429 protein-coding genes, 5 tRNA genes, 1 other RNA gene, 2 pseudogenes and 2 riboswitches (2 of these 439 only partly in view) are annotated in these 459,301 nt (G+C 69.3%); of the genes and pseudogenes, 278 read left to right on the top strand and 159 right to left on the bottom strand.

What is annotated here, in order from left to right:
• From KNO15_RS05455 to pth, 10 genes are all read left to right on the top strand, one after another.
• Positions 1–781, top strand: the 3' portion of a protein-coding gene (locus KNO15_RS05455; RefSeq protein WP_241702406.1) for a carbohydrate ABC transporter permease. The gene continues 203 nt to the left of window position 1, outside the view; the window shows 781 of its 984 coding nt (coding positions 204–984); its start codon lies beyond the left edge, outside the window; its stop codon occupies positions 779–781.
• A complete protein-coding gene (locus KNO15_RS05450; protein ID WP_241702405.1) occupies positions 778–1,725 on the top strand; it encodes a carbohydrate ABC transporter permease in 948 nt (315 codons plus the stop codon). The genes KNO15_RS05455 and KNO15_RS05450 overlap by 4 nt, the downstream gene beginning before the upstream one ends.
• Positions 1,726–2,583 (top strand): sugar phosphate isomerase/epimerase family protein, encoded by an 858-nt coding sequence (locus KNO15_RS05445; RefSeq protein ID WP_241702404.1) that lies wholly within the window; start codon positions 1,726–1,728, stop codon positions 2,581–2,583. It begins immediately after the preceding gene.
• Positions 2,580–3,740, top strand: a complete 1,161-nt coding sequence (locus tag KNO15_RS05440; protein ID WP_241702403.1) for a Gfo/Idh/MocA family protein — start codon at positions 2,580–2,582, stop codon at positions 3,738–3,740. Before KNO15_RS05445 ends, KNO15_RS05440 begins: the two co-directional genes overlap by 4 nt.
• A complete protein-coding gene (locus KNO15_RS05435; protein WP_241702402.1) occupies positions 3,737–4,600 on the top strand; it encodes a sugar phosphate isomerase/epimerase family protein in 864 nt (287 codons plus the stop codon). The genes KNO15_RS05440 and KNO15_RS05435 overlap by 4 nt, the downstream gene beginning before the upstream one ends.
• Positions 4,597–5,868, top strand: a complete 1,272-nt coding sequence (locus KNO15_RS05430) for a mannitol dehydrogenase family protein (RefSeq protein ID WP_241702401.1) — start codon at positions 4,597–4,599, stop codon at positions 5,866–5,868. The genes KNO15_RS05435 and KNO15_RS05430 overlap by 4 nt, the downstream gene beginning before the upstream one ends.
• Positions 5,865–7,115 carry a D-mannonate dehydratase ManD gene (manD, locus tag KNO15_RS05425; protein ID WP_241702400.1) on the top strand — a complete coding sequence of 417 codons (1,251 nt, stop codon included), beginning with the start codon at positions 5,865–5,867 and terminating at the stop codon, positions 7,113–7,115. The genes KNO15_RS05430 and manD overlap by 4 nt, the downstream gene beginning before the upstream one ends.
• A 114-nt stretch (positions 7,116–7,229) precedes the next feature.
• A complete protein-coding gene (locus KNO15_RS05420) occupies positions 7,230–7,730 on the top strand; it encodes a gluconokinase (protein ID WP_241702399.1) in 501 nt (166 codons plus the stop codon).
• A gap of 166 nt (positions 7,731–7,896) precedes the next feature.
• Positions 7,897–8,514 (top strand): 50S ribosomal protein L25/general stress protein Ctc, encoded by a 618-nt coding sequence (locus KNO15_RS05415; protein WP_241702398.1) that lies wholly within the window; start codon positions 7,897–7,899, stop codon positions 8,512–8,514.
• A gap of 9 nt (positions 8,515–8,523) precedes the next feature.
• Positions 8,524–9,123: an aminoacyl-tRNA hydrolase gene (gene pth / locus KNO15_RS05410; protein ID WP_241702397.1), complete on the top strand. Its 600-nt coding sequence runs from the start codon at positions 8,524–8,526 to the stop codon at positions 9,121–9,123.
• A 33-nt stretch (positions 9,124–9,156) separates the two neighbouring features.
• Here pth and KNO15_RS05405 read toward each other — a convergent pair whose 3' ends face one another.
• Positions 9,157–9,681, bottom strand: a complete 525-nt coding sequence (locus KNO15_RS05405; RefSeq protein WP_241702396.1) for a hypothetical protein — start codon at positions 9,679–9,681, stop codon at positions 9,157–9,159.
• Positions 9,682–9,777: 96 nt separating this feature from the next.
• Between KNO15_RS05405 and KNO15_RS05400 the strand changes: the two genes are divergently transcribed.
• From KNO15_RS05400 to KNO15_RS05380, 5 genes are all read left to right on the top strand, one after another.
• Positions 9,778–10,482: an alpha/beta fold hydrolase gene (locus KNO15_RS05400; RefSeq protein ID WP_241702395.1), complete on the top strand. Its 705-nt coding sequence runs from the start codon at positions 9,778–9,780 to the stop codon at positions 10,480–10,482.
• Positions 10,473–11,180 carry a 4'-phosphopantetheinyl transferase family protein gene (locus KNO15_RS05395; RefSeq protein ID WP_241702394.1) on the top strand — a complete coding sequence of 236 codons (708 nt, stop codon included), beginning with the start codon at positions 10,473–10,475 and terminating at the stop codon, positions 11,178–11,180. The genes KNO15_RS05400 and KNO15_RS05395 overlap by 10 nt, the downstream gene beginning before the upstream one ends.
• 10 nt (positions 11,181–11,190) lie before the next feature.
• Positions 11,191–14,826 carry a transcription-repair coupling factor gene (mfd, locus tag KNO15_RS05390; RefSeq protein ID WP_241702393.1) on the top strand — a complete coding sequence of 1,212 codons (3,636 nt, stop codon included), beginning with the start codon at positions 11,191–11,193 and terminating at the stop codon, positions 14,824–14,826.
• Positions 14,827–15,113: 287 nt separating this feature from the next.
• Complete coding sequence (locus KNO15_RS05385; protein ID WP_241702392.1) at positions 15,114–15,542, top strand: GntR family transcriptional regulator; 429 nt, start codon at positions 15,114–15,116, stop codon at positions 15,540–15,542.
• Positions 15,539–16,675, top strand: coding sequence for a DUF1648 domain-containing protein (locus tag KNO15_RS05380; RefSeq protein ID WP_241702391.1), 1,137 nt, complete (start codon positions 15,539–15,541; stop codon positions 16,673–16,675). The genes KNO15_RS05385 and KNO15_RS05380 overlap by 4 nt, the downstream gene beginning before the upstream one ends.
• On the opposite strand, the gene KNO15_RS05375 is transcribed toward KNO15_RS05380, so the two are convergent.
• Positions 16,623–17,840: a Na+/H+ antiporter NhaA gene (locus KNO15_RS05375; protein ID WP_241702390.1), complete on the bottom strand. Its 1,218-nt coding sequence runs from the start codon at positions 17,838–17,840 to the stop codon at positions 16,623–16,625. The two genes, KNO15_RS05380 and KNO15_RS05375, sit on opposite strands and share 53 nt — an antisense overlap.
• 125 nt (positions 17,841–17,965) lie before the next feature.
• Between KNO15_RS05375 and KNO15_RS05370 the strand changes: the two genes are divergently transcribed.
• The 13 genes from KNO15_RS05370 to KNO15_RS05310 all read left to right on the top strand — a co-directional run bounded on the left by KNO15_RS05370 (position 17,966) and on the right by KNO15_RS05310 (position 30,604).
• A complete protein-coding gene (locus tag KNO15_RS05370) occupies positions 17,966–18,625 on the top strand; it encodes a MazG family protein (RefSeq protein ID WP_241702389.1) in 660 nt (219 codons plus the stop codon).
• Between the two features lie 70 nt (positions 18,626–18,695).
• Positions 18,696–19,751 carry an iron-siderophore ABC transporter substrate-binding protein gene (locus KNO15_RS05365; RefSeq protein ID WP_241702388.1) on the top strand — a complete coding sequence of 352 codons (1,056 nt, stop codon included), beginning with the start codon at positions 18,696–18,698 and terminating at the stop codon, positions 19,749–19,751.
• 7 nt (positions 19,752–19,758) lie between these two features.
• Complete coding sequence (locus tag KNO15_RS05360; protein ID WP_241702387.1) at positions 19,759–20,820, top strand: FecCD family ABC transporter permease; 1,062 nt, start codon at positions 19,759–19,761, stop codon at positions 20,818–20,820.
• On the top strand, positions 20,817–21,881 hold the full coding sequence (locus KNO15_RS05355; RefSeq protein ID WP_241702386.1) for a FecCD family ABC transporter permease: 1,065 nt from the start codon (positions 20,817–20,819) through the stop codon (positions 21,879–21,881). Before KNO15_RS05360 ends, KNO15_RS05355 begins: the two co-directional genes overlap by 4 nt.
• 1 nt (position 21,882) lies before the next feature.
• A complete protein-coding gene (locus tag KNO15_RS05350) occupies positions 21,883–22,683 on the top strand; it encodes an ABC transporter ATP-binding protein (RefSeq protein ID WP_241702385.1) in 801 nt (266 codons plus the stop codon).
• Positions 22,684–22,994: 311 nt separating this feature from the next.
• Positions 22,995–24,287: a histidine--tRNA ligase gene (gene hisS, locus KNO15_RS05345; protein WP_241702384.1), complete on the top strand. Its 1,293-nt coding sequence runs from the start codon at positions 22,995–22,997 to the stop codon at positions 24,285–24,287.
• 129 nt (positions 24,288–24,416) lie between these two features.
• Complete coding sequence (eno, locus tag KNO15_RS05340; RefSeq protein ID WP_241702383.1) at positions 24,417–25,697, top strand: phosphopyruvate hydratase; 1,281 nt, start codon at positions 24,417–24,419, stop codon at positions 25,695–25,697.
• Positions 25,698–25,783: 86 nt separating this feature from the next.
• A complete protein-coding gene (locus KNO15_RS05335; RefSeq protein WP_241702382.1) occupies positions 25,784–26,374 on the top strand; it encodes a hypothetical protein in 591 nt (196 codons plus the stop codon).
• 30 nt (positions 26,375–26,404) lie between these two features.
• Positions 26,405–26,662, top strand: coding sequence for a hypothetical protein (locus KNO15_RS05330; protein ID WP_241702381.1), 258 nt, complete (start codon positions 26,405–26,407; stop codon positions 26,660–26,662).
• A gap of 108 nt (positions 26,663–26,770) precedes the next feature.
• On the top strand, positions 26,771–27,355 hold the full coding sequence (locus KNO15_RS05325) for an FtsB family cell division protein (RefSeq protein WP_241702380.1): 585 nt from the start codon (positions 26,771–26,773) through the stop codon (positions 27,353–27,355).
• Positions 27,352–27,864: a DUF501 domain-containing protein gene (locus KNO15_RS05320; protein WP_241702379.1), complete on the top strand. Its 513-nt coding sequence runs from the start codon at positions 27,352–27,354 to the stop codon at positions 27,862–27,864. The genes KNO15_RS05325 and KNO15_RS05320 overlap by 4 nt, the downstream gene beginning before the upstream one ends.
• Positions 27,865–27,926: 62 nt before the next feature.
• Positions 27,927–29,168, top strand: a complete 1,242-nt coding sequence (locus KNO15_RS05315; RefSeq protein ID WP_241702696.1) for a S8 family peptidase — start codon at positions 27,927–27,929, stop codon at positions 29,166–29,168.
• Positions 29,169–29,206: 38 nt separating this feature from the next.
• Entirely contained in the window at positions 29,207–30,604 is a 1,398-nt protein-coding gene (locus KNO15_RS05310; protein ID WP_241702378.1) for an NAD(P)/FAD-dependent oxidoreductase, read from the top strand.
• A 65-nt stretch (positions 30,605–30,669) separates the two neighbouring features.
• Here the strand turns inward: KNO15_RS05310 and KNO15_RS23280 are convergent, their stop codons facing one another.
• Positions 30,670–31,263, bottom strand: coding sequence for an IMPACT family protein (locus KNO15_RS23280; protein WP_241702377.1), 594 nt, complete (start codon positions 31,261–31,263; stop codon positions 30,670–30,672).
• Positions 31,264–31,397: 134 nt separating this feature from the next.
• Between KNO15_RS23280 and KNO15_RS05300 the strand changes: the two genes are divergently transcribed.
• The 5 genes from KNO15_RS05300 to KNO15_RS05280 all read left to right on the top strand — a co-directional run bounded on the left by KNO15_RS05300 (position 31,398) and on the right by KNO15_RS05280 (position 33,558).
• Positions 31,398–31,763 (top strand): ArsR/SmtB family transcription factor, encoded by a 366-nt coding sequence (locus tag KNO15_RS05300; protein WP_241702376.1) that lies wholly within the window; start codon positions 31,398–31,400, stop codon positions 31,761–31,763.
• Positions 31,760–32,206 (top strand): SRPBCC family protein, encoded by a 447-nt coding sequence (locus tag KNO15_RS05295; RefSeq protein ID WP_241702375.1) that lies wholly within the window; start codon positions 31,760–31,762, stop codon positions 32,204–32,206. Before KNO15_RS05300 ends, KNO15_RS05295 begins: the two co-directional genes overlap by 4 nt.
• A 126-nt stretch (positions 32,207–32,332) precedes the next feature.
• Positions 32,333–32,896 carry a dihydrofolate reductase family protein gene (locus tag KNO15_RS05290; RefSeq protein WP_241702374.1) on the top strand — a complete coding sequence of 188 codons (564 nt, stop codon included), beginning with the start codon at positions 32,333–32,335 and terminating at the stop codon, positions 32,894–32,896.
• A gap of 43 nt (positions 32,897–32,939) precedes the next feature.
• Positions 32,940–33,239 (top strand): hypothetical protein, encoded by a 300-nt coding sequence (locus KNO15_RS05285; RefSeq protein WP_241702373.1) that lies wholly within the window; start codon positions 32,940–32,942, stop codon positions 33,237–33,239.
• 100 nt (positions 33,240–33,339) lie between these two features.
• Entirely contained in the window at positions 33,340–33,558 is a 219-nt protein-coding gene (locus KNO15_RS05280; protein WP_241702372.1) for a histidine ammonia-lyase, read from the top strand.
• 55 nt (positions 33,559–33,613) lie between these two features.
• Here KNO15_RS05280 and KNO15_RS05275 read toward each other — a convergent pair whose 3' ends face one another.
• A complete protein-coding gene (locus KNO15_RS05275) occupies positions 33,614–34,525 on the bottom strand; it encodes an alpha/beta hydrolase (RefSeq protein ID WP_241702371.1) in 912 nt (303 codons plus the stop codon).
• 14 nt (positions 34,526–34,539) lie between these two features.
• Complete coding sequence (locus KNO15_RS05270) at positions 34,540–35,043, bottom strand: beta-class carbonic anhydrase (RefSeq protein WP_241702370.1); 504 nt, start codon at positions 35,041–35,043, stop codon at positions 34,540–34,542.
• A gap of 89 nt (positions 35,044–35,132) precedes the next feature.
• Between KNO15_RS05270 and KNO15_RS05265 the strand changes: the two genes are divergently transcribed.
• The 3 genes and pseudogenes from KNO15_RS05265 to KNO15_RS05260 all read left to right on the top strand — a co-directional run.
• Positions 35,133–35,693, top strand: coding sequence for a VOC family protein (locus KNO15_RS05265; RefSeq protein ID WP_241702369.1), 561 nt, complete (start codon positions 35,133–35,135; stop codon positions 35,691–35,693).
• A gap of 139 nt (positions 35,694–35,832) precedes the next feature.
• Positions 35,833–36,123 (top strand): TNT domain-containing protein, encoded by a 291-nt coding sequence (locus tag KNO15_RS23465; protein ID WP_374113153.1) that lies wholly within the window; start codon positions 35,833–35,835, stop codon positions 36,121–36,123.
• Positions 36,124–37,476: 1,353 nt separating this feature from the next.
• Positions 37,477–37,719, top strand: a pseudogene (locus KNO15_RS05260) (hypothetical protein); the annotation flags it as partial.
• Between the two features lie 5 nt (positions 37,720–37,724).
• On the opposite strand, the gene KNO15_RS05255 reads toward KNO15_RS05260, so the two are convergent.
• Positions 37,725–37,798: transfer RNA gene (locus KNO15_RS05255), tRNA-Leu, on the bottom strand.
• Positions 37,799–38,028: 230 nt separating this feature from the next.
• Between KNO15_RS05255 and KNO15_RS05250 the strand changes: the two genes are divergently transcribed.
• Positions 38,029–38,442 carry a VOC family protein gene (locus KNO15_RS05250; RefSeq protein ID WP_241702368.1) on the top strand — a complete coding sequence of 138 codons (414 nt, stop codon included), beginning with the start codon at positions 38,029–38,031 and terminating at the stop codon, positions 38,440–38,442.
• 171 nt (positions 38,443–38,613) lie between these two features.
• Positions 38,614–38,976, top strand: coding sequence for a YchJ family protein (locus KNO15_RS05245; protein ID WP_241702695.1), 363 nt, complete (start codon positions 38,614–38,616; stop codon positions 38,974–38,976).
• Positions 38,977–39,007: 31 nt separating this feature from the next.
• Here KNO15_RS05245 and KNO15_RS05240 read toward each other — a convergent pair whose 3' ends face one another.
• Positions 39,008–41,176 carry a DUF5336 domain-containing protein gene (locus KNO15_RS05240; RefSeq protein WP_241702367.1) on the bottom strand — a complete coding sequence of 723 codons (2,169 nt, stop codon included), beginning with the start codon at positions 41,174–41,176 and terminating at the stop codon, positions 39,008–39,010.
• A gap of 149 nt (positions 41,177–41,325) precedes the next feature.
• Between KNO15_RS05240 and KNO15_RS05235 the strand changes: the two genes are divergently transcribed.
• The 4 genes from KNO15_RS05235 to KNO15_RS05220 all read left to right on the top strand — a co-directional run bounded on the left by KNO15_RS05235 (position 41,326) and on the right by KNO15_RS05220 (position 45,924).
• The gene (locus tag KNO15_RS05235; protein WP_241702366.1) at positions 41,326–41,985 is read left to right on the top strand and encodes a TetR/AcrR family transcriptional regulator; all 660 of its coding nucleotides are present in this window, start codon (positions 41,326–41,328) and stop codon (positions 41,983–41,985) included.
• Complete coding sequence (locus tag KNO15_RS05230) at positions 41,982–43,238, top strand: MFS transporter (protein ID WP_241702365.1); 1,257 nt, start codon at positions 41,982–41,984, stop codon at positions 43,236–43,238. Before KNO15_RS05235 ends, KNO15_RS05230 begins: the two co-directional genes overlap by 4 nt.
• Before the next feature lie 86 nt (positions 43,239–43,324).
• Positions 43,325–44,599 carry an amino acid deaminase/aldolase gene (locus tag KNO15_RS05225; RefSeq protein ID WP_241702694.1) on the top strand — a complete coding sequence of 425 codons (1,275 nt, stop codon included), beginning with the start codon at positions 43,325–43,327 and terminating at the stop codon, positions 44,597–44,599.
• Positions 44,596–45,924, top strand: a complete 1,329-nt coding sequence (locus KNO15_RS05220) for a D-arabinono-1,4-lactone oxidase (protein WP_241702364.1) — start codon at positions 44,596–44,598, stop codon at positions 45,922–45,924. Before KNO15_RS05225 ends, KNO15_RS05220 begins: the two co-directional genes overlap by 4 nt.
• 89 nt (positions 45,925–46,013) lie before the next feature.
• Here KNO15_RS05220 and KNO15_RS05215 read toward each other — a convergent pair whose 3' ends face one another.
• The 3 genes from KNO15_RS05215 to KNO15_RS05205 are packed head-to-tail and all read right to left on the bottom strand — an operon-like array spanning position 46,014 to position 48,228.
• Positions 46,014–46,748, bottom strand: a complete 735-nt coding sequence (locus KNO15_RS05215; protein WP_241702363.1) for an ABC transporter permease — start codon at positions 46,746–46,748, stop codon at positions 46,014–46,016.
• Positions 46,745–47,584, bottom strand: coding sequence for an ABC transporter ATP-binding protein (locus tag KNO15_RS05210; RefSeq protein WP_241702362.1), 840 nt, complete (start codon positions 47,582–47,584; stop codon positions 46,745–46,747). Before KNO15_RS05210 ends, KNO15_RS05215 begins: the two co-directional genes overlap by 4 nt.
• An 8-nt stretch (positions 47,585–47,592) precedes the next feature.
• Positions 47,593–48,228 carry a TetR/AcrR family transcriptional regulator gene (locus KNO15_RS05205; RefSeq protein WP_241702361.1) on the bottom strand — a complete coding sequence of 212 codons (636 nt, stop codon included), beginning with the start codon at positions 48,226–48,228 and terminating at the stop codon, positions 47,593–47,595.
• Between the two features lie 151 nt (positions 48,229–48,379).
• Here KNO15_RS05205 and KNO15_RS05200 point away from each other — a divergent pair, with 151 nt between their 5' ends.
• Together KNO15_RS05200 and KNO15_RS05195 are read left to right on the top strand one after the other, a co-directional pair.
• On the top strand, positions 48,380–48,946 hold the full coding sequence (locus tag KNO15_RS05200; RefSeq protein ID WP_241702360.1) for a LemA family protein: 567 nt from the start codon (positions 48,380–48,382) through the stop codon (positions 48,944–48,946).
• A gap of 7 nt (positions 48,947–48,953) precedes the next feature.
• On the top strand, positions 48,954–49,844 hold the full coding sequence (locus KNO15_RS05195) for a M48 family metalloprotease (RefSeq protein WP_241702359.1): 891 nt from the start codon (positions 48,954–48,956) through the stop codon (positions 49,842–49,844).
• A gap of 90 nt (positions 49,845–49,934) precedes the next feature.
• Here KNO15_RS05195 and KNO15_RS05190 read toward each other — a convergent pair whose 3' ends face one another.
• Positions 49,935–50,363 (bottom strand): hypothetical protein, encoded by a 429-nt coding sequence (locus KNO15_RS05190; protein WP_241702358.1) that lies wholly within the window; start codon positions 50,361–50,363, stop codon positions 49,935–49,937.
• Positions 50,364–50,441: 78 nt separating this feature from the next.
• Positions 50,442–51,650 carry a winged helix-turn-helix domain-containing protein gene (locus tag KNO15_RS05185; protein WP_241702357.1) on the bottom strand — a complete coding sequence of 403 codons (1,209 nt, stop codon included), beginning with the start codon at positions 51,648–51,650 and terminating at the stop codon, positions 50,442–50,444.
• Positions 51,651–51,794: 144 nt separating this feature from the next.
• Here KNO15_RS05185 and KNO15_RS05180 point away from each other — a divergent pair, with 144 nt between their 5' ends.
• The 7 genes from KNO15_RS05180 to ilvA all read left to right on the top strand — a co-directional run bounded on the left by KNO15_RS05180 (position 51,795) and on the right by ilvA (position 59,114).
• Positions 51,795–52,934 (top strand): ABC transporter substrate-binding protein, encoded by a 1,140-nt coding sequence (locus KNO15_RS05180; RefSeq protein ID WP_241702356.1) that lies wholly within the window; start codon positions 51,795–51,797, stop codon positions 52,932–52,934.
• Positions 52,913–53,893, top strand: coding sequence for an ABC transporter permease (locus KNO15_RS05175; RefSeq protein WP_241702355.1), 981 nt, complete (start codon positions 52,913–52,915; stop codon positions 53,891–53,893). The genes KNO15_RS05180 and KNO15_RS05175 overlap by 22 nt, the downstream gene beginning before the upstream one ends.
• The gene (locus KNO15_RS05170; protein WP_241702354.1) at positions 53,890–54,741 is read left to right on the top strand and encodes an ABC transporter permease; all 852 of its coding nucleotides are present in this window, start codon (positions 53,890–53,892) and stop codon (positions 54,739–54,741) included. The genes KNO15_RS05175 and KNO15_RS05170 overlap by 4 nt, the downstream gene beginning before the upstream one ends.
• Positions 54,738–55,802: an ABC transporter ATP-binding protein gene (locus KNO15_RS05165; protein ID WP_241702353.1), complete on the top strand. Its 1,065-nt coding sequence runs from the start codon at positions 54,738–54,740 to the stop codon at positions 55,800–55,802. The genes KNO15_RS05170 and KNO15_RS05165 overlap by 4 nt, the downstream gene beginning before the upstream one ends.
• A gap of 136 nt (positions 55,803–55,938) precedes the next feature.
• The gene (locus KNO15_RS05160) at positions 55,939–56,526 is read left to right on the top strand and encodes a hypothetical protein (protein ID WP_241702352.1); all 588 of its coding nucleotides are present in this window, start codon (positions 55,939–55,941) and stop codon (positions 56,524–56,526) included.
• A 45-nt stretch (positions 56,527–56,571) separates the two neighbouring features.
• Positions 56,572–57,792: an AI-2E family transporter gene (locus KNO15_RS05155; RefSeq protein WP_241702351.1), complete on the top strand. Its 1,221-nt coding sequence runs from the start codon at positions 56,572–56,574 to the stop codon at positions 57,790–57,792.
• 56 nt (positions 57,793–57,848) lie between these two features.
• Entirely contained in the window at positions 57,849–59,114 is a 1,266-nt protein-coding gene (gene ilvA / locus KNO15_RS05150) for a threonine ammonia-lyase (RefSeq protein ID WP_241702350.1), read from the top strand.
• A gap of 72 nt (positions 59,115–59,186) precedes the next feature.
• Here the strand turns inward: ilvA and greA are convergent, their stop codons facing one another.
• On the bottom strand, positions 59,187–59,678 hold the full coding sequence (gene greA / locus KNO15_RS05145; RefSeq protein ID WP_241702349.1) for a transcription elongation factor GreA: 492 nt from the start codon (positions 59,676–59,678) through the stop codon (positions 59,187–59,189).
• A 124-nt stretch (positions 59,679–59,802) separates the two neighbouring features.
• Positions 59,803–60,264, bottom strand: a complete 462-nt coding sequence (locus KNO15_RS05140; protein ID WP_241702348.1) for a DUF4307 domain-containing protein — start codon at positions 60,262–60,264, stop codon at positions 59,803–59,805.
• Between the two features lie 135 nt (positions 60,265–60,399).
• Between KNO15_RS05140 and KNO15_RS05135 the strand changes: the two genes are divergently transcribed.
• Positions 60,400–60,666 carry a hypothetical protein gene (locus KNO15_RS05135; RefSeq protein ID WP_241702347.1) on the top strand — a complete coding sequence of 89 codons (267 nt, stop codon included), beginning with the start codon at positions 60,400–60,402 and terminating at the stop codon, positions 60,664–60,666.
• Positions 60,667–60,676: 10 nt separating this feature from the next.
• Here KNO15_RS05135 and trhA read toward each other — a convergent pair whose 3' ends face one another.
• On the bottom strand, positions 60,677–61,480 hold the full coding sequence (trhA, locus tag KNO15_RS05130; RefSeq protein WP_241702346.1) for a PAQR family membrane homeostasis protein TrhA: 804 nt from the start codon (positions 61,478–61,480) through the stop codon (positions 60,677–60,679).
• Between the two features lie 72 nt (positions 61,481–61,552).
• Here trhA and KNO15_RS05125 point away from each other — a divergent pair, with 72 nt between their 5' ends.
• The 4 genes from KNO15_RS05125 to KNO15_RS05110 all read left to right on the top strand — a co-directional run bounded on the left by KNO15_RS05125 (position 61,553) and on the right by KNO15_RS05110 (position 65,931).
• A complete protein-coding gene (locus KNO15_RS05125) occupies positions 61,553–62,347 on the top strand; it encodes an isoprenyl transferase (RefSeq protein WP_241702345.1) in 795 nt (264 codons plus the stop codon).
• A 107-nt stretch (positions 62,348–62,454) separates the two neighbouring features.
• Positions 62,455–63,573 (top strand): aminotransferase class V-fold PLP-dependent enzyme, encoded by a 1,119-nt coding sequence (locus KNO15_RS05120; RefSeq protein ID WP_241702344.1) that lies wholly within the window; start codon positions 62,455–62,457, stop codon positions 63,571–63,573.
• Between the two features lie 211 nt (positions 63,574–63,784).
• A complete protein-coding gene (locus KNO15_RS05115; protein WP_374113142.1) occupies positions 63,785–65,134 on the top strand; it encodes a PhoH family protein in 1,350 nt (449 codons plus the stop codon).
• Positions 65,135–65,295: 161 nt separating this feature from the next.
• A complete protein-coding gene (locus KNO15_RS05110) occupies positions 65,296–65,931 on the top strand; it encodes a prepilin peptidase (protein ID WP_241702342.1) in 636 nt (211 codons plus the stop codon).
• Between the two features lie 77 nt (positions 65,932–66,008).
• Here the strand turns inward: KNO15_RS05110 and KNO15_RS05105 are convergent, their stop codons facing one another.
• From KNO15_RS05105 to xseA, 5 genes are read right to left on the bottom strand one after another with little or no spacing between them, the layout of a single operon-like run.
• Positions 66,009–67,415, bottom strand: coding sequence for a class II fumarate hydratase (locus KNO15_RS05105; protein ID WP_308220424.1), 1,407 nt, complete (start codon positions 67,413–67,415; stop codon positions 66,009–66,011).
• Between the two features lie 31 nt (positions 67,416–67,446).
• Positions 67,447–68,115, bottom strand: a complete 669-nt coding sequence (locus KNO15_RS05100) for a carbonic anhydrase (protein ID WP_241702341.1) — start codon at positions 68,113–68,115, stop codon at positions 67,447–67,449.
• Positions 68,116–68,787: a DUF4245 domain-containing protein gene (locus KNO15_RS05095; RefSeq protein ID WP_241702340.1), complete on the bottom strand. Its 672-nt coding sequence runs from the start codon at positions 68,785–68,787 to the stop codon at positions 68,116–68,118.
• Positions 68,784–69,017 carry an exodeoxyribonuclease VII small subunit gene (locus KNO15_RS05090; RefSeq protein ID WP_374113141.1) on the bottom strand — a complete coding sequence of 78 codons (234 nt, stop codon included), beginning with the start codon at positions 69,015–69,017 and terminating at the stop codon, positions 68,784–68,786. Before KNO15_RS05090 ends, KNO15_RS05095 begins: the two co-directional genes overlap by 4 nt.
• A gap of 10 nt (positions 69,018–69,027) precedes the next feature.
• Entirely contained in the window at positions 69,028–70,332 is a 1,305-nt protein-coding gene (xseA, locus tag KNO15_RS05085; RefSeq protein WP_241702692.1) for an exodeoxyribonuclease VII large subunit, read from the bottom strand.
• A 118-nt stretch (positions 70,333–70,450) separates the two neighbouring features.
• Between xseA and KNO15_RS05080 the strand changes: the two genes are divergently transcribed.
• Both KNO15_RS05080 and KNO15_RS05075 read left to right on the top strand, forming a co-directional pair.
• Complete coding sequence (locus KNO15_RS05080) at positions 70,451–71,497, top strand: 4-hydroxy-3-methylbut-2-enyl diphosphate reductase (protein WP_241702691.1); 1,047 nt, start codon at positions 70,451–70,453, stop codon at positions 71,495–71,497.
• Positions 71,498–71,571: 74 nt separating this feature from the next.
• Positions 71,572–72,216, top strand: coding sequence for a CDP-alcohol phosphatidyltransferase family protein (locus KNO15_RS05075; protein ID WP_241702339.1), 645 nt, complete (start codon positions 71,572–71,574; stop codon positions 72,214–72,216).
• A gap of 70 nt (positions 72,217–72,286) precedes the next feature.
• Here the strand turns inward: KNO15_RS05075 and KNO15_RS05070 are convergent, their stop codons facing one another.
• A complete protein-coding gene (locus KNO15_RS05070; protein WP_374113152.1) occupies positions 72,287–73,063 on the bottom strand; it encodes a PP2C family protein-serine/threonine phosphatase in 777 nt (258 codons plus the stop codon).
• Between the two features lie 57 nt (positions 73,064–73,120).
• Positions 73,121–73,480 (bottom strand): annotated as a pseudogene (locus KNO15_RS05065) (winged helix-turn-helix transcriptional regulator); the annotation flags it as partial.
• Positions 73,481–73,575: 95 nt separating this feature from the next.
• Between KNO15_RS05065 and KNO15_RS05060 the strand changes: the two are divergent.
• On the top strand, positions 73,576–74,448 hold the full coding sequence (locus tag KNO15_RS05060) for an SDR family oxidoreductase (RefSeq protein ID WP_241702338.1): 873 nt from the start codon (positions 73,576–73,578) through the stop codon (positions 74,446–74,448).
• A 4-nt stretch (positions 74,449–74,452) separates the two neighbouring features.
• On the opposite strand, the gene KNO15_RS05055 is transcribed toward KNO15_RS05060, so the two are convergent.
• Together KNO15_RS05055 and fbaA are read right to left on the bottom strand one after the other, a co-directional pair.
• Positions 74,453–75,175 (bottom strand): DUF6264 family protein, encoded by a 723-nt coding sequence (locus KNO15_RS05055; protein WP_241702337.1) that lies wholly within the window; start codon positions 75,173–75,175, stop codon positions 74,453–74,455.
• Between the two features lie 17 nt (positions 75,176–75,192).
• On the bottom strand, positions 75,193–76,221 hold the full coding sequence (fbaA, locus tag KNO15_RS05050) for a class II fructose-bisphosphate aldolase (RefSeq protein WP_241702336.1): 1,029 nt from the start codon (positions 76,219–76,221) through the stop codon (positions 75,193–75,195).
• 200 nt (positions 76,222–76,421) lie between these two features.
• On the opposite strand from fbaA, the gene glpX reads away from it, so the two are divergent.
• Complete coding sequence (gene glpX / locus KNO15_RS05045) at positions 76,422–77,423, top strand: class II fructose-bisphosphatase (protein WP_241702335.1); 1,002 nt, start codon at positions 76,422–76,424, stop codon at positions 77,421–77,423.
• Positions 77,424–77,497: 74 nt separating this feature from the next.
• Here glpX and rmuC read toward each other — a convergent pair whose 3' ends face one another.
• The 3 genes from rmuC to KNO15_RS05030 all read right to left on the bottom strand — a co-directional run bounded on the left by rmuC (position 77,498) and on the right by KNO15_RS05030 (position 81,237).
• A complete protein-coding gene (gene rmuC, locus KNO15_RS05040; RefSeq protein ID WP_241702334.1) occupies positions 77,498–78,931 on the bottom strand; it encodes a DNA recombination protein RmuC in 1,434 nt (477 codons plus the stop codon).
• A gap of 93 nt (positions 78,932–79,024) precedes the next feature.
• The gene (locus KNO15_RS05035; protein ID WP_241702333.1) at positions 79,025–80,464 is read right to left on the bottom strand and encodes a sugar porter family MFS transporter; all 1,440 of its coding nucleotides are present in this window, start codon (positions 80,462–80,464) and stop codon (positions 79,025–79,027) included.
• Between the two features lie 191 nt (positions 80,465–80,655).
• On the bottom strand, positions 80,656–81,237 hold the full coding sequence (locus KNO15_RS05030; protein WP_241702332.1) for an exonuclease domain-containing protein: 582 nt from the start codon (positions 81,235–81,237) through the stop codon (positions 80,656–80,658).
• A 154-nt stretch (positions 81,238–81,391) separates the two neighbouring features.
• Between KNO15_RS05030 and KNO15_RS05025 the strand changes: the two genes are divergently transcribed.
• The 4 genes from KNO15_RS05025 to KNO15_RS05010 all read left to right on the top strand — a co-directional run bounded on the left by KNO15_RS05025 (position 81,392) and on the right by KNO15_RS05010 (position 84,666).
• The gene (locus KNO15_RS05025; RefSeq protein WP_241702331.1) at positions 81,392–82,138 is read left to right on the top strand and encodes a class I SAM-dependent methyltransferase; all 747 of its coding nucleotides are present in this window, start codon (positions 81,392–81,394) and stop codon (positions 82,136–82,138) included.
• A 134-nt stretch (positions 82,139–82,272) separates the two neighbouring features.
• Entirely contained in the window at positions 82,273–83,346 is a 1,074-nt protein-coding gene (ychF, locus tag KNO15_RS05020; protein ID WP_241702330.1) for a redox-regulated ATPase YchF, read from the top strand.
• Positions 83,347–83,427: 81 nt separating this feature from the next.
• Positions 83,428–83,883: a DUF4279 domain-containing protein gene (locus KNO15_RS05015; RefSeq protein WP_241702329.1), complete on the top strand. Its 456-nt coding sequence runs from the start codon at positions 83,428–83,430 to the stop codon at positions 83,881–83,883.
• A 111-nt stretch (positions 83,884–83,994) separates the two neighbouring features.
• Positions 83,995–84,666: a DUF4304 domain-containing protein gene (locus KNO15_RS05010; RefSeq protein WP_241702328.1), complete on the top strand. Its 672-nt coding sequence runs from the start codon at positions 83,995–83,997 to the stop codon at positions 84,664–84,666.
• A 434-nt stretch (positions 84,667–85,100) separates the two neighbouring features.
• Here KNO15_RS05010 and KNO15_RS05005 read toward each other — a convergent pair whose 3' ends face one another.
• Positions 85,101–86,012 carry a hypothetical protein gene (locus KNO15_RS05005; RefSeq protein WP_241702327.1) on the bottom strand — a complete coding sequence of 304 codons (912 nt, stop codon included), beginning with the start codon at positions 86,010–86,012 and terminating at the stop codon, positions 85,101–85,103.
• A 203-nt stretch (positions 86,013–86,215) separates the two neighbouring features.
• Here KNO15_RS05005 and KNO15_RS05000 point away from each other — a divergent pair, with 203 nt between their 5' ends.
• From KNO15_RS05000 to KNO15_RS04990, 3 genes are all read left to right on the top strand, one after another.
• Positions 86,216–87,550, top strand: a complete 1,335-nt coding sequence (locus KNO15_RS05000; protein WP_241702326.1) for a coiled-coil domain-containing protein — start codon at positions 86,216–86,218, stop codon at positions 87,548–87,550.
• A 79-nt stretch (positions 87,551–87,629) separates the two neighbouring features.
• On the top strand, positions 87,630–87,968 hold the full coding sequence (locus KNO15_RS04995; RefSeq protein WP_241702325.1) for a hypothetical protein: 339 nt from the start codon (positions 87,630–87,632) through the stop codon (positions 87,966–87,968).
• A 106-nt stretch (positions 87,969–88,074) separates the two neighbouring features.
• The gene (locus KNO15_RS04990) at positions 88,075–88,362 is read left to right on the top strand and encodes an immunity protein Imm33 domain-containing protein (protein ID WP_241702324.1); all 288 of its coding nucleotides are present in this window, start codon (positions 88,075–88,077) and stop codon (positions 88,360–88,362) included.
• 59 nt (positions 88,363–88,421) lie between these two features.
• Here the strand turns inward: KNO15_RS04990 and KNO15_RS04985 are convergent, their stop codons facing one another.
• Both KNO15_RS04985 and KNO15_RS04980 read right to left on the bottom strand, forming a co-directional pair.
• On the bottom strand, positions 88,422–89,021 hold the full coding sequence (locus tag KNO15_RS04985; RefSeq protein WP_241702323.1) for a hypothetical protein: 600 nt from the start codon (positions 89,019–89,021) through the stop codon (positions 88,422–88,424).
• Positions 89,022–89,141: 120 nt separating this feature from the next.
• Positions 89,142–89,684, bottom strand: coding sequence for a DapH/DapD/GlmU-related protein (locus KNO15_RS04980; RefSeq protein WP_241702322.1), 543 nt, complete (start codon positions 89,682–89,684; stop codon positions 89,142–89,144).
• Positions 89,685–89,789: 105 nt separating this feature from the next.
• Here KNO15_RS04980 and KNO15_RS04975 point away from each other — a divergent pair, with 105 nt between their 5' ends.
• A complete protein-coding gene (locus KNO15_RS04975; RefSeq protein WP_241702321.1) occupies positions 89,790–90,356 on the top strand; it encodes a GNAT family N-acetyltransferase in 567 nt (188 codons plus the stop codon).
• An 11-nt stretch (positions 90,357–90,367) separates the two neighbouring features.
• Here the strand turns inward: KNO15_RS04975 and KNO15_RS04970 are convergent, their stop codons facing one another.
• The 6 genes from KNO15_RS04970 to KNO15_RS04945 all read right to left on the bottom strand — a co-directional run bounded on the left by KNO15_RS04970 (position 90,368) and on the right by KNO15_RS04945 (position 94,461).
• Complete coding sequence (locus KNO15_RS04970; RefSeq protein ID WP_241702320.1) at positions 90,368–91,204, bottom strand: hypothetical protein; 837 nt, start codon at positions 91,202–91,204, stop codon at positions 90,368–90,370.
• Positions 91,205–91,322: 118 nt separating this feature from the next.
• The gene (locus tag KNO15_RS04965) at positions 91,323–92,099 is read right to left on the bottom strand and encodes an ABC transporter permease (protein ID WP_241702319.1); all 777 of its coding nucleotides are present in this window, start codon (positions 92,097–92,099) and stop codon (positions 91,323–91,325) included.
• Positions 92,099–92,908, bottom strand: a complete 810-nt coding sequence (locus KNO15_RS04960) for an ABC transporter ATP-binding protein (protein ID WP_241702318.1) — start codon at positions 92,906–92,908, stop codon at positions 92,099–92,101. The genes KNO15_RS04965 and KNO15_RS04960 overlap by 1 nt, the downstream gene beginning before the upstream one ends.
• The gene (locus tag KNO15_RS04955) at positions 92,905–93,279 is read right to left on the bottom strand and encodes a DUF1048 domain-containing protein (RefSeq protein ID WP_241702317.1); all 375 of its coding nucleotides are present in this window, start codon (positions 93,277–93,279) and stop codon (positions 92,905–92,907) included. Before KNO15_RS04955 ends, KNO15_RS04960 begins: the two co-directional genes overlap by 4 nt.
• Before the next feature lies 1 nt (position 93,280).
• Complete coding sequence (locus tag KNO15_RS04950) at positions 93,281–93,610, bottom strand: PadR family transcriptional regulator (protein ID WP_307794729.1); 330 nt, start codon at positions 93,608–93,610, stop codon at positions 93,281–93,283.
• Between the two features lie 158 nt (positions 93,611–93,768).
• Positions 93,769–94,461, bottom strand: a complete 693-nt coding sequence (locus KNO15_RS04945) for an alpha/beta hydrolase family protein (RefSeq protein WP_241702316.1) — start codon at positions 94,459–94,461, stop codon at positions 93,769–93,771.
• 200 nt (positions 94,462–94,661) lie between these two features.
• Between KNO15_RS04945 and KNO15_RS04940 the strand changes: the two genes are divergently transcribed.
• The 3 genes from KNO15_RS04940 to KNO15_RS04930 all read left to right on the top strand — a co-directional run bounded on the left by KNO15_RS04940 (position 94,662) and on the right by KNO15_RS04930 (position 98,887).
• Complete coding sequence (locus KNO15_RS04940; protein WP_241702315.1) at positions 94,662–95,726, top strand: NAD(P)H-dependent flavin oxidoreductase; 1,065 nt, start codon at positions 94,662–94,664, stop codon at positions 95,724–95,726.
• A gap of 179 nt (positions 95,727–95,905) precedes the next feature.
• A complete protein-coding gene (locus tag KNO15_RS04935; RefSeq protein WP_241702314.1) occupies positions 95,906–97,261 on the top strand; it encodes a hypothetical protein in 1,356 nt (451 codons plus the stop codon).
• Positions 97,262–97,519: 258 nt separating this feature from the next.
• Positions 97,520–98,887: a hypothetical protein gene (locus KNO15_RS04930; RefSeq protein WP_241702313.1), complete on the top strand. Its 1,368-nt coding sequence runs from the start codon at positions 97,520–97,522 to the stop codon at positions 98,885–98,887.
• A gap of 162 nt (positions 98,888–99,049) precedes the next feature.
• Here KNO15_RS04930 and KNO15_RS04925 read toward each other — a convergent pair whose 3' ends face one another.
• Entirely contained in the window at positions 99,050–99,541 is a 492-nt protein-coding gene (locus tag KNO15_RS04925) for a MarR family transcriptional regulator (protein ID WP_241702312.1), read from the bottom strand.
• A gap of 148 nt (positions 99,542–99,689) precedes the next feature.
• Between KNO15_RS04925 and KNO15_RS04920 the strand changes: the two genes are divergently transcribed.
• Positions 99,690–100,004 carry a hypothetical protein gene (locus KNO15_RS04920; protein WP_241702311.1) on the top strand — a complete coding sequence of 105 codons (315 nt, stop codon included), beginning with the start codon at positions 99,690–99,692 and terminating at the stop codon, positions 100,002–100,004.
• On the opposite strand, the gene KNO15_RS04915 is transcribed toward KNO15_RS04920, so the two are convergent.
• Both KNO15_RS04915 and KNO15_RS04910 read right to left on the bottom strand, forming a co-directional pair.
• Complete coding sequence (locus KNO15_RS04915) at positions 100,001–100,192, bottom strand: hypothetical protein (RefSeq protein ID WP_241702310.1); 192 nt, start codon at positions 100,190–100,192, stop codon at positions 100,001–100,003. The genes KNO15_RS04920 and KNO15_RS04915 overlap by 4 nt on opposite strands.
• A 53-nt stretch (positions 100,193–100,245) precedes the next feature.
• Complete coding sequence (locus KNO15_RS04910; protein ID WP_241702309.1) at positions 100,246–100,491, bottom strand: hypothetical protein; 246 nt, start codon at positions 100,489–100,491, stop codon at positions 100,246–100,248.
• An 80-nt stretch (positions 100,492–100,571) separates the two neighbouring features.
• On the opposite strand from KNO15_RS04910, the gene KNO15_RS04905 reads away from it, so the two are divergent.
• Positions 100,572–100,937, top strand: a complete 366-nt coding sequence (locus KNO15_RS04905) for a DUF7882 family protein (protein ID WP_241702308.1) — start codon at positions 100,572–100,574, stop codon at positions 100,935–100,937.
• Position 100,938: 1 nt separating this feature from the next.
• Entirely contained in the window at positions 100,939–101,259 is a 321-nt protein-coding gene (locus tag KNO15_RS04900) for a DUF7882 family protein (protein WP_241702307.1), read from the top strand.
• Here the strand turns inward: KNO15_RS04900 and KNO15_RS04895 are convergent.
• Complete coding sequence (locus tag KNO15_RS04895; protein ID WP_241702306.1) at positions 101,246–102,049, bottom strand: nucleotidyltransferase domain-containing protein; 804 nt, start codon at positions 102,047–102,049, stop codon at positions 101,246–101,248. The genes KNO15_RS04900 and KNO15_RS04895 overlap by 14 nt on opposite strands.
• An 87-nt stretch (positions 102,050–102,136) precedes the next feature.
• Here KNO15_RS04895 and KNO15_RS04890 point away from each other — a divergent pair, with 87 nt between their 5' ends.
• Together KNO15_RS04890 and KNO15_RS04885 are read left to right on the top strand one after the other, a co-directional pair.
• A complete protein-coding gene (locus KNO15_RS04890; RefSeq protein WP_241702305.1) occupies positions 102,137–102,382 on the top strand; it encodes a hypothetical protein in 246 nt (81 codons plus the stop codon).
• Positions 102,383–102,502: 120 nt separating this feature from the next.
• A complete protein-coding gene (locus KNO15_RS04885; RefSeq protein WP_241702304.1) occupies positions 102,503–103,888 on the top strand; it encodes a glutamate decarboxylase in 1,386 nt (461 codons plus the stop codon).
• Between the two features lie 115 nt (positions 103,889–104,003).
• Here the strand turns inward: KNO15_RS04885 and KNO15_RS04880 are convergent, their stop codons facing one another.
• From KNO15_RS04880 to KNO15_RS04860, 5 genes are all read right to left on the bottom strand, one after another.
• Positions 104,004–104,939 (bottom strand): quinone oxidoreductase family protein, encoded by a 936-nt coding sequence (locus tag KNO15_RS04880; RefSeq protein ID WP_241702303.1) that lies wholly within the window; start codon positions 104,937–104,939, stop codon positions 104,004–104,006.
• Positions 104,940–104,981: 42 nt separating this feature from the next.
• Entirely contained in the window at positions 104,982–105,413 is a 432-nt protein-coding gene (locus KNO15_RS04875; protein ID WP_241702302.1) for a hypothetical protein, read from the bottom strand.
• Positions 105,410–106,531, bottom strand: coding sequence for an NYN domain-containing protein (locus KNO15_RS04870; protein WP_241702301.1), 1,122 nt, complete (start codon positions 106,529–106,531; stop codon positions 105,410–105,412). The genes KNO15_RS04875 and KNO15_RS04870 overlap by 4 nt, the downstream gene beginning before the upstream one ends.
• Before the next feature lie 105 nt (positions 106,532–106,636).
• Complete coding sequence (locus tag KNO15_RS04865) at positions 106,637–108,061, bottom strand: aspartate aminotransferase family protein (RefSeq protein WP_241702300.1); 1,425 nt, start codon at positions 108,059–108,061, stop codon at positions 106,637–106,639.
• A 31-nt stretch (positions 108,062–108,092) separates the two neighbouring features.
• The gene (locus KNO15_RS04860) at positions 108,093–109,577 is read right to left on the bottom strand and encodes a CoA-acylating methylmalonate-semialdehyde dehydrogenase (protein WP_241702299.1); all 1,485 of its coding nucleotides are present in this window, start codon (positions 109,575–109,577) and stop codon (positions 108,093–108,095) included.
• A gap of 149 nt (positions 109,578–109,726) precedes the next feature.
• Between KNO15_RS04860 and KNO15_RS04855 the strand changes: the two genes are divergently transcribed.
• A complete protein-coding gene (locus KNO15_RS04855) occupies positions 109,727–111,277 on the top strand; it encodes a PucR family transcriptional regulator (RefSeq protein WP_241702298.1) in 1,551 nt (516 codons plus the stop codon).
• 90 nt (positions 111,278–111,367) lie between these two features.
• Here KNO15_RS04855 and KNO15_RS04850 read toward each other — a convergent pair whose 3' ends face one another.
• The 6 genes from KNO15_RS04850 to KNO15_RS04825 are packed head-to-tail and all read right to left on the bottom strand — an operon-like array spanning position 111,368 to position 117,430.
• Positions 111,368–111,715, bottom strand: coding sequence for a cupin domain-containing protein (locus KNO15_RS04850; RefSeq protein WP_241702297.1), 348 nt, complete (start codon positions 111,713–111,715; stop codon positions 111,368–111,370).
• Positions 111,716–111,762: 47 nt separating this feature from the next.
• Positions 111,763–112,644 carry an ABC transporter permease gene (locus tag KNO15_RS04845; RefSeq protein ID WP_241702296.1) on the bottom strand — a complete coding sequence of 294 codons (882 nt, stop codon included), beginning with the start codon at positions 112,642–112,644 and terminating at the stop codon, positions 111,763–111,765.
• Positions 112,641–113,597, bottom strand: a complete 957-nt coding sequence (locus KNO15_RS04840; protein ID WP_241702295.1) for an ABC transporter permease — start codon at positions 113,595–113,597, stop codon at positions 112,641–112,643. Before KNO15_RS04840 ends, KNO15_RS04845 begins: the two co-directional genes overlap by 4 nt.
• A complete protein-coding gene (locus KNO15_RS04835) occupies positions 113,594–114,772 on the bottom strand; it encodes a polyamine ABC transporter substrate-binding protein (protein WP_241702294.1) in 1,179 nt (392 codons plus the stop codon). The genes KNO15_RS04840 and KNO15_RS04835 overlap by 4 nt, the downstream gene beginning before the upstream one ends.
• Positions 114,773–115,915 carry an ABC transporter ATP-binding protein gene (locus KNO15_RS04830; RefSeq protein ID WP_241702293.1) on the bottom strand — a complete coding sequence of 381 codons (1,143 nt, stop codon included), beginning with the start codon at positions 115,913–115,915 and terminating at the stop codon, positions 114,773–114,775.
• 54 nt (positions 115,916–115,969) lie between these two features.
• On the bottom strand, positions 115,970–117,430 hold the full coding sequence (locus KNO15_RS04825) for an NAD(P)/FAD-dependent oxidoreductase (RefSeq protein WP_374113151.1): 1,461 nt from the start codon (positions 117,428–117,430) through the stop codon (positions 115,970–115,972).
• Between the two features lie 115 nt (positions 117,431–117,545).
• Here KNO15_RS04825 and KNO15_RS04820 point away from each other — a divergent pair, with 115 nt between their 5' ends.
• The 5 genes from KNO15_RS04820 (at position 117,546) to KNO15_RS04800 (ending at position 123,893) form a co-directional block, all read left to right on the top strand.
• Entirely contained in the window at positions 117,546–118,562 is a 1,017-nt protein-coding gene (locus tag KNO15_RS04820) for a LacI family DNA-binding transcriptional regulator (RefSeq protein WP_241702291.1), read from the top strand.
• Positions 118,563–118,747: 185 nt separating this feature from the next.
• Positions 118,748–120,052 carry an ABC transporter substrate-binding protein gene (locus KNO15_RS04815; RefSeq protein ID WP_241702290.1) on the top strand — a complete coding sequence of 435 codons (1,305 nt, stop codon included), beginning with the start codon at positions 118,748–118,750 and terminating at the stop codon, positions 120,050–120,052.
• Between the two features lie 73 nt (positions 120,053–120,125).
• Complete coding sequence (locus KNO15_RS04810) at positions 120,126–121,109, top strand: carbohydrate ABC transporter permease (protein ID WP_241702289.1); 984 nt, start codon at positions 120,126–120,128, stop codon at positions 121,107–121,109.
• A complete protein-coding gene (locus KNO15_RS04805) occupies positions 121,102–121,941 on the top strand; it encodes a carbohydrate ABC transporter permease (RefSeq protein WP_241702288.1) in 840 nt (279 codons plus the stop codon). Before KNO15_RS04810 ends, KNO15_RS04805 begins: the two co-directional genes overlap by 8 nt.
• Positions 121,942–121,964: 23 nt before the next feature.
• Positions 121,965–123,893: a cellulase family glycosylhydrolase gene (locus KNO15_RS04800; protein WP_241702287.1), complete on the top strand. Its 1,929-nt coding sequence runs from the start codon at positions 121,965–121,967 to the stop codon at positions 123,891–123,893.
• A gap of 86 nt (positions 123,894–123,979) precedes the next feature.
• Here KNO15_RS04800 and KNO15_RS04795 read toward each other — a convergent pair whose 3' ends face one another.
• On the bottom strand, positions 123,980–125,452 hold the full coding sequence (locus tag KNO15_RS04795) for a helix-turn-helix transcriptional regulator (RefSeq protein WP_241702286.1): 1,473 nt from the start codon (positions 125,450–125,452) through the stop codon (positions 123,980–123,982).
• A 132-nt stretch (positions 125,453–125,584) separates the two neighbouring features.
• On the opposite strand from KNO15_RS04795, the gene aceA reads away from it, so the two are divergent.
• Entirely contained in the window at positions 125,585–126,892 is a 1,308-nt protein-coding gene (gene aceA, locus KNO15_RS04790) for an isocitrate lyase (protein WP_241702285.1), read from the top strand.
• Positions 126,893–127,029: 137 nt separating this feature from the next.
• Positions 127,030–128,676 carry a malate synthase A gene (aceB, locus tag KNO15_RS04785; RefSeq protein WP_241702284.1) on the top strand — a complete coding sequence of 549 codons (1,647 nt, stop codon included), beginning with the start codon at positions 127,030–127,032 and terminating at the stop codon, positions 128,674–128,676.
• Between the two features lie 36 nt (positions 128,677–128,712).
• Here aceB and KNO15_RS04780 read toward each other — a convergent pair whose 3' ends face one another.
• A complete protein-coding gene (locus KNO15_RS04780; RefSeq protein ID WP_242599104.1) occupies positions 128,713–129,069 on the bottom strand; it encodes a DUF488 domain-containing protein in 357 nt (118 codons plus the stop codon).
• Positions 129,070–129,235: 166 nt separating this feature from the next.
• On the opposite strand from KNO15_RS04780, the gene KNO15_RS04775 reads away from it, so the two are divergent.
• Complete coding sequence (locus KNO15_RS04775; RefSeq protein WP_241702283.1) at positions 129,236–129,721, top strand: hypothetical protein; 486 nt, start codon at positions 129,236–129,238, stop codon at positions 129,719–129,721.
• Positions 129,722–129,738: 17 nt separating this feature from the next.
• Here the strand turns inward: KNO15_RS04775 and KNO15_RS04770 are convergent, their stop codons facing one another.
• The 8 genes from KNO15_RS04770 to KNO15_RS04735 form a co-directional block, all read right to left on the bottom strand.
• Positions 129,739–130,098, bottom strand: a complete 360-nt coding sequence (locus tag KNO15_RS04770; protein ID WP_241702282.1) for a hypothetical protein — start codon at positions 130,096–130,098, stop codon at positions 129,739–129,741.
• Positions 130,095–130,664 (bottom strand): peroxidase-related enzyme, encoded by a 570-nt coding sequence (locus tag KNO15_RS04765; RefSeq protein WP_241702281.1) that lies wholly within the window; start codon positions 130,662–130,664, stop codon positions 130,095–130,097. Before KNO15_RS04765 ends, KNO15_RS04770 begins: the two co-directional genes overlap by 4 nt.
• A gap of 123 nt (positions 130,665–130,787) precedes the next feature.
• Positions 130,788–132,215, bottom strand: coding sequence for a DHA2 family efflux MFS transporter permease subunit (locus KNO15_RS04760; protein WP_241702688.1), 1,428 nt, complete (start codon positions 132,213–132,215; stop codon positions 130,788–130,790).
• Positions 132,216–132,499: 284 nt separating this feature from the next.
• Positions 132,500–133,648: a cysteine desulfurase family protein gene (locus tag KNO15_RS04755; RefSeq protein WP_241702280.1), complete on the bottom strand. Its 1,149-nt coding sequence runs from the start codon at positions 133,646–133,648 to the stop codon at positions 132,500–132,502.
• Positions 133,649–133,661: 13 nt separating this feature from the next.
• A complete protein-coding gene (gene nadC / locus KNO15_RS04750) occupies positions 133,662–134,522 on the bottom strand; it encodes a carboxylating nicotinate-nucleotide diphosphorylase (protein WP_241702279.1) in 861 nt (286 codons plus the stop codon).
• On the bottom strand, positions 134,516–136,069 hold the full coding sequence (gene nadB, locus KNO15_RS04745; RefSeq protein WP_241702278.1) for an L-aspartate oxidase: 1,554 nt from the start codon (positions 136,067–136,069) through the stop codon (positions 134,516–134,518). The genes nadC and nadB overlap by 7 nt, the downstream gene beginning before the upstream one ends.
• Position 136,070: 1 nt before the next feature.
• A complete protein-coding gene (nadA, locus tag KNO15_RS04740; protein ID WP_241702277.1) occupies positions 136,071–137,366 on the bottom strand; it encodes a quinolinate synthase NadA in 1,296 nt (431 codons plus the stop codon).
• Positions 137,363–138,154: an NUDIX hydrolase gene (locus KNO15_RS04735; protein WP_241702276.1), complete on the bottom strand. Its 792-nt coding sequence runs from the start codon at positions 138,152–138,154 to the stop codon at positions 137,363–137,365. The genes nadA and KNO15_RS04735 overlap by 4 nt, the downstream gene beginning before the upstream one ends.
• Before the next feature lie 162 nt (positions 138,155–138,316).
• Positions 138,317–138,408, top strand: a riboswitch (glycine riboswitch).
• Between the two features lies 1 nt (position 138,409).
• Positions 138,410–138,520: riboswitch (glycine riboswitch) on the top strand.
• Between the two features lie 67 nt (positions 138,521–138,587).
• Between KNO15_RS04735 and gcvT the strand changes: the two genes are divergently transcribed.
• From gcvT to KNO15_RS04715, 4 genes are all read left to right on the top strand, one after another.
• On the top strand, positions 138,588–139,772 hold the full coding sequence (gcvT, locus tag KNO15_RS04730) for a glycine cleavage system aminomethyltransferase GcvT (protein ID WP_241702275.1): 1,185 nt from the start codon (positions 138,588–138,590) through the stop codon (positions 139,770–139,772).
• A gap of 1 nt (position 139,773) precedes the next feature.
• Entirely contained in the window at positions 139,774–140,148 is a 375-nt protein-coding gene (gcvH, locus tag KNO15_RS04725) for a glycine cleavage system protein GcvH (RefSeq protein WP_241702274.1), read from the top strand.
• Between the two features lie 14 nt (positions 140,149–140,162).
• The gene (gene gcvP / locus KNO15_RS04720) at positions 140,163–143,069 is read left to right on the top strand and encodes an aminomethyl-transferring glycine dehydrogenase (protein WP_241702273.1); all 2,907 of its coding nucleotides are present in this window, start codon (positions 140,163–140,165) and stop codon (positions 143,067–143,069) included.
• Positions 143,070–143,282: 213 nt separating this feature from the next.
• Entirely contained in the window at positions 143,283–144,917 is a 1,635-nt protein-coding gene (locus tag KNO15_RS04715; protein WP_241702272.1) for an RCC1 domain-containing protein, read from the top strand.
• A gap of 55 nt (positions 144,918–144,972) precedes the next feature.
• On the opposite strand, the gene KNO15_RS04710 is transcribed toward KNO15_RS04715, so the two are convergent.
• Positions 144,973–145,800, bottom strand: coding sequence for a CPBP family intramembrane glutamic endopeptidase (locus KNO15_RS04710; RefSeq protein ID WP_241702271.1), 828 nt, complete (start codon positions 145,798–145,800; stop codon positions 144,973–144,975).
• Between the two features lie 280 nt (positions 145,801–146,080).
• Here KNO15_RS04710 and KNO15_RS04705 point away from each other — a divergent pair, with 280 nt between their 5' ends.
• The 3 genes from KNO15_RS04705 (at position 146,081) to KNO15_RS04695 (ending at position 150,614) form a co-directional block, all read left to right on the top strand.
• Entirely contained in the window at positions 146,081–147,874 is a 1,794-nt protein-coding gene (locus tag KNO15_RS04705) for an ABC transporter family substrate-binding protein (protein ID WP_241702270.1), read from the top strand.
• Between the two features lie 194 nt (positions 147,875–148,068).
• Positions 148,069–149,601, top strand: coding sequence for an ABC transporter permease subunit (locus KNO15_RS04700; RefSeq protein WP_241702269.1), 1,533 nt, complete (start codon positions 148,069–148,071; stop codon positions 149,599–149,601).
• On the top strand, positions 149,601–150,614 hold the full coding sequence (locus tag KNO15_RS04695; RefSeq protein ID WP_241702268.1) for an ABC transporter permease: 1,014 nt from the start codon (positions 149,601–149,603) through the stop codon (positions 150,612–150,614). The genes KNO15_RS04700 and KNO15_RS04695 overlap by 1 nt, the downstream gene beginning before the upstream one ends.
• Positions 150,615–150,658: 44 nt before the next feature.
• Here the strand turns inward: KNO15_RS04695 and KNO15_RS04690 are convergent, their stop codons facing one another.
• Entirely contained in the window at positions 150,659–151,285 is a 627-nt protein-coding gene (locus KNO15_RS04690; protein WP_241702267.1) for a PH domain-containing protein, read from the bottom strand.
• Between the two features lie 68 nt (positions 151,286–151,353).
• Here KNO15_RS04690 and KNO15_RS04685 point away from each other — a divergent pair, with 68 nt between their 5' ends.
• The 3 genes from KNO15_RS04685 to KNO15_RS04675 all read left to right on the top strand — a co-directional run bounded on the left by KNO15_RS04685 (position 151,354) and on the right by KNO15_RS04675 (position 155,757).
• The gene (locus KNO15_RS04685) at positions 151,354–153,210 is read left to right on the top strand and encodes an ABC transporter ATP-binding protein (RefSeq protein ID WP_241702266.1); all 1,857 of its coding nucleotides are present in this window, start codon (positions 151,354–151,356) and stop codon (positions 153,208–153,210) included.
• 139 nt (positions 153,211–153,349) lie between these two features.
• The gene (gene typA / locus KNO15_RS04680; RefSeq protein WP_241702265.1) at positions 153,350–155,266 is read left to right on the top strand and encodes a translational GTPase TypA; all 1,917 of its coding nucleotides are present in this window, start codon (positions 153,350–153,352) and stop codon (positions 155,264–155,266) included.
• A gap of 20 nt (positions 155,267–155,286) precedes the next feature.
• Complete coding sequence (locus tag KNO15_RS04675) at positions 155,287–155,757, top strand: hypothetical protein (protein ID WP_241702264.1); 471 nt, start codon at positions 155,287–155,289, stop codon at positions 155,755–155,757.
• A gap of 3 nt (positions 155,758–155,760) precedes the next feature.
• Here KNO15_RS04675 and efeB read toward each other — a convergent pair whose 3' ends face one another.
• The 3 genes from efeB to efeU all read right to left on the bottom strand — a co-directional run bounded on the left by efeB (position 155,761) and on the right by efeU (position 159,239).
• Positions 155,761–157,107: an iron uptake transporter deferrochelatase/peroxidase subunit gene (efeB, locus tag KNO15_RS04670; RefSeq protein WP_241702263.1), complete on the bottom strand. Its 1,347-nt coding sequence runs from the start codon at positions 157,105–157,107 to the stop codon at positions 155,761–155,763.
• Positions 157,108–157,114: 7 nt separating this feature from the next.
• Positions 157,115–158,296 carry an iron uptake system protein EfeO gene (gene efeO, locus KNO15_RS04665; protein WP_241702262.1) on the bottom strand — a complete coding sequence of 394 codons (1,182 nt, stop codon included), beginning with the start codon at positions 158,294–158,296 and terminating at the stop codon, positions 157,115–157,117.
• Between the two features lie 73 nt (positions 158,297–158,369).
• Positions 158,370–159,239 (bottom strand): iron uptake transporter permease EfeU, encoded by an 870-nt coding sequence (gene efeU, locus KNO15_RS04660; protein WP_241702261.1) that lies wholly within the window; start codon positions 159,237–159,239, stop codon positions 158,370–158,372.
• A gap of 119 nt (positions 159,240–159,358) precedes the next feature.
• Between efeU and KNO15_RS04655 the strand changes: the two genes are divergently transcribed.
• The 4 genes from KNO15_RS04655 (at position 159,359) to KNO15_RS04640 (ending at position 162,741) form a co-directional block, all read left to right on the top strand.
• Positions 159,359–159,748 (top strand): hypothetical protein, encoded by a 390-nt coding sequence (locus KNO15_RS04655; protein ID WP_241702260.1) that lies wholly within the window; start codon positions 159,359–159,361, stop codon positions 159,746–159,748.
• Positions 159,749–159,793: 45 nt separating this feature from the next.
• Entirely contained in the window at positions 159,794–160,114 is a 321-nt protein-coding gene (gene fdxA, locus KNO15_RS04650) for a ferredoxin (RefSeq protein ID WP_011186402.1), read from the top strand.
• Between the two features lies 1 nt (position 160,115).
• On the top strand, positions 160,116–161,249 hold the full coding sequence (gene dapC, locus KNO15_RS04645) for a succinyldiaminopimelate transaminase (RefSeq protein WP_308220423.1): 1,134 nt from the start codon (positions 160,116–160,118) through the stop codon (positions 161,247–161,249).
• 229 nt (positions 161,250–161,478) lie between these two features.
• On the top strand, positions 161,479–162,741 hold the full coding sequence (locus KNO15_RS04640; RefSeq protein ID WP_241702686.1) for a citrate synthase: 1,263 nt from the start codon (positions 161,479–161,481) through the stop codon (positions 162,739–162,741).
• Positions 162,742–162,825: 84 nt separating this feature from the next.
• On the opposite strand, the gene KNO15_RS04635 is transcribed toward KNO15_RS04640, so the two are convergent.
• On the bottom strand, positions 162,826–165,444 hold the full coding sequence (locus KNO15_RS04635) for a penicillin acylase family protein (protein ID WP_241702259.1): 2,619 nt from the start codon (positions 165,442–165,444) through the stop codon (positions 162,826–162,828).
• A 79-nt stretch (positions 165,445–165,523) separates the two neighbouring features.
• Positions 165,524–166,147, bottom strand: a complete 624-nt coding sequence (locus KNO15_RS04630; RefSeq protein ID WP_278046463.1) for an SACE_7040 family transcriptional regulator — start codon at positions 166,145–166,147, stop codon at positions 165,524–165,526.
• A 115-nt stretch (positions 166,148–166,262) separates the two neighbouring features.
• On the opposite strand from KNO15_RS04630, the gene KNO15_RS04625 reads away from it, so the two are divergent.
• The 8 genes from KNO15_RS04625 (at position 166,263) to KNO15_RS04590 (ending at position 175,479) form a co-directional block, all read left to right on the top strand.
• Entirely contained in the window at positions 166,263–167,876 is a 1,614-nt protein-coding gene (locus KNO15_RS04625) for a carboxyl transferase domain-containing protein (protein WP_241702258.1), read from the top strand.
• On the top strand, positions 167,876–170,092 hold the full coding sequence (locus tag KNO15_RS04620; RefSeq protein ID WP_374113140.1) for an ATP-binding protein: 2,217 nt from the start codon (positions 167,876–167,878) through the stop codon (positions 170,090–170,092). The genes KNO15_RS04625 and KNO15_RS04620 overlap by 1 nt, the downstream gene beginning before the upstream one ends.
• On the top strand, positions 170,089–171,294 hold the full coding sequence (locus KNO15_RS04615) for an acyl-CoA dehydrogenase family protein (protein WP_241702256.1): 1,206 nt from the start codon (positions 170,089–170,091) through the stop codon (positions 171,292–171,294). The genes KNO15_RS04620 and KNO15_RS04615 overlap by 4 nt, the downstream gene beginning before the upstream one ends.
• A 112-nt stretch (positions 171,295–171,406) precedes the next feature.
• Positions 171,407–172,177, top strand: a complete 771-nt coding sequence (locus KNO15_RS04610) for a CoA transferase subunit A (RefSeq protein ID WP_241702255.1) — start codon at positions 171,407–171,409, stop codon at positions 172,175–172,177.
• Positions 172,174–172,821 (top strand): CoA transferase subunit B, encoded by a 648-nt coding sequence (locus tag KNO15_RS04605; protein ID WP_241702254.1) that lies wholly within the window; start codon positions 172,174–172,176, stop codon positions 172,819–172,821. Before KNO15_RS04610 ends, KNO15_RS04605 begins: the two co-directional genes overlap by 4 nt.
• Positions 172,822–172,834: 13 nt before the next feature.
• Complete coding sequence (locus KNO15_RS04600) at positions 172,835–173,323, top strand: MaoC family dehydratase (protein WP_241702253.1); 489 nt, start codon at positions 172,835–172,837, stop codon at positions 173,321–173,323.
• The gene (locus KNO15_RS04595) at positions 173,320–174,147 is read left to right on the top strand and encodes an HpcH/HpaI aldolase/citrate lyase family protein (RefSeq protein WP_241702252.1); all 828 of its coding nucleotides are present in this window, start codon (positions 173,320–173,322) and stop codon (positions 174,145–174,147) included. The genes KNO15_RS04600 and KNO15_RS04595 overlap by 4 nt, the downstream gene beginning before the upstream one ends.
• Positions 174,148–174,318: 171 nt before the next feature.
• Positions 174,319–175,479, top strand: coding sequence for an aldo/keto reductase (locus tag KNO15_RS04590; protein ID WP_241702251.1), 1,161 nt, complete (start codon positions 174,319–174,321; stop codon positions 175,477–175,479).
• A gap of 231 nt (positions 175,480–175,710) precedes the next feature.
• On the opposite strand, the gene KNO15_RS04585 is transcribed toward KNO15_RS04590, so the two are convergent.
• Positions 175,711–176,295 carry a TetR/AcrR family transcriptional regulator gene (locus KNO15_RS04585; protein ID WP_241702250.1) on the bottom strand — a complete coding sequence of 195 codons (585 nt, stop codon included), beginning with the start codon at positions 176,293–176,295 and terminating at the stop codon, positions 175,711–175,713.
• Between the two features lie 185 nt (positions 176,296–176,480).
• Here KNO15_RS04585 and KNO15_RS04580 point away from each other — a divergent pair, with 185 nt between their 5' ends.
• Positions 176,481–177,830, top strand: a complete 1,350-nt coding sequence (locus KNO15_RS04580; protein ID WP_241702249.1) for a M16 family metallopeptidase — start codon at positions 176,481–176,483, stop codon at positions 177,828–177,830.
• 38 nt (positions 177,831–177,868) lie between these two features.
• Positions 177,869–178,471, top strand: a complete 603-nt coding sequence (locus KNO15_RS04575) for a histidine phosphatase family protein (RefSeq protein WP_241702248.1) — start codon at positions 177,869–177,871, stop codon at positions 178,469–178,471.
• A 24-nt stretch (positions 178,472–178,495) separates the two neighbouring features.
• Here KNO15_RS04575 and KNO15_RS04570 read toward each other — a convergent pair whose 3' ends face one another.
• Entirely contained in the window at positions 178,496–178,987 is a 492-nt protein-coding gene (locus tag KNO15_RS04570; RefSeq protein ID WP_241702247.1) for a GNAT family N-acetyltransferase, read from the bottom strand.
• 57 nt (positions 178,988–179,044) lie between these two features.
• Here KNO15_RS04570 and dapB point away from each other — a divergent pair, with 57 nt between their 5' ends.
• Together dapB and KNO15_RS04560 are read left to right on the top strand one after the other, a co-directional pair.
• Positions 179,045–179,824, top strand: coding sequence for a 4-hydroxy-tetrahydrodipicolinate reductase (dapB, locus tag KNO15_RS04565; RefSeq protein WP_241702246.1), 780 nt, complete (start codon positions 179,045–179,047; stop codon positions 179,822–179,824).
• Between the two features lie 8 nt (positions 179,825–179,832).
• Positions 179,833–180,297 (top strand): tetratricopeptide repeat protein, encoded by a 465-nt coding sequence (locus KNO15_RS04560; protein ID WP_241702245.1) that lies wholly within the window; start codon positions 179,833–179,835, stop codon positions 180,295–180,297.
• Between the two features lie 26 nt (positions 180,298–180,323).
• Here the strand turns inward: KNO15_RS04560 and KNO15_RS04555 are convergent, their stop codons facing one another.
• The 4 genes from KNO15_RS04555 to KNO15_RS04540 form a co-directional block, all read right to left on the bottom strand.
• Entirely contained in the window at positions 180,324–181,214 is an 891-nt protein-coding gene (locus KNO15_RS04555) for a TIGR01777 family oxidoreductase (RefSeq protein ID WP_241702244.1), read from the bottom strand.
• A gap of 3 nt (positions 181,215–181,217) precedes the next feature.
• Positions 181,218–181,643, bottom strand: a complete 426-nt coding sequence (locus KNO15_RS04550; protein WP_241702243.1) for an OsmC family peroxiredoxin — start codon at positions 181,641–181,643, stop codon at positions 181,218–181,220.
• Positions 181,644–181,770: 127 nt separating this feature from the next.
• Positions 181,771–182,286 carry a DUF4395 domain-containing protein gene (locus tag KNO15_RS04545; RefSeq protein ID WP_241702684.1) on the bottom strand — a complete coding sequence of 172 codons (516 nt, stop codon included), beginning with the start codon at positions 182,284–182,286 and terminating at the stop codon, positions 181,771–181,773.
• A gap of 2 nt (positions 182,287–182,288) precedes the next feature.
• The gene (locus tag KNO15_RS04540) at positions 182,289–182,714 is read right to left on the bottom strand and encodes a TlpA family protein disulfide reductase (RefSeq protein ID WP_241702242.1); all 426 of its coding nucleotides are present in this window, start codon (positions 182,712–182,714) and stop codon (positions 182,289–182,291) included.
• 154 nt (positions 182,715–182,868) lie between these two features.
• On the opposite strand from KNO15_RS04540, the gene dapA reads away from it, so the two are divergent.
• The 16 genes from dapA to dapF all read left to right on the top strand — a co-directional run bounded on the left by dapA (position 182,869) and on the right by dapF (position 200,402).
• Positions 182,869–183,846 carry a 4-hydroxy-tetrahydrodipicolinate synthase gene (dapA, locus tag KNO15_RS04535; protein WP_208040804.1) on the top strand — a complete coding sequence of 326 codons (978 nt, stop codon included), beginning with the start codon at positions 182,869–182,871 and terminating at the stop codon, positions 183,844–183,846.
• A 72-nt stretch (positions 183,847–183,918) separates the two neighbouring features.
• On the top strand, positions 183,919–185,595 hold the full coding sequence (locus KNO15_RS04530; RefSeq protein WP_241702241.1) for a ribonuclease J: 1,677 nt from the start codon (positions 183,919–183,921) through the stop codon (positions 185,593–185,595).
• Positions 185,596–185,676: 81 nt separating this feature from the next.
• Positions 185,677–186,729, top strand: a complete 1,053-nt coding sequence (locus KNO15_RS04525; RefSeq protein ID WP_241702240.1) for an efflux RND transporter periplasmic adaptor subunit — start codon at positions 185,677–185,679, stop codon at positions 186,727–186,729.
• Positions 186,726–187,427 carry an ABC transporter ATP-binding protein gene (locus KNO15_RS04520; protein WP_241702239.1) on the top strand — a complete coding sequence of 234 codons (702 nt, stop codon included), beginning with the start codon at positions 186,726–186,728 and terminating at the stop codon, positions 187,425–187,427. Before KNO15_RS04525 ends, KNO15_RS04520 begins: the two co-directional genes overlap by 4 nt.
• Complete coding sequence (locus KNO15_RS04515; protein ID WP_241702238.1) at positions 187,424–188,635, top strand: ABC transporter permease; 1,212 nt, start codon at positions 187,424–187,426, stop codon at positions 188,633–188,635. Before KNO15_RS04520 ends, KNO15_RS04515 begins: the two co-directional genes overlap by 4 nt.
• A 71-nt stretch (positions 188,636–188,706) precedes the next feature.
• Complete coding sequence (locus tag KNO15_RS04510) at positions 188,707–189,198, top strand: GNAT family N-acetyltransferase (protein ID WP_241702237.1); 492 nt, start codon at positions 188,707–188,709, stop codon at positions 189,196–189,198.
• 93 nt (positions 189,199–189,291) lie between these two features.
• Positions 189,292–192,090 carry an FtsK/SpoIIIE family DNA translocase gene (locus tag KNO15_RS04505; RefSeq protein ID WP_241702236.1) on the top strand — a complete coding sequence of 933 codons (2,799 nt, stop codon included), beginning with the start codon at positions 189,292–189,294 and terminating at the stop codon, positions 192,088–192,090.
• Between the two features lie 5 nt (positions 192,091–192,095).
• The gene (gene pgsA / locus KNO15_RS04500; RefSeq protein WP_241702235.1) at positions 192,096–192,719 is read left to right on the top strand and encodes a CDP-diacylglycerol--glycerol-3-phosphate 3-phosphatidyltransferase; all 624 of its coding nucleotides are present in this window, start codon (positions 192,096–192,098) and stop codon (positions 192,717–192,719) included.
• Positions 192,706–193,224, top strand: a complete 519-nt coding sequence (locus KNO15_RS04495; protein WP_241702234.1) for a CinA family protein — start codon at positions 192,706–192,708, stop codon at positions 193,222–193,224. Before pgsA ends, KNO15_RS04495 begins: the two co-directional genes overlap by 14 nt.
• A 182-nt stretch (positions 193,225–193,406) precedes the next feature.
• Positions 193,407–193,718 (top strand): helix-turn-helix domain-containing protein, encoded by a 312-nt coding sequence (locus tag KNO15_RS04490; RefSeq protein ID WP_055915450.1) that lies wholly within the window; start codon positions 193,407–193,409, stop codon positions 193,716–193,718.
• Between the two features lie 65 nt (positions 193,719–193,783).
• Positions 193,784–194,008, top strand: coding sequence for a DUF3046 domain-containing protein (locus KNO15_RS04485; protein ID WP_241702233.1), 225 nt, complete (start codon positions 193,784–193,786; stop codon positions 194,006–194,008).
• A gap of 178 nt (positions 194,009–194,186) precedes the next feature.
• Complete coding sequence (recA, locus tag KNO15_RS04480; RefSeq protein WP_241702232.1) at positions 194,187–195,260, top strand: recombinase RecA; 1,074 nt, start codon at positions 194,187–194,189, stop codon at positions 195,258–195,260.
• A gap of 266 nt (positions 195,261–195,526) precedes the next feature.
• The gene (locus KNO15_RS04475) at positions 195,527–196,243 is read left to right on the top strand and encodes a regulatory protein RecX (RefSeq protein WP_241702231.1); all 717 of its coding nucleotides are present in this window, start codon (positions 195,527–195,529) and stop codon (positions 196,241–196,243) included.
• A 543-nt stretch (positions 196,244–196,786) separates the two neighbouring features.
• Positions 196,787–198,394, top strand: a complete 1,608-nt coding sequence (gene miaB, locus KNO15_RS04470; protein ID WP_241702230.1) for a tRNA (N6-isopentenyl adenosine(37)-C2)-methylthiotransferase MiaB — start codon at positions 196,787–196,789, stop codon at positions 198,392–198,394.
• 224 nt (positions 198,395–198,618) lie between these two features.
• Entirely contained in the window at positions 198,619–199,521 is a 903-nt protein-coding gene (miaA, locus tag KNO15_RS04465; protein ID WP_241702683.1) for a tRNA (adenosine(37)-N6)-dimethylallyltransferase MiaA, read from the top strand.
• Positions 199,522–199,523: 2 nt separating this feature from the next.
• The gene (dapF, locus tag KNO15_RS04460; RefSeq protein WP_241702229.1) at positions 199,524–200,402 is read left to right on the top strand and encodes a diaminopimelate epimerase; all 879 of its coding nucleotides are present in this window, start codon (positions 199,524–199,526) and stop codon (positions 200,400–200,402) included.
• A gap of 47 nt (positions 200,403–200,449) precedes the next feature.
• On the opposite strand, the gene KNO15_RS04455 is transcribed toward dapF, so the two are convergent.
• Complete coding sequence (locus KNO15_RS04455) at positions 200,450–201,064, bottom strand: class I SAM-dependent methyltransferase (protein WP_241702228.1); 615 nt, start codon at positions 201,062–201,064, stop codon at positions 200,450–200,452.
• Positions 201,065–201,150: 86 nt separating this feature from the next.
• On the opposite strand from KNO15_RS04455, the gene hflX reads away from it, so the two are divergent.
• The 4 genes from hflX (at position 201,151) to KNO15_RS04435 (ending at position 206,686) form a co-directional block, all read left to right on the top strand.
• Positions 201,151–202,674 carry a GTPase HflX gene (gene hflX, locus KNO15_RS04450; protein ID WP_241702227.1) on the top strand — a complete coding sequence of 508 codons (1,524 nt, stop codon included), beginning with the start codon at positions 201,151–201,153 and terminating at the stop codon, positions 202,672–202,674.
• 237 nt (positions 202,675–202,911) lie between these two features.
• Positions 202,912–203,892 (top strand): methylenetetrahydrofolate reductase, encoded by a 981-nt coding sequence (locus tag KNO15_RS04445; RefSeq protein ID WP_241702226.1) that lies wholly within the window; start codon positions 202,912–202,914, stop codon positions 203,890–203,892.
• Positions 203,889–206,243, top strand: a complete 2,355-nt coding sequence (metE, locus tag KNO15_RS04440; protein ID WP_241702225.1) for a 5-methyltetrahydropteroyltriglutamate--homocysteine S-methyltransferase — start codon at positions 203,889–203,891, stop codon at positions 206,241–206,243. Before KNO15_RS04445 ends, metE begins: the two co-directional genes overlap by 4 nt.
• A gap of 92 nt (positions 206,244–206,335) precedes the next feature.
• The gene (locus tag KNO15_RS04435) at positions 206,336–206,686 is read left to right on the top strand and encodes a metallopeptidase family protein (protein WP_241702224.1); all 351 of its coding nucleotides are present in this window, start codon (positions 206,336–206,338) and stop codon (positions 206,684–206,686) included.
• Between the two features lie 16 nt (positions 206,687–206,702).
• On the opposite strand, the gene lexA is transcribed toward KNO15_RS04435, so the two are convergent.
• Entirely contained in the window at positions 206,703–207,374 is a 672-nt protein-coding gene (gene lexA, locus KNO15_RS04430) for a transcriptional repressor LexA (protein WP_241702223.1), read from the bottom strand.
• 235 nt (positions 207,375–207,609) lie between these two features.
• Between lexA and KNO15_RS04425 the strand changes: the two genes are divergently transcribed.
• The 6 genes from KNO15_RS04425 (at position 207,610) to KNO15_RS04400 (ending at position 212,129) form a co-directional block, all read left to right on the top strand.
• Positions 207,610–208,047 carry a LysM peptidoglycan-binding domain-containing protein gene (locus KNO15_RS04425; protein ID WP_241702222.1) on the top strand — a complete coding sequence of 146 codons (438 nt, stop codon included), beginning with the start codon at positions 207,610–207,612 and terminating at the stop codon, positions 208,045–208,047.
• Positions 208,048–208,106: 59 nt separating this feature from the next.
• Positions 208,107–209,231, top strand: coding sequence for a histidinol-phosphate transaminase (locus KNO15_RS04420; RefSeq protein ID WP_241702221.1), 1,125 nt, complete (start codon positions 208,107–208,109; stop codon positions 209,229–209,231).
• Positions 209,228–209,830 carry an imidazoleglycerol-phosphate dehydratase HisB gene (gene hisB / locus KNO15_RS04415; protein WP_208039636.1) on the top strand — a complete coding sequence of 201 codons (603 nt, stop codon included), beginning with the start codon at positions 209,228–209,230 and terminating at the stop codon, positions 209,828–209,830. The genes KNO15_RS04420 and hisB overlap by 4 nt, the downstream gene beginning before the upstream one ends.
• The gene (gene hisH / locus KNO15_RS04410) at positions 209,827–210,459 is read left to right on the top strand and encodes an imidazole glycerol phosphate synthase subunit HisH (RefSeq protein ID WP_241702220.1); all 633 of its coding nucleotides are present in this window, start codon (positions 209,827–209,829) and stop codon (positions 210,457–210,459) included. The genes hisB and hisH overlap by 4 nt, the downstream gene beginning before the upstream one ends.
• A 61-nt stretch (positions 210,460–210,520) precedes the next feature.
• Positions 210,521–211,267 carry a bifunctional 1-(5-phosphoribosyl)-5-((5-phosphoribosylamino)methylideneamino)imidazole-4-carboxamide isomerase/phosphoribosylanthranilate isomerase PriA gene (priA, locus tag KNO15_RS04405; RefSeq protein ID WP_241702219.1) on the top strand — a complete coding sequence of 249 codons (747 nt, stop codon included), beginning with the start codon at positions 210,521–210,523 and terminating at the stop codon, positions 211,265–211,267.
• Positions 211,251–212,129, top strand: a complete 879-nt coding sequence (locus KNO15_RS04400; RefSeq protein WP_241702218.1) for an SseB family protein — start codon at positions 211,251–211,253, stop codon at positions 212,127–212,129. Before priA ends, KNO15_RS04400 begins: the two co-directional genes overlap by 17 nt.
• A gap of 105 nt (positions 212,130–212,234) precedes the next feature.
• On the opposite strand, the gene KNO15_RS04395 is transcribed toward KNO15_RS04400, so the two are convergent.
• Positions 212,235–213,542 carry an MFS transporter gene (locus KNO15_RS04395; protein WP_441328146.1) on the bottom strand — a complete coding sequence of 436 codons (1,308 nt, stop codon included), beginning with the start codon at positions 213,540–213,542 and terminating at the stop codon, positions 212,235–212,237.
• 15 nt (positions 213,543–213,557) lie between these two features.
• On the opposite strand from KNO15_RS04395, the gene KNO15_RS04390 reads away from it, so the two are divergent.
• From KNO15_RS04390 to KNO15_RS04350, 9 genes are all read left to right on the top strand, one after another.
• Complete coding sequence (locus KNO15_RS04390; protein ID WP_241702216.1) at positions 213,558–214,460, top strand: LysR family transcriptional regulator; 903 nt, start codon at positions 213,558–213,560, stop codon at positions 214,458–214,460.
• On the top strand, positions 214,457–214,672 hold the full coding sequence (locus tag KNO15_RS04385; protein WP_241702215.1) for an SCO4848 family membrane protein: 216 nt from the start codon (positions 214,457–214,459) through the stop codon (positions 214,670–214,672). The genes KNO15_RS04390 and KNO15_RS04385 overlap by 4 nt, the downstream gene beginning before the upstream one ends.
• 21 nt (positions 214,673–214,693) lie before the next feature.
• Complete coding sequence (locus KNO15_RS04380) at positions 214,694–215,257, top strand: HhH-GPD-type base excision DNA repair protein (protein ID WP_241702214.1); 564 nt, start codon at positions 214,694–214,696, stop codon at positions 215,255–215,257.
• Positions 215,258–215,302: 45 nt separating this feature from the next.
• Complete coding sequence (locus KNO15_RS04375) at positions 215,303–218,755, top strand: TM0106 family RecB-like putative nuclease (RefSeq protein ID WP_241702213.1); 3,453 nt, start codon at positions 215,303–215,305, stop codon at positions 218,753–218,755.
• 85 nt (positions 218,756–218,840) lie between these two features.
• On the top strand, positions 218,841–219,254 hold the full coding sequence (locus KNO15_RS04370) for a helix-turn-helix transcriptional regulator (RefSeq protein WP_241702212.1): 414 nt from the start codon (positions 218,841–218,843) through the stop codon (positions 219,252–219,254).
• Between the two features lie 65 nt (positions 219,255–219,319).
• Complete coding sequence (locus KNO15_RS04365) at positions 219,320–219,745, top strand: VOC family protein (RefSeq protein ID WP_241702211.1); 426 nt, start codon at positions 219,320–219,322, stop codon at positions 219,743–219,745.
• A 200-nt stretch (positions 219,746–219,945) separates the two neighbouring features.
• Positions 219,946–220,905: a MetQ/NlpA family ABC transporter substrate-binding protein gene (locus tag KNO15_RS04360; RefSeq protein WP_241702210.1), complete on the top strand. Its 960-nt coding sequence runs from the start codon at positions 219,946–219,948 to the stop codon at positions 220,903–220,905.
• Between the two features lie 4 nt (positions 220,906–220,909).
• Positions 220,910–221,935 carry a methionine ABC transporter ATP-binding protein gene (locus KNO15_RS04355; protein ID WP_241702209.1) on the top strand — a complete coding sequence of 342 codons (1,026 nt, stop codon included), beginning with the start codon at positions 220,910–220,912 and terminating at the stop codon, positions 221,933–221,935.
• A complete protein-coding gene (locus KNO15_RS04350) occupies positions 221,932–222,591 on the top strand; it encodes a methionine ABC transporter permease (protein ID WP_241702208.1) in 660 nt (219 codons plus the stop codon). Before KNO15_RS04355 ends, KNO15_RS04350 begins: the two co-directional genes overlap by 4 nt.
• Before the next feature lie 13 nt (positions 222,592–222,604).
• On the opposite strand, the gene KNO15_RS04345 is transcribed toward KNO15_RS04350, so the two are convergent.
• Positions 222,605–223,864, bottom strand: coding sequence for a citrate/2-methylcitrate synthase (locus tag KNO15_RS04345; protein WP_241702207.1), 1,260 nt, complete (start codon positions 223,862–223,864; stop codon positions 222,605–222,607).
• A gap of 51 nt (positions 223,865–223,915) precedes the next feature.
• Between KNO15_RS04345 and KNO15_RS04340 the strand changes: the two genes are divergently transcribed.
• Positions 223,916–225,085: a citrate/2-methylcitrate synthase gene (locus KNO15_RS04340; RefSeq protein WP_241702206.1), complete on the top strand. Its 1,170-nt coding sequence runs from the start codon at positions 223,916–223,918 to the stop codon at positions 225,083–225,085.
• A gap of 45 nt (positions 225,086–225,130) precedes the next feature.
• On the opposite strand, the gene KNO15_RS04335 is transcribed toward KNO15_RS04340, so the two are convergent.
• Positions 225,131–225,607: an anthrone oxygenase family protein gene (locus tag KNO15_RS04335; RefSeq protein ID WP_241702205.1), complete on the bottom strand. Its 477-nt coding sequence runs from the start codon at positions 225,605–225,607 to the stop codon at positions 225,131–225,133.
• A gap of 62 nt (positions 225,608–225,669) precedes the next feature.
• Here KNO15_RS04335 and KNO15_RS04330 point away from each other — a divergent pair, with 62 nt between their 5' ends.
• Positions 225,670–226,305, top strand: coding sequence for a putative glycolipid-binding domain-containing protein (locus KNO15_RS04330; protein WP_241702204.1), 636 nt, complete (start codon positions 225,670–225,672; stop codon positions 226,303–226,305).
• 80 nt (positions 226,306–226,385) lie between these two features.
• Here the strand turns inward: KNO15_RS04330 and KNO15_RS04325 are convergent, their stop codons facing one another.
• Both KNO15_RS04325 and KNO15_RS04320 read right to left on the bottom strand, forming a co-directional pair.
• Positions 226,386–227,687 (bottom strand): MFS transporter, encoded by a 1,302-nt coding sequence (locus KNO15_RS04325; RefSeq protein WP_241702682.1) that lies wholly within the window; start codon positions 227,685–227,687, stop codon positions 226,386–226,388.
• 89 nt (positions 227,688–227,776) lie between these two features.
• Entirely contained in the window at positions 227,777–228,223 is a 447-nt protein-coding gene (locus KNO15_RS04320) for a hypothetical protein (RefSeq protein WP_241702203.1), read from the bottom strand.
• A 62-nt stretch (positions 228,224–228,285) separates the two neighbouring features.
• Here KNO15_RS04320 and KNO15_RS04315 point away from each other — a divergent pair, with 62 nt between their 5' ends.
• Positions 228,286–229,848, top strand: coding sequence for a bifunctional phosphatase PAP2/diacylglycerol kinase family protein (locus KNO15_RS04315; RefSeq protein ID WP_241702202.1), 1,563 nt, complete (start codon positions 228,286–228,288; stop codon positions 229,846–229,848).
• A gap of 10 nt (positions 229,849–229,858) precedes the next feature.
• Here KNO15_RS04315 and KNO15_RS04310 read toward each other — a convergent pair whose 3' ends face one another.
• Positions 229,859–232,321, bottom strand: coding sequence for an ATP-dependent DNA ligase (locus tag KNO15_RS04310; protein ID WP_241702201.1), 2,463 nt, complete (start codon positions 232,319–232,321; stop codon positions 229,859–229,861).
• An 87-nt stretch (positions 232,322–232,408) separates the two neighbouring features.
• Between KNO15_RS04310 and ku the strand changes: the two genes are divergently transcribed.
• Complete coding sequence (gene ku, locus KNO15_RS04305) at positions 232,409–233,281, top strand: non-homologous end joining protein Ku (protein WP_241702200.1); 873 nt, start codon at positions 232,409–232,411, stop codon at positions 233,279–233,281.
• Positions 233,278–234,246: a DNA topoisomerase IB gene (locus KNO15_RS04300; RefSeq protein WP_241702199.1), complete on the top strand. Its 969-nt coding sequence runs from the start codon at positions 233,278–233,280 to the stop codon at positions 234,244–234,246. The genes ku and KNO15_RS04300 overlap by 4 nt, the downstream gene beginning before the upstream one ends.
• Here KNO15_RS04300 and KNO15_RS04295 read toward each other — a convergent pair.
• The gene (locus KNO15_RS04295) at positions 234,232–235,683 is read right to left on the bottom strand and encodes an MFS transporter (protein WP_241702198.1); all 1,452 of its coding nucleotides are present in this window, start codon (positions 235,681–235,683) and stop codon (positions 234,232–234,234) included. The two genes, KNO15_RS04300 and KNO15_RS04295, sit on opposite strands and share 15 nt — an antisense overlap.
• A gap of 232 nt (positions 235,684–235,915) precedes the next feature.
• On the opposite strand from KNO15_RS04295, the gene KNO15_RS04290 reads away from it, so the two are divergent.
• Positions 235,916–236,827 (top strand): sigma-70 family RNA polymerase sigma factor, encoded by a 912-nt coding sequence (locus tag KNO15_RS04290; protein ID WP_241702197.1) that lies wholly within the window; start codon positions 235,916–235,918, stop codon positions 236,825–236,827.
• A 34-nt stretch (positions 236,828–236,861) separates the two neighbouring features.
• On the opposite strand, the gene KNO15_RS04285 is transcribed toward KNO15_RS04290, so the two are convergent.
• The 3 genes from KNO15_RS04285 to KNO15_RS04275 all read right to left on the bottom strand — a co-directional run bounded on the left by KNO15_RS04285 (position 236,862) and on the right by KNO15_RS04275 (position 238,148).
• Positions 236,862–237,047 carry a hypothetical protein gene (locus KNO15_RS04285; RefSeq protein ID WP_241702196.1) on the bottom strand — a complete coding sequence of 62 codons (186 nt, stop codon included), beginning with the start codon at positions 237,045–237,047 and terminating at the stop codon, positions 236,862–236,864.
• 131 nt (positions 237,048–237,178) lie between these two features.
• Positions 237,179–237,520 carry a DUF7882 family protein gene (locus KNO15_RS04280; RefSeq protein ID WP_241702195.1) on the bottom strand — a complete coding sequence of 114 codons (342 nt, stop codon included), beginning with the start codon at positions 237,518–237,520 and terminating at the stop codon, positions 237,179–237,181.
• Positions 237,521–237,590: 70 nt separating this feature from the next.
• Complete coding sequence (locus KNO15_RS04275) at positions 237,591–238,148, bottom strand: MarR family winged helix-turn-helix transcriptional regulator (RefSeq protein ID WP_241702194.1); 558 nt, start codon at positions 238,146–238,148, stop codon at positions 237,591–237,593.
• A gap of 73 nt (positions 238,149–238,221) precedes the next feature.
• Here KNO15_RS04275 and KNO15_RS04270 point away from each other — a divergent pair, with 73 nt between their 5' ends.
• Genes KNO15_RS04270 through KNO15_RS04245 form a run of 6 tightly spaced genes read left to right on the top strand, consistent with a single transcriptional unit; the run spans position 238,222 to position 243,394 of the window.
• Positions 238,222–239,343, top strand: a complete 1,122-nt coding sequence (locus tag KNO15_RS04270) for a polyprenyl synthetase family protein (protein WP_241702193.1) — start codon at positions 238,222–238,224, stop codon at positions 239,341–239,343.
• Positions 239,340–240,242: a phytoene/squalene synthase family protein gene (locus tag KNO15_RS04265; protein WP_241702192.1), complete on the top strand. Its 903-nt coding sequence runs from the start codon at positions 239,340–239,342 to the stop codon at positions 240,240–240,242. Before KNO15_RS04270 ends, KNO15_RS04265 begins: the two co-directional genes overlap by 4 nt.
• Positions 240,239–241,876, top strand: coding sequence for a phytoene desaturase family protein (gene crtI / locus KNO15_RS04260; protein ID WP_241702191.1), 1,638 nt, complete (start codon positions 240,239–240,241; stop codon positions 241,874–241,876). Before KNO15_RS04265 ends, crtI begins: the two co-directional genes overlap by 4 nt.
• Positions 241,873–242,199 carry a lycopene cyclase domain-containing protein gene (locus KNO15_RS04255; protein ID WP_241702190.1) on the top strand — a complete coding sequence of 109 codons (327 nt, stop codon included), beginning with the start codon at positions 241,873–241,875 and terminating at the stop codon, positions 242,197–242,199. The genes crtI and KNO15_RS04255 overlap by 4 nt, the downstream gene beginning before the upstream one ends.
• Positions 242,196–242,513, top strand: coding sequence for a lycopene cyclase domain-containing protein (locus tag KNO15_RS04250; RefSeq protein ID WP_241702189.1), 318 nt, complete (start codon positions 242,196–242,198; stop codon positions 242,511–242,513). Before KNO15_RS04255 ends, KNO15_RS04250 begins: the two co-directional genes overlap by 4 nt.
• Positions 242,510–243,394 carry a prenyltransferase gene (locus KNO15_RS04245; protein WP_241702188.1) on the top strand — a complete coding sequence of 295 codons (885 nt, stop codon included), beginning with the start codon at positions 242,510–242,512 and terminating at the stop codon, positions 243,392–243,394. The genes KNO15_RS04250 and KNO15_RS04245 overlap by 4 nt, the downstream gene beginning before the upstream one ends.
• Positions 243,395–243,398: 4 nt before the next feature.
• Here the strand turns inward: KNO15_RS04245 and KNO15_RS04240 are convergent, their stop codons facing one another.
• Entirely contained in the window at positions 243,399–243,779 is a 381-nt protein-coding gene (locus KNO15_RS04240) for a VOC family protein (protein ID WP_241702187.1), read from the bottom strand.
• A gap of 136 nt (positions 243,780–243,915) precedes the next feature.
• On the opposite strand from KNO15_RS04240, the gene KNO15_RS04235 reads away from it, so the two are divergent.
• Both KNO15_RS04235 and KNO15_RS04230 read left to right on the top strand, forming a co-directional pair.
• The gene (locus tag KNO15_RS04235; RefSeq protein ID WP_241702186.1) at positions 243,916–244,860 is read left to right on the top strand and encodes a DnaJ domain-containing protein; all 945 of its coding nucleotides are present in this window, start codon (positions 243,916–243,918) and stop codon (positions 244,858–244,860) included.
• 33 nt (positions 244,861–244,893) lie between these two features.
• Positions 244,894–245,283, top strand: a complete 390-nt coding sequence (locus KNO15_RS04230) for a VOC family protein (RefSeq protein WP_241702185.1) — start codon at positions 244,894–244,896, stop codon at positions 245,281–245,283.
• Positions 245,284–245,303: 20 nt separating this feature from the next.
• Here KNO15_RS04230 and KNO15_RS04225 read toward each other — a convergent pair whose 3' ends face one another.
• Genes KNO15_RS04225 through KNO15_RS04215 form a run of 3 tightly spaced genes read right to left on the bottom strand, consistent with a single transcriptional unit; the run spans position 245,304 to position 246,960 of the window.
• Entirely contained in the window at positions 245,304–246,113 is an 810-nt protein-coding gene (locus tag KNO15_RS04225; RefSeq protein WP_241702184.1) for a DUF72 domain-containing protein, read from the bottom strand.
• Positions 246,113–246,475 (bottom strand): RNA-binding S4 domain-containing protein, encoded by a 363-nt coding sequence (locus KNO15_RS04220; RefSeq protein ID WP_241702183.1) that lies wholly within the window; start codon positions 246,473–246,475, stop codon positions 246,113–246,115. The genes KNO15_RS04225 and KNO15_RS04220 overlap by 1 nt, the downstream gene beginning before the upstream one ends.
• Positions 246,472–246,960, bottom strand: coding sequence for a hypothetical protein (locus KNO15_RS04215; protein ID WP_241702182.1), 489 nt, complete (start codon positions 246,958–246,960; stop codon positions 246,472–246,474). The genes KNO15_RS04220 and KNO15_RS04215 overlap by 4 nt, the downstream gene beginning before the upstream one ends.
• 72 nt (positions 246,961–247,032) lie before the next feature.
• Between KNO15_RS04215 and KNO15_RS04210 the strand changes: the two genes are divergently transcribed.
• Complete coding sequence (locus tag KNO15_RS04210) at positions 247,033–247,530, top strand: hypothetical protein (protein WP_241702181.1); 498 nt, start codon at positions 247,033–247,035, stop codon at positions 247,528–247,530.
• Here KNO15_RS04210 and KNO15_RS04205 read toward each other — a convergent pair.
• Complete coding sequence (locus tag KNO15_RS04205) at positions 247,514–248,341, bottom strand: DUF1295 domain-containing protein (RefSeq protein ID WP_241702180.1); 828 nt, start codon at positions 248,339–248,341, stop codon at positions 247,514–247,516. The two genes, KNO15_RS04210 and KNO15_RS04205, sit on opposite strands and share 17 nt — an antisense overlap.
• 63 nt (positions 248,342–248,404) lie before the next feature.
• Here KNO15_RS04205 and KNO15_RS04200 point away from each other — a divergent pair, with 63 nt between their 5' ends.
• The 4 genes from KNO15_RS04200 (at position 248,405) to KNO15_RS04185 (ending at position 250,936) form a co-directional block, all read left to right on the top strand.
• On the top strand, positions 248,405–249,034 hold the full coding sequence (locus KNO15_RS04200) for a CDP-alcohol phosphatidyltransferase family protein (RefSeq protein WP_241702179.1): 630 nt from the start codon (positions 248,405–248,407) through the stop codon (positions 249,032–249,034).
• 64 nt (positions 249,035–249,098) lie between these two features.
• A complete protein-coding gene (locus KNO15_RS04195; RefSeq protein ID WP_241702681.1) occupies positions 249,099–249,548 on the top strand; it encodes an FHA domain-containing protein in 450 nt (149 codons plus the stop codon).
• A gap of 11 nt (positions 249,549–249,559) precedes the next feature.
• Positions 249,560–250,261 (top strand): transcriptional regulator FtsR, encoded by a 702-nt coding sequence (ftsR, locus tag KNO15_RS04190; RefSeq protein ID WP_241702178.1) that lies wholly within the window; start codon positions 249,560–249,562, stop codon positions 250,259–250,261.
• A 123-nt stretch (positions 250,262–250,384) separates the two neighbouring features.
• The gene (locus KNO15_RS04185) at positions 250,385–250,936 is read left to right on the top strand and encodes a MerR family transcriptional regulator (RefSeq protein ID WP_241702177.1); all 552 of its coding nucleotides are present in this window, start codon (positions 250,385–250,387) and stop codon (positions 250,934–250,936) included.
• A gap of 84 nt (positions 250,937–251,020) precedes the next feature.
• Here the strand turns inward: KNO15_RS04185 and KNO15_RS04180 are convergent, their stop codons facing one another.
• A complete protein-coding gene (locus KNO15_RS04180) occupies positions 251,021–251,839 on the bottom strand; it encodes a ParA family protein (protein ID WP_208039592.1) in 819 nt (272 codons plus the stop codon).
• A gap of 70 nt (positions 251,840–251,909) precedes the next feature.
• Here KNO15_RS04180 and KNO15_RS04175 point away from each other — a divergent pair, with 70 nt between their 5' ends.
• The 5 genes from KNO15_RS04175 to KNO15_RS04155 all read left to right on the top strand — a co-directional run bounded on the left by KNO15_RS04175 (position 251,910) and on the right by KNO15_RS04155 (position 259,144).
• Complete coding sequence (locus tag KNO15_RS04175; RefSeq protein WP_241702176.1) at positions 251,910–255,314, top strand: pyruvate carboxylase; 3,405 nt, start codon at positions 251,910–251,912, stop codon at positions 255,312–255,314.
• 57 nt (positions 255,315–255,371) lie between these two features.
• Positions 255,372–256,697, top strand: coding sequence for a MinD/ParA family ATP-binding protein (locus KNO15_RS04170; RefSeq protein WP_241702175.1), 1,326 nt, complete (start codon positions 255,372–255,374; stop codon positions 256,695–256,697).
• A gap of 45 nt (positions 256,698–256,742) precedes the next feature.
• Positions 256,743–257,234 carry a peptide deformylase gene (gene def, locus KNO15_RS04165; RefSeq protein ID WP_241702174.1) on the top strand — a complete coding sequence of 164 codons (492 nt, stop codon included), beginning with the start codon at positions 256,743–256,745 and terminating at the stop codon, positions 257,232–257,234.
• Between the two features lie 20 nt (positions 257,235–257,254).
• The gene (locus tag KNO15_RS04160) at positions 257,255–258,103 is read left to right on the top strand and encodes an NAD-dependent epimerase/dehydratase family protein (protein ID WP_241702173.1); all 849 of its coding nucleotides are present in this window, start codon (positions 257,255–257,257) and stop codon (positions 258,101–258,103) included.
• Positions 258,104–258,292: 189 nt separating this feature from the next.
• The gene (locus tag KNO15_RS04155; RefSeq protein WP_241702172.1) at positions 258,293–259,144 is read left to right on the top strand and encodes an endonuclease domain-containing protein; all 852 of its coding nucleotides are present in this window, start codon (positions 258,293–258,295) and stop codon (positions 259,142–259,144) included.
• Here the strand turns inward: KNO15_RS04155 and KNO15_RS04150 are convergent.
• Positions 259,141–260,970, bottom strand: a complete 1,830-nt coding sequence (locus KNO15_RS04150) for an AMP-dependent synthetase/ligase (protein WP_241702171.1) — start codon at positions 260,968–260,970, stop codon at positions 259,141–259,143. The two genes, KNO15_RS04155 and KNO15_RS04150, sit on opposite strands and share 4 nt — an antisense overlap.
• 164 nt (positions 260,971–261,134) lie before the next feature.
• On the opposite strand from KNO15_RS04150, the gene KNO15_RS04145 reads away from it, so the two are divergent.
• The 3 genes from KNO15_RS04145 (at position 261,135) to KNO15_RS04135 (ending at position 264,313) form a co-directional block, all read left to right on the top strand.
• On the top strand, positions 261,135–262,082 hold the full coding sequence (locus KNO15_RS04145; protein ID WP_241702170.1) for an ROK family glucokinase: 948 nt from the start codon (positions 261,135–261,137) through the stop codon (positions 262,080–262,082).
• A gap of 64 nt (positions 262,083–262,146) precedes the next feature.
• Entirely contained in the window at positions 262,147–262,833 is a 687-nt protein-coding gene (locus KNO15_RS04140; protein ID WP_241702169.1) for a lysophospholipid acyltransferase family protein, read from the top strand.
• 151 nt (positions 262,834–262,984) lie between these two features.
• Complete coding sequence (locus KNO15_RS04135; protein WP_241702680.1) at positions 262,985–264,313, top strand: class II 3-deoxy-7-phosphoheptulonate synthase; 1,329 nt, start codon at positions 262,985–262,987, stop codon at positions 264,311–264,313.
• 124 nt (positions 264,314–264,437) lie between these two features.
• On the opposite strand, the gene pknB is transcribed toward KNO15_RS04135, so the two are convergent.
• A complete protein-coding gene (gene pknB / locus KNO15_RS04130) occupies positions 264,438–266,342 on the bottom strand; it encodes a Stk1 family PASTA domain-containing Ser/Thr kinase (protein ID WP_241702168.1) in 1,905 nt (634 codons plus the stop codon).
• Positions 266,343–266,427: 85 nt separating this feature from the next.
• A complete protein-coding gene (locus KNO15_RS04125; protein ID WP_241702167.1) occupies positions 266,428–267,555 on the bottom strand; it encodes a LysM peptidoglycan-binding domain-containing protein in 1,128 nt (375 codons plus the stop codon).
• A 151-nt stretch (positions 267,556–267,706) separates the two neighbouring features.
• Between KNO15_RS04125 and KNO15_RS04120 the strand changes: the two genes are divergently transcribed.
• Positions 267,707–268,048, top strand: coding sequence for an Rv2175c family DNA-binding protein (locus KNO15_RS04120; protein WP_241702166.1), 342 nt, complete (start codon positions 267,707–267,709; stop codon positions 268,046–268,048).
• A 37-nt stretch (positions 268,049–268,085) separates the two neighbouring features.
• On the opposite strand, the gene KNO15_RS04115 is transcribed toward KNO15_RS04120, so the two are convergent.
• Positions 268,086–269,204, bottom strand: a complete 1,119-nt coding sequence (locus KNO15_RS04115) for a polyprenyl synthetase family protein (RefSeq protein WP_241702165.1) — start codon at positions 269,202–269,204, stop codon at positions 268,086–268,088.
• A 78-nt stretch (positions 269,205–269,282) separates the two neighbouring features.
• Here KNO15_RS04115 and KNO15_RS04110 point away from each other — a divergent pair, with 78 nt between their 5' ends.
• From KNO15_RS04110 to dnaE, 21 genes are all read left to right on the top strand, one after another.
• Positions 269,283–269,663: a DUF3040 domain-containing protein gene (locus KNO15_RS04110; RefSeq protein ID WP_241702164.1), complete on the top strand. Its 381-nt coding sequence runs from the start codon at positions 269,283–269,285 to the stop codon at positions 269,661–269,663.
• 249 nt (positions 269,664–269,912) lie between these two features.
• A complete protein-coding gene (gene mraZ / locus KNO15_RS04105) occupies positions 269,913–270,344 on the top strand; it encodes a division/cell wall cluster transcriptional repressor MraZ (RefSeq protein ID WP_241702163.1) in 432 nt (143 codons plus the stop codon).
• Positions 270,345–270,450: 106 nt separating this feature from the next.
• On the top strand, positions 270,451–271,401 hold the full coding sequence (rsmH, locus tag KNO15_RS04100; RefSeq protein ID WP_241702162.1) for a 16S rRNA (cytosine(1402)-N(4))-methyltransferase RsmH: 951 nt from the start codon (positions 270,451–270,453) through the stop codon (positions 271,399–271,401).
• The gene (locus tag KNO15_RS04095) at positions 271,398–272,084 is read left to right on the top strand and encodes a hypothetical protein (protein WP_241702161.1); all 687 of its coding nucleotides are present in this window, start codon (positions 271,398–271,400) and stop codon (positions 272,082–272,084) included. Before rsmH ends, KNO15_RS04095 begins: the two co-directional genes overlap by 4 nt.
• A gap of 39 nt (positions 272,085–272,123) precedes the next feature.
• Positions 272,124–273,866, top strand: coding sequence for a peptidoglycan D,D-transpeptidase FtsI family protein (locus KNO15_RS04090; protein WP_241702160.1), 1,743 nt, complete (start codon positions 272,124–272,126; stop codon positions 273,864–273,866).
• A 45-nt stretch (positions 273,867–273,911) separates the two neighbouring features.
• Positions 273,912–275,456 carry a Mur ligase family protein gene (locus tag KNO15_RS04085; protein WP_241702159.1) on the top strand — a complete coding sequence of 515 codons (1,545 nt, stop codon included), beginning with the start codon at positions 273,912–273,914 and terminating at the stop codon, positions 275,454–275,456.
• Positions 275,456–276,907, top strand: coding sequence for a UDP-N-acetylmuramoyl-tripeptide--D-alanyl-D-alanine ligase (locus KNO15_RS04080; RefSeq protein ID WP_241702679.1), 1,452 nt, complete (start codon positions 275,456–275,458; stop codon positions 276,905–276,907). The genes KNO15_RS04085 and KNO15_RS04080 overlap by 1 nt, the downstream gene beginning before the upstream one ends.
• Positions 276,904–278,016: a phospho-N-acetylmuramoyl-pentapeptide-transferase gene (gene mraY, locus KNO15_RS04075; protein ID WP_241702158.1), complete on the top strand. Its 1,113-nt coding sequence runs from the start codon at positions 276,904–276,906 to the stop codon at positions 278,014–278,016. The genes KNO15_RS04080 and mraY overlap by 4 nt, the downstream gene beginning before the upstream one ends.
• A complete protein-coding gene (murD, locus tag KNO15_RS04070) occupies positions 278,013–279,557 on the top strand; it encodes a UDP-N-acetylmuramoyl-L-alanine--D-glutamate ligase (RefSeq protein WP_241702157.1) in 1,545 nt (514 codons plus the stop codon). Before mraY ends, murD begins: the two co-directional genes overlap by 4 nt.
• On the top strand, positions 279,520–280,779 hold the full coding sequence (gene ftsW / locus KNO15_RS04065) for a putative lipid II flippase FtsW (RefSeq protein ID WP_241702156.1): 1,260 nt from the start codon (positions 279,520–279,522) through the stop codon (positions 280,777–280,779). Before murD ends, ftsW begins: the two co-directional genes overlap by 38 nt.
• Positions 280,776–281,846, top strand: coding sequence for a UDP-N-acetylglucosamine--N-acetylmuramyl-(pentapeptide) pyrophosphoryl-undecaprenol N-acetylglucosamine transferase (locus KNO15_RS04060; protein ID WP_241702155.1), 1,071 nt, complete (start codon positions 280,776–280,778; stop codon positions 281,844–281,846). The genes ftsW and KNO15_RS04060 overlap by 4 nt, the downstream gene beginning before the upstream one ends.
• A gap of 125 nt (positions 281,847–281,971) precedes the next feature.
• Entirely contained in the window at positions 281,972–283,384 is a 1,413-nt protein-coding gene (gene murC, locus KNO15_RS04055) for a UDP-N-acetylmuramate--L-alanine ligase (RefSeq protein WP_241702154.1), read from the top strand.
• Positions 283,385–283,390: 6 nt separating this feature from the next.
• Entirely contained in the window at positions 283,391–284,389 is a 999-nt protein-coding gene (locus KNO15_RS04050) for an FtsQ-type POTRA domain-containing protein (RefSeq protein WP_241702153.1), read from the top strand.
• 143 nt (positions 284,390–284,532) lie between these two features.
• Complete coding sequence (gene ftsZ / locus KNO15_RS04045) at positions 284,533–285,705, top strand: cell division protein FtsZ (protein ID WP_241702152.1); 1,173 nt, start codon at positions 284,533–284,535, stop codon at positions 285,703–285,705.
• A complete protein-coding gene (locus KNO15_RS04040; protein WP_241702151.1) occupies positions 285,671–286,372 on the top strand; it encodes a YggS family pyridoxal phosphate-dependent enzyme in 702 nt (233 codons plus the stop codon). Before ftsZ ends, KNO15_RS04040 begins: the two co-directional genes overlap by 35 nt.
• A 69-nt stretch (positions 286,373–286,441) precedes the next feature.
• Positions 286,442–286,957, top strand: a complete 516-nt coding sequence (locus KNO15_RS04035) for a cell division protein SepF (protein WP_241702150.1) — start codon at positions 286,442–286,444, stop codon at positions 286,955–286,957.
• Positions 286,958–287,031: 74 nt separating this feature from the next.
• Positions 287,032–287,328 (top strand): YggT family protein, encoded by a 297-nt coding sequence (locus KNO15_RS04030; protein ID WP_208039565.1) that lies wholly within the window; start codon positions 287,032–287,034, stop codon positions 287,326–287,328.
• A gap of 163 nt (positions 287,329–287,491) precedes the next feature.
• A complete protein-coding gene (locus KNO15_RS04025) occupies positions 287,492–288,337 on the top strand; it encodes a DivIVA domain-containing protein (protein WP_241702149.1) in 846 nt (281 codons plus the stop codon).
• 31 nt (positions 288,338–288,368) lie between these two features.
• Positions 288,369–288,947 carry a signal peptidase II gene (lspA, locus tag KNO15_RS04020; protein ID WP_241702148.1) on the top strand — a complete coding sequence of 193 codons (579 nt, stop codon included), beginning with the start codon at positions 288,369–288,371 and terminating at the stop codon, positions 288,945–288,947.
• Positions 288,947–289,867, top strand: coding sequence for an RluA family pseudouridine synthase (locus KNO15_RS04015; protein ID WP_241702147.1), 921 nt, complete (start codon positions 288,947–288,949; stop codon positions 289,865–289,867). The genes lspA and KNO15_RS04015 overlap by 1 nt, the downstream gene beginning before the upstream one ends.
• A 93-nt stretch (positions 289,868–289,960) precedes the next feature.
• The gene (gene dnaE / locus KNO15_RS04010; protein ID WP_241702678.1) at positions 289,961–293,437 is read left to right on the top strand and encodes a DNA polymerase III subunit alpha; all 3,477 of its coding nucleotides are present in this window, start codon (positions 289,961–289,963) and stop codon (positions 293,435–293,437) included.
• A gap of 81 nt (positions 293,438–293,518) precedes the next feature.
• Here dnaE and KNO15_RS04005 read toward each other — a convergent pair whose 3' ends face one another.
• Complete coding sequence (locus KNO15_RS04005; protein WP_241702146.1) at positions 293,519–294,025, bottom strand: flavin reductase family protein; 507 nt, start codon at positions 294,023–294,025, stop codon at positions 293,519–293,521.
• A 76-nt stretch (positions 294,026–294,101) separates the two neighbouring features.
• Here KNO15_RS04005 and hisD point away from each other — a divergent pair, with 76 nt between their 5' ends.
• The 3 genes from hisD (at position 294,102) to KNO15_RS03990 (ending at position 297,365) form a co-directional block, all read left to right on the top strand.
• Positions 294,102–295,406 (top strand): histidinol dehydrogenase, encoded by a 1,305-nt coding sequence (gene hisD, locus KNO15_RS04000; protein WP_241702145.1) that lies wholly within the window; start codon positions 294,102–294,104, stop codon positions 295,404–295,406.
• Between the two features lie 227 nt (positions 295,407–295,633).
• Positions 295,634–296,107 carry a transcriptional regulator NrdR gene (nrdR, locus tag KNO15_RS03995; protein ID WP_241702144.1) on the top strand — a complete coding sequence of 158 codons (474 nt, stop codon included), beginning with the start codon at positions 295,634–295,636 and terminating at the stop codon, positions 296,105–296,107.
• A gap of 214 nt (positions 296,108–296,321) precedes the next feature.
• Positions 296,322–297,365: a quinone-dependent dihydroorotate dehydrogenase gene (locus tag KNO15_RS03990; RefSeq protein WP_241702143.1), complete on the top strand. Its 1,044-nt coding sequence runs from the start codon at positions 296,322–296,324 to the stop codon at positions 297,363–297,365.
• On the opposite strand, the gene KNO15_RS03985 is transcribed toward KNO15_RS03990, so the two are convergent.
• Together KNO15_RS03985 and KNO15_RS03980 are read right to left on the bottom strand one after the other, a co-directional pair.
• Positions 297,333–298,271 carry a ribonuclease HI family protein gene (locus tag KNO15_RS03985; RefSeq protein WP_241702142.1) on the bottom strand — a complete coding sequence of 313 codons (939 nt, stop codon included), beginning with the start codon at positions 298,269–298,271 and terminating at the stop codon, positions 297,333–297,335. The two genes, KNO15_RS03990 and KNO15_RS03985, sit on opposite strands and share 33 nt — an antisense overlap.
• Before the next feature lies 1 nt (position 298,272).
• Positions 298,273–298,869 (bottom strand): DUF3043 domain-containing protein, encoded by a 597-nt coding sequence (locus tag KNO15_RS03980; RefSeq protein ID WP_241702141.1) that lies wholly within the window; start codon positions 298,867–298,869, stop codon positions 298,273–298,275.
• Positions 298,870–298,911: 42 nt separating this feature from the next.
• Between KNO15_RS03980 and KNO15_RS03975 the strand changes: the two genes are divergently transcribed.
• The 6 genes from KNO15_RS03975 to KNO15_RS03950 all read left to right on the top strand — a co-directional run bounded on the left by KNO15_RS03975 (position 298,912) and on the right by KNO15_RS03950 (position 305,151).
• On the top strand, positions 298,912–300,345 hold the full coding sequence (locus KNO15_RS03975; RefSeq protein ID WP_241702140.1) for a dipeptidase: 1,434 nt from the start codon (positions 298,912–298,914) through the stop codon (positions 300,343–300,345).
• A 104-nt stretch (positions 300,346–300,449) separates the two neighbouring features.
• Entirely contained in the window at positions 300,450–300,806 is a 357-nt protein-coding gene (erpA, locus tag KNO15_RS03970) for an iron-sulfur cluster insertion protein ErpA (RefSeq protein ID WP_179605631.1), read from the top strand.
• Positions 300,807–300,950: 144 nt separating this feature from the next.
• A complete protein-coding gene (gene ctaC / locus KNO15_RS03965; protein WP_241702139.1) occupies positions 300,951–301,838 on the top strand; it encodes an aa3-type cytochrome oxidase subunit II in 888 nt (295 codons plus the stop codon).
• Positions 301,839–301,863: 25 nt separating this feature from the next.
• Complete coding sequence (gene ctaD, locus KNO15_RS03960) at positions 301,864–303,615, top strand: aa3-type cytochrome oxidase subunit I (RefSeq protein WP_241702138.1); 1,752 nt, start codon at positions 301,864–301,866, stop codon at positions 303,613–303,615.
• 4 nt (positions 303,616–303,619) lie between these two features.
• The gene (locus KNO15_RS03955) at positions 303,620–304,042 is read left to right on the top strand and encodes a cytochrome c oxidase subunit 4 (RefSeq protein WP_241702137.1); all 423 of its coding nucleotides are present in this window, start codon (positions 303,620–303,622) and stop codon (positions 304,040–304,042) included.
• Positions 304,043–304,254: 212 nt separating this feature from the next.
• A complete protein-coding gene (locus tag KNO15_RS03950) occupies positions 304,255–305,151 on the top strand; it encodes an Ig-like domain-containing protein (RefSeq protein WP_241702136.1) in 897 nt (298 codons plus the stop codon).
• Between the two features lie 37 nt (positions 305,152–305,188).
• Here the strand turns inward: KNO15_RS03950 and KNO15_RS03945 are convergent, their stop codons facing one another.
• The 5 genes from KNO15_RS03945 to ctaE all read right to left on the bottom strand — a co-directional run bounded on the left by KNO15_RS03945 (position 305,189) and on the right by ctaE (position 310,338).
• Positions 305,189–306,001, bottom strand: coding sequence for a methyltransferase domain-containing protein (locus KNO15_RS03945; protein WP_241702135.1), 813 nt, complete (start codon positions 305,999–306,001; stop codon positions 305,189–305,191).
• 82 nt (positions 306,002–306,083) lie between these two features.
• Complete coding sequence (gene qcrB / locus KNO15_RS03940; protein ID WP_241702134.1) at positions 306,084–307,703, bottom strand: cytochrome bc1 complex cytochrome b subunit; 1,620 nt, start codon at positions 307,701–307,703, stop codon at positions 306,084–306,086.
• Positions 307,700–308,773, bottom strand: a complete 1,074-nt coding sequence (gene qcrA, locus KNO15_RS03935; RefSeq protein WP_241702133.1) for a cytochrome bc1 complex Rieske iron-sulfur subunit — start codon at positions 308,771–308,773, stop codon at positions 307,700–307,702. The genes qcrB and qcrA overlap by 4 nt, the downstream gene beginning before the upstream one ends.
• A 44-nt stretch (positions 308,774–308,817) precedes the next feature.
• Positions 308,818–309,669 (bottom strand): cytochrome bc1 complex diheme cytochrome c subunit, encoded by an 852-nt coding sequence (gene qcrC / locus KNO15_RS03930; RefSeq protein WP_241702132.1) that lies wholly within the window; start codon positions 309,667–309,669, stop codon positions 308,818–308,820.
• Between the two features lie 24 nt (positions 309,670–309,693).
• Positions 309,694–310,338: an aa3-type cytochrome oxidase subunit III gene (gene ctaE, locus KNO15_RS03925; protein ID WP_241702131.1), complete on the bottom strand. Its 645-nt coding sequence runs from the start codon at positions 310,336–310,338 to the stop codon at positions 309,694–309,696.
• Positions 310,339–310,470: 132 nt separating this feature from the next.
• Here ctaE and trpD point away from each other — a divergent pair, with 132 nt between their 5' ends.
• Genes trpD through dhaM form a run of 4 tightly spaced genes read left to right on the top strand, consistent with a single transcriptional unit; the run spans position 310,471 to position 313,985 of the window.
• A complete protein-coding gene (gene trpD / locus KNO15_RS03920) occupies positions 310,471–311,520 on the top strand; it encodes an anthranilate phosphoribosyltransferase (RefSeq protein ID WP_241702130.1) in 1,050 nt (349 codons plus the stop codon).
• Positions 311,521–311,560: 40 nt separating this feature from the next.
• Complete coding sequence (gene dhaK, locus KNO15_RS03915) at positions 311,561–312,562, top strand: dihydroxyacetone kinase subunit DhaK (protein WP_241702129.1); 1,002 nt, start codon at positions 311,561–311,563, stop codon at positions 312,560–312,562.
• A 59-nt stretch (positions 312,563–312,621) separates the two neighbouring features.
• Positions 312,622–313,254 (top strand): dihydroxyacetone kinase subunit DhaL, encoded by a 633-nt coding sequence (gene dhaL / locus KNO15_RS03910; protein WP_241702128.1) that lies wholly within the window; start codon positions 312,622–312,624, stop codon positions 313,252–313,254.
• Positions 313,251–313,985 carry a dihydroxyacetone kinase phosphoryl donor subunit DhaM gene (dhaM, locus tag KNO15_RS03905; protein ID WP_241702127.1) on the top strand — a complete coding sequence of 245 codons (735 nt, stop codon included), beginning with the start codon at positions 313,251–313,253 and terminating at the stop codon, positions 313,983–313,985. Before dhaL ends, dhaM begins: the two co-directional genes overlap by 4 nt.
• A gap of 16 nt (positions 313,986–314,001) precedes the next feature.
• On the opposite strand, the gene KNO15_RS03900 is transcribed toward dhaM, so the two are convergent.
• Complete coding sequence (locus KNO15_RS03900) at positions 314,002–314,544, bottom strand: GNAT family N-acetyltransferase (RefSeq protein WP_241702126.1); 543 nt, start codon at positions 314,542–314,544, stop codon at positions 314,002–314,004.
• 1 nt (position 314,545) lies between these two features.
• Positions 314,546–315,835 (bottom strand): aminotransferase class I/II-fold pyridoxal phosphate-dependent enzyme, encoded by a 1,290-nt coding sequence (locus KNO15_RS03895; RefSeq protein WP_241702125.1) that lies wholly within the window; start codon positions 315,833–315,835, stop codon positions 314,546–314,548.
• Positions 315,836–315,896: 61 nt separating this feature from the next.
• On the opposite strand from KNO15_RS03895, the gene KNO15_RS03890 reads away from it, so the two are divergent.
• A complete protein-coding gene (locus KNO15_RS03890) occupies positions 315,897–316,541 on the top strand; it encodes a DUF1345 domain-containing protein (protein ID WP_241702124.1) in 645 nt (214 codons plus the stop codon).
• Here the strand turns inward: KNO15_RS03890 and KNO15_RS03885 are convergent.
• Positions 316,534–317,013, bottom strand: a complete 480-nt coding sequence (locus KNO15_RS03885) for a dihydrofolate reductase (protein ID WP_241702123.1) — start codon at positions 317,011–317,013, stop codon at positions 316,534–316,536. The two genes, KNO15_RS03890 and KNO15_RS03885, sit on opposite strands and share 8 nt — an antisense overlap.
• Positions 317,010–317,819 (bottom strand): thymidylate synthase, encoded by an 810-nt coding sequence (locus KNO15_RS03880; RefSeq protein ID WP_241702122.1) that lies wholly within the window; start codon positions 317,817–317,819, stop codon positions 317,010–317,012. The genes KNO15_RS03885 and KNO15_RS03880 overlap by 4 nt, the downstream gene beginning before the upstream one ends.
• A 191-nt stretch (positions 317,820–318,010) precedes the next feature.
• Between KNO15_RS03880 and KNO15_RS03875 the strand changes: the two genes are divergently transcribed.
• The 4 genes from KNO15_RS03875 (at position 318,011) to rnpB (ending at position 322,622) form a co-directional block, all read left to right on the top strand.
• Positions 318,011–320,443 (top strand): purine-cytosine permease family protein, encoded by a 2,433-nt coding sequence (locus KNO15_RS03875; protein WP_241702121.1) that lies wholly within the window; start codon positions 318,011–318,013, stop codon positions 320,441–320,443.
• A gap of 140 nt (positions 320,444–320,583) precedes the next feature.
• Positions 320,584–321,402, top strand: coding sequence for a Nif3-like dinuclear metal center hexameric protein (locus KNO15_RS03870; RefSeq protein ID WP_241702120.1), 819 nt, complete (start codon positions 320,584–320,586; stop codon positions 321,400–321,402).
• Positions 321,403–321,459: 57 nt separating this feature from the next.
• Positions 321,460–322,194 carry a zinc ribbon domain-containing protein gene (locus tag KNO15_RS03865; RefSeq protein WP_241702119.1) on the top strand — a complete coding sequence of 245 codons (735 nt, stop codon included), beginning with the start codon at positions 321,460–321,462 and terminating at the stop codon, positions 322,192–322,194.
• A gap of 58 nt (positions 322,195–322,252) precedes the next feature.
• Positions 322,253–322,622: RNase P RNA component class A (rnpB, locus tag KNO15_RS03860), an RNA gene on the top strand.
• Positions 322,623–322,696: 74 nt separating this feature from the next.
• On the opposite strand, the gene KNO15_RS03855 is transcribed toward rnpB, so the two are convergent.
• The 4 genes from KNO15_RS03855 to KNO15_RS03840 all read right to left on the bottom strand — a co-directional run bounded on the left by KNO15_RS03855 (position 322,697) and on the right by KNO15_RS03840 (position 327,320).
• A complete protein-coding gene (locus KNO15_RS03855; RefSeq protein WP_241702118.1) occupies positions 322,697–323,389 on the bottom strand; it encodes a response regulator in 693 nt (230 codons plus the stop codon).
• Positions 323,386–325,881, bottom strand: a complete 2,496-nt coding sequence (locus tag KNO15_RS03850; protein ID WP_241702117.1) for a DUF4118 domain-containing protein — start codon at positions 325,879–325,881, stop codon at positions 323,386–323,388. The genes KNO15_RS03855 and KNO15_RS03850 overlap by 4 nt, the downstream gene beginning before the upstream one ends.
• Positions 325,882–325,945: 64 nt before the next feature.
• Positions 325,946–326,704 carry a polyphosphate--glucose phosphotransferase gene (gene ppgK / locus KNO15_RS03845; protein ID WP_241702116.1) on the bottom strand — a complete coding sequence of 253 codons (759 nt, stop codon included), beginning with the start codon at positions 326,702–326,704 and terminating at the stop codon, positions 325,946–325,948.
• A 10-nt stretch (positions 326,705–326,714) separates the two neighbouring features.
• A complete protein-coding gene (locus tag KNO15_RS03840; RefSeq protein WP_241702115.1) occupies positions 326,715–327,320 on the bottom strand; it encodes a TetR/AcrR family transcriptional regulator in 606 nt (201 codons plus the stop codon).
• 73 nt (positions 327,321–327,393) lie between these two features.
• On the opposite strand from KNO15_RS03840, the gene KNO15_RS03835 reads away from it, so the two are divergent.
• A complete protein-coding gene (locus KNO15_RS03835) occupies positions 327,394–328,866 on the top strand; it encodes an MDR family MFS transporter (protein ID WP_241702114.1) in 1,473 nt (490 codons plus the stop codon).
• Here KNO15_RS03835 and map read toward each other — a convergent pair.
• Positions 328,829–329,695, bottom strand: coding sequence for a type I methionyl aminopeptidase (map, locus tag KNO15_RS03830; protein WP_241702113.1), 867 nt, complete (start codon positions 329,693–329,695; stop codon positions 328,829–328,831). The genes KNO15_RS03835 and map overlap by 38 nt on opposite strands.
• Before the next feature lie 12 nt (positions 329,696–329,707).
• Here map and KNO15_RS03825 point away from each other — a divergent pair, with 12 nt between their 5' ends.
• Positions 329,708–329,920: an SPOR domain-containing protein gene (locus KNO15_RS03825; protein WP_208039527.1), complete on the top strand. Its 213-nt coding sequence runs from the start codon at positions 329,708–329,710 to the stop codon at positions 329,918–329,920.
• Here the strand turns inward: KNO15_RS03825 and KNO15_RS03820 are convergent, their stop codons facing one another.
• Entirely contained in the window at positions 329,921–330,679 is a 759-nt protein-coding gene (locus tag KNO15_RS03820; RefSeq protein ID WP_241702112.1) for a MerR family transcriptional regulator, read from the bottom strand.
• Positions 330,680–330,721: 42 nt separating this feature from the next.
• Here KNO15_RS03820 and KNO15_RS03815 point away from each other — a divergent pair, with 42 nt between their 5' ends.
• Positions 330,722–331,192: a DUF6194 family protein gene (locus KNO15_RS03815; protein ID WP_241702111.1), complete on the top strand. Its 471-nt coding sequence runs from the start codon at positions 330,722–330,724 to the stop codon at positions 331,190–331,192.
• On the opposite strand, the gene panB is transcribed toward KNO15_RS03815, so the two are convergent.
• Positions 331,189–332,040 carry a 3-methyl-2-oxobutanoate hydroxymethyltransferase gene (gene panB / locus KNO15_RS03810; protein WP_241702110.1) on the bottom strand — a complete coding sequence of 284 codons (852 nt, stop codon included), beginning with the start codon at positions 332,038–332,040 and terminating at the stop codon, positions 331,189–331,191. The two genes, KNO15_RS03815 and panB, sit on opposite strands and share 4 nt — an antisense overlap.
• 92 nt (positions 332,041–332,132) lie before the next feature.
• Between panB and glnA (KNO15_RS03805) the strand changes: the two genes are divergently transcribed.
• Together glnA (KNO15_RS03805) and KNO15_RS03800 are read left to right on the top strand one after the other, a co-directional pair.
• Positions 332,133–333,470, top strand: coding sequence for a type I glutamate--ammonia ligase (gene glnA / locus KNO15_RS03805; RefSeq protein ID WP_241702109.1), 1,338 nt, complete (start codon positions 332,133–332,135; stop codon positions 333,468–333,470).
• Between the two features lie 7 nt (positions 333,471–333,477).
• Entirely contained in the window at positions 333,478–336,516 is a 3,039-nt protein-coding gene (locus tag KNO15_RS03800; protein WP_241702108.1) for a bifunctional [glutamine synthetase] adenylyltransferase/[glutamine synthetase]-adenylyl-L-tyrosine phosphorylase, read from the top strand.
• 22 nt (positions 336,517–336,538) lie between these two features.
• Here the strand turns inward: KNO15_RS03800 and KNO15_RS03795 are convergent, their stop codons facing one another.
• Entirely contained in the window at positions 336,539–336,850 is a 312-nt protein-coding gene (locus KNO15_RS03795) for a hypothetical protein (RefSeq protein ID WP_241702107.1), read from the bottom strand.
• 188 nt (positions 336,851–337,038) lie between these two features.
• Between KNO15_RS03795 and KNO15_RS03790 the strand changes: the two genes are divergently transcribed.
• The gene (locus tag KNO15_RS03790) at positions 337,039–338,367 is read left to right on the top strand and encodes an LCP family protein (RefSeq protein ID WP_241702106.1); all 1,329 of its coding nucleotides are present in this window, start codon (positions 337,039–337,041) and stop codon (positions 338,365–338,367) included.
• Between the two features lie 6 nt (positions 338,368–338,373).
• Here the strand turns inward: KNO15_RS03790 and KNO15_RS03785 are convergent, their stop codons facing one another.
• The 3 genes from KNO15_RS03785 to KNO15_RS03775 all read right to left on the bottom strand — a co-directional run bounded on the left by KNO15_RS03785 (position 338,374) and on the right by KNO15_RS03775 (position 342,377).
• Positions 338,374–338,883 carry a hypothetical protein gene (locus KNO15_RS03785; protein ID WP_241702105.1) on the bottom strand — a complete coding sequence of 170 codons (510 nt, stop codon included), beginning with the start codon at positions 338,881–338,883 and terminating at the stop codon, positions 338,374–338,376.
• A gap of 109 nt (positions 338,884–338,992) precedes the next feature.
• Complete coding sequence (locus KNO15_RS03780; RefSeq protein ID WP_241702104.1) at positions 338,993–340,768, bottom strand: serine/threonine-protein kinase; 1,776 nt, start codon at positions 340,766–340,768, stop codon at positions 338,993–338,995.
• Positions 340,769–341,891: 1,123 nt separating this feature from the next.
• Positions 341,892–342,377 carry a hypothetical protein gene (locus KNO15_RS03775; RefSeq protein ID WP_241702103.1) on the bottom strand — a complete coding sequence of 162 codons (486 nt, stop codon included), beginning with the start codon at positions 342,375–342,377 and terminating at the stop codon, positions 341,892–341,894.
• On the opposite strand from KNO15_RS03775, the gene KNO15_RS03770 reads away from it, so the two are divergent.
• From KNO15_RS03770 to KNO15_RS03745, 7 genes are all read left to right on the top strand, one after another.
• Positions 342,364–349,014 carry a PA14 domain-containing protein gene (locus tag KNO15_RS03770; protein ID WP_241702102.1) on the top strand — a complete coding sequence of 2,217 codons (6,651 nt, stop codon included), beginning with the start codon at positions 342,364–342,366 and terminating at the stop codon, positions 349,012–349,014. The two genes, KNO15_RS03775 and KNO15_RS03770, sit on opposite strands and share 14 nt — an antisense overlap.
• A 20-nt stretch (positions 349,015–349,034) precedes the next feature.
• Positions 349,035–349,910, top strand: coding sequence for a hypothetical protein (locus KNO15_RS03765; protein ID WP_241702101.1), 876 nt, complete (start codon positions 349,035–349,037; stop codon positions 349,908–349,910).
• 66 nt (positions 349,911–349,976) lie between these two features.
• Entirely contained in the window at positions 349,977–350,372 is a 396-nt protein-coding gene (locus KNO15_RS03760; RefSeq protein ID WP_241702100.1) for an RHS repeat-associated core domain-containing protein, read from the top strand.
• Positions 350,373–350,387: 15 nt separating this feature from the next.
• Positions 350,388–351,233 carry an RHS repeat-associated core domain-containing protein gene (locus KNO15_RS23460; RefSeq protein WP_374113150.1) on the top strand — a complete coding sequence of 282 codons (846 nt, stop codon included), beginning with the start codon at positions 350,388–350,390 and terminating at the stop codon, positions 351,231–351,233.
• A gap of 1 nt (position 351,234) precedes the next feature.
• Positions 351,235–351,468, top strand: coding sequence for a hypothetical protein (locus KNO15_RS03755; RefSeq protein WP_241702099.1), 234 nt, complete (start codon positions 351,235–351,237; stop codon positions 351,466–351,468).
• Between the two features lie 395 nt (positions 351,469–351,863).
• A complete protein-coding gene (locus KNO15_RS03750; RefSeq protein ID WP_241702098.1) occupies positions 351,864–352,073 on the top strand; it encodes a ribonuclease PH in 210 nt (69 codons plus the stop codon).
• Entirely contained in the window at positions 352,073–352,489 is a 417-nt protein-coding gene (locus tag KNO15_RS03745) for a hypothetical protein (RefSeq protein WP_241702097.1), read from the top strand. The genes KNO15_RS03750 and KNO15_RS03745 overlap by 1 nt, the downstream gene beginning before the upstream one ends.
• A gap of 119 nt (positions 352,490–352,608) precedes the next feature.
• Here the strand turns inward: KNO15_RS03745 and glnA (KNO15_RS03740) are convergent, their stop codons facing one another.
• Entirely contained in the window at positions 352,609–354,033 is a 1,425-nt protein-coding gene (glnA, locus tag KNO15_RS03740; RefSeq protein ID WP_241702096.1) for a type I glutamate--ammonia ligase, read from the bottom strand.
• Positions 354,034–354,211: 178 nt separating this feature from the next.
• Between glnA (KNO15_RS03740) and KNO15_RS03735 the strand changes: the two genes are divergently transcribed.
• Positions 354,212–354,637 (top strand): RDD family protein, encoded by a 426-nt coding sequence (locus KNO15_RS03735; RefSeq protein WP_241702095.1) that lies wholly within the window; start codon positions 354,212–354,214, stop codon positions 354,635–354,637.
• Between the two features lie 69 nt (positions 354,638–354,706).
• Positions 354,707–355,885, top strand: coding sequence for a low temperature requirement protein A (locus tag KNO15_RS03730; RefSeq protein WP_241702094.1), 1,179 nt, complete (start codon positions 354,707–354,709; stop codon positions 355,883–355,885).
• Positions 355,886–355,984: 99 nt separating this feature from the next.
• Here the strand turns inward: KNO15_RS03730 and KNO15_RS03725 are convergent, their stop codons facing one another.
• The 3 genes from KNO15_RS03725 to lipB all read right to left on the bottom strand — a co-directional run bounded on the left by KNO15_RS03725 (position 355,985) and on the right by lipB (position 358,513).
• The gene (locus tag KNO15_RS03725; RefSeq protein WP_241702093.1) at positions 355,985–356,683 is read right to left on the bottom strand and encodes a DUF4191 domain-containing protein; all 699 of its coding nucleotides are present in this window, start codon (positions 356,681–356,683) and stop codon (positions 355,985–355,987) included.
• An 85-nt stretch (positions 356,684–356,768) separates the two neighbouring features.
• A complete protein-coding gene (gene lipA, locus KNO15_RS03720; RefSeq protein ID WP_241702092.1) occupies positions 356,769–357,758 on the bottom strand; it encodes a lipoyl synthase in 990 nt (329 codons plus the stop codon).
• Positions 357,755–358,513, bottom strand: a complete 759-nt coding sequence (lipB, locus tag KNO15_RS03715; protein WP_241702091.1) for a lipoyl(octanoyl) transferase LipB — start codon at positions 358,511–358,513, stop codon at positions 357,755–357,757. Before lipB ends, lipA begins: the two co-directional genes overlap by 4 nt.
• Positions 358,514–358,660: 147 nt before the next feature.
• Here lipB and KNO15_RS03710 point away from each other — a divergent pair, with 147 nt between their 5' ends.
• Positions 358,661–360,637 (top strand): hypothetical protein, encoded by a 1,977-nt coding sequence (locus KNO15_RS03710; protein WP_241702090.1) that lies wholly within the window; start codon positions 358,661–358,663, stop codon positions 360,635–360,637.
• A 75-nt stretch (positions 360,638–360,712) separates the two neighbouring features.
• On the opposite strand, the gene sucB is transcribed toward KNO15_RS03710, so the two are convergent.
• From sucB to KNO15_RS03695, 3 genes are all read right to left on the bottom strand, one after another.
• A complete protein-coding gene (gene sucB, locus KNO15_RS03705; protein WP_241702089.1) occupies positions 360,713–362,206 on the bottom strand; it encodes a 2-oxoglutarate dehydrogenase, E2 component, dihydrolipoamide succinyltransferase in 1,494 nt (497 codons plus the stop codon).
• A 66-nt stretch (positions 362,207–362,272) separates the two neighbouring features.
• On the bottom strand, positions 362,273–363,646 hold the full coding sequence (gene lpdA / locus KNO15_RS03700) for a dihydrolipoyl dehydrogenase (protein WP_241702088.1): 1,374 nt from the start codon (positions 363,644–363,646) through the stop codon (positions 362,273–362,275).
• A gap of 106 nt (positions 363,647–363,752) precedes the next feature.
• Complete coding sequence (locus KNO15_RS03695; RefSeq protein ID WP_241702087.1) at positions 363,753–365,234, bottom strand: leucyl aminopeptidase; 1,482 nt, start codon at positions 365,232–365,234, stop codon at positions 363,753–363,755.
• A gap of 118 nt (positions 365,235–365,352) precedes the next feature.
• Here KNO15_RS03695 and KNO15_RS03690 point away from each other — a divergent pair, with 118 nt between their 5' ends.
• The 5 genes from KNO15_RS03690 to KNO15_RS03670 all read left to right on the top strand — a co-directional run bounded on the left by KNO15_RS03690 (position 365,353) and on the right by KNO15_RS03670 (position 371,173).
• Positions 365,353–366,282 (top strand): proteasome assembly chaperone family protein, encoded by a 930-nt coding sequence (locus KNO15_RS03690; RefSeq protein ID WP_241702086.1) that lies wholly within the window; start codon positions 365,353–365,355, stop codon positions 366,280–366,282.
• 61 nt (positions 366,283–366,343) lie between these two features.
• Positions 366,344–367,684 carry an MFS transporter gene (locus KNO15_RS03685; protein ID WP_241702085.1) on the top strand — a complete coding sequence of 447 codons (1,341 nt, stop codon included), beginning with the start codon at positions 366,344–366,346 and terminating at the stop codon, positions 367,682–367,684.
• A gap of 162 nt (positions 367,685–367,846) precedes the next feature.
• On the top strand, positions 367,847–369,184 hold the full coding sequence (locus tag KNO15_RS03680) for an RNA polymerase sigma factor (protein ID WP_278046462.1): 1,338 nt from the start codon (positions 367,847–367,849) through the stop codon (positions 369,182–369,184).
• A 1-nt stretch (position 369,185) separates the two neighbouring features.
• Positions 369,186–370,460, top strand: coding sequence for a MurT ligase domain-containing protein (locus tag KNO15_RS03675; RefSeq protein WP_241702083.1), 1,275 nt, complete (start codon positions 369,186–369,188; stop codon positions 370,458–370,460).
• Positions 370,457–371,173: a type 1 glutamine amidotransferase gene (locus tag KNO15_RS03670; RefSeq protein WP_241702082.1), complete on the top strand. Its 717-nt coding sequence runs from the start codon at positions 370,457–370,459 to the stop codon at positions 371,171–371,173. Before KNO15_RS03675 ends, KNO15_RS03670 begins: the two co-directional genes overlap by 4 nt.
• Positions 371,174–371,186: 13 nt before the next feature.
• On the opposite strand, the gene KNO15_RS03665 is transcribed toward KNO15_RS03670, so the two are convergent.
• The 3 genes from KNO15_RS03665 to KNO15_RS03655 all read right to left on the bottom strand — a co-directional run bounded on the left by KNO15_RS03665 (position 371,187) and on the right by KNO15_RS03655 (position 373,314).
• Positions 371,187–372,263 (bottom strand): alanine racemase, encoded by a 1,077-nt coding sequence (locus tag KNO15_RS03665; RefSeq protein WP_241702081.1) that lies wholly within the window; start codon positions 372,261–372,263, stop codon positions 371,187–371,189.
• Between the two features lie 37 nt (positions 372,264–372,300).
• Positions 372,301–373,011 (bottom strand): alanine racemase, encoded by a 711-nt coding sequence (locus KNO15_RS03660; protein WP_241702080.1) that lies wholly within the window; start codon positions 373,009–373,011, stop codon positions 372,301–372,303.
• A gap of 66 nt (positions 373,012–373,077) precedes the next feature.
• Positions 373,078–373,314: a DUF7455 domain-containing protein gene (locus tag KNO15_RS03655; RefSeq protein WP_055915732.1), complete on the bottom strand. Its 237-nt coding sequence runs from the start codon at positions 373,312–373,314 to the stop codon at positions 373,078–373,080.
• 224 nt (positions 373,315–373,538) lie between these two features.
• Between KNO15_RS03655 and KNO15_RS03650 the strand changes: the two genes are divergently transcribed.
• Positions 373,539–375,623, top strand: coding sequence for a DNA gyrase/topoisomerase IV subunit B (locus tag KNO15_RS03650; protein WP_241702079.1), 2,085 nt, complete (start codon positions 373,539–373,541; stop codon positions 375,621–375,623).
• Positions 375,624–375,842: 219 nt separating this feature from the next.
• Here the strand turns inward: KNO15_RS03650 and KNO15_RS03645 are convergent, their stop codons facing one another.
• On the bottom strand, positions 375,843–378,320 hold the full coding sequence (locus tag KNO15_RS03645; protein ID WP_241702078.1) for a DNA gyrase/topoisomerase IV subunit A: 2,478 nt from the start codon (positions 378,318–378,320) through the stop codon (positions 375,843–375,845).
• A 78-nt stretch (positions 378,321–378,398) separates the two neighbouring features.
• Here KNO15_RS03645 and KNO15_RS03640 point away from each other — a divergent pair, with 78 nt between their 5' ends.
• Positions 378,399–379,532: an alkaline phosphatase family protein gene (locus KNO15_RS03640; RefSeq protein ID WP_374113138.1), complete on the top strand. Its 1,134-nt coding sequence runs from the start codon at positions 378,399–378,401 to the stop codon at positions 379,530–379,532.
• A 57-nt stretch (positions 379,533–379,589) separates the two neighbouring features.
• Here KNO15_RS03640 and sepH read toward each other — a convergent pair whose 3' ends face one another.
• Positions 379,590–380,780, bottom strand: coding sequence for a septation protein SepH (gene sepH / locus KNO15_RS03635; protein ID WP_241702077.1), 1,191 nt, complete (start codon positions 380,778–380,780; stop codon positions 379,590–379,592).
• 205 nt (positions 380,781–380,985) lie between these two features.
• Here sepH and KNO15_RS03630 point away from each other — a divergent pair, with 205 nt between their 5' ends.
• Positions 380,986–381,279 carry a DUF4193 domain-containing protein gene (locus KNO15_RS03630; protein WP_025155643.1) on the top strand — a complete coding sequence of 98 codons (294 nt, stop codon included), beginning with the start codon at positions 380,986–380,988 and terminating at the stop codon, positions 381,277–381,279.
• A 28-nt stretch (positions 381,280–381,307) separates the two neighbouring features.
• Here KNO15_RS03630 and KNO15_RS03625 read toward each other — a convergent pair whose 3' ends face one another.
• Positions 381,308–381,769, bottom strand: coding sequence for a DUF3093 domain-containing protein (locus tag KNO15_RS03625; RefSeq protein WP_241702076.1), 462 nt, complete (start codon positions 381,767–381,769; stop codon positions 381,308–381,310).
• A gap of 39 nt (positions 381,770–381,808) precedes the next feature.
• On the opposite strand from KNO15_RS03625, the gene dut reads away from it, so the two are divergent.
• From dut to dxs, 6 genes are all read left to right on the top strand, one after another.
• Positions 381,809–382,267 carry a dUTP diphosphatase gene (dut, locus tag KNO15_RS03620; RefSeq protein WP_241702075.1) on the top strand — a complete coding sequence of 153 codons (459 nt, stop codon included), beginning with the start codon at positions 381,809–381,811 and terminating at the stop codon, positions 382,265–382,267.
• Positions 382,264–382,908, top strand: coding sequence for a DUF3710 domain-containing protein (locus KNO15_RS03615; protein ID WP_208039495.1), 645 nt, complete (start codon positions 382,264–382,266; stop codon positions 382,906–382,908). The genes dut and KNO15_RS03615 overlap by 4 nt, the downstream gene beginning before the upstream one ends.
• A gap of 11 nt (positions 382,909–382,919) precedes the next feature.
• Entirely contained in the window at positions 382,920–383,708 is a 789-nt protein-coding gene (locus KNO15_RS03610; protein ID WP_241702074.1) for a DUF3159 domain-containing protein, read from the top strand.
• 27 nt (positions 383,709–383,735) lie between these two features.
• Positions 383,736–386,108: a cation-translocating P-type ATPase gene (locus KNO15_RS03605; protein WP_241702073.1), complete on the top strand. Its 2,373-nt coding sequence runs from the start codon at positions 383,736–383,738 to the stop codon at positions 386,106–386,108.
• A 92-nt stretch (positions 386,109–386,200) separates the two neighbouring features.
• Positions 386,201–389,074 carry an aconitate hydratase AcnA gene (gene acnA, locus KNO15_RS03600; RefSeq protein ID WP_241702072.1) on the top strand — a complete coding sequence of 958 codons (2,874 nt, stop codon included), beginning with the start codon at positions 386,201–386,203 and terminating at the stop codon, positions 389,072–389,074.
• A gap of 79 nt (positions 389,075–389,153) precedes the next feature.
• The gene (gene dxs / locus KNO15_RS03595) at positions 389,154–391,106 is read left to right on the top strand and encodes a 1-deoxy-D-xylulose-5-phosphate synthase (RefSeq protein WP_241702071.1); all 1,953 of its coding nucleotides are present in this window, start codon (positions 389,154–389,156) and stop codon (positions 391,104–391,106) included.
• Between the two features lie 118 nt (positions 391,107–391,224).
• Here dxs and KNO15_RS03590 read toward each other — a convergent pair whose 3' ends face one another.
• Positions 391,225–391,755: a dihydrofolate reductase family protein gene (locus KNO15_RS03590; RefSeq protein ID WP_241702070.1), complete on the bottom strand. Its 531-nt coding sequence runs from the start codon at positions 391,753–391,755 to the stop codon at positions 391,225–391,227.
• A gap of 63 nt (positions 391,756–391,818) precedes the next feature.
• Here KNO15_RS03590 and KNO15_RS03585 point away from each other — a divergent pair, with 63 nt between their 5' ends.
• Complete coding sequence (locus tag KNO15_RS03585; RefSeq protein ID WP_374113149.1) at positions 391,819–392,799, top strand: aldo/keto reductase; 981 nt, start codon at positions 391,819–391,821, stop codon at positions 392,797–392,799.
• 66 nt (positions 392,800–392,865) lie between these two features.
• Here the strand turns inward: KNO15_RS03585 and KNO15_RS03580 are convergent, their stop codons facing one another.
• The 4 genes from KNO15_RS03580 to KNO15_RS03565 are packed head-to-tail and all read right to left on the bottom strand — an operon-like array spanning position 392,866 to position 398,973.
• Positions 392,866–395,829: a glycoside hydrolase family 2 TIM barrel-domain containing protein gene (locus tag KNO15_RS03580; RefSeq protein ID WP_241702068.1), complete on the bottom strand. Its 2,964-nt coding sequence runs from the start codon at positions 395,827–395,829 to the stop codon at positions 392,866–392,868.
• Complete coding sequence (locus tag KNO15_RS03575; RefSeq protein ID WP_241702067.1) at positions 395,829–396,755, bottom strand: carbohydrate ABC transporter permease; 927 nt, start codon at positions 396,753–396,755, stop codon at positions 395,829–395,831. Before KNO15_RS03575 ends, KNO15_RS03580 begins: the two co-directional genes overlap by 1 nt.
• Positions 396,752–397,639: a carbohydrate ABC transporter permease gene (locus tag KNO15_RS03570; protein ID WP_241702066.1), complete on the bottom strand. Its 888-nt coding sequence runs from the start codon at positions 397,637–397,639 to the stop codon at positions 396,752–396,754. Before KNO15_RS03570 ends, KNO15_RS03575 begins: the two co-directional genes overlap by 4 nt.
• A complete protein-coding gene (locus KNO15_RS03565; protein WP_241702065.1) occupies positions 397,636–398,973 on the bottom strand; it encodes an extracellular solute-binding protein in 1,338 nt (445 codons plus the stop codon). The genes KNO15_RS03570 and KNO15_RS03565 overlap by 4 nt, the downstream gene beginning before the upstream one ends.
• 78 nt (positions 398,974–399,051) lie before the next feature.
• Here KNO15_RS03565 and KNO15_RS03560 point away from each other — a divergent pair, with 78 nt between their 5' ends.
• The gene (locus KNO15_RS03560; RefSeq protein ID WP_241702064.1) at positions 399,052–399,663 is read left to right on the top strand and encodes a TetR/AcrR family transcriptional regulator; all 612 of its coding nucleotides are present in this window, start codon (positions 399,052–399,054) and stop codon (positions 399,661–399,663) included.
• Here KNO15_RS03560 and KNO15_RS03555 read toward each other — a convergent pair.
• The 6 genes from KNO15_RS03555 to KNO15_RS03530 form a co-directional block, all read right to left on the bottom strand.
• Positions 399,660–400,904, bottom strand: a complete 1,245-nt coding sequence (locus tag KNO15_RS03555; protein WP_241702063.1) for an arginine deiminase — start codon at positions 400,902–400,904, stop codon at positions 399,660–399,662. The two genes, KNO15_RS03560 and KNO15_RS03555, sit on opposite strands and share 4 nt — an antisense overlap.
• A 63-nt stretch (positions 400,905–400,967) precedes the next feature.
• Complete coding sequence (locus KNO15_RS03550) at positions 400,968–402,419, bottom strand: basic amino acid/polyamine antiporter (protein WP_308220420.1); 1,452 nt, start codon at positions 402,417–402,419, stop codon at positions 400,968–400,970.
• A 153-nt stretch (positions 402,420–402,572) separates the two neighbouring features.
• Positions 402,573–404,732: a 3-hydroxyacyl-CoA dehydrogenase NAD-binding domain-containing protein gene (locus tag KNO15_RS03545; protein ID WP_241702062.1), complete on the bottom strand. Its 2,160-nt coding sequence runs from the start codon at positions 404,730–404,732 to the stop codon at positions 402,573–402,575.
• A 7-nt stretch (positions 404,733–404,739) separates the two neighbouring features.
• A complete protein-coding gene (locus KNO15_RS03540) occupies positions 404,740–405,948 on the bottom strand; it encodes a thiolase family protein (protein ID WP_241702061.1) in 1,209 nt (402 codons plus the stop codon).
• Positions 405,949–406,019: 71 nt separating this feature from the next.
• Positions 406,020–407,216: an HRDC domain-containing protein gene (locus KNO15_RS03535; protein WP_241702060.1), complete on the bottom strand. Its 1,197-nt coding sequence runs from the start codon at positions 407,214–407,216 to the stop codon at positions 406,020–406,022.
• On the bottom strand, positions 407,209–407,805 hold the full coding sequence (locus KNO15_RS03530) for a DUF3000 domain-containing protein (protein ID WP_208039479.1): 597 nt from the start codon (positions 407,803–407,805) through the stop codon (positions 407,209–407,211). The genes KNO15_RS03535 and KNO15_RS03530 overlap by 8 nt, the downstream gene beginning before the upstream one ends.
• Positions 407,806–407,906: 101 nt before the next feature.
• On the opposite strand from KNO15_RS03530, the gene KNO15_RS03525 reads away from it, so the two are divergent.
• Together KNO15_RS03525 and KNO15_RS03520 are read left to right on the top strand one after the other, a co-directional pair.
• Entirely contained in the window at positions 407,907–409,115 is a 1,209-nt protein-coding gene (locus tag KNO15_RS03525; protein WP_241702059.1) for an alpha/beta hydrolase family protein, read from the top strand.
• 62 nt (positions 409,116–409,177) lie between these two features.
• Positions 409,178–410,194 (top strand): S66 family peptidase, encoded by a 1,017-nt coding sequence (locus tag KNO15_RS03520; RefSeq protein WP_308220429.1) that lies wholly within the window; start codon positions 409,178–409,180, stop codon positions 410,192–410,194.
• A 518-nt stretch (positions 410,195–410,712) separates the two neighbouring features.
• On the opposite strand, the gene KNO15_RS03515 is transcribed toward KNO15_RS03520, so the two are convergent.
• On the bottom strand, positions 410,713–411,147 hold the full coding sequence (locus KNO15_RS03515; protein WP_241702058.1) for a SufE family protein: 435 nt from the start codon (positions 411,145–411,147) through the stop codon (positions 410,713–410,715).
• 46 nt (positions 411,148–411,193) lie between these two features.
• Positions 411,194–412,111, bottom strand: a complete 918-nt coding sequence (locus KNO15_RS03510) for a sulfurtransferase (RefSeq protein WP_241702057.1) — start codon at positions 412,109–412,111, stop codon at positions 411,194–411,196.
• 151 nt (positions 412,112–412,262) lie between these two features.
• Here KNO15_RS03510 and zapE point away from each other — a divergent pair, with 151 nt between their 5' ends.
• The 5 genes from zapE (at position 412,263) to KNO15_RS03485 (ending at position 418,014) form a co-directional block, all read left to right on the top strand.
• Positions 412,263–413,318, top strand: a complete 1,056-nt coding sequence (zapE, locus tag KNO15_RS03505) for a cell division protein ZapE (protein WP_241702056.1) — start codon at positions 412,263–412,265, stop codon at positions 413,316–413,318.
• Between the two features lie 207 nt (positions 413,319–413,525).
• Positions 413,526–414,800 carry an ammonium transporter gene (locus KNO15_RS03500; RefSeq protein WP_241702055.1) on the top strand — a complete coding sequence of 425 codons (1,275 nt, stop codon included), beginning with the start codon at positions 413,526–413,528 and terminating at the stop codon, positions 414,798–414,800.
• Positions 414,801–414,944: 144 nt separating this feature from the next.
• Positions 414,945–416,165: an ammonium transporter gene (locus tag KNO15_RS03495; protein ID WP_241702054.1), complete on the top strand. Its 1,221-nt coding sequence runs from the start codon at positions 414,945–414,947 to the stop codon at positions 416,163–416,165.
• Positions 416,107–416,634, top strand: a complete 528-nt coding sequence (locus tag KNO15_RS03490) for a type II toxin-antitoxin system PemK/MazF family toxin (RefSeq protein ID WP_241702053.1) — start codon at positions 416,107–416,109, stop codon at positions 416,632–416,634. Before KNO15_RS03495 ends, KNO15_RS03490 begins: the two co-directional genes overlap by 59 nt.
• Before the next feature lie 78 nt (positions 416,635–416,712).
• Complete coding sequence (locus KNO15_RS03485) at positions 416,713–418,014, top strand: O-acetylhomoserine aminocarboxypropyltransferase/cysteine synthase family protein (protein ID WP_241702052.1); 1,302 nt, start codon at positions 416,713–416,715, stop codon at positions 418,012–418,014.
• On the opposite strand, the gene KNO15_RS03480 is transcribed toward KNO15_RS03485, so the two are convergent.
• Complete coding sequence (locus KNO15_RS03480) at positions 418,011–419,186, bottom strand: MalY/PatB family protein (RefSeq protein WP_241702051.1); 1,176 nt, start codon at positions 419,184–419,186, stop codon at positions 418,011–418,013. The two genes, KNO15_RS03485 and KNO15_RS03480, sit on opposite strands and share 4 nt — an antisense overlap.
• 194 nt (positions 419,187–419,380) lie before the next feature.
• Positions 419,381–419,456: transfer RNA gene (locus tag KNO15_RS03475), tRNA-Val, on the bottom strand.
• Between the two features lie 187 nt (positions 419,457–419,643).
• On the opposite strand from KNO15_RS03475, the gene KNO15_RS03470 reads away from it, so the two are divergent.
• The 15 genes from KNO15_RS03470 (at position 419,644) to KNO15_RS03405 (ending at position 437,254) form a co-directional block, all read left to right on the top strand.
• Positions 419,644–419,716, top strand: a tRNA-Gly gene (locus tag KNO15_RS03470).
• A 69-nt stretch (positions 419,717–419,785) separates the two neighbouring features.
• Positions 419,786–419,856 (top strand) — tRNA-Cys (locus KNO15_RS03465).
• Between the two features lie 37 nt (positions 419,857–419,893).
• Positions 419,894–419,965: transfer RNA gene (locus KNO15_RS03460), tRNA-Val, on the top strand.
• 316 nt (positions 419,966–420,281) lie between these two features.
• Positions 420,282–420,521, top strand: a complete 240-nt coding sequence (locus KNO15_RS03455; RefSeq protein WP_241702050.1) for a helix-turn-helix domain-containing protein — start codon at positions 420,282–420,284, stop codon at positions 420,519–420,521.
• Positions 420,521–422,269 (top strand): DNA primase family protein, encoded by a 1,749-nt coding sequence (locus tag KNO15_RS03450; RefSeq protein ID WP_241702049.1) that lies wholly within the window; start codon positions 420,521–420,523, stop codon positions 422,267–422,269. The genes KNO15_RS03455 and KNO15_RS03450 overlap by 1 nt, the downstream gene beginning before the upstream one ends.
• 403 nt (positions 422,270–422,672) lie before the next feature.
• A complete protein-coding gene (locus KNO15_RS03445) occupies positions 422,673–425,123 on the top strand; it encodes a type I restriction-modification system subunit M (protein WP_241702048.1) in 2,451 nt (816 codons plus the stop codon).
• Entirely contained in the window at positions 425,120–426,346 is a 1,227-nt protein-coding gene (locus tag KNO15_RS23275; protein WP_241702047.1) for a restriction endonuclease subunit S, read from the top strand. The genes KNO15_RS03445 and KNO15_RS23275 overlap by 4 nt, the downstream gene beginning before the upstream one ends.
• A gap of 41 nt (positions 426,347–426,387) precedes the next feature.
• Positions 426,388–429,465 (top strand): type I restriction endonuclease subunit R, encoded by a 3,078-nt coding sequence (locus KNO15_RS03435; protein WP_241702046.1) that lies wholly within the window; start codon positions 426,388–426,390, stop codon positions 429,463–429,465.
• Positions 429,452–430,177: a M48 family metallopeptidase gene (locus KNO15_RS03430; RefSeq protein WP_241702045.1), complete on the top strand. Its 726-nt coding sequence runs from the start codon at positions 429,452–429,454 to the stop codon at positions 430,175–430,177. Before KNO15_RS03435 ends, KNO15_RS03430 begins: the two co-directional genes overlap by 14 nt.
• 55 nt (positions 430,178–430,232) lie before the next feature.
• The gene (locus KNO15_RS23040) at positions 430,233–430,865 is read left to right on the top strand and encodes an N-6 DNA methylase (protein ID WP_278046458.1); all 633 of its coding nucleotides are present in this window, start codon (positions 430,233–430,235) and stop codon (positions 430,863–430,865) included.
• Positions 430,862–432,784 carry an N-6 DNA methylase gene (locus KNO15_RS03425; RefSeq protein WP_278046485.1) on the top strand — a complete coding sequence of 641 codons (1,923 nt, stop codon included), beginning with the start codon at positions 430,862–430,864 and terminating at the stop codon, positions 432,782–432,784. The genes KNO15_RS23040 and KNO15_RS03425 overlap by 4 nt, the downstream gene beginning before the upstream one ends.
• A gap of 377 nt (positions 432,785–433,161) precedes the next feature.
• Positions 433,162–433,584, top strand: a complete 423-nt coding sequence (locus KNO15_RS03420; RefSeq protein ID WP_241702044.1) for a hypothetical protein — start codon at positions 433,162–433,164, stop codon at positions 433,582–433,584.
• Positions 433,585–433,587: 3 nt separating this feature from the next.
• The gene (locus KNO15_RS03415) at positions 433,588–434,940 is read left to right on the top strand and encodes a hypothetical protein (RefSeq protein WP_241702043.1); all 1,353 of its coding nucleotides are present in this window, start codon (positions 433,588–433,590) and stop codon (positions 434,938–434,940) included.
• A gap of 196 nt (positions 434,941–435,136) precedes the next feature.
• Complete coding sequence (locus tag KNO15_RS03410) at positions 435,137–435,889, top strand: hypothetical protein (RefSeq protein ID WP_241702042.1); 753 nt, start codon at positions 435,137–435,139, stop codon at positions 435,887–435,889.
• A gap of 933 nt (positions 435,890–436,822) precedes the next feature.
• Positions 436,823–437,254, top strand: coding sequence for a hypothetical protein (locus tag KNO15_RS03405; protein WP_241702041.1), 432 nt, complete (start codon positions 436,823–436,825; stop codon positions 437,252–437,254).
• 338 nt (positions 437,255–437,592) lie between these two features.
• Here KNO15_RS03405 and KNO15_RS03400 read toward each other — a convergent pair whose 3' ends face one another.
• Positions 437,593–439,662, bottom strand: coding sequence for an AAA family ATPase (locus tag KNO15_RS03400; protein WP_241702040.1), 2,070 nt, complete (start codon positions 439,660–439,662; stop codon positions 437,593–437,595).
• A 745-nt stretch (positions 439,663–440,407) separates the two neighbouring features.
• Here KNO15_RS03400 and KNO15_RS03395 point away from each other — a divergent pair.
• Complete coding sequence (locus tag KNO15_RS03395) at positions 440,408–441,310, top strand: tyrosine-type recombinase/integrase (protein ID WP_308220419.1); 903 nt, start codon at positions 440,408–440,410, stop codon at positions 441,308–441,310.
• Positions 441,311–441,365: 55 nt separating this feature from the next.
• Here the strand turns inward: KNO15_RS03395 and KNO15_RS23270 are convergent, their stop codons facing one another.
• Entirely contained in the window at positions 441,366–444,071 is a 2,706-nt protein-coding gene (locus KNO15_RS23270; protein WP_241702038.1) for an ATP-dependent DNA helicase, read from the bottom strand.
• Between the two features lie 1,061 nt (positions 444,072–445,132).
• On the opposite strand from KNO15_RS23270, the gene KNO15_RS03385 reads away from it, so the two are divergent.
• The 3 genes from KNO15_RS03385 to KNO15_RS03375 all read left to right on the top strand — a co-directional run bounded on the left by KNO15_RS03385 (position 445,133) and on the right by KNO15_RS03375 (position 446,596).
• Entirely contained in the window at positions 445,133–445,312 is a 180-nt protein-coding gene (locus tag KNO15_RS03385) for a hypothetical protein (protein ID WP_241702037.1), read from the top strand.
• Between the two features lie 500 nt (positions 445,313–445,812).
• The gene (locus KNO15_RS03380; protein WP_241702036.1) at positions 445,813–446,379 is read left to right on the top strand and encodes a hypothetical protein; all 567 of its coding nucleotides are present in this window, start codon (positions 445,813–445,815) and stop codon (positions 446,377–446,379) included.
• A 34-nt stretch (positions 446,380–446,413) separates the two neighbouring features.
• Positions 446,414–446,596: a hypothetical protein gene (locus KNO15_RS03375; protein WP_241702035.1), complete on the top strand. Its 183-nt coding sequence runs from the start codon at positions 446,414–446,416 to the stop codon at positions 446,594–446,596.
• A gap of 1,250 nt (positions 446,597–447,846) precedes the next feature.
• Here the strand turns inward: KNO15_RS03375 and KNO15_RS03370 are convergent.
• The 9 genes from KNO15_RS03370 to KNO15_RS03330 form a co-directional block, all read right to left on the bottom strand.
• Entirely contained in the window at positions 447,847–448,233 is a 387-nt protein-coding gene (locus KNO15_RS03370; RefSeq protein WP_241702034.1) for a hypothetical protein, read from the bottom strand.
• Between the two features lie 121 nt (positions 448,234–448,354).
• Positions 448,355–448,801, bottom strand: a complete 447-nt coding sequence (locus tag KNO15_RS03365) for a GNAT family N-acetyltransferase (RefSeq protein WP_241702033.1) — start codon at positions 448,799–448,801, stop codon at positions 448,355–448,357.
• A gap of 161 nt (positions 448,802–448,962) precedes the next feature.
• Positions 448,963–449,217 carry a Smr/MutS family protein gene (locus KNO15_RS03360; protein WP_241702032.1) on the bottom strand — a complete coding sequence of 85 codons (255 nt, stop codon included), beginning with the start codon at positions 449,215–449,217 and terminating at the stop codon, positions 448,963–448,965.
• A 61-nt stretch (positions 449,218–449,278) separates the two neighbouring features.
• Positions 449,279–449,458: a hypothetical protein gene (locus KNO15_RS03355; protein ID WP_241702031.1), complete on the bottom strand. Its 180-nt coding sequence runs from the start codon at positions 449,456–449,458 to the stop codon at positions 449,279–449,281.
• Between the two features lie 175 nt (positions 449,459–449,633).
• Positions 449,634–450,167, bottom strand: coding sequence for a LysM peptidoglycan-binding domain-containing protein (locus KNO15_RS03350; protein ID WP_241702030.1), 534 nt, complete (start codon positions 450,165–450,167; stop codon positions 449,634–449,636).
• 21 nt (positions 450,168–450,188) lie between these two features.
• The gene (locus KNO15_RS03345; protein ID WP_241702029.1) at positions 450,189–450,485 is read right to left on the bottom strand and encodes a hypothetical protein; all 297 of its coding nucleotides are present in this window, start codon (positions 450,483–450,485) and stop codon (positions 450,189–450,191) included.
• 36 nt (positions 450,486–450,521) lie between these two features.
• On the bottom strand, positions 450,522–451,067 hold the full coding sequence (locus tag KNO15_RS03340) for an AAA family ATPase (protein WP_241702028.1): 546 nt from the start codon (positions 451,065–451,067) through the stop codon (positions 450,522–450,524).
• A 50-nt stretch (positions 451,068–451,117) separates the two neighbouring features.
• Positions 451,118–451,420: a hypothetical protein gene (locus tag KNO15_RS03335; RefSeq protein ID WP_241702027.1), complete on the bottom strand. Its 303-nt coding sequence runs from the start codon at positions 451,418–451,420 to the stop codon at positions 451,118–451,120.
• 36 nt (positions 451,421–451,456) lie between these two features.
• A complete protein-coding gene (locus tag KNO15_RS03330) occupies positions 451,457–451,813 on the bottom strand; it encodes an NUDIX domain-containing protein (protein WP_241702026.1) in 357 nt (118 codons plus the stop codon).
• Positions 451,814–451,906: 93 nt separating this feature from the next.
• Between KNO15_RS03330 and KNO15_RS03325 the strand changes: the two genes are divergently transcribed.
• From KNO15_RS03325 to KNO15_RS03310, 4 genes are read left to right on the top strand one after another with little or no spacing between them, the layout of a single operon-like run.
• The gene (locus KNO15_RS03325) at positions 451,907–453,016 is read left to right on the top strand and encodes an ABC transporter substrate-binding protein (RefSeq protein WP_241702025.1); all 1,110 of its coding nucleotides are present in this window, start codon (positions 451,907–451,909) and stop codon (positions 453,014–453,016) included.
• Positions 453,013–453,798 (top strand): ABC transporter ATP-binding protein, encoded by a 786-nt coding sequence (locus KNO15_RS03320; protein ID WP_241702024.1) that lies wholly within the window; start codon positions 453,013–453,015, stop codon positions 453,796–453,798. The genes KNO15_RS03325 and KNO15_RS03320 overlap by 4 nt, the downstream gene beginning before the upstream one ends.
• The gene (locus KNO15_RS03315; protein WP_241702023.1) at positions 453,791–454,642 is read left to right on the top strand and encodes an ABC transporter permease; all 852 of its coding nucleotides are present in this window, start codon (positions 453,791–453,793) and stop codon (positions 454,640–454,642) included. The genes KNO15_RS03320 and KNO15_RS03315 overlap by 8 nt, the downstream gene beginning before the upstream one ends.
• A 43-nt stretch (positions 454,643–454,685) precedes the next feature.
• A complete protein-coding gene (locus KNO15_RS03310) occupies positions 454,686–456,050 on the top strand; it encodes an NtaA/DmoA family FMN-dependent monooxygenase (protein WP_241702022.1) in 1,365 nt (454 codons plus the stop codon).
• Positions 456,051–456,170: 120 nt separating this feature from the next.
• Here KNO15_RS03310 and KNO15_RS03305 read toward each other — a convergent pair whose 3' ends face one another.
• Positions 456,171–456,749 carry a PadR family transcriptional regulator gene (locus KNO15_RS03305; RefSeq protein ID WP_241702021.1) on the bottom strand — a complete coding sequence of 193 codons (579 nt, stop codon included), beginning with the start codon at positions 456,747–456,749 and terminating at the stop codon, positions 456,171–456,173.
• Positions 456,750–456,890: 141 nt separating this feature from the next.
• Between KNO15_RS03305 and KNO15_RS03300 the strand changes: the two genes are divergently transcribed.
• The 3 genes from KNO15_RS03300 to thrS all read left to right on the top strand — a co-directional run.
• Positions 456,891–457,415 (top strand): flavin reductase family protein, encoded by a 525-nt coding sequence (locus tag KNO15_RS03300; RefSeq protein ID WP_241702020.1) that lies wholly within the window; start codon positions 456,891–456,893, stop codon positions 457,413–457,415.
• Positions 457,412–457,810 carry a riboflavin kinase gene (locus tag KNO15_RS03295; RefSeq protein ID WP_241702019.1) on the top strand — a complete coding sequence of 133 codons (399 nt, stop codon included), beginning with the start codon at positions 457,412–457,414 and terminating at the stop codon, positions 457,808–457,810. Before KNO15_RS03300 ends, KNO15_RS03295 begins: the two co-directional genes overlap by 4 nt.
• A gap of 63 nt (positions 457,811–457,873) precedes the next feature.
• On the top strand, positions 457,874–459,301 hold the 5' portion of the coding sequence (gene thrS, locus KNO15_RS03290; protein WP_241702018.1) for a threonine--tRNA ligase. Its footprint extends 537 nt past the window's final position; 1,428 of the gene's 1,965 nt are visible here — the first part of the coding sequence; the start codon lies at positions 457,874–457,876; the stop codon falls past the right edge of the window.

Raw genomic sequence — 459,301 nt, 5'->3', positions numbered from 1 at the left:
TCTCGACCTCGACCAGTACACGCTGCAGAGCTGGCTGCAGGCGCCGTTCATCGGGCTCGGCAACTACGTGGAGGCCGTCACGGCGTCTCCGCTGCTGCGCTCCATCGGCATCAGCGTCTCCTTCGCGGTGATCGCGGCCGTGGTGACCATGCCGATCGGCCTGGCCGCGGCGCTCGCCACCCAGAACCGGTTCCGCGGGCGCGCGCTGGTGCGTTCCCTCTTCCTGATCCCGTACGTGCTCCCCGCCTTCGTGGTCGGCACGCTGTGGCGCACGATGCTGCAGCCGGGCGGTGTCGTCGACACGATGCTCGGCGCCGTCGGCATCCACTCCGGGCTCTGGCTCAACGGTCCGCTCAGCTACTGGTCGCTCATCATCGTGCAGATCTGGACGTCCTGGCCGTTCTTCTACCTGCTCGTGCTCGCCGGCCTCCAGTCGGTCGACCACGAAGTGCACGAGGCCGCGGCCATCGACGGCGCGACCTGGTGGATCAAGCTCCGCTATGTCGTGCTGCCCTACCTGCGCGGCCCCGTCTTCCTGGCGCTCATCATCGCGTTCCTGCACAACATCAACGCGTTCACGCTGCCGTTCGTGCTGTTCGGGGTCCCGGCTCCCCAGGACGTGGACGTGCTGCCGGTACTCACGTACGTGACCAGCTTCCAGAGCTTCCGGTTCGGGCTGAGCGCGGCCATGGCGATCTGCTCGCTGGTGCTCATCGCGATCCCCCTGTTCGTCTACCTGCGAGCCGTGAAGCTCGACTCCGGAGAGGAGGAGCAGCGATGACCACCGAGACTCCCACCACGCAGACGCGCGCGCTGCACGCCGTCTCGTCGCCGAAGGTCGCCCGCGCCTCACGCCCGGGCACGGGGCCGTCGGCCGACGTCACCCGTCTGCTCCCGCGACCGCTGCTGGTCGCGATCATCACCGTGCTGCTGATCATCGTGCTCGGGCCGGTGCTGTACATGCTGTTCGCGTCGGTCAACTCCGACGTGGCCGTGGCGGCGGGGGCGTTCTTCCCGACCGAGCTGCACCTCGACAACTACCTCAAGGTGTGGAGCACGGTCGACCTCGGCACCGGACTGATGAACAGCGTGATCATCTGCGCCGCCGTCGCGATCGTCTGCGCGTTCCTCGCCGTCGCCACCGCGTACGTGCTCGTGCGGTACGAGTTCCGTGGCCGGCTGACGTTCCTGCGCGGACTGCTCGGCCTGCAGTCGATCCCCGGCACCCTCATGCTGCTGCCGGTGTTCGTGCTGTTCTCGTCGACCGCATCGTTGCTCGGCATCCAGATCATCGGAACGCGCTGGGCCGTGTTCATCACCTACCTGACCTTCGCGCTGCCGTTCTCGACCTGGGTGATGGTCACCTACCTGCGCGGGCTGCCCAAGGCGCTCGAGGAGGCCGCGCGCATCGACGGTGCGTCGTCGTGGCGCATCCTCACGCAGATCGTCATGCCGCTGAGCTGGCCCGGCATCGTCGTCTCCGGCATCTTCGCGTTCCTGCTCGGTTGGAACGACGTGCTGTTCGCGTCGGTCCTCACCAACCCCGAATCGCGCACCGCGGCCGTGGCCCTGCAAGTCTTCGGAGCCACTCAGGAGGGTGGAGCGATCCCCCTCTACGGGCAGATGATGGCCGCGTCGCTGATCTGCGCCGTGCCTGTCGTGGTGCTGTACCTCGTTTTCCAGCGCTACCTGATCGGTGGCCTCACCAGTGGAGGAGTGAAGTAAGTGACTGACGTTTCGGAACCCGTGGTCTCCTGGGCACTGTCCGGGTTCGGCGATGAGATCGACCCCGACCCGGCCGTGCAGGTCGCAGTACTGCAAGCGCTCGGAGCGAACCACATCGAGGTGCGCAGCGCCTGGGGCGTCAACATCGTCGATCTCGACGACGAGCAGCTCGACACACTGGCCGGTGTCTTCGCCGAACGCGGCATGCGCGTCTCCGCCATCGCGTCGCCGATCGGCAAGGTCGACGTCGCGCTCCCGGTGCAGCACGAGGTCGACCGGCTCGGCCGGGCGATCGCCGCTGCCCAGCGGCTCGGCGCCCGCTACATCCGGCTGTTCTCCTTCTACCGAGGGGAGGGCGTGCCGGTCGAGAGCATCCGCGACGACGTCATCGAGCGCATGCGTGCGCTCGCCGCCGCGGCCGAGGAGGCCGGCGTCGTGCTGCTGCACGAGAACGAGAAGGACATCTACGGCGACACCCCGGAGCGCTGCCTCGACATCGTCGAATCGGTCGGCTCCCCGGCGCTCCGTCTCGCCTGGGACAGCGCCAACTTCGTGCAGGTCGGCGTCGCCGCGCCCTTCGACGACGGCTACGCGCTGCTGCGCCCGCACCTGGAGTACCTGCAGGTGAAGGACGCCCGGGCGGCGACCTCCGAGGTCACCCCGGCCGGGGAGGGCGACGGCCAGCTGCTGCAGACCCTCACCGCGCTGCGCGACGACGGCTACACCGGGTTCGCCTCGCTCGAACCGCACCTCACCGACGTGAACGCCCTCGGCGGCTTCTCCGGACCCGCGGCGTTCGGCGTCGCCGGCCGCGCGTTCCGCCGCCTGACCGACCAGATCGGAGTCACCCTCGCATGACCGCCCCCTCCTCTCCCGCACCGTCGTCGCTGCGCGTCGCCCTCGTCGGCTGCGGCATCATCGGGCTCAACCACGCCCGCGCCATCCTGAAGCACCCCGACCTGGTGATCACCGCCCTCGTGGACGCCGTCCCCGCGGCGGCCACCGCGCTGGCCGACCAGCTGGTCAGCGAGCACGGCGCCGACCGCCCTGCGGAGTTCGCCTCCCTCGCCGGCGCCCTGGCCGGAGCGGAGATCGACATCGTCGTCGTCTGCACGCCGAGCGGCCTCCACGTCGTGCTCGCCGAGGAGGCGCTCGCCGCGGGGAAGCACGTCGTCATCGAGAAGCCGCTCGACGTCTCGTTGCCGCGGGCACGCGAGATCCTCGCCCTGTCCCGCCGCGCGGAGCAGGACGGCCTGATCGTCTCGGTGATCAGCCAGCACCGGTTCGACCCGGCGTCCCGCGTCGTCGCCGAGACGGCGCACTCGGGCGGCTTCGGCCGCCTGACCAGTGGCATCGCGTCGGTCGCCTGGTGGCGCAGCCAGGAGTACTACGACTCGGGGCAGTGGCGGGGCACCTGGGAGCTCGACGGCGGGGGAGCGGTGATGAACCAGGGCGTGCACACCGTCGACCTCCTGGTCTGGTTCCTCGGCACGCCGGTCGAGATCGACGCCCGCACCGCGCTGCTCGCGCACGAGCGCGTCGAGGTGGAGGACGTCGCGGTCGCGACCATCCGGTTCGAGTCGGGTGCGCTCGCCGTGGTGCACGCGACGACAGCCGCCTACCCCGGGCTCTCGGTGCGGCTGCAGGTTCACGGCGACCAGGGGTCGGCGATCATCGACGACGACCAGCTGGAGTACTTCCACTCCGCGGCGACCGGCGCGACCGGCGCGTCCGACGGCAACCGCGCCGCCGATGTCGTGCCCGCGAGCGAGCTGCGCGGCGGCGACCGCGGTCCCGAGCAGTTCGTGATCGGCCACCTGCGCCAGTACGAAGACATCGTCGACGCCATCCGCGAGCACCGCGCCCCCGGGGTGACCGTCGCCGACGCGTTCCTCTCGCTCGCCGTCGTGCGGGCGGTCTACCTCTCGGCCACGCTCGGTCGGCCCGTGCTGCTGGAGGACGTCCTCGACGGCTCGCTCGACGAGATCGTCGTCACGACGGGGGTGCACGCATGAAGTTCTCCGTCTTCACCGCCTCCACCCCCGACTGGACACCCGCAGAGGCGGCGCGCACCATCGCCGCCCAGGGCTGGGACGGCATCGAGTGGCGCATCGTCGACCAGGAGCCCGCGGCCGAGCCCGGATTCTGGGCGGGCAACCGCGCGACCTGGCCGCTCACGGGCCTCGAGGAGTCCCTCCCGGAGATCGCACGTGTGACCCGGGAGGCCGGGCTCGAATTCTCCGGCATCGGCGGCTACGCGCGCTGCGACGACCACGCGAACGTCGACCGGATGCTGGCGGCCACCGCGGAGCTCGGCGCACGGCAGGTGCGCGTCACCATGCCGCGAACCGACGCGGGCGAGTACCGCGAGCTGTTCGCTGCAGCCAGACGTGATCTGGAGCGCGCGGCGACCGTCGCGGCCTCCCTCGGCGTGAAGGCGCTCGTCGAGCTGCACCACGAGACCATCACCGCTTCGGCCTCCGCCGCGTTCCGCCTCATCGACGGGCTCGATCCCGCCGCCGTCGGCGTCATCCACGACCTCGGCAACCTCGTGATCGAAGGTCAGGAGCGCACCCTGTCCGCCCTCCAGCTGCTCGGGCCGTACCTGGCTCACGTGCACGTCAAGAACGTCGCCTGGCTGCCGGGGGAGCCGGAGGACGACGGCACGGTCCGGTGGCGCCACGACTGGGCGCCGCTGCGCACTGGCACCGGCGACGTGGATGCCTACTTCCGTGCACTGCACGAGTTCGGCTATGACGGGTGGGTGACCAGCGAGGACTTCTCGACGGCGCTGCCGCTCGCCGAGCGCACGGCGGACGACCTCGCCTACCTGCGCGCCGTGGAGGCGCGGACCCGCGAAGCAGTGGCGGCATGATCTCCCCGCCACGGTCGGTGCGCCATCCCGTGCGGGTGGCGCACCTCGGCCTCGGCGCATTCCACCGCGCCCACCAGGCCTGGTACACCCAGCTGGCCGGCGACGGCTCCGGCATCGCCGCCTTCACCGGTCGCAGCGCGGAGGCGGCCCGCGTGCTGGCAGCGCAGGACGCGGTGTACACGCTCGTGGAGCGCGGGGCGGAGGGTGACAGCGCCACCCTGATGGAGGTGCTGAGCGAGGTGCACGACGGCGCAGACACGGAGGCGTGGCGGCGCGTGCTCGCAGACCCGGAGGTCGGCGTCCTCACGCTCACGGTGACCGAGGCAGGCTACCGCCCCGGTTCGTCCGCCCCCGCGCGCGTGCTCGACGGCCTCCTGGCACGGCACGCGGCGGGCGCAGGGGGGATCGCCGTCGTCAGCTGCGACAACCTCCCCGACAACGGCCGGGTGCTCCGCGACGCGGTGCTGGCACTCGCCGATCCCGGGTCCGACATCGAGGCCTGGATCCGCTCGGAGGTGTCGTTCGTGTCTTCCATGGTCGACAGGATCACCCCGGCGACCACCGACGCCGACCGGGAGGCCGTCCGCCGGCTCACGGGCTGGGACGACGCAGCCCCCGTGGTGACCGAGCCGTTCGCCGAGTGGGTCCTCGCCGGGAGCTTTCCCGCCGGCCGACCCGCCTGGGACGCGGCGGGCGCGCGGTTCGTCGACGACATCGCGCCCTATGAGCGCCGCAAGCTCTGGCTCCTCAACGCCGGTCACTCGCTGCTCGCCTACCACGGGCTCGCGGCCGGTCACGTCACGGTGGCCCAGGCCGTGGCCGACCCGGCGCTCGCCGAGGAGCTCGAAGAACTCTGGAGCGAACAGCGCACCGAACTGCCCTTCGACACCGCGACGGTCAACGAGGCGCTCGCCGCACTGCGCTCCCGTTTCGGCAACGCACGCATCGAGCACCGGCTCGCCCAGATCGCCACCGACGGCTCGCAGAAGCTCGGTCCCCGCATCCTGGATCCGCTGCGCAGCCGGCTCGGCTCCGGGCGGGATCCCGGGCGTTCCCAGCTCGGCGTCCTCGCCGCCTGGGCCGAGCACCTCGCCGGACCGGACGTCCGCGACGCAGGCGCCGCCGAGCTCGTCGAGCGGTTGCGCGACGCGACGACGGCGCGCGAGCGCGCCGGCGCCGTCCTCTCGGCGCTCGCCCCCGACCTCACCGACCTGACCGACCCCCTCGCCGAGCGGATCGCCGCACGGCAGCAAGGAGCACTCGCATGAGAATCACCGCAGCAGACGTCCTCGTCTCCAGCCCCGGCCGCAACTTCGTCACCCTGCGCATCACGACGGAGGACGGTGTCACCGGTCTCGGCGACGCCACGCTCAACGGCCGCGAGCTCGCCGTCGCGGCGTACCTGAGCGAGCACGTCGTCCCGCTCCTGATCGGACGGGACGCCCACGCGATCGAGGACACCTGGCAGTACCTCTACCGGGGCGCCTACTGGCGCCGCGGCCCGGTCACCATGGCCTCCATCGCCGCCGTCGACACCGCGCTGTGGGACATCAAGGCCAAGGTGGCTGGACTTCCGCTGTACCAGCTGCTCGGCGGGCGCAGCCGTGAGGGTCTGCTGGTCTACGGGCACGCCTCCGGCGCCGAGCTGCCGGAGCTGTTCGACTCCATCACCGAGCACCTCGAGGAGGGCTACCGGGCGGTGCGCGTGCAGACCGGCATCCCGGGGCTGCCGTCGGTGTACGGGGTGGCATCGAGCAAGAACGCCGCCGCGGGTGCCGGCTCGGGCTCCGATGCGCGCTACGACTACGAGCCGGCGCGCCGCAGTGCGGTGCCGGTGGAGGAGAGCTGGGACACCCGCGCCTACCTGCGGCACGCGCCCACCGTCTTCGAGGCGGTGCGCAACGAGTTCGGTCCCGAGCTGCCGTTGTTGCACGACGCGCACCACCGGTTGACGCCCATCCAGGCGGCCAAGCTCGGCAAGTCGCTGGAGCCGTACGACCTGTTCTGGCTGGAGGATGTCACCCCGGCCGAGAACCAGGCGGTGCTGCGCCGCGTGCGTGAGCACACGACCACCCCGCTCGCGATCGGCGAGGTGTTCAACACGATCTGGGACTACCGGGAGCTGTTCGAGGAGCAGCTGATCGACTACGTCCGCTCTCCAGTGACCCACGCCGGAGGGATCACCGGGCTGCGCCGCATCTTCGACTACGCGGCCGTCTACCAGATCAAGTCCGGCGTGCACGGGCCCACCGACGTGTCGCCGGTCGGACTCGCGGCGGCGATCCACCTGGGGATCGCCATCCCGAACTTCGGCATCCAGGAGTACATGAAGCACAGCCCGACGACACACGAGGTCTTCCGGACCACGTACTCGTTCGAGGACGGCATGCTCAAGCCGGGCGACGCCCCCGGCCTCGGCGTCGACTACGACGAGGCCGTCGCCGACTCCTTCCCCTACGAAGCCGCCTACCTCCCCGTGAACCGCCTCCTCGACGGGTCCATGCACGACTGGTGAGCCATCGCTTCCTCACTTTCTCCCGCTCACGATCGGTGTGTCGCGGCAGAAAGTGAGGAATGGATGGTCTCCCGTGCGCGTGGAGAATAGAGGACGACAACGGGAGGAGCAGGCGTGGGTGTGACGGTCGTGGTCATGGGCGTGTCCGGTTCGGGCAAGTCCACGATCGGACAGGGCGTGGCAGACGCGCTCGGCGCGACGTTCGTCGACGGCGACGACCTGCATCCGGCGGCCAACGTCACCAAGATGACGGCGGGCATCCCGCTCACCGATGCCGACCGCGAGCCCTGGCTGCGTGCGGTGGGGCGCACCCTCGCCGACGGAGGGGACGCCGGCGTGGTCGTCGCGTGCTCGGCACTCAAGCGCTCGTACCGCGACCTGATCCGCAGCGAGGCCCCCGGCACGGTCTTCGCCGAGCTCGACGGCACGCGCGAGCTCCTGGAGGAGCGGATGATCCGGCCCGGCCACTTCATGCCGGCCTCCCTCCTCGACTCGCAGCTGGCGACGCTGGAGCCGCTCCAGCCCGACGAGGCCGGCCTCCGCCTCGACATCGGCCAGTCGCCGGCGGAGCTCGTCGCCGCGATCGTGGCTGGCGCAGCCCGCCGCGTCGGGTAGACTGGGCCACTGAACTTCGGCGAGGGATGCAGCACGCATCCGTTATCGACGCGGTGGAGCAGGCTACGCAGTCTTTCCTCGCGCACCTCGATGCGCTCGAGTCGACATCCCACAACTGCGAGCCCACGGCTCGCCCGAAAGCCGGCATCGCCGGCAAGGAGGCATCATGGCTGACGAGTCCAACAAGGTCGTCGCGGAGGTCCGCGACAGCTTCGGCAAGGGCGCTGCCCGCAAGATCCGCGCCGCGGGCAAGATCCCCGCGGTCATCTACGGTCACGGCACCGATCCCGTCCACATCACCGTGCCCGCGCACCAGGTCGGCCTGCTGCTCCGCAAAGCCAACGCGGTGCTCGACCTCGACATCGACGGCACGAGCCAGCTCACCCTGGTGAAGGACGTCCAGAAGGACCCGGTGCTGCAGATCATCGAGCACCTCGACCTGCTGGTCATCCGTCGCGGTGAGAAGGTCCAGGTCGAGGTGCCCGTGCACGTCGAGGGCGAGCCGTTCTCCGGCACCATCGCGGTGCTCGACATCCCGACCATCAAGCTCGAGGTCGAGGCCACCCACATCCCCGAGCGCATCGTCATCGACGTCACCGACGCCGAGGAGGGCACGCAGTACCACGCCAAGGACTTCGCTCTGCCGGCCGGTGCGGTGCTCGCCGAGGACGAGGATCTCCTGATCCTCGCCGTCGTCGTCCCGGCCGCCGCGCGCGCCGAGGAGGAGGAGACCGAGTCCGCCGAGGAGGCCGGCGAGAGCGCCGCAGCCGAGTCCGCGGAGTAGTCACTCCCCATGGCCGATCCTCTGCAGCAGGAGGGCCCTTGGCTCGTGGTCGGGCTCGGGAATCCCGGGCCCGGCTACGCAGCCACGCGTCACAACGTGGGCCAGATGGTGCTCGACGAGCTCGCCTCGCGCGGCCGTCTCACCTTCAAGACCCACAAGACGAACGCCACGGTCGCCGAGGGCCGACTCGCCCCCGGCGGGCCGCGGTTCGTCCTGGCCAAGCCGAACACGTTCATGAACGTTTCGGGAGGCCCGGTGTCGCAGCTGCTCCGGTTCTATTCGCTCGACCCGTCGAGGCTGATCGTCGTGCAGGACGAACTGGACATCCCGTTCGACACTCTCAAGCTCAAGTTCGGCGGCGGCCACGGCGGTCATAACGGCGTGCGCGACGTGATCGCCGCGACCGGCACCGGCGACTTCACGCGGGTGCGCGTCGGCGTCGGCCGGCCTCCGGGTTCACGCGGGGCGGCCGATCACGTTCTGGCCGGCTTCAGCCCGGCGGAGCGCAAGACCCTGCCGATCCTGGTCGCGGATGCGGCCGACGCGATCGAGCAGATCGCGACCGACGGTCTCACCGCCGCCCAGAACCGCTTCCACACCGAGCGCTGACGCCCGCTACCGACCGCCCCTCGATCGTTGCGATCACGCCGGCGGGAGGGTCAGACCCAGCGCCACCGTGTAGACCAGGAACGAGACGATCGGCGCCGCCGCGGCGACGGCGATCCCGACGACGCCGAAAGCGCGCCCGCGCTTGGTCGCGGCGGCGATGATCCCCAGCACGAGCGCCGTGATGCCGAGGATCGTGCCGAGGAGGATCTGCGCGCCCATCAGCAGGGCGACAGGCGCGAACGCCGCCGCCTGGTCGGGGGTGAGATCGGAGGTGTTGAAGCTGAAGGACGACGCCGTCCTGGACGCGAGCGGGCCCGCGCTCATCCCCACGACGACGGACGCCACGATCGACAGCACGAAGACCGCGATGGCGATCGCCATGGAGGCGACGCCCAGCGCGCGCGGCCGCGGCGGAGCAGGCGGAGCGGAGAAGTAGGGCGGCGGGGGAGCGATGGAGTACATCGACGGACCGGGCACCCATTGCTGGGCCGGATCCGCTCCCTGGGGAGCGGGGAAGGCCGGCCCGGGCTCCGGTCCGGTGGGCGGCATCGTGCTCATCTGCGGACTCCTCACTGGCGCTTCACGCCGGACGCTCAGCCAGAGCGTAGCCGACGTCGGGCGGCGGCACAGGACGACACGGTACCGTCTCGGTCCATGAAGTTGTATACCCGCGAGTGGGGCACCGGCGACCGCTACGCGGTCCTGGTCCACGGCGTCATGTCGGACTCGCGCAATTGGCGGCGGGTCGGTCCCGTGCTCGCCGAGCGCGGCTACCACGTCGTCGCCGTCGACCTCCGAGGTCACGGCCACAGCCCGAGGGCGGCCGAGTACACCGCCGATCTGATGGCGGAGGACATCCTCGAGACCGTCCCGTACGCGCCGGAGCTCGTGATGGGGCACTCCCTCGGCGGTCTCACGGTGAGCCTCGCGGTCGACCGGCTGCACCCGGAGCGCGCCGTCTACGTCGATCCTGCATTCTCGTGCCCTGCCGCGGGCTGGCTCCAGCTGAAGCTCGCCCCTGCCTTCCTCCGCACGCTCGCGCGGCAGTCGGCGGCGAAGATCGCCAAGCGCAATCCGCGATGGGATCCCATCGACGTCGCGATCGAGCGTGAGACGTTCGAGTCGTTCCACCGCGCCGCCATCCCGGCCGTGCTGGCCCCGAGCGTCATGCGCGCGCCGGAGCACCTGGCGGTCCCGTCGCTGGTGATGCTGGCCGACAACTCCTACCTGGTGAAGCCGCAGGTCGCCGAGCACCTGCGCGCCACCGGCTTCGATGTCCGGGTGGTCGCCGGAAGCGGGCACGTGATCAACCGCGACGACCACGACGGATTCATGCGGGCGCTGGACGGATGGATCTGAGCGTCGTCGTCGTCGCGAAGACGCGAGACGTCCTGAGCGTGCTGCCGGGCGACCCGCTCGGCAGGGCGGCGGAGGCCCGGCGGCGCGCACTGCGCTCGCCGTCCGACCGTGAGGACTTCGTGGCCGCCCGCCTGCTCGCGGTCCGTGCCCTCCAGGCCGCGGGGGCGGGCGACATCGCACCGGCCGCGCTGCACCAGAGCTGCGCCGTCTGCGGCGGAGCCCACGGCAGGCCGCTCCCGGTCTCGGGGCTCCACGTGAGCTGGTCGCACTCACGCGGCTGGGTCGCTGCGGGGGCCTCGCCGGCAGCACTCGGGGTGGATGTCGAGGTGTTCGCCGATGCCGCGACGGGAGAAACGGGCGTGGGCGGCCTCCCACTAGAGGCGCTGACCCCGTCGGAGCGCTCGCTGCTGGCGACCGCGCCCGACCCGGCCCGTGCCTTCCGGCTGGCCTGGGCCGCGAAGGAGGCCTGCGTCAAGGCGGGCGTCGCACAGCTCGACGGTCTCGGACGGGTCGGCGTGCTCGCGGGGCCGGACCGGCTGGTCCCGTCTTACGGCGCGCTGCTGCTGAGCAGCCGTGCGTTCCGCGGGGCGAACGCGGCCGCGGCCTCCGCGGCACCGGTGAGCTGGCATACGCTCGGCGGCCGGGGAGAACTCGCTCACCTTCCCGGCAGCGGTCGACCTGTCGGTGCCCCCGCGTAGACTTTCCCGAGTGATACTGCAGGGCTTGATCGCGGCGCTCGAGCGCGCCTCCACGTTCTCCGACGCACTGGCCTATGCGGCACGCGACGCCGACTTCTCTCTGACGGACGGCCTGCGCGTGCCTCTTCTCGCCGGCCTGGTCGGCAAGCGCGCCGCCGCCGGCGCCTCGCAGGCCGTCCTCGTCATCACGGCGACCGGCCGCGAGTCGGAATCGGTGCGCGCCGCACTGCCGTGCGTGCTCCCCGACGCCGAGATCGTGGAGTTCCCCGCGTGGGAGACGCTGCCGCACGAGCGGCTGAGCCCGAGCCCCGAGATCGTCGGCAAGCGCCTCACCGCGCTGCGCCGGCTGGCGGACTGGTCGGCCGCGCGCGAGGCGGGGGAGGCCGCGCATCCGTTCGTCCTGGTGGCGTCCGTGCGCGCCGCCCTGCAGCCGCTCGCCGACAACCTCACCGACTATGCGACGATCGCGCTCGCGGCGGGAGGCCGCGGATTCGACCTCGGCGGCCTCGCCCTCCAACTGGTCGACCTGGCGTACGCCCGCGTCGACATGGTGACCCGGCGCGGCGAGTTCGCCGTGCGCGGCGGCATCCTCGACGTCTTCCCGCCGACCGCCGAGCACCCGTACCGCGTCGACTTCTTCGGCGACGAGGTCGAGCAGATCCGTGCGTTCTCGGTCGCCGACCAGCGCTCGCTGCCCGAGCCGATCCCCGCGGTGTCGCTGCCGCCCAGCCGGGAGCTGCTGCTCAGCGAGCCGGTTCGGCAGCGCGCCCGCGAGATGGAGCACGAGTTCCCGAGCCTGTCGGCGATGCTCGCCAAGATCGGCGAGGGCATCCCGGTGGAGGGCATGGAGTCGCTCGCGCCGGCCCTCCTCGACCGGCTCGTCCCGCTCACCCACTACCTTCCGGACGGGGCCGCTGTCGCGGTGCTCTCGCCCGAGCGCGTCGCGTCGCGCGCGGTGAGTCTCGCCGAGACCAACCGCGAGTTCCTCTCGGCCGCGTGGAGCGCCGCGACGGTCGGCGCCGCGGCCCCCATCGACCTCGCCGCCGGAGACTTCCTCACGCTGCAGCGACTGCGCGACTCGGTGAAGTTCAGCCGCCCGGGGCAGCAGACCCCCGACCACCCGTGGTGGACGTTCTCCGGTTTCCAGGCCGGCGTGGGCGATGAGCCCCCGCTCGAGCGCGAGGTGGAGGAGTACCTCCAGGTGCGTGTCGCAGCGGAGGCGGTGCCCAGCTTCCAGGGCAACGTGACCGGTGCCGTCGAGCACGTGGCCGGGCGGCTCCGCGACGGCTGGCAGGTCGCGATCGTCGCGGAGGGCGCCGGCCTGGTCGAGCGTGCGGCCCAGGTGCTCGCGGACGCCGAGCTCCCCGCACGTCCGGTCGACGCGTTCCCCGAGAACCCGGAGCCCGGGGTGGCCTACCTGCTGCGGGCGAACGTCGAGCACGGCTTCGAGATGCCGGACGAGAAGCTCGCGCTGATCGGCGAGAGCGAGTTCTACGGCCGCGCGGTCGGCTACGAGTCGCGGCAGGTCAAGAAGCTCGCCACGCGGCGCAAGAACGTCGTCGATCCGCTCGCGCTGAAGCCCGGCGACTACGTGGTCCACGAGACGCACGGCATCGGCAGATTCATCGAGCTGACCCAGCGGGAAGTGTCCAGCGGCGGCCGCAACGCGGTGAAGTCGAAGCGCGAGTACCTGGTCCTGGAGTACGCGCCCTCCAAGCGCGGCTACCCCGGTGACAAGCTGTACGTGCCGACCGACCAGCTCGACCTCCTGACCCGCTATGTCGGCGGCGAGGCGCCGCAGCTGTCCAAGATGGGCGGCAGCGACTGGTCGGCCGCCAAGGGCCGCGCCCGGCGCGCGGTGCGCGACATCGCGGTCGAGCTCGTCAAGCTGTACTCGGCGCGCATGGCCAGCAAAGGCCATGCATTCGGGCCGGACACCCCCTGGCAGCGCGAGCTCGAGGAGGCCTTCCCCTTCGCCGAGACGCACGACCAGCTGCAGACGATCGACGAGGTGAAGGCCGACATGGAGCGGCCGATCCCGATGGACCGGCTCATCTCGGGCGACGTCGGCTTCGGCAAGACCGAGATCGCCGTGCGTGCGGCGTTCAAGGCCATCCAGGACGGCAAGCAGGTGGCGATGCTCGTCCCGACGACGCTGCTGGTCAAGCAGCACGCCGAGACCTTCCTGGAGCGCTTCGCCGGCTTCCCCATCCACCTGCGCCAGCTCAGCAGGTTCCAGTCCGACAAGGAGGCGCGCGAGACACTGCGCGGAATAGCCGACGGCACCGTCGACATCGTGATCGGCACGCACCGCATCCTCGCCGACGGCGTGACGTTCAAAGACCTCGGCCTCGTCATCATCGACGAGGAGCAGCGGTTCGGCGTCGAGCACAAGGACGCGCTGAAGAAGCTGAAGACCAACGTCGACATCCTCGCGATGAGCGCGACGCCGATCCCGCGCACGCTCGAGATGGCGGTCACCGGCATCCGCGAGATGTCGACGCTCGCCACCCCGCCGGAGGACCGGCATCCGATCCTCACGTTCGTCGGCCCCTACTCCGAGCGTCAGGTCGCAGCCGCCATCCGGCGTGAGCTGCTGCGCGAGGGCCAGGTGTTCTTCGTGCACAACCGGGTCGGCTCGATCTCGGCGACCGCCGCCAAGCTGGCCGAGCTGGTGCCGGAGGCGCGCATCGCCGTCGCACACGGCCGCATGAACGAGCACGCGCTGGAGCAGGTCGTCGTGGACTTCTGGGAGCGCAGGTTCGACGTGCTGGTCTCCACGACCATCATCGAGACCGGTCTCGACATCTCCAACGCCAACACGATCATCATCGACCGCGCCGACAAGTACGGCCTGAGCCAGCTGCACCAGCTCCGCGGCCGGGTCGGGCGCGGGCGCGAGCGCGCGTACGCGTACTTCCTGTGGGACGAGGACAAGCCGCTGAGCGAGACGGCCCACGACCGGCTCTCGACGATCGCGGCCAACAACGACCTCGGCAGCGGCATGCAGGTCGCGCTCAAAGACCTCGAGATCCGCGGGGCGGGCAACCTCCTGGGCGGCGAGCAGTCCGGGCACATCGCTGGTGTGGGCTTCGACCTGTACCTGCGGATGATCGGGGAGGCCGTGTCGACCTTCCGCGGCGAGGTCGCCGAGGGGCAGACCGAGCTGCGGCTCGAGCTGCCCGTCGATGCGCACATCCCCGAGGAGTACGTCGACAGCGAGCGGCTGCGGCTGGAGGCCTACCAGAAACTGTCGACGGCGAGCGCGCCGGCGGCGAAGGACGGCCAGATCGACCTGGTGCTGGAGGAGCTGACCGACCGCTACGGCGAGCCTCCCGAGCCGGTGGCGAACCTGATCGCGGTCTCGCGGCTGCGTCGGGCGGCGCAGCGGGCGGGCTTGGGGGAGGTCGTGGCCATGGGCTCGAACCTCCGTCTCGCGCCGGCGCAGCTGCCGGACTCGCTGCAGGTGCGGCTGCAGCGCATGTACCCGGGGTCGAAGTACCACGCCGCTCCCCAGGTGGCGATGGTCCCGCTGCCCCGCGTGAACGGCGAGGCCCCCGACGACGCGACCCTGATCGAGTGGGTCGCGACTCTGCTCGGCGCCCTGTTCCCGGTGCCGGAGCCCACCCCCGAGCCGGCCGCCTGACCCCGACCTTCGGTCCGTACCTCCGGACATCTCGCGCGACATGCCGTGCGGATGTCCGTAGATCCGGAGACCATGGCCGAACGGGCCGGAACCTCCGGAGTTACGCACTTCCGGACCACCCCCCGTCCCCGCGCGGATGTCCGTTCGAACGGAGATCGCAGCCGACTCGGCCCGGATCTCCGGAGTTACGGCACGAAACGGGCGGTCTGGCGCACGATCTCCGGAGTTGCGCTAGCCGCCGAACTGTATCGGCTGTACTATAAGTACCGATACAGATGGGAGGGGTCGTGCGCATCGAGATCGATCCGACGGCGGAGACGCCGCTCTACCAGCAGCTCCACGACCGCGTCATCGACGCCGTCGCGCGCGGCGAGCTGCGCGCCGGCGACGCCCTCCTCTCCGTGCGCCAGGTGGCCGTGCGGTTCGGGATCAACGTCGCGACGGTCGTCAAGGCGTACGACGCGCTCCGGCAGGAGGGGATCGTCCGCACGAGCAGGCGTTCCGGCTCCGTCGTCGCGCGCGACGCCGACAGCGGGCCCGCCGACGAGCGGTTCCTCGCGGCGTGGCACGAGCGGCTCACGGCCGTGATCGCCGAGGGTGTCGCCCACGGCGTTCCGCAAGCGGAGCTCGAAGCCCGGGCCGCGCAGATCGCGACCGCGTTCGCGGAGGCCCGCGCGGACAATCCGCCGCGGGATCGGAAAGGAAACACCCCATGACCGCCGTACTGGTGAGCACCCTCGCCGTCGCGACGCTGATCGCCGCGATCCTCCTGATGCTGCCGGCGATGAGCCGTACCACCCTCCCGCTGGGCGTCCTGGTGCCGCGCAGTCGTGCGGCCGATCCGGTCGTGGTGACGGCGGTCCGGCGGTTCCGCATCGCCGTGGTCGTGTCGTACGTCGTCGCCCTCGTCGTCGCCGCCCTGGTCGCGCGGCTCGGTCCTGCCGCGCCGCCGCTGGCCGCGACGCTCGTCCTGCTCGTCGGCTCTGTCGTCGGCTACCTCACGTGTCGCCGGAGCATCCAGGCCGCCAAGCGTGCGGGCGGTTGGCTCGACGACGTGCCCGTTCGCATCTCCGGGAGTCTCACTCCGGATTCCGCCGCCCGCGCACGGCCCGCTTACGGCTGGTTCGCCGCGGCGTTCGTGGTGCTGGCGGCGGCCGCAGCCGTCGGCGTCGCGCTGTACGACAGCCTCCCCGCCACCATCGCGGTGCACTGGAACGCGAACGGTCAGGCCGACCGTTTCGCCGAGAAGTCGTTCTGGTCGGTGTTCGCGCCGCTCCTGATCGGTGCCGGTGTGCTCGCCCTGATCGTCGGCATCGCGTTCGTCGTCCGCAGGGTTCCGTGGCGCCGGGGAACGGGGGACCGCCCCGAGGTCGCCGAGCGGATCGGCGCGCTGCAGGCCCACCTGACGCAGTCGTTGCTCGGCTGGATCGCGTTCGTCGTCGCCGCGGCGATCTCCGCTCTGTCGGTGCTCGGCTGGTGGCGTGCCGAGTCGCATGAGCAGAGCGCCGGCATCGCCGTCGTGACGGTGGGTCTGCTCATCGTGATCTTCGTGGTGATCGCCGCATACGCCGCGCGTCTGGTGAGCGGTACGCGCGCGATCCGCTCCGCCGCCGAGGTGCCCGCCGGGGCCGCCGGCGCAGCGCGCGACACCGTCGACCCGCGCGACGACGACCGGCTTTGGAAGGGCGGCCTGATCTACGTCAACACCGGCGATCCCGCGCTGTTCGTCCCGAAGCGGTTCGGAGCGGGTCTGACCCTCAACCTCGGCCACCCCGGAGGCATCGCGATCGCCGTCGTCACTCTGCTGGTGATCGTCGCGGTTCTGCTGCTGCCGGTTCTGCTGCGCTGACCTTCGCCCCCGGGCGCGCTGCCGGCTGCGCGTGCAGCCTCCGGTTGCGGCGGGCGAGCACCGAGACCAGCGCACCGCTCAGTACGATCGACACCGCGGATCCGAGCAGCACCGCGATGGTGCCCTCCGAGCGAACGGTGGCCGATCCGGCGAACGCCAGCTCGTTCATGAGCAGCGACACGGTGAAGCCGATGCCGCCGAGGGCCGCGATGGTCACGAGCGCGAACACGGGGAGGCGGCCGCGTTCTTCGCGCGGCCGCGTGAACGACCCCAGCCACCCGCCCAGCGTGATCCCCACCAGCTTGCCCACCGGCAGGGCGATCAGGATGCCCCAGAACGCCGGCGACAGCTCGGACGGCGAGACGGCCGGGATGACGACGAGCGCCGCCGAGAACGCGAACAGCGGAAGGATGAGCCCGTTCGACCACGGCTCGAGCGCGTGTGTCACGCGCCTGGCCGGCGCTCGCGACATCACCAGACCGAGGGCGACACCCGCGATCGTCGCATGAACGCCGGAGTCATAGACCAGCCACCAGGCCAGCACGGCGAGCAGCACCATCAGGACGCCGACCGGCCAGCGCAGTCTCCCGCGCAGCACCCGGCTCAGGAGGCCGAACGCCACGACCACCACGGCGGCGGCACCGAGCTCCAGCAGGTTCGGGTCGGTCGTGAAGAACACCGCGATGATGATGATCGCGACGAGGTCGTCCAGCACGGCGAGCGCCAGCAGGAAGACCCGCATCCGGTTCGGGAGGCCGCGCCCGAACACGGCGAGCACTCCGAGCGCGAAGGCGATGTCGGTCGCGGTGGGGATGGGCCAGCCGTCCGCGAGGCCCGAGCCTCCGGCGACCGCCAGGTAGATCAGCGCCGGCACGAGGACCCCGCACGCTGCGGCGATCGCGGGGTGGATCGCTTTGGCGAACGAGTTGAGTTCGCCGGCGACCAGTTCGTGTTTGAGCTCGACTGCGACGATGAAGAAGAAGATCGCCAGCAGCCCGTCGCTGATCCAGTGCCCGACGCTGAGGTCGACCAGCCCGCCGCCGACGTGGGCGTGCTGCAGGTCGACGAGCGCGGGACCCACGGCCGTGTTCGCCAGCAGCAGGCCGAGGGCGGCGGCCCCCAGCAGGAGTCCGGCGGCGGTGCGTTCGGAGCGGATGATGCTCATCGGGAGGCCTCTCGTGCGCGGTCGGGAACGACATTCGCCGACCAGACTTCCCGGCACACCAGTCGTTCAGTGTAGCGGGCGATCGCGGTGAGAGGATGAACGTATCCCGACGGGAGGAGCATCCCATGACCGACGTCGCGCCCACCAGACTCGACGAGCTCGTCGCCGTGATGGCCCGACTCCGCGCACCGGGGGGCTGTCCGTGGGACGCCGATCAGACGCACGAGTCGCTCGTGCAGTACCTCATCGAGGAGACCTACGAGCTCATCGAGGCGATCGAGACCGGCGATCGCGACGCGATGCTCGAGGAGCTCGGCGACGTGCTCTACCAGGTGCTGTTCCATGCGGACATCGCCGCGCACACGCCGGGGGAGGACTTCGACATCCAGGATGTCGCCGAGCAGATGACCCGCAAGATGGTCGGTCGGCACCCGCACGTCTTCGGCGGTGACCGCACGGCGGAGACGGCGGACGACGTCGTGGGCTTCTGGGACGAGCTCAAGAAGGCGGAGAAGCCGGGGCGCACGAGCGTGCTCGACGGCATCCCGCAGGCGATGCCGTCGCTCGCTCTGGCGGACAAGCTGCTCGGCAGGGCCGAGAAGGTCGGCCTGCTCGACCTGAGCGAGTCGGGCGGCGTGCAGGTCTCGGGCGAGGACGAACTGGGGCCGCTCCTGCTGGCGATCGTGGCGTCGGCGAAGGCGCAGGGGCTGGACGCCGAGCGCGCGCTCCGGTCGACGTTGAGGGAGCTGCAGGACGAGATCCGCGAGCAGGAAGCATCGGTTTAGGTTAGGCTTACCTAATGTGCCATGTCGGCACGCTTCCCATCCGTGCCACGGCACCCTCGTGAGGAGAGTCATGCCTGAAACCGCACGCTCCGGCCACCGCCGGTCGCGTCTCGTCCTGTCGCTCGCCGCGGTCGTCTCCGCGGCCGCCGTCGCCCTCACCGGGTGTTCGGCGAGCGGCTCGGGTGCCGAGAGCTCGTCTTCGGGCTCCGCCGGGAGCTTCCCCGTGACGATCGACAGTGCGCTCGGCAAGACCACCATCGACGCGGCCCCGAAGCGGGTCGCCACCTGGGGCTGGGGTGCGCAGGACATCGTCCTCGCCCTCGGGATCGTGCCCGTCGCGATGCCGAAGTTCAGCTACGGCGGCGACGCGAAGGGCGTGCTGCCGTGGGACGCCGAGAAGATCGCGGCGCTGAAGGGCACGACGCCCGAGCTCCTCGACGCCGACTCCGGTGAGGTGCCGTTCGAGCAGTTCGTCAAGGCGAAGCCCGACGTCATCCTCGCCCCGTACTCCGGCCTCACCCAGACCGAGTTCGACACCCTCGGCAAGATCGCCCCGGTCGTCGCCTACCCCGAGAAGCCGTGGGCGACCAGCTGGCGCGACCAGACCGCCATCGTCGGCAAGGCTCTGGGCCTGTCATCGGAGGCCTCCGACCTCGTCACGAAGACCGAGGCATCGGTCTCCGCCCTGGCCGCCAAATACCCGGTGATCTCGGGCAAGACGTTCTTCTACGCCGCAGCCAACGAGCCGGGAGTGCTCAACGTCTACCGTGCGGAGGACCCGCGCGTGCAGCTGTTGAACGACCTCGGGATGAAGAACGCGCCGAGCATCGCGGCCCTCGACTCGTCGAAGGGCGACGGCAGCTTCTTCTACCAGCTCAGCTACGAGAACCTGTCCACGATCGACACCGACCTGCTGGTCATGTACTTCGACAAGCAGTCCTCGGTCGACGCCTTCACCGCCGATCCGCTGGTCGCCGCGATGCCGACCATCAAGGAGGGCCGCTTCGCCCCGATCGTCGGGGAGTCGTTCGTGGCCGCGACGAGCGCGCCGAGCGTGCTCAGCATCCCGTGGATGCTCGACCGCTACGTGCCGCAGCTCGCGGCGGCGGCCGAGAAGGTCAAGTAGCCGCTCGATGCCCGCTGGTGTCGCGACCGCAGACGCCGGACGCACCGGGGAGGCCCCCGCGCACGTCCGGCGCCGTCGGCGTGCGCTCGTCGGCCTCGTCGTGGCCGTCGTCGTGCTGCTCGTGGTGTGCGTGCTGAGCCTGATGGTCGGCGCGCGCACCATCGCTCCCGCCGATGTCCTCCACGCCCTGACGAACTACTCGCCGACCGACGACGACTCCCTCGTCGTCGTCGGCAGCAGGCTCCCGCGCACCCTGCTCGGCCTCGCGGCCGGGCTGGCGCTCGGGCTCGCCGGCACGGTGATGCAGGGGCTGTCACGCAACCCGCTGGCGGACCCCGGCATCCTCGGCGTCAACTTCGGCGCCTCCCTCGCGGTCGTCGTGGCGATCGCGTTCTTCGGGGTGACCGCGGTCTCCGGGTACGTCTGGTTCGCGTTCGCCGGTGCGGCGCTCGCCGCCGGAGTCGTCTACGCCGTCTCGGCGGTCGGCCGGGAGGGTGCGACGCCGGTCAAGCTCGCGCTGGCCGGCGCGGCCGTCTCGGCGGCCCTCGGCTCGCTCATCACGGCGGTCATGCTGACCAGTCGGGTCTCTCTCGACCAGATGCGCTTCTGGCAGGTCGGGTCGCTCGCAGGGCGCGGCTTCGGCGTGCTGTGGCAGGTGCTGCCGACGCTCGTCGTCGGGGCGGTCCTGGCGCTCACACTCGGGAGGCTGCTCAACGGTCTGGCGCTGGGCGACGACGTCGCCCGCGGCCTGGGCCAGCGCGTCGGACTGGCCCGCGCGCTGTCCGCCGTGGCGATCGTGCTGCTCTGCGGGTCGGCGACCGCGGCCGTCGGTCCGATCGCGTTCGTCGGTCTCGTCGTGCCCCACGTCGCGCGCTGGGTGGTCGGAGCCGACTACCGGCGCATCCTCGCCTACTCCGCGGTGATCGCTCCCGCGCTGCTGATCGCGTGCGATGTCATCGGCCGCGTCGTCGCGCCCCCCGGGGAGCTGCAGGTCGGCATCGTGATGGCGTTCGTCGGGGCGCCGCTGTTCATCGCGCTCGTGCGCCGTCGCTCGCTGGTGGGGCTGTGAGCGCCCCGGCCGCGACCGCCCGGGGCGTCGTCGGTGCGTCCTCGGCCGTCGCGATCGACCGCAGGCGGCGCCGCAGCCGCGCGGTGCGCGTGTCCATCGTGCTCGCCGTGCTCGTCGTCGCCGTTTCGGCGGTCTCGCTCACGTTCGGCGCGGCGGCCGTCGCTCCCGTCGACGTGCTCGCTGCGCTCGTCGGCCGGGCGGACCGGCTCACGTCGTTCGTCATCCTCGACCTGCGCCTCCCGCGCCTGTTCGCGGCCGTCCTGGTCGGGGCGTGCCTCGGGATCTCGGGCGGCCTCTTCCAGTCGGTCGCGCGCAACCCGCTCGCGAGTCCGGACATCATCGGAATCACCACCGCCGCCAGCGCCACCGGCGCCGTCGCGCTGGTCTGGTTCGGCGTCACCGGTCTCGCACTCTCGGGAGTCGTGCTCGCCGGCACGCTGGTCGCCGCCGTGCTGATCTACGTGCTGGCGTGGCGCAACGGGGTCAGCGGGTACCGCTTCGTGCTGGTCGGGATCGGCTTCGCCGCGATCTGCGCGGGGCTCGTGTCCTACGTTCTGACCCGCGCCGACCTGCGCGACGTGCAGCAGGCGCTGGTCTGGATCACCGGGAGCCTGAACAGCATCGACGACGTCTCGCTGGCCGTGCTCGCCGTCAGCGCCGTGGTGCTCGTCCCCGCAGCGCTGCTGGTCGGCAGGCCGCTCGCCGCCCTCGGGCTCGGCGACGACGTCGCGGCCGGAATCGGCGTGCGGCCCGAGCGCACGCGCATCCTGAGCATCGCGGTCGGCGTCGGGCTGGCGGCGGTGGCCGTCTCGGTGGCCGGCCCGATCGCCTTCGTCGCCCTGCTCGCAGCCCCCGTGGCCCGGCGCCTGGTCGGTCGCGGCTCGCTGGCGCTCGTACCGGCCGCACTCGTCGGCGCCCTCGTGCTCGTCGTCTCCGACGTCGTCGCGCAGTTCGCCGTCCCCGGCGTCGTGTTCCCGGTCGGCGTGGTGACCGGGATCGTCGGGGCACCCTACCTGCTCTGGCAGCTGACCAGGACCAACCGCATCGGCCGAGGAGGCTGACATGACAACGCAGATCACGCTCGCCGCACGCGACCTGACCCTCGCCTACGAGGGCCGGGTGGTCGTCGACGGCCTCGACCTCGACCTCCCGCCCGGCCGGGTCACGGCCATCGTCGGACCGAACGCGTGCGGAAAGTCCACGCTGCTGCGCGGCCTGTCGCGCCTGCTCGCGCCGGCCTCCGGCAGCGTGCTGCTCGACGGCGCCGACATCCGCACGCTGCCGACCAAGGAGGTCGCCACCCGGCTCGGGCTGCTGCCGCAGACGCCCACCGCGCCCGACGGCATCACCGTCGCCGACCTGGTGTCGCGCGGCCGGTATCCGCACCAGGGCTGGTTCCGCCGCTGGACCGCCGACGACGACGCCGCGGTGCAGGAGGCGATGACGGCGACCGGGGTCGCCGACCTCGCCGACCGTGCGATCGACGAGCTCTCCGGAGGCCAGCGCCAGCGCGTCTGGATCGCGATGGCACTTGCCCAGCAGACCGGCATCCTCCTGCTCGACGAGCCGACGACGTTCCTCGACATCAGCCACCAGCTCGACGTGCTGGACCTGCTGCTCGATCTGAACGCCGCGCGAGGGAGCACGATCGTGATGGTGCTGCACGACCTCAACCTGGCCGCCCGGTACGCCGACCACCTGATCGCGATGCGCGCCGGCTCGATCGTGGCCTCCGGCGACCCGGCGCAGGTCGTCACCTCCGACCTGGTCCGCGACGTCTTCGGCGTCGAGTCGGTCATCGCTTCCGACCCCGTCAGCGGCACGCCGCTGGTGGTGCCGTTGGGGCGGCACCACACGCTGTAGCCGCACATGGCCGGCAGCGCGTCCGCCGGTGGTCCGGATCGCCGCTCGGGTGAGACCGACGCCTCGCGACGGCGCATTCTTCCGGCCACGGCGGGCGCGTTGTCGTGTGTCTGGCAACGCGGCCGAGGTGATCGAACGGCCGCGGCTCATGCCAGGTCCTCGCTGGGACACCGCCCTATCGCGCGGGGTCGGCACGACTTCAGGGTGGCAACGGGTGCAGTCTACGACCGCGGTCGGCTCCGCCGCGATACCCCCGGGTGCCGCGACACCCCCGGAGGGCGGGGGTGCGCCCCATCTGGAAGAATCGACGCATGGCTTCCCCGATCACACCGCCCCGCGGCATGCGCGACTTCCTCCCCGCCGAGAAGGCCCGCCGCGAGCATGCCCTCGGCGTGATCCGGCGGAGCTTCGCCGCGCACGGCTTCGACGAGATCGAGACGCCGGTCGTGGAGGACGTCGCCCGCCTGCACTCGGGCCTCGGCGGCGACAACGAGAAGCTCGCCTTCAGCGTGCTCAAGCGCGGCCTCGGCGGCGACGACCTGCGCGAGGCGATCGAGTCGGGCGACACACTCGCGCTCTGCGACCTCGGCCTCCGCTTCGACCTGACCGTGCCGCTGGCCCGCTTCTACGCCAGCCACCGCGCCGAACTCCCGCCGGTCTTCCGCAGCATCCAGATCGCACCGGTCTGGCGGGCGGAGCGCCCGCAGAAGGGCCGCTACCGACAGTTCGTGCAGTGCGACATCGACATCATCGGCGAGGGCTCCCAGCTGGCGGAGGTCGAGCTGATCACCGCGACGGCCGCCGCTTTGGAGGCGCTCGGGCTGACCGGCTGCACCATCCGCATCAACGACCGCCGCATCCTGAACGGCCTCCTCGAGTACTGCGGGTTCGCCGAGGCGCGCTGGCCGCAGGTGCTCATCTCGATCGACAAGCTCGACAAGATCGGGGCCGAGGGCGTCGTCGCCGAGCTCAGCGAGGGCGGAGCGGACTCCGCCGCCGTGCTGGGCGGCATCCTCGCCGCGCTCGAGCCGCACCTCGCCGACGGGGGAGTGGAGCTGACGGTCGAGGCGATCTCCGGCATCCTCCCGCAAGGGATGGACTCCGACGCCATCGCCGACCTGGAGGCGCTGGCCCACGCGCTCGACTCCCTCCCTGAGGGCGTCGCCCTGCGCTTCGACCCCACGCTGGTGCGCGGCATGGGCTACTACACCGGCACGATCTTCGAGATCGCGCACCCCGGTTCGGGCAGCTCGGTGGGCGGTGGCGGGCGCTACGACGGCATGATCGGACGCTTCCTCGGCACCGACGTGCCGGCGGCGGGCTTCTCGATCGGCTTCGAGCGGGTCGTCGACCTGATCGAGGTCCCCGACGACTCCGGCGCGGACTCGGTCGTCCTCGTCCATGACGCCGACGTGCCCCTCGACCGGCTGATGGCCATCAAGTCGCAGCTCGTGGCCTCCGGGCGGCGCGTGCGGCTCGACCGAAGGGCGAAGAACCTCAAAGCGGTCCTCGACCGGGCGGCGGCCGCCGGCTACCGGTCGTTCGCTTTCGTCGGTGCCGGCACGGCCGACGCCGCAGCGCTCGAGATCAAACCGCTGGCCTGACGGCCCGCCCGGGGCGATGCCCGCGGCTCCCGCGCCATTTGTCGCAAGCATCCCGCCACCCCGTTCTGGCCGTTAACCCGACCTCACTAGACTGATTCGGCAACCCACGAAACCACCAAGGAGACAGTTGTGGCTCAGATCGAAGCTGTAGGCGCTCGCGAGATTCTCGACTCCCGCGGCAACCCGACCGTCGAGGTCGAGGTGCTCCTCGAGGATGGCACGGTCAGCCGTGCCGCCGTCCCGTCCGGCGCGTCGACCGGCGCTTTCGAGGCCTACGAGCTTCGCGACGGCGACGCCGACCGCTACCTGGGCAAGGGTGTCGAGAAGGCCGTGGACGCGGTCCTCGACGAGATCGGCCCGGCGATCGAGGGCTTCGAGGCCAGCGACCAGCGTCTGGTCGACGAGGCGATGATCGAGCTCGACGGCACCGACAACAAGAAGCGCCTCGGCGCCAACGCCATCCTCGGCGTCAGCCTCGCCGTCGCCAAGGCCGCGGCCGACTCGGCCGACCTGCCGCTGTTCCGCTACGTCGGCGGCCCGAACGCGCACGTCCTCCCCGTACCGATGATGAACATCATCAACGGCGGCGCCCACGCCGACACCGGCGTGGACATCCAGGAGTTCATGATCCTCCCCATCGGTGCCGAGACGTTCTCCGAGGGCCTGCGCTGGGGCGTCGAGACCTACCACTCGCTCAAGTCGCTGCTGAAGTCCAAGGGCCTCAACACCGGTCTCGGCGACGAGGGCGGCTTCGCCCCCGAGCTCGAGCACAACCGCGCGGCGCTCGACCTGATCTCCGAGGCGATCGAGAAGGCGGGCTACACCGTCGGCTCGCAGATCGCCCTCGGCCTCGACGTGGCCTCCACCGAGTTCTTCGAGAACGGCGTCTACCGCTTCGAAGGCCAGGACCGCACGGCCGCGGAGATGTCGGCCTACTACGCCGAGCTCGCCGCCAACTACCCGCTGGTCTCGATCGAGGACCCGCTGGCCGAGGACGACTGGGAGGGCTGGGCCCACCTGAACGCCGAGCTCGGCGCGAAGCTGCAGCTCGTCGGCGACGACCTGTTCGTCACCAACCCGAAGCGCCTCGCCCAGGGCATCAAGGCCAAGGCGGCGAACAGCATCCTCGTCAAGGTCAACCAGATCGGCACGCTCACCGAGACGCTCGACGCGGTCTCCCTGGCCCAGCGCAGCGGCATGACCGCCGTGCTCTCGCACCGCTCGGGCGAGACCGAGGACACCACGATCGCCGACCTCGCCGTCGCCACGGATGCCGGCCAGATCAAGACCGGCGCCCCGGCCCGTTCGGAGCGCGTCGCCAAGTACAACCAGCTGCTCCGCATCGAGGAGGAGCTGGGCGACGCCGCCGTCTACGCCGGCCGCAGCGCCTTCCCGCGCTTCCAGGGCTGAACCCACTCTCCGAAGGGTGAGTAGCCGCGGAAATCCGGTTCGGGTTTCCCGCGACTACTCACCCTTCGTGGCTTTATGATCGGCAGGTGAGCGCGGGGGAGACCGACACGGACGACGTCCGGGTCATGCGCGATGTGCCCATTCGTGTCGTCGAGTGGATCGGGCAGCCGATTCTTCTCGTCGCGCTCGGGGCGGTCGCCGTGCTGGTGCCTCCCGGTCCGTTCCGCGCCCCCTGGCTGCTCGTTCCGCTCGTGCTCGCCGCTTCGTGGCAGACGTTCACCGGCCTCCAGGTCTATCGGCTGATGACCGGGCACGCGATCCGTTGCCACCGGCTCGCGATCTCGGTCGCCCTTGCCGCCCTCGGTGTGGCCGGAGTGCTCTCCATCCTCCCTGCCGGCCTCGTCGTGATGGCCATCGTCGGTCATCGGCTCGCCACGGATCTCCCGCTTGCGAAGATCGTCGGTTCGCGGCGGAGCCCGCGCTGGTGGAACGCGGTCTCGGTAGGGCTCGGCGTGGCGGCTCTGGTGCTGTGGGTGGCGCGACCGATAGCGCTCGCCACTGGCCATGGATCCGCCGCGGTTCTGATCTGGGCGCTTATCGGCCTCCTCGCAGAGTCGGCGGCACTTGTCACCGGTGCCGCTCGCCGCATGCGCTCCGCGGCGGCCGACCTGCTCTGACCGGGCGCCGGCCTCTGCGAGAATCACCCCATGCACACCGCAGCGGGACTCCCGACCGAGCTCCTCCCGCTCGCGCTCTTCCTCCTGCTCGCCGCCCTCTTCGCGATCTTCGGCGCCTACCTGCTGCGACGCCCGGAGCGGGCAGCGACGCTGTTCGCCGACCGGGAGGCGCGCCATGCCTTCCGGGCGAAGGATGCGCGCGCGATCGGTCTGGTGTTCACGATCGGCGGCGTCGGACTCCTCGCGGTCGGCGTCGTGCGGCTCGTGCTCACGCTGACAGCCGCCTGAACGCCCGGCGACACCCCGCGCTCACGGCCGCCTCCTGGCGGGCATCGCCTACGATTGTGCACGGGGCCTTCCGGTCCTCCATGTCCGTGAGACCACCCGGGAGGGCTCATGCCGAAGCAGTCCGGCACCCGCGCCGCGGCCTCCCGCACCACGCGCGTCGCCGCGTCGTTCGACGAGCCGACCCAGACCGGGCGGTGGCTGCGCGGCCTGCACTTCTCGGCGTTCTCGCTGGTGATGATGGGGGCCGTCGTGCTCGCCGTCGTGATCCTCGCGCCGTCGCTGCAGGGCTTCCTGGCCCAGCGGCAGCAGATCGCCGACCAGCAGAAGGCCGTCGATCAGCTCTCGGCCCAGGTCGACGCGCTCAAGGAGCAGCGCGCGCGCTGGAACGACCCCAGCTACATCCGGGCGCAGGCCCGCGATCGCCTCTACTACGTCATGCCGGGAGAGGTCAGCTATCTGGTCATCGACGACAGGCCGCCGGCCGCCGTCGCAGACAGCACGCCGGTGAGCTCCAAGCTGCAGAAGACCCACACCGACTGGGTCGGCTCCCTCTTCGGCTCGTTCATGGGCGCGGGCCTCACCGACGCGACGCCCGCGCAGCTCGGCTCCACGCCGGCCCCGACACCTACTCCCAGCAGCACAGGAACCCCCAGCAGCACAGGCACCCCCAGCAGCACAGGCGGCAAGCAATGACCAGACCCCCGTTCGACCCCGTGACCGATGCCGACATCGCCGCCGTGAGCGAGCAGCTCGGCAGGCCGGCGCGCAACGTGGTCGGGATCGCCGCACGCTGCGTGTGCGGGCGCCCCACCGTCGTCTCGACGGCTCCGCGTCTCGACGACGGCACCCCCTTCCCGACGTTCTATTACCTCAGCCACCCCGCCGCCACGGCCGCCATGTCGCAGCTGGAGGCCACGCAGGTGATGAACGAGTACAACGACCTCCTGGCCGAAGACGAGGACGTACGGGAGCAGTACCGGGCGGCGCACGAGCAGTACCTCGCCGACCGCGAGTCGATCGGCGTGGTCGAGGAGCTCGCGGGCGTCTCGGCGGGCGGGATGCCCACCCGGGTCAAGTGCCTGCACGCGCTGGCGGCGCACGCGCTCGCCGCCGGTCCCGGTGTCAACCCGATCGGCGACCTGGCCCTCGCCCGTGGCGGGTGGTCGCCGGAGGTGTGCGAGTGCCGCATCCAGGCCGGCTGAACCCGGCAACCTCCCGCGCCGGTTCGCGGTTCGGCCGCACACGTCGTGCCGCCGTCTCCGCCGTGACGGCGCTCGCGACGGCGTTCGCCGTCGGCCTGGCGCCGGCGACGGTCGCGCACGCCGACCAGGTGCGCGACATGGAGTACTGGCTGAACGACTACGGCTTCACGAAGGCCTGGCAGACGACCAAGGGCGCCGGGGTGAAGGTCGCGGTGATCGACACGGGCGTCGACGGCTCGGTCCCCGACCTCGCGGGCGCTGTCGTCGGGGGCGCCGACGTCTCCGGCGTCGGCGCGGCGAACGGGCAGAAACCGCTCGGCGCCGGGGAGGCGGCGGATCACGGCACGTGGGTGGCCTCGCTGCTCGCCGGCCGTGGCACCGGCGCCGACTCCGGCGTGCTCGGCGCCGCCCCGCAGGCGAGCATCCTGACCGCCTCGGTCGCGCTCGGCACCTCCATCGGCGCCGTCAGCAGCGACGACCAGGTCGCGGAGGCCGTCCGCTGGGCCGTGGACAACGGCGCGTCCGTCATCAACATGTCGCTCACCCGCAACACCCTCGACTGGCCGACCAGCTGGGACGACGCGTTCCAGTACGCGTTCTCGCACGACGTCGTGGTGGTGGCCGCGGCCGGCAACCGGGGGAGCGGCACCACCGAGGTCGGCGCGCCTGCGACGATCCCCGGTGTGCTCACCGTCGCCGGGGTGGACCGTGCCGGTCAGGCCTCCTTCGACGCCTCCTCGCAGGGCATCACGATCGGGGTGTCGGCGCCGAGCGAGCAGCTGGTCGGTGCGAACCCGGGCGGAGGGTACGTGCAGTGGGCGGGCACCAGCGGCGCGGCACCGCTGGTCTCCGCCGCCGTGGCCCTCGTGCGTGCGGCGCATCCCGACCTGAAAGCGCCGGACGTCATCAACCGGATCATCACGACAGCACGCCCCACCGGAGGCACCGTGCCGAGCCCTGTGTACGGCTACGGACTGCTGGACGCCGCCGCGGCGGTCACCGCGACCGTGCCGCACGTGAGCGCCAACCCCATGGGCGATCTGACCCAGTGGATCCACATCCATCGCAGGGCCGACACGCCCGCGACAGCGGCACCCGGCGCCGGGGATTCCGGGGCGGCTCCCGCGCCGAAAGCCCTCACCCCGGAGCGGCCTGTAACATGGAGAGCGTTCTTCTGGCCGCAATGGAGCGTCCTCACCACCCTCTGGCTGCCGTTCAGTCTGATCTCCGGTTTCGTGGCCCTTCTCGCCCTCGGCGCGGTCGGCGCGTGCCTGCATTTCAGGCGAGCGGCGCGAAGGGGGTAGATTAACCGCATACTTTCGTGTTGAGGAGACGCATTACTGTGCCCAAAATCCTGATCGTCGGCGGAGGCTACGCCGGTTTCTATACCGCGTGGAAGCTCGAGAAGCAGCTCCGCAAGGGCGAGGCCGAGGTCACCATGGTCGACCCGCTGCCGTACATGACGTACCAGCCGTTCCTCCCCGAGGTGGCTGCCGGCTCCATCGAGCCGCGTCACGCGGTGGTCGCCCACCGTCGCCACCTGAAGAGCACGAACATCATCAGTGGCAAGGTCAGCTATGTCGACCACGCGAAGAAGACCGCGACCATCGAGCCGGCGGCCGGTGAGCCGTACGAGTTCGAGTACGACATCGTCGTGGTCACCGCCGGAGCCGTGTCGCGCACCTTCCCGATCCCGGGCATCGCCGACAACGCGGTGGGCCTGAAGACGATCGAGGAGGCCGTGTTCATCCGCGACCGCCTGCTCACCAACTTCGACAAGGCGGCGACCCTGCCTGCCGGCCCGGAGCGCGACCGCCTCCTGACCGTCGTGGTCGTCGGCGGCGGCTTCGCCGGCATCGAGATCTTCGCCGAGCTGCGCTCGTTCGCCAGCGCGCTCCTCAAGAAGTACCCGGAGCTGTCGTTCGACGACACGCACTTCCACCTGATCGAGGCCATGGGCCGGATCATGCCGGAGGTGTCGCTGCCGACCAGCCACTGGGTCATCAAGAACCTCGCGGAGCGCGGCGCTGAGATCCACCTCGAGACGCAGCTCACCAGTGCGGTCGACGGCCACATCGAGCTGTCCACCGGCGAGAGCTTCGACACCGACCTGATCGTCTGGACGGCCGGTGTCATGGCCAACCCGACCGTGGTCCGCCACACCGACCTCCCGATCGAGGAGCGCGGCCGGCTGCGCGTGCGCGCCGACCTGCGTGTGGGCACCGACGAGGAGATCGTCGAGGGCGCCTGGGGGGCCGGCGACGTCTCGGCCGTTCCCGACCTGACCGGTGCGGGCGTCGGCGGCTACTGCGTCCCGAACGCGCAGCACGCCGTGCGCCAGGGCAAGCTGCTCGCCAAGAACATCATCGCCGACCTGCGTGGCGAGCTGCCGCGCCAGTACTACCACAAGAGCCTCGGCGCGGTCGCGGGCCTCGGTCTCGGCATCGGTGTGCTGCAGTCCGGCAAGCTCGCCGTCAAGGGCGTCCTCGGCTGGTTCGCGCACCGTGGCTACCACGGCCTCGCGATGCCGAGCTGGGAGCGCAAGTGGCGCGTGCTGTGGGGCTGGTGGAACAACTTCTGGCTCGGCCGCGACGTCGTCTCGCTGACCGCTCTGCAGCAGCCGCGCGCCGCTTTCGAGGAGTTCGCCGCACGGCCCAAGCCGGCCGTCGAGGCTGCTCCGGCCGAGGCACCCAAGAAGGCCGCTCCCAAGAAGGAGCCGGCGGAGGTCGCCGCCAAGTAGGCTGCGCTGCTGACGACGAAGGCCCGGTCCCCTGTGAAATCCGTGGGGGACCGGGCCTCCGTCGTCTACTCGCCCTGGTCGTCCACGCGCACGCGACCCTGCCCGAGGTCGGCGATCGCGCGGAGTGCCGCGGCGCGCTCCGTCTCCGGCAGTCGCAGCCGGAGGACGACGTCCGCGCCGTACTCGGCCTCGGGCTCCGCGAACCCCTCAGCGTCGGCCCACCGGCGCACGCGTTCGGCGTCCGCATAGTCTGCGCGCAACTCCAGGACGGTCTCTCGCACGCGTTCGACCGTCTCCGCGTCGGCGAGCGCCGTCGCGATCGCGTCGGTGTAGGCGCGCACCAGCCCGCCGGCGCCGAGCTTGACCCCGCCGAAGTAGCGGACGACGACTCCGAGCACGCCCTCCAGCTCGTGATGACGCAGCACCTCCAGGATCGGCCGTCCCGCCGTGCCCGAGGGCTCACCGTCGTCCGACATCCCGGACTGGCCGCCGGCCAGCAGCGCCCAGCAGACGTGTGCGGCACCGGGGTGCTCGGCTCGCAGCCGCGCGACCTCGGCGAGAGCGCCCTCCCGGTCGGCGACGGGGAGGGCGCTCCCGAGGAACCGGCTGCGGCGGACTTCGAGCGCAGAACTGACGGGGAAGGCGAGGGTGCGGCTCACACCTTCACGGTAGCCGCCCGCAGGTCGGAGGACGCGATGTCGCCCCTCGCACGGATCGTCGTGGCGGACAGGCTGTTAGCCTGGTATCGAACTCATCAGTTCAGTACGTGCTGAGCTGGAGGATCGGAGGGCTCATGACCAAGACAGTGGAGGACCCGCTGAGTCGCACGTTCGCGGCGCTGGCGGATCCGACGCGGCGCGCCATCCTGGCCCGGCTGACCCGCGGCTCCGCGAACGTCGGCGATCTCGCCGCCCCGTTCGACATGAGTTTCACCGCGGTCTCCAAGCATCTGCGCGTTCTCGAGGGCGCCGGTCTGGTGTCGCGTGGCCGGGACGCGCAGTATCGCCCGGCGATGCTCGACGCGCGACCGCTCGCTGCGGCGTCCGCGTGGATCGACGACTACCGGGTGTTCTGGGGCGACAGCTTCGACGCGCTCGACGATTTCCTCGCCGCCTCGGCGACGAACGACGACGAATCGGGCGAGAGGGACGCGCAATGACCGGCATCACCGAGGACGGCATCGAGATCGACCGCGAGTTCGCCGCGCCGCCCGCCGCGGTCTTCGCGGCGTGGACCACCCCCGAGTCGTTCGCCCGCTGGTTCGGCGGCCGGGAGGTCCAGGTGCCGCTCGACGGCCTCGACTACCGTGCGGAGCCCGGTCGTGCGTGGTCCGCGATGATGGTGCTCCCCGACGGGAACACGATCGACTGGGCGGGCGAGTTCGTGGAGGTCGATCCGCCCTCGCGCCTGGTCATGACGCTCACCGACCGTCCCGCTGCGGGCGAGCGCGCCGTGCTCACCGTGGAGTTCACGCCCACGCCGGCCGGCACGCGCCTGCGGATGAGGCAGCAGACTCCGGGCTTCACCGACGAACAGCGACTCGGCACCATCGCCGGGTGGCAGACCTTCCTCGACGTGCTGGGGGAGATCGCGGAGGGCTGATCGGGGCGGCGACCTCCCGTCGTCCCGTCCATCGTGTCTTGTCAGAGCGCTTATTGAACTGATAGGTTCAGAACTAACAGGTTCAATACGCGGCGGACGGACCGCCGCTTCCAGGAAGGACCCACCATGCGCACCCTCATCGTGTCCGGGTTCGTCTCAGCAGACGGCGTCGCCCAGGCGCCCGGCGACGACGCCGCGTACCGCAATGCCGGATGGACGTTCCGCGGCGTCGAGTTCGACCCTGCCGCCTACGAGCTCAAGGGCCGCGAGCAGGAGGAGTCGACCGCCGTCCTGCTCGGCCGCACCAGCTACGAGCTGTTCGCCCCGGTGTGGCCGGCGATGGAGGAGTTCGCCGGTTACAACGCGATGCCACGCTACGTCGTGTCGACCACGCTCGACCACGACGACGAGCGCTGGCCGGCCACCATCCTCCACTCGCTCGACGAGGTCGCCGAGCTCAAGCGCGGCGACGGCGGCCCGATCATCGTTCACGGCAGCCTCGCGCTCGCCCGCGCCCTGGCGGACGCCGACCTGGTCGACCGCTATCACCTGCTGGTCTTCCCGCTGCTGTTGGGGGAGGGCGCCCGTCTCTTCAGCGAGTCGGCCCACGCGACGGTGACGCTCACGGTGGTCGAGCACGACGTGTACGGCAACGGAGTTCAGAAGCTGGTGTACGACGTGGTGCGCTGAGGAGGTCGTTGTCTGAGCGTGCGGCATCGGTAAGCTCGATGCTGTGACGGACATCGACAGCGGGAGGCTCGAGGCCGAGGGAGGCCTTGCCAAGCTCGGATACTTCCTCGGCGGCGTCCTCGCTCTGATCGGAGCAGGGCTCTGGGCCATCTACTCCATGGCGTCGACCACGACGAGTCTGTCCGGAGGCATCGAGGTGGTCGCGGCCAGTTCGGTGTGGGCCACGGTCGGCGGCATCACGGCGTTCGTCGGCATCGCCCTGGCGCTCGTGACGTTCGTGCTCCACCGTGCGAGAACGGCCGATGCGAGCGTCGACGTCGGAGGCGGGCGCGACACGGCCTGAATCGGTCGGTCTCGCCGGATCGGTGCCCCCGTGGGACTCGACCCGGATGCCATCCCGCTGATGGCGAGGCGGTCGCGAGACAAGCGAGAGGAGCAGCGTGATGGGTATTGCATTTCCGGAGGGGTCGATCTCGGTCACGACCGCGGGCGGCGACATCGTCATCCTGCGCATCTGCGATCTGTGCGGTGCGGCCGTCGTCGAAGCAGAAGGCACCGACCTCGCGTTCCACAAGCGCTGGCACCGGGTAACCGGATCGGGCAACTGGATCGACTCCGCGACCGGCCGTCTACACGGTCCCGGGAGCCCAACGCGATCCTGACTCACGGGTTGCGTGATCCTCAGCCGGCCGCGGTTCCGGACCTACCGGGTGAGCATCACGGCGCGGTACGGACGTTGTGTCGCAAGAACCGGCCGATTCGCGTCGTTGCCTCCATCGCCTCCGGCGTGTCCGCGTTGAGCTGATACACGTGCGGGAGCCCTTCGCCGATCTCGAGGGTCACCGGTCCGTCGGCCGCCCTGATCGCCGCGTCGAGGCGAACGGAGTCACTGAGGAGCAGATCGGCGGTTCCGACTTGGATGAGAACGGGTGGAAGGCCACGGAGCGAGGCGAACAGCGGGGTTGCGAGCGGCGCCGCGGGGTCTGCGCCGTCGAGGTAGTCGGATGCCAGCCGTCGGAGCAGCTCCGGCGTGGAGATCGGATCCTGGTCGACGCGGTCTCGCATCGATTCTCCTGAGCTGGTGAGGTCCACGGTCGGCGACATGAGGACCGCTGCGGCCGGTAGGGCGTCGCCCTCGTCACGCGTCGCGACCAGGAGTGAGACCGCAAGCCCCCCGCCGGCCGAATCGCCGGCGACCGCGAGCGAAGGCGCATCGAGGCCGCGATCGTTCAGAAGCCACGCCCACGCCGACCTGACGTCGTCCAGGGCTGCCGGGAACGGGTGCTCCGGTGCGAGGCGATACTCGAGGAACAGGACGCGCATACCGGCCGCGCGGCCGATCCTGGAGGCCAGTTCTCCATCGCTGGTGAGCGAGCCCAGCTGGAAGCCGCCGCCGTGCAGGAACAGGAGGGCGGTGTCGGAGTCGGCGTCGGGTGCGTCGAGCCAATAGGCGACGCATCCACCGACCTCGACCTCCGTGACGTGCACATCCGCGGGAATGGGGTGGATCGCAGCGGCCGGGATGAAGCCGTCCCGAGCCTCTGCGATCGGCACGGGAGGCTCCATGGCGCTGCGCAGCTGCCGCTCTTTCAAGACGGCCAGCACCTGCTGCATCTGCGCACTCGGCACGGCGTGACTTCCGATCAGGCGGCCGAGACTTCGGTCAGCCGGCCGGTGTGCACATCGAAGATGAACCCGCGGACCGGCACGTCGTCTGCGATCCAGGGATGTGAACGCACGCGCTGCATCTGGAGGCGCGTGTTCTCCTCCGCATCGGTGAACGTGTAGAACGTCACCGGTGTGATCGGCGCGCTGCCGGTCTCGGTGCGGAGTCGTTCCGCGAGCTCGTCTCCGGAGAAGACCGTCAATCCACACTCGTTGTGGTTGATGATCATGATCTCCTTGGAACCCAGGACCCGAGTGGAGACCAGAAGGGATCGCAGCGCGTCGTCATCCACGACGGTGCCGACGTTGCGGATCAGGTCGACATCGGCGTCCTGCAGACCCATCAGGCGAACCACACCGGTCAGCCGCGGATCGGCGCACGTGACGATCGCGACCTTCGGAGCAGGAGGCGCGGCCAGGGCGGGGTCGTAGGACGACGCCAGAGCCGCATTCGCAGCCAACGCTTCATCAATGATGCTCATATGGCAGAAAGTACCCCCCTGCAGCACGACGGCCCAAGCCCCCAGGAGCACGTACGTCCGCCCGGGAACCGCGGGCATCAGCTGGGGGTGTGCGCGAACCGTCGCAAGTGCAAGGCTGTGCGCACGGGCCGGTCGGCGTCTCGTCGTCGCGCAGCGAATCCGCGCCCGAGAACCGGAGGTCGATCATGCCTGAACTCCCGAAGTCTCCCGAAGGGATCGTGCTGGCCCACTTCATCGTCTCCGACGACGTCGAACGCTCCAGACGCTTCTACACCGAAGTACTCGGCGGCCGCGTGGTCTTCTCCGGCCCTGGAGGGCTCACCTACGTCTCCTTGTCGAACAGCTGGATCATCATCAATGTCGGCGGAGGCCCGACCGACGACAAGCCGACGGTCACCTTGGCGACGCCCGAGGACCCCGACAGGGTCAGCAGCTTCCTCAATATCCGCGTCAAAGACATCGCCACCGTGTACGCAGAATGGAGCGCTCGCGGCGCGCACTTCCTGACACCACCCAAACAACACCAGACCGAGATCCGCTGCTATCTCCGCGACCCCGACGGCCACCTGATCGAGGTCGGGCAAACCACAGACACCACCGGAGACTGGGCGCCCGAACACTGGCCATCGAGCGCAGCCACCGGGCCGTAGGGTCTCGGATCGCGATCCTGCGCACTCGGAGGGCATCCGGGTCGCAGAGTTCTCAGGTGATCGCGGGTCGAACAGACCAGTGCCCCCAGTGGGACTCGAACCCGATTGACAGGCTTCCGCTGCGCCGGAATGACGGCTTCTGGGCAAGCCCGTCGAGACCACGCTCGAACCGGGGACCGTAGTCGACCGGTATGGCGACCCCACCGGGAGTTATGTCGCCCCCGATGGCACGCCGTTCAGCAAGCGCGGTCTGCCTTCCTTCTATGAGACCCAGAAGCCCTATTACCCGTACGAAGCGGTCCAACCGGTAATAGTCCGCGGGGGTGCAGCAGCTACAGCATTCGGCGGGGGCGGAGGAGTCCAATTTCAATTCGGTGCTCCGATCCAAGACCTTGCCCGAAATGGAATACTGAAGGCGTTGTCAAGGTGAATTGGCGTAGCGCCGACTGCGTGTTTCTCGCTCCGCGAGAGCCACACAATGTGGCGCTGGGAAGCCAAACTACTTAAGTGGATCACGAAGCGAGGTGCTTCAGCACTAGCATGGGCAAGCTCAACTTTGAATCGGGCCTCCGTGAAGGCTTCGCGAAGGATAGCGACGCGGTAACGCAGGGGTGGGTGCCTGCCGGAATCGGGTTTGAAGGCGACCATCTCGACGTCGGAGGTTGTGATCCGTGGTCAGAAACGCCTTGGAAGCCGCTTCACGAGTGGGTAGTTGTTGCTCACCCAGAGCATCCCGCGCAGCGATCACGCGCGGACGTATACCAGCTAATAGGGCTCGACGGCCTTCCGGTCACGTTCGCAGCGACTGAGCTTTCGAACGGAATCTGGGGCTTTTTCGTGCCTGCCGACCTAAACCGGTAGAACCACGGGTACTACGGCGGGGCATGGAACGACTCCGCGCCGGCTGCACCTGGCCAAAGCCAATACGGCTCGGACGATAGCCAGTCGCTGGCCTCGTTGTATGAGCAGCAAGCCGCAACCAGATTCGCCGCTGGGGACTACACACTCGAAGATCGGATCAGTATGGTCAGCGAAACAACATCAACATCACGCTCAGAGGTCAAGGGGCAGCCGCTGGGCGATCCACTGAACTCGTTTCGGGATGGATGATTCGGGGGGACGGTTCGATCACCTTGAACACTCCGTTCAGCGGATTCGCCGAATGACGCCGCCGGTCAACCAGTACGACCGAGTGCGTTTTATCACCGATCGATATCAGTCGAGCGGTGCGCCAATAGACGCGATCGGTTACGTGCTCGATATGTATCAGGATGATGGGCTTTAAGTTGAGGTGTCGGACGCTTCGAGTGGAGTAACTCGGGCGCTTCTTTCGGTGAGGCCGGAGGACGTTGAACCCGCAGACGAGCTCTTGGTCAGACTCATGGCTTCTGTCCGGGCGCTCGCTGCGAACCCAAAAGTTCAGCTTGAAAGTCTGGCATCGATGGGACCTGGCGCGGGCGGAGATGAACTTGCAATCGAGTTCGACCGGCTATTTCGTCCGGCGGTTGCACTTCTCTCCAGTTCACCTTGTGACAGGGCTTACATGGTCGGGCTTGCCGATCTCGATGACTGGTTGGCGTTGCTGCGCACTAGGAGTGATCCGTCACTCTGGAGTGCCGAGGCGATCGCGCGTTCTGACGAGTGGACTAGATTTTGCGAGCTCGCATCCGCGGTGTTACGTGAGCGTGCCGAGCAGCGGGTTGGTGGAACGGGCTGAGTTGCGGTGTCTCGACAGAGAACGAGAATGACAACTCGATGGAACTCGCAAAGGGGGCAGTGTTCGTCGATCCCTATTGCCGCCGACGCGAACGTCAAGGCGGTGCAGCGGATGCTCGGTCATGCCTCCGCGGCCATGACGCTCGACGTCTATGGTCATCTCTTCGACGACGACCTCGACGCGGTTTCGGCGGCTCTGGATTACGCGAGGGCGGTTTCCATTGCGGGCGATCTGCGGGCGATCAATGATTCTCGCACCTTCGCCAACCTGTCCGATCCCAGTATTTTCAAGGGCAAACGAGCCAATTAGACCAGTGCCCCCAGTGGGACTCGAACCCACACTCGGGCGATTTTAAGTCGCCTGCCTCTGCCAATTGGGCTATGGGGGCCGAGCGGCTTTCGGGGCACCGATCGGAGGGGCGGGGACCGCCCGCGCGGATCAGCGGTTCTTGAAGGGCGCTTTCGCCATCTGCACCACGGCGGCGAGCGCGAGCGCACCGCCGACGATGACGACAGTCCAGATGAGTCCGATCAGCACGCCTTCCATGGTTCCCACCATATACGGTGCGGCGGCCGCGCGCCCCTTGCCGTCCAGCTGCCATCGGCGGAGGGTGGGGGCATGATCCGGATCGGTTCCATCGTGTGGGGGGTTCGCGATCTCCCCAGGGCTGTGGAGTTCTGGTCGGCGGCGCTCGGGTACGGGCCGCTGTACGAGCCGGACGCCGATTGGGCGCTCCTCGCGCCGGCCGGTGGAGGCGGGCCGCGGCTCGCGCTCAAGCTGGTCGGCACGGAGGCGAACCCATCGCCGCGGCACCACCTCGATCTCTATGCCGATGATCAGAGCGCCGAGGCCGACCGGCTTCGGGAACTGGGCGCGTCCGACGTCGAATGGGAGTACGAGGAGGGCGCGGACTACCTCGTGCTCGCCGATCCCGACGGCAACCGGTTCTGCGTCGTGGCGGCGGGGGAGGCGGCGTCCGCGCCGGACGCCGCCGCGCCGGACGCCGCCGCGCCGGACGCCGCCGCGCACTGAGAGGACGTTCAGACCCTCCAAAGGCCTCACCCACCCTGGTCGTGCACACTGAGTGCAGACACCCTTTCTGGTGAGGTGTCCTCCGACCCGGCTGGAGCCCGAGATCCCCCGACGTAAGGCTCCGGCCGGGTCGCCTTCTGTCTACGCCGCTAGGCTCGCGGAGTGACCGAGATGCGATGCCCCTGCGGCAGCGGCGAGACCTACGCGAACTGTTGCGGCCCGCTCCATGGCGGCGCTCCCGCCCCGACCGCCGAGCGGCTGATGCGGTCGCGGTTCAGTGCCTTCGCGCTCGGCGACGCCGGCTACCTCCTGCGAAGCTGGCATCCGTCCACGCGCCCGGCGACGCTCGACCTGGACGACGGCCTGCGCTGGTACCGGCTCGACATCGACGCGACGCAGCGCGGCGGCCCGTTCGACCGCGAGGGTGTCGTCGCGTTCACGGCCTATTACACAGGTACCGAGCGGGGCGTGCTCCAGGAGACCTCGACGTTCGTCAAGGAAGGCCGTGACTGGTTCTACGTGGCTAGCGTCTGAGCCGGTGCCAGGGGCGGCGTGAGCCTCGGCGTCAGCGCGCCGGTTCGACGTATCGCTCCCACAGCCACACCGACACGCTCAGCACCGCGAAGACCAGTGCGGCCACGACCATCGCGACCATCCCGCTGCCGGCCTGCACCAGGGAGGCGACGGGGAGCAGCAGCGCGAACAGCACGGTGTAGACGACGAGGGCCATCGCCAGCCAGAGCGGGCGGGACCAGCGCAGCACAGCTCGACCGGCGAGCCCACCGAACGGCAGGAGTGCGATCGCCGTCGATCCGATCGCGATGAGGGCGGTCGAGTTGGCGAGCTCACGCACGAAAGCGGAGACGTCGCCGGACGGTGAGGGCAGGACGCCGACGATGAGCCAGGCCAGAACGCCCAGCGCTGCGACGGCGGACAGTTGCACCGCGGCGGTGCGGCCGCGCGCGATCCGGTCGGCGGCCTCCGGGAGCACCGCCCCGACGACGAGGCCGAAGAGCAGCGCGGGCTCGAGCCCGATGAACCGGGAGCCGAGCGCTGTCGCGGCGACGACGGGGAGGAGCCAGGGCCGCACGACCGACCGCGCCGGCGTCAGCCCCAGGTGCCGGGTCATCCCGCGCGCAGCGAGCAGCCAGATCGCGTTGACTCCGACCACGGCGAGCGCGACGGCCGCGAGCAGTCTCAAGTAGGCGGAGGCGTCCTGCACCGATGTCGAGAGGGTGACGAGGGCGGCCGCGGTGACGCCGATCACCGGCGCCAGCCAGACCGGCTGCGACCCGGGCGTGGACGCCGCGTGCGCACCGCCCAGCAGGGCGTCGGCCTCGCCGAGCTCCGACCGCGCCCGGTTCCGGCCGAAGATCGACGCGCGGCGCGCGGCCGGCTCGCGCGGACGGGAGAGGGCGGCGACCAGCAGTCGCCCCGGCAGCACCAGCAGCAGGAGCGCGGCGATCGCCAGGCCGACGGAGCGCAGCCAGCCCGGCATCGTGGCGGCGCTGACGACGGGAGCCGATGCCGTGCTGAAGGGCGTGTCGGTCCAGCCCCTGGTCTCCGCGTGCGTCGGAGCCGAGGGAGACGGTGGCGCGGCCGTCGGCGGAGCCGGCTGGGCGGGCGCCGGTGTCGTGGAGGGGGAGGGCTTGCCGGTGGCCGGCGGTGCGGCGGCCGCGGCCTCCACCGAGATCGCGACCGCGTTGCTGCCCGCGCTCACGTTGCCCGCCGCGTCACGCTGCAGCGCGGATGCGAGATAGTCGCCGGGTTGCAGGGCGGCGGTGCATGACCACGAAGTGCCGGTGACGGTCGCCGTGCACGCCACGGTGGTTGCGCGCGACGTGTTCGCGTAGACCGTCACGCCGGCGCCCGCCTCGCCTGCGCCGCCGAACGTGATCGGCTTCCCCGCCGCCGCGGAGGTGCCCGGCGCGGGCGATGTCAGTGTCGGCGCGCCGGGTGCCACCGTGTCGACCACGACCGTGATCGACCGGCTCGCAGCGGAGCGGGTGGAGGAGAACGGTGCCACCTGCGTCGCGCTGATCGTGTGCGAGCCGTCGCGCAGCCCCGGGATGACGCAGCCCCAGCTGCCGCCGCTGTCCGCGGGGAAGGAGCACGAGTCGCCGGTCTCGGCGGTGACGGTGACGGTGGCGCCGGTATAGGCCGTGCCGCGGATCCCGCCGCCGGTCGTGCCGCCGTCGGCCGAGGTGATCACGGGCGGTGTGAGGACGTCGACCCGCCCGCTGTCGGCGAGGCCGGTGCTGCGTGACACGGCGCGCACCGGCACGCCGGGTCCGTCGGGAAGGCGCTGGATGGCACAGCGGAAGCGGCCGTCGTCGCCGGCGGTGGCCGCGCAACTCGAGTCGGCGCTGGTGGATGATCCACCGGAGATGTCGATGACCTCGCCCGGATCGGCGGTTCCGGAGACCGTCAGCGGCAGGGTGGTGATGAGCCGGCTGGGCAGCGGGTCGAGCTGCGGCGGCCCCGGGGTCGGGGTGGGCGTCGGCGTGCCGGAGGACGCGTCGCCGGGGGCCAGGGCCGGGGACTTCGGAGGTGCGGTGTCGGTGCGGGTGATACCGGCGGAGGTGCTGGCGGTGGTGCGGGTGGCGGCCTCCTGCGAGGCGGCGGCGGAGGCTGCGGAGGCCGGGGCTGCGGTCGCTGCGAGCACCAGCAGCAGGCCGATCAGGGCAGCGCCGAGCCGTCCGGTCGACCCCCGCGGCCGGACTGGTGGAGACACGTCAGACGTAAATACCCGCATTCCACCCCATTTCAGGGGGCCGACACACCGCATGTCAAACCACCGGGCCGGATTTGCGGCATACTGACAAGTGGGTCAACTGTCCCACTTCGCGCGAGGACGCGCGAACGGCACCGCGAGGAGCTCCGATGACGCGCATCCCCCCAGCGGACCGCCGCGCGGCACTCGTGCAGGCGGCTCTCCGGGTGATCGCGCGCGACGGCGTGGCCGCCGCCACGACCCGCAGGATCGTGGGTGAAGCCGGGATGTCGCTCGCCAGCTTCCACTACGTCTTCTCCTCTCGCGACGAGCTGATGGCCGAACTGGTCAACGTCGTCGTCACCAGCGAGCAGTCCGACCTCGAGCCCGCGCTCGACGCCGCTCGCGCGCCCATCGGGCTGCGCGCCACGATCCGCTCCGGCCTCCAGCACTACTTCGACGGGGTCCGCGCCGCCCCGGACCGCGAGAAGGCCATGTTCGAGCTGACCCAGTGGGCGTTGCGGGAGCCCGGCTTCGCGCCGTTGGCGCAGCGGCAGTACGACCGCTACTACGAGCTCGCCGCGCGAGCCGCGCGCGACGCCGCAGAGCTCAGCGGCAGCGTCTGGAACCGCTCGGTCGAGGAGATCGCGCGCCTCCTGGTGACCCTCACCGACGGCGTCACGATCGCCTGGCTCGTCACCCGCGACGACGCCGCGGCCGAGCGTGCGCTCGACTTCGCGGCGGACACGCTCGCCGCCCTCGCAGACCCGGCCGGCGGCGACGATGCCGCCGGATCCCTCCTCCACGAACCGAACGCAGGTGCCCGATGACCCACACCTCGACGCCGGCGGTCTTCGCCGAACCCACTCGGCGCATCCCCGGCCGCTGGATAGCCGCCTTCGCCGTCGCCTGGCTCGGTGTCTGGATGGCGCAGCTCGCACCCATCCAGAAGCTGCTGCCCGACCAGGTGCAGGCCCAGCTGCACACCGACTACTGGGTCGACAATGTCGTCGCGTTCGGGATCATCTCGGGCATCTCGGGGGTGTGCGCCATCGTGGCGTACCCGCTCACCGGTGCGCTGTCGGACCGCACGACCAGCCGGTTCGGCCGGCGTCGCCCGTGGATCGCCGGCGGCGCCCTGCTGTTCGCGCTCTCTCTGGTGCTGCTCGGTCTGCAGACGACGATGGTCGGGATCGGCGTGTTCTGGTCACTGGCGCTCACCGGTTTCTGTGTGCTCACCGCCGCGCTGACGGCGACGATCTCCGACCAGGTGCCGGTGGATCAGCGCGGGTATGTCTCCGGTTGGATCAGCGCTCCGCAGGCGATCGGGATCATCCTGGGCGTCTCGCTGGTGACCTATGTGTTCGTCGGGGCGTTGCTCGGCTACACGGCGATGGCCGTGCTGCTGGTCGTGCTGGTCGTGCCGTTCCTGTTCCTGCCCGACGCGGTGCTCCCCGCGCACCTGCGCGAGCGGATGACCTTCCGCGGCATCGTCGAGAGCCTCTGGATCAGCCCGCGCGAGCACCCCGACTTCGGCTGGACGCTGCTCAGCCGGGTGCTGGTGAACTTCGGCAACGCGTTCGGCACGTCGCTGCTGCTCTACTTCCTGGAGTTCGGCCTCCATGACAAGCACGCCGACGACGATCTGCTGGTGCTGATCCTCATCTACATGGTGTTCGTGATCATCGCCTCCCTCGCCCTCGGCCGCCTGTCCGACCGGCTCGGGAGGCGCAAAGCCTTCGTCTTCGTCTCCTCGGCGCTGCAGGGCGTCGCCGCCCTGCTGCTGGCCTTCGTACCTGAGCTCACCGTGGCGATGGTGGCCGCCGGGCTGCTCGGTCTCGGCTACGGCTGCTTCCTCTCGGTCGACCAGGCGCTCGCGACACAGGTGCTGCCCGACCCCGAGAACCGCGGCAAGGACCTCGGCATCATGAACATCGCCACGGCCGTGCCGCAGGCGATGGCCCCGCTGTTCGGGGCCGCGATCGTGGCCGCCCTCGGCGGCTTCGTCGGCCTGTTCGTGCTGTCCGGGGTGTTCGCGTTCGCGGGGGCGCTCGCGGTCGCCCGGGTGAAAGCGGTGCGCTGATGCCGCGCGCGACCCCGACAGCTCAGCGGACGGCGCCGCAGAAGGCGGCCGCATCGTCCACGACGCAGAACCGACGGAAGGACCCCGTGAACCCGATCGACCTCTCCACCAAGCCGGCGCCGGCGGAGCGCACGTGGACCACCCCCGACGTCTTCTGGCCCGCGCTGACCGTCGCGACGGTGCGCCTCGACCCGGCGTACGGCGTGCTCCACCTCCCGGCGCTCCGCCACAACGCGCACGACATGCTGCGGCGTGCGGGGGGCAAACCGATCCGTGTCGCCTCGAAGTCGGTGCGGGTGCGTTCGGTGCTGGACGCCGTGCTCGCGCTGCCCGGATATGCCGGCGTGCTGGCCTACACCCTCCCCGAGGCGCTGTGGCTGGCCGAGGGCGACGCCGGGCACCCGCCGATCGACGACGTCGTCGTCGGCTACCCGACGGCCGACCGTGCCGCGATCGCGCGGCTCGCCGCCTCCCCGGAACTCGCCGCGCGGGTGACGCTCATGGTCGACTCGGTCGCCCATCTCGACCTGATCGACGCCGTCGTCCCGCCCGCGGAGCGGGAGACCATCCGGCTCTGCCTCGAGCTGGACTCCTCGTGGGACGCTCCCGTGCTCGGGCACATCGGCGTCTACCGCTCGCCGCTGCACAGCGTCCAGGCCGTCCGGGAGGTCGCCGAGGCGATCGTGCGGCGACCGGGCTTCGCACTGGTCGGCATGATGGGCTACGAGGCGCAGATCGCCGGCCAGGGCGACAACCCGCCAGGGCGGCCGGCGTGGGGCGCGACCCTCCGCTGGATGCAGAAGAGCTCGCAGGAGGAGCTGCTCGCCCGACGCGGGGACGCCGTCGCCACGGTGCGCGGCCTCGCCGACCTCGAGTTCGTGAACGGCGGAGGAACGGGCTCGCTGGAGTTCACGGCCTCCGACCCGTCCGTCACCGAGATCGCCGCCGGCAGCGGGCTGTTCGGCGGGCACCTGTTCGACACCTACCGCGGGTTCCGGCCGGCGCCGGCCGCATCGTTCGCCCTCTCGGTGGTGCGCCGCCCGGACGAGCGAACGGCGACTCTGCTCGGCGGCGGCTGGATCGCGTCCGGCCCTCCCGGGCCCGATCGCCTCCCGAGGATCGAGTGGCCGACCGGGCTGTCGATGGTCGACCGCGAGATGGCCGGCGAGGTGCAGACCCCGGTGACGGGGGCCACCGCGGGGATCCTGCGCGTCGGGGACCGGGTCTGGCTGCGGCACACGAAGTCCGGTGAGCTGAGCGAGCACGTGGACGACTTCCAGCTCGTCGACCTCGTCGACGGCCGAGCCGCCGTCGTCGGCTCCGTGCCGAGCTACCGCGGCGAGGGGAAGGTCTTCCTGTGACGGCGACCGGGGCGGTCTGGCGCAACGGTGTCTGGCGCAACTGGGGCAGGAGCGAGTCCGTGCGGCCGCAGCGCGTCGAGCGGCCGCGCGACGCCGAGGCCGTTCAGCGCGCGGTCGCCGCGGCGGCGAAGCAGGGGATGCGGGTCAAGGCGGTCGGCGCCGGCCACAGCTTCACCGGCATCGCGGTGGCGCCGGGAGTGCTGCTCGACCTCGAGGACGTCAGCGGCATCCTCGACGTTGACCTCGAGCGCGGCCGGGTGCGCCTGGCCGCGGGCACGCACCTCCATCAACTGCCGCGGCTGCTGCGCCCGTACGGCCTGGCGTTGCAGAACATGGGGGACATCGACCGGCAGACCATCGCGGGTGCGACCTCCACGGGCACGCACGGCACCGGGGGAGCGTTCGGCGGGCTCGCCACGCAGATCGTCGCGGTGACGCTCGTGACCGGCTCCGGCGAGCTGCTGACGATCAGCGAGGGCGAGAACGCCGAGCTGCTGCCCGCCGTGCGGCTCGGCCTCGGCGCGCTGGGCGTGCTCGTGGACATCACTCTGCAGTGCGTGCCCGCCTACCTGCTGAAGGCGGTCGAACGGCCGGAGCCGCTGCAGCAGGTGCTCGACGGCTATCTGGAGCGGTCGGCGGCCGAGGACCATTTCGAGTTCTACTGGTTCCCGCACACCGAGACCGGGCTGACCAAGACCAACACCCGGCTGCCGCTCACCGAGCAGCGTGCGCCGCTGTCGGCGGCCGGCCGCTGGGTCGACGACGAGCTCCTCGCCAACGGCGTCTACCGGGGCGTGTGCGCCGTGGGCACGCTGACTCCGGCGATCATCCCGCCGTTCAGCCGTCTCGCCCAGCGCCTCACCGGCAACCGCGACTTCACCGACCACTCGCCGCGGGTGTTCGTGACGAACCGCACTGTCCGCTTCCGCGAGATGGAGTACGCGATCCCGCGCGCGGCGGTGCCGGAGGCGCTGGCGGAGGTCAAGGCGCTCATCGAGCGCCGGGGCTGGCGCATCTCGTTCCCGATCGAGGTGCGCTCGGCAGCGGCCGACGACAACTGGCTGTCGACCGCGTACGGCCGCGAGACCGGCTACATCGCCGTGCACCGGTACTACCGGGAGGACCCGACCGAGTACTTCACCGCGGTCGAGGAGATCATGAAGGCCCACGACGGCCGTCCGCACTGGGGCAAGATGCACTATCGAGACGCGGGGTCGCTGCGCGCGACATACCCGCGCTTCGACGCCTTCCTCGCCGTCCGCGACCGCCTCGACCCCGACCGCCGCTTCGAGAACGCCTACCTCCGCCGAGTCCTCGGCCCGTGAGTCGTCCCGTCGCCCAGCCATCGATTCCTCACTTCCTCCCGCAACACGCCGGCCGGGGCGGGAGAAAGTGAGGAACCGATGGCTGCCTGCTACGCGGTGCGGCGCTGGAGGGTGAGCGCGCCGACGACGACGGCGCCGACGGCGAAAGCGCCGATGATCAGGAGCTGGCCTCCCACGTAGGCGGCGTCGTGCGAGTTCGTCGCGACGGCGTTGAGGGCGTCGACGGCGTGCGAGAGCGGCAGCCAGTCGCTGATCTCCTTCAGGCCCGCGGGAAGCTGGTCGCGCGGGAGGAAGATGCCGCCGAGCAGGATCTGCGGGAACACGATCGCCGGCATGAACTGCACCACCTGGAACTCGGTGCGGGCGAACGCGCTCGCGAACAGGCCCAGAGTGCTGCCCAGCACGGCGTCGGTCACGGCGACGGCGACCAGGAGCCACACGTCGCCCTTGATCGTCAGACCGCAGACCCAGATCGCGTACCCGGAGGCGACCAGCGACTGGATCACGGCCAGCAGCCCGAACGCCAGCGTGTAGCCGAGGATGAAGTCGCCCTTGCCCAGCGGCATCGAGAGCAGTCGCTCCAACGTGCCCGTGCGCCGCTCCCGGAGGGTCGTGATGCTCGTGACGAGGAACATGACGACGAACGGGAACAGCGCCAGCATCGCCGGTCCGATCGTGGCGAAGACGTCGGTGTCGGTGAAGATCCAGGCGACGAGCCCGATCAGGAGGCTCGGGACGACCACCAGGAGGCCGACCGTGCGCGGATCGTGCCGGATCTGCGTGAGGACGCGCGCGGTGGTGGCGAGGGTGCGGGTGGCGTTCATCGGGCGGCCTCCTCGTCGCTTGTGCCGCCGTGCTGCCTACTCGATTCCGGCTGCTCAGGCACCGGGGCGTCCGGTGGCGGGCCGTCCGTCGTGGGCTCATCGAGGGCGTGACGCGGGTGGTGCCGACGCAGCAGCGTGAGGAACGCGCCCTCCGCGTCGGCGGCGCCGGTCTCGGCCAGCAGCTCCTCCGGTGTCGTGTCGGCGAGGATCGCGCCCTCGCGCATCAGCAGCAGCCGGTCGCAGCGCGTCGCCTCGTCCATCACGTGGCTCGAGATCAGCAGGCTGGTGCCGCCGTCGGCGAGGCGGTGGAACAGCGACCACAGCTCGACGCGCAGCAGCGGGTCGAGCCCGACCGTCGGCTCGTCGAGCACCAGCAGGTCGGGGGAGCCCAGCAGCGCGGCGGCCAGCGAGACGCGGCTGCGCTGCCCGCCGGAGAGCGTCGAGACCAGCTGTCCGGCGTTCGCTCGCAGGTCGGTCGCGTCGATCGCCCGATCGACGTCGTCCCTGCCCGCGCCGAGCACCCGGCGGAAGTAGGCGAGGTTCTGCCGCACGGTCAGGTCGTCGTAGACGCTCGCGGCCTGGGTCACGTAGCCGACCCGGTGGCGCAGTGCGCCGGATCCCGCCGGCTGGCCGAGCACCTCCACCCGGCCGCCCGCCACCCGCTGCACTCCGACGATCGACCGCATCAGCGTCGTCTTGCCGCAGCCGCTCGGTCCGAGGAGGCCGACGACCTGCCCGCGGGGGATGCTCAGGTCGAGGCCGTCGAGCACCTTCGTCCGTCCTCGGCGCACCCGCAGGCCCTCGATCACGACGGCGGCGTCGCCTGAATTCATCATGTGATGAATTATTCGCCCGGCCCGGCCCGTCCGTCAAGATCGCCGAAGAGATGCCACTGGATCACCGGCCCCACCCGGCGCGCGAGCTCGTCGGGAGTTGCGGTCGCGATCGGCTCGAGCTTCAGTGCGTACCGCGTCATCAGCAGGCCGGCGATCTGCGACGCGGCCAGATCGGCGCGCAGATCGGCATCGTCGGTGTGGGCCAGCGAAGCGAGGCGGGTGAACACCTCCCTGGTGAGGAACTCACGCAGCATCCGGGTTCCCGCGCCGCTCCCGAGCGCGGTGCGCAGGATGAGCACCATGCGCCCGGCCGCGCGTTCGTCTTCCAGCTGGGTGAGCAGGTAACGCACGAGCGTCTCGCCCACGGCCTCCCGCGGGGCGCCCAGCACGATGTCCAGCACCCGATCCGGGCGCAGCGGAGCCTCGAGGGTGGCGGCGAAGAGGTCGGCCTTGTCGTCGAAGTAGTGGTGGACGAGTGCGGAGTCGACTCCGGCCCGACGGGCGACGGCGCGCAGCGACGCGGCCTCGTAGCCGCGCTCGGTGAACTCGTCGGCCGCCGCCCGCACGATGGCCGTGCGGGTGGAGGCCGCCCCGCGCTCCTTGCGCGGGCGTCCTCGCCTGCGGCGTTCGACGATCTCGCTCACGTCAGCAATTGTGCACCCCGGCACCCGTGCGCTGTCCATCCGCATTGCGCTTGCTTCGAGAGTGGTGGGAAGGCAGTGGGAGGCGCATCCGCGCCGGTTAGGATGCTGTCAGCGCCGTCGATCTGCGCCCAGACGCTTAGGAGTTCCCGCAATGGAATGGCTCATTCCGGTCATCATCGTCGTCGTGCTCATCGCGATCATCGGAATCTACTTCTGGGCTACATACAACTCGCTGGTCACACTGAAAGTCCGGGTCGACGAGGCGTGGAGCGACATCACGGTGCAGCTGAAGCGCCGTGCCGACCTCATCCCCAACCTCATCGAGACGGTCAAGGGCTATGCCGCGCACGAGCGCGGGGTCTTCGAGTCCGTGACCAAGGCGCGCGCAGAGACCCTGACGGCGCAGACCCCGGGCGAGGCGTCCGTGGCCGAGGGCCACATGCAGACGGCCCTGAAGAGCATCTTCGCCGTGGCCGAGGCCTACCCGCAGCTGCAGGCGAGCCAGAACTTCCTGCGCCTGCAGGCCGACCTGGTCGACACGGAAGACAAGATCCAGGCCTCCCGCCGGTTCTACAACGGCGGCGTGCGCGAGTTCAACACCAAGATCAAGGTCTTCCCGAACAACCTCTTCGCCCGCCGCCTGGGCTTCAGCGAGCGCGAGTTCTTCGAGGTCGACAACCTGGCGGCGATCGCAGAGCCGCCGCGCGTCCAGTTCTAGGTCGTCGATGTACAGGGCTATCGCCAGGAACAAGCGCAACACCGTCTTCATCATCCTGCTGTTCCTGATTCTCATCGGTGCGCTCGGATGGCTGTTCTCGTACCTCTACAACAGCTGGGCGATCTTCGCCTGGGTCGCGATCGGCGCGATCGTCTACGCCGTCTTCCAGTACTTCATGGCCTCCAGCCAGGCGCTCAGCATGTCCGGGGCTGTTCCGATCACCAAGGCCGACAACCCGCGCCTCTGGAACGTCGTCGAGAACCTCTCGATCACGACCGGAACGCCGATGCCGGCGGTCTACATCATCAACGACCCCGCGCCCAACGCGTTCGCGACGGGACGCGACCCGCAGCACGCCTCCGTGGCCGCGACGACGGGTCTGCTCGACATCATGAACGACGCCGAGCTGGAGGGCGTGATGGCGCACGAGCTCGGGCACGTGCGCAACTACGACATCCGGCTCTCGATGATCGTCTTCGGCCTCACCGTCGCGATCGGGCTCATCGCCGACATCTTCCTGCGGATGGCGTTCTTCGGCGGCAACAACCGCAACAACAACAACGGCGGAGGCGGCAACCCGATCGTCCTGATCGCGGGCCTCATCGCGGCGATCATCGCCCCGCTGGTGGCCACGCTCGTGCAGCTCGCCGTCTCGCGCCAGCGCGAGTACCTCGCCGACGCGACGGGCGCGATGACCACCCGCCACCCGGATGCCCTGGCGAGCGCCCTCCTCAAGCTGCAGGACCACGCGCAGCCGATGCGGCGCCAGAACAGCAGTATGGCGCACCTCTGGATCGCGGAGCCGCTCAAGCCCAGCCTCATGAGCCGCCTGTTCTCGACTCACCCGCCCATCCCCGAGCGCGTCGACCGCCTCGAGAAGATGGGCTCCACCTTCTAGGCATCCGCGCCGACGGGCGTCCCGACATTCGTGACGAATGCGCGGTTTCGTGCCACGAATGTCGCGATTCGTGACGAATGGGCGCGGCGGCTACGCCTCGGCGGCCTCCAGCTCGGCGGTGCCGGTGTAGCGGTAGCGCACGCGCGTCCCCACCGCCTGCTCGTCGAGAGGGCGCCACTCGGTGCCCGCGTTGATGGCGCCGTCGACCACGTCGATGTCGCGGATGAGGTCGGCTGGCGCTCCGTCGCGGTAGCCGGTGATGACCTCGGCGTAGACAGTGGAGTCGGGGTTCAGCAGCACCGCGATGTAGTGGGTCGACTCGCGGACGTCGTCGGTCGTCACCCACATGCGGCCGTCGAACTGCACGTGCGCCCGGCCGTCGGGTCCGCGTTTGACGCCGCTCACGATGCCGTCGCGCCAATGATCGCCGTCGCGATAGGCGAAGAGCTCGCGCATGGGCTGTTCGAAGTCGGCCTCATCGGCCCCGTCGGCGTTCAGATAGTCCAGCGGTGAACTCATGCCCGCACCTTACCCCCGCGTGCCGCGACTCCGCGAGAGTGCCGTCGCGACATCATCGCCGTTCAGGGCTCCGACGGCTCAGAGCTCCGCCGCGAGTACCGGCGCGAGGTCGCCGCGGGCCCCGTCCGCGACGCGCACCTCGCCGAGACCTTGCCACGCCGCTGTCTGCGCCAGCAGCGGCGCGAGACGTTCGGCGATCGGGCCGCCGTGCCCTGACTCGGTCCACGCGGACTGCACCCGCAGCACGCCGGCCTGACGGTCGCTCTTCAGGTCGATGCGGCCGACGAGCTCGTCGTCGAGCAGGATCGGGAGCGAGTAGTAGCCGTATACGCGCTGCGGCGCGGGAGTGTAGATCTCGATGCGGTAGTGGAAGCCGAACATGCGCAATGCGCGGTCGCGGAACCAGACGACCGGGTCGAACGGCGACAGCAGCGCCGCGGCGTCGATCAAGCGCGGCTTGCGCGCGTCGCGATGCAGCCACGCCTTCAGCTGGCGCCCGCCGGGGCCCTCCCATCCGCGCACCTGAACCGGGATCAGCTCGCCGGCGTCTTCGAGCTGCTGGAGGGCGTGCTGAACGGCCGGCCCCTTCAGCCGGTAGTAGTCGGCCAGGTCGCGCGCGGTGCCGATGCCGTGCGCGACGGCAGAGCGGCGCAGCAGCTCGCGGATGGCGTCGTCATCGTCGACGGTGCGGTCGAGGACGCTCGCGGGTAGCACGTCGTCGACCAGGCCGTACCGACGCTGGAAGCGCGTGCGACCGGCGATCGCGACTTCGCCGAAGAGGAACATCCGCTCGAGCGCGCGCTTGACCTCCGACCAGCCCCACCACGGCCCGGAGCGCCGGTTGGCGTCGTGCTCGATCTCGCTCGCCGCCAGCGGCCCCTTGTCGGCGAGTTCGGCGCGCAGCCACTGCAGTGTGCTTTCGTTCGCGGCGAACCAGGCGTTGCCGGTGCCGTAGCGCTCGCGATAGGCGCGCATCCGCCACCGGAAAAGCGGCCAGTCGTCTTTGCGCACGAACGCGGCCTCGTGCGCCCAGTACTCGGTGTGCGGCCCGCGGGCGTCGAACGTCAGCCGGTCGAGAAGCGTGCGGTCGTAGGCGCCGAGGCGCGCGAAGGCCGGGAGGTAGTGGCTGCGCTCGAAGACGTTCACCGAGTCGATCTGCAGCAGGTTGAGCCGGTCGATCAGCGCGTTGAGCTGGCGCGTTCCCACGACAGCCGGCCGTGGCCTCCCGAAACCCTGGGCAGCGAGCGCGATGCGGCGCGCGAGGGCGGGGGAGAGCTGTTCGACCACGGGTCGACCCTATCGGCAAGGTCTGACATCGATCGTTCACCGACGCGTTACCCGCCGCTGGTCCACGCGTACCCCGGCCTCCCTAGCGTGACGAAGAGCCGGGTCGAACGCCCGGCCACCAACCCGTGCACTGGAGGATATTCCGTGATCAACAAGCGCGCTCGCGTCGCCGGCCTCGCCGCCGCAGCGACCGTCGTCGCCCTCTCGCTGGCCGCCTGCTCGGGCGGCGCCGACGCGAGCAGCACAGCTGACGCCAGCAAGGTCGCCACCGCCACCGACGTCGCGTCGGCCGGCGGGATGGACGCCCTGGTCGCCGCCGCCAAGAAGGAGGGCAGCCTCAACATCATCGCCACTCCGGGCGACTGGGCCAACTATCAGGAGATCTTCGACGGCTTCACCAAGAAGTACGGCATCACCATCAACCCGAGCCAGGACTCCGCGTCCAGCCAGGAGGAGATCGACGCCGCGAAGAAGCTGAAGGGCCAGGACACCGCTCCCGACACCTTCGACATCGGCTCCTCGGTCGCGCTCGCGAACACCCAGTACTTCGCGCCGTACAAGCCCACCGGCTTCGCGGACATCCCCGACGCCCAGAAGGACAAGGACGGCCTGTGGAAGGTCGGCTATTACGGCGTCATGTCGGTCGGCTACGACGCGAACAAGATCAAGACCGCGCCGAAGTCGTTCTCCGACCTGCTGAAGCCGGAGTTCAAGGGCGCCGTCGCGCTCAACGGCAACCCGACCCAGGCCGCGGCCGCTGCCGGCGCCGTGGCGTACGCCGACCTGCAGAACGGCGGAACGCTCGACGACCTGACCCCGGGCATCGACTGGTTCACCAAGCTCAAGGCCGCAGGCAACTGGAACGCCGCCGACGGCAAGCCGAACACCATCGCCTCGGGTGAGACCCCCGTGCTGCTCGACTGGTCCTTCAACCAGAAGGGCTACGCGACCTCCGACACCATCAAGTCCGGCGGCATCGACTGGAAGTACGTCGTCCTGCCCGGCACCGCGTACGTCGGCTACTACAACCAGGCGATCAACAAGGACGCCCCGCACCCGGCGGCCGCTCGCCTGTGGGAGGAGTACCTCTACAGCGACGCCGCTCAGAACGCCTGGCTGAAGGGCGGCGCCTACCCGGCCCGCGTCGACGCCATGGAGAAGGCCGGCACACTCGACACCAAGGACTTCCCCGGCAAGCTCGAGAAGGTGGCCGTCATGACGGACAAGCAGGCCACCGACGCGGGCACGCTCCTGAACGCCAAGTGGGCCAACGCAGTCGGCTGATGACCGAGATCATCGCCGCACCCGCGGCCGACGCTGCCGCCGGGGTCACCTCGCGTGACTCCCGGCGGCAGCCGTCGTCGGCGGGCATCTCCCGGCCGAGGCGCCGGCGCCGCCGTGGCGCCGCCGCCGTGCTCGGCCTCACCCCGTTCGCCTTCTATGTCGTCGTCTTCCTCGCCGTTCCCACCCTCGTGGCGGTGGGCAGCGGCTTCGTCGACGGCGAGGGCCGGTTCACCTGGTCCAACCTCACCGGGCTCACCGAGCCCGCGATCGCCGGATCGTTCTTCGGCGCGTTCTGGCTCTCCGCCGTCACCGCCATCGTCGGCGCGGTCGCGGGAGCCGCGCTCTGCTTCGCGATGCTGCACTCGCGCCCCGGCGGGACGACGCGCTCGCTCGTCGACTCGGCCAGCAGCGTGCTCGCGCAGTTCGGCGGTGTCATGCTGGCGTTCGCGTTCATCGCGACGATCGGCGCGCAAGGCCTGGTGACGGTGCTGCTGCGCAACACCTTCCACATCAACATCTACGCCGACGGCGTGTGGCTCTACACGGTCCCCGGCCTGATCCTGCCGTACCTGTATTTCCAGATCCCGCTCATGGTCATCACGTTCCTGCCCGCGCTCGAGGGCCTGCGCCCGCAGTGGCTGGAGGCGACCGCGACCCTCGGCGGCACCCGCTGGACCTACTGGACGCGCGTCGGCGGCCCGATCCTGCTGCCCTCGTTCCTCGGCAGCCTCCTGCTGCTGTTCGCCAACGCGTTCTCGTCGTACGCGACCGCGGCCGCGCTCGTCGGCCAGGCGAACAACATCGTGTCGCTGCAGATCCGTCAGGCTCTGATCTCGGAGACCGTCCTTGGCCGCGCGAACCTGGCCGGGTCGATGGCGCTCGGGATGCTCGTCGTGATGGTCGTGGTGATGCTGGCGTACTCCGCCCTGGTCCGCCGCACCGCGAGGTGGCAGCGGTGAGCCGGCCGGCCCCGTTGCGCCTCGGGCCCGGCCCGGTCGTCCGCACCGTGATCTGGGTGGTGCTCGGCGCGTTCTTCCTGATCCCGTTGCTGTCGATGGTCGAGTTCACCCTCCGCACGGCGAAGCCGGGCGTGTACAGCTTCGACCGCTGGGTCGCCGTCTTCGGCGGGGGCACGACGCGCTACGACCGCGTCTACCAGGGGCTCGGCAACTCCCTCGTGCTGGCGGTCGTCACGGTCGCGATCGTGCTGCTGGTGCTGCTGCCGACGATCGTGCTCGTCGAGCTGCGCTTCGCCAAGCTGCGGCGGCTGCTGGAGGCCGTGTGCCTGCTGCCGATCATGATCCCGGCCATCGTCATGGTCGTGGGCCTCGCCCCGACCTACGCCGTGGTCACGCAGATCTTCGGGTCCGGCGCCTGGACGCTCGCCTTCGCCTACGGCATCACGGTGCTGCCGTACGCCTACCGGGCCATCCAGAGCAACGTCGCGGCCGTCGACATGATCACGCTGAGCGAGGCGGCGCGCTCACTCGGCGCCGGCTGGGGGACCGCCTTCTGGCGCGTGCTCGTGCCGAACCTGCGGCGCGGCATCCTGGCCGCCTCCGCTCTGTCGATCGCCGTGGTGCTCGGCGAGTTCACGATCGCCTCGCTGCTCAGCCGGGTGAACCTGCAGACCTCTCTGCTGCTGGTCTCGCAATCCGATCCGTTCGTCGCGGTCATCTTCGCCCTGCTGGCGCTGGTGTTCGCCTTCGTCCTCCTCGTGGTCGTCGACCGCGTCGTCAGCGCCCGCCGACGCACGCGCGGCCGCCGTCTCCCGCCGGACCACCGCCTCCTGAAGGGCTCCTCATGACCGTTCTCGCTGAATCCCCTGCCGTCGTCGAGCGCGTCGGCTCCACCGTCGAGCTCGACGGGGTGGTGCGCGATTTCGGAGGCGGCGCCGGACTCGCCGGGTTCTCGCTGCGGGCGGCGCCGGGGGAGTTCATCGCGCTCCTCGGCCCGTCGGGGTGCGGCAAGACGACCGCGCTGCGCTCGCTCGCCGGGCTGGAGCGCGTCGATGCCGGCCGCATCCTGATCGACGACCGCGACGTCACCGATGAGCCGACGAACCGGCGCGACCTCGGGATGGTGTTCCAGTCGTACTCGCTCTTCCCGCACCTGACTTCAGGCCAGAACGTGGAGTTCGGGCTGCGGATGCGCAAGGTGGCGGCCGGCGAGCGCCGTCGCCGGGCAGCGGAGGCTCTCGAGCTCGTCGGGCTCGACCATCACGCCGACCGGTACGCGCACCAGCTGTCCGGTGGCCAGCAGCAGCGCGTCGCGCTGGCGCGCGCGCTCGTGACAGAGCCCCGCGTGCTGCTCCTCGACGAGCCGCTCTCGGCGCTCGACGCGAAGGTGCGCGTGCAGTTGCGGGAGGAGATCCGCCGCATCCAGACCGAGCTCGGGATCACGACGTTCTTCGTCACGCACGATCAGGAGGAGGCGCTCGCCGTCGCGGACCGCGTCGCGGTCATGCGCGCGGGCGCGATCGAGCAGATCGGCACCCCGGAGGAGCTGTACCACCGGCCGGCGACGGCGTTCGTCGCCGAGTTCGTGGGTCTCACGAACCGCCTGCCCGGCACGGTCTCCGGCGGCGTGCTGCAGGTGCTCGGCCAGCCCGTTCCGCTGGCCGCGCCCGTGGCGGACGGCCCGGTGACGGCGTATGTGCGCCCGGAGGACGTGCTGTTCGCTCCGGAGGGCGTGCCGGCCGAGGTGCTCACCAGCAGCTTCCTCGGGGCGCTGCGGCGCACCCGCGTGCGTCTGGGCGACGGCTCGGAGGTGGCGGTGCAGCATGGCGCACGCGAGCTGCCGGCGCCCGGCGAGCGTGTGCACCTCGCGTTCTCCGAGACCCCCGCCACCACCGCGCCCGCGTCCTGAGCCCGCCGAGCCTCACCGCGATCCCCCGAGGGGCACGCAGACGCCCCTCGACGCGCGTTTCCGGGCGTTCACGTGCCCCTCGATCTCCGTGGAGGCACGGTCGCGCACGAGGGGTCCCGCTTGTAGAGTTATCCTCATGTCTGGCATCGTCCCGGGGGCGGACGCCGAAGTCTCGGACGCCATCGACCCCTCATCCTTCGTGAAGACCCTCTCGCCGAGTGACGTGGTCACTCGGATCCGTCCGGGCGACATCCTGCACTGGCCGCCCTTCTTCTTCCCCATCGACACCATCAGCCCGACCCACACCGTCGGGAAGGGCCGTACGAATCTGACGCTGATCGCGTCCGACATCATGCAGACCGACACCTCGGGAACGCCGTACGCCTCGTTCACGTTCCGGCAGGTCCCCTCCGGAGGCCCCGGTGTCTCCGTGCACTTCGACCCGGGAGCCTACGGGGCGACCGGTGTGGCGGACTACGTCCTCTCGTTCCTCATCTCGACGAGCGGGCCGCTCTCGCTCTCGGTCGGCGCGTACGCCGGCGCGGGCAGCGTCACCGGAACCGGAGTCACGACCGTCAACGGCAACGTGTCCGTGTCGGTCGGTCTGCAGAACGTCCCACCGGGGCAGCCGACCTACGCCTCGATCCAGCAGACGTCGTCCGGGCCGTCCTGGTCGTGGTTCTCCACCTCGATCGAACACCCGCCGCTGGTGTTCGAACCCTGAGCGGGTCCTCAGGATCCGCACGGCAGCGCCCCTAGACTGACGGGCATGGCAGAAAGCGACGCCCCGGCACCGCAAGACCCCAGCCCGTCGGTCAAGGCGCGCTTCCTGAGGCGCCGACGCGACCTCGCGACGCCCGCAGAGCCCGTCGACGAGACGCTGCCGCGCGGGGTGCGCCTCGCGGGCGCGTGGTCCTGGCGTCTCCTCGTCATAGGCGCGGTGATCGCCGTCGCGATCTTCCTGATCGTTCAGCTGCGGCTCATCGTCATCCCGGTCCTCATCGCGGTCCTCCTCGCCGCGCTGCTCGTGCCGTTCAAGGACTTCCTGATCCGCCATCGCTGGCCGTCCTGGCTGGCGATCGTCGCCACCCTCGTCACACTGATCGTCGTGGTCGGCGGTCTCTTCTATCTCGCGATCTGGCAGGTCACCCGGCAGAGCCACGAGCTGCAGACCCAGTCGGTCGCGGCGTTCGACCAGTTCCGCAGGTGGCTCACCACCGGTCCGCTCGGCCTCACCGCCGACCAGATCGACAGCGCGTTCCAGTCGATCTGGACATCGCTCCAGCAGGACAGCCAGGTCTTCATCTCCGGCGCCCTCTCGATCGGGTCGACGCTGGGCCACGTGCTCACCGGCGCCCTGCTGACGCTGTTCAGCGTGCTGTTCATCCTCATCGACGGGCGCAGCATCTGGGGGTGGGTCGTGCGCGTCTTCCCGAAGTCGGCGCGCAGCGCGGTCGACGGCGCCGGCCGGGCCGGCTGGACGACCCTTCGCAACTTCGCCAAGGTGCAGGTGCTCGTGGCCTCCATCGACGCCCTCGGAATCGGTCTCGGAGCCTTCTTCCTCGGCCTCCCGTTGGTCATCCCGATCGCGGTCCTGGTGTTCCTCGGCTCGTTCATCCCGATCGTCGGCGCCGTGATCACCGGGGCGCTCGCGGTCTTCATCGCGCTCGTCTTCAAGGGCTGGGTCTTCGCCCTGATCATGCTCGGGATCGTGCTGCTGGTGCAGCAGATCGAGGGACACGTGCTGCAGCCGCTCATCATGGGCACCGCCGTCAAGGTCCATCCGCTCGCGGTCGTCCTGGCCGTCGCGGCCGGGTCGCTGCTCGCCGGCATCCCCGGCGCCCTGTTCGCCGTGCCGTTCGTCGCTGTGCTCAACGTGATGGTGCACTACGTCTCGTCGGGAGCCTGGAAGGACACGCCTCCCGAGCCCCTGGAGGCACCGCCCGGTGCGATCTGGGAGACCGTGCCGAGGCCGCTCCGCCGGCCCTAGGCTCTCTCGTGAATCGCATACATCCGGCGGTATATGACCGCGAGTAGGCTGTGCAGGTGGACACCGCGACCGAATCGACGCGTACTCCGTTCGCCGGCCCCAGCCTCGACGAGATCGAAGCGGCCCGTGCGATCGTCGGGCTGGTCGCGCAGCCGACGCCGATCGAGACCTCCCGGTACCTCACCGATGTGATCGGGTCGCCGGTGATCCTCAAGTGCGAGAACCTCCAGCGGACCGGTTCGTACAAGATCCGCGGGGCATACCACCGGCTCTCGAAGCTGACCGCCGAGGAGCGGGAGCGCGGCGTCGTCGCCGCGTCGGCCGGCAACCACGCGCAGGGCGTCGCCTTCGCAGCGCGCGAGCTCGGCATCCACGCCACCATCTTCATGCCGGTCGGCGTCGCGATCCCCAAGTTCCAGGCCACTCGGGCGTACGGCGCCGACGTGGTCCTCAGCGGCAGCATCGTCGACGAGACACTGCGCGCCGCCGCCGACTTCGCGGCGGAGACCGGCGCCGTGTTCATCCCGCCGTTCGACCACCCGGACGTGATCGCGGGGCAGGGCACGCTCGGGCTCGAGATCCTCGACGAGGTTCCGGACGTGTCGACCATCGTCGTGCCGATCGGCGGAGGCGGGCTCATCTCCGGCGTGGCGAGCGCCGTCAAGCAGCGCGCAGCGCTCGAGGGCCGGACCATCCGGGTGATCGGCGTGCAGGCGGCCAACGCCGCCGCCTATCCGGCCTCGCTGGAGGCCGGGGAGCCGACCGAGATCGGGCTCGTCGCCACCATCGCCGACGGCATCGCCGTGAGCAAGCCGGGCATCCTCAACTTCGCGATCGTGCGTGATGCGGTCGACGCGGTCGTCACCGTCACAGAAGACGACATCGCCCGAGCGCTGCTGGTGCTCCTGGAGCGGGCGAAGCTCGTCGTGGAGCCGGCTGGCGCCGCCGGTGTCGCCGCGATCCTCGCGGGACTCGTCCCGGCCGACGCGGAAGGCTCGGTCGTCGCGATCCTCTCGGGCGGCAACATCGACCCGCTTCTGATGCAGCGCGTGATCGCGCACGGTCTCGCGGCGGCCGACCGCTACCTGCGCCTGACGATCATGCTGCCCGACCGCCCGGGCCAGCTCGCCCGGATCGCCGAGATCCTCGCCGGCGTGAACGCCAACGTCGTGGAGGTGCTGCACACCCGGCACGGGAACGGCCTGCAGCTCAGCCAGGTCGAGCTCGATCTCTCCGTCGAGACGCGCGGCACCGAGCACCGCCAGCAGGTCATCCACGCGCTTCGCCAGGCCGGCTACGACCCCGTCCTCAAGGAGGACTGACGCAAAACCGCCGAGTCCGCAGATCGTCTGCGCACTCGGCGGTTCTCGGCTGAATTCGGCCGTACTCGCGGGTTACCGGCCAGCGTAGGTGTCAACCTTGGCGATCTCCACGGCGATCTGACGGCCGTTGGGCGCGGTGTACTCGGTCTTGTCGCCGACCTTGAGGCCGAGGATCGCGGAGCCGAGCGGGCTCTGCTCGCTGTAGACGGGGAGGTCGGTGCCGGCCGCGATCTCGCGGTTGCCGATCAGGAAGACGCTCTCGTCTCCGGCGATCGTCGCCGTGATGACGGTCCCGGGCTCCACGACGCCGTGGCTCTCCGGCGCCTCGCCGACGGTCGCGCTGCGCAACAGGTTGGTCAGCTGCACGATGCGGGCCTCGATCTTGCCCTGCTCGTCCTTGGCGGCGTGGTAGCCGCCGTTCTCCTTGAGGTCGCCCTCCTCGCGGGCCGCCTCGATGCGCTTCGCGATCTCGTTACGGCCGTTGACGCTGAGCTCCTCGAGTTCGGCCGAGAGACGGTCGTACGCGTCCTGGGTCAGAAAGGTGACCTGAGACTCCTGGGACATGGTGAACTCCTTCGCGCCTGCGGTGTGGACCGCTTCGGCTGATGGCCGGCCGGAGCCGGTGTGTAGAACCTTCCGGTGGGTAAAGTAGACGCCCCGGCCTCGGCCGGGGCGTATCCAGAGAATGTTAGGTCAGCCAGCAGGTGTTAATCAAACCCGTGTTGCTCTGAGCGATGGTCCGGATCGTCTCGGTGTGCGTCGTCACGCGCGCGTCGGCGGCGGGATAGCTCACGATCCGCCAGCCCACGATCGCGTAGTCGCTGTTGAGTGCCTGGATGGCGCAGGTGACCGGAGTTCCCGGCTGCGCGTTGATCGTGAACGTGATCTCGACGTGGTGCGCGTCGGGGATGCTGTACGCGGTGTCGGTGGCCTCCAGGTCGGCCTGGTTGTTGTCCCAGCCGGCCCATAACACCCACGCGGTGACGACGGCCACGACGGCGAGCGCACCACTGATGAGGAGCCAGCGATCGCGGCGGCGCCGGTCGGGCGTGCGACCGTAGCGGGACTGGAGGGTGGGGGACTCGGGGGCGGCCGATGGCTGCTGCGCCGATGGCTGCTGCGCCGATGGCTTCTGGGTCTCGCGTGCCATCGCCTCGCGGTCCGCCTCTCGGTGGGTGTTCAGACCCGCCGTCCGGGCGACGGTAGGCTGAGACAAGACTAGGAGACGAAGCTGTGAATCGCGCTTCGCAACCTACTCGCCTCCCGACTGAAAGCGAACTTTCCCATGCCTGAGCTGCTGCTCAAGGCCGGCATCTGGCTGGCCGCGACGCCGACCCCGACACCGACGTCCGGCCCGAACGAAGACCAGGTGACGCCGGGCGTCGTGGGCTTCACCGTCACGTTCCTGATCGCCGTGGCCGCCGTGCTGCTCGTGATCGACATGACGCGGCGCATCCGCCGCGTGCGCTACCGGGCAGAGATCGCCGAGAAGCTGGATGCGGAGCAGACCGCAGCCGGAGACGACGAGCAGGGGCCGTCGGCCTCCTCCTGACGAACCGTCCTCAGCCGTTGTAGGCGGGATGCAGCGCGATCAGCAGGGTCGCCGTCCAATGGCACAGGAACGCCAGCACCGTCAGCGTGTGGAAGATCTCGTGGAAGCCGAACACCCCGGGGATGGGGTTCGGACGCTTGATGCCGTAGATCACGGCGCCGATCGTGTAGAAGACTCCACCGACGCACACCAGCACCATCATCGCGACGTTGGCGTTCACCAGGTCGACGATGTACATCATCGCCGCCCACCCGAGCAGCAGGTAGATCGGCACGTAGAGCCATCGCGGCGCGGTGATCCAGAAGACGCGGAAGCCGATGCCGAGGAGGGCGCCTCCCCAGACGATGCAGAGCAGCAGGATGCCCTTCTGCGGTGGGAGGGCCAGGACGGCGAGCGGCGTGTAGGTGCCGGCGATCAGCAGGAAGATGTTGGCGTGGTCGATGCGCTTGAGGATGACCTTCGTGCGCGGCTTCCAGTTGAAGCGGTGGTACAGGGCCGAGTTGCCGAACAGTAGCATCGACGTCAGCATGAAGACCGCTGACGCCCACTTGGCCGGGGCGCCGTGAGCCAGGGAGATGAGCACGATGCCCGCGGCGATGGTGACCGGGAACGTGCCGGCGTGGATCCAGCCGCGCCAGGTCGGCTTGATGTCGGCGGGATTCGCGGGAGAGGCGTCGAGGAGCGGGATGTTGGGAAGCCCCGGGCCGCGCGAATCGTCTTCCTTGACCGCGACGTCGGCGGGCTGGAGGTCGGCGGCCGGCTCGGCGAGCAACTCGGCGACATCCTCTGGCTCGGGGGCGTTTCGCGGTGTCATGGAGCAAGAGTAGGGGAGACGGGTGGCCGGATGCTGAGAGACGTGCCTCGCGCGCCGCGCTAACGTAGCTCCGTGAGCAGACGGAGTTCCGAGACGGCCAACGGGCTGCTCTACGGGCTGTACCAGAAACGGCTGCGACGCTATCTCGCCGGGCTCGGCCCGGAGTCGCTGCCGCGGCACGTCGCGATGATCATCGACGGCAACCGGCGGTGGGCGCGTCAGGCCGGCCTGACGACGCCGGCGCACGGCCACCGCGCGGGCGCGGCCAAGATGCGCGAGTTCCTGGAGTGGTGCGACGACCTCGGCATCGAGGTGGTGACCCTCTACCTGCTGTCGTCGGACAACCTGACCAACCGAGACAGCTCGGAGCTGACCGACCTGATCGAGATCATCGCCCAGCTCGCGGACGACCTGTCGCGCTACCGCGACTGGCGTATCAAGCACGTGGGCTCGACTGCCGGCCTCCCGGAGCGACTGGTGCAGGCGCTCGCCGACGGCGAGAAGCGCACAGCGGGACGCACGGGGATGCACGTCAACCTGGCCGTCGGCTACGGCGGCCGCAAGGAGATCACCGACGCCATGCGCAGCATCGTCGCGGCCCATCATGCCGAGGGCGGCAGTCTGGAGACGCTGGCGGATCTTCTCACCCCCGACCTCATCGGCGCCCACCTCTACACCGGTGGTCAGCCCGACCCGGACCTCGTCATCCGCACGTCCGGCGAGCAGCGGCTGAGCGATTTCATGCTGTGGCAGAGCGCGCACAGCGAGTTCTACTTCGTGGAGGCGCTCGGCCCCGACCTGCGGCAGGTCGACTTCCTGCGCGCCATGCGCGACTACTCGCGCCGCCAGCGCCGCTACGGCTCGTGAGCTCGCGCTCGACCCGCTGCGGGTGATCCTGAGCGTGAACGGCGATCGGATCGGCTCCGATTCGTCGTGACCGTCGCGCACCGGGCAGGATGGTCCCGGAGGTCACGATGACGACGATCGAGGAGTTCGCCGCCGGATTCGGCGAGGAGCCCGGCTACCTGGACTACGGGCGCGTGGGACCGCTGTCGACGGCGGTGCGCGCCGAGCTGCTCGGACAGTACGAGGTGCTCGCGAAAGCGCGATTCGGCACCATCGAGCGGATGCACGCCGAGAACGAGCGCGTGCGCGAGGCGGTCTCCGCCCTCACCGGCTTCCCCGCGGGCCAGATCGCCTTCCAGCCCAACGCGTCGACCGGACTCATGCACGCCGCCTTCGGACTGACCGGAGGGGAGGTGCTGCTGTCGTCCGGCGAGTTCCCGAGCGTGACGTACGCCGCCGTCCGCGCAGCCCAGGCGATGCACGTCGTGACCCCGGTCTGGCTCGAGACCGACCACGGCCGTGTGACGCCTGCGCAGCTCAAGGAGCAGATCACCGACACGACCAGCGCGGTGATGGTGAGCCTCGTCGACTCACGCACCGGCTATCTCGCCGACATCGACGGGATCCGTCAGGTGATCGGCGACCGCCTCCTCATCGTCGACGCCATCCAGGGGTTCGGCGTGGTGGACGCACCGTACGAGGTCGCCGACGTCGTCGTCTCCGGCGGCCAGAAGTGGACGCGTGCGGGCTGGGGAACGGGCTTCCTCGCGCTCAGCGAGCGGGCGATCGAGCACCTGACGCCCGTGTTCAGCGGCTGGGTCGGCACCGGCGCGGGGGAGCTCTGGGACGAGGTCGTCGACCCTGCTCGGAACGCGTCCGCGTTCACCGTCTCGAACGCCGACCCGGTGGCCGAGGCGCGATTCGCCGCCGCGCTGGAGGAGACCGCGGCGGTCGGCGTCGCGGCGATCTCCGCCGCGATCTCCGACCTCGCCGAGCAGGTGATCGACCTGGCCGACGAGTTCGCCGTGCCCGTCGCGTCGTCGCGCAACGCCGCCGAGCGGGCGGGGATCGTCGTGCTGGAGCCGCTGCCGGAGCAGCTCACGGTGCTCGCGGCCTCCCTGTTCAACCACGGGGTGACGGCCAAGATCCGCACGACCAGCGCACGGATCAGCGTGCACGCGGGAACCACGGAGGAGACGCTCGACATGCTGCGGGCAGCTCTGACCTCGTACGCCTCGGCCGCCTGATCGCGCGCCTCCCACAACTGGGGGCGAATGTTCACCTGAACGAAACGCGACACGCGGTCGTCGGGACTCCTCGTGTCGGCGGTGCGGCGTACGTTCGACTCATCGGGCACGGCGCCCGATCGAGACGGCCACATAAGTTCGTTTCGGAACCCACTGGCCGGCTCGCCAAAGTATCCGCCGGCTCCTGCGGAAGCGGAGCGGCGGGGTGGGAGTGGTCGTGGCTGAATCAGGAACCCGGCAGTTCGAGTCGGCATCGAGCGGCATCCGTCAGAGCGAGCGCACATACGTGCTCGACACGTCGGTGCTGCTGTCCGACCCCAAGGCGATCTTCCGGTTCGCCGAGCACGCTGTCGTCATCCCTGTCGTCGTCGTGAGCGAGCTGGAGGGCAAGCGGAACGATCCGGAGATCGGATACTTCGCGCGGCAAGCGCTGCGCAACCTGGACGACCTGCGCGTCCAGCACGAGCGGCTCGACTTCCCGATCCCGGTCGGCGACGGCGGCTCGCTGCGCGTGGAGCTCAACCACTCCAACATGTCGGTACTGCCGAGCGGGATGCAGCTCGGCGACAACGACTCCCGCATCCTCGCGGTCGCGATGAACCTCGCGAACGACGGTCTGGCCGTCACGGTCGTCTCCAAGGACCTCCCCATGCGTGTGAAGGCCTCGTCGATCGGTCTGGCGGCCGAGGAGTACCGGCACGAGCAGGTCGTCGACAGCGGCTGGACCGGGCTCGCAGAGATCTCGCTCGGCAGCGACCAGATGAGCGACCTCTACGAGGAGGAGTGGATGCGCACTCCGCTAATCGACGGTCTCCCCGTGAACACCGGCCTCATCGTGCACTCCGACCGCGGATCCGCCCTCGGTCGCGTCGTGGCGGCCGGTGAGGTCAAGCTGGTCCGCGGCGACCGCGACGTCTTCGGACTGCACGGCCGCAGCGCGGAGCAGCGGCTGGCGATCGACCTCCTGCTCGACCCCGAGGTGGGGATCCTGTCGCTCGGCGGTCGCGCCGGTACCGGCAAGTCGGCGCTCGCGTTGTGCGCCGGGCTGGAGGCTGTGCTGGAGCGCCAGCAGCACAAGAAGATCATGGTCTTCCGGCCGCTCTACGCGGTGGGCGGCCAGGAGCTCGGCTACCTTCCCGGCGACCAGGGCGAGAAGATGAATCCCTGGGGTCAGGCGGTCTTCGACACCCTCGGCGCGCTCGTCTCGCAGAACGTGCTGGACGAGGTGCTGGACCGGGGAATCCTGGAAGTGCTGCCGCTGACCCACATCCGCGGCCGTTCGCTCCACGATGCCTTCGTGATCGTGGACGAGGCGCAGTCGCTGGAGCGCAACGTGCTCCTCACGGTGCTGAGCCGTGTCGGCCAGAACTCGCGGGTCGTCCTGACGCACGACGTGGCCCAGCGTGACAACCTGCGCGTCGGCCGACACGACGGCGTCGCCTCGGTGATCGAGACGCTGAAGGGTCACCCGCTGTTCGCGCACATCACCCTGACCCGCTCGGAGCGGTCGGCGATCGCGGCGCTCGTGACGGAGATGCTGGAGGGCAACGAACTCGCCTGAGCCGGTGCGCGACGGGCCTTGATGCGTGACGGGCCTTGATGCGTGACGGGCCTTGATGAAGGCTCGGGTGAAAGAATCCGCCTCATTGTGGGGAATCCTGGGATTCAGGTATTCCCTGTGGAATCGTGATCCCGCCAGGGACGCACGCCTAGCGTGTGGTCATGGGGGAAACACCGATCCGGATCGCTCTCGCGGCCGGTCTGGGCGTCGCTCTGCTGGGGGCACGCGACGCTGGACCGGCCGCGGTGGGCACGCTCTACGTGGCCGCCGTGACGGCCGCCCTGGTGCAGTACGACCTTCGGGAACGACGGCTGCCCGATGCGCTGGTGCTGCCGGGAGTCGCCTTCGTCGGCGTGGGGGCCGTGTGGAGCGCATTGAGCGGTGGCGGCCCGATCGTGATGGTGGCTGCGGCGCTGGGCGGGCTCGGTGTGCTGGCCGTGTTCCTGGTGCTCGCGTCCGGCGGCGGACTCGGGATGGGCGATGTGAAGCTGGCCGCCGTGCTCGCGGCCGCTCTGGCCGCGCTGGTGACCGAACGGGCGCCTCCGGAGGCGGAGCCCGCGGCCGCCGTACTCGGGGCAGTGTGCTCGCTGGTGGTCGGATCGCTCGTCCTCGGCGCGCTCGCGGCCGGCATCGTGGTGCGGTCCCGGGGAGCGGGAAGGGGAGCGGGAGCGGCGGGCGCAGGGCGGGCGGAGGGCACGGCGCGGGGGAAGGGCGCGCACAGGCCCGCCATCGCGGACGACCTGCCGTTCGGGCCCGTTCTGCTCGCGGTGTTCTGGGCCGTCGCACTCGGCTGGTGAGGTGCGACGAGGCGCCCCTCCCGCAGCGGGGAGGGGCGCCTCGGTCGAACGGATCGGAGAGCGCTGCTCGTCCGGGATCAGCCCGGGTGGGTCATGCTCAGCACGTCGAGTGCCGAGTCGAGCTGCTCCTCGGTGACCTCGCCGCGCTCGACGAAGCCGAGGTCGATCACGGCCTCCCGCACGGTCATGCCCTGCGCGACGGCGTGCTTGGCGACCTTGGCCGCGGCCTCGTAGCCGATGACCCGGTTGAGCGGCGTCACGATCGACGGGCTCGACTCGGCGAACGCGCGGGCGCGGTCGAGGTTGGCCTCGAGGCCCGTGACCGTCTTGTCGGCGAGCACCCGGCTCGCCTGCGTCAGCAGACGGATCGACTCCAGCAGGGCGGTTCCCATGACCGGGATCGCCACGTTGAGCTCGAAGAGGCCGGACGCACCGCTCCAGGCGATGGTGGCGTCGTTGCCGACGACACGGGCGGCGACCATCAGCACGGCCTCCGGGATGACGGGGTTGACCTTGCCCGGCATGATCGACGATCCGGGCTGCAGGTCGGGGATGTGCAGCTCGCCGAGGCCGGTGTTGGGGCCGGAACCCATCCAGCGGAGGTCGTTGCAGATCTTGGTCAGGCTGACGGCGATCGTGCGCAGGGCGCCGGAGGCCTCCACGAGGGCGTCGCGGTTGGCCTGGGCCTCGAAGTGGTTGCGGGCCTCGGTGATCGGCAGCTCCGTCTCGGCGGTCAGCAGCTCGATCACGAGCTGCGGGAAGCCGAGCGGGGTGTTGATGCCGGTTCCGACGGCGGTGCCGCCGAGCGGGACCTCGGCGACGCGCGTCAGCGCCGCCTGGACACGCTCGATGCCGTAGCGGATCTGCGCAGCGTAGCCGCCGAACTCCTGTCCGAGCGTGACCGGGGTGGCGTCCATGAGGTGGGTGCGGCCCGACTTGACGGCGGTGGCCCACAGCTCCGCCTTCTCTTCGAGCGCCACCGCGAGGTGGTCGAGCGCCGGGATGAGGTCGTCGATCAGGGCACCAGTGACGGCGATGTGCACGGAGGTGGGGAAGACGTCGTTCGACGACTGCGAGGCGTTGACCTGGTCGTTCGGGTGCACCGGACGGCCGAGCCGGCGGGTCGCCAGCGTCGCCAGCACCTCGTTCATGTTCATGTTCGACGACGTGCCGGAACCGGTCTGGTACACGTCGATCGGGAAGTCCCCGTTGTGCGCGCCGCTGACGACTTCGTCCGCGGCGGAGGCGATGGCCTCGGCGACATCGGCGTCGAGGACGCCGAGGCGCGCGTTGGCGAGCGCGGCCGACTTCTTGATGCGGGCGAGCGCGGCGATCTGAGCCGGCTCGAGAACCGATCCCGAGATCGGGAAGTTCTCGACGGCGCGCTGCGTCTGCGCGCCGTAGAGGGCGGCTGCGGGAACCCGCACCTCGCCCATCGTGTCGTGCTCGATGCGGTATTCGGTACCCGCCTGGGTGTCCACCACGGTGTGTTTGTCCTTTCTGGGCTCGAGCGCGTCAGCGCCCGTGCGATGAGTCGGCGACCGGTTCGGCCATACCGACGACGGCGTCGGGAACGACCCGACCTTCTTGGAGACGGTAGTTCGCCCCGACGATGGCGAGGAGGTTGGCGGCGACGGCGTCGCTGAGGATCTCGGAGCGCGCCAGCAGCTCGCCCACGGTGTCGCGCAGGTGCTCCTTGCCGACCTCTGACGCGTCGACCTCGGACGGGACGACAGGCTGGTCGGCGGCCGTTCCCGCCACGCGGTGCACCGCCGGCACGATCGGCGCGATGAGCTGTGCGATGTGCGGTGGCAGCGGATCGGCGCCGGCGGCCTGGGACGCGATGGCGGAGGCGACCGCCCCGCACGCGTCATGACCGAGCACCAGGATGAGCGGGACGTTCAGGACGGCCACGGCGTACTCGAGCGAGGCGATCGCCGAGTCGGAGGCCACCTGGCCGGCGTTGCGGACCACGAAGGCGTCGCCGAGACCGAGGTCGAAGATGATCTCGGCGGCGAGGCGCGAGTCGGCGCAACCGAAGATGGCCGCGACCGGGTTCTGCCCCTGGGCCAGCGTCTCTCGCCGCTCCACGTCTTGACGCGGGTGCTGGGGAGCGCCGGAGACGAAGCGCTCGTTGCCGGCCAGCAGTTCCTTCCAGACGCGGCCTGGGCGGGTCGTCGGCATCTACTTACCTCCTGGGGTCGGGGATCCGAGGTCGTGCAGCTGGCCGGTCAGCGACGAGGCGACCGTCGCGAACTCGTCGTCGCTCGCGGTGCCGAGGACGACGACCGTGCTCTTCCCGGCGGTCGTGGCCAGCGCGTACGCGACGTTGCCCGCGCTGGAGCCCGCCGAACGGTTGTCGTAGACGTCCCACTTCACGCCGTCGATGTCGCGGGTGCCCGCGATGCGGGTGCGGTTCACCTGGTCGGCGACCCAGCTGTCGTTGGCGTCGAAGCCCTGGACGATGCCGATGTACTGGCCCTTGGGCGTGAGGAGGCCGATGTACCAGGCGTCGACGCCGTCGGAGGTCTTGGTGCGCAGCTGCGCGCTGTTGGACTTCCACCCGGAGGGGAGCTCCGGCACGAGCAGCCGGTCAGGCTCGCTGCCCTGCGCCTGCTGTGCGACCGCGGCGTAGTCGACTGGGGGAGCCGACGCCGTCGGATTGCCACGCGGCACGATCAGGACGATCACGGCGACCAGCGCCACCGTCGCGATGAGGGAGTAGACGAGGTTGTTGACCGTCTGCCGATTGCGATGGTCCGCCGAGTTCTGCGCCTTGCGCGCAGCCGTCTCCTCCGGCGTCTCCGGACGCCCGAGCTCGGCGACGACCGCCGGGGGCTTGGTGCGAGGGCTCATTCGCCAGGCGCTCCCGACGCCTCGGCGACCGCGCCGGCGCGAGCGGCGTCGAGCCGCGCCTTCGCTCCGATCAGCCACTCCTCGCAGTGGCGCGCCAGGGCCTCCCCGCGCTCCCAGAGCGCGATCGATTCCTCGAGGGTGATGGAGCCCTGCTCCAGCTCCCCGACGACGCGGATGAGCTCGTCACGCGCTTCCTCATAGGTGAGCGCGCTGATCTCGGAGGTGGGCATGGTCCCCATTCTATTTGTCTCGCTGGGCGGCCGCTGGATCGGTCCGGGTCCGATCGGTTCGATCCTCGTCGGCCCGGTCGGCGCTTCCCCCGGTCGCGGGCGACGCCAGCCGTTCGCCAGCCGTGGCGGCGAACGCGCCTCCCGCCACCGTGACGCGCACCACGGCGCCCTCCGGCGCTTCGCCGGGCGTGCCGACGACGTGGCCGGCCGCGTTCTGCACGATCGCGTACCCGCGGTCGAGCGTGCCCTGCGGGGACAGCGCGCGCAGCCGTCCGCGCAGGTTCGCGATGCGCGTGGTCTCGCGATCGGCCAGGCGCTCCACGAGCTCGGCGCCACGGGCGACCTGCCGGGTGAGCTCCTGCGCGCGCGAGTCGATGATCCAGCCCGACGACGCGAGCGCGGGGCGAGTGCGCAGATGGCCGATGCGGTCGATCTCGTGGTTCAGCAGGTGGGTGAGCCGCATCCCGATGCGGGAGCGCGCCTGCTGCACGCGGGCAAGCTCTTCCGCGACGTCGGGCACGACGCGCTTCGCGGCGTCGGTGGGGGTGGAGGCGCGCAGGTCGGCGACGTCGTCGAGCAGCGGGCGGTCGGCCTCGTGGCCGATCGCGCTCACGATCGGGGTGCGGGCCTCCGCAGCAGCGCGTACCACCCGCTCGTCGCTGAAGCCCAGGAGGTTCTGGAAGTCGCCGCCGCCGCGCGCGACGATGATGACCTCCACGTCGGGATCGGCGTCGAGGGTGCGGATCGCCGCGACCACCTCCGTCGGCGTCCTGTCGCCCTGGACCGCGGCGTGGACCACGCGGAACCGCACCGCCGGCCAGCGCAGCTGCGCGTTGCGGAGCACGTCCTTCTCGGCGTCGGAGTCTTTGCCGGTGACCAGCCCGATCGTGTGCGGCAGGAACGGGAGGCGCCTCTTGCGATCCGCCGCGAACAGCCCCTCGGCCGTCAGCTGCGCGCGCAGCCGTTCGAGGCGCTCGAGGAGGTCGCCGAGGCCCACGTGCCGCATGTCGGAGACCTGCATGGTGAGGCTCCCGCCCTTGACCCAGTAGTTGGGCTTGACGGCGGCGATCACCCGGTCGCCCTGCTTGAGATCGGCGGGGATGCGGGCGCGCACCGACGACCAGATGGTGAACGAGATCGTCGCGTCCTCGCGCAGGTCTTTGAGCTTGCCGTAGACGTTGCCGCCCGAGACGCCCCACTGGGTGATCTCGCCCTCCACCCACGCGGTGCCGAGGCGGTCGATCCAGCCGCGGATGCGGTCGGCGAGCAGCGCGACCGGCCACGGGGCGTCGAGGGTCGGCGGCCCTGGCGTCATCGTCGGCGTGTTCGTCGTCGGCGTGCTGCCTGCGACCTGTGCCACCCGGCCTCCCATTCGTTCTTCAGCGCGCTCCGCGTACGATCGAGGAGTGAGCGACGCGACCATCAGCCTCCCCATGCCCCGGATCCCCGTCAAGCGGGACGCCGGTGCGCGCGGGCGGCTTCAGGATATCCCGGTCCAGGGACACAAGCGCGTGCTGCTGGCAGCCCCGCGCGGGTACTGCGCAGGAGTCGACCGCGCGGTCGTCGCTGTGGAGAAGGCGCTCGAGCACTACGGGGCTCCGGTATACGTGCGCAAGCAGATCGTGCACAACGTGCACGTCGTCTCCGAGCTCGAGCAGCAGGGCGCGATCTTCGTCGACGAGGTCGACGAGGTGCCGACGGGCGCGCACGTCGTGTTCTCCGCGCACGGGGTGTCGCCCGCCGTCGTGAACGCCGCGGCCGACCGTGGCCTCCTCGCGATCGACGCCACCTGCCCGCTGGTCACCAAGGTGCACCGCGAGGCCGTGCGGTTCGCCCGCGACGACTACGAGATCCTCCTCATCGGCCACGAGGGCCACGAGGAGGTCGAGGGCACCGCGGGTGAGGCGCCCGACCACGTCACGCTCGTGAACGGCCCCGACGATGTCGACCGCATCGAGGTGAAGGACCCGGACAAGGTGGTCTGGCTGTCGCAGACGACGCTGTCGGTCGACGAGACCATGGAGACCGTGCGCCGGCTCCGCGAGCGGTTCCCGAACCTCCAGGACCCGCCCAGCGACGACATCTGCTACGCGACGCAGAACCGCCAGGTCGCGATCAAGAAGGTGGCGGAGGACGCCGACCTCGTGATCGTGGTCGGCTCCGCGAACTCGTCCAACTCGGTGCGCCTCGTGGAGGTCGCGCTCGAGTACGGCGCGAAGGCGGCCTACCGCGTCGACTACGCGAGCGAGATCCGCCAGGAGTGGCTCGAGGGCGTCGCGACCGTCGGCGTGACCAGCGGCGCGTCCGTGCCGGAAGTGCTGGTGCAGGAGGTCCTCGCGGATCTTTCCGGCGCGGGCTACTCCGAGGTGCAGGAGGTCAAGACGGCCGAGGAGGACCTCATGTTCTCCTTGCCCAAGGAGCTCCGCAAGGACATCACCGGCCGCCAGGACGCGCGGGCGCTGGGTGGTCGCGGCAACTGACGCGCGCCGCCCCTCAATACTGGCAAATCGCCCTGAGCTGAAATATCTGATGACCAGAGCGCTACGCTCGCTACATGCGTCGTCGGGGGATCAACGTCAATCGGGGGTCGGACCCGGGTGGAACGGCCGGGCGGCTGTTGTCGGGGTTCCGCGACCAGTGGTTCCTGCTCCCGAACCTGGTGACCTACGTCCGCGGCCTCCTGCTGCCCGTCTTCGTCGTCCTGCTCGCCGTCGACTCGTACGGGTGGGCGCTCGTCACCCTGGCGGTCATCGGGCTGAGCGATTGGGTCGACGGCTACCTCGCCAGGCGACTCGGCCTGGTGTCGCGGCTGGGCCAGTGCCTCGACCCGTTGTTCGACCGGGTCGGCGTGATCGTCATCGTCGTCAGCTGCGCAGCGTTCGGGCTCGTGCCGTGGTGGTTCGCAGGGGTGCTGGTGACGCCCGAGCTGGTCTTGGGCTGCCTCGTCCTGATCCGCCCGCAGGCCGGCCGCATCCTCCGGCCGACCCGGATCGGCAAACTCCGCACGGCGTTGCTGCTGACCGGGTTCCCGCTGCTGATCCTCGCCGCCCCGCCCGCGCTCGACTCGCCACCGCTCACCGTGACGGCCGGCGTGCTGCTCGCGCTCGGGGCGGCCGGCCACCTCGTCGCGGGCGCGCAGTACGGGTGGGCGCTCCTGGTGGGCAGCCCGGCCCTCGAAGCACGAACGCCCGCGCCCTGAGGCCGGACCGACGCGCTGGGCCGGCGTCGCCGCCGGTCGCGCTTCCCGGCCCGTACGGCCACTCGCCCGGTCAGACCTCCAGCGTGCGGGACGACGCCGGATCGGCGGCGGCCGACCCGCCGAACGCCGGGTGATACGCGGGCGGGTCGGTGAGTTCGACGACATCGGCGACCACCACCGACACGTTGTCGCGGGCGCTGTAGCGCAACGCCAGCGCGACGAGGGCGTCCGCGGCGTCCTGCGGGCCGGCCGCCGCATCCAACGTCTCTGCGACCTCCGCGACGGGCACGTAGTCGGTGAGACCGTCGCTCGCCAGCAGCCAGCGGTCGCCGCGCCGGAGCGGTTCCGCTGACACGTGCAGCGCGGCGGCGTCCTCGGGGTCGCCGCCCAGCACGTGGGTCACGACCGAGCGCAGCGGATGATCGGCGACCTCCGCCTCGACGATCGCGCCGGACGCCAGCAGCTCGCGCACCAGTGAGTCGTCCTCCGTGACCTGCGCCAGGCTGCCGTCGCGAAGGCGGTAGGCGCGTGAGTCGCCGGTGTGGGCGACGAGCACCTGCTCGCCGCCGGAGAACAGGCCGACGAGCGTCGTCGCCATCCCCGCGAGCGTGGAGTCCATCCGCACCCGCAGCGCGAGGTCGGCGTTGGCGATCGCGACGAGCTCGCGGAGACGGTCCTCACCGGGGAGACGGCCCTCCGTCGCGTCCAGCATCGACGCCAGCCGGATCGCGACGGTGGCCGACGCCACCTCGCCCGCGGCGTGGCCGCCGACACCGTCGGCGACGAACGCCGACCAGGAGGACGCGTACAGGGAGTCCTCGTTGCCGTCCCGGTAGTCGCCGCTGATCGAGGCCTGACCCGTCTCGAAGCCGAGGGGAGCGGGCGGTGCGGGCGGGACGCCGGTGAGGATGTCGTCGGCGTTGCCCGCGATCCACTGCATGAGCGGGAGCAGGTGCGCGGTGACCTCCCTGCCCCGGCCGGTCAGGCTGTAGTCGACGCGCGGCGGGACGGTGGGCTGCGCGGTGCGCAGCACGAAGCCGTCCCGCTCGAGGGTGCGCAGGGTCTGCGCGAGCATCTTCTCACTGATGCCCTGCACTGTCCGTCGCAGTTCGCCCCAGCGGAGGTCGCTGCGGGCGAGGGCGACGAGCACGAGAACGCCCCAGGTGCTCGTGACGTGGTTGAGCACGATGCGCGACGGGCACTCCGACGGGAGCACGCCGTCCGTGAAGCCGAGGGCCTCGAATGACGGGAATCTGGTGTCCACGTCAGTAACTTACCGAAAAGTGGGTACCTCCGACAGGGAAGTATGGCGCCTTCCCAGCGGTTGCGAAGGAGGACCGAACGAAAGGAACCACCCCCATGACCATCGTCGTCACCGGAGCAACCGGACACCTGGGCCGCCTCACCGTCGACTCGCTCCTCGAGCGCGGCGTGCCCGCCGCCGAGATCCGCGCCGCCGGGCGCAGCGCCGAGCGCCTGGCACCCCTCGCCGCCCTCGGCGTGCAGACAGCCGTCATCGACTTCGAGCGCCCGGAGACCCTCGACGCGGCTTTCGCCGACGCGGACGCCCTCCTCCTGGTGTCCGGCTCGGAGGTCGGCCAGCGCATCCCGCAGCACCGCAACGCCATCGAGGCGGCGGCGCGCTCGAACGTCGGCCGGATCGTCTACACGAGCGCACCGCGCGCGACCGACACCGACCTGATCCTCGCGCCAGAGCACGCCGAGACCGAGCGCCTGCTGGCGGCCTCCGGCCTCCCGGTGACGGTGCTGCGCAACAACTGGTACACCGAGAACTACACCGGCCAGGTCGACACCGCGGCGGCCACGGGGGAGCTCGTCGGCAGCGCCGCCGCCGGACGGGTGGCCTCCGCCTCCCGCAAGGATTACGCGGAGGCGGCGGCCGTCGTTCTCACCACGGACGGGCACGAGGGCGCCGTCTACGAGCTGGGCGGCGACGTCGCCTGGACGTTCGACGACCTCGCCACGGTGATCGGCGAGCTGCTCGGTCGACCCGTCGGCTACCGGTCGGTGACGCCGGAGGAGCACGCGGCGGCCCTGCGCGAGGCGGGCCTCGACGAGGGGACGGCCGGCTTCGTCGTCGCCCTCGACGGCAACATCCGCGACGGCGCGCTCGCCGAGGTGACCGGCACGCTGAGCGAGCTCATCGGGCGCCCGACCACGCCGCTGGCCACCGGACTGGCCGAGGCGCGGGAGGCCGCCAGCGCGGCCTGAGCATTCAGGCCGAAGCCGACACCCCTACCGTCGACGCCCCTGTCGTCGTCGTGGGTGTCGGGACCGGTGTCGACGGTGTCGGTGCCGGGCTCGTCGGAGCAGGCGTGCTCGGCGCCGGGGTCGGTGAGATCCCGCTGTAGAAATCGATCAGCACCGGGTCGGTCGAGAGGATGATCCCGAGGATCACGAAGAGCGCGATCAGTGCGACGACGCCCGCGATCAGCGGGACGTAGAACGCCAACCGCTTCTGCACCAGGAGCCAGACCGACAGGCCGGCCGAGATCGCCCAGATGCCCGCCATCGCGATGGTGCCCGCCGTGATCAGTGGCGCGACCGACGGGTCCTGCACGTACGCGCCGAGATTCTGCGACGTGTGCATCAGCATCATCGCGGCGGGCAGCGCCTGCAACGTGCCGATCGAGTACGACATGCCGAAGAACCCGATCACCAGCAGCAGAACGGTGAAGGTGAGGTTCCAACGCGGCGCGTCGGCGCGCAGCTGCGGGCCGGGACTGTGCGGTCCGTGACCGTCGTGACCCGGCCCCGCCGGCGGTTGCGGCGGCGCGGGAGGATGCTGCTCGACCTCCGACGCCGCCGGACTGTGGTGCGTGGTGTCCAGGCGGTCGGCATCCTGCGGTGGACGCCACACCCAGCCGGGAGGGGCGAGCTCGCCGTACTGGGGGCGCGGACGTTCGTCCGGCCGCTTCTCCGGCTCGTGCTCGCTCATCCCCCCTGCCTTCTGGACTACTTGCCGGAGTGCCCGGCGCTGCCCAGCTGCTGCGTCGCCTCGATCACGCGGGCGGCCATCGCCGTCTCGGCGACCTTGCCCCAGGCGCGCGGGTCGTACAGCTTCTTGTTGCCGACCTCGCCGTCCACCTTGAGGACGCCGTCGTAGTTGGACATCATGTAGCCGGCGATCGACCGGGTGAAGGCGTACTGGGTGTCGGTGTCGATGTTCATCTTGACGACGCCGTTGCGCACCGCCTCGGCGATCTCCTCGTCGGTCGAGCCGGAGCCGCCGTGGAAGACGAGGTCGAGCGGCTTCGGGCCGGTGCCGTACTTGGCGGCCAGGCCGTCCTGGATCTCCTTGAGGAGCTCCGGGCGCAGCTTCACGTTGCCCGGCTTGTAGACACCGTGCACGTTGCCGAAGGTCAGCGCGGCCATGTAGCGGCCGTTCTCGCCGAGGCCGAGGGCCTCGACAGCCTGCTCCACGTCGCCGAGGGTCGTGTAGAGGGCCTCGTTGGAGCCCTCGTGGCGCACGCCGTCCTCCTCGCCGCCGACGACGCCGATCTCGACCTCGAGGATGGCGTTGATGGCCTTGGTGCGCTTGATCATCTCCTGCGCGATCTCCAGGTTCTCGGCGAGCGGCACGGCCGAGCCGTCCCACATGTGCGACTGGAAGATCGGATTGCGGCCGGCGCGCACCTCCTCTTCGGAGGCGGCGATGAGCGGCAGCACGAAGTCGTCGAGGGCGTTCTTCGGGCAGTGGTCGGTGTGCAGCGCGACCGTCACCGGATAGTTCTTGGCGACCTCGGTCGCGAACTTGGCGAACGCCAGCGCGCCCGTCGCGCGGGCCTTGACCGTCTGGCCCGCGAAGTAGTCGGCGCCACCGGTGGTGACCTGGATGATGCCGTCGCTGCCCGCTTCGGTGAGGCCCTGGAGCACCGCGTTGATGGTCTGCGACGACGAGACGTTGAACGCGGGATACGCGAACCCGCCCGCCTTCGCCTTGTCGAGCATCTCTGCGTACTGGTCCGGCGTGGCAATGGGCATTGCGGCTCCTTGAGGATCGGTGTGTCGAACGGGTCTCATCATACCGAGGCGGCCGGAGCGCCCTGCTGTCGATGAACGTTCACCCGGGTGGGGGCGCGCGGTGACCGCGCGTGGATACACTGGCATCGCCGTCGTCCGGCGGCTGACACCGTCGTTCGAATTCGGCGGTGTCCACCTCGATTCGTCCGGGAGGACCCATCATGACCAGCACCGACACCGCAACCCTCTTCCTGCACCCCGATCGGAACCTGGCGATGGAGCTGGTGAGGGCGACGGAGGCGGCTGCGATCCGGGCGACACCCTGGATCGGGCGAGGCGACAAGAACGCGGCCGACGGTGCGGCGGTGGATGCGATGCGCAAGTTCCTGGGGACGGTGAACTTCGACGGGCTGATCGTGATCGGCGAGGGCGAGAAGGACAACGCCCCGATGCTCTTCAACGGCGAGCACGTCGGCAACGGCCGTGGACCGGCGTGCGACATCGCCGTCGACCCGATCGACGGCACCTCGCTGACCGCCGCCGGGCGCCAGAACGCGCTCTCGGTGATCGCGGTGTCCGACCGCGGCACGATGCTCGACGCCTCCAGCGTCTTCTACATGGACAAGATCGTCACCGGGCCGGAGGGGCGCGGGGTGGTCGACCTGTCGCAGCCGATCGGCGACAACATCCGGGAGCTGGCGAAGGCGAAGGGGAAGCCGGTGGGCGAGATCCGCGTTGCCGTGCTGGACCGGCCGCGGCACGAGGGTCTGATCGAGGAGATCCGCGCGGCCGGCGCAGGCACCCGGCTGATGCTCGACGGCGACGTGGCCGGCGGGATCAATGCGGCGCGCTACGAGTCGCGCATCGACCTGTGCGTCGGCATCGGCGGCAGCCCGGAAGGCATCACCACGGCCTGTGCGATCAAGGCGATCGGCGGCTTCATGCAGGGTCGGCTGGCGCCGAAGGACGAAGCGGAGCGCGCCGCCGGGATCGCCGCCGGCCTCGAGATGGACCGCGTCTACGGCGCAGACGACCTGGTCAAGGGCGACAACACCTTCTTCGTCGCGACCGGCGTCACCGATGGCGGCCTGGTGGAGGGCGTGCGTCGCAAGGGCCCGATCATCCGCACCGAGTCGATCGTGCTGCGCTCCAAGTCGGGCACCATCCGTCGCGTCTCCGCCGACCACCTCGCAGAGAAGTGGCTGTCGCCCGACGAGCTCTGAGCCGGCCCCGATTTGCGCCGAATGTGGCGATAGAACGTCGCTATCGCCACATTCGGCGCAAATCTCACGGGCTGTCAGGCGGCGCCTGACTCCGCGTCGTGCGCGTCGGCGCGCTGCTTCTCTTCGAGGGCGAGCTTGTCGATGCCGTGCATGTCGCGCGCTTCGTCGAGGTCGGCCTCCACACGGGTTCGCCCGTCCGCCTGCGCCTCGAGCTCGCTCACGAGTTCGAACGCCGTGAGCTCGCGCGGGGACTCCTCGATGCCGTCGAGCGTGCCGATGATCTTGGACTCGTCGAGCGTGCCGAGCTTGCGCGCGGCGGGGAACACCTGGCGCTCGAACGACCCGACGAAGCCGTTGTAGTCCTTGACCGTGCGCTCGATCGAACGGCCCAGCTTCTCGATGTGCCCGGCCGTGGTCCCCAGGCGTGTGTAGAGCGTGCGGCTGAGGTCGAAGAGCTGCTTGGCGTCCTGGGTGAGCACGTCTTGCTGCCAGCTGAACGCGACCGTCTTCAGGACCGACCACAGGGTCACCGGCGAGGCGAGCGCGACGCGCTTGCCGAAGGCGAACTCCATGATCGAGGGGTCGGCCTCCATCGCCGACGAGACCAGCGACTCGCTCGGGATGAACGCGATCACCAGCTCGGGCGACGACTCCAGGCCCGTCCAGTACGCCTTGCTGCCCAGGGTGGTGATGTGGTCACGGACCGCCTTCACATGCTGCTTGAGGAGCGCTTCGCGTTGCGCGCCCTCGGCGCCGGTCGCTGTCGCCGGGATCTGGCTGGCCTCCAGGTAGGCGTTGAACGGCACCTTCGCGTCGAGCGCGATGCTCTTGCCGCCGGGGAGCCGGATGATCATGTCGGGGCGCCCGGCTCCGGACTCCGAGTGGATGCTCGACTGCACGTCGAAGTCGACCCGCTCGATCAGGCCGGCGGCCTCCACGACGCTGCGGAGCTGGGTCTCGCCCCACACGCCGCGGGTGCTGTTGGAGCGCAGTGCCGACGCCAGCGACTCCGCGGTGCTGCGCAGCCGCTCCTCGGACTCGGCGGCCGAGCGCAGCTGCTGGGCGAGCTGGCCGTGCTGCTGGTGACGCTGGGTCTCGAGCTCGACGACCTTGCGCTGCATGTCGGTGAGGCTCTCCCGAACCGGCGCGAGCGCCTGCAGGACCTTGCTCTCGGCGCGCTCGCGCTCGCTCTGGGCTAGCAGCTCGGCGCGGTGCCGCTCCTCCGTCTCGCGCAACTGCTCCTGCACGCCGCGCAACTGCTCCTGCAGTGCGTCGACGCGGGTGTCGGCGGACGCGAGGTCGGCGCGGAGCTGCGACTGGACGCCGGCCTCGGCCGCGCGGACCTCGACGAGCTCCTTCTCGTGGCGGGCCGCGACGATCGCGGGACTCTCAGCCTGCTCGGCAGCCGCCTCCCGTCCGCGCAGCAGCCTCGCGACAGCGAATCCCGCCACCGCGGCGCCGACGATGAGGCCCACGAGGAGTCCGAGAAGCAGGGCGAGTGTGTCCATGGCCTCAGTGTGGCAGCGGCCGCCGACACCGGCCGCGAACGACGGCGGGCGGGGCGGGAAATCGTCCCGCACCGCCCGCCTCCGTGCCGTCGTTCAGCGCGTGAACCGCGACCTCAGCTCCTCTTCGAGCCCTTCGAGGCTGCGTCCGCGCGTCTCGGGCAGGCAGCGGGCGACGAAGGCCACGGCGCCGACGCCGACGACCGCGAAGAGGAAGAACGTGGGCGAGATCCCGAGCCCGTCGACCAACTGCGGGAAGAGGAAGCCGACGAGGAAGTTCGTCAGCCAGAGCACGAGGGCCGCCAGGCCGAAGGCCGCGCCCCGGATACGGGCAGGGAAGATCTCGGCGAGCATCAGCCAGGTCACCGGGGAGACGGCGCCCTGCTGGAAGGCGAGGAACGTCACCGTGAGCGAGAGGACCACGAACGGCAACGCGGGGGATCCGGCGAGCAGCGCGGAGGCGCCGCCGACCAGGAGGAGGGAGGTCGTGGTGCCGATCAGCCCGGCGATCAGCAGAGGTCGTCGGCCGACGCGCCCGAGGAGGGCGATCCCGACGAACGTCGCGAGCACCGAGATCACGCCGTTGGCGATCTGCCCGATCAGCGCGCCCTGCTGGTCGAACCCGGAGCGCTGCAGGATCTGCACGCCGTAGTACATGATCGAGTTGACCCCGGTCAGCTGCTGCACCATCGCGATGCCGAGCCCGATGACGAAGACGCGTCGGATCCACGGCACCGCGAGCTCGCGCAGCAGCGGGGTGCGCGCCGCGCGCTCGTCGTGGCGGCGGATCTCGGCGGCCTCCCGCTCGGCCTGCTCCTCGGCGCGGATGCGGCGCAGCACGGCGACACCCTCGGCGAAACGGCCGTGCAGGATCAGCCAGCGCGGACTCTCCGGCACGACCAGCATCCCGAAGAACAGCACGACGGCGGGCAGCGACGCCACGACCAGCATCCAGCGCCAGACGGCAGCGTGCTCGGGGATCACCGCGGCGAGCACTGCGTTCACGACGAACGCCGCCAGCTGGCCCGAGACGATCATGAGCTCGTTCTGGGTCACGATGCGTCCACGGCGCGCGGCGGGGGACAGCTCGGCGAGGTACATCGGCACGACGACGGAGGCGCCGCCCACGGCGAGGCCCAGCGCGAACCGGGCGGCGATCATCACGCCGATCGACGGGGCGAACGCGCAGGCGAGCGCTGCGACGAAGAAGACGACGGCCAGCACGGCGATGAGCCGGCGACGGCCCCGGCGGTCTGCGATGCGGCCGCCGAGGAACGAGCCGAGGGCCGCGCCGAACAGCAGCGAGGAGACGATGGTCCCCTCTTCGAGCGGAGTGAGCGGGCGCTGATCGAACTGCATGAACGGCAGGGCGCCGCTGATGACGCCGGTGTCATAGCCGAACAGGAGGCCGCCGAACGTGGCCAGCACGGCGATCCTGCGCAGGAACCGCCGCGCGCGCCGGTCGTCCGGATGGGGCGGGTCGGCGGGCGCGGCGGGGGCCGAGGTCGTCGTTCCAGGATCGGGAGATGCGGTCATGAGCGCTCCTTCGCGTGTTGTTGCTATGTCTGGACATTAGAACCAGACGTGCGAAGTTGCAACGCTTGTATTCCTGGGGCGTAGATGCGGTATCCGCACAGGCGGCGTCGGCGGCGAGCGCAGTCCGGTCGTCCAGGCACGCGCGGTGTTCTGCCCGCTCGTCGCGGGACGTGGAGTCGCGGTGGGCGCCGCTATGCGGCCGCGGGCATCCCGATGCGCCCGATGCGGGCGCCGGTGAGCGCGGAGAGGTCGTCGATCGTTGCCGCCTCGTGCCGGCGGGCGGCGTGCACCACGATCGCGGCGCAGGCCTCGGCGTCGGCGAGCGCGTCGTGGTGGTGGAAGTCCTCGAACCCCGCCGCCATCGCCGCGACCGGGAGGCGGTACGACTCCAGGTGATAGGTGCGTCGGGCGACCTGGAGGCTGCAGAGGTAGCGGTATTCGGGACAGGAGACGAACGTGGCGGCGCAGGCCGCGCGGATCACGCCCATGTCGAAGCCGGCGTTGTGCGCCACCAGGTGGTCGTCCTCCGCGAACTCCACGAGGTCGGCGAGCTGGTCGACCCAGCCTGCGGCTCCCGCGACGTCCTCCGGCTGGATCCCGTGGATGCGCACGTTCCACTCCTGGAACAGGTCGTGCCCGAGCGGCGGCCGGATGAACCAGCTCGCCCGGTCGACGACGCGGCCGTCGCGCACCTTGACCAGTCCGACCGAACACGCGGACGCCGCAGAGGAGTTCGCTGTCTCGAAGTCGATGGCGGTGAAGTCCAGTGGCACGCCTGAATGCTTGCATGGCCCACCGACGTCGCCCGCGCGCATCGCCGAGCACGCCCGAAATCCGTGACCGGCCGCCGAGTGCGTGGACGATCCGCGTGCTCGCGTGTCTTCCGGGCGGAGTTCGTGCGGAGTCGCCGGCGGGTAGGGTCGCGGTATGCAGCAGAGGCGGGAACGGGAGGCGCACGCGCGGTCGTTCGACCGGGCGGCGCGGATCTACGACGCGTCGCGGCCGGGCTACCCGGCGGACGCCGTCGCCTGGCTGACCGACGGGACGGAGGGCCCCGTCGTCGATCTGGGAGCCGGCACCGGCAAGCTGACGCGCGCGCTGATCGACCGGGGCCGCGAGGTCGTGGCCGTCGACCCGTCGCCGCAGATGCTGGAGGTGCTCGGCGAGCGGGTGCCGGAGGCCGACGTGCGCCTCGGGAGCGCGGAGGGCCTCCCGGTGCCCGACGCGAGCGCCGGGCTGGTCGTCGCCGCGCAGGCGTGGCACTGGGTCGACCCCGCCGTCGCCGTCCCCGAGGTCGCTCGCGCGCTGCGACCCGGCGGCAGGCTGGGGCTGGTCTGGAACGACCGCGACGAGAACGTCGAGTGGGTGCGAGAGCTCGGCGAGTTGATGGGGTCGGGAGACGCCGTCTTCGGTGATGAGGAGGATCCCGTCGTGGGGCCTCCCTTCGGCGCACTGGAACGCTTCGACGTGCGCTGGGTGCAGGCGATGAGCCTCGACGGGCTCCTCGATCTCGCGCGCTCGCGCAGTTACTTCATCACCAAGGACCCCGGCGCGCAGGCGGCCGTCATCGGCTCCCTGCGCCGCCTCCACGCCGAGCATCCCGACCTCGCCGGCGCCGAGACGATCGAGCTCCCGTACGTCACCCGCTGCTACCGGGCGACGCTGGGCGGCTGAACGCGGCCGCGACGTCGCCGAGGGGCACGCAAGCGCCCCTTCCCGCGAGTTTTGAGGGCGTCTGCGTGCCCCTCGGTCGCCCCTCGAGACCGACGGCCCTTCGGACTCTGCGGCCGCCCGTAGAATGGACGACCGTGGCTCTCACTATCGGTATCGTCGGACTCCCGAACGTCGGCAAGTCGACCCTTTTCAACGCGCTGACCAAGAACGACGCCCTCGCGGCGAACTACCCGTTCGCGACCATCGAGCCGAACGTCGGTGTCGTGAACCTGCCCGACCCCCGACTGGACAAGCTGGCCGAGCTGTTCGGCAGCGAGCGCATCCTGCCGGCCCCGGTGTCCTTCCTCGACATCGCCGGCATCGTCAAGGGCGCGAGCGAGGGTGAGGGCCTCGGCAACAAGTTCCTCGCGAACATCCGGGAGGCCGACGCCATCGCGCAGGTCGTGCGCGGCTTCTCCGACCCCGATGTCGTGCACGTCGCGGGCAAGGTGGACGCCGCGAGCGACATGGAGACGATCAACACCGAGCTCATCCTCGCCGACCTGCAGACCCTCGAGAAGGCGGAGCAGCGCTACGAGAAGGAGGTCAAGGGCCGCAAGCTCGAGCCGGTCGTCCTGGAGACGGCGCGGGAGGCGATCGCGTACCTGAACGACGGCAAGCCGCTCTCGACCTCGAGCATCGACCTGGAGCCGATCCGTGAGCTGGGCCTGCTCACCGCGAAGCCGTTCATCTACGTGTTCAACGTGGACGAGGACGTGCTGACCGACGACGCCCGCCGCGCGGCTCTCGCCGAGCTGGTCGCGCCGGCGCAGGCGGTCTTCCTCGACGCCAAGCTGGAGTCGGAGCTGATCGACCTCGACGCGGCCGACGCCGCCGAACTCCTCGCCTCCACCGGCCAGACGGAGAGCGGCCTCGACCAGCTCGCCCGCATCGGCTTCGACACCCTCGGCCTGCAGACCTACCTGACGGCCGGTCCCAAGGAGTCGCGCGCCTGGACCATCCACAAGGGCTGGAAGGCCCCCCAGGCGGCCGGCGTCATCCACACCGACTTCGAGAAGGGCTTCATCAAGGCCGAAGTCATCTCCTTCGACGACCTCGTCGACGCGGGCAGCGTCGCCGAGGCCCGTTCGCGCGGAAAGGCGCGGATGGAAGGGAAGGAGTATGTGATGCAGGACGGGGATGTGGTGGAGTTCAGGTTCAATGTGTAGCTGATCAGGGGTTTTACGGTAGATTCGATCGATGTTACCGGGCGAGGGCCTCGCCCGCTTCCTCAACGAAGGAGAGATCGAATGATCGTGGCGAACCGATCCTCTCTCTCGATCTACAGCGAGACGCGCACGGTAGCCGAGATAACCGCCGCGCTCGGAATCGAACCCCACAACGGCGCGGATGTCGGCCAGCCGACGAGAGCAGCCTTGGCGGGCCGAGCGCTGTCGGCCGAGTACATGAGTCATCAGCGCACGCATTGGTCCTTCGATTCGGATCGTTCGCTCGTTGATGATGAAGACGATCCGGGAGTCGGTTCTCTTCGCGCCTTGATCGAAGCATTTCGTGGGAAGGCAGACGCGCTCCGGTCGTTGAGGCCGGAATGCGACACGGTCATCTGGTGGTCCGCGGACTCTGACAATAGTCAGGGCACGTTCGTCATCCCGCCGGACCTGCTCGCTGAGCTTGCGCTCCTTGGATGCGAGTTGCGGGGAACGACGTTTCTCGACGACGACGAACTCGATCTGCGAGACGTTTGAATGCGGCGGAATGTTGTGGAGTTCCGGTTCAATGTGTAGCTGACCTGGGGCTTTTCGCTCAAGCGTCAAGGCGAACGGGCGTCATCGAGACGTCCTCATATGCTGATATCCATGACGGAGAACCGTGAAATCGCGAAGTCGATAGGGGCTGCGTTCGCGGTCCCTCTCAAAGCTGCCGGCTTCCGCAAACGGGCCAACAGCTTCAACCGCCGGGCTCGCGACGGCATGGTGCATGTGGTGTCGATTCAGCTCGGGCCGTACGAACGTTTTGGCGAGACTGTCGCCCCCGGATCGGACCTTTGGGGTCGATTCACCGTCAATCTGGGTGTCTACGTGCCGGACATGGGTCGTTTGGGTAGCCCCCGCGGTAGCTGGGTCAACGAGTACAACTGCCAGCTCCGGTGGAGGCTTGGCAAAGTGATGCCCGATGGTTTGGACCAGTGGTGGGACCTCCGAGACCGGTTGTCGCTTGAGGAGGTGCTGTCTGCCGTGGTCGACTACGCGATACCGAAGCTGGACTCGTACCCGGATGCCGATAGTGTGCTCGCCGCCTACGCCACAGAGGGACATCGCGCGTTCGGTAGCATCGCCAACCGCTCAGTCGCCCTCGATGTCGCGGACCTCCATATCGCGCGAGGCGATCAGGCTTCAGCTGAGGACCTGCTCCGGTGGTACATCGACCAACTGGTCTCTGACCGTGAACCGCACGTGCCGCACCAGGCTTACGTCCGCGAGTACCTGGCTGAACGGGGGATGGGGCATCTGGACGGCCCGCTCCGGTAGAACCCTGGCGCTCGTGCGACTTCACCTCGGACTCACTCTTGAGCAACGTGACGTTGATCCGCGACGTAATGTGGTGGAGTTCCGGTTCGATGTGTAGCTGACGTGGGCCAGTGCAGAATAGCTCGTTCAGGTACTGTCATCCCGGCGGACCTACTCGCCGACCTTGCACTCCTCGGGTGCGAGCTGCGGGGTACGACGTTTCTCGACGATGAACTCGATTTCGAAGATGTAGCGTCTAGCTGATCTGGGGATTCTTTCGATTCGAACGCCAAAGGGAAGTGCCTGTCAATCGGGGCGATCGCGAGAAGGCCATCCAGATTCTGGGCCAGGTCTGAGCTTCGAATCTCATTCGCTCGTCGTCGGTGGATCCAACAACGGGTGGGTCGAGGCTCAGCTCGATCAAACTCTGTTGGCCGCAGTACATGTCCGTCCCGCTACCGTCCGAATATGCGCAGGCGATGGGAATCGTTCAGATCGAACTCTTCGCCGTCGATCGTGATGAAGTTTCGAGGTTCGTGCGGAGCAGGCAGGTGAGCCACATCGCCTCCGTCCCCCACGAGTGCAGGGGTGGCGAACGCGTACGCCTCGAGCTGTCCGTCCGCGAGCAGATCGGACCCGAGGTAGAGCTGGACCCGCTGAGGGAGTGGGTCCCGTGCCAGCTCGCTCGGCCCGATCTCGGCGATCTCGCGCGGATAGCGGGCCTGAACGCTCTCTTCCACAGGCACCACGCCGCCATTCGCCTTCGCGAGCTCGAACCGGATCGCGACAGGTTCGCCGCCGCTGGCGATCGAGCCGATGTCGCGGGCGACGCCACGTTCCCGGCGGCCACGAGGTGTGATGACCGGCTGCCCGAACATGAGGATGTGCACTCTCCGGTTGCGCCTCCACGGGATCACAGCGTTACGCCACGTGAGTATCACGACTGCGCCATCTGCCCGCGACGGGGATGGCATTCGAAGCTCGTCGCCCCGCTCGTCTCCGTACCACGTGACGTCGTCCGGGTCGAAGATCTCGAGACGGAAGTTCTCGCCGGGGTACAACGCTTGCAGCAGCGGTTCGGTCCCGTCGCCTGCGACGGCACGACCTGTTCTCGTTATCCACATGCGGCGGTACGCGATTTGCTGCACAGGGCTCGCTCCGGCGTTCGACAGCGTCCACGTGAACGACCGGGAAGACGGTCTAGTCGAAACGTCGCTTCGCAATCGCCCGCGGGTGAGAAAGGCGGAGAGCAGCCCGACAGACGTGATCGCGAATGCGGCAAGCGTGAGCCAGTCCGCAAGACTGGAGACGACGTGGCCCCAGTCGATGCCAGCCGGTGTGGGGACCATCGAGTGCACTGAGCCCATGAGCACATGCTAGAGGTCGTTCCCGGCCGGCGGTCCGAGGACGAGTGGTCTCCCACCCAGCAGACCGACGACTCGTCGCACCCGGCGGCGGCGGCGTGTTGCGGCATGGCGCCGTCGTCCAGTGGGTTTAGCGTCGATCAACGAGATCGCCGTGAGCGCCTCCCCTTCCTCCCACCTCCCTTCGACCACGATTCGGACACTGAATGTCTCCAGGCCGCCCGGCAACGCAGCTCTCCGTCGTTCGCGGCTGGAGGCTGGTCGCGATCTGCGTCGTCGTCGCGAGCGTCGCCGCCTGGGGCGGGCTGGCCGCCCCGAGGGCGTACGCGGACAACTATCCGTCCTGGGCCGACGTGCAGGCCGCCCGTTCCAGCGAAGCGGCCAAGCAGGCCGAGGTGGCGGCGATCACGAACCTGGTCCAGACTCTCAAGACGCAGGTCAAGGCGGCAGAGGATCTCGCCATCCAGCGTGGCAAGGAGAACGAGGCCGCGCAGTCCGCGCTCGCGGTCGGCAAGGAGAAGGCCGACCACCTCGCCGCCCGGTCGTCCGCACTGAAGGCCAGGGCGCAGGCGTCGCACCGCGAGGCCGCGGTGATCGCCGAGAAGCTGGCCCGCTCCGGTGGACCGGATCTCACGGGCACACTGCTCACCAGCAGTTCCAGAGATGCCAGCGCGCTGCTCTCCCGCCTCAGCAGCATGGGCAAGCTGACGGCCACCATCAACGGCATCTACTCCAGGGCAGCGCAGGACGACAACCTGGCGAAGGCCGCGAGCGACCAGGCCACCGCCGCCAAGAATGAGCTCACCGTTCTCGCGGCCCGCGCCCAGGCGGAAGCCGAGAAGGCCGCTGAGGCCCAGAAGCAGATGATCGCGGCGCTGCAGGCGGAGACCGCCCACGAGGGCGAACTCCAGGCGCAGCTCGCCTCCCTCACGAGCGCCACGGCGATCACCGAGCAGCAGTATCAGGCGGGGGTCGCTGCGCGGGCAGCCGCTGCTGCTGCCGCCGCCGCGGCAGCTCGCGCTCGCGCCAGGTCCGGCGACGCGGGGCCGATCTCCTCCGACGCCCGCGCCCTCGCGCAGGAGCTGATGGGCTACGTCGACTCGGGACAGCTCGTGGGTTCCTATCCCGACCACATCTTCGAGATCCGCTGGATCGCCGAGGGGCGCTCCGTGCCCAACTGCGGCATCGACACCTCGGTGCTCCAGGCGATGGTGATCGCCGAGCACATGTTCTCGAGCGTCGGCGTCAGCGACATCAACCGGCGCTGCACGGGCCAGATCGAGGGGGCCGGGATCTACTCCCAGCACTACATGAACGGTGGCGGCCACGCCGTGGATTTCTACAGCCTCGGCGGCCAGGGCACGAACGGGGCCGACAGCAATGCGCTCGCCCTCATCCGGACGCTCGACAACTTCATGCCGTACGGCTCGGGTCTGGGGCAGCGGCAATGCAGGCTGAACGCGGGCGACGAACCGGGCCTGCGCCACTTCCAGGACTTCTACGACACGTGCAACCACCTCCATGTCAACGACCCGATGTGACGGGAGCGCTCGCGGGGCGCGCGCCGGGGTATCAGGAGCGCCTGTGCCCGTTTCGCCGCGGATCTGAGAGAGTGGCTCTATGGGACCCAGCGGATCCGCCCACTCGAGTGTCGGCCCGAAGGCCCTTCCGGCGATCGGGATACTGATCGCGACCTGGCTGCTGATGTGGCTTGCTCAGGGCGTCCCCACGGTGTGTGCGCTCGCGTATCCGTGCCCCGCCGATGACGTCCGCGTCGCACCGGCGCTCACCTTCGGCGCTCTCATGCTCGTACCGGTCGCCGTCCTGATCGCCACAGCCGGCACCCGTCGACCGTTCGAAGGGATGCGTCTGCTCGCCTACGTTCTGCTGGTGGGGCTCGCGGTGGTCGGGCTGGGGGCGGTGCTGTTTTCTGGCGGGTTCGCGGTTCCGCACTTCTGACGCCGACGCCCCGCGGTGGTGCTGTCGGCTCGGAGCATCGCGGTCGCGGCGCCCGACGGAAGCCGACGAAACCCCCTTCCCTGTGACCGAGATCGGAGGACCGCAGATGGACGGTGAACTCACGGTGGGCGCGTCCCTGTCCCTGATCGGCGGCGCCTGGAGCTGGCCCGTTCACGGCCTCCGCCACCCGCCCACCACCCACACCACCGGGTGGTACCTGTGGACGGGCGAGCTCTCGGATGCCGACGACTTCTTCCTGCCGTGGCATCTGAGCCACGTGCTGGAGCGCTTGCCTCTGCTCGGTCGAGTGCTGGAGTCGCCTCCCGGTTCGCGATTCGTGGTCGCTCCGGGCTACGAGGACGTGTGGCACGACCCCTCGCTGTCCGACGTGTAGGTACGTCCATCGGGCCCGTCGGCGGTTCGCGGCGCGCCCCGCATCCGACCCCGCCCGCGTCACCCCTCCGACGTCAGCGGCGCATACCCGATCGTCGTCTGCAACCAGATCCAGCTGCCTTCTGCGCTGCCCCGCACGAGGTCGACGTGCACGGTGTCGCCCGGCTCGATCGACGCGGTGCCGACGTGGAGGGTGCGCACCTGCGGCTGGTCGAGCGTCCAGCTCGCGGGCGCCGCGCCCGTGTTCGCCGACGCCTCGACCGTCACCACCGCGCCGGGGTCGAGGAAGAACGGGACCACCGTCCAGGAGATGTCGTAGGCGCGCGGCTCGGTGATGCCGAAGTCCGCCGGCGTGAAGCGCAGCGAGATCCGGAACCAGTCCGGCGGCTGGCTCGGGTGGACGTCCCACGAGTAGAAGAACGCCGGGTTGAGGTCGGGCGCGAACAGCACGTCGCCGGTGGCGATGGCCGAGGGGAGGGTGAGGGCGACCCCGGTGCCGAGGTCGCGAGCCAGGTGGCCGGCGTCGATCGTGGCGATCGTGCCGGGGAACTCGCCGACCGGCAGGCCGGCCAGCTGCCCGCGGAGCCGGTCGGCGAAGTCGGCGAGCTCCGAACGTTCCGGACGCCGGGTGGTGCCCGGCGGATGCGTGATGTCGTCCATGGTGCCGCACCATACGCCGGTGCGGCGGCCGTGGCGCTACCCAGCCGCACGCACGTGCGCCGAAGGAGACGAGAGAGCGCCCCAGACGCCTCATTTGCCGCGCAGCGAGAGGAGCGGGCGTCAGAACTCGCGGACCACCCGGCCCTTCGGCCCCGCCACGAGGGTCCCCGCCGGAACGTCCTCCGCGACCACGGCGCCGGCCGCGATCACCGCGTCGCGGCCGATGCTGACGCCGGGGAGGATCGTCGCGCCCGCGCCGATCCACACGTTCTCGGCGACGTCGATCGGGCCGCCGGTCAGCCAGATGCGGCGGTCGTCCACATCGACGGGGTGCCCGACCGTGATGAAGGTGACCCGGGGCGCGATCATCACGCGCGGCGCCAGCCGGATGCCCGCGTAGTCGAGGAACGTGCAGTTCTGGTTGATGAAGACCCGTTCGGCCAGCTCCAGGTTGAGCCCGTGGTCGGTGAAGAACGGCGGGTAGATCGTCACCCGGTCCGGCAGGGGCCGCCCCAGGATCTGCTCGAACAGCGTGGCCTTGCCCGCCTCGTCGTCGAAGGGCAGCACGTTCAAGCGCGACGTCAGCTCGGTCGCCCGCAGCACCCGCTCCGACATCGCCTGGAACTCGGGGGAGTGGATGCGCATGAGGAGGTCACTGGACACCCCACGATCCTCTCGCCGCCCCGGCCCCCAGAAGGACGGACACGCCAGAACAGGGACGGCCACGCGGGCGTCGGCACTGTCGGCCGTCCCCGCTACGCTCGGGCCATGGCCATCGACGTTCTGCCCGCGACCGGTCGCTGGGACGATTTCGCCAGCTTCATGGTGCCCCGCAAGCCGGGCGGCGGTGGCTGCGTATGCATGTCCTACCGCGATGCTCGACTCGGCATGGCCGAGCGCATCGAGTACATGCAGCACGAGTGCGAGACCGAGCCGGGCCCGGGAGTGCTGGTGTACGCCGACGGGGAGGTCGCGGGCTGGTGCTCCGTCGCGCCCAAGTCGACCTACCGTCGCCTGATGAACTCGCGCACCATCCCGCACATCGACGAAGAACTCGACCCGTGGTCGATCGTCTGCTTCGTGGTGCGCGGCGGCTTCCGCAGACGCGGGCTGATGCACGACCTCCTCGACGGCGCCGTCGAGCACGCGCGCGAGAACGGCGCGGTGCTCGTGGAGGGCTACCCCGTCGAGACCGCCGGCGCGCGGGTGGATGTGATCAGCGGCTACGTCGGCACCGTCGAGCTCTTCGAGAAGCACGGGTTCAGCCGCCTGCAGGCCACCGACGCGCACTCCGGGGGCAGCGTCCGCTGGATCATGCGCCGCGCGCTCGACTGAGGGCCGCCGCCTCAGCGCCGTGCCGGATCCAGGTTGATCGCGATCCCGCTCTTCAGCTGGGGGTCGATGTACCCGAGCCAGGGGTTCAGGTAGATCAGCTCGACCACGCGGATACCGAAGCGTTGGGAGACCGCGAAGAGGGTGTCGTATGGATTGGGCACATACCCGGTCAGTGCGCCACCGTCGACGATCGTCGTCCCGCGTGCGAACGGGATGGCGCCGCCGTCGGCCGGGTGGAGGTCGGGGAACGGCGACGCTGTCGTCCAGGTGAGCGCGGCGGCCGCGACCGCCCGCTCGTCGCCCGGCACGGTCGCGACGAGCGAATGGAAGTAGCTCAAGTCGCCGAGATCCTGCCGTGTCCCGGGCATGACCGGCATCACGAGCTCGCCGTCGGGGTCCGTCTGCAGCTTCTCGCCGATTCCGTGGCCGAGGGGGTGGCGGCTGTCCTGGACCGCTGCGGGTCCGCCGTCGTAGCGGTCGCTCGTGAGCTCGAGACCCGGGTTGTCCGGATCGACGTCCACCGGGTGGTCGGGGCGCACGCGCACCTCGATGCGCAGGGCCGAGTCGACGACGACCCGCACTTCGCCGGTCAGCGGATCCGTCGCCCGCGGGCTGTCGATCGGGTCGTGGGGCACCGCCGCGAGCCTCCCGGTCGCGAGGGTCTGGCCCGCCACGAGCGTGTGCGGCAGCTGCTGCGGGAGCGGCACCGGTTCGGCGCTCGCCGTGGGGGTCGGCGTCGAGCCGGTCGCGGGCCGTGCCAGCAGCGTGCATCCCGAGACGGCGGACGCCACGATGGCCGCGGCAGCGACGACGGACAGTATGCGCGCGGCGGCCCCACGATTCCCCATTGCGCGAGCATACGGCACGGCACCGCGACCGGCACGCGCCACCGCGACCAGACGAACAGAACGGCCGTCGACCCGAAGATCGACGGCCGTTCCCGTGCCGGGGGATGGAGACCCTGGCTCACCCGCGGCTGATCCGCCGCCGGTAGATCGACATCGCGAAGCCATAGGCGACGACGAGGATGCCGACGCACCAGGCCAGTGCGATCCAGATGTCGCCGTTGACCGGCTGCTGCGCGAAGAGCGCCCGGATCGTGTCGACGATCGGCGTCACCGGCTGATGCTCGGCGAACCACGCGACCGGCGCCGGCATGCTGCTCGTGGGGACGAACGCCGAGCTGATGAAGGGCAGGAAGATCAGCGGGTAGGCGAACGCTCCCGCACCGTCCACGCTCTTCGCCGACAGGCCGGCGATGACCGCCACCCAGGTCAGCGCCAGGGTGAACAGCACCAGGATGCCGGCGACGCCCAGCCAGGCGAGCACGCTCGCCCCGGTGCGGAAGCCGATCAGCAGCGCCACCAGCACGACCAGCACGACGGAGATCATGTTGGACACGAGCGACGTGAGCACGTGCGCCCAGAGCACGCTCGAGCGGGAGATGGGCATGGACTGGAATCGCTCGAAGATCCCGCCCTGCAGGTCCATGAACAGCCGGTAGGACGTGTACGAGATGCCCGATGCGATCGTGATCAGCAGGATCCCCGGCAGCAGGTAGTTCACGTACGAACCGGAGTCCGGCCCGGTGCTGATCGCGCCGCCCAGGACGAACACGAACAGCAGCATGAGGGCGATCGGCGTGATCGTGACCGTGATGATGGTGTCCAGGCTGCGCGTGATGTGCTTCATGGACCGGCCGGTCAGGACCGTGGTGTCTGCGACGAATGTGGCGGTGGACATCAGGACTCCTTCGAGGGTGCGGGGGAGGCGGTCTCCGGGGAGGCCGACGGCCCGACGATGGCGAGGAACACGTCCTCCAGGCTGGGCTGCTTCTCCACGTATTCGACCTTCGCCGGCGGGAGGAGCTTCTTGAGGTCGTCGAGCGTGCCGTTCGCGATGATGCGGCCCTCATGGAGGATCGCGATGCGGTCGGCGAGCTGCTCGGCCTCGTCGAGATACTGCGTGGTGAGCAGTACGGTCGTGCCGCGCTCGGCGAGACGCTTGACCGTCTCCCACACCTCGAGGCGCGCTTGCGGGTCGAGCCCGGTCGTCGGCTCGTCGAGGAACACCACCGGCGGCTCGCCGATGAGGCTCATCGCGATGTCGAGCCGACGGCGCATGCCGCCCGAGTAGGTGCCGACCTTGCGGCCGCCCGCCTCGGTCAGTGAGAACCGGGCGAGGAGGTCGTCGGCGATGCCGGCGGGGTTCTTCAGGTGGCGGAGCCGGGCGACCAGGATGAGGTTCTCGCGTCCGCTGAGGATCTCGTCGACGGCGGCGAACTGCCCGGTGAGGCTGATCGACCTCCGCACGTCGTCCGACTGGCGGGCGACGTCGAACCCGTTGACGGTCGCGGTTCCGTTGTCGCCCTTGAGCAGAGTCGACAGGATCTTCACCGCGGTGGTCTTGCCTGCGCCGTTCGAGCCGAGGAGGCCGAAGATCGTGCCCTTCTCGACCTCGAAGTCGACGCCTCGCAGCACGTGAACGTCTTTGTAGGACTTCTCGAGGCCGCGCACCTGGATGGCCGGGGCGGCTGTCGTGGTCGGGGTCATGATTCCTTCTCCTGGGCTCGTTCGGCCGCCTCGACGGCCTCGGTGAGACGGGCGCGCTCCTTGTCGATCCAGCGCGTGCCGACGTAGGCGGCGGCGAACTCGTCCGCGAACTCGACGGGGTCGTCGCCGACGATCTCGCGGATCGGAGTGCTGTCGGTGGCCGCGCGCTCGAAGAGGTCGACGAAGTCGCCCATCATCGTCATGATCGTGTCGCCGTCGACGATGCCGCCGTTGTACATGAGGTAGCGGTTGACCGCCTTCGCCACGCTGTTGTAGGGCTCGGGGAGAGCCTCCAGGCGGGCCTTGAGCTGCCGGTACTGCTTCTTCTGCTCGAGCGAGCCGGTGACCAGCTCGATCCACTTCGGTGCCATTTCACTTGCCTCCATCTCGGAGCTGTTCAAGCCGTTCTGCGAGGAAGCTCCAGGTCCTCCAGAATTCTTCGAGGTATTCGCGTCCCGCTGCGTTGAGCGAGTACACCTTGCGGGGCGGTCCCTTCTCGGAGGGGACCTTCTCCACGTCGACGAGGCCGCGCTGCTCCACTCGGACGAGCAGGGCGTACACGGTGCCCTCGGCGATGTCGTCGAAGCCCTGGTCGCGCAGCCACGAGGTGATCTCGTATCCGTACGCGGACCGGGTCGACAGGATGGCGAGGACGATGCCTTCGAGCGTGCCCTTGAGCATCTCCGTGGTCTGCTTGCCCACGACCTCCTCCTAACTACTCAGTGCTGTTGACTACCACTAGATAGTAACGCCGAGTACCGGTAGATAGCAACACTGAATAGCGAACTTTCTCGGGAGCGCGCAGAAGCGTCCGCCGAAGGGCAGGCGGGAGAGGGGAGAGGGGAGTGCGGGGCGGGCGGTTACGGAGAAGCGGGCGTGACGAGCACGTGATCGATGAAGGCGGCGGCGCTCGCCACGATCAACTCGCGCACGTCGCGGGCGCCGAGCGGCGACGACTTCAGCGTCTTCATCCCGTGGTCGGCGCCGGGCACCGTCACGATGCGCACGTCGTGCGACCCGGACGCCGACTCGACCTCGCTGCGAAGCACCTCGGCGGCGCCGAACGTGTCGCGGTCGCCCTGCAGCACGAGCACGGGCACGGTCGGCGTCAACAGCTCGTCGAGGCGCGAGGCCTCGGGGCGACCGGGAGGATGGAGGGGGAACGCGAGGCACAGCACGGCCACCGCGCCCGCGGCACCCGCTGTGCGGCAGGCCACGCGCGCTCCTGCGCTCCGGCCGCCCGCGATCACTGGCAGGCCGCCGGCGAACTCGTCGACGACGGGCGCGGTCTCGAGCCACGCCGCGTCGAGCGCGGCCGGCCGCGAGGCCACGCGCTTGCCCGCGACCCGCCACGGCTGCTCGTAGCGCACGACGGTGATCCCGCCGGAGGGGAGCGCGGACGCGAGTACCGTGAGATCGACGGCGCCGATCCCGCCGCCGGCGCCGTGGCCGAGCCAGAGGACCGCACGAGGCCGCGCGGCCGCGACCACGGTCAGCCGCCCGGGGCCGGCCGCGGTCGGAACCTCGATCACCGCCTCGCCCGCTGCATCCACACCACGACGCTACCGGTCGCGAGGCCCGGCCGCACCGGGCGGTCCGGATGGTTCGAAATGCTGATCGCGGCGACGGTCATACGGGCGCGCTTCCACGCGTCCCGGCGCGGCGATCCGCCGATATGATCGGTGGGACGCCAATGGTTGCGATTGCGCAATGAACTCTCTTCGCGGAATCGCCCGGATCGGGAGACGTGCGCATGAGCCTGACCAGTGAGCTCGGAATCGACGTGCCGGTGGTGCTGGGACCGTTCGGCGGGCTCTCGTCCGTCGACCTGACCGCAGCGGTGAGCGAGGCGGGAGGCCTGGGCTCCTTCGGTCTGTACGGCTACGACGGGGGCCGCATCCGCGCGGTCGCCGCCGAGCTTCGTGCGCGGACCGAGCGCCCGTTCGCCCTGAACCTGTGGCTGCCGCATCGGGAGGCCGGCGAGCGCGATCCCGGCGACTTCGACCGCGCGGAGTTCGACCGCGCCGTCGAGGGGATGGCCGAGCTGTACGCGGAAGCCGGGGTGCGGACTCCCGATTGGCCCGTGGCGCCGCTGCCTCGGTTCGACGAGCAGCTGGAGGCTGCTCTCGACGCGCGGCCCGCGGCCCTGTCCTTCGTGTTCGGAGTGCCCTCGGCCGACGTGATCGAGGAGGCGCACCGCCGCGGGATCGTCGTCATCGGTGCCGCGACGACGGTTGCCGAGGCGCGGGCGCTGGAGGCCGGCGGAGTGGATGCCGTGGTCGCCTCCGGAGCCGAGGCCGCGGGTCACCGGCCCTCGTTCCTCCTCGAGCCGGAACGGAGCCTGGTCGGCGGACTCTCGCTCATCCCGCAGGTCGTCGACGCGGTCGAGATCCCCGTGATCGCGGCCGGCGGCGTCGCCGACCGCCGGGGTGTGGCCGCCGCGTTCGCGCTGGGCGCGTCGGCTGTGCAGGCGGGCACGGTGTTCCTCGCCACGGTCCAGTCCGCGGCTCCGGCTGCTCACCGCGCGCGCATCCGCACCGCGCTGGCCAACGACACCGTGCTCACGCGGGCCATGAGCGGTCGGGTTGCACGCGGCCTCCCGAATCGCGCCGTGCGGGCGATCGAGCACAGTCGCGCCGGTGCGAGCTTCCCGCTGCAGAACATCCTGACCGGCGTGTTCCGTCGCGCGGCGCAGGAGCAGGGGGACCGCCCGGAGCTGCTCTCGCTCTGGATGGGACAGAGTGCGGGGTTGTCGCGGTTCGACGACGCAGGCGAGGTGTTCGCCGAGCTCGCGGCGGGGTGCCCGAGCGGCGGTTGAGGTGTCGTGCGGCCTGCCGCTTGCAGAATCAAGTATGTCACGGTAACATGAGCGAGATCAGCGCGGTATTTTTATACTTACATAAGGCTCACCCCCCGTCCAGCCTCACCGTCGCTGACGACACGGGCGTAACGCCGTCGGCGGCGCCCGTTTCCCCTGACCCGAAACGAGAGGATGTCATGAGCGAATTCACTCCGTCTGAAGCCGCAGCGACAAAGGACGCGTCGCTGCGGCGGCGCACGGTCATCGGTGCGGCCGCGTGGGCTGCTCCGGTGATCGTAGCGACGGTGGCGTCGCCGGCGGCTGCGGCTTCGGTGCCGGCGCTGGCGTTGTCATTGGTCGTGCCGGGCACGGCAGAGGTCGGGACGCTGGCGCAGGAGGCCGTGTATGCGACGGTGCTGGTGGGTGGTGTTCCTGCGGTGGGCAAGTCGGTGACGTTCATGGTCGTGGATGTGGCTCTGGGTGGTTTCGGTGGGGATGGTTCGCAGATGGTGACGGTCATCACGGATGAGTCCGGTATCGCCTATCCGCCGTCGATGGTGCTGAAAGAGGTGGGTGATGTGGCGGTGACTGCGACGGTGGATGATCGCGGTGAGACCGCGCTGATCACGGTGACGGAACCGGTTTCGACCGGCACGATCGCCTTCAAGCAGTCCTCGGTCAATGCGGCTGCGGCGTCCACTTTCGCGTTGGCTGGCGCGCTGACTCGGACCGCGGGCAGGGTGTATCCGGCCGAGGTGGCTCTGGTGTATCCGGCGGGGTTCTCCGGCCCCGAGACTGCGCAGGTCGATCAGGCGACCGGCGAGTTCGTCGTCCCCGGTGTCACCGCGGGCTCGGTCGATGGCTCGATCACCGCCAGCGCTCCCGGCTACGGGACCGCGACGGTCGCGATCACCCTGGTCCTCGGATACATCGAAACGCAACAGGCGATGTACCAGGCGGGCAAGGGCTTCGCGGCCCCGAATGGCACGTACGTCGTCACGGGCAAGGTGAACCGGGTCGCTCCCGGTGCGGCCCTGCCGGCCACGCTCACCCTCACTTGGGATACCACGTCCGGAACCAAGTATGCGAACGTGACAGGTTTGGTCGATGGCCAGACCGTGAACGTGGACCCGACCACCGGCGCGTTCACCCTGCCCACGCTGACCCCCATCGATACGGGCCGCACCGTGGACGGAATTGCGCTCGTCAGTTCCATCGTGCTCAGTGCGAGCGGCTACCAGCCGATGACCATCACGCTGGTCAACCGACCGAGCAACATTGTCAGTCTGAAATCTTCGACCGTGCCTGCCGCGATCGTCTTCAAGCCCGGTGAGACCAAAGACATCAGCGGAAGCGCCATGCAGCTGTCGGTCACGCGCCCCGTGAAGTATCCCGAAGGGTTCACTGGTCCGGCGACGGTGATTGTCAACTCGAGTGGCGCCTATACCATTCGCGGTGTGAAGGCTCCGGAGTACATCACCTCCGGATCGCTCCGCGTGGAAGGCGCGACGAGCGGGACGTCGATCTCGGCGGGAAGCCTTTTCGTCCTCTGATCGTCCGTCATCTGTGCCGCGCCCCCTCCGATCCGGAGGGGGCGCGGTCGTTCGTCGGCGATACGCACGTATTGGCGGCGGTGTCTGCGAACACAGAATTATTGAGGAATCAAGTATTTCACTGTAAGATGGTCACGGTAGGCGCAGTTTTCTAGTACTTGCATCCGCGAATCGGGCACACCGATGTCGAGTCGCTGTCGCCCCTCCCTGCCTTCGGCAGCGCCCGCTGCTTCCACCCAAACAACCAATGAGGATGCTATGAACGAATTCACTCCGTCCGAATCGAATGCCGGCGATGCGGCACCACAGGACACGTCGCTGCGGCGGCGCACGGTCGTCGGTGCCGCTGCGTGGGCTGCTCCGGTGATCGTGGCGTCGGTCGCGTCGCCGTCGGCTGCGGCGTCCATGCAAGGGCTCACGCTGAAGCTGGTCGTGCCCGACACCGCAGAGGTCGGGACGCTGGCGCAGGAGGCCGTGTATGCGACGGTGCTGGTGGGTGGTGTTCCTGCGGTGGGCAAGTCGGTGACGTTCATGGTCGTGGATGTGGCTCTGGGTGGTTTCGGTGGGGATGGTTCGCAGATGGTGACGGTCATCACGGATGAGTCCGGTATCGCCTATCCGCCGTCGATGGTGCTGAAAGAGGTGGGCGATGTGGCGGTGACTGCGACGGTGGATGATCGCGGTGAGACCGCGCTGATCACGGTGACGGAACCGGTTTCGACCGGCACGATCGCCTTCAAGCAGTCCTCGGTCAACGCGGCTGCGGCGTCCACTTTCGCGTTGGCCGGCGCGCTGACTCGGACCGCGGGCAGGGTGTATCCGGCCGAGGTGGCTCTGGTGTATCCGGCGGGGTTCTCCGGCCCCGAGACTGCGCAGGTCGATCAGGCGACCGGCGAGTTCGTCGTCCCCGGTATCACCGCGGGCTCGGTCGATGGCTCGATCACCGCCAGCGCTCCCGGCTACGGGACCGCGACGGTCGCGATCACGCTGGTTCTCGGATACATCGAGACAGAACAGGCGTACTACCGGGCGGGCAAGGGCTTCCCGGCCCCATACGGCACGTACGTCATCACGGGCAAGGTGAACCGCGTCACTCCCGGTGTGGCCCTCCCGGCCACGGTCACCCTGGCTTGGAATACCACGTCAGGAGACAATTACGCGAATGTGACCGGTTTGGTCGATGGCCAAACCGTGAACGTGGACCCGAGCACCGGCGCGTTCACCCTGCCCACGCTGACCCCCATCGACACGGGCCGCGGCATAGACGGTATCGTGACGCTCAGCACGGTCGAAATACGTTCGACCGGCTACCAGGCGATGACTATCGCCTTGGTGAACCGGCCCCAAGACCTCGTCAGCCTCAAGGAATCGACCGTGCCTGCCGCGATCGCCTTCAAGCCGGGTGAGATCAAGGACATCAGTGGAAACGCCAATAGCAGTTCCGTCACGCGCGCCATAACGTATCCTGCGGGGTTCACCGGCCCGGCGACAGTCGCTGTTAACGCGAGCGGCGCTTACACCATTCGCGGTGTGAAGGCTCCGGAGTACATCACCGCTGGACCGCTCTCCGTGCAAGGGCCGACGATCGGGACCATGATCTCGGCCGGACGCTTGTTCGTCCTCTGATCGTCCGTCGTCTGTGCCGCGCCCCCTCCGATCCGGAGGGGGCGCGATCGTTGGTGGGCGTGGTGCACGTATCGGTGGTCGATGGTCGGCGGCGGTGCCGTTGAGCCCGTCTCTGTCGAGGAATCAGTTATGCCACCGTGCGGTGGTCACGCTCGGGTGCGGTCACACACCCGCCGTTCCCGGCAGGATCAGCGTGAACCGCCCGTCGGCGTCGGGGAGGTCTCCCGCCGCGCGGGCGAACGCACGGAAGGATGCGACGGCGACGCTCCGTTCGTCCGGGTCCATCTCGGCCAGCACCTCCGCCAGGGCGGAGCGGCGGTGTCCGATGACGCGCTCGACCAACTGTGCGCCCGTGGAGGTCAGCGCGACGCGGACGAAGCGACGGTCGGTGGGATCCTCAGTGCGGTGGATCAGACCGGCGCGCACCAGCTTCTCGCACGTGCGGGTGGCATTGGAGGCGTGGACTCCCAGTTCCGTTGCGACGTTGCCGAGGGTCTGCGGTCCGTGCGTCGCGATCAGGACCAGGACGCGCAGTTGCGGCGACGTGACGATGTCCTCGACCTCGGAGACCGACCTCGCCGCCACGCGCATCATCACGTCGGCCGCCTGGAGGGCGGCATCGACGTCTCTCGCGTGCTGGTCGTCGTCGCTCACCCTCCAGTTCTACCGTGCTTCGCCGCTCCCGCGCACCGAACCGAGAGCGAGGCGGAGGTGCGCGCACCCGCCGAGTGCCGTCCGCACCCTTCCGCACGGCTCGGGATCGGAGGATAATTGCGATGTCGCAACTAAGGAGGCGATCGACATGGTCGAAGCGCAGGAACGCGACGCGGTCGAGGGCCGGTACACCCAGGCCGAGCCGGAGACGGCGGAAGGTCGCACCGTCCACGGTCAGTACACCGAGGGTGAGGGCCATGCTGGGCCCGACACCGAGATCGCGGGAGCGTACGTGGGCTCGCAACGCGAAGGGAGGCCTCCGATCGTGCGGAGCACCCATCAGCGCATCGGGAACTACCAGAAGGCGGATCACGACGGTCACCGCGGTCGGAAGGAGGCTGACACCGAGAAGGAGAGCGGCACCGAGGAGCGGGCCGGCACCGAGAAGGATGCCGGCGCCTAGGAGGGTGCAGCCTCGGTGGCACCCCCGGTTCGGCCGCGCGGCCGTGCGAACACCAGCAGGCACAGGTGCACGACGGCGAGGCCGCCGGCCACCGAGACGACGGCGAGCCAGCTGCCTGAGGTCTGGAAGATGCCGGCGGCGACGCCGACGACCAGCGCCCGGCCGGCACGGGCGCGTTCGTCGGTCACCCGAACCGCGCTCAGCGCGCGTCGAGACCCCCGCCGGGCGGTCCGACCGCAGGTCAGTCGTCGAGATCGTCGGTCGTGAGCGGGATCGTCGACCGGTACGGGTACGCCGGCATTGACGAGAACTCCTCGTCGTCGTCCAGCTCGTACACGTCGTAGGCGAGAGCGCCGGCGAACGTGGTGGCGACCCGGATCTCGCCCGGTGGGCAGCCTCCGATCAGCGGCACGACCACGACGCTGTCCAGGGTGCGGCCGTCCTCGTACAGAAGTGCCGCTTTGATGGTTCGCGTGAGAGCGTCCATGGCCGGACTTTACGCCGGCCCGCGGCGATCACTTGACGGCGCGCGGAAGGACGGCGAAAGTGTGAGCTGGAGAGGACGCGATGGGAACGCTGATCTACGACGGAGCCGATGGCTTCACGTTCGACGACCGGGTGCTGGCACATCTGCAGGCGGTGATCGCCACGAAGCTGCGCCGACGCGAAGGGTTCCTGCTTCTCTGGACGGACCGCACGACGGCAGCGGAGCCGACGCTGCGGTCGATCTGGCTCGACCCGTCGATCAGCGTGCAGTTCGTGTTCGCGCACCCGGTGCTCCCCGAGCTCAACCGGGAGTGGCTGACGATCCTGACCGAGAAGGCGAACGGCAACGGCGGCCTGATGCTCGAGGACGAACTGCGCGCCGAGATCCGCGAGGAGGTTCCGGAAGGGACCTATCGGGAGTCCCGCCCCAAGCGTCAGGTCGACTGAGGTGGGCACTCTGATCTACGGAAGCGGCCGGGAGTTCGAGTTCGACGACCGCACGCTCTCGCACGTCAAGATCGCCCTGGTGACGAAACTCCGCCGCCACGAGAGCTTCCTGCTCAACTGGGAGATCCCGGTCGAGCAGGGCGGAGGCCGCATGAGCATCTGGATCAGCCGCGAGATCCCACTGGCGTTCGTGTTCGGCAGCCGGCCTCCCGTGCTCAACGAACGCTGGATGGAGGCCCTGCTGCACACCAGCCAGCGCACCGGCGGCATGGTCATCATGCCGGAGGACGCGGCGGAGAGCGACGAGTTCAGCGACCGCTGATTCGGGGGAGGACGAGTTCGCGGAAGAACTCGTCGGCCAGCCGAGCACCGGCGGCGAGATCCGACCGGGGTCCGGCCTGTCGGTGCGCCGCGGCGTTGAACTCGTCCTCGATGAAGGTCCGCAGCAGCGGGGGTGGCTCCCCGGCGCCCAGCTCGCGGGTCGCCGCTTTCAGAGCGATGAGTTCCGCGACCGCCTCCCTGACGTCCACCGGTGAACCGTTCTCCGCCATCAGGGTCGGCAAGTCCATGGGAGCGACGGCCAGACCGGGGTGAACGCGGAGCCACCGCAGTGTCGCGGCGGGTCGCAGGGCGTAGAAGAACCGCTTGAGCTTGCCACCGGGGTGAGCGGCGTGCCGTCGACCGACGTGCAGGTAGTGGTCGATCACACGCTCCCGGTCCAGGACGCGCTCGGCGAGCTCCAGCGCTCCGTCGGCGAACGCCGCATCGCCTCCATAGACGATCGGGGAGCGCAACCATTCGGTCACGGTGGCGTTCCCACGCACCAGGAGGCCGAGCGCCTTGCGCACGTCCCAGCCGTTGACGTCGAAGACAGCGTCGAGCGGAGTCTCCACGACATCGCGCAACGGGGTCAGCCGCAGGTAGTCGTCGACCGGCCGAAGGAAGAGGAAGCGGGCGTCGTAGTCGCTATCCGGAGAAGGGAATCCCCAAGCGCGGCTCCCGCTCTCCACGGCCAGCGGAATCGTGACCCCGTGCTCCTCGCACACCGGGGCGAGCCGACGGTCGATCGCCGCGACGATCTCGGGATCGAGGGTGTCGGGAACGGCGCGCATCACCCGATGCTATCGGCACCCTTCGAGCGGCCTGAACGCCCACTGCGAGGCAGCCACGGACGACGGAGACCGGCCTACCATCGAAGCATGGACAAGGTGGAGAGCCGGCTCGGCAATCGCGCCGAGCGTGCGGCCGAATGGCTGGACGCCAAGCTGCTCCCCGTCCTCGGCCCGCCTCCGCTCGGCCCGTACGGCCAGGAGCCACCGAGGACGGATGCGGCGACGTGCCCGCTCTGCACCCGTCGGATCGACGAGCACACGATGGAGCGCGACCACGGTCATGCCTTCCTCGTCTGCCCGGCACCCGCGCGGACGCAGTTGCAGGTCGAATGAGCGACCGGCGAGGAGCACTCGCGGCGCGGCCGTGAGCGCTGGGGGAGCTGTGCGTCGGGGGTGGCTGAGGGTTCTCAGACGAGGCTCGTATTCTGCGGTCGTCCATGATTAGCTCGCCTCATGCGACAGGGCTATGAGTCTCCCGACGAGGCGGTCGGCCTCAATCCGCTGTTCTCGCGGCCCGGGGAGGCGACCGAGTTCCCGCGGTTCGAGCTTCCGGAGGGTGAGTCGCTTCCCGACACGGCGTTCCAGGTCGTGCACGACGAGGCGATGCTCGACGGCAATGCTCGCCTGAATCTGGCCACCTTCGTCGGCACGTGGATGGAGGACCAGGCGGGGCGGCTCTACGCCGAGGCCGTTGACAAGAACATCGTCGACAAAGACGAGTATCCGCAGACCGCGGCGATCGAGACCCGGTGCTGGCGGATGCTCGCCGGGCTGTGGAACGCCCCGCACCCGGACCGCTCGATCGGCACCTCCACGATCGGCTCGTCGGAGGCCTGCATGCTCGGCGGTCTCGCGCTCAAGCGCCGCTGGCAGCACCGCCGGCGCGCGGCCGGGCTCACGACGGACAAGCCCAACCTGGTGATGAGCGCCGCTGTGCAGGTGTGCTGGGAGAAGTTCTGCAACTACTTCGAGGTCGAGCCGCGGTTCGTGCCGATCTCGCTGGAGCACCCGACCCTCGACGGCGCCGAGCTCGACCGGTACGTCGACGAGAACACGATCGGCGTCGTCGCCATCATGGGCGTGACCTACACCGGGCGGTATGAGCCGGTCAAAGCGATCAGCGACGCCCTCGACGACCTTCAGCGACGCACGGGCGTCGACGTGCCCATCCACGTCGACGGGGCCTCGGGGGCGATGGTCGCGCCGTTCCTCCAGCCCGAGCTCGAGTGGGATTTCCGCCTCGAGCGGGTGGCCTCCATCAACACGTCCGGCCACAAGTACGGGCTCGTCTACCCGGGCATCGGCTGGGTGGTCTGGCGGGAGGCGGACCTGCTGCCCGACGACCTCGTCTTCCGCGTCAGCTACCTCGGGGGCGAGATGCCGACGTTCGCGCTCAACTTCTCACGCCCGGGAGCGCAGGTGCTGTTGCAGTACTACCAGTTCCTCCGGCTCGGGTTCGACGGCTATCGCCGCGTCCAGGCGGCCTCCCGCGACGTCGCCCGCTACCTGGCGGACCAGGTCGCCGCCCTCCCGCACTTCGACATCTGGACGGACGGCTCCGACATCCCGGTCACCGCCTGGCAGCTGAAAGACGGCCACGAGTCGCTCTGGACGCTGTACGACCTGTCGGCGCGGCTGCGCGCCCGCGGCTGGCTCGTGCCGGCCTACCCGATGCCCGAAGCTCTGACCGAGGTGACGGTGCAACGCGCGGTGATCCGCAACGGCCTCAGCCGCGATCTCGCCGGCGGGCTCGTGGATGCGATCACCACCGCCGTTCACGAACTCGACGAATTGCAGGCCCCGATGCCGGGCCCCACGAGGGTGCCCTTCCACCACTAACCCGGCGCGACGCGCGTGTCCGGAGCCCTGCGCGACGCGCCGGTCTCGGCGTGCAGAAGTCGGCGTGCAGAAGTCGGCGTGCGGAAGTCGGGGTGCAGAGGTCAGGGACGGTCGGTCATGGGAGCAGCGCGAGCTTGCCGCCGGGGTGTCCTTCGGCCAGGAAGCGGAGAGCCTCCGGCGCCTCGGCCAGCGGGTAGGTGCGGGCGATCGGCACCTGCAGGCGGCCCTCCGCCGCGAGCTGCAGGAGGCGTGGACGCACCGCGTCACGGAAGGCGGCGCTCTCGGGCTGCGCGCCGGCGACGGCGTGGAACCCCTCCGTCTTCGCACGCTCCGAAGCGACGATCGTGACGATGCGGTCGCGGTCGGCGACGAGAGCGAGCGAAACCTCCACCGCCTCCTCCGTGCCGACGGTGTCGAGGGCTGCGGCGATCGGTCCGTTCGCCTCCGCGCGTACCCGGTCGGCGAGCCCGGGGCCGTAGGCGACCGGGTGGCCGCCGAAGCGGCGGACCCGCGCGAAGCTGCTCTCGCTCGCGGTGCCGATGACCCGGGCGTCCAGTTCGGCGGCCTGCTGCAGGATGCTGACGCCGACCGCTCCGGAGGCGCCGTGCACCAGGATGGTGTCTCCGGCGGCGACGCGCGTGACGTCCAGCATCTGCGCGGCGGTCGAGCCGGCGAGCAGGAGATTGGCGGCCTCCTCGTCCGCCAGGCGCGCGGGCTTGGCGAACACGTCGGCGGCCGGGACGGTGAGCTCGGTGGCGTAGCCGCCCCGGATCCGGAACGCGACCACGGCGTCGCCCGGGGTACCGCCGCCCGAGGCGATCTCGGTGTCCGGTCCGAGCTCCACGAGCTCGCCGGCGACCTCGTAGCCGATCGGTACGGGCAGTTCGAGACCCGGGCGCGGGTTGGCGACGTGCTTGTAGTCGGCCGGGTTGACCCCGGCCGCGTGCACCCGGATCGTGACCTCTCCGCGGCCCGGGCTCGGAACCTCCCGCTCGACGAACGTCCAGGTGTCGGGCGATCCCCACTGCTCTGCCAACCACACGTGTGCCATGGCGACAGTCAACGCGTGGATCCTGTGCGCCGCCTCAGGATCTCAGGGTCGTGGAGTGCGCCGGGCGTCGAACCAGGCGGCGCCCCGACCGACCCAGAGCGGAAGGACGATCGCGACCGCGAGGCCCATCGAAAGGATCCCGGCGATCGGCTCGCTGGTGAGCGCGGTGTAGAGCCCGACGGCCAGGTGGATCAGGCTCGCGAGCAGCACGATGACGCGCGCGACGTCGACCCCGCGGAAGACCCCGAAACCGACCGCGAGGTAGGCGAGCGCGACGACCAGGTAGCCGATCGACGATGGGAACAGGCTCCCGGCCAGCGTCGAGGGCAGTGCTTCGGGGACCGCCGACAACACCAGCACCAGGATGCTGAGCACGAGCTCCAGCGTGCCGACGACCCAGCAGAGCACGGCGACGGCCGTCACGACTCCCGGGCGCGGCCCGGCAGCAGGCCGCGCGCCGGGCTCCGCGGTCATGAGGGGGACACCCTGTCGGAGGCCTTGCCGCTGTGCCGGACGCGCCGCGTGCGAGTCGGCGCCAGCCGGAGCATCTGCGCGGTCGAGCTGTCGTCGAGCTCGACGAGCGAGCTCCGGGACTTGATGAAGTCGCTGAACGAGCGGAACCCGAGCGCCTTCTCGCTGAACGACGGGTCCATCCGCTTCATCTGGCCTTTCACCGACGAGCTGTGCAGCCACTCCGCGTCGTCCTTCTCATGGCCGAGCTGCATGGCACGCGCGAGCAGCCGGGTGGCGACGATCTGCGGGTCTTCGGCCGGCTCGTCCTCCGGCTCCTCGTCCGGTGCGGCCGCCTTGCGCTTGCGGGCGGGGCGCTTCGGCTGTTCGGCCTCCGGCGCGCTCTCGTTCGGCTCCGGCGCGGCGCTGCGGCTGCGACGCGTCGACGTGGTTGCGCTCGCGGCAACCTGTGCCGCGGCGTCGGTGTCGGCCTCGGCCGGTTCGGTATCTGTTTCGACGTCGGCCTCGGACTCCTCGGCGGGGCCGACCGTCCCGGCGGCGTCCGTCGCCGCCTCGTCGCGGGCGATGCCGGGGAGGTCGTCGTAGCTCACGAACTCGTCGCAGGCGGCCGCGAGCGAACGGGCCGTCGAGCCGGCGACGCCGATGCCGATGACGTACCGCCCGAGGCGCTTGATGCGCTGGGCCAGCGGCACGTAGTCCGAGTCGCCCGCGACGATCACGACGTGCGTGAGCTCCGGGAGCCGGAAGAGATCCTCCACCGCATCGACCGCGAGGCGGATGTCGGCGCCGTTCTTGGCGTAGGCCGCCGCGGGGAACAGCTGCACCAGGTCCACGGCGCGGCCGACGAGCTGCCCGCGGTACTCGGCGTTGACGGCGGCGGACCAGTCCGCGTACGCCCGGGTGAGCACGAGCGTGCCGAACGACGACGCGAAGTCGATGACGGCGCCGAGGTCGACACGCGCCTCGGCCAGCTTCGCCACGAAGGCGGGCTTCGGCTGGGTACCCGACTTCTGCCGGTCGCGCATGAACTGACCTCGGCCGTGCACCTGGTCGTAGCGCGAGATGATGATGTTGTCGAAGTCTATGTAGACCGCGACACGGCCGTCCCCGGGTTCGCTCATGCAGTCACGATATCCCGGGCTCCCTCTCGCCGCCGTCGCTTCCTCACTTTCTCCCGGCTCCACACGGCGTGTTGCGGAAGAAAGTGAGGAAGCGATCGTGGTGGGTCAGCTCGCGTAGCCGTCGGCGACGGTGAGCGCCGCGTCGATCGCGGCGAGGCCGCGGCGCAGCTCGTTCTCGTCGATGACGAGCGGCGGCGCGATGTGGATGCGGTTGAAGTGCGTGAAGGGCCAGACGCCCGCCGCCTTGCACGCGGCAGCGACCTTTCCCATCGGTGCTGCATCGGCGCCTGCCGCGTTGAAGGGGACCAGCGGTTCCCGCGTCTCGCGGTCGCGCACCAGCTCGAGCGCCCAGAACAGTCCGCGTCCGCGCACCTCGCCCAGCGAGGGGTGCCGGTCAAGCCAGGCCGTGATCTCTGGCTCGACGACGCGCTCGCCGAGATCGCGGACCCGCCCGAGGATGTCGTCGCGCTCGAACACGTCGAACGTCGCGACGCCCGCCGCGCACGCCAGCGGGTGCCCCGAGTAGGTGAGGCCGCCCTGGAAGGACACGTCGTCGAAGAACGAGGCGATCGCGTCGGAGATGACCACGCCGCCGAGAGGGACGTATCCGGAGTTGACCCCCTTCGCGAACGTGATGAGGTCGGGGACCACATCGAACGCGTCGACGGCGAACCACTCGCCGACCCGGCCGAAACCGACCATGACCTCGTCGGCTATGTAGACGATGCCGTACTTGTCGCAGAGTGCGCGGACGCCCGCGAGGTAGCCCGGCGGCGGCACCAGGACGCCGTTGGTCCCGACGATCGTCTCGATGATGATCGCGGCGACGGTGGCGGCGCCCTCCAGAACGATGACGTTCTCGAGGTGCTCGAGCGCACGCTGCGTCTCCTCCTCCGGAGTCGTCGCGTGGAACGCCGAGCGGTAGAGGTACGGCCCGAAGAAGTGCGCCACCGACGGGTCGCTCGGCTCGTTGGCCCAGCGCCGCGGGTCGCCCGTGAGCGAGATCGCCGTCGCCGTGCCGCCGTGATAGGAGCGATACATCGAGAGCACCTTGCGGCGCCCGGTGACCCGCCGCGCCATCCGTACGGCGTACTCGTTCGCGTCGGCGCCGCCGTTCGTGAAGAACACCCTGTTCAGGGTGCCGGGGGCGACCCGGGCGATGCGGCGGGCGAGCTCGCCACGGACGTCGTTCGCCATCGAGGGCTGGATGGTGGCGAGTCGACCCGCCTGCTGCTGGATGGCGGCGACCAGGTCGGGGTGCTGGTGACCCAGGTTGAGGTTGACGAGCTGCGAGCTGAAGTCGAGGTACGCGTTGCCCTGGTAATCCCAGAACGTCGAGCCCTCGCCCGCGGCGATCGGCAGCGGGTCGATCTGCGCCTGCGCGCTCCACGAGTGGAAGACGTGGCTGCGGTCGTCGCTGCGCACCTGCGTCTCGGCGTCGGAGTCGCCGAAGGCGTGCTCGATGCCGCGGCGGTCGGTGAACCCCGTGCGAGCCGCGGCGCCGGTGGCGGTGGAGATGGTGTCGGTCATGCGGATGGTCCCTTCCGGAGCTGTCGGCGGATCAGGAGTTGCCGGGGAAGGCGAGCTCGATCTTCGAGTGCACGGGGTCGGGCCAGCGCGTGGTCACGACCTTGCTGCGCGTGTAGAAGTGGAACGACTCCGGGCCGTAGATGTGCGAGTCGCCGAACAGCGAGTTCTTCCACCCGCCGAACGAGTAGGCGCCCACCGGGACGGGGATCGGCACATTGATGCCGACCATGCCCACCTCGATCTCGAACTCGAACTGTCGGGCGGCTCCGCCGTCGCGCGTGAACAGCGCGACGCCGTTGCCGTACGGGTTCGCGTTGATCAGGGCGACCGCCTCGTCGAAGGTGTCGACGCGCACGACCGAGAGCACAGGGCCGAAGATCTCGTCGTCGTAGACGGCCATGCCGGGCGCGACGTCGTCGACCAGGCTGACGCCGACGAAGAAACCGTCGCCGTCGAACTGCTGGGCGGTGCCGTCGACGACGACCGTTGCGCCCTCCGCCGCGGCCTTCGCGACGTAGGAGGCGACCTTGTCGCGGTGCTCGCGCGTGATGAGCGGGCCCATCTCGCTGGCCGGGTCGGTGCCCGGGCCGATCGCGAGCGCACCGAGGCGTCGCTGGATGGCCGGGACGAGCTTGTCGCCGGCCTCGCCGACCGCGACCAGCACGCTGACGGCCATGCAGCGCTCGCCGGCCGAACCGTAGGCTGCGGAGACGGCGGCGTCGGCCGCTGCCTCGATATCGGCGTCTTCGAGCACCACCATGTGGTTCTTGGCGCCGCCCAGGGCCTGCACCCGCTTGCCGTTCGCGCTGGCGCGCTGGTAGATCGACCGGGCGATCGGGGTCGACCCGACGAACGAGACGGCCGACACGTCGGGGGAGTCGAGGAGGGTGTCCACGGCCTCCTTGTCGCCGTGCACGACGTTGAGCACGCCGGCGGGCAGCCCGGCTTCGGCGAACAGCTTGGCGAGGAAGACGGAGGCCGACGGGTCCTTCTCGCTGGGCTTGAGGACGACGGTGTTGCCGCAGGCGATCGCGCTGGCGACCATCCACAGCGGGACCATCACCGGGAAGTTGAAGGGCGTGATGCACGCGACGACGCCGACCGGCTGCTTGACGCTGTGCACGTCGATGCCGGTGGAGACCTGCTCGCTGTACTCGCCCTTGAGCTTGTCGATCAGACCCGAAGCGAACTCGACGTTCTCGAGCCCACGGCCGATCTCGCCCGCTGCGTCGGAGAGGACCTTGCCGTGCTCGCTCGTCACGATGGCGGCCAGCTCGGCGCGACGCTCGGTGAGGAGGTGACGGAGACGGAAGAGCACGTCGGCGCGTTTGGTGAGGCTCGTGGCGCGCCAGCCGGGAAGCGCGGCCTTGGCCGCGGCGATCGCGGCCTCGGTCTCGGCGGCGCTGGCGAGCGCGACGTCGTGCTGGCGGATGCCGGTCGCGGGATCGAAGACCGGTCCGAGGCGTGCCGGCTCGCCGGTCTCCTCGCCGTTCACGAAGTGGCGGATCAGGGCCACGGAGTCCTCCTGGAGTGCTGCGCCGGACGGAATGCCCGGCGGGGAAGTAGGCTTGCAATCCCCATGATCACAGAGCGGAGGAGCGATCGGTGATGCCAGATCGTCGGGCGTTCGGGCAAGACAGTACACATCGTCCGGGAGGCGAGCGGATGCTCCTGCCGACGGTTCGGGAGATCCTCCGGATGGACCCGATGGCGGACGCCCTGCCCGAGGTCCTCGCCGGCGAGGGCGGTCTCGACGTGCTCGTGCGCTGGGTGCACGTGGCCGAGACCGCCGACGTCGCGCGGCTGGTCTCCGGCGGAGAGCTGCTGCTCGCCACCGGTCTCGCCTGGCCGCGCGACGCGCGCGGCCTGCGCAGCCTGGGGCGCGAGCTCGCCGAGGCGGAGATCGCCGGCCTCGTGCTCGAGCTCGGCGATCGCACGCCGGTCGCCCCGCGCCCGCTCGTCGACGAGTTCCGGGACGCCGGCCTCCCGTTCATCGTGCTCCACCGCGAGGCGCGGTTCGTCGCCATCACCGAAGCGGTGCACGCGCGCATCATCGACGATCAGACGGTGGCCCTGCGGGCACGCGACGAGATCCGCGAGCTCTTCACCGGCCTCAGCCTGCGCGGCAGCCCGGCCGACTTCATCGTGGCGCAAGCCGCGCGCGCCCTCGGCTGCCCTGTCGTGCTGGAGGACACCGGCCACCAGGTGCTCGTGGCCGAGAACGTCGGGGAGGGCGAGGCCGAGCTGGACCGCTGGGAGCAGCGGTCGCGGGCCGCCCACCGCGGTGCCGGCGAACCGGGTTGGACGATGACGCCGGTGGAGGCGCGCGGGATGCGCTGGGGGCACCTGGTCGCGCTACCCGGCGAGCCGCACCCCGCCGGCCGGTCCAGCGTGCTCGAACAGGCCGCCGTGGCGCTCGCGCTCAGCCGCCTCGCGGACCGCGACGACGACGAGTGGATCCGGCGCAGCCACGACGCACTCCTCGCCGCCTTGCTGGGGCGCCGGTTCTCGCGTGACGGCGGGATGGCCGCACGGTTCGAGGCCGCAGGGTTCCCGGTCGCCGGTCGCGTACTCGCGGGCGTCGCCGTGCGCAGCCGCACCGGTCGTGTGGAGCCCGGCGGCGCAGCCCGGGCGGTGGAGGCCGCGACGGCGGCCGGCGCCCAGGCGATCGCCGCCGCACATCCGTCGTCGCCCGGACTGCTGGTGCTGGTGGTGTCGGCGCGCGCCGGCCGCCCCGCCGCGGACGCCGTCGCCGAGGCGCTCGCCAGCGGGGACGCCGCCGTCGTCGGCGTCGGATCGGACGCGCACGGCATCCCCGGACTGCTCGCGTCGGTCGAGGAGGCCGTGGAGCTCAGCGGCCGCGGCGCGGGAGGGCGCGGCCGGCACGCCGTCGTGCAGCGGGCCGAGAGCCGGCCCCTCCTGCGTCTGGTCACGGCTTTCGGCGATGACCCGCGACTGCAGGAGTACTCCGAACGGATGCTGCGCCCGCTGATCGAGTACGACCTCGCCAACGACGGCGACCTCGTCGAGGTGCTGCGGGCGTACCTGAGCCACCCCGGCAACCGCACCCGTGCGGCGGCGGCGAGTCACCTCTCGCGCTCGGTCTTCTACCAGCGGATCGCGCTGATCGAAGACCTGCTGAGCCTCGACCTGGACGACGGCGAGACCGTCGGTGCGCTGCACGCGGCGGTGCTGGCCAGACGAGTGAGGGGCTGAGACGGGTGCGGGGCTGAGACGGGTGCGGGGCTGAGACGGGTGCGGGGCTGAGCAGGGCCTGAGCGCCGTTCGGGCGACAGGCGCGGCCGGTCAGTCGCCGGCGGCCGTCAGGTAGACCTTCCGCAAGGTCTCCGACACCGTCCAGACGGTCCGGTCGCCGGCCGACAGCCGCACCACGTCGCCGGGCGCCAGGTCGAGCCGCCGCCCCGTGTCGGGGAAGTCCACGACCGCGCGGCCGGCGATCACCACGAAGAGCTCGTCCGCCTCCACATCGGTGGCCGTGCCGGGCGCCATCTCCCAGATCCCGACCTCCAGCGCTCTGCCGTCCGGGCCGCCGAAGCGCCCGAGCTCGGCCAGGGCGGTCAGCTCGTCTCCGGGGACGGCGTGGAGGGGAAGGCCCAGCGCCGGCACGCTCGTGGTCTCGTTCAGGATGTCCATGGTCCTCATCTCGTCTCTCGCCGCGGCGCGGTCATGCGCTCACGCGCTCACGCGCTCGCCAGCGTCTTCGCCATGTCCTCCGTGGAGGCTCCGCTCTTGCGCAGCACCAGGGCGACGACCGCGAGCGCCACCAGGGTGAGCACGAACATCACCGCAGAGACCGCGGCGATCTCCGGTCGGAGTCCGACGCGCAGCGCGCTGAAGATGTACACCGGCCACGGCGTAGCGCCGGGCACCTGAACGAAGCTCGACACGATCGTGTTGTCGAGGCTCAGCGTGAACGACATCAGGGCACCTGCCCAGATCGCGGGGCTCGCCACCGGGAGGGTGATCTGCCAGAAGCGTTTGAGCGGGGGAGCGTACAAATCGGCGGCGGCCTCCTCCAGCGACTCGTCCATGCCCTGCATCCTGGCGCGCACGATGAAGGTGACGACGGCCACCGAGAGCACGGCGTGCGACACGACCAGGCGCACCATGCCGTTGCTGAACACGCCGATACCGAGGTCGGTGCCCAGGCTGACGAACCAGGGGAGCATCGAGATCGCATCGACGATCTCCGGCGTGAACAGCGTGATCGTCAGCAGCAGGGTGGCCCAGAGCACCCACGGCGCCCGCCGGGCCGCGCGGGCGAGGGCGAGGCCGCCCAGCGTGCCGAGCAGCGTCGAGACGACGGCCGCGCCGACCGCTGCCTCCAGCGAGGTGACCACCGAGGCGCGAATCACCGGGTTCGCCCAGGCGTTCGCGTAGGCGTCGAACCCGAAGCCCTGCCAGGTGGCGAGCAACCGTCCGGTGTTGAACGAGTAGACCAGCATCACGAGGATCGGCAGGAACAGGAACGCGAAGACCAGCACGCCCCAGACGGTCAGCCCGATCGCGACGCCGTCACGGCGCCGCCGCAGGGCCGGACGCTCCATCGTCGTCCCGGTCATGCGAAACCTCCCAGCTCGACGCGGCGCGATCGGCGCACCACGAGGCGGATCAGCAGGGCCGACCCGCCGACGATGACGACCGCGGCGGCGATGAACAGCATCAGCAGCACGGCCATCGCCGAGCCGAGCGCCCAGTTCTGCGCGGTGTTGAACTGGCTCGCGACCAACTGACCGACCATGTTGCCCTGCGCGCCGCCGAGCACGGAGGCGGTGACATAGTCGCCCATCAGCGGGATGAACACCAGTAGGCAGCCGGAGGCGATTCCGGGCGCGGCGAGCGGCAGGGTCACCTGCAGGAACGTGCGGACCCGGTTCGCGCCGAGGTCGGCACTGGCCTCCCGCAGCGGCCGTCCGGCTCGGTCCATCGCCACGTAGAGCGGCAGGATCATCAGCGGAAGGTAGTTGTAGACCACTCCGAGCTGCACCGCCGCCTGCGTGTAGAGGATGTCGAGCTTGCCGTGCAGGAGCCCGGTGCTCTGCAGGAACTGCGAGAGGAACCCCTGGGGGGAGAGCACGATCTGCCAGCCGAGCGTGCGCACGAGGAAGTTCGTCCAGAAGGGCACGAGCACCAGCGCGAGGGCCAGCGCCCGGTACTGCGGTTTGAGCTTGACGGCGAGCCAGTACGCGAACGGCACCGCGATGACCAGGCAGATCGCGGTGCCGACCAGCCCGATGCGCAGCGTGTTCAGGAAGGTGCCGAGGAACGTCGCGTCGAGCGCCTCCGCGTACCGGTCGAATGAGAGCCGGTCATTGGCGTGCGCCGAGAAGAGGTCGGGCTTGTAGCCGAAGCTGTACCAGAGCACGAGGGCGAGCGGCACGACGAAGAAGAACAGCACGAACGCCCAGGTCGGGAAGCCGGCGACCGTCGTGCCGGAGACCCGCCTGCGGGCGCCCGGAGGCTGCGTGCGGCGCCGGGAGGCGTCGAGGGCCGTGGTCTGTGCTGTCGCCGTCATGATCCCGCCTTCGCCATCATCCGGTTGACGATCTGGACGAGCCGCTCCGCCGCGTCGTTGAGCTCGGCCGGCGTCAGCCGTGCGATCACCTCGTCGGACGGGAACACCAGCTCGGGCAGGTCGAACTTCTCTTTCTCCGCGCGCTGCCGGAGGCCCTTCACGCCCGTCGAGTAGCCGATGTAGTCGACCTCCCTGTAGGCGGCGTCGGGCTCGAGGATCGCGTCGATGAACGCGTAGGCGGCGTCCGGGTGCTGGGCGCCGGTCGCGATGGCCCAGGTGTCCATCCAGAGGTTCGCGGTCGGCGTCGGGTAGACGAACTTCCAGTTCTTCGGGATCTTCCCGCTCGCCAGCATCCCTTGCCGGGCGTCGCCGTTGAACGCCTGGATGAGGGCGAAGGTGCCCTCGGGGATGCCGGAGGTGACCGCCGTGGAGTTGAACGCCTTGAGGTGTGGGGCGAGGGTGCCGACGAGGTACTTCTCGGCGGCGTCGAGGTGCGCTTTCTCGGTGGTGTTCGGGTCGATGCCGTTGGCCGCGAAGTACATGCTGGTGACCTCCCACGGGTCCTCCAGCACGGCGACGTTTCGGCTGGCCTCCTTCTGGGCGGCATCGAGGAAGTCGGCCCAGGAGGTCATCGGGCGGGTGATCACGTTCGTGTCGTACGCGAAACCGGTCGTGCCCCAGTCTTTGCAGACGGTGTACACGTTGCCGCGGTCCCACGACTGGTTCGTGTATGCGGCCTCCAGGTTGCCCAGGTTCTTCAGCCGCGAGTGGTCGAGCTTCTGCAGCAGGCCGTTGGCGACCATCATGGGCACGTAGTTGCCGGTGGGGACGACGATGTCGTAGCCGCTCGTGCCGCGCGTGGCGCCGAGCTTGGCGATCATCTCCTCGTTGGAGCCGTACGAGTCGAGCTGCACGGTCACCCCCGAGGCCTTCTGGAACGCGCTGATGTTGCCGGGGTCGTCGTAGTCGCCCCAGCTGTAGACGTTCAGCTGGCCCTCGATCACACCGTCCGGCCGTGCGGAGGCGCCGAAGGCGGTCTGCCGGCTGCAGGCGCTCAGCGCCAGGCCGGCCGCGCCGAGCGCGAACCCGCTGAGCAGCGCCCGCCGGCTGATCCGCGCGGAGGACGCGCGGGGGATGAGCGCGACGACATCGGCGCGCGCGGCTGTTCCCGCCATCTACGCGGCCTCCTCGTCGGGCTCGGGGGCGGCGAAGACGTGCAGGGCGTCGTCGCTCCAGCCGCACCAGACTCGAGCGCCGGTGGTCAGCTGCTCGGCACGCGACGGCGCGACCCGGGAGATCAGCTCGAGTCCCGAATCGGTCACGACGACGTACTGGATCGCGTCGCCGAGGAACGAGATGCCCGCGAGCGTGCCCGCCACGGCGGACCCGGTCGGCTGCGATGCCGTGACCGCGATCGCCTCGGCGCGGACGGCGGCGCGCACACGCTCGCCGGGCCGGGCACTGTGCCGCACGAGAGCGTCGGCCTGAGCGGCGCTCACGACGCCGTCTGCCGCCAGCAGGGCACCGTCGGGCTGTGCGACCGCGTCGATGAAGTTCTGCTTGCCGATGAAGCCCGCCACGAACGCCGTCGCCGGGTTCGCGTAGATCTCCTCGGTGCCGCCGAGCTGCTCGATCCTGCCGCCCTGCATCACGACGATCCTGTCGCTCATCGACAGGGCCTCCTGCTGGTCGTGCGTCACGAACACGAACGTGATCCCCAGCTGTCGCTGCAGCAGCTTCAGCTCGATCTGCATCTCTTCGCGCAGTTTGCGGTCGAGCGCCGACATCGGCTCGTCGAGGAGGAGGACGCGCGGCCGGTTGACCAGGGCTCGCGCGAGGGCGACGCGCTGCTGCTGGCCGCCCGACAGCTTCTGCGGGCTGCGGTCGGCGAACGAGCCCATGCGCGAGAGCTCCAGCGCGTCCCGCACCCGCTGGGCGATCTCGGCCCGGGGCACACGCTTCTGGCGGAGGCCGTAGGCCACGTTCTCCGCCACGGTCATGTGCGGGAACAGCGCATAGGACTGGAACACGGTGTTCACGGGCCGCTTGTGCGGCGGGGTGCGCAGGACGCTGGTGCCCCCGACCAGGATGTCGCCGGCGTCCGGCTGCTCGAAGCCCGCGATCATGCGCAGCAGCGTCGTCTTGCCGCAGCCCGACGGGCCGAGGAGCGAGAGGAACTCGCCGCTGTGCACGTCCAGGTCGATGCGGTCGACGGCCGTGGCATCGCCGAACCGCTTCGTCACGCCCTGCAGGCGTACCGAGCCGTCCTGGTCGGGCGGCGAGGCCGTCGATGACGGGGAGGAGGTGGCTGTTGTCACAGCATCGTCCTTTCTAGCGGGGGAGGAGGGCAGCCCGGCGCCGGTACCGGGTGCTCAGGAGTCGAAGCCGAGTCCCACGGCGTCCAGGGTCCGGAGGAAGAGGTTGCGCTCGCCCTCGCGGTGGTCGGCACGGTTCAGCGACCACCGGGTCAGGTTGATGCCGATGGCGGCGGCGGGCTCGGGCGGGAACGGCAGCGGCCGGCTGCGGACCATGGCCAGCTCGGTGCGCTCGGTCGACCGCCCGGCGAGCAGATCGAGCATCACCTGCGCGCCGAAGTGGGTCGCGGCGACGCCCAACCCGGTGTAGCCGGTCGCGTAGGCGACCTTGCCGTCGCGTGCGGTGCCGAAGAACGCGCAGAACCGGCTGCAGGTGTCGATCGCGCCGGCCCAGCGGTGGGTGAAGGTGAGTCCTTCGAGCTGCGGGAAGGTCGTGAAGAAGTGGCTCGCCAGCTTCCGGAACGTCTCAGGGCGGTCTTCGTAGCGCTCGCGGACCCGCCCGCCGAAGTGGTAGATCGCGTCGTAGCCGCCGAAGAGGATGCGGTTGTCGCGGGTCAGCCGGTAGTAGTGGAACTGGTTCGCCGAGTCGCCGAGTCCCTGTCGCCCCGACCAGCCGATCGATGCCAGCTGTTCCGTGGAGAGCGGTTCGGTCATCAGCACGTAGTCGTAGACGGGGACCGTGGCCAGGCGGTTGCGCTTGAGCAGGCTGGGGAACACGTTGGTCGCCAGCGCCGTGCGCTTCGAACGGACGACGCCTGCCGGCGTGTAGAGCGTGGTGCCGTCGCCGATGCCCTCGACGGGGGAGTGCTCGAAGATCTCCACGCCGGCCGCCTGGCACGCCCTGGCAAGGGCTCTCGCGAGTTTGGCCGGGTGGACCAGCGCCGAGTCCCTGGTGCGGAGGAGACCGCCGAGATAGGTCGGCGAGTGCACTTCGGCCTGCACGGCCGCAGCGTCGAGGAAGCGCGCGTCCGGCTCGTCCGCCGCTTCGCGCAGCCACTCCACCTGGTGCGGCTCGGTCGCCAGGTCGATCGCGCCGTTGCGCTCGAACTCCGCATCGAGACCGAGCTCGGCGACGGTGGCCTCGATCTCGTCGAGGTTCTGCATCCCGAGCCGCTGGAGGAGGTCGAACTCCTCCGCGAACCGGCTGCGCCCGTTCTCGTCGCCGTGCGTGAGGCTGGCCTCGCAGAAGCCTCCGTTGCGCCCGGAGGCGGCCCAGCCGATCCGCCGGCCCTCGAGGAGGACGACCCGTGCGTCCGGGTTCTCGCGCTTGGCCAGCAGAGCGGTCCACACGCCGGAATAGCCCCCGCCCACCACGGCGAGGTCGCAGCTCAGGTCGCCGCTCAACCGCGGGTGGGCATCGCCTGGCGCGTCTTCGAGCCAGAACACCTCCTGCCGAGCGGGAGCGAGCGCGTGGGCGACGACGGACGCGTCGGGACGCTGACGTTCGAACACGGTGGTGCTGGCCACAGGAGACCTCTCTGAGATGGGTTCCGGCCATTCTTGCCGGTCGCAGCCCATCCGATCGTCGGGAATCCGGGAGGACTCCATGCAAAGCGTCCGACGCCGAGGTGTGCACTGAACCGCTTCAGCTCGATGTACTCTTGGCCCGTCCGGCGTGCGAAGGGAGCGGTCGATGGTGTCAGCGACGCGGGTGACGATCGGCGGCCTCGCCGACCGGCTCGGGTTGTCCAAGGCGTCGGTGTCGTACGCGCTCAACGGCCAGCCCGGAGTGAGCGACGACACCCGCCGACGCGTGCTCGACCTCGCGGAGGAGCTCGGCTGGCACCCCAGTTCGAGCGCCCGTGCGCTCTCCCGTGCCCGGTCCGATGCGATCGGGATCGTGCTGCGCCGCGATCCCGGCCTGCTCGGCACGGAGCCTTACTACATGAGCCTCCTGGCCGGGGTGGAGGCCGAGCTCGCCGAGAGCGGCCAATCGCTGCTGCTGCGGATGGTCGGCACCTCGAACGGACAGGATCTCGCCGCCTACCGGCGCTGGAGCGCCGAACGGCGCGTCGACGGCGTCATGCTGTTCGACATCGTGGTCGGCGACCCGCGGCCCGCGCTGCTCGACGAGCTCGGGCTGGCGTTCGTGCTGCACGGCAACGACGAGGAGGTCGCGCCGGGCCGTGTGCTGCTCTACGACGCGTCCGGCGACGCGGGGATGCTCGTCGATCACCTGCACGCGCTGGGCCATCGCCGGGTCCTGCACATCCAGGGGCCGCAGGAGTTCGAGCACGAGCAGGAGCGCGCTGCCGCGATCGCCCGCTTCGCGCGCGAGCACGGTATGCAGGCCGCGTCGGAGCCCTCGGACTACTCGATGGATGCCGGTGAGCGCATCGCGGGCGCTCATGCCGACGACCTCGGGCTGACCGCCATCGTGACCTCCAACGACCTGCTCGCACTCGGCGCCCAGGCTGCGCTGTCGCGGCGGGGCAGGGATGACGTCGCCCTCGTCAGCTGGGACGACTCGCTGATCTGCCGGTTGGGCTCACGCCCGCTCACGGCGCTGGCCCGTTTCCCCGAGGAGCAGGGCAGGCGCGCCACCCGGATGCTGCTCGACGAGCTCGCCGGCGTCGCGACGCCGACGCACGCGGCGCGGGCCTCCGAGCTGATCGTGCGGTCGACGAGCGTGCGCGCGCGGCAGAGCTGAGGGCGGCGCGCAGGGAGCCTGCGACCGAGCAGGGGCCCTGAGGAAACGTATCCGATATACACCGGATTCTCACGACGTCAACTCTTGGAATCACTGAACCGGTTCAGTTATAGTCGCGGTGGTGTCACGTGCGCTCCCCGGGGACGGGAGCGGCGAAGCGCCCATCAAGAGACGAAGGAGTCACAATGAGGAAACGCGTCATCGCCGCGGCAGCGCTGGCGGCCACGATCTCGCTCGTGGCGGCAGGCTGCAGCAGCAATGGTTCGACATCGTCGGCCAGCGGGTCGACCATCACCTACTGGGCCAGCAACCAGGGGACCAGCCTCGACAACGACAAGCAGGTCCTCACCCCGGTCTTGGACGACTTCACCAAGAAGACCGGCGTGAAGGTCAAGCTCGAGGTCATCGGCTGGAACGATCTGCAGACGCGCATCCAGACGGCCGTCACCTCCGGGCAGGGCCCCGACGTGCTGAACATCGGCAACACCTGGGCCGCCTCCCTGCAGGCGACCGGCGCCTTCCTGCCCTTCGGCGACAGCGAGATGAAGGCCATCGGAGGCAGCGACAAGTTCGTGAAGACCGCCCTCGACACCGGAGGCGCCGCGGGCAAGACGCCCACCAGCGTCCCGCTCTACGGTCTCGCGTACGGCCTCTACTACAACAAGAAGATGTTCACCGACGCCGGTGTGCAGCCGCCGACCAACTGGGAGGAGCTGGTCACCGACGCCAAGAAGCTGACCACCGGCACCCAGTACGGCTTCTCGCTCGCGGCCGGCAGCTACACCGAGAACGCGCACTTCGCGTTCATCAACTCGGCGCAGAACGGCGGCGAGTGGTTCGACGGCAAGGGCAACCCGACGTTCACCAGCCAGGCGAACATCGACGGCATCAAGCGGTATCTCGACCTCATGCAGACCGACAAGGTCGTCAACGCCTCCAACGCCCAGTACGACAACGGGGTGCAGGCGGTCAACGACTTCGCCACCGGCAAGGTCGCGATGATCCTCAGCCAGAACAACGCCGACTCGTCGATCAACGCCAACGGCATGAAGTCCGACGCGTACGGAGTCGTGCCGTTCCCGTCGCCCGAGGGCGGCAAGCCGGTCGCGAGCCATGTCGCCGGCATCAACCTGTCGATCTTCAAGAACACCAAGAACAAGGACGCCGCCCTCGAGTTCGTCAAGTACATGACGAGCGAGTCGGTGCAGTCCACGCTCGGCAAGCCGTACGCGACGCTGCCGGTGCTGAACGGCGCCAAGCCGAACTTCACCGACAACGCGGACGAGGCCGCCACGTTCCAGAAGATCTACAACGAGATGTCCAAGCCTCTGCCGCTGGTGCCGGCCGAGGACCAGTTCGAGAACACCGTCGGCAAGGCGATGAACGACATGTTCGCCAAGATCGCCACGGGCGGCACGGTCTCCGACTCCGACATCAAGTCGGCGCTGCAGACCGCGCAGGACCAGGTCAAGCAGTCGATCGGCGGCTGACGCTCTGAACGACACGCTCGCCGGGCGGGAGGCCGATCCCGCCCGGCGAGCACGTACCACCTGAAGGAGACCCATGTCGACGACGACAGACGTCCGCGGACCGGCGGCCACGCAGAAACCGGCTCCGGCGCCGCCCGCACCCAGACGCAAACGCCCCAAGGGCTGGTGGCTGCCGTTCCTGCTGCTCGCACCGGCCGTCGTGTTCGAGCTGCTCATCCACGTTGTCCCGATGCTCACCGGCATCTGGATCAGCTTCCTGCAGCTCACCAAGTTCTTCATCGCGAACTGGAGCGAGGCCCCATTCGTCGGTCTCAAGAACTACCAGGTCGCGCTCGACTTCAACGGATCGGTCGGCGCCGGGCTGCTGCAGTCGTTCCTCGTGACGGTCGGCTTCACCATCCTCGTGGTGGGGCTCTCCTGGGTGCTGGGGATGGCGGCCGCCGTGGCCCTGCAGGGCCGCTTCCGCGGTCGCGCGCTCTTCCGTACGCTGTTCCTCGTGCCGTACGCGCTGCCGCTCTACGCCGGCATCATCACGTGGAAGTTCATGTTCCAGAAGGACACGGGAGCGATCAACCACTTCCTCTACGACAACCTGGGGCTCCCCGGCGACAAGCCGTTCTGGCTGATCGGGCCGAACGCGTTCTGGGCCATCGTCATCGTCGCCATCTGGAGGCTGTGGCCGTTCGCCTTCCTGATGCTGATGGCGGGCCTCCAGTCGATCTCGTCGGAGGTCTACGAGGCGTCGGCGGTGGACGGGGCCAAGCCTTTCCGGCAGTGGCGCTCGATCACGCTCCCGATGCTCCGCCCTGTCAACTCGGTGCTGCTGCTCGTGATGTTCCTCTGGACGTTCAACGACTTCAACACGCCGTACGTGCTCTTCGGGAGCACGGCCCAACCAGCGGCGGGCGACCTCATCTCGTTCCACATCTACAACGCCTCGTTCCTGACCTGGAACTTCGGCTCCGGCGCAGCCATGAGCGTGCTCCTACTGCTGTTCCTGCTCGTGGTCACGGGCATCTACCTGATCGCCGTCAACCGGAGGAACCGCGATGCGTGAAACCCGCTCTTCCCACGTCTTCCGCTGGGTCGTGGTCGTCTTCCTGACGATCTTCACCATCGTGCCGCTGTACGTGATGGTGACGTCGTCGATGAAGCCGCTGTCGGAGGTCCAGGGCGCCTTCACCTGGTGGCCGCAGACGATCACGTTCCAGCCGTTCATCGACATGTGGACGACCGTGCCGCTGGCGTCGTACTTCGTCAACAGCCTCATCGTGTCGAGCGCGGCGACGCTCATCAGCCTGGTGATCGCCGTCTTCGCCGCGTACGCCGTGTCGCGCTACAAGTTCAAGGGCCGCAACGTCTTCACGACGACCGTGCTGTCGACGCAGATGTTCCCAGGCGTCCTCTTCCTGCTGCCGCTGTTCCTGATCTTCGTGAACATCAATCAGGCGGTCGGCATCCAGCTCGTCGGGACCCGCTGGGGCCTCATCATCACCTACTTCACGTTCGTGCTGCCGTTCTCGATCTGGATGCTCGCCGGCTACTTCGACGGGATCCCGCGCGAGCTCGACGAGGCGGCGAAGGTCGACGGCTCCGGCCCGATGGGAGCGCTGTGGCACGTCGTGCTCCCCGCGGCCCGGCCCGGGCTCATCGCCGTCGCGATCTACTCCTTCATGACCAGTTGGGGTGAGGTGCTCTTCGCCTCCGTGATGACGACCGACGAGAACCGGACGCTCGCGGTCGGTCTGCAGCTCTACTCGACGCAGACGAACGTGTACTGGAACCAGATCATGGCGGCCTCCCTCGTGGTGTCGATCCCGATCGTCGTCGCGTTCCTGCTGCTGCAGCGCAACTTCGTCGCCGGCCTGACCGCGGGCGCGGTCAAGTGAGATCCCGGAACCCGGAAGGAAGCATGGATCGCCCATCCCCTGTTCTCTCGGTCGGCGACGCCCCCGTGGTGTGGCTCGGAGCGAACTTCTGGTCGCGCACCGGGGGGCCGCTGATGTGGAAGCGCTACGACCCCGCGATCCTCCGTGAGGAGCTGCAGGTGCTCGCCGAGCACGGCCTGAACATGACCAGGTCGTTCTTCTACTGGCCGGACTTCCACCCCACCCCCGACACGCTCGACGAGCAGTGCGTGGCCAACTTCGCCGACTTCCTCGACGCGCACACCGAGCGGGGGATGACGACGGTGCCCACGTTCCTGGTCGGGCACATGTCGGGGGAGAACTGGGATCCGAGCTGGAGGGAGGGGCGCGACCTCTACAGCGATGTCTGGTTCGTCGGCCGTCAGGCCTGGTACGTGCGGGAGCTCACGGCGCGATTCGCCGCGCACCCGGCGGTGGCCGGTTGGCTGCTGACGAACGAGATGCCGATCTACGGCGGCGAGGCGCCGCGCCCGATCGTCGACGCGTGGGCGTCCCTGCTGGTCGACGCCGTGCGCGCGGGCGGCGGCACCCAGCCGGTTTCGGTCGGCGACGGCGCCTGGGGGATCGAGACGACCGGCCACGACAACGGCTTCTCGGTGCGCGACCTCGCGCGCTACACGGACTTCGTCGGCCCGCACGTCTACCGGATGGAGACCGACCAGACCCGGCAGCACCTGAAGGCGGCCTACATCGCCGAGCTGGCGGGGGTGGGCGGCCTCCCCGTGATCATGGAGGAGTTCGGCCTCACCAGCGACTTCGTCTCGGACGAGGGAGCGGCGTCGTACTACCGGCAGCTCCTGTACACGACCCTCCTGGCCGGCGCGACGGGGTGGATCGCCTGGAACAACACCGACTACGACGATCTGGCCGGCCAGCGCCCGTACTCGCACCACCCGTTCGAGATGCACTTCGGCATCACCGACCGCACGGGCGCTCCCAAGCCGCCGCTGCGGGAGCTCGCGCGCTTCGCCGCCGATCTCGCCGCTATCGACCTCCCGAACCTGCAGCGCACCCCGGTCGACGCAGCCATCGTGGTGCCCTCGCACCTGGAGGCCGACTATCCGTTCACCCAGGAGGAGGAGCGTGCGCACATCGTCCTGACCGGTGAGCAGTCGTACCTGGCCGCGCACGAGGCGCACATCCCGGTCGCGGTGATCCGCGAGCGCGAGGACGGCGGGATCCCGGCCGGCTACGGCCTGTACCTGCTGCCGTCGGTCAAGCAGCTGTGCGCGACCTCCTGGCTGCAGCTGGAAGATCTGGCGCGGGACGGCGCGACGGTCTACGCCTCGTACTCGCACGGCGACAGCGGCGTGCAGCGCGGGCCGTGGTGGGCCAACACCGAGGCGCTCTTCGGAGTCAGGCCGGCCTCGTCCTACGGCCTGGCGGAGCCGGTGACCGACGAGGTCGCGACCCTGCGCTTCGTGCACGACTTCGCCGGTCTGACGGCGGGCACGACGCTGTCGTTCCCTGCCGCCGGCAACCAGAACGGCCGGACGTTCCTCCCGGTGCGTGCGACCTCCGGAACCGTGGTGGCGGTGGACGCGCACGGCCGGCCGGCGATCGTCGTGAAGGAGCACGGCGCCGGCCGTGCGGTGCTGTGCACGTATCCGATCGAGTTCTTCGCGTCGGCGCGGGCACGGGTGAACCCGGAGGACACCTGGAAGCTCTACACGGCGCTCGCCGACCTGGCCGACGTGGAGCGCGATGTGCGTCTGGACGACCCTCGCGTCTTCACCGACACGCTGGTGCACGACGACGGCCGCCGGTTCGTCGTGTTCGTCTCGCAGCACGCGACCGCGGTCACCCTGCGGCCGCAGGCGGCGGGGGAGCTGCGCACGCTGGGCGGAGAGCCCGCGGCCGAGCTGGCGCTCGCCCCGTACGGTGTGGCCATCCGCGAACTCGTGCTCGAGTAGAGACCCGGCCGAAGGGCACGTAAACGCCCCCAAAACGCAGTCTTGGGGGCGTTTACGTGCCCTTCGGCGTTCGGGAGGCCGGCGGCTCAGGGTGTTGCGGGCGCGTGGCGCTCGAGGAAGTCGTAGACCTCGGTCGAGTCGACGCCGGGGAAGGTGCCGGTGGGCAGGGCGGCGAGCAGGGAGGTGGGCGTGCGTGCCGCCGGCCAGGCCATCCCCTCCCAGCGCTCCGCCAGCGCGCCGGACGGCCGGCGGCAGCACGACTCGTCCGGGCAGCGGGAGACCGCGCGGTGCGTCGTCTCGCGCCCACGGAACCACTTCACGTGCGCGAACGGCACGCCGACGCTCACCGAGTAGTCGCCCTCCTTGGCCTTCTCGATGCGGGAGGTGCACCAGAAGGTTCCGCGCGGGGTGTCGGTGTACTGGTAGTACGGGCTGAACCGGTCGGCCACGTCGAAAACGGTCCGCGCGGTCCAGCTGCGGCAGACCGGCGTCCCCTCGATGGCGCCCAGCGCGTCGGACGGAAAGGCGACGGAGTCGTTCTCGTACGCCTTGATGATCGTGCCGGACTCGTGCACCTTCATGAAGTGCACGGGGATGCCGAGCCGCGCTGTCGCCAGGTTGGTGAACCGGTGGCAGGCGGTCTCGTACGACACGGCGAAGGCGTCGCGGAGGTCCTCCATCGAGATGCGCCGGAAGTTCTTGGCCTCGGTCAGGAACGCGACCGCGTCCTTCTCGGGGAGCAGCAGCGCCGCGGTCAGGTAGTTGGTCTCCACCCGCTGCCGCAGAAAGTCGGCATAATTTCCGGGCTCGTCGTGGCCGAGCAACTGCGACGCGAAGGCCTGCAGGATGGGCGAGCGGGAGTCGCGGGAGGCCGACTGCTCGGTGGGCAGGTAGATGCGGCCGTTGCGCTTGTCGGTCACCGAGCGGGTCGAGTGCGGCAGGTCGCCGACGTAGTGCAGCGAGAATCCGAGGCGGTCCGCCATGTCCGCGACGGTCTGGTGCGAGACCGGGCCGCCGGTGTGCCCGACGGCGCCGAGGAGGTCGGCGGCGATGGCCTCCAGGTCGGCGAAGTAGTTGTCGCGGGCGCGCATCGTCGCCCGCAATTCCGCGTTGGCGCGGCGGGCCTCTTCCGGGGTCGCCGCGCGCTCCTTGTGCAGGCGTGCGACCTCCTGATGAAGGGCCAGGATGGCGCGCAACGTCGCATCGGGCACGGCCTTGGACACCCGCACCGGGTCGATCCCGAGGGCGCCGAAGACGGGTCCGCGCTGTGCCCGCTCGACCGCGATCTCCAGCGCTGCGCGCTCGTCGGGCGCGTCGGGGGCGAGGAGGTCGTCCACCGTCACGCCGAGGGCAGCGGCGATGGCGCGGAGCTGGGCGAGACGCGGCTCGCGATTGCCGTTCTCGATCGCGGACACCTGGGACGGCGCCCGGTCGATCGCGGCGGCGAGGGCCTCCAGAGTCATCGTCTTCTCGAGGCGGAACGCGCGCACGCGCCGGCCGAGGGTGAGCGCGTCGGCTCCCATCGGTTCGTCGTCGATCCGGACAGCGGTGTCGGTCATGCAGGCCATGGTGACACTCCTGCGAAGTTCTGGCAAACAGAAGAACCCGCGAATTTCTGTCGACGGATCTTCTCCAGACCTGTTGCGGCGGGGCCACGATCGTGTCATCCGATCCGACCGATGGAGGTCCTCATGAACACCGCAGCCCGCCCCGGCGACACCACGCAGACCGCTGCCGAGCTCCGGCTCGAGTGGGATGCCGACCCGCGCTGGTCCGGCATCCGCCGCGATTACACTGCCGAGGACGTCGTGGCGCTGCGGGGGCCGGTCCGCGAGGAGCAGACCCTGGCCCGACGCGGTGCAGAGCGGCTCTGGCAGCTGATCCAGCGCGAGGGCAGCGGACCGGACGCGCAGTGGGTCGCCGCCCTCGGCGCACTCACCGGCAACCAGGCCGTGCAGCAGGTGCGGGCCGGTCTGGAGGCCATCTACCTCTCCGGCTGGCAGGTCGCCGCCGACGCCAACCTGTCCGGTCAGACCTATCCCGACCAGAGCCTGTACCCGGCCAACTCGGTCCCGGCCGTCGTGCGCCGCATCAACAACGCGCTGTTGCGCGCCGGCCAGGTCGAGGGTGTGGACGGCCCCGTCACCGACTGGATGGCCCCGATCGTCGCCGACGCCGAGGCCGGGTTCGGCGGCCCGCTCAACGCCTACGAGCTGATGCACGGCATGATCCAGGCGGGAGCCGCCGGCGTGCACTGGGAGGACCAGCTGGCGAGCGAGAAGAAGTGCGGCCACATGGGCGGCAAGGTGCTCATCCCGACCGGCCAGCACATCCGCACCCTCAACGCCGCCCGGCTGGCTGCCGACGTCGCCGGGGTGCCGACGATCGTCATCGCCCGCACGGACTCGCTCGCGGCGACGCTGCTCACGAGCGACCACGACGAGCGCGACCGCCCGTTCGTCACCGGTACCCGCACCGCAGAGGGCTTCTACGAGGTGCGGGGCGGCATCGAGCCGGTCATCGCCCGCGGCCTCGCCTACGCGCCCTACGCCGACCTGCTGTGGGTGGAGTCGGCCGAGCCCGACCTCGAGCTCGCACGCCGGTTCGCCGAGGCGGTGCACGCCGAGTTCCCCGGCAAGAAGCTGGCATACAACTGCTCTCCGTCGTTCAACTGGCGCAAGCACCTCGACGACGACACGATCGCCCGCTTCCAGCGCGAGCTGGCGGCCATGGGCTACGCCTTCCAGTTCATCACCCTCGCGGGCTTCCACGCCCTCAACTACTCCATGTTCACGCTCGCCAAGGACTACGCCGACCGGCAGATGAGCGCGTACGTGGACCTCCAGGAGGCCGAATTCGCCTCAGAGAGCTCCGGATACACCGCCACCCGCCACCAGCGGGAGGTCGGCACCGGCTACTTCGACCGCATCGCGACCGCGCTCAACCCCGACAGCGCCACTCTCGCCCTCGTCGGTTCCACCGAACAGCACCAGTTCTAACCCCCCCCACCCCCCCACCCCCCACCCCGACCCCCCGCACCCCAGCCATCGCTTCCTCACTTCCTCCCGCCGACACGCCGCGTGAGGCGGGAGAAAGTGAGGAAGCGATGGCTGGGGATCAGCGAAAGGACACGACCATGATCGAGATCACCGGACCCCGCGTCGACGGGGCCGACGACATCCTGACCCCGGAGGCTCTCGCCTTTGTCGACCACCTGCACCAGGCGTTCGCCGCCCGGCGTCAGGAGCTCCTGCTGGAGCGCCAGCGCCGTCGGTCGGAGGCCGACAACGGGCGCGACCCCAAGTTCCTGAGCACGACCGAGGCCGTCCGCGACGACCCGACCTGGCGCGTCGCGGGTGCCGGCCCCGGCCTGGAGGACCGGCGCGTGGAGATCACCGGGCCGACCGACCCGAAGATGGCCATCAACGCCCTCAACTCGGGTGCTCGGGTCTGGCTCGCCGACCTGGAGGACGCCACCAGCCCGACCTGGACGAACATCGTCGGCGGCCAGCACACCCTGCACGACGCCGTCCGCGGGAGGCTCGCGTTCACCAGCCCGGAGGGCAAGGAGTACCGGGTCACCACGCCTCATGAGCACACGCCGACGATCGTGATGCGCCCCCGCGGCTGGCACTTGGTCGAGAAGCACCTGGCGTTCACCGACCGTGCGGGCCGCACCGCGCCGGCGAGCGCCTCCCTCACCGACTTCGGCCTCTACTTCTGGCACAACGCGGCCGAGCTGGTCGCGTCCGGCCGCGGTCCGTACTTCTACCTCCCGAAGCTGGAGTCGCATCTGGAGGCGCGGCTGTGGAACGACATCTTCGTGTTCGCCCAGCAGCGCATCGGGACGCCGGTGGGCACGGTGCGGGCGACGGTCCTCATCGAGACCATCCCGGCCGCGTTCGAGATGGAGGAGATCCTCTACGAGCTGCGCGACCACTGCGCCGGGCTGAACGCCGGGCGCTGGGACTACATCTTCTCGATCATCAAGACCTTCCTCGGCCGCGGACGGCGCTTCGCGTTCGGCGACCGTCGCGGGATCACGATGACCGTGCCGTTCATGCGCGCGTACACCGAGCTGCTGGTGGCGACCTGCCACAAGCGCGGCGCCCACGCCATCGGCGGCATGAGCGCCTTCATCCCCAACCGGCGCGATGCCGAGGCCACCGAGCGCGCGCTCGCTCAGGTCGCCGACGACAAGCGCAGAGAGGCCGGCGACGGCTTCGACGGCACCTGGGTCGCGCATCCCGACCTCATCCCCACGGCGCTCGCCGAGTTCGACGCCGTGCTCGGCGACCGGCCGAACCAGGTCGACCGGCTGCGAGACGACGTCCACGTCACCGCGGACGACCTCCTCGACATCAGCTCGGCCGGCGGTTCCGTGACCGATGCCGGCGTCCAGTCGAACGTCTCGGTCGCGCTGCGCTACATCGAGGCCTGGCTGCGGGGCACAGGCGCCGTCGCGATCGACGGGCTGATGGAGGACGCGGCGACCGCCGAGATCTCCCGCTCGCTCCTGCGTCAGTGGATCGAGAACCGCGTGGTGACCGACGAGGGCACCCCGGTCGACCGGTCGCTCGTCGCCGGTGTGCTGGAGGAGGAGCGCAGCCGACTCATCGCGGCGGCTCGCACCGCCGGCGTCGACGAGCGTTTCGACGACGCCGCCGAGCTGCTGCGGGAGGTCTCGCTCGCGCAGGAGTTCCCGACGTTCCTGACGATCCCCGCCTACACCCGCTTCCTCGTGGACGAGGAGCGCGCGGAGGAGCTGGCGCCGGCCGTCTGAACCGGGCGTGGTCGGCGCCGACGGCTGTGGTTGCCGTCACCGGGGGTGGCGCTCGAGATACCTCTCGAGCACCACCCCCTGATTCAGTTCGGGGTCGCGCGCGCCGACCAGGAGCGTGACGACGGGATGCGTCCGGCCGAGCTCCCGCAGCTGGTCGACAGGCCCGGGGTTCGCGTCGAGCTCCGCGTCGTACCGCTGCGTGAACTCGTCGAACAACGGCGCCTCGTGATGGAACCAGCGCCGCAGCTCGGTGGACGGGGCGACCTCCTTGAGCCACAGGTCGATCTTCGCCTTCTCCTTCGTGAGCCCGCGCGGCCAGAGCCGGTCGACGAGCACGCGGAAACCGTCCTCGACCGCGGGCGCGTCATAGACGCGCTTGACGACGAACACCATGGGTGCCTCCTCCAGCGTGAGCGGCGATCGACCGCGACCGGCGGTCGTCTCACCGGCAGCGTAGTCGCGCGGTGCGGCGCGCACAGTGGGTCGTGGAGAGACATTGTTAATGCTACGTTTCTGTGCAGGACGATCGGGGAACCGATGGCGACGACACGGAGGTCTGATGAGTTGGCCGATCTGGGCGGGAGACATCCCGACGTGGATAACGACGGCAGCCGTCGGCTTCGCCGGAGCTCAGCTCCTGGTCGACCGCCGGCGTCGCGCGGCCGAGGAGAACCGGGAGGCGAAGGCTCAGGCGTCGAAGCTGTCGGCCTGGGCGGTCTCCGACCGGAATGCGGTGCCGCTCGCATTCGGCGTCGTGGTGAGCAATCGATCGGTCTCGACGTTCCACAACGTGTCGATCGTCGCGAAGATACACAAGAAGCAGATCGCGAGTGAGATCCACTTCGAGGTGCTGCCGCCCGGCGAGTTCTTCGTCGAACTCGCGAACGGCGAGTGGGAGTTCGCTGTCGAGGCGAACGAGCATGGCCGGATGCTTCGTCCGTACACGCGTACCGAGGGGTATCGAGTGCTCTCGATCGGTTTCACGGACAATCTGGACCAGCGTTGGTCGGCAGACGCGCACATGGTTCTGCGCCGGGCCGGCTGACGGACACCGCGTGCCTCCTACAGCATCGTGAGGGTCGGTTCTTCGTGCGTCGCCACGGGGAAGTGGGCGAGGAACACGACGCCGTCGGGGCCGGCGTCGAACCGGGCGATCCGGGTGCCCTCCTCTTCGTAGAAGGTGTCGCCGACCTCCAGGGTGTGCTCGGCGCCCCCTTCGACCTGGTAGATCGCCGAACCGCGCTCGATCGAGCCGACGACCGGGCCGTTGTGGAGGTGCAGGCCGCCCGCGACGTTCGGCTGCATGGTGATTCGGCGGGTCTGGATGCGGCCCACCGGGCGCGGGTTGGCGAGCATCACGTCCTGCACGATGGCGCGCTCGATCGGCGCGGGGCCGCCCGGAGGGACGTCGGTGGCGGTCACAGCGGCGCCAGCAGCGCGCTCCGGAGGCTGTCGCTGAGTCCGGGAGGGACCTCCACCGAGACGCCGAGCGCCTGGATGGCGCGGCTGAAGTAGTTGCGGGCGGCGGCCGCGAGAGTGATGTCGACGATCTCGCGATCGGTGAACCCGAGGTCGCGGAGCCGCTGCGAGTCGGCCTCCGTCATGGAGGCCGCGTCGGTGCTGATGCGCTCGGCGTACTCCATCATCGCGACCTCCGCGTCGCTGAGTCCGGCGTTGCGGTAGTCGCGGGCGATGGCCTCCACCGCGTCGGCGTCCATGACCGCGAGCGTCTTGCGCCCGTGCGCGAGGCGGCAGTGCTGGGAGTGCGTGCCTTCTGCAGCGGCGAGCGTGACGAGCTCGTACCGTCGGACGCCGAGCTGCGACACGATGGCCCTGATCAGCTGCTCCCATGCCTGGTACGCCTCGGGATTGGCGGCCATCACGCGCGTGTATTCGGCCACATAGCCGAGGTCCCGCTCGTCCTTGGCGTAGATCTCCGCGACGGCTCCGGTCGCCTCACCGGGGTCGACGGTCTGGATGATGGCCATCGCTTCCTCCTCGCATCGTCGCATCCTGCGCGGGACTCATCGTGCCACCGCGCAGCATCGGGTGCCAGGGGGCGCCGAGCACGACCTGCTCGGCGCCCGGGACGTTCGTGGCGATGCGATCGATCAGTGCGCGAACGCAGCCTCCGAGGGTGCATCGGCCGGCTTCGAGATGAAGAACGACCCGACGACCCCGAACAGCGAGATGATCGCCGCCGCGAGGAACGCCGTGCGGATGCCGCCTGCCGTCGCCGCGTCGAGCGTCGCACCGCCCGCCGCGAGAGCCGCCGTTTGCGCCGAGAGCACCGCCACGAGCAGCGCGGTGCCCGCGGCGCCGCCGACCTGCTGGATGGTGCCGACGATCGCGCTGCCGTGCGAGTACAGGTGCGGGGGGACCGCGCCGAGCCCTGCGGTGAAGAGCGGCGTGAACATGAGCGCCAGTCCGAGGCTCATCGTGATGTGGGCGATGAGGACCAGGTAGACCGGCGTGGTCTCGGTCACCATCGTGAGCGACCACATCACCAGGCTGACCAGGAGGGCGCCGGGCACGACGAGGACGCGCGGACCGAACCGGTCGTAGAGGCGGCCCACGAACGGAGCGGCGAGGCCCATCACGAGCCCGCCCGGCAGCAACAGGAGGCCCGTGCCGAGCACATCCAGGTGCAGCACGTGCTGCAGGTAGAGCGGCAGGACGATGATCACGCCGAACAGGGAGGCCGTGGTGACCGCCATCATCACGATGGCGACCGTGAAGATCGGGCTGCGGAAGGTGCGCAGGTCGAGCAGAGCCCGGTCGGTGCGCTGCAGGAGGAGCTGTCGCGTGATGAATGCCGCCAGCGAGAGGACGCCCACCGCGAGCGACCCCCAGAGCATGATCTCGCTGCCTGCAGCGGCCGCACCGGTCTCGCCGCTCAGCGTCAGCCCGTAGACCAGGCCGCCGAAGCCGAACGCCGCGAGGATCACCGAGAGCACGTCGATCCGGCTCTTCTCGGTCTCGGTCACGTTCTCGACGAAGCGGATGCCGATGAGCAGCATCACCAGGGCGATCGGGAGCACGATCAGGAAGATCCACCGCCACGCCAGGAAGTTGAGGATGACGCCCGAGATGGTCGGGCCGATGGCCGGTGCGACCGAGATCACGATCGAGACGTTGCCCATGGTGCGACCGCGCAGCGCCGGCGGCACGAGCGTCATCAGCGTGGTCATCAGCAGCGGAAGCATGATCGCCGTGCCGCACGCCTGGATGACGCGGGCGGCGACGAGCAGCCCGAAGCCGGGCGCGAGCGCGGCCACGAGCGTGCCGAGCGAGAACAGCGACATGGCGGCGATGAAGACCTGCCTGGTCGTGAAGCGCTGGAGCAGGAATCCGGTCATCGGGATGACGACCGCCATCGTGAGCATGAACGCCGTCGAGAGCCACTGCGCGGCGAGCGCGTCGATGTGGAGATCGTCCATGAGCTTCGGGAGCGCGACGCTCATGATCGTCTCGTTGAGGATCACGACGAACGTGGCGGCGAGCAGCAGCCAGATCACGCGCTGATCGCGCGGTGCGATGCGCGGGCGTTCCGTCGCCCGGTCGGTCGAGTCGGCGTTGCCGTTCTTTTCGCCGTTCTTGTCCCCCGAGGACTGATCGAGCGCGGCGGCGTCGAAGGCGTCGGCGGGCGCAGGTGAGGTCTTCTCAGTCACCGGATCACCCTATCGATGACGACCGACATCGGGGGTTGCGAACGGGTGAACTCGCTCCGGCGTTCACTCTCCGCTTAACCCGGAATAGAACGGGCCATTTGCGGCGAATGACGCGATAGGCGGCGTCAGACGCCCCATTTGCCGCAAATCCCTCAGGAGGCGAGGCCGGAGACCTCGCGAACGGCGTCGGCGACGGCCGGGGCGACGGCGAGGAGGTCGGACTCGGTGACGTCCGCGCCCCACGAGAACCGCACCGCGGTTCGCGCGACATCCTCGTCGTAGCCGAGGGCGAGGAGGACGTGCGAGGCGTCCTCGCTGCCCGCAGCGCAGGCGGAGCCGCTGGAGGAGACGATCCCGCGTCGCTCCAGCTCCAGCAGCACGGTCTCTCCGTTGGTGCCGGGGAAGACGAACGAGGCGGTACCGGGCAGGCGCTCGGACGGGTGCCCGGTCAGCTGCGCGCCGGGAGTCGCGGCGACGACGGCGGCGACGAACGCGTCGCGCGCCGCCGAGGCGCGGACAGCGTTGGCCTCCCTGTCGCGCATCGACAGGCGCGCCGCCGTCGCCAGGGCGACGGCCCCCGCCACGTTCTCGGTTCCCGAGCGTCGGCCGCGCTCCTGTCCGCCCCCGTGCACCACCGGCTCGAGGGCGAGCCGGCCGCGGGCGAAGAGCGCGCCGATGCCCTTTGGGGCGCCGATCTTGTGACCGGAGACACTCAGGGCGTCGACTCCGAGCGCGTGCACGTCGAGCGTGAGCCAGCCGGCGGCCTGGACGGCGTCCGTGTGGAACGGGACGCCCTTCTCGTGCGCGAGGGCCGCGAGCTCGGCGACGGGCTGGATCGTGCCGACCTCGTTGTTCGCGAGCATCACGCTCGCCAGGGTCGTGTCCGCGCGCAGCGCCGCAGCGAAGGCGGAGGGGGAGACCCGTCCATCGCGCCCGACCGGCACCAGGGTGACCTCGAAGCCGTGCAGGCGCACCAGATGGTCGACGGACGCGAGGACCGCCTCGTGCTCGATGGGCGTCGTGACGATGTGCCGGCCTCGTGGTGCGCCGAGGGCGATCCCTTTGATCGCGAGGTTGTCGGCCTCCGTCCCCCCGGAGGTGAACACGACCTCGGAGGCCCGGCAGCCCAGCCATTCGGCGACGGTCGATCGGGCGGCGGCCAGGGCACGCGCCGCGGACTCGCCGACGGCGTGATGACTGGAGGGGTTGCCGAAGTCGCCGGTCAGATACGGCCACATCGCCTCGAGCACCTCGCGGCGCACCGCGGAGGTCGCGGCCGCGTCGAGATACAGGCCCGTCATGGCAGCCGTCCGCTCACGGCCCGTCGACCACCACGTCGAGCCCGAGGTCGAGGGAGCGCACGCTGTGCGTGAGCGCCCCCGACGAGATGACGTCCACGCCGGTCTCGGCGATCTCGCGCACGGTGGACAGGCTGACGTTGCCGCTGGCCTCGACGATGGCGCGACCGCCGACGATGGCCACGCCCGCCCGCAGCTCGTCGAGGGTGAAGTTGTCGAGCATGATCGTGTCGACCCCGGCGGCCAGCACCGGCTCGATCTGGTCGATGCGGTCGACCTCGACCTCCAGGTGCGTGGTGTGCGACATCCGGGAGCGCACGGCGCGCAGAGCGTCGGTGACCGAGAGGCCGGTCTGCGCGGTGAGCACGGCGAGGTGGTTGTCCTTGGCCATCACGGCGTCCGAGAGCGAGTAGCGGTGGTTGTGACCGCCGCCGCTGCGCACCGCGTGCCGCTCGAACGCACGCAGGCCCGGCGTGGTCTTGCGGGTGTCGACGATGCGCGCCGAGGTGTGCGCCACCTCGCGTACGAACGCGGAGGTGAGGGTGGCGATGCCGCTCATCCTCTGCACGAAGTTGAGCGCGACCCGCTCGCCCTGGAGGACCGAGCGTGCCGGTCCGCTGACGGTCGCGAGGGTGTCGCCGGCCTCGAACACGTCGCCGTCCGCCACGAGGAGCTCGACGCGGATGGCCGGGTCGGTGAGCGTCATCGCCGCCGTGAAGACCGCGCCGCCGGAGAACGTGCCGGGCTCGCGCGCGGAGAGCCGGGCCGTCGCAGATGCCGTCTCCGGAATGAGCAGCTCGCTGGTCACATCGCCCCAGGGCGCGTCTTCGGCGAGGGCGGCTCCGACGACGTCGTGGATGGTCTGGCGGGTCAGCATGGAACGGTCACCTCGGTCGGGACGGGGAGCGGCGCGAGCACGGTGTGGTGCGGCACCGCATCCGCGGGGAGCGGGAAGTCGGAGCGGAAATGGGCGCCGCGCGACTCCTCGCGCGACAGGGCGGAGGCGACGACGAGCCGCCCGAGCTGGAGCAGGTTCGCGTCCTCTCCCGGCTCGGGCATGCGCAGTGCGGCGAGCGCGCGTGCGGCGCGTTCGAGTCCTGCGCGGTCGCGGTGGAGGCCGGCACCGACCCACAGCACGTCTTGCAGGAGCGTGCGGTCGAACGGCCGATCGGCGTCGGATTCCTCCAGCGGCATGGACCCGGCGGCGACGGTCGGTCCGTCGGTCCAGTCCGGGGCGTCCGTCCACTGTGCGCCGATCGCATCGGCGGCCCGATGCGCGAAGACCAGACCCTCCAGCAGTGAGTTGGAGGCCAGCCGGTTCGCCCCGTGCGCCCCCGTGCAGGCGACCTCGCCGACGGCGAAGAGGCCGGGCACGCTCGTGCGTCCGTGCACATCGGTCGCGACCCCGCCCATGGCGTAGTGCGCGGCCGGCGTCACGGGCACCGGCACGCGGGACCAGTCGATCCCGGCCGCGCGGCAGGCCGCGTCGATGGTCGGGAAGCGCCGGGCGAGGAAGTCGGCGCCGAGCGCCGTCGCGTCGAGCACGACGGGGAGGCCGTCCTGGGCGGCCATCTCGACGGCGATCGCCCGGGCGACCACGTCGCGCGGTGCGAGTTCGGCGTCAGGGTGCGCGTCGAGCATGAACCGCTCGCCGCGCGCGTTGCGCAGCACGGCGCCCTCGCCGCGGACCGCTTCCGACACCAGGAAGGTGCGCGATCCTCCGTCGCCCGACGGGAGCCGGAGCGCCGTCGGGTGGAACTGCGTGAACTCGAGGTCGGCGAGCAGCGCGCCGGCGCGCCATGCCGCCGCGACGCCGTCGCCTGTCGCGATCGCGGGGTTGGTCGTGTGCGCGTACAGCTGTCCCCACCCACCTGTGGCGAGGATCACCGCGTCAGCGTCGAGCCGTGTCCCGGTGCCGTCGGCGAGCCTCAGCGCGACGCCGGAGGCGGCGCCGTCCGACACCAGGACGTCACGGAGGAAGGCGCCGGTCACCACCCGGATGCCCGCGCGCCGCACAGCGTCGTCGAGCGCCCGCTCGATCTCCGCGCCCGTGGCGTCGCCGCCCGCGTGCAGGACGCGCGCGCTCGAGTGCGCCGCCTCCAGCCCCCGGGCGAGACCCTGCCCGTCGCGATCGAATGCGACGCCGAGCGCGATCAGCTCGCGGACGCGTTGCGGGCCGTCGCCGCAGAGCGCTTCGACGGCGGCCGTCACGTTCAGCCCGGCTCCGGCGCGCAGGGTGTCCGCGACGTGCGCGGCGACGCTGTCGTCGGAGAACACGGCCGCGGCGATCCCACCCTGCGCGTACCGCGTGCTCCCGTCGGCGATCGTGCCCTTGGTGACCACCGTCACCTCGTGGCGCTCTGCCGCCCGCAGGGCGGCGACGAGACCGGCGATACCGCTCCCGACCACGACCACGCGGGCCATGTCAGGCCGCCATCGTCGTGTCCGGGCGCGCCGCGAGCATGCGCTCGAGAGCGACCCTGGCGGGTTCGGCCACGTCGGCGGAGACGCGCACCTGGTTGAGCACCTCGCCGCGCACGAGCCCCTCCAGCACCCAGGCCAGGTAGCCCGGGTGGATGCGGTACATGGTCGAGCACGGGCAGACCACCGAGTCGAGGCAGAAGATCGTGTGCTGCGGGTACTCGGCGGCGAGGCGCTGCACCAGGTTGATCTCGGTGCCGATGGCGAACGTCGAACCCGCAGGCGCGGCCTGGATGGCCTTCACGATGTAGTCCGTCGAGCCGTACTCGTCGGCGGCGTCGACCACGTCCATCGGGCACTCGGGGTGCACGATCACGCGCACGCCGGGGAACTCCGCCCGCGCGTGCTCGATCTGGCCGACCGTGAAGCGCTTGTGCACGGAGCAGAAGCCGTGCCACAGGATGACCTGCGCGTCGCCGAGTGCGGCCTCGTCGTTTCCGCCGAGGGGCTTGCGCGGGTTCCAGAGCGGCATCCGCTCCAGGGGCACGCCCATCGCCTTCGCCGTGTTGCGGCCGAGGTGCTGGTCGGGGAAGAACAGCACCCGCCGGCCGCGCTGGAAGGCCCACTCGAGCACCGTCGCCGCGTTGGACGACGTGCAGACGATGCCGCCGTGCTCGCCGCAGAACGCCTTGAGCGCCGCCGAGGAGTTCATGTAGGTGACCGGGATGACGGGCACCCGGCCGTCGGCGTCCGGCTCTGTGCCGTAGAGCTCCTCCAGCGCCTCCCAGCAGTCCTGCACGGAGTCGAGGTCGGCCATGTCGGCCATCGAGCAGCCGGCGGCCAGGTTCGGCAGGATCACCTTCTGCTCCGGACGCGAGACGATGTCGGCCGTCTCTGCCATGAAGTGGACGCCGCAGAAGACGATCGTCTCGGCCTCCGGCCGCGCTTTGGCCGCGTTGGCGAGCTGGAAGGAGTCGCCGACGAAGTCGGCGTACTGCACGACCTCGTCGCGCTGGTAGAAGTGGCCCATCACGGCGACCCGGTCGCCGAGTGTCGCCTTCGCCGCCCGGATCCGTTCGGCCAGCTCCTCCTTCGACGCGGTGCGGTACTCCTCCGGCAGCTCGCCCTGACGCGGGGCGTGCGCCGGGATGGGGTCCTCCTGCGAGGCCCCGGGACCGTACGAGGGCGGCGCGGAGTCGAACAACCACGGCCCCTCGGCGAGCTCGGGGGCGCAGGTGGCGCCGTCGAGGCTTCCGCTCGCGATGAGCTGGATGGTGGTGTCGACCGATGCGATGGTCATGACTGCTCGCTTTCCGGGGTGGGACGTTGTTCGGGGGACTGAGCTGATCCGAGTGCCTGGCGTGATTCGTACGGAGGCTGCTGGCGGGGGAGCGGCCCCGCGTCGGCGAGGTCGATCGAGTCGTTGTAGCGGTAGAGCCGGGGAGGCCGATGGCGCGTCCCCGTCAGATAGTCGCCGGTCGGGACCACGGCTCCGGAGGCCTCGATCGTCCGCCGGAAGTTGGCCGGGTCAAGGGGCCGGCCGAGCACGGCCTCGTGCACTTCGCGCAGCTGCGCGAGCGTGAAGCGCTCGCCGAGGAAGGCGTGGGCGATGCGGGAGTACTCCATCTTCGTGCGGAGCCGCCAGAGCGCGTATTCGACGATGACGTTGTGGTCGAAGGCGAGCCGGGGGAGGTCGTCCGCGGCGAACCAGCCGACGTTCTCGCCCGCCGTCGCCTGCTCGGCCTCGGCACTGCCGACCAGCGCCCAGTAGACGATGGAGACGACGCGCTCGACGCTGCCCGGGGCGCCGGGGGAGCGCACCGCGTCGCCGAACGTGTAGAGCTGCTCCAGGTACCGCGGGGTCAGGCCGGTCGTGTCGCCCAGCGTCCGCGCGGCCGCGTACGCCAGGTCTTCGCCGATCCGGAGCGGGCCGCCGGGGAGCGCCCAGCATCCTTCGTACGGGTCGCGGATGCGGCGCACGAGCGGCAGCCACACCTGGGGCTCGCCTCCCGTCTGCTCGTCGGAGCGCAGCGCGAAGATGACGGTCGACACGGCGAGCATCGCGCTCGCGTGTTCGTGTGCGGCCATCTCCGGCCTCCCGTCGGACTAAAGGTCACCGTGACCATAAGTTGTCGGCCATCTTAGTGTCACTCTGACCCGAACAGCAAACCGGCCGCGTCGCACGCGGGCGCGCGCGGAGAGGGCGAGGATGCGGATATGCTGGCCGGGTCAACTGAATATCGGGCCAATCAGGTCGATGCGGGAGAGTCGCGCCCCGTGCGCGGCACCGAAGGAGCAATCCTCCCCGACAATCTCTCAGGTACGTGTACCGCATCGGACTGGCCACTCTGAAAAGCAGGGTCGCTCGCACGCGTCCGGCCCTCGCCCACGGTGAAAGCCGTCGCCCGCTCGCGCGGGCGCGGTGAAACTCTCAGGCCGGATGACAGAGGGGGAGTTCTTCACACGGGAGCGCGACGCGCTTCCCGTCATCCCTCCGGCACGGCCGGCGAACGGAGAACTCATGAGCTCGCAGGACAGTCAGACCAACGCAACGGAGCGCACCTCACCCCTCCATGACGCCCACACGGCGGCGGGTGCGTCCTTCACCGACTTCGCCGGCTGGCAGATGCCGGTGCGCTACTCCAGCGATCTCGCGGAGCACCACGCCGTGCGCACCGCGGCCGGCCTGTTCGACCTGTCGCACATGGGCGAGATCGTGCTCCTCGGCCCGGAGGCCGCACAGGCGCTCGACTACGCTCTCGCCGGCAAGCTCTCGTCGCTCGCGCTCGACCAGGCGAAGTACAGCATGCTGCTGTCGCGCTCCGGCGGCATCCTCGACGACCTCGTCGTCTACCGCACCGGCGACGACCGCTACATGGTCGTCGCGAACGCCTCCAATCGCGAGGCCGTCGCCGAGGAGCTGCGCGACCGCACGGCCCCGTTCGACGTGGAGGTCTACGACGAGAGCGACGACATCGCGCTGATCGCCGTGCAGGGTCCCGCCTCGCTGAGCATCCTGCTGGCCACCCCCGGCTTCCACATCGAGGGCGACGACTTCGCGCAGCGCGTCACGGAGCTGAAGTACTACTGGAGCGTCCCGGCAGAATTCGAGACGCACCCGGTGCTCGTCGCCCGCACCGGGTACACCGGCGAGGACGGCTTCGAGCTGTACACCGCCCCCGACAACGCCCGCGCGCTCTGGGACGCCCTGATGGAGGCCGGCGCCGCACAAGGCCTCGTGCCCGCCGGTCTCGCCAGCCGCGACACGCTCCGGCTCGAGGCGGGGATGCCGCTCTACGGCCACGAGCTCGGCCGCGACACGATGCCCGCCCAGGCCGGTCTCGGCCGCGTGGTCAACCTCGCCAAAGACAGCGACTTCGTCGGTCGCGCCGCCAGTGAGGAGGGCCCCGACGCCGAAGCGCGCGTGCTCGTCGGACTGATGGGCCACGGCAAGCGCGCCGCGCGCGCGGGCTACCCGGTGCTCGCCCCCGCCGTCGACGGGGCGGCCGAGGCGGTCGGGGTCGTGACCTCCGGCGCCCTCTCGCCCACGATCGGCGTCCCGATCGCCATGGCCTACGTCTCTCCGCGGTTCGCCCGCCCCGGCACCGAGCTGCACGTCGACGTGCGCGGCACCACCCTTCCGTTCACCGTCACCGCCCTCCCCTTCTACAGCAGAAAGCCAATCTCCCCCAGAAAGGACGGCTGACATGGCCGCAGAGCACGACCTCAAATACACCGCCGAGCACGAGTGGCTCCTCGTCGACGGCGACACCGCGACCGTCGGCATCACGAGCTACGCCGCCGAGAAGCTGGGTGATGTGGTCTTCGTCGAGCTGCCCGCCGAGGGCAGCGACGTCGCCGCCGGGCGCGTGGTGGGCGAGATCGAGTCGACCAAGTCGGTCGGCGAGCTCTTCGCCCCGGTCGACGGCACCGTCGCGGAGGCCAATCAGGCCGTCGTCGACGCGCCGGAACTGGTCAACAGCGACCCGTTCGGAGAGGGCTGGCTCATCAAGGTGACCTTCAGCGCCCTCCCCGACGGGCTCCTCTCCTACGACGAGTACAAGGCCCTCACGGGCGAGTAAGGCTTCCGCGACACATGAGCGACCTGTTCCAGACGCGTCACATCGGCACCGACGGGGACGCGCAGCAGTCGATGCTGTCCGACCTCGGCTACGAATCCGTGGAGGCGCTCGTCTCCGCCGCCGTGCCGGACTCCATCCGCGTGGACGCCGCGCGCGTGTCCACCCTGCCCGCCCCGATCGGCGAGCGCGCGGCCCTGCGCGAGCTGCGCGCGCTCGCCGCGCGCAACACGGTGAACCGCAGCCTGATCGGGCTCGGCTACTACGGCACCATCACCCCGGCGGTCATCAAGCGCAACGTGCTGGAGAACCCGGGCTGGTACACCGCGTACACGCCGTATCAGCCGGAGATCTCGCAGGGCCGCCTGGAGGCGCTCATCAACTTCCAGACGATGGTCTCCGACCTGACCGGGCTGGACACCGCCAACGCCTCGATGCTCGACGAGGGCACTGCTGTCGTCGAGGGCATGCTGCTGGCCCGTCGTGCCTCGAAGGTCGCGGGGTCGAGCTTCGTCGTGGACGCCGACACCTTCCCGCAGACCCTGGCGCTGCTGCGCAACCGTGCGGAGGCCGTCGGCATCGAGCTCGTCGTTCTCGACCTCGCGTCGACGCCCGCCGATGCGCCCGAGCTGCAGGCGGCGTTCGGCCTGTTCGTGCAGTATCCCGGCGCCTCCGGTCGGGTCTGGGACCCCTCCGCCGTGATCGCCTCGGCCAAGGCCGCAGGCGCGGTCGTCGTGGCCGCCGCCGACCTGCTCGCGCTCACCCAGCTGACCTCGCCGGGCGAGCTCGGCGCCGACGTCGCCGTCGGCACCAGCCAGCGCTTCGGCGTGCCGATGGGCTTCGGCGGCCCGCACGCGGGCTACATGGCCGTGCGGAAGGGCCTGGAGCGGCAGCTCCCCGGCCGCCTGGTCGGCGTCTCGCAGGATGCCATCGGCAAACCCGCCTACCGCCTCACGCTGCAGACGCGCGAGCAGCACATCCGCCGCGAGAAGGCGACCTCCAACATCTGCACCGCCCAGGTGCTGCTCGCGGTCATGGCCGCGATGTACGCCGTCTACCACGGCCCTGCGGGCCTCCGGGCGATCGGCCGGCACGTTCACCTCTCCGCGGTCGCAGTGGCCGGTGCACTGCGCGCCGCCGGCGTCGAGGTGCCGTCGCGGTCGTACTTCGACACGCTCGTCGTCGAGGTGGACGACGCGGCGACGGTGGTCGAGCGCGCCCACGGGCGCGGGCTGCTGCTGCACGCGATCGACGCCGGTCTGGTCTCGCTGAGCCTCGACGAGGAGTCGGCGGCCGACCTGCGCGACGGCGTCTTCCCGCTCGGTGACCTGATCGAGGTGCTCGGCGGCACCGTCGACGGCGAGGCCGCCCCGGTGTTCGGCTCCGAGCCGTCGTTCGAGCCGGCCCTCGCCCGCACTTCCGCGTTCCTCACCCACCCCGTGTTCTCCACGCACCACTCCGAGACGGCGCTGATGCGGTACCTCCGGCAGCTGCAGGACCGCGACTACGCGCTCGACCGGGGCATGATCCCGCTCGGCTCGTGCACGATGAAGCTCAACGCCGCCACCGAGATGGAGGCCGTCACCTGGCCCGAGTTCGCCGCCCTCCACCCGTTCGCGCCCGCCGCGGACGTCGCGGGATCGCTGGAGCTGATCGACCAGCTCGAGGGCTGGCTCGCCGACGTCACCGGCTACGACACCGTCTCCCTGCAGCCGAACGCGGGCAGCCAGGGCGAGCTCGCCGGCCTCCTCGCGATCCGCGGCTACCACCGCTCGCGCGGCGACGACCAGCGCACCGTGTGCCTCATCCCGCAGTCGGCGCACGGCACGAACGCCGCGTCGGCGGTCCTCGCCGGGATGAGCGTCGTGGTCGTCGCGACCGACGAGCTCGGCAACGTCGACCTGGACGACCTGCGCGCGAAGATCGCGGCGAACGCCGAGACCCTCGCCGCCCTGATGATCACCTACCCGTCGACCCACGGCGTCTACGAGCACGAGGTCGTCGCCATCACCGCTGCCGTGCACGAGGCCGGCGGCCAGGTCTACGTCGACGGCGCCAACCTCAACGCCCTGCTGGGCTACGCCCGGTTCGGCGACTTCGGCGGCGACGTCAGCCACCTCAACCTGCACAAGACGTTCTGCATCCCGCACGGCGGCGGCGGCCCAGGTGTCGGCCCGGTGGCTGCCAAGGCGCACCTCGCGCCGTTCCTGCCGGGGCACCCGCTCGCTCAGGATGCGACGCATGTGCTCGCCGGCGAGGGCGCGGACGGCCGGATCGTCCACGGCGGGGGCCCCGTCTCAGCGGCGCCCTACGGCAGCCCGAGCATCCTCCCGATCAGTTGGGCCTACGTGCGGATGATGGGGGCGGAGGGGCTCACCGACGCCACCGGCGCCGCCGTGCTCGCGGCGAACTATGTCGCGGCCCGGCTGCGGGAGCACTACCCCGTGCTCTACGCGGGCGACAACGGCCTCGTCGCGCACGAGTGCATCCTCGACGTCCGGCCCCTCACCGAGCGCACCGGTGTCACCGTCGACGACGTCGCCAAGCGGCTCATCGACTTCGGCTTCCACGCCCCGACGATGTCGTTCCCGGTGGCCGGCACGCTGATGGTCGAGCCGACGGAGAGCGAAGACCTCGCCGAGCTCGACCGCTTCGTGACGGCCATGATCGCCATCAAGGCGGAGGCCGACGCGGTGGCGGCGGGGGAGTGGCCGGCCGACGACAACCCGCTGCGCGGCGCCCCGCACACCGCGGAGTCCGTGGTGTCGTCGAGCTGGGATCACGCCTACACCCGTGAGCAGGCCGTCTACCCGGTGCCGACTCTGGTGCGCAACAAGTACTGGCCTCCCGTGCGGCGCATCGACCAGGCCTACGGCGACCGCAACCTGTTCTGCGCCTGCCCGCCGCCCGAGGCCTTCGCCTAGACCTCCCGCGCGCACGGCCTCTGAACCGCCTCCGATCACCTCGATCGGAGGCGGTTCCTGTTTCGGGAGGCTGCCCTCAGTTCTGCGCGCGCAGCACTCAGAGTGGGCCCCGATGCCACTCAATGCTCGTGGAGTGCTCAATGCTAGGTGCGGCATTCCAGTGCGATCCGCTCAGGAATGCGTCACCCTTCCCCCCTTCTCCTGAGGAGCGTCATGAACCCGCAGCCCGAATCGCCGACCCGCTCGATCTCCCGGCGCACGATCGTCGGCGCGGCCGCGTGGACGACCCCCGCGATCGTCCTGTCGGCCGCCTCACCCGCTCACGCCGTCTCGTCTCCGGGAACTCCGGAGACGCCGACGATCGAGTTCCTCACGACACCCCCTGCGGTGCGCTCCGGCGAGACCTTCGGGGATGTCGTGATCTCCGTGACGTCGAACGGCAAGAACCCCGTTCCGCCCGGGACCCTCATCTCCGTGTCTGTCGACCCCCTGAAGTTCTCAGACGGATCGGTGTCCCGGGAGTTCGCGGCGACGGGCACCCTCGAGAGCGTCAGGATCTCCGGCATCAGCAGTGTCGGCGTGCCCGGGGGCAAAGCGGTCGCGGTGACCGTCCGGTACTCGACAGCGCTCGCTCACGCGTTCCTGACCGTCGACGGGGCCGCAGCAGGCGGGGTCTACGCGTGGGGCTACAACTACTCCGGCGAGGTCGGCGATGGCCGAGCGGGCACGCGAACCGTTCCGAGCCGTTGGCTGGGGAACGAGAAGTACACCGCCATCACCGGCGCCCACGGCACGTTCCACGCCATCACCACGAGTGGGACGATCTTCGCGACCGGGTACAACGCGTATGGAGTCCTGGCCGACAACGGCACGGCGAGCTCGGGTACCAAGGGTCCGCAGGGGCCCGCCAAGACACTCGACGGCCGCACGTTCTCCGCGAGCCGTTTCGGCCAGGCGAACTCCTGTCTCGATTCGACGATCTTCACCTTCGACGCCGACGGCCGCCTCCACGGCGTCGGCAACAACCCCGGCGGCAACTTCTCGATCAACGATGGAAGCACCGCCGGAACGCAGAAGGGCTACAACGGCTACGTTCCGGTCGGTCTGGAGATCCTCGCCCGCAACCCGGGAAAGACGATCGTCTCGGTCAGCGACGCCGGCTGGTGGCGCGCGCTCTACCTCCTGAGCGACGGGACCGTCTGGAACGCCGGAGCCAACCAGCGGCAGGCGATGGGGAACAACGGCAAGGAGAACCAGCAGTACCTCGCGGCGCAGACGGTCACGGCGAGCGGTGCGCCCCTGAAGAACATCGTCGAGGCCCACGCCACCCAGGATTCCTCGGTCTACCTGGACAGCGCGGGCAACCTGTGGGGCGCGGGAAAGAACACCTACGGTCAGCTCCCCGGCCTCGGGGCGAAGGGTGCGGTCTCCGGGGTCGCCGTGCCGCTGACGCGGCCCGAGGGCAAGCGCGTGGTGAAGATCTGGGTCAACGCCTCCGACCTGGAGTCGGTGTTCGCGAAGGCCGAGGACGGTGTGATCTACATGGCCGGCAACAACACGACAGGTTACGGGAGCATCGGCACCGCCGCGGCCAGTGCGAACGTCTGGTCGCGGGTCATCGTCCCGACCGGCAAGACGATCAAGCACATCGAGTTCGGTGGCGAGGGCGGTCTGTACCTCATGACCGACGGCTCCGTGTACTTCGCGGGGAAGAACGACACCGGTGGTCCCGGCACGGGCGTGACCGCGGGCAACACCGTGACCATGACCCAGGTCCCGCTGCCGGGCCCCGCGGTCGACATCGCGGGGACCTACATGGACAGCTACGCGGTGATCGTCGAGGGCTAGGCGCAGGCCGTCGCCCAGGTGCCCCGCTCGCCTCACGCGGGCGGGGCACCGGCGTTCACGCGAAGATGTGGGGCCAGAGGGCGACGGCGAGGGGATAGCCGACGAACGAGACGATGTCGATGATGACGTGCGCGACGACGAGCGGCATCACCCGACCCCAGCGCGTGTAGCACCAGCCGAAGACCACCCCCATGATCGCGTTGCCGACGAACGGGCCGAAGCCCTGGTACAGGTGGTAGCTGCCGCGCAGCACGGCGGCCGAGAGGATGATCGTCCACTTCGACCATCCCAGCTGCCGCAGGCGCGTGAAGAGGTAGCCGACGATGATCACCTCCTCCTGCAGTCCGGCGCGCAGTGCCGCGAAGATCAGGATGGGAACCGTCCACCAATAGGTGTCGAGCGGTGAGGCCTGCACCTGCACCGTCAGCCCGAGCACCCGGCCGAGGGCGTAGAAGAGGATGCCGGGGACGCCGATGACCAGGAAGAGCAGCACGCCGCCGCCGAGGTCGCGTCCCGGCCGGCTCAGGTCGAAGCCGATCCGGCGGAAGCCGCTGCGCTGTGGCTGCCAGAGGAGGAAGATCACCAGTGCGACGGCGAACAGCGGGAACGCGTTGCCGAGGAACTGATAGAGGAAGTCGAAGGCCTGCCGGCTCGACTGGGACGGGTTCACCTGCGCCGTCTGGTCGGCCAGCGGGGTGCTCTGCGTGGAACGGTCGATGATCGAGACGATCGAGTACACTGCGGACTGGCCGAGCGAGAGGCCGAGGACGATCGCGACCTCCCACCAGAGGCGGGGGCGACCGCCGCGCTCGACGGGGACTTCGCCGCTCCAGGTGGCGCTGGCGCCCGGCGTCGGGGCAGCCGCGGTCGGCTCACTGCTCATATGTGCATCCTGCCAGGCCCTCGCCGCGCGCGGCGACACGTTGTACATGCGCGAATACCACCCCGCGAATGCGCGAAGCGCGCGATTTCTTGCGTTTCACGCTCGCAGATCGCTGTTTCGGCGGGCCTCGCGCAACGATCCGCCGACTGAGTTACCACTGTGTAACGTTTTCCAGCCTCATTTTGCATTCCCACTCAACGGTACCTAGGTTGTTCTTATCCCGCGGGGTTCGGGTGCTCTCGCATGCCCGTGCCGTCGCACACTTCGCACAGGAGGAACATTGCACATCAAGGGAAGAAAGGTCAGGTACGCGGTCAGCGCCGTCGCCGTCGCCGGTGTAGCCGCGCTCGCGCTGTCGGCCTGCACCACGTCCGGCAGCACGGGCACCTCGTCCGCAGCCAAGGGCGGCACCGTGACGGTCGCTGTCGTGAACGACTTCACCTCGTTCAACTCGCAGACCCCGCAGGGCAACCTGGACACCAACGGCCAGGTCGGCTACCTCGACGGGTCGTACGGAACTGGTTTCCAGTACATCGACAACAACTACAAGATCGTTCACGACGACAAGTTCGGCAAGTTCGAGAAGATCTCGGACAGCCCGCTGACCGTCAAGTACACCCTGAACAAGAACGACAAGTGGTCCGATGGGCAGCCCGTCACCGCTGACGACATGATCCTCGGCTGGGCCATCGCCTCCGGTTACTACGACTCGGCGAAGTTCGACAACCAGGGCAACGTCACCAGCGGCACGCAGTACTTCTCCATCGCGGGTTCGACGGCGGGCATCGACTCGACCGCGTTCCCGACCGTGGGCGACAACAACACGTCGATCACCCTGAAGTACTCCACGCCGTACGTGGACTGGGAGCTCGTCAACCCGATCGCGCAGCCCGCGCACATCGTGGCCAAGAAGGCGGGCCTCTCGTCGGCCGCCGACCTGACCAAGCTGCTGAAGACGCTGCCGAAGGGCAACCCCGACGCCCCGGTCACCGCCAACGCGACCCTGAAGAAGGCCGCCGACTTCGTCAACACCGGCTACGACGTGACCGCGTTCCCGACCGACAAGGACCTGCTGGTCTCCTCCGGCCCGTTCGTCGTCTCGTCGTGGACCCCCGGCCAGTCGCTCACGATGACGCAGAACAAGTACTACGACGGCGGACTCAAGCCGAACGTGGACAAGATCGTGTTCCGCATCATCCCGGACGCCAACGCCCAGGTCACCGCTCTCCAGAACGGTGAGGTCGACATCATCAACCCGCAGGCCTCGGCTGACACGCTCACTGCTCTCAAGCAGACGACCGCGAAGGTCCTGACCGGCGACCAGGCGTCGTACGACCACCTCGACCTGAACTTCGGTTCGCAGGTCTTCGCCGACCCGAAGGTCCGTGAGGCGTTCCTCAAGACGATCCCGCGTCAGCAGATCCTCGACTCGATCGTCACCCCGGTGAACCCGAAGGCGAAGGTCCTCAACTCGCAGATCTGGCTGCCGAACCAGCAGCCCGAGTACGGCGACTCCGTGAAGAACAACGGTTCGAGCAACTTCGACAAGGTCGACATCGAGGGCGCCAAGGCGCTGCTCGCCGGTGCCACCCCGACCGTTCGAATCCTGTACAACACGAACAACCCGAACCGTGTCGACGAGTTCCAGGCGATCTCGACCTCCGCCGCCAAGGCCGGCTTCAAGGTCGTCGACGCCGGTTCGCCCGACTGGAGCAAGCTCCTCCCGGGTGGCAACTACGACGCGTCGCTCTTCGGCTGGATCAGCCCGGGAGCCGGCACCTCGCAGATCCCGCAGCTGTTCACCACCAACGGTGGCGGTAACTACAACCGCTTCTCCGCGGCGAACGACGACGCTCTGGCCACCCAGACCACGCTCGACAACAGCAAGCTCGTCTCGCTCGAGAAGAACATCGACAAGACCGCCTTCTCGCAGTTCTACGGTCTGCCGCTGTTCCAGCTGCCTGGCGTGTTCGGCGTCAACGCCCGCGTCGACGGTGTGAAGTACATGGGCAACCAGAACGGCCCGTTCTGGAACTTCTGGGAGTGGACCGTCAAGTCCTCGACCGCGAAGTAACGCTCGACAGTGAGAGTGCCCGGGGGACCCCCGGGCACTCTCCTGCGACGGGGCGTCGGCTTCGAGTCGACGCCCCGTTATCATGTAGTCGGCGGTCGTGACCCGACCGTTACCTCGATTTCGCGCCAGGCGAGCCCCCGCTCCGCCGCCCAACCCGTTTCATGGCGCGCCCTGTCAGTGAAGGTTTTGAACCTATGGCGAGTTTCATCCTGAGACGCCTTCTGGTCTCAGTGCTCATCATCATCGCCGCTTCGTTCCTGATGTACATGCTGGTCGCGTACAGCGCCGACCCGCTCGCGGACCTGCGAAGCAGCAACAACCCCAATAAGACGCAGCTCATCAATGCGCGCATCCAGCTCCTCCAGCTCGACATCGCCCCGCCGTTGCGGTGGCTGCTCTGGCTGGGAGGCGCGGCCAAGTGCCTCATCCCGTTCGCCAACTCGTGCGACCTGGGATCGACCATCTCGAACGCGAAGGTGGTGGACATCCTCCCGCAGGCGCTCACCTCGACCGTTCAGCTGGTCACCGTCGCGCTCATCCTCGCGATCCTCCTCGGTGTCACCATCGGCATCGTGACCGCCCTGCGGCAGTACAGCGGACTCGACAACGTCGTCACGTTCCTCAGCTTCTTCCTGTACTCGCTCCCGGCGTTCCTCGTCGCCGTGCTCCTCAAGGAGTTCGTCGCCATCGGCTTCAACAACTTCCTGGCGGGTCCGACGATCCCCTGGTGGGTCGCGGTCCTGATCGGGGTGGTGGCCGGGCTGATCTGGCAATCGCTCATCGGTGGCGACATGCGTCGCCGAGCCGTCACCTTCGGCGTGTCCGGTGTGGCGACGGCGGGCGTCCTGCTCCTGATGAGCGCGACCAACTGGTTCCTGCACCCCGGTCTCGGACCGGTGGTGATGATCATCCTGATCGCCGGTACCGTGATCGGCGCGACGGCGCTGACCGCGGGGCTGCAGAGCCGCCGGGCGCTCATCGCCGCGAGCATCGCCGGCGCGGTCTCGCTGGTGTGCTACTTCGGGCTGCAGTGGCTGTTCAACATCTCGACCCCTGCCACGATCGCCATCCTCGCGATCGTCGCGATCCTCGTCAGCCTCGCGATCGGCTGGTTCGTGGGAGGCTACGACCGCGGCCAGAACATGCGCGTCGCGGTGCTCGTGACCATCGTCTCGGGCTTCCTGATCATCGTCGACCGCTTCATGCAGGCCTGGCCGACGTATTTCCAGGAGACCAACGGCCGCCCGATCGCCACCGTCGGTTCGTCCACTCCCGGCCTGACCGGCGACATGTGGGTGACCGGTCTCGACACCTTCACCCACCTGGCGCTCCCGACGATCGCGCTGCTGCTGATCTCGTTCGCGTCGTACACGCGCTACTCGCGCGCCGGCATGCTGGAGGTGCTCGGCCAGGACTTCATCCGCACCGCGCGCGCCAAGGGCCTTCCGGAGCGCACCGTCGTGGTCCGCCACGCGTTCCGCAACATGCTCATCCCGATCACCACTCTCGTCGCCTTCGATGTCGGCGCCCTGCTCGGTGGTGCGATCATCACCGAGAAGGTGTTCGCGATCCCGGGCATGGGGTCCCTGTTCAATGCAGGACTGCAGCGCGGCGACCTGAACCCGGTGATGGCGTACTTCCTCGTCATCGCGGTCATGGCGATCCTGTTCAACTTCCTGGCCGACTTGTCCTACGCCGCACTCGACCCGAGAGTGAGGGTCCGCTGATGTCCACGACCGAACCGATGATCGCCGACGAGCTGCGGGAGCCGAGCGCTCCGCCCGTCAGCCAGGGAAAGCTCATCTGGAAGCGCTTCCTCTCCAACAAGGTCGCCGTCGGCAGCGCGATCCTGTTCATCCTGATCCTGCTGTTCTCCATCTCCGCGATCGGCATCGGCCCGATCCACGGCTGGTGGAAGTACAACTACGTCGAGCTGAACGACCAGGTCGCCCAGGGCTCCCCGAGCCTGGAGCACCCGTTCGGCCAGGACCGCATCGGCAAGGACTACTTCGCCCTCACGATGCGCGGCATCCAGAACTCGGTCCTGGTGATGGTCGTGCTCGGCCTCATCGCGAGCGTCGTGGGTGTCGTCGTCGGAGCCATCGCGGGCTACTTCCGCGGCGTGGTCGACGCGATCCTGATGCGCATCACCGACGTCTTCATCGTGATCCCGGCGCTCGTCATCGGCTCCGTCGTCGGTCACATGTTCGGCGGTCTCGGCGCGTTCTTCCTCGCCCTGATGCTGGGCTTCTTCTCGTGGATGGGTATCGCGCGTCTGGTGCGCGGCGAGTTCCTGTCGCTGCGCGAGCGGGAGTTCGTGGAGGCGGCCCGTGTGGCGGGCGCGTCCGACACGCGCATCATCTTCAAGCACATCCTGCCGAACGCCATCGGCGTCGTCATCGTGTCCTCGACGCTGATCATGGCGTCGGCCATCCTGCTCGAGACCGCGCTGTCGTTCCTCGGCTACGGGATCCGTCCGCCGGACGTCTCGCTCGGCCTGCTGATCAGCTCGAACGAGTCGGCGTTCCAGACCCGTCCGTGGCTGTTCTGGTGGCCGGGTGCGTTCATCGTGACGCTCGCGCTGCTGGTGAACTTCGTCGGCGACGGTCTGCGTGACGCGTTCGACCCGCGCCACCGCCGGTTCAACCTCCGCAAGATGCGCGAGGAGGAGCCGGAGCCCGGAGAGGACGGCCAGTCCGGTCCCCGTACGGGCGCGGCCCTCGCGGAGGACGTGCTGTGACATCCGCCCGCGCTGCGCTGCTGGTGGCCCCCGGTTCTCCGGGGTCAGGTCGCCAGCAGCGCGGCGAGCGTGCCGGCGATGAGCGCGATCAGCGCCGCCAGCGTCGCGAGGTGCCAGCTGACCGCCACGGGCGTCTCGTCCGCGAGGCCGCTGTCGATCGCTCCGCTCTGCTGGAGCTGAGCCCAGCGGCGGCGGACGACCTCGGCCGCGGCGCCCGACTCGGTGGAGAGCAGGTCGCCGGGACGGCGCACGCTGTCCGCGACGGCCGGCTTGCCGACGCGTCCCTTGGTCTCCTGGCGGGTGGCGCGCAGCGTGCGCGCCGTGCCGGGAGCGGGCGCGGACCAGACCGGGAACTTGCGGCCGGGCGTGTACAGCGTGAGCGCGTACTTGGTGTCCACGTGGATGAGCGCCTGCCACGGGATGCGGATGGTCCGCGTGACGTTGACCACCTCGATGCCGTCGTCGGCCACCGTGAGGCGTGGGCGCCAGAGCAGCGCCCAGCCCATGAAGGCGAACAGGGCGCACGGCACGACGTAGAGCAGGCGCACATCGTGCACGCTCACCAGAAGGCCGACGATCAGGGTCGCAGCGGCCGCCCAGATCAGCACGGCAAGGACCCGGTTGAACCGGGACACGAAAACCTCGCGCTCGGCGGGGGAGACGTAGGGCATGGCTCCATGCTCTCATCCCGCACCGTCTCCGCCTCGCCCGAGCGCGCCCCCGAAAGGAACCACAAATCATGACCGAGAACACCACCGGTGGGGCCGGGGTCGTCGTCGGCGCCCCCGTGCTGGAGGTCACCGACCTCTCCGTCGATTTCGGCGTCGACAACGTCTGGGTGCCCGCGGCCAAGAAGCTGAACTACTCGATCAAGGCGGGGGAGGTGCTCGCCATCGTCGGCGAGTCGGGGTCCGGCAAGAGCGCGAGCTCCATGGCGATCCTCGACCTCCTGCCGCAGAACTCCCGCGTGCAGGGTTCGATCAAGTTGGAGGGCCGCGAGCTCACCGGGCTCAGCGCGCCGCAGATGCGCCGCGTGCGCGGACGTCAGGTCGCGGTGATCTTCCAGGAGCCGATGACGGCGCTCAACCCGGTCTACACGGTCGGCTTCCAGATCGTCGAGACGCTCCGCATCCACTTCGGGATGTCGCCGCACGAGGCGAAGGCTCGCGCGCTCGAGCTGCTCGAGATGGTCGAGCTGCCCGATCCCGTGAAGGCGTTCAACTCCTACCCGCACCAGCTCTCCGGCGGTCAGCGCCAGCGCGCCATGATCGCGCAGTCGATCTCGTGCGACCCGAAGCTCCTCATCGCCGACGAGCCCACGACCGCGCTCGACGTGACGGTGCAGGCCGAGATCCTCGAGCTCATCCGCAGCCTCCGCGACCGCCTCGATAGCGCGATCCTGCTCATCACGCACGACATGGGCGTCGTCGCCGATCTGGCCGACAACATCGTGGTGATGCGCAAGGGCGACATCGTCGAGGCCGGCACGGTCAAGGAGGTGTTCGACGCTCCGCAGCACCCGTACACCATCGCGCTCCTCGAGGCCGTCCCGCACCTCGGGCAGCGCGAGAACGAGGAGATCGACACCACGGCAGCCCTCGCCGCAGGCACGGAGAACCCGGACGCCGAGTACGCGGAGCGCATCCGTGTCAACGAGCGCCTCGCCGCCGCCGAGCACGAGAAGGCGGAGATGGACAAGCGGAAGGTCGTGGTCGACTTCGAGAAGGTCGCGATCGAGTACCCGAAGCACGGCCGCGTGCCGGCCTTCCGCGCGGCGACCGACATCGACCTCACCATCCACGAGGGCGAGGTCGTCGGCCTCGTGGGCGAATCGGGATCCGGCAAGACCACGCTCGGTCGCGCCGCGATCGGCCTGCTGCCCATCCACTCGGGCAAGCTCGTCGTCGCCGGCCAGGACATCAGCAAGGCGGGCCGCGACGAGATCCGCAAGCTGCACCGCAACGTCGGCATCGTGTTCCAGGACCCGTCGTCGTCGCTGAACCCGCGGCTCCAGATCGCGGACTCGATCGGTGAGCCGCTGCGACTGGCGAAGGGCCTCAAGGGCCAGAACCTCGCCAATGAGGTCGACCGCCTGCTCGACAGCGTCGAGCTGCCGCGGGCGTACCGCAGCCGTTTCCCGCACGAGCTCTCCGGCGGTCAGAAGCAGCGTGTCGGCATCGCCAGAGCGCTGTCGCTGAAGCCGCAGGTGCTGATCGCCGACGAGCCGACGAGCGCGCTCGACGTCTCGGTTCAGGCGCGCGTCCTGGAGCTGATGCAGCAGCTCCAGAAAGAGATGAACTTCGCGTGCCTCTTCATCACGCACGACCTCGCCGTTATCGACGTGCTGGCAGACAGGATCGCCGTGATGCACCACGGCAACCTGGTCGAGATCGGAACGCGCGACGAGATCCTGCGCTACCCGAAGGAGGCGTATACGCAGCGCCTGCTCGCGGCGGTGCCGCTTCCCGACCCGGAGCAGCAGCGCGCCCGCCGCGCCCTGCGCCTCGAACTGCTGGCGGCCGGCTCCGACGAGGTCGTCCCGGTCAACGAGGGCCTGCCGCAGGAGCCGGAGCCGCCGGTGGCCCAGGGGCTGTAGCGACGACAAGCGACGAACGCCCTTCGTTCCGTGAACACTTCGGAACGGAGGGCGTTTCGCGTGGCGACAGGTGCAGGCTCCGACTGGGATAGAATGGACCGTTCCCCATTTCTTTCTGACGAGAGTCGAGCCTTCACGCATGTCCGAGAACGCCGTCGCCCACCGCGACGATCTGCGCAACGTCGCGATCGTCGCCCACGTCGACCACGGCAAGACCACGCTGGTCGACGCCATGCTGCGGCAGACCAACTCGTTCGGCGACCACGAGCACGTCGAGGAGCGTGCCATGGACTCCAACGAGCTGGAGCGCGAGAAGGGCATCACGATCCTCGCCAAGAACACGGCGATCTCGTACAAGGGCAAGCACGCCCCGAACGGCCCGATCACGATCAACGTCATCGACACCCCCGGCCACGCCGACTTCGGTGGCGAGGTCGAGCGCGGCCTGTCCATGGTCGACGGCGTCGTGCTCCTGGTGGACGCCTCCGAGGGCCCGCTGCCGCAGACCCGCTTCGTGCTGCGCAAGGCGCTGGAGGCGAAGCTCCCGGTGATCCTCGCCGTCAACAAGACCGACCGGGGCGACGCCCGTATCGGCGAGGTCGTCGAGGAGAGCCAGGACCTCCTGCTCGGCCTCGCGAGCGACCTGGCCGACGACGTGCCCGACCTCGACCTCGACGCCGTCCTCGACGTTCCCGTCGTCTACGCGTCCGGCCGCGCCGGCGCCGCCAGCCGTAACCGCCCGGCCAACGGCGAGCTGCCCGACAACGACGACCTCGAGCCGCTGTTCGAGGCCATCCTCGAGCACATCCCGGCTCCGACGTACGACCCGTCCGCCCCGCTGCAGGCGCACGTGACCAACCTCGACGCGTCGCCGTTCCTCGGCCGCCTCGCCCTGCTCCGCATCTTCAACGGCACGCTCAAGAAGGGCCAGACCGTCGCCTGGGTGCGGCACGACGGCGACGTGCACAACGTGCGCGTGACCGAGCTGCTGATGACCAAGGCGCTCGACCGCTACCCGGCCGAGTCCGGTGGCCCTGGCGACATCGTCGCGGTCGCCGGCTTCTCCGACATCATGATCGGCGACACTCTGGCCGACCCGGATGACGTGCGCGCGCTTCCGGCCATCCACGTCGACGACCCCGCGATCTCGATGACGATCGGCACGAACACCTCGCCGCTCGTCGGCAAGGTGAAGGGCCACAAGCTCACCGCGCGTATGGTCAAGGACCGCCTCGACCGCGAGCTGGTCGGAAACGTCTCGCTGCGCGTGCTCGACATCGGACGCCCCGACGCTTGGGAGGTGCAGGGCCGCGGCGAGCTCGCGCTCGCCATCCTGGTCGAGCAGATGCGCCGCGAGGGCTACGAGCTGACCGTCGGCAAGCCGCAGGTGGTCACCCGCAAGGTCGACGGCCGCACGCAGGAGCCGTTCGAGCACCTCACGATCGACGCTCCGGAAGAATACCTCGGTGCCATCACGCAGCTGCTCGCGGCTCGCAAGGGCCGCATGGAGAACATGGCGAACCACGGCACCGGCTGGGTCCGCATGGAGTTCATCGTCCCGTCGCGCGGTCTCATCGGCTTCCGCACCGAGTTCCTCACCACGACGCGTGGAACGGGTATCGCCAACGCGATCTCGCACGGTTACGACGACTGGGCTGGGCAGATCGTCACCCGCAGCAACGGCTCCATCGTGGCCGACCGCGCCGGAGTCGTCACCCCGTTCGCGATCATCGCGCTCCAGGAGCGCATGTCGTTCTTCGTGAACCCCACCGAGGAGGTCTACGAGGGCATGGTCATCGGCGAGAACTCGCGCGCCGACGACATGGACGTTAACATCACCAAGGAGAAGAAGCTCACCAACATGCGCTCCTCCACGGCCGACACGTTCGAGTCGATGACGCCCTCCCGTCAGCTGACGCTCGAGGAGTGCCTGGAGTTCGCCCGCGAGGACGAGTGCGTCGAGGTCACCCCGGAGGCCGTGCGCATCCGCAAGGTCGAGCTCGACGCGACCGCCCGCGGCCGCGCGGCGGCCCGCCTGAAGCGCCAGGATGCGTGACGTCGGCGCATAATCGACACATGAGACGTTCGCGTCTGCTCGTGATCCCGGTCGCGGCCCTCCTCATGCTGGGGGTCGCGCCGGCGCTCGCGGGCTGCAGCTTCCAGACGGTCGTGAAGGACGTCACCGGCGGCAACGTCGACCTCGGCGGCGACAAGGTCCCCGCCGACTTCCCGAAGTCGGTCCCGCTGTACAAGGGCGCCGTCGTGTTCGGCGCGAGCGTCGGCAGCGGCCACGGCAAGGTCTGGAACGTGACCGTCAAGGTCCCCGGCGCGGATGCCTACACCGACATCCAGAAGCAGCTGGCCGACGCCGGCTTCAGCGGCCAGTTCGGGGCCCAAGCCCCCGACGGCGGAGGAACGGGCACGTTCGCGAACGACCAGTACGGCGTCCTCGTCGTGGTGACCGGCGCCGGCAGCAACGGCTGGGTCGCCAACTACTCGGTGTCACGCGCGGGTGTGCAGACACCGGCACCGACGGCCACGCCGTAGCGCTCAGGCGAACAGCCCCGCGCCCACGTACGAGCCGTCGCGCGCGCCCGGCGGTACGGCGAAGATCGCCGAGCCGACGTGCTTGAGGTACTCGTTCAGTGCGTCGTTCTTGGCGAGCCGGGCCTGGATGGGGATGAACTGCTTGCGTGGATCGCGCTGGAAGGCGATGAAGAACAGTCCGGCATTCAGCCGACCGAGGTCGTCGTTGCCGTCGACGAAGTTGTAGCCGCGGCGCAGCAGCTGTGCCCCGTCGTTCATCGTCGGGTGCGCGAGTCGCACGTGGGAATCGGGGTCGATCTTCGTGCCGCCACCCGCCGACAGCGCGAGGAAGTTCGGCTCGGTGAACTCGGTTCCGCCCGAGAGCGGTGCGCCCTCGCCCTTGTCGCGGCCGATGATGCGCTCCTGCTCGCCCAGCTGCTGCCGATCCCAGGTCTCGATCGTCATGCGGATCTTGCGCGCCACCAGGTAGGAGCCGCCGTGCATCCACGTCGCCCCGTCCGATGCTGCGGCCCACACCTGGTCGTCCACCACGGTCGAGTCCTCGGCCTTGATGTTCGCCGTCCCGTCTTTGAAACCGAACAGGTTGCGGGGGGTCGTCTGGCTGCGCGACGTGGAGGAGGTGCGTCCGAATCCCAGCTGCGACCAGCGGATGGCGGCGCGACCGAATGCGATGCGGGACAGGTTGCGGATGGCGTGCACCGCCACCTGGGGGTCCTCGCTGCAGGCCTGCACGCAGAGGTCGCCTCCGGTGAGCGAGTCGATCAGGGCGTCGCCGGGGAAGCGCGGGAGGTCGACCAGTGCTTCCGGCCGCCGGGCTGCGATCCCGAACCGGTCGGTGCCGTCGGCGGCGGTGAACAGCGTCGGGCCGAAGCCGAACGTCAGGGTGAGACCGCCAGGGGGGAGGTCGAGCGCCTCCCCGGTGTCGTCCGGCGGCGCGTCGGACGGGCCGGAGGCCGGGCCGTACTTTCCTGCCGGCCGGCCCTGCGTCATCCGCGCGGCAGCGACCGTCCAGTCGCGCAGCAGCTCGATGAGGCCGTCGCGGTCGAGTCCGGCGGCGACGTCGAAGGCGGCGAAGTGGAGGCGATCCTGCGCGGGCGTGACGATCCCGGCCTGGTTGGCGCCGTAGAACGGGTAGGTCGCGCCGGTGGGCGAGCTCCCGACCGCGTGGCCCACGGCTGCCCCTGCCCCGAATCCGACCACGCCGGCACCGACCGCGGCGCCGGCGAGCCCGAGCATTCCGCGCCGGGAGAGGCCGGACCGCCGGGTGTGCGCAGCGCCCTCCGTGCGCGCAGCGCCCTCGGGGTGGGCGTCTGGCTCCGGGCCGTCGACGTCCGTGTTCTGGTCGGACATCTCTCTGCTACTTGACCAGGATCGAGGTGAGCTGGCTGAGCGGCTCGCTCAGGGCGTTCACGGAGTCGGAGAGCTCCTTGACCTGCGTCGTCGTGAGCTTGGTGTAGCTCACGTAGCCGTCGCCGGATGCGTACTGCGCGAGCAGCGTGTCGATCGTCGCGAACTCGGCGTCGAGCTTCTTCGCGGCGCTCGTTCCTGCGCTGCCCTTCTTCAGGAGGATCGCCCGGACGTTGCCGTACGCGACCTCCGCGCCCTCCACGTTCGCCTTGAAATCCCAGAGGTCGGTGTGTGAGAAGGTCTCCTCCTCGCCGGTGATCTTGCTGCGCGAGACCTCCTCCATCAGCCCGCTGGCGCCGTTGGAGATCTGGTCGAGGGTCAGCGTGAAGCCCTTCGCGTAGACGAGGTCGTAGAGCTTCTGCGTGTCGGCGACGAGCTGCCGGCCGAGCACTGCGCGCCCGGCTGCATCCGACGGCGTGAACCCGGCCGGCGCCCAGAGATCCTTCTCGATGCGGTGCCAGCCGGTCCAGGTCTGGCCCTGTTCGAGGTCGGCCTCGCGCAGGTCGAGCGCCGGGTCGATGTCGCCGAACTGCTCGGCCGTCGGCTCGATGCGCTCGTAGAACGCGCGGGTCGCCGGGTACTGGGCGCGCGCCGTGGCGTCGTCGCCGGCCTCGTAGGCGGCGGCGAAGGTCTTCGTCGCCGCCAGCAGCTGACCGGTCTGATCCTTCACATAGCTGACGTAGTTGGTCACGGCCTGGGCGACCTGCTTGCTCTCGCTGGCGGTCTTGGTGTCGGCCGCGCCCGTGGACACCGTGAACTTCGCGAGCGACGTCGGGCTGCCGACCATCCCCTTCTTGCAGGCGGTGAAGTAGCTGCCCTCCGTCAGTTGCACCACGTAGTTGACCGTGGTGCCGGGGCCGATGTTCTCCTTCTCGCCCGCGATGCGCAGCTTGTCCTGGGCGAGCACCTCGAACTCGTTGACGTCGGAACCCCTGTTGGTCACCTGGAACGTGATCGGCCCGGCCGGTGCGGTGTCGGTCTTCACCGTGCAGGAGCTGTCGGTGAGCGTGACCTGGATGGCCTCGGCTTCGGCGACGGCCGTGTTGGGCACGCAGCCGGTGAGGGCCAGCGCGAGGACGGCGGTGCCCGAGAGGAGGCCGGCGGACGTGCCGAGGTGTCGGAGTCGAGGCATGGAAGTGCTGTGCTTTCTGCTCTGGTGGACGTCGATGCTGCGGGGCGGAGCGGATGTCAGGCGACGAGGCGCGTCACGAAGCGACGGGTGTCTGCGGGGCGGGGGCGGGGGTGCGCTTCGCGGGGGAGGCGGCGGGCCGGCCGGACGACCGGTGCTGCCGCACGTAGAAGAACGCGACCACGGCGATGTAGCCGACCCAGGCGATCACCTGGAACCAGGTGGGCGACGGGTTGAAGTTGAGGATGCCGGCGAGCGCTGTCCCGTACCAGCTCGACGCCGGGATGATCGCGCTGATGTCGTACGCGTGGATGTTCGCGCCGGGGAGGACGCCCGCCTCCTGCAGGTCGCCGATGCCGTACGCGAGCACGCCGCCGGCGACGAGGATGAGGAAGGCGCCGGTCCAGGTGAAGAACGACCCGAGATTGATGCGCACCATACCGCGGTAGAGCAGGAATCCCAGCACCGCGGCGGTCACGAGGCCGAGCACCGCGCCGATGACGGGCTCCCAGCCGCCGCCGATGCTGGCGACCGTCGCCCAGACGAACAGCGCCGTCTCGATGCCCTCGCGCCCGACGCTGAGCATCGCCAGGATGACGACGCCCCAGCCGGCGCCGACGAGCACCGAGTCGAGCCGGTTCTGCAGCGTGGACTTCATGCTGCGGGCGGTCTTGCCCATCCAGAAGATCATCCACGTGACGAAGCCGACCGCGATGAGCGACAGCGTGCCGCCGACGATCTCCTGCGCCTCGAAGCTCAGCCCGTAGGGACCCCAGGTCAGCAGCGCGCCGATCCCGAGCGGGACGACGAGGGCGATGCCCACGCCGATCCAGAGCTTCGAGAGGACGTCCCGTCGCCCGACCTTCACCACGTAGGCGACGAGGATGGTGACGATGAGCGCCATTTCGAGGCCTTCGCGGAGGCCGATCAGGTAGTTCGCGAGCACAGGGGACCTTCGAACGGAAGCGGGGATGTTGGTAAGGCTAACCTTACCCGCTCGACTCTAGATCACCTCCGCCGACCCTGTCCAGCCGGGATGCGGGACCGGCCCGTTAGGATTCGAGAATGCCCAGCCGGATCGTCAACGCCGTGCTCCTGGTGGTCGCGGGCGCGATCGTCGGAGGCATCGGCACAGTCGCCCACCAGATCACCGTCAGGTGGGGCGTGACCGTCCCGCTCGGACTGATCGCCTCCCTCGTCTGCTACACGGCGCTGCTCGTCGGGCTGCGTCTCCTCGGCGACTCGCGGTGGCCGGCACTCTGCGCGGCGCTGGGCGCTATCGCCGTGATCCTGCTGTTCACGCAGCAGAGCCCGGGAGGCTCCGTCCTGATCCCGAACAACCTGGTAGGCCAGATCTGGCTCGTCGCCCCCATCCTCATCGCCGCCCTCGTCGTGGCGTGGCCCGATGTGCGCGGTCGCCGCAGCGGGGCCGCCGCCGCGTCGCAGACGTCCTAAGCTAGTGGGGAAGCCTCCCGTTTCGCGAAGGGAATCCGAACAACAGTGACCTACGTCATCGCCCTCCCGTGTGTCGATGTGAAAGACCGGGCCTGCATCGACGAATGCCCCGTCGACTGCATCTACGAAGGCGAACGGTCGCTGTACATCCACCCCGACGAATGCGTCGACTGCGGAGCGTGCGAGCCGGTGTGCCCGGTGGAGGCCATCTACTACGAAGACGACCTCCCCGAGGAGTGGGCCGACTACTACAAGGCCAACGTGGAGTTCTTCGACGACATCGGGTCGCCCGGTGGCGCCGCCAAGGTCGGCGTGATCGCCAAGGATCACCCGATCATCGCCGCACTGCCTCCACAGGCGCACTGACGTGGCGCTCGGAGAGCTTCCGGACTACCCCTGGGATCTGATGGCGCCCTACGTGGCGCGCGCCAGGCAGGCGGAGCCCTTCGGTGACGCCTCCGGGGTGGTCGACCTCTCGATCGGGTCCCCGGTCGACGCCACGCCAGAGCTGATCCGTCGCGCGCTGGCCGACGCGACGGATGCGCACGCGTACCCGCAGACGGTCGGCACGCCCGCACTCCGGGAGGCGATCGTCGCCTGGTTCGAGCGGCGTCGCGGCGTTCCGGGCCTGGCGACGGAGAACGTGCTTCCCACGATCGGCTCCAAGGAGCTGGTCGCCTTCCTCCCGTTCTTCCTCGGGCTGGGGGAGGGGGACGCCGTCGTCCACCCGCGGGCCGCCTATCCCACCTACGCGATCGGTGCGGCTCTGGCCGGAGCGCAGTCGGTCGCGGCCGACGACCCCGCAGACTGGCCCGCGAACACGCGCCTGGTCTGGCTCAACAGCCCGGGCAACCCCGACGGGCGGGTGCTGTCGGCCGGCGAGCTCGCCGCCGCGGTGACCCGTGCCCGCGAGCTGGGCGCCGTCGTCGCGAGCGACGAGTGCTACGCCGAGCTGGGCTGGCAGGCCCCGTGGAGCGACGAGCCGATCCCGAGCGTCCTCGACCCGCGCGTCATCGGCGATGACCCCACCGGCGTCCTCGCCGTCTACTCGCTGAGCAAGCAGTCCAATCTCGCCGGTTACCGCGCCGCGTTCATCGCGGGCGACCCGCGCTTGATCGCGCGGCTCACCACGGTGCGCAAGCACGCCGGGCTCATGCTGCCGTCGCCGCTGCAGGCCGCGATGGTCGTCGCGCTCGGCGATGATGCGCACGTCGCAGAGCAGCGCGAGCGCTATCGCGCGCGGCGCGAGCTCCTCCTGCCCGCCCTGGAGGCCGCCGGCTTCCGCATCGACCGGAGCGAGGCGGGCCTCTACCTGTGGGCGACCGAGGGGCGCGACGCCTGGGAGAGCATCGGCCGGCTCGCCGACCTCGGCATCGTCGCCGGCCCCGGCGTCTTCTACGGCGACCACTTCCCGCAGCACGTGCGGCTCTCGCTCACGGCGACGGACGAGCGGATCGCGGCCGCGGCCTCCCGGCTGCGGGTCTTTGGAGAGACTCTCTAACCATCGGCCCGCTCCTTTGCGCGATGCGACAGTTGCCGCGCAGGTTGGCTAGGCTGTACCAGCATGGCTTCTCAGCGGCGCTGACACGAACGGCGCGCGAAGCATCCCGAAAACCCCACCAGGAGGCGTTGTGAGCGGACTCGGCACCGAGCAGGCTGGCACTCAGGCCGGCGCTGCTCAGGCACAGGCGGAGCAGCGCGGCACCGCCGGCGAGGGGACGGTCGCTGAGCTGCACTACCCGGGCGGAGTCGCCGAGTTCCCGATCCTGCCGAGTACGCAGGGGGCGTCGAGCATCGACCTCTCGAGCCTGACGAAGCAGACCGGGCTCACCAGTCTCGACTATGGTTTCGTCAACACGGCGGCGACCCGGTCGGCCATCACGTACATCGACGGCGATGCCGGGATCCTGCGCTATCGCGGGTATCCGATCGAGCAGGTCGCCGAGCGCTCGACCTTCCTCGAGGTGGCGTGGCTGCTCATCCACGGCGAGCTGCCGACGCCGGCCGAGCTCGCCGACTTCGACGAGCGCATCCGCCGTCACACCCTCCTGCACGAAGACCTCCGCCGCTTCTTCGACGCCCTGCCGCACGACGCTCACCCGATGTCGGTGCTGTCCAGCGCCGTCTCGGCTCTGTCGACCTTCTACCAGGATTCGCTCAGCGTGCACGACCCGGAGCAGGTCGAGCTCTCGACGGTCCGCCTCCTCGCGAAGCTGCCGGTGATCGCGGCGTACGCGCACAAGAAGAGCATCGGCCAGGCGTTCCTGTACCCCGACAACTCGCTGAGCTTCGTGGACAACTTCCTGCGGCTCAACTTCGGCACCATGGCCGAGCCGTACGAGGTGAACCCGGTGCTGTCGCGCGCGCTGGAGCGCCTGCTCATCCTGCACGAGGACCACGAGCAGAACGCCTCCACGTCGACCGTGCGCCTCGTCGGTTCCACGCAGGCCAACCTGTTCGCCTCCGTCTCGGCCGGCATCAACGCCCTCTACGGTCCGCTCCACGGCGGGGCCAACGAGGCCGTCCTGCAGATGCTCGCGGGCATCCGCGACTCCGGCGAGAGCGTGCAGAAGTTCGTCGAGCGCGTCAAGAACAAGGAGTCCGGCGTCAAGCTGATGGGCTTCGGCCACCGCGTCTACAAGAACTTCGACCCGCGCGCCAAGCTGGTCAAGCAGTCCGCCGACGAGGTGCTCTCCGCGCTCGGCGTGCACGACCCGCTGCTCGACATCGCGAAAGAGCTCGAGGCGGTCGCCCTCGCCGACCAGTACTTCGTCGACCGCCGGCTCTACCCGAACGTCGACTTCTACACCGGCGTGATCTACAAGGCGATGGGTTTCCCGACGCGGATGTTCACCGTGCTGTTCGCAATCGGGCGACTCCCGGGCTGGATCGCCCACTGGCGCGAGATGACGCAGGACCAGAGCACCAAGATCGGCCGTCCGCAGCAGCTCTACGTCGGTGACGCCGAGCGAAGCTGGCCCGCCGGCCGCTGATTCCTCTCCCGAAGGGCACGTTGTTGCCCCTTTCGCACGCCGGAAGGGGCAACAACGTGCCCTTCGGCGTCAGCGGGTCGCGGGTCAGGGGGTCAGGGTGAGGGTCTGGTCGGCGGCGGTTTTGACCGCTTGCGGTGAGAACGGCCACGGTCGGGTCTCACCGGTCGCCCAGAGCGGCGCCTGATCGACGTAGTGCGGGTCGAAGGCGTGCCCGGACGCCCCGGTCAGGTTGATCCAGGTGCTGCGGTCGAAGTCGGCGAGGTCCACAACCATCCGCATCGACGGTGCCCGGTCGACCTGGTAGCCGACGGAGGCGTCCCACCCGGTCGCGTCCACGATGCTCGACCCTCCGCCGACCGGATAGGGCCCGCGGTTGAACAGCCACTCGATCGGCGCGACACCCGACGAGCCGAACGACGCATTGGTCAGCTCGAGGGAGTGCAGGCCGTCCCACCGCCAGCTCTTCGGGTCGCCGCCGAGCCGGCTCGTCGCCTCCGACCAGGCCCGATCGGCGGCGTAGGCGAACATCTCGTCGCGGTCGGATGTGCCCAGCTTGCTGTCGGCCCACCATGCCGAGTCCGGGTGCTGGGCCAGCGCGTCGACGACGGCGAACCATCGGTCGCCTCCCGTGGGCGGTGCCGACGCCGGCAGCTTGCGCGCGAACGCGTCGGCGAGGAGGTTCTTCCAGAACACCGCGAAGTACGCCGCCTCCGCACTGTCGCCGTCGTCGTGGTAGTTCCAGCCCCGCAGCAGCGCCGCCCCGCGCGCCGCCCCGGAGGTCGGATCCGACTTCGCGCCGACCGCCAGCAGGATCGGCACGAGGGCCGCCGCGTTCGCGTCGTAGGTGTCCGCCTGGATGGCTGACATATCCTTCGAGGTCAGCTTGGTGCCGGACGCGAGGAGCTTCTGCAACCGGACCTCGATCTGGTTCGCGCGGTAGCCGTAGTCCCAGTCCCGGGTGATCATGGCGGGGAACCCCGGGCCGACAGCCGCGTTGTTCGCCGTCACGATGTAGCCGCCCGGCGGGTTGAGGACGTTCGGAAGCTGGTTGTACGGGATGGTGCCCACCCAGCCGTACTGGCTGGTCCAGCCGGGGACGGGCATCGTGCCGTCACCGCTCGCCCGCACGGGGATCAGTCCGGGCGCCTGGTAGCCGATGTTGCCGTCCACGTCGGCGTAGAGCAGGTTCTGCGACGGCACCTGGAAGGAGGCCGCGGCCGCGCGGAAGCTGACCCAGTCGTGCGCCGTGTCGAAGGCGAAGATCGCGTTCGCCGTCGGCCCGGGCGTGAGCGCCGTCCACTCCAGCGACAGCTGGAACGTCTGCGCGGGCACGCCGAGCTTGCCGGCCTGGTCTTTGGCGATGGCGGCGTAGCCGTCGCTGAGGTCGGTGACGATCGGCCCATGGCGGGTCGAGCGCACCGTGATCCGCACGTCCGGGCCGCCCGCGACCGTGATCGTCTCGTGCCGGATGGTCAGCGGCACCTGTTTGCCGTCGTACTCGTAGGTGTTGCCGGTGACCTTCTCGACGTAGAGGTCGGCGACGTCCGGCCCGAGGTTGGTGAAGCCCCAGGCGATCCGGGAGTTGTGGCCGATGATGACACCCGGCAGCCCCGAGAAGCTGAAGCCCGCGACGTCGAACGGGCAGTCCGGCCCGACGGCCGCGCAGTGCAGGCCGACCTGATACCAGACCGAGGGCATCACCGCTCCGAGGTGCGGGTCGTTGGCGAGCAGCGGCTTGCCGGTCGCCGTGTGCGCACCGGAGACGACCCAGGAGTTCGAGCCGATGTCGTCGCCGGCCGGCCCCATGAGCTGGGGGAGGGCGTCCAGGCTCGACGCGACCTGCTCGAGCCGGTCGCGGTAGTCGTCCGCCGGGACGGCGGCGAGCGCGGTGTTCGCGTCGGCGTCGGCGCGCGCCGAGGCGGATGCCGGGGTCGAGCCGGCTGGTGCGGCGTCCGGGCTCACGGTGGCGGGGGAGCCTCCGCCGAGCGCGGTGATGGTCGGGTGCTGGGCATAGGCGTACCCGGGGTGGAGCTCGGCGACCTGCTCGGGCGTCAGTGTGGTGGCCAGCAGCGCGCGGTCGATCTCGTCCTCCAGGTTGGAGCGGAGGTCCCAGGCCATCGCCTTGAGCCAGGCGATGGAGTCGGCTGGCGTCCACTTCTCCGGGTGATACCCGGGGTTCTGGATGCCGAGGACCGCGTATTCGAGCGACAGCTCCGCGCCGGAGTGCGTTGCGAGGTAGGCGTTCACGCCGTCGGCGTAGTCCTGGTAGTAGCGCAGGGAGGTCTTGTCGAGGAGCTTCACCTCCTGCTCGGCGACCTGGCGCCAGCCGAGCGTGCGGATGAAGGTGTCGGTGGGGATCTGACTCGCACCGAACAGTTCGGAGAGCCGTCCTGCGGTGACGTGGCGGCGGAAGTCCATCTCCCAGAACCGGTCCTGCGCGTGCACGTAGCCCTGGGCGCGGAAGAGGTCGTCCGACGTCCGCGCGGTGAGCTGCGGGACGCCCGCCGAGTCGCGCGCGACCGTGACCGGCGCCGTGAGCCCGGGGAGTCTCAGGCTGCCGGAGGTCTGCGGGAAGGAGCGCATGACCGTCCAGATGCCGAGACCGCCCGCGAGGACGGCGAGCACGAGCAGGACGGCGAGCGTGACGCCCAGCGTCCGGAGCACGCGATGGTGCAGCCTCAGCCGGGGAGTGTCGTCGCCCACCAAAGCTCCTCACGTCGAGTCCGTCGCGCTTCCTGGGACTCTAACCCACGCCGGTGACGCCACGGAGGGGGCGCAACGCTCAGCGCGAGGTGAGCGCCGCCCAGGCCATCCGCTCGAGCACGGGGCGCACGGAGGCGTCCGTGGTGTGCGACGTGCCGGCGCGCGCGGAGTGCGGCGTGGAGTTGATGAGCCCGAAGGTGGCCTGGACCCGGACCCGCAGTTCGTCGGCGTCGAGGGAGGGGTGGAGATCGCCGAGCACGCGCATCCAGAGCTCGATGTAGCGGCGCTGCAGGGTGCGTACGGCCCGGCGCTCCTCGGGGGCGAGAGCGTCGAGGTCGCGGTCCTGCACCCGGATCGTGTCGGCCTCCGTCAGTGCGAAGTCGACGTGGAAGGCGATCAGCCCGCGCAGCGCGCCCGCGGGGTCCGCCGCCTGCTGCTCCACGGCGGCACCGCCGTCGAGGAGGTTCTCGCTGACACCGACGAGGAGGGCGCCGAGCACGGCCTGTTTGGAGGCGAAGTGTCGGTAGACCGCCGGGCCGCTGACGCCGGCCGCGGATCCCAGGTCTTCGATCGACACCCCGTTGAAGCCGCGCTCTGCGAACAGCCCGGCCGCAGCGGCGAGCAGGGCGGCGCGTCGATCCGCCTTCGCCTGGCTGCGCTGCGTGGGGCGCGCCAGCGGGTCTGCCGGAACGGTCTCGGTCATGCTGTCGCTTTCGCACGGTTCCCCGGTGGCGGGGCTGGACAATCGGGTTAATGAACACTAACCTAAATTCGAGTTAGTGACCACTAACTCATGTCGACGACGACGCGGGAGCACCATGACGCTGAGCACGGTTCCGAGCGAGGTCCCGGAGGCCGCATCGGCCGCCGGCCGGAACGACGCCGAACAGCGCGCCCTGGTGGCAGAGCTGCACGAGCGCCTGCGCGTCGCGGCGGCCGGGGGCCCGGAGCGTGCGCGGGAGCGGCACGTCGCCCGCGGCAAGCTCCTCCCGCGCGACCGGATCGACACCCTGCTCGACGCCGGCAGTCCGTTCCTCGAGGTCGCACCGCTGGCCGCGACCGGGATGTACGACGACGAGAGCCCCGCCGCCGGCCTCATCGCCGGAATCGGCATCGTCGAAGGCCGCCACGTGATGATCGTGTGCAACGACGCCACGGTGAAGGGCGGCACCTACTACCCGATGACGGTCAAGAAGCACCTGCGTGCGCAGGAGATCGCCCTGGAGAACCGGCTCCCGTGCATCTACCTCGTCGACTCGGGCGGGGCGTTCCTGCCGCTGCAGGACGAGGTGTTCCCCGACCGCGACCACTTCGGCCGGATCTTCTACAACCAGTCCCGGCTGTCCGCCGCGAAGATCCCGCAGATCGCCGCCGTGCTGGGCTCCTGCACCGCGGGTGGCGCGTACGTCCCCGCCATGAGCGACGAGACGGTGATCGTGCGCAATCAGGGCACGATCTTCCTCGGCGGACCACCGCTGGTGAAGGCGGCGATCGGCGAGGTGGTGACGGCGGAGGAGCTGGGCGGCGGCGAGCTGCACGCCAGGACCTCCGGGGTCGTGGACCATCTGGCCGAGGACGACGAGCACGCCCTCGCCATCGTGCGCGAGATCGTCGCCACGCTGCCGCAGCCGGCGACTCCCGCCTGGGACGTGCTCCCCACGCGCGCGCCGCTCGGTGACGCCGAGGAGCTCTACAGCGTCGTCCCCGTCGACGTGCAGGCGCCCTACGACGTGCACGAGGTGATCGTGCGACTGGTGGACGCGGGCGAATTCAGCGAGTTCAAGCCCGACTACGGCACGACACTGGTCACCGGTTTCGCACGAATCCACGGGCACCCCGTCGGGATCGTCGCCAACAACGGTGTGCTGTTCAGCGAGTCCGCACTCAAGGGCGCGCACTTCATCGAGCTGTGCGACCAGCGCGGCATCCCGCTGCTGTTCCTTCAGAACATCTCCGGGTTCATGGTCGGCCGCGACTACGAGGCGGGCGGCATCGCGAAGAACGGCGCGAAGATGGTCACCGCGGTCGCCACCACCCGGGTGCCGAAGCTGACGGTGGTGATCGGCGGCTCCTTCGGTGCGGGCAACTACTCGATGTGCGGCCGCGCGTATTCGCCGCGCTTCCTCTGGATGTGGCCGGCCTCCCGGATCTCGGTCATGGGCGGCCAGCAGGCGGCGAGCGTGCTCGCGACCGTCAAGCGCGATCAGCTCGAAGCCCGTGGGGAGGACTGGAGCGCGCAGGACGAGGCGGCGTTCCGCGCGCCGATCGCCGCTCAGTACGAAGACCAGGGCAACCCGTACTATTCCACGGCGCGGCTCTGGGACGACGGCGTCATCGACCCGGCGCAGACCCGCACCGTCCTCGGCCTCGCCCTCGACGTGTGCTCCCGCGCACCCCTGCCCGACACGGCCTTCGGCCTCTTCCGGATGTGATGGCGATGACCGACACCACTCGACCCACTGCGACGGCCGGCATGCCGTTCCCGGCTGTGCTGGTCGCCAATCGCGGCGAGATCGCCTGCCGCGTGATCCGCACGCTGAACCGGCTCGGCATCCGCTCGATCGCGGTCTTCAGCGACGCCGACCGCGATGCCCCGCACGTGCGGCTCGCCGATTCGGCGGTGCGGATCGGACCGGCGCCCGCGCGCGACAGCTACCTCTCGGTCGAGGCGATCGTCGACGCCGCCCGGCGCAGCGGCGCGGCGGCCGTGCACCCCGGCTACGGCTTCCTCTCCGAGAACGCGGCGCTCGCCGAGGCGTGCGAGGCGGCCGGGATCGCGTTCGTCGGTCCCGGCGTCCGCGCTCTGGAGGTCATGGGTGACAAGATCTCGGCCAAGAACGAGGTCGCGCGTGCCGACGTCCCGACCATCCCCGGTATCGCCGAGCCCGGCCTGACCGACGACGAGCTGATCGCCGCTGCGGAGAGCGTGGGCTACCCGGTGCTCGTGAAGCCCTCGGCGGGCGGCGGCGGCAAGGGGATGCAGGCGGTCCACGATCCCGCTGCGCTTCCGGAGGCGCTCCGCGCTGCGCGCAGGGTCGCCGCGTCCGCCTTCGGCGACGACACCCTCTTCCTCGAGCGCCTGGTCTCGTCGCCGCGGCACATCGAGGTGCAGGTGCTCGCCGACCGGCACGGCGCGGTCGTGCACCTGGGGGAGCGCGAGTGCTCGCTGCAGCGCCGGCACCAGAAGGTCGTGGAGGAGGCTCCTTCGCCACTGCTGGACGCCGAGACCCGTGCCAGGATCGGCGAGGCCGCCTGTCGCGTCGCGGCCGGTGTCGGCTACGTCGGCGCGGGAACGGTGGAGTTCCTCGTCTCGGCGGAGCGGCCGGGCGAGTTCTTCTTCATGGAGATGAACACCCGGCTCCAGGTGGAGCACCCCGTCACCGAGCTGGTGACAGGGGTCGACCTCGTCGAGTGGCAGCTGCGGGTGGCCGCCGGAGAACCGCTCGGCTTCGAACAGGAGGACGTGCGCCTCGCCGGCCACGCCGTCGAGGCCCGGGTCTACGCCGAGAACCCGGAGCGCGAGTTCCTCCCCGGCGACGGTACCGTGATCGCTCTGCGCGAGCCGGCGGGCGAGGGCGTCCGCATCGACAGCGGGCTGGCGGCCGGGACCCGCGTCGTGACCGACTACGACCCGATGCTCGCCAAGGTGATCGCGTGGGCGCCCAACCGGGCCGGCGCTCTGGCCCGGCTCGACCGCGCGCTCGCCGACACGGCCGTGCTCGGCGTCGTGACCAACGTCGCCTGGCTGCGCCGGCTCCTGGGCGACGACGAGGTCCGGGCGGGATCGATGGACACCACCCTCATCGACCGGCGGTTCTCCGAGCAGAGCCCGGTTCCGGCGTCCACGGCCGAACTCGTGGCGGCCGCGCTGCTGGCCCACCGCGCGCGCGAGGCCTCCACACCGCCGGGTGTCGGCGCGCTGTGGGGAGCCCCGAGCGGCTGGCGGCTCGAGTCGCCGCGGGCCGTGCGCTACGACCTGCACGGCGCGACCGTCGATGTGCTCGACGACCGGGTCACCGTGCGTGGCGCCGACGGGGAGGTCACCGAGCACGTCGCCCGGATCGCCGTGCACACCGGCGCCGCCGGAGAGCCGGAGAGCGTCGTGCTCGAGCTCGATGGAGTCGTCACGCGCTTCGACGCCGCGCGCGACGGCGCGATCGTCTGGCTCGCCGCCGCCGGCCGCTCGCGGCCGCTGCGACTGCGCACTCCGGCCGAGCGGGTGGCGGCCGCCCTGGCCGCGCGGGAGCGCGGTGCGGCCACCGCGCATCCCGAGGTCCGGTCGCCCATGCCCGGCACCGTCGTCGCCGTCCCCGTCGCCTCCGGGGCGACGGTCGCGGCCGGCGACACGGTGGCCGTCGTGGAGGCCATGAAGATGGAGCACCGGCTCGTCGCCCCGATCGCCGGGACCGTGACGGTGTCGGTCGTTCCGGGCGACCTCGTCAAACTCGACCAGCTCGTCGCGGTCGTCGACGTCGCTCCGACGCCGGCGGATGCGGAGACCGCGGAGACCGCAGAGACCGCAGAGACCGCAGAATCCGACCCGCCGACCCCGGCGGGCGCCCCGGAGCCGACACGATCGGCCACCTCATCCCGCGGCGAACCCGCCGCGGCAGGGATCGTCACCACAACAGACAGGAACCTCCCATGACCATGCAGCTGTCCCGCCCGGCCGACGCCGACGTCGCCGGCTTCGAGCTCACCGACGAGCAGCGCCGACTCCGCGACGACGTGCGCGAGTTCGCCGACACCGTCGTCGCGCCGGCCGCCTACGAGTACGACACCAAGCGCAGCCTCCCGTACGGCATCATCGCCGAGATGGGCCGGATGGGTCTCTTCGGCCTCCCGTTCCCGGTGGAGTACGGCGGCCAGGGCAAGGACTACCTGTCGTTGTGCCTCGCCGTCGAGCAGCTCGGCCGGGTCGACCAGTCGATCGGAGTCACGCTGGAGGCGGGGGTCGGGCTCGGCGCCATGCCGATCTTCCGCAACGGCACGCAGGAGCAGAAGCAGCAGTGGCTGCCCATGCTGGCCCGGGGCGAGGCGCTCGCCGGGTTCGGCCTGACGGAGGCCGACGCCGGGTCGGACGCCTCCGGCACCAAGACCACTGCCGTGCTCCGCGACGGCGAGTGGGTGATCAACGGCACCAAGCAGTTCATCACCAACTCCGGCTCCGAGATCACCAGGCTCGTGACGATCACCGCCGTGACCGGGGAGGACCGCCGTGCCGACGGCTCGATCAAGAAGGAGCTCTCGGCGATCATCGTCCCGAGCGGGACGCCCGGCTTCACCGCGGAGCCGGTCTACGACAAGGTCGGCTGGCACACCTCGGACACGCACCCGCTCACGCTGACCGACGTGCACGTCCCGGAGGCCAACCTCCTGGGCGAGCGGGGCCGCGGGTACGCGAACTTCCTGACGACCCTCGACGAGGGCCGGGTGGCGTTCGCCGCGCTCTGCACCGGAGCGGCGCAGGGCTGCTTGGAGGAGGCCGTCCGCTACGCGAAGAGCCGCAACGTCTTCGGGCGCCCGATCGGCTCCAACCAGCACATCGCGTTCACGATCGCGCGCATGCAGGCCAGGGTGCACACGGCGCGGCTCGCCTACTACGACGCGGCGTTCAAGCTGATCGCCGGCGTGCCGTTCAAGATGGAGGCCTCCATCGCCAAGCTCGTCGGCAGCGAGGCCGCGATGGACAACGCCCGCGACGCGACCCAGATCTTCGGCGGCTACGGCTTCCTCAACGAGAACCCGGTCGCCCGGCACTACCGCGACTCGAAGATCCTCGAGATCGGCGAGGGCACCTCCGAGGTCCAGCTCATGATCGTCTCCCGTGCCCTCGGCTTCGAGTCCTGACCGTGTCCGCAGCCCGCGAGCACAGGAAATCTGTTCCTTTCCTGCATGATCTGCGACAGTTTCCCTGTGCTCGCATTCCCTGTGCTCGCTGGCGAGCTGAGAGGAGTCTCTGGTGATCGACAAGACGGTGGCGAGCGCGGGGGAGGCCGTGGCCGACATCGCGAGCGGCAGCAGCCTCGCCGTGGGCGGGTTCGGGCTGTGCGGCATCCCGAGCGCGCTCATCCAGGCGCTGCTGGAGGCCGGGACGACCGACCTGGAAGTGGTCAGCAACAACTGCGGAGTGGACGACTGGGGCCTCGGGCTGCTGCTCGCACAGCGGCGGATCCGCAAGATGATCAGCTCGTACGTCGGTGAGAACAAGGAGTTCGCGCGGCAGTTCCTGTCGGGCGAGCTGGAGGTGGAGCTGACCCCGCAGGGCACGCTCGCCGAGAAGCTGCGCGCGGGCGGTGCCGGCATCCCGGCGTTCTACACGCCCGCCGGCGTCGGCACCCAGATCGCGCTCGGCGGCCTCCCGCGCCGCTACAACGCCGACGGCTCCGTCGCTGTCGCGAGCGAGCCGAAGGAGGTGCGCGAGTTCGACGGGGCGTCCTACGTGCTGGAGCGCTCCCTGCGACCCGACTTCGCACTCGTGCACGCGGCGAAGGGTGACCGGCACGGCAACCTGGTCTTCCACGCCGCCGCCATGAACTTCAACCCGCTCGCGGCGATGGCGGGCGGCATCACCATCGCCGAGGTGGAGGAGCTGGTCGAACCCGGCGAGCTCTCGCCCGGGGACGTCCACCTGCCGGGGATCTTCGTCCAGCGGGTGGTGCACGCGCCCGACGTCGAGAAGCGGATCGAACGGCGCACCGTCGCCGCGGTTCCGGAAGGGAGCGCCCGATGAGCCTCACCCGCACCGAGCTCGCCGCGCGCGTCGCACGCGAGCTGGAGAACGGCCAGTACGTGAACCTCGGCATCGGCATGCCGACCCTCATCCCGAACTACATCCCGGAGGGCGTCGAGGTCATCCTGCACTCCGAGAACGGCGTGCTCGGCGTCGGGCCGTACCCGGCCGAGGCCGAGGTGGATCCCGACCTCATCAACGCGGGCAAGGAGACCGTCACCGTCGAGCGCGGCGCCGCGTTCTTCGACTCCGCTCTGTCGTTCGGCATGGTCCGCGGCGGCCACGTGGACGTCGCGGTGCTCGGCGCGATGGAGGTCTCGGCCTCCGGCGACCTGGCCAACTGGATGATCCCCGGCAAGATGGTCAAGGGGATGGGCGGCGCGATGGACCTGGTCTTCGGCGCCAAGCGGCTCATCGTCATGATGGAGCACGTCGACAGGGAGGGCCGGCCCAAGATCCTCGCGGAGTGCACGCTGCCGCTGACCGGCACGGGCTGCGTCGACCGGATCATCACCGACCTCGCCGTCATCGACGTGACGCCGGACGGGCTCGTCCTGCGCGAGACCGCGCCGGGGGTGACGGTCGAGGAGGTCGTCGCGGCGACGGGCGCTCCGCTCGACGTGGAGCTGGAGACGGCTTCGTGAAGGAGGCCCTGTCGTGAAAGAGATCGAGCAGCGCGGGCTCTACTACGAGGAGTTCGAGCTGGAGACCCGCTACCTCCACCGGCCCGGACGCACCGTGACGGAGGCGGACAACGTCCTCTTCACCACGCTCACGATGAACACGCAGGCACTGCATCTCGATGCGGCCTGGTCGGCGCGCCAGCCGTTCGGGGAACGCCTGATGAACTCGATGTGGACGCTCGCGACGATCGTCGGTGCGTCGGTCGCCCAGCTGACCCAGGGCACGATCGTCGCGAACCTGGGCTTCTCGGAGGTCGCGTTCCCGCACCCGCTGTACCACGGCGACACGCTCTACTCGGAGACCGTGGTGACGGCCAAGCGGTTGTCGGCCTCCCGGCCGGGCCAGGGGATCGTCACCCTCGAGCACACCGGACGCAACCAGGACGGCGTGGTCGTCGCCACGGCGACCCGCCAGGTGATGGTGTGGTGCAGGGACGCCCACCTCGGGGCGGCGGAACTGTGACGGGGCCGGCCGTCTTCCCGTGGGGTCCGGCACTGCTGTTCTGCCCGGCCGATCGGCCCGACCGCTATGACAAGGCGCTGGAGCGCGCCGACGCGGTCATCCTCGACCTCGAGGACGCGGTCGACCCCGCCCGCCGTGGTGTCGCCCGGGAGGCGATCGTCGCCTCCGACCTCGATCCGGCGCGGGTGATCGTCCGAGTCAATCCCTCGGGAACCGACGACCAGGCGGCGGATCTCGCCGCGCTCGATCACACTCCGTACCGCGCAGTGATGCTCCCCAAGGCCGAGGGGGTCGGCGACCTCGCGGCGCTGGGCGGTCTCGAGATGATCGCACTCTGCGAGACGGCTGCCGGCGTGCGCGCCGCGGGCGAGCTCGCCTCGGCGGACGGGGTCGTGGCACTGATGTGGGGCGCGGAGGATCTGATCGCCTCGCTCGGCGGCACCTCCAGCAGGCACGCCGACGGCCGCTATCGCGACGTCGCGCGGCACGCGCGCTCGGAGGTGCTGCTCGCGGCCGGTGCCGCCGGCAGATCGGCGATCGACACCGTGCATCTCGACATCGCCGACCTGGTCGGCCTCGCCGCCGAGACGGAGGACGCGGTGGCCGTCGGCTTCGCCGCGACGGCCTGCATCCACCCCTCGCAGGTGGAGACCGTGCGGGGCGCGTATCTGCCGAGCGACGAGCAGCTCACGGAGGCCGTCGAGCTGCTGGCGGCGGCGGAGGCCGCGGGCGGGGGAGTGTTCCGGCACCGCGGCCGGATGGTCGACGGGCCGGTCGTGGAACACGCTCGGGCGGTCCTCCGCCGGGCGCGCGACACGCCGTGATGAAACTGTGATGAACGATTCTGGCGCCGTTCACCGGTTTGGTCGTGCGGTGTCGGCGGCATGCCGTACTCTGCCCTTAACGTTCCAGAGCAGAGCACACTCGAATCGATTCGAGGCCCGAGTTCGACGTTTCGCGTGAGTTGCCGCTCGAGCGGTGGGGAGGGGGATGAGATGCCACAGCTTCTTCCCCTGCGCCTGCTCGAGACCGTGGGGCTCCGCGCGCCGGCCGCCGCCACGCGGTCCGCCTCCGACGACGCCGCTCCGGCTCTGCCGACGCCCTCGGTGACCGCCGCTCCGGCGACGACGGCGCCCCGCGCGTCCGTCCCCGGCGACGGCTTCGTCGAGCCCTCGACCGACACGGGCGGCCCTCTCGACATCGACACCCGGCTCGAGCGCACGGCTCCGCTCTCGATCATCGCTCCGCGCCGCATCGGAGAGAGCGACCTCGCGGTCTACCCGCTGTCGCTCGGCGCCAGCGTGTTCGGCTGGACGGCCGACGGCGACACCTCGCTCGCCATCCTCGACCGCTTCGCGGCGCTCGGCGGCAACTTCATCGACACGGCCGACAGCTACGTCGGCGGCCGCAGCGAGGTCCTGATCGGCAAGTGGCTGCGCGAGCGCGGCAACCGCGATGACGTCGTCGTCGCGACCAAGGTGGGCCGCCACCACGAGAACCCCGGCCTCGGATCGGTCAGCATCGTCCGCGCCGTCGAGGCCTCCCTCGAGCGCCTGCAGACCGATCACCTCGACCTGCTCTACTTCCACGACGATGACCCCGAGGTGCCGCTCGAAGACAGCCTGGCGACCGCCGAGTGGCTCATCGAGTCGGGCAAGGTCCGCTACCTGGCGGCCTCCAACTTCAGTGCCGACCGGCTGATCGAGGCGCGCATCATGGCGTCGTCCGGTCTGCCCAAGTTCGTGGCGATCCAGACCCAGTACAACCTGATGCACCGGGCCGAGTTCGAGAGCGCGCTGCGCATCGTCGCGGCGGCGCAGGGCCTCGCCGTGATGCCGTACTACGCGCTGGCCAACGGCTTCCTCACCGGCAAGTACCGCTCCAAGTCCGACTTGAGCGCCGACGCACGCAGTGTGCGGGCTTCGGCGTACGTCAACCGCAAGGGGATGCGCGTCCTGGCCGTCCTCGACCGCATCGCCGCCGAGCACGGCGTGTCGCCCGCGAGCGTGTCGATCGCGTGGCTGCTCGCCAAGCGCACCATCGTGGCGCCGGTCGCCAGCGCGAGCCGCCCCGAGCAGGTCGACGGCCTGATGGCCGCCGCCGGCATCCGGCTCACCCGAGCGCAGATGCTCGAGCTCGACCGCGTCTCCGAGTAATCCGCGTCTGTATTTCCGGAGACCATGGGCGACGCGCCGTCAAATCGCCCGTGCCTCCGGAGAATCGACACTGACGAGGCCGAGTCTCCGGAATTGGTGACGGGCATGCGCCTGACCCTCATCGGCAACTCCGGAGATCCGCTCGCTCGCGGGGCGGTTCTCCGGAGTTACGGTCACGACACGCGGTGAGCGCGCCGGATCTCCGGAGTGACGGTCACCACGCGAATCGGCCTACGCCTCGGACAGGATGCGGTCGAGCGCGCGGTGCAGGGCCGCGCCCGCGGCGATCGGGTCGCCGACGTAGCCGCCGGCCAGGGCGCCGTCGCGCGCCAGGATCAGGTCGTCCGCCGCATCGCCCGGCCGGGGGTGCCCGATCTGGCGGAACAGCTCCTCGATGTGCTTGGCGTACCAATCGCGGTGCGCGGTCACCGCGACCCGAACCGGGTGGTTCTCGTCGGCGAACTGGGCGGCGGCGTTGATGAACGGGTCGCCGCGGAAGCCCGGCTGGATCGCTTCGGTGTTGATGGAGTCGACGAGGGCTCGCGCGATCGCCTTCGGATCGTCCGCCTCGCGCTCCTGCTCGGCGAACCAGTCGCGGACCTGGCGGTCGCGGCCCTCGACGTAGGCGATGATGAGCAGATCCTTCGAGCGGAAGTGCTTGTAGAACGTCGCCTTCGTGACGCGGGCTCCTGCGATGATCCGGTCGACGCCGACGGTGTGGATGCCCTCCTGATAGAAGAGCTCGTCCGCTGTGGCGAGGATCTTGATCTTCGACGGCGCGGGCGGCCGGATGGTCGCTCGGGCACTTACGACCATCCGGTCGTCTCCTCTCAACAAGGAGGCGTGGCCTCCGCTCTGGTGGTGCGAGACCCACCCGACCGGTCCTAGGGGGGACGACCGGTCAGGGTGGTGAGATCAGTATAGCAGTAGACAGACCAGTCTGTTTGTCCTCATATTCGCGATCTCCGCCTTCGAAGGGCCGCTGGCGTAGGGTGGAGGGGATGAACAGCGCAGTCGACCTCCCGCTCGGTCTGGCCGATCTCGCATTCGCAGCTTCGGGTGACGCGCTGGTCCGCCGCACGATCCTCCCGAGCGGGGTGCGGATCCTCAGCGAGCACGTGCCCGGTTCGCGCAGCGCCACGCTCGGCTACTGGGTCGCCGTCGGCTCCCGCGACGAGACGGAGGCGGTGCCCGGCAGTCTCGGCTCCACACACTTCCTCGAGCACCTGCTGTTCAAGGGCACCGGAACGCGCACCGCGCTCGACATCGCCGTCTCGTTCGACTCCGTCGGCGGCGAGCACAACGCCATGACGGCCAAGGAGTACACCTGCTACTACGCCAAGGTGCAGGATCGCGACCTCCCGATGGCGGTCGAGGTCATCGGCGACATGCTCACCTCGTCGGTTCTCGACCCGACCGAGTTCGAGAACGAGCGCGGCGTCATCCTCGAAGAACTCTCGATGGCCGAGGACGATCCCGCCGACGTCGCCAACGACCGCCTCTTCACCGCCGTTCTGGGCGATCACCCGCTCGGTCGCCCCATCGGGGGCCGGCCGGAGACGATCCGCGCTGCGTCCCGCGACGCCGTCTGGCGCCACTACCGGGCCAACTACCGCCCGCGCGACCTCGTCATCACCGCTGCAGGCGCCGTCGACCATGACGTCCTCGTGGCGGGCGTGCAGCGCGCGCTGGACGCTGCCGGCTGGGACCGTGACGAGGAGGCGGCACCCGTCGCCCGTCGCTCCACGACCCCGGCCACCGTGCAGCGCTCCGCGGGCGTGGTCACGGTGCAGCGCCCCATCGAGCAGGCCAACATCATCATCGGCCTGCCGGGGATCGTGGCGACCGATGAGCGCAGGACGACGATGAGCGTGCTCAACTCCGTCCTCGGCGGCGGGATGTCGAGCCGGCTGTTCCAGGAAGTGCGCGAGAAGCGCGGTCTGGCGTACTCGGTGTACTCGTTCTCCGGCTCGTACTCCGACGCCGGCGTCTACGGCCTGTTCGCGGGCTGCGCCCCCGCGAAGGCCCGCCAGGTCACCGAGCTGATGCTCGCCGAGTTGCATCGCCTCGCCGACGGCGGGGTGACACCCGAGGAGCTCCGCCGTGCGGTGGGTCAGCTCTCCGGCGGCGCCGCGCTCGCCCTCGAAGACTCCGACACCCGCATGTCCCGTCTCGGCCGGGCCGAGATCAGCCTGGGGGAGTTCGCCGACCTCGACGAGAGCCTCCGTCGTCTGCACCTCGTCACGGTCGACGACGTGCAAGAGCTCGCCCGCGATCTGGCGCAGCGCCCGGTCTCCGTCTCTGCGGTCGGAGGCGTCGACGACGACGTCTTCGCGGGCCTGGTCTCCTGACCCGGCCCTCCCTCCCGTTCCATCGAAAGGTCTGTCCCGTGCCTCATTACCTCTACCTCGTGCGTCACGGCGAGCAACAGGATGCCGAGCACGGTCTCCCCGACGGTCCGCTGTCGCCGCGCGGCAAGCGCCAGGCCCAGCTCGTCGCCGACCGGCTGAGCGGGGTCCCGTTCACGGGGATGTACCACTCCCCGCTGGTGCGCGCTGCGGAGACCGCCTCGATCATCGCCGAGCGCATGCCGTCGGTCGAGCCGGAGCCGTCGAGCCTGCTGTTCGACTGCATCCCGTCGGGGCCGACTCCCGACATGCCCAAGGCTTTCGAGTCGTTCTTCGGCTCGGTCACCGAGGCCGAGATCGAGGCGGGTCGGGCCCAGATGGAGGATGCCGTCCACGAGTTCCTGACGCCGGCGATGGGCGACAGGCACGACCTCCTCGTCACGCACAACTTCGTCATCGGCTGGTTCGTGCGGCACGTCTTCGACGCTCCGGCCTGGCGCTGGCTCGGGCTGAACCAGGCCAACTGCGGCCTCACCATCATCCGGGTGCGGTCGGCGAAGCCTCCCGTGCTCGTGGTGCACAACGACCTCGGGCACCTGCCGGTCGAGCTCCGCACCGGTCTGCCCGAGCTGCAACCAGTCTGAGCAGCTCGCCCCTGCGGCCCGCGCTCAGCGGAGCCGCTTGCGGAACCAGTCGGTCGCGTTCGGGTTCTCGTTGTACGGCTGGATGCTCTCGTAGCCGTGCGAGCGGTAGAGATTGCCCGCGGCCTCCAGGCTCGCGTTCGTGTCGAGGACGACCTCGGTCGCGCCGAAACCGCGGGCACGGTGCTCGAGCTCGGCGAGGATGGCGCGGCCGATGCCCTGCCCGCGGTGCGTGGGAGCAACCCAGAGGTGCTTGATCTCGTAACGGACGATCTGCTCGCCGTCCTCCGTGTCGGAGAGCGGCACGCTCAGCTCGCGGATGCCCCCGCAACCGGCCTCGCCGTCGTCGTAGGCGAGCAGGAACACCCCGGCCGGTGGGACGAACTGTCCAGGGTCGGGAAACGTCGTGCGGTATGCGCCCTGCGAGGCGGGGAAGGTCTCGGCCCGCTCGGCGAAGTAGTCGGCCAGCATCCGGTGGGCGGTCGCATCGGTCACGGAGACATCGGCAAAGGACACCATCGCCCCAGCGTAGCTGCGCCGTCCGTCCGCGGCGGTGCCGGCGGGTAGTGTGGACGGGTGACTGTTCGCGTGGCCGTCGCCGGGGCGACCGGCAAGCTGGGATCCGTTGCGGTGCGTCTCATCGAGGCCGCCGAAGACCTGGAGCTCGTGGCGGCTCTCGACTCGCGGTCGCCGCTCGATGCGATGCTCGGGGCCGACGTGCTCGTGGACATGACCCTCCCGCAGGTGAGTCCGGGGATCGTGGCGTTCGCCGTCGACCACGGACTGAAAGTGCTCATCGGCACCTCCGGCTGGTCTGCCGACCGCATCCTCGAGCTGGAGCGCCGCGTCGCCGAGCACGAGGGCAGCGGGGCGGTCGTCATCCCCAATTTCTCGCTGGGATCAGCGCTGGGCACCGCGTTCGCGACCGTCGCTGCGCGCTTCTTCGACTCCATCGAGATCATCGAGGCGCACGGCGCCGGCAAGGTCGATTCGCCCTCCGGCACGGCCGTCCGCACCGCGGAGCTGATCGGGGCCGCGCGGTTGCAGCGCGGACCTGTCGACGCGCCGCACACCGATCAGCGTGCACGCGGTCAGCAGGTGGCGAGCGTGCCGATCCACAGCCTCCGGATGCGCGGCGTGGTCGCCGAGCAGCAGGTGATCTTCGGCGGCGCGGGGGAGACCCTGACCATCCGGCACGACACGGTCGGCTCGGAGGCCTACGAGGCGGGCATCTTGCTCGCCCTGCGTGCGGCCGCGCAGACGCCTGGCGTGGTGGTCGGGCTCGACAAGCTGATCGACCTCGGCATCGCGGAGCCCGACGGGGAACCGCCGCGGCCGACCGTGCGCGAGGTGTGAGCGTACCGATGCGCAACCGTCTCGCCGCGCTGCTGATGGCGCTGATCCTCCTGGTCTATCTCGTGCTCGTCGTCCAGCGCGCCATCCTGCTGATCGCGTCGGGTTCAGGCGTGGGGATCGCGATGGGCCTCGCGCTGATCCTGCTGCCGTTCATCGCGGCCTGGGCGATCGGCCGCGAGCTGCTCTTCGGCGCCAGAACCGAGAAGCTCGTGAAGCTCATGGCCGCCGAGGGCACGCTTCCCGCCGACGACCTCCCGCAGCGGGCCAGCGGTCGCCCGTTGCGTGACGCGGCCGACGCCGATTTTCCCCAGTACAAGGCCGAAGTTGAGGCCGAGCCCGAGAGCTGGCGCGCCTGGTTCCGGTTGGGGCTCGCCTACGACGCGAGTGGTGACCGCCGACGCGCACGCGAGGCGCTGCGGCAGGCCATCCGGCTCTACCGGGGCGAGCAGCGGGCGGGCCGCGCCGCACACTAGGGCGTGCCGTGATCGGACGCCGCAGTTCAGGCGGCGCCGACCAGCTGCGCCATCGCGTCCTGCACGCTGGTGTCCTGGAAGACGAAGCCGTCGTCGAGGAGCCGCTGCGGCAGCACGCGCTGGTCGGCGAGCAGCAGTTCGTGACCGGCCTCGCCGAGGCCCAGTGAGACGGCTGCGCGCGGCAGAGGGAGGCCGTACGGCCGGTGCACCGCCGTCGCCAGCGCCCGCAGCACGTCTGCCGCTGTCGCCGGCTCGGGGCCGACGACGTTGACCGGGCCCGACAGCGTCGAGGTGAGCAGGTGCCTGATCGCGGCCGCTTCGTCGCGCAGGCTGACCCAGGGCCAGTGCTGGCGACCTCCGGCGATCGGGCCGACGAGCCCTGCTCTGGCGAGCGGCAGGAGCGGGGCCATCGCACCTCCCCGACCGATGACGACGCCGGTGCGCGCAGTGACGACGCGGGTCGCCTGCGGCGCGAGGTGCGCCGCCGTCTCCCAGGCGTCGACGACGTCAGAGAGGAAGCCCGTGCCCTTCGCCGAGCTCTCGGTGAGGGTCTGACCCGGGCGGTCGCCGTAGTAGCCGACCGCGGAGCCGCTGACGAACACCGCGGGAGGGGCGCTCGTCTGTCGCATCGCGTCGGCCAGCGTTCCCGTCGCCTCCAACCGCGACGCCAGGATGCGCCGGCGATGGGCGGGCGTCCAGGGCAGGCGGTTGAGCGACGCCCCGGAGAGGTTCACGACCGCGTCGGACTCCTCGAGCAGGCCGACGTCGATCATCCGCTCCGACGGCGCCCACGAGCGTTCGTCCGGGCTCTGCGGCGCGCGCCGCACCAGGCGGAGGACGTCGTGGCCCTCCGCCCGGAGCTGGCGCACCAGCTCGGTGCCGATCATGCCGGACGCACCGGCGACGAGCACCCGCATCGGTCAGGCCAGGACGGCTTCGATCGTGATCGGGATGCCGACCAGCGCCCGCGAGACCGGGCAAGTGCGCTTCGCCTCGTCGGCGAGCCGCTGGAAGTCGTCCTCCGTGAGCCCCGGCACGGTGGCCTCGACGCGGAGGTGGCTGCCGGTGATGCCCTGGGCCGGGTCGAATGTGACCGCGGCGGTGGTGCGGATGCTCTGCGGCGGGGTGCCGAAGGCGGCGAGGACGTTCGAGAACGCCATCGAGAAGCACGCCGAGTGCGCAGCGCCGAGCAGTTCCTCCGGAGTGGAGGTCTCGGCCCCGCCCTCAGAGCGGGCCTTCCAGTTCACCGCGAGCGTCGCGGCGCCGGACGAATCGAGCGAGACCGTGCCGGAACCCGACTTCAGATCGCCGGTCCAGACCGTGGTGGATTCGCTGGTTACTGCCATGAGATCTCATACTCCTTCTGCCGGCGCGCGCAGTGGCCCTCGGTCGGGGCGGCGGCGGTGCGACCAGACTACTGTCGGGCTCCGACAGGTCGAGGGCCGCTCGGAGGATTCCCGGTTTCGCGCCGCCTCAGACCGTGGCGGCGGGCTTCCGGATCACGCCGGCCCGCACCAACAGGAGGTAGATCTGGCAGCCCAGGCAGTAGCCGAACACCGCGTTGAGGAAGGCCGCGACGAAGGCGAGGGCGGCCGCCACCGGAAGCGCCGCCGGCACCCCGAATGCGAACAGCAGCAGGCCGAGACCGGTGACGACCAGGCCGACGCCCTGCGCGAACGTGGGCGGGGCGGGGTCTTCGAGCTCGGTCGGCGCAGCCAGCCGTGGCCGGACCGCCACGCGGTACAGCGCGCCGTACGGGTGGCGCCGCACGCCGGCGAACGCGCCCCACGCGAAGAGCAGCGCGATGACGAGCAGCAGCAGCGCCGCGGCCGTCGTCGCACCGATCAGGGCGAGGAAGAGGTCCACCAGCAGCAGCACGGCGGTGATGCCCGCGCCGAATCGCGGGGAGCGCGGGTCGATTCCGGCGCGCTTCTCGGCGGTGGGCGCCTCGGGGGCCGGGGCAGGATTCTGGTCCGGGTTCACTGACATGGTCACTCCGTGAGGATGCGGTCGAGGGCGCTGCGGACCTCGGCGGGGCGGACGGGGCCGGAGATGCGGCCTTGGACGCGGCCGGTGGCGTCGATGAGCAGCGTCGTCGGGGTCTGGAGGACGGCGAACCGCCCGGCGAGCTCGGGGCGCACGGTGAGGTCGACGTCCAGGTGCTCGACTCCGTCGCGGTCCGCCGCGATCGCGCCGAGGACCCGCGCCGTCGCCGGGCACTGCGCGCAGAACTCGGTGGAGAACTGCACGAGCGTCGCGCGCGAGCCCAGCTCGGCGGCGCCGACCTCGGCGGCCGTGAGCCGTACGTCGCCGCGGGAGGCGCGGAGCCGGCCGGCGCGCGCCTTCCAGACCAGCCCGAGCACCGTCGCGAGCGCGACGAGTGCGAGCACGGTGAGAAGGGCGGCCGCAGCGGTCATGGTGGAGGCGACCTTACGCGCGGACCCGGAGGCGGCGCACGCAATGTGACCGAAGATGACGTCGGCACCGTGTGCGGAGGCAGAGGCGGTGTGTGGAGGGGAGGTGACCGTACGGGGAGGCGGTGGCCCGGCCCGACCCGATAGCCTTGGTGCCATGGCTGCTCCCCAGAACCCCTTCGGCCAGGTGCTCGTCGCCCTGGTCACGCCCTTCACCGCCGACGGCGAGGTCGACTGGGCCGGCGTGGAGAAGCACATCGACGACGTCATCGTCGCGGGGGCCGACGGGATCGTCGTCACCGGCACGACGGGGGAGACCTCCACCCTCACCGACCCCGAGAAGCTGCGCCTGGTCGAGGTCGGCAAATCGGTCGCGGGAGGCCGGGCCAAGATCATCACCGGCGGAGGCTCGAACGAGACCGCCCACGCCATCCAGCTCTACAAGCAGAGCGAGAAGGCCGGTGCCGACGGCGTGATGATCGTCACCCCGTACTACAACAAGCCCACCCAGGCGGGGGTGCTGACGCATTTCCGCATGATCGCCGACTCGACCGACCTCCCTGTCATCCTCTACGACATCCCCGGGCGCACCGGTATCCCGATCAAGTACGAGACGATCCTGCGCATCGCCAAGCACCCCAACGTGCTGGCGATCAAAGACGCCAAGGGCGACTTCAGCGAGGTCAGCCGGGTGCTCAACCAGACCGACCTGATGTACTTCTCCGGCGACGATGCCAACGTGCTCCCGCACCTGGCCATCGGCGCGACCGGGCTCATCGGCGTCACCGCCAACATCGCCGCCACGCCGTACCGGCAGATCGTCGATGCGGTGAACGCGGGCGACCTGGCCACCGCGACCGCCGCCCACCAGAAGCTCGAGCCGCTCGTGCGCGCCGTGATGACCCACGTGCCCGGCACGGTCGCGGCCAAGTACATCCTCCACGGGCTGGGACGCATCTCGAGCCCGCGGGTGCGACTCCCGCTCGTCGGACCGGAGGAGTGGGAGGCCGCTCAGATCGAAGACGAGCTCGACCTCGTCCGCGACATCCCCGGTGTCGACTTCACCAACTTCCGGCCCGATCGCAACGCCGCAGCCGGCGGAGCGCTCCCCAAGATCGCCGGGACCACACGCTAGGGCCGCACGAGCGGCCGGATCCACCCCGGGCACGAGCCCGGACGCACGTCAATAACTGAAATTGGAGGGCAGATGCCCAACCTCGTCTCCGATCCGCCTGTACTCGAACCGGGAACGCTCCGGATCATCCCGACCGGCGGCCTCGGTGAGATCGGCCGCAACATGACCGTCTTCGAATACGAAGGCAAGCTCCTGATCGTCGACTGCGGCGTTCTCTTCCCCGAGCAGGACCAGCCGGGCGTCGACCTGATCCTGCCCGACTTCGCGCCGGTCCGCGACCGCCTCGACGACGTCCTCGGCGTCGTGCTGACGCACGGCCACGAAGACCACATCGGCGCCGTCCCCTACCTGCTCAAGCTGCGCGCGGACATCCCGCTGATCGGCTCCGGACTGACGCTGGCGCTGGTGGAGGCCAAGCTCAAGGAGCACCGCATCCAGCCGTACACGCTCACGGTGAAGGAGGGGCGCACCGAGCAGCTCGGCCCGTTCGAGCTGGAGTTCGTCGCGGTCAACCACTCCATCCCCGACGCGCTCGCCGTCGCCATCACGACGCCGGCGGGCACCGTGCTGCACACGGGCGACTTCAAGATGGACCAGCTGCCGCTCGACGACAGGATCACCGACCTCCGCGCGTTCGCGCGCCTGGGCGAGAAGGGCGTCGACCTGTTCATGGCCGACTCCACGAACGCCGACGTCCCCGGTTTCACGCCGCTCGAGCGGTCCATCGGGCCGGTGCTCGACGCGGTGATCGCGCGGGCTCCCCGTCGCGTCATCGTCGCCAGCTTCTCGAGCCACGTCCACCGCGTGCAGCAGGTGCTCGACGCCGCCGCGGCCAACGGCCGGCGGGTCGCGTTGCTGGGCCGCTCGATGGTGCGAAACATGACCATCGCCGCAGAGCTCGGCTACCTCAAGGTGCCCGAGGGCGTGCTCATCGACTACAAGAAGGCCGCCGACCTGCCGGACGACGAGATCGTCTACATGTCGACGGGCTCGCAGGGCGAGCCGATGGCCGTCCTCGCCCGGATGGCGAACCTCGACCACCAGATCGAGGTCGGCCACGGCGACACCGTGATCCTGGCCTCCAGCCTCATCCCGGGCAACGAGAATGCGGTGTACCGCGTGATCGACGGGCTCACCAAGCTCGGTGCCAACGTCGTCCACAAGGGCAACGCCAAGGTGCACGTGTCGGGTCACGCCGCGGCGGGCGAGCTGCTCTACTGCTACAACATCCTCAAGCCGAAGAACGCGATGCCGGTGCACGGCGAGTACCGGCACCTCGTCGCCAACGCGCGACTGGCGATGGACACCGGTGTGCCGGAGGAGAACACGATCATCGCCGAGGACGGCTCGGTGATCGACCTCCGCGACGGCGTCGCCCGCGTCGTCGGCCAGCTCGACCTGGGCTTCGTCTATGTCGACGGGTCCAGCGTCGGCGAGATCACCGATGCCGATCTGAAGGACCGCCGGATCCTCGGCGAGGAGGGCTTCATCTCGATCATCGTGGTCGTGGAGGCCGCCAGCGGCAGGATCGTCACCGGTCCGGAGATCCACGCCCGCGGATTCGCGGAGGACGACGCAGTGTTCGACGACGTCAAGCCCAAGATCGCGGCGGCTCTCGCGGATGCCGCCCACAACGGCGTCCGCGACTCGCACGCCCTCTCGCAGGTCGTGCGCCGCACCGTGGGCCGCTGGGTCAACACCAGCTACCGGCGCCGTCCGATGATCGTTCCGCTGGTCATCGAGGCCTGAGGCCTCCTGGCTGGCATGTAAGATCGGATGTACGCGCCGGGAGGGGCCGGCGCAGTGAACGAAAGGCAGCATGTGGGGGTCATGCGACGGTGGGTCTTCCCTGTCATCCGTATCGTCCTGGTCGCGGCGATCGCCGTGGCGCTGGTGAAACTGGCGTTCTTCCCGAGCGGTGAGTCGCAGGCGGCCGATCCGGCCACGCCGACCGGTGAGTTGACCGATCCGGTCACGACCGTGGCGACCGGGACGATCGTGAACGACGTGACGGTGACCGGTTCGGTCGTCGCCGACGACGCCGTGGCCGTTCGGGCCGCCGCCGCCGGCACGGTGAACAAAGTCCAGGCGACGGCCGGTCAGCCGGTCGAAGCCGGGGCCGTGCTCTTCGACATCAAGGTCGAGACGCCACGGGATCCCGTGACCGAGACGGGTCCCGACGGCTCCCAGATCGTCACCGAGCGCAAGCCGCTCGTCCGCTACGTGGAGGTCGCTGCACCGATCGCGGGCGTGCTGAGCAGCCTCCCGGTGCTCGCAGGCCAGAGCGTCGCGATCGGCGACGCGGTCGGCTCCGTCGCGCCTCCGTCGTTCTCGGTCTCCGCGAAGCTGCCCGCTGAGCAGCAGTACCGGCTGATCCACCGGCCCACTGAGGCGACGGTGACGGTCACGGGCGGGCCCGCGCCGTTCGTCTGCACAGGGCTGAGCATCACGACGCCTCCGGCGACCGCGAGCGATACGGCCCCGAACGCGGCGCCCGGCGGGGGCGCAGGCGGGGGCGACTCGACGACGACCGTGCGCTGCGCCGTCCCGGCCGAGGTCACGGTCTTCGCCGGCCTGAAGGCGGATGTCACGATCTCCGCCGGCCGGGCCGAGAACGTTCTCACGGTGCCCACCACCGCCGTCAAGGGCTCAGCCGAGAAAGGCATCGTCTACGTCCCCGACGACAAGGGCGGGAGTCCGGCGGAGGTCCCTGTCACGCTCGGCCTCACCGACGGCACGTCCGTCGAGGTCACCTCCGGCGTGAAAGAGGGCGACTCCGTACTGCAGTTCGTCCCGGGCGCCCCGACACCGCAGGGCGGCTGCGTGCCGAGTGGCGGAGGCGGGATGGTCTGCACCGCACCCGGCGGGGCGGCCGGCTCGTGACAGCCCTGCTGCGGCTGAGCGAGGTGACGAAGACCGTCCGGGTGCCGGATGCCGAGCCGCTCACCATCCTGCACGGCGTCGACCTCGTCGTCGAGCTCGGGGAGCGCGTATCGGTCGTCGGCCGCTCCGGCTCCGGCAAGTCGACCCTGCTCAACATCCTCGGCCTCCTGGACTCACCGAGCAGCGGGGTGTTCGAGTTCGAGGGTGTGCCGGTCGAGCGCATCGCGGGGCGCGCCCGCGACCTGCGGCGCGGCGCCGACATCGGCTTCGTCTTCCAGCAGTTCAACCTCCTGTCCGGGCGCACCGCGCTCGAGAACGTCACGATGCCGCTGCTCTACGCCAGCGGCCGCCGCTTCTGGAGACGCAGAGCGATCGCGTCGGAGATGCTCGAGCGCGTCGGGCTCGGACACCGGCTCGACTCCGTGCCCGAAGTGCTGTCAGGAGGCGAGCAGCAACGCGTCGCCATCGCCCGATCGCTCGTGCGCGGGCCGCGCCTGATCCTGGCCGACGAGCCGACCGGCGCCCTCGACGTCGAGACCGGCTCGAGCGTCATCGACCTCCTGGAGGAGGTCGCCAGGGACAACGGGGCCGCGCTGGTCGTCATCACTCACGATCCAGCGGTCGCCTCGCGCTCGGAGGTCGGCTACCGGCTCGACGCGGGACGGCTGAGTCCCGTCTCGGCTGAGGTCGCCGCGTGAACGCGCTCGCCGCGGTCTGGGGCGCGATCGTGGAGGCCTGGCAGGAACTGCGCATCCATCGCACCCGGGTGCTGCTGTCGCTCATCGGCGTCGGGGTGGCGGTCTGCGCACTCAGCTCGGTCGTCGGGCTCGCGAACATCGCCGAGCAGGGTATGCGCGAGAACAGCGAGCGCTACGGCGGCCGTCCCGCGCTCCTCGCGATCCACCCCACCGGCGACGAGGCGAGCGAGGAGCGTGTGGACGCGGCCTGGCGCGTGATTCTGAAGCGCCACGACATCCGTTACTCGTCGAAGGTCGGCAACGCATCGCTTCCCGTGCAGTTCCGCGACGGCGTGACGTCGGTGATGGCGCAGACCGTCGATCCGCCGTACGCGACCATGCATCGCACTGTCGTCCAGCAGGGGCGCTGGTTCCACGAGTCCGACGCGCAGCTGCTCGCGCCGCCGATCATCGTCAACGAGGCGTTCTGGCGCCGGCTCGGGTCGCCTCCGCTCGCGGCGCATCCGACGGCGGTCGTGCTGAAGGGCGAGACGAAGGTGACCGTCGTCGTCGTCGGCGTCATGAAGACCCCCGACTCACCGGAGGACGCGACGGCGTTCATCCTGAACTCGGGCGTCGACCGGTTGACCGCAGGCAGGACCGCCGACTTCGGTGCTCCCACGCGCGAGGCCTGGGTGCCTCCCGAGCTGGCGGTGCCCTTGACCACGGCGATCACCACCGAGTTCGACCAGGCACTGGGGCCGGGCGTCGTCTCCGTCGACCGCAACGACTACCTCGCCCATCAGGACGTCGATCCACTGCTGTTCTTCAAGCTGGTCGTCGGCGGGGTCGCCGGTCTGATCCTGCTGCTCGGCGCGCTCGGGCTCGTCAACATCGCCCTGGTGACCGTGCGGCACCGCATCCGCGAGATCGGCGTGCGACGCAGTTTCGGCGCGACCGGCGCGCGGGTGTTCTTCGCCGTCATGATGGAGAGTGTCGTCGCCACCGTCGTCGCGGGGGGCGCGGGCGTGGTGCTCTCGGTGCTGATCGTGAAGAACCCGTGGGTGGAGGAGCTCCTCGGGCGCGGCATGATCGCCGACATGCCGCCGTTCCCGGTCGAGGCCGCCGTGCTGGGACTCGTCGCCGCGACCGCAGTCGGGGCGCTCGCGGGCCTGCTCCCCGCTCTCGTCGCCGTGCGCGTGAAGGTGATCGACGCGATCCGCTATTGAGCGTCGCGCCGGGCGTGGGCCGCGCCAAAGCCGTAACCTCCCGGAAACACGGGCGCGAGTAACGTGCAGCCATGAGCGCGTTCCGCATCCGACCGGCGAACGGCGATGATGCGCGTATCCTCGCCGACATGCTGGTGGAGGCCGCGAACGGCAATTCGCCCCGGGTGCGGCCGCGCGTCGCGGTGCTGGATGATCCGCACGTGATGCGGTACATCGCCGGCTGGAAACGGCCGGGCGATTTCGGCTGCATCGCGGAGGACGCGCACGGAGCCGCGGTCGGGGCCTGCTGGGCACGGCTGTTCCCCGCCAACGCCCCGGGCAGCGGGTTCGTCGCGGTCGGTGTTCCCGAGCTGACGCTCGGCGTGAACGCGCAGTGGCGGGCCCGGGGCGTCGGGCGCGCCCTGCTCCAAGAGCTCGGGCGGGCGGCGGCGGCCACCGGTGCGGCGCGGCTGAGCCTGAGCGTCGACCGCAGGAACTTCGCCCAGCGCCTGTATGTGAGCGAGGGCTACGTGACCGTCGAGTCGCGGCTGACCGCCGACACGATGGTGCGCGCGGTTCGCTGAGGGGTCCTCCACAGACCGCGCCCGTGCGCGATTTTCCCCATTTCAGGCGCGTGCGACGGCCCCATGCCGGGGGTGAGAAGTACCGTGGAGCCTATGGCTACGAGCACCAAGTCGACGTCGCGTTCCCGGAACTCCGGGCGCGACGGCTCGAGCGCGCGCAAGCCGGCCGCCAAGACGGCTGCCCAGAAGACGGTCGCCTACCCGGCCGCGGCCGACCCGCAGAGCCCGCTCGTGCGCGCCTGGATGGGGTTGGCGCACCTCACCGGCGGACTCTTCCGAGCCCTCGGACCCGAGAAGCTCGCCAAAGAGGAGCGCCGCGACGGTTTCCCCTTCTTCCTCGTCCTGCTGGCGATCGCCGGGGCCGTGGTCGAGTGGTTCCTGATCAACGACAAGATCGCGCGCATGCTCGACGCGTACACCTTCGGCATGCTCTTCGGACGCGTCTCTTTCGCGCTACCGGTGGTCATGGTGGTCTTCGCCGCGTGGCTGTTCCGGCATCCCTCGTCGGTCCATGACAACACGCGCATCGGCATCGGCCTGGGACTGCTGCTCCTGATGGTGTCGGGGCTCTGCCACCTGTTCAGCCATCACCCCTCGCCGAGCGATGGCATGGCCTCGCTGGCCCAGGCGGGCGGCGTGCTGGGCTGGCTGATCGCCGCCCCGTTGTCGTGGTTGATCACGCCGGTCGGCGCGGGCGCCGTGATCATCGTGCTGCTCCTCCTCAGTCTCTTCATCATCACCAAGACCCCGCCCAACAAGCTTCCGTCGCGCATCCGCGAGCTCTACGCGTATCTGTTCGGTGCCCAGCTGGCCACCGACGAGGAGCGGCAGGAGGCCAAGGAGGCCGCCAAGGAGGCGAAGACCAAGCAGGTCGAGCTCGACGGGGTCGACGATGCAGACGACACGCACGAGACGAACCTGCCGTGGTGGCGACGCAACAAGTCGCAGCGCGAGGAGGACCCCGACTACGAGGCGCCGGCCGACCTCACCGAGGTCTTCGGCGCGCCCGCGCGCGGCAAGGGCGAGTTCGCCACGGCGCTGGAGCCCGACCCGGCGAGCGACCACTACAACACCGAGGTGCTGGGGGAACTCGCGAACGCGGAGACGGCTCTGCAGGCGTTCACCGGCGAAGCGCCGCCCACGGCCGCGGCCGTCCCGACCGCTCCCGCCGTCCTGCCGGGTTTCCAGGCGGGAGCCGACGACTTCGACGAGACCGTCGCGGTCGACGCCACCCCGCAGCCCGCCGCGCCGTACAACCTCCCGTCGGCGTCGATGCTGGCCGCCGGCACCCCGGCCAAGATCCGCTCCAGCGCCAATGAGGAGATCGTCGCGGCGATCACCGAGGTGCTCACGCAGTTCGGCGTCGACGCCAAGGTGACCGGCTACTCCCGCGGCCCGACGGTGACCCAGTACGAGATCGAGCTCGGCCCGGGGGTCAAGGTGGAGCGCGTCACCGCGCTGAGCAAGAACCTCTCGTACGCCGTGGCCAGCAACGAGGTCCGGATCCTCTCGCCCATCCCGGGCAAGAGCGCGATCGGCGTCGAGATCCCGAACAGCGACCGTGAGATCGTCTCCCTCGGCGACATCCTCCGGTCGCCGGCTGCGGCCAAGAGCACCCACCCGATGACCATCGGCGTCGGCAAAGACGTGGGCGGCGGCTTCGTCGTCGCCAACCTGGCCAAGATGCCGCACCTCCTGGTGGCGGGCTCCACCGGCTCGGGAAAGTCCAGCTTCGTCAACTCGATGATCACCAGCCTGCTGATGCGCGCGAAGCCCTCCGAGGTGCGCATGGTCCTGATCGACCCGAAGCGCGTCGAGCTCACGATCTACGGCGGTGTGCCGCATCTCATCACGCCCATCATCACGAGTCCCAAGAAGGCCGCGGAGGCTCTTCAGTGGGTCGTCAAAGAGATGGACATGCGTTATGACGACTTGGCGAGCTTCGGCTTCCGTCACATCGACGATTTCAACAAGGCGGTCATCAACAACGAGATCGTGCTTCCGGAGGGCAGCGAGCGCAAGCTCAAGCCGTATCCGTACCTGCTCGTCGTCGTCGACGAGCTGGCCGACCTGATGATGGTCGCGCCGCGCGACGTCGAAGACTCGATCGTGCGCATCACACAGCTGGCCCGCGCCTCCGGCATCCACCTGGTGCTGGCCACGCAGCGCCCGTCGGTCGACGTCGTCACCGGCCTCATCAAAGCCAACGTCCCGTCGCGACTGGCGTTCGCCGTGACGAGCGTCACCGACTCCCGCGTCATCCTCGACCAGCCGGGAGCGGACAAGCTCATCGGCCAGGGCGACGGGCTGTTCCTGCCGATGGGCGCCTCCAAAGCGCTGCGCGTGCAGGGCGCCTGGGTCAACGAGGACGAGATCCAGAAGGTCGTCGAACACGTGACGCGGCAGGCGCGGCCGGAGTACCGGCAGGATGTGACCGCGGGCGCCGAGAAGAAGCAGATCGACTCCGACATCGGCGACGACCTCGAACTCCTGCTGGCGGCCGCCGAGCTCGTCGTGTCGTCGCAGTTCGGTTCGACGTCGATGCTGCAGCGCAAGCTGCGCGTCGGTTTCGCCAAGGCGGGTCGACTGATGGACCTGCTGGAGTCGCGCGAGATCGTCGGTCCGTCCGAGGGCTCCAAGGCTCGAGATGTGCTCGTCACGGCCGAGCAGCTGCCGCAGGTGCTCGCGCGGCTGCGGGGGGAGGAGGCGCCGGCGCGGCCCGCTGCGCCCAACGCTGCTCCTGCGGCGGCAGCCGCCCCCGCGGTGGCGCCCAGCGCGGACGACGACGGCGACCGTTATGGAGCCGACCCTGTCGCGGAGATGACCGAGGGCTATCCTGAGGTGGACGGCGACTCGGACGAGGACGCCTGGCAGCTGACCGGCAGGGAGTGACCGCGATGTCGGTACCCGACGCGCCCCCGCCTGCCGCGGCGGGCGGCAGCGCCAACCGCGCGAGCAACTGGAACGTGCCCAACCTCATCACCGTGGTGCGCATCCTCCTGGCGCCGGTGTTCATCTGGATGCTGCTCGCCGACGGCGGCACCGACGGTCCGCTGCGCTGGACGGCCGCCGTACTCTTCGTGATCGCCATCGCGACCGACGGCGTGGACGGCGCCATCGCCCGGCGCAACAACCTGGTGACCGACCTCGGCAAGCTTCTCGACCCGATCGCCGACAAGGTCCTCACCGGGGGAGCCCTGGTGTCCTTGTCGATCCTGGGCGAGCTGCCGTGGTGGGTCACCATCGTGATCCTCGTGCGCGAGATCGGGATCACCGTCTACCGCTTCGTCGTCATCCGGCAGGGTGTGATCGCCGCGTCGCGCGGCGGCAAGATCAAGACCATCGTCCAGTCGGTCGCGATCTCCTTCGCGCTCTTCCCGCTGTGGACGATCTTCGGCGACTGGATCTTCTGGGTGAACGGCATCCTGATGACCGCCGCCGTGATCCTGACGGTGGTGACCGGGTTCGACTATCTCTGGCAGGCGTATCGAGGCAGACGGGCGAAGCGTGCCGGGGCCTGACGACGTCGCGGCGGCCGATCTCACCTTCCGAGTCGTCCGCGCACTGGCCGAACGCGGCCTGACGCTGGCCACGGCCGAGTCGCTCACCGGCGGCGGCCTCACCGCCGAGCTCACGCGCGTTCCCGGGGCGTCGGCCGTCGTGGTCGGCGGTGCGATCGTCTACGCGACGGCGCTCAAGCACACCCTGCTCGGGGTGGAGGCCGATCTGCTCGAGCGGGAGGGACCGGTACACCCGGAGGTCGCCCGCCAGCTCGCCGCGGGCGCCAGGGAGCGTCTGGCGGTCGATGGGCGCCCGGCGGACGTCGGCGTCTCCACGACCGGGGTCGCCGGTCCCGACCCTCAGGGAGGCCGCACGGTCGGGACGGTCTATGTGGGGATCGCGTCGGCGGCAGGGGTCAGAGCGGTCGAGCTGAGACTCTCCGGCGATCGGCAGGCCATCCGTGCCCAGACCGTCGCGCGGGCGGTGCACGAGCTCGCCGTCGAGCTCGGGATCGCGGGCCGCTGACCCCCTTCGGAGGGGTGGGTCCACGCCCGCGGAGCCCGGGGAATAGCTCGTGTTGCAGTCTCGTTACAGGTGATTGCATTCACAACAAAAGCCCAGTCGTCGTGGATATCGTGACTGACATGGATGCTGTACAGTTGGCATCCATTCGATTCGTCGGCAGGGTAGAAGAAGGAGGCTCCGAAATGATTCTTGTACGTCAGGAAATCGGCGACGTGCTCAGGGACTTCCGCCTGCAGAAGGGCCGCACACTGCGCCAGGTCGCGAGCAAGGCGAGTGTCGCCCTCGGTTATTTGAGTGAGGTCGAGCGTGGCCAGAAAGAGGCCTCGAGCGAGATCCTCGCGTCGGTGGCCGACGCCCTCGAGACGCCGGTCTCGGTGATCATGCGCGAGGTCGGAGACCGCATCGCGGTTCTCGAGGGGCTCGAGCCCGTCATCCCCGACACCATCCCGGACGACTTCGTGTCCGCGCTCGACGCGAACCTCGTCGCCCGCTGACCATCCAACGACATTCCCGAGGGCGCCCCGCACGAAGCGGGGCGTCACTCGTTTAAGGTGAATCCATGAAGCTCAGCGAGTTCCAGCGCGCCGTCGTCGACGAGTTCGGCTCCGGCTACGGGCAGGCGCTGCTGACCGATCTCGTCCTCGCCGAGCTGGGTGGGCGCACGGCCCAGGAGGCGCTCGGCGCCGGCATCCCGCCGCGCGAGGTGTGGATCGCGCTGTGCCGGGAAACCGGGGTCCCGCAGTCGCACTGGTACGGCGCGGGCAAGCCGGCGCCGAAGCTCTAGTTCGACCGAGCTTCGACACGCCGATTCGAATCGCTCGAAGATATGTTCGGATCTGAGTAAACTCCCTCACAGCGGCAATCGAAAACGAGTTGTCCACGAATTCCACGGTCGACGCCCGGAGTGTCGGCGGTCGACCATACAGTCGAACTCGTAGCGAAGCCCACGAAGGAGAACCGAAATGCCATCACCCGCAGACCGCGAGAAGGCTCTCGAAACCGCACTCGCCCAGATCGATCGTCAGTTCGGCAAGGGCTCGGTCATGCGACTGGGCAGTGACGAACGCGCCCCTGTCGAGGTCGTCCCCACCGGGTCGATCGCCCTCGACGTGGCGCTGGGCATCGGGGGGCTCCCGCGAGGCCGCATCGTCGAGATCTATGGTCCGGAGTCCTCCGGAAAGACCACGCTGACACTCCACGCCATCGCCAACGCCCAGCGGGCCGGCGGCATCGCAGCGTTCATCGACGCCGAGCACGCGCTCGACCCGGAGTACGCCCGCAAGCTCGGCGTCGACATCGACGCCCTCCTCGTGTCGCAGCCCGACACTGGTGAGCAGGCGCTCGAGATCGCCGACATGCTGGTCCGCTCCGGCTCGATCGACCTCGTCGTGATCGACTCCGTCGCGGCTCTCGTGCCGCGAGCCGAGATCGAGGGCGAGATGGGTGATTCGCACGTCGGGCTCCAGGCGCGCCTCATGTCGCAGGCGCTCCGCAAGCTGACCGGTGCCCTGAGCTCCACCAACACCACGATGATCTTCATCAACCAGCTGCGCGAGAAGATCGGCGTCTTCTTCGGAAGCCCCGAGACCACAGCGGGCGGAAAGGCGCTCAAGTTCTACGCGTCCGTCCGTCTCGACATCCGTCGTATCGAGACGCTGAAAGACGGTACTGACGCGGTCGGTAACCGCACCCGTGTCAAGGTCGTCAAGAACAAGATGGCGCCGCCCTTCAAGCAGGCCGAGTTCGACATCCTCTACGGCGTCGGCATCTCCCGCGAGGGCAGCCTGCTCGACTTCGGCGTGGAGCACGGCCTCGTGAAGAAGTCGGGGGCCTGGTACACGTATGAGGGCGACCAGCTCGGGCAGGGCAAGGAGAATTCGCGCAACTTCCTCATCGCGAACCCCGACATCGCAGCCGAGATCGAGAACAAGATCCTGATCAAGCTGGGCGTCATCGCCGATCCGAACGCAGCGGCGACCCCCGAAGCGACCGTCGACTCGCTGGAGGAGAAACTGCAGGCCCGCAAGGGCGCGTGATCCGTCATCGCCGCTGATCGTCCGACACTGTCGAGGAGGCCGACGTCATGGTCGTGAGGTTTCCCTCCGATCCGCACCCGGGTGCTGACTCGGGTGCGGGGGTGCAGTCTGCCGACACGCCCCCGGCGCCCGGGGTCCGGTCGCCAGAGGTCCGGTCGCCAGAGGTCCGGGCTCCTGAGGTTCGGACGTCCGACGCGCGGTCGCCCGAGGTGCGGTCGCCCGAGGTCGAGCAGCCCGAGGGCGGTCCGAGTGAGCGTCTCGCTCCGGTGACGCCGCTGCGACGCGCGGGGGCGTCATCGGAGCGCCGGCAGCCGAGCCGCGCCGTCGCGCGTCCGGTGGTCGAGCTTCCCGGGGCAGTCGCGGCTGGTGCTGCCGTCGACACGGACGCGGCCGGCGCCACCGAACGCTGGAACAACACCTGGGCGGTGGAGCCGGGTCGAAGGCCGGCGGCCGCCGCTCCCGAGGCCGCAGGCCCCGAGGACGAGGAGACCGAGCGACTCACCCGCAAGACGACAGCGCTCACCATCCGCCAACTCGCTCGGCGGGGCATGTCGCGTTGGGAGCTCGAGCAGCTGTTGATCAAGCGCGAGATCGTGCCAGAGGTGTTCGCACCAGAACTCGACCGGCTCGAGGCGATGGGCGTGATCGATGACGCGTCGCTCGCCGCGACGTTGGCGTTCACACAGCACAGCCGCAAGGGCGTTGGCCGCTCGGCGATCGAGCTCGACCTGAAGCGACGGCACATCGCGCCAGAGCTGATCGAGGAGGCGTTGGCCGACATCGCCGACGAAGACGAGCTCGAACGGGCGACCGAGCTGGCCGTCAAGCGGATCGGGCAGCTGTCCTCCTACGACGACGAGACGGCGCGCAGACGGCTCCACGGGTTTCTCGCGCGCAAGGGCTACGAATCCTCGATCGTGCGTCAGGCGATGGACGTCGCCTTCGCGACGCGCGGTCGCCGTGGCGGAGTCCGGTTCCAGTAGCATCGCAGCCGCAGGTCGCAAGCGTTTCGAGGCTGTGCGGCTCGTGTGGTTCGTTCCGAGGACTGAGGCTCGGGTGAGTGCGGCCTGGAGGGCGGGGGAGTCCTCGGGGCGTGGGAAGCGGCGGTCGCGGACGTCCGGCGATCGTTGTGCGAAGCAGTGTTGGCGAGCCAGCCGTCCATCATCGCGGGTCGGGAGAGGTTTCTGCGTGATGTTGCGGGGGCCGTGTGTCCGGCGTGCGCTGCGGCGGTCGCACGTCCGGTTGTGGTGCGATCGTGTTGCGGAGGTCGTGTAGCCCGGTGTGCTGTGCGGGCCACAGATCCGGAGCGTGTTGTGTCGGCGCGCCACAGCGGGCCCGGCTGGAGCGCGGTCCGTGTGCTTCAGGTCGGGTCGCGTTGAAGGAGGCCGTGGCCGGCTCCGGGTCCGGCTCCCGGGGTCGGCGGGACGACGCAGCGCGCGGGTCAGGGCGGATCGGTAAGGCGCGCACGAGTGCCGCAGGGCCGCCGTTCGATTCCGCTGCCGGTCGAACGTAGAATCGTACGCATTATGAGCACCGTCGAGCACCCCCGAACCTTCTCGCCGTCCCCGGCAGCGTTGACCGAGGACGGGCGCGCGCGCACGTACGAGGTGCGCACCTTCGGCTGCCAGATGAACGTGCACGACTCGGAGCGGCTGAGCGGTTCCCTCGAGGCCGCCGGCTACGTTCCCGCCGACGGTGCGGAAGCCGACGTCGTCGTCATCAACACGTGCGCTGTGCGCGAGAACGCCGACAACAAGCTCTACGGCAACCTCGGACATCTCGCCGGGGTCAAGCGCCGGCACGCCGGCATGCAGATCGCCGTCGGCGGCTGTCTCGCACAGAAGGACAAGAACGTCATCCTCGAGAAGGCGCCCTGGGTCGACGTGGTGTTCGGGACGCACAACATGGGCTCCCTGCCCGGCCTCCTCGAACGCGCGCGGCACAACGACGCCGCCGAGATCGAGATCCTCGAAGCTCTCGAGACCTTCCCGTCCACGCTCCCCACCAAGCGCGACTCCTCCTACTCCGGATGGGTCTCCATCTCGGTGGGCTGCAACAACACCTGCACGTTCTGCATCGTCCCGTCGCTGCGCGGCAAGGAGAAGGACCGCAGGCCCGGCGACATCCTGGCCGAGATCGGCGCCCTCGTCGACGACGGTGCGATCGAGGTGACGCTGCTCGGACAGAACGTCAACTCCTACGGTGTGGAGTTCGGCGACCGTCAGGCCTTCAGCAAGCTCCTGCGCGCGGCCGGCGGCATCGAGGGGCTGGAGCGCATCCGCTTCACGAGCCCGCACCCGGCCGCCTTCACCGACGACGTGATCGACGCGATGGCCGAGACCCCGAACGTCATGCCCCAGCTGCACATGCCGCTGCAGTCCGGGTCCGACCGGATCCTGCGCTCGATGCGCCGGTCCTACCGTTCCGAGAAGTTCCTCGGCATCCTCGACCGGGTGCGCGCCAAGCTGCCCGACGCCGCGATCAGCACCGACATCATCGTCGGCTTCCCCGGCGAGACCGAGGAGGATTTCCTCGAGACGATGCGGGTCGTCCAGCAGGCGCGCTTCGCGTCGGCTTTCACATTCCAGTACTCGATCCGTCCCGGCACGCCCGCCGCGACGATGGAGGACCAGGTGCCGAAGGAGGTCGTGCAAGACCGCTACGACCGCCTGATCGCACTGCAGGAGCGCATCTCGCTCGAAGAGAACGAGCGACTCGTCGGCCGCGAGGTCGAGCTCCTCGTCGCCAACGGTGAAGGCCGCAAGGATGCCGACACGCACCGCCTGAGCGGGCGTGCCCGTGACAGCCGGCTCGTCCACTTCGAACTGTCGGCCGGCTCGGAGACCCCGCGCCCCGGCGACGTCGTCACCGTCCGCGTCACGCAGGCGGCCCCGCACTACCTGATCGCCGACAGCGCCGACGGCGCGCCCCTGTCGATCCGGCGCACCCGGGCGGGCGACGCCTGGGACCGCGCGGAGGCGGAATCGTGCGCGGTTCCGACCCATGGCGCAACAGCCGCCTCGGGCGCGGGTCCCGTCTCGCTGGGCCTGCCGACGCTGCGCGTGCGCGAGCCCCTCACCTCGCCGGGGGTGGGCACGATGCCGATCTACGACCCGTCGGACGGCCAGCGCTGAGCGCGGACGCGTCGCGCGCGGCGACCGGCACCGACCGATCGACCACCACCCGTCTCGCCGCCGAGCCGACGTCAGGTTCAGGCGCGGAACCCGCCGTCCGGCCTCATCGCCCCCTTCCGGCGGGAGCGGCGGCGGCCGGGTCGGACAACGGCCCTGCGACCCGTTCCGGGCCCCTCGGAGCGACCGGCCCCGCGGCGTCCGAGTCGGAACGGGACAGCCGGCGCATCATCGCCGTCGTCGGGGCGACCGGCACCGGCAAGACCGAGCTGTCGCTGTCGATCGCGGAGGCCATCCGTGGTCGCGGTGGCGCGGCCGAGATCGTCAACGCCGACGCCATGCAGCTGTACCGGGGGATGGACATCGGCACCGCGAAGCTGCCGCCCTCCGAGTGGCGTGGCGTGCCGCACCACCTCTTCGACGTCCTCGAGGTGACAGACGAGGCCACCGTCGCGCGCTACCAGCCCGAGGCGCGCCGGATCGTCGGCGACATCCTCGACCGCGGGGCCACGCCCATCCTCGTGGGGGGTTCCGGGCTGTACGTGTCGAGCGTGCTCTACGACTTCCGGTTCCCCGCCACCGACCCCGAGCTGAGGGCGCGGCTGGAGGCCGAGCTCGTCGCGCAGGGGCCGGGGATGCTCTTCCGCCGCCTCGCCGAGCTCGACCCGGAGGCGGCGCGGCGTATCGGATCGGCGAACGGCCGGCGCATCGTGCGCGCTCTGGAGGTCGCCGAGCTCACCGGCGCCCCCGTGAGCGGCTCGCTGCCGGACACTCCGCAGTTCTGGCGTCCCACCGTCCTCCTCGGCCTGGCCGCACCGCGCGACGAGCTCGTCCGGCGGTTGGACGAGCGGGTCGAACGGATGTGGCGCGACGGGCTCACCGACGAGGTGCGCAGGCTCCTCCCGCTCGGACTCGAGCACGGGGTGACCGCACGCCGCGCGATCGGCTACGCGCAGGCCCTCGCCGAGGTGAAGGGCGAGATGAATCAGGCGGAGGCGATCGCCGCCACCCAACAGCTCACCCGCCGCTATGCCCGGCGGCAGGTGAGCTGGTTCAAGCGCTACGCCGACCTGCACTGGCTCGACTACGACGACCCGCAGCTCACGCGTTCCGCACTCGATAGGCTGTGAGGATGGCGACGCTCCAATTCACCAAGGGTCAGGGGACCGGCAACGACTTCGTGCTCTACTCCGACCCGGACGGGCGCCTGCCGCTCTCGGCGTCGCAGATCGCCGCGATCTGCGACCGGCACTTCGGGATCGGCGCCGACGGCGTCATCCGGGCGGTGCGGTCGACGCACCTCCCCGAGGGCGCTGAAGCCCTCGCCGAAGACGACGGCGCCGAATGGTTCATGGACTACTACAACGCCGACGGGTCCGTCGCCGAGATGTGCGGCAACGGCATCCGTGTCTACGTGCGCTACCTCCTCGAGTCCGGGCTCGCCGAACTCGCCGACGGCGACACCCTCCCGATCGGCACGCGCTCAGGCGTCCGCGACGTGCAACGCAACCTCACCGGCTTCCAGGTCGACCTCGGCCGCTGGGCTCTCGACGGTGGAGAGCCGCTGGTGCGCGCCAAAGAGCTCCCGGTCGCCCGTCCCGGCATCGGTCTCGACCTCGGCAACCCGCACGTCGTCGTCGCGGTCGCCGACGAGTCCGAGCTGGAGGCGGCGGACCTGAACTACATCCCGCACATCGAGCCGGAGCCCCCGCACGGCGCGAACGTCGAGTTCGTGGTTCCGCGCGAGCCGCTCGTGAGCGACGGCATCGGCCGCATCCGGATGCGGGTGCATGAGCGGGGTAGCGGCGAGACCCTCTCGTGCGGCACGGGCGCAGCGGCGGCCGCGCTGGCGGTGCGGTACTGGGCGGGCGAAGGTGCGCCGGACCAGTGGCGCGTGGAGGTCCCCGGCGGCACGGTCGGTGTGCGGATGTTCCCGACGGAGGACGGCGAGCACGTCGCCCTCTCTGGCCCGGCCGAACTCGTCTACACAGGAACCCTCGACCTCGCCTGAATCCGGGCAGGCGGCGAAGCGCCCCCAGCCCGGTTCCGCGACTCCGCCTACTCCGCGGGTCGTCGGCTCCGCAGCACGCGGTAGCCCTTGGAGATCGCCTGGCGCGTCGTCGTCAGCTCGGGCATCGTCGCCTGGATCCAGCGCTGCAGCGAGTCGCTGCCGAGGTTGCGCTGCACGACCAGCCAGGCGTCCGAACCGGGCTCCAGTCGCGGCAGCCACCGCTGCAGGATGTCGTGCAGCTCGTTCTTGCCGACGCGGATCGGCGGATTGGACCAGATCGTGGTGAATTCCACGGAGTCGGGAACATCATCAGGGGTCACAGGGTTTATATTCGTGAGACCGAGCTTCTGCGCGTTCCTGCGCACCACGTCGAGAGCTCGGGTGTTGACGTCGACCGCCCAGACGGTCGCATGAGGGGATTCGAGAGCAAGTGTGAGAGCCAGGGGCCCCCAGCCGCAGCCGAGGTCGAGGAACTGACCTCCGGGCGGCGCAGCGGGGACATGGTCGAGGAGCACTCGCGTACCCATGTCGATGCGCTCGGGACTGAAGATCCCGTTCGCCGTCACCAATTCGTACGTCTGCCCCACCAGGCGCGCGGTGAACGGCCGCAGGTTCAGTTCACTTTCGGGCGCCGGGGAAAAATAGTGATCTCCGCTGGCCATAAGAGGACCGTACAGGACGCAGACCGACAGACAAACACACCAGCACGACGAGCTAGGGTTGACCCGACCCGGATCAGGGGACATGTATGACTGAACGAACAGAAATCGAAGAGCAGACCACGCAGCAGACCACCGACGACGTCGTCGCGCGGGTGCTCGCGACCGAGCAGAACAAGGCGTCGGTGACGCTCTTCGGCCGGGGCGCCCAGGCGCTCCAGGAGAATGCCGCCGATGGTGGCAATCACGACGGCGAGCAGTTCGACCGCGAGGAGCGCGCCGCCCTGCGCCGCGTCTCCGGGCTCTCCACCGAACTCGAGGATGTCACCGAGGTCGAGTACCGGCAGTTGCGCCTGGAGAACGTGGTGCTGATCGGCGTGTACTCGCAGGGCACCCTCCAGGATGCCGAGAACTCGCTGCGCGAACTCGCGGCACTGGCCGAGACGGCGGGCGCCGCGGTGCTCGACGGCCTCCTGCAGCGGCGACCGCACCCGGACCCCAGCACCTATCTCGGCCGCGGAAAGGCCGAGGAGCTCGCCGGGGTCGTCCGCGCCCTCGGCGCCGACACCGTCATCGCCGACACCGAGCTCGCGCCCAGCCAGCGGCGCGCACTCGAAGACGTGGTGAAGGTCAAGGTGATCGACCGGACGGCCGTGATCCTCGACATCTTCAGCCAGCACGCGAAGAGCCGGGAGGGCAAGGCGCAGGTCGAACTCGCCCAGCTCGAATACCTGCTCCCGCGCCTGCGCGGTTGGGGTGAGTCGATGTCCCGCCAGGCCGGTGGCCAGGTGGGCGGCGCCGGCGCCGGCATGGGATCGCGTGGACCGGGTGAGACGAAGATCGAGCTCGACCGCCGCCGCATCCACTCGCGCATGGCGAAGCTGCGCAAGCAGATCGCCGGGTTCAAGCCCGCGCGCGAGGCGAAACGGGCGAACCGCAACCGCAACGCCGTGCCGTCGGTGGCGATCGCCGGGTACACGAACGCGGGCAAGTCCAGCCTCCTGAACCGGGTGACGAAGGCGGGCGTGCTCGTCGAGAACGCCCTGTTCGCGACCCTGGATGCGACGGTCCGTCGCAGTGTCACGGCCGACGGCCGGCTGTACACGCTCGCCGACACCGTGGGCTTCGTGCGCAACCTGCCGCACCAGCTGGTCGAGGCGTTCCGCTCCACGCTCGAGGAGGTCGCCGACTCCGACGTCATCGTGCACGTGGTCGACGGCTCGCACCCCGACCCGGCTTCGCAGCTGGCGACGGTGCGCGACGTTATCGGGGAGGTCGGCGCCAGGGAGATCCCGGAGATCGTCGTCTTCAACAAGGCCGACCTCATCCCGGCCGACGACCGGCTGGTGCTGCGCGGCCTGGAGCCCGGGGCGATCTTCGCCTCGGCGCGCACGGGCGAGGGCATCGACGAGGTGCTCGCCGCGATCGCGCGGTTGCTGCCCGACCCTTCCGTCGAGGTCGAGCTGGTCGTGCCGTACGATCGCGGCGACCTGATCTCGGCGCTCCACGAGCGCGGGCGCGTGCTCTCGACCGATTACGTCGAGGACGGGACCCGCGTCCGTGCGCGGATCATGCCCGAGTACCAGGCGGTTTTCGAGCCGTTCGCCGTGTAGGGTCGCACACCCCGCACGGCGCCGTGAAGGCCGGACGGAACCCCTCTGTGTCATTGGATGACGCAGCGGGGTTCCGTCCGGCCTTCCGCATTGCTAGCGTGACTGCACAACCGAAGCGGGCGACCGCCGACGTGGTGCGACAGCCGAGCCCGGCACCCGCCCGCCCCGTACTCTCCGACAGCGTTCGCCGTCGGCCGGCGCGGGGTGTCCGAGAAGCTGATCGACACCTGAGGAACCATGGACTGTACTGACGCGCGGTTCTCGTTCGAGCTGTACCCGCCGCGCTCCGAACGCGCTGCGGCCACGCTGCCGACGACGATCGACCTGCTGGCGGCGTCGCGCCCCGACTTCATCTCCGTCACCTTCGGTGCCGGTGGCTCGTCGCGGGCATCGTCGCTGGAGGTGGTGCGCTACATCCTCGAGCACACCGACGTCAGCCCGATGGCGCACCTGACCTGCGTCGGGTCGTCGCACGAGGAGGCCAACCGGCTGATCCGCGAGTTCCTCGACGCGGGCGTCCGACGGTTCCTCGCAGTGCGCGGCGATCCGCCCGCGGACCTCGCGCCGGGGGAGGACGGCCTGGGCGACATCCACAGCTCCGCCGAGCTGGTGCAGCTCATCCACCGGGTGCAGGCCGAGCGCGTGCCGTACGGCGAGCTGCCGGTGCCCGGGCTGCACGCGCGGGCCGTGCTGGACCACCGGGAGCACGTCCAGATCGCCGTGGGCGCCTTCCCGCACGGGCACCCGTCGTCACGCTCGCCGTCGCAGGACATCGACACGCTCCTGGCGAAGCAGGCGGCCGGAGCGAACCTCGGCATCACCCAGCTCTTCTTCCACGCAGAGGACTACCTGTCGTTCGCGCAGCGCGCGGCTGAGGCCGGCGTGACCTTCCCCATCCTGCCCGGCATCATGCCCGTCACCTCGCCCGCGCGGCTCGCCCGCATGCTCGAACTGAGCGGGGACGACCTCCCGAGCGACCTCGCCATCGAGCTCGAAGTGGAGCCGACCGACGAGGGGCGGCGCGAGATCGGGATCGCCTGGACGGCCCGGCTGGCGCAGCGGCTGCTGGACGGCGGCGCTCCCGGCATCCACCTCTACACCTTCAACCAGCACGCGGCCGTGCTGTCCGTCCTCGACAGGATCGGGCTGCTGCCTGCCGCGCCGAGCACGGCATCCACTCTCACGGCCACAACCTCCAAGGAAAGCGAAAACGCATGACCGACACCACCACCTCACGCTCCGCCTTCCCGGTGGGCACCGTCATCGGCTACCCCCGGATCGGCCGTCGCCGCGAGCTCAAGAAGGCCGTGGAGGCCTTCTGGGCGGGCGACATCACCGCCGACGAGCTCGAGACGACCGCGGCAGGACTGCGCGCGGCGACCCGCGAGCGTCTCGCGGCGCTGGGCCTCGGCCGCGACGACGCCGCGATCCCGGAGAGCTTCAGCTTCTACGACCAGGTGCTCGACGCCGCGGTGACGGTGGGCGCCGTCCCCTCGCGCTTCGCGGACCTCGTCGGCGACGACGGGGCGGTCGACCTGGCCGGCTACTTCACGATCGCGCGCGGCGAGGGCGAGAAGGCGCCGCTGGAGATGACCAAGTGGTTCGACTCGAACTACCACTACCTCGTTCCCGAGATCGGCCCGGAGACCGCGTTCCGGCTGGCGTCCGACCGGATCGTCCGCGAGTTCGAGGAGGCGCGCGCCGCGGGCTTCGTCACCCGGCCCGTTCTCGTCGGACCGGTCACTTTCCTGCTCCTGAGCAAGGCGAGCGACGAGGCGCCGGAGGGCTTCCGCCCGCTGTCCCGGCTCGCCGACCTCCTGCCGGTCTACGCGGACCTGCTCGCACGCCTCGCCGCCGCGGGCGCGCCGTGGGTGCAGCTGGACGAGCCTGCGCTCGTCTCGGAGAGCATCGACGAGGAGCGCACCGAGGTGCTCGAGGCCACGCGTGCGGCCTACGCCGCCCTGGGCGCGGCGAGCGAACGACCGGCGATCTTCGTCGCGGCGCCCTACGGGAGCCTGGACGACGCCCTGCCGGTGCTCGCGGTCTCGCCCGTCGAGGCGATCTCGCTCGACCTGGTGCGCGGCGACCTCCCGAGCGAGCTCGACGCGGCCACGCGAAGCGCGCTGGCGACCAAGACCCTGGTCGGCGGCGTCGTCGACGGCCACAACATCTGGCGAGGCGACCTGGAAGCCGCGTTCGGAAAGCTGACCGCACTGCTGTCACTCAGCCCGGACGTCGCAGTGTCGACCTCCACCTCGCTGCTGCACGTGCCGCACGACGTCGACGACGAGCCGGAGCTCGACGCGCGCCTGAAGACGTGGCTGGCGTTCGCCGACCAGAAGGTCGGTCAGGTCGCCGTGCTGGCGCGCGGGATCGTCGACGGCCACGAGGCGATCCAGGACGAGCTGAGTGCTGCCAGCGCGGCCCTCGCGGACCGTGCCGCAGCACCTGGAGTCCGGGTGGAGGCCGTGCGGGCGCGTGAGGCCGCCCTGACCCGCGCGGACTTCCGGCGCGGCGACTATGCGGCGCGCCTGGCTGCCCAGGACGACGCGCTGCAGCTGCCGTTCCTGCCGACGACGACCATCGGATCGTTCCCGCAGACCGCGGACATCCGGCGTTCCCGCGCGCAGTTCGCGAAGGGCCTCATCACCGAGGCCGACTACCTCGGCCGGATGCAGGCGGAGATCAAGCGCGTCGTCGACCTCCAGGAGGAGATCGGCCTCGACGTCATCGTCCACGGCGAGCCGGAGCGCAACGACATGGTGCAGTACTTCGCCGAGAACCTCGACGGGTTCGCGGTCACCCAGAACGGCTGGGTGCAGTCGTACGGGTCGCGCTGTACGCGCCCGTCGATCCTGTGGGGAGACGTGTCGCGTCCGAAGCCGATCACGGTCGACTGGTCGACCTACACGCAGACCCTGACCGACAAGCCGGTCAAGGGCATGCTCACGGGCCCGGTCACGATCCTCGCCTGGTCGTTCGTACGCGACGACCAGCCGCTCGGCGAGACCGCGCGCCAGGTGGCGCTCGCCCTGCGCGACGAGATCGCCGACCTGGAGGCGGCGGGCATCCGCGTCGTGCAGGTGGACGAGCCGGCGCTGCGCGAGCTGCTGCCGCTCAAGCGCGCCGCCCAGCACGACTACCTCGAGTGGTCGGTCGGGTCGTTCCGCCTCGCGACGTCCGGCGTCGCGGATGCGACACAGATCCACACCCACCTCTGCTACTCGGAGTTCGGCGTGGTGATCGACGCGATCCGCAACCTCGACGCCGACGTCACGAGCATCGAGGCGGCGCGCAGCCGCATGGAGGTCGTGCACGACATCCAGCGCTCCGGCTTCGAGCACGGCATCGGCCCGGGCGTCTACGACATCCACTCGCCGCGCGTGCCCTCGGTCGCCGAGGTGACGGAGCTGCTGGAGACGGCGCTCAGCGCGATCCCCGGCCGCCAGCTCTGGGTGAACCCGGACTGCGGGCTGAAGACGCGCGGCTACGACGAGACGGTCGCCTCGCTCCGCAACATCCTCGCCGCCACGCGCGACGTGCGGGAGCGCGCCGGCGTCTCAGCCTGACCCGGGTCGTCCGCGACGGAGGTCGCGTCGCCTCGTTCCGCTCTGCGCGGACGGGGCGGCGCGACCTCCGTGCGTTCGGCGATGATGGGCGCATGGTGCGCATTGCCGACGACGAGTTCGAGCGGTTGGTGGACGACGTGTTCGACGGGCTCCCGGACGACATGGTGCGGCCGCTGGAGAACGTCGCGATCCTGATCGCCGACCAGCCGCCCGGCGCGCGTCCGCGGCTGTACGGCCTGTACACCGGGCATCCGCTGACCCGGAGGGGCGTCTACGGGTTCGGGGAGCTGCCCGACCGGATCACGCTGTTCCGCAACAATCTCGAGGCGAGCTGCGAGACCGTCGAGCAGTTGCGGGCACGCGTGCGCATCACGCTCGTGCACGAGATCGGGCACTACTTCGGACTCGACGACGCGCGACTGCAGGAGCTGGGCTGGGCGTGATGCGCGCCTGCGCGGCTCAGACCGCGCGGAGGACGGCGACGACCTTGCCGAGGATCTGGGAGTAGTCGCCGAGGATCGGCTCGAAGTTGGAGTTGCGGGGGAGCAGCCAGGTGTGGCCGTCGCGCTGGCGGAAGACCTTGACCGTGGCCTCCTCGTCGAGCATGGCCGCGACGATGTCGCCGTTCTCCGCGGTGTTCTGGGAGCGGACCACGACCCAGTCGCCGTCGCAGATGGCGGCGTCGATCATCGACTCCCCGATGACCTTGAGCATGAAGAGCTCGCCGTTGCCCACCAGCTGCCGGGGGAGCGGGAAGACCTCCTCAACCTGCTGCTCCGCCGTGATCGGAACGCCGGCGGCGATGCGGCCGACCAGCGGGACCATGGCCGCATCGCCGACAGGCGTCTGGTTCTCGAAGTCGGGGGTGGGCCCGGCGGGCAGGTCGATCAGGATCTCGAGGGCGCGCGGACGGTTGGGATCGCGCCGCAGGTAGCCGCTCAGCTCGAGCTGGTTCAGCTGGTGGGTGACGGACGAGAGCGAGGAGAGGCCGACGGCGTCGCCGATCTCGCGCATGCTCGGCGGGTAGCCGCGCTGGCTCACCGACCGCTGGATCACGTCGAGGATGGCGAGCTGCTTCTCGCTGAGGTTCTTGCGGCGCCGCGTGCGCGGAGCCTGGTTCTCGTTCGACACGCTCGTCCCTTCGTGACCGTCCACGCACCCGGTCGGAACCGAATGTCGGTGGTGCCTGGTTGTCTTTCCTCCAGACAATCGAAACTGTATCCACGATACGGCGGCCCGACAAACATGTGTTCGAGTGTGTCTCGAAATTCGTGCGGGAATTCCCTCTGGATCGTCGATTGCGATTTCGAACATTCGAAGATATATTCTGAACAGAGCTTCGACGAAGCCCGAGGAGGTCACGATCATGAGCACAGCAGTCATGAGCACCGCGTCGATGAACGGCACTGGATCCTTCACGAGTGGATCCTTCGCGACTGGATCCTTCGCCACCGGATCCGTGAGCGCAGAGTCACGGCCGTCGGCCGCCCCGCGCGTCCGGCTCCGCCTCACGCGCCGCGGGCGCGTCGTCCTCACGGCGCTCGTCGCCCTCCCGGTCGTCATCGGTGCGCTCGTGTTCGCCCTCAACGGCGGAGTCGCCGCGGCCACCGGCGAACAGACGCACGTGACCTTCCACTACGTCACGGTGCAGTCGGGCGACTCGCTCTGGTCGGTCGCCGAGCGCCTGGCGCCCAACGCCGACCCGCGCGACGTCATCGCCGACCTCGTCTCGCTCAACGGGCTGGAGTCCGCGGTCGTCACGCCGGGGCAGCAGCTCGCCATCCCGACGCAGTACGACAAATAAGCCGCCCGCCCCCCGTCACACGGCGAAGCACCGCGCACCACGCTGACTACCATTGAGGGGTGACTTCCCTCTCCGATCTCCCGATCCGTGACGACCTGCGCGGTCGCACCCCGTACGGTGCGCCTCAGAAGGTCGTGCCCGTCGCGCTGAACGTGAACGAGAACACGCATCCGGTCCCAGAGGATGTCGCGGCGGACATCGTGGCGCGGGTGGCCGTGGCCGTCACCGGTGTCAACCGCTATCCCGATCGGGAGTTCACCGAGCTGCGGGAGGCGTTCGCCGGGTATCTCGGTCACGGGCTCGCGGCCGAGCAGATCTGGGCGGCGAACGGGTCGAACGAGGTCTTGCAGCACATCCTGCAAGCTTTCGGAGGCCCCGGCCGCAGCCTTCTCGGGTTCGCCCCGACCTACTCGATGTACCCGCTGCTGGCCTCCGGAACCGGCACCTCCTGGATCGCGGCACCCCGCGACGCCGAGTTCGAGCTGTCGCCGCAGACCGCCGCCGCCGCTGTGCGGGAGCACGACCCGGACATCGTCATCCTCTGCTCGCCCAACAACCCGACCGGCACTCCGCTCGACCTGGCCACGATCGAGGCGGTCTACGACGCGGCCTCGGGCATCGTGGTCGTCGACGAGGCCTACGCCGAGTTCCTGCCGGACGGCGAGCAGACCGCGCTCACGCTCCTCGCCGGACGTCCGCGCCTGCTGATCTCCCGCACGATGAGCAAGGCCTTCGCCTTCGCCGGCGCGCGCGTCGGGTACCTCGCCGCCGACCCAGCGGTCGTCGACGCCCTCCGCCTCGTGCGCCTGCCGTACCACCTGTCCGCGATCACCCAGGCTGCCGCCCTCGGCGCGCTCGCGCACGCGGACGAGATGCTGGCGATGGTCGGCGAGATCCGCGCCCAGCGCGACCGGCTGGTGGTCGAGCTCGCCGAGCTCGGCTACCTGCCGCACCGCAGCGGGAGCAACTTCGTGCTGTTCGGCGGGGTGGACGATCCGCACGCGGTCTTCGAATCGCTGCTCGAGCGTGGAGTGCTCATCCGCGACGTCGGCATCCCGAACCACCTGCGGGTGACGGCGGGCACCGAGATCGAGACCACGGCCTTCCTCGAAGCCCTCCGTGCGCTGGGCCGGCCCGGCGCGGCCCTGACCACCGACGCGGCCCCAGTAAACTCGCAGTCATGACGAACCGGACCGCCCAGCTCCAGCGTGCCACCAGCGAGTCGAGCATCGAGCTGAGCCTCGACCTCGACGGCACCGGCGCGTCCGACATCCACACGTCGGTGCCGTTCTTCGACCACCTGCTCACCGCGTTCGCGAAGCACTCCCTCACCGATCTCCGGGTGCGGGCGAGCGGCGACACCGACATCGACGTGCACCACACCGTCGAAGACGTGGGCATCGTGCTCGGTCAGGCCATCCGGGAGGCGCTCGGCGACAAGTCGGGCATCTCGCGTTACGGCGACGCCCTTGTGCCGCTGGACGAGGCGCTCGTGCAGGCGGTCGTCGACATCTCCGGCCGTCCGTACCTGGTTCACGGCGGCGAGCCGGCCGGATTCGAGTTCCACCTGATCGGCGGGCACTTCACCGGGTCGATGGTGCGGCACGTGTTCGAGGCCATCGCGTTCAACTCGGGCATCACGCTGCACGTCACCGTCGTGGGCGGCCGCGATCCGCACCACATCGCGGAGGCCGAGTTCAAGGCGTTCGCGCGCGCGTTCCGGCAGGCGAAGGCGTTCGACCCGCTGGTGTCGGGCATCCCCTCGACGAAGGGCGCGCTGTGAGCGCACCGGACGTCGTCGTCTTCGACTACGGCACGGGCAACGTGCACTCGGCGGTCAAGGCCCTCGAGGCCGCCGGCGCGAACGTGGAGCTCACCGGCAACCGCCGCAGGGCGCAGGAGGCCGACGGCCTCCTCGTCCCGGGGGTCGGCGCCTTCGCGGCCGTGGTGGACGCGCTGCGCCGCTCGCACGGCGACGAGGTTATCGACCGCCGGCTCGCCGGAGGGCGACCCGTGCTCGGCATCTGCGTCGGCATGCAGGTGCTGTTCGAGCGCGGGGTCGAGCACGGAATCGAGAGCGAGGGGCTCGGCGAATGGCCGGGCACGGTCGACCGGATCCGGGCCGACGTGGTGCCGCACATGGGCTGGAACACGGTCGATGCCCCGGGCGACTCCGTGCTGTTCGACGGGATCCGCGACGAGCGCTTCTACTTCGTGCACTCGTATGCGGCACAGGACTGGACCCTGGAGGCCACCGGCCCCTTCCCGAAGCCGCGCGTCACCTGGGCAGAGCACGGCTCGCGGTTCGTCGCTGCCGTCGAGAACGGCCCGCTCAGCGCGACCCAGTTCCACCCTGAGAAGTCCGGCGGCGCCGGGCTCCGGTTGCTCCGCAACTGGATCGGCTCGCTCTAGCGAGACCTGTCACGTCCGCCGCGCGTACCCGATCGAAGACCCCCTCGAGAAAGACATCGACATGAGCGAATTCACGAACACGCCCAAGCTCGTCCTGCTGCCTGCCGTGGACGTGGCGGACGGCAAAGCGGTGCGCCTGACCCAGGGCGAGGCCGGCAGCGAGACCAGCTACGGCGACCCCGTCGACGCGGCTGCCGAGTGGGCGGATGCCGGAGCCGAGTGGATCCACCTGGTCGACCTCGACGCGGCCTTCGGGCGCGGGAGCAACCGCGACCTCCTGAAGAAGGTCATCCGACAGACCAAGGGTGTGCGCATCGAGCTCTCCGGCGGCATCCGCGACGACGAGTCGCTCGAGCAGGCGCTGGAGATCGGCGCCACCCGCGTGAACCTCGGCACCGCGGCTCTCGAGAACCCGGAGTGGGCGGCCAACGTCATCGGTCGGTACGGCGAGGCGATCGCGGTCGGCCTGGACGTGCGCGGCACGACGCTCGCGGCGCGCGGCTGGACGCGCGACGGCGGCGACCTGTGGGAGGTGCTCGGCCGTCTCGAGGAGGCCGGCTGCGCACGCTACGTCGTGACCGACGTGACCAAGGACGGCACCCTCAAGGGCCCGAACCTCGACCTGCTCCGAGAGGTCATGGAGCGCACCGAGCGCCCGGTCGTGGCCTCCGGAGGCATCTCCAGCCTCGACGACATCGCGGCGCTGCGCGAGCTGGTGCCGCTCGGCCTGGAGGGTGCGATCGTCGGCAAGGCGCTCTACTCCGGCGCGTTCACGCTTCCCGAGGCGCTGGATGTCGCCGGCGACTGAGCCGCCGGAGGGCGCCGACGATCGAGGAGCCGATCAGCGACCGAAGCCGACCGAGGCCGGCGCGGAGCGGCTGGGCGGGTTCGCCGCAGCGCTGGCGGGCTTCACCGCGTCGCAGGGCGACTCCGCCGGTCAGCCGTGGGAGGGCCGCGAGTTCGACGACAACCCCTTCGGCGACGACGACGGCTCCGCGCCTCCCGCACTGCTCGGCGCGCTCGCCGCGTTCCGGGCGGGCGAGGTGGGCCCGGAGGCGGTGGTGGACGCTGTCCGCGGCGTGCGGGTGCTGATCCCGCTGATCGCCGAGCTGGGGGAGGAGGGCACGAGCGACTCCGGCCTCGCCGTCGACAAGACGCAGGAGCTTTCGATCGTCACTGTCGCCGCGCCCGACGGCCGCCGCGTGCTGCCGGTGTTCTCGTCGGTCACAGCGATGCAGGCGTGGAACCCCGCCGCGCGGCCGGTTCCGGCGGCGGGCCCGCGCGCCGCGCTCGCCGCGGCGTCGGAGGAGACCGAGCTGCTCGTGCTCGACCCGACCTCCGAGACCGAGTTCGTTCTCCGCCGCCCCGCCGTGTGGGCGCTCGCCCAAGGAGGGCCCTGGCTGCCGAGCGACCGCGACCCCGTGGTGGCCGACGCGTTCCGCGCCTCCGTCGGCTCTGAGCTGGGCGTGCTCGACATCGAGCTGCTGGCGGGGGATCCGGACTGCCGGCTCGCCGCCGAGGAGCTCGTCGTGCGACTGACACTGGCGAGCGGACTGACCGCTGAGGAGCTCAACGGCATCCTGTCGCGGCTCGCGCAGCGCTGGGCCGCCGACGATGCCATCGCGACACGCGTCGACTCCCTGCGCGTGCAGCTCGCCACCGCCTCCTGAACGCAGTGCGGCGCTGCCGAGGGGCACGTAGGCGCCCCTAAAAGCGCGTTTTAGGGGCGCCTACGTGCCCCTCGGGCTCGCGCCCCGCCCCTCAGGCCACGTGGCTTAGGCGGTGCGGAGCATCCGGAGGCCGGCGACGACGGACAGCGCCGCCACGATCGCGACGAAGCCGACGAGCACCGGCACCAACGGCCACAGGATGAGCGCGACGCCGACGAGCAGCACGGGCAGCGCGAGGCCGACGTACGCGATGAGGAAGATCGCCGCGAGCACCTCTCCCCGACGCTCCGGTGCCGCGAGCGAACCGGCCACCAGGATGGCGGCGCGGAAGAGCAGGCCGACACCCGCTCCCGCGACCACCCCCGCCGTGACGAACGCGGCGAGCGAGCCGCCGAGCACGCCGACGGCCAGACCGGCGAGTCCCAGCGCCACGAGTGCGATCGCGACGATCAGCTGCGTCCGAGTGCGGACGGGCGCGAACACGATCTGCGAGACGGCGGAGGCCGCGAACACCGAGAACGGCACGACTCCGGCGACCAGATGCGACGCGACGTGGAACGTCCCGGAAAGCACGCTCGGTGCCAGCGATGTGAACAGACCGAACACCGCGAACCCGGCGAAGGCGGCGATCGCGGCGGCCGAGAACGCGCCACGAGAGGCCGCAGGGAGGGAGATTCGCTGCGGACGGTAGGGAGGCCGCTCCTCCGCGCGTTCGACGGTCTCGGGCACGAGGGCGACCGAGACGGCCGCGATGGCGAGCACGACCAGGAAGACGGCGTACGGGAGCAGCAGCGGCGCGGGCAGGAACTGTGCGAAGAGGCCCCCGATCAGCGGACCGAGCGCGAGACCTCCGGTGTTGACCACCGTCGAGACCGTCCCGGCCAGCCGCGGCCCCTCGTCGGGACGGGCGACGGACCTCAGCTCGCTCAGATGGGCGGTCGCGCTCGCGGTGAGCGCGCCGACTCCGACGCCGGAGATCAGCCGTGCGACGAGAAGGCCGCTGACGTCGTTCCAGACCAGGAACAGGGCCGCGGCGACGATCTCGAGAAGGATCGCGACGAGGACCATCCGGCGCCGGCCCGCCCAGTCGCTGAGATGACCGATCAGGAACAGGCTGGCGATCACGCCGACGGCGTAGGCGGCGAAGACGACCGTGATCACCCAGGTCGGGAATCCGTCGCGCTGCTGATACAGCGCGTAGAGCGGGGTCGGGATGGTCGAGAACGCCATCACCGCGAGGAAGGCCGCTGCGATCACCCAGAACCCTGTGCCGTGGCGGAGGCGCCAGGTCGGGCGGGTGCGGGCGGAGCTGGAGGCGGGAGCATCGATCGACATAGCTCGATGATCGACCCGGGCATGCGATCGTGTCCAACGAATGATTCGGATGTTGACAATCGGAATAGCCGATCGCAACGCTACGATGACCGGATGGACACCCGGCAATTGGAGTACTTCGTCGCGGTCGCCGAGGAGCAGAACTTCACCCGGGCCGCGGCTCGGCTGTTCGCAGCCCAGTCCACGGTCTCGGCAGGAGTGGCCGCGCTCGAGCGGGAACTCGGCGCCCGCCTGTTCGAGCGCGACGCCCACGGGGTCCGGCTCACCGGCATCGGGGAGGCCGCGCTCGCCGAAGCGCGCACCGGCCTCCAATCGATCGAGCGGCTCCGCGACCTCGCGGTCGGCGAGGGCGGGTTGCGTGGCGCCGTACGCGTGGGGATCTTCACCAACCTGGCGTCGATCGACCTCCCCGGCATCATGGGCGAGTTCCGGAGGCGGCACCCGGGCGTCGATCTGAGACTCGGGCCGTCACCCAGCGGTTCGACGGGTCTCGCCGACGACGTCCGGCAGGGACGGGTCGACGTCGCGTTCCTCGGCCTGCCCGACAGAGTGCCCGGCGTGCTCGAGCTGCCGCTCGCGGAAACGCCGTTCGTGGCCGTGCTGCCGGAGGGCCATCCACGTGCCGAAGGCGGCGGACCCGTGGCCCTGGAGACGCTCGCCGCGGAGCGCTGGGTGGACGCGCGCGCTGGCTTCGGCAACCGTGTCACCCTCGACCGCGCGCTGACGGCGGCGGGGCTGACCAGGCAGGTCGCGACCGAGGTGTCCGACCTGGGCGAGATCCCGCGCTTCGTGGCCGCGGGCCTGGGCGTGGCCGCCCTTCCCTCCCTCACCGTCCTCCCCACGGCCGGCGTGGTGACCCGGCCGCTCACGCCGGCGATCCAGTGGCGCCTCAGCGTCATCGCGCATCCGCGGCCGGGCGCGGCGGCGCGTGCTCTCGTTGGCCTGATCGCCGAGCGGTTCGGGCGTGCGGTTCCGCCTACGCTGGAGGCATCATGACCGTTCTCGCCGCCATCGTCCTGTTCCTCAACGCACTGTTCAACGTGGTCGCCTGGCCGCGGTTCTTCTCGCGGGTGCGCGCCGACGACCGCGCACGAGACGCCGCAGGACGGGTGACCCCCTTCCTCGTGGTGCACGCGGTCCTCCTGGGCGTCGCCCTCCTGCTCGCCGCTCTGTCGGCCGTCGCCGGTGTGCTGTTGCTCGTCTCGTGACGCGGATGGGAGCATGAATACATGGCCCTCTCGATCACCGGCGACGCGGAAACGGACGCCCTCCTCGACCAGTCCCCGTTCGCGCTGCTCGTCGGAATGCTGCTCGATCAGCAGATCGCGATGGAGACCGCATTCAGCGGACCCGCCAAGCTGCGCGACCGGCTCGGCTCCCTCGACCCGGCCGGCATCGCCTCGCTGGACCCCGACCGGCTGGTCGAGGTGATGAAGCAGTCGCCGTCCGTGCACCGGTTCCCCGGCTCGATGGCCGGACGTCTGCAGTCGCTGGCGTCGGCGATCGTGACCGACTGGGGCGGCGACACCGCAGCGATCTGGACGCAGGGCGACCCGGACGGCGCCGAGGTGCTGCGCCGGCTGAAGGCGCTGCCCGGCTTCGGCGAGCAGAAGGCGAAGATCTTCCTCGCCCTGCTCGGCAAGCAGAAGGGTCTGGACGTCCCGGGCTGGCGGGAGGCCGCGGGCGACTACGGGCTGGAAGGCTACCGCTCGGTGGCCGACATCGTCGACGCCGACTCGCTCACCCGCGTGCGCGAGCACAAGCGCGCGATGAAGGCGGCCGCCAAGGGGTGAAGGCTGAGCGCGGCGGATGTCGGCGGACGCCGATAGCGTTGCGGTGTGTTCCTACTCGACGGAGTGATCGTCACCAGCGCCAGCGACCTGACCGAGGCGTCGAAGTGCGAGTTCGCCTTCCTGCGCTCGCTCGACGTCAAGCTGGGGAGGATCGAGAAGACCGACGAGGTCGACGATCCCATGTACGTGCGTTCCTCGCGTCTGGGCGACGAGCACGAGCATCACATCCTCGAGCGCTACCGTGAGCGGTTCGGAGCGGGCGTCGCCGAGGTCGCGCGACCGGAGTCGTTGACGGCCGATTCTCTGGCGGCGGCGGTCGCCGAGACGGCGCGTGCCTTCGAACGCGCCAGCGAGGTGGTGTTCCAGGCCACATTCTTCGACGGCTCGTTCGTCGGGTTCGCCGACTTCGTGGTGCGGCTGCCCGACGGCCGGTACCGCGTGCAAGACTCCAAGCTCGCCCGGAGCGCACGGGTGACCGCCCTGCTCCAGCTCGCCGCGTACGCGGAGCAACTGCGCCGCACCGGCGTCGAGGTCGACGGCACCGTCGAGCTGCTGCTGGGCGACGGCTCGCTGAGCGAGCACCGGCTCTCCGACATCGAGCCCGTCTACCGCAAGCGGCGCGCCCGGCTCCTCGAGATCGTCGCCGAGCACGTCGCCGACACCGGCCCCGTCGCCTGGGGCGACCCGCGCTTCACGGTCTGCGGGCGGTGCGACACGTGCGACGCCGAGGTGCAGGCGGCGCGCGATGTGCTGCTCGTCGCCGGAATGCGCGTGACGCAGCGCGAGCGCCTGATCGCCGCAGGCATCACGACCATCGATGCGCTCGCCGCGTCCACCGGCCCGGTCGACGGTGTTCCCGAGGGGACACTGACCGGGCTGCGCGAGCAGGCGCGTCTGCAGCTGGAGGCCGTCGAGGGGTCGCCGCCGCCCATCCGCGTCTTCAACGCCCCGGTGCTGGCCGTGCTGCCCGAGCCCGATCCCGGCGACATCTTCTTCGACTTCGAGGGCGACCCGCTCTACACCGAAGGTGCGGGGGAGCGCTGGAACCTCGACTACCTGTTCGGCCTGGTCGACCAGGACGCCCGGTTCACCGCGTTCTGGGCGCACGACTTCGCGGAGGAGCGTGTCGCGCTCGAGCAGTTCCTGGCGTTCGTCCGAGAGCGACGGGCCGACTTCCCCGGCATGCACATCTACCACTACGCCGCCTACGAGCAGACCCACCTGCTGTCCCTCGCCGCCCGGCACGGCGTGGGCGAAGAGGAGGTCGACGCCCTGCTCCGCGACAACGTCATGGTCGATCTCTACCCGCTGGTGCGCAAGTCGGTGCGGGTGGGGTCCCGGTCATACTCGATCAAGAAGCTGGAGCCGTTGTACATGGGCTCCGAACTGCGGCAGAGCGAGGTCACCAACGGCGCCGACTCGATCACCGAGTACGCGAACGCCCGCGATCTCATCGCACTCGGCCGCCTCGACGAGGCGCAGCCGCTGCTCGACGCTCTGGGCGACTACAACCGGTACGACTGCGTCTCGACCCTGCGCCTGCGCGACTGGCTCCTCGCCAGAGCGGAGGAGGCCGGGGTCCCGATCGGCGCCGCTCCCCTGGAGGAGCCGGAGGTCGCTCCGGAGGCGTCCCCGCTCCGAGCCGGTCTGCTGGCCTTCGCCGGCGACCCGCTCGACCCGCACCGCACTCCCGACCGCGAGGCGGTCGCCCTCGCGGCGGCGGCGATCGACTACCACCGGCGCGAGCAGAAGAGCTTCTGGCAGAGCCACTTCTCCCGGCTGATCCAGCCCGTGGAGGAGTGGGCGGACACCCGCGATGTGCTGGTCGTCGAGTCCGTCCGGGTCGTCCGCGACTGGTATCTCGACGAGGGCCAGCGCGTCGAGCGGCGCGAGCTGCTGCTCTCCGGGCAGTGGGGAGCGGGCAGCTCGGTGCGCGTCAGCGAGAACTCCGGTCCGTTCCTGCTCTATGAGTACCCGGGTCCGTTCCGGCTGCTCCGGGCGCAGCCGGGCGCGCGCACGGTTCGCACCGTCGCCGTGGTCGACGTCACCGACGACGGCTCGGTGCTGGTCAGGGAGACGCTGCCAGAAGACGTCGCCGCGTACGATCAGCTGCCGAGCGCGCTGACCCCGGCCGCCCCGCCCAACACGCGGCCGCTCGCCGAGGCCATCCGGGAGTGGGGTACCGGCCTGCTGGCCGCGCTGCAGTCCGACAGCTGGCCCACGAACGCGACGGTCGACCTGCTGCGGCGGACCCCGCCCCGCACCCGCTCCGGCGTCCTCGCGCCGGAGGGCCCGGACGACGGCGGCGGGCGCATCGCAGCCGTGACGGCCAGCCTCCTCGATCTCGACTCGTCGTACCTCGCCGTCCAGGGACCTCCCGGCACCGGCAAGTCGTATCTCGGCGCGCACGTGATCGCACGCCTGGTCGCCGAGCACGGCTGGCGGGTCGGCGTCGTCGCCCAGTCGCACGCGGTCGTCGAGAACCTGCTCGACCGCATCGTCGCGACCGGGCTCGATGCCGCGCTCGTCGGAAAGGTGCCGGGCGGTGCCGCCGAGTCGCCCCGGTTCACCGCGCTGCGGCGGAACGGCCAGCTCGAGTTCGCCGCCGAGCGCGAGGCGAGCGGGTTCGTCCTGGGCGGCACGGCCTGGGACTTCGCGAACCCGGCGCGCGTCCCGCGCGAGAGCCTCGACCTGCTCGTCGTCGACGAAGCCGGTCAGTTCTCCCTGGCGTCGACCATCGCGGTCGGTGTGGCCGCCCGCAACCTGTTGCTGCTGGGCGACCCGCAGCAGCTGCCGCAGGTGAGCCAGGGGAGCCATCCCGAACCGGTCGACGGCTCCGCGCTCGGCTGGGTGAGCGCCGGGCACGACGTGCTTCCCGCAGAGTTCGGCTACTTCCTCGCCGAGAGCCGCCGGCTGCACCCGTCGCTCGCCCATGCCGTATCCGTCCTGTCGTACGAGGGGCGGCTGCACGCCCATCCGGCCGCGGGTGAGCGAGAGCTCTCCGCTGTCGAGCCCGGCCTCCACCCGGTGCCCGTCACCCACTCCGGCAACGCGACGGCGTCGCCGGAGGAGGCCGAAGCCGTGGTCGCCATCGTGCGCGACCTGGTCGGGCGCGCCTGGACCGACCCGGCCGCCGATCGCGACGACTCCCCGCTCGGACAGGACGACGTGATCGTCGTGACCCCGTACAACGCGCAGCTGGCCGAGGTGCGCGAGGCGCTCGACTCCGCCGGGTTCCCGGAGGTGCGCGTCGGCACCGTCGACAAGTTCCAGGGGCAGGAGGCGGCGATCGCCATCGTCAGCCTCGCCGCGTCCTCCGCGGCCGACGTGCCTCGGGGGATGTCGTTCCTGCTGTCGAAGAACCGGCTCAACGTGGCGATCTCGCGTGCGAAGTGGGCGGCGTACCTCGTCCACTCTCCAGAGCTCACCGAGTTCCTGCCGACGACGCCGGCGGGTGTGGGCGAGCTGAGTGCGTTCATCCGACTGGTCGAGTGGTAGGCAGGGCGAGCGGTCGGCGTCGGACGGGCGACGAACCGGCGGGGCCCGACTGGTGGGTGGTGCAGGCGCGGGCTACCGTGGAGGCGTGACACCGGAGGAACTGGAGGAGCTCGTCATCCTGAGACGGGCACGCGATCTGATCGATCGCCAGTACGCCGAACCGCTCGACGTGCCGACGATGGCGGCGTCCGCCTTCATGTCGCCGTCGCACTTCTCCCGCCGGTTCCGGGCGGCGTACGGCGAGACCCCCTACAGCTACCTGATGACCAGGCGCATCGAGCGTGCGATGGCGCTGCTGCGCGAGGGTATGACGGTCACCGAGGCGTGCATGGCGGTGGGCTGTACCTCCCTCGGGTCGTTCAGCTCCAAGTTCGCCGAGATCGTGGGAGAGTCGCCGACGAGCTACCGCTCGCGCGAGCACCGCGCGGTGATGGCGATGCCCAACTGCATCGCCAAGCAGCGCACCCGCCCGGTGCGGTCGAAGCCGTTGCCGGGCTGAGCCGCGACCCCGAGTCGAGCAGGAATGGAGAAGCGGTCGTCGCGCGCCGTTCCTAGAGTGACACCATGACCATTTCGCTTCAGTATTCGCACATCACCGTCACCGACCCCGAGGCGTCCCTCGCGTTCTATCGCGACGCGCTCGGCCTGGACGTGCTCAACGACGTCGCGTCGGGCGGTCACCACTGGATCACGCTCGGCGTCGCCGGGCGGGAAGGCACGGAGATCGTGCTCTCCGACCCGTACGCCGGCCGCTCGCAGTCCGACGGCGACGCCATCCAGGAGCTCGTCGCGAAGGGCGTGCTCACCAACGTCGTGTTCCGCACCGAAGACGACCTCGACGCCGTCTTCGAGCGGGTCCGCGCGAGCGGCGCGGAAGTCCTGCAGGAGCCCAAGGACCAGCCGTGGGGGCCGCGGGACTGCGCCTTCCGCGACCCGTCGGGCAACATGGTCCGCATTCTGCAGTCCACGGCTCAGCCGCAGAACGCATAGGACTCTCCGGCGCCCCCGCCGCGGCGGATCGGGCGCCGGACCTCGCGTCGATGTCGAACCGATCGCGACCGGGCGACCGCGCGATCCGTCCACGTCATATTTCGGAACGGGTTTTGACCCTCCACCCGCCTCTTGACAGGCTCGATGTGCCGCCAACCGTCCGCCGGCACATCCCACCCCTTCACAAGAGAGGCACAGCCATGTCCGACGCCACCCCGCCCGGGACCGTTCCCGCCCTTCCCGAGAAGCCCAAGCGCTCCAAGACCCCGTGGATCGTCGGCATCGCGATCGTTGCGGTCCTCGCCGTCGTCGGCGGCGTCGTCGCCGTCGTGAACGCGAACAACTCCGGTTCGGCCGACGCAGCGGGCACGAAGGTCACCGTGAAGATCGGCACCACCGAGCAGTCCGCGCCGTACTGGCCGATCCTGAAGAAGGAGGCCGCGCAGAGCGGCATCGACATCCAGGTCGTCGGGTTCAAGGACTACCTGCAGGCCAACCCCGCGCTCGCCGACGGCCAGCTCGACCTGAACCTGTTCCAGCACCTCCAGTTCCTCGCGAACTACAACGTGCAGGCGCACCAGAACCTGGTGCCGATCGCGTCCACCTACGTGGTGCCGCTGTCCCTCTACTCGAAGAAGTACACGAAGCTCGACGAGATCCCGAGCGGCTCCGGGATCGCCATCCCGAACGACCCGACCAACCAGGCCAGGGCGCTGCTCGTGCTGCAGAAGGCCGGACTCCTGACGCTGAAGAACGGCGGCAACACTCTCGCGACGCCCGCCGACATCGACGCATCGGCGTCGCGGGTGACGGTCATCCCCGTCGATGCCGCACAGACCGCGCCCGCCCTCGAGTCGGCCGCCGGCGCGGTCATCAACAACACGTTCGTCGGCCCGGCGGGCATCGACCCGGAGTCGGCCCTGTTCAAGGACGACCCGAAGAGCGCGGCCGCCGAGCCCTACATCAACGCCTTCGTCGCTCGCGACAAGGACAAGTCGAACGCGACCTACCTGAAGATCGCCGAGCTCTACCACTCCAAGGCCGTGCAGGACGCGGTGCTCGCCGACTCCAAGAACACCGCCGTGATCGTGCAGAAGCCGCAGGCCGACCTGATCGCCATTCTGCGCTCTCTCGAGAAGACGATCCAGGCGGCGAAGTAGGCACGTGAGCTCCCTCATCGAGTTCCGCGGCGTCACCAAGAGCTTCCGCTCCGGTGACGCCGCGGTCGCCGCCGTCGAACACGTCGACCTGACGATCGAACGCGGCGAGATCTTCGGCATCATCGGCTACTCGGGTGCGGGCAAGAGCACGCTGCTCCGGCTCATCAATGCGCTCGAACACCCGACCTCCGGCTCGGTGATCGTGGACGGCCGCGACCTGACGACGCTGCGGGAGCGCGAGCTGCGCAGCGTGCGGGCCGGAATCGGCATGATCTTCCAGCAGTTCAACCTGTTCCGCTCGCGCACGGTGTTCGCGAACATCGCCTATCCGCTGAAGGTCGCGGGCTGGCCGGCGGACCGGCGCAAGGAACGGGTCACAGAGCTCCTCGCGTTCGTCGGGCTGACCGACAAGGCCTGGGCTTATCCCGACCAGCTCTCCGGCGGACAGAAGCAGCGCGTCGGCATCGCCCGCGCGCTCGCGACCAACCCCGCGATCCTGCTGGCCGACGAGGCCACGAGCGCCCTCGACCCGGAGACCACCGCGGATGTGCTGGCGCTGCTCAAGCGGGTCAACGACGAGCTCGGCGTCACGATCGTCGTCATCACGCACGAGATGGAGGTCGTGCGCTCGATCGCGGACCGCGTCGCCGTTCTCGACTCCGGGCGGGTGATCGAGACCGGGAGCGTGTTCGAGGTGTTCTCGAACCCGCAGACGCCGACCTCGCGACGCTTCGTCGGCACGGTGCTCCGCAACCAGCCCGGCCCCGACGACGTCGAGCGCCTGCGCGGAAAGCACTCCGGACGGATCGTCTCGGCGCGCATCCACGACGACGGCCGCCTGGGCACCGTGCTCTCGGACGCCGTCGGCCGGCACGGGGTGCGCTTCGAGATCGTCTACGGCGGCATCTCCGCGCTGCAGGGGAGGTCGTTCGGCAGCCTCACGCTCGAACTCCTCGGCGCCCCGGGCGACGTGGACGCGCTGATCGCCGAGCTCCGCACGGTCACCGAGGTCGAGGAGGTGGCCGCATGACCGACTGGTCGACGCTGTGGCCCGTGTACCTGACCTCCATCGGCCAGACGCTCTGGATGGTCGTGGCGACGCTCGTGCTGGGAGGCGTTCTCGGTCTCGCGCTCGGCGTGCTGCTGTACACGACGCGGCCCGGCGGCCTGCTGCAGAACCGTGCCCTGTCGACGGTGCTCAACGTGCTGGTCAACTTCGTCCGGCCGATCCCGTTCATCATCTTCATGACGGCGGTCGCTCCGCTGACCCAGGCCGTGCTCGGCACGTTCCTGGGCACGCCCGCGGCGATCTTCCCGATGACGATCGCGGCGACGTTCGCGATCTCCCGCATCGTCGAGCAGAACCTGGTGACGATCGATCCCGGCGTCATCGAGGCCGCGCGGGCGATGGGGTCGAGTCCGTGGCGGATCATCTCGACCCTGCTCATCCCGGAGGCGCTCGGCCCGCTGATCCTCGGCTACACGTTCGTGTTCGTCGCGATCGTGGACCTGTCGGCGGTCGCCGGCAGCCTCGGCGGCGGCGGGCTCGGCGACTTCGCGATCTCGTACGGCTATCAGCGCTACAACTGGGTCGTTACGTGGGTGGCGGTGCTCACCATCGTCGTCCTGGTCCAACTCGCCCAGTTCCTCGGCAACACGCTCGCCCGCAAAGCGCTCCGCCGCTGACCCCCGCCGGCGGCTACGGGCCCGCGGGTGGGGCGGTGTAGCGGCCGACGGGACGCAGGCGCAGGGGGCGTTCGCGGTACTCGGCGAGGGCGTGCACGATCCAGCCCGCGGCGCGGGCGGTGGCGAAGATCACCTCGCCCGCGTCGTCGGCCATCCCGCCGGCGAGCGCGAGCGCGGCGAGCGCGAGATCCGAGTTCGGGGTGGTCCCCGTGCGATCGTGGAGGAGCGTGGCCACCGCGTCGACGGCTTCGACGACGGGCGCGCCGGCGGGGTCGTCGGCGAGCATGCCCAGCAGGATCCGCGCTCGCGGGTCGCCGGCCGGGTAGAGCGGCTGGCCGAATCCGGGGACCGGACCGCGGCCGTCCGCCACCGCATCGGCGACGACCCGGGACGGTTGCTCGCCCGCGGCCACGCGCGCGAGCATCCGCTGGGCCGCGCGACTGGCGTTGCCGTGCAGCGGCGAGTCGAGGGCGCCGAGCCCGGCGACGACGACCGCGTACGCCGTGGCCCGGGCAGAGGCCGCGGCGCGCGCCGCGAGCGTCGACACGGCGAGGTCGTGGTCGAGCAGCAGCACGAGGGCCGCATCGAGGGTGCGCAACAGCTGCGGCGACGGAGGCTGCGGTGTCAGGCGCGACCAGAGCTCGGCGGCGAGGGTCGCCGCCACGGGGGGAGACTGCACCGGCAGCACCTGCACCATCCCGGCGATCAGCCGCTCGGCCGCGCCGACCACGGCCTCCGGGTCGAGGGAGGTGCGCAGCGGGTCGGCCGCGGCCATCGCCGTCACGGCCACCAACTGGCGGTCGCGGTCGCCCGCACCGGGCGGCAGGGCGTCGGCCACCCGCCTGGCGCTCTCCAGCCCGGGACCGGGGGCGAAGCGGGCGGCCGGATCCCACTGCCCGGAGAGCGCCCAGCGCGCCACCACCTCGAACGGCTCGTGTGCCAGTTCGGCGGCGGGGCGACCCCGGTAGTACAACTCTCCGTCGTCGATCAGGGCGAAGTCCGTCTCGATGACCATGAGCGGCCGCCCCTCCGAACGCGCCGCAGAGGGCGCGGCGGTACGTCGCCGGGCGGCGGCGAACGCTTCGACCTCCAACGGGTCGAAGGCCGAACCTGCGGCCGTGCGCGTGCGGTCGAGGAGCCCGCGCGCCACATAGGAGTAGAGGGTCCCGAGCTTGATCCCGAGGCGTTCGGCCGTCTGCTCGGCGCTGAGGCGGGGGAGGCCGGGGAGGCCGGTCTGTTCGGGGGACTCCGAGGGTTCGGAGGAGTCAGGCATATTGATCCGATCAACGTTGACGCATGTGTAATCCACGTTCACACTACTGCCATGGACCGCATGAACGACACCCTCATCGACGTCCCCCGCGGACTGACCAACGTCGTCGCAGCGCACACCGCGCTGGGCGACGTGCGCGGGCAGGAGGGCTTCTACCACTACCGCCAGTACTCGGCGATCGACCTCGCCCGCGAGCGCACCTTCGAGGACGCCTGGTACCTGCTGCTCTTCGGCGACCTCCCGACGGCGGAGGAGCTGGGAGCGTTCCGCGAGCGCATCGCGGCCGCTCGGCGCATCCCCGGGCCCGTCGCCGAGCTGCTGCCGGCGATCGCGCGTCTCACCGCGGGCGGCGATGTCCTCGCCGGCCTGCGGATGGCGCTCGCCGCGGTCGCGGCGCACGACGGGATGCGGCCGGTCTACGACCAGGCCCCGGAGGCGCGGACGGGCGATGCGATCCGGGTCGCGGCCGTCACACCGGTCCTGCTCGCGGCGCTGCACGCGCACGCGACGGGACGGGTCCCCGCCGAGCCCCGGGACGACCTCGGACAGGTGGCGGACTACCTGCGCCTGGTCACCGGCCGCGTTCCGGACGCCGCCCACGAGCACGCGCTGAGCGCGTACCTGACCGCCGCCATCGACCACGGCTTCAACGCCTCCACCTTCACGGCGCGGGTCATCGCCTCCACCGGGGCCGATGTCGCCGCGGCCGTCGACGGCGCGCTCGGAGCGCTGTCCGGCCCGTTGCACGGGGGAGCGCCGAGCCGCGCGCTCGACACGCTCGACGCCATCGGCACTCCCGACCGCATCGATGACTGGATCACCGCGACCGTCCGCGGCGGCGGTCGGGTCATGGGGTTCGGGCACGCCGTCTACCGCACCGAGGACCCGCGTTCGCGGCTCCTGCGCGAGGTGGCGCAGGGGTTCGGCGGAGACCGGGTGGCGTTCGCGGTGCAGGTGGAGAACCGGGTGCAGCACCTCCTCACAGAGCTGAAACCGGGCCGCGAGCTGCACACCAACGTCGAGTTCTACGCCGGCGTCGTCATGGAGCTGTGCGGGATCCCGCGCTCGCTGTTCACGCCGACGTTCGCCGTCGCCCGCGTCGTCGGCTGGACGGCGCACATCCTGGAGCAGGCCGCCGACGGCAAGATCCTGCGGCCGTCGTCGCGTTACGACGGGCCGCGGGCTCCGGAGCCCCTGCCGGCGCGCACGATCGCGGCGTGAGTGCCGGCGTCGCCGGTACCGGAGCCGGTGCCGGTGCCGGCGACGTCAGCCCAGCAGCGCCGCCATCAGCGCGGCCGCTCCGGCCAGCGACGCCGCGCCGCGAGCGTTGTTCGCGCGGCGCCACGGCTTCTCGAACGCCGCGAACGCCGCCACGTCGCCCGGCGTGGTCTCGGCGAGACGGTTGTTCAGGGGGACGTTGACCGCAGCGGTGATGACGAACCCGGCGAGCCCGAGCACGGCACCGGCCACGGCGACGACCGCCGCCCACGCCGCCGTCGCCCCTGTCATCAGGTCCACGAGCACCAGCACGATGCTCACCCCGCAGGCGAGCGCCGACACGAAGAACACCAGGATGAACGGCGACCGCGGCGCGAGCACGTTGATGCGGTTCATCACCCCGGTCGAGCGGGCGTCGCCGTCGAACGCCGGCATCACCATCGTGCTGAAGCCGAGATAGACACCGCCGACGACAGCGGTGCTGAGGGCGGCGAGGACGATCCAGATGGCTGTCGCTGTCTGCATGGCGTGAGCGTATCGTGCTGCTCGGGCGGAGTCACGGGCCCCTGCGGACGGAGGCGGGAACGATGCGCGGAGCGGTGCGGCACGTGGAGTGGGTCGGCGACGAGGACCCGGAGCGGTTGGAGGCGGCGGTCGTCACGCTCGCACCGGACCGGCTCGACGCCCTCGGCACCTCGCGCACGACCGACTACGTCGTGAGCTGGGAGCTCGAGACGTCGTCGGGTTGGGCGACCGACCGCCTCTCGGTCGCGGTGGCCGGGCGCGGTTTCACGCGGTGGCTGGTGCTCGCCCGCGACGCGCACGGGCGTTGGAGCAGCGAGTCGTACACGCACGGCGAGACCCGGTACCACGATGCGCCGCTGGCGGAACCCGGGATCGTGTCCCCGTCCGACCTCGACGGCGCCCTGGACTGCGATCTGGCGCTGTGCCCGGTCACCAACACCATGCCGATCCTGCGGCTGAACGCCCTGGCCGGCCTCGAGGAGACCGAGCTGACGATGGCGTGGGTGGACCTCCCGTCGCTGGAGGTCGTCGCCAGCCGGCAGGCGTACAGCGCTGCGCATCCGTACGATCCGGAGGCGGGACGCGCGGTCGTCCGCTATCGAAGCGTCGGCAGCGGCTTCACGGCCGACCTCGGCGTCGACGAGGACGGACTCGTCATCGACTACCCGCGGCTGGCGCGCCGCATCCGCACCCGCTGAACCGTCGAGGGGCACGCAAACGCCCCCAAAACCCGGTTTTAGGGGCGTTTGCGTGCCCCTCGGCGGTGAGTCTCGGGTGCTCAGGGGGTCGGCGCCAGCGCGTCGTAGCGGCGGAAGCCGCGCTGCACGCGCACGACCGTGGCCACCAGGACCACGATCAGGAGGCCGCCGAGCAGCGGAGGGAACCACAGCGCGCCGGTCACCGCCAGCACACCGACGTAGAGGTCGCCGAGGCGCGGTCCCCCGGTCACGACGACCGTGAACACACCCTGGAGCCGCCCGCGCATGACGTCGGGTGCCGAGGCCTGCAGGATGGTCATCCGGAAGATCGAGCTGACGTTGTCCGCCGCTCCCGAGGCCGCGAGCAGGACGGTGGCGGCGATCAGCGCCGGGAGGTTCGCCTCCGCGAACGAGGTTCCCCCTCCGGCCGTGCCGCTGAACGCCACGACCGCGAGCACGATGCCGAAGCCGAGGATGGAGGCGCCGTAGACCACGATCGCCCGCTCGACGGCGCGGCCCTGCCAGCGCACGTGTCCGAGGCGGCCGGAGAAAACGCTCGAGACGAGTGTGCCGACCGCCCCGGCGGCCGTCAGGATACCCACGGTGACCGGGCCTCCACCGATCAGCAGTGCGCCGACCGCGGGGAACAGCGCACGCGGCTGGCCGAAGGTCATCGCGACGAGGTCCAGCACGAAGGTCATGGAGAGGTTGGGCGCGGTCTTCAGGAAGCGCAGCCCCTGCAGGACCGACGAGAGGCCCGCGCTCTGGCGCTCGCCCTCCGGCACGATCGCGGGCAACGTGAAGATCCCGAGGAACGCCGCCGTGAACAGGATGACGTCGACGGTATAGGTCCACGGGATGCCGACGCTCGCGACCAGGAGGCCGGCCAGCGCAGGGCCGACGGTGACCATGACGCCCATGCTGATGCCGCCGAGCGCGCTCGCCGCGGGCAGCAGCCGCGCCGGGAGCAGCCGAGGCGTGATGGCCTGCCGGGTCGCGCCGATCATGACCGTCGCGACCGCGTTGATCGTCGTCAGCACGTACAGCGGCCAGACGACCTGCACATGCATCCAGGCGAAGAGGGCGATACCGGCGGTCGAGGCCCACGCCACGATCGCGGTGACGAGCGCCACCGTCCTCCGGTCGAACGCGTCGGCGAGCACACCGCCGTAGAGACCGAACACGATCATCGGAACGAGCGCGAAGAGCGCCACGAGCGAGACGGCGAGGGTGGAGTGGGTGAGGTCGTAGATGTGGAGGCCGACGGCCACGACCGTCATCTGGCCGCCGATGCCCGAGATGGCGCCGCCGGCCCAGAGCCGGGCGAACGCCGGCGACTCCTTCAGCGGGCTGAGGTCGACGAAATGCCGGGAATGCGACAGCCGCGTATCGTCGGGCTCCGCTGTGCCGACCTCTTTCGTGCCGACCTCTTTTGTGCCGACCTCTTTTGTGCCGGGGGACTGCTCGGTGCTCAGAAGCGAGGCTTCTTGCTGAGCGAGACCGCCGCGAGCGAGAAGACGACGCCGAAGACCATGATGGTGACCGTGACCGCCTGCAGCACGACCTGCCAGAACGGCATGAACGGCGTGACGGAGACCCAGAGCCAGAGGATGGCGCCGATCAGGGTGATCACGTAGCTGAAGGTGCGGCGGGCGTAGAGCGCGTTGAGCGACACGACCGTGGCTGCGACCGTCACCTGGAACAGCGGGAGGAACTCGTCGGCGTTGCCGGTCCACGTGTAGACCAGGCTGATGACGCCGATGACCACGGTGACCAGCACGATGAGGGTCGCGATGGCATTGCCCAGCATCGGCGGGATGGTCGCGCTCAGGCTGCGGACGAGTCCGCCGTGCTCGTCGTCGACGACGACGTCGTCGGAGGCGGTGTGCTGGGTGTCGGCGATCGTGTGCGTGCTCACGACGACGATCCTACCGCCCGGCGGAAGCGGCCGCCGCACACCGGGGCGGGTACGGTGTGGGCATGTCTGCGTCCCGTCGCCGCCGCTCCCTGTTCAGCCTGCCCGGTGCGGCGGTCCGCGCCGATGAAGCGGTCGCGCGCCGGATCAACCGCCGCAGCACCGGGCCACGAGCGGACGGATTCTGGCGGCTCCTCAGCGGCGCTGCCGACCACGGCAAGCTGTGGTTCGCGGCTGCGGCCGTGCTCGTCGCGCTCGGCAAGCCGCGGGCTGCGCTGCGCGGGATCGTGTCGCTCGGCCTCGCCAGCCTGGTGGCCAATGCGGTCGGCAAGACCCTGGTCGGCGGCGATCGGCCGGCGCTCACGTCCATCCCGGTCTCGCGCCGGCTCGACCGGTCGCCGACCTCCCCGTCGTTCCCCTCCGGCCACACCGCCAGCGCGGTGGCGTTCGCCGCCGGGGCCGCGCTGGAGTCGCCGGCGGCCGGTGCCGCCCTCGCCCCGCTCGCAGCGGGTGTCGCCTACTCGCGCCTCCACACCGGTGCGCACTGGTTCTCGGACGTGCTGGGCGGCGCGGCGATCGGCGCGGGCGCTGCCGTGCTGCTGAAGGGCGTGTCGCCGCTGCTGCGCTCGGCGCGACGATCCGCGGTGCCCGCTCCGACGGCCGAGACCACCGACCTGCCCGTGCTGCCGCGTGGCGCGGGGGCGTTCATCGTCGTCAACCCGGGGTCGGGCGCCGGGCTCGGGAGGCCGGATCCGCGACCGCTCCTCGCGAATCGGTTCCCGGACGCCCGCGTGCACGAGCTGAAGGAGGGCGACGACATCGCCGCACTCGTGCAGGAGCAGCTCGGCTCGGCCGAGCCGCCGCGTGTGCTCGGGGTCTCGGGCGGCGACGGGACGGTCTCGGCGATGGCGCACGAAGCCCGGCTCGCCGGTCTCCCGCTGCTGGTGCTGCCCGGCGGCACGTTCAACCACTTCGCCAAGGCGGCGGGGCTCGAGTCGATCGAGACCGCGCTCGACGCCTTCGAGGCAGGCGCGGGCCGCCGGGTGGACGTCGCAGAGCTGCGCTTCCCGGCCGGCGGGGGAGACGCGGTGACGCGGACGGTGCTCAACACGGCGTCCGTCGGGATCTACCCGGCGTTCGTCGAGGAGCGCGAGAAGCACGAGGCCCGCTGGGGCAAGCCGGTCGCCGCGGTCATCGCCGCGATCCGCGTCGTGCGCTCCAGCAGCCCGATCGAGGTGGAGATCGACGGGGAGACCCGGTCGATCTGGTCGGTGTTCGTGGGCATCGACCGCTACTACCCGGTCTCCGTCGCGCCGATCGAGCGACGGCGGCTGGACGACGGCCTGCTCGACGTGCGCATCCTCTCGGCGGGCAGGAGGCCGAAGACGCGGGGTGCGGTGGCCCTGGCGTTCGGAGGCCGCACCGACGCGCTGGCCGCCCGGCTGCCGTTCCTGCAGGGTCCGCCGGTGATCGAGGCGTTCACCGGCGACGGGATCTCCGTGCGCGCCCGAGGCGTCGACCCCGGCTACGCACACGACGGCGAGGCGTCGACGGACACCCCGGGCGAGCGGCTCGAGCTGAGGATCCTCCCCGCGGCTCTGGAGGTCTACTCGCCGCGCGTGCCGTGACGCAGCGCGGTCACGACTCCCGCACGACCTCGTCGACGGACTTGTCGGGCCGCAGGCCCCGCCACGACGGCTGACGCAGGCGGTCGGTGCCCGTCCACTCCGCGAACTCGACCTCGCCGACGTACTCGGGCCGCACCCAGTGCGCGCCGCGCGCGTCGAGGGACGGCACGCCCTCCAGAGGCGCCGTCTTGCGCTCGTGCGCCGACAGCTTCTTCGCGAGGTCGTCGAGCATCGCGTCGGTGAAGCCCGTGCCCACCTTGCCCACGTAGCGCAGCACGTCGCCGTCGGGGATGCCGAGCAGCAGCGCGCCGATCCCGTTCGCCCGCCGGCCGTTGCCGGGCGTCCAGCCGCCGATGACGACCTCCTGGCTCAGGTGGTGCTTGATCTTGATCCAGGTGCGCGAGCGCCGGCCCGTCGCGTAGGTCCCGTCGCGCTGCTTCGCCATGACGCCTTCGAGTCCGAGCTCCTTCGAGGAGGCGATGGCGTGGTCCACGTCGCCCGCGAACGCGGGCGGCACCTGGACGGGGTCGCCTGTCGGCGGCCGGAGCGCGGCCTCCAGCGCGGCTCGGCGGTCGTCGTACGTCTCGCGCCGCAGATCCTTCCCGTCGAGCTCGAGGAGGTCGAAGACGAAGTAGTGGGCGGGAGCGCGCTTCGCCGCAGCCTCCACCTCCGCCGGCCGGGTCAGGCCCATCCGTGTCTGCAGGAGGCCGAAATCGGGCCGCCCCTGCCGGGTGAGGGTCACGATCTCGCCGTCGACGACCAGGTCGTGGCCGCCGGCGAGCGCGACGAGCCCCGCGAGCTCCGGATACGTGCGGGTGACGTCGTTGCCGTTGCGGGTCGTCAGCCGGAGGGCGCCGCCCTGCACGACCGCGATCGCCCGGATGCCGTCCCACTTCATCTCGAACGCCCACTCGGACTCGTCGTGGATGTCCTTCCGCGAGCCGAGGGTCGCGAGCATGGGGGAGACGGGCGGGCTGTCGATCGCCCGGGCGGGGGGCTTCGCCGTGGAGCCCGCCGCACCAGCAGCCCGCGCGGGAGACGACGTCGCGGACGCCTTCGTCGCCGCGCCTCCGCGCGAGTCCGCCTCCTTCATCAGGTGGATCAGCCAGTTCTTCTCGTCGCTGCCCTGTGCGGTGGCGATGAGCGCGAATCTGCGGGGCACGCCGCCCAGGCCGCCGTCCCGCTGGCCGTGCAGGGTGACGATCACCTCGTCGTCGCGCCACTTCTCGAGCTCGTACTCGCCGTGGTCCCAGATGTCGACGTGGCCGGCCCCGTATTCGCCGTGCGGGATGTCTCCGGCGAAGGTGCCGTACTCGAGCGGGTGGTCCTCCACGTGCACGGCCAGGTGGTTCTGCTTCGGGTCGGTCGGCGGCCCCTTCGGCAGCGCCCAGCTCACCAGCACGCCGTCGTGCTGCAGCCGGAAATCCCAGTGGAGTCGCCGGGCGTGGTGCTCCTGGATGACGAACGAGCGGCCGTCCGCGGCGTCGGGACTCACGGACGGCACCGGCTCCGGCGTCCTGTCGGCGTCGCGCTTGGAGCGGTAGGTCGTGAGGCGGTCGGTCTCCTCGGCCGCCGCCCGACCGGCGGCGAGGTCGGCGAGCGGGTCCCCGCGCTTCTTCACGCGGTCGAGCACCTCCGGGTACTCCAGCTGACGCAGGTCCTTCGAGGCCAGCTCCCGCCAGGTGCGCGGCGCGGCGACGGTCGGCCGGAACCGCCCGCGCAGCGAGTAAGGCGCGATCGTCGTCTTGGCGCCGTTGTTCTGGCTCCAGTCGACCAGCACCTTGCCCGCCCGCAGCGCCTTCTTCATATCGCTCACGACGAGGTCGGGATGGTCGGCCTCCAGAGCCCGCGCGAGCTCGTGCGCCACGGCAGAGACCTGGTCGCTGGTCTGCGAGCCGTCGAGCGGGGCGTACAGGTGGATGCCTTTCGACCCGCTGGTCACCGGGAGCGGATCGAGGCCCATGTCGGCGAGGATGGCGCGCGCCAGCCGGGCCACCTCCGCGCAGTCGAGCAGTGTCGCGCCCTCGCCCGGGTCGAGGTCGAGCACGAGCCGGTCGGGGTTCCTGCGCTGGTCTCCGCGGCCCACGCGCCACTGCGGCACGTGGAGCTCGAGCGCCGCGAGCTGCGCGAGCCAGACGAGGGTCGCCCGGTCGTTCGCGAGCGGGTAGGTGTTGGCGCTGGTCTTGTGCGTGATCGTGCGCGTCTTCACCCAGCCGGGGGTGGAGGCCGGGTCGAGGTTCTTCTGGAAGAAGACCTCGCCGGGATGCTCGGGTGTCCCGACGCCGTGCACCCAGCGCTTGCGGGTGGCGATCCGGTCGCGGGTGTGCGGGATCATCACCTCGGCGATCGCGTTGTAGTAGCCGATGACGTCGGCCTTGGTGGTCCCGGTCTCGGGGTACATGACCTTGTCGAGGTTCGTCAGGCGCAGCCGATGGCCGTCGATCGAGACCGTCTCGGTGTCCTTGGCCGCCATGCGAACACCGTACGCCGCCGCGCGCTCGTCGGGCACGTCCTCCTTTCGACCATTGAGTTTGCGCGCTTCCGCGGACACGATGGACGCATGAGGGCGATTTGGACGGGCGCTATCACTTTCGGGTTGGTCAACGTGCCCGTGAAGGTCTACAGCGCGACAGAGGATCACGACGTGGCGCTGCACCAGGTGCACGACGCCGATGGCGGGCGCATCCGGTACAAGCGGGTCTGCGAGATCGACGGCAAGACCATCCCGTACGAGCACATCGCCAAGGCCTACGACGACGGCGAGCGGACGGTCATCCTGACGCCGGAGGACCTGGAGTCGCTGCCGGCCGAGCGCAGCAGGGAGATCGACGTGGTCGAGTTCGTCCCCAACGACCAGCTCGACCCGCTGTGGTTCGACCGCAGCTACTACCTGGAGCCCGACTCCAAATCGCTCAAGGCGTACGCGCTGCTGCGAAAGACGCTCGAGGACGAGGACCGCACGGCGATCGTCAACTTCGCCCTCCGCCAGAAGACCCGGCTCGGCGCCCTGCGGGTGCGCGGCAACGTGCTCGTCCTGCAGACGATGCTGTGGCACGACGAGATTCGCGAGGCCGACTTCCCCGCCCTCGAGACGACGCCGCGGATCACCGAGCGCGAGCTGTCGCTGTCCGCGGCGCTCATGGAGAGCTTCGCCGGCGACTTCGAGCCGGACAAGTTCACCGACGAGTACCAGGAGGAGCTCCGCAAGCTCATCGACGCCAAGCTGGAGCAGGGCGAGAGCATCGACACGGCGGCCACCTTCGGCGAGGAGCCAGAGGAGAAGAAGGGTGGCGGCGAGGTCATCGACCTGATGGAGGCCCTGCAGCGCAGCGTCGAGCGCAGCAGGGGAGAGGGCGCAGCCTCCCAGAAGGAGGCGGAGAAGAAGGGGTCCGCCAAGAAGGCGCCGGCGAAGAAGGCCAAGAAGCCCGCGTGACGCGTCTGCGCCGAAGCGATCCGTCCGGACCCGGGTATGCGCGGCGCGACTCGGCGACGGGTCCCGTGTACGAAGACGAGGCGGGCAACCGGATCGTGGACGAGCTCGAGCTCGAGCGGATCCGGTCGCTGGTCGTCCCGCCCGCCTGGAAGGATGTCTGGATCTCGCCGGACGCGCGCGGGCACATCCAGGCCGTCGGGACGGACGCCGCCGGGCGTCGGCAGTACCGCTACCACGACGCGTGGCGGCTGCATCAGGACCGCGTCAAGTTCGAGCGGGCGGCCCAGCTCGCCGAGACGCTGCCCGCGGCGCGGCGGAAGGTGACGATGGATCTCCGCGGCGAGGGGTTCGGCCGCGACCGCATCCTCGCGGCGGCGTTCCGGATCATCGACCTCGGCAGCGTCCGCATCGGAAGCGAGGAGTACCTGCACGCCAACGGCAGTCGCGGGCTCACGACGCTGCTCTGCAGGCATGCGCGCATCGACGGCGACGAGATCACGCTCACGTTCCCGGCAAAATCGGCCCAGAAATGGACGAGCACCATCGCCGACGCCGACCTCGCCGAGTTGCTCGCCGAGATCCAGGCGTTGCGCGGGCAGCGCTCCCGGCTGCTGTCCTGGAAGGACGGCACCTGGCACACCATCCGACCGGCGTCGCTCAACGAGTACATCCGCCGGCAGACGCGTGGCGAGTTCACGGCGAAGGACTTCCGCACGCTGCACGGCACGATCGTGGCGGCAGAGGCGCTCGCCGAACTGGGTGTCGGGGGTTCGGGCGCCCAGCGGAAGAAGCGGGTGTCCGCTGCGGTGGACGAGGCGGCGCGCGCCCTGGGCAACACCCCGGCGATCGCGCGCAACAGCTACATCGACCCGCGCATCTTCGACCGCTATCGCAACGGGGAGGTGATCGACACCTCCGCCGGCCGTGCGCCCGAACCGGCCCTGCTGGAGCTACTTGCGGACTGACTGCGCCGGCGTCCCCGCCGACAGCGGCGCTGCGATGTCCTCGAGCGATCTGTTCTCGGCGTCCACGCCGAGGAACAGCTCCACCAGCCCGCCCGCGATCATCAGGCCGGCGCCGAGATAGTAGCCGAGCACCACCGCGTGCACTCCGCCCCCGATCAGGTTGCCGAACAGGATCGGGCCCACGATCCCGCCCGCTGCGGTGCCGACGGCGTAGAAGAACGCGATCGCCATCGCGCGGGTCTCCATCGGGAAGATCTCACTGACGGTGAGATAGGCGGCACTGGCTCCGGCGGACGCGAAGAAGAACACGACCATCCAGCAGGCGGTGAGCCAGAACGCGTCGAGGGCGCCCGTGTCGAACAGGATCCCCGTTCCCACCAGCAGGACCCCGGAGCCGATGTACGACAGCGTGATCATGAACCGGCGGCCGATGGAGTCGAACAGCCGGCCGAGCAGGAACGGTCCGAGGAAGTTTCCGATCGCGATCGGCACCAGCGCCCACGGCGCGACGTCGGAGGGCACATGCAGCAGTTTCGTGAGCACCAGCGAGAACGTGAAGAACACGGCGTTGTAGAGGAAGGCCTGCCCGATGAAGAGCGAGAGCCCGAGGATGGAGCGCTTCGGGTAGAGGGTCACGCCGACACGGATGATCTCGCCGAACCCGGTGGACTTCCTCTGCCGGATCTCGATCGCGGCGTCGTCGGGCACCGCTTCGAGTGCGGACCCCTGCTGCTCCTCGATGTCGTGCTCGATCTCGCCGACCTCCTTCTCCGCTGCGTCGTCGTGGCCGTGGATGAACATCCAGCGCGGCGACTCCGGCACGTTCCTGCGCACCAGGAGGATGACGAGGCCGAGCACTGCGCCGAGCCCGAAAGCGATGCGCCAGCCGACGTCGGCGGGGAAGACCGCAGTGTTGAGCAGGAAGACCGTGAGCACTGCGCCGAAGGCAGTGCCGAGCCAGTAGGAGCCGTTGATGGCGAGGTCGACGACACCGCGCCGGCGGGCCGGGATGAGCTCGTCGATCGCGGAGTTGATGGCGGCGTACTCGCCGCCGATTCCGGCGCCGGTGAAGAACCGGAACAGGAAGAACATCCACGGCGCGAACGAGAAGGCCGTCAGGACGGTGGCGAGGAGGTAGAGCCCGAGCGTGACGATGAACAGCTTCTTCCGGCCGAACCGGTCGGTCAGATAGCCGAAGACGAGCGACCCGGTGCAGGCGCCGGCGACGTAGATCGCCGCGGCGAGGCCGACCTGGCTCGTCGTCAGTCCCAGCCCCGAGTCGGGCTCCGTGAGCCGGCTGGCGATCGCGCCGACGATGGTCACTTCGAGCCCGTCGAGGATCCACACGGTTCCCAGCCCGATGATCACCAGCCAGTGGAAGCGGGACCAGGGCAGTCGGTCGAGCCGGGCGGGGATGGTGGTCCGGATGGTCTTCAAACCGGCCTCTTGCTGGGAATCGGATGAATGTACGCTCACGTCGGCCACGGTACGAGAAGGGTCGCCGACCGCCCATCCCCTTGACATCCGCGCAGTTGCGTGGCCGCAAGCGACACGCCTAGCGAGTGGCCTGATGTCTGTCAACCCCTTGTTGGGGTCATGGGCAATCTGCCTACCCTGAGGCACGAATCGAGGCAGAAAAACTCTGTGCACGATGGGATGGGATGACACGATGACGACGCTCGAAGTGACCAATGATCCAGTTCGCGACTACCTCAATTCGATCGGGAGGACCCGTCTGCTCACGGCGGACGAAGAAGTCGCCCTGGCCAAGCGGATCGAGGTCGGCGTGCTCGCCGGCGAGCGGCTGGCCACCCGACCGGATCTGACCCCGCGCGAGCGGCGAGAACTGCAGTACCTGGCCGACGACGGCAAGCGCGCGTTCGAGCGCTTCATCGAGGCGAACCTCCGCCTCGTCGTCAGCATCGCCAAGCGGTACGCGGGACGCGGTCTCGCCGTCATGGACCTGATCCAGGAGGGCAACCTGGGCCTCGTCCGTGCAGTCGAGAAGTTCGACTACCGCACAGGGAACAAGTTCTCCACCTACGCCACCTGGTGGATCCGCCAGTCGATCCTCCGCGGCATCGCGGACACGGCCCGCCTGATCCGGATCCCGGTGCACACGGTGGAGAAGATCGACAAGCTCGACAGGATCCGCCGTGACCTGGGCGGCGAGCTCGGCCGCACGCCCACGCTGGAGGAGATGGCGGAGGCCGCCAACCTGACCCCCGCCGAGGTGCACAAGCTGCGCATGAGCGACTCGGAGACCGTGTCGCTGGCCGTCCCGGTGGGGGAGAACGAGGGCGCGGAGCTCGGCGACCTGATCGAGGACGGCGACGCTCCCGGGCCGTCCGAGTCGGTCGAGGTCGAGTTCCGCCACCGCGACCTGGAGGATCGCCTCCGCGACCTCCCGCCGCGCGACGCCAAGGTGGTGCGGATGCGCTTCGGCCTCGACGGCCAGAAGCCGATGACGCTCGACGAGGTCGGCGAGGTCTACGGCATCACCCGCGAGCGCGTGCGCCAGCTGGAGACGCGGAGCCTGAAGCGGCTGCGCTGCCCGGAGCTGCTCGAGTACCTCCGCTGAGGGACCGGACGGACACGAACGGGGAACCCCGGGCTCAGGCGAGCTCGGGGTTCTCGTGTTCGGCGACAGCCTGATCGAACGGGATGTCGCCGGGGCGGTCTCCTGGATCCGCCTCCTCGGCGCCTGCCTCCGCGTCTGCGGGCGCGGCGACGGGCTCGGCCACGGGCGCCTCCGCTGGCGCGGCGGGTGCGGCGACCGGTTCTTCTGCTTCCGGTGTCATGGCGCGCCTCCAATTCCTGCCATGATCAGGGCCCACCATAAGCGCGTGGTGGGAGCCGATCAAGCCATCGCTGAGGTTCTCTCAGCCAGTTCGTGGCTGGAGCGATGGCCGGTGCGTCCCCGGGGGTCGCCTCAACGGCCGGGGGGAGCGTCCGCGTTGACCTCGTCGGCGCCGAGGGCGCCGATCTCCTCGGTCAACTGCAGCCCCTGGGCGCTGTTGGACGAGAGGGTGAGTGCCTCCAGCCACGCTTTGTTGATCTTCGGCGGCCTCCCGCCGCTGTAGCGGAACAGGAGCGGGATCGCCGGGTCGATCCAGATCGCGCTGCGGCCGTCGCCGACCGACTGCTCGTCGCGCCACGAGAAGAAGAACCCCTCCTTGCGGCGCAGCTTGAGGCCGACCACGATCTGCAGGTGCGCGAGGATCCGATCCTCGAAACCGATCTCGGTCGTCCCGCCGTAAACAAGCTTGCCCATGCCAGAACCGTACCCGACGGTCGGTGGATGAGGCATCGGAGGGAGGGGTATGTCCGCCGTCGCCCTGCCGTCACTCGGGCGGAGCGCTGATGAGCGTCGTCGCGCTCAGGTCGTCGAGGAACCGGGTGACGATCTCGCGTTCCTCGGGGCTGAGCGCGCGCGCGACCTCGAAGCGGCGGGCGTGCTGCAACCCCATGGTGCGCCGCACCTGACGATGCGTCTCCGGCGTGATCTCGACGGTCACGGCCCGGCGGTCCGTGGGGTGCGGACGCCGCACGATGTGGCCCGCGCGCTCCAGCCGGTCGAGCAGCTTCGTGACGGAGGCGGTGGAGACGTGGAGGTGCTCGCTCAGCGCGCCCGCGGTCACCGCGACGTTCGCGTTCATGGAGGCGATGATGTACCGCAGCGCCTTCATGTCGGTCTCGTTGAGCTGCAGGGCGGTGCGCGACTCGAGGTTGAGCCGCTGCTCCGACTCCCGCCAGCGGCGCACGGCGTCGAGCACGCCGATGACCTGCTGGAGTTCGTCCTCGGCGAGGTCGTCGTGGCGCACGAGCTCCTGTCGCGGGTCGATGACGCGCGGGTCGATCAGCGCTCCGGAGATGCGACGCGCCTCGTCCTTCGAACTCATGCGCACATCCTATTGCCGTCCATAAGAAGCGTGCTAGGTTATTTACTAACCTGGCTAGGTAAAGGAGGGCTGTATGACCCGGCTCCATCCGGACGTCGCGGACGTCAGCAGCCCGGCGGACAGCCCGGCGGAGACGGTCGCGGACGCGATCGAGTCGGACCTGCTCCTCGTCGAGCACGAGTTCTCGGCCTTTCTCGCCGCCCGCCGGGCCGAGGCGGCCGGGTACGGCGATGGATACGTCCGGCTCTGGCAGAGCGTGACCGAGTCCGCCCGCGGTGGCAAGCGCCTGCGGCCCCGCCTCGTGCTGACCGCCTATCACGGTCTGAACGGAGGCGGCAATCGGTCGGACGCCGTGCAGACCGCCCTGGCCTTCGAGCTCCTGCACACCGCGTTCCTGCTCCATGACGACGTGATCGACGGCGACACCGTGCGCAGGGGCCGGCCGAACGTCGCAGGCGAGTTCAGCGCCGACGCGCTGTTCCGCGGCGCCGACGAGCCGCGTGCACGGCTCTGGGGCCAGTCGGCCGCCATCCTCGCCGGCGACCTCCTGCTCCACGCCGCCACCCAGCGGGTCGCGCGTCTGACCACCCCGGAGCCCTCACGCTCGCTGATCCTCGACCTGTTCGAGCGTGCGGTGTTCGTGACGGCCGCCGGCGAGCTGGCCGACGTCGGCCTGGCGGCCGGGCTGTCCGACGGGCGGATCGACGACGTCCTCGCGATGACGGAGGAGAAGACCGCCGAGTACACGGTGGCGGCGCCGCTCGCGGCCGGGGCGGCGCTCGCCCGCGCGGACCCGGAGCTCCGCGACCTCCTCGCCGGCTACGGGCGGCTCGTCGGGACGGCCTTCCAGCTGGGCGACGACCTCCTCGGCGTGTTCGGAGAGGAGGCCGTGACAGGCAAGAGCGCGAGCAGCGACCTCCGCCAGGGCAAACAGACCTCGCTGATCGCCTTCGCGCGCGGCACCCGCGAGTGGCCGGCCATCCAACCGCTGCTGGGCCACCCCGACCTGAGCGCCGCAGAGGCGGCGGCGGCGGGCGCTGCGCTGGAGCGCTGCGGGGCGCGGGCGTTCGTGAACAGTCTGATCGCCACGCACGTCGCGGCCGCGATCGCGACCCTCGACTCGCCCCTGGTCCCCGCCGACCTCGCCGCGACCCTCGCCCGGCTCGCGCACAGCTGTGTCGGGCGCACGTCATGACGCGCCTCGTCCCGCCGCCCGCGAGCTCCTCGTCCCCGCCGACGGATCTCGCGCTCTACGGACATGCGGCTCACCGCAGCGCCGCCACGATCATCCACGAGTACTCGACGTCGTTCGGCATGGCGACGCGCCTGCTGTCGCCCGCCGTGCGTCCAGGAGTGGAGGACGTCTACGCCCTGGTGCGGGTGGCGGACGAGATCGTCGACGGGGCCGCCGCCGAGGCCGGGCTGTCTCCGGCGGAGATCGCTGCAGTGCTCGACGCTCTGGAGGACGACACCGAGCGCGCGATGAAGGCCGGGTACAGCGCCAACGTCGTCGTGCACGCCTTCGCGCGAACGGCGCGTGCCGTGGGCATCGGCACCGACCTGACGCGGCCGTTCTTCGCGTCGATGCGGCGCGACCTCGATCCTGTCGACTTCGGCGCCGACGAGCTCAGCGCCTACATCTACGGCTCCGCCGAGGTCGTCGGCCTGATGTGCCTGGCGGTGTTCCTGCACGACGCTCCCGTGCCCGACCCCGTCAGACAGCGCCTGGAGGCCGGCGCGCGACGTCTCGGGGCGGCGTTCCAGAAGCTCAACTTCCTGCGCGACCTCGCAGTGGACTACACCGAGCTCGGCCGGAGCTACTTCCCCGGCATCGACCCGGCCCGGCTCACCGAACGCCAGAAGCTCGCCCTCGTGGTCGACATCGACTGCGACCTGGGGGCCGCCGCCGACGCCATCCCGGAGCTGCCGGAGAACTGCCGGCGCGCGATCCTGGCGGCCCACGGCCTGTTCTCCGAGCTGAGCGATCGCATCCGCGCCACTCCGGCCGCCGACCTGATCGCCCGCCGGGTGAGCGTTCCCACGCACATCAAGCTGGCCGTCCTGGTCCGGGCGACCGCGGGGGCGCTGCGGTGACGGCGCCCCCGGTCGGAGCGCGCGCCGACGGGCGGCGCCGCGCCGTCGTGATCGGCGGCGGTGTCTCGGGACTCGCGACCGCCGCCCTGCTCGCCCGCGAGGGGCACCGGGTCACCGTGCTCGAGCAGCGGGACGCGCTCGGCGGGCGGGCCGGCCTGTGGGAGTCCGGCGGGTTCCGCTTCGACACCGGCCCGTCCTGGTACCTGATGCCGGAGGTCTTCGACCACTTCTTCCGGCTGCTGGGCACGAGTGCGCAGGAGCAGCTCGGGCTGGTGACCCTCGATCCCGGCTACCGGCTGTTCGCGGAGGGGGCGGACGCACCGCTCGACATCCGGGCCGGCGCAGCGATGAACCGCGCCCTGTTCGAGAGCATCGAGCCGGGAGGCGCCGCGGCGCTCGACCGCTACCTGGTCGGCGCCGCCGAGACCTACCGGCTCGCCGTCGACCGCTTCCTCTATGCGACCTACGCGTCCCCGCGTCCGCTGCTCGACCCCGCGGTCCTGCGGCGACTCGGCCGGCTCGTGCGATTGCTCGTCGAACCGCTCGACCGCTACGCCGCCGGCTTCGTGAACGACACCCGCCTCCGCCAGCTCCTCGGGTATCCCGCCGTCTTCCTCGGCACGTCGCCCGGACGCGCCCCGAGCATGTACCACCTGATGAGCCACCTCGACCTGGACGACGGGGTCCGCTACCCGATGGGAGGCTTCGCCGAGCTCGTCGCGCGGATCGCGGCGCTCGCCGAGGCCGGGGGAGCGGAGCTCGTCACGGGCGCGCGCGCCGTCGCCATCCGCACGGAGGCCGGCAGACGCCGGGCCCGGGTCTCCGGTGTGGAATGGCTCGACCGGGCGGGCGCCTCCCGATTCAGCGAGGCCGACCTCGTGGTCTCGGCGGCAGATCTGCACCACACCGAGACGCAGCTGCTGCCTCCCGGGCTGCGCACGCACCCCGAACGCCGCTGGCGCAGCCGCGATCCCGGTCCGGGAGCCGTGCTGGCGATGCTCGGCGTGCGCGGCGACCTGCCGCAGCTGGCGCACCACAACCTGTTCTTCACGGCCGACTGGGAGGCCGGTTTCGCGCGCGTGTTCGGATCGCGCCCCGGTATCCCCGACCCGGCATCGCTGTACGTCTGCAAGCCGAGCGCGACCGACCCCGGCGTCGCTCCGGCGGGCGACGAGAACCTGTTCCTCCTCGTTCCCGTCGCCGCCGACGTGTCGATCGGCGCCGGCGGTATCGACGGTGCGGGCGACCGCCTCGTCGAACGCACGGCGGACGCGGCGATCGCGCAGGTGGCGGCCTGGGCGGGCATCCCCGACCTGGCCGAGCGGATCGTGGTGCGTCGCACCGTCGGTCCCGACGACTTCGCCCAGCGCTACAACGCGTGGCGCGGCGGCGCCCTCGGACTGGCGCACACCCTGCGGCAGAGCGCGTTCTTCCGGCCGGGCAACGCCTCGCGCAGAGTCGACGGTCTCCTCTACGCCGGCTCGTCGACCATCCCCGGCATCGGGCTGCCGATGTGCCTGATCAGCGCTGAGCTGGTCGTCAAGCGCCTGCGCGGCGACGACTCCGCGGAGCGGCTGGCCGAGCCGCTGACCGAGCCTCTGGCTCCAGCCGGGCGGGCGGGGCGCGTGCCGTGAGCCTCGCCTACCTCGCCTGCCTCCTGGTCGTCTCCGGTGCGCTCGTGCTGCTGGACCGACGATTCGTCCTGGTCTTCTGGCGGGATGTCCGGCGCGCCACCGCGACGCTGCTCGCCGGGCTGGTCTTCTTCCTCTGCTGGGACGCCGCCGGGATCGCGCTCGGGGTCTTCGAGCGTGGCCGCTCGCCGTTCATGACCGGAGTCGAGCTCGCCCCCGAGCTCCCGCTGGAGGAGCCGGTCTTCCTGGCGTTCCTCTGCTATCTGACGCTGATCCTGCTCTTCGGCGTGCGTGCCGTGCTCGACCGCCGGGAGCGGCGCCCATGACCTACCTCTTCCTGGACCTCGTCTTCCTCGCCGTCGCGGCCGCCGTCCTCGCGGTCGCGCTTGTCTGCACACCCGATCGCGCAAGGCTCGTGCGCCGGTGGTGGCTGCCCGCGCTCGTCTCCGGTGTCGTGCTGCTGGTTCTCACGATCGTCTTCGACAACGCGATGATCGCCGCGGGCCTGATGACGTACGACCCGCACACGGTCTCCGGAGCCAGGATCGGCCTGGTCCCCGTCGAGGATCTCGCCTACCCCGTCGGCGGGCTCCTGATCCTCACCGGCGTCTGGGTCCTGCTGCGGCGGAGGGCGGCGTGACCACGGCCGTCGCCCCGTCGCTGCTGCGCCAGCTGGTGCTGGCCTCCCGCCCGCTCAGCTGGATCGATACCGCGTTCCCGTTCGCCGCCGCCTACCTGCTCACCACGGGGCACGTCGACGCCGTGCTCGTGGTCGGCACGCTGTACTTCCTGGTGCCGTACAACCTCGCGCTCTACGGGATCAACGACGTGTTCGACTACGAGTCCGACCTGCGCAACCCGCGCAAGGGCGGCGCGGAGGGCGCACTGCTCGACCGGCGCGTGCACAGGGCGACGCTCGTCGCCTCCGCGGTGACGAACGTCCCCTTCCTGGTGTTCCTCGTCGCGGTCGGCCCACCGCTGTCGTGGCTGGTGCTCGCGGCGGGCATCTTCGCGCTGCTGGCCTACTCGGTCCGGGGCCTGCGCTTCAAGGAGGTGCCGTTCCTCGACTCGGCGACCTCCAGCACGCATTTCGTCGGCCCGGCGCTCTACGGTCTCGTTCTCGCCGGAGCGGTGTTCACGCCCGGGCTGTGGCTGGTGCTGCTCGCGTTCTTCCTGTGGGGCATCGGCAGCCATGCGTTCGGCGCCGTGCAGGACATCGTGCCGGATCGGGAAGCCGGTCTCGCGTCGATCGCGACGGTGCTCGGCGCCGCCTGGACGACGCGTTTCGCGATGGCCGCGTGGACGGCCGCAGGGCTGGCGATGCTCGGCACGCCCTGGCCCGGGCCGGTCGCCGCGCTCCTGGCGGTGCCCTACCTCCTGACCGCCGCGCCGTTCTGGTCGCTGCCGGACGAACGCGCGAGCGCCGCCAACCGGGGTTGGCGGCGCTTCCTCTGGATCAACTACGCGTGCGGATTCGTCGTGACGCTGCTGCTGATCGCCGTCGCGCTCGGCCGGGCGTGACCACCTAGTCCCTCGGGATCAGCTGCTGCAGGCTCCAGCCGTTGCCGTCCGGGTCGGTGTAGTAGACGAAGCGTCCCCAGGACTGCTCGTCGACGCCCTCGGCCTCCACCCCGTTCTCGCGCAGGTGGGCGAGCGCCTCGTCGGCGTCCGGAATGACGATCTGCAGACCCTTCATCGTGCCGGGGACCATGTCGGTCAGTCCCTGGCCGAACGCGATCGAGCAGGCCGACCCGGGAGGCGTCACCTGCACGAACCGCAGCGTGGGGGAGACGACCTGGTCGAAGTCGGCGTTCCAGCCGAGGGCGTCGACGTAGAAGGCCTTGGCTCGATCGACGTCGGTGACGGGGACGATGATGAGTTCGATGCGCCAGTCGCTGATGGTCATGATTCCTGCCCTTTCGGTTGTCCGTTGCAGTGATTCCAGGCTAGGTGGGATAGCGGTCACTTACCGTCCTCAATCACACTCCGTCCACATCGGAAATCAAGGGAATTCGCGGATCGGCCCGATAGTGTCGTGAACCATGACCGACAGTCCCGCCGCGCCGAGCCCCTACGAGGTGCTCGGCGTCAGCGCGACCGTCAGCCAGGACGAGTTGCGTCGCGCCTACCGGCGCCTCGCCCGCGCCACGCACCCCGACACCGGCGGAACGGCAGCGGCCTTCCAAGCGGTGCAGACCGCCTGGGAGCTCGTCGGCGACCCGGAGGACCGCGCGCGCTACGACCGTGGCGAGAGCCTCGTGGTCGACGCCGTCTCCGGCGAGTCCGGCGGCGGAAGCTTCAGCGCGACCTTCCACCCGACGCGAGCCTCCGCGCGCGGTGCCACCGTGCGGGCGCGCAGTTACGGGCACCCGGGCGGACGTGCGCGCGAACGGTTCCTCACACTCATGCGCGAGTGGATGGGCCGCGGCTCCGAGGCCGACCCGTACGACCCCGCGCTGGTGCGCTCGGCACCGCGCGAGATCCGCATGCTGCTGGCGGAGGCGCTCGCCGAGGAGGCCACGGCCCGCGCGGTCTCCGGTCTCGGCATCGGCTTCACGATCTGGAACGACGTCGCCGTGCACGCGGCGACGGACGCCAAGCTCGACCACATCGTGCTCGGCCCTGCCGGCCTGTTCGCCGTGCGCTCCGCCGACTGGGGGAGCGAGGTGAAGCTCGCCAAAGGTGAACTCACGGGTGCAGGCATCCGCCGCGACGAGCAGCCGTTCCACGAGCTCCACGCCTCGGCCAAGAGTTTCGCGCGCCAGGCCGGTGTCCGCTTCACCGGCCTGATCGTCGTCGTCCCCGACGACGCGCTCGCCGTCCCGTTCGACGTCGTCCAGCGCGGGCGGCTGTCCGGCTCCTTGGTCGTGCGGCGCTCGCTGCTGCCGAAGGTCCTGCGCGACGGCGCCAACGCAGCGGGACGCGAGAGCGTCGACCGTGCGTTCGAACTGCGGCCCCGGCTGCAGGAGGCCGTCCGCTTCGTCTAGACTCCCGGCCGGCTCGGGGGCAGAGTGGGACCCATGGTCAACACCCTCGAGATCTTCAGCGGATTCAGCGTGAACGACATCGACGCGGCGCGCACGTTCTACCGGGACGCGCTCGGCCTCGACGTCACCGACGGCCCGATGGGCAACCTCGATATCGCCCTCCCCGCCGGCAGCCACGTCTTCGTCTACCCGAAGCCCGACCACCAGCCCGCGGGTTTCACCATCCTCAACCTCGTCGTCGCCGACATCGACGCGGCCGTCGACGACCTCAACGCGAAGGGCGTCGTGACCAAGATCTACGACGACGAGGCCCTCCCGACCGACGACAAGGGCATCGCGCGCGGCAGGGCGGTGAACCGCGGGCCGGACATCGCGTGGTTCCGCGACCCGGCAGGCAACGTGATGTCGGTCCTGCAGAACTGACCGGCGGTGACCTGCCGCGTTCAGCGCAGCCGGTCGCGCAGGCCCATCGCGTCGTAGGGGGCGCGCACCTTCAGATCGTTGTCGAAGTAGGCGAAGACGTCGCGTCCGGCGTCGAGGTGCTCGCGCAGTTCGCCGGCCCAGCGGTCCAGCGCCTCGTCGGTGTAGCCGCTGGCGTACAGCTCCTCGTCGCCGTGGAGGCGCACGTAGACGAAGTCGGTCGTCACTTCGCGGATGACGGGGTAGCGGCCGGCGGTGTCCGCGAGGACGACGGCGACACCGTGGGCACGCGCGATCCTGACGAACTCGGGGTCGGCGAAGCTCGGGTGCCGCGCTTCGACGGCGTGCCGGAGCGTCCGCTCACCCCCGGAGGTCAGATCGACGCGGCCCTCCTCCAGCGTGGTCTCGGCGGCGAGAGTGCGCGCCTCCGCCGCCGTCGAGGGGAGCAGGGCGAGGAACGCGTCCAGCGCCTCGGGGTCCAGCGGCAGGTTCGGCGGAAGCTGCCAGAGCATCGGACCGAGCTTGGGCCCGAGTGCGAGCACGCCGGACGCGAAGAAGCCGGCCAGCGCCGCCCGCGCGTTCCGCAGCCGCAGGATGTGCGTGATGTAACGGCCGCCTTTGACCGAGAAGACGAAGTGCTCCGGCGTGTTCTCGGCCCAGGACCGGTAGCTCGACGGCTTCTGCAGGGCATAGAAGCTGCCATTGATCTCGATCGAGTCGAGCTTCGACGACGCGTACTCGAGTTCGGCACGATGCGGCAGCCCCTTCGGGTAGAAGACGCCGCGCCAGGGCGGATACGTCCACCCGGAGATGCCGATCCGCGCCACCGCCATCAGCGGCCCCGCAGCTGCTCGAGCAGGCGCCGGTCGCGCTTGGTGGGTCTGCCGGCGCCCCGCTCGCGGGTGATGTCCGACGGCGCCTCGGTCTTGGGCGGGGGAGGCGGAGTCCTGTCTTCGAAGCACTCGGCGGCGATCGCGGCACCGACGCGCTTCACGATGAGCCTGCGCGCGATGTAGATCTTCTCGCTCCCGCCCACGAACGCGCGGACCTCGTCGCCGACCTTCACCTGCTGCGAGGGCTTCGCGCGGTCGCCGTTGACCTTCAGATGGCCGGCCTTGCAGGCGTCCGACGCGGCGGACCGGGTCTTGTAGAGGCGCACGGCCCAGGCCCAGGCGTCGACGCGGACGCTCGTCATGGCCGCAGAGCTGGCTCCGCGGCGGCGGGCGCCACGGCAGCGTCCTCCTCGGCCAGCTGCGCCTTCCACTTCACGAGGCTGCGCACCGTGCGGCTGCGGTCGTTCGCGAGCGTCTCCATCACGTCCGCCGGCACGGAGTAGTTGACGGCAACCCAGCCTCGGACGGTCTCCGATCGGTCGCTCGCGAGCGAGCGCAGGATGTCGCAGGGTGTCGCCTCGTTCTTGGCCACGCAGCCGCGCACACCCTCGTCCGGATCGTTCGCCAGCGTCAGGAACAGGTCCTCCGGGGTGTTGTAGCTGGAGGCGACGGCCTCCCGGATCTTCGGGTTCGGGTCGGCCGCGAGCAGCCGCAGCCTCCGCAGCTTGCTCTCGGTGAACTCCGGCGCAGGATGCAGTGCTGCGGCCTCCTCGGCGGTGAGCATCGCGGGACGGTGGTCGCGCATGGCCTGGCGCTGGGCGGGCGTGTTGAAGCGGATGCAGGACATATCCCAACCGTACGCGCTGGATCCATCGAAAGGTGGAAGCGGCTCTCACCCGCGTCGCGTTACCGTAGATGCATGGAATCCCTGCTCCGACGGCTCGACCGGCTCGCGGGCGGACGCCTCGCCGGTTACACCGTTCCGGAGGAGGGCCGCGACCACCCGCGCACCCGCCGCGCCTTCATCGTCATCGCCTGGCTGCTCGTCGCCGAACTCGTCATCGGCACGACGGCGGTCGTCATCGCCCTCGTCCTCACGCTCGACGGTGCGGCCGTGCCGTTCGCCGTCTGGATGCGCTCCGTGGTCGTGCTCGGCATGACCGTCACGCTGTTCTACTTCGCCTGGCGCGCCCAGAAGGGCTACTACTGGGCGTACTCGCGGCTGCGGCTGTTCTCCAAGATCTTCCCGGTCGTGACGCTCGTGATGGCGGCGATCCCCGGGCTGTACCCGTTCTGGATGGTGACGGAGCAGATCGTGTTCAGCCTCATCCTCATCGGCGTCGCCGACTACCTCGACTCCGACCACATGCGGGAGGCCTTCCCGCGGCCGGCGCGCGCCGTCACGACCGCGCAGTGACCGTCTCGCCGCCGCGGCGCGGGAACCACGGGACGATCGGCGACGTGCGCCGCTGGTAGTCCGCGTACTCGGGATAGCGCGAGCGCGAGATGCTCTCCGTGAACACGGTCGAGCCGATGAACAGGCCGGTCAGCAGCAGCGGGCCGATCACCGTCCACTGCAGGATCGAGCCGGCGGCAGCGCAGCCGAACAGGAAGACGACCCACCACTGCGCCTGCTCGAAGAAGAAGTTCGGGTGCCGCGAGAGCCGGAACAGCCCGGTCTGCAGGAAGCGCGGGCTCGGCTGCCGGCCGGCGGCGGTCTCCCGCTTCTTCCACTGGTGGAAGTTCCACTGCTGCTGGTCGGCGATCGTCTCTCCGGCCAGGAACAGCAGGAAGAGCACGGTGCAGACGATATCGAGCGCGTTCAGCGGTGTCGGGTGCAGGTACGCGGTCCAGGCAGGCAGCGTGATCAGCAGCAGGAGCACGTTCTGGTAGATCACGATGAAGAACAGGTTGAACAGGGCGAACGCGCCGCGGCCCATCCGGCCGCGCAGCACCTCCCAGCGGTAGTCCTCCCCGCCGGGCGCATAGCCGCCCTTGCGCGCGAAGTTGAACGTGAGCCGCGCGCCCCACAGCGTGACCAGCCCCGCCATCAGGTTCAGCCGTGCGTCCTGGAGGCCGGCCGCGCCGGCGAACACCCACACGTAGGCCACGGGCACGACGGACCAGATCCTGTCGACCCAGGAGTGCTCACCGGTGATCAGCGAGAGCACCCAGGTGGCGGCGCACACGCCGATGAGGATCCACAGACAGACGAAGAACGGCTCCACGCCCCACATCCTAGGGGGGACATCCGCGCGCGATGGGGGACAAGCGGTCACTAGAGTGGAAACGTGGATGGTGTCGGCGCGGTGAGCTCGCGCGTGTGGACGGTCCCGAACGCTCTCAGCTTCTTCCGGCTCGCTCTGGTTCCGGTGTTCCTGTGGTTCGTGATCGTGGGAGACGACGCGCTCGCGCTCGCCGTCCTCGTCGTGTCGAGCATCACCGATTTCCTCGACGGCTGGCTGGCCAGGAAGCTGAACCAGGTCTCGCGACTCGGCCAGCTCCTCGACCCCGCGGCCGACCGCCTGTACATCTTCGCCGCGCTCGTCGGCCTCGCCTGGCGGGAGGTCATCCCCTGGTGGCTGGTGGCCGTCATCGTCGCGCGCGACGTCATGCTCGCGGTGCTCGGCATCATCCTCGCGAACCACGGCTTCGGACCGCTCCCGGTGCATCACCTCGGAAAAGTGGCCACCTTCTGCCTGTTCTGGGCGCTCCCGCTCCTGATGCTGGGCGAAGCTTTCGCGCCCCTCGCCCCCTACTCCCTGCCGCTCGGCTGGGCGTTCGCGCTCTGGGGAGCGTTCCTGTACTGGTGGGCCGGAATCGTCTACATTCGCGAGACGGCCCGCGTCATCCGTCTTCCGGCCGATGACAGCGGCCCACATTCCGATAGGCTTGATCGAGAGGAGGTTGACGGTGCCTGACGAGAACAAACCTGCCGAGAGTTTCCCTGCCGGAGACGACGACGGTCGCGACGCCGCGAACCCCCTGCGCGATTCCGCGACAGGGAACGAGGACACGACAGCGCGCTTCGGCGAGGAGTTCGTCTCCAAGATGTTCCCGGTCGACGGTGAGATCAGTCCGGAGGAGCAGGAGGCGATCGCCGCCCTGCCGTCCGGCTCGGCTCTCCTCATCGTGCGACGCGGGCCGAACACGGGAGCGCGCTTCCTGCTCGATGCCGACGTGACCAGCGCCGGACGCCACCCCAACGCCGACATCTTCCTCGACGACGTGACGGTGTCGCGTCGTCACGCGGAGTTCACGCGTCGCGGCACGGCCTTCGAGGTGCGCGACCTGGGGTCGCTCAACGGCACCTACTACGACGGCGTGCGCATCGAGAGCGCCCTGCTCAGCGACTCGTCCGAGGTCCAGATCGGCAAGTTCCGGCTCACGTTCTACGCGTCCCGCCAAGACCTCGCCGCCGCGGCGAACGGCTAGGGCCGCTCTTCGTGGCCCGGCAAGCAGCGAGAGCCCCGGCCGCCTCGCCCGCACTGCTGTCGATCGGCCAGGTCCTCGCACGGCTCACACCGGAGTTCCCCGACCTGTCGTCGTCGAAGCTCCGGTTCCTCGAGGAGCGCGGGCTCGTCACCCCGTCGCGTACCGCGTCGGGCTATCGCAAGTTCTCGCCGGCCGACGTCGAGCGGCTGCACACGGTTCTCGCGATGCAGCGCGACCACTACCTCCCGCTGAAGGTGATCAAGAAGTACCTCGCCGAGGTCGACGCCGGCGGCGACCCGCCGATCCCCGGTGGTGCGTCGGCCTCGTCGGCCACGTCGATGCTGTCGGCCGGGCGCCGCTTCAAGCGCGACGAACTGCTGCGCGAGGCCGGGGCGAGCCCCGAACTGCTTCAGGAGGCCGTGAGCGCCTCCCTCATCGTGCCCGCCGAGGTCTACGGCGAAGAGGCGCTGACCGTGCTGCGTGCGCTGGCCGAGCTCGCTCGAACCGGGATCGGGCCGCGCCATCTGCGCGGATTCCGTGCTGCAGCCGAGCGCGAGATCGGCCTGATCGAGACTGCTCTGGTGCCGCTCGCGCGGCGCAACGACGTCACGTCGCGTCCGCAGACGGCCGAGCTGGCACGCGAGATCGCCGGTCAGCTCGACGTCGTGCGCGGCAGCATCATCCGCGCCGCTCTCGAGCGTCTGCGACCCTGAGCCCCGACACGCCGACGACGATTGTCGGATGTCGTTGCCCGGGGACCGGGGGATGGGTACCGTTGATGAAGCGGCTCATTCGGAGACGCAGGATCCGATGGACCCGGGCGAGAGGCAGGCAGCATGAGCGAATTGAGTCGTGACAGCGACGCCGCCCGGTACGACCTGGGCCTGCTGTTCACCGACGGCCTGCCCGAGATGGACGACGCCAACGGCTACCGCGGTGCCGTCGCCGCCCGCGCGGCCGGCATCTCCTACCGCCAGCTGGACTACTGGGCTCGCACCGGCCTCGTGGAGCCCACCGTCCGCGGCGCCGCGGGTTCGGGATCGCAGCGCCTCTACGGCTTCCGCGACATCCTCGTCCTCAAGCTGGTCAAGCGACTGCTCGACACCGGCATCTCGCTGCAGCAGATCCGCACCGCGGTCAACCAGCTGCGCGAGTCGGGCGTGAACGATCTCGCCCAGACCACCCTCATGAGCGATGGCGCCAGCGTCTACCTCTGCACCTCCAACGACGAGGTCATCGACCTCGTCAGCCGCGGCCAGGGCGTGTTCGGCATCGCCGTCGGCAAGGTGCTGCGCGAGGTGGAGTCGTCCCTCGTCGAGCTCGACACCCAGGGCGACGACCTCGACGAGCTCGCCGCGCGCCGCGCCGCCAAGTTCAAGGCCTCCTGAGGCGCAGCGCCTCCCGCACCGCCGAGCACGCGAACCGTCTGCGAGCTCGGAGGTGTTCGTCGATTCCGGGGCGTCTCCGGCGGGTCAGGAGCCCGCGACGGCGTACTCGCCGATCTTCGCGGTGCGGAGGACGCGCTCGAGCAGGAGGTCGAAATTGTGCGCCATCTCCTGCGCACTTTCACCCGGCCAGACGTGCAGCGGCTTCGCCGCACCCTGCGCCTGCTGCAGGGAGGTGCGCTCGGGGAGCTGGGGCGAGAGCACCAGCGGGCCGAACATGTCGCGCAGCTCCTTGATGCGGAACTGGTGCTCCAGCGACTGGACGCGCGCCCGGTTCACGATGATGCCGAGCGGCTGGAGGCGCGGCGAGAGGCCGCGGCGGATCTCCTCGATCGCGCGCAGTGCGCGGTCGGCGGCGGCCACCGAGAACAGGCCGGGCTCGGTGACGACGGCGACGCGGTCGCTCGCGGCCCACGCCGTTCGGGTGAGCGCGTTGAGCGAGGGCGCGCAGTCGATGAGCACCAGCTCGTAGTCGTGCTCGACGTTGGCGAGGGCCTCCTCGAGCTTCCAGATGTCGCGGATGCTCGGGTGCGGACCGTCGAAGTTGATGGCCGACGGGCTGCCGATCATGACGTCGACCTTGCCCGGGCGGCCCTTGGTCCAGCCCGACGGCGCGATCGCCGCGCGGACGATCTTCTCCTTGGGCGAGGCGAGCACGTCGGCGACGTTGAGGTGACCGGCGACCTGGATGTCCATGCCGGTCGAGACGTCCGACTGCGGGTCGAGGTCGACGACGAGCGTCCGGAGCCCTTTCGCGAAGGCGGCGGAGGCCAGACCGAGCGTCACCGTGGTCTTTCCGACACCGCCCTTGAGGGAACTAACGCTGAGTACGTGCACGACAGCCACGTTACCTTCACTAGTCTTGGAGTACCTAACCGTTTGCTGTGTGGTGCCGACCCCTGCTCGAAAGGTCCCCATGTTCCGTAAGATCCTCGTTGCCAACCGCGGTGAAATCGCCATCAGGGCCTTCCGCGCCGCCTATGAACTGGGCGCCGCCACGGTCGCCGTCTTCCCTTACGAGGACCGCAACTCGATGCACCGGCTGAAGGCGGACGAGGCTTACCAGATCGGGGAGCCCGGACACCCGGTGCGCGCCTACCTCGACGTGCAGGAGATCATCCGCGTCGCCAAGGAGTCCGGCGCCGACGCCATCTACCCCGGCTACGGCTTCCTCTCCGAGAACCCCGAGCTCGCTGACGCCGCCCGCGCCGCGGGCATCGCGTTCATCGGCCCGCGCGCCGAGGTGCTCGAGATGGCCGGCAACAAGGTCACGGCCAAGGAGCACGCGATCGCCGCGGGCGTCCCCGTCCTGAAGTCCACACCGCCGTCGCGCGACATCGAGGAGCTGCTGGCGGGCGCCGACGAGATCGGGTTCCCGATCTTCGCCAAGGCGGTCGCGGGAGGCGGCGGTCGCGGCATGCGCCGGGTGGCCCGCAAGGAGGACCTCCGCGCGTCGCTCGAAGAGGCCATGCGCGAGGCAGACAGTGCGTTCGGCGACCCCACCATGTTCCTCGAGCAGGCCGTCCTCCGCCCGCGCCACATCGAGGTGCAGATCCTCGCCGACGGCACGGGCGACACCATCCACCTGTTCGAGCGCGACTGCTCGGTGCAGCGCCGCCACCAGAAGGTGGTGGAGATCGCGCCGGCCCCGAACCTCTCTGACGAGATCCGTCAGTCGCTCTACCGCGACGCCATAGCCTTCGCACGCTCGATCGGCTACGAGAACGCGGGCACCGTCGAGTTCCTGCTCGACACCGCGGGCGAGCGCGCCGGCCAGCACGTGTTCATCGAGATGAACCCGCGCATCCAGGTCGAGCACACGGTCACGGAGGAGATCACCGACGTCGACCTGGTGCAGTCGCAGATCCGCATCGCGGCGGGCGAGACGCTCGCCGACCTCGGCCTCAGCCAGGACTCGGTGCAGATGCGCGGTGCGGCCCTCCAGTGCCGCATCACCACCGAGGACCCGACGGCGAACTTCCGTCCGGACACCGGCAAGATCACGACCTACCGTTCGCCCGGCGGCGCCGGCATCCGGCTCGACGGCGGCACGATCAACCCGGGCGCGCAGATCAGCCCGCACTTCGACTCGATGCTCGCCAAGCTCATCACCCGCGGCCGCGACTTCCCGGCCGCGGTGCTGCGGGCACGTCGCGCGCTGGCCGAGTTCCGGGTGCGCGGCGTCGCCACGAACATCCCGTTCCTCCAGGCGGTCATGGAGGACCCGGACTTCATCGCGGGCAACGTCTCCACCTCCTTCATCGAGGAGCGCCCGGAGCTCTTCAAGGGCCGCGCCTCCAAAGACCGCGGCACCAAGGTGCTCAACTGGCTGGCCGACGTCACCGTCAACCAGCCCAACGGTCCGCGCCCCGAGGTCGCGTCGCCCGTCGAGAAGCTCCCGCGCCTCGACCTGAGCGTGCCGGCGCCCGCCGGCTCGCGGCAGCGGCTGCTGGAGCTCGGCCCGAAGGGCTTCGCCGACGCGCTGCGCGCCCAGACCGCCCTCGCGGTCACCGAGACCACCTTCCGCGACGCCCACCAGTCGCTGCTGGCGACGCGCGTGCGCACCAAGGACCTCCTGGCGGTCGCGCCCTATGTCGCGCGGCTGACCCCCGAGCTGCTCTCGGTCGAGGCCTGGGGAGGCGCGACCTACGACGTCGCGCTCCGCTTCCTCGGCGAGGACCCGTGGGAGCGTCTCGCCTCCCTGCGCGAGGCGCTGCCGAACATCAACATCCAGATGCTGCTGCGCGGCCGCAACACCGTCGGCTACACGCCGTACCCGACGCAGGTGACCGACGCGTTCGTGCGTGAGGCCGCGGCGACCGGCGTGGACATCTTCCGCATCTTCGACGCCCTCAACGACGTGTCCCAGATGCGCCCGGCGATCGAGTCGGTGCTCGCCACCGGAACCGCCGTCGCCGAGGTCGCGGTCTGCTACACGGCCGACCTCCTCGACCCGGCCGAAGACCTGTACACGCTCGACTACTACCTCCGGCTCGCCGAGCAGATCGTGGAGTCCGGCGCGCACATCCTCGCGATCAAGGACATGGCGGGGCTGCTGCGCCCCGCCGCGGCCGAGAAGCTGGTCGCGGCGTTCCGCGAGCGGTTCGACCTCCCCGTGCACGTGCACACCCACGACACCCCGGGCGGCCAGCTCGCGACCCTGCTCGCGGCCTCCCGCGCCGGTGCCGACGCTGTGGACGTGGCCAGCGCGCCGATGGCGGGCACCACCAGCCAGCCGAGCGCCTCGGCCCTGGTCGCCGCGCTCGCGCACACCGACCGCGACACCGGGATCTCGCTGGCGGCGGTGGAGGACCTCGAGCCGTACTGGGAGGCCGTCCGACAGGTGTACCGGCCGTTCGAGTCGGGGCTGCCGGGGCCGACGGGCCGTGTCTACAAGCACGAGATCCCGGGCGGCCAGCTCTCCAACCTGCGCCAGCAGGCCAAGGCGCTGGGGCTCGCCGAGGACTTCGAGCTGGTCGAGGACATGTACGCCGCCGCCAACCGCATCCTGGGCCGCATCCCCAAGGTGACGCCGTCGTCGAAGGTCGTCGGCGACCTCGCGCTGCACCTGGCCGCCGTTCGCGCCGACCCCGACGACTTCGCCGAGAACCCGCAGAACTACGACGTGCCCGACTCGGTCGTCGGGTTCATGGCGGGAGAGCTGGGCGAGCTGCCCGGCGGCTGGCCGGAGCCGTTCCGCACGAAGGTGCTCGCCGGCAAGACCATCAAGGTCGGCGTGGAAGAGATCTCCGCGACCGATGCGGAGGCGCTGGAGGGTTCCAGCGCGTCGCGGCGGGCCGCACTCAACCGGTTGCTGTTCCCGGCCCCGACGCGGATCTACGAGCAGATCCGTGAGCTGTTCGGCGACCTCTCGGTCGTCGACTCGGTCGACTACCTGTACGGCCTGGGCGCCGGCGCGGAGCACGTGATCGAGTTCAGCAAGGGCGTCCGGCTCTACATCGGCCTCGAGGCCATCGGCGAGGCCGACGAGAAGGGCATGCGCACCGTCATGACCACGCTCAACGGCCAGCTGCGGCCGGTGTTCGTGCGCGACCGCAGTATCGTCGTGGAGGCCAAGGCCGCCGAGAAGGCCGACACGGCCAAGCCCGGCCAGGTGGCCGCCCCGTTCTCCGGTGTGGTCACCCTCCACGTCGTGCCGGGCGACACCGTGGCCGCGGGCCAGGCGGTCGCGTCGATCGAGGCCATGAAGATGGAGGCGGCGATCACCGCCCCCGTCGCCGGCACGATCGAGCGCCTCGCCATCCCGAAGACCCAGCAGGTGGACGCGGGCGACCTCCTGGTCGTCATCACCCCCGCCTGACCCGCCCGATAAACTGTCGCAGTCGTCTCGCGTCGAGCGGCAGAAGGAGTGACAACCGTGGCTGACAAGCCGGAGGAGCCGGAACGCGGCGACCTCGAGGCGACGAACGAGAAGCTCAGCTTCCGTCCGTCACCGCTGGAGGTCGACACGACGCTGAGCATCGCCGTCGACCTGCCGCCGACCCCGCCCCAGGAGATCCCGGAGGACGAGGCCGCCGTCGCGATCGACGACGTGCCCGTGAACCCGGGCTTCGTGGAGTCGCCGACCGACCCGACGACCACCTCCGTCGCGATCGTGGCCTCCCGGCTGGTGACGGCCCCGACGCCCACGCAGCAGGAGGCGGGCGGCGGCGACGAGGTCCCCGCTCCGGCGTCCGAGGCGCACGCCGAGGCGTTCGGCCAGTCGCGGCGCGACCGGCTGCGCGGCGAGCACTCGCCGCAGCCCGAGCCCGCGGCCATGCTGACCGCCGACCGACTGCTCGAGGTCAACCGCAAGACCCGCCCGGGCCCGGAGGGTCCGTGGCAGCGGTTCGTGTACAACGTCACCTTCCGCACGGTGAACCTGGGCGACTCGGCCAAGGTGCGGGCGCGCAAGGAGCTCGATCACCGCATCCAGAAGCAGTTCGAGGGCGGCACCCGGTTCGTGCCCGTGCTCACGCGCAAGGGCGGCGTCGGCAAGACCACCGTCACCACGCTGCTCGGGATGGCCCTCGCCGACGCCCGCGAAGACCGCATCATCGCGATCGACGCGAACCCCGACCGCGGAACGCTGTCGGAACGCGTCCCCAAGCAGACCAGGGCGACCGTGCGCGACGTCGTGCACAAGGCCGCCAGCATCGGCGGGTTCACCGACTTCTCCGCGCTGGTGTCCCGCGACGAGACGCGGCTCGACATCCTGGCCTCCGACACCGACCCGCTTCTGTCCGAGGCCTTCGACGAGAACGACTACAACGTCGTGGCCGATCTGTCGGCCCGCTTCTACTCGATCGTCCTGACCGACTGCGGCACGGGCATCGTCCACTCGGTGATGCGGGCGACGCTGCAGCGCGCCGACTCGCTGGTGATCGTCTCCGGCGGGAGCGTCGACGAGGCGCGCCTGGCGTCAGAGACGCTCACCTGGCTGGAGGCCAACGGCTACACCGACCTCGTCCGCAACGCGGTCGTCGCGCTCAACACCGCGACGCACGCCACGAACCTGGTGAAGCTCGAAGAGATCGAGTCGCATTTCCGCTCGCGTGTCCGCGAGATCGTCCGCATCCCTTACGACCCGCAGCTCGCCGCCGGCTCGGTGGTGTCCTGGAAGGACCTCAAGCCGCTGACCAAGCTCTCGGCACGCGCGCTGGCCGCGCTCGTGGTCGAGGGCCTGCCCGCTGAGCGCGCCTGACCCCGTCCGCTGCCATCGCGCTGTGTGCGCTTCGAGGAGATCCCCGTGACCGAACGCCAGATCCGCCTGTTCGGCGACCCCGTGCTGAAGACCCCGTCCGAGCCGGTGCTCGAGATCGACGAGGGCGTGCGCGGCCTCGTCGAGGACCTCATCGACAGCGTCGTGCCCCCGGGGCGTGCAGGTGTCGCCGCACCGCAGATCGGCGTGGGGCTCCGGGCGTTCAGCTACAACGTCGACGGCGAGATCGGCTACGTCATCAACCCCGAGCTGGTGGAGGTCTCCGGTGAGCCCGAGCTGGTCGACGAGGGCTGCCTGTCGGTGCCGGGGCTGTGGTTCAAGACCGCGCGCTATCCTTTCGCCCGCGTGCGCGGCATCGACCTGGACGGCAACGAGATCGAGCTGTCGGGCACCGGCGTGATGGCGCAGGCCCTGCAGCACGAGACCGACCACCTGGACGGCAAGCTCTACCTCGACCGGCTCGACAAGGAGACCCGCCGCGAGGCGATGCGCCAGGTGCGCGAGAGCGACTGGTTCTGACGCCCCTCTAGACTCGATCCATGGACATCGCAGTCACCGGAGGATCGGGAAAGCTCGGGCGCACGGTTGTGCGCGAACTACGCGCGGCAGGGCACACCGTCGTCAACCTGGACACGACGGGGGAGCGCGGCCGCGGCTTCGTGCGCGTCGATCTCACGGACTACGGGCAGACGCTGGATGCGATCCTCGGCGTGGACGACCTCCACGGCGGGTTCGACGCGATCGTCCACCTCGCGGCGATCCCGGCTCCGGCCATCCTGAGCGATGTCGCGACGTTCCACAACAACATCCGGGTCACCTACAACGTGTTCCAGGCGGCACGACGGGCCGGCATCCGCAACATCGTGTACGCGTCGAGCGAGACCGTGCTCGGCCTCCCTTTCGACGTTCCGCCGCCGTACATCCCGGTCGACGAGGACTATCCGGCCCGTCCCGAATCCACCTATTCGCTGGTCAAGCACCTCGAAGAGCAGATGGCGATCGAACTCGTGCGCTGGGATCCCGCGCTCAAGATCGTGGCGCTGCGGTTCTCGAACGTGATGGAGCCCGCCGACTATGCGGCGTTCCCGTCGTTCGACGCCGATGCGCGGGCGCGAAAGTGGAACCTGTGGGGCTACATCGACGCGCGCGACGGCGCGCAGGCGGTCATGCGCGCGCTGGAGTGGGACACCACGGGCTTCGACCGGTTCATCATCGCGGCGGCCGACACGGTGATGACGCGCCCGAACGCCGAGCTCGTCGCCGAGGTCTTCCCCGGCGTCCCGCTGAAGCGCGACGACCTCGACAACACCGACACCCTCCTCTCGATCGACAAGGCCCGCCGCATCCTCGGCTACGCCCCCACCCACTCCTGGCGCGACCACCTCTAGCCCCTCGACATTCGTCACGAATGTCACTCGTGTCACCTTCGATGAGATTCGTCACGAATGTCGTGATTCGTGCCACGAATGTCGAGATTCGTCACGAATGTTCGCCCACAGGCAGGGCGCTGAGGCGGGTTCTCCACAGATTCGTCGATGAGGGGAAGCTCGGCGCCCCGCCGTTGCGACGATGGGGAGATGCGCACCACCTCTACTCATCGCCCGTTCCACGCGGTGCGCCTGACGATCGCGCCGCGCAGCGTGCGCGAACTGTGTCTCGCCTACCTGCCGCTGATGCCGGAGGGCGCCTTCTTCAGCCATCAGACTGCGGCTGCGCTCCTCGACGTCCCGCTTCCCTCGGGGCAGTCCGAGGGGCCGCTGCACATCTCCGTCGCATTTCCCCGTACCCCGCCCCGAGGCCGGGGCGTCATCGGCCACAGCCTCGGGAGCGTGCACGGCGATATCGTCGACGGGTTGCCGCTCTGCGTGCCGGCTCAGGTATGGTGCCAGCTCTCGGGGGAACTCGACAGGGAGGATCTCGTCGCGGCAGGGGACCATCTGGTCGGTGCCCGCGGGCGCGAACCCCTCGCGGAGATCCATGAGCTGATGGATGCCGCCGGCACGCTGCACCGGACGAAAGGACCCCGCGAGCGCACCTGGGCGCTCCCGAGGATCCGTTTCGGCGCGGACTCCCGGCCTGAGTCGTTACTCCGGCTGCTGTTGGAGGCGGACGGCTTCGTCGGACTCGAAGTCAATCGTCCGGTGTCGCTGCGCCGGGGTCGGATGGTTCTGCATCCCGACCTCAGCCTCCCCGAGCATCGCATCGCCTTCGAATACGAAGGTGACGGACATCGAGTGGATCGACGTCAATGGCACCTCGACATCGAGCGGCGTGACGTCCTGGAGTCCGAGGGCTGGCGCGTCGTGCGCGTGACGGCGCACGACCTCTTCGGGAACCGCGACGCATTCCGCGATCGCCTCAGAAGATTCGTCACGAATGTCGACATTCGTGGCACGAAAGTCGACATTCGTGACGAATCTCGGGGCTAGTGGGCGAGGGAGATGCCCTGGGTGCTGGGGTTGCCGCTGTAGACGCCGTCGATGACGTCGGCGAAGTCGGCGAGGATGACGTTGCGCTTGATGCTGAGCTTGGGCGTCAGGTGGCCGCTGGCCTCGGTCAGGTCGGTGGCCAGGATGACGAACTTGCGGATGCTCTCGGCGCGCGAGACCCCCTGGTTCGCCGCGTCGATCGCGCGCTGGATCTCGGCGTTCACCGCGGGGTTGACCGAGGCCTCGGCGAGGGTCATGTCCTTGTCCTCGCCGTTGTTCGCCAGCCAGGTCGGCAGCATCTCGGTGTCGAGGGTGATGAGCGCTGCGATGAACGGCTTCTGGTCGCCGACGACGATCACCTGGCTGACCAGCGGGTTGGCGCGGATCGGGTCCTCGAGCGCGGCGGGGGAGACGTTCTTGCCTCCGGCGGTGACGATGATCTCCTTCTTGCGACCGGTGATCGTCAAGTAGCCGTCGTCATCGAGCGCGCCCAGGTCGCCGGTGCGGAACCAGCCGTCGTCGAACGCGGCGGCCGTCGCCTCCGGGTTCTTCCAGTACTCCTTGAAGACGTTGATGCCCTTGACCTCGATCTCGCCGTCTTCGACGAGGCGCACCGCCACGCCGGGGAGGACGGGGCCGACCGTGCCGATCTTGAACATGTCGGGGCGGTTGACCGTAGCGGGCGCTGTGGTCTCGGTGAGGCCGTAGCCCTCGAGGATCTTGATGCCGAGGCTGTGGTAGAAGTGGCCGAGGTGCGATCCGAGCGGAGCGGAGCCGGAGACCGCGAACTTCACGCGGCCACCCATGGCCGCACGAAGCTTCGAGAACACCAGCCGGTCGTAGAGCGCGAACTTGAGCTTGAGCCCGAACGGCACCGACCCGGCCTCGACGGCCTTAGAGTGCTCGACGGCGACCTTCGCGGCCGCGCGGAAGATCTTGCCGCGGCCGCCGGCCTCCGCCTTCTGCTCCGCAGAGTTGTAGACCTTCTCGAACACGCGCGGCACCGCGAGCAGGAAGGTCGGCTTGAAGCTGGCCAGCGCGGGCAGCAGCTGCTTGGTGTCGGCCTGGTGGCCGACCTTCACTCCGCCGGTGACGGCCAGCACCGCGATGAACCGGGCGAAGACGTGTGCCGTGGTGATGAAGAGCAGCGTCGACGCGCCCTCCGGCGGGGAGACGACCTCCTTGATCGCCTCCGCCGCGTTGCGCGACAGCTCGACGAAGTTGGAGTGGGTGAGCACGCAGCCCTTCGGCCGACCGGTCGAGCCGGAGGTGTAGATCAGGGTGCCGATGTCCTCGCCGCGGGCGAGGTTCCTGCGGCGCTCGATCTCCTCGTCCGGAACATCTGCGCCTGCGTTGACGAGCTTCTCGAGGTCGCCGAGGTGCAGCTGCCAGACGTTCTGGATGAGCGGGAGGTCGGGGTGCACCTCGTCGAACCGCGAGAACATCTCCGCGTCCTCCAGGATCACGGCGACCGCACCGGAGTCGGACATGTTCCACTGCACCTGGGCAGGGGAGGAGGTCTCGTAGATGGGCACGAGCACGGCGCCGGCGAACCAGGTCGCGAAGTCGATCAGCGTCCACTCGTAGCGCGTCTTGCACATCAGGCCGATCTTGTCGCCGGGCTGGATGCCGGCGGCGACGATACCCTTCGCCAGTGCGACGACCTGGCGGTGGAACTCGGCGGCCGTGACGTCCTTCCAGCCATCGCCGTCCGGGAGGCTGAACAGCGGCGCGTCCGGGGTGGCCGCGACGCGCTGGACGAGCAGGTCCGTCGCGTTGGCTTCCGGGTCGGCCGGGACGAGTGCGGGGATTTCGAACTGGTTCACGGTAGCTCCCTCGATACCGGGCGGGCGGGCAATCGGGCCGAATGGCTTCGGCTCGCAGTGGTTGATTACACTCTAGATGGTGCGGCAGTGAGTCTCCTCCGACCGGCTCGTCCCGCGCCTCCCACCCACCCGCCTGATCGCGCCAACCCGGAAGGGGCTCGCCTGTGCACGCCATCGGAATCGACATCGGCGGGACCAAGATCGCCGGCGCGGTCGTCGACGAGCTCGGTACCATCGTCCGCGAAGACCGCGTGCCCACCGACGCCAGCCGTCCGGAGGAGATCGAGAACGCCGTCGTCGCGATGATCGAGCGTCTCTCCGACGGGCCGGAGGAGATCGCGGGAGCGGGCGTGGCCGCGGCCGGCTTCATCGACGCTGCGCAGTCGACCGTCTACTACGCCCCCAACATCAACTGGAGGCACGAGCCGTTCCGCGAGAAGCTCGAGAAGCGGATCGACCTCCCCGTCCTCATCGAGAACGACGCCAATGCGGCCGGCTGGGCCGAGTTCCGCTACGGGGCGGGGCGCCTGGTGAGCGACATGGTCATCCTGACCATCGGCACGGGCGTCGGCGGCGCCATCGTGAGCAACGACCGCCTTTTCCGCGGCGGTTTCGGCGCCGGCGCCGAGATCGGCCACATGCGCGTGGTGCCAGGCGGCCTGCCCTGCGGCTGCGGCGCGCACGGGTGCATCGAGCAGTACGGCTCCGGGCGGGCACTGCAGCGGATGGCGAACGAGCTGGCCGACGCGGGTGGCATCGGCCAGGTGCTCGCCGACGTTCGCAGCCGCACCGGCTCGCTGAGCGGCTCCGACATCTCCGCGCTGATCATGGCCGGCGACCCGGGGGCGCTCGCCGCCCTCCGCCAGCTGGGCGACTGGCTCGGTCAGGCCTGCGCGAGCCTCGGCGCCATCCTCGACCCTCAGCTCTTCGTCTTCGGCGGCGGCGTCGCGCAGGCCGGCGAGCTGCTGCTCGAGCCGATCCGCCTCGCCTACCTCGAGAACCTGCCGGCGCGGGGCTTCCACCCGGAGCCGGAGTTCAAGATCGCCGAGCTGGTGAACGACGCCGGCGTGGTCGGTGCGGCCGACCTGGCGCGCCTCCACGCCTCCCAGTGACCAGCAGGGCCGACGCCGAGCCGCCCCTCCCGTCACGACGCGAGGGGTACTAGGCTTTCGTTCGATGTTCTACTGGCTGATGAAGAACCTGGTCGCGGGTCCGATCCTGCGCGGCATCTTCCGTCCCTGGGTCGTCGGGATCGAGAATGTTCCGGCGGAGGGCGCGGTCATCCTCGCCAGCAACCACCTCTCGTTCATCGATTCGATCTTCCTGCCGCTGGTCGTCGACCGGCACGTGTCGTTCCTCGCCAAGAGCGACTACTTCACCCGCCGCGGTCTGAAGGGCTGGGCGACGAAGGCGTTCATGAACGGAACCGGCCAGCTGCCGATCGACCGCTCGGGAGGCAAGGCCTCCGAGGCCTCGCTCAACACCGGTCTCGCGGTCCTCGCGCGCGGCGAGATCCTCGGCATCTACCCCGAGGGCACCCGCAGCCCCGACGGCAAGCTCTACCGGGGCCGCACCGGCGTGGCCAGGATGATCCTGGAGGCCGGTGTCCCCGTCGTGCCCGTCGCGATGGTCGACACGGCGGAGATCATGCCGATCGGCAAGCGGCTGCCGCGGATCGGCCGCATCGGCATCGTCATCGGCGAGCCGCTCGACTTCTCACGGTTCGAGGGCATGGAGGGCGACCGCTTCATCCTGCGCTCGGTCACCGACGAGATCATGTACGCGCTGCACGCGCTCGGCGCGCAGGAGTACGTGGACGTGTACGCGAGCACGGTTAAGGAGAAGCGCGCCGCGCTCGCCTGAGGCCTCCCATCCGGGTCCGCCGTCACAATCCGGTCGCGCTGCGCACGACCCCCGTCCGGCGCGATAGGCTCGGTTATCCCCTTTTCACCCGACCGAGCGGAACAGAACAGTGCTGCAGACCACAGATCCCGTCGTGAAACCTGACGACTCCGTGATCGAGGGCCTGGACTATTGGCGCACGCTCCCGATCAAGCAGCAGCCGACCTGGCCCGACCCGGAGGCCGCGGCCGCGGCGTCGGCCGAGATCGCGACGCTGCCTCCGCTCGTGTTCGCCGGTGAGGTGGACCAGCTGCGCTCGCGGCTCGCCCGTGCGGCGCAGGGCAATGCCTTCCTGCTGCAGGGCGGCGACTGCGCCGAGACCTTCGCCGGGGCGACCGCCGACCAGATCCGCAACCGGGTCAAGACGATCCTGCAGATGGCGGTCGTGCTGACCTACGGCGCATCGGTGCCGGTCATCAAGATGGGCCGCATGGCCGGCCAGTTCGCCAAGCCGCGCTCCAGCGACACCGAGACCCGCGGCGGCGTGACGCTGCCGGCCTACCGCGGTGACATCGTCAACGGCTACGACTTCACTCCGGAGTCGCGCGCGGCCGACCCGCGCCGCCTCGTGCAGGGCTACCACACCGCGGCCTCCACCCTGAATCTCATCCGTGCGTTCACACAGGGTGGCTTCGCCGACCTGCGTGAGGTGCACAGCTGGAACAAGGGCTTCGCGGCCAATCCGGCCAACCAGCGCTACGAGGGTCTCGCCCGCGAGATCGACCGCGCCATCAAGTTCATGGAGGCCGCCGGAGCGGACTTCGACGAGCTCACGCGGGTGGAGTTCTACTCCAGCCACGAGGCGCTGCTCATGGACTACGAGCGCCCGATGACGCGCATCGACTCGCGCACCGGCACCCCGTACAACACGTCGGCGCACTTCGTCTGGATCGGCGAGCGCACGCGCGACCTCGACGGCGCGCACGTCGACTTCCTGTCGCGCGTCCGCAACCCGATCGGGGTGAAGCTCGGCCCGACGACGACGGCCGACGACATGCGGCGCCTCATCGACGCGCTCGACCCCGAGCGCGAGCCCGGGCGACTGACCTTCATCACCCGGATGGGCGCGGGAAAGATCCGCGATGCCCTCCCGCCGCTGCTGGAGGCCGTCAAGCGGTCGGACGCGAACCCGCTGTGGGTGACCGACCCGATGCACGGCAACGGTCTCACGACGCCGAACGGCTACAAGACCCGCCGGTTCGACGATGTCGTGGACGAGGTCAAGGGCTTCTTCGAGGCGCACCGGGCGGCGGGTACGCACCCCGGCGGCATCCACGTCGAGCTCACGGGCGACGACGTCACCGAATGCTTGGGCGGCTCGGAGCACATCGACGAGGAGACCTTGGCGACGCGCTACGAGTCGCTGTGCGATCCGCGTCTGAACCACATGCAGTCGTTGGAGCTCGCCTTCCTCGTCGCCGAGGAGCTCAGCCAGGGCTGACCCGCCCGCGACGACGGCCGAAGGGCACGTCGTTGTCGCTTCTCGCGTCGAGAAGTGACAACGACGTGCCCTTCGGCGTTCGAGGGGGCGGAGGCGCGGAGCGCGCGGAGGCGCCGAGGGCGGCTCAGAAGCCGGCGAAGTTGACCGTGACGGTGGAGCCCTTGGGTGCCTGCGTGCCGGCGGAGGGCGACACCTTCGAGACGACGAAGGCACCGGGCAGGAGGTCGGCCGCCGCGCTGTACTTGAGCTGGAAGCCCGCGTCCTGCAGCGCCTTCTTCGCCTTGTCCCAGGTCTGACCGACGACGTCGGGAACCGGGACGGGCTCCGGTCCCTTGGAGGTCTCGAGCGCCAGCGTGTCGCCGGGGTGCACGGGACCCTCCTTCTGCGCCTGTGCCGAGATCACATTGCCCTTGTCGACCGTGTCGCTGTAGCTCTGCGGGCCGGCGGTCGTCTCCAGCCCGACCTTCTGCAGGGCGGCCTGGGCGTCCGAGACCGACATCCCGGCGACGTCGGGTACAGGGCCGACCGAGACGACGAGGTTCACCGTCGCCGCTTCGAAGTAGCCCCCACCGCCGGAGATGTCGGTGCCGTCGGAGGCTCGGGTCGCCGAGATGACCGTGTTCGCCGGCACCTTCGGGTCGAACTGCTTGACGGTGTCGCCCACCTTGGCGCCGACGCCGGTGATCTCCGACGTGGCCTGGTCGAGGGTCTTGCCCGCGAGCGGCTGGATGGTGACGGGCTTCGGTCCCTGCGAGATCCGCAGCGTGACGGTGCTGCCGCGTCCTGCGGCCGATCCCGCCTTCGGATCGGTGCTCGACACCTGGCCGGCGGGGACGGTGACGCTGTACTCCTGCGCCTGCGCCGTCTTGAACCCGAGGTTGGTGAGCGTGGCGGTCGCCGCGGCGGGAGCCTGGCTCACCACGTTCGGCACCGTCACGAGGGATCCCGGCCCTGACCCGAAGTACCAGCCGGTGCCCCCGGCGACCGCGGCGAGCACGAGCACCAGGGCGAACAGCCACCAGCCCTTGCCGCGCCGGCGACGCGCGGCGGCGCTGAGCGTGTCCGTCGCGGTGGGCGCGGCGGACGCGACCTGCTGGCGGATGGCGGGGTTGATGATCTGCGTCTCGCCGTCGTTCGCCGCGAAGGCCGGAGGAAGGACCATCGTCGGCTGCATGACCGCGTCGCCGCGGATGGACTTCTCGGCTTCGATCAGCCGGTCGAGCATCTCGCGCGCGTCGGAGGGCCGCCGGTCGGGGTCCTTCTCTGTCGCCCAGAGCACGAGCTCGTCGAGCTCCGGGGGGACGGCCGGGTTGACGCTGCTCGGAGCGGGCACCGGGTCGTTGGCGTGCTGGTAGGCGATCTGCATCGGCTGCTCGCCGTGGAACGGCTGTGTGCCGGTGAGCATCTCGTACATCATGATGCCCAGCGCGTAGATGTCGCTGCGCGCGTCGGCGACGCCGCGGGTGACGAGCTCGGGGGAGAGGTAGGCGATCGTGCCGAGGAGGGCCTGGCCCGTCGCGGTGTTCGCGCTGGCGGCACGCGCCAGGCCGAAGTCGCCGATCTTGATGCGCCCGTCGTCGGCCAGCAGCACGTTCTCCGGCTTGAGGTCGCGGTGGACGATGCCGGCCTTGTGCGCCGCGGCGAGGCCGCTGAGCACGGCCTCCATGATGTCGATGGTCTGCTCGGGGGTGAGCTTGCCGTAGTCCTTGAGGAGGTCGCGCAGCGTGATTCCCGGGAGGTACTCCATGACCAGGTAGGCCATGTCGGAGTCCTGGCCCTGGTCGAACACGTTCACCACGTTGGGGTGCGCCAGGCGGGCGGCGGAGCGGGCCTCCTGGACGAACCGGCTCTTGAACGTGCTGTCGTCGGCGAGGTGGCCGTGCATGATCTTGATCGCGACCCTGCGCTCGAGGCGCAGATCGGTGGCGAGGTAGACGGTGGCCATGCCGCCTCGGGCGATCCGCGAGCGCACCTGATAGCGGCCGTCGATCAGACGTCCGATCATCGGGTCGGTTTGGCTCGTGGTCACGGATCGAGTCTAGGGAACAGCGGGTGCGTGAACCCTGCAAAACACCGGTGTGCTGCGGGGCCGTGACCCTGCTGTGACCTTCCGGTCACCCGAGTTGCGCGAGCCATGCGCGCGCCGAGGTCTCCCACTTCGCATATGCGTCGGGGAATGCCGAGATCTGGACGGCCTGGGCGGCCTGCGTTACGCTCATCGCTCTCCAGTTCGGGATGTCGAGGAGCCCGCGCGTGCGGCCCTTGTTGGGGTTGTTCGCCCCGCCGTAGAACGCGAGGGTCGCGCGCGTGGGATCGAGCACCTGGTCGGGAGTGCCCCAGCCGGTGCTCGGGCGCTGCTGGAACAGCCCGAGCGAATCGCGGTCGCCGTAGCGGACGTTGCGCAGGCCCGACTCCTGGGCCGCCGCTGCGAGGGCGACGACGATGCCCTGGGCCGGCACGCCCTCCTGCTTGCCGATGCGGATGATCAGGGAGGCGTTGGCGCGCATCTCGTCGGTGAGGGCCACGACCTGCCCCGGCTGCACCGTCGGCGCCGGTGCCGGGGTCGGCGCAGTGACCACGGGTGCGGGGGCGGCGACCGCCCTCGGCGTGTCGAGCGATGCGGCGGCGACTCCGGGGATGGCGATGCGCTGTCCGGGGTAGATGATGCTCGAGCTGCTGAGTCCGTTGGCGCTGAGGACGACGGAGGTGCGCAGACCGAACCGGGCGGCGATCCCGCTGATCGTGTCGCCGCGGGCGACCGTGTACGAGGTCGCAGACGGAGCGGGTGCCGGTGCGGGCGCCTGGGCAGGGACCGGGGTCGCCGCCCCGCCGAGGGCCAGCACCTGGCCGGGGAAGATCAGGCTCTTCCAGCTGAGCCCGTTGAGCGCGAGGACGGCTGCGGTCGAGAGCCCGAATCGGGCGGCGATGGTCGAGACCGTGTCGCCGGTCTGCACGCGGTAGGTCGCCGGCGCCGCCGCGGTGTCGGTGGCGGCGGCGGAGGCCGTCGCGGCCTCGTGCCCGAACGATCCGCGGATCGTGTCGCGTGCGGTCTTCTGCGGACCTGTCGCGTCGCTCTTCTCCGGCGCGCGTTCGCGCTCGGAGTCGGTGGCGGCATGTGCGGGACTCAGCAGGTTGAGGGTCACGGCGATGCTGCCGGCGACGGCGATCGGGACGGTGCCCAGCATTCCGCCGGTGCGCCCGTGCGGTCGCCGCTGACGCTTCGTGCTCTCGATCGCAGACATGGTCTACCCCTCCGTGAGTGACATAGCCGTTCCCACGCTGACACACCTTGAGTAAGGAGTCAACCAATGTGGCTGATGTGACAACAGTTAACACGACCGTAACATTTGCTTCGACTCGTGCTGGCAGCGTGGTCGTGGCACGCTTGTCCTTGTGAACGAGCAGGTCCAGGCCACCGAGTGGCTCACCATCCCCGACCTTGTGGAGCAGCTGGGACTCGGTGTCAGCCGGGTGCGCCGCCTCATCGAAGACCGCCACCTCGCGGCGAAGCGCATCGACGGAGTGGTCAAGGTCCCCGCCGTCTTCCTCCGCGACGGCGAACCCCTCAGCGAGCTCCACGGCACCCTCATCGTGCTCGCGGACAACGGCTTCGACGACGAGGAGGCGGTCGACTGGCTCCTGGCGGACGACGAGAGCCTCGGCACGGCTCCGATCGAAGCGTTGCGCGCCGGCCGCAAGGCCGAGGTCAGGAGGGTCGCCCAAGCCCTGGCCTGAGCGGCAGGGCGTGCCGACCTCGGTCGGCGGGCCGACCTCAGTACGAGCGTCGTGTAACGGTGATCGCGAGCTCGCGGAGCTGCGCGCGCGCTCCAGCACCCAGTTGCGCGCCCTCCAGCGCCTCGATCGCGCGGTCGACGTTGTCGGCGATCATCTTCTCGACCTTCTCGACCGCACCGGACTCCCGGATGGTCATCTGCAGCGTCTCGATCTGCTGGGGGGTGAGGTCGGGGTCGCCGAGCAACTCGTCGAGCGCCGCCCTGGCTCCGGCGGGAACGGCCTGGCGGGTGAGGGCGATCAGCACGGTCCGCTTGCCCTCGCGCAGGTCGTCCCCGCTCGGCTTGCCGGTGACCTCCGCGTCGCCGAAGACTCCGAGGAGGTCGTCGCGCAACTGGTACGCGATGCCGAGCGGGAGGCCGAACCTGCGGAGTGAATCGAGCTGTCCGACCGTCGCCCCGGCGAGGCTGGCGCCGATCAGGAGGGGTGACTCGATGGAGTATTTGGCCGACTTGTAGACGATGACGCGTTCGGCCCTGGCCAGTTGGTCCGCGTCGGGCCGGCCCGCCCAGCCGATCTCCTCGAAGATGTCGAGGTACTGACCGGCGGTGACGTCGAGCCGCATCCGGTTGAACTCCGCCCGCGCCGACCGCCGGGCCGAGGCGCTCACGGTCTGGGTGAGCCCTTCGTCGAAGAGCTCGTCGCTCAGGATGAGGAGGTAGTCGCCCAAGAGCGTCGCGGCGCCCGTGCCGAACGCGGCGCCGGATCCCTGCCAGCCCTCCTGCTCGTGCAGGTGCTCGAAACGCCGGTGGGCCGCCGGCTTTCCGCGGCGCGTGTCGGAGTTGTCGATGAGGTCGTCGTGCACCAGCGCGGCCGCGTGGAACAGCTCGAGGGCCGACGCGACGGAGACCACGCCGTCGAGCGGGCCGCCCGCGGTGACCGGTGCCCCATCGGGCTCGTCACCCGTCGTGCGCACCGCCTGCCACCCCCAGAAGCAGAAAAGCGCACGGAAACGCTTGCCGCCGCTGAGAAAATCCCTCGAAAAAGCCGCGATCGGGGCGAGTTCGTCGGCGATCGAGACGAGAATGGATGCACGTGCATCGAAGAATCCATCGATTCTTGACTGGATGAGGTCGACGAATCGGATGCTTTCAGACACACGTATAGCCTAGTCAGAGTGGTGCGGCTACAATCGGCCACACAACGCCTAGAACCCGCTAGAAAGAGGGGGATCCGGATGCCGCTTTCAGAACATGAGCAGCGCCTCCTCGAAGAGATGGAACGCAGTCTCTACCAGAACGACGCAGACTTCGTCGCCAAGGTGGGAGGCAAGCGGGCACGACCCGCGTATCGCTCGATCGTCCTCGGTGTGCTCGTCGCCGTCGTCGGTGTCGCCGTGCTGGTGACCGGCGTCTTCGTCCAGCTGCCGATCGTCGGAATCCTCGGTTTCGTCGTGATGTTCGCCGGCGTACTGCTGGCGATCGCGCCAGGCAAACGCGTCGCGATCGATCCCGACGCGGCCGCCGCCGGAAAGTCGGGCAAGCCGACACGCGGGCAGCCCGGCTTCATGGACCGCATGAACGATCGCTGGGACAAGCGGCAGGACGGTCAGGGCTAGCCCCTCCACCGCGCTCCCCGCGCACCCCTACTTCAGGGCCGATCTTCGGATCGGCCCTTTTTCGTGCGCCCGGCACTCCCTTTCGGCGCCATTGCCCTCCATTTCCCTCCACCGGATTCTTCCGTGTATTCACTGGGTTCTTTCACCCCTAAACGGGGCAAAACGGTCGCTTCTGCTGACTTTGTGGATGAGAGTGGAGTAAAGTGGAGGCACACCGCAACCGTGGCCGGGAGAGTGGGGGTGGGACCGATGTTCCTCGGCACCTATGCCCCGAAGCTGGACGAGAAGGGGCGCATCATCCTGCCGGCCAAATTCCGGGATGAGCTCGCTTCCGGCCTCGTTCTGACCCGCGGCCAGGAGCACTGCGTCTACGTCTTCTCGCAGCGGGAGTTCGAGTCCCTCCACGAGAAGATCCGGCAGGCGCCGGTGACCAGCAAGCAGGCCAGGGACTACCTGCGCGTCTTCCTCTCGGGGGCGAGCGCGGAGGTGCCCGACAAGCAGAACCGGGTCACCATCCCGACCCCGTTGCGGACGTACGCGGGTCTCGACAGAGACCTGGTCGTGATCGGCGCGGGCAGCCGCGCCGAGATCTGGGCGGCCTCGGCGTGGGAGACCTACCTCGCCGAGCAGGAGGCAGCATTCGCGAACACGGAGGAGGAGGTGATCCCGGGACTGTTCTAGCGCCTGGCGCCGGACTCCCAGCCATACGCCCTGACACCACTTCCCCGGTGGCAGGTCGGAATGGATGGGGATCCGGAACCAGGGGCCGGCCCTCCCGGGTGCGGACATGACGGACGACATCCACACCCCCGTTCTGCTGGAACGCTGCATCGAGCTCCTCGGCCCCGCCCTCGCGAAGCCGGGAGCGGTCTTCGTCGACGCGACGCTCGGCATGGGCGGCCACTCGGCCGGCGTGCTGGAGCGATTCCCCGACGTCGTGCTCGTCGGACTGGACCGCGACCCGGAAGCCCTCGCGATCGCCGGCGCCCGCCTGGAGCGCTTCGGCGACCGCGTCCACCTCGTGCACACCGTCTACGACGGCATCCGCGACGCCCTCGACGGCCTCGGCTTCGATCGGATCGATGGCGTGCTGTTCGACCTCGGCGTCTCGTCCCTGCAGCTCGACCGCGTCGAGCGCGGGTTCTCGTACTCGAAGGACGCGCCGCTCGACATGCGGATGGACGGCACGAGCGAGCTGACGGCCGAGGTGGTGCTGGCCACGTACTCCGAGGCCGACCTGCGGCGCATCTTCCGCGACTACGGGGAAGAGAAGCTGGCCGCCCGCTACGCGCGGCGGATCGTCGAGGAGCGCGCGTCGGCTCCGATCGTGCGCTCGGGCCAGCTGGTCGACATCCTGCAGAAGGCGACCCCGGTCGCCGTCCAGCGGCAGGGCCACCCGGCCAAGCGCGTGTTCCAGGCGCTGCGCATCGAGGTGAACCAGGAGCTCGCGGTGCTGGAGCGCGCCATCCCCGCCGCGATCGACGCGCTCGACGTGGGAGGTCGCATCGTCGTGGAGTCCTACCAGTCGCTGGAGGACCGCATCGTCAAGCGCGAGCTCCAGACCAGGTCGCGCTCCAGCGCGCCGGCCGGGCTTCCGGTCGAGCTGCCGGAGCACCGGCCGCAGCTGAAGCTCCTGATCCGGGGGGCGGAGCTGGCGGACGACGACGAGAAGGCCGCCAACCCGCGGGCCACACCCGTGCGCTTGCGCGCGGCAGAACGAGTGAGGAGGGGCTCGTGAGCAGCAACGACCTGGGGGTGGGCGTCCGCAGACGTCCCACGATGACCTGGCACGTCCCGGCGTCCACCGGCGCGACCGCGCCCAAGCTCGAGGAGCCGGCTCTCGACAGGCCGCAGCGGCCGGAACGTGAGCGCCGCACGCACCTCGAGGTGGTCTCCACCCGCAGCCAGCGCCGGGCCCGCCCGCGCACGCTGTACGCGATCACGGCCGTCTCAGCACTGCTCGTGATCGTGGTGACGCAGCTCCTCCTGAGCATCGGTGTGTCGCAGGGGGCCTACCAGCTCAGCTCGCTGCAGACCAAGCAGACCGAGCTGCAGCGCAGCTATCAGGCCGCTTCGGAGGACCTCAACCGGCTGACGTCCCCGCAGAACCTGGCCGCCAACGCGAACGCGCTCGGCATGGTCAGCAACAGCAACCCCGCCTATCTGCGGCTCTCCGACGGAGCGGTGCTCGGCGCACCCGTCGCGGCGAACGGCGCTGCCGGCACGGTGACGGGAGGCCAGGGCAATCTGGTCCCCAACTCACAGCTGAACGGCGTGCCGCTGGTGGCCGGACAGGGTGCGGCCGGGCAGGCGTCCGCCGGCCAAGCTGGGAGTTCCGCAGCCGCGGGTGCGGCATCCACGAGTCCCGCGAAGCCGTCCGTACCGTTGCAGGGAGCGTTGCCGACACCGGTGACGCACTGACACGGACACTGACGCGACAGCGGACGGGACAGGCTCTCCATGCTCAACAGGAAGATGCTGCGGCGGCGCACGGCCCTGACGGTCGTCGCCGTCGCGGCGTTCGTCGCCATCCTCGGCGGCAAGCTCGTCGACATCCAGGTGGTCAGAGCCGACGAGCTGCAGCGCAAATCCGTGAACGCCAAGGAGGACTCGACGGTCCTCTACGGGAACCGCGGCGACATCGTGGACGCGAGCGGCAAGATCCTCGCGACGACGATCTACACGTACACGGCGCAGGCATCCCCTTCCGACGCGATCGCGGGCGGCCGCGACAAGATGGTCGAGGCCGCAGCGAAGATCGGGGCCATCACCGGCCAGGGCGGCGACGCTGTCGTGAAGCTGTTCGACGACGCGCTCAAGGACAACCCCAAGTCGAAGTACGTCCTCATCAAGTCCGGGATGGACGTGACCGTCTTCGACAAGCTGGCCAAGCTCCCGTACCCGTGGCTCACCTTCGACAAGAAGCAGGCGCGCAGCTACCCCAACGGGGCGGTCGCCGGCAATCTGATCGGCTATGTCTCGCAGGCGGGCAACGGCGGCCTGGAGGACAGCGAGAACACCTGCCTGGCGGGCGAGAACGGCAAGGAGACCTATCAGCGCGGGGCCGACGGCGTCGCCATCCCCGGCAGCACGGTCGTGCAGCAGAAGGCCAAGGACGGCGGCACGCTCGAGCTCACCATCGACAGTGACCTGCAATGGTTCGCCGAGCAGACGCTGGCCCAGCAGGTCGCCGCGACCGGGTCGAAGTTCGGCTACGTGACGGTGGCGGAGGCCAAGACCGGCAAGGTCAAGGCGATCGCCCAATGGCCCGCGCTCGACCCGAACAACATCGACGCGACGGATCCGTCGTACTGGCGGCTCCAGACCTTCACCGACCCGCGCGAGCCGGGGTCGACGTTCAAGGCGCTCACCGCGGCCATGCTCATCGACCAGGGCAAGGCGAACCCCACGACCCAGGTCCTCGCGCCCTACGAATGGAAGTCCGGCAAGGGCGCCGACCTCCACGACTCGGGCTACCACGCGCCGCTCCGGCTGACGTTGACCGGCGTTCTGATGATGTCGTCGAACACCGGCATGTCCCAGCTCGGCCAGCGACTGACCGACCAGACCAGGTACGACTACCTCAAGAAGTTCGGGATCGGCGAGCAGACCGGGCTCCCGTACCCCAACGAGTCCTCCGGCCAGCTGAACCCCGTCAAGGACTGGGACGACCAGACCAAGTACGCGACCATGTTCGGCCAGGGCGTCTCGGCGACCCAGCTGCAGATGGTGAGCGCGTACCAGGCGCTCGCCAACGGCGGCACCCGCATCCCGCTGACCATGGTCGAGGGATGCAAGCAGGCCGACGGCACCGTGACCGGTACCCCGAAGCCCACGCCGGTGAGCGTCGTCTCGCCGAGCGCCGCCAACACCACGCTCGGGATGATGGAGTCGGTGACCACCAAGGGCGAGCTCGCGAAACAGCTGCAGATCCCCGGCTACCGCGTCGCGGCGAAGACCGGAACGGCCCAGCAGGCGGACGGCAAGGGCGGCTACCTGCCGTCGTACTACGTGTCGGTCATGGGCGTCGCGCCGGTCGACGACCCGCAGTACGTCGTTTCGGTCAACCTCGGGTTCCCGACTACCATTACTTCGTCGGCAGCCGCCGCTCCGCTGTTCCACACGATCATGAGCCAGGTGCTGAAGACCTACCGGGTGAAGCCTTCGACGTCGAGCCCGGCCGACTACCCGCCGTATTACTGAGACCACGGTCCAGTGAGCACTGCCCGTCTACTGAAAGTGAGCCCCGTGACAGGACCGGCGCCCTCCTCTTTGCGCCCCGAGCATCCCGTCGCCCGCCCGCTCGCCCAGCTGGTCGCGGAGTTCGGGCTGGACGTGCGAGGTGATCTCGACGCCGTCGAGGTCACCGGCGCCGCCCTGGCGAGCTCGGCGGTCGAGCCGGGCGACCTCTACGTCGGCGTGCCGGGCAAGAACGTGCACGGCGCGAGCTTCGCCTCGGCCGCGGCCGAGGCGGGGGCCGTCGCCGTCCTCACCGACGAGGTCGGCGCGCAGCTCGCCGCCGACTCCGGACTGCCGGTCATCGTCACGCCCGACCCGCGCGCCGCGCTCGGAGCGGTCGCTGCGTGGGTCTACCGCACCGACGAGAACGCCGCGACGCTGTTCGGGGTCACGGGCACCAACGGCAAGACCAGCGTGGTCTACCTGCTCTACGCGATCCTCGGCCAGCTCGGCGTCGTCGCCGGGCTGTCGTCGACGGCCGAGCGCCGCATCGGCGATCACGCGATCACGAGCAAGCTCACGACGCCGGAGGCCAGCGAGCTGCACGCCCTGCTGGCGCGCATGCGCGAGGAGGGCGTCCGTGCCGTCGCTCTGGAGGTCTCGGCGCAGGCCCTGAGCCGCCACCGCGTCGACGGCATCGAGTTCGACGTCGTCGGCTTCACGAATCTCAGCCACGACCATCTCGACGACTACGCCGCGATGGACGACTATTTCGCCGCCAAGCTCGAGCTCTTCCAGCCCGACCGGGCGCGCCGCGGTGTCGTCACCGTCGACTCCGAGTGGGGGCACGCCCTCGTCGAGCAGTCGCGCATCCCGGTGACCACGCTCGCCGGTGTGCCGGGCGTCGACGCGGATTGGACGCTCACGGTGCTCGCGGAGACGCTCGAGGAGACCGTGTTCGAGCTGTCCGGGCCCGACGGGCGGCGTCTGGCGACCCGTGTGCCGCTGCTCGGCGCGTACAACGCCGCCAACGCGGCTCTCGCGATCGTGATGCTGGTGGAGTCCGGCTACGACCTCGACGCCATCGGCGCCGCCCTCGATCGCGACGGCGGCATCGACGCGTACGTGCCCGGCCGCACCGAGCGGCTCTCTGGCGACCGTGGCCCGGTCGTCTTCATCGACTACGGGCACACCCCCGACGCGTTCGAATCGCTCCTGGGAGCGCTGCGGCGGGTCACCGAGGGCCGCATCGTCATGGTGTTCGGCGCCGACGGCGACCGCGACACCACCAAGCGCGCCGACATGGGCGCGATCGCCGCGCGCGGGGCCGACGCGGTCGTCATCACCGACTTCCACCCGCGCTCGGAGGACCCGGCCACCATCCGCGCCGCGCTCCTCGACGGTGCGCGCACCGCCGTGCCCGACGCCGAGCTCTACGAGGTGGCCGACCCGCGCGCCGCGTTCCGTGCGGCGCTCGCCCTCGCGGGCGACGGCGACGTCGTGCTCTACGCCGGTCCCGGCCACGAGGACTATCAGGAGGTCGCCGGCCAGCGCCTCCCGTACTCCGCCCGCGACGACGCACGGCTGGCGCTGCGAGAGGCCGGGTGGCTGTAGTGATCGCCCTCACCCTCGCCGAGATCGCCGCCGCCACCCGTGGCACCCTCCTGCTCGACGGCGCCGTCCTCCCCGACGGCACTCCGGCGACTCCCGAGACCGTCGTCGACGGCCTCTCGACCACCGACTCGCGGGAGGTCGTGCCCGGCACGATCTTCTTCGCCAAGCCGGGAGAAGTGACCGACGGCCACCTCTTCGCCCCGCAGGCCGTCGAGGCCGGCGCCGCTCTGCTCGTCGTGGATCACGCCCTCGACCTGCCGGTGCCCCAGCTGCTCGTGACCGACACGGTGACCGCGCTCGGCGACCTCGCCACCGAGGTCATCGCGCGGGTGCGCGCACTCGGAACGCTGAAGATCGTCGGGGTCACCGGCTCCAACGGCAAGACCACCACCAAGAACCTGCTGCGCGCGATCCTCGAACAGCTCGGCCCGACCATCGCTCCGCGCGCGTCGTTCAACAACGAGGTCGGAGCCCCTGTCACGATGCTCGAGGTGACGGAGGACACCCAGTTCCTGGTCGCCGAGATGGGTGCGAGCGGCATCGGCGAGATCGCCCGGCTGGTGCGCATGGCGCGCCCAGACATCGGGATCGTCCTCAAGGTCGGCCTGGCGCACGCGGGTGAGTTCGGCGGCATCGAGAAGACGCTCGCGGCCAAGACCGAGATGGTCAGCGACCTGCTGGAATCCGACGTCGCGGTGCTCAACCTCGACGATCCGCGGGTCGCCTCGATGGCGGACAAGACCGCGGCGCGTGTGCTGTGGTTCGGACTCGACGACCGGGCGGCCGTCCGTGCGACCGATGTGCGGTCCACGGCCCGCGGCACCGCGTTCACGCTGCACCTGCCGTCGCCCACCGGTGTCGAGGGTGCGGGGGAGTCCCGGCCGGTGCAGTTCCGTGTCCTCGGCGAGCATCACGTGATGAATGCGCTGGCGGCGGCCGCGGCAGCGCACACGCTCGGCGTCGACATCGACACGATCGTCGGAGCGCTCGAGACCGTGCAGCGGGCCGAACGCTGGCGCATGGAGGTCCTCGGCGGCGCCCGTGGCGTCACCGTCATCAACGACGCGTACAACGCGAGCCCCGATTCCATGGCCGCGGCCATCAAGACGCTGGCGCAGATCTCCGAGCCGGGGGAGCGCACCGTCGCCGTCCTCGGCGAGATGAGCGAGCTGGGGGAGTTCTCCGGTGAGGAGCACGACCGCATCGGTCTGCTCGCCGTGCGCCTCGGGATCGATCAGCTGGTGATCGTCGGCCCGTCTGCGCGCCGCATGCACATCACCGCCATCAACGAGGGGTCGTGGGACGGCGAATCGCTGTTCTTCGAGACCCAGGACGCGGCGTTCGACCATCTGTCCTCGACGCTGCGCGCCGGTGACACCGTGCTCGTCAAGTCGTCCAACTCCGCGGGGCTGCGGTTCCTCGGCGACCGACTGGGAGAATTCTTCTCGTGAGAGCCCTTCTGACCTCCGGCGCGCTGTCGATGGCGTTCACGCTGTTCCTCACCCCGCTCTTCATCCGGCTCTTCCGCCGCCTCCAGTGGGGCCAGTTCATCCGCGACGATGGCCCGCAGAGCCACCACGCCAAGCGCGGCACCGCGACCATGGGCGGCATCGTCGTCATCCTCGGCACGCTCTTCGGCTACTTCACGGCGCTCCTGCTCACCGGTGACGAGACCAGCGTGTCCGCGCTGCTCGTCCTGTTCCTGATGGTCGGCCTCGGAGTCGTCGGCTTCGTCGACGACCTGCTCAAGACGCGGAGGGAGCGCAGCCTCGGGCTCACCGGCTGGGCCAAGGTGGCCGGACAGGTCGTGGTCGCGACGATCTGGGCGTTTCTCGCCATCGGGTTCCCGGACGCGCGCGGATACACCCCGGCGACCATGAGCGTCTCGTTCATCCGCGACCTGCCGATCGACTTCGGGTCGATCACCAAGTTCGGCGTCATCGGCGTTCTGGTCGGCTACGGGCTCTATCTGATCTGGATCAACTTCATCGTCGCCGCCACCTCCAACGGGGTGAACGTCACCGACGGCCTCGACGGTCTCGCCTCCGGAGCGAGCATCCTGGCGATCGGCGCGTACATCATCATCGGGTTCTGGCAGTCGATCCAGTCGTGCGCCAGCCCCACCCTGAACCCCGAGAACATCGCCAAGTGCTACAGCGTGCGCGATCCGTTCGACCTGGCGATCGTCGCGACGGCGATCGTCGGAGCGGTGGTCGGCTTCCTCTGGTGGAACACGTCGCCCGCTCAGATCTTCCTCGGCGACACCGGTTCGCTCGCGCTCGGCGGCGCCGTCGCCGCGCTGGCGATCCTCAGCCGCACCGAGCTCCTCCTCGTGCTCATCGGCGGCCTGTTCGTGATCGAGGCCGGTTCGGTCATCGTCCAGCGCGCGTACTTCAAACTCACGCACGGCAGACGCATCTTCCTAATGAGTCCCATCCATCATCATTTCGAGTTGAAGGGCTGGGCGGAGATCACGGTCGTCGTGCGCTTCTGGATCATCGGCGGCCTCCTGGTCGCCGCCGGGGTCGGCTCGTTCTACCTCGAGTGGCTCGCGACGTGACGTCGCCGAGCGAACGTCTGGAGGCCCTCACCAGCTGGCATCACGACTGGCGGGGGCTGCGCGTCGCCGTCTTCGGTCTCGGGGTCACCGGCTTCTCGGTGGCGGACACGCTGGCCGAGCTCGGGGCCGAGGTGCTCGTCGTCGCGTCGCGCGCCGACCAGGAGCGCGCCATGCTGCTGGAGGTGATCGGGGCCGAGCTGCTCGAGCAGGCCGACCTCAGCGCGCCCCCCGCACGGCTCGTCGAGTTCGCCCCTGAACTCGTCGTGGTCTCTCCCGGGTTCCACTGGGATCACCCGCTGCTGCTCTGGGCCGAACAGGAGGGAGTCGCCGTCTGGGGCGACATCGAGCTCGCCTGGCGGCTGCGCGACAAGGTCACCGCTCCCGACGGCAGCCCGGCGGACTGGATCTGCGTCACCGGCACCAACGGCAAGACGACCACGGTGCAACTGACCGCGACGATGCTGCTCGCGGGCGGCTCGCGGGTCGCTCCGTGCGGCAACATCGGCGTGCCGGTGCTCGACGCGATCCGCGACCCTGAGGGCTTCGACGTGCTCGTGGTCGAGCTGTCCAGCTACCAGCTGCACTGGGTGAACCGCAATCGCGGCGGTCAACTCTCGCCGTACTCCGCGGCCTGCCTGAACATCGCCGACGACCACCTCGACTGGCACGGCTCGCTGGAGGCCTACATCGCCGCCAAGGCGAAGGTCTACGACAACGCGCAGGTCGCGTGCGTGTACAACCGCGCCGATCTCACCACGCTCCGGATGGTCGAGGAGGCGGAGGTCGTCGAAGGCGCCAGGGCCATCGGCTTCGGTCTCGACGTGCCGGGTCCCAGCGACTTCGGGATCGTGGACGGCATCCTGTGCGACCGTGCCTTCCTCGAAGACCGGCGCAACAGCGCCATCGAGCTCACCACCCTCGACGAGCTGGCGGAGGCCGGACTGGCCGCGCCGCACGTCGTGGCGAACATCCTGGCAGCCAGCGCGCTCGCGCGTTCCTACGGCGTGGAGCCGCAGGTCATCCGCGACGTGCTCACGGCGTTCCGCCTCGACGCCCACCGCATCGAGCTGGTGCGCGTGGAGGCCGGGGTCAGCTGGGTGGACGACTCCAAGGCCACCAACCCGCACGCGGCGGACGCATCCCTCCGGGCATACCCGTCCGTCGTGTGGGTCGTCGGCGGCCTGCTCAAGGGCGTCGACGTCGAACAGCTCGTCGCGACGCACGCCGGCCGACTGCGTGGCGCCGTGCTGATCGGGGTGGACCGGTCCGCGCTGCTCGCCGCATTCGAGCGACACGCCCCCGGGCTGCCGGTGCTCGAGGTGGACGCCGACGAGACTGAGAGGGTCATGCCGACGGCGGTGCGACTGGCCGGCGGACTCGCGCGCGAGGGCGACACCGTCCTCCTCGCGCCGGCGGCGGCGTCGATGGACCAGTTCGCCGACTACGCGGAACGAGGCCGTCGCTTCCAGGCGGCCGTGAACGAGTTTTTTGGAGGTGAGGCGGATGACGACCACTCCGCCTCGACTCCGCCCGGCGTCTGACGATTCCGGCTCCGAGCCGGCGTCCGGGTCCCGATCGGGTGCACTGGCGGCGCGGATCTCGCTCGGGCGCGCCATGAACAGCGAGTCGGCCGACTACTTCCTCCTCCTCGGGATCACCCTCTTCATGGTGGTCTTCGGGCTCGTGATGGTGCTCTCGTCGTCGTCCGTCGAGTCGCACAACGACACCGACAACTTCTTCTCCCGGTTCTGGTCGCAGGGCGCGTACACGCTGATCGGCCTCCCGCTGATGTTCATCGTGTCGCGTATCCCGATGGCGTTCTGGAAGCGCTCGATCTGGTTCATCCTCGGGGCGGCGTGCTTCCTGCAGCTCCTGGTGCTCGTGACGCCGCTCGGCGTCGAGATCGGCGGCAACCGCAACTGGATCCGTATCGGCGGCTTCGTCGGCCAGCCGTCGGAGGCCATCAAGCTCGCCCTGGTGGTCTGGCTCGGGGTCGTGCTGGCCCGCAAGCAGGACCTCATCGACGACTGGCGGCATGTCGCGCTGCCGATCCTGCCGATCGCGGGTGGCGCCATCGGCGTGGTGGTGCTCGGCGGCGACCTCGGCACGACGGTCGTCATGGCCGCGTTCGTGCTCGGCGGCCTGTTCTTCGCCGGCGTGAAGATCCGCTATCTGCTCGCCGGGCTGGCCGGGGTCGCCGTCGTCGCCGTGTTCGTCGCGATGTCGAGCGCCAGCCGGATGGGGCGCATCGCCGCGCTCTTCGGCGGAGCGAGCGCCGCGAACCCCGACGTCAACTGGCAGATCGACAACGGCTTCTACGCGCTCGCCTCCGGAGGGGTGTTCGGGGTCGGGCTCGGCAACTCCCACTCCAAGTGGTCATGGCTGCCCGCCGCAGACACCGACTTCATCTTCGCGATCATCGGGGAGGAGCTCGGCCTCATCGGGGCCGTCGTCGTGCTCCTGCTCTTCGTGATGCTCGCGATCGTGTTCCTGCGCATCATCCACTCCTCGACCGACCCGTTCCCGCGCGTCACGACCGCGGCCATCATGGTGTGGCTCATCTTCCAGGCGTTCGTGAACATCGCCGTCGTGCTGGGCGTGATCCCGGTGCTCGGCGTCCCGCTCCCACTGATCTCTGCGGGAGGGACTGCGATGATCAGTTCCATGATCGCAATCGGCATCGTGTTGTCCTTCGCCCGTCAGAACGCCCGCGACGCCCGTCGCGCCAAGGGCGCCGCCGGCCGCTCGGGGTCCGCAGCGTGAGCCGCTACCTCCTGGCCGGCGGAGGCACCGCCGGCCACGTCAACCCGCTGCTGGCGGTCGCCGACCGGTTGCGCCGCGACGACCCGGCGGCGGAGGTCGTCGTTCTGGGCACGAAGGAGGGGCTGGAGTCCCGGCTGGTGCCCGCCCGCGGCTACGAGCTCGCGACGATCCCGAAGCTGCCGTTCCCGCGCCGGCCGAACGGCGCCGCGCTGCGGTTCCCCGGCGAGTACCGGCGAGCGGTCCGATCGGTGACCGAGCTGATCCGCGATCGCGGGATCGATGTGGTGGTCGGATTCGGAGGCTACGCCGCAGCGCCCGCCTACTCGGCCGCGCGCAGCGCGAAGGTGCCGTACGCCCTCCACGAGGCGAACGCCCGGCCCGGACTGGCGAACCGCCTCGGCGCGCGTTCCACACCGTGGGTCGGTGTCGCGTTCGAGGGGACCAAGCTCCCGCACGTGCGGTTCGTGGGGATGCCGCTCCGGCGCGAGATCGAGGAACTCGATCGTGCAGCCGCCCGCCCGGCCGCGCTGGCCGAGTTCGGGCTCGAGGACGACCGCCCGACGCTGCTCGTCACGGGCGGCTCACTCGGCGCCAGGCGCCTCAACGGTACGATCGCCGAACGCGCGGAGCAGCTGACGGCGGCCGGCTGGCAGGTGCTCCACATCCAGGGCGGCCGTGGCGAGCTGACCGACCCCGGCATCGAGCACTACCGGCTCCTCGACTACTGCGACCGCATGGATCTGGCGTTCGCGCTGACCGACTTCGCCGTCGCGCGGGCGGGAGCCGCGACCGTGTGCGAGTTCGCCGCCCTCGGCATCCCCGCGGTCTATGTCCCGTTCCCGATCGGCAACGGCGAGCAGCGCTTCAACGCGGCCGGTGTCGTCGGTGCGGGAGGCGGAATCCTGGTGGACGACGCCGAGTTCGTCCCGTCCTGGGTCGATGGTCGGCTGCTTCCGCTGCTGGCCGATCGGCCGGCGGTCGACGCGATGTCCCGCAAGGCCGCGACCTCGGGCGTGCGCGACGGCTCGGACCGGATGGTCGGCCTGATCCGCAGCGCGCTGAGCTGAACCGGAGCTCCCTGGGCCGAACCCGAGCGCGCTGACCTGATCCGGAGTGCCCTGGGCCGAATCCCGAGGTTCGCCGCGTAGCCTGTACTCTGTTCACCCCGACCAGCGGACCGAAAGCAGCACCTGTGACGATCAAACCCGACCTCGATGCCACCATCCCCGACGACCTGGGCGCACTGCACTTCGTCGGCATCGGCGGTTCGGGCATGAGTGGCATCGCGCGTCTGTTCCTGGAGTCCGGTCACACGGTGACCGGGTCGGACGTGCGGCACTCGGCGAACATCGACGCGTTGCGCGCACTCGGCGCCACCATCGCGATCGGCCACGACGCGGCGAACGTCGGCGACGCCGACACGCTCGTGGTCACCGGCGCGCTCTGGCAGGACAACCCGGAGTACCAGCTGGCGCTCGAGAAGGGCATCCCGGTGCTGCACCGGTCGCAGGCGCTCGCGTGGCTGATCAGCCGCAAGCGGCTCGTCGCCGTCGCCGGCGCGCACGGCAAGACCACCTCGACCGGCATGATCGTCACCGGTCTGCTCGGCCTCGGCGAAGACCCCAGCTTCGTGAACGGCGGCGTCATCGCCTCGCTCGGCAAGAGCTCGCAGGCCGGAAGCGGCGAGTTGTTCGTGGTCGAGGCCGACGAGTCCGACGGCTCGTTCCTGCTCTACGACACCGCGGTCGCCCTGATCACCAACGTCGACCCCGACCACCTCGACCACTACGGCTCGCTTGAGGCGTTCGAGGACGCCTTCGTGACCTTCGCCAAAGAGGCGAACGAGCTCGTCGTCGTGTCGTCCGACGACACCCGGGCGACGCACGTCCACCGCCGGCTGCGCGAGGTCGCGCCGGAGAAGCGCGTCGTCACCTTCGGCGAGGCCGAGGACGCCGATGTGCGCGTCCACTCGATCGTCACCGACGGCCCGGTCTCCTTCTCCCTGAGCTTCCAGGGGCAGGACTACACGGCCCAGCTGCGCGTGCCGGGGCGTCACAACGCCATCAACGCCGGCGGAGCGTTCGCGGTGCTCACCGGGCTCGGTTTCGACCCGGCTGCGTCGCTGGCGGCCATCGCGGAGTTCGGGGGGACCGAGCGCCGCTTCGAGTTGCACGGCACCGTGGGAGGTGTGAGCGTCTACGACGACTACGCGCACCACCCGACCGAGGTGGCCGCCGCCCTGTCGGCCGCGCGGACGGTCGTGGGCGACGGACGCATCATCGCCGTGCACCAGCCGCACCTCTACAGCCGGACCAGGCTCTTCGCCCGGGAGTTCGCCGAGACGCTGGAGACGTACGCGGACGAGACCGTCGTTCTCGATGTCTACGGCGCACGCGAAGACCCGGAGCCCGGCGTGACGGGTGCGCTGGTCGCCGAGCGTTTCGAGCATCCGGAGCACGTCGCCTTCATCGCCGACTGGCAGGCGGCCGCCGACCACACGGCCAGCATCGCCCGCGACGGCGACTTCGTCATCACGCTCGGCTGCGGTGATGTCTACCGCATCGTGCCGCAGCTCCTCGACTCGCTCCGCCGCGTCCGGGAGTAGGTGCCGGTGAAGCGTCCCCAGGGTTTCGACCGGTCCGCTGCTGCTCGGGCGGGCGTTCCCGACGCCGCGGCCGCGGCGCCTCCCGAGGCCCGCCCGGCGCAGGAACGCGCGGCGACGGTCGGCACCGTCACCGAGCCCATCCCGATCGTCCGCACGACGACTCCGGAGCGCGCCGAGACGCCGACGGCTCCGCGCCGCTCGCCCGACCCGTCGATCGGCCGGGTGCCCAGCAACCGTGAGATCTCCCGCGCCCTGCGGGCGGCGCGCGCCGAGCGCAAGCGCGTCGAGCGCGGCGAGGTGCGGCGCTTCACCAAGCGCTCCCGGCACCGGAGGATGCTCTGGCTGGGGGCGGCGGGAGTGGTCGTCGCCCTGGTGCTCGGCGTCGTGCTGGTGGGCCTCTCGCCGCTGCTCGCGCTGCGTCACGTGGAGGTCGTCGGAGCATCCCGGCTCGACCCGTCGGCGATCGCGAAGAAGCTCGGCGATCAGGTCGGCACGCCGCTCGCGCTGCTCGACCAGGCCGAGATCTCGAGCGACCTCGCCGGATTCCCGCTCATCCGCAGCTACACCCTCGAGAGCCATCCGCCCGACACCCTCATCGTGCGGATCGTCGAGCGCCGGCCGATCGGGGTGGTGCAGCAGGGCTCGGCGTTCGTGCTCGTCGACGAGGCCAAGGTCCCGATCGCCTCGAGCGCCGCGCGGCCGGCCGGTTTCCCGCTGATCGCAGCCACGGGGGCGGCGGCGGACGCGAACGCGGATTCCGGGTTCGCGGCGGCCTCCGCCGTGCTCGCGTCGTTGCCCTCCGCTGTGCTCGGGCGGGTCGACACGATATCGGCCAAGACCAAGGACGATGTGACGTTCACCCTGCGCGACAGCGGCGCGACGGTCGTCTGGGGGAGCGCGGAGGACTCCGCGCTCAAGTCGGCCGACCTCGCCGCGCTCCTGAAGGGCGCGCCGGAGGCGCACCGTTTCGACGTCTCGTCGCCGCACAGTGTGACGACGGGATGACCGGGTTCGAGGCCCACTTTGCCGACACGCCTGGAAGCTGCGGCGGCTGGAGGCTCTGCGCCTCTACCGTCGAATCGAGAATTGCATACTCAGCATAACTTTAAGCCTCGAGTTGAGGTTGAAGGTTCCCGTGGAGGCCGGAAGTGACAGCAAACCAGAACTACCTCGCCGTGATCAAGGTCGTCGGCATCGGCGGCGGCGGCGTGAACGCCGTCAACCGCATGATCGAGCTCGGCCTGCGCGGCGTCGAGTTCATCGCCATCAACACGGACGCCCAGGCGCTGCTCATGAGCGACGCCGATGTCAAGCTCGACGTGGGCCGCGAGATCACCCGCGGACTCGGCGCGGGCGCCGACCCCGAGGTCGGTCGCCGGGCGGCGGAGGACCACGCGGAGGAGATCGAGGAGGCGCTCGCGGGCGCCGACATGGTCTTCGTGACCGCGGGCGAGGGCGGCGGCACCGGCACGGGCGGTGCGCCCGTGGTGGCGCGAATCGCCAAGTCGATCGGCGCCCTCACGATCGGTGTCGTCACCAAGCCGTTCTCCTTCGAGGGCAAGCGCCGCCAGCAGCAGGCCGAGTCCGGCGTGCAGCGCCTCAAGGAAGAGGTCGACACCCTCATCGTCGTCCCGAACGACCGGCTGCTGGAGATCAGCGACCGCGGCATCAGCATGCTGGAGGCGTTCTCCACCGCCGACCAGGTGCTCCTCGCCGGTGTCCAGGGCATCACCGACCTGATCACCACTCCGGGTCTCATCAACCTCGACTTCGCCGACGTCAAGTCCGTGATGCAGGGCGCAGGATCGGCGCTCATGGGCATCGGCTCGTCGCGCGGCGCCGACCGCGCCATCAAGGCTGCGGAGCTGGCGGTCGCCTCGCCGCTGCTGGAGGCCTCCATCGACGGCGCCCACGGCGTACTGCTCTCCATCCAGGGCGGATCGAACCTCGGAATCTTCGAGATCAACGACGCGGCCCGCCTGGTGCAGGAGGCCGTGCACCCCGAGGCCAACATCATCTTCGGTGCGGTCATCGACGACACCCTCGGCGACGAGGTGCGCGTCACGGTGATCGCGGCGGGCTTCGACGGCGGCGAGCCGAAGTCGGTGCAGGCCGCGGCCGACACGCGGCGCTCGACCTTCGTCGAGTCCGGATCGGAGGAGGCGGCGGCCGCCTCGGCGACCGTGGAGGCCGGCGCGGCCGAGGCACCCGCCACCGAGTGGCACGCGACCGGCGAGACCCCGGTCACCGAGACGGCCCAGAAGGACCCGGCGTTCGACGACGAGAATGACGACCTCGACATCCCCGACTTCCTCAAGTAGCCCGCTCGCCGAGCGGCTGGAAGCGGTCCGCGGCGGTATCGCCGATGCCGCCAGGGCCGCCGGCCGCCGGCCGGAGGAGCTGACGACCATCGTCGTGACGAAGTTCCACCCGGCCTCCCTCGTGCGCGAGCTCGCAGCTCTCGGCGTGGAAGACGTGGGGGAGAACCGCCACCAGGAGGCGCAGGAGAAGGCGGCGGAACTCGCCGACCTCGGACTGCGCTGGCACTTCGTCGGCCAGCTGCAGAGCAAGAAGGCGCGTCAGGTCCGGCGTTACGCCCGGGTGATCCACTCGCTCGACCGCTCCTCCCTCGTCGACGCCCTGGCCTCGGACGAGGGCGTTGTGGACGGGTTCGTGCAGCTGAACCTCACGGACGACCCCGCGCGCGGTGGCGTCTCGGACCGCGACCTCGACGCGCTCGTCGAGCGCGTGCTCGAGACGCAGGGGCTGCGGCTCCTCGGCGTCATGGCCGTCGCGCCGCTGGACGAGGAGCCGGCCCGTGCGTTCGAGCGGGTGAGGCGGGCGAGCGATCGTGTCCGCGCACTCGCCCCCGAGGCGACCGCGATCTCGGCGGGGATGTCGCAGGACTACCGCGAGGCGATCGCCGCGGGCGCGACACACCTTCGCATCGGCACGGCCATTACCGGGAATCGGCCGACCCTTCGTTAATCTCGAAAGGGAGAAGGTTCATTCAGTGCGTGCGAGGCGTCGGCGCACCGGTCTACACGGAGGAAGCGCATGGCCAACCCGCTGAAGAAGACGATGGTCTATCTGGGCCTCGCCGACGAGGAGCTCGAGTTCGACGAGCAGCCTCAGGAGCAGGCGCAGCACCAGCCGCGCCGCGAGTCGCCGGCGCCCGCGCCGGTCCAGCCCGTCCCGCACCCCGCTCCGGTCGCCCCCGTGGCCGGCCGCGCTCCGGTAACGCCGCTGCGCAAATCGTCCACCGCACGGAATGTTTCGGTACAGGAAATGAACGAGATCCTCACAGTCCACCCCCGCCAGTACCGCGATGCGCAGGCGATCGCCGAATCCTTCCGCGAAGGCATCCCGGTGATCATCAACCTCTCGCAGATGAGCGAGAGCGACGCGCGCCGCCTCATCGACTTCGCGAGCGGCCTCTCGCAGGGGCTCTACGGCAAGATCGAGCGGGTGACTCCCAAGGTGTTTCTGCTCTCCCCGTCGCACGTCGTGGTCTCCGGCGAGCACGGCGGCCAGGACGCAGACGTCGACGCCTCCTTCTTCGCGCAGGCCTGACCGCCTCCGCCCGAAAGCGCACCGTCAGGCCGACGGTGCGCTTTCGTGCATTCTCGGTCGTTCATACTGGAAGCGTGCTTGTCGTCTCGATCATCGCGAACGTCCTCTACTACGTCCTCCTGATCTACTTCTTCGTGCTCTGGGCGCGTTTCGTCCTCGACCTGGTGCGCACCTTCGCGCGGCAATGGCGCCCGCGCGGGGTCGGGCTGGTGCTCGCCGAGTCCACCTACGTGGTCACCGACCCGCCGATCCGCTTCTTCCGGCGGATCATCCCGCCGCTCTCGATGGGTCCCGTCGCCATCGACTTCGGCTGGAGCCTCACCATGCTCGTCGTCATCATCGGGCTCTACGTGACCCTGAGTTTCACCTGACCATCAGCCGAGCGTCGGTGTCGGGTGTCGGCGCGCTCGCGTTGTAGTGTGGTCGAGGCCGACGCACCACGGGTGCGGCGGAGTGCGCTCTCGCAGTGCACTTTGCTAGCGTTGGCTGAACGCACTCAATGTTCGTCTTTTTCATGATCTAAGGTGGCTTGCCATGGCGCTGACTCCGGAAGATGTAGTCAACAAGCGGTTCCAACCGACGAAGTTCCGTGAGGGCTACGACCAGGACGAGGTCGACGACTTCCTCGACGAGGTGGTCGTCGAGCTGCGTCGCTTGACCCAGGAGAGCGACGAGCTCAAGCAGCGCCTCGTCGCGGCCGACTCGCGCATCGCCGAGCTCCAGCGCAGCGGCGGCGCCGCCCCGGCCGCGCCGGTCGCGGCCGCCCCTGCCGCCGACAACGGCGAGGTGCAGCGGCTCCAGCAGGAGAACGAAGACCTCAAGCAGCGCCTGGCCGCAGCGCAGCGCGAGACCGAGGCCGCGCGTCAGCAGGCGTCCGCCGCGCCGGCCGCCGCCGCGGGTGCCGCTGGTGCCGCTGCCGGGTTCGCCGCCGGCGCGACCGACGCGAACGACCCGAACGCGACCAACAACCTCCTGCAGCTCGCGCGCCGCCTTCACGAGGAGCACGTGCGCGAGGGCGTCGAGAAGCGCGACGCGCTCATCGCGGAGGGGCACGCCACCGCCGCCCGCATCGTCGCAGAGGCGGAGTCGAAGCAGCGCGCGCAGATCAGCGCCCTCGACCAGGAGCGCACCGGGCTGGAGCGTCGCATCGACGAGCTCCGCACGTTCGAGCGCGACTACCGCCAGGGCCTGAAGGGCTACATCGAGGGCCAGCTGCGCGACCTCGACAGCCAGTCCGTCGCCGCGCCGTCCGGTTTCGGCCAGGGCCGCACGGGCCAGGGCACCGGCAGCGTCCCGACCCGGGTCCCCGCCGGCTCGGGCGACGCGAACAGCCAGGACCAGGGTGCTCAGCCCCCGGTCTTCCCCGGCTTTGGAGGCTAGTCCTTCGAGGACCAAGGTCAGCATCAGGGCCTTGGCGATCTTGGCCGTGGTCGCGCTCTGCGTGTACCTCATCGACCAGATCGCCAAGGTCTTGGTCGTTTCGAACCTCTACGAGGGCCAGCAGGTCCAGGTCCTCGGTCAGCTCCTCCAGTTCCACTTCGTCAAGAATCCCGGCGCCGCGTTCTCGATCGGCAGCGGGTCGACCTGGATCTTCTCCATCGTCGGCGTCGGCGTGCTCGGCTTCGTCATCTGGTACGCGCCGCGCATCCGCTCGACCGCGTGGGCGGTCCTGTTCGGCCTCCTCCTCGGGGGCCTGCTCGGCAACCTGACGGACCGGCTGTTCCGCGAGCCGGGATTCGGAGTCGGCCACGTCGTCGACTTCCTGCAGATCCCGCTGCTCCCCGCGATCTTCAACCTCGCCGACGTCGCCATCGTCTCGAGCATGGTGCTGTTCCTCATCCTCACGCTGCGCGGCATCGGCCTGGACGGCCGGCGTCCCGCTGACGATGACGACGACGGCGAGGTGCCTGAGGCCGGCGAGGTGCGCGAGGACGGCGCCGGGATGGACGACGCCGCGCACGTCGACGAACCCGGCAAGCCGCAGTCCTGATGGAGTCGCGCAGCTTCCCCATCCCGGACGGCCTCGACGGTTCCCGTGTCGACGCGGGCCTCGCCAAACTCCTCGGCTTCTCGCGCAGCTTCGCCGCCGAGATCGCGGAGGCCGGCGGCGTCACGGTCGACGGCCGCTCGGCCGACAAGTCCGATCGCCTGACGGCCGGCTCCTGGCTCGAGGTGAGCTGGCAGCCGCGTCAGGAGGCACGCATCGTGCCGATCGCGGTTCCCGAGCTGACGATCGTGCACGACGACGACGACATCGTCGTGATCGACAAACCGGTGGGGGTGGCCGCGCATCCCTCCGTCGGCTGGGAGGGCCCCACCGTGCTGGGCGCGCTCGCGGCCGCGGGGTTCCGCATCTCGACCTCGGGCGCCGCCGAGCGGGCCGGCATCGTGCACCGGCTCGACGCGGGCACCAGCGGACTCATGGTCGTGGCCAAGTCGGAGCACGCGTACACCGTGCTCAAGCGTGCCTTCCACGACCGTACGGTCGAGAAGATCTACCACGCCGTCGTCCAGGGCCACCCCGATCCGCTGACCGGCACCATCGACGCGCCGATCGGGCGTCACCCGCGGTCGGACTGGAAGTTCGCCGTCGTCGCCGGCGGCAAGCCCTCCGTGACGCACTACGAGACGATCGAGGCGTTCCCCTCGGCGAGCCTCCTCGAGATCCACCTGGAGACCGGTCGCACGCATCAGATCCGCGTGCACATGGCGGCCCAGCGGCACCCGTGCGTCGGCGACGCCATGTACGGTGCCGATCCCGCCCTGTCCGCCCGGCTGGGCCTGACGCGGCAGTGGCTGCACGCCGTGCAGCTCGCGTTCGCGCACCCGGCGACGGGGGAGTGGGTGACCTTCACCACCACCTATCCGGAGGATCTGCAACACGCACTCGACGTGCTGAGAACGTCCTAGGTCCGACGTAGTCTTAAGCCCTCACCTCGACCCGGAGCACCAGTGCCTTCGACTGATTCCTTCGTCCATCTCCACGTCCACAGCGAGTACTCGATGCTCGACGGGGCCGCACGCGTCAAACCGCTCATCGAGGCCGCCGTCGAGCAGGGGATGCCGGCCGTGGCGATCACCGACCACGGCAACATGTTCGGCGCGTTCGACTTCTGGCGCACCGCGACCGATGCGGGCATCAAGCCGATCATCGGCACCGAGGCCTACCTCACGCCGCGCACGCACCGCACAGACAAGACGCGCGTGCGCTGGGGCGACGGCGGCGGCGACGATGTGTCGGGCTCGGGCGCGTACACGCATATGACGATGCTCGCCGCGACGACCGAGGGGATGCACAACCTCTTCCGGTTGTCGTCCTACGCGTCGATGGAGGGGTACTACTTCAAGCCGCGCATGGACCGCGAACTGCTCAGCCGCTATTCGAAGGGCATCATCGCGACCACCGGGTGCCCGTCGGGAGAGGTGCAGACGCGCCTGCGGCTGGGGCAGTACGACGAGGCCAAGAAGGCAGCGGCGGAGTTCAGGGACATCTTCGGCAAAGAGAACTTCTTCGCCGAGATCATGGACCACGGGCTCGGCATCGAGCGCCGGATCATGAGCGATCTGATCCGGCTGGCGAAAGAGCTCGGCCTGCCGCTCGTCGCCACCAACGACCTCCACTACACGCACGCGGCCGATGCCAAGAGCCACGCCGCCCTGCTCTGCGTGCAGTCCGGCTCCACCCTCGACGACCCCAACCGGTTCAAGTTCGACGCCGACGAGTTCTATCTCAAGACGCCCGAGGAGATGCGCCAGCTCTTCCGCGACCACCCGGACGCGTGCGACAACACGCTCGCGATCGCCGAGCGCGTCGACGTGAGGTTCGACACCGCAGCCAACTACATGCCGCGCTTCCCGGTTCCGGAGGGCGAGAACGAGCAGAGCTGGTTCGTCAAGGAGGTCGAGAAGGGGCTCGAGCAGCGCTACCCGAACGGCATCACCCCCGAGGTGCGCAAGCAGGCCGACTACGAGATCGGCGTGATCTCGCAGATGGGCTTCCCCGGCTACTTCCTGGTCGTCGCCGACTTCATCAACTGGTCGAAGCGCAACGGCATCCGCGTCGGCCCCGGCCGTGGCTCGGGCGCCGGGTCGATGGCCGCGTACGCCATGCGCATCACGGACCTCGACCCCCTGCAGCACGGCCTGATCTTCGAGCGCTTCCTCAACCCCGACCGCGTCTCCATGCCCGACTTCGACGTCGACTTCGACGACCGCCGCCGCGGCGAGGTCATCAAGTACGTGACCGAGAAGTACGGCTCGGAGCGTGTCGCCCAGATCGTCACCTACGGCACCATCAAGGCCAAGCAGGCGTTGAAAGACTCCGGGCGCGTCCTCGGCTTCCCGTTCTCGATGGGCGAGAAGCTCACCAAGGCGATGCCGCCGCCCGTCATGGGCAAAGACATCCCGCTGACCGGGATCTTCGACAAGGACCACCCGCGCTACAAGGAGGCCGTCGACATCCGCTCCGTCGTCGAGACGGATCCCGAGGCCAAGACCGTCTTCGACACGGCGCTCGGGCTCGAGAACCTCAAGCGCCAGTGGGGTGTGCACGCGGCCGGCGTCATCATGTCGTCCGATCCGCTCATCGACGTCATCCCGATCATGAAGCGCGAGCAGGACGGCCAGATCGTCACCCAGTTCGACTATCCGGCGTGCGAGTCCCTCGGCCTGATCAAGATGGACTTCCTGGGCCTGCGCAACCTCACGATCATCAACGACGCGCTCGACAACATCCGCGACAACCGCGGGGTGAACCTCGTCCTGGAAGATCTCGAGCTCGACGACCGTCCGGCCTACGAGCTCCTGTCGCGCGGCGACACGCTCGGCGTGTTCCAGCTCGACGGCGGCCCGATGCGCTCGCTGCTGCGTCTGATGAAGCCCGACAACTTCGAGGACATCTCGGCTCTCATCGCGCTGTACCGGCCGGGCCCCATGGGCGCGAACTCGCACACCAACTACGCGCTGCGCAAGAACAACCTGCAAGACATCACGCCGATCCACCCGGAGCTCGCCGAGCCTCTGGAAGACATCCTCTCGACCAGCTACGGCCTGATCATCTATCAGGAGCAGGTCATGGCGATCGCGCAGAAGGTGGCGGGCTTCTCGCTCGGCCAGGCCGACATCCTGCGCCGCGCGATGGGCAAGAAGAAGAAGTCCGAGCTGGACAAGCAGTTCGAGGGCTTCTCGCAGGGCATGGTCGACCGCGGCTACTCGATGGAGGCCGTCGGCAAGCTGTGGGAGATCCTCCTGCCGTTCTCCGATTACGCGTTCAACAAAGCCCACTCCGCCGCCTACGGCGTGATCTCGTACTGGACGGCCTACCTCAAAGCGCACTATCCCGCGGAGTACATGGCCGCGCTGCTCACCAGCGTCGGCGACTCCAAAGACAAGATGGCGCTCTACCTCAACGAGTGCCGGCGCATGGGCATCAAGGTGCTTCCGCCGGACGTCAACGAGTCGAACCTATACTTCGCCGCCGTCGGCGAGGACATCCGTTTCGGTATGGGCGCGGTGCGCAACGTCGGTGCGAACGTCGTCGAGGGCGTCAGGGAGGCCCGTGAGGCCAAAGGCCGCTTCGAGTCGTTCCACGACTTCCTCGGCAAGGTGCCGATCCACGCTGCGAACAAGCGGACGGTCGAGTCGCTGATCAAGGCCGGCGCGTTCGACTCGCTCGGGAACACGCGCAGTTCCCTCCTCAACGTGCATGAGGAGGCCGTGGAGTCCGCGGTGAAGATCAAGCGCAATGAGGCGAACGGCGACATCGGGTTCGACTTCGACAGTCTCTGGGGTGAGGACGAGTCGGCTCAGACACAGCACTACATCGAGCCGCGGCCGGAGTGGAACAAGAAGACCAAGCTCGCCTTCGAGCGCGAGATGCTCGGACTGTACGTGTCCGACCACCCGTTGGCAGGGTTGGAGCTGCCGCTCGCCAAACACGCGAGCACCTCGATCGCCGACCTGCTCGCGTCGGAGAACATCCAGGACGGTGAGACCGTGACCATCGCCGGCCTCGTCACGAGCGTGCAGCATCGGGTGGCGAAGGCCTCCGGCAACCAGTACGGGATGATCCAGGTCGAGGACTTCGGCGGTGAGATCACGGTCATGTTCATGGGAAAGGCGTATCAGGAGTACTCCTCGATGCTGCAGAGCGACTCCATCGTCGTCGCTCGCGGGCGGGTGAGCCTTCGCGACGACGGCATGAACCTGCACGCCTATTCGCTCATGTCGCCCGACCTCGGCCAGGTCGACGAGGGTGGCGGGACGTTGATGATCGCGGTGCAGAACCGCCGCGCCACCGAGGAGATCGCCCACCGCTTGGACGAGATATTCCGCCGCCACGAGGGTCAGAACGAGGTGAAGCTCGGCCTGATCGACGGCGGAGTCATGCGCGTCCAGAACCTCCCGCGCTATCACGTCAAGCTGTCGCCCGACCTCTACGGCGAGCTCAAGGGCCTCCTCGGCCCGAACTGCCTGGTGTAGCTCGGCGCATTCGTCACGAATGCCGACATTCGTGCCACGAAAGTCGATATTCGTGACGAATGCGCGTGCTCAGCCGCGCGCTCAGTCGAGCTCGCTGGGCCGGTGGTAGCGGCGCTCGTGGTAGAGCAGCGGCTCGTCGGGCTCGCCGAGCTCGCCCTGCTCGATCTGCACGACGACCACCGCGCTGTTGTGCACGGGGAAGCGCTCGACGATGCGCCCGACCATCCACGACGTGACGTCGTTGATGACGGGCAGGCCGTGCGGCCCGCGGTGCCAGTGGTCACCCAGGAAGCGCTGCGAGTTGTCGGCCGAGAGGATCTCGGCGACCCCCTTGTTGCGGACGCCGAGCATGTGGATGACGACGCGGTCGGTCTCCAGGAGCGCGGGCCAGCTCGACGCCGAGAGCGCCATGTTGAAGGTCGCCAGCGGGGGGACCGCCGCGAGCGACGCGAGCGACGTGGCGGTGAAGCCGACCGGGGTGCCGTCGGCCGTCTGGGCGGTCACGATGGCCACGCCGGCTGCGTGCCGGCGGAAAGCCTGACGGAACGCGGAGAGGTCGGGAGTGCGGTCGGTCGTCGCATCGTTCATACAGGTTAAGAAGTACCGTTCGGCGCGGGGGATTCCCGAAGGGGGAGGGGTCGGGAGCGGATAGGCTGGAACGGCCATGATGAACACCATCGATCTCCGCGGAGTCCAGCCTACCCGCGCCGCCTTCGAGCGGCTCGTCCCCCGTCCCGTCGTCGACGTCCGGGTCGCGATGACAGTCGCCGACGAGTTGATCCATGAGGTGCGGACCCGCGGAGCGGTGGCGCTCGCCGAGCAGGCGGAGAAGTTCGACGGCGGGGCACCCGCATCGATCCGCGTTCCCGCCGCCGACATCGCCGCCGCCGTCGACGCCCTCGCGCCCGACGTGCGCGCGGCGCTCGAGGAGGCGATCGTGCGCGTGCGCCAGGCGACCGCCGTTCAGGTGCCTCCGGCCGCCGAGACCGCGATCGGGCCCGGTGCGACGATCGTGCAGCGCTGGCAACCGGTCGAGCGCGCCGGCCTCTACGTTCCGGGCGGCAAGGCGGTGTACCCGTCGAGCGTCGTCATGAACGCGGTCCCCGCCCAAGTCGCGGGCGTCTCCTCCATCGCCCTGGCGAGCCCGCCGCAGCGCGAGTTCGGCGGAGCGGTGCACCCGACCATCCTCGGTGCCGCGGGTCTGCTGGGCATCGACGAGGTCTACGCGATGGGAGGCGCCGGCGCGATCGGAGCGTTGGCCTACGGCGTGGAGGACATCGGCCTCGACCCCGTCCAGGTCATCACCGGTCCCGGCAACATCTACGTCGCCGCCGCCAAGCGCCTCGTCCGCGGCCAGACCGGCATCGACTCGGAGGCCGGGACCACCGAGATCCTCGTGATCGCCGACGATGCCGCCGATGCGCGATACGTCGCCGCCGACCTCATCAGCCAGGCGGAGCACGACGAGGCCGCGGCCTCCCTGCTCGTCACCGACAGCCCGGCCTTCGCCGACCGCGTGACCGCCGAACTGGAGGCGCTCGCCGGCGCCACCAAGCACGCGGAGCGGGTGCGCACGGCGCTCGGCGGACAGCAGTCGGCGATCGTGCTCGTCGACGACCTCGCCGCCGCCGCCGCGTTCAGCAACGCCTACGGCCCGGAGCACCTCGAGCTGCAGACGGCCGACCCGGATGCAGTGCTCGCGCTCATCCAGAATGCCGGCGCGATCTTCGTCGGCCCGACCGCCCCTGTCAGCCTCGGCGACTACCTCGCCGGCTCCAACCACGTTCTGCCGACCGGCGGCCAGGCCAGGTTCTCGCCCGGCCTCGGCGCGTACTCCTTCCTCCGGCCCCAGCAGGTGATCCGCTACGACCGGGAGGCCCTGCGCACGGTCGCCGACCGCATCGTGGCGCTCTCCTCGGCGGAAGACCTCCCCGCGCACGGCGAAGCGGTGACGATCCGCTTCGCGTGAGCTCCACCGCGCGGCGCTGTGGTTGGGATTGGGCCCTCGGTCGCAGGCTCCGGCCCTCGGTCGCAGGCTCCGGCCCTCGGTCGCAGGCTCCGGCCCTCGGTCGCAGGCTCCGGCCCTCGGTCGCAGGCTCCCTCGGCGCTGGGGTCGCGGCATCGCTTCGCGCTGCCCCTGAGCTCCACCGCGCGCTCCGCGCTGCCCGAGCTCCGCCTCGCGGTAGGATTTCTCCCATGTTCTGCCCCTTCTGCCGCCACCCGGACTCACGCGTCATCGACTCGCGCACGAGCGACGACGGGCTCTCGATCCGGCGGCGTCGGCAGTGCCCGGAGTGCGGTCGCCGCTTCTCGACCACCGAGACCGCGAGCCTCAGCGTCATCAAGCGCAGCGGCGTGGTCGAGCCGTTCAGCCGGGAGAAGATCGTGCTCGGCGTCCGCAAGGCCTGCCAGGGCCGCCCGGTGACCGACTCCGACCTCGCCGTACTGGCCCAGAAGGTGGAGGAGACGATCCGCTCGACGGGCGCCTCCCAGATCGAGGCCAACGACATCGGCCTCGCGATCCTCCCCGAACTCCGCGAGCTCGACGAGGTCGCCTACCTGCGTTTCGCGAGCGTCTACCAGGCGTTCGACTCCCTCGAAGACTTCGAGTCGGCCATCCAGCAGCTGCGCATCGAGCACCATGCTGAGCCCGTGGAGGTGGAGGGGTAGCTCCACCGAGCTCGATTCCTCGCGCTGTTCCGCTGAACCTCGGTCGCAGGCTCCGGCCCTCGGTCGCAGGCTCCGGCCCTCGGTCGCAGGCTCCCTCGGCGCTGGGGTCGCGTCATCGCTGCGCGCTGCCCTGAGCTCCACCGCGCGGCGCTGGGGTCGCGGCATCGCTGCGCGCTGCCCTCAGCTCCACCGCGCGCGGTATTCTCGTACCGGCATGTATCGCACACTCTTCTCCCTCGTCCTGTCGAAGTTCGACCCCGAGCGCGCCCACCACCTCGCATTCCTGGTGATCCGCGCCCTCCCCACCCTCGGGCTGGGCGGCCTGGTCCGCCGCTTCACAGCGCCCGACCCCTCGCTCGCCGTGGAGGCGCTCGGGCTGCGGTTCGCATCGCCCTTCGGCATCGCGGCCGGCTTCGACAAAGACGGAGAGGCCGTGATCGGGCTCGGCGACCTCGGGTTCGGGCACGTCGAGGTCGGAACCATCACTGCGCTCGCCCAGCCCGGCAACGACCGGCCGCGACTCTTCCGGCTGATCCCGGACCGCGCGGTGATCAACCGGATGGGCTTCAACAACCACGGCGCCGGCGACGCGGCCAACCGTCTCCTGAAGGTGCGGCGCGCCCGGCAGCGGCCGGTGCTCGGGGTGAACATCGGCAAGAGCCGCGTCGTCGCCGTCGAGGACGCCACCCAGGACTACCTGACGAGCGCCCGCGCCCTCGCCCCGGTCGCCGACTACCTGGTCGTGAACGTCAGCTCGCCGAACACGCCCGGTCTGCGCGGCCTCCAGGAGCTCGAACTCCTCGCGCCGCTGCTGACCGCGGTGAAGGAGGTCGCCGGCTCGACGCCGCTGCTGGTCAAGATCGCACCCGACCTGACCGACGAGCAGGTGGAGAAGATCGCGGGGCTGGCCGTCGAGCTGGGACTCGCGGGCATCATCGCGACGAACACCACCATCTCGCGCGACGGCCTGACGACCGATCGGGCCGTGGTGGAGGCCGCGGGCGCCGGCGGACTCTCCGGCGCTCCGCTGGCCGCCCGGTCGCTCGAGGTGCTCCGGCTGATCCGCGCGCACGTGCCCGCGGAGCTGTGCGTCATCTCGGTCGGCGGTGTGGAGACCGCGGAGGACGTGCAGCGTCGGCTCGACGCGGGCGCCACCCTCGTGCAGGGCTATACGGCGTTCCTCTACCGCGGCCCGCTCTGGGCGCGGCAGATCAACGCGGGGCTGCTACGCCTCCGGCGTGCCCTGGTGGAAGCGTAGGCGCCACCGGCCGCTGCTGCGCAGCCACAGCGAGCTGCGCAGGCTGGCTCCGCGCTCATCGACCGTGCGCGCGGTGAGCAGGATCGCGTCAGCGCCGATGCGCTCGGTTCCGAGGATGGCGAGTTCGGCGGCGGGGGAGTCCTCTTCGGCCAACGCCTCGAGGATCGCGTCCCGTCCCCACAGCGTGCCCGAACGGCCGATCTCCTCGAACTCGGGGTGGAGCAGAGCCGCCACACGGGCCGCATCGGACCGGACCGCCGGGTCGATGAGCTCGCGTTCCAGGCGGCGGACGACCTCCTCGTCGCTCTCGGCGGCGCTCAGGAGGTCGTCGAACAGATCGAACTCGACGCTGGTGGCAGCAGGCGCGGCAGGCGCGGCCGGTGCGACGCTCGGCGCGACCGGTTCGGCGACGGCGAGGGCGGGCGCAGGCTCGTGGACCGCGGCCCCCGGCCAGCCCGGGCCGATCGGAATCGCGTCGTCGTCGCGGTAGGCGGTGGCGGCGGCCCGCGCACGCTGGTCCGCCGCCTCGTTGAGGTCGTGGCCGGCATGGCCCTTGACCCACTCGAAGGTGTAGCGGCGGCCCTGGAGCGCGCGATCCAGGCGTTCCAGGAGCTCGCGGTTGAGCACCGGCGAGCCGTCGGACTTGCGCCAGCCTTTGCGCTTCCAGCCCGGCATCCACTTGGTGACCGAGTTGATCACGTACTGGCTGTCGCACAGGATGCGCAGATCGTCGTCGACGTGGGCGGTGGACTCCAGGAGGTCGATGACCGCCATGAGCTCGCCCATGTTGTTGGTGCCGTGCGGCCAGCCGCCCGCCGACCAATGGTCGTCGTCGACGTACCAGGCCCAGCCGGCCGGACCGGGGTTACCGAGGGCGGAGCCGTCCGCCGCTGCGACGATCGCCACGTCAGCTGGGGAAGTGGCCGCGCTTGACCTGCGGCTTGGGGAGGCGCATGACGCGCAGCTGCAGCGCACGCATGGCCGCGTACCACTTCAGGCCGCGCTCGACCTTGGTCTTGCCGAACTTGTCGCCGATCTTCCTGGTGACCGTGAAGCCGAGCACGATGCAGTCGATGACCGCGATCAGGAAGAACGCCCACAGTGCGACCAGGCCCCAGAGCTGCATGAACTGCCACGGGAGGAAGCTCAGCACGATCACGAGCAGCATGACGGGGATGAGGAACTCGCCGATGCTGAAGCGCGCGTCGACGTAGTCGCGCACATAGCGTCGCTGCTGCCCGCGGTCGCGGGCGGTCAGGTAGCGCTCGTCGCCCGCCGCCATGCCGATGCGGGCCTTCTCGCGTGCCTCGGCCTGCTTGCTGCGCGCCGCACGAGCCGCCTCTTTGCGGTCGGTGGGCACCAGGGGCCGCTTGCGGGCGGCCTCCTGCTCACGTCGGGTGGGCGTGGGGGCGCCCTTGCCCTGCGTGAGCCGGGCCGCGGTCTCTTCGGGGGTCTCGACGGCGGGCGTCTCCGCCTCGGCCGCCGGGTTCTGTCGTTTCGCCAACGCTTGCGCCTTCGTTTCAGGGGTCCGTTTAAGATTACCCGCATGACAGACTCCCAGCAGACTCCTTCCGGCCGAATCGCAGGTGCGGACGCCGACGCCGAAGCGCGCGTCCGTTCCGCCGTCGAGGCGGGCCTGCCCTCCACGATCGCCGAGCTCTCGCGTCTGGTGCGCATCCCGTCCGTGTCGTGGACGGCCTACGACCCCGCCAACGTCCGTGCGAGCGCCGACGCCGTCGCGGGTCTGCTGCGTGAGACCGGCGCGTTCGAGACCGTGGAGGTGAAGCAGGCGCCGATCGCGGGGGAGACCCTCGGCCAGCCTGCCGTGCTCGCGACCCGCGCCGCGAAGAACGGTCGCCCCACAGTCCTGCTCTACGCCCACCACGACGTGCAGCCGCAGGGCGACGCCGCGAACTGGGACACCCCTCCGTTCGAGCCGACGGTGCGCGGCGACCGCCTCTACGGGCGGGGAGCAGCCGACGACAAGGCGGGCGTGATGTCGCACGTGGCCAGCGTGCGCGCACTGGTGGAGGCGCTCGGGCCCGACTTCGACCTGGGGCTCGCGGTCTTCATCGAGGGCGAGGAGGAGTTCGGCTCGCGCTCGTTCGCCAACTTCCTGGAACAGAACAAGGCGGCGCTGGCGGCGGATGTCATCGTGGTCGCCGACTCCGACAATGTGGACGTCGACACCCCGGCCCTCACGGTCTCCCTGCGCGGCAACGTGACCTTCAAGCTCACCGTCTCCACGCTCGAGCACGCCTCGCACTCCGGGATGTACGGGGGAGCGGCGCCCGACGCGATGCTCGCCCTCGTCGCCCTGCTGGCGACGCTGCACGATGAGAACGGCTCCGTCGCGGTCGACGGCCTTCGTTCGCACGACGACGCAGCGGAGCCGCCGGCGCTGAGCGACGAGCAGTTCCGCGAAGAGGCCGCGCTGCTGCCCGGCGTGACCCCGATCGGGACAGGGCCGATCCTGTCGCGGATGTGGTCGCAGCCGACCGTCACGATCACCGGCATCGACGCGCCGAGCGTCGTCGACGCCTCCAACACCCTGCTCCCCAGCGTGGCGGTTCGCCTGAGCGCCCGCGTCGCGCCGGGGCAGCCGGCCTCCGAGGCCTACGCGGCCCTCGAGCGCCACCTGCGCGCGAACGCCCCCTTCGGCGCGCACGTCGAGATCAGCGACATCGACACCGGCGACGCGTTCCTGGTCGACACGGCCGGCTGGGCCGCGACGGAGGCGAAGCAGGCCATGGCCGACGCCTGGGGGAAGGACGCCGTCGAGACCGGCGTCGGCGGGTCGATCCCGTTCATCGCCGACCTCGTGCGCGAGTTCCCGGAGGCGCAGATCCTGGTGACCGGCGTCGAGGACCCGGACACCCGCGCGCACAGCCCGAACGAGTCGCTGCACCTGGGGGTGTTCAAGCGGGCGATTCTCGCCGAGGCCCTGCTGTTGGCGCGGCTGAACCGCCGGGAGAGCTGAGCGCGGCAGGTGGATCGGCCGCTGCTGAGCGATCTTGCATCGAAGAGACGTACAATCGACCCAGATTTCGCAATCGAACTCTCGACAGAGGTGTGAGGAGCCCCATGACCGACACAGCGCTGACCGCGACCAAGGCCCACGGCGTCGGCCTGACCGACAACGCCGCAGGCAAGGTCAAGAGCCTGCTCGAGCAGGAGGGCCGCGACGACCTGCGTCTGCGCGTCGCCGTCCAGCCCGGCGGCTGCTCCGGCCTGATCTACCAGCTGTACTTCGACGAGCGCATGCTCGACGGAGACGCCACGGTGGACTTCGACGGGGTCGAGGTCATCGTCGACAAGATGAGCGTGCCCTACCTGGACGGCGCCACGATCGACTTCGAGGACACCATCCAGAAGCAGGGATTCACCATCGACAACCCCAACGCGACGGGTTCGTGCGCCTGCGGAGACTCGTTCCACTGAGTCGTCCATAGCATAGAAAACACCTCAGGGCCGCCCCGTGTGGGCGGCCCTTTGTGTTCAAAACCGGGTGTCCAGCGGAGTAGGGTAGAGAACGCCACATACAGTTGCATGTGAACTGTCCCCGAGTCTCTCGAAAGGTCACCGGTGCGTCACAATCGCCGTCTCCGATGGGCTGCCATCCCGATCGCAGCGACACTCGCTCTCGTCCTCGCGGGCTGCACGCAGGCCCAGCTCCACGGCTTCCTGCCGGGCTTCGTCGAGGGCGAGCAGCCCGTTACGAACCACACGGACCGCATCAGCGGTCTCTGGGTGACGAGCTGGATCGTCCTTCTCATCGTGGGCATCGTCGTGTGGGGCCTGATCCTCTGGGCGGTCATCGTCTACCGGCGCCGTAAGGGTCAGACCGGTCTCCCGGTGCAGCTGCGCTACAACATGCCGATCGAGATCTTCTACACGATCGTGCCGCTCATCCTGGTGCTCGGCTTCTTCGCCTTCACCGCGCGCGACCAGAACGCCATCGAGCAGCCGTACGCGCACCCCGACCTCAAGATCCAGGTCTACGCCAAGCAGTGGGCGTGGGACTTCAACTACGTCACCGACAACGTGTACGACCCGGGAATCCAGGCGCAGCCGGACGACGCGAACGCCGCGCCCGGCACGGTCCAAGAGAGCCAGATCCCCACCCTCTACCTCCCCGAGAACAAGAAGGTCACGATCCAGCTCGACTCGCGCGACGTGATCCACTCGTTCTGGGTGCCGGCCTTCCTCTACAAGAAGGACGTCATCCCGGGCAAGACGAACTACATGTACTTCTCGACCACCGGCCGCACGGGAACCTTCGTCGGCAAGTGCGCCGAGCTGTGCGGCGAGTACCACTCGGCGATGCTCTTCAACGTGAAGATCGTCTCGCAGAGCGAGTACGACGCTCACATCCAGTCCCTCCGCGACAAGGGTTTCGAGGGGCAGCTGGGGTCGGAGTACGACCGCAACAACAACCTGCCCGGCACGGGCGCCCCCACGGGCAACGAGTGATTCCGGCAACGAGTAGGACAGACGCATGACGACGACAGCACCGGCGCCGGGAGCGACCACCGCTCCTGCAGCTCCGAAGCCCACTCTCCTCACCGCGAACGGGGTGGAGCGCAAGGGCAACATCCTCGTGAACTACATCACATCGACGGACCACAAGACGATCGGGTACATGTACCTCGTCTCGTCGTTCATCTACTTCCTGATCGGCGGCGTCATGGCGCTGATCATCCGTGCCCAGCTGTTCGAGCCCGGCCTGGAGGTCGTCCAGACCAAGGAGCAGTACAACCAGCTGTTCACGATGCACGGCACGATCATGCTGCTGATGTTCGCGACGCCGCTGTTCGCCGGCTTCGCCAACGTGCTCATGCCGCTGCAGATCGGTGCTCCCGACGTGGCGTTCCCGCGTCTGAACGCGCTGGCGTACTGGTTCTATTCGTTCGGATCGCTGATCGCGGTCGCCGGCTTCCTCACTCCGCAGGGTGCCGCGTCGTTCGGATGGTTCGCCTACGCGCCCCTGTCGAGTACGACGTTCTCACCGGGCGTCGGAGGCAATCTCTGGGTGGTCGGGCTCGGCCTGTCGGGCTTCGGAACGATCCTCGGTGCGGTGAACTTCATCACCACCATCATCACGATGCGTGCCCCCGGAATGACCATGTTCCGCATGCCGATCTTCACCTGGAACATCCTGGTCACGTCGATCCTCGTGCTGATGGCCTTCCCGGTCCTGGCCGCTGCGCTCTTCGCTCTCGCAGCCGACCGTGTGTTCGGTGCGCACATCTACGACGCGGCCAATGGTGGGGCACTGCTCTGGCAGCACCTGTTCTGGTTCTTCGGGCATCCGGAGGTCTACATCATCGCGCTGCCGTTCTTCGGCATCGTGTCGGAGATCTTCCCGGTGTTCAGCCGCAAGCCGATCTTCGGGTACAAGACCCTGATCTACGCGACGATCTCGATCGCCGCGCTGTCCGTCACCGTGTGGGCGCACCACATGTACGTGACCGGCTCGGTCCTGCTGCCCTGGTTCTCGCTGATGACCATGCTCATCGCGGTTCCGACCGGTGTGAAGATCTTCAACTGGATCGGCACGATGTGGCGGGGCTCGTTGACCTTCGAGTCCCCCATGCTGTGGTCGATCGGCTTCCTCATCACGTTCACCTTCGGTGGTCTGACCGGTGTCATCCTCGCGTCGCCGCCGCTCGACTTCCACGTGTCCGACACGTACTTCGTCGTCGCGCACTTCCACTACGTGGTGTTCGGAACCGTCGTGTTCGCGATGTTCGCCGGGTTCTACTTCTGGTGGCCCAAGTGGACGGGCAAGATGCTCAACGACCGGCTGGGCAAGTGGCACTTCTGGCTGCTGTTCATCGGTTTCCACACGACGTTCCTCATCCAGCACTGGCTCGGCGTCGTGGGCATGCCCCGACGGTATGCGACCTACCTGCCGTCCGACGGCTTCACGTGGATGAACCAGGTCTCCTCGATCGGCGCGGGCATCCTCGCCGTGTCGATGATCCCGTTCTTCGTCAACGTCTACCTGACCGCCCGCAATGCGCCGAAGGTCACCGTCAACGACCCGTGGGGCTACGGCCGCTCGCTCGAGTGGGCGACGTCCTGCCCGCCGCCGCGGCACAACTTCACGTCGATCCCGCGTATCCGCTCGGAGTCGCCGGCGTTCGACCTCAACCACCCCGAGGCCGGCATCCCGATCGGCGTGGGCGGAGGCAAGGACGCCCCTGACGCCCCTGTGCTCGACATTGCAGACAGCAAGGTGAAGTGAACCCATGAGAGCCAACGCAATCCTCTTCTGGATCCTCGCGATCTTCTTCCTTCTCTCGGCGATCGTCTATACGCTGTGGAGCCTGCTCGACCCGATGCACCTGAAGGTCGAGTGGGTCGGCACGGTGGCGCTCACGCTGAGCGCGATCCTCGCGGCGTTCATCGCGTTCTACGTGGGGCGCTCGCACGCCTCGCAGGGCGGTGAGCTGCCGGAGGACAAGCTCGACGCGAACATCGACGACGGCGACCCCGAGCTGGGTCACTTCTCGCCGTGGAGCTGGTGGCCGGTGGCCCTCGCCGCCGCCGCGGCTCTGGTGATGCTCGGCCTCGCTGTCGGGTTCTGGATCTGCTTCATCGGTGTGGCTTTCGCGCTGGTCTGCATCGTCGGCTGGGTCTACGAGTACTACCGGGGCTTCTTCGCCCGCTGAGTTACCGCTGAGGTTCGCCTCGCTCTGAACTGCTCCCCGTGAGCCGGATGGGACATCTCCATTCGAGCTCGTGGGGAGCAGTTCTGCGTTGGGGAGGGTACCGCTGCGCACTGCGGTTGTGGGCCGTCTCTCCGTCCACTAGGCTGACATTAATACATGCAATGTATGCATTTAGAACGCCAGATGTGGCGTTGTTCTCTGAGGGGGGATCTATGAGCAACATGTCAGCGCGTCCACAGGTCGAAGAGTACGGGCCTTCCCGCCGCTCGCTCGTCGCGGCCGCAGCGTGGTCGCTGCCGGCCATCACCCTGTCGGTGGCCTCGCCGGCGTACGCCTCTTCGCCGCCGGAGGCCCAGCTGGTCGTTCTGTCCGGAGCGGAGGTCCTCGACGGGCCGCAGGACTACACGGTCACTGTCACCGACCAGCGCGGTGGAGCCGCGAGCGGGCAACGGGTCATCCTGATCGCGCCGGACGGCACCCGTTTCGGTGATGCTGCCACGGTGACGGGCCTGACGGACGGGGCGGGGCGCTTCACCGCAACGCTCACTCCAGCGCCGAACGCCATCGCCGGGGACCGCGAGCTGGTGGCCACCTGCGGCGCAGCGACGTCGACCTTCACGCTGTACCTGCCGTCGGAGTCCGTGTCATACGCGGGCTCTCTCGGCACGACGTTCACCGAGCCGCTGAACCTCCTCATGCAAGGGGGCATCCTGCCGGACCGCGCGGCAACCGGACTGTTTCAGTACCGGGTGATGCAGGAACTCGTGACGTCGAACAGCAACTACTGGATGGTCGTCAAACCGGAGACAGGGCAGTGGTACGGCACCGCGACGTGGGAGCGTCTGGAACTCGGCAAGTGGTACACGGGCGGGTACGGGGCATCTCTCTCAGGCACGGCCAGCATCGCCTGGGGTGCGCGTTCGAACACCAGCGGACGCAACGCCCTGGATGTCGCGCTGAGCCCTCGCGTCCCCATCGACACTCCGCTGTCACTCGAGTTCCGGCGACTCACGGGCGCGGAGCAGTCGATCGAGGTTACGGGGGCCATGTACCGGGCGACGAGAGCCGGTCAGTCCCTGCGCTGGTCCCGCGTCCTCGCGATCGTGTAGGCCCCGGAGCTCCGGCCGTCGCAGCGGCGGCCGGAACTCAGCGGGCGGCGAAGGAGAGCACGTCGACCGACACGGTCGTCTCTGCAACCTCGGCGGGCGCCGCATCAGCGTGGCGCGCCGAGGGGCCCATGGCTGTCAGAGCGCGTCGAAGTGCCTCATCGACCGGAAGGGCGTAGGTGACACGTTCGCGCGCGAGAGGGGCGAACAGAGGCGTAGCGGCGGCACTGACGTCGTCGCTCTTGTCTGCGGGGATATCGAGCATCGTCCCCTCCTGACGCAGCGACGCCAGGTGATCCGCACGGGGCACGACGACGACGAGTGTGCCTCCAGGGCGCAGCACCCGATGGAACTCGGCGAGGTTGCGCGGCGCGAACACGTCGACGACGAGATCGACTCCGCCCGAACGGACGGGGAGCGGGCGCCAGGTGTCGGCGACGAGTCCGTCGATGTGCGGCGACGAGCGGACGGCCCGAGTCACGGCGGCGGGGGAGAGATCCAGGGCGAGCGCGGCGGCCCCGGGGGCAGCGGCAAGGAGCGCCCGGAGATAGTAGCCGGTGCCTGCGCCGGCGTCGAGGATGCGCGCGTCCGCCGCCGGCGCCGCCGCGGCGACCAGGCTGTCTGCGATGGGGGAGTAGGTGCCGCGTTCGAGCACGGCGTCCCGGGCATCGAGCATGTCGGCCGTGTCGCCGAGGAACTTGCTGCCTCCGCCGAGGAGCGACACGTAGCCGCGCTTGTTCACATCGTGGCGGTGGCCGGCGTCACAGCCGAGGGTGAGCCGGTCGACCTGCTCGAGGTCGTGGCTGCACACGGGGCAGCGCAGCCAGGAGGCCAGGCGTGTCAGGTCGGCCATCGACGTCCTCTCAGCTGCGGGTGGAGCGGCGAAGGCGCCGGTGCAGAGACTGCACCGGCGCCTTCGGGTGGGGCTGGATGGATCAGTGGTGACCGTGTCCCGACTCGAGCTCTCCGCGGGTCGGCGGAACCAGCCGGTCTTCGAAGAACCAGCGGGACAGGCTCGCGCGCATCCGCGTTCCGGCCGTGATCTTGCCGCGCTTGTTCGGGCGGATCATCAGCGGCTCGTACGCCTCGAAGCTCACCAGGCGCCAGCGCTCGTAGTCGCTGAGCTGCTCGTGCACCTCGATGAACTCGCCACCGGGGAGCTTCACGATGCGGCCGGTCTCGTAACCGTGCAGCGCGACCGAGCGGTCCTTCTTCTGCAGCGCGAGGCAGACGCGCTTGGTGAGGAAGTACGCGACCACCGGGCCGACGAACAGCAGTGCCTGGAGCGTGTGGATCACGCCCTCCATCGTCAGCATGAAGTGCGTCGCGATGATGTCGGACGACGCCGCCGCCCAGAAGACCGCGTAGAACGTCACGCCGGCAGCGCCGATGGCGGTGCGGGTCGCCGCGTTGCGCGGCCGGTCGAGGATGTGGTGCTCGCGCTTGTCGCCCGTGATCCACGCCTCGATGAAGGGGTAGATCATCACGGTCACGATGAAGAGACCGAGGATGGCGACCGGGACGATGATGTTGAACGACCAGGTGCGGTTGAGCCAGACGAACTCCCAGCCCGGTGGAACGAGACGCAGTGCGCCGTCCGCGAAGCCGATGTACCAGTCGGGCTGGGTTCCGGCGGACACGGGGGAGGGATCGTACGGGCCGTAGTTCCAGATCGGGTTGATGGTGAAGAGCGACGCCATGAGGGCGACGACACCGAACACGATGAAGAAGAAGCCGCCGGCCTTCGCCGCGTACACCGGGAGGACCGGGTAGCCGACGACGTTGCCCTGGGTGCGACCGGGCGCGGCGTACTGCGTGTGCTTGTGGACGACCACGAACACCAGGTGCAGTGCGATGAACGCGACCACGAGCGCGGGCAGCAGCAGGATGTGCAGCGTGTACAGGCGCCCGACGATCGCCGTGCCGGGGAACTCGCCGCCGAAGAGGAGGAACGAGATCCACGTGCCGACGACCGGGAGGCCCTTGATGAGGCCGTCGATGATGCGGAGGCCGTTGCCCGAGAGCAGGTCGTCGGGGAGCGAGTAGCCCGTGAAGCCCTCGGCCATCGCGAGGATGAACAGCGTGAAGCCGATCACCCAGTTGAGCTCGCGGGGCTTGCGGAACGCACCGGTGAAGAAGATGCGGAGCATGTGCAGGCCGATCGCGGCCACGAACAGCAGAGCCGCCCAGTGGTGGATCTGGCGCACCAGCAGGCCGCCGCGCACCTCGAACGAGATGTTGAGGGTCGACTCCATCGCCGCGGACATGTGGATGCCCTTGAGCGGGACGTACGAGCCGTTGTAGACGACCTCGGCCATCGACGCCTGGAAGAAGAACGTCAGGAACGTTCCGGTCAGGAGGATGACGATGAAGCTGTAGAGCGCGACCTCACCGAGCAGGAAGGACCAGTGGTCCGGGAAGATCTTGCGACCGAACTCCTTGACCGCGCCGGAGATGCTGGTGCGGTCCTCGATGTAGTTGGCAGCCGCCGCTGTGAAGCCGCCGCTCTTGACCGTGGTTTCTGCCGCAGGAGGTGCGGCGGTCGTGGTGCTCAATGGCGCTCCCAGAAGCTCGGGCCGACGGGCTCGTGGAAGTCGCTGCGAGCGACCAGGTAACCGTCGGCGTCAACGGTGATCGGCAGCTGCGGCAGTGGCCGCTTCGCCGGTCCGAAGATGACCTCTGCCTCGTGCGTGATGTCGAACTGCGACTGGTGGCACGGGCACAGCAGGTGGTGGGTCTGCTGCTCGTAGAGCGCCACAGGGCACCCGACGTGCGTGCAGATCTTGGAGTAGGCGACGATGCCGTCGTAGTTCCAGTTCTCGCGGCCCTTGGACACGTGAAGGTCTTCGGGCTTGAGGCGCATGAGCAGCACGGCCGCCTTGGCCTTCTGCTCGAGCATGTCGGGAGCGTCGATCAGGCCCTCGGGGATGACGTGGAAGGCGCTGCCCAGCGTGACGTCGGACGCCTTGATCGGCGTGCCGGAGGGGTCGCGCGTCAGGCGGATGCCCTTGGCCCACATCGTCTGCGAGAGCAGCTCGGCCGGGTCTTCGCCCTGCGGCGCGAGGCCGCGGAACAGGACGACCGCGGGCAGCGGGAAGGCGATCAGCGCTCCGATGAGGCTGTTGCGCACCAGCGTGCGGCGGTTGAAGCCGGACTCCTGATCGGCCTGGCGGAAGATCTCCGCGGCGCGCTCAGTGGTCTGCTCGGAGCCGCGGACCGGGTGGCGGAGGTCGACGCCCTCCTTCTCGTGCATGAGGGCCTTGCCCCAGTGCACGGCGCCGATGCCGATGGCGAGCAGCGCCAGGGCGATGCCGAGGCCGATGAACAGGTTGTTCAGACGCACGGAGCCCGGGTCGGTGTCGTTGATCGGGAACGCCATGTAGGCGGCGACCGCCCACACGGAGCCCGCGATCGACAGATAGAACAGCGTGTAGACGGTGCGCTCGGCGCGCCGTTCCTTCTTGGGGTCGAGGTCGGTCACCCGGGGGCGGTGCGGCGGGAAACCGGGGTTCTCGACGGCGTCGCGGATGATCACCGCCGTTCCGGGGTCTCCGGTCCGGTGCACGTCGACGGCCGACGAACTGGCTGGCGTCAGCTCGTGACCGCCGTTCTCGTCCTGTGCCATTGTTCTCCTTCTTACGCTGTGCTTCTACAAGTACGACAGAACGGTCAGTTGGACTTCGCCGTGATCCACACGGTCAGGGCGACGATGGCGCCCAGGCCGAAGATCCAGAGGAAGAGTCCCTCGGCGACCGGGCCGAGCGAGCCGAGCTCGAAGCCGCCGGGCGACGGGTTGTTCTGGATGTACTTGAGGTACGTGATGATGTCGGCCTTGCCCTGGGGCGAGATGTTCAGGTCGTTGAACACCGGCATGTTCTGCGGGCCGGTGATCATGGCCTCGTAGATGTGCTTGGCGCTGACGCCGGTCAGCGGCGGGGCGAACTTGCCCTCGGTGAGCGCTCCACCCGCACCGGCGACGTTGTGACACATCGCGCAGTTGATGCGGAAGAGCTCGGCGCCGGCGGCGGCGTCGCCCTTGCCGTCGAGGAACTTCTGCTCGGGGACGGAGGGGCCGGGAGCCAGCGACGCGACGTAGGCGGCGAGGGCCGCGACGTCGGCGTCGGAGAACTGCACCGGCTTCTGCTCCGCCTGCGGCCCCTGCATCTGCATGGGCATGCGACCGGTGCCGACCTGGAAGTCGACGGCGGCGGCGCCGACGCCGATCAGGGTCGGCGCGTTGACCGTGCCCTGTGCGTCCATGCCGTGGCAGGTGGCGCAGTTGGCCTGGAAGAGCTTCTCGCCCTTGTCGATCTGGGACTGCGACGACGCTTGCACCGAAGGGGTGTCGGCCGACGCCGTCGTGGTGGTGAACGCGGCGTACGCTCCGCCGGTGAGGCCGAGGCCGATGGCGAGCAGGGCGACGGTGGCGAGCGGGTGGCGGCGACCGGTCTTGCGCGCTGCGGTGGTGCGGCCGGGGGCCGTGGCGCGGGACTTCTGGGTGCCGGGAACGCGGGGACGCATGAGGTGGGGTCAGCTCCTGTTGATCTATCGGATGATGTAGATGACCGCGAACAGTCCGATCCACACGACGTCGACGAAGTGCCAGTAGTACGACACGACGATGGCGCTCGTGGCCTCTTTGTGGCCGAAGGTCTTGACCGCGAAAGCGCGGCCGATGACGAGCAGGAAGGCGATGAGGCCGCCGGTGACGTGCAGGGCGTGGAAGCCGGTCGTCAGATAGAAGGCGGAGCCGTAGGCGTTGGAGTCGAACGCGATGCCCTCGGAGACGAGCGTGGCGTACTCGAGCACCTGACCGGAGACGAAGATGGCGCCCATGATGTACGAGAGGGCGAACCACTCGACCATGCCCCACTTCCAGAACTGGAACAGGCCGCCGCTGCGCCGCGGCTGGAGGCGCTCGGCGGCGAACACGCCCATCTGGCAGGTCACGGAGCTGAGCACCAGGATCGTGGTGTTCACGGCCGCGTACGGGATGTTCAAGTGCGCCGTCTCGGCGGTCCACAGCGCGCCCGACGTCGACTTGAGCGTGAAGTAGATCGCGAAGAGACCCGCGAAGAACATCACCTCGGAGCCGAGCCAGACGATCGTGCCGACGGCCACGACATTGGGCCGGTTGATCGCCGGCGCACTCGTTGCAGGGGAAATGGAGGTGCTCGTCACAAAACCCATTATGGCTGAAAAGAAGCCGTGGTTTTCTCACCTGAAAGGCACGAATTCACCTCGATTCGGGTGAGGGCCGCCTTACACCTGGTACAAAGCCCCTGCTCCCCGTGGCGTGTCGCCTCCCAATAGGATCGCTGTATGACGGAAATGCAGTCCTGGTCGTCCGTGCTCACCACGCTCCTCGCCCGCGAGGACCTGAGTGTGGCGGACGCGGCCTGGGCCATGGATCAGGTCATGGCGGGCGAGGCCACCGAGGCCCAGCTGGCGGCGTTCCTGATCGCACTGCGGGCGAAGGGCGAGACCGTCGACGAGATCGTCGGCTTCCGCGACGCCATCCTCGACCACGCCGTCCCGCTGCCCGTCGACCCGATGGCGCTCGACATCGTCGGGACAGGCGGCGACCGCTTCGGCACCGTCAACGTCTCGACCACCGCGGCCATCGTCGCCGCCGCCGCAGGCGTGCCCGTGATCAAGCACGGCAACAGGGCGGCCAGCTCGTCGTCGGGATCCTCCGATGTGCTGGCGGCGCTCGGGATCGACCTGACGCTGCCGCCCGAGCGGGTGGCCGACGTGCTGCGCCGAACGGGGATCACCTTCGCTTTCGCCAGCGCGTTCCACCCCGGTTTCGCCAATGCCGGCCCCGTGCGCTCGCAGCTCGGCGTCCCGACAGTCTTCAACTTCCTGGGGCCGCTGTGCAATCCGGCCCGCCCCGAGGCGTCGGCGGTCGGCGTCGCGACGCTCGACCGCATCCCGCTGATCGTCGGCGTGTTCCAGACCCGCGGCGCGACCGCGCTGGTCTTCCGCGGCGACGACGGACTCGACGAACTGTCGACCACCGGCCACAGCCACGTCTGGGAGGTCTCGAGGGGCCTCGTCACCGAGCACGACATCGATCCGCGCGATCTGGGCATCCCGCGCGCACGGATCGACGACCTGCTCGGAAAGGACGCCGCGTACAACGCGGCTGTCGTGCGTGCCGTGCTCGCGGGCCAGGAGGGCCCCGTGCGCGACATCGTGTTGCTCAACGCGGCGGCAGGGCTCGTGTCGTACGAGCTCGCGTCCGACCCGTCGAGGGTCCAGGAGTCCATCCTGGATCGGTTCCGTTCGCACATGGAGGTCGCCGCCCGTGCGATCGACTCCGGGGCCGCGGCCGCGAAGCTCGACGAGTGGGTGGCGGCTACGCACTGATGTAGCAAGCACCGACAGCAAGTGGAAGGAAGGGTTTTCAATGAAGAAGCTCATCAACGACGTACCCGACGTCGTGGCGGAGTCCCTGGCGGGCTTCGGCCGAGCTCACGCGGACATCGTCTCGGTGTCGCAGGACCCCCGCTTCGTCTCCCGGGCCGACGGCCCGGTGCGCGGCAAGGTCGGCCTGGTCAGCGGCGGCGGCAGCGGTCATGAGCCGCTCCACGCCGGATTCGTGGGGAAGGGCATGCTGGATGCAGCCGTGCCGGGCGAGGTCTTCACCTCGCCGACCCCGATGCCGATCGTGGAGGCCACCAAGGCCGCTGACGGCGGCGCGGGCGTCCTCCACATCGTGAAGAACTACACGGGCGACGTGCTGAACTTCGAGACGGCCGCCGACCTGGTGGGCGCCGAGGGCATCACGGTGCGCGCCGTCGTCACCAACGACGACGTCGCGGTGCAGGACTCGCTCTACACGGCGGGGCGACGCGGTGTCGCCGGCACCGTGCTCGTCGAGAAGATCGCCGGGGCCGCGGCCGACCGCGGCGACGACCTCGACGCCGTGACCGCGATCGCCGAGAAGGTCAACGCCAACGTGCGCTCGATCGGTCTCGCCCTGACCGACGGAACCGTCCCGCACGCGGGCGAGCCCGGATTCGTGCTCCCCGAGGACGAGATCGAGTTCGGCGTCGGCATCCACGGCGAGCCGGGTCGCGAACGCATCAAGATCGAGCCGGCCGACCGGCTGGTCGACCGGATGATGGACGCGATCCTCAGCGATCTGCCGTTCTCGTCGGGCGACACGGTGCTGCTGTTCGTCAACGGGATGGGCGGCACACCGCTGTCGGAGCTCTACATCCTGTTCCGGCGCGCGGCGGAGATCCTCGACGAGAAGGGCATCGTGCTCGGTCGGTCGCTGGTCGGCAGCTACGTCACCTCGCTGGAGATGCAGGGCGCCTCCATCTCGGTGCTGAAGCTGGACGACGAGCTCACCGCCCTGTGGGACGCCCCGGTGCACACCGCAGCGCTCCGCTGGGGCGTCTGAGGGGGCCCGCGGGCATCAGCAGGCAGAACGACACAGACGACGCGAGGAAGGGAACGCTGATGGCGTTGGACACGAACTGGGTCTCGTCCTGGATCTCGGCTGCGGCGGAGGCCGTGACCGAGCACAAAGGCGAGCTGAACACGCTCGACCGGGAGATCGGCGACGGCGATCACGGCGAGAACATGGACCGCGGCCTCCGCGCCTCCGTGGACGCGCTGGCGAAGCTGCCGGGCGACGCGACGCCGTCCGCGGCGCTGCGCTCGATCGCGATGACCCTGATCTCCACGGTCGGTGGAGCCTCCGGCCCCCTCTACGGCACCGCCTTCCTCAAGGCGGCGGAGCCGGTGGGGGACGCCGAGACGATCGACGCGGAGACCCTCGTGGCGCTCCTGGCGGCGGCTCGCGACGGCATCGTGTCCCGCGGCAAGGCGGAACCGGGCGACAAGACCATGATCGACGCCTGGACCCCCGCGGTGGAGGCGGCCTCGGCCGCACTCGCCGCGGGGGCCGACCCCGCGGCCGTCCTCTCCGCCGCGGCCGATGCCGCCGAGAAGGGATCGGACGCGACCATCCCGCTCGTGGCCCGCAAGGGCCGCGCCAGCTACCTGGGTGAGCGTTCCGCCGGCCATCGCGACCCGGGAGCGCAGTCGACGGCCCTGATCCTCCGGGCCGCTGCCGGAGCAGCCGGATGAGTGGGACGGTCGGGATCGTCTTCGTCTCGCACAGCTCGCAGCTCGCCGCCGGTGTCGTCGCCCTCGCCGGGCAGATGGCGCCGTCGGTGCCGCTGCTGGCCGCAGGCGGGACGGACGACGACGGGATCGGCACGAGCTTCGGCAAGGTCATGACCGCGGTCGGCGAGGCCGACCAAGGCGCGGGCGTCGTGGTCGTGAGCGACCTCGGCTCCGCCCTGCTGACGGCCGAGACGGTGCTGGACCTGCTGCCCGACGACGAGCGCGCGCGCGTTCGCGTGGTCGACGGCCCGTTCGTCGAGGGCGGTGTCGCCGCAGCGGTGGCGGCGGAGACCGGAGCCGACCTGGAGGGCGTCGCCGCCGCCGTCGAGGGCGCACGGTCGGCGTGGGGAGGCGCGGAGCAGTCCCCGGCGCCCGAGGCCGACCCCGGCACGCCGACGGCCGAGCCGCGCGACGACGGAGGCAGGCGAGGCGACAGCGGCTACGAGCGCGAGGTGCTGGTGCGCAACCCGCAAGGACTGCACGCGCGCCCGGCGGCCGAGTTCGTGAAGCTGGCGAACACCTTCCCGGTGAAGGTGACGGTCAACGGGAAGGATGCCAAGAGCCTCCTAGGCGTGATGTCACTCGGCTTGACCGCCGGCTCGACCGCCTCGATCGCATCTCCGGACGACGAGGGCGAAGCCGCCGTCGATGCGCTGGTCGAGCTTGTCGAGAGCGGGTTCGGCGAGGTCTGAGCGCCACGCACGCCGGCTAGAGCTCGACCGCCATCTCGAGTTCGAGCGCGGTCCGGTCCAGCGGGTACGGCTGCGTGCGGCCGGTGAAGGTGAAGCCGTGTCGCTCGTAGTAGCGGATCGCCGGCAGGTTGTGCTCGTGCACCTCCAGCAGCAGCCGCCCGGAGCGCAGCCGCGCCCAGCCGACGACCGCGTCGAGAAGAGCGTCCGCGACGCCGTGCGCGGGGCCGCGCCGCGACGGCGTCACGTAGACGCCGACCAGGTGCGGATCCGGCGAGCCCGTGGCGTGGAAGCCGCCCATGGTGCCGAGCCAGCGTCCGTCGTCGGTGACGGCGCAGAACAACCGGCTGGTGGACGACCCGTTCGCCGCGCGGCGTCGCCAGTGCTCCTCCGGGTGCGCGTGAGCAGCCTCCAGCGTCTCGAGGAACGCGATCGGCGTGTCCTCGAGCATCTCCAGCCGGATCGCCCGGTAGGCGCGCCAGTCGGCCTCCACGGCCGGACGGACCTCCCAGGCTCGACCGGCCCCGGGAGGATCGGTCGCGTCGCGCCGGTGCGCGGCCACGTCAGTTCCGCTCGGCCAGCAGCGCCTCGGTCTCGGCGAGCAGGATCGCCGTGCACAGGCCGTCGAGGGCCTCGCGCAGCTCGGTCAGCGGAGGGAAGGTGGGCGCGATGCGGATGTTCGCGTCCCGCGGGTCCTCACCGTATGGGAAGGTCGCGCCCGCGGGCGTGACCGCGATCCCGGCCTCCTTGGCCAGCTGCACGGCGCGCTTGGCGCAGCCGTCGAGCACGTCGAGGCTGACGAAGTAGCCGCCGAGCGGAGCGTTCCACGCACCGGCGCCCCACGGCTCCAGGCGGGCGCGGAAGGTCTCGTCGACCGCGGCGAACTTCGGCGCGAGGATGGCGCGGTGCTTCTCCATGTGCGCGGCCAGGCCGTCGGCGTCGCGCAGCAACTGGACGTGGCGCAGCTGGTTCAGCTTGTCGGGGCCGATGCTCTGCGCGGCCGAGTTGCGCTGGAACCAGGCGATGTTCGCCTCGGAGGCGCCGATGAACGCGACTCCGGCACCCGGGTAGGTGACCTTGGACGTGGAGGCGAAGATCAGCGGGCGGTCGGGGTTGCCCGCCTCGGCGGCCAGCGCCAGGACGTCGATCGGCTCCGGCCGTTCGTCGGAGAGGTGATGCACGACGTACGCGTTGTCCCAGAACAGGCGGAAGTCGGCAGCGGCGGGCAACGAGACGAGCGCGCGGGCGACCTCCTCGCTGTAGACCGCGCCGGTGGGGTTGGAGTACACCGGCACGCACCACATGCCCTTGATGCTGTCGTCGGTCGCGAGCAGCGTCTCGATGATCGCGATGTCGGGGCCGTCGTCGTTCATCGGCACCGCGATCATGCGGATGCCGAAGCGCTCGCAGATCGTGAAGTGGCGGTCGTAGCCCGGCACCGGCGCCAGGAACGAGATCGGCTGGCGGCCCCACGGGAGGTCGCCGCCGGGGACACCGTGCAGCAGCGCCTGCGCGACGGTGTCGTGCATGACCGTCAGGCTGGAGTTGCCGAGCGCGAGAAGCTGCGCCGGCGGCACGCGCAGCGCGTCGGCGAAGATCGCCCGCAGCTCCGGGAGGCCGTTCGGGCCTCCGTAGTTGCGCAGGTCGGTTCCCGCGGCGTCGCGGAACGCGCCGTCGGGCAGGTGCAGCAGGTCGTCGGAGAGGTCGAGCTGCTCGGCGGACGGCTTGCCACGGGTGATGTCGAGCGCGAGGCCACGGGCCGCGAGGGCGTCGTAGGCGCGCGCGAACTCCGCGTGGGCGGCGCGCAGCGCTTCGGTGTCGAGGTCGGCGAGGGGAGCGGGAGCGGTGGTCACAATCCGATCGTACCGGCGCGCTGGCGCGCTCGCCCGGCCGTGGCGTGCGAACATCCAGACTGTGACGGACGAACTGAAGCGCGGCCGGGGCCGCACCCGCGTGAAGCTGTATCTGTCCCTGGCCGTCGGGGTGGTCGTAGCGGTCGCGGCCTCCTTCTTCGACGTCGTGCACCACGCGGTCATCGCCGGCTGGGCGATGGCGTGCCTGGTGTACGTCGTCTGGGTCTGGTCGGCCATCTGGCGCATGGGTGCGGCGGACACCAAGAGCCACGCGACGCTGGAGGATCCCGGTCGCAGGACGGTGGATCTCGTCCTGATCATCGCGGCCTTGGCCAGTGTGATCGCGGTCGTCTGGGTGCTGGTCGACGCGCGCAGCCTGAAGGGCGGCGCGCAGATCGGGGTGGCGTTGCTCGCCATCGTGAGCGTCGCGCTGTCGTGGTTGCTCGTCCACACGCTCTACACGTTGCGCTACGCGCGCATCTACTACCGGCGGGACGGCGGCGTGGACTTCAACCAGGACGACCCGCCGCGGTACAGCGACTTCGCGTACCTGGCGTTCACGCTGGGGATGACGTTCCAAGTGTCCGACACGAACATCACGAGTTCGTATCTGCGTCGCACGATCCTGGGCCACACACTGCTGTCGTATGTGTTCGGCACGGTGATCGTCGCCGCGACCGTCAACCTGGTGGCCGGTCTCACCTGAGGTAGCGGATGAACCGGTAGCGCAGTCCGCTCGCGGCCTGAAGCCACTGTCCTCGCTCGCCATGCCATTCCGGCCCGAGCGCGGGCGCGACGGTGTCGCCGGCCACGTCGAGGTCGATCTCGGTGACCTCCACACGGTCGGCCAGCGGCAGCGCCTGCCCGTAGAGCTCTGCGCCGCCGATCACCCAGACGGTCGAGCCGTCGTGGCCGCTCAGCGCGTCCTGGAGGGAGTGGACGACCGTCGCACCTGGCGCGTCGAAGTCCTGCTGGCGCGTCACGACGATGTTGGCCCGGCCGGGCAACGGCCGGAAGCGCTCGGGGAGGGACTCCCACGTGCGGCGGCCCATCACGACCGGGTCGGCTCCGGTCTGCTCGCGGAAGTGCTTCAGGTCCTCCGGAAGGTGCCACGGCATCACACCGCCCGCGCCGATGACCCGGTCGTGGGCCTCGGCCCAGATGAGAGCGAGGCTCATACCGCGACGGCCGCGCGGATCGCCGGGTGGTGCTGGTAGCCCTCGATCACGAAGTCCTCGAACCGGTAGTCGAAAATGCTCTCCGGGGTGCGCGCGAACCGTAGTGTCGGCGCGGGATACGGGTCGCGCGTGAGCTGCTCGGTGACCTGTTCGACGTGGTTGTCGTAGATGTGGCAGTCGCCGCCCGTCCAGACGAACTCGCCGGGCTCCAGCCCCACCTGCTGCGCGACCATCAGTGTGAGCAGGGCGTAGCTGGCGATGTTGAAGGGGACGCCGAGGAACAGGTCGGCGCTGCGCTGGTAGAGCTGGCACGAAAGCCGTCCGTCGGCGACGTAGAACTGGAAGAACGCGTGACAGGGGGCGAGTGCCATGTCCGGGATGTCGGCGACGTTCCACGCGGAGACGATGATGCGCCGGGAGTCGGGGTCGCGGCGCAGGGTGTCGATGACCTGCTGGATCTGGTCGATGTGGGTTCCGTCGGGCGCCGGCCACGACCGCCACTGGACGCCGTAGACCGGGCCGAGCTCGCCGCGCTCGTCTGCCCACTCGTCCCAGATCGTCACACCGTTGTCGCGCAGCCAGCCCACGTTGCTCTCGCCGCGCAGGAACCACAGCAGCTCGTAGGCGATCGACTTGAAGTGGACGCGCTTGGTGGTGATCAGGGGGAAACCCTCTGCGAGGTCGAACCGCAGCTGGCGACCGAACACGCTGCGCGTGCCCGTCCCTGTGCGGTCGGACTTGTGGCTGCCGTTCGCGAGGACGTCGCGCAGCAGGTCTTCGTACGGAGTCGGGATCGGCGTGCTCATCGAGACGATGGTACTTCGCCCGGGGCGCGGATGACCCCTGACCCGCCCGACCTTCCCGTCGTGGGCGTCGAGCATGGCGGATGGCGTTGTTGACCCCTGACCTGGAGGATGTTCCCGTCGTAGGCTTCGAGCATGGCCGATGGCGTTGTTGACCCCTGACCTGGAGGATGTTCCCGTCGTAGGCTTCGAGCATGGCCGATGGCGTTGATGGGGAGGGCGTCGCCGAGCCGGACCGCAGGATCCGCCACAGCGACGACGAGCTGGCCGACGCCCTGCAGGCCGAGGTGGATCGCGTCACTGCAGCGGTCCCGATCATCGCGGGGCCGACGGTGGTGCGGCCCGACGCCGCCGCGCTCAGCGACGACGAGGTCACCGCCATCGTGGACGCCGACCTGAGGATCCACGATACGACCGCGGCGATCGCGCACCTGCAGTCGGTGCTGGACGCCAGGGCGGCGACCTCATCCATCCCGGTGGTCGGGACGGAGGAGCGGGTGCGGGAGGCCGAGCCGCGCGCCGCAGAGGTCACCGCGGCTCCCGTTGCCGGCACGCCCGTCGCTGAAACGCCCGTTGCGGACAAGCCGGTTGCCGACGAGCCCGACGCGGACTCGGGCGCCGACGACGAGGACGAGGACGAGGATGACTGGGCCGGCCCGCCGACGCAGCTGATCAGCTTCGACGACCTCCCTGTGCGGAAGCGGGACACGGGACCGCAGCCGACCTACAGCGCGTGGGTCGGCGCGGCCGTTCCGCAGCCGAAACCGACGCCGCCGAAACCGCCGCCGCCTCCCGCACCCCCGGCAGCGGTCGCGGAGGACGTCTCACCCCCGAAGTTCCCCGCTGTCGCTATGGAGTCGCCCGCGGCCGGCCGGGAGTCCGAGCCCCCCGCCGACACGTCGACTCCCGCGCGGGTCGAGCCGCTCGGGCTCGTCCCCGAGGAGTTCGCTCCGCGCGACTCCCAGCCCGTCCCGCTGATCTCGGACGTCCTGCCCTCCGCGCCGGTGGTCGTTCTGCTCGCGGCGCAGGAGCCGCTGGTCGCCCACGACCTCGGTGCGACGACGGCCAGGCCCGACCACATCGACGGGGATGTCGCCGACGACGCCGACGACGTGCGGGCCGGCGCTCCCACACCGGTGGCGACGCCGCGCCTGCCCGACGGCTCCGTGCTCTTCGGTGCGCCTCCGGCGCAGCCCCCGCCGTTCGTGCCGGAGACGGCCGACCTGGAGCCGACCCCGCTGGAGCAGCGGGCCGGGCGGGCGTCCCGGCTGTTCTGGCTGTGGTTCGCCGGCACGTCCTCGCTCATCAGCATCGGCGTCGGCGCAACGCTGTTCCTGCTCGGGCTCAGCCTCCGGCAGCTGCTCGTGGCCACACTCGTCGGCGTCGCGCTGTCGTTCCTCCCGCTGGGATTGGGCACCCTGGCCGGCAAGTGGAGCGGGCAGCCGACGATGGTCGTCTCCCGTGCCGCTTTCGGTCTGCTCGGCAACGCCGTGCCGACCGCGCTCGCCCTCGTGACCAAGGTGTTCTGGGGGGCGGTGCTGCTGTGGCTGGCTGCGGCGGCGACCGGGTCCGTCGCCATCGCCGGCGGCTGGTCGCAGCTCGGCGTCGGGCCGACGACGTTCGCGCTCCTGGTCACCGTGGCCGTCGCCGGGGTCGTCGCCTACTTCGGCTACGGGCTGCTCGCGCGCGTGCAGCTGGTGCTGACGATCGCGTCCGCGGTGCTGATCGTCGTGATGATCGCCGCCACCTGGCGGCACGTCGACCTGACGCGCGCGCTCGGCGTGCCCGATGCTGTCTGGACGCACGTCGTCACGGGAGCCGTGCTGGTCTTCAGCTATGTCGGCCTGGCCTGGGCGATGAGCAGCGCAGAGGTCGCACGCTATCAGCGCCCGAAGTCGTCCGGCGCGGCCGGCATGCTGTGGGCGACCTTCGGAGCCGGTGTGCCGCCGTTCGTCCTGGTCTCCTACGGCGGACTGCTCGCCGCCTCCGATCCGTCGCTGGCCGCCGACATCGCGCGCGATCCGGTCGCCGGGCTCACCCGTCTCGGGCTGCCGGCCTGGTATCCGGTGCCGCTGCTGCTCGCGGTCGGTCTCAGCCTGATCTCGGCGCTCGTGCTGACCATGTACTCGGGAGGCTTCACCCTGGATGCGCTCGGCGTCCGGCTCGGGAGGCGGTGGAGCACCGTGATCGTGGCGGGCGCCATCGCCGTCGCCGGGGTCGCGCTGACGCTCACGGTGCGCGACCTCGACGATGTCGTGCGCGGCGTCCCCACCACCCTCGCCGTCCCGGTGGCGGCCTGGGCGGGGCTGTTCACCGGGGAGATGATGCTGCGCACCCGCAGGTTCCACCAGCCGTCGCTGCTGACCCGCGGTGGCGTGTACCCGGACTGGCGCTGGCCCAACCTCGCAATGCTGGTCGTCGCCAGCGCGCTGGGACTCGGCTTCGTGAGCTCGTCGCTGCCGTGGCTCGCGTGGGAGGGCTATCTCTTCCGGACGCTGGGCGTCGACCCGCACGCGGGGATCGGCGCGAGCAACGTGGGCGTCGTGATCGCGCTCGCCGTGGGGCTGCTCACGCCGATGGTGTCGGGCATCCCTGCGGTGCGCCGCCAGGAGCGGGCGCAGGCGTAGCGGCGGCGTCGGCAACGGAGGAGCCGGTCGCGGGCGGCCCTCCGATCACCTCCGCCGGCTGCGGCGCGACGGCGTGTCGAGTCGGATCCCCTCCGTTGCCGACGAGCCCCCGGCGGCGGCGATCACGTAGGCTCTAGAGCGTGCCGCACACTCTCCGTTCCGTCTGCGACGTCGTCGAAGCGCTCTGGCCGATCGCCGGCGCGGAGGGGTGGGATGCGCCCGGCCTGATCTCAGGCGACCCCGATGCTCCGATCGACCGCATCCTCCTCACCGTGGACGCCGTCGCCGCGACGGTCGACGAAGCCGTCGGCCTCGACGCCGACCTCCTGATCGCGCACCACCCGCTGCTCCTGCGCGGCGTGACCTCCATCGCAGAAGATCGATACAAGGGTGCGCTGCTGGCGACGCTGATCCGCGCCGACTGCGCCCTCATCGCCGCGCACACCAACGCCGACGTCGTGGCCGACGGCACGAGTGCGGTATTGGCGGCGGCCCTCGGCCTCACCGACACTGCACCGATCACCCCGGCAGCCGACGGCGTCACCGGGATCGGGCGGGTCGGCACGCTCGCCGAGCCCCTGACCCTCGGCGCCCTCGCGCGCGTCCTCGCCGATCTGCTTCCCCCCACCGCGGGCGGCGTGCGCGCGGCGGGCGACTATCACCAGCCGGTCTCGCGCGTCGCCGTGTGCGGCGGCGCGGGCGACTCGCTGCTCGCGACGGAGGCGGTCCGCGGGGCCGACGTCTACATCACGGCCGACCTGCGGCACCATCCCGCCTCCGAGGCGCGCGAGCAGGCCGTGCTCGGCGGCGGCCCGGCGCTCCTCGACGTCTCGCACTGGGCGAGCGAATGGCTGTGGCTCGACACGGCGGCGGAGTCCCTGCGCGCGGCGCTGCCGGGCGTGGAGGTCACCGTCAGCGAGCTGCGCACCGACCCGTGGGATTTCGCCATCCTGCAGTGAGCCTCCATCAGCGACGATGAGCACAGCACCGAATACGACAGCAGAGAGCAGACCACTGTGAAAGCCAGCCCCTCCGACCAGAACGAGCTCCTGAGGCTGCAGGCCGCCGACACGCGCCTCAGCCAGCTCGACCACGCCGTCAGGAACCTCCCGCAGGCCGCAGAGCTCGCCGCCCTGCAACCGGAGCTCGACGCCCTCCGCGCGCGTTGGATCGCTGCGACCGGCGAGGTCGAGGACGCCCGTTCCGAGCTCAAGCGCGTCGAGTCGGACGTCGAGCTCGTGGAGGCCCGCAAGCGCCGCGACACCGAGCGCGTGCAGCAGACCTCGTCGATGAAGGACGTGCAGGCGCTCGAGGCCGAGCTCGCCGCCCTCGACAAACGGCAGAACGACCTCGAGGAGATCGAGCTCACGGTCATGGAGCGGGTGGAGGGTCTCGAGAGCGCGCTGGCGGCCATCGACGCCGAGCGCTCGGAGCTCGAGGCCCGCGTGCAGACCTTGCAGGCAGCGCGCGACGCGGAGGCCGGCACCGTCGGCACGCAGCGCGACGCCCTCGCCCGCGACCGCGCCACCATCGCCGGGGCGCTGCCGGAAGATCTGGTCGCCCTGTACGAGCGCCAGCGCGCCCGCTACGGTCTGGGCGCCGCCCTCCTGTTGCGCGGCGTGTCCATGGGGTCGAACGTCAAGCTCACGGAGTCCGACCTCGCCGAGATCCGACGTGCCGCGGACGATGACGTCGTGCTGTGCCCGGACAGCGGCGCCATCCTGATCCGCAACGAGGAGTCCGGCCTCTGACCGAGGCCCGGCCGCGGGGCCGCCCCACAGCCGTGCTGCGCTAGGGTGGAGCCCGGAACGGGACGGCCAGACGGTCGCGTCGGTCCGCGCGAGCGGGCCGCCGAGGAACGTCCGGGCTCCGCAGAGCAGGGTGGTGGGCAACACCCACCCGGGGTGACCCGCGAGAAAGTGCAACAGAGAGCAGACCGCCTCGCACGCGAGTGCGCGGTAAGGGTGAAACGGTGGTGTAAGAGACCACCAGCGGCCGGGGTGACCCGGCCGGCTGGGTAAACCTCGCCTGGAGCAAGGTCAGACAGGGGACTATGAGGTGGCTCGCCTCGTCCCCGGGTAGACCGCTAGAGGGCGGCGGCGACGTCGTCCCGAGAGAGATGGCCGTCCGCGGCGCGCGAGCGTCGTGACAGAACCCGGCGTATCGGCCGTCCCGTTCCCTTCACACTCCGCCGAGGGGCACGTAGGCGTCCTCAAAACGCCGTTTTGAGGACGCCTACGTGCCCCTCGCTGCTCACTCGGGGTCGGGGGAGAAGCGGTAGCCCATGCCGGTCTCCGTGAGGAGGTAGCGGGGGGCGGAGGGCACCGGCTCGAGCTTCTTGCGCAGCTGCGCCAGGTAGAGCCGCAGGTAGCCGGTGTCGTTCGTGTACTGCGGACCCCAGACCTGCGTGAGCAGCGACTGCCGGGTGACCAGCCTGCGCGGGTTGCGCAGCAGCACCTCCAGGATCGCCCACTCCGTCGGCGTCAGTCGCACCGGGCTCTCGCCGTCGGGACCGCGCTTGAGCACCTGGTGCGCGGCGAGGTCGACCGTGATGTCGCCGAACCGCACGGCCGGCTCGTCGGCAGAGCTCGCCTGCCGGCGGGTGAGGGCGCGGATGCGTGCGAGCAGCTCGTCCGCGGCGAACGGCTTCGTCACGTAGTCGTCGGCGCCGGCGTCGAGAGCGTCCACTTTGTCGACGGAGCCCGTGCGCCCGGAGACGACGAGGATCGGCACCGACGACCAGCCGCGCAGCCCCTCGATGACCTCGATGCCGTTCAGCTCCGGCATCCCGAGGTCGAGCATCACCAGGTCGGGATGGTGTTCGACCGCCTGCGACAGCGCTTCGGCGCCGTTCTTCGCGGTGATGACCTCGTAGCCGCGGGCACCGAGCAGGATGCGCAGCGCCCGCAGGATCTGCTGGTCGTCGTCGGCGATCAGGATCCTCATCGCTGTCCTTCCGTCCGGTCGGTGGCCGCGGGGAGCGAGACCACCATCGTGAGGCCGCCTCCCGGGGTGTCCTCGGCTTCCAGCGTGCCGCCCATCCCCTCGGTGAAGCCTTTCGAGAGCGCGAGTCCGAGCCCGATCCCGGCGTCGTTGTCCGTGTCGCCGAGCCGCTGGAACGGCTGGAAGACGGCCTCGCGGCGCTCGCCCGGGATGCCGGGCCCGTGATCGATGACCCGCAGCTGCACCGTGCCGCCGAACTCGCTGGCCGCGATCACCGGAGGGCGGTCGCGCGGCGAGAAGCGCAGGGCGTTGCCGAGCAGGTTCACCAGCACGCGCTGCAGGAGGACGCCGTCTGCGAGCACGGGAGGAACGCCGTCGGGCAGGTCGAGCGCGACCTCCGCCGGGCCGAGCCCGAGCTCGTCCAGGGCGGGAGGGATGACGTCGTCGATCTCGGTCGGAGCGATCGACACCCCCAGGACGCCGGCCTCCACCCGGCTCACGTCGAGCAGATTGGTGACGAGGGTCGCGAGACCGTGGAGGCTGTCCTCCGCGGTCTCCAGGAGCGCCTCCCGGTCGGCGTCGCTGAGGACGAGGTCGGTCTGACGCAGTGTCGTCACGGCAGCGGTGGCGGCCGCGAGCGGGCGGCGGAGGTCGTGCCCGACGGCTGCGAGGAGCGCGCTGCGCACCCGGTCGGTCTCGGCGAGCGGCCCGAGCTCGCTCGCGGTCGCGGCGAGCTCCCTGTGCTCGAGCGCCGCGTCGAGCTGCGCGACGATGGCGGCGAGCAGCCGGCGGTCGGCCGCCTCCAGATCGCGCCCGGACAGCTCCAGCATGCCGCGGTCGCCGACGGGGATCCGCTGTGTGTGGGCGGGGTCGGCGGGCTCGCCGTCGGTGGAGACCACCTCGTCGCCGTCGAACAGGCGCACGCCGGTCAGCCCGAACGCCTCGCGGGTGCGGGTCACGAGCGCCTGCAGCGCGTCCTCGCCGCGGATCACGCCGCCGGCGACCGTCGCGAGCAGCTCGGCCTCCGCCGCGGCGCGTTTCGCGGCCCGGGTGCGGCGGGCGGCCTGGTCGACGACGAGGCTGACCAGAGCGGCGATGACCAGGTAGAGCACGAGCGCCAGCAGGTGGAGGGGTTCGGCGATGGTGATCGTGTAGAGCGGAGCAACGAAGAAGTAGTCGAGCGTGAGCCCGGAGAGCAGCGCAGCGAAGAGCGCAGGCCAGATCCCGCCGACCAGGGCGACGATCACGACGAGCAGCTGGTAGCTGAGCACGTCGGCGGTCATCGATTCGCCCGAGCGCATGGTGACCAGCAGCAGGGTGAGCAGCGGTCCGCCGACCAGCGCGAGCAGGAAGCCGTAGACACGTCGCCGCACGGTGAGCCCGCCGCGCGGCCGGGGAAGCGAGAAGCGGCCGCCCGCCCGCGAGTGCGACACGATGTGCACGTCGATGTCGCCGGACTCCCGGATCACGGTCGACCCGATGCCCGGCCCGGTCAACAGGGCGGCGAGCCGGCTGCGACGCGAGACGCCGATCACCAGCTGAGTCGCGTTCTCGCCGCGCGCGAAATCGACGAGCGCCCGCGGGATGTCGCTGCCGACCACCTGGTGATAGCTCCCGCCGAGCTGTTCGACGAGGGCGCGTTGCGCGGCGAGAGCGCCGGGCGCCGCGTCGCGGAGCCCGTCCTGGCTGGTGATGTGGACCGCGAGCAGCTCCCCGCCTGCCGAGCGCGCGGCGATCCGCGCGCCCCGGCGCAGCAGCGTCTCGCCCTCCTGACCGCCGGTGAGGGCGACCACCACGCGTTCGCGTGCCTCCCACTTTCCGGCGATGCCGTGCTCCGCGCGGTATCTCTGCAGCGCGCTGTCGACCTCGTCGGCCAGCCAGAGCAGGGCGAGCTCGCGCAGGGCGGTCAGGTTGCCGAGCCGGAAGTAGTTCGACAGCGCGGCGTCCACCCGTGCGGCCGGGTAGACGACGCCCTCGGCGAGCCGGTCGCGCAGCGCCTGCGGTGCGAGGTCGACGACCTCGATCTGGTCGGCGCGGCGCAGCACGGCGTCCGGGATGGTCTCGCGCTGCTGCACGCCGGTGATCTGCTCGACCACGTCGTTCAGCGACTCGATGTGCTGGATGTTCACGGTCGACATCACGTCGATGCCGGCGGCGAGCATCGCCTCCACGTCCTCCCAGCGCTTCTGGTTCTGCAGGCCGGGGGCGTTGGTGTGCGCGAGCTCGTCCACCAGGGCGAGCTGGGGCCGGCGGGCGAGCACGGCGTCGAGGTCGAGTTCGGTGAGCTCGATCCCACGGTGCTCGACCGCCCGGCGCGGCACGACCTCCAGCCCCTCGAGCAGGGCAGCGGTCGCGGCTCGACCGTGGGTCTCCACGACCGCGACCACCACATCCTTGCCGAGGGCTTTCAGCCGCTTGCCCTCTTCGAGCATGGCGTAGGTCTTGCCGACGCCGGGAGCCGCGCCGAGCATGACCCTGAGATGACCACGGGCCATGTCACTGACACCCCATCGCTCGTTACCTGCTCTCTGTGACCTCGCTTCGGCGCGTCGCCGCGGCTCAGGAGCTGCGCTCCGCCAGCGCGGCCGCTCCGAGGATCCCCGCGTTGTTGCGGTGCACAGCGGGGACGATCTCCGTCTTGAGCTCGAGCAGCGGCAGGAACTCCTCGTAGTTCTTGGACACCCCGCCTCCGACGATGAAGAGGTCGGGAGTGAACAGGAACTCGACCGTCGAGTAGTACTTCTGCAGGCGCTTGGCCCATTTCTCCCAGGAGAGTTCCTCGCGCTCCTTCGCGGAGTAGGCGGCGCGCGACTCCGCGTCGTGCCCCTCGATCTCCAGGTGCCCGAGCTCGGCGTTCGGGATGAGCACTCCGTCGTAGATGAGCGCGGAGCCGATGCCGGTGCCGAGCGTGGTCATGATGACCAGGCCGTCCCTGCCCTTCGCCGCGCCGAAGCGCGTCTCGGCGTAACCGGCGGCGTCGGCGTCGTTGACGAAGTGGATGTCGCGGCCCAGCCCCTTCTCGAAGAGGTCTTCGGCGTGCAGGCCGATCCACTTCTTCGACACGTTGGCCGCCGACAGGGTGACGCCATGGCTGACGATCGCCGGGAAGCACACGCCGACGGGCGCGTCGGGCTCCTCCGCGGCGAGCTTCTGGACGATCTCCTTCGTGGTCTCCACGATGTCGTCGGGCTTGCCGCCCTCCGGGGTGGGGAGCTTGATCCGGTCGCTGAGCAGCTCGCCCGTCTCCAGGTCGACCAGCGCCCCCTTGATGCCCGTTCCGCCGACGTCGATTCCGATTGCGTGGTTCTGCGCGCTCATGTGCACGAATCTACCCTGCGCTCGAGTACCGGGCGACGAGCGGGAGGAAGACATCGTCGACGATGGCGACGATCGTCTCGTCGGCGGCCGGGGCCATCCGCATCAGCAGCTCGTGACGCAACAAGGTGAGCGGCAACTGGGCGACGATCGCCGGCAGGGCGCGCCGGTCGAGCTCGCCACGGGCGGAGGCCCGTTCGAGAAGTGCGTCGAGCAGTGTCGGCCGACCGCCGATGAGCTGCTCGCGCAGCCCCGCGATGCCGCCCTCGCTGTCGGAGACGATACCGCTGAAGCGGAGCATGATGGGCCCGACGAGCTGGCTGCGGCGGGCGTTCGCCTGGCGCAGGTAGTCGATCAGGTCGTCGCGGAGGTTGCCGTGGTCGGGGAGCTCGATCCTCTCCGCGTCGAAGTGGTGCCGGACCGCCGCCAGTGCGAGCTCGCTCCGCGTGGGCCAGCGGCGGGCGATCACCGGACGGCTGGTGCCCGCGCGCGCCGCCACCGCCTCCATCGTGAGGGCCGAATACCCGTTCTCGTCGAGCTCGGCCCACGCCGCGTCCAGCAGAGCGGCTTCGAGCTCGGCTCCGCGGCGACGGCGGGCGAGGGGCTCGTCAAGATCCATTTGCGCATCTTATCGGGGAGAGCTATGGTAATGCTGATTAGATACGCGACTGCATCTTAACGAAGGGCTCGACATGGCGGAGAAGCTGGACAGGACGGTCGTCCGCACCGCGACCGCGCTGGTCATCGGTGCGCTGGCGGTCGTCTTCGACACCACGGTCCTCAGCGTCGCGCTGCACACGCTCGCGATCGACCTGCACGCGCCGGTCGCGCAGATCCAGTGGGTGACGACCGGGTACCTGCTGGCGCTCGCCGCGACGGTGCCGCTCTCGGCGTGGCTCCTGGCCCGGTTCGGCGGCAAGCGCGTCTGGATGGTCGCGCTCGCGATCTTCCTGGCCGGCTCGGTCCTCTCCGGCCTGGCGTGGAACGCGGAGTCCCTCATCGCCTTCCGCATCCTCCAGGGTGTCGGCGGCGGCCTGATGCTGCCCGTGATGACGACGCTCGTGATGGAGGTCGCCGGCGGGAGGCAGCTCGGCCGGGTGTCCGCGGTCATCGGGCTGCCGGCGATGGCCGGGCCGGTGCTCGGGCCGGTGCTCGGCGGGGTGATCCTGGCTCTGGGGGACTGGCGCTGGATCTTCTGGGTCAACATCCCGTTCACGGTCGCCGGCCTGCTGCTGGCCTGGCGGATGCTGCCGTCCGACCGCGGTCGCGATCCGAAGCGCCGGCTCGACGTCGTCGGGGTCGTCCTGCTCGTGCCCGGCCTCGCCGGACTCCTGCTGGGGCTCTCGAACTCCGTGCAGCCGGGCGGGTTCGGCCGGCTGGACGCGTGGCTTCCGCTCGCGGGCGGCGCTGCGCTCGTCGCGGGGTTCACTCTCTGGGCGCTCCGGCGGCGCGGCGCCGCCCTGGTCGATGTGCGGTTGCTGCGCGTGCGCTCGGTCTGGTCGGCGTCCGCGCTGCTCTTCCTGTCGAGCGTCGCGCTCTACGGGGCGATGCTGCTCCTTCCGCTGTTCTTTCAGCAGGTGCGCGGCACCGACGCCCTCGGCGCCGGCCTCCTGCTCGTGCCGCAGGGTTTGGGCACCCTGGCCTGCCGTCCGATCGCCGGGCGGCTCATCGATCGCGTCGGTGCGCGCTGGATCGCCGTGGTCGGCTTCGCGATCGTCGCCGTCGCGACGGTTCCGTTCGCCCTCGGCCCGACCTCCGCCGCCGATCCGCTGCTGCTCGTCGCGCTCTTCGTCCGCGGGTTCGGCCTCGGGGCGATCACCATGCCGCTCATGGTCGCGTCCTACGAGGGTCTCGCGGGGGAGCAGATCGCGCACTCGAGCATCCTCACGCGCACGGCCCAGCAGCTCGGCGGCTCATTCGGCACGGCGCTGTTCGCGGTGCTCCTGCAGGCGGCGGTGCAGGGCGGGGCCGAGCTCACCGGGGCGTTCGACCTGGCGTTCTGGGTGGCGTCGGCCGCGACCGTGCTGGGCGTGGGGATCTCGTTCGTCCTGCCGTCAGCGGGTGCGGTGAAGGCCGCTGCGGCTGCTGCGGCGGCGAGTCCGGCGCCCGCTCCCTCGTCCGCTCCCGCTACGGCAGCGTCAGGATCTCCGCGCCCCGCTCGGTGACGACGAGCGTGTGCTCGAACTGGGCGGTGATGCTCCGGTCGCGTGTGACGACCGTCCAGTCGTCCGCCCACATGTCCCACTCGCTCGTTCCCAGGGTCAGCATCGGCTCGATGGTGAAGACCATGCCGACCTCCATCACGTCGTCGAACGCCGGAGCCGCGTCGTAGTGCGGGATGATCAGGCCGGAGTGGAAGGTCGCCCCGACGCCGTGTCCGGTGAAGTCGCGCACCACGCCGTAGCCGAAGCGCCGGGCGTACGACTCGATCGCCCGGCCGATCACGTTGACCTGTCGGCCGGGGGCGACGGCCTTGATGCCGCGGTTCAGGGCCTCCCGGGTGCGCTCGACCAGCAGGGTGACCTCCTGGGAGGCCGTTCCGACGATGAAAGTCTGGTTGCTGTCGCCATGGAAGCCGTTCTTGTACGCGGTGATGTCGATGTTGACGATGTCGCCGTCTTCGAGCACGGTGTCGTCGGGGATGCCGTGGCAGACGACCTCGTTGACCGAGCTGCAGAGCGACTTCGGATAGCCCCGGTAACCCAGCGTCGACGGGTAGGCGTCGTGCTCGATCAAGAACTCGTGGCCGATGGCGTCGAGCTCCTCCGTCGTGATGCCGGCGCGAACGGCCTGACCGACCCGCTCGATCGCCCGTGCCGCGATCCTGCCGGACTCGCGGATCAGCTCGACCTCCGCCGGCGTGTACACGTCACCGCGGTCCGTTGGCGTCGGGCCGGGCTTTCCGACATACTCCGGCCGCGGGATGCGCGACGGGACGGGGCGCATCGCGGTGACGCGGCCCGGGATCAGGTGACCGGCGGAATCCTTGGGCATAGGATCAAGCTTATGACCGGCGAGAACGACTACGGGATCCGCCAGGATGCCGAGCACAAGTACTGGTACAACCTGAAGACCGGCCAGGTCGAGCAGGGCTTCCTGTCGCCCGCGCCCGACCGTGTCGGCCCGTTCGACACGCACGCCGAGGCCGAGAACGCCCTCGAGAAGCTCCGCGAGAACAGTGCGAAGTGGGCTGAAGAGGACAGGGAAGAGGGCCGCTAGCTAGCGGCCGCCGCCGTTTGACCGGCCGTCCTCGGGCGGCGTCAGCAGATCGGCGAGATCCGCGCCGGCCCGCACGAGCGCCTCGGACTGCACGGCGATGGCCTGCAACCGGCCCCGCAGCGCCTCGCGCGCCTCGGCGGGATTCCCGGAGCCGATCAGCGACCCCAGGACGACCCGTACGTCGGGGATGCGGTAGCCGCCCGCGCGCAGCGAGCGCACGATCCGCGCGTTGCGCACCGCGTCCGGCGGATACCTGCGCGCACCCGAGGTCGCGTCGCGCTCCGGGGTGATGAGGCCCTGCTGCTCCCAGAAGCGCAGCGTCGACGAGCGCACGCCGATCGCGACCGACAGCTCGGTGATGGTCATGGCGTCTCCGGGCAGGGCGGGCGCGTCATGCGCGCGCTCCGCGTCGATGGCGTCGAGGGCGCGCAGGGCGGCCAGCGCCTCGTCTCGGGCGACGGCGAGCGACACGTGCAGCGCGACGATGCGGGCGATCGCCTCGTCGTAGGGCGACGTTCGGAGCTCGCGCATCGCGGCTCGGGCCGCGACGGGCCCGATGGCCACGGCCAGGCCGCGGTAGGCGCGCAGCGCGATGAGGTGCTGCCGGTCGAAGCGGCGGTAGCCGTTGGGCTTCCGGAGCGCGGGAGGGATCACGGCGAGCCGTTCGAGGTCGCGCAACTGCTGCCCCGAGTAGCCGCTCGCAGCGGCGAGCCGGCCGGTCGAGAAGAACGTGCCGGCGTCGAGGTCCGGATCGCTCATCGGCCCAACCCTCCACTAGCACTTCAAGCAGACACTCGAATCATGACGATGGAACGGATTCTCTCAGAGGTCAGGGGTTTCGACGGTGTTCTCGAACTCGCGCCGGAGGCCGGCAGCGGGTTCCCGGAGATCTCCTGGGGCGACCACTTCTTCTACTTCGCGCCCGATGGCCGGGTGCCGACCAACCGGCAGCCCTACGCGACGATCGTGACGAAGGACTACCCGGACGACGTCCGGTCCCGGCTCGGCGCTCCCGACCGGTGGCGGCTCAACATCCACGTCGGGGCGACGGCCGTGGCCCGGTTCGTCGATCATGCCCCCGCCGGCTCCGGTCGCGCCGAGCCGGACTATGGCGCCGAGGACGTCTTCCTCCCGCATCCGCTCTACGCTGCCCTGGGGTGGATCTGCGTCGTGAACCCCGGAGCACTCACGCTCGACCGCGCGCTCGAGGCCCTCGCCGACGCGCACCGCGACGACCGGCGCCGGGTCGAGCGCCGGGCCGGCGCCGTCTAGAAGCTGTGCTCCTCGGTCGGGAACTGACCGCCCTTGACATCTGCCTTGTACGCCCGCGCGGCATCCGACAGGACGCCCTTCAGATCCGCGTACTGCTTGACGAAGCGCGGGATGCGACCCGTCGTGAACCCGGCCCAGTCTGTCCACACCAGCAGCTGACCGTCCACGTGCGGGCCGGCGCCGACCCCGATCGTCGGGATGCGCAGCTCCTGGGTCACCCGCTGGGCCACGTCGGCCGGGACCATCTCCATCACCACGGCGAACGCTCCCGCATCCTCGACCGCGTGGGCGTCCGCGAGCACCTGCTCGGCTCCCTCGCCCCGTCCCTGCACGATGTGGCCGCCGAGCCCGTGCTCGCTCTGCGGGGTGAAGCCGATGTGCGCCATCACGGGGATGCCGGCGTCGACGATGCGCCGGATCTGCTTCGCGCTGCGCTCGCCGCCCTCGAGCTTCACGGCGTGCGCGCCCGTCTCCTTCATGAACCGGACGGCAGTGTGCAGCGCCTCCTGCGGGCCGGTCTCGTAGGAGCCGAACGGCATGTCGGCGACGACGAACGCGCGCTTGACCGCCTTCGCGACGGCGCGGGTCAGCGGGATGAGGTCGTCGACCGTCACCGGAAGCGTGGTGTCGTAGCCGAGGACGTTGTTGCCGGCCGAGTCGCCGACCAGCAGGAAGTCGATCCCGGCCTCGTCGAAGATCTGGGCCGTCAGCATGTCGTAGCTGGTGAGACCGGTGAACGGCGCGCCCTCCTCCTTCGCCGCCTGGAAGTGGCGGGTCCGGACCCGCTTCAGCGACTCCATCGACGGGGTGGCGGGGTGGACGGAGGGCACAGGGGACTGCTCGCTCATGCGCCTCAGTCTAGTGATGCGTACCGGAGCGGGATCCTGCGGGAATCCGGCGTCCGAACCACTAGTCTGGAGGGGCTGACGAAAGGGGCAGGATGGACAAGCAGCGCGACTTCGTTCTTCGGACAATCGAGGAGCGCGGCGTCAAGTTCGTGAGGCTGTGGTTCACCGACGTCGTCGGCACGCTCAAGTCGGTGGCCATCGCCCCGGCCGAGGTCGAGGGCGCGTTCACCGAGGGCCTCGGCTTCGACGGCTCGGCCATCGAGGGTCTGACCCGCGCGTTCGAGTCCGACCTCCTCGCGCATCCCGACCCCACCACGTTCCAGATCCTGCCGTGGCGCGGGGAGGTCGACCCGACCGCCCGCATGTTCTGCGACATCACGACTCCCGACGGACAGCCGTCGGTGTCCGACCCGCGCAATGTGCTCAAGCGCACGCTCGAGAAGGCCGCCGATCGCGGGTTCACGTTCTACACGCACCCGGAGATCGAGTTCTACCTGCTCAAGTCCTCGACCTTCGGCGATGAGGGTCCGGAGCCCGTCGACTCGGCCGGCTACTTCGACAACGTCCCCGGCGGCACCGCGCACGACTTCCGCCGGCGCTCGGTGCGGATGCTCGAAGACCTCGGCATCTCGGTGGAGTTCAGCCACCACGAGGCCGGCCCGGGCCAGAACGAGATCGACCTCCGGTACGCCGACGCGCTGACCACCGCCGACAACATCATGACGTTCCGCACGGTGGTCAAGGAGGTGGCGATCGAGCAGGGCGTCTATGCGACCTTCATGCCCAAGCCGCTCTCCGGGCACCCGGGCTCCGGCATGCACACCCACATGTCGCTCTTCGAGGGTGACACCAACGCGTTCTTCGAGGCGGGGGCGCAGTACCAGCTGTCGAAGGTCGGCCGTCAGTTCATCGCGGGCCTGCTCAAGCACGCGCCCGAGATCACGGCGGTCACCAACCAGTTCGTCAACTCCTACAAGCGGCTGTGGGGCGGTGACGAGGCGCCGAGCTTCGTCTGCTGGGGACACAACAACCGCTCGGCACTCGTGCGCGTCCCCCTCTACAAGCCCAACAAGGGCCAGAGTTCGCGTGTCGAGTACCGCGCGATCGATTCGGCAGCGAACCCCTACCTCGCGTTCTCGCTGATGCTGGCCGCCGGCCTCAAGGGCATCGAGGGCCAGTACGAGCTGCCTCCGGAGGCCGAGGACAACGTGTGGGCGCTGTCCGACGCCGAGCGCCGGGCGCTGGGCTACAGCCAGCTGCCCGCCAGCCTCGACCACGCGATCTCGCTCATGGAGGACTCGGAGCTCGTCGCCGAGACGCTCGGCGAGCAGGTGTTCAACTACGCCCTTCTCAACAAGCGCAAGGAGTGGGCGGAGTACCGCGCCCAGGTGACGCCGTACGAGCTGCGCACCAACCTCGAGATCCTCTGATCGAGTCGTGACCCGCGAGCAGCTCTCCCTCACGGCCCTCGCGCGTGCCGGGTTCGTGGGGCTGAGCTCGGTGCGGGGGCAGCTGGACGAGCTCGTCGAGCTGACCGGCATCGACGTGGACGACCTGCTCCCCGCGTTCTCTGCCGCGGCCGACCCGGACACCGCGCTGGCGCTCGCGCTGCGGCTGCTGCGGCACGCTCCGGTGCAGAGCGCTCGCTATGTGCCGTCGCGCAACGACGCGCGCCGGGTGCTGCGGGTGATCGGCGCATCGGAGGGCGCTGCGGAGTTCTTCCTCCGCCAGCCGGCGGAGCTGAGCGCGCTGGACTTCCCGATCACCGCGCTGCCGAGTGCCGACGAGTTGCGTGCCGACCTGCTCGACGCCGTCGGTGCCGTCGACGGTGTCGCGGCACTGGAGGAGGACGAGGGACGCATCGCGCTGCGCGTCCGCTACCGTCGCCGTCTCGTGCAGATCGCGAGCTTCGACCTCGAGCAGGACGACCCTGTCGGCGGGTTCGACGCGGTCGCCGCGGCGCTCTCCGACCTGGCCGCGGCCGCTCTGGAGGCGTCGCTCGCCGTCGCCAGGAAGCAGACCATCGGCACCGGTCCCGGCCGGTTCCCCGAGGCCGAGGTGCGCGCGACCCCGTTCGCCGTGATCGGCATGGGCAAGGCCGGCGCACGCGAGCTCAACTATGTGAGCGATGTCGACGTCATCTACGTGACGGACGGTGTGGAGTCCGCCGGCCTCAGTGCGGGCCGCGCGGTCGACATCGCCACCCGGCTCGCGATGCTCACGCAGCGCGGCATCCACGAACCTGCGGTCGAGCCGGGGCTGTGGGAGGTCGACCCCAACCTGCGCCCGGAGGGCAAAGACGGTGCGCTGGTGCGCACGCTCGAGTCCCACATCGCGTACTACGACCGCTGGGCCAAGGGCTGGGAGTTCCAGGCGCTGCTCAAGGCGCGGCCGATTGCGGGCGACCCCGACCTCGGCGCACGCTACCTCGCCGCGCTCGCCCCGAAGGTGTGGAGCAGCGCGTCGCGCGAGAACTTCGTGGAGTCGGTGCAGCGGATGCGGGAGCGCGTCACCGACAACATCCCCGACGACGAGGTGCACTATCAGCTGAAGCTCGGGCCGGGCGGTTTGCGCGACGTCGAGTTCACCGTGCAGCTGTTGCAGCTGGTGCACGGCCAGACCGACGAGCTGGTACGCCAGCGCGACACGCTCTCGGCCCTCGCCGCCCTCGCCGCCCAGGGCTACATCGGCCGTGAGGAGGCCGCGACGTTCTCGCAGGACTACCGCACTCTGCGGCTCATGGAGCACCGCCTCCAGTTGCGTCACCTCAGCCGCACCCACATCATGCCGCGCGACGAGGGCGACGTGCGGGTGCTGGCCAGGGCGACAGGGCTGGCGCCGAGCGCCGAGCAGCTGATGGTGCGCTGGAACGAGATCAAGCACCGCGTCCGCGGCCTCCATGAGCGCCTGTTCTACCGGCCGCTGCTGAGCGCCGTGGCGGCCACCAACGCCGACGCGCGGCTCGCCGACGCGACGGCCGCCGAGGGCGGGGCAGGGCTCACCAGCGAGCAGGCGGAGGCGCGGCTCGCGGCGATCGGGTTCCGCGACCCGCGCGGTGCTCTGGCGCACATCGCCGCGCTCACGGCAGGTGTCTCCCGCCGCGCGACCATCCAGCGGCACCTGCTGCCTGTGCTCCTGCAGTGGTTCGCCGCCGGGGCGGATCCCGACTACGGCCTCCTCACCTTCCGGCGCCTGAGCGAGGACCTCGGCTCGACGCACTGGTATCTGCGCATGCTGCGCGACTCCACCGGTGCCGCGGAACGGCTCACCCGCGTGCTGTCGGGCTCGCGGTTCGCCGGAGAGCTGCTCGGGCGCATCCCCGAGTCGGTCGCCTGGCTGGAGTCGGAGGAGGAGCTGCGTCCGCGCACGGCCGAGCTGCTGCGGGAGGAGACGGCGGCGATCCTCGGCCGGCACGAGTCGGCGGCCACGGCGGCGGCGTCGCTGCGCGCGGTCCGTCGGCGCGAGGTGCTGCGCCTGGCGTTCTCCGCCATCCTCGGCTTCTCGACGATCGAGGAGCTCGCGCGCGGGCTCACGGCCGTCACCGAGAACGTCATCGTCGGAGTTCTCGCTGCCATCCGTGCCGAGCGCGGCGACGCCGACGCGCTCGAGTTCGCGATCATCGGCATGGGACGCTTCGGCGGACGCGAACTCGGCTTCGGGTCAGACGCCGACGTGATGTACGTCTTCCGGCCGCTCGCGGCCGACCAGGACACGGCGCACAAGGCCGCGCTCGCCATCGTCGCGCAGCTCAACAGCCTCACCGAAGACAACCGACTGCCGCTCGACCTCGACATCGGGCTGCGCCCCGAGGGCAAGAACGGCCCGGCCGTCCGCTCGCTCGAGGCCTACCGCGCCTACTACCGCCGCTGGTCGCTCACCTGGGAGGCCCAGGCACTCCTGCGTGCCAGAGGGGTCGCGGGCGATCCGGCCCTGCTCGCCGACTTCGAGGCCGTCGCCGACGAGGTGCGGTATCCCGCGAGCATCGGCGAGCAGGAGGTCCGCGAGGTCAAACGCATCAAGGCACGCGTCGAGAGCGAGCGCCTGCCGCAGGGCGCGGACCCGTCTCGACATCTCAAGCTGGGCCGCGGCTCGCTCAGCGACGTCGAGTGGTTCGTGCAGCTCGTGCAGCTGCAGCACGCGGCGGCGATCCCCGAGCTGCGCACGACCTCCACCCTGGAGGCGCTCGCTGTCGCGGTCGAGCACGATTTCATCGACGCGGAGGATGCCGCGAAACTCCACGACGCCTGGCTGTTCGCGTCCCGGGCTCGCTCGGCGATGACCCTGTGGACGAACAAGACGGCCGACGTCCTCCCGGCCGATCGGGTCGCGCTGGAGGGCGTCGCCCGTCTCCTGGAGTACCCGCCAGGGTCGGCGAGCCGGCTCGAGGAGGACTACCTCGCCGTCACCCGGCGGGCGCGCGCGGTGTTCGAGCGTTCGTTCTACGGCGTGCAGCAGCGCCCGGCGCCGACGGGGTGACGTCCGGGCGCTGTCTGCCTCGTCACATGCCGGGTACGGGCGTCAGCTCGTAGACGTCGATCGTGCCGCCCATCGCACGGTGCGGGTGGCCGGTGAGGAGGGTCTCGACGGCATCGGCACCGTCGGCCTCGATGAGCGTGTACCCGCCGACGCTGCGGTCGGCGCCGTCGGAGACCGCGGCGGTCGGCGCGCCGAAGTCGATCAGCCCGGCGCCTGCCTGCTGCGCCCAGGCGTTCCACGCCGCGTTCATCTGCTCGGCTTGTTCGGGTGTGGGCTCCGGCATCGCGGCCATCGCCTCGGGGTCGACACGGTAGAGGAGGAGGTAGCGGGCCATGGAGGTCTCCGATCTCTCGCGGGGTCCGAGTGGCCCCGGTGTGACACGAATCTAGTCGCGCCCCTGCGCCGCGGGAATGCACTCCCGACCACCCTGCGACGGTTCTCAGGCGCTGTTCACACCCTGGTTCCTGGGAGTCCGTCGGCCGTTCCGCATCCCTCGCTGCGAACGGTGGGACGATCGGGGCGATGAATCCGACCAACCCGTCCGATCCCGCTCCTGCGCCCGGGTCCGACCGGTCCACGGGGCCCGATCGTCCGAACGTCGCGCACGCCCAGGCGCGCCGCCCGTCGGTACGCAAGCGCGTCGTTCTCTCGATCGTCGCCGGCGTGGGCGTCCTGGTCCTGGCCGTTGGCGGGTTCGCCCTCTACTCGTACATCGACCTGTCGAACGGCCTGCACCGCTCGACGGTCACCCTGCCAGGCGCCGGGAAGAAGCACGACCAGGCTGAGACGAACATCCTGGTCATGGGGCTGGACAGCCGGCTCGACGAGGACGGCGACCCCCTTCCGGCGGACGTGTACAACGCGCTGCACGCGGGCGACCAGTCGGATGGCGGCTACAACGCCAACGTGCTGATGCTCATCCACATCCCCGCGGGCGGGAGAAGCGCTGTCGGCATCTCGATACCGCGCGACGACTACGCCCCGCTGTCGGGCAGCCCGGACGGGGTGTCGGAATCGAAGATCAAGGAAGCGTACGGCCTCGCCCTCGACCAGAAGCTGACGGAACTGATGAAGGCGGGAGGCGTCAGCCGGGCCGACGCCTACCAGCAGGCGCGCACCTTCGCGCGCCAGACCGAGCTGCAGACGGTCTCGGACTTCCTCGGCGGCGTGCGCATCGACCACTTCGTCGAGGTCACGATGGCCGCGTTCTACCAGGTGGCGCAGGCGGTGCAGCCCATCACGGTGTGCATCGCGGAGGACACCAGGGATCCGTACTCGGGCGCCGACTTCCGCGCCGGCGTTCAGCAGCTGTCCGCGTCGCAGGCAGTCAGCTTCGTGCGGCAGCGCCGCGACGAGAGCAACCCGGGGCTCGACTTCACCGACCTCGACCGGGAACGCCGCCAACAGGCGTTCATCGTCTCGCTCGCGACCAAGCTCAAGAAGGCGGACACCTTCGCCGACCCGGCGACGCTGTCCTCCCTGATCGCGACGGCCAAGCAGAACATCGCCGTCGACTCGGGCTTCGACCTTCTGAGCTTGGCGTCGGAGGCGCAGCACCTCGCCGGTGGGAACATCACCTTCACCACGCTGCCGATCACCGGCTACGGCGTGAAGGACGGCAAGGACGTGAACCTCGTGGATCCGGCTCAGATCCGCGCCGTCGTGCAGCGGCTGCTGAACCCGGAGGTGGCGACGGCATCGCCCACCGCTCCCGCGACGACCTCGTCGGCGCCTGCCTCGCCCGCGACGCCGTCGCCCTCGCCGACCCCGACGGAACCGGCCGGCCCGAACGGCACCTACACCGACCCGACCGCGCCGCTGCCGGCCGGGGGAGTGCCCTGCGTGAAGTAGCGGGGACTACTCGCCCAACGCCTCGATCAGCGCGGCGTAGAGCCTGGTGAACCGCAGCCGGTGCTCATCCGACTCGATCGGGCTGAGCGGAAACGTGACCTTCGCTCCGTAGGACCACTCCGCGCTGACCGTGAAGTCGCCCGGCCACGGGTCGAACACATCGCGCCGGTACGCCGAGTTCGCGTCGGAGATCGTCAGCTGGGCGAGTCCGGCGCGGGGCCGTGCGACGACGATCGTCTCGACGTCGTAAGGGTCTGCGCTGCGGCCGACGGCGTCCGCGAAAACGATGGTCTTGTCGGTGAAGACGACCACCTTCGCCGAGAACACTCCTGCGTCGTCGATCCGTACCCCGGAGTCCAGGTGCTCGATCGGCTTCAACCCGACCGCGAGGGCGATCCCGCTGACGAAGTGCCCGAGCCACTCTGCTCGGTCATCGCGGCGGAGGCGCGACCAGGCGGGGCCGGAGAGCCCACGGTCGATCTCGTCGAGCACCTCGTTCAGATCCCTGTCGGCCATGAGACGACCTCCTCCGTCACCCGCTCACGCGGACACACCGACCACCGTAACGGTGCGCCGCGGGCTGCGCATCATCGGCCGCGTTGTCGAAGTGGATGTCGGGGCGCGCCTACGCGACCTCCCGGAGTCCGAGCACTTTGGCGAGCGTGGTCGGGATCTGGAAGATGGGCTCCCAGACGAGGGCGACGAGGTCCTCGAACTCCTCCTCGGTCGTCAACAGCTCGTCCACATCGGCCTCGAACGGGGAGTCCGGTGTGGCGAGTGCGCGCGCGACAGCGCGGAACCTCTCGAACTCAGCACCCGATCGGAAGTGGATCCAATAGTGTCCATCGGCTCGTTCTGCGACGGAGACATCCCAGCTCTGCTCGAGGGCCTCGAGGATGTGGTCGGGGCGCGTCGGATCGGGTGTCGGATCGAGGAGGTCGAGATCCGACTCGAATCGGACGGGATCGTCGAGGTATGTCTCGTTCCAGGCGACACCGATGTGGCGTTCGAACTCGACGCGTTCCCGGTTGGACGGGGTCATCGGGAAGTGATCCGACGCGAGGCGCCTCCGCACGCTGCTGACGAGCCCGAGGATCGGAACACCCTGGAGGCGCGGGCGCAATGCCTCGGGGCCGTAGTCCGCGGTCAGGTGCTTGGCTTTCGCGATCAGCTCCTCGCAGTGGTAGTCCTTGCAGAACCGGAAGTAGTGGGCGGCCAGGGTCGGCAGGCTCGCCCAGACGGACCATCTCGGCAGCGGGTACCGGGCTTGGATGCGCTCGAATTCGTCGACGAGCTGCGCCTTCTCCGGTGCCAAGACCCGGCCGAGGTCCGTCTGGTTCCAGTCTCCAACGGCTTCGTTCTCGAACTTCGACTTGCAGAAGGTGTACAGACTCGACTGGACGCACGCGTTGTACAGTTCAGCGCTCGCGCTGTACCGGATCTCGCTGTGATACATCGGGTTGTACCGGCCGAGATCGTCGTCGTCGGTCCGCTCGAAGATGTACTTCGCCGACAGGACGTCCTTAGCAGCCTGATCGAGGACGCGTTCGGCGCTCGCCGCGCGCTCGGTCGCCGCCGTGCGCCGCAACCCGTCACGAATGTCTTCGGCTCTCGTGTCGACCTGTCTGCGGATCACCCGCAGCCGGTCGCGCACGGCCTCGATCCTGATGCGCTGCGTGTCGTCCTGCAGCATCATCTGCTCGACGAGGAGATCGATATCGGACAGGAACGGATGAACGTCGGCCACCTTCCGATGCCGCCCTCCTCGGGGGTTCTCCTTTGTGAACATCTCCGTCGCGATGACCCCCAGCGCGAAGACGTCGGCCGCCTTCCCGACGCCACGCGCGCCTCCCTTCGTCATCTGTTCGGGAGCCTGATAGTTGCGGTTCGCCAGAAGCTCCCCGCGCCGGGTCAGCGTGGAGTCCTTGAAATGGGCGATTCCGAAATCCGCGACGACGAGATTCTGGTTCTCGACATCGACGAGGATGTTCTCCGGCTTGATGTCGCGGTGCACGATGCCGTCGGCGTGCACCTCCGCGATCCCCTCGCAGAGCTGCGAGAGGTATTCGAGAAGCACCGCGTAGTCAGACACCTCCGCGATGACGTCGCGAAGGCTCTTCGGGAAGAGGTCCATCGTGTAGTAGAAGTAGTCCTCGTCCTCGAGCTGCGCGTGGATACGCACGACGTGCGCGCTCCGCGTGGACAGGCCGAAGGCGATCTCGTTGCGGAACCGTTCAATGCGTCGTTCCGACGCATCGCGCTTGTCGATCCGCTTGAGCGCATACTCGCGGCCGTCCGCGCAGGAGCGCACCTTCCAGACCTCGGCCGTTCCGCCCTGCCCCAGTACGGATTCCCAGGCGTACGCCACGCCGTCGATCTCGGGGATCTCTCGTTTCGCCACGGCACCCACGCTACCGAACCGGGAGCCGGCACCCGGAAACGCGGAAGGGCCGTACCCCCGCCGGGGATGCGGCCCTTCCGTGACGGCCTGCGGTGCTTACACCCCGTAGTACAGCTCGTACTTTCGAGAGATGATTGTGCATGATTGTGAGTGCTTGAATATCCTGGTCAAGGGCTATTTCAGTGATTTGCCATGTTCGCGAGAATGGGTGCTCAATCGAGATTCCTGCGGACTAACTGCGGACTAGCCGTACTTGTTTGGGTTAGCCGCATGGAGCTCAGCGGCCCCAGCGGGACTCGAACCCAAATAGAAGGCCCGGGGCCGCCGCCAAGTCGGTGAACTGCCGCGTGATTTCAAGCATTTTCGATTTCCTCATGGCGCTTTGGAACGCCTCGGTGCCACTCAGCACGACAGGCTCGACGTTGCCGCCGTCGGGCATCCAAGTCGCCGCGTTCCCGTTGTCGGCGGTGCCTCGCCCTTCCAAGGACGCGGACGTCGAGAATCGGGCCCTCTCTGGGCGGTGATGAGGTGGAAGCTGCTGCTCGCAATGACCCATTGGCTGCGAATGATCACCTTGTGAGCCTCCAGAAGTGCCCGTTGGTCGACCGTGATCCGATCTAGTTCTATAAGCTCCCGGCGATCCCTCCTGCGTATGTGGTTGTCGCCTAACGCGTCGGCCTACGTCGAGGGCGACGTGTCTCAGGTCGCAGCTCCCCAACCGAGATCTCGTTGAAGGTGCTCGATGGGCCGGCCAAGAGAGAGCCTCGACCGGACACCCCAATAGTGGTTACGTGTTAAACCACTCCGACAGGGCCATCGGCCGGTTATTGAACGCAACCCACTTGTTCTGATGCGGCTCTCGGGTTGCACGACGCCTCGCGGCATGTGTCTCCGCCGGGGAGACGCAGAGCGCCGGACGGTTGGTGTCTGAGAGGTTCTTCAGGCGCGTGCACTATGACGGATGGAGGCGCTGACCCGTGTCGCCCTGCGCGGCGACCAGTGGTTTGACCGGATGGCCAAACCCAGTCCGACGGCTTCGGATCCCCGAAATGGGGGTAGGTATATGTGAGGTTTCTCACCTTTTTAAACTGGATGGTCAGTTTGCTCCGGCACTAACGTTGCGCTACTGCACATTTTCGGGGGTGCGGTGGAGAGCCTGAGGGTCCGTGTCGAAGCCGTTTCGTGGTGCCGGGGTTCTGCGTCTGGTCTGGGGTCGCGCCGCGGTGGCGATCGCGACCGCAGCTGTCGTGGCGGTGACGTTGACGGTGCAGCCGGTGGTGATGCCGGCGGCTGCGGCGGCGGCGCCGGGGAAGGCCGCGGACCTGAGCCCGTTGCCGAACCAGAGCGTGCCGGGAACGCCTGTGGGGTCGCCTTTGACGGCGCAAGGTACCGCACTGGGTGGAGGTGCGTTGCAGGGTGCTCCGCAATCGCCGAACCCGACGGTGTCGGTGAAGGGTGCGGCAGGGTACAGCGCGTCGACGTCGACGCCGTCGTCGCGCTCGGAGTTCGAGACCGTGTACCAGAACACGGACGGGTCGAAGACGGCCCGGTTCTCGACGGAACCGTTGAATGTGGTGCGCTCGGATGGTTCGTGGGTGCCCGTGAACACGGACGCGGTGAAGGACTCGACGGGCGGTTATGACGTCGCCGACCACCCGTTGTCGCCGTCGTTCGCGGCGACCTCGGGGACGGGGTCGGGGGACTATCAGGTCACGTCGGCGCATTACACGGTCTCCTTCAGCCTGGAGGGGGCGGCGAAGCGGCCTGCGCAGCGGGCGACGACTGTTCAACGCACCATCTCTGGTGGGGATGCGGCCTCGTCGGTGGCGTATTCGGGTGTGGACCCGGGCCAGGACTTGGCCTATGAGGTGACGCCGGGGCAGGTGAAGGAGACCCTGGTTCTGAACCAGGCGCCAAGCAGCGCCAACCCGTCGTGGACGTGGCGGGTGAGCGCCCCGGGTTTGACGTTGGCGCAGGACAAGTTCGGAGACATCACGTTCACCGACTTGCTCGGCACCGTGGAGTTTGTCACTCCGATCCCGGCGATGATGGACTCCTCGGGGGTCACGGGGCAATCCAGCAACGCCGTGACGAATGTGCCGGTGACCCTGGCGCAGGTCTCCGACACCGACTGGACGATGACACTGACTCCGGACGCGTCCTGGCTGAATGACTCTGCGCGGGTGTACCCGGTGTTCGTGGACCCGTCCACAGCATCCTCGTATGCCACGGATGCTCGCTCGTTCGAGAGCACGGGAACCACGTTGACCGGTGTTGCCTATGCGGGCAACTCGCGCGCCGGCGGTGACACGGTGTGGAGGGCGGCGACGCACTTCAACTATGAGCAGCTCTTCGGCTACCAGGTTCTCGGTGTCGACTTGCAGGAGTGGTACCTGGACGGCACCACGAATCAGACCTCTGGCGAGGTCGACTACGCGAGCTCGTTCTCTTACAACGGTGTCGGCGCATATCTGTCGTCGATCACGATCTCGGCCGGTACGTCGGGGTCGGGGGATGCGACGGATGCCGCCCTGACGAACCAGATCGCGTCGTGGGTGAATGCGAGGTCGTCCGGTAACTATCTGATGTTGCGCGAGCAGGAGCAGGCCGGCGTGTACACGTACAAGTCGCTCGGGTTGGAGATGTTCATCTCGTACGAGTCGAAGCCGACCATTGCGGCCACGCAGGTGTCGGTCCCGGATTCGAACGGGTTTGCTGCGGGAACTTCCTCGCCGCAGGGCGGTGCGGTGGGGTCGGCGACGCCGACTTTCACGTCGTCGTACACGCAGGACAGCGGCAACGGGTCCGCTGCCGTGAACCGCTGGTACTCGGTCGCGGCCACTTCGGCGATGACCAACCCGGTGTGGCAGTCCGGGTGGACAGCGAGTGCGCAGGCTCAAGTCCCGCCGGCGGTGTTGAGTCCCGGGACGACGTACTACTGGCAGGCGTTGGTGCAGGACCAGTACGGGGCGCAAGGCCTCACGCCGGTCTACTCGTGGAAGACGAGCACGAACCCCACTGCCGGTTCCGGTTCGCCGTCGCCGGCCGACAACTCGATCGTGGCCACCACCACCCCAGTATTGAGCGCCCCGGCCGCGACGTCGACGAACGGCAAGCCGCTGCAGTACGCGTTCCGGCTAGCTACGGGTTCGGATGGGATGAGCGGCCAGGTGGCGATGTCGCCGCTGGTGACCCCGGACGCCAATGGCAGCTTGTCGTGGACCGTTCCGGCCGGGATCCTCCAGGACGGCACCGCGTACACGTGGACGCTGCTGGTCAACGACGTCTACGACGACTGGAGCGGGTCGGTGCAGCGGTTGACGGTCAACCGGCGGGTGACGAATCCGGGACCGGCGCCGACGGACACCGCCGGGCCCGTGTCGGTGAACCTGGCCAACGGCAACGTCTCCACGAGTGTGTCGACGCCGACCGTGAACACGGTGGGCGGCCCGATGGGGTATCAGCTGACCTACAACTCGCAGCAGTCTTCGAACGCGGGGCTGATCGCGCACTACTACAACATCACCGCCAGCCCGGCGACGTTCGCCTACAACCCGTTGCCCTCCGGCGCTCAGGTGGCGCTGGTGGACACCGAGACCCAGGTCGCATTCCGGGCGACCGGGACTGAGCCGCCCGCGCCGGGGGTCGGCCAGGCGAACTATCAGATCCAGTGGACCGGGTTCATCAACCCGCCGGCCGGGTCCTACGCGTTCGGATTCCAGGCCGACGACGGCGCCGAGCTCACCCTGAACGGCACCCCGGTGATCACTGACCAGTGGAGCCCTCGCGCGGCGCCGCTGAATCCGCAGTTCGAGACCGCCGCCGCCCAGATCCTGGTCGTGAACGCCAACGGCACCGCCACCCTTGGCGGAGCCGCCGTGCCGTTGCCGTTGCCGGTGACGGTCAACTACTACCAGCGCGACCTTGCCGGGCTGATGAACTTCTACGTCGAGAACACCACCGCCCCGGCGAACGTGCAGTTGGTGCCGGCGAACTGGTTCACCCACACCAACCCGCCGCTGCCGGACGGGTGGGCGGCGTCCACCCCGATCACCGGCGACGCCGGGGAGTATGTGTCGGTGAAGAACAACGGTGGCTCCGTCACCGTCACCGACAACGGCGGTGGCAGCCACACCTACACGCGCACCAGCACCGGCGGATACACCCCGCCGCCCGGAGAGCGTGGCATCCTCGCCACCGACGCCACCGGAAGGCTCAACCTCACCGCCGAAGACGGCACCATCTACACCTTCAACGCGGCCGGGAAGCTCACCTCCGCCACCCCGCCGGTGGACGCCAGCAGCAAACCGGCGACCCCGATCCCGAGCTACGTCAGCTCCGGCAGCCTGGACAACGCGCTGCGCTCACTGTCCGACCCGCTCTCCAACACCGGCACCGCATCCGCACCGTCGTACCAGCGGGCCGTGTACTTCGCCTACCCTGGCGAGCAGTACTCGAACCTCGGCATCCCCGCCAACGCCGGCATCCCCGCCACCGGACCGGTTTGCGTGACGCCCTCCGGGTCGGGCTGGGGCACCGCCCCCGCCGGAATGATGTGCGCGATCGTCTATCCGGATGGCTCCACCACCCAACTGGAATACACCACCGGCGGCCAGCTCGGCGGCGTGCTGAACCCCGGCGGCGCGCTCACCCTGTTCAGCTACGGCACCAGCAACAGCCAGGTCGTCCTCACCGGAGTCTCCACACCGCTGCAGACCGACTGGGCGGCCGCGAACGCGGGCAGCCCGGTTCCGCAGACCGTGATCGGCTACGACAGCCAGGCCCGCGCCACCGGCGTCACCCTGCCTGCACTGGGCTCCGACCCGCAACCGGCGAAAACCTACACCTACCTGACCGCGGCCTCCGCTTCGGCGGACGGCAGCACCGCTGTGGACGTCGCCGGGCTCACCCCGCCGGTCGGTGGCCCAGGGCACCAGCAGGTCGTCACCTTCGACACCGCCCTCCGCCACACCTCGACCACCTCCGCATCCGGGCTGGTCTCCCGTACGTTGTGGAACAACCACGACAACCCGCTCGCCACCCTCGACCCGCAGGGACACGAGACCTCCACGATCTACGACTCCCAAGACCGGGCGATCACCAGCTACGGCCCCGCACCCGCATCCTGCTTCGGCGCCACCGGCTCGCTCCCGTTCGGTCCAACGACACTGGATGAGAACGGGGCGATCGACCCGCCCGACGGGCCCATTCCCGCCGCCGGGTGCGCGGCGATGAACGGCACCGCCATCGCCACCACCAGCACCACCATCGACGGCGGCATGCACGGGCTGAACGCCACCTGGTACAACAACACCAACCTCAGCGGACCACCCGCCGCGTACAGCCTCTCCATTCCCGGAAGCTCGCCGAGCTCCCCCGAGAAGGGCGGCGCCCTCAGCCACGACTGGGGCAGCACCAGCCCGGTCTCACCGATCACCGGCCCCACCGGGACCGTCGTGGGAGGACCCGGCGGAACAGCCTGGACCGCCCAGTTCACCGGCCTGATCACCTTCCCCGCAGCCGGCACCTACACCCTCTACACCTACGCCGACGACGGCGCCCAGATGTGGATCAACGACAAACTCGCCACCAACCGGTGGCCGGGCGGAGTCGTCGGCTACTCCACCGGCTACCCGGTCACCGCCACCGCCGGCGAAGTCGTCAGGGTACGTCTGGCCTACCTGCAGAACAGCGGCAACGCCCACCTCGAGCTCGACTGGACCACCCCCGGCACCGGGGGCGTGGCCACACCGATCCCCACGGCCCCCGCGAACAACGTCGCGATCCCCGGCACCGCATTGGCGCCCGCCTACAACCTGTCCACCGCCAGCAGCTCGGCCGACTCCGCACCATCCGGGGTGGCCGGCGTCACGAATGCGAACGTGCCCGGTGCGAGCACCGCGACCAGCTACAGCAACCCCTGGTACGGCACCGTCGCCTCCACCAGCGTCGACCCATCCGGGCTCAACCTGACCGCCACAGCGACCACTGAGACTCCCGGTGCCGGATACCTGCGCCAGCTCACCACCACCAAACCGGCAGGCTCGGCAACGACCACGACCACGGCGTACTACGGCGGCACCACCACGCCGAACACCTCGTACGGGACCGCGCTGAGTATCAGCAGCCCCGTCTGCGGGGTCCCGGTCTCGACCCCGCAGGACGGGTTGACGATGTCGGTCACCGGCCCCGCTCCAGCGACCGGGGCCGCACTGGTCACCAAGTACATCTACGACATCATGGGTCGCGTCGCCGGCGCCCTCGCTCCCGGGGACACGACGTGGTCGTGCACCTCTTACGACAGTCGCGGGCGAGTGGCGTCGGTATCGACACCGGCGTTCGGCGGGCAGCCCGCCCGCACCCTCACCTATGGGTACACCGGCGATGGGACCAATGGGACCACCAGTGGTGACCCGCTGTCTGGGTGGGTGCAGGACTCCACCCAATCCAGCACGCCTACAGCGGGCAAGATTCTCACCACGGTCGACATCAACGGGCAGCAGGCTCGCTACGTCGACAGCTGGGGGACCGTTTCTACGACCGCCCACAACCAGGCGATGCAGGTCACCTCTGCCACGGCGAAGCTGCCGGACAGCTCCACTCACACGGAGGCGTACACCTACAACGCGGACGGACAAGTCACCACCGTGACCGAGGACGGGAACACGATCGCCCAGTCCACCTACACCGGCGGGATCCTCACCAACGTCGCCTACCCGTCCGGGACCGGCAACGCCGGCAACGGCACCTCCGGAGCGTTCACGTACGGGCCCACTGGCGCTGAAACCGGGGTGGCGTGGGCGTTCGCTGCCGGGCAGAGTCCGGTCAGTGACGCGGTGGCGAGGTCCCAGACCGGGCGGATCGTGCAGGACACGATCGCCGACGGCGCTACGAACTATGTCTCCACGTATGGGTACGACACTGTCGGCCGGTTGGTAACGGCGAGCGTGCCGTTCAACCAGCTCACCTACGGGTATGCGGGCTCCGGTGGTTGTGGGGCCAATGCGGCGGCGGGTAAGGACGGCAACCGCACCAGCATGACCGATGTCACCACGGCTCCTGGGGCGTCGACCGCGAACCCGACCGTGAGCGTCGGTTACTGCTACGACAACGCCGACCGGCTCACCTCCGACACCATCACCGGGGCACCGGCGTCCCCGGACATCGTGATGGGGACGAACCTGACCAGTGCCGGTGCGGGGGCGAACCTGGTCTACGACAGCCACGGCAACATCACGACACTGGGCACCGAAACCCTCGGCTATGACGAGGCCAACCGGCACCTGACCACGACCCTGACGGACGGGACGAAGGTCAGCTACCAGCGCGACGCCGCCGACCGGGTCATCGCCATGACCCAAACCCCCGCAGGTGGGACTGCCACCTCGGTGCACTACGCCTACGACGGTGACGGGGATGCCGCCGCCTATACCCTGACCGCGTCGAACGCTCTTCAGGAGCAAAGCCTGGACCTTCCTGGCGGCGTCACCGTCAGCATCCGCGCGAGCGCTCAAGTGTGGTCGTACTCCGGGCTGACCGGCAACAACCTCGTCACCACCGACGCCGCTGGCACCCGTACGGGCAACGTGGCGCTAATCGATCCATTCGGTGACCTGATCGACCCGACCACAGGAAACATCGGTACCACCCCCGCCGACAAATCAGGTCCAATCAACACCACAACACCGAACCTCACCAACGGGTTTGAAGGGCAGCACAGCAAAGGATCGCTCACGCTCGACGGCCTCAACACCATTGAAATGGGCGCACGCCAATACATCCCCCTCCTCGGCCGCTTCCTCTCGGTTGATCCCGTCGAAGACGGCAACACAAACGACTACAACTATCCCAACGACCCTGTCAACAGCGACGACCTGTCCGGAGAAGCCCGCTGCGGCTATGACGTTCCATGCGTAAGTTGGGATCCCGTGGGCTCTGCGCGCGAATGGGTCGCGGCGGGAGTAGCAGCATGGACCGCCTCTCAGCACTGGATCCAATCCATCGCGCAAAACGCTGGAGCGCAGTGGCGCACTACCACGATGGCGGGCGCCCACGCAGCAATCTCGATTCTAGGTGGCATTATGGCCATGGCGCACCGGAAGAGGACGAGCGCTAGAAACAGCGAACGCAAGAATCCTCATGGTGAGAACAAGACCGGAAAGCCCCCGCAGAAACATGAGGATGTCCAAGGTTACGGAGGAAGGCAAAAGCCGAATTTCAAGCCTAAGCCCAAGCGCATGTATTAGTCTTTCGTGAGGACGTCCCGATGATGCCAAACCAAGAATCGTGCTGGGTAGACAAGTTCGAGGATCTACTCAGTTCAGGAAATTTTCTGGCCGCAGCCAATGTGCTCAGAGATGCGTTCCGAGCCGATGATCGAGTGGGTTTTGCCGCGCTTGCGAAGAGGTTTCCCATCGCCGGTGACTGGCGCGACGATCCCGCGGCGTGGGCCGCAGTAGCCGATGCGGCCGCGGAGGACGCAATCCTTTACGAACTGGGGCTGACCGTGTGGCTCGTTGACGGTCGGGAGTCGCTGGCGATCGAAATTCTGCGGGCTGCGATCCGGCATGGTTCGTCTGAGGCGCCCGCAGCTCTTGGCACCTATTTGCTGTGGACGGGCCACATTGAGGAGGCCACCCATCTCGTGCGAACTGCGATTGGCCGGCGTCTCCCGAACTGGGAGCTCGCGGCCGGGGCCTTGGCCCAGCGGGACGTTGAGCTGTCCCAGATCAGCGAGAATACTGTAGATGCGCTCGCTACTGCATACGCCAAGCTCGAGAGCTCGACCTCAGTGGGTGAGTCCCGCGAACAGGCGGAACAGTTTGCCATCGACCTCGCCAAGGCCCACAGGGCTTTGGGTGAATACGACGCCGCTCGCAGGCTACTCGAGACTGAAATCGAGAGGGGAAACGTCCGGGCGCCTATTCTGCTGGGTAACATCCTGCAAGATGACTTGGACGATAGCGCGGCAGCCGCGGCTGCATTTGAGATCGGAGCGGTAGCCGGGGACGGACACTCCGCATACAACCTCGCGGTGCTTCTCGGGGCACAAGAGGACAGGTCCGCTGAGGCGAAGTACTGGTTGATGGAGGCCGCGTCCAGGGGCGACGAATGGGCGACTCGTGCCCTCTCCGGGGCATAGCAGAGCGTTGAAAGCAAGAAGAGCGGGGACGCGCCGCGCTCGACCGCATTAGCGACATGGACGACGATGGTCGGCTCGGCCAGCCGCCAAACGCGAAAAGGAGCCCATGGCAAGGGCTTCCTCGCCCTCGACGGACTGGCCACCATCGAAATGGGCGCCCGCCAATATGTGCCGCTTCTCGGTCTCTTCCTCTCCGTCGACCCGGTCGCTGGAGGCAACGCCAATGACTACACCTACCCCAACGACCCGGTCAATGCCGCTGACACGTCCGACAATTCTGGATTCGACATCTGCGATGGCGATTCAATGTGCAAAAAGACTTGGGATGACTTCGCGGCCATAGGCGACTCGTTCATCGGAGCAAATCCGTTGAATACTGTTGCTTGCGCGAAGAGCGGCTTCACCGATTGCGACCTCGACGCAGAATCATCTGCCGGAGTTGGGGATGCTATTTCGACATGATGGTCCTACCCGGGGCTGACCGGCAACGACCTCGTCACCACCGACGCGGCCGGAATCCGGACCGGAAAGGTCGCGCTCTACGACCCGTTTGGTGACCCCATCGACCCGGGCACAGGCAGCATCGGCACCATCACCGCAGATACGTCCGGCCCCAGCAACACCACGACCCCGAATGTCTCGAACGGGTTCGAAGGGCAACACGGCAAAGGCTCCCTCACTCTCGACGGTCTCAACACCATCGAAATGGGCGCCCGCCAATACGTCCCACTCCTCGGCCGGTTCCTCTCCGTCGACCCCGTCGCCGGTGGTAATGCAAATGACTACAACTACCCCAACGACCCCATCAACGGAAACGATCTCACAGGCAAATGGGGACTCATGCTCAGCGACGCCGGCCCCGGCGGACGAGCAATCGCACCCGCAACCCTCAAAGGCATCAACAACGGCCGTGTTGGAGTGACGAAGTCGGGCGGCCTTGTCTCGGTGGCAACCAGACGAGGCGATAGTGGATCATCAAGAGGCAACGCCAACTCGCACGCTGGCTCAAGTTCCAACTCCGCCGTCTATTCGCCCCCGCCGCGTCCGCCGCTGTGGATTGCCCCTACCGTCAAACCCGCCGCACCGTTCTCGTCAACGGCTCCAACCGCGTATTGCTCGTCTTCCGTGGGATGCTATACCAACCCGAGTACCGGCATTGACTCACCGTACTCAGGGCCGGCACCTGCGGATCCCAACGGGAACGGAACGTCACAGTGCGCTGCGTCCATAGCATCCGTCGTATTCATCGAGGCGCTACCGCTGGCAGTAGTAGTTGGCGTGGCACTGGCCGGCTGGACATGTGGATCGCTAGGAGGAGGATGAAGTGGAAGGCAACGGGGCGGCGCGCCACTGGCGCGGGGTCGCACTCGGCCTGATCTTTCTGGCGTTGGGTAGCATCCCGGCAATCTTTTTCGGATGGCAGACCACAAGCTATGTACTTGCCGTAGGCGGTCTTATCCTCGCGGTTGGTGAGCTGATGTGGATCATCTGGTCTCGACGTCGACTTCTTCATGGCACAGGAGAAGGTGCGGATCCGGATGACAAGAAGAGACCTTGAGAGAAACGGCCCGGCTTTCGTTCAAGAGCAGACGGTCTTCATGCCGCTGGTACGGCATCAACGTCACCACCACGGTGGCAGCAGACGCGAGTCCTCGCAATCGACCTGGATTCCCAAGCCAACGCGACGCAAGTTTTCGGCGTAGCGGGGGAGTTAGACGCCTTCGACGTGCTCTCTGGTACGTCTGTCGCGAATACAGAGGTCGATAACTGTTCAGCTGAGGTGAGCTGGTATGTTGCTCGTTCCTCGTCCGCCCATCGTTGTGGTTGGGGCCCGTCTCGAGTTCGTCGTCGCGCGTCATGCGGTCAAGTGTGCCAGCCGCATCGTCCACCGCCCATCCAGATTCGTCTAGTCCACACTTGACTTGAATGTCTAGCCCGCACTAGACTAGCCTTATGAAGCGCAGGGACGTCCTCAAAAAGCTGAAGGCCCAGGCCAAAGCGGCAGGGAAGGACTACTCCGAAACGGAGCTGACCAACCACACCGGTATCACCATCGGCGACACCCGCTCCACCCTCGGCCGACACGCCGAAATCGACGACGTCACCGCACGCAAGTTCTTCGACCAGTTCGCCAACGAGTTCGGAAAGGGATGGTGGCGCTGATGAGCACCTACACGGTCACCGCCGAGCGCACCGCCAAGTGGTGGGTGCTGCAGGCGGTCGAAGCACCCGGGGCGATCAGCCAGGTCGCACGACTCGACCAAGCCGACCAGATCAAGGAAGCGATCTCGTTCGTCACCGGCGAGGCAGAGTACGACATCGAGATCGACCTTCAGCCGATCCTCCCTGCGGCCGCGGTACGTGCACAGCACGACGCCGCTCTGCAACGCGAGCTCGCAGCACAAGCAAACCGGGACGCTGCGTACTATTCGCGAGTCGCAGCGCACGAACTTGCAGCAGCCGGCCTAACCATGCGCGATATCGGGACCGTCCTCGGAGTGTCCTACCAGCGCGCACAGCAACTCGCTACAGCCGAGCTCGGGCCTCTGTCGAAGGCAGACTACGTTCTCGTTCGATAGCCCACATGTGACAAACAAAAAGAGCCCCGACCCACCCGAAGGTGAGCCGGGGCTCTACAGCGTTTGCGCTTACGCGAACTCCACAACCTTAGAAACCCCCGAAAATCAAGGGTTTCTGGCTACACCCCGTAGTACAGCTCGTACTCGAACGGGTGCGGGCGCTGCGCGAGGGGCTTGATCTCCTTCTCGCGCTTGTACTCGATCCAGGTCTCGATGAGCTCCGGGGTGAACACGCCGCCCGCGGTGAGGAAGTCGTGGTCGGCCTCGAGGGCGTCGAGGGCCTCGCCGAGCGATCCCGGCACCTGGGGGATGTTCTTGGCCTCCTCGGGCGGAAGCTCGTAGAGGTCCTTGTCGACCGGCTCGTGCGGCTCGATGCGGTTCTTGATGCCGTCGAGGCCGGCCATCAGCTGGGCGGCGAACGCGAGGTACGGGTTGCCCGAGGCGTCCGGCGCGCGGAACTCGATGCGCTTGGCCTTCGGGTTGGTGCCGGTGATCGGGATGCGGATGGACGCCGAACGGTTTCCGGCCGAGTAGACCAGGTTGACCGGGGCCTCGAAGCCGGGGACCAGGCGGTGGAACGAGTTCACCGTCGGGTTCGTGAAGGCCAGCACCGCCGGGGCGTGCTTGAGGAGGCCGCCGATGTACCAGCGGGCGATGTCGGACAGGCCGCCGTAGCCGGCCTCGTCGTAGAACAGCGGCTTGCCGTCGTTCCACAGCGACTGGTGGGTGTGCATGCCCGAGCCGTTGTCGCCGAAGAGCGGCTTCGGCATGAACGTGGCGGTCTTGCCCCACTGCTCCGCCGTGTTCTTGACGATGTACTTGAACTTCAGGATGTCGTCTGCGGCGTGGACCATGGTGTCGAAGCGGTAGTTGATCTCCGCCTGGCCGCCGGTGCCCACCTCGTGGTGCGCGCGCTCCAGGATGAGGCCGGCATCGATCAGCTTCAGCGAGATGTCGTCGCGGAGGTCGGCCTGCTTGTCGACAGGGCTCACCGGGAAGTAGCCGCCCTTGTAAGGGGTCTTGTTGCCGAGGTTGCCGCCCTCTTCGACGCGGCCGGAGTTCCAGGCGCCCTCCTCGGAGTCGACCGAGTAGAAGCTCGAGTTCTGCTTCACCTCGTATCGCACGTCGTCGAAGATGTAGAACTCCGCCTCCGGAGCGAAGAACGCGGTGTCCGCGATGCCGGTCGAGGCGAGGTACTTCTCGGCCTTCTTGGCGACCTGGCGGGGGTCCTTCGCGTAGATCTCACCGTTGCGGGGGTTGTAGATGTCGAACACCATGATGAGCGTGCGCTCGACGCGGAACGGGTCGATGTAGGCGGTCGAGACATCCGGGATCAGCTGCATGTCCGACTCGTGGATCGACGCGAAGCCGCGGATCGAGGAACCGTCGAACAGCTGGCCGACCGAGAAGAACTCCTCGTCGACGGTCGCTGCGGGGATGTTGAAGTGCTGCTGCACACCGGGCAGGTCGGTGAAGCGGATATCAAGGAACTTGACGTCGGTGTCCTTGATGAACTTGAGCACCTCGGAAGAATCACGGAACATACGGAGGACTCCCAATGGCTTTGCGGTGAGGGACTGCGCGTGCAGCCCAAGCTACACGCTAGGGGGAGGCCATTTCCCTCCGGTGACGCAAATGTTTCCGGCATGTTACGCCCTGGCCGGCACGTCGACCGTGTGCAGGGCTCGGGAGGCGTGCAGCCGCGACCGCTAAACTCGACGGGTGCCGCAGAACCCTCCGTCCTCCCGCTCGGGTGACATCGCGCCCAGCCGCTACCCGGGCGAACGGCTCGGCCTCCCAGAGGCGGGTCCGCACTCGGTGGGGCGCCTCGGCCGCCGCCTCGGCGCGATCGTGATCGACTGGGCTCTCGCCTCGCTGATCTCCTTCGCGTTCTTCCGCTACGACCAGTGGGCGACGCTCGGCGTCTTCGCGCTGATGCAGATCGTCTTCATCCCGACGATCGGCGGCAGCATCGGCCACCGTGTGTTCGGGATGCGCGTGGTCGCGGTCGCCGGAGGCTGGATCGGCGTGTGGCGGCCGATCGTTCGCACCGTCCTGCTGTGCATCGTCATCCCGGCTCTCGTCTGGGACTCCGACCAGCGCGGCTTCCACGACAAGGTCGCCGGAACGGTCCTCATCCGCGCGTGAGCGCTTCTGCGCCCGAGCCACCCTGCGCCTGAACCCGCTGCGCTGCGTCGTCGCGGCTACACTCCTGCCATGCGCGCCTTCGGTTTCGCCCGCGATGTGTTGCGGTCGGACGCCGCCGGCGCTCACCGGGTGACGTACACCGAGCTCTTCTTCGACCTGGTGTTCGTCTTCGCCGTCACCCAGGTCTCGCACGTGCTGCTCCACGAGCAGTCCGCGCTGTCGCTGCTCCACACCGTCATGCTCGCGATGGTGGTCTGGTGGGTGTGGATGTTCACCACGTGGGCGTCGAGCTGGCTCGACCCGGAACGGGGCGCGGTCCGCGCGCTCTTCGTCGTGCTGATGCTGCTCGGACTCCTCCTGGCATCGGCGATCCCAGAGGCGTTCGGCGACCGCGCGCTGCTCTTCGCCGTCAGCCTGGTGGCCATGCAGCTCAGCCGGAGCGTCTTCACCTTCTTCGCATTCAGCCGGGCGCATCCCGACCACGCGGCGAACTTCGTGCGCATCATCGTGTGGCACGCCACCGCGGGCGCGCTCTGGATCGTCGGCGCGTTCCTGCCCGACCAGGCCAGGCTCGTCGTCTGGCTGGTCGCCCTCGCCATCGACTACGTCGGGCCGAGGCTCAGATTCTGGACGCCGGGGATGGGAGGGTCGCCGCTCGCGAGCTGGAACGTCTCCGGTGCCCACATGTCCGAGCGGGTGAGCCTGTTCCTGATCATCGCGCTCGGCGAGTCGATCGTGGTCACCGGGGCGGCCTTCTCCACCGCACCGCTCGACGCCGTGCACCTCGGGGCGTTCCTCGCCGCGTTCGCCGGGACGGTGCTGCTCTGGCTGCTCTACTTCTCGCACGCGCAACAGCGCGGAAGCGAGTATCTCGAGAGCGCACGGGAGCGCGGGATGATCGCTCAGACCGCGTACACGTACATCCCGCTGCTGCTCGTGCTCGGGATCGTGCTCTCCGCGGTGGCCGACGGGCTCGTCCTCCGGCATCCGCTGGGAACGCCGACGCCGTGGCTGACAGGATTGCTGTGCGGCTCGGCGATCGTCTACCTGCTCGGGCTGTTGCTGTTCCGCCGGGCGACCGGGATGCGATGGTCGCTCACAGTCGTGATCGGGGCCCTCGCGCTCGGGGCCCTCTGGCCGCTCGGAGGCCTCCTCCCGACGGCGGTCGTGGTCTGGACGGCGAACGCCGTGCTGGCGGCCGTGGTCGTCGCTGAGCAACTGCTGTACCGAGGCCGGACGCAGGGCTGAGCGTCGCTCACGCGAGCCCGAACGCACGAGGGGCACGCCGTCGCACCTCTCCCGGGGGAAAGCGCGACGACGTGCCCCTCGGCACGCGGCGGGTCGGCGTCAGCGCGCGCGCTGGGCGCGGACCTTCATCGGGTCGATTCCCTTGGGGATCGGCATCGGGTTCTCGAGCGACTGCAGACGGTTGCTGATCGCCAGGACCTCCGCCTTGGTCAGGGTCGGCTTGATCTTGGCTAGCGTGCGCGGGATCTTGTGGAGCGGCACCGAGTCGGCGTCGGGGCCGACGGAGATCGTCGTGACGGGGACGTTGGGAAGCACGCGGGTGATCTTGCGTCGCTCTTCGTCGACCATCCGCTGGGTGCGGGTCTTGGGGCCCTCGCTGATGAGCACCACGCCACCGCGGCCGGTGGCGCGGTAGACCGCGTCCTGGGTCTTGCCGTTGACCGCGATCGGCATCTCGGAGCCGCGCCAGCTGCGCTTGAGCGAGCTGCGCAGCACCGCGCCGACGGCGCCCGGCTGGCCCTCGATCTGCGAGTAGGCGGCGCGCTCCGCGCGTCGGCCCAGGATGATGAGGCCGACCAGCACGCCCGCGAGCACGCCCGCCACGATCCACAGCACCATCGTGAAGACATTGCCGCCGGACAGGAACACGGCCATCGCGATGCCGGCGAGGATCGGCAGCACGATTCCGCCCACGATGTAGAGCAGCGCGCGGTCGTCGTAGCGGCGGGTCATCTGGAAGACCTGCCACATCTGCTTCAGCCGACCGGGCTCCTTGGTGGACTTGTCCTTGCGTGCCATAGTCACAAGGATACCGGCTCGACCGTCCTCTGGATGACCTGTTCACGGCCGGCGTAGCGCCGATGCGGAGGCGCCGCTCAGGCGGTCAGGAGACCGCCTGAGCGAACCCCGCGGACGCGTCGGCGAGGTGCTGGAGCTCGGCGGGAACCGGGCGCCCCTTGGCCTGCATGGACTGCGCCCAGAGCCTGCCCGCGCGATACGACGAACGCACCAGCGGGCCCGACAGCACGCCGAGGAAGCCGATCTCCTCGGCCTCCTGCTTCAGCTCGACGAACTCGTCCGGGTGCACCCAGCGCGCCACGGGGAGGTGGCGCGGACTCGGCCGCAGGTACTGCGTGATCGTGATGATGTCGGTGCCGGCGTCGTGGAGGTCTTGGAGGGCTTGGCTGATCTCGGCGCGCTCCTCGCCCATCCCGAGGATGAGGTTCGACTTGGTGATCAGCCCGGCGGCACGGCCCTGCGTGATCACGTCGAGCGACCGCTCATAGCGGAACGCGGGACGGATGCGCTTGAAGATGCGCGGGACGGTCTCCACATTGTGGGCGAACACCTCCGGCCGGGCGGAGAACACTTCGCCGAGGTGCTCCGGGCTGCCCGAGAAGTCGGGCACCAGGATCTCGACGCCGGTGCCGGGGCTCTGCCGGTGGATCTCGCGGATGGTCTCGGCGTACAGCCAGGAGCCTTCGTCCGGGAGGTCGTCGCGCGCCACGCCGGTCACCGTCGAGTACCGCAGGCCCATCGTGGCGACCGATTCGCCGACGCGGCGCGGCTCGTCGCGGTCGAACTCGGCGGGCTTGCCGGTGTCGATCTGACAGAAGTCGCAGCGCCGGGTGCACTGGGAGCCCCCGATGAGGAAGGTCGCCTCCCTGTCCTCCCAGCACTCGTAGATGTTGGGGCAGCCCGCCTCCTGACAGACGGTGTGCAGCTCCTCGGACTTGACCAGGTTCAGCAGCTGCCGGTACTCCGGCCCCATCTTGGCCTTGGTCTTGATCCAGGCGGGCTTGCGCTCGATCGGCGTCTGGGCGTTGCGTACTTCGAGCCGCAGCAGTTTGCGGCCCTCGACCGGTGCGCTCATGCGGCGACCTCCTGTGCGGCGGGGTGCGCTGCGGGGGACTGCGTCGCGGTCGGCAGCTGCGCGCCGGGCTCGGATCGTCGGGCGGCCGCGACCGGGCTCGTCGCCGGATCGGCCAGCGCGCGGTCGAGGGCGTCGCGGACCAGCGGGGCGACTTCCGCCGGAGTGACCGTGCGGCCCAGGACGCGGGAGATCGTCGTGACTCCGGCATCGCGGATCCCGCAGGCGACGATCGTGTCGTAGGCGTCGAGGCTGTTGGAGCAGTTCAGCGCGAAGCCGTGCATGGTCACGCCCTCGGCGACCCGGATGCCGATGGCGGCGATCTTCTCGTCGCGGCCGGCGCCGCCCGGCACTGCGCTGGCGCCGCGCAGCCAGACCCCGGAACGTCCGTCGACGCGCTCGCCCGGCACGCCGAGCCCGCGCAGCACTCCGATGAGCACGTCCTCCAGCCAGCGCACATACCCGACGACGTCGATCGGCTCGGCGAGCCGCAGGATCGGGTAGCCGACGAGCTGTCCCGGTCCGTGCCAGGTGATCTTGCCGCCGCGATCGACATCGATCACCGGCGTGCCGTCGGTCGGCCGCTCGTCGGGAGAGGTGCGCTTGCCCGCGGTGAAGACGGACTCGTGCTCCAGCAGCAGGATCGTGTCGGGCGCCGCGCCGGAGGAGACCTCGGCGTGGACGGCGCGCTGGTGCCGCAGCGCCTCGTCGTAGGGAACGTGGCCGGACTCGAGCCCGGAGACATCGAAGAGAGTCATGCCAGCATCCTAAGTGGACTCAGTACAAAAACTCGAACCGTGACCCGCAGCACGGTCTTCAGTCCCTCACAGCCGGGAGTCTGCGGGCGTTGTCCACTGATCGCCGGATCAGCCGCCGCAGCCTGTGCCGGCGCGGTGAGATGGGGTATGAGCATCTTCGCGCGACGTCCGATCGACCTGGCACGGCTTGCCGCCGCCGTGGCGTCTGAAGCGGGGTGGGAGATCGAGCGGTGCGAGGGGGACGCCGGCGCGGAAGGGGAGGGGGAAGCGCGTGCGGGTGGCGTGGAGCGCGGGCCGAGCGGGAGTGCGGTGCGTGCGCGCGGGCTCCGCGGGAGGGCCGTCGCCTCGCCGTCGGCGACGCGGGTCTCGATCGTGGTGAGTGGGGGAGAGCTGCCCAGCCCGGCGCGAATGACGCTCGCCGTCGACGACGAGGGCGAGGGATCCGAGGCGAAGGCATGCGCGGACATCCGGTCCGAGCACGTTCCTCGCATGCTGCCGCCCCCCGAGCTCCGTGCGATCCGGGCGGCGCGTGCCCGTGGGCTCCTGATCCGCCTCGTCGAGCATCCGACGAGGGGGACACTCGGCGACCTGCTCGCGCGAGCGGTCGGGCTGGCGATCGGGGAGGCCGCCACGGTGTTGGTGGCCGTCGCTCGCGGTCTCGCCGACCTCCATGCCTGCGGCCGGGCGGCCGCTGTGCTCACCCCGGGGTGCATCGGGTTCCGTGGCGACGGCTGCCCGATCCTCACGGGGATCGAACGGCTGCGTCCACTCGACCCCGAAACTGGGCGGGAAGACCTGCGTGCGTTCGCGGCCCTGGCCGAGACCGTGTGCTCCGCGGTGCCTGGCGGCCGCGCCGCGGGACTGCTCGCAGCAGCGACGGCGGGAGGTCATCGGTGCTGGGATGACGTGATCTCCGCGATCCTGTGCGCCGCGGATCCGACCGCGATCGTGCGACGCCCTGAGGCCGCAGCGGCACCGGCGGCGCTCCGGAGGGCGCTCGCGGTCGAGAGCGCGACGCCGCTGCGCATCGGTAGCGGACCGAGGTCGCTGGAAGCCGCTGCTCGCGACGCCCACCCGCGGCTGCGCCCGCCGGAGGCGGTCGAGCACTCCTGGGATCTCGAAGCGACCGTCCTCCGCGAAGACGTCCGTGCGGCTGTGTCGGCAGTGACGCACGACGGTGCCCGAGGGCCGGGGGAGGGCGCACGTCGCGAGGCGGTGCGAACCGTGGCCCCGACCGGGAGGGGTGACGACGGCCGGGCGATGGGACGTGCAGGGTGGGGCGACGACGGCCCAGCGACGGATGGAGCGGCGCGCGATGGCGGCCCAGTAACGGAAGGAGCGGCGCGCGATGGTGCCGGCAGAGCGGGAGCCCTTGGCGTGGGGGATAGCGGCGGCGGGAGTCGTACGGAACAGACGGGCTGGGACGGCGGCGCGCGCAGCGTTGAGGGTGCCCGCTGGGACGGCGACCAGCGATACGCAGTGTCACCGGCGGGTGCTGGCTCGGGACCCGCCGGGGAGTCTGCCCAGTGGGACCGCGATCAGCGAGTCGCAGAAGGCGCCGGGTGGGACCGAGACGAACGACCCACACCCGCCCGGTGGAGTGGTGACCCGCCTGCCACGGTGCCGCCGAGGCGCAGCAGCACCGGGTATGGCACAGCACCGGTGGGGTGGGATGACGGGCGTGCGGCACCGTCAGCGCCCGCGCTGAGCAGCGGCACCGCGGCGGAGAGGGCAGCACCGGCCCGGAGGGATGACGGGCGAGCGGCACCGTCAGTGCCTTCGCGCCTGGGCGAAGAGACCGCGCGGTCGCCCGCGGCACGGCGTCCGTCGGTGGGCCGGCGCGCGGCGGAGCGTCGCGGCGCAACCGCGTCGGGGAGCGACCGCGTTCTGGGCACGGTCGAACGGCTGCTCCACGCGGCCGGAGACCGACCGCTCGGGCGGTTCGTCGGCGCGGCGCGAGCCTGGGCTGCCGAGCGGCCGCTGCTGGTCGGGATCGCGCTCGTCCCGTTGGTGGGCGTGCTGCTCGCCCTTGTGCTGGTCCCGGCCGACGAACCAGCGGGCGAGGTGGTGGGGGGACGCAGCGTGAGAGGTAGCGGGGAAAGCAGTTCGGCCCTGGTCCGCTGAAGCGGAACAGGGCCGAACCGATGTCGCTCGAGCCGTGAGCTCAGAGCTGGTGCGACCGTCGAGGCCGCGGGTGGGTCAGATGCCGAGGCTGCCCTCGAACGCGCCGCCCTCGAGGCGGTTCTTCACCGCGACGAGGAAGCGGGCGGCGTCGGCGCCGTCGACGATGCGGTGGTCGTACGACAGGGCGAGGTACACCGTCGAACGGATCGCGATCGAGTCCGTGCCCTCGGCCGAGATGACGACCGGCTTCTTGGTGACGATGCCGGTTCCCAGGATCGCGACCTGCGGGAGGAAGACGACCGGGGTGTCGAACAGCGCGCCGCGCGAACCGGTGTTGGTGAGCGTGAACGTGCCGCCCGCCAGCTCGTCGGGCTTGAGGCGGTTGTCGCGCGTGCGCTCGGCCAGATCGGCGATCTCGCCGGCGAGGCCGGCGATGTCGAGGTCGGACGCGTTGCGGATGACCGGGGTCAGCAGCCCGCGCTCCGTGTCCACGGCGATCGAGATGTTCTCGTGGTCCGGGTAGACGATGCTGTCACCGTCGACGGTGGCGTTGATGACCGGGTAGGCCTTCAGCGCCTCAGCGGCGGCGAGAGCGAAGAACGGCAGGAACGACAGCTTCGTGCCGGTCTTAGCGAGGAAGTCGGCCTTGACCTTGTCGCGGAGGGCGGCGACCTTGGTCACGTCCACCTCGACGACGGTCGTCAGCTGCGCAGTCGACTGCATCGAGACGACGGCGCGCTCGGCCACGACCTTGCGGAGCCGCGTCATCTGCTGCGTGGTACCGCGCAGCGGCGAGACCTCGACGACAGGAGCAGCGGCGGCCGGGGCAGCGGCAGCGGCCGCGGGGGCGGCGGCGGACAGGATGTCCTCCTTGCGGATGCGACCGCCGACACCCGTGCCGGTGACGGTCGACAGGTCGACGCCCTGCTCGTTCGCGAGCTTGCGGACGATCGGGGTGACATAGCCGGCATTGCCCGCGTGCGCGCCCGAGGTGGCAGCAGGAGCTGCAGCCGGAGCGGGAGCGGCGGCCGGAGCCGGAGCGGCGGCCGAAGCCGGAGCAGCAGCAGGAGCCTCCTGCACCGGCGCAGCAGCCGGAGCCGGCGTCGGCTCGGCTGCGGGAGCGGACACAGCGGCGGGAGCGGCCTCCTGCGCCGGAGCGGCGGCCGGGGCCTCCTGGACCGGAGCGGCAGGAGCGGGCGCGGCAGGAGCAGGCTCAGCGGCAGCGGGCGCAGCGGGAGCAGGCTCAGCGACCTCCTGCACCGGAGCGGCAGCCTCGGCCGGGGCGGCCTCTTGCGCGGGGGCCGCGGCCTCGGGAGCCGAGCCGGCGCCGGAGCCGTCGCCGATCGTCACGAGCGCGGTGCCCACCTCGACGGTCTCGTCCTCCTGCACCAGGATCGCCTCGATGACGCCCGCGACGGGCGAGGGGATCTCAGTGTCGACCTTGTCGGTCGAGACCTCGAGCAGGGGCTCGTCGACCTCGACACGGTCGCCAACGTTCTTCAGCCAGCGGGTGACCGTGCCTTCCGTGACACTCTCGCCGAGTGCCGGGAGGCTGACGGATTCGCTCATGAGCTTTTCTCCTTCAAAACCTGATCGTTCAGTAGCTTATTGCAGCCGCACCTGCGGCAGACGTCTTCAGAGGGTGTGCAGCGGCTTGCCTGCGAGGTACAGGAAAGCCTCGCCCAGCGACTCGTTCTGCGTGGGGTGCGCGTGGATGAACGGGGCGATGTCCTCCGGGTACGCCTCCCAGTTCACGGCCAGCTGCGCCTCGCCGATCAGTTCGCCCACGCGGGCTCCGATCATGTGCACGCCGACGACGGGGCCGTCCTTCACGCGCACGACCTTGACCGAGCCGCTCGTGCCGATGATCTCGCTCTTGCCGTTGCCGGCCAGGCTGTAGTCGTAGCTCGTGACTGCGTCGGTTCCGTACTGCTCGACCGCCTTGGCCTCGGTGAGGCCGATGGAGGCGACCTCCGGGTCGCAGTAGGTGACCTTGGGGATGTTGACGTCGGGAACGACGATCGGGTTGAGACCGGCGATCTCCTCTGCCACGAAGATGCCCTGCTGGAAGCCGCGGTGCGCGAGCTGCAGGCCGGGGACGATGTCGCCGACGGCGTAGACGCCGGGGATGTTGGTCTGGAGGCGCTCGTCGGTGATGACGAAGCCGCGGTCGAGCGTGACGCCGACCTCGTCGTATCCCATGCCCTGCGTGAGCGGGCCGCGGCCGACGGCGACGAGGAGGAGCTCGGCCTCGACGGTGCTGCCGTCTTCGAGCGAGACGACGACGCCGTTCTCGTTCTGGGTCACGCCCGAGAAGCGGACGCCGAGGCGGTAGTCGATGCCACGGCGGCGGAACGCGCGCTCGAGCGACTTGCTGATCGCCTCGTCCTCGTTGGGGACCAGGTGCGGCAGCGCCTCGATGATGGTGACCTCTGCGCCGAACGACTTCCAGACGCTGGCGAACTCGACGCCGATGACGCCGCCGCCGAGGACCGCGACCTTCTTGGGCACGAAGTCGAGCTCGAGCGCCTGCTCGCTCGTGATCACGCGGCCGCCGATCTCGAGGCCGGGGAGGCTGCGCGAGTAGGAGCCGGTGGCGAGGATGACGTTCTTGCCCACGATGGTGTCGTCGCCGACCTGCACGGTGGTGGGGGAGGTGAGGCGGCCCTCGCCCTCGATGACGGTGATGCCGCGGGCCTTGACCAGGCCCTGCAGGCCCTTGTACTTCTTGGCGATGATGCCCTGGCGGTACTCGGTCACGCCGTTGATGTCGACGCCCTGGAGCTGGGTGATGATGCCGTACTTGGCCGATTCGCGCGAGTAGTCCGCGACCTCGGCCGCGTGCAGCAGCGCCTTGGTGGGGATGCAGCCGCGGTGCAGGCAGGTGCCGCCGACCTTGTCCTTCTCGATCATGCCGACGGTGAAACCGAGCTCGGCCGCACGCAGCGCTGCTGCGTAGCCTCCACTCCCACCGCCGAGCACCACAATGTCAAAGTTCTGCTCAGACACCCAGCTACTCCCTCGCGTGCATCAGGATTCGTGACACGATCCTGCCCCGAGGGGTGGCCCGAAGCAGGAGTTGCATGGGCAGGATTTTCCCGCCCATACGACCCTACTACCTCTGGGAAAAGTCCTCGGCCAAACGGATGAGCGCGCGTACGCTCACGGCGGACGGTCCCTTGCCGGTGAACCCGTAGGGGGCGGACGGCCCCTTGGCCGGCCCCGCGATGTCGAGGTGCGCCCACGGGATGCGCGGTGCGTCGTCCGCGTCGCCGGTGCGGCCGACGAACTCCTGGAGGAAGACGCCGGCCAGCAGCATCCCTCCCGCGGTGACGCCCGGGTTGGCGTTGGCGATGTCGGCGACGTCGGAGTTGATGGTCGCCCGCAGCTCGCCGGCGAGCGGCATCGGCCAGAGCAGCTCGCCCGAGGCCTTGGCCGCGGCGATGACGTCGCCGACCAGGTCGTCCGAGCCCATCACGGCCGCGTAGCGCGTGCCCAGCGCGACCATCGCAGCGCCGGTGAGCGTCGCGACGTCCACGATCGCGTCGGGGTGCTCCTCGCCGGCGGCGACGAGGCCGTCCGCGAGCACGAGCCGGCCCTCCGCGTCGGTGTTGAGCACCTCGACCGTGCGACCGCCGCGGATGCGCAGCACGTCGTTGGGGCGGATGGCCGAGCCGGACGGCATGTTCTCGGCGAGGCAGAGCCACGCGGTCACGTGCACGGGCAGAGCGAGCCGTGCTGCGGCGAGGGCCACGGCGAGGACGGTGGCCGCGCCGGTCATGTCGTACTTCATCCCCACCATGCCGGAGGCCGGCTTGAGCGACAGTCCGCCCGAGTCGAAGGTGATGCCCTTGCCGACGAGCGCGAGGTGCTTGGCGGCGTCCGCCGGCGCGTAGTCGACCTTCACCAGCCGCGGCGGACGGGTCGAGCCCTGCCCGACGCCCAGGATGCCCCCGAAGCCCTCGGCGGCCAGACGGCGCTCGTCCCAGACCTCGACGGTGACGGGGAGACCCTCTGCCGCCTCCTCGACGCGCGCGACGAACGACGCGGGGTAGAGGTCGATCGGGGGAGTGTTCACCAGATCCTTCACGAGGGAGGCGGCACCCGACACTGCGCGGGCGCGGGCGACGAGGGCGTCGCCGGCGTCGGACGACCCGATCGCCTCGATCGTCTCGACTGGGGTCTTCACACCGGCGCGGCTGGCCGTGCGGTACTCGGTGAAGGCGTATGCGCCCAACGCCGCTCCTTCGAGCACGGCTCCCAGCTGCGCGTCGTCGGCCGCCGGGAGGTCGATGGCGACGTGGCCGACGCCGGCGAGCTGACGGATCGCGGTGCCCGCCGCGTACCGCAGGGCGTCCTCGTCGACCGGCTCAGGAAGCCCGACGACCGCGAGCCCGGGGCCCCCCGCCGAGCCCGGGAGCCGTACCAGCTCGTCCTTGCCCCCGCCGAAGCCGACCGCCGCCAGCTCGTCGGCCAGCCCGGCACGGGCGCTGGACGAGAGGACCGAGACGCCGTCGGAGCCGCCGCGCGCGGCGACGACGAGAACGGCGGCGTCGGGGGAGGGAACGGACGAGAGGAGGAGTGCGGGAGCGGTCATGCCTCGACATTAGCCGCTGCCGCCCGTGTCCTCGCGGATGCCGCCTGTTCGCTGTGGGCGTGCTGCGAGCGGGGCCGACCGCAGGGTGCGCGCCGGGAGCTCGGCCTAGAGTTGAAGTATGCGAGACCCCGGCGAACTGTACGAGCTGAACCCGGCACTGGAGGTGCCGGAGGGCCTCCCGCTGATCGCGGGGCTCACCGGTTTCGCCGATGCCGGATCCGGTGTGAGCCAGTTGGGCACCTATCTGCTCGGCACGCTCGACAGCGAAGTCGTCGCGACCTTCGACGCCGACATCCTCCTGGACTACCGCGCTCGCCGGCCGATCATCTACTTCGATCAGGACCACCTGGCCGATTACCAGCCGTCCACGCTGCGGCTGCACCTGGTGTACGACGAACTGCGCCAGCCGTTCCTCTTCTTGTCCGGCTTCGAGCCCGACTTCCGCTGGGAGGCGTTCACCGAGGCGGTCCTCGGCCTGATCGAGCGCTTCAAGGTGAAGAACGTGACGTGGGTGCACTCCATCCCGATGCCGGTGCCGCACACGCGCCGCATCGGTGTGACCGTCAGCGGCAACCGCCACGACCTGATCGAGGCGATGTCGATCTGGAAGCCGCAGACCCAGGTGCCGGGCAACGCCCTCCATCTCCTCGAGTTCCGCCTGCAGCAGCTGTCGTACCCGATCGCAGGGTTCGTGCTCCTGATCCCGCACTACCTGGCCGACACCGAGTATCCCGCGGCCGCGATCGCCGGCCTCGAGAGCATCAGCGCGGCGACCGGGCTCATCTTCCCGACCGACCGCTTGCGCGAGGAGGACCGCGAGTTCATCGCGAACATCGACGAGCAGGTCGCGGGCAATCCCGAGCTCGGCAAGCTGGTGGGCACGCTGGAGGAGCGGCACGACAGCTATATGGAGGACACGCAGCTGCGCTCCCCGCTCACCGATCGCGACGGGGAGCTGCCCAGCGCCGACGAGATCGCCGCCGAGCTGGAGAACTTCCTCGCCTTCCGCCGACACGGCGACGACGAGAACCCCCGCGGCGACCGCTGAACCTCGTCGCAGCCGCCGCAGGCGTCGGGGGTGGAGTGTGAGCCGGGCGTAGGATCGTGAGGTGAATTCGCGGCGGTCCTGGGTCATCTTCGGGATCGGAGTCTTCGCTTATCTGGTCGCCGTCATGCAGCGCACGAGTATCGGCGTCGCCGGTGTCGCGGCGACGGAGCGGTTCCACGTCTCGGCTGCGGTCCTCTCGTCGCTGGCCGTCGTCCAGCTGATCGTGTACGCGGCGATGCAGGTGCCTGTCGGCGTCCTCATCGACCGGGTGGGCTCCCGCGCGCTGATGATCGCCGGCACCGCTCTGATGGTGGTCGGCCAGGTCACCGTGGCCTTCGCTCCGACGATCACGCTGGCGATCGTCGGGCGCATCCTGGTCGGTGCCGGCGATGCCACGGTGTTCACGTCGCTGATGCGGTTGGTGAACTCCTGGTTCCGCGGCCGGCTCGTCCCTCAGCTGTCGCAGTGGATCGGCAACATCGGCCAGCTCGGCCAGGTTCTGTCGGCCGTCCCGTTCGCCCTGCTGCTGCACCAGTCCGGGTGGACGACCGCCTTCCTGAGCGCGGCGTCGGTGTCGGTCGTCGCCCTCGTCGGGATCGTCGCGGCCATCCGCGACCGCCCGGTGGGATCCAGCGAGGGTCCGCGTCCCGCCACCTGGCCGGAGTCGATGCGCCAGCTGCGCATCAGCCTCGCGCGGCCCGGTACGCAGCTCGGTTTCTGGTCGCACTTCACGACGCAGTCCTCCGGAACGGTCTTCAGCCTGATGTGGGGGCTGCCGTTCATGGTGTTCGCGCTGGGCATCGACCCGGCGGAGGCCAGCGGCCTCCTGATCGTGTCGGTCGTGGCGGGCCTGATCTCCGGACCGATCCTCGGGCTGCTGACGGCCCGCTTCCCGCTGCGGCGCAGCAACCTGGTCCTCGGCATCGTCGGCATGATGGGCCTCGTCTGGGCGCTGGTTCTGCTGTGGCCGGGGACGCCTCCGCTCTGGCTGCTGATCCTGCTGCTGGTCGCGATCGGGATCGGCGGCCCGGGGTCGCTGATCGGCTTCGATTTCGCGCGCACCTCGAACCCGCTGCACAGTCTCGGCTCCGCCAACGGGATCGTGAACGTGGGAGGGTTCCTCGCGAGCTTCGTGATGATGTTCCTCATCGGCGTCGCCCTCGACGCGCAGAACACGGCCCATACGACGGCGGGGCTGTACGCGCTCGACTCGTTCCGCTGGGCGTTCGCGCTGCAGTACCTGATCGTCGGGCTCGGCGTGGTGTTCCTCGTGCGGGCGCGCCGACGCACCCGCCGCCGGCTGGCGGAGGACGAGGGAATAGAAGTGGGGCCTCTCTGGGTTGCACTCGTAGACGTTTGGCGGGGGCGACGTGGTCGGGAGCCCGGCGATAACGTGCAATAATTGATATCTGGACCCGTTCATGTCCTGAGGTTGGAGCGCTTGATGGCGCCCGGCGAGAACACTCAGGACTTGACATGGGTCTTAGTAATGTCCGCACGCGACCTCAGTCGGGCGCCCGGCCGCCGCACCTCGGCCCCCGCCCGGTATGAAAGCCAGCTTTGTATGGAAGGTAGGCACATGGCAACCCGTGCAGCTACGAAGGCCCGTGAGGCCGAGACCGTCGACGAGACCCCCGAGACGGACGAGACCGCCACCGCCTCGACGGCCGCTAAGCCTGCCCCCAAGAAGGCAGCCAAGGCTCCCGCCAAGAAGGCGACGACGAAGAAGGCCGCGAAGGGCGACGACGACGAGGAGCTCGACGACGACGCCGAGGTCGAGATCGACGAGGACGACGCCGTCGAGGGCGACACGGAGTCCGAGGACTCCGACGAGTCCGAAGGCGACGGCGACGACTCCGACGAGTCCGGCCCGAAGGGCGAGAACGCGGCCGTGCAGGCCGCGGCCGACGCTCCGCTGCCCACCGACGCACTCGTGCTCCGCGCGGTCGACGAAGACGACGACGTCCCCGTCTACTCGACGACGATCACCGGCGCGACGGCCGACCCGGTCAAGGACTACCTGAAGCAGATCGGCAAGGTCCCGCTGCTCAACGCCGCGGAGGAGGTCGAGCTCGCGATGCGTATCGAGGCCGGCCTGTTCGCGGAGGACAAGCTCGCGAACACCCCGAACATGCCCAAGGAGCTCGAGCGCGAGCTGCGCTGGGTGGCCCGCGACGGCCAGCGTGCCAAGAGCCACCTGCTCGGCGCGAACCTGCGACTCGTGGTCAGCCTCGCCAAGCGCTACACCGGCCGTGGCATGCAGTTCCTCGACCTCATCCAGGAGGGCAACCTGGGCCTGATCCGTGCGGTCGAGAAGTTCGACTACACCAAGGGCTTCAAGTTCTCGACGTACGCCACCTGGTGGATCCGTCAGGCGATCACGCGCGCGATGGCCGACCAGGCCCGCACCATCCGCATCCCGGTGCACATGGTGGAGGTCATCAACAAGCTGGCCCGCGTCCAGCGGCAGATGCTGCAGGACCTCGGCCGCGAGCCCACCCCGGAAGAGCTCTCCAAGGAGCTCGACATGACCCCCGAGAAGGTCATCGAGGTGCAGAAGTACGGTCGCGAGCCCATCTCGCTGCACACGCCGCTCGGCGAGGACGGCGACAGCGAGTTCGGCGACCTGATCGAGGACACCGAGGCGGTCGTCCCGGCCGACGCGGTCGGTTTCACCATGCTGCAGAAGCAGCTGGAGAGCCTCCTCGACTCCCTGTCCGAGCGCGAGGCGGGCGTGATCCGCATGCGCTTCGGGCTGGGCGACGGAATGCCGAAGACGCTCGACCAGATCGGCGACACCTTCGGTGTGACGCGTGAGCGCATCCGTCAGATCGAGTCGAAGACGATGGCGAAGCTCCGCCACCCGTCCCGCTCGCAGTCGCTGCGCGACTACCTCGAATAAAGTGCGCTATCGACTGGCGGTCATCGCCGGCCGCCTCGCCCGCTGGCTTCTGCGCCTGCGGGGAGGCGGCTCCGCGGTGCCGGGACGGGTCGCGCTCGCGATCGCGCCCAAGTTCCTGGAGCGTGCGGTCAGCCGCCTTCCGCTCGGCGTCGTCTTCGTCTCCGGGTCGAACGGCAAGTCGACCACGACGAACATGCTCACGGCGATCCTGCGCGAGCACGGTCTGAACGTCTTCACGAACCCGTCCGGAGGCAACCTCCCGCAGGGGATCGCCTCGGCTCTGCTGGCGGACGTTCCGCTCGACGGGTACGTGCGCGGCGACGTCGGCGTCATCGAGGTCGACGAGGCCTACGGCGTCGACCTGGCGACGGTGCTCAAGCCCCGGGGCTCCCTGCTGCTCAACGTTCAGATCGACCAGCTCAACCGGTTCTTCGAGCCCACCCGCGTCATCGGGATGCTCCGCACCATCGCGGAGCGCTCCGGTGAGTTCGTCGTGGTGAACGCCGATGACGACAGCCTGGCGCGCGTCGGCGCGGAGCTCGCCGCCGAGGGGCGGGACGTCACCACGTTCGCCGTCGCCCCTGCGATCATCGAGTCGTCGCCGAACGGCCTCGCCAACGTCACCGACTTCTCCGGTGCCGCTGCTGGTGCACTGCCGGTGCCCGCCGTCTTCGTCAGCAAGCTGGAGACCCAGAGCGCACAGCTGACCATCGGCGGTGAGTCCCTCCGCATCGGCCTTCCCGCGCGCGGCCTCCACTATGCGGTGGACGCGGCCGGAGCGACGGCGACGGCGCGTCGGGTGCTGGGCGACGACTTCCGCTCGGAGGCCGTGGTCGCGGCCATGGGCTCGCTCCGCACGGTCTACGGCCGCGGCGAGACGCTGCGGGTCGGCGACGAGGACATCGAGATCATCATGATGAAGAACCCGCCGAGCCTGCAGCTCAACCTCGACTACCTGAGCCACAGCCCGGAGCAGCTCTTCGTCTCCGTCGACGAGGGCACGCCCGATCCGTCCTGGGTGTACGACATCGACCTCTCCAAGCTGGAGCACGTCGACATCGTGTCGGGCACGAAGGCCTGGCAGTTCGCCACCCGGTTCGCCTACGCCGGCATCGAGGTCGACCAGGTGATGCCCGAGCTCAAGCCCGCGCTGCAGGCGTTCCTGGCGCTGCCCAAACCGGCGCGTGGCACCAAGACGATGATCGTGAACTACGAGCAGATGATGGCGATCCGCAAGCAGCTGGGCTTCCTCGACCTGGAAGGCGGTGCTTCGTGAGCGTCTTGCGCATCCTCCACCTCTACCCGCGCGAACTCGGGATCAACGGTGACGCCGGCAACGTGCTGGCCCTCGCCGAGCGTGCCCGCTGGCGGGGCGTGGAGGCGGAGGTCGTCACTCACGCGCCGGGCGGCGAACTCCCCACCAGCGTGGACATCGTGCACATCGGCTCCGGCCCGCTCTCGTCGCAGCGCGCGGTCGCGGGCGACGTGGCACGCATCGCCCCGCAGCTGCGGCAGTGGCGCGATGCGGGTGTGCCCATCCTCGCGATCGCGGGAGGCTGGCAGCTGCTCGGCACCGAGATCGTGACGCCGGAGGGCGAGACGCTCGCGGGTGCGGGAGTCTTCCCCACGCGCGCCGTGCTCGGCTCGCGCCGCCATGTCGCCGAGGTCGTCGTGACGACACGGGACGGCCTCACCCTCGCCGGGTTCGAGAACCACTCCGCGACCACGACGCTCCAGGGCGGCGAGCCTCTGGGCACCGTCGTGAGCGGCTTCGGCAACGGCGACCGCACGGAGGGGGTCGTCATCGGCAGCGCGATCGGGACGCACCTGCACGGTCCGGTGCTGCCGATGAACCCGGTGCTCGCCGACCGGATGCTGCAGACCGCCGTTCGCGGCGAGCTGCCGCCGGTCTCGCAGACCGAGCGTGTCGACCGCTACGCCACCAACGCCCGCCGCGCGATCGCCGACCGGCTCAGCGTCTCGCTCTGACGCCGGCGGCGGGTCAGTTGACGTAGACGCGGGGCACGCGTGAGGCGACGCCGGTGACCATCTCGTCGGCGATGGTCTCGGCCCAGTCGGCGTACTTCTCTGCGGTGACGTCACCGGAGCGGCCGGTGCCGAACAGCACGGCCGTATCGCCGACGTTCACACGAGCGGAGCCGGCGTCGACGAGCATGGAGTCGACCTCCACCGCCATCACCGGGCAGCGGCGGCCGGCCAGCAGCACCGACGTCTTGGCGATCCCGAGCGTCGGGACGCCGTCGCCGTAGCCGATCGCGAGTCGCGCCCGGGTGGTGCCGGCGACGTGCACCTCGGTGACCGGCGCCTCCAGTCGCATGACGGCCTCCAGCCCCAGCTCCGCTCCCGTGCTGTCGTCGAACGGCGAGAAGCCGTAGGCGGCGATCCCGAACCGCACGAAGTCGAAGCGAGCCTCCGGCATGCGGATGCCCGCGGAGCTGGCCGCGAGGTGCAGCACCTCGAACCGTGCGCCGCGCTCCTCCGCCTCGGCGACCGCGCTGCGGAACTCCGCCAGGGCGGCTTCGTCGTCGGCGATGGAGGCGTCGGCCAGGTGCGACCACGCGGCGCGGATGCGGACGATCCCGCGCCGCTCCAGGTCGAGAGCGGCGTCGATCAGGTGCGGCCAGTCTTCTCGGGTGGCGCCGTTGCGGCTGAGCCCGGTGTCGACCTTGAGGTGGACGACCGCCGGCCGGTCGGCGCCGGCTTCCTCGATCGCCTCGAGCTGCCAGACGGCGGAGATGCCGAGCTCGATGTCGGCCTCGATCGCGGCGCGCCAGTCGGTGTCGCGGCCGTGCAACCACGCCAGCATCGGCACGGTGATGCCCGCGCTGCGCAGCACCAGCCCGGCCGGCACCTCCAGGACGGCGAGAGAGGTCGCGCCGGCCTCCAGCCCGGCCTCCGCGATCGGGATCAGCCCGTGGCCGTACGCATCGGCCTTCACCGCGAGCATGGTCTGCGCCGGGGCGATGAGCTCAGTGAGATGCGCCACGTTTCGGCGGAGGGCCGCCAGGTCGATGACCGCGCGGGGGAGGGGTTCGGCGATCGCGTCCACGATGGTCATGCGCTCGCGCTCCTCGTCGGTCGGTGGTGGTCGAAGGTCACGCTGCGTAGACCCGTTCGATACGCCGGCCGAGCCGGCTCGTGATGACGGGCGCGGCGACGCCGAGCGCGGCCGCCCAGTCGGTGGCGGCGGGTTCGCCGCGGGCCGGGTCGCCGAACAGGACGACCGGATCGCCGGTGGCGGCGTCGGCGTCGGCGATGTCGACCACGAACTGGTCCATGGCGATGCGGCCCGTGATGCGCCCCGTCGTCTCGCCGACGAGTACGGGCGCCTTGTTCGAAGCGACCCGCAGGATCCCGTCGGCATAACCGAGTGCGACCAGCACGAGCGTGCTCGGCCGCTCGGTGCGGTACGTGTAGCCGTACGACACGCCGCGGTCGGCGCCCACACGCTTGACGGCGATGACCTCGGCCGTCAACCGGAGGGCGGGCGTGGCCGAACGGGAAGCGTCGAGACCGAGGATCTCCGGACCGAGCAGGTTCTGAGCGCCGCTCGCGTGCCGGCCGGCGGGCGCCCCCGCACGCGCGGGAACGGGGATGCCGGCATCCGCCAGGGCAGAGGCGTCCTCGACCCGGGAGACGAGAAAACCGCCGACCCCCGCGTCCGTCAGCGCACGCGCCACGGGGATGAGCCCGTGGCCGTACGCGTCGGCGCGGAGATCGGCGGTGCAGTCGGGGAGTGGTGCGGGGGCGGCAGCGGAGAGGTTGGAGCGGATGGCATCGAGATCGACGAATGCGCGTCTGCGCACGCCGGTGGCTCCTGCCATCGCCCGATCAGCTCCGTCTCGAGGCTCGCCCGCGGACCCGCGGCAGACCTAGGCGCGCTGCTCTTCGAAGAGACGCGCGGTCTCGTCGTGCCAGCTGTGCGCGATCTGCGAGAGCTTCTCCTGGTGCTTCTTGCCGTGGTGGGCGCAGAAGAGGAGTTCGCCGTTGTTGACGACGACGCGGATGTACGCCTGAGCGCCACAGCTGTCGCAGCGGTCCGCGGCCGTCAGTTGCGGCCCCGACTCGAGCTCGTCAACCGCACCGTTCTCCGAGGTGATAGTAGACATGTGATGCTCCTTTCCGTCGCAACCGGTGAACTCGGTATCTCTATAGAACCACGTAAACCCGGCTGCAAGGCGCGTATTGGCTGCTATTTCGCTCAACGCGTAGCCTCCGGCCCCGCGGGTGTCGATCGCGGGTTCACCCCGCGCACCGCATACTCTGGAGGATGCACGGCGCCCCGATCGGTAGCGGGTGCGCACGGAACAGGCACGGAACACAAGGAGCGCTCGTGGCGAGCTCGGACTATTCGGCGAGGCACCTCTCGGTGCTGGAGGGCCTGGAGGCGGTGCGCAAGCGCCCGGGCATGTACATCGGCTCCACCGACTCGCGCGGCCTCATGCACTGCCTGTGGGAGATCATCGACAACTCCGTCGACGAGGCGCTGGCCGGGCACGGCAGTGCCATCGAGGTCATCCTGCACCCGGACGACAGCGTCGAGGTCCGCGACACCGCGCGCGGCATCCCGGTCGACGTCGAGCCGAAGACCGGACTGACCGGTGTGGAGGTCGTGTTCACCAAGCTGCACGCGGGCGGCAAGTTCGGCACCGGTTCGTACGCGGCGTCGGGCGGCCTCCACGGCGTCGGTGCGTCGGTGGTCAACGCGCTGTCCGAGCGACTCGACGTGGAGGTCGACCGCGACGGCAAGACCTGGGCGATGTCGTTCCACCGCGGCGAGCCCGGCGTGTTCGCCGACGGCTCCGCCGCCCCGAGCCCGGACGCCGCCTTCTCCCCGTTCGTCAGCGGCAGCGAGCTGCGCATCGCCGGCAAGGTCGCCAAGGGTGTGACGGGCACGCGCATCCGCTACTGGGCCGACCGCCAGGTGTTCACGAAGGGAGCCGAGTTCTCGGTCGACGACCTGATCGGTCGCGCCCGCCAGACCGCGTTCCTCGTGCCGGGCCTCGCCATCACGATCGACGACAAGCGTTCGGCCGAGGGAGAGCGGACCACCTTCAGCTACAACGGCGGTATCTCGGAGTTCGTGGACTTCCTCGCGCCCGACAGCCCGATCACCGAGACCTGGCGCCTCACCGGCGAGGGCCACTTCACCGAGACCGTGCCCGTGCTGTCCGACAGCGGTGCGATGGTGCCGACCGAACTCAAGCGCGAGTGCCAGGTCGACATCGCGCTGCGCTGGGGCACCGGCTACGACACCGTGATGCGGTCGTTCGTCAACATCATCGCGACGCCCAAGGGCGGCAGCCACCAGACCGGCTTCGACCAGGGACTCCTCAAGTTCCTGCGCCAGCAGGTCGAGCAGAACGCGCGCCGGCTCAAGGCGGGGACCGACAAGCTCGAGAAGGACGACGTGATGGCGGGACTGACCGCTGTTCTCACGGTGCGCCTCCCCGAGCCGCAGTTCGAGGGCCAGACCAAGGAGGTGCTGGGCACCCCGGCGGTGCGCACCATCGTCGCGAACGTGATCCAGAAGGCGCTGGCCGAGCGGTTCTCGTCGTCGAAGCGCGACGACAAGACGCAGTCGGCGCTGGTGCTCGACAAGGTCGTCGCCGAGATGAAGTCGCGGATCTCGGCACGGGCGCACAAGGAGACGCAGCGTCGCAAGAACGCGCTGGAGACCTCCTCGCTGCCCGCGAAGCTCGTGGACTGCCGCTCGAGCGACGTGGCGAACAGCGAGCTGTTCATCGTGGAGGGCGACTCGGCGCTCGGAACCGCGCGTCGCGCCCGCGACAGCGAGTACCAGGCGCTGCTGCCGATTCGCGGCAAGATCCTGAACGTGCAGAAGGCCTCCGTGTCCGACATGCTGTCGAATGCCGAGTGCGCGGCGATCATCCAGGTGATCGGTGCGGGTTCCGGCCGGTCGTTCGAGATCGGCTCCGCCCGCTACGGCAAGGTCATCATCATGTCGGACGCCGATGTCGACGGGGCGCACATCCGCACCCTGCTGCTCACGCTGTTCTTCCGCTACATGCGGCCGATGATCGAGGAGGGCCGGGTGTTCGCCGCCGTGCCACCGCTCCATCGCGTGGTGGCGATCAATCCCGGCTCGAAGCCCAACGAGACGATCTACACGTACTCCGAGGCGGAGCTGCAGGCCGTGCTCGCCGACCTGAAGAAGCGCGGCAGGAAGTACCAGGAGCCGATCCAGCGCTACAAGGGTCTCGGCGAGATGGACGCGGACCAGCTGGCGACGACGACGATGGACCGCGCGCACCGTACGCTGCGCCGCGTGCGCGTCTCGGACGCGGAGGCGGCGAACCGCGTGTTCGAGCTGCTGATGGGCAACGACGTGGCCCCGCGCAAGGAGTTCCTCATCGCGAGCGCCGACGACCTGTCCCGCGCCCGCATCGACGCGTAGTCGGTAACTCCGGAGGTCGCGCCGCGCAAACGGCGTGTCGAACCGCAACTCCGGAGATCTCGGCTGGCCGGGCCGCGATCTCCGGAGTTGGCAACACGACTACGCATTCGCAACGCCGGAGATGTGGGCGAGACGTCGGCGCATCTCCGGTGGTACGGAGACGTCGGCGGCGTGCCGCGCCGGGACTCCGGAGTTACGGAGATGTCGTGGTCTCTCGAGCTACGCCAGGCGATGGCCGATGGAGCCCACGACCATGTCGAGCGGGGTACCCGAGCCGTCGCGGCGGGAGCCGCCCTCGGGCAGCGCGCGGGCGGCGCCGTCGGGGCCGACCGCGAGCGCGGAGGCGCCCACCCAGGCGAGCGCCAGCTCGGTCTCGCCCTTGAGGAAGCGCTGCGACCGCACGCCGCCGGTCGCCCGGCCCTTGGCCGGGAACTCGCCGAAGTCGCTCACCTTGCCGCTGCCCGGGTCTGCGCCGGGGAGGGTCTGGTCGCTGACGGCGATCGTGACGACCTCCGCCTGGTCGCGGTCGGCGGCCTCCACTGCACCGAAGAACACCACGCGGGCATCGGCAGCGAGGTTGATGCCGGCCATGCCGCCGGCCGAACGGCCCTGCGGCCGCACCGACTTCGCGGCGAACCGCAGCAGCTGCGCGTCGCTCGCCACGAACACGAGCTCGGCGTCGTCCGTGGTCTGCACGGCGCCGACCACCGCATCGCCGGCCTTGAGCGTGATGACCTCGAACTCCGGCTTGTTGGCCCAGTCGCCCGGGGTGACACGCTTGACGACGCCCTGCCGGGTACCGAGCGCGATGGGCAGCTCGGAGGAGAGCGAGACCACCGCGAGCACGCGCTCCGAGCGGTCGGCCAATGCCAGGTAGTCGCCGACCTTGACCCCGGCGCCGAGCTGGACCGAGTTGAGCGGCGCCGCGGGGAGGTCGACCGGCGAGAACCGGATGAGCCGGCCGCGGTCGGTGATCGCCCCGATCTCGCTGCGGCTCGTGGTGTCGAGCCGGGAGAGGATCGCGTCGTGCTTGCTGCGACGGGCCGGGGGCTGGATGCGGTCGAGTCCCTCGCCCTCGGCACCGTCCGCTGCCGCATCGACGCGGAGGATGCGACCCGTGGTCGACAGGTACACCCGGCAGGGGACGTCGGCGACCTCCAGCTGCACGGTCATGGCCTTGCTGCGGGAGCCCGCTCCGGCGATCGACGGCTTGGCCTCGGTCAGCAGCGTGCGGCGGGGGGTGCCGAACTTCGCGGCGACCTGCTCCAGCTCGTCCGACACGAGCGCCTCGATGCGCGCCCGGCTGGCGAGGAGCTCCTCCAGCTCGGCGATCTCGGCCTGCAGCTGGTCGCGCTCGGTCTCCAGCTCGATGCGCGAGAACCGGGTGAGTCGACGCAGTCGCAGCTCGAGGATGTAGTCGGCCTGCAGCGTGCTCAGATCGAACACCTGCTGCAGCCGGGTACGCGCCGCGTCGGTGTCGTCGGAGGTGCGGATGACCTGGATGACCTCGTCGATGTCGAGGATCGCCACGAGGAGGCCCTCGACCAGGTGCAGCCGCTCCTTGCGGCGGGCCAGCCGGAACTCCGAGCGCCGGGTGACGACACGGACGCGGTGGTCGAGGTAGACGCTCAGCAGCTCGCGCAGGCCGAGGGTCTGCGGGCCGCCGGCGACGAGGGCGACGTTGTTGATCGCGAAGCCCTCCTCCAGCGGCGTGTGCCGGTAGAGCTGCTCGAGCACGGCTTCGGGACTGAAACCGGTCTTGATGCCGATGACGAGGCGGAGGCCGTGCTGGCGGTCGGACAGGTCGGTGACGTCCGAGATGCCGTTCAGCTTCTTCGCGTTGACGCCGTCCTTGATCTTCTCGATGACCTTCTCCGGGCCGACCATGTAGGGCAGCTCGGTGACCACCAGACCGTTCTTGCGCGCGGTGATCGACTCGACGGACACCTTGGCGCGCATCCGGAAGCTGCCACGGCCTGTGGCGTACGCGTCGCGCACCCCGGCGAGGCCGGCGATGGTGCCGCCGCTCGGGAGGTCGGGACCCGGCACATAGTCCATCAGCTCGTCGAGCGTCGCGTCCGGGTTCGCCAGCAGGTGCCGCGCGGCTCCGACGACCTCCACGAGATTGTGGGGAGCCATGTTGGTGGCCATGCCGACGGCGATACCGCTCGCGCCGTTGACCAGGAGGTTCGGGAAGGCCGCGGGCAGGACGTCGGGCTGCAGCAGCTGGTTGTCGTAGTTCGGGACGAAGTCGACGACGTCTTCGTCGAGGTCCTCCGTCAGCGCGAGCGCGGCGGCGGCGAGCCGGGCCTCGGTGTAACGGGCAGCGGCGGGGCCGTCGTCGAGCGAGCCGAAGTTGCCGTGGCCGTCGACCAGCGGGACGCGCAGGGTGAAGTCCTGTGCCATGCGCACCAGGGCGTCGTAGATGGCGCTGTCGCCGTGCGGGTGCAGCTTTCCCATCACCTCGCCGGTGACGCGCGCGGACTTGACGTGACCGCGGTCGGGCCGCAGGCCCATCTCGGTCATCATGTAGAGGATGCGCCGCTGCACGGGCTTCAGGCCGTCCCGGGCGTCGGGGAGGGCGCGGGAGTAGATGACCGAGTACGCGTACTCGAGGAACGACCCCTGCATCTCCGTCGTGACGTCGACGTCTTCGATGCGTTCGGTGGTGGGGGCCTGATCGTCTGCTGGTGTCATTCGTGCATTCGGTGATGGGGCGGCAGGAGGCGCGGGTTCGACGGCTCCCGTCCGTCCAGCTGTGACAGACTGGGCCGGATGCCCCCCATGCTACCGGCCGCGTTCACCACCCCGGCGAGCCTCGCCACGGTTCTGCCGAGTTCCCTGGCAGCGGTGCAGGGCCAGGGCAACGCGCTCGGGCTGCGCCCGTTGCAGCACGCGGTGGTCGTGGTTGTCGACGGCCTCGGTGCGGCAGCGCTCCGGGCTCGTGAGGGGCACGCGCGCACGCTGGCCTCCCGCCTCGGCAAGGCGACGACGATCGACGCGGGCTTCCCGACGACGACGGCCGCCGCGCTCGCCACGCTCACGACCGGCACGACGCCCGGAGAGCACGGCCTGGTCGGCTACCGCGTGCGCGACGACGCGGGCCGGCTCAGCAATCAGCTGAACGGCTGGGACGAGAAGATGGACCCGGCCACCTGGCAGCGCTCGCGGACGGTGTTCGAGAGAGCCTCGGCCGCCGGAGTCGCCGCCTACGCGGTGGGGGTGCCCGCCTATGCGGACTCGGGGTTCACCCACGCGATCCTCCGCGGAGCCGAGTTCATCGCCGGCCGCACCATGGCGGATCGGTTCGACGCCGTGCGGGAGATCCTCCGCACGCCCGGTCCCGGTCTCACCTATCTCTATGTCGCCGAACTCGATCAGGCGGCCCACGCGCGCGGCTGGGAGTCGCCGCGCTGGACCGCCGAGCTCGAGACGCTGGACGGCCTGGTCGCACAGCTCGCCACCTCCCTCGGTCCGGGCCACGGCGTGCTGGTGACCGCCGACCACGGGATCGTCGACATCCCCGAGAGCGGTCACGTGCTCTACGACACCGCGCCGGAGCTGCTGGAGGGTGTCGACGAGGTCGCCGGCGAGCCGCGGCTGCTGCACCTCTATGTGCGTCCCGGGGCGAGCGCCGAGGAGGTCGCCGCACGCTGGAACGCGGTGGAGGGCGGCCGGTCGTGGGTCGCCACCCGCGACGAGGCCGTCGCCGCCGGCTGGTTCGGTCCGATCGTCGCTCCGGAGGTCGCGCCACGGATCGGCGACGTGCTCATCGCCGCGCGCAAACGCATCGCCTACTACGACTCGCGTGACCCGCAGCGCACCGGGCGCAGCATGGTCGGCCAGCACGGGTCGCTCACGGCGGAGGAGACGCGGGTGCCGCTGCTGCGCTTCGGCGCGGCGGTCTGAACCGGAGCGCCTCGCGCGTTACCGGCGACGGTCGGCGCGGCTGTCGCCCCGGGCGGCTCAGGCCAGGTCGTCGTCCGTGCGCGCGCCGAAGACGATCTCGTCCCAGCTCGGCATCGCGGCCCGCCCCTTGCGGCGTCCGCCCGAGGCGGGCGCCTGCGCCTGCTGAGCCGGCGCGGATGGCGCGGGCGGCGTCGACGGAGTGGTCACGGACGGAGCGGACTGCGCGGGCGGCGGTGCGAACTCCTCGATGATGGTGATGCTCTCCTCGACGAGCCGGAAGGGCAGCGGGTCGAGGAGCGTCGGCTGCTCGGGTTCCGTCTGCGCGGCGTCCGGTCTGCCGGTCTCGCGGCGGTCGGGAAGCTCCGTGCGCTGAGGAGTGCGGTCGTCGTAGTTCGCGGCCTCGCGCTCGCCGCGGCGACGGCGCAGGGCCTCCAGCAGGTCGGCGGTCTGGTGCAGATCGCGCGGCGTCTCGTCGTCGGCGCGCTTGATCGCCGAAATGGCGATCGAGTTGCTGGCGCGGCCGGGCACGTGCGGCTCCAGCGGCTCGATCGGCTGCGTCACCTCGGGACCGAGGAGGTCGGCGCCGGGAGCGGGGAAGGTGAAGGCGCCGCTGTCGAAGCGGGAGGTGTCCGGCTCGCCCTCGTGCGGCAGCACGGCGCGCAGGCGGGGGATGAGCGCCCCGCCCCGCAGCTCGCCGGCCTGCGAGAGCGTGGTCGCCTCGGAGTTCAGGGGCGCGAGCGCGTGCTTGCGCAGGTCGTAGCTCCAGCGGGCGTCGTGGTCGATCTCGTCGGCCGTGAACTCCAGCTTGACGATCCAGCCGGTCTCCTCGTCCTTCCAGCTCGCCCAGCGCTCGCCGGTGACGCCGAGGGAGGCCAGCCGGTCGCGGATGACCGAACCGAAGGTGTCGGGGTCGCCCATCGGGTCGACCTCGGCGGAGGTGCGGACGGGCACGCTGAGCGCGCTGGCCACGACGTGTTCGCGTTCGGCGACGATCGGGCCCTCGAAGCGCTGGACATAGTCCAGGGGCGCGCCGGTGACGGCGGCGACGTCGTCGGCGGACATGCCCGAGCGGATGTGCGCCTGGATCTCGCGCGGCGAGAGTCTGGGGGCTTCCGCGGACGCCTGCTGCCGCACCTGCCGGATCTTCGACTGCAGCGTGTCGTCGACGGCGATGCGGAATCGCTCACCGTCGTCGCCGACGGCGACGATCGCGCCGTTCTCGACCCCGATGACCTTCAAATCCTGCATGGTGATGCCTTCCGAGCTCGCGTTCGTTCCGGCCCAGAATGCCACGAGAACGGGGGCTTTCCGGGGAATACCCCGGGCGTGCCGGAAGTTGAAGACCGAGCAATCGCTGAGAGCCTCCTGCGTGGTTTTGCTATTCGCAGGGGATTGATGCAAACTATGGCCGCCGATTGCGAGAATCGGCCGTTACGACGAGAAGTGGATGGGCATGGCAACGGATTACGACGCACCGCGGAAGACCGAGGACGACTCCGAGTCGATCGAGGCCCTCAAGGAGCGAGTTCCGGACAAGATGTCTGGTGTCGTCGACGTCGAAGACGCCGACAACCCGGGCGGCTACGAGCTCCCCGGTGCCGACCTGTCGGACCTCGACCTCGACGTCGTGGTGCTGCCTCCTCAGGCTGACGAGTTCACCTGCGTGAGCTGCTTCCTGGTGAAGCACCGCTCGCAGATCGACCACGAGAGCAAGCTCGGACCGATCTGCGTGGAGTGCGCCGCCTGAGCGACGCACCGCACCGCTACGACGCCGACTAGTCCCCGAGGGGGCTGGAGGAACGTCGGGCCTCATCGAGAACCCGGACCAACTGGTCCGGGTTTCTTGTCGAGATCAGCCAGTAGGGCGCGGGGTCGTCGACGTCGAGCACCGGAACCTTGACGACCGGCTTGATCCAACCGCGGATGAGCAGCCAGGCGCGGGCGTCGAGCCGCTGGCCGCGCTCCAGCGTCGCCTCCTCGCCCCGGAAGGCGACCGGCTCGCCGATGAACTCCAGGGGGATCCTCGCGTGCCCCGCGACCAGCTCGGCGGACGTGATCCGGACGACCGGAGCGGAGACCAGCAGTGCGACCACGATGGCGGCGTAGAAGACGATCGCCAGCACCACGCCGACGGCGAAGTTGATCGGGGCGAAAACGAGAAGCACGGCCGGCACGACGAGGATGGTGGAGATGAAGAGCCAGGGGGTCGCCCAGAGCCGTTCGCGGTAGAGGTCCATAGGCCTATTCGATCATCCTTCGTGCACTACCCTCGACACGTGACCGAAACCGTGGACGTCCCGATCATCGCCCAGCATCTCCCGGCGTACGCCCACCCCGGTGACGCCGGCGCCGACCTGTGCGCGGCGGAGGCCGTCACTCTGGCCCCCGGCGAGCGCTACACGGTCGCCACGGGCGTCTCGATCGCCCTTCCCGAGGGCTACCTCGGCTTCGTCGTGCCGCGCAGCGGTCTCGCCATGCGGCACGGCATCACCATCGTCAACGCGCCTGGCACGGTGGACGCCGGCTACCGGGGCGAGATCAAGGTGACCGTTCTGAATACGGACAGGTCGATGTCGTACGATATCGCCGTCGGCGACAGGATCGCCCAGCTGATCGTCATGCCGGTCGTGCAGGCCCGGTTCGTCCCCGTCGACACCCTTCCGGACAGCCACCGCGGCAGCGCGGGCTTCGGCTCGTCCGGCTACACCGTCACCCAGGCAGGAGAACACGCTTGACCGACAGCAGCGACACCCCGGGCGAGGACCTCACGGCTCCTCAGGACGCGGACAAGTCCGCACCGGAGGATCGTGAGACGGAAGGTCCCCTCGACGAGAGCGAGGCGAACCCCGTCCGTCCCTATGTCGACCTCGGCGGCGTCAAGATCCTGCCCCGCGAGGGCCTCCACCTGCGGCTGGAGGTCGAAGAGGAGTCTCAGCGCGTCGTCGCGGTCGGGCTCGACTACGCCAACTCCACCCTTCAGGTGCAGCCGTTCGCCGCACCGCGCTCCACCGGGCTGTGGCACGAGATCCGCGAACAGATCGCGGAGCAGGTGCAGCGCCAGGGCGGCCGGGTCAGCGAGCGCGACGGCGTCTTCGGTCCCGAGCTCGTCGCCGAGATCCCCGTCGCCCCTCCGCAGGGCGCGCCCGGTGAGACCCGGGTCGCGCGGTTCGTGGGCGTCGACGGCCCTCGCTGGTTCCTGCGCGGCGTGATCGCCGGCGACGCGGCCGTCAAGCCGGAGGCCGCCGCGCTCGTGGAGGATCTCTTCCGCAGCATCGTCGTGGTGCGCGGCAACGTGCCGATGCCCCCGCGCGACCTCATCCCGCTGCGGATGCCGTCGGCGCCGAGCACCGGCGACAGCGGCTACTCGTCCCTGTGAGCGGCGGCGACGTGACCGAGCAGCAGCGCGACCCGGAGCAGGGCGCGGACGAGACCGGCGCGGAGGAGCGCGACGATCAGGTCGCGTCCACGGTCGGCGAGTCCCTCGCCCGTGCCGCCCGCAACTCGGGCATGGGCCAGCTGGTCGACGGCGGCGCGCCGACCGGTACGGCGCTCCTCTCCGCGCTCGGCGGCGTGCGCGGCCTGCTCGAGACCATCCTCCCGGGGCTCGTCTTCCTCATCCTCTTCACGTTCACGCAGAACGTGCCGCTCTCCATCGGCGTCTCGGCGGCGGTCGCGGTGGTGTTCACCGTTGTGCGGATCATCGGCAAGACGCCGATCACGCAGGCGCTCGCCGGTCTGATCGGCGTCGGGCTCTCGGCGATCTTCGCGCTCATCACCGGCCGCGGCGAGGACAACTTCATCCTGGGGATCTGGACCAACGCCGCGTACGCGGCCGCCCTGCTGATCTCGATCCTGGTGCGCTGGCCGCTGATCGGTCTCGCGGCCGGCTACCTGATGGGCGACGGGCTCGCCTGGCGGTCCGTCAGGTCGAAGTTCCGTGTCATGCAGGCGCTCACGTTCCTGTGGTTCCTGCTGTTCGCCGCTCGGCTCCTCGTCCAGGTCCCGCTCTATCTGGCGCACACCGACGCGGCCACCAGCGCGCTCGCGCTCACCAAGCTGCTGATGGGCGTGCCGCTCTACGCACCGCTGCTGCTGGTGACCTGGTTCATCGTCAAGGGGCAGTTCCCGCAGAAGCCGCAGCAGGCGCCGCGCTCGCCGGAGAAGAACGCCGGTTAGCCGGCCACGCGTCCAGAAGGGGGAGGGATGCTCGACGCGCGTACCAGGGAGGGGCTGAGCGCCGCGCAGGTCGCGGAACGGCAGGCCGACGGCCGGGTCAACCTCCAGCGCCAGCCGGGCTCGCGCTCGCTCGGCGACATCCTCCGCGAGAACATCTTCACCCTCTTCAACGGCATCCTCACCGGCTGCTTCATCGCTGTGCTGCTGCTCGGCGATCTGCGTGACGGCTTCTTCTACGGCGTCGTCGTCGTCAACGCGCTGATCGGCATCGTCCAGGAGATCCGCGCGAAGCGGGTGCTCGACAAGGCCGCACTGCTCGCCGCCCCGGAGAGCCGCGTGCGGCGCGGCGGCGAGGTCGTCGCCATCCCGCTGCAGGAGGTCGTCCTCGACGACCTGCTCGTGCTGCGACCGGGCGACCAGATCCCGGCCGACGCGGTCGTGGCCGAGAGCACGGGACTCTCGCTCGACGAGTCGCTGCTCACGGGCGAGTCCGACCCGGTCTTCAAAGACGAGGGCGAGCAGTTGCTGTCGGGGTCGCACGTCGCTACGGGCACCGGCTACGCCGTCGTCACGGCCGTCGGCGCCGACTCCTACGCCAGCAAGCTCACCAGCGAGATCCGCCGGCACTCGCTCGTGCACTCCGAGCTGCGCGACGCCACCAACCGCATCCTCGTCTACCTGTCCTGGATCCTCGGCCCGGTCATCCTGGTGACCCTGATCGGCCGCGTGCTCGCGTACGGCGGTTTCGGCGAGCTCTTCACCGACAGCCGCTGGCGGCGCGCCCTCCTCGACGCTGTCGCGGCGGTCGTCGGCATGATCCCGGAGGGCCTGGTGCTGCTCACCAGCCTGGCGTTCGGGGTCGCCGCGATCCAGCTGGCCGCGCGCAAGGTGCTCGTGCAGGAGCTGGCGGCGGTGGAGGTGCTCGCCCGTGTCGACGTGCTCTGCCTGGACAAGACCGGCACCCTCACGACGGGCGAGCTGGAGCTCGAGGGGACCGAGTCGATCGGGGACGTGCCGGTCGAGCTCGCCGAGACGGCGCTCGCGGCGTTCGGCGCCGACGACACCGGCAACGCCACGTCCGGGATCCTGTCGACCCGGTTCCGCAGCGACCGGTTCCGCATCGAGCGGCGCGTCCCGTTCAGCTCGGCGACCAAGTACAGCGGGCTCGTGATGCGGGTCGACGGCGAGGAGACCTCCTGGGTGCTCGGCGCTCCGGAGCGCGTGCTCGCCGACCACGCCGAGGCGCTGCGGCGGGCGAACGCCATCGCTGCGACCGGCCGGCGCACGCTGGCCCTCGCCCGCACGCTCGACCCGCTTCCGCGCGGCACCCACGTGCCGCTCACCGGCGTGCGGGTCGCGCCGGCGCTGCTCGTGGTCCTGGGGGAGACCCTGCGATCGGAGGCCCCGGAGACGCTCGGCTACTTCAGCGAGCAGGCCGTGCGCGTCGTCGTCATGTCGGGGGACAATCCGGTCACCGTGGAGGCCATCGCCCGCGCCCTGAACATGGAGGGCGAGGCGATCGACGCCTCCACGCTCGGCACCGACGAGGAGCTCGCCGACGCCCTGGGCCGCGCGAGCATCTTCGGCCGCGTCAGCCCCGAGCAGAAGCGCACCGCGGTCGGCCTGCTGCAGCGTGAGGGCCGGACGGTCGCGATGACCGGCGACGGGGTCAACGACGCGATGGCGATCAAGGACGCCAATCTCGGGATCGCGATGGGGACCGCGACGGCGGCGACCAAGGCGGTGTCGCGGCTGGTGCTGCTCGACAACCGTTTCGACCGGCTCCCGGATGTGCTGGCCTCGGGCCGTCGGGTCATCGCCAACGTCGAGCGCGTGTCCAATATCTTCCTGGCCAAGACGGTCTACGGCATCCTGCTCGCGCTGGTCAGCGCGGTCGTGCTATGGCCGTTCCCGTTCCTGCCGCGGCAGCTGACGCTGGTCTCGACGCTCGCCATCGGCATCCCGTCGTTCTTCCTCGCCCTCGCGCCGAATAAGCGCATCTACACGCCGGGGGTGCTCCCGCGCATCCTGCGGTACTCGATCCCGACAGGCGTGATCGCCGGGCTGACGGCGGTGGTCGCGTACGCGCCGCTGCACCGCGCCATCCCGCTGCACGAGGCGCGCAGCGTGACCACGGTCGCCCTGTTCTGCGTCTCGCTCTGGATCCTCTGCGTGCTCACGCGCCCGCTCACCACGTGGCGGTGGTTCCTGCTCGGCGGGGTCGCCGCGGCCTTCGTGCTGGTCTGCCTGATCCCGGCCACGGCGACGTTCTTCGAGATGCACCTCTCCCTCGACACCGCGCTGGCCTGGGGGATCGCCGTCGGTGCCGTCGGGTCGGTCGGAATCGAGCTCTTCTACCGGTTTGCCAGGCGGCGTGGCCTGGTGTTCGACCGGGAGTGAACGTGATAGATTTTATCTTGACGTCAAGATACTTTCCTGAGCTGACCACTTAGGCTTACCTTGCTGGAAACACGCTTCGACGCACGACCAAGATGGACACGGCTCGCGGTGAATCGCCTGCCGACGAAGGAGAAGGCACAGTGTCAGCTACGACTGATTCAGAGTTCGGCAGTTTCGGTGCGAAGAGCACCCTGACGGTGGGGTCGAAGGACTACACGATCTTCAAGATCGACACGGTCGACGGCTACCGGAAGCTCCCGTTCAGCCTCAAGGTGCTGCTGGAGAACCTCCTGCGCACCGAGGACGGTGCCAACATCACCGCCGACCACATCCGTGCGCTCGGCGGCTGGGACCCGCAGGCGGAGCCGGACACCGAGATCCAGTTCACGCCGGCCCGCGTCATCATGCAGGACTTCACCGGCGTGCCCTGCATCGTCGACCTCGCCACCATGCGCGAGGCCGTGTCGTCGCTCGGCGGCGACCCGAACAAGATCAACCCGCTCGCCCCCGCCGAGATGGTCATCGACCACTCCGTCATCGCCGACCTGTTCGGCCAGCCGGACGCGCTCGAGCGCAACACCGACATCGAGTACGAGCGCAACGGCGAGCGCTACCAGTTCCTCCGCTGGGGCCAGACCGCGTTCGACGACTTCAAGGTCGTCCCGCCGGGCACCGGCATCGTCCACCAGGTCAACATCGAGTACCTCGCCCGCGTCACCATGACGCGCGAGATCGGCGGCGAGCTCCAGGCCTACCCCGACACCTGCGTCGGCACCGACTCGCACACCACCATGGTCAACGGCCTCGGCGTGCTCGGCTGGGGCGTCGGCGGCATCGAGGCGGAGGCGGCCATGCTGGGCCAGCCGGTCTCCATGCTCATCCCCAAGGTCGTCGGCTTCAAGCTGACCGGCGCCATCCCCACCGGCGTGACCGCGACGGACGTCGTGCTCACCATCACCCAGATGCTGCGCAAGCACGGCGTCGTGGGCAAGTTCGTCGAGTTCTACGGCGCCGGCGTCGCGGAGGTCCCGCTGGCCAACCGCGCCACCATCGGCAACATGAGCCCGGAGTTCGGCTCCACCGCCGCCATGTTCCCCGTCGACGACGTGACTCTCGACTACCTGCGCCTCACCGGCCGCAGCGAGGAGCAGGTCGCCCTCGTCGAGGCGTACTCCAAGGCGCAGAGCCTGTGGCACGACCCGGCGAACGAGCCGGTCTTCTCCGAGTACCTCGAGCTCGATCTCTCGACGGTCGTCCCGTCGATCGCCGGCCCGAAGCGACCGCAGGACCGCATCGAGCTGAGCGCCGCGAAGAGCCAGTTCGAGAAGGACCTCACCGACTACGCGGACATCTCGCACGACCTGGTCGACCTGACCATCTCCGAGTCGTTCCCGGCCTCCGACCCGGGCGAGCTGCAGCCGGAGGACGGCCACAGCCACCACGTGCACACGCACCACAGCCACGCGCCGAAGACGGCCTCCAACCCCACCCCGGTGAAGCTGGAGAACGGCACCGACTTCGTGCTCGACCACGGCGCCGTCGCGATCGCGGCGATCACGTCGTGCACGAACACGTCGAACCCGTCGGTCATGCTGGCGGCGGGCCTGCTGGCCCGCAACGCCGCGAAGAAGGGGCTCAAGGCCAAGCCGTGGGTCAAGACCACACTCGCCCCCGGCTCGAAGGTCGTCACGGACTACTACGAGAAGGCCGGACTCACGAAAGACCTGGAGGCCCTCGGCTTCTACACGGTCGGCTACGGCTGCACCACGTGCATCGGCAACTCCGGCCCGCTGCTCGACGAGATCTCGCAGGCGGTCAACGACAGCGACCTCGCCGTCACCGCCGTGCTCTCGGGCAACCGCAACTTCGAAGGCCGCATCAACCCCGACGTCAAGATGAACTACCTGGCGAGCCCGCCGCTGGTCATCGCGTACGCGCTCGCCGGCTCGATGAACTTCGACTTCGAGGTGGACCCGCTGGGCACCGACACCGACGGCAACGACGTCTTCCTGAAGGACATCTGGCCCGACGCCGCCGAGGTGCAGCAGACGATCGACTCCTCCATCAACGAGGGCATGTTCATCCACCAGTACTCCTCGGTGTTCGAGGGCGACGAGCGCTGGAAGTCGCTCGCCACCCCCACCGGCTCGGTGTTCGAGTGGGACGCGAAGTCGACCTACGTGCGCAAGCCTCCGTACTTCGAGGGCATGACGCTGGAGACCACCCCGGTCGCCGACATCGCCGGCGCGCGCGTGCTGGCCAAGCTCGGCGACTCGGTGACCACCGACCACATCTCGCCCGCCGGCTCCATCAAGGCGGACAGCCCGGCCGGCCAGTACCTCACCGAGCACGGCATCGACCGCAAGGACTTCAACTCGTACGGCTCGCGCCGGGGCAACCACGAGGTGATGATCCGGGGAACGTTCGCGAACATCCGACTGCGCAACCAGCTGCTCGACGGCGTCGAGGGTGGTTACACGCGTGACTTCACCCAGGCCGACGGCCCGCAGGCGTTCATCTACGATGCGTCGCAGAACTACCAGGCACAGGGCACCCCGCTCGTCGTCCTGGGCGGCAAGGAGTACGGCTCCGGCTCGTCGCGCGACTGGGCGGCGAAGGGCACGAGCCTGCTCGGCGTCCGCGCTGTCATCACCGAGAGCTTCGAGCGCATCCACCGGTCGAACCTGATCGGCATGGGCGTCGTCCCGCTGCAGTTCCCGGCAGGCGAGAACATCGAGTCGCTGGGCCTGGACGGCACCGAGTCGTTCTCGATCACGGGTCTCGAGGAGCTCAACGAGGGCCGCACGCCCAAGACCGTGCACGTCGTCGCCGAGCCCACCGAGCACTCGCCCGCGGGCAAGCAGGTCGTCGAGTTCGACGCGGTCGTGCGCATCGACACCCCCGGTGAGGCCGACTACTACCGCAACGGCGGCATCCTGCAGTACGTGCTGCGGAGCCTGGTGTAACCAGACCGTTGTCAAGGGGAGGCTCGGGATCGCACGGTTCCGAGCCTCCTCCGATTCACACGGTTCTACACTGAAATCCATGAGCATCCTCGAAACCATCCACGGGCCGCGTGATCTCGACCGGCTCACGGACAAGGAGCTCGATCAGCTCGCCGCAGAAGTGCGGACCTTCCTGGTCGCCAACGTCGCGAAGACGGGCGGCCACCTCGGTCCGAACCTCGGCGTCGTCGAGACGACGATCGCGATCCACCGGGTCTTCGACTCGCCGCGCGACGCGATCGTGTTCGACACCGGCCACCAGTCGTACGTGCACAAGCTGCTCACCGGCCGCCAGGACTTCTCCCGCCTCCGGCAGCGCGGCGGCCTCGCCGGCTACCCGCAGCGCTCCGAGTCGGAGCACGACATCGTGGAGAGTTCGCACGCGTCGTCGTCACTGAGCTGGGCGGACGGCATCTCCCGCGCGTTCGGCATGACCGGCCAGGACGACCGGCACGTCGTCGCCGTCGTCGGTGACGGCGCGCTCACCGGCGGGATGACGTGGGAGGCGCTCAACAACATCTCCGACGACAACAACCGCCGGCTGATCATCGTCGTCAACGACAACGGGCGCTCCTACGCGCCGACCATCGGTGGCATGGCGCGGTTCCTCAACACCGTGCGCACGCGTCGCGGCTACCGCAATCTCTACCTCAGCAGCCGCAAGGCGTTCGACAAGCTCGGATCTCCCGGTCAGTCGTTCTACCGCGGCATCCGCGGCGGTCTGCACGGCTTCCTGAGCCGGTTCTCGAACAACGAGGCGCTCTACTCCAACCTCGACATCAAGTACATCGGGCCGGTGCACGGGCACGACATCCACGCGATGGAGGAGGCGCTCCGCCAGGCGAAGAACTACGGCGCCCCCGTCATCGTGCACGCGATCACCCAGAAGGGCCGCGGCTACGAGCCCGCCCTGCGCGACGCGGCGGACCAGTTCCACGCGGTCGGCCAGATCGACCCGGAGACGGGGGAGCCGATCGAGAGCTCCACCAAGCCGAGCTGGACCGGCGTCTTCGCCGACGAGATCGTGAAGCTCGCCGAGAAGAACCCGAAGATCGTCGGCATCACCGCGGCGATGCTGCGGCCGACCGGCCTCCACAAGTTCGCCGAGCGGTTCCCCGACCGCGTGCACGACGTGGGGATCGCCGAGCAGCACGCGGCGACGAGCGCGGCCGGCCTCGCCTACGGCGGCCTCCACCCGGTGGTCGCGATCTACGCCACGTTCATCAACCGTGCGTTCGACCAGGTGCTGATGGACGTCGCCCTGCACAGGGCGGGCGTGACGTTCGTGCTCGACCGGGCCGGCGTGACCGGCCCCGACGGTCCCAGCCATCACGGCATCTGGGACCTGGCGATCCTGCAGGTGGTGCCGAACATCCGGCTGGCCGCGCCGCGCGACGGCACCCGCTTCCGCGAGGAGCTGGGGGAGGCCGTTGCGGTCGACGATGCGCCGACCGTGCTCCGGTTCCCGAAGGGGAACGTGCAGGCGGACATCCCCGCCGTGCGTCGCCTCGACGACGGCGTGGACGTGCTGCGCGAGTCGGACGCACGAGACGTGCTGCTGGTGACCGTCGGCCCGATGGCCGACCTGGGGCTCAAGGTCGCGGACCGGCTCGCCGCGCAGGGCATCGGTGCGACGGTCGTGGACCCGCGGTGGGTCGTGCCCGTGCCGCGCAGCATCCTGAGCCTGGCCGCCGAGCACCGGATCGTCGTCACCATCGAGGACGGCGTGCGGGTCGGCGGCATCGGCACGCGGGTGCGCCAAGACCTGCGTGAGGCCGGGATCGACACCGCCGTCGACGAGCTGGGCCTGCCGGACGCCTTCATCGACCACGCGACGCGCGACCAGATCCTCGACGACGCAGGCCTGACCCCGCAGAAGATCGCCCGCGACCTGGTCGCCCAGGTGCTCGGCAGCCGCATCCCGATCGCCCGGCCGCTGCCCGCGGAGGAGCCGGCGCCGGAGGGCGTCGACGCCAAGAAGCGCCGCGCCTGACGCACCTGCGCACTATGCCCGCAGCCGAGGGGCACGTCGTTGTCACTTTTCGCGTCGCGAAGTGACAACAACGTGCCCCTCGGCGCGGGCCCGCGCGGCGCGGGCTGGCGCGCGCGGCTCAGGCGAAGCGGTAGACGTGCTCGACGCTTCCGGACGGGAACGTCTTGCTGCTCGACAGCACCAGCGGACGGCTCGCCTCGGCGACCGGGAGCAGCGGCTTGCCCGACCCGACGAGCACGGGCACGTAGGTCACGTGCAGCTCGTCGATGAGGCCGCGGTCTGCGAACTGCGCGGCCAGCGCTCCGCCGCCGACCAGCCAGACGTCGCGGTCGTCCGCGGCCTCGCGAACCTCGGCGTCGAGCTGGCCGACATCGCCGGCGAAGAAGGTGATCGAGGCGCCCTCGATCGTGGGCAGCGCGCGGTGCGTGACCACCCAGGTGGGGATCTCGGCATACGGCCAGGCACCCTGCGCGAGCACGAACTCGTAGGTCGTCGCGCCCATGACCAGTGCGCCGATGCCGGACAGGAACGCCTGGTAGTGCTCGTCGAACTCTTCGAAACCGAACTGCTCGAGCCATTCGATGCGATCGTGGACGTCGGCGATGAAGCCGTCGATGGAGGACGCGACGTAGTACTTGGTGAGAGGCATGCGGCGACCGTATCAGGAGGGTCGGACACCCACGGCCGTCGGGTCTATCGTGACGGTATGGCATTGATGACGATCACACTGGGTACGGAGAAGCTCGAGGTCTCGCGGCTCGGCCTCGGCTGCATGGGGATGAGCGCGTTCTACACCGGGGCCGGCACCGACGACGCGGGCTCGATCCGCACCATCCACCGCGCGATGGACCTCGGGGTCACCCTCTTCGACACCGCCGAGATCTACGGCCCGTACACGAATGAGGAGCTGCTGGCCCGCGCCTTCGCGGGCGGGCGCCGCGACAAGGTGGTCATCGCGACCAAGTTCGGCACCATCCTGCACCGCTCGAAGGACGAGCGCGGTCTCGACGGCTCGCCCGAGAACGTGCGCCTGTCGGTCGAGGGTTCGCTGCGGCGGCTGCAGACCGACCACATCGACCTGTACTACCAGCACCGGATGGACCCCGGCACACCGATCGAGGAGACCGTCGGCGCGCTGGCGGAACTGATCGAGGAGGGCAAGATCCGCCACTACGGCCTGTCGGAGGCCGCCCCGGAGACGATCGTGCGCGCGAACGCGGTGCACCCGGTCACCGCGGTGCAGACCGAGTACTCGCTGTGGACACGGGATCCCGAGTCGGAGGTGCTGCCCACCGTGCGCGAGCTCGGGATCGGCTTCGTGCCGTACTCGCCGCTCGGCCGCGGGTTCCTCACGGGGTCGATCCGCTCCCTCGACCAGCTCGCCGAGGACGACTTCCGCCGCTTCAACCCGCGCTTCGAGGGCGACAACCTGGAGGCCAACATCCGGATCGTGGAGGAGGTCGACGCTGTGGCCCGCGAGGCCGGAGCCGCGCCCGGACAGGTCGCACTGGCCTGGCTGCTCTCGAAGGGCGACGACCTGGCGCCCATCCCCGGCACGCGACGCGTGGAGAACCTCGAGCAGAACGTGGCGGCGGCCGACCTCGACCTCACGCCGGAGCAGCTCGCCCGCCTCGACCGGGTCGCAGCGCCGGTGGGGGATCGATATGCGGACATGAGCCCCTTGAACAAGTAGGGGGAGCTGAGGGACGCGTCTCGCCGCGACGATTCGGTCGAATCGGCGAGGCGCGTCCCCGCGTCGTCAGGCCCGGAACCGCACCTGCAGCGTCCGCGCCTCCGGCCGCAGCGCGAACTCCGGCCACACATCCGGCCCGCAGGCGCGGGAGCCGAGGCCGTGCTGCGCCGCGTCGACGAACAGGTGGGTGGTGTCGGAGGTCGGCAGCTCGTGCGGGTGGCGGGCGGCCGCGACCTGCTGCGGCGTGTGCCGTGAGAGCGAGAAGCCGGGGAGCCGCCCGCGGCTGTCCGCGAGCGTGGTGAACGCGAAGGTGCCCAGGTCGACCTCGCGCACGGCCGTGCGGTGGCCGGTCTCCTGCGGGCGGGCGTACTCGACGTTCAACTGGTCGATCGAGGCGCGGAAGCGGCCGACGTACGCGGCGCGCGTGCTGTCCGGGTACGACTCCAGCGGGCCGGTGCCGAACCACTCGGCGGTGTCGATCGGGCTCCCGTCGTCGGGGAGGTCGAAGCGTACGCCGATCCGGGGCCAGACGCTCGGCCAGCCGGCCGTGGGCTCGATCTCGACGCGCAGCTCCAGCTCGCCGTCGATCGCCGCCCAGATCGTCTCGACCGTGACGGAGTCGACCGAGTTCGCCGCCGAGACGCGCGTGACCGTGCGCAGAGCGCCTGGCGCCTCCTGCACCGACACCAGACGATGCGTGAGCCGGTCGAGACCCTGCTCGCGCCAGAGCTGGGCGCTGGAGACTCCGGCGATGCTCGCGTCGCTGTACGTCGGGTCGCTGGAGGCCGCACCCTCGTCGTTGTCGGTCGGCGCGCGGAACAGCTCCAAGCGCGGTCCGGAGGCCCGGCGACCGGCCAGGCGGACGAGCCCGCCGCGGTCGAAGGAGGCGAGTCCGAGGTCGACGGTGCCGGCCGAGTCCCGCCACTCCGCTGCTGCCGGCGACCCGCGCCGGGCGGCTCGCGACGGAGTGCGGTCGAGCTGCGCACGGGCGACCACGTGCCCCGCGGGCGCCCAGGGAGCATCCTCCGAGAGCACCGCCTCCACCGTGAGCCAGGTCTCACCGTCGTCCGAGCGGGGGACGGCCGGCAGCGCCACACGCTCGGCATCGCCGGCGGCGACCGTCGGGGCCTCCAGGACGCCAGAGGCGGTCTCCCGCCCGTCGTGCTCGACCCGCCACTGCAGGGTCAGGTCGGCAGCGCTCGCGCTGTGCCGCCGGTTGGCCACGATCAGCTGCTCGGCGCCCTCTGAGAACGTCAGCGCGACCGGCTGCGCCACCGCGGCGAACTCGTGGAGGCCCGGCGTGGGCAGATCGTTCGACAGCACCATGCCGTCCATCACGAAGTTGCCGTCGTGGACGACCTCGCCGAAGTCGCCGCCGTACGCGTAGAACGGCGTGCCGTCGGCGGTGCGCGTCAGGATGCCGTGGTCGCGCCACTCCCACACGAAGCCGCCGTGCAGACGGGGGTGGGCGTCGGCGAGCGCTTCGTACTGGTCGAGTGCGCCGGGGCCGTTGCCCATGGCGTGCGCGTACTCGCACAGCAGGAACGGCTTGGTCCGCTGCCGGGCGCCCTGCGCCGGCGTGCAGCCGAGCAGGGGCGCGAGTGAGCCGTCGGTGCCGATCTGCTCGGTCTCGGGCACCGACGAGTACATCCGCGAATAGACGTCGGTGTACTCGCCGGTGTAGTCGCCCTCGTAGTGCACCGGGCGCTCGGGGTCGCGGTCGTGCACCCACGCCGACATCGCCGCCAGGTTGGCGCCGGTTCCCGACTCGTTCCCCAGCGACCACATCACGATCGCGGGGTGGTTCTTGTCGCGTTCCACTGTGCGGCGCATACGGTCGAGGTAGGCGTCGCGCCAGCGGGGATCGTCGCTCGGGTTGTCCCGCCAGCCTGCCTTCTCGAAGCCGTGGGTCTCGAGGTCGCACTCGAGGACGACCCAGAATCCCAGCTCGTCGGCCAGGTCGAGCAGGCGGGGATGCGGAGGGTAGTGGCTGGTGCGGATCGCATTGACGTTGAACCGCTTCATCCGGATCAGCTCGGCCCTGGCGTGCTCCTCGTCGAAGACGCGACCTCGCTCGGGGTGCGTCTCGTGCCGGTTCATCCCGTGGAAGACGACCCGGCGGCCGTTGACGAGGAAGCGGTCGCCGCGGATCTCCACAGTGCGGAAGCCGACCCGCAACGACACCGTCTCGCCACGGGAGGCGACCGTCGCGTCGTAGAGTCGCGGCGATTCCGCGGTCCACGGGTCGACGGCGCCGATCGCCACGGGGGCGACCTCGGCCGGCGTCGCCCAGACGACCTCGACGCCGAGCTCGGGGAGGCGGAGAGTCACGGGGAAGGCGTCGTCGGTCGCCGTGACCTCCGGGTCGATCGTCCCGCGGCCGTCGGCGAACCCGGTGCGCAGCCAGACGTCCTCCAGGCCGTCGGCAGGCCGCGCCGACAGCGTGACGTCGCGGAAGATCCCGGGAAGCCACCACTGGTCCTGGTCCTCCAGGTAGCTGGCGGCTGACCACTGGTGCACCCGGACCGAGAGCAGGTTGGCTCCGGCGCGCACCAGATCGGTGACGTCGAACTCGTGGGCGAGACGGCTGCCGCTCGCCGCGCCCGCCTCCGTGCCGTTCACCCACACCCGGTACAGCGACTCCACCCCGTCGAAGCGCAGCACGATGCGTGCGTCGTCCGGCCAGCCCGCCGGAAGGTCGAAGTGCCGCCGGTAGTCGCCTGTCGGGTTCTCGTCGGGGACGAAGGGCGGTTCGATCGGGAACGGGAACTGCACGTTGGTGTAGATCGGCCGCCCATACCGGCCGTCGCCCTGCAGGACCCAGTGCGCCGGAACGGGGAGCGAGTCCCAGGCGGCGTCGTCCAGGCTCGGCGACGCGACGTCGTCGGGGAGGTCGGCGCTCGGGGAGAGCCGGAACCTCCATTCTCCGTTCAGGGAGAGCGACGGGACGTCGGAGTGCAGCCACGAGCGCGGCGTGCGCACGGCGCCGTGGGCGGGCGCGGTGTCGGAGAGGAGGCGGGGGACGGGCACTATTTCACAGCTCCTTCGGTGAGACCGCCGCGCCAGAACCGCTGCAGGACGATCATGGCGATGGCGAGGGGGATGACCGACAGCAGGACGCCGCCGGTGGTCAGCTCGTAGAATTCGGGCAGCCGGTCGGTCTGGCTGCGCCAGGTGTTGAGGCCGAGGGTGATGGGGTACAGGCGGTCGTCGGAGAGCATGACCAATGGCAGGAAGTAGTTGTTCCAGATCCCGACGAGCTGGAACAGGAACACGGTCACCAGTGCCGGCGTCAGGATGCGCAGCCCGACCGTGTGGAAGATCCGGAGCTCGCCCGCGCCGTCGAGCCGTGCCGCCTCCAGGAGGGCGCCGTCGACCGTCGCATCGGCGTAGATCCGGCAGAGGAACAGCCCGAACGGCGACACCAGCGAGGGCAGGAGCACCGCCCAGTAGGTGTTCGCCAGCCCCAGGTCGCTGAACAGGAGGAACAGCGGAAGGGCCGTGGCGGTGCCGGGAACGAGTACCCCGCCGAGGACGAGCCCGAACACGAACCCGCGTCCCCGGAACTCGTACTTGGCCAGTGCGTAACCGCCCGCGGCGGCGAAGTAGGTGGCCAGGAGGGCGCCGACCCCGGCGTAGATCACCGAGTTGAGGAACCAGCGCAGGAAGATCCCGCCGTCGTACGTCAGCACCTCGGTCAAGTTGTGCCAGAGCGCGAAGTCGCCGGCGAACCAGAACCCGTTCGTCGCGAAGAGGTCCTGCGTCGTCTTGGTCGCCGCGACCACCACCCAGTAGACCGGCACGAGGAAGTACACCGCGACGACCACGAGGATGCCGGTGACGAGGATGCGCATCCCCGGCCTGCGGCCGGCGGAGCGGTCGTGCGCCGACCGTGGGGCGCGAGCGCTGACCGAGATGGTGGGGGTCGGCTCGCGCTGCTCGAGGGTCGCGGTCATCGGGTCCTCCGGTTGGTCAGGCGCAGGAAGGCGAACGACAGGGCGAACGCCACGAGCGCGATGAGCACCGCCTGCGCGGCCGCCACGTTGTAGTCGTTGTAGGCGAACGCGGTCGTGTACGCGCTGAGGTTGGGCGTGTACTCGCTGTCGATCGCGGGGGAGGAGGTCTGCAGGACCTGCGGCTCGGCGAACAGCTGCAGCGTGCCGATGATCGAGAACACCACGGTCAGCGTCAGCGCCGGGCGGATGAGCGGCAGCTGGATGCTGCGGGCGACCCGCCACGGGCTCGCGCCGTCGACCTTCGCCGCCTCGTACACCTCGGTCGGGATCGACTTCAGCTGGGCGATGATGATCATCATGTTGTAGCCGGTGTAGGTCCAGGTGACGATGTTCGCGATGGACCAGAGCACGGTGTCCGGTCCGAGGAAGTCGAGCTGCAGGCCGAAGGCCGCGCCCAGGTCGACCAACGGGCTGAGCCCGGGGATGTAGAGGAAAGACCAGAGGATCGTCGCGATCACGCCGGGAATCCCGTACGGCAGGAAATAGACCGCGCGGAACAGGCCGGGCCAGCGGGCGGAGGCCGACTCCAGCAGCAGGGCGAGCACGGTGCAGAGTGCGATCATCAGCGTGACCTGCACGACTCCGAACAGCAGGACACGGCCGATCGACGCGACGAAGTTCGGATTGCCGATCGCCTGGGCGTAGTTGGCGAACCAGGCGAACTCGGTGGTCACCCCCTTCTCGCCGAAGAGGCCGGCCCTGCTCACCTTCGTGAAGCTGCTCACGACGGCGACGATGATCGGGAGGACGAAGGTCAGCGCGAACAGCGCCAGGAACGGAGCCAGCAGGAGCCAGGGCGCTCTGGCCGCGCGTGCGCCCTTCACGAGCGGGCCTTCTCGATGCTCAGCCCTTTGTCGCGGAACGCGCGCATGATGTTCTTCTCGCTTTGCGCGACGGCGTCGACCAGGGTCAGCCCCGAGGGCTTCTTGCGGAACCCGTCGGCGAGGATGTTGAGCGACTGCTGTGTTATCGGCCACCACGACCAGTCCGGGTTCTGCTCCCGCGATGCCGGGAGGAAGACCTCCTCGTTGTAGTTCTGACCGCCGAACCAGGCGGAGGGCTTCGTGCGGGCCGAGCCGATGTCGTCGCGCGCGGGCGACCAGCCGATCCCGCTGTTGCGGATCATCGCGTCGATGCCCTCCGGGCTCGTCGTCATCCAGACGGCGAACTCGAGCGCCTCGCGCGGATGCCGGCTGTTCGCCAGCACGGCGGCGGTCGAGCCGCCGAGCGCGCTCGACCCGTAGCCGCTGCTGCCCCAGCGGGGAAGCGGTGCAACCCGCCACTTGCCCTCGCCTCCCGAGACGCCCTGCAGCAGCGCGTCGCCCCAGCTCGCGCTCGCGCAGCCGGCGATCCGGTCCCGGGCGGCGGCTGCGAACCAGCCGCTCGAGAACGCGCCGTATCCGGTCTGGAGGATGCCGGAGTCGATGGCCCTGTCGAAGAAGCGCGCGGTCTTCAGCGTCGCGTCGTCGGTCATGTCGATGAGCCAGCGGTCGCCGTCGACCCTCAGCCAGGATGCACCCGCCTGCCCCGCGATGGCGGCGAACCAGGACGGGTCTGCGAAGTTGAACGCGTCGATCTGCGCGCCGGTCTTCGCGAGCTCGGTGCCGACGGCGGCCCACTCGTCCCAGGTGGCGGGGGCGGTCGCGCCGACCTTCTCGAAGAGGTCCGGGCGGTAATAGAGAGCCATCGGACCGGAGTCCTGGGGGATCGCGTAGATGCCGTCGACGAAGCTGACCTGGCTCCAGAGCGTCGGATCGTAGCGATCGGCGAACTCGTCCGCGCCGTAGCGCCGGAGGTCGATCAGGCCGTTGACCAGCATGAACTCCGGCACGCTGCGGAGCTCGACCTGGGCGATGTCGGGGCCGCCGCCTGCGGCGAGGGCGGAATAGAGCTTCTGATAGCCGCCGGAGTTGCCGCCGGGGATCCAGACGGCTTCGACCTGGACGTCGGGATGGGTCGCGTTCCAGACGTCGGCGACCTTCTGGAGATCCTTGAGCCACGCCCAGTAGGTGAGCGTGATCTTCTGCCCCGCGGCGGCCGGGCGGATCACAGGTCCGCTGTTCGCCGAGGTGGTGCCGGGAGTGGAGCACCCGGCGAGCAGTGCTGCCGCGCCGGCGGCCCCGAGGCCGAGGAGGGATCGTCGTGTGAGTCGCGTCATAGCCTTCACTTCGTCGTGGGAGCGGTAGCATCGACGCTAGTCGAAAAGAATGCAAGTGACCTAATTTGGAGGCGCAGCGTGTCCGATCCGATGCGGACCCGACGCGGGCCGTACGCGAAGTCCGCCGAGCGACGTCAGCAGATCGTCGAACAGGCCTACCGCGCGTTCGCGACCCGCGGGTACCACGGCAGCTCTCTGCGTGAGATCGCGGCCGCGTCCGGCATCAGCCTCAGCAACCTCCAGCACCACTTCGCGACCAAGGAGGAGCTGCTCGTCACCGTGCTCACGCGACGCGACGAACAGGGTCACGGCGCGGTCTCGGGGCGGCAGGGGCTGCCCTTCCGAGAGCATGTCCTGGCGCAGGCGGCGGCGAACGAGGGCGTCCCGGGGCTCATCGCGCTCTACAGCATCCTGTCGGCGGAGGCCGTCACGCAGGAGCACCCCGGCCACGCGTACTTCGCGGAACGCTACGAGGCCCTGCGCGAGGAGTACGAGGCGGAGTTCTCGACGCTGCGTGCGCAGGGCCGTCTGCGTCCCGGGGTCGAGCCGGCGCTCGCCGCGACCACCGTCATCGCGCTCTGGGAGGGCGTGCAGCTGCAGTGGCTCTACGCTCCGGACCGGGTGGACGCCGGCGCCGCGCTCCGTGCCTACCTCGATCTGGTCATCGTCCCGCAGGCGGACGCGCTCTAGAACTCGACCGCGTCGCGCTGCAGCGGGCACGTCATGCAGTGACCGCCTCCGCGTCCGCGGCCGAGCTCTGCTCCGACGATCGGGATGACCTCCACGCCCGCTCGGCGGAGCGCGTCGTTCGTCGCCGTGTTGCGGTCGTAGGCGTAGACGACGCCGGGCCGCAGGGCCACCGCGTTGTTGCCGCTGTCCCACTGCTGGCGCTCGGTCTCGTAGTTGTCGCCGGCCGTCTCGATCACCCGGAGGCGCGGGAGGCCCAGCGCGGAGGCGACGACGTCGACGAACGCGCGGTCGCCTTCGTCGCGCACGTCGATGCCAGAGGGATCGTCGCCGGGGCGCAGGGTGAAGGTGTGGACGCGGTCCATGATCTCCGGGTAGAGCGTCACCAGGTCGCGGTCAGCGAACGTGAAGACCGTGTCGAGGTGCATGGCCGAACGCAGCTTGGGCATGCCCGCCACGATGACGTGCTCGGCGGCGCCCGCGTCGAACAGCGCCGCCGCCGTCTGCGTGATGGCCTGCCGCGACGTGCGCTCGCTCATGCCGATCAGCACGGCGCCGTTGCCGACCGGCATGACGTCGCCGCCCTCCAGAGTCGCCTGGCCCCAGTCGAGCTCCGGGTCGCCCCACCAGACCGTCGCGCCCGCGAACGCGGGGTGGAACCGGTAGATCGCCTTCATGAGCAGCGTCTCGTCGTGGCGGGCGGGCCAGTAGAGCGGGTTGAGCGTGACACCGCCGTAGATCCAGCAGGTCGTGTCGCGGGTGTAGAGCGTGTTCGGCAGCGGCGGCATCAGGTACTCGCGGACGCCGGTCGACTCGCGGGCGAGGGCGACGTAGTCGGTGCGGTAGTCCTCGGGGAGGTCGACGGTCGACAGGCCGCCGACGAGGAACTCGGCCAGCCGGTCGGCCGGCAGCGACTCCAGGAACGCGCGCGTACCCTCCACCAGGCCGAGCCCGACCCGGTTCGGGACGACCTTGCGGTCGAGCAGCCACGCGCGCGCCTCGGGCTGTGCGACCGTCTCGGCGAGCACCTGGTGCAGTTCGAGCACTTCCACGCCGTTGGAGCGCAGGTCGGCGACGAAGGCAGCGTGGTCGCGCTTCGCGTTCTCCACCCACAGCACGTCGTCGAAGAGCAGCTCGTCGGCGTTCGAGGGCGTGAGCCGGTGGTGCGCGAGCCCGGGGGAGGCCACGAGCACACGTCGCAGCTGCCCCACCTCCGAATGCACACCGAACGTCGTCTCAGTCATCTGTCGCCCTTCTTGTCGCAGTCGAATCTGTCGCTGTGGTCTCTGTCGACGTCCAGCGGCGCATCAGAGCCGGATCCAGCCGACCGAGAGCGCGACGATCCCCGCGATCGCACCCAGTATCGATACGGCCAGGATCACGAGCTCGCGGCCGCTGAACCACCTGCGGCCCTGTTCGCGGCGCACCATGATGAACAGGATGGTCGCCGGCGCGTAGATGATGAACGAGAGCAGCACGAACGTGAGCCCGGCGGCGAAGAGCAGGAACGCCGTGTAGATCGTGGCCAGCACGGCCACGACCAGATCACGGCCCCACCCGTCCGGAGCCTGCGCATAGGTGTCGCGCGTGACCACGAGTTTGAGGGCGTAGAGCGCCGCGAGGAAGAACGGGATGAGCGTCAACGCGCTCGTCAGGTCGAGCGCGAGGTTGAGAGCGTCGTGCGCGAAGTAGATGATCACGAGCACGGCCTGCACGAACAGCGCCGTCAGCAGCAGCGCCGCGACCGGCACGTCCTGACTGTTCGACCGGCCGAGGAAGCGCGGCATGTCGTGGTCCTTCGCCGCGACGAACAGCACCTCGGCCGCCATCAGCGACCAGGCGAGGTAGGCCCCGAGCACGGAGACGATCAGGCCGATGCTGACGAACCAGGAGCCCCAGGGCCCGACCGCCGCGTCCAGGACCCCGGCCATCGACGGCTGGCGCAGCTTCGCGATCTCGCCCATCGGCAGCACGCCGTAGGACACGATCGTCACGGAGGCGAAGACGGCGAAGACGCTCACGAAACCGAGGATGGTCGCGCGACCGACGTCCTCCCGTCGCTTCGCGTGCCGCGAGTACGTGCTCGCGCCCTCCACCCCGAGGAACACGAACACCGTCACCAGCATGGTGTTGCGGACCTGGTCGAACAGGGAGCCGGCGTAGTCGGCGCCGCCCCAGTTGGCGGCGAACACGTCGGGCTTGAACACGAGCAGGGCCAGGAGCACGAACACGATGATCGGGACCAGCTTGGCCACGGTGACGATCCGGTTGATCGCCGCGGCCTCCTTGATGCCGCGGCGGATGAGGAAGAAGAACCCCCACAGCGCCGCCGACGAGATCCCGATGGCGATGATCGTGTCGCCCTCGCCGAACGCCGGCACGACGGCGCCGATGGTCGACATGATGAAGACCCAGTAGAAGACCAGGCCGACGGAGGCGCTGGCCCAGTACCCGAAGGCCGAGAAGAAACCGAGGTACTCGCCGAACCCGGCCTTGGCGTACGCGTAGACACCGGCGTCGAGCTTGGGCTTGCGGTTGGCGAGCAGCTGGAACACGAACGCGAGCATCAGCATTCCGACGCCCGCGATGGACCAGGCGATCAGGGCACCGGCGACTCCCGTCTCCTGGGCGAAGCGCCGCGGGAGGGAGAACACGCCCGCACCCACCATGCTGCCGACGACCATTCCGGTCATCGTGATCATGGAGAGCTTGGCGGGTGTCGACTGCGTCGGTGGGGCTGTCGTCTTCTGCTCGCTCACGCGACCCCCTCCGTCGACTGCTGTTCGTTACCTGACGCTAACGATCCCCTTTCCCGCCGGTCAAGACCCGTCACGGGTGAAAAGCGAAACCGCCGAGTACGCGGATTCTGTGCGTACTCGGCGGTTTCGGCCGGATTCGTGCGTTCTTTCAGGTCAGGCGACGGCCTCCACGGAGGCGGTGACCCCGCGGACGGGCGGGTGGTGGAAGGTGTCGCCGAAGGCGCGCTCGGAGGCACCGACCCTGTCGAGGTACGGCGTGATCCCGCCCATCTGGAACGGGAAGCCCGCACCGAGGATCATGCACAGGTCGATGTCCTCCGGCGCCTCGACGACGTGGTCGTCGACGAGCATGCGGTGGATCTCGTCGGCCAGGCCGTCCTCCAGGCGACGCAGGAGCTCCTGCTCGGTCGACGGGTTCTTGCCGCCGGCCAGGATCTTCGCCGCGCCCTTGTCGAGGCCCTTGACCTTGCCCTTGCCGTCCTTCTCGAGCAGCGTTCCGTACTCGGCGAGCCGGTGCAGGTTCTCGCTGCGGTAGAACCGGTCGGGGAAGGCCGCGTGATGCGTGTCGAGCACGTGCGCGCCGACCTTGAGGCCAACCAGGTCGAGCAGTACGGAGGGCGCCATCGGGAGGCCGAGCGGCGCGAACGCCCTGTCGACCGTCTCGAAGGGGGTGCCGTCGTCGACGGCGTGCATCGCCTCGCCGAGGATCTTCGCCAGCACCCGGTTCACCACGAACCCGGGGGTGTCGGCCGTGATCACGGCGTTCTTCTTGAGTGCGGCCGCTGTGACCATCGCCGTGGAGAGGGTGGCGTCGTCGGTGTGGGGCGTCTTCACGACCTCGATCAGCGGCATGACGGCGACCGGGGTGAAGAAGTGGAAGCCGACCAGACGCTCCGGGTGCTTCAGCTTCGCGCCGATCTGCTCGACCGACAGCGACGAGGTGTTGGTGGCCAGCACGGCCTCGTCGGAGACGTACTGCTCGACCTCCGCGAAGACGTTCTGCTTGACGCTGAGCTCCTCGAACACGGCCTCGATGACCCAGTCGCAGTCGGCGAAGTCGGCCTTGTCGGTCGTGCCGGTGACCAGGGCGCGCAGGCGGTTGGCCTCGTCGGGGTTGATCCGGCCCTTCTCCTGCAGCTTCCCGATCTCGTCGTGGATGGACGCGACGCCCTTGTCCACGTGCGCCTGATCGAGGTCGGTGATGACGACGGGCACGCGGAGGCGGCGCACGAACAGCAGCGCGAACTGGCTGGCCATGTAGCCGGCGCCGACCACGCCGATCTTCGTGACCCGCTTGGCGAGCTTCTTGTCCGGGGCCCCCGCCGGGCGCTTCGCGCGCTTCTGCACGAGGTTGAAGGCGTAGATGCTGGCCTGGAACTGGTCGCCGGAGATGAGCTCGGCGAGCGCGTCGTCCTCCAGCTCGAAGCCGGCGGCCCGATCGTTGGACTTGGCGGCCTTGAGCAGGTCGAGCGCCTTGTACGGCGACTTCGGGACGGTGCCGATCCGGCTCTCCAGCATCTTGCGGGCGATGCCGATCGCGACGTCCCACTTGACCATCCGCTCGACCTTGCCCGGCACGTTCGGCCGCTTGACCTCGATCGCGCCGGTGAGCACCTTGTCGGCCCACTTCAGGGAGTCCTCGAGGAAGTTCGCCGAGTCGAAGATCGCGTCGGCGATGCCGAGGTCGAACACCTCCTGCGGCTTCAGCATCCGGTTCTGCTTGAGCGGGTTCTCGATGACGACCTTGAGTGCGTTCTCGATACCGATCAGGTTCGGCAGGATGGTCGCGCCGCCCCAGCCTGGGATGAGCCCGAGGAAGACCTCGGGGAGCGCGAACGCCGCCGCGTTGCGGTCGATGGTGCGGTAGTCGGCGTTGAGGCCGATCTCCACGCCGCCGCCGAGCGCGAGGCCGTTCGTGAACACGAACGACGGGACGCCGAAGGTCGCCTGCTTGCCGAGCACGTAGTGGCCGAGCTGGGGGAGCAGCTTGGCGACCTCCACGCTCGGGATGTCGCTCACCCGGCTGAGGTCGGCGCCGGCGGCGAGGATGAACGGCTTGCCGGTGACGGCGACCGCGTCGATCTCGCCGCGGCCGGCGCGCTCGGTCAGAGCGTCGAAGGTCTTCCCGAGCTCAAGCAGGGTCGCCGGTCCCATCGTGTTCGGCCGGGTGTGGTCCCGGTCGTTGTCGAGGGTGACCAACGCGAGGGTCTTGCCGCTGGGCAGCGGGATGTCCTTCACGTACGAGTGGGTGACGACCTCGTCGCTGGTGAGCTCGACGAGCGGAGAGAAGTCGATGGTGCTGTAGTCGGTCACGTCTGGCTCAGCCCTTCCGCGCGGCGCGCTTGTCGAAGTTGGGGTTCTCCCAGATCACGGTGCCGCCCTGGCCCAGACCCACGCACATCGCCGTGATGCCGTAGCGGACCTCCGGGTGCTCCTCGAACTGACGGGCGAGCTGGATCATCAGCCGCACGCCGCTCGCGGCGAGCGGGTGGCCGATGGCGATCGCGCCGCCCCACTTGTTGACCCGCGGGTCCTGGTCGTCGATGCCGAAGTGGTCGAGGAACGACAGCACCTGGATGGCGAACGCCTCGTTCAGCTCGAACAGGCCGATGTCGTCGATCGTCAGGCCCGCCTTGCGCAGCGCCTTCTCGGTGGAGGGGACGGGGCCGAGGCCCATGATCTCGGGCTCGACGCCCGCGAAGGCGAAGCTGACCATGCGCATCTTGGGCGTCAGGCCGAACTCCTTGACCGCGTCGGCGGAGGCGAGCAGGCTGGCGGTCGCTCCGTCGGTGAGCGGCGACGAGTTGCCCGCGGTCACCCGGCCGTGCGGGCGGAACGGGGTCTTCAGCGTGGCGAGCCCCTCCATCGTGGTCTCGGGGCGCATGCCCTGGTCGTGCGTGGCGAGGCCCCAGCCCTGCTCGGAGCGGATCGCGACGGGGATCAGGTCGGGCTGCAGCTTGCCGGCCGCGTAGGCCGCGGCGGTCTTCTGCTGGCTGCCCAGCGCGAAGCGGTCGGAACGCTCCTTGGTGAGCGCGGGGAACCGGTCGTGGATGCGCTCGGCGGTCATGCCCATGTTGAGCGCGTCCTCCGCGACCATGCGCTCCGACAGGAAGCGCGGGTTCGGGTCGGCGCCGAAGCCCATCGGGTGCCGTCCCATGTGCTCGACGCCGCCGGCGATCGCCAGGTCGTACGCTCCGAACGCGATGCCCGATCCGAGCGTCGTGACGCTGGTCATGGCGCCGGCGCACATCCGGTCGATCGCGAATCCGGGCACCGACTTGGGCAGTCCCGCGAGCAGAGCCGCGGTGCGGCCGAGGGTGAGCCCCTGGTCGCCCTGCTGCGTCGTCGCGGCGATGGCCACATCGTCGATGCGCTCCTTGGGCACGTTCGGATTCCGCTCGAGCAGGCCGATCATGGCCTTGACGACCAGGTCGTCCGCGCGCGTGTTCCAGTACTGCCCTTTTTCGCCCGCACGTCCAAACGGAGTACGGACTCCGTCGACGAACACGACTTCCGTTCTATCGGCCACAGTGCCTCCCAATCAGGTCGACATCGATCCTAAGGAGGCCCGCGGCCGGGGCGGGAATCGTTTGATTCTTTCTACGAAACCGCTTCGGACGCGTCGTCGGGCGTTTGGTTGCTTTCCACAAACGCTTGGGCGATCGACTGTGAGGTTGCCTCAATCTGCCAGGGGCGGGCGCCGTGCTGGGCGAGGGCCTCCGCGATGCTCTCCGGCGTGATCTCCGCGGGCGGAGCCCACGCCACGCGTCGGAGGGTGTCGGGCGTGAGCAGGTTCTCCAGCGGGAGAGCGAGCTCCTCGGCGATCGAGGCCAGGGCGGCGCGGGCGCCTTTGAGCCGGGCGTCGGCCTCCGGGTTGCGGTCGGCCCAGGCGCGCGGCGGGGGGAGGCTCTCGCCGGTGCCGCGCAGCACGGGCAGATCGTCGGTCGTGCGACCGGCCTCGATGGCCGACCACCAGCGGTCCAGCTCCGTGCGGCTCGCCCTCCCGGTGAACTCGCGCATCGCGGCCAGCGCGCGCTTGCTGTCGGGCATCGCCTTGGCGGCGGCGGTCAGCGAGGCGTCCGGTACGAGCCGGCCGGGGGCCACGTCGAGCTGGCGGGCGAGGGCGTCACGGCTCGTCCAGAGCTCCCGCGCCACGGCCAGGTTGCGGATGCCGCGGATCGAGTGGATGCCGGACAGCCGGCGCCACGGCTCGCTGCGCGGCACCGAGAGCTCCCTGGTCAGCTCGTCGGCGAACTCCTGCCGGGCGATCTCCGTCTTGCCCGCCTCGACCAGGAGGCCGGAGATCGCGTCCCGCAGGTCGGGCAGGAGTTCGACGTCGAGCGCGGCGTAGTCGAGCCAGGGCTCGGGCAGGGGACGTGTCGACCAGTCGGCGGCACTGTGCTCCTTGGCGAGGTGGATGCCGAGCAGTTCCTCCACCACGGTGCCCAGGCCCACGCGCGGCATCCCGAGCAGCCGGGCGGCGAGCTCGGTGTCGAAGATGCTGACCGGGTCGAGTCCGACCTCGCGCAGGCAGGTGAGGTCCTGCGTCGCGGCGTGCAGCACCCACTCGTCGGGCGCGATCGCCTGGTTCAGCTCGTCGAAGCGGCCGATCGCGGGCGGGTCGAACAGGAACGTCCCCGAGCCCCGCCGGTACATCTGGATGAGGTAGGCGCGCTGCGAATAGCGGAAGCCGCTCGCGCGCTCGGCGTCGACCGCGATCGGGCCCTCTCCCGCGACGATGCGGTCGACGGCCGCGCGATAGCCGTCCCTGGTGTCGATGACGATGTGTTCAGCCACGCGGTGACCGTCTCGTGTTCAGCAGGCTCACGCCCTCTCCTGTCGGCGGGAGGCCGGCCAGCATGCAGAGCAGTTCGCCCCAGCCCTCCACGTGCGCGGCGAGGTCGGTCTCCAGCGGACTCCACGAGGCCCTGAGCTCGATCTGGGCGCCGTCGCCCTGGCTGGCGAGCTCGCCGAAGCCGGTGGAGATGATCTTGGTGGCGGTGCCGCTCGCCGCGGTGTAGCTCGCGTGCCGGGCATCGAGCGCGTCGACGAGCCACGACCAGGCGACGTCGGCGAGGAACGGGTCGAGGCCGATGTCGGTCTCGAGCGGCGCCTGGGCGAAGCAGACGACGCGGAAGGGTCCACCCCAGGCCTCCGGCTCGTCCGGGTCGTAGAGCAGGATGAAGCGTCCCGTGCCGAGGTCGGAGTCGTCGCCGTGCCGCGCAGGACGGACGTCGGCGGCCAGCGCAACCGAGAAGGGCGCGAGTTGAGCCGGCGCCGGGATCTCCGTGACCACGAGTTCCGGACGTGCGTGAGCGCTGCGGATGGACTGCAGCGCCGCGGCATACTCCCCCGGAAGGTGCGGGGTCGAGGTTGGTGTCGACACGTTAGGAACACTAGAAGCCTTTGGGGGCTCGCATCGGTAAGGCACGCCGCCTGAGGATGTCCTGAAGACGCGCGCCATCGGCCCCGGCTACGCTGTGGCCCATGGCGGCGACCAGCAGCGGATCGGGTGGGAAGAGCGGGTTCGGCAGAGCGGTCGGAGTGAGCGCGGCTGTCGCCGGAGGGCTCACGCTCCTCACGGCGGCCGGCGCCGCCTACGCGATGGCACGGGTCGCGCGCACGGTCATCACCCCGGTGCGCAGGCGTCCGCAGCGGGAGGTCGTGCGCGGTGTCGACACGGCGGCCGGCACGATCACCCTGCGAGACACCCCTGACGCCGCGATGCCGGGGCGGTTCGGCCTCTGGTTCGGGTCCGAGTCCGGCTACGCCAAGCTCGGCGGCCTCCTGGAGCGGCGTGACGGAGTGGTCGTGCGCGAGCTCGAGCGTGTCGAGTTCGGCGAGCTCGGGCTCGGGAGGGCCCGGATCAGCGGCTACTACTACCTCGACCCCGAGGAGCTCGGGCTCCCGGTCACCAGCGTCGAGATCGGCACCGACCTGGGAGTGGCTCCGGCCTGGGTGTTCCCTGCGGCCGACGATGCGGGCGCCGACCGCTGGGTCATCCAGGTGCACGGCTGGGGCGCCACTCGCCAGGAGGGTCTGCGCGCGGTGCGCACCTTCCACGACGCCGGCTACACCTGCCTGCTGGCGTCGTATCGCAACGACGGCGACGCGCCGGAGAGCGCCGACCGTCGGTACGGTCTCGGCGGCACGGAGTGGCGCGACATCGATGCGGCGATCCGGTACGCGGCCTCCCGGGGGGCGCGGTCCATCGTGCTGATGGGCTGGTCGATGGGCGGGGCGGTCGTGCTGCAGACCGTGACCCGCTCGCAGAACCTCGGGCTCGTGACCGGCCTCGTGCTGGAGTCGCCGGTGATCGACTGGATCGACACACTGGAGTACCAGGCCAACCTCCTCCGGCTCCCCGATCCGATCGCGCGCGGCGCGATCCGCCTGATCGAGGCGAACTGGAGCGGCCCGATCACCGGACTCGGGGCGCCCATCGACCTGCGCAGCATGGACTTCGTGGCCCGCGCCGCCGACCTCAGCCTGCCGATGCTCGTGCTGCACAGCGAGGACGACGGGTTCGTGCCGGACACGGGCTCCCGCGCGCTCGCCAAGGCGCGCAGCGACATCGTCACGTTCGTGCCCTTCACGGTCGCGCTGCACACGAAGCTCTGGAACTACGACGAGGCGAAGTGGACGACCACCGTTCGGGAGTGGCTGGACACGAACGCGCCGGCTGCGCGAGCGTGACAGGCGCAGGCGCCCATCGGCCGGTCGTCCCTCCGGCCGCGCGGCCCGGCGACCGCATCGCCGTGGTGTCGCCGTCGTTCGCCGCGCCCGGGCGCTGGCCCGCTGTGCACGAGCAGGCGCTGCGGCGGCTGGCGGAGCTCACCGGCCTCGTGCCGGTGGAGTACCCGACGACGCGACAGCTCGGGGCGTCCCCTCAGGAGCGGGCGCGGGACCTGAACGCCGCCTTCTCGGATCCGGAGGTCAGGGCGGTGATCGCCACCCTCGGCGGCGACGACCAGCTCCGGGTGATCCCGCATCTCGACCGGGACGCCGTGCTGGCCGACCCGAAGCCGTTCCTCGGCTACAGTGACAACACGAACCTCCTCCACTGGCTCTGGAGCGCGGGCGTCGGCGGCTTCTACGGAGGCAGCACCCAGGTGCATCTCGGCCCCGGGCCGCGGGTCGACGACATCCACGCGCTCTCACTGCGTGCGGCGCTCCTCGGCGGTGTGCAGCTCGAACTGTCCGACCCGGGGGAGTCCGAGGACTACGGGACGGACTGGGGCGACCAGCGGGCCCTGTCCGAGACGGGCGAGCGCGAGCCGACGACGGGGTTCGCCTGGGCGGGGCCGGCCAGGAGCGTGACCGGCACCACGTGGGGCGGTTGCCTGGAGGTCGTCGACTGGATCCTGCTCGCCGACCGCTTCCCGTTCCCTCCGGCCGCGCTCGAGGGTGCCGTGCTCCTGCTGGAGACGAGCGAGCTGACGCCGCCGGCGCAGTGGGTGCGCTACACGCTCCGCGCCCTCGGCGAACGCGGCCTGCTCGCTCCGCTCGCCGGTGTGCTGGCGGCGCGACCGCCGGTGAGCACATTCGAGCACCGGCCGGAGGCCGCCGAGCGCGAGCGGCTGCGCGCGGCCCAGCGCGACGCGGTGATCGAGACGGTCGCCGAGTACAACCCCGACGCGGTCGTCTGCGTCGGGGTCCCGTTCGGGCACACCACGCCGCAGTGGATCGTGCCCTACGGCGGGAGCATCACGCTGGACGGCCGGACGCGGCGGGTGTTCGCGGACTACCGACGCACTGAGGCCAGAGGCGGCTGAGGACCCCCTTCAGTCCGCGCGCGCCCCCGAGACGAGGATCGACGCGGACCCATCCGGTCGATGCACCTCGACGTCGACGTCGTAGGCGCGACGCAGCGAACCCTCCGCCGTCTGTTCCCACACGCGCCCCAGGCCGCGATCAGCGCAGCGGGCATCTCTCCCGCCGCGCCGAACTCCACGCGTGGCGCCTCCGCGATCTCGAGCATCGACAGCCCGGGCGGTACCGGGCTGCCCGGGGCGACCCGTACCCCGACCAGCTGCGAGTAGGCGCCGTTCTCGTCGGACTCGTAGTCGAACAGAGCGGCGACGATCTCATCGCCAACGCGGTGGTCGGATTCCAGCAAGGCGCGGTCGGCGAGGACGGTCGCCCAGAGCCCGGGGATCAGGGCCCCCGAACCGCCGAGCTCCGCGCGGTTCGTCGTCCGCACCATGTGACCGACCAGACTGCCAGAGAGCGAGAGCATCTCGACACCGTAGCGTATCGGCGCGATGCACTGGCCGTCCGCGCGCCCGACCGGCTATGCCGCCAGCTTCGCCCGCACCTGCCGCTTGGTGCGGCCGAGCAGCGCAGACATCCCGCGGATGCGCAGCGGAGACACCGCCTGAGTGAGGCCGAGCGTCTGCGGGAAGTCGTCGGGCACCGCGAGCACCTCGTCGGCCGTGAGACCGGCGAGGCCCTGAACCAGGATCGACGCGAACCCGCGCGTGGTCGGCGCCTCCCTGGGGGCCGTGGCGTAGAGGTGGACGATGTTCGCGTCGTCCACCTCCACGAAGATGAACACCGGGGCCTGGCACTCCTCGACCCGTTCGAGGAGGTCGGGGTGCTCGCGGTAGCGCTCCGGGAGTTCGGGCAGCTCGTCCGAGAACTCCAGCAGCAGTTGCAGGCGGTCGTTCTGCTCCAGCGCCTGGAAGTCGTCGCGGATCTCGGCGAGCGTGCCGGTGAGGACGGTCATCCTTTAACGGTACCTGCGCACGGAGGGTTCAGGGACACCGGCGGGATCACCGGCCGGGGACCTCGCCCGGCTCGGCGCCGGTGACGATCGGCACACGCACCGCCGAGCCCCACTCGGTCCACGATCCGTCGTAGTTGCGCACGTTCTCGAAGCCCAGCAGGTGGGTGAGCACGAACCAGGTGTGGCTGGAGCGCTCGCCGATCCGGCAGTACGCCACGACCTCGTCGCCGGTCTTCAGGCCGGCGTCGCCCAGGTAGACGGTCTCCAGGTCGGCGCGGCGCTTGAAGGTCGCGTCGGGTGCGGCGGCGCGCGCCCACGGCACGGACGCCGCGGACGGGATGTGGCCGGCGCGCAGCGCGCCCTCCGTCGGGTAGCCGGGGATCTCCGTGCGCTCACCGCTGTACTCCTCGGGCGAGCGGACGTCGATCAGGGCACCCCCGCCCGAGCGCACGAGCTCGAGGTGGGCGAGCACGTCGTCCTTGAAGGCGCGGATGGTGCGGTCGTCGCGCTCGACGACCGGGTACTCCACCGGTGCGGGCGACGGGACGTCGCGGGTGAGCTCGCGGCCCTCGGCGATCCACTTGTCGCGGCCGCCGTCGAGCAGGCGCACGTCCTCGTGGCCGAAGAGAGTAAACACCCAGAGGGCGTAGGCGGCCCACCAGTTGTTCTTGTCGCCATAGATCACCACGGTGGTGTCGCGGGCGATGCCTTTGGAGCCGAGAAGTTCGGCGAACCGCTCCGGGCTGACGTAGTCGCGCACGACCGGGTCGTTGAGGTCGGTGTGCCAGTCGATCTTGACCGAACCGGGGATGTGCCCGGTGTCGTACAGCAGAACGTCCTCGTCGGACTCCACCACGACCAGCCCCGGTTCGCCGAGGTGCTCAGCCAGCCAGCCGGTGCTGACCAGTCGTTCGGGGTGTGCGTAGCCGGCGAAGTCGGGCGACGGGTCGGTGGCGATGGCCATGCTGCTGATCCTTACGGCTTAGGCTGGAACCCTGCGATTTCGCGGGGTGCGACCTCCAGGCTACGCGGCGTGCCGCACGAGCAGGACGCCCCGTCAACACTTCGACACAAATACGACGACACAGCCACGACGACCGAAGGTGCACCCCGCCATGACCCTCGAGACGACCGGAGCCCTGCCCCGCCTCGCCGACCGCTCGCCGCAGATCACCGGCGCCGAGATCGCCGCGAGCCTGGTGCCGCCGTCGCAGTTCGAGCACGCCACCTTCGACTCCTACCGCCCCGACCACGACTACCCGTCCCAGTCGGAGGCCGTGACCACGCTCAAGCTCTTCGCCAAGTCGTGGGAGCCGCAGCGACCGGCCGGGCTGTTCAGCCGCAGCCGCAAGAAGGTGGAGGCCATGAAGCCGGGCGTCTACCTCGACGGCGGGTTCGGCGTCGGCAAGACCCACCTCCTCGCCGCGCTCTGGCACGAGGCCCCCGGCCCCAAGTACTTCGGCACGTTCATCGAGTACACGGCCCTGGTCGGCGCCCTGGGCTACGCGGGAGCCGTGCAGCTGCTGAAGGGCTCCGCCCTGATCTGCATCGACGAGTTCGAGCTCGACGACCCGGGCGACACGATGATGATGACCCGGATGCTGGGCGAGCTGGTGGCCTCCGGGACGCGCATCGCCGCGACCAGCAACACCCCGCCCAATGCGCTCGGCGAAGGCCGGTTCGCCGCGAGCGACTTCCTGCGCGAGATCCAGTCGCTCTCCGCGAACTTCCAGACCCTCCGCATCGACGGTCTCGACTACCGGCGCCGCGACACGACGGGGTCCGCCGTCACCGTCGACGCCGCCGAGTACGACCGGGTGCTGACGGCGCTCGCCGGCCGTGGGGAGACCGCGACCAGCGACACCTTCGACGCTCTCATCGCGCACCTGGCGACGGTGCACCCCTCCCGCTACATCAAGATGCTCGACGGCGTCGACGTCATCGGACTCGCCGACGTGCACGTGCTGCACGACCAGATGGCGGCGCTGCGCCTGGTCGCGTTCATCGACCGCGTGTACGACGCCGAGATCCCGATCGTGCAGACCGGCACCGCGCTGAACGACGTCTTCGACGACGAGATGCTGGGCGGCGGCTACCGCAAGAAGTACCTCCGCTCGGTCTCGCGCATGATCGCGCTCACCGCGGGGGAGTTGCCGCCGCACGACGCGTGACGGCGCATCTTCCTCCGCTCGGCGGATTCGGGGAGGGGCGAAACAGACTGTTTACACAACCCGGAATCGCGTAACACCGACGAAACACCAGCATCCCGCCCCCGAAACCTCTCAAGAACAGACTGGCTCCACCCCGAAGCGCCCGGCTCGGCTCCGATGAGCTCGAACCCACCCCCAGGGCGTCGCACAGAGAGGTAGAGATCCGGCATGGTGTTGCACACAGCAGCGGACTACGCAACCACAGGAACCGTCAACGCCCTGTGGCTGCTGGTAGCCGCAGCACTCGTTCTTCTGATGACGCCCGGCGTCGCGTTCTTCTACGGCGGCATGGTCCGCGCCAAGAGCGTGGTGTCGATGATGATGATGAGCTTCGGCGCGATGGCCATCGTCGGCGTGCTCTGGGTCGTCTACGGCTACGGGCTCGCCTTCGGCAAGCCGCTGATCCCGCACGTCCTCGGCACCCCAGACCTGTTCCTGTCCAGCCTGATGGGCAAGGACGGGATCACCCCCGACCTGGGCGGTCTCGCGTTCGCGGGCTTCCAGGCCACCTTCGCGATCATCACCGTCGCACTGATCTCGGGCGCGATCGCCGACCGGGCGAAGTTCGGCGCCTGGATGGTCTTCGCGGGCATCTGGGTGACCGTCGTCTACTTCCCGGTCGCGTACTGGGTGTTCAACCTGCAGGACGGCTGGATCGCCTCGGTGCTGCACGTGAACGACTTCGCCGGCGGCACCGCGGTGCACATCAACGCCGGTGCGGCCGGCCTGGCCCTGGCCCTGGTGCTCGGCAAGCGCGTCGGCTTCTCGAAGGGGATGAGCAAGCCGCACAACGTGCCGCTGACCCTGCTCGGCGCCGCGCTGCTGTGGTTCGGCTGGTTCGGCTTCAACGCCGGCTCGGAGGCCGCGGTCGACGGTGTCGCCGCGATCGCCTGGATCAACACCCTCGCCGCTCCCGCCGCCGCCACCATCGGCTGGCTGATCGTGGAGAAGATCAAGGACGGCAAGCCGACCTCGATCGGCGCCGCCTCCGGAGCCGTCGCTGGCCTGGTCGCGATCACCCCGGCCTGTAACATCCTGACCCCCGGCTTCGCCATCCTGCTCGGCCTGGTCGCCGGCGCCGTGTGCGCCGTCGCCATCGACCTGAAGTTCAAGCTCGGCTTCGACGACTCGCTCGACGTGGTCGGCATCCACCTCATCGGCGGCCTCGTCGGAACGCTGTGGATCGGCTTCTTCGGCTTCACCCACATCGACGGCGACGCCACCAAGCCGTTCTCGAGCCTCTGGTACGGCGGCAGCTGGTCGCAGCTCGGAGTGCAGGCGGTCGGCGCCTTCAGCGTCCTGATCTACTCCTTCGTCCTGGCCTACGCCATCGGCTGGGTCATCCAGAAGACCATGGGCTTCCGGATCAAGAACGAGGACGAGCTGGCCGGCGTCGACACCGTGGTCCACGGCGAAGAGGGCTACTCGCTCGAGACGGTCTGACCGCTCGGCGCACCAGCACAGCGACGCACTCGGACGGGGTGCCGCCTTCGGGCGGCGCCCCGTCTCGTCGTCGTCCGTCCGGCGCCCTGGCCGGGCAGGCGGCGACGGCTAGGGTAAGTGGGGCACGGAGGGCGAAGGAGCAGGATGGTCGCGACGAGCGAGCAGGTGGACGCGCTGCTCCTGTTCGTCTGCGGAGCCCTCACGCTGCTCATCCCGTTCGGGCTCGCCTTCTTCGTCGGAGGTCTGGGAGGCCGGTCGGCGGCCTCCCGTGCGCTGCTGTTCGCGCTGATCGGCACGGCGGCGACCGTGGTTCTCGGAGTGCTCGGCGGTTACGGGATGCTCGCGGGATCCCCCTGGATCGCCCACGTCGTCGGGACGCCGTCGTTCGGGCTCGCGACCGGGTTCGGGGCGGCCGACCCGCACGGCGGCCCCCTGTACGGGATTGCGCGCGCCGGCGCGCAGCTGGCCGCCTGCGCGGTGTCCGTCGCGATCGTCGGGGTGGCCGTCGCGTCGCGGATCACGCTGCGCGCCTGGCTCGTGCTGATCGTGCTCTGGTCGGTGCTCGTGCTCTATCCGGTCGGCTACGCGGTCCTCGCGCTCGACGACGGCTGGGCTACCGGGGTGCTGGGGGTCATCGATTTCGGCGGCGCGTTGCCGATCGGCGTGGCGGCCGGAGCCTCGGCGGCCGGGGTGATCCTCGCGTGCGGGCGGGGCGAGCACCGACCGCCGGAGGAACGGAGCTTCGCCAGCATCGCGATCGGCGGATCGCTGGTCTGGGTCGGCTGGCTGGGGCTCACCACCGGCTCCGAGGGTGCCGTCGACGCGTACACCGGGCTCATCGCGATCAACTCGTTCGTCGCGTCGGCGGGCGGCTGCCTCGCGTGGATGGCGGTCGACAGGGTGCTGCTGCGCCGTCCCACGACCACCAGCGCGCTGTGCGGTGCCTTCTCCGGTCTCGTAGCGATCACCCCGGCGTCCGGCGTGCTGACCATCGGCTGGTCGTTGCTGCTGGGCGCCATCGCCGCCCTCGCCTGCGCGACGATGGTCGACCTCGCCGCGCGCGCCCGGTTCGGAGCCTCCATGGCCCTGATCGTCATCGTCACGGTCGCGAGCCTGGTCGGACTCCTGTACACGGGGCTCTTCGCCGCCAGCGGTGGGATGATCTACAGCGGCAACTTCGACCTGTTCACCGCTCAGGGCATCGCCGGCTTCTCGGTGCTCATCGGCGCGTTCGCCGTCTCCCTGGGCCTGGCGCTCGCCCTCCGGTACACGATCGGCCTCACGCGCGTCCGCTATCGTGCCCAGGGTGAGCCGACTCCTGACCGCGATCGCGAGACTGTTCCGCCCGTCGGCGAAGACCGCTGAGCGGGCGCCCTCCGCTGCCGCCCGGTCGGGGCTGGTCGGCGGTGCCGAGCCTGGACGGTCGGGCGTCGATGCGACCAGGGAGGTCGATCCGCACCGTCTCGCGCGCCTGCGCACCTCGTACAGCCCCAGCGTCGACGGCGACCCGGACCCCGGCGAGATCGTCTGGACGTGGGTCCCGTACGAGGAGGCCGACGGACGTGGCAAGGACCGCCCAGTGCTCGTCGTCGCCTCCGAGTCGGGCGGTACCGTGATCGCGGTCGCACTGACCAGCCAGGCCCACCCGGGTCGACCGGAGTACCTGGCGATCGGCTCCGGGTCGTGGGACGGCCGGCGGCGTCCCAGCTTCGTCCGGCTCGACCGCGTGTTCCGCGTGCACCCGAACGGCATGCGCCGGGAGGCCGCCGCGCTGGACGCTCGCCGCTTCGCCACGGTGCGTACAGCGCTCCAGGAGCGCTACGGCTGGCGCTGACGCCCGCGCCGGGCGCCTGGATGACGAACGGTGAAGGACGACTCCACGACACCACCGGCCCGTCACTACAGTGGCCGCATGGCTGACGACTGTTCGCGCCCACTCGACTTCGAGACCCGGCAGATTCACGCGGGATCGGTCGTGGACGCCGAGACGCACGCCCGGGTCACGCCCATCTATCAGACCGCCGGCTACGTCTTCGACGATTTCGACGACGGAGAGGACCGCTTCGCCGGGCGCAGTCGCCACCGGGCGTACTCACGCAACGACAACCCCACGAACGCGGTCGCCGGCCGCCGCATCGCCGACCTGGAGGGCGGTGTCGACGGCATCGTCGTCTCGAGCGGCCAAGCCGCGATCGCCGCGGCGATCAACGCGCTCGCCGAGTCCAGGGACCACATCCTCGCCACGCGCTCGCTCTACGAGGGGACGAGGGAGATGTTCCGCGGCATCCTGCGGCGCCAGGGCATCGTCTTCGAGTACGTCGACGACGACGCGACCGAGGACGACTGGGCGCGCCGCTTCCGCCCGAACACGAAGGCCGTGTACACCGAGACGCTGCCGAATCCGCTGAACCAGGTCGTCGACATCGCGCGGCTGGCCGCCATCGCCCACACCGCAGGGGTGCCGCTGGTGGTCGACAACACCGTGCCAACGCCGTATCTGTGGCGGCCGATCGAGGACGGAGCGGACATCGTCGTGCACTCGACCTCCAAGTGGCTGTCGGGTCACGGGTCCGTGATCGGCGGCGCCGTGGTCGACGCGGGGCAATTCGACTGGGCGGCGCACGCCGGCCGGTTCCCGCAGCTGACGGAGTCCCCGCGCCCCGGCGTCCCCTCGTTCGTGGAGCGGTTCGGGGCGGGCGCGCTGCTGGCCTACCTGCGCACGGTGATCGTGCTCGAATACGGGCCGACCGTGCCGCCGCTCAGCACGTTCCTGCTGCTGCACGGCATCGAGACCCTGTCGGTGCGCATGGATCGGCACGTGCAGAACGCCCAGGCCGTCGCCGAATGGCTGGAGGGACGACCGGAGGTGGCCCGGGTGCACTACCCGGGGCTCGAGGGCGACCCGTACCACGAGCTCGCGCGTCGCTATCTTCCGCTCGGCGCCGGTTCCATCGTCGCGATCGACCTGGCCGGCGGCCGGGAGGCCGCGCGTCGCTTCCTGGACGCGCTGGAGCTGATCAGCCCGATGACGCACATCGGCGACGTCCGCACACTCGCCATCCACCTCGGCAGCACCATCCACGCCAAGCTGACGGAGGCCGAGCGGCTGGAGGCGGGGATCACGCCCGGCCTGATCCGCCTCTCGATCGGGCTGGAGAGCGTCCGCGACCTGATCGCGGACCTGGAGCGCGGGCTGGTCGCCGCCGCGGACTAGCCGGCGAGGGCGGGGGAGCGGACGGTGCTGATGGTCCGCGCGATCCGCTGCACGGCCTCCACGACCGTGCTCGGGTCGCAGGCGAGGTTGATCCGCGCGAAGCCGCGCCCCTGCTCGCCGAACGCCAGTCCGGAGTTGAGGGCCACCCGGCCGACGTCGATGAGCGTGCGCGCCGGATCGTCGCCGAGTCCGGTGGCGCGGAAGTCGAGCCAGGCCAGGTAACCGGCGTCGGGACGCACGACCCGCACGTCCGGGGCGTGGAGGGCGACCTCGGCCTCCAGGAGCCGGACGTTGGAGACGAGCTGGTCGAGCAGCCCGTCGCGCCAGCGCAGGCAGGAGAGCGCTGCGACGTTCGCGTGGAGGCCGAGGATGCTGGTGCGCGCGGCGAGCTCCTCCGGCAGGCGATCGAGCAGGCTCGCCGTGGCGGGCTCGGCTGCGACGATGACCGCGCACTTGAGGCCGGCGAGGTTCCAGGCCTTGCTGGCGGAGGTCACGGTGACGGAACGTGCGCCCGCCGCGCGGGCGACGGGAGCGAACGGGGTGAAGCGGGTGCCCGGGTGGGCGAGCGGGGCGTGCACCTCGTCGCTGACGACGAACACCCCGTACCGGGCGGCGAGACGCGCGAGCGCCTCCAGCGTGCGGCGGCTGTGACATCGACCCGTCGGGTTCTGCGGGTTGCACAGCAGCATCGCGTCCACGCCCGCCGCGAACGTGCGCTCCAGCCCGTCGAGATCGAGCGCCCAGTCGGCGTCCTCCCGCAGCGGCACCGTCACGGCGACGGCGTCGGCCTCCTCGATCATCTCGAAGAAAGGCGGGTAGACCGGGGGCGTGAGCACGACCCGGCCGCCGGACTCGGGTAGCACCAGCCGCAGCGTCTCCACCACCCCGACGGTCACGTCGGTGGCCAGGTGCACCCACGCCGGGTCGACGCCCCACGCCCACGAACTCCACGCGAAGTCGGCGAAGGCGGGCGCCAACGGACCGGCGGAGTCGAGGTACCCGGTGTCGGAGTTGCGGAGGGTGTCGGCAACCCGGTCGAGGATGGCCGGCTCCACGTCGAAGTCCATCTCTGCGACGAACACCGGCAGCACGTCGGCCGGATACCGGCGCCACTTGATGCTCGACCTGGACGCGAAGAGCGCCTCCAGGGGGCGTGCCGGCGAGAAGCTCATTGAGCAAGGGTGCCGCACGGAGGGCGGGGGCGCGAGCGAGGCCGTCACGGAACGTAAGGTTTGCGGAGGGGGAGCCGGGGAGGGTGCGGTGCGCTCGGCGACGTTCCGCACCTCGAGGAGTGCGGTCGAATCGCCCGGGCTGCATCGGGCGCAAACGAAAACGGCCCCCGATGACCGGGAGCCGTTCTTGTTCGTGGTGGGCGATACCAGACTCGAACTGATGACCTCTTCCGTGTGAAGGAAGCGCGCTACCAACTGCGCCAATCGCCCGCTGCTGCGGCCGGACGGTTCCGGCTGCGAGTCTCGATACTAGCCGACCCCGACCCCCGAATGCACATCGGGGCGGTGCGCCGGGCGTTGCGCGGCGCGACACACCCGGATGACGCGGCCGGTTTGGTCATCGGCCCGGGGATCGGCTAAAGTCATTCAAGTGCCGCGGGAAACCGGGGTGCGAAATGCGGATGTAGCGCAGTTGGTAGCGCATCACCTTGCCAAGGTGAGGGTCGCGAGTTCGAATCTCGTCATCCGCTCGAGTCGGCCTGGTTTCCTCGGATTCCAGGCCTCTCGAATACGGTACGGTTCTTCCGTGTTGTGGCTTCGGTGGATTGGCCGAGAGGCGAGGCAGCGGCCTGCAAAGCCGTATACACGGGTTCGAATCCCGTATCCACCTCGATCCTGAGAATCTCGATTTCGAGTACATCAGGCTCGGGCGATTGGCGCAGCGGTAGCGCGCTTCCCTGACACGGAAGAGGTCACTGGTTCGATCCCAGTATCGCCCACAGCGAGAAACCCCCGGATTTCCGGGGGTTTTTTGTTTACCTGGGCGTCTCGCTCTCCGTTTTGACGCGTTCGTGGGGTCAGCGTGGGGTCGCAAAAAGCGTGTTACTTTTCAGCCTCGCCAATTCGCGTCAGTACCGGCCCCCGGGTGCTAACTTCACGTTCATACAAATGAACAGCGCGAAACTAAAGCGCAGAGACGGGAAGATCCGCCTCGAGAAAGGACACGCACCACCCGGTGCACAGACGCCAGACGGCCGGAAACACGACCAGGCGACCTGGTTCCTGGATTGCTAATCAGCTTCCAAGGAGACAGGTATGCCCAGCGCAGCCCACCATGCAACCCGTGACACCACCGCAGATACGCCGCGTATCGAGCGCCTCGGGCACACGATTCCAAACGTCGCCCTCATGCTGGACGTTGGAGTTCGTACTGTTCAGCGCATGATCGCCAGCGGCGAACTCAAAACGATCCGGATCGCAAGCCGGACTGTCCGCGTTACCGATGAATCTCTTCGCGCTCTGTTCGCGGCCGCTTCGAGCGAGGTGGTGCGCTGATGGGCAATCCAGAACTGATTGAAGAGCCTACAAATGACAGACGCCGCCCGGCGGAGACCGAGGCGGCATCTGGAGCGTTTGGCGGCGCTGATCTAGACATTAACACGTCGCAGTCCTATGGCGATGGCTTCGAAGGAGAATCGATCGCACTCGAGATTCAGTACTTGTCTGACGCTGGCCACTTGCGGAGCCATGCCAGGATCGCGCACCTTGTTGCGGCGCATTCGATCGATCAGCTCATGCATGTAGCGGGGGTTGGCTGGTACGTCTGGATTGGATCGCATTGGGAACGCGACCTCGAGGAGAAGAGGGCGACAGCAGCCGTCATGGGTCGGATTCGAGAGCTTTCCGTCGATGCCTTGACCGATAGAGACTTGCTTGCCGACCTTCGGCAGGCACAGACTGCGTCTGGCATTAGGGGTGTGCTCGAACTCATGAGCGCATTGGCTGGCATTCGGGCAACGGTCGACGAGCTCGATTCCGATCCCTACCTGCTGAATGTGGCAAATGGGACCCTCGACCTGAGAGAACTGCAGGGCGACGGATCTACCGTGGCCGACCTTCAATCGCTGCAGCTTCACCAGGCCCGTCCCGCGGAAAAGATCACGCGGATTACAAGAGCGAAGTTCGATCCACATGCATCGTCTGACCTCTGGGATACCTTCTTGCAGACTAGCGTCCCTGACGAGAGTCTCCGAAGCTATCTGCAGCGGACGCTCGGACTGGGCCTGATAGGGGAACAGATTCAACACACGCTGCCGATTTTTACGGAGGTCGGACGCAACGGGAAGGGAGTCCTCTACCAAGCCGAGCACTGCGCGCTCGGGTCGTACTCGCACATCGCGCCCTCGTCGCTCTTTGAGCTAACGAAGGGGGATCCCAACAAACCGAATGGTGCAATGCTCGACCTGCGGGGCGTGCGGGTCGCTTGGCTGTCCGAGACTGACAAGGGGGCGCGTTTCGACCCGGCCTTGATGAAGCGGTTGACGGGTGGGGACGCGATCACCGGGCGGTATCTGTACAAGGGTCACTCGATCACCTTTGCGCCTTCTCACACTGCTGTCCTGATCACGAATCACCCGCCTCAGCTTCCCGCTGACGATCCCGCGCTGTGGGCGCGGACTCGTGTGTGCAGGTTTGACGTCGTGATCCCGCCCGAGAAACAGGACCCGCATCTCCTTCGAAAGCTCAAGGCTCAATCAAGCGCGGATGCGATTCTGCTTTGGACCCTTCAAGGATTGGCTGAGTACGAAGCCGCTGGCCTCGGCGAGCCTCAAGTCGTCGAAGCTGCGACTGGCGCGTATATGGGAAGTCAGGACACCGTGATTCGGTTCATCGAGGCGATGTGCACCGATGCCGAGGATGGGAACGGCGCGGGCTCGACGGAGCTTCACAATGCTTATCGAGACTGGTGCAGCGCGGAAGGAATCATGCGCGAGCATCGGCTTAGCCTGCGCGACTTCGGATCGCGCCTCGACGCCCTGGGATACCCGAACGTAAAAGGAACCGGGGGTCGCCGGTACCGCAATCGTTTGGCTCTGGATGACGGGCGGGGAGCGGTCATCACCTACTTCCCCCTTCCGGCAACCTCGGGTCAGTCGGATCTGTCAGGGGTCATCAGCGGGAAAGATCCCCAAGATCCCGATCGCGATCCGGCGCCGTCCGTTGCCCGGGCCGGTGGCGACTGCGTCGAATTCGGCGATCCCTGGGCGATCCCAAGTGAAGGCCCCCAATGCTACGTGGGGTGAGGCGCTGATATTCGAGGCGAGGTGAACGTCGAGCAAGCCCCGTGCCGTACCTCGGTGTGGCGATCGCTTCTGATCGCCACACCGACGGTTCCGTCAAGCCACGGATTGGCACCGCGACGCACCCGCCGATGGGAGTGGCGAGATCCCCATGAGGAGCAGGAGCGTCGCATCTCAGCTGGCGCTCCCGCGGCTCCCATCCAGCCTCGCTCCTGGATGCGCGCCACTCTTGCCGCGGGCGCGTCCGCGGTGAAATCCGCTGGCCCCGATATTCTGAGAAACAGCCCTAGGGAAGAAATGCGTTGCGCGCGTTGACGCGCGTAGGAGGAACAAGAAGCATGACCCGAGCCCCCAGTTGCCGACGACAGCGCAACATGTACCAGTCGCCGACGGTGGTGACGCGATAGTGGCTCTCAAGAAGTCGGACCTATACAGCTCGCTGTGGGCCAGCTGTGACCAGCTTCGTGGCGGCATGGACGCGAGCCAGTACAAGGACTACATCCTGACGTTGCTGTTCATGAAATACGTCTCGGACAAGGCGAAGTCCGACCCAGACAGCCTCATCGAGGTGCCCGAGGGCGGATCCTTTGATGACATGCTCGCCGCTAAAGGGGACAAGGAGATCGGCGACCGCTTCAACATAATCATTGGCAAGCTTGCCGACGCCAACGGTCTCCGCAACGTCATCGATCAGGCCGACTTCAACGACAGCGAGAAATTGGGCTCCGGCAAGGAGATTCAGGATCGCCTGTCAAAGCTGATCACTATCTTCAACGACCTCGACTTTCGCGGTTCTCGCGCTGAGGGCGACGACCTGCTTGGCGATGCCTACGAGTACCTGATGCGCCACTTCGCTACGGAGTCGGGCAAGAGCAAGGGACAGTTCTACACCCCGGCCGAGGTGTCGCGTGTTCTGGCAAAGGTCGTGGGAATCAATAGCCAGACCCGTCAGGACGAGACCGTCTACGACGCTGCTTGTGGCTCCGGCTCGCTGCTGCTCAAGGCAGCCGCCGAAGCCCCGCGAGGCATGACCATCTACGGCCAGGAGAAGGACAACGCCACCTGGGCGCTGTCCAAAATGAACATGATCCTCCACGGCAACGAGACCGCCGAGATACACAAGGGTGACACGATCACCAACCCGCAATTGACGGTCGGCAAGCGTCTACAGACTTTCGACTACGTGGTAATGAACCCACCGTTCTCGATCAAATCGTGGGACAACGGGCTCGAGTACGACTACGGGCGCTTCGAATACGGGATGCCGCCCGAGAAGAACGGCGACTACGCCTTCCTGCTCCATGCTCTGGCGTCGTTGAAGTCGACCGGCAAGGCCGCGGTCATCCTCCCGCACGGCGTGCTCTTCCGAGGAAACGCCGAAGGCAATATACGCCGGGAACTGCTCAAGCGAGGCTTCATCAAGGGCGTCATCGGGCTACCGGCGAACCTCTTCTACGGCACCAGCATCCCGGCATGCATCGTCATCCTGGATAAAGAAAATGCCGTGAGTCGCACAGGGGTATTTATGGTCGACGCCAGCAAGGGCTTCACCAAGGACGGAAACAAGAACCGGCTCCGAGACCAAGACATCCACAAGATCGTCGATACCGTCATCCACCAGGTCGAGATCGACCGCTACTCGCGAATGGTGCCGATCAGCGAGATCTCCGCGCCGAAGAACAACTACAACCTAAATATCCCGCGCTACATCGACAGCTCGGAGCCGGAAGACCTACAGGACTTGTCGGCACACCTGCACGGCGGCATCCCCAACCGTGACGTCGACGCCTTGCAGGACTACTGGGATGCGCTGCCCGCACTCAAGGAGGCTCTCTTTGAGCCGCTTCGAGACGGCTACTCGAAGCTCAAGGTCGACCTCTCCGAGGTACGAGACTATGCCCTCAACCGGAGCGGGTTGGAGTACATCCGCGCAGACGTCCACAAAGTAGTGGGTGAGTGGTTCGAAGCGCACCGCGACGAGCTCCGCGCGATCGACGCGGACACCAAGCCGAACAATCTGATTCGGACCCTCGGCAACGACTTGCTCGCTCGGTTCAACCACGTGCCTCTGCTCAACGCGTACGACGTGTACCAGCAGCTCATGAGCTACTGGAATGAGACAATGCACGACGACGTCTTCCTGATCATGACTGAACTCGGCAATGGCGGCACCTGGGCTAAGGCCGCCCAGCCTCGCAAGGCGATCGAAGACAAGGATCGCAAGCTCTCTGAAGAGCCGGACCTTGAGATCGGCGCCGGTCGAACCAAGATCAAGTACAAGATGGACCTCATACCGCCCGCGCTGGTCGTAGCTCGCTATCTCGCGGATGAGCAGTCCCGGATCGACGAACTTGATGCCGAGCTCGGATCGGCCTCTGCAGCGCTAAACGAACATGCCGAAGAACACGGTTTAGATGAGGCTCTTCTCGCCGAAGCGACCAACGAGAAGGGTGGCTACAGCAAGCAGCTACTTAGCGAGGTCATCAGGGAGGCAAGGACGAGCGGCGATCAGGAGACTATCGACTGCGCCGAGGTCGCCCTCAAGCTGGTGAACGGTGAGGCCGCTGCGAAGAAGGCAGCCAAGGATGGGCGGGCCGTGCTCGACGACACGACGCTTCGCAAGTATGGCGACCTTTCGGAGGATGAGGTCAAGTCCATCGTGCTTGACGACAAGTGGCACGCCGCCATCGCGGTAAGGATCGACGGTGAGGTCAGTGCGCTGACACAGGCACTCGTCAGGCGTGTTCAGGAACTTGGTAAACGATACTTGCGCACGGTCGCGGAGCTTGATCGCGAGCTCTCCGAGCTAGAAGCGAAGGTCGCGCGCCACCTCGACGCGATGGGGGTCCCGTCGTGAAGGAATCGTGGGACGTCTCTACCATCGGCAACGAGTTCGAAGTTCAGCTCGGAAAGATGCTCGACTCGGCTACGAACAGGGGCGAGCCGAAAATGTATCTGGGCAACCGCGCCGTTCAATGGGGGCGGGTTGATCTCGAGGCGGCGGGCATGGTTCCTCTAACTCGAACTGACAAGAATCGCTACCGAGTGCAGCCGGGTGATCTGCTTGTGTGTGAGGGCGGCGAAGTTGGACGCGCTGCGATCTGGAACGGTGAGATTTCAGAGGTCTACTTCCAGAAAGCACTGCATCGTCTGCGACCACGGCGTGGCTACGACGTGCGCGTGATGCAAGCTCTTCTTGAGTATTGGGCCGGGACCGGCGCTTTTGTCAGTTACGTGACGCAGACCAGTATCGCGCACTTGCCGCGAGAGAAGTTCGTTGGAATGCCACTGCCAGTGCCTCCGCCCCAAGAACAGGCGCGGATCGCCTCGGCACTGTCGGATGCCGACGCCTTGATCGCAAACCTTGAGCGCGTCGTCGAGAAGAAGCACGCGATAAAGCTGGGCATGACGCAGGAGCTACTGTCCGGCCGAACGCGTCTGCCTGGATTCGCTCGAACATGGGAGACGGTTCGGCTTCTGGATGTTGGATCCACCTACGGCGGCCTGACCGGTAAGTCAAAGGATGACTTTAGGACAGGCACCGCCACCTTTGTGACGTTCATGGAAGTCATGGCCGGAATTCGCCTGCGTGGGACTCGGCTGGAGCGCGTGCGCGTCGGACCCGAAGAACGCCAGAACCACGTACTGCGCGGGGATGTGCTGTTCAACGGCTCTTCAGAAACCCCCGATGAGGTTGCCCTTGCGGCAGTCGTTGACTACGACCCATCACCCCGGACATATCTCAACAGCTTTTGTTTTGGCTACCGCCTAAAGAGGCACGACCGAATCGACCCCACGTTCCTTGCCCACTTCTTCCGTGCACGCCAAGGGCGCGACCTCATAGCGGCACTGGCGCAGGGTGCCACTCGGTACAACATCGCGAAAACCAAACTGATGGCTACCGAGCTGGTCTTGCCGCCGGTCGAGGAGCAGCAGGCGGTGGTCAAGGCTCTGTCGTCCGCTGAGGATGAGCTCGACATCCTGGTCGCGCGTCTGGCTAAGGCCCGCGCTATTAAGCAAGGGATGATGCAGCAGCTCTTAAGCGGTCGGGTGTGCCTGCCGGCGAAAGACGCGGCATGACGAGTCCCATAATCCACTGTTAAGCGCGCGGGGGAAACTATATGAGCACAGTCGGTCAGGTCGAACGCAAGACGCAGGATCGCGTTGTCAGGCTGTTCACGGAGGAACTCGAGTATGAGTACCTCGGGAACTGGCACGACGGGAACCGCACCGGCGGCATAGAGACCGACCTGCTGACGCAGAACCTTCGGGCCCGCGGTTACGAGGACGGACTGATCACTCGCGCCATCGAACAGCTCGAGAAGGCTGCGGCAGTCGGGGTTGGACACAACCTTTACGAGGCGAACCGCGACGTATACCAGTTGTTGCGGTACGGCGTGAAAGTGCGGGCGGCAGCTGGTGAGCAGACCCAGACTGTCTGGCTCATCGACTGGCGGATGCCCACGGCAAACCACTTCGCACTAGCCGAAGAGGTCACGGTCTTCGGACACCACAACAAGCGCCCCGACGTCGTGCTCTACGTCAATGGCCTGGCACTCGGCGTGATCGAGCTCAAGCGCTCGAAGGTCGCGGTGACCGAGGGAATTCGACAGTCGATCGGGAACCAAAGCAAGGACTTCATCCGTCCGTTCTTCTCCACGGTGCAGTACCTCTTCGCCGGCAACGATGCCGAGGGGCTCCGCTACGGCGTCATCGATACGCCCGAGAAGTACTGGCTCGAATGGAAGGAGGAAGCGTCTGTCGACGCCCTGCTCGACCGAGCGCTGCCGCAGATGTGCTCGAAGGACCGCTTCCTTGAGTTGATCCACGATTTCATCGTCTTCGACAAGGGTGTCAAGAAGGGACCGCGTCACAACCAGTACTTCGGCATCAAGGCCGCCCAGGAACGCATCGTCAAGCGCGAAGGCGGCATCATCTGGCACACTCAGGGATCGGGCAAGAGCCTGACGATGGTCTGGCTGGCCAAGTGGATCCGCGAGAATCAACGCGACGCCCGCGTGCTGCTCATTACGGATCGAACCGAGCTCGACGAGCAGATCGAGAAGGTCTTCAAGGGCGTCAACGAGGACCTCTACCGCACCAAGAGCGGCGCCGACTTGATCGCCACTCTCAACTCGTCCGAAGAGTGGCTCATCGGCTCCCTGGTTCACAAGTTCCGCGGAACTGACGAGACGGACGGGGACACCGACGACTTCATCGCCGAGCTCAAGGCGGCGGTGCCGACCGACTTCAAGGCTAAAGGCAACATCTTTGTCTTCGTCGACGAAGCTCACCGCACGCAGTCCGGAAGAATGCATCGCGCGATGAAGCAGTTGTTGCCCGAGGCGATGTTCATCGGCTTCACCGGAACGCCGCTCCTCAAGGCCGACAAGGCTACGAGCATCGAGACCTTCGGGTCCTTCATCCACACCTACAAGTTCAACGAAGCCGTCGCCGACGGCGTGGTGCTCGACCTCCGCTACGAGGCGCGTGACATCGACCAGGATCTAACCTCCCCGGCCCACGTCGACAAGTGGTTCGAGGCCAAGACCAAAGGCATGACCGATCTTTCCCGCGCCGAGCTCAAGAAGCGTTGGGGGACCATGCAAAAGGTCGTCTCCAGCAAGTCTCGAGCTGAACAAATCGTTGCCGACATCCTCATCGACATGGAGACAAAGCCGCGGCTCATGGACCGCCGCGGGAACGCGATGTTGGTCGGCTCGAGCATCTACCAGGCCTGCAAGTTCTATGACCTCTTCGCGAACGCCGGCTTCAGAGGTAAGTGCGCCATCGTCACCAGCTACCAGCCAAACGCTAGCGATATCTCGAAGGAAGACGCTGGCGCGGGGAAGACCGAGAAGCTAGCCCAATACGACATCTATCGGCGTATGTTGGCTGATTACTTCGATACGTCTGAAGACGAGGCCATGGCTCGGGTCGAGGAGTTCGAGCAGGCAGTCAAGAAGCAGTTCATCGAGGAGCCCGGCCAGATGCGTCTGCTCATCGTGGTCGACAAGCTGCTCACCGGCTTCGATGCGCCGAGCGCAACCTACCTCTACATCGACAAGAAGATGCAAGACCATGGCCTCTTTCAGGCGATCTGCCGCGTCAACCGCCTAGACGGCGACGATAAGGACTACGGCTACATCATCGACTACCGCGACCTTTTCAACTCGCTCGAAAGCGCCATCAACGACTACACGTCCGGCGCCCTCGAAGGTTATGAGAAGCAGGACATCGAGGGGCTGCTGACGGATCGCATCGACAAGGCACGCGACGATCTTGACGATGCCCTGGAGCGGATCCGTGCGCTCTGCGAGCCGGTTTTACCGCCCAAAGAGACCGATCAGTACCGGGCGTACTTCGTTTCCAAGGAGACCGGTGACGTTGAACAGATAAAAGCGAACGAGCCGAAGCGGGTCGAACTGTACAAGGCCGTTGCAGCTGTCACGCGTGCATTCGCGAACATCGCAAACGACATGGCCGGCGCCGGCTACAGCCCGGCCGACGTCGAGAACATCAAGCGCGAGATCGCCCATTACAGCGACGTGCGAGCTGAGGTGAAGCTCGCGGCGGGGGAGGACATCGACTTCAAGGCGTACGAAGCCGACATGCGCTTCCTACTCGACACCTACATCAAGGCGGGCGCCTCGGAGGTGGTGTCGAACTTTGAAGACGCGGGACTCATCGACCTCATCGTGAACCTTGGCGCAGGGGCGATCGACAAGCTGCCGCCCGGCATTCGCAAGAGCAAAGATGCCGTCGCTGAAACCATCATCAACAACATGCGCAAGGTCATTATCGACGAACATGCGCTGAACCCGAAGTTCTACGACCGCATGAGCGAGTTGCTCGACGCCATTCTCGAGGAGCGGCGAAAGCAGGCCCTCGAGTATGAGGAGTTCCTGGCGAAGGTCCTCGAGGCCGCCCAGCAGCTCGGTGCCAAGGACACCGGGAAGACCTATCCTTCGTGGGCAAAAAACGGCGGCCAGCAGTCCCTTATCGACACGCTGGACGGCGATGCGGATCTCGCCTTCGCGGTGGACTCAGCGGTTCGCAACAACAAGCAACACGGCTGGAAGGAGAATCCCTTCAAGCGCCGGCAGGTTGAGCGCGCCATCGCGCGAGCGCTGCCGAATAGCGATGCACGCGCTGAGGCGTTGTTCAATCTCGTGAGGGCTCGCGATGAGTACAACTAGTGCTTATCTCACTGTTCGAGGGCTCGACATCGACATCGTCAGGAAAGACATCAAGCATTTGCATGTCGGCGTCTATCCACCAGCGGGCCGCGTTCGAGTCGCTGCGCCCTTGGGTGTGGACGACGAGCAGATCCGATTGGCAGTGATTCAGCGACTCAGTTGGATTCGCCGGCAACGCAAGGAACTCCAAACTGCTGCGCGACAGTCGCTTCGTGAGATGGTGACGGGGGAGTCGCACTATGCCTGGGGTGTTCGGAAACGCCTGAAAGTAGTCGAGCGACCCGGGCGCGCGCACGTCGAGATCGACGGAGATCGGCTCGCACTGTATGTGGCGACCGAAGCATCAACGGATCAACGTCGCGGATACCTAGAACAGTGGTATCGCGAGCAACTTCGATCCGCCGTCCCCGAGCTGATTGGCAAGTGGGAGCAGCGGCTCGGGGTTACGGTGCCGAGATGGACAATCCGAAAGATGAAGACTAAGTGGGGATCCTGCAATCGTGAGACCCGCGCGGTCTGGTTCAACGTAGAGCTAGCGAAGAAGCACCCTGATTGCCTTGAGTACATCGTCGTGCACGAGCTAACTCACTACTTCGAAGGCAATCACGGGGCGCGCTTCACCGCACTAATGGATCGCAATCTCCCGGACTGGCGCATGCGCCGCGACCAACTGAATGGGGCGCCGCTTGCACAGGAAGATTGGACAACGTGAGGCACGTGACGCCCAGCTCGACCGCGATCTTGGCGGCCGCGGAAAAGAGTCTCCGATGCCGCACGCGCGGTCGCGGATCGGCGGCGGTACGCCGATGAAGGCGCAGCATCCCGCGGTAAGCGCCGTCCTCAACGAACCGGCGGATCTCCCCTTCTCGGATCGCGACCGCAGCTCAATCGGTCTTGAGCAAACCACTAGCCCCAGCCTTGCTCGTGCGTTGGCAATCGGATGTCTTAGCGGCTTGAACCCGGAGATGACTCGCGTCGATATCTGGGACCCCGCGGCTGGCTCGGGCTATGCGGGAGAGATGCTCGTACGCGCCCTAGATTCCACAGGAATCCGAGTCCGATATCGAGGCCAAGACATCAACGACGGAGCAGTCGCTGCTTCCCGTAGACGCTTCGAGCGATTCGCCGATGCCGAGATAGCGCAAGCGGACACGCTGGCCGATGACCCATTCTCGGACTTCCGCGCTGACTTGGTGATCGTCGACTCACCCTGGGGACTTGATTGGCGCGGGTCGGTCTCGGCCGTGCAAGCACGCGCTCAACGAGGCGAATTCCTTTTCGGGCTTCCGCAGGGCAACGACAGCACCTGGCTGTTCATCTCGCTCGCCCTTGAGAAGCTGCGTCCCGCGGCTGAGGGGGGGGAGGACGGGTCGCCGCGCTCGTTGCGCCAAGCGCGCTGAGCTCTGGTGGTGCCACGGCACTCGTTCGGCGCGCAATTGTTGACGCTGGGATGCTTGAGTCGGTCACCCGTCTCCCCGAGGGCCTGGCACCGAACACTGCGATTCCGCTCTACCTTCTGACGTTCGCCAACCGTTCGAGCCATTCCGAACCCATGGCGAAGGTCGCAGACCTTCGGGCGCAGTTCACTAGCACGCGTCGGACAAGATCGATCACCACCGCGGCGCTTGAAGAACTGGAGTCGGGACTGCGCACCGGAAGGCCAGGTCCGCGCAACCGCAGCATCTCGACGAGGCGATTTGTGCGCAGGGACGTGCGACTCGCCAAGACGACCAATGAAGGACATCTGCTTTCGTGGAGGCTGACAACCTTCGATGACACCCCTGTCGATGCGAAGTTCCTCGAGACGCGCTACGGAGCCGGTAATGGCGTTCAGGTCGACGGCGTGCCTAGAGAGACGATTGATCTCGATCCCAGCCCCTACTTCGATGACGAATCGGGCGGTCTCCTGAAGGATCTGGCGGCTAAGGGCTGGGCGGCGCAACGGTTGAGCAATCTCTTGGCGGCCGAGCCTCTGAATTTGAGCGGCAGCAGCGATGAGGAAAGGGCGGCTGATCTGTTCGTACCCACCGGAAGCAGTGGCGCCGTGTCGACCGGGTCTCCGGGCGCCGCATCGGGAGGCAGACTCCTAGCGATCCGGCTCGATGGGGAGCCCATCCACACAGGCTTCCTCGCGGCGTGGCTCAACTCCGAGCAGGGCTACGCAAGCCGGCGGTGGGCTATCGATGCGGGCAGCACGGGAGCGCACGTCCGTGCCGTCCGATCGGATCCTGCCTCATTGATGCGGTGGGCAGATGAGCTGATCGTCCCGATTCCCCCGCGGGATGTTCAGGAGACCATCGCGGCAGCGGATGACCGACTTGCGTCCTTCCAGGCGGAACTGAGCACGCGCCGCGCGCATATTTGGGCTTTCCCTGACGAGGCCGACGCGGTGGTGGGCCGAGTGGCTGGCGCTTTCGACGAATCGCTCAGCTCGTGGTTAGAGCAGTTGCCTTACCCAATCGCTACCGCATTGTGGGCCGCTGAGACGGCTTCTTCGCTTACCGACAAGCAGCTTGCGTATTTGCACGCATGCGAGGCCCTGTTGGCCTTCCACTCGACTGTCCTTCTTTCGGCCTGCCGGAACCTCGCCGGCAGCGGAGCCGAGGTTCAGGCAGCCATCCGTCGAACTCTTGATGAGCATGGCCTGGGGATCGAGCGAGCCACTCTCGGCACGTGGATAGTCATCGCAGAAAAGACATCGAGCTTCCTTCGCCACGCACTTGAATCCCAAGACCGAGATGAAATCGCTCGGGTTAGGCAAGCTTTTGGGGATCTAGGACAGAGCGGGGTTGCGCGACTCGTTTCAAAACGTGTCATAAAGAAGTTCAACGAGTTGAGCACGAAACGGAACCGGTGGCACGGTCACTCTGGCTTCACATCTGACGAAGTGAGGCAGCGTCAGATCGATGAACTAGTTGCGGATCTGTTGGAGGTCCGACAGATACTCGGCGACGTCTGGACGGAGTTGACTCTCGTTCGAGCGGGAAGCGTCGATCGCGGCCGGGACGGATATGTGCAATCCGTAGAGGTGGCGCTTGGGTCGAAGTCGCCCTTCCGAAAGACCTCACTCAAAGTCGGCGATCCCATGGTTAGCGGCGATCTGTACCTCGCTAGAGACGGCTCAGAGTCTCCGCTGCCACTATTGCATTTCGTGCAGCTTCGGTCAGCTCCGCGCGATGCTCAGTACACCACTTACTTCTACAACCGGACCGAAGGATCTAACGTCCGGCTGATCAGCTATCAATTCGGTTCCGAGAGTGAATTGCAGGACGCCGTCGCAACCTTGCGGGATGACTTCGGAGAGCTTATCGTCCGGTGAGCTATCAAGTCCACGCTCAGGGGAGTTGACAAATCGCGTCCTCCCTCAACACTCGACTCACACTCTTCTCGCAGACGCGTCGGTTTGATCGACTCAAGCACTCGCCTGCCCGCGCATCCACATGCCATGGCCCAAGGCACGACCGTCCCGCGGATGATCGTTGGCACGTCTGTCCACCAGCGAACAATCATTCATCGACTGCCTATCCGGACGACCTTTTGGCGGCCAGCCATGCGTCCGGTAGGCAGCTTCGCCAGCTCCCGATGAAGTGATACGGGGCTCAATTGCTCGCCTTATGGTTCGAGACGGCGGGGACTGCGGGTCCAACGGAGCCCAAACGGCATGATAAGAGGTAGCACAACCCACGGAAGGTGACGATGGCTCCACAAGAGATTCAAGAATTCATGTGGGGCTTCCAGCCCCATTTCCGAATTGAAGCGAGGCACTTCGTGAACGACGCCCTACTTCGTATCGGCCTGCCCGCGGCGCCCGAGGTGATCCTGGTGGGATTCCGGGAGTCAGGGCAGGGACCGAACCCGATCTGCGTTGAGCCGGAGCGTGGGAACTACCCATCTAAGTTGCTCGTTGGCGCGATGGACGCTGCTGACGAAGCGTTCGAGGAACGCCCGGACCGAAACATGATCACATCCGACGCGCGCCTACACGAACGCCGCACCCGTGCAAGCCTTGAAAACGCACGTCGCAGGGCGATCGAGTCGGCCCTTGAGCGGTCTCCACACGGCAGGGACCGCTACTTCTTCGCCGGCCGGCCTGCACGTGTAGCCGAATATCGCGTCTAGCCGGTGGTCACGGTACTCAGGCCCCGATGGGACGAGGCGCCGGCCCTGCTCGCGGAGATCTCGCCCACTGTCCCCGTCCTCGGAACTCGCGGCTACCCTCAGTCGCTTCAGCATGCTGTTGTCAGCGAGGCGCTGCGCGAGATGACGCTGGCACTGTCGCTGTCCGCCGAACCGGAAGGTCTTCGAACCTGGACTTCCGAACTAGCCCCAGAAACGGTGCGGATGGCGGCGAACCAGTTCGTCCGTGGCATCGTGACTGGCTACGGCAATGAGTACGGCGGCGACCTCTTCAGTGCGATGAACGCGGTGTCCGCGCAGCCCTACGAAGGACGCACCGGAGTCGGGACGCTCCTACTCGGCAAACGGCGGGGCGGACTCTTCGATATGGACATCGACTTCAAGACCGGAATTCGCCTGTCCGAAACCCGCGCTCTTCGAAAGGCGCTGGAAATGACCGGCGCCAACCTCGCACTTCTTACAGACGGCGAGAACGCTACCGGGCTCGGACAGCTGCGGGACAGGGACGCGACAGACGGAGTTTTCGAGGTGACGGTGACCGGGCGAGGGCAATGGTCGCTTGGAACGCGAGGCGTCCCACTGATTGCAGTCCACAACGGGGATCCCTCCCTTCCCCGAGACCGCATCAGCAAAGCAACCTTTCTGGATACCGTTAGTCGGGTTTTCAACGGGGCAGGCGACGGCGAAGCGCTCTGGGCATTGACTGACCAAGCCGCCGAACAACAGCACGGGACCATGCTTGTCGTACGTGTTGACGCTGACGACGAAGCTGAACGCCTCGCGCCTCAGGCGCTTGCAATTGCCCCGCGCCGCCTCGACCCTGCGAGCCTCGCGAGCCTCACCGCCATAGACGGGGCGATCCTAGTTGCGCCGGACGCGCAATGCCACGCGGTCGGAGTCATCCTCGACGGGCATGCCGTTGCGGGTGTCGGAGACCCGTCGCGTGGGGCTCGATACAACTCAGCGTTGCGTTACCACCAGGGTGCCCCCGAAGGAACGACGCTCATTGTCATCGTCAGTGAGGACGGGATGATCAACCTCTTGCCAAACCTGCGGAGGCGAGTCAGCCGCGGTGCGGTCGACAGGGCCATTCGCGAACTCGCGGATGCATCCGCCGATCCAGTCGATTTCGAGCGGGCTGCGAACGCGTCCGCGCACGTTCGTTCGCTCTCCTTTTACCTTTCCGAGCGACAGAGTCACGAGGCCAACGAAGCGTTCGAGGCTATTGAACAAGCCAGAGAAGAATCCATACGCCCAGGAGAGACTGGCATCACCCGCGTCGGTTACACCAAGCTGGAAGTCGACCCACAGATGAAAGACGGCTACTTTCTCGACTAGCCCTAGGGTCATGCGAACGACGTAGTGAGGTCGGACGTTCCGCGTCGGCCCCTTCGCTCCCCAATGCAGGTCCGGTGTTCGAAGGCGCGACAAAGCAAGCCGGTGGGTTTCGATCGGGTTCCCGTAGGCGATCTTTTGGGTGCGAATTCCGTCCGGGATCGGGCGGCATATCCTCACGCAATGCCATCATGTGCGTATGGCAAAGAACCCCGGTGAACGCTTATTTGAGCGTTACTTGAGTTCGCTCGGGTATGAACTAATCGCCTACGAGCCCACGCTCGGAACCGTGAAGCGTCCCGACTATCTCATCCGTGCCGCCGGCCACGAGGTCGTGGTGGAGGTGGAATCGTTCGGGTCACCCGCGCCCCCAGCGGGTTCAAGCGCCGATCGCATCGAGCCAATAAGCGACCGCCTTCGGTCCGTAAGGAACCGGATCAGCGCTGGCGCAGCTCAGTTGAAAGGAATTAGCGACCGACCGCTTGTGGTTGTGCTCGCAAACCCCGAAGGCTCGCCTGTCCCGCTCGAGCCGCCGATGGTGATGTCCGCCATGTATGGCGACCTCAATGTCGCTTTCCATCACGGCGGGGGGACGAATATCGAGTTCGGTCGGAACGGGCGCTTGCATGTCGCTGAGAGCAGTGGGTCAAGCCGGGGTAATCACCCATACTTGAGCGCCGTCGCTGTGCTGCGGTTCAACTACGCGGCAGACGCTCATACCGCCGCCCGGATCGAAGCACAGAGCATGGGCTATACCAATCCGCTCGCCATCTTGCGCGAGGCTAACCGTATTCTCCACGAGCGAGGCGAAGCCTACGCAGAATCGATATGCCTCGACGTCTTTGAATCGCTTAGCGAATCGGCCGTTCCATTACCTCCCGAAGTGTTCTCCGGGCCTTATGACACCAGGTGGGGGAAACTGCCTTCGGGCGGCTATGGGCAGCGGAGCTAGCTCTTCTGGACGACCGTATGGAGGCGAAGTCAGCTGGTTGCGGACTGAGCGCCGCAATTTCTAGTTTCTTCACGCCAGGGCAAATTGCGGATGCGCGAACCTGTGCAGTTGCGCGTGGTAAGCGAGAAGGAACCCAGCATTAATGCATGTATGTTCTGAGGAACTCCGCCGCCGAACCCACGCATCGTGGACCACATGGACCGGAAGGCATACCGAAAACCTTCGTTGGCGCGAAGGGCTCGTATATCGTTCGAGCTAGCACGCGAGCGATGCATGGCTGGCGTCACGGACGGGGGAGTTGTTCGTAGCATGAGCACTGTCGGACGGGCTGCCTATGCCTGAGGCGATCGTCGCTTGGCTGCATGATTACAGGGAGCTCACGGGATGGCTCTCAGGAATTGTAATCGGGATCTTGGTGGCGCTTGTGTTTGCTCGTCGTCCCGTGTTGAGGCGCTTTGACACGCGGCACGATATGATGGAGGCGGCGCGTGCGGCGCGCATTTGGACCGTACTGGTGTGCGTCACGTCCGTCCTCGCGTTATTGTCCGCGGCACCATTTGTGCTGTCGTTCTTCCCTATCAGCCCGATCGAAGTCCCGGCATCCGCGGCGACCTCCAGTCCTGCTCGTCCGTCAACGGTTCCCCCCACGCTGCCCAGCGTCACGCCAGTACCTCAGGTCGGAGCTCTCCCGGAGTCCGACGGAACGTGCCCGACGCCACGTGACGCACGAGCACAAGAGCGGGTCACGGTGGAGATCTACTGGTGGTGTACCGCTCCGGCTGTTAACGCGGAGGGAGAGTGGGACTACACGCCGTTCCAACTGAAAATGCGACTGGGCATCACTGCTAACCCGCGAGGCTCAGGCGCCGTCGTTGTCCAGGTGGGTGCGCCGAGTTCGCTACGCTTTCTGATTCCTTATACCAAAGATGTTGAATGGAACCCGCCGCCCAAGACGAAAGCTGGGGGGGGGACAAGCCCTACTGCGTGTATATCGACGGGGTTGCGTATTGGGCTATTCCGCCGAATGTGAACGATGATGCTCAGGTGGGGCCGGGAGGCATGTACAACGTCGCGAGTCACTGGGATCCGGGCGACTGGGGACATCCGGACGGCGTTCTGCGGCCTGGGGACTACCTCGGCGACGCTTCGCATGCCAGCACCTCGGTGCTGCCCGATCAAAGAGGTCGCACATCCACCGATCTGGTATTCACCCTTCCCGCAACCGCCGCCGCTGGTTTCTACGGAGTGGCGCTATTCGACACCGAAACGAGCGCTGATGCCTCCAAGTGGACGTTGCTTGCCACATGCGAACAGGCGAAAGGGTGTCTCAACCAAAATAACCGCATGGAGCCGTCTGCCTTCTAGTTCGTGGATGATCGTCGCAGGCTGGGTCGGCACTTTGAGCTCCGGAGGCCGTCGTGCGCCGCTATGTGAAATACCACAGGCCTGCGGATGCGGTATTCGACCACAGCGTTGCCGCCAAAACAAGCCAACGCAACTCGATGGAGAGCGCGCTAATTCGCCGAATCAAGTCATCAGAACCCCCGCCGGCCCGGCGCCAAAGAACTACGACGTCACGCGGTGGGGTGGAAGTCGATGGCGTTGTTGAGGTCCCGCAGCGCGACGTGAACGTCGAAATTCCGGACGTCTGAGTCAACGTAAGACGTCCATGACGTCGTCGGACTCCGATCGGCTCTGATTGCTTAGCCCTCGGTAGTCGGCACCATTCCGCTCGAGGGCTTTTGTATGTCGGGGAGCCGGACGGTTGAAATAAGCTGTAGCGCTGTTGCGCCGCCTCCGTGTTGGGAGGCTAGGAGTATCGCGTCGCGAAGCTTCTCTACGGTTGCCGCGATGCGGGGGAGGTCGTTCAGATCGACCAGGCGCAACCATTCAATTGTTGCAAACTGAATCGCTTGACGGGCATATATGCTCGCGAGGGGATCGCTCAGCCCAGTCGGCAGTCTGGTCGCCAATAGATCGGCGCCCTGGAGCCTAGCCACATCGTCGAGTGCCTTTGAAGCAATTGGCACATCGGACAGGTCTACCGCCAGGCGCGTATATGACGAGAGTAATGCTTGCCCTTCGCGGAACACCACAGCACGGGCGAGGTCATGCCACGGGGGCGTTGAATCGAACTCAGACGCGGCGTCAATGAAGTTTCGCGCGCTTCGGATCAGATCGCGCGCCAGTCCCGCGGCCGAGATGTGGCTGAGAATGAGGAGTTGTTCTGGGAACCCGACAACGCGAGAGTCAATGATTTGGCGGGAGTCGGTAATGGTGAGGCGGTCGATTTCAAGTATCGCGTCGAAGGTTGAGTCAAAAGCGTCGCGTTCGGCGTGTCCGAGACCGAACGAAGACCTTGCTTCGTCGGAGACCGTCACGAGCACATGCACGCCCGGAAAATGGAGAAGGTCCTTGAGCACGTTGATGGTGCGGACAGCCGCCTCATGCGACGGGAGCTTGTCAAGCTCATCGATCGCGATCACTACTCGTCTTGTACCGCGTAACGTTAGGGCCGCTAGGGAAGTTCGCAGACCCGCCACTATGTCGGAATGAGTGGGAGCTCTCCTAGATCTGGAACGAGTGAACCCGAATTCGGCGACCCCCCATCCCTTTGCTGTTAGTGCTCCTGAACGGGCCACCTCATACTCGAGGTCAGCAACCAGGGTCCTGATACGCGCGGATGGATCCGGTCGGCGCCATGCGGCTGATCGTGCCGAGAAGCCGCTCACTATGACTATCACCCCTGCACCGAGCAGAACCGTCGCCAGCATGAACGGCCACAGCTCCAGAAACCAATCCCAAACAGTTCGTGCGACGGCCGGCAGAACGGCGCCGACAAGGATCAGGAGCCCGCTTAGTGTGACGGCAATTCCTGCCGATATCCGTTGTTTTCTCGATCGCTGTTCAGCTCTTGAAGAGTCGTTCTGCGCACACTCGTCGCGGATTGCGTACGCGACACTACGCAGCAAATCCGTCACCGAGTATTCAACCGGTGCAGGCAGCAGAACAGCTAGCGCTCCTGCAGCGCGCGCTTTTCGTACCACGGCGCTAAGAAGCGTGGACTTTCCAACACCGCGCGGCCCTGATACACCGAGAGCGGACGTTTCGTGGCTCATCACAAACGTCTGCGCATGAGTAATCGAGCGCGAAGCGACGATGGAATCCGGATTCAACTCGACGAGCCTAGGTGCCTCGGTCGGAAATTCCAGCACACCCTCTGAGCTAAGGAGGTTGCGTAAGGCAATCGCGTAAGCATCCGAGATCCCATTACCCAAGATTTGTTCTGCTTCATTCTGTAGGTCAGCCTCAAGCCCCTCGAGTGATGCCTTCGCCTTGCGTATCTCGGCGCGCGAATCGGCATACAGAACAATGCCCAAGATGACAATCAAGAGAGCCAATATTCCAAGGAGGGGAAGAAATCCCCCGATTGTCATTCCGAGCACAGCCAAGATGACGAATGCCAGAATAAGTCCCACCAATATGGAAAGCGTGATGCGCGAGGCTCGCTTCGCTTTCTCAAGCACCTCTAGACGACTGGGCCGCAGCGATTGCTGCTCGCGAGCCCAATCGTCCATGGAAGAGAGAATTTCCCCTCGCAGGCCGTGGACGCTCTCTGCCACCAACTCGTGGTAATGCCTGTACCGCGAGAATTCTTGAGCTTCGCTTTGCTCGGCGAGTATGCGATCGAACGCTTGCCCCAAGCTCCAATCCGGCGTTGAGGGAAACTCCTCATCGTCGAGCCATGTCTCGTTCGCGTCTTCGGGTCGCACGACGCAAGACTATCCGCGCCGACCCGCCCGCAAAACGTGCCTTTGGTTTTTACCGAAGAGCACCTAAAGCCGTATGGGATCGTGAAGTGTCGCGCGGCGACGTCCGCTTCCCTGACACCCGCCGCACGCAGGCTTGGGAAGCGTTCATTCATTCAGGCTGCGGAGATCCCAGCGGCGCGGCGAGCGGGGCAGCACAGCCGACTCCCGTAGCCCGTCCGCTAACAGTCACTCGCTTCTTTGCGAGCGCGCATCGCGCTTTCGTCCTCGCCGCAGCAAGTGTCCGGGTGGGCGAATTGATCGGGATAACTGCGATTATCGCGCCCCATTGAGAGGCGGGCTGCCCCTCGTTCGGTGGCGCGTCACCGACCAGTGACGGGGTCTTTCCGGGTGAATCCGTCTCTTCTATGCTGCCAGTACACGAGTTGTCAGTTGCAGGGCAATTCGGTCGGAGCTTCAGCAAGACCGAGGTAATGGATGGGCAGCGCGACAGCATATGAATCTGCGCATGGTCGGCGTTATCGAGCTCGCTGGCGCGATCCATCCGGTGTCCAACACGAGAAGCGCGGATTTCGGACCAAGCGCGCGGCTCTGAGCTATGTGAGCTCTATGGAGCGGCCGCCAGGCGTGGCGCTCACGATGCCGTCCGCGTCGCGAATAACGGTCGGGAAGCTGGCTGACGACTGGCTCGAGAACAAGCGGCAGGCCTTGAAGCCTGCGAGTTTTAGGAACCGCGTGGCGGGTATACGTGGCGCCTCGTTGGGCTACCACTCCCATCGGCTCAATACTTCCGTCCGCCGTCGAGAAATGGGTTCGTCAGCTCGGTCAAGGGGTCGCGCCGACCGCTCGAGTGCGCTCAATCGCAGGTGGGAAGTCCCTCTCCGCGAGCGTGGTGGTTAGGTCAGTTGGCGTGCTGGCGGGGATTCTCGATGTGGCCGTGCGGGACGGCCGCATAGGAACAAATCCTGCTCGCGGATTATCAAACCTGCCCCACCACGATTGGACCCCGCGTCGCCGCTACCTGACTCACGACCAGGTGTTCAGGCTTGCCGCCGCGGCACCAGACGAGGTCCGGCAGACCCTTATCCTCACGCTCGCTTACACCGGTATTCGGTGGGGCGAGGCCGTGGCCCTCACAGCAGGCGACGTGGACTTGGCAAGGCGCAGGCTCAGGATCTATCGGACGGCGACTGAGGTGGAAGGGCGTATCCACATCGGAGCACCCAAGAGCTGGCAGGCTCGGTCGGTTCCTTTCCCCGAGTTTCTAGCGCCGCGCATAGCGGCCCGAATGGCCGATGGGAAGAGGGACGCGCTAATCTTCCCAGCGGCATCGGGCGGCTTCCTACCTCGGCCGGATACTGCGTTTCGGCGGCCGTCTTGGTGGAACAACGCTCTTCGCGATGCGGGTCTAGACCATCTCACACCGCACGCCCTGAAACATACAGCTGCGAGTCTCGCGGTAAGCGCTGGCGCCAACGTCAAAGCGCTTCAAAGGATGCTCGGACACAAGTCGGCGGCGATGACACTTGACACCTACGCCTACCTCCTTGAGGACGACCTCACCGCTGTTGCCGAACGTCTCAACGAACATGCGATTGCCGATGTTGACCCGCGATTGATGCTCAGACTGTACGAGGCGCCAGCGTCCTAAGGGAATCGTTGGGTTCGAGTCCCTCCAGGGGCACCCGGAGTGCTAGTGGGAGCGCTCACGCGCGAACTAGACCTCGCCTGGCGATCAGCAGCGCGACGTCTTTTGCACTCGACTTGGGGGTCAACCCTGCTACCACGGCTTTCTCGGTCTCGGGAGTCCAAAACACCTGGAGGTACTCTCGAGCTCGCGTGATCGCCGTGTAGAAGATGTTGTGCGAGATGTCGTCCTCGTTTGCGTCGGTGATCACCACTTTGACCGACTCATATTCCAAGCCCTGGGCTCGATGGATGGACGCGGCGTATGCGACCTGGAAGGGCACAGATGTGTTCGGGGGCGCATCATCATCGTCGCTGTTGGCGAGCTCGTAGACATCGAAAGCCACCACGGAGTCGCGCACCCAGGTGAGGTCGAGGCCCAATGCATCCAGTTCAGTGACCGTTCGCGCCAGATCTACCTCGAAACGGATGCACCCGGGCTCTCGTTCAAGGCCGACTATTGTTCCCTTGAGGTTGTTGTAGATCAGCGGCTTGAACCGTTCGCTGTCATTGAAGACGATCGGGTCCCCGACTTTGTACGTTGCCGGGCCCCATTCAACCGGTGTGCTGGGGTTGGTGCTTTGGAGAAACCGGTTCACGTTATTGATGCCGTAGAGGCCGTCATAGTTGAGACAGAGGATTATCTCATCAGCGCGTCGCCTTCCGAAGAGCTCCGCATTGAGAGTCGTGGAGTACCCTCCGCGAACCATCGTCTCGGTTATGTCTTCGTCGACGTTCCGCACCTTCTGCCAGAGGGCCAGTAGCTGGGCGTTGTCGGTGCGCCATGGTTTGTCCAGTTCGAACACGGACGGCTTCGGCACAAACGACCGCATGATGCTGAACCAGTTGCCGAACTGGATCGACTCGATCTGGAAGGTGTCTCCGACGAGGACGAGCAACTTGAACTTGGTTCGGGCCAGCACATCGAGCATGTCCTCATTGCTGACGGTGCTGCATTCATCGATGACCAACACCTCGTACTCGGTCGATGAGGCGGACCACTTATGGCTGGCGATGGTACGGAACTCTGCGTTCTGCGTCTGCACGCGCCGCCGAAGGTTGTCGACCGCTGGGTGGGTGTTAGCAAGAAACAACATTGGCTTCGAGTTGAAGTAGTTCGCGATGTAGTTGACCATCGTTGACTTGCCGGTGCCGGCTGCGCCATAAACGAGGGCTACTCGTGACTCCTTGAAGAGAGATTTCAACGCCGTTGATTTACTTTCGTCGTCGATCGGTGTCGCACGCTCTGCGATCCATTGCGACATCGCTTTCTCCCAGCCGCCGACCCCCTTAGAGGCATGACTCTGGATCTGCTCGACAATTTCCACGATGTCGTTCTCGTAGCCCCGGATGTACACGTGGCCGCGGTCGACTTCCAGCCGGCGTGCCTGGTGTCTGGCACTGTCAAAGAGCAGCGAGTTGTGCTGTTCGATTAGCGGTAGGACTTCGTCACCGAAGTCTTCAAGATCGGACAACGGCGTGTAAAGCATACCGCGGCGATCCACATTGTTGTTGATTCGGCGCGCGAGCATCTCATGCGAACGACCAGACGAGTCGATGCTTTCGAGGAGATCCCAGAGGCGTGGACGGTGTCCCAATGGATTGGTGCAGAAGGGCATTTCCTCGAACGGAATGCACCCCCACTGGAAGTGCAGTTTGGAGAGCTTGTAACAAGTAGCAGAGCTGTACTGCTGGCGAAGCACTGCGTTCCTCATTGAAAGCAGCAGGTAGCGCAGTAGGAGGTAACCGGGCTCCTGCGCCCGAATAAAGGCGCGGGCCTTGTCCAGAATTGGGTAGATGCGGGGCGTCTTTGAATCCGCGAGAGCCCAGCTCTTGACTTGTTGGTAGGTGTCGTCTGGGAGGTCCACCACGTCGAGCAGCGTGGATTCCGTCTGCGTGAGGTACTGCATCAGGTTCTTGTACTCGTTGCTCGTAGTGCTGACGCGGGATTTTGGTCCGAAGAACTTGGCGAAGTTGTTGAACTCGCAGCCCCGGATAGAGACCTCCCAAGCCGTAATGAGGATGATCGGCATGGTCTGACCAAGAACACTTATCGAGGACGTCCGAAGCGCAAGCATTGCAGCATGCTTGTCGTTGATGTCATGTTCGGTGAACGCGATCACGCGGTCGACCTTGCTGATCGAGCGACGATCGGAAGGGAGGGCGAAAGTTACTTCGTAGTAGATTCGGCCGCCCACAAAGAATGGCCGCGACGACATTATGTAGTAACGCGCGTACGGGTCTCCGGCGCCAGATACCTTGCGTGAGTCTCGAACACGCTCGGCAATCTTTTCGTGGTACTCCCGCAGTGATGGGTCCAGATCAACCGGAAAGTCTTCGAGATTTTCCAAGGTCTCGAGCCCGAAGTCCTTGCTAAGAAGGTCCCGGACCCTATGGAGATACTCGTAGTACTTGAGCATCAGTCGCTCGGAGCTGTCTCCGTCAAAGGTGTAGTGCGACGCACTTGGTTGAAGCAGCCGGTAGAAGCGGCTGAGAAACGCCAGTTTCCCCTGCCCCTTCAGGAAGGCAACGGCGGCCTCGATGGCGGCGTAGTTGTACTGGCTTTCCCGCGACTTCGTGTGAGCTAGAACTGCGACGCCTTCAACGAGATTCCGAAGCTGGGACAGCATGTTCTGGGAGAGGAGTGCGCGGTCATCCGCAAGGGCCGCGATGTTAGCGCAGATGACACCGTCGATGCTATGGATGTGTTGCTCTGTAGTGCTCACTTCGCCCAATCGCTTCCATTTATGCGGCAAACAGGTGAAATGAGATTATCCGGAGGACCACCGGTGTCGGCGGAGATTAGTGCGTGACTTCTTCAGTAGCTCAGTTGTGCTTCGCCGTGCGCGGCTGGAAAGGCCCAAGTCGGACCCGTGATTGGCGTTCGTAACGACCGTCCTGGCCAGGAACCTGGATGAGCCGAGCGCTCCGCCCGAAAAGTCGCGACGGATACGGATTGGGCAAACCAAACGTAACCACTACGGGCTGTTCTCGTTGGCCAGTAGGAGGTGAGGTCGCGCCGGGCCGTGCTGGCCAGCTCGAACTGGTCGGGTTCACTAGTCTCGCCGAACGGAGATTTCGGGTTCCACGGCTCGTCGGCAGCCCGTGTCGGTGATGGGTCGGTGATGTAGGCCGCGACGGTCTCGCCCGATGCGGGCAGCGGAACTGACCGTGCGCGTCGCACCAACGCTCGAAGGAGGCCCAGTCGCTGGCGTAGCTGCGGGCAGTGCTGGCTGCGAAGGCGAGCGCCTGGTTCTCCTTGACGCCTGCCAGCAGGTGCTCGGGCAGCGGGGCGCTCTCGCGTGCCGGAACAACCGTGCCGGCTGGGACGATGACGAGCTCGGCGGAAGCGCCGACGCTGCTCTCCTCGTCGTTCTTCGGCTCGATCCGCTCCATATCCCGATTCTCTGGCCGACCTATGGCAAAACGGGGCGGAGGTTGAAAAGTCCTGTTTCTGTCAATACTCGGCCTTGAAAACCCGACCCCTTGAAGTGAGATGTGGCTGATGGCGAACCGCCAACATAGGTTGTCTTCCCGCCACGCAGATTGTCAGTTTTCGCGAACGGGACAATCTATTTGGCGGGCAACACGACGGTTTCCGTCAGGCCCGCACGTCTGCTCCGCTACAGTCATGCCAGCCGGCGCGACGCGCCGTATGAGGGGGAGACACTATGGATGAGTCCGAATCGTTGCAGCCGAGCCGTCGAACGCCGAGGTCCCACCGGCCCAGCTGATTCAGCGACTGCCGTTCAGTCAGCTGGCGATCTGGGGCTTCGTGATCTCCTGCGTGAGCCTGTTCGTATTCGGCTTCATCGGTGCGCTCGGCGCCGCGCTCTCCGGCCGCGGGTTCAGGGCTGCGGCGCAGGGTCGCGCCCGTGGCAAGGGCCTGGCGATCGCGGGGATGATCATCGGCGCGGCCGGGTTCTTGTTCTGGGCGGTCGTGTTCATCGCGTCGCACTTCAAGTAGGCCCGAGACGTCGACGCGGACAACCTAACTGGCGGGGATCAGGACAAAGTCTTGGCGGAGCCGGCTCTTGGCCTCGCCAGCCACAGAGTGAGTTGACGGCCGAGGGCTGTCTGCTGCGCCGCTCACGACCCCCAACAAGAGCCGCTCAGGGCTCAGGCAGCAACCAGAGCATCTGCGTCGCCAACTTGTCGACTGCCCCAGCAAGCTTCTTGGTCTGCTCGTCGTCAGACTGGTCCGCCACCTCCCGGACAGCGTCTCGCGCTGCCTCGATCTCTCTCATCATCTTGAATCGGTTCGTCGCCATTACTGCCCTCTCTCGTTCAGCGCCGCGGGCGCGGTGGGAGCAAGGCTAGCAACGCGTACGGAGCTACAGTCGGCACGGCCAGGTCCGCGGGCTTTATACCCTTTTGATTCTTTGTATCGCTTTAGACACCCGACCTGCCGAGTCGCATGCCCGGGATGTGGTTCACTGAGCGACAGTCCGCGGCGAGGAGGCATCGGTGGGGGATCTGGGCGGGGTCATCGGAGACGACCCTGTGCTCGAGCTGAGCTTCAGCAGTCGATACGGGCAGGGAGCCACCGAGCTCTGGGAAGCCACCCTCAAGCGGCTGGACTACGAGGACGACGACTATGACGACGAGGGCACAGAGACCGTGCTCGCGACGGCGCAGCTCGCGCGCGTGGACCTCAGCGGTCATTGGCTCGATTCGCTGGACGCGGAGAGCGGCAGCCTCGAGGCAGTCGGCGGCGCGTTCTTCAACCGCGGCCGGATCGCTGCAATCGACGAGGAATCGACCTTCGCCACAAGCCTCGTGATCGTGGACTACATCGAGGTCGTGGAGGAGTACCGCGGCTTCCGGATCAGCCACGACTTCATCCGAGGCATCGCCCGGATCTTCCGAGATGATCTGATTGCGCTCACGCCCGCCCGGATGGCCGGAGGTGATTCCGACGAGCTCGTGGAGGACGTCCTTCAGTTCGAGGGCCTGCTCCGTCACTGGGAGCGCATCGGCTTCGTCCAGGTGCCGGAGACCGACGTGATGCTGCTGCCGCGCGGGAAGCGATGACGCTACGAGCTATGGCGGGTGTAGTGTCCAGCGCGTGAGCAGCATCCGCGAACGGATCGCCAACTGGTTCAAGCGCGAGCGTGAGTACGAGCCGCCGGCCGGCCGACTGCGCGAGGACACGATCCAGCGCCTGCCGAGCGGGGGCGGCATTCAGCGCCTCCCGGGCGATGGCGTCGATCCGACGAGCTTGAACGGGCGGGTAGGGCGGAATCCCTAAGCGAGAGGCAATGAAAGCCCCATGGTGGCGTCGAGCTCCGAGGCATCGACGTGATGGTGCTGCCTAACGCTGATCGCTAGAGCGACCCGCCGTGCGAGTCGGATGGCTCGGGCAGGGGACCGCCTGGTGGCCTGATGGGTCCTTCGAAGGGCTCAGGTCAGGCGGTGTAACGGTTCTTGTCACGCTTCTGCAAGTCGTGATTCGTGAGGTCGACGCAGTGTTTTACCCGGTCAGGGGCCATTTACGCGAGCTCGGGCAGGGGCTGCGTGTAACGATTCTGAGCGACGCCTTTCGCGAACCGTTACAGCCGCTGCCGCCCTCTTTCCCTGATTTCTCAACCAAATAGAGGGAAGAGAAGAGAGATCTGTAACGGATGTAACGCAGATTCCGGGAAACTCCACACATGCGCGCCTGCTCACACGTGTGCATAGGGTTTCGCCGAAAAACTGCTACATCCGTGACATCTGCGCTTTTCCCCTGGTCAGCGGCGGAATCGTGCCGAGCTTGCACGTTACGGGAAGCGTTACAGGTGCTCCCACAGCAGGGATGAAGTGAGGCTTTTTCCTCTGTGACCGGGGATTTCTCTAGTTTCGGCGTGTGACGTTTTCGGCGTTACACGCGAGAGCGGCCCGAGCACCCGGACGAAAAATCTCCCGAGGAGCGAATGCGCCCCGGGGATTCTTGCTTCCCCGAGCTAAGCGCTTGAGTCGCGTGCTGGGCTCGTCCCCGATGGGCGACGAGTCCGGAGATCAGCCCGCGAGTCGGGCACTTGCATGTGTCGGGAACCAGGATCTCGTACGTGGCGACGGCCAGATCGGCCGTGCAGTTCCCGAGGAACCCGGAGCGCTTCGTGATCTCGATCGTGAGCTGATCCCGGCCGACCTGGGTCAGCCCTGTCGGCTCCGCCCGACACGACGAGCTGCCCCAGAGCGAAACCGCCAGGAGCCGCCCGCCGTCGGCCCACTGGACCCGCGGACCGAGATCCGCGTCAGGAAGCGCGATCTCTCCAGGCTCGGCAGTGGACGGCACCAGTGGTGGCGAACCGGTCGGAAGGCCGGGATACGACCGCTCGGCGATGGACGGCGCACAACCGGCGAGCAGCATCGCTGCAGCAAACGCTCCGGACGCCATGAAAACCCTCAACCGGTGCCGCATGACCGCACCCTACCGGTCGAGCTCGTGTACCCGCACGTACCCGCACCGCACCGCTCGCCGAAGCCAGCTCGTCGCCGAGAGCCCTGCATTCCGGTCTAGGGACCGGACGTCTCCGCCGACGTCGGGACGATGATGTGCCCGTCGTCCGCACCGCCGACTTGAATCCGTCCGTCGGCCCCGATGAGGACCTGACGGCTCCACTGGTCGGGCAGCGGACACGGCGCGCCTTTCGGCCCCGGGACGACCTCGAGCGCAATCCGCACAGCCTCCCGCGTCACGCCTGTTTCAGCGGTCGATGTGACCACGAGTTCGTGTTTCTTCGTGAGGTCCATCGTCCTGGGGGCCAGAACTTCGATCGATGGCCTGGTCCCGTCCTCGCGATCACAGGAGCCGGCGTAGCAGGCATGGACGGTGCCGCCCGGGTGCAGACGCAGCCAGATCGACGTGTCGACGGTGACGTGAGGCGGGCTGATGTCGGGCATGGAGCACGTCGCGAATAGCGGCGTGCAGCCAGCGAGGACCGCCGTGGCCAGAACGCACATGGCCACTGCAGAACCGCGCCGTCCTGAGACCCTCATGCGACCCCCCAATCGTCACTGCAGGCTACCGCGTGAGATCGCCCGAGTACCGCATCGGCACCGAGTCGCGGCGCGTGAAGCCGACCGACTCGTAGAGCCGGATCGCCGACTCGCGACTCGGCCTCGACGTGAGGTCGAGTGTCCGCAGGCCTCGCTCGCGAGCGAGCACGATCACGGCCTCCAGCAGCAGCCGGGCGATGCCGCGGCCGCGGAGCTGCGAGTCCACCACAACGTCATCGAGGTGACCGCGGACGCCGGTCGGCAGCGGGAAGGACACGAGCGTCGCCATGCCGACGATCCTCCCGTCCTCGCGGGCGACGATGAGGTCCGTGCCGTCGTGCTCGAGCATCGCCTCGACGCGGCCGCGGTCGAACGTCGCTGTCGATGACAACTGCGGCAGGAGCCTCCCGATCGCGTCGAGGTCGGCGTCCGGGAGTGCGTCGGCAACGCGGATGTGGATGTCGTCGGTCATGGTCGCACCGTATCGCTCGGCCCGGCCGGTCCGCCGAAGAGGATGGACCGGATCTCGGTGGTGATCGACGACGGGTCCGCGACAGAGTGACACTGCTACCCACCTTCGGACCGGACCGGGGTTTCGTCGTTCCCGAGCGTCCTCGCTCAGACCCCGACCCCCTACTTCCACCGGAAATGCACGAAGACCCGGCCGAAGTTCTTCGAGTCCTTCTCGACCCGGTGATACTGCGCTTTGATCTCCGGCCGGTCGAGGAAGCGCAGGACCCTCTTCTTCAGCGCGCCCGATCCTTTCCCCGGGATGATCTCGACCAGCGGAGCCTTCTTCGCCACGGCGTCCGCGATGACCGCGCGCAGGGCGCGATCGATGTCGCCGCCCCGGTTGTAGATGTCGTGAAGGTCGAGCGTCAGCTTCATCTGCCCATCCTGCACCCGCGGCCGCTGCCCGTTCGCTCCTGGCTGGCTGGACGGCCGTCGCTCACGAGCGCTTCGAGCGCGTTCTGACCAGCGCGATCACCACCGCGACCACGACGATCGCCGCGAGGATCGCGAGCGGCAGCCACGACGGTACGGGTATGTCGAGAGCCACCGTGTCGTTGCACTCCTGCCCGCTCGGCGGCGGGCTCGCGCATGACGCGTGAACGAGCAGCGCGATCACTCGGTCGTCCCTCCTGGCCGGAGTCGGGAACCGACCAACGTTAGGACCTCTGCCGCGTGCAGCGGCCGTTGCCACCGCGTGCCGAATCGCCCTCGCATGCGCTCACGGTAGCGGAAGGCCAGGCGGGGAGGCAGCGCGCACGTAGCGACGCGTGCCGGTCGGCGCGAAGGACGACTCAGCGCTGCGGAACATGCGGTTCCGGGAGCCGGTCCTCGTGGTGGTAGACCACGCCGTTCTGGTCGCCGACGCTGGTGATCGTCGCCGGGTCGAGGTTGATCGTGTCGCCGACATAGACGGCCGTGACATCCTCGCGCCGGACGGCGTTGATCGAGGTGAGGTACGCGGTGCCCACGTCGAAGCGCTTGGCGATGAACTCCCAGATGTCACCAGGCGCCACGATGTATGCCACCGGCACACCTTTGGCGTCGAGCTCGGCGGTTCCCGTGGCGTACTGGATCGGCCCGCAGTCGACGGGCTGTTGCGCCTCGCTGACGTAGTCGCGCTCCCAGAAGCCCCAGCCCTGACACGAGGCGGCTGTCGCGAGGGGAGCGGGTGTCGCGGTCGGCGTGAAGGATGCAGCGGGCGTCGGTGTCGCGGGGTGATTCGCGGTGTGGATCAGCAGGGGAACGCGCGCGGTCGAGGTACATCCCGTCAGCGCGAGCGCGACGACCAGCGCCGTGGCGGCCGCTCGTGCAACCGATCGCGCCATCGTGTCTCTGCTCCGATGACGTCAGTCGAACGTCGGGGGCTCGGCTTCAGCCGTGCGCCTCGCCGCCGGCAGGGCCACGTACGCCATCACCACCGACGCGCCGATCAGCGCGACACCGAGCGGTGAGAGGACCTGCCCGACCACGCGGATCACCAGATCGAGCACCGTGAGGAGGGCCTGGTCGACGCGTGTTGCCGCGCTCGGCTGCATGGCGGCCGTGTAGGCGAGCTGCGGCAGCAGCAGTGTCACGAGTACCCCGGCGAGAGTGAGGCCGATGCCCCACCACAGCACCACTTTCGGTCGCAGCTTCGATTCCATGATGCACGTCCCCCTTCGTTGCGGTTGGTCACGATGCTAGCGGGCCGGTTGCGGCACCGAGGTCGGCCAGCGGTCGCTCATCCAGGACCGCCAGGTCTCGAAACCGGGTGGTGGCAGGGGGCGCCAGGTCCCGTCGAGCTCGTCCTCGGCCGGTTCTTGGAAGGCCGCGCGCCACTCGGTGAAGGAGTCGGCGTCCATCACCCAGGTGGCGCCCGGATCGTCCCGCCAGCGCCGGTTGACGCGGTCCAGCAACGTCTCGGTGTCAGCGTTCGTGTACATCGTCCGGGTCGCAGCTCCGTGTTCCGAGGCGAACCAGTGGAGCGCGGCGCGCTCGTCGCGGCCCCAGAAGCCGAAGTCCAGGATCGCACTCCCGCCGAGAAGGAGCACCTGGCTCGCCGTCCAGATGAGCCGGCCTTCGAGGATGTCCCTGCGACCGTCGACGTCGCTGGAGCCGAACAGCGGTTTCATCCACTCGTCCGGGCTGAACCGGACCGCGCTGTGCTCCCGTGCGAGATCGCGCGCCCGCGTCGTCTTGCCGCTGCCCGGCAGGCCGACCATCAGGAAGAGAGTCGGTCGCCGCATGGCTCCACTCTAGGTCGCGGGCCGCCGCTCGGGGGACTCGCGAACGCGCCTCAATCGCGCGATGTACTGTCGGTGCCCGTCCCGGAGCCGCGGATCCGCTCGTCCAGTTCAGCGAGCAGCGCCCGGTACCGTTCGATCGCCCGCGGGGTGAAGCGCCGGACCTGCATCGCGAGAATCGCGTCAGCTTGGACCTCGTCGAATCCGAACGTCGTCATGATCGCGTCTCGCAGTGACGAGTCGTCGCCCTCGACGGCAGCGCAGAGCTCCAGGAGGTCGGTACGGTGCTGGGCAGCGAAGAGCATCGCCTCGACCACGGGTCGGTGAAGTCGCGCGTTGCGCACCGCGTCGTCCATGCCACCGAACTCTAGTCGGCGGTTGCGGCAGCAGGGCTACTCGGCGTCAGCCACCACCCGGTCGATCCACTCGCGCCGGGCAAGGGCGGGAATCGCCTCCCGGTCGAACCAGCCGAGCTCCACGAGCTCGACCATGTCCGGTGTCGCCGGACCGAGCAGTTCGCACTCGTACGCGATGGTCACGTACCCGACGCGATCTCCGTTCGGGTACTCGCCCGTCAACTCGTCGCCGCCGTAGGCGCTGACGAGCCGGACGATCCGGATCTCGGCGCCGGTCTCTTCGAGCACTTCGCGCCGGAGCGCGTCGGCGGGATCCTCGCCCGGCTCGATGCCACCGCCGATCAGGCTCCACAGCTCGGTGATGGCGTGCCGCGCGAGCAGGAAGGTGCGCATGCCCGCTCCTGGGATGTTTGCCAGTCAAGCTTGACTATGCTATTTTGACTGTGCCATCCAACGACGGACAGGCAAGGAAGGAATCCGATCCCCGTGACCCCCCACCTTCACTCGAGCACGCGGCGGCTCGCCGCCGGGGCAGTCGGCCTCGCCGCTGCGCTCCTCGTCCTCACCGGCTGCGCAGGAAACGCGGGGGCTCCCGCGTCCAGCGACGACGCCGGCGTCCTCATCGACAAGGCGTCGTGCGACCGCAACCGCGCCGCCGGGCCGATCACCTACATCTCCGGCTACGGCTACTCCGCCAGCGCAGGGCAGATGGATGTGTTCCTCGCCAAGGAGCTCGGCTACTTCAAGGCCCTCTGCCTCGATGTCGAGATCAACGCGTCCGGCGCGAACGGCCAGCAGCTCGTCGCGAGCGGCCAGGCGCAGTTCACTGCGCTCGGCTCCGCGTCCGACGTCATGCTCGCCGCCGCGAACAGCAAGAACCTCACCGCGGTCGCCACCTATGGCACCACATCGCCGTTCTCGATCTTCGCGAACGAGAACGTGAAGAGCCTCAAAGACCTCGAGGGCAAGAAGCTCGGCTACTTCATCAACCTCACGCCCATCGCCTCCGCGATGCTCGATGACGCCGGCGTCGACGTGTCCAAGGTCGAGCTGGTCAAGATGACCAACTACGACCCGACCGTCGTCACGCGCGGCCAAGTCGACGCGATCGTCGGCTATGCCTCCAACCAGCCGGAGAAGCTGCGCGCGGCGAAGCTGCCGTTCACCGAGTTCCTCCCGGAAGACTACGGAGTGAAGGGCACGTACAACGTGATGGAGGTCAACACGCACTTCCTCACGAAGAACCGCGCCGTGGTCTCCGACTTCATGCGCGCCGACCTCAAAGCGGTCGAGTACTGCCTCGCCGACAGCGAGAAGTGCGTCGAGATGATCTCCAAGCTCGCCGCCGACAACAACCAGGGCTCCGCCTTCCCGAAGGACCAGCAGGCCCGCACCTGGGGCGTCGAGTCGACGTGGGTGAAGGAGAGCACGGCGGGAGCGCCCGGCGTGCAGACCGAGGCCGAGTGGAAGCCGGAGTACGCGCTCGTCAAGAAGTACGGCGGGGTCAAGGACCTGCCGCCGATCTCCACCATGATGGACGCCTCCCTCGTCGCCGACCTGTACAAGGACGGCACGCTCGACTGGCCGGGCAAATGACCGGCGGAGTGGCGATCTCCGGAGTCTCCAAGAGCTTCGGCCCGGAAGGGAACCGCACCACCGTCCTCGACGACGTCAGCCTGACGATCGGCCGCGGCGAGTTCGTCTCGGTGATCGGCCCCAGCGGCTGCGGCAAGTCGACGTTGCTCAAGATCGTCGCCGGCCTCATCCCGGCCGACGAGGGGAGCGTCACGGTCGACGGCGAGAGCGTCAAGACCGCGACCAGGGACAAGCTCATCGGGCTCGTGCCGCAGTCCCCGGCGCTGCTGCCGTGGAAGACGGTCCTCGACAACGTGCGCCTGCCGATGCGGATCAACCCCAAGGCGAACGCCGGGCGCACGCTGCGTCACCCGGAGGAGCTGCTGACCTCGTTCGGACTCGGTCATGCGCTCCACAAGTACCCGTCTCAGCTCTCCGGCGGAATGCAGCAGAGAGCCGCCATCGCCCGGGCGTTCGTGTTCGACCCCGGCGTGCTGCTGATGGACGAGCCGTTCTCCGCTCTCGACGAGATGAACCGTGACCAGCAGCGACTCGGACTGCTCGAGTTCTGGCAGTCCAACCGCAAGTCGGTGCTGTTCGTCACCCACTCGGTGCCGGAGGCGATCATGCTCTCCGACCGCATCGTGGTGATGGCGGCCCACCCTGGTCGCATCGCCGAGGTGATCGACGTCGACCTGCCGCGCCCTCGGTCGGTCGAGGCGTACGCGACGGACGAGTTCCGCGACCTCGAGGGCCACGTGCGCCGCACCCTGCACAGTGTGATGGAGGAGACCCATGTCTGAGACGCCGACGATGGCGACCGCACGGATCAGGAGCGCGTCGGCCCCGAGGTCGGGCCCGTTCGCGCGGCCGGGGCTCGCCAAGCGCACCAGGGTCGGGTTCTGGCTCCCGCCGCTCATCGCCTTCGTGATCGCGGCCGTGCTCTGGCAGCTGGTCGCCCTGAACAACCCCTACGTCATCCCCACACTCGACGCCATCGGCGCCAGCCTGGTGGGCGACGCGGGGATGTATGCCGCGAACATGCTCGTGACAGCACAGGAGATCGTGATCGGTGCGGCGGCCGGCATCCTCGCCGGCTTCCTGCTCGCGGTCGTGATGGCCGAGTTCAACATCGTCGAGCGTGCTGTGATGCCGCTCGTCGTCGTCGTCATGGTGACCCCGATCGTGGCGATCGCGCCGGCCCTGGTCGTGGCGTTCGGCTTCGGGATGACGCCCAAGTACATCGTCACGGGACTGGTCGTCTTCTTCCCGATGCTCGTCAACTCGCTGGCGGGACTGCGGGAGGTCGACGGCCGCGCGCTGGACGTGATGCGCACGCTCCACGCCAGCCGCTGGGAGATCTTCCGTCACCTGCGGTTCCCGGGCAGCATGCCCTACTTCTTCGCCGGCCTCCGGATCGCGCTGCCGCTCGCCATCGTCGGCGCTGCGGTGGCCGAGTTCGTCGCAGCGGGCCAGCAGGCCGGCCTCGGCTCGCTGGTCACCGTGTCCGCCGCACAGGCGAACCTGCCGGTGACCTGGGCCAGCATCGCTCTGCTCTGCGTGATGGGCGTCGTGCTCGTCTCGCTGCTCGCCATCGTGCGCAAGCGGGTGCTCTGGTGGAGCGACGGCGAGACCGTCGCCCGCTGAGCTCACCCAAGGACCACCCACCAGAATCAGGAAGCAGAGAAACATGAGACAACTGCGCTTCGGGCTCTTCGAGAACGCCCAGGCCAACGACTCCGGAACCGCCACCTGGCGCTACCCGGAGAACAAGCGGCACCTCTTCGACACCCTGGCCTACTGGCAGGAGATCGCGAAGATCTGCGAGGACGCGAACTTCGACTTCCTGTTCCTCGCCGACGCCTGGGGGTGGGCCGACGTCAACGGTTCCCGCCCGGACATCTGCTCGGTCGAGGGCCTCGACCTCCCTCGGCTCGACCCGGCGATCGTCGCCGCGGCGCTCATCCCGACCACCGAGCAGCTCGGTCTGGTGATCACCGGCTCCACGCTCCTGGAGCAGCCGTACGCGTTCGCACGCCGGATGGCGACCCTCGACCACCTCTCCGGAGGCCGGATCGGATGGAACGTCGTCACGACCGGGACTGCGGAGACGGCCGTCGAAGCATTCGGTGTCCCGATGGTCGCCCACGACGAGCGCTACCGGATGGCGGACGACTTCATGGAGCTCGTCTACAAGCTCTGGGAGGGCGCCTGGGAGCCGGATGCGCTCGAACGGGACAAGCTGGGCCGCTACGCCGACCCGGCGAAGGTGCACCGCATCGAGCACGACGGTCCGTACTTCCGCTCCCGGGGCTTCGGCAACACGTCGTACACGCCCCAGGGGACGCCTGTGCTGTTCCAGGCTGGGACGTCGCCGGCCGGTCGCGCCTTCGGCGGCAAGCACGGTGAGGCGATCTTCCTCGGCGGCGGCACGGCCGAGAAACTCGCAGAGCACGTCAGGGCGATTCGCGCCGAGGCCGTCGCGTCGGGCAGGCGACCGGACGCGGTCAAGCTGATGTCGGCGTTCGCGTGCGTGGTCGCGCCGACCCGGGAGGAGGCGCAGCGCAAGTACGACGCCATCCTCGGCGCCCAGAGTCCCGATGTCGCGGTCGCCTCCTACGCGTGGTTCACCGGGCTCGACCTGTCGTCGTACGACCCGCAGACGCCGATGACGGATCTGCGCACCGAGCTGTCCCAGACGCAGATCGCCCGCTTCGCCGGGCAGACCGTCGGCGACGTGCTCAAGGACTGGCATGCCCACGGCGTCGGGGTCACCCCGTTCGTCGGAAGCGCCGAGGAGGTCGCGGACCACTTGTGCGAGCTGGCGGAAGGCGCGGACCTCGACGGCTTCCTGCTCACTCCGCAGGTGCAGCCCGGCTCGACCAGGGACTTCGTGGAGCTGGTGCTGCCGATCCTGCGCGAGCGCGGCGTCGCCCCCACCGGCTACGCGGCGACGACGCTGCGCGAGCGGCTCATCGGCCAGGCGGAGCCGACGTTGCCCGCCGACCACCCGGGTGCCGGCCACCGGGCCGCGGTGTCCGCAGCGGTGGCGTAGGCGGCAGGACCGGAGCGGCTGCCGGACGTGGGGGAGACCCCGCCTCCGGCAGCCGCTCGCCATTGTCCCCAGCGGCACGGGTGCGGCCGGGAAGGGCCGTGGACGCGCTCTGCCGTGCGCTCAGCCGGCGGCCTTCTCATCGGCGAAGACGTACTCGCCGGCGAGGAGACGCTCGCGCAGGTCCCGCGCCCACTGCTGTTCGGCGCGGAGCCGGATCGTGGAGAGCTCGAAGATCTCGCGTACATAGTCGGGTGTCGTCGACGACCGCGCCGTGTCCTCGATGTTGTAGGTGTTGCTGAGCACGATCGCGTCGATCTTCGTGATTCGGTGCTCCAGCGCCTCGATGACCTCCCGGCGGCTGAGCACGTGCATGAACGACACGATCGACATCACCGGCTTGGTGTCGAAGACCTCGACCTCCCAGAGCGCGGAGCGGAAGAGTCGCAGGAACTCCACCTCGCCCTCCGGTGTGATCGTGTACGTCGTGCGCGCCGGGCGCTTGCCCTCGACCTCCGTGGTGTTCTCGGCGACGTATCCGTCCTTCTCGAGCGAGCGCAGCGCGTTGTAGATGGAGCCGGGCTGGATGTTCGCCCACTCGTCGACATGCCAGGTCATCAGCTCGCGGCGGAGGAAGTATCCGTGGACGGGCTGGAACTGGTGGACCGCTCCGAGCACCACGAGCCGGGTAGTAGTCGACATGCATTCGAGTCTAGCCATGCCGTCGGGTTCGCGATTGTTTGCTTAATCAAATCTAGGTAGTATTCTTCGATATAGACAAACTTGACTAAATTGGTCGCGCGAAGGAGCCGACCGACCGGTCAGAAGAAGGGCAGCACACTCATGGGCAACACCACCTCACCGACCGAGGAGCGCGGGGGCGTCGATCCGGCGACCGCGGTCACGCTGCGCCGGGCGTTCTCGTCCTATCCCACCGGCGTCGTCGCCGTCGCCGCCCTGAACCAGGGACAGCCCGCCGGGATGGCGCTGAACTCGTTCACCTCCATCTCACTCGAGCCCGCACTCGTGGCCGTGAGCGTTGCACGCACCTCATCGACCTGGCCCGTGCTCGCCGACCGCCCGCGGCTCGGGCTGAGCGTGCTCGGCGCCGACCACGGGACGCTGTGCCGTCAGCTCTCGGCGCGCACGGGTGACCGTTTCGCCGGCGCCGACTGGCACCCGACCGCAGAGGGCGCGGTCCTGATCGACGGAGCCGCGCTCTGGCTGGAGTGCGGCGTCCGGGAGACGTTCGACGGGGGAGACCACGAGATCGTGGTGCTCGAGGTGCACGGAGCGGAGGCCTTCCCCGAGGTGGCGCCTCTCGTATTCCACCAGAGCGCCTTCCACCGCATCGCCGCCTCGTCATGACGGTGTTCGGTGGCGTCGTCGTCCCCGGCGACCGGCGCGGCCGTCAGCTCGGCTTCCCGACGGCGAACCTCGCCGAGGTCTACGGCGACGAGCCGCAGGACGGGATCTATGCGTCCATCGTCCGCATCGGGGACGCGGCGGTCCTGCGCGGTGCGACCGTCAGCGTCGGCGAGAACCCGACGTTCGGGCACACCGCGGGCAGGCGGATCGAGGTCCACATCCACGACTTCGCGCGCGCACTCTACGGAACCGAGGTCCGGGTGTGGGCGGTGCGGCGACTGCGGCCGACGATGCGCTTCTCGGGGCCGGCCGAGCTCATCCGGTACAGCGCGGAGGACATCCGGCGCTCGCGGGTCGTGCTGCTTCCGCTCCTGCGGACGGACCGCCCGTCCTGACGCCCCGCCCGCGCCGACTAGAGTTGACGCATCCCATTGGAATACGACTCTAGGAGTGGACAGGTGGCCGACGGCTTCGAGCTCTTCACCGACCGTTCCGTTGTCGCGATGCGCGTCAACGGTGAGCTGAAGGATCTCGCGACGACCGTCACGACCACCGACACCGTCGAGCCGGTCACGATCGACTCGCCGGACGGGCTCAACATCCTGCGCCACTCCACCGCTCACGTGCTCGCGCAGGCCGTTCAGGCAGTGAACCCGGAGGCGAAGCTCGGCATCGGGCCGCCCATCACCGACGGCTTCTACTACGACTTCGACGTCGCGGAGCCCTTCACCCCGGAGGACCTCAAGGCGCTCGACAAGGAGATGTCGCGCATCGTTCGTGCCGGCCAGCGCTTCGTGCGCCGGGTCGTCACCGACGACGAGGCCCGCGCAGAACTCGCGGGCGAGCCGTACAAGCTCGAGCTGATCGGGCTCAAGGGCGGCGCAGCCGCCGGCGGCGACGAGTCGGTTGAGGTCGGCTCCGGCGAGCTGACCATCTACGACAACGTCGACCCCAAGAGCGGCGAGACGGTCTGGAAAGACCTCTGCCGCGGCCCGCACCTCCCGAACACGCGCATGATCGGCAACGGCTGGGCGCTCACCCGCGTAGCCGCAGCCTACTGGCGCGGCTCGGAGAAGAACCCGCAGCTGCAGCGCGTCTACGGGACCGCCTGGCCGAGCAAGGACGAACTGCGCGCGTACCAGACCCGCATGGAGGAGGCCGCCAAGCGCGACCACCGCAAGCTCGGCGCCGAACTCGACCTGTTCAGCTTCCCGGAGGAGATCGGCTCAGGTCTCGCGGTCTTCCATCCCAAGGGCGGGATCATCCGCAAGGAGATCGAAGATTACATGCGCGAGCGGCTGATCGCGAACGGCTACGAGGTCGTGAACACGCCGCACATCACCAAGGCGCATCTCTTCGAGACCAGCCAGCACCTCAACTGGTACAAAGACGGCATGTTCCCGCCGATGCACCTCGACGAGGAACGCGACGCCGACGGCAACATCACCCGGCAGGGGCAGGACTACTACCTCAAGCCGATGAACTGCCCGATGCACAACCTGATCTTCCGCGCGCGCGGACGCAGCTACCGGGAGCTGCCGCTGCGGCTCGCAGAGTTCGGCACGGTCTACCGCTACGAGAAGTCGGGAACGCTCTCCGGCCTCACGCGCGTGCGCGGCCTCACCCAGGACGACGCGCATATCTACGTGACCGACGACCAGATCAAGGACGAGGTCGCGCGGCAGCTCGAGTTCGTGCTCGAGACGCTGCGCGGTTATGGCCTCCACGACTTCTACCTCGAGCTCTCCACGAAAGACCCGGAGAAGTACGTCGGCAGCGACGAGAGCTGGGAGACGGCGACCGAGACCCTCCGCGAGGTCGCGATCGAATCCGGCCTCGAGCTCGTCGACGACCCCGCGGGCGCCGCGTTCTACGGCCCCAAGATC

The organism is Leifsonia shinshuensis, from assembly GCF_022606355.1.
Classification (GTDB): Bacteria; Actinomycetota; Actinomycetes; order Actinomycetales; family Microbacteriaceae; genus Leifsonia; species Leifsonia shinshuensis_B.
This window is presented reverse-complemented; position numbering and strand designations above follow the sequence as displayed.

Coding starts and splice junctions, on each gene's coding strand:
- efeO (WP_241702262.1), bottom strand. CDS start 158,296: ATGCCTCGACTCCGACACCTCGGCACGTCCGCCGGCCTCCTCTCGGGC.
- KNO15_RS04505 (WP_241702236.1), top strand. CDS start 189,292: ATGGCTACGAGCACCAAGTCGACGTCGCGTTCCCGGAACTCCGGGCGC.
- KNO15_RS05370 (WP_241702389.1), top strand. CDS start 17,966: ATGACCGACGTCGCGCCCACCAGACTCGACGAGCTCGTCGCCGTGATG.
- KNO15_RS03410 (WP_241702042.1), top strand. CDS start 435,137: ATGGCAAAGAACCCCGGTGAACGCTTATTTGAGCGTTACTTGAGTTCG.
- aceB (WP_241702284.1), top strand. CDS start 127,030: ATGATCGAGATCACCGGACCCCGCGTCGACGGGGCCGACGACATCCTG.
- KNO15_RS04185 (WP_241702177.1), top strand. CDS start 250,385: ATGAGCGAATTGAGTCGTGACAGCGACGCCGCCCGGTACGACCTGGGC.
- KNO15_RS04965 (WP_241702319.1), bottom strand. CDS start 92,099: ATGTCCACCGCCACATTCGTCGCAGACACCACGGTCCTGACCGGCCGG.
- KNO15_RS04630 (WP_278046463.1), bottom strand. CDS start 166,147: ATGACCGAGACCGTTCCGGCAGACCCGCTGGCGCGCCCCACGCAGCGC.
- KNO15_RS03695 (WP_241702087.1), bottom strand. CDS start 365,234: ATGACCGCTCCCGCACTCCTCCTCTCGTCCGTTCCCTCCCCCGACGCC.
- KNO15_RS03565 (WP_241702065.1), bottom strand. CDS start 398,973: ATGACGCGACTCACACGACGATCCCTCCTCGGCCTCGGGGCCGCCGGC.
- KNO15_RS03485 (WP_241702052.1), top strand. CDS start 416,713: ATGGCTGACGACTGTTCGCGCCCACTCGACTTCGAGACCCGGCAGATT.
- KNO15_RS04960 (WP_241702318.1), bottom strand. CDS start 92,908: ATGACCCCGACCACGACAGCCGCCCCGGCCATCCAGGTGCGCGGCCTC.
- KNO15_RS04040 (WP_241702151.1), top strand. CDS start 285,671: ATGACGACCTCGACATCCCCGACTTCCTCAAGTAGCCCGCTCGCCGAG.
- dhaK (WP_241702129.1), top strand. CDS start 311,561: ATGAAGAAGCTCATCAACGACGTACCCGACGTCGTGGCGGAGTCCCTG.
- KNO15_RS03625 (WP_241702076.1), bottom strand. CDS start 381,769: ATGGACCTCTACCGCGAACGGCTCTGGGCGACCCCCTGGCTCTTCATC.
- manD (WP_241702400.1), top strand. CDS start 5,865: ATGAGAATCACCGCAGCAGACGTCCTCGTCTCCAGCCCCGGCCGCAAC.
- KNO15_RS05165 (WP_241702353.1), top strand. CDS start 54,738: ATGACCGTTCTCGCTGAATCCCCTGCCGTCGTCGAGCGCGTCGGCTCC.
- KNO15_RS04715 (WP_241702272.1), top strand. CDS start 143,283: ATGAACCCGCAGCCCGAATCGCCGACCCGCTCGATCTCCCGGCGCACG.
- nadC (WP_241702279.1), bottom strand. CDS start 134,522: ATGCTGACCCGCCAGACCATCCACGACGTCGTCGGAGCCGCCCTCGCC.
- dhaM (WP_241702127.1), top strand. CDS start 313,251: ATGAGTGGGACGGTCGGGATCGTCTTCGTCTCGCACAGCTCGCAGCTC.
- KNO15_RS04335 (WP_241702205.1), bottom strand. CDS start 225,607: ATGCAGACAGCGACAGCCATCTGGATCGTCCTCGCCGCCCTCAGCACC.
- KNO15_RS03750 (WP_241702098.1), top strand. CDS start 351,864: ATGAAGCGCAGGGACGTCCTCAAAAAGCTGAAGGCCCAGGCCAAAGCG.
- KNO15_RS03435 (WP_241702046.1), top strand. CDS start 426,388: ATGAGCACAGTCGGTCAGGTCGAACGCAAGACGCAGGATCGCGTTGTC.
- KNO15_RS04425 (WP_241702222.1), top strand. CDS start 207,610: ATGAGCACAGCAGTCATGAGCACCGCGTCGATGAACGGCACTGGATCC.
- KNO15_RS04350 (WP_241702208.1), top strand. CDS start 221,932: ATGACCGACTGGTCGACGCTGTGGCCCGTGTACCTGACCTCCATCGGC.
- KNO15_RS04655 (WP_241702260.1), top strand. CDS start 159,359: ATGCCCAGCCGGATCGTCAACGCCGTGCTCCTGGTGGTCGCGGGCGCG.
- KNO15_RS03825 (WP_208039527.1), top strand. CDS start 329,708: ATGACCGGCGAGAACGACTACGGGATCCGCCAGGATGCCGAGCACAAG.
- KNO15_RS05055 (WP_241702337.1), bottom strand. CDS start 75,175: ATGAGCGAGCACGAGCCGGAGAAGCGGCCGGACGAACGTCCGCGCCCC.
- KNO15_RS04230 (WP_241702185.1), top strand. CDS start 244,894: ATGGTCAACACCCTCGAGATCTTCAGCGGATTCAGCGTGAACGACATC.
- KNO15_RS05235 (WP_241702366.1), top strand. CDS start 41,326: ATGACGCGCATCCCCCCAGCGGACCGCCGCGCGGCACTCGTGCAGGCG.
- gcvP (WP_241702273.1), top strand. CDS start 140,163: ATGAGCGACCTGTTCCAGACGCGTCACATCGGCACCGACGGGGACGCG.
- KNO15_RS03665 (WP_241702081.1), bottom strand. CDS start 372,263: ATGACCATCGTGGACGCGATCGCCGAACCCCTCCCCCGCGCGGTCATC.
- KNO15_RS04385 (WP_241702215.1), top strand. CDS start 214,457: ATGACCGTTCTCGCCGCCATCGTCCTGTTCCTCAACGCACTGTTCAAC.
- greA (WP_241702349.1), bottom strand. CDS start 59,678: ATGTCCCAGGAGTCTCAGGTCACCTTTCTGACCCAGGACGCGTACGAC.
- KNO15_RS04825 (WP_374113151.1), bottom strand. CDS start 117,430: ATGGGCTGCGACCGGCAAGAATGGCCGGAACCCATCTCAGAGAGGTCT.
- KNO15_RS03850 (WP_241702117.1), bottom strand. CDS start 325,881: ATGGCCCGTGGTCATCTCAGGGTCATGCTCGGCGCGGCTCCCGGCGTC.
- KNO15_RS05365 (WP_241702388.1), top strand. CDS start 18,696: ATGCCTGAAACCGCACGCTCCGGCCACCGCCGGTCGCGTCTCGTCCTG.
- KNO15_RS04380 (WP_241702214.1), top strand. CDS start 214,694: ATGGCCCTCTCGATCACCGGCGACGCGGAAACGGACGCCCTCCTCGAC.
- dapF (WP_241702229.1), top strand. CDS start 199,524: ATGGCGACGCTCCAATTCACCAAGGGTCAGGGGACCGGCAACGACTTC.
- KNO15_RS05200 (WP_241702360.1), top strand. CDS start 48,380: ATGGAATGGCTCATTCCGGTCATCATCGTCGTCGTGCTCATCGCGATC.
- KNO15_RS03300 (WP_241702020.1), top strand. CDS start 456,891: ATGGGCAACACCACCTCACCGACCGAGGAGCGCGGGGGCGTCGATCCG.
- KNO15_RS04935 (WP_241702314.1), top strand. CDS start 95,906: ATGAGCGAATTCACTCCGTCTGAAGCCGCAGCGACAAAGGACGCGTCG.
- priA (WP_241702219.1), top strand. CDS start 210,521: ATGAGCGAATTCACGAACACGCCCAAGCTCGTCCTGCTGCCTGCCGTG.
- KNO15_RS03760 (WP_241702100.1), top strand. CDS start 349,977: ATGGTCGGCTCGGCCAGCCGCCAAACGCGAAAAGGAGCCCATGGCAAG.
- KNO15_RS04590 (WP_241702251.1), top strand. CDS start 174,319: ATGCCACAGCTTCTTCCCCTGCGCCTGCTCGAGACCGTGGGGCTCCGC.
- KNO15_RS04360 (WP_241702210.1), top strand. CDS start 219,946: ATGTCCGACGCCACCCCGCCCGGGACCGTTCCCGCCCTTCCCGAGAAG.
- KNO15_RS04525 (WP_241702240.1), top strand. CDS start 185,677: ATGCGACGGTGGGTCTTCCCTGTCATCCGTATCGTCCTGGTCGCGGCG.
- panB (WP_241702110.1), bottom strand. CDS start 332,040: ATGAGCGAGCAGTCCCCTGTGCCCTCCGTCCACCCCGCCACCCCGTCG.
- fbaA (WP_241702336.1), bottom strand. CDS start 76,221: ATGCCCATTGCCACGCCGGACCAGTACGCAGAGATGCTCGACAAGGCG.
- trhA (WP_241702346.1), bottom strand. CDS start 61,480: ATGACACCGCGAAACGCCCCCGAGCCAGAGGATGTCGCCGAGTTGCTC.
- KNO15_RS04365 (WP_241702211.1), top strand. CDS start 219,320: ATGACCATTTCGCTTCAGTATTCGCACATCACCGTCACCGACCCCGAG.
- KNO15_RS05010 (WP_241702328.1), top strand. CDS start 83,995: ATGACGGAGAACCGTGAAATCGCGAAGTCGATAGGGGCTGCGTTCGCG.
- KNO15_RS05325 (WP_241702380.1), top strand. CDS start 26,771: ATGCCGAAGCAGTCCGGCACCCGCGCCGCGGCCTCCCGCACCACGCGC.
- KNO15_RS05280 (WP_241702372.1), top strand. CDS start 33,340: ATGGGTATTGCATTTCCGGAGGGGTCGATCTCGGTCACGACCGCGGGC.
- glnA (WP_241702096.1), bottom strand. CDS start 354,033: ATGTTCCGTGATTCTTCCGAGGTGCTCAAGTTCATCAAGGACACCGAC.
- KNO15_RS03880 (WP_241702122.1), bottom strand. CDS start 317,819: ATGAGCACGCCGATCCCGACTCCGTACGAAGACCTGCTGCGCGACGTC.
- KNO15_RS05015 (WP_241702329.1), top strand. CDS start 83,428: ATGATCGTGGCGAACCGATCCTCTCTCTCGATCTACAGCGAGACGCGC.
- KNO15_RS04735 (WP_241702276.1), bottom strand. CDS start 138,154: ATGGCCGCACACGAACACGCGAGCGCGATGCTCGCCGTGTCGACCGTC.
- KNO15_RS03510 (WP_241702057.1), bottom strand. CDS start 412,111: ATGGCCATCGCCACCGACCCGTCGCCCGACTTCGCCGGCTACGCACAC.
- KNO15_RS04025 (WP_241702149.1), top strand. CDS start 287,492: ATGGCGCTGACTCCGGAAGATGTAGTCAACAAGCGGTTCCAACCGACG.
- KNO15_RS04690 (WP_241702267.1), bottom strand. CDS start 151,285: ATGCCCTACGTCTCCCCCGCCGAGCGCGAGGTTTTCGTGTCCCGGTTC.
- KNO15_RS04235 (WP_241702186.1), top strand. CDS start 243,916: ATGACCGACAGTCCCGCCGCGCCGAGCCCCTACGAGGTGCTCGGCGTC.
- KNO15_RS03680 (WP_278046462.1), top strand. CDS start 367,847: ATGGAAGGTAGGCACATGGCAACCCGTGCAGCTACGAAGGCCCGTGAG.
- KNO15_RS04775 (WP_241702283.1), top strand. CDS start 129,236: ATGAGTTGGCCGATCTGGGCGGGAGACATCCCGACGTGGATAACGACG.
- KNO15_RS04755 (WP_241702280.1), bottom strand. CDS start 133,648: ATGACGGGCCTGTATCTCGACGCGGCCGCGACCTCCGCGGTGCGCCGC.
- KNO15_RS04290 (WP_241702197.1), top strand. CDS start 235,916: ATGACGACGCTCGAAGTGACCAATGATCCAGTTCGCGACTACCTCAAT.
- rsmH (WP_241702162.1), top strand. CDS start 270,451: ATGACGGACGACATCCACACCCCCGTTCTGCTGGAACGCTGCATCGAG.
- KNO15_RS04810 (WP_241702289.1), top strand. CDS start 120,126: ATGTCGACGACGACAGACGTCCGCGGACCGGCGGCCACGCAGAAACCG.
- KNO15_RS05060 (WP_241702338.1), top strand. CDS start 73,576: ATGACCATCGTCGTCACCGGAGCAACCGGACACCTGGGCCGCCTCACC.
- KNO15_RS05430 (WP_241702401.1), top strand. CDS start 4,597: ATGATCTCCCCGCCACGGTCGGTGCGCCATCCCGTGCGGGTGGCGCAC.
- KNO15_RS04090 (WP_241702160.1), top strand. CDS start 272,124: ATGCTCAACAGGAAGATGCTGCGGCGGCGCACGGCCCTGACGGTCGTC.
- KNO15_RS05270 (WP_241702370.1), bottom strand. CDS start 35,043: ATGAGCATCATTGATGAAGCGTTGGCTGCGAATGCGGCTCTGGCGTCG.
- KNO15_RS03950 (WP_241702136.1), top strand. CDS start 304,255: ATGAGCAACATGTCAGCGCGTCCACAGGTCGAAGAGTACGGGCCTTCC.
- KNO15_RS04155 (WP_241702172.1), top strand. CDS start 258,293: ATGCGCACCACCTCTACTCATCGCCCGTTCCACGCGGTGCGCCTGACG.
- KNO15_RS04390 (WP_241702216.1), top strand. CDS start 213,558: ATGGACACCCGGCAATTGGAGTACTTCGTCGCGGTCGCCGAGGAGCAG.
- KNO15_RS04875 (WP_241702302.1), bottom strand. CDS start 105,413: ATGACCGCGGAGCCCGGCGCGCGGCCTGCTGCCGGGCCGCGCCCGGGA.
- dapA (WP_208040804.1), top strand. CDS start 182,869: ATGGCTGCTCCCCAGAACCCCTTCGGCCAGGTGCTCGTCGCCCTGGTC.
- KNO15_RS03480 (WP_241702051.1), bottom strand. CDS start 419,186: ATGAGCTTCTCGCCGGCACGCCCCCTGGAGGCGCTCTTCGCGTCCAGG.
- KNO15_RS03955 (WP_241702137.1), top strand. CDS start 303,620: ATGAGAGCCAACGCAATCCTCTTCTGGATCCTCGCGATCTTCTTCCTT.
- KNO15_RS05250 (WP_241702368.1), top strand. CDS start 38,029: ATGATCCGGATCGGTTCCATCGTGTGGGGGGTTCGCGATCTCCCCAGG.
- KNO15_RS03790 (WP_241702106.1), top strand. CDS start 337,039: ATGAATCCGACCAACCCGTCCGATCCCGCTCCTGCGCCCGGGTCCGAC.
- KNO15_RS23040 (WP_278046458.1), top strand. CDS start 430,233: ATGCCGCACGCGCGGTCGCGGATCGGCGGCGGTACGCCGATGAAGGCG.
- KNO15_RS04930 (WP_241702313.1), top strand. CDS start 97,520: ATGAACGAATTCACTCCGTCCGAATCGAATGCCGGCGATGCGGCACCA.
- KNO15_RS03495 (WP_241702054.1), top strand. CDS start 414,945: ATGGTCGCGACGAGCGAGCAGGTGGACGCGCTGCTCCTGTTCGTCTGC.
- KNO15_RS04905 (WP_241702308.1), top strand. CDS start 100,572: ATGGGAACGCTGATCTACGACGGAGCCGATGGCTTCACGTTCGACGAC.
- KNO15_RS05075 (WP_241702339.1), top strand. CDS start 71,572: ATGCGTCGTCGGGGGATCAACGTCAATCGGGGGTCGGACCCGGGTGGA.
- KNO15_RS04975 (WP_241702321.1), top strand. CDS start 89,790: ATGGCCATCGACGTTCTGCCCGCGACCGGTCGCTGGGACGATTTCGCC.
- KNO15_RS03295 (WP_241702019.1), top strand. CDS start 457,412: ATGACGGTGTTCGGTGGCGTCGTCGTCCCCGGCGACCGGCGCGGCCGT.
- KNO15_RS05190 (WP_241702358.1), bottom strand. CDS start 50,363: ATGAGTTCACCGCTGGACTATCTGAACGCCGACGGGGCCGATGAGGCC.
- lipB (WP_241702091.1), bottom strand. CDS start 358,513: ATGACTCTCTTCGATGTCTCCGGGCTCGAGTCCGGCCACGTTCCCTAC.
- KNO15_RS04250 (WP_241702189.1), top strand. CDS start 242,196: ATGACCTACCTCTTCCTGGACCTCGTCTTCCTCGCCGTCGCGGCCGCC.
- KNO15_RS05450 (WP_241702405.1), top strand. CDS start 778: ATGACCACCGAGACTCCCACCACGCAGACGCGCGCGCTGCACGCCGTC.
- hflX (WP_241702227.1), top strand. CDS start 201,151: ATGACTGAACGAACAGAAATCGAAGAGCAGACCACGCAGCAGACCACC.
- KNO15_RS04890 (WP_241702305.1), top strand. CDS start 102,137: ATGGACAAGGTGGAGAGCCGGCTCGGCAATCGCGCCGAGCGTGCGGCC.
- mraZ (WP_241702163.1), top strand. CDS start 269,913: ATGTTCCTCGGCACCTATGCCCCGAAGCTGGACGAGAAGGGGCGCATC.
- pgsA (WP_241702235.1), top strand. CDS start 192,096: ATGTCGGTACCCGACGCGCCCCCGCCTGCCGCGGCGGGCGGCAGCGCC.
- KNO15_RS03605 (WP_241702073.1), top strand. CDS start 383,736: ATGCTCGACGCGCGTACCAGGGAGGGGCTGAGCGCCGCGCAGGTCGCG.
- KNO15_RS04240 (WP_241702187.1), bottom strand. CDS start 243,779: ATGACCATCAGCGACTGGCGCATCGAACTCATCATCGTCCCCGTCACC.
- KNO15_RS05320 (WP_241702379.1), top strand. CDS start 27,352: ATGACCAGACCCCCGTTCGACCCCGTGACCGATGCCGACATCGCCGCC.
- trpD (WP_241702130.1), top strand. CDS start 310,471: ATGACGGAAATGCAGTCCTGGTCGTCCGTGCTCACCACGCTCCTCGCC.
- KNO15_RS04910 (WP_241702309.1), bottom strand. CDS start 100,491: ATGGACGCTCTCACGCGAACCATCAAAGCGGCACTTCTGTACGAGGAC.
- efeB (WP_241702263.1), bottom strand. CDS start 157,107: ATGTCCGACCAGAACACGGACGTCGACGGCCCGGAGCCAGACGCCCAC.
- aceA (WP_241702285.1), top strand. CDS start 125,585: ATGAACACCGCAGCCCGCCCCGGCGACACCACGCAGACCGCTGCCGAG.
- KNO15_RS04800 (WP_241702287.1), top strand. CDS start 121,965: ATGGATCGCCCATCCCCTGTTCTCTCGGTCGGCGACGCCCCCGTGGTG.
- KNO15_RS04585 (WP_241702250.1), bottom strand. CDS start 176,295: ATGGTCGTAAGTGCCCGAGCGACCATCCGGCCGCCCGCGCCGTCGAAG.
- KNO15_RS05090 (WP_374113141.1), bottom strand. CDS start 69,017: ATGCCCACCTCCGAGATCAGCGCGCTCACCTATGAGGAAGCGCGTGAC.
- glpX (WP_241702335.1), top strand. CDS start 76,422: ATGACCAGCACCGACACCGCAACCCTCTTCCTGCACCCCGATCGGAAC.
- KNO15_RS05245 (WP_241702695.1), top strand. CDS start 38,614: ATGCGATGCCCCTGCGGCAGCGGCGAGACCTACGCGAACTGTTGCGGC.
- KNO15_RS03500 (WP_241702055.1), top strand. CDS start 413,526: ATGGTGTTGCACACAGCAGCGGACTACGCAACCACAGGAACCGTCAAC.
- KNO15_RS04990 (WP_241702324.1), top strand. CDS start 88,075: ATGGACGGTGAACTCACGGTGGGCGCGTCCCTGTCCCTGATCGGCGGC.
- KNO15_RS04510 (WP_241702237.1), top strand. CDS start 188,707: ATGAGCGCGTTCCGCATCCGACCGGCGAACGGCGATGATGCGCGTATC.
- KNO15_RS03590 (WP_241702070.1), bottom strand. CDS start 391,755: ATGCCTCTCACCAAGTACTACGTCGCGTCCTCCATCGACGGCTTCATC.
- KNO15_RS04545 (WP_241702684.1), bottom strand. CDS start 182,286: ATGTCAGTGAACCCGGACCAGAATCCTGCCCCGGCCCCCGAGGCGCCC.
- KNO15_RS04530 (WP_241702241.1), top strand. CDS start 183,919: ATGCCCAACCTCGTCTCCGATCCGCCTGTACTCGAACCGGGAACGCTC.
- KNO15_RS03655 (WP_055915732.1), bottom strand. CDS start 373,314: ATGTCTACTATCACCTCGGAGAACGGTGCGGTTGACGAGCTCGAGTCG.
- KNO15_RS03875 (WP_241702121.1), top strand. CDS start 318,011: ATGGCCGATGGCGTTGATGGGGAGGGCGTCGCCGAGCCGGACCGCAGG.
- KNO15_RS04225 (WP_241702184.1), bottom strand. CDS start 246,113: ATGGCGGTGGCGCGGATCGGCATCTCCGGGTGGACGTATCCGCCCTGG.
- KNO15_RS04540 (WP_241702242.1), bottom strand. CDS start 182,714: ATGACCGCTGCGGCCGCCCTTCTCACCGTGCTCGCACTCGTCGCGCTC.
- KNO15_RS04855 (WP_241702298.1), top strand. CDS start 109,727: ATGCTCCTGCCGACGGTTCGGGAGATCCTCCGGATGGACCCGATGGCG.
- ctaD (WP_241702138.1), top strand. CDS start 301,864: ATGACGACGACAGCACCGGCGCCGGGAGCGACCACCGCTCCTGCAGCT.
- KNO15_RS04865 (WP_241702300.1), bottom strand. CDS start 108,061: ATGACCGACACCATCTCCACCGCCACCGGCGCCGCGGCTCGCACGGGG.
- dxs (WP_241702071.1), top strand. CDS start 389,154: ATGAGCATCCTCGAAACCATCCACGGGCCGCGTGATCTCGACCGGCTC.
- hisD (WP_241702145.1), top strand. CDS start 294,102: ATGATGAACACCATCGATCTCCGCGGAGTCCAGCCTACCCGCGCCGCC.
- KNO15_RS03885 (WP_241702123.1), bottom strand. CDS start 317,013: ATGAGCCTCGCTCTCATCTGGGCCGAGGCCCACGACCGGGTCATCGGC.
- KNO15_RS05330 (WP_241702381.1), top strand. CDS start 26,405: ATGCACACCGCAGCGGGACTCCCGACCGAGCTCCTCCCGCTCGCGCTC.
- KNO15_RS04985 (WP_241702323.1), bottom strand. CDS start 89,021: ATGGACGACATCACGCATCCGCCGGGCACCACCCGGCGTCCGGAACGT.
- map (WP_241702113.1), bottom strand. CDS start 329,695: ATGCCCAAGGATTCCGCCGGTCACCTGATCCCGGGCCGCGTCACCGCG.
- KNO15_RS04215 (WP_241702182.1), bottom strand. CDS start 246,960: ATGTCCTGCATCCGCTTCAACACGCCCGCCCAGCGCCAGGCCATGCGC.
- KNO15_RS04995 (WP_241702325.1), top strand. CDS start 87,630: ATGGGACCCAGCGGATCCGCCCACTCGAGTGTCGGCCCGAAGGCCCTT.
- KNO15_RS05290 (WP_241702374.1), top strand. CDS start 32,333: ATGCGCACCCTCATCGTGTCCGGGTTCGTCTCAGCAGACGGCGTCGCC.
- KNO15_RS04560 (WP_241702245.1), top strand. CDS start 179,833: ATGCGCAACCGTCTCGCCGCGCTGCTGATGGCGCTGATCCTCCTGGTC.
- KNO15_RS04845 (WP_241702296.1), bottom strand. CDS start 112,644: ATGACCGGGACGACGATGGAGCGTCCGGCCCTGCGGCGGCGCCGTGAC.
- KNO15_RS05360 (WP_241702387.1), top strand. CDS start 19,759: ATGCCCGCTGGTGTCGCGACCGCAGACGCCGGACGCACCGGGGAGGCC.
- KNO15_RS03855 (WP_241702118.1), bottom strand. CDS start 323,389: ATGAGGATCCTGATCGCCGACGACGACCAGCAGATCCTGCGGGCGCTG.
- KNO15_RS04620 (WP_374113140.1), top strand. CDS start 167,876: ATGGCGATGACCGACACCACTCGACCCACTGCGACGGCCGGCATGCCG.
- KNO15_RS04340 (WP_241702206.1), top strand. CDS start 223,916: ATGGACCGCATGAACGACACCCTCATCGACGTCCCCCGCGGACTGACC.
- KNO15_RS04940 (WP_241702315.1), top strand. CDS start 94,662: ATGAGCCTGACCAGTGAGCTCGGAATCGACGTGCCGGTGGTGCTGGGA.
- KNO15_RS03320 (WP_241702024.1), top strand. CDS start 453,013: ATGACCGGCGGAGTGGCGATCTCCGGAGTCTCCAAGAGCTTCGGCCCG.
- KNO15_RS04125 (WP_241702167.1), bottom strand. CDS start 267,555: ATGTCTGCGATCGAGAGCACGAAGCGTCAGCGGCGACCGCACGGGCGC.
- typA (WP_241702265.1), top strand. CDS start 153,350: ATGTCCGAGAACGCCGTCGCCCACCGCGACGATCTGCGCAACGTCGCG.
- KNO15_RS04275 (WP_241702194.1), bottom strand. CDS start 238,148: ATGAGTTCGAAGGACGAGGCGCGTCGCATCTCCGGAGCGCTGATCGAC.
- KNO15_RS03315 (WP_241702023.1), top strand. CDS start 453,791: ATGTCTGAGACGCCGACGATGGCGACCGCACGGATCAGGAGCGCGTCG.
- KNO15_RS04345 (WP_241702207.1), bottom strand. CDS start 223,864: ATGCCTGACTCCTCCGAACCCTCGGAGTCCCCCGAACAGACCGGCCTC.
- KNO15_RS04625 (WP_241702258.1), top strand. CDS start 166,263: ATGACGCTGAGCACGGTTCCGAGCGAGGTCCCGGAGGCCGCATCGGCC.
- KNO15_RS05300 (WP_241702376.1), top strand. CDS start 31,398: ATGACCAAGACAGTGGAGGACCCGCTGAGTCGCACGTTCGCGGCGCTG.
- KNO15_RS03840 (WP_241702115.1), bottom strand. CDS start 327,320: ATGGATCTTGACGAGCCCCTCGCCCGCCGTCGCCGCGGAGCCGAGCTC.
- KNO15_RS03945 (WP_241702135.1), bottom strand. CDS start 306,001: ATGGCCGACCTGACACGCCTGGCCTCCTGGCTGCGCTGCCCCGTGTGC.
- KNO15_RS05400 (WP_241702395.1), top strand. CDS start 9,778: ATGAAGTTGTATACCCGCGAGTGGGGCACCGGCGACCGCTACGCGGTC.
- KNO15_RS04140 (WP_241702169.1), top strand. CDS start 262,147: ATGTTCTACTGGCTGATGAAGAACCTGGTCGCGGGTCCGATCCTGCGC.
- KNO15_RS03745 (WP_241702097.1), top strand. CDS start 352,073: ATGAGCACCTACACGGTCACCGCCGAGCGCACCGCCAAGTGGTGGGTG.
- KNO15_RS05155 (WP_241702351.1), top strand. CDS start 56,572: ATGGCAGAAAGCGACGCCCCGGCACCGCAAGACCCCAGCCCGTCGGTC.
- KNO15_RS04765 (WP_241702281.1), bottom strand. CDS start 130,664: ATGGCCATCATCCAGACCGTCGACCCCGGTGAGGCGACCGGAGCCGTC.
- KNO15_RS05230 (WP_241702365.1), top strand. CDS start 41,982: ATGACCCACACCTCGACGCCGGCGGTCTTCGCCGAACCCACTCGGCGC.
- KNO15_RS04695 (WP_241702268.1), top strand. CDS start 149,601: ATGTCCACGACCGAACCGATGATCGCCGACGAGCTGCGGGAGCCGAGC.
- pth (WP_241702397.1), top strand. CDS start 8,524: ATGGCCGATCCTCTGCAGCAGGAGGGCCCTTGGCTCGTGGTCGGGCTC.
- KNO15_RS03575 (WP_241702067.1), bottom strand. CDS start 396,755: ATGACCGCGACCCTCGAGCAGCGCGAGCCGACCCCCACCATCTCGGTC.
- KNO15_RS03360 (WP_241702032.1), bottom strand. CDS start 449,217: ATGAAGCTGACGCTCGACCTTCACGACATCTACAACCGGGGCGGCGAC.
- KNO15_RS04870 (WP_241702301.1), bottom strand. CDS start 106,531: ATGAGCGAACCCGGGGACGGCCGTGTCGCGGTCTACATAGACTTCGAC.
- KNO15_RS03820 (WP_241702112.1), bottom strand. CDS start 330,679: ATGAGCGATCCGGACCTCGACGCCGGCACGTTCTTCTCGACCGGCCGG.
- ppgK (WP_241702116.1), bottom strand. CDS start 326,704: ATGAGCGCGCAGAACCACGCAATCGGAATCGACGTCGGCGGAACGGGC.
- KNO15_RS04710 (WP_241702271.1), bottom strand. CDS start 145,800: ATGAGCAGTGAGCCGACCGCGGCTGCCCCGACGCCGGGCGCCAGCGCC.
- KNO15_RS04270 (WP_241702193.1), top strand. CDS start 238,222: ATGACCCGGCTCCATCCGGACGTCGCGGACGTCAGCAGCCCGGCGGAC.
- KNO15_RS03450 (WP_241702049.1), top strand. CDS start 420,521: ATGGGCAATCCAGAACTGATTGAAGAGCCTACAAATGACAGACGCCGC.
- recA (WP_241702232.1), top strand. CDS start 194,187: ATGCCATCACCCGCAGACCGCGAGAAGGCTCTCGAAACCGCACTCGCC.
- KNO15_RS04435 (WP_241702224.1), top strand. CDS start 206,336: ATGGTGCGCATTGCCGACGACGAGTTCGAGCGGTTGGTGGACGACGTG.
- KNO15_RS04210 (WP_241702181.1), top strand. CDS start 247,033: ATGGAATCCCTGCTCCGACGGCTCGACCGGCTCGCGGGCGGACGCCTC.
- KNO15_RS03430 (WP_241702045.1), top strand. CDS start 429,452: ATGAGTACAACTAGTGCTTATCTCACTGTTCGAGGGCTCGACATCGAC.
- erpA (WP_179605631.1), top strand. CDS start 300,450: ATGACCGACACAGCGCTGACCGCGACCAAGGCCCACGGCGTCGGCCTG.
- KNO15_RS03815 (WP_241702111.1), top strand. CDS start 330,722: ATGACGATGGAACGGATTCTCTCAGAGGTCAGGGGTTTCGACGGTGTT.
- KNO15_RS04955 (WP_241702317.1), bottom strand. CDS start 93,279: ATGGCACCGAAGTGGATCGAGCTGGTCACCGGCTCGCTCGAGCAGAAG.
- KNO15_RS04840 (WP_241702295.1), bottom strand. CDS start 113,597: ATGACGGCGACAGCACAGACCACGGCCCTCGACGCCTCCCGGCGCCGC.
- KNO15_RS05025 (WP_241702331.1), top strand. CDS start 81,392: ATGCAGCAGAGGCGGGAACGGGAGGCGCACGCGCGGTCGTTCGACCGG.
- KNO15_RS04160 (WP_241702173.1), top strand. CDS start 257,255: ATGGACATCGCAGTCACCGGAGGATCGGGAAAGCTCGGGCGCACGGTT.
- KNO15_RS03305 (WP_241702021.1), bottom strand. CDS start 456,749: ATGTCGACTACTACCCGGCTCGTGGTGCTCGGAGCGGTCCACCAGTTC.
- acnA (WP_241702072.1), top strand. CDS start 386,201: ATGGACACGGCTCGCGGTGAATCGCCTGCCGACGAAGGAGAAGGCACA.
- KNO15_RS05210 (WP_241702362.1), bottom strand. CDS start 47,584: ATGATGAATTCAGGCGACGCCGCCGTCGTGATCGAGGGCCTGCGGGTG.
- KNO15_RS04685 (WP_241702266.1), top strand. CDS start 151,354: ATGACCGAGAACACCACCGGTGGGGCCGGGGTCGTCGTCGGCGCCCCC.
- KNO15_RS03645 (WP_241702078.1), bottom strand. CDS start 378,320: ATGACACCAGCAGACGATCAGGCCCCCACCACCGAACGCATCGAAGAC.
- rmuC (WP_241702334.1), bottom strand. CDS start 78,931: ATGGACACACTCGCCCTGCTTCTCGGACTCCTCGTGGGCCTCATCGTC.
- KNO15_RS05435 (WP_241702402.1), top strand. CDS start 3,737: ATGAAGTTCTCCGTCTTCACCGCCTCCACCCCCGACTGGACACCCGCA.
- KNO15_RS04780 (WP_242599104.1), bottom strand. CDS start 129,069: ATGGTGTTCGTCGTCAAGCGCGTCTATGACGCGCCCGCGGTCGAGGAC.
- KNO15_RS03365 (WP_241702033.1), bottom strand. CDS start 448,801: ATGACCGACGACATCCACATCCGCGTTGCCGACGCACTCCCGGACGCC.
- KNO15_RS04315 (WP_241702202.1), top strand. CDS start 228,286: ATGTCTGCGTCCCGTCGCCGCCGCTCCCTGTTCAGCCTGCCCGGTGCG.
- KNO15_RS04445 (WP_241702226.1), top strand. CDS start 202,912: ATGGACTGTACTGACGCGCGGTTCTCGTTCGAGCTGTACCCGCCGCGC.
- KNO15_RS03525 (WP_241702059.1), top strand. CDS start 407,907: ATGGCGGCGACCAGCAGCGGATCGGGTGGGAAGAGCGGGTTCGGCAGA.
- KNO15_RS03515 (WP_241702058.1), bottom strand. CDS start 411,147: ATGACCGTCCTCACCGGCACGCTCGCCGAGATCCGCGACGACTTCCAG.
- KNO15_RS03730 (WP_241702094.1), top strand. CDS start 354,707: ATGCGCGCCTTCGGTTTCGCCCGCGATGTGTTGCGGTCGGACGCCGCC.
- nadA (WP_241702277.1), bottom strand. CDS start 137,366: ATGACCATCGCATCGGTCGACACCACCATCCAGCTCATCGCGAGCGGA.
- ctaE (WP_241702131.1), bottom strand. CDS start 310,338: ATGGGTTTTGTGACGAGCACCTCCATTTCCCCTGCAACGAGTGCGCCG.
- KNO15_RS03330 (WP_241702026.1), bottom strand. CDS start 451,813: ATGCGCACCTTCCTGCTCGCGCGGCACGCCATCACCGAGCTGTGGAGC.
- dnaE (WP_241702678.1), top strand. CDS start 289,961: ATGCTCGACGGGGCCGCACGCGTCAAACCGCTCATCGAGGCCGCCGTC.
- KNO15_RS04970 (WP_241702320.1), bottom strand. CDS start 91,204: ATGGGGAATCGTGGGGCCGCCGCGCGCATACTGTCCGTCGTCGCTGCC.
- KNO15_RS05100 (WP_241702341.1), bottom strand. CDS start 68,115: ATGCCGACGACCCGCCCAGGCCGCGTCTGGAAGGAACTGCTGGCCGGC.
- KNO15_RS03975 (WP_241702140.1), top strand. CDS start 298,912: ATGACAGACTCCCAGCAGACTCCTTCCGGCCGAATCGCAGGTGCGGAC.
- KNO15_RS05375 (WP_241702390.1), bottom strand. CDS start 17,840: ATGAGCATCATCCGCTCCGAACGCACCGCCGCCGGACTCCTGCTGGGG.
- KNO15_RS04885 (WP_241702304.1), top strand. CDS start 102,503: ATGCGACAGGGCTATGAGTCTCCCGACGAGGCGGTCGGCCTCAATCCG.
- KNO15_RS04895 (WP_241702306.1), bottom strand. CDS start 102,049: ATGCGCGCCGTTCCCGACACCCTCGATCCCGAGATCGTCGCGGCGATC.
- KNO15_RS05000 (WP_241702326.1), top strand. CDS start 86,216: ATGTCTCCAGGCCGCCCGGCAACGCAGCTCTCCGTCGTTCGCGGCTGG.
- glnA (WP_241702109.1), top strand. CDS start 332,133: ATGGACAAGCAGCGCGACTTCGTTCTTCGGACAATCGAGGAGCGCGGC.
- KNO15_RS04285 (WP_241702196.1), bottom strand. CDS start 237,047: ATGACACCGGAAGCAGAAGAACCGGTCGCCGCACCCGCCGCGCCAGCG.
- KNO15_RS04820 (WP_241702291.1), top strand. CDS start 117,546: ATGGTGTCAGCGACGCGGGTGACGATCGGCGGCCTCGCCGACCGGCTC.
- KNO15_RS05120 (WP_241702344.1), top strand. CDS start 62,455: ATGACGACGATCGAGGAGTTCGCCGCCGGATTCGGCGAGGAGCCCGGC.
- KNO15_RS04555 (WP_241702244.1), bottom strand. CDS start 181,214: ATGCGGGTGCTCGTCGCCGGTGCGTCCGGCATGATCGGCACCGAGCTG.
- KNO15_RS04835 (WP_241702294.1), bottom strand. CDS start 114,772: ATGGCGGGAACAGCCGCGCGCGCCGATGTCGTCGCGCTCATCCCCCGC.
- KNO15_RS04220 (WP_241702183.1), bottom strand. CDS start 246,475: ATGACGAGCGTCCGCGTCGACGCCTGGGCCTGGGCCGTGCGCCTCTAC.
- dhaL (WP_241702128.1), top strand. CDS start 312,622: ATGGCGTTGGACACGAACTGGGTCTCGTCCTGGATCTCGGCTGCGGCG.
- KNO15_RS03420 (WP_241702044.1), top strand. CDS start 433,162: ATGGCTCCACAAGAGATTCAAGAATTCATGTGGGGCTTCCAGCCCCAT.
- gcvT (WP_241702275.1), top strand. CDS start 138,588: ATGAGCTCGCAGGACAGTCAGACCAACGCAACGGAGCGCACCTCACCC.
- gcvH (WP_241702274.1), top strand. CDS start 139,774: ATGGCCGCAGAGCACGACCTCAAATACACCGCCGAGCACGAGTGGCTC.
- KNO15_RS04605 (WP_241702254.1), top strand. CDS start 172,174: ATGAGCCTCACCCGCACCGAGCTCGCCGCGCGCGTCGCACGCGAGCTG.
- KNO15_RS03835 (WP_241702114.1), top strand. CDS start 327,394: ATGGCGGAGAAGCTGGACAGGACGGTCGTCCGCACCGCGACCGCGCTG.
- KNO15_RS03690 (WP_241702086.1), top strand. CDS start 365,353: ATGCGAGACCCCGGCGAACTGTACGAGCTGAACCCGGCACTGGAGGTG.
- KNO15_RS04815 (WP_241702290.1), top strand. CDS start 118,748: ATGAGGAAACGCGTCATCGCCGCGGCAGCGCTGGCGGCCACGATCTCG.
- KNO15_RS03990 (WP_241702143.1), top strand. CDS start 296,322: ATGTATCGCACACTCTTCTCCCTCGTCCTGTCGAAGTTCGACCCCGAG.
- KNO15_RS05095 (WP_241702340.1), bottom strand. CDS start 68,787: ATGAGCCCTCGCACCAAGCCCCCGGCGGTCGTCGCCGAGCTCGGGCGT.
- KNO15_RS03345 (WP_241702029.1), bottom strand. CDS start 450,485: ATGGAATCGAAGCTGCGACCGAAAGTGGTGCTGTGGTGGGGCATCGGC.
- KNO15_RS04455 (WP_241702228.1), bottom strand. CDS start 201,064: ATGGCCAGCGGAGATCACTATTTTTCCCCGGCGCCCGAAAGTGAACTG.
- KNO15_RS04485 (WP_241702233.1), top strand. CDS start 193,784: ATGAAGCTCAGCGAGTTCCAGCGCGCCGTCGTCGACGAGTTCGGCTCC.
- KNO15_RS03405 (WP_241702041.1), top strand. CDS start 436,823: ATGGAACCCGCCGCCCAAGACGAAAGCTGGGGGGGGGACAAGCCCTAC.
- KNO15_RS03725 (WP_241702093.1), bottom strand. CDS start 356,683: ATGGCACGCAAGGACAAGTCCACCAAGGAGCCCGGTCGGCTGAAGCAG.
- KNO15_RS03765 (WP_241702101.1), top strand. CDS start 349,035: ATGATGCCAAACCAAGAATCGTGCTGGGTAGACAAGTTCGAGGATCTA.
- KNO15_RS05415 (WP_241702398.1), top strand. CDS start 7,897: ATGGCTGACGAGTCCAACAAGGTCGTCGCGGAGGTCCGCGACAGCTTC.
- KNO15_RS04035 (WP_241702150.1), top strand. CDS start 286,442: ATGGCCAACCCGCTGAAGAAGACGATGGTCTATCTGGGCCTCGCCGAC.
- KNO15_RS04580 (WP_241702249.1), top strand. CDS start 176,481: ATGAACAGCGCAGTCGACCTCCCGCTCGGTCTGGCCGATCTCGCATTC.
- KNO15_RS04570 (WP_241702247.1), bottom strand. CDS start 178,987: ATGGTGTCCTTTGCCGATGTCTCCGTGACCGATGCGACCGCCCACCGG.
- KNO15_RS03710 (WP_241702090.1), top strand. CDS start 358,661: ATGAGCATCTTCGCGCGACGTCCGATCGACCTGGCACGGCTTGCCGCC.
- KNO15_RS04490 (WP_055915450.1), top strand. CDS start 193,407: ATGATTCTTGTACGTCAGGAAATCGGCGACGTGCTCAGGGACTTCCGC.
- KNO15_RS04265 (WP_241702192.1), top strand. CDS start 239,340: ATGACGCGCCTCGTCCCGCCGCCCGCGAGCTCCTCGTCCCCGCCGACG.
- sepH (WP_241702077.1), bottom strand. CDS start 380,780: ATGCAGGATTTGAAGGTCATCGGGGTCGAGAACGGCGCGATCGTCGCC.
- KNO15_RS03640 (WP_374113138.1), top strand. CDS start 378,399: ATGCCCCCCATGCTACCGGCCGCGTTCACCACCCCGGCGAGCCTCGCC.
- KNO15_RS03555 (WP_241702063.1), bottom strand. CDS start 400,904: ATGACTGAGACGACGTTCGGTGTGCATTCGGAGGTGGGGCAGCTGCGA.
- KNO15_RS05195 (WP_241702359.1), top strand. CDS start 48,954: ATGTACAGGGCTATCGCCAGGAACAAGCGCAACACCGTCTTCATCATC.
- zapE (WP_241702056.1), top strand. CDS start 412,263: ATGACCCTCGAGACGACCGGAGCCCTGCCCCGCCTCGCCGACCGCTCG.
- KNO15_RS04550 (WP_241702243.1), bottom strand. CDS start 181,643: ATGGCAGTAACCAGCGAATCCACCACGGTCTGGACCGGCGATCTGAAG.
- KNO15_RS04700 (WP_241702269.1), top strand. CDS start 148,069: ATGGCGAGTTTCATCCTGAGACGCCTTCTGGTCTCAGTGCTCATCATC.
- KNO15_RS04015 (WP_241702147.1), top strand. CDS start 288,947: ATGGAGTCGCGCAGCTTCCCCATCCCGGACGGCCTCGACGGTTCCCGT.
- KNO15_RS05110 (WP_241702342.1), top strand. CDS start 65,296: ATGGGGGAAACACCGATCCGGATCGCTCTCGCGGCCGGTCTGGGCGTC.
- KNO15_RS04330 (WP_241702204.1), top strand. CDS start 225,670: ATGCGCGGAGCGGTGCGGCACGTGGAGTGGGTCGGCGACGAGGACCCG.
- nadB (WP_241702278.1), bottom strand. CDS start 136,069: ATGGCCCGCGTGGTCGTGGTCGGGAGCGGTATCGCCGGTCTCGTCGCC.
- KNO15_RS04880 (WP_241702303.1), bottom strand. CDS start 104,939: ATGGCACACGTGTGGTTGGCAGAGCAGTGGGGATCGCCCGACACCTGG.
- miaB (WP_241702230.1), top strand. CDS start 196,787: ATGAGCACCGTCGAGCACCCCCGAACCTTCTCGCCGTCCCCGGCAGCG.
- KNO15_RS04920 (WP_241702311.1), top strand. CDS start 99,690: ATGGTCGAAGCGCAGGAACGCGACGCGGTCGAGGGCCGGTACACCCAG.
- KNO15_RS03310 (WP_241702022.1), top strand. CDS start 454,686: ATGAGACAACTGCGCTTCGGGCTCTTCGAGAACGCCCAGGCCAACGAC.
- ftsW (WP_241702156.1), top strand. CDS start 279,520: ATGACGACCACTCCGCCTCGACTCCGCCCGGCGTCTGACGATTCCGGC.
- KNO15_RS05295 (WP_241702375.1), top strand. CDS start 31,760: ATGACCGGCATCACCGAGGACGGCATCGAGATCGACCGCGAGTTCGCC.
- xseA (WP_241702692.1), bottom strand. CDS start 70,332: ATGACGCCAGGGCCGCCGACCCTCGACGCCCCGTGGCCGGTCGCGCTG.
- KNO15_RS05440 (WP_241702403.1), top strand. CDS start 2,580: ATGACCGCCCCCTCCTCTCCCGCACCGTCGTCGCTGCGCGTCGCCCTC.
- KNO15_RS05035 (WP_241702333.1), bottom strand. CDS start 80,464: ATGACCGCATCTCCCGATCCTGGAACGACGACCTCGGCCCCCGCCGCG.
- KNO15_RS05140 (WP_241702348.1), bottom strand. CDS start 60,264: ATGGCACGCGAGACCCAGAAGCCATCGGCGCAGCAGCCATCGGCGCAG.
- KNO15_RS03335 (WP_241702027.1), bottom strand. CDS start 451,420: ATGGACGACGCGGTGCGCAACGCGCGACTTCACCGACCCGTGGTCGAG.
- hisB (WP_208039636.1), top strand. CDS start 209,228: ATGACGAACCGGACCGCCCAGCTCCAGCGTGCCACCAGCGAGTCGAGC.
- KNO15_RS05215 (WP_241702363.1), bottom strand. CDS start 46,748: ATGAACGCCACCCGCACCCTCGCCACCACCGCGCGCGTCCTCACGCAG.
- KNO15_RS04175 (WP_241702176.1), top strand. CDS start 251,910: ATGTTCCGTAAGATCCTCGTTGCCAACCGCGGTGAAATCGCCATCAGG.
- KNO15_RS03795 (WP_241702107.1), bottom strand. CDS start 336,850: ATGGCCCGCTACCTCCTCCTCTACCGTGTCGACCCCGAGGCGATGGCC.
- KNO15_RS04675 (WP_241702264.1), top strand. CDS start 155,287: ATGAGACGTTCGCGTCTGCTCGTGATCCCGGTCGCGGCCCTCCTCATG.
- nrdR (WP_241702144.1), top strand. CDS start 295,634: ATGTTCTGCCCCTTCTGCCGCCACCCGGACTCACGCGTCATCGACTCG.
- KNO15_RS04795 (WP_241702286.1), bottom strand. CDS start 125,452: ATGACCGACACCGCTGTCCGGATCGACGACGAACCGATGGGAGCCGAC.
- KNO15_RS03630 (WP_025155643.1), top strand. CDS start 380,986: ATGGCAACGGATTACGACGCACCGCGGAAGACCGAGGACGACTCCGAG.
- KNO15_RS04110 (WP_241702164.1), top strand. CDS start 269,283: ATGCCGCTTTCAGAACATGAGCAGCGCCTCCTCGAAGAGATGGAACGC.
- KNO15_RS03350 (WP_241702030.1), bottom strand. CDS start 450,167: ATGGCGCGATCGGTTGCACGAGCGGCCGCCACGGCGCTGGTCGTCGCG.
- KNO15_RS05005 (WP_241702327.1), bottom strand. CDS start 86,012: ATGGGCTCAGTGCACTCGATGGTCCCCACACCGGCTGGCATCGACTGG.
- KNO15_RS05135 (WP_241702347.1), top strand. CDS start 60,400: ATGCCTGAGCTGCTGCTCAAGGCCGGCATCTGGCTGGCCGCGACGCCG.
- KNO15_RS05350 (WP_241702385.1), top strand. CDS start 21,883: ATGACAACGCAGATCACGCTCGCCGCACGCGACCTGACCCTCGCCTAC.
- KNO15_RS05380 (WP_241702391.1), top strand. CDS start 15,539: ATGACCGCCGTACTGGTGAGCACCCTCGCCGTCGCGACGCTGATCGCC.
- KNO15_RS04850 (WP_241702297.1), bottom strand. CDS start 111,715: ATGGACATCCTGAACGAGACCACGAGCGTGCCGGCGCTGGGCCTTCCC.
- qcrA (WP_241702133.1), bottom strand. CDS start 308,773: ATGGCACAGGACGAGAACGGCGGTCACGAGCTGACGCCAGCCAGTTCG.
- KNO15_RS04280 (WP_241702195.1), bottom strand. CDS start 237,520: ATGGGCAAGCTTGTTTACGGCGGGACGACCGAGATCGGTTTCGAGGAT.
- KNO15_RS05395 (WP_241702394.1), top strand. CDS start 10,473: ATGGATCTGAGCGTCGTCGTCGTCGCGAAGACGCGAGACGTCCTGAGC.
- KNO15_RS04310 (WP_241702201.1), bottom strand. CDS start 232,321: ATGGCGGCCAAGGACACCGAGACGGTCTCGATCGACGGCCATCGGCTG.
- KNO15_RS04805 (WP_241702288.1), top strand. CDS start 121,102: ATGCGTGAAACCCGCTCTTCCCACGTCTTCCGCTGGGTCGTGGTCGTC.
- KNO15_RS05405 (WP_241702396.1), bottom strand. CDS start 9,681: ATGAGCACGATGCCGCCCACCGGACCGGAGCCCGGGCCGGCCTTCCCC.
- KNO15_RS05160 (WP_241702352.1), top strand. CDS start 55,939: ATGTCTGGCATCGTCCCGGGGGCGGACGCCGAAGTCTCGGACGCCATC.
- KNO15_RS03785 (WP_241702105.1), bottom strand. CDS start 338,883: ATGGCCGACAGGGATCTGAACGAGGTGCTCGACGAGATCGACCGTGGG.
- KNO15_RS04400 (WP_241702218.1), top strand. CDS start 211,251: ATGTCGCCGGCGACTGAGCCGCCGGAGGGCGCCGACGATCGAGGAGCC.
- lipA (WP_241702092.1), bottom strand. CDS start 357,758: ATGAGCGCACCGGTCGAGGGCCGCAAACTGCTGCGGCTCGAAGTACGC.
- sucB (WP_241702089.1), bottom strand. CDS start 362,206: ATGAGCGAATCCGTCAGCCTCCCGGCACTCGGCGAGAGTGTCACGGAA.
- KNO15_RS04005 (WP_241702146.1), bottom strand. CDS start 294,025: ATGAACGATGCGACGACCGACCGCACTCCCGACCTCTCCGCGTTCCGT.
- KNO15_RS03370 (WP_241702034.1), bottom strand. CDS start 448,233: ATGCCCGACATCAGCCCGCCTCACGTCACCGTCGACACGTCGATCTGG.
- KNO15_RS04615 (WP_241702256.1), top strand. CDS start 170,089: ATGACCATGCAGCTGTCCCGCCCGGCCGACGCCGACGTCGCCGGCTTC.
- metE (WP_241702225.1), top strand. CDS start 203,889: ATGACCGACACCACCACCTCACGCTCCGCCTTCCCGGTGGGCACCGTC.
- KNO15_RS03340 (WP_241702028.1), bottom strand. CDS start 451,067: ATGCGGCGACCGACTCTCTTCCTGATGGTCGGCCTGCCGGGCAGCGGC.
- KNO15_RS05080 (WP_241702691.1), top strand. CDS start 70,451: ATGCCCCGGATCCCCGTCAAGCGGGACGCCGGTGCGCGCGGGCGGCTT.
- hisS (WP_241702384.1), top strand. CDS start 22,995: ATGGCTTCCCCGATCACACCGCCCCGCGGCATGCGCGACTTCCTCCCC.
- qcrC (WP_241702132.1), bottom strand. CDS start 309,669: ATGCGTCCCCGCGTTCCCGGCACCCAGAAGTCCCGCGCCACGGCCCCC.
- ku (WP_241702200.1), top strand. CDS start 232,409: ATGAGGGCGATTTGGACGGGCGCTATCACTTTCGGGTTGGTCAACGTG.
- KNO15_RS03455 (WP_241702050.1), top strand. CDS start 420,282: ATGCCCAGCGCAGCCCACCATGCAACCCGTGACACCACCGCAGATACG.